Genomic DNA, 458,226 nt, shown 5'->3' on the forward strand with positions numbered 1-458,226 from the left:
GCGGGCACTGCCCAAGGGGCGATCGGTGCGCTCGTCCACCGCGCTGTCGACGGGGACGAGCAGGCGACGCACGATCTGCTCGCCCATGTTCACCCCCTGGCGCTGCGGTACTGCCGCACCCGCCTGTCCCGGCTCCCGGGTGACGCCCGGCACTTCGTCGAGGACCTCGCCCAGGAGGTCTGTGTGGCGGTGCTCCTCGCGCTGCCCCGCTACAGGGACACCGGACGTCCCTTCGAGGCGTTCGTCTTCGCCATCGCCGCGCACAAGGTGGCCGACCTGCAGCGCGCGGCGATGCGTCATCCCGGTCTGACAGCCGTACCTTCCGACGAGATGCCAGAGCGTCCCGACGATTCCCTCGGCCCGGAGGAGCGCGCTCTTCTCAACAGCGACGCCGCATGGGCCAAGAAACTGCTGGCCAACCTGCCCGAGAACCAGCGCGAGCTGCTTCTGCTGCGCATCGCCGTGGGCCTCACCGCGGAGGAGACCGGCCAGATGTTGGGAATGTCACCCGGCGCCGTCCGGGTCGCCCAGCACCGTGCGCTGAGCCGGCTACGAGCTTTGGCGGAGCAGTGACCGCCACTGCGGAAACCATCCGCCGCCCGGCGCGCCCTTGGGTGGTGAACGGGCACCCGGACGATTCCGTACGAACATACGAAGACCGGAACCGTGCGGAACCATGGAATGAGACACCCCCACTTCCCGTTAGCATGGACATCCGCACCGATCAAGGCCATTTGGGGAAGGTGTCATGACTGCGAACGTCGACGGAGTGCCCGGAAAATTCGCGACACTCGGGCTGACCTACGACGACGTGCTGCTGCTGCCGGGTGCATCCGAGGTGCTCCCCAACGCGGTCGACACCTCGTCCCGTATCTCGCGCAACGTCCGTGTGAACATCCCGCTGCTCTCGGCGGCCATGGACAAGGTGACCGAGTCCCGCATGGCGATCGCGATGGCCCGCCAGGGCGGTGTCGGCGTCCTGCACCGCAACCTGTCCATCGAGGACCAGGCCAACCAGGTCGACCTGGTGAAGCGCTCCGAGTCCGGCATGGTCACCGACCCGATCACCATCCACCCCGACGCCACGCTTGCCGAGGCCGACGCGCTGTGCGCCAAGTTCCGCATCAGCGGCGTCCCGGTCACCGACGGCAACAAGAAGCTGCTCGGCATCGTCACCAACCGTGACATGGCCTTCGAGACCGACCGCTCCCAGCAGGTGCGCGACGTCATGACGCCGATGCCGCTGGTCACGGGTCAGGTCGGCATCTCCCGCGTGGACGCCATGGAGCTGCTGCGCCGTCACAAGATCGAGAAGCTTCCCCTGGTCGACGACGAGGGCGTCCTCAAGGGCCTCATCACGGTCAAGGACTTCGTGAAGGCGGAGCAGTACCCCCATGCCGCGAAGGACTCGGAGGGCCGCCTGATCGTCGGTGCCGCCGTGGGTGCGAGCCCCGAGGCGCTCGAGCGTGCCCAGGCGCTCGCCGAGGCCGGCGTGGACTTCCTGGTCGTCGACACCTCCCACGGCCACAACAGCAACGCCCTCAGCTGGATGTCGAAGATCAAGTCGAGCGTCGGCGTCGACGTGATCGGCGGCAACGTCGCGACGCGTGACGGCGCCCAGGCGCTGATCGACGCCGGTGTCGACGGAATCAAGGTGGGTGTGGGCCCCGGATCGATCTGCACCACCCGTGTGGTCGCCGGCATCGGCGTCCCGCAGGTCACCGCCATCTACGAGGCATCCCTCGCGGCCCGCCCGGCCGGCGTGCCGCTGATCGGTGACGGCGGTCTGCAGTACTCCGGCGACATCGGCAAGGCGCTGGCCGCCGGTGCCGACACGGTGATGCTCGGCAGCCTCCTCGCCGGCTGCGAGGAGTCACCCGGCGAGCTGCAGTTCATCAACGGCAAGCAGTTCAAGTCGTACCGCGGCATGGGCTCGCTCGGCGCCATGCAGTCGCGCGGCCAGGCCAGGTCGTACTCGAAGGACCGCTACTTCCAGTCCGATGTCGCCTCCGACGACAAGCTCGTCCCCGAGGGCATCGAGGGCCAGGTGCCCTACCGCGGCCCGCTGGCCAACGTGCTGCACCAGCTCGTCGGCGGTCTGCGCCAGACCATGGGCTACGTGGGCGCCGCCACCATCGAGGAGATGGAGACCAAGGGCCGCTTCGTGCGGATCACCTCCGCGGGCCTCAAGGAGAGCCACCCGCACGACATCCAGATGACGGTCGAGGCACCGAACTACAGCCGTAAGTAGGCAGCGGCCTCCCGAGGGCGGCCCCGGAGTGTCCGGGGCCGCCCTCGCCGTATGTCCGGCGCGCTGACTGCCACGGCCGTCGGGGATACTGGAAGGCGCTGCAACGCATCAGGGAAAGGCCACAGACGTGACTGAGATCGAGATCGGGCGAGGCAAGCGGGGCCGCCGGGCGTATGCCTTCGACGACATCGCCGTCGTCCCCAGCCGCCGTACGCGGGACCCGAAGGAGGTCTCGATCGCCTGGCAGATCGACGCCTACCGCTTCGAGCTGCCCTTCCTGGCAGCCCCCATGGACTCGGTCGTCTCACCGGCCACGGCGATCCGCATCGGCGAGCTCGGCGGCCTCGGCGTGCTGAACCTCGAAGGGCTGTGGACGCGGTACGAGGACCCGCAGCCGCTGCTCGACGAGATCGCCGAACTGGACGCCGAGTCGGCCACGCGCCGTTTCCAGGAGATCTACGCCGCCCCCATCAAGGAGGAGCTGATCGGGCAGCGCATCAAGGAGGTGCGTGACTCCGGCGTCGTCACCGCGGCCGCGCTCTCCCCGCAGCGCACCGCCCAGTTCTCCAAGGCCGTCGTCGACGCGGGCGTGGACATCTTCGTGATCCGCGGGACGACGGTCTCCGCGGAACACGTCTCCAGCTCGCACGAGCCGCTCAACCTGAAGCAGTTCATCTACGAACTCGACGTCCCGGTGATCGTCGGTGGCTGCGCCACCTACACCGCGGCCCTGCACCTGATGCGCACCGGCGCGGCCGGCGTCCTGGTGGGCTTCGGCGGCGGTGCCGCACACACCACCCGCAACGTGCTGGGCATCCAGGTCCCCATGGCCACCGCGGTCGCCGACGTGGCCGCCGCCCGCCGTGACTACATGGACGAGTCCGGCGGCCGGTACGTGCACGTGATCGCTGACGGCGGCGTCGGCTGGTCGGGCGACCTGCCCAAGGCGATCGCCTGCGGTGCCGACGCGGTGATGATGGGCTCCCCGCTCGCGCGCGCCACCGACGGTCCGGGCAAGGGCAACCACTGGGGCATGGAAGCCGTCAACGAGGAACTGCCCCGTGGCAAGAAGGTCGACCTGGGCACCGTCGGCACCATCGAGGAGATCCTCACCGGCCCGTCCCACACGTCCGACGGCTCGATGAACCTCTTCGGTGCCCTGCGTCGCGCCATGGCCACCACCGGGTACAGCGAGCTGAAGGAGTTCCAGCGCGTCGAGGTGACGGTGGCGGACTCGCAGCACCGGCGATGACGTGATGCCGCGCTCGCCCTGAGCGTGGCGGACGCCTTTGAGAGTGACGACGGGGCCCGGCCACCACGCCAGCATGTGGGGTGGCCGGGCCCCGTCGCGTGTCCGTGTGGGGGAGTGGTGGTGGGGGCGCGTGGGGCGGTAGGGGGGCGTGCCCATGGGGCGCCACCGCAGGCCCACCCGCTGGGATCGGATCCGTCTGTGGACGGTGAAGTGCCGGGGGAGGTGGGTCTTGCGGATTTTTGGATGGCGAGCAGCCACCCCTACGAGACTTAGGGGTGGACACTCCGTGATCCATCTGGAGCCTGCCGCAGTCAGCCGCTGCGGTCGGCTCCACCTGAATCCCAAGGTACCCGCGCGGAGTGCCGCCCACCATCAGCTCCTGGAGCGCGGGGCGTCGTGGGCGCCCCCCTCTCACAACCGGTGCGCCGCCCCCGTCGGGGTGGCCCCGCGCGTGTCCAGCAGCAGCTGGGCCTTCACCGACAGGCCCTGCAGGTCGTACGTGCGGTGCTGCTGGAGCAGGATCGTCAGGTCGGCGTCGGCGGCGGCCTCGTACAGGGAGTCGGCGCGCGGGAGGGGGCGGTCGAGCACGCTCCAGGACGGGACGTGCGGGTCGTGGTAACTGACGGAGGCGCCCAGTTCCATCAGCCGCGTCGCGATCTCCTGCGCGGGGTTGCCCTGCTGGTCGGCGAGGTCGGCCTTGTAGGTGACGCCGAGGAGCAGCACGCGTGCGCCGCGGGCGGACTTGCCGTGTTCGTTGAGGAGCGCGGCGGCGCGCTGTACGACGTAGTGGGGCATCCGTCCGTTGACCTGCTGGGCGAGTTCTGCCATCCGCAGGGTGCGGCCGGTGTGGGCGGTCAGGTCCTGGACGACGGCGTGGCCGCCGACGCCGGGGCCGGGGCGGAAGGCGTGGAAGCCGAAGGGTTTGGTCTCCGCGCAGCGGATGACGTCCCACAGGTCGACGCCCAGGTCGTGGCAGAGCACGGCCATCTCGTTGACGAGGGCGGTGTTGACGTGCCGGAAGTTGGTCTCCAGCAACTGCACGGTCTCCGCTTCCCGTGGGCCACGCGCGCGTACGACCTTGTCGGTGAGCCTCCCGTAGAACGCGGCGGCCGACTCGGTGCAGGCCGGGGTGAGCCCGCCGATGACCTTCGGGGTGTTGGCGGGGGTGAAGTCGCGGTTGCCGGGATCGACGCGGCTGGGGGAGTAGGCGAGGTGGAAGTCGCGGCCCGCGCGGAGCCCGGATCCGGATTCGAGCAGGGGGCACAAGAGCCCCTCGGTCGTCCCGGGCGGGGCCGGCGACTCGAGGATCACCGTGGTGTGCGGGCGCAGCCGCGCGGCCAGGGTGCGGGCGGCCGTCTCCACCTGGCTGAGGTCCAGCCCGCCTTCCGCGCCGGGTGGGGCCGGTGCGCAGATGACCGCCGTCCGTACCCGGCCGAGTTCGGCCGGGCTGGTCATCACCCGGAACCCCTGCGCGACCATGCGGCGCAGTTCGGCGGGGCTGAGGGAGGCGGCCTCCGGGCCGGTCCGGTAGCCGATGGTGGGGATGCCGGCGGTGACGGCGGCCTGGGCCAGGGGCAGGCCGTACGGGCCGAGTCCGATGACGGCGAGATCTGCGGGCATGGCGTGGGCCGTCCTTCCCAGTAACCGAAGCGGGACAGGCGCGCAAGCCCTGTGGACAGAACGAGCGAGCGCAATGTCAGACTAGGAGTAAATATGACCGATTTGCTGTATTGATCGGTCGAGTTTCGTCGAGTCGCCGCGAGGGTTGTCCACAGGCTGGGAGTGCGCGGTGGCTGCAGTCGGGCAACCCGGCCAGAATTTGGGCATGAGGGAGGGGGGAACCGGGCTTCGCCCGACGGGTGCGGCCGATGCGACCGACAAGCGGGAGGCAGCGGTGAGGACAGCGACACTGGGACCGGCGGAGCGTGCCGAGTCACTCGCATCCATGGCCGAGCGTGAGCTGGACATCCTGGTGGTGGGCGGCGGTGTGGTGGGTGCCGGCACCGCGCTCGACGCCGTGACCCGTGGTCTGTCCACGGGACTGGTCGAAGCGCGTGACTGGGCTTCGGGCACCTCCAGCCGGTCCAGCAAACTGATCCACGGCGGGCTGCGCTATCTGGAGATGCTCGACTTCGCCCTCGTGAGGGAGGCGTTGAAGGAGCGTGGCCTGCTGCTGGAGAAACTCGCTCCGCACCTGGTGAAGCCGGTGCCGTTCCTCTACCCGTTGCAGCACAGGGGCTGGGAGCGGCTGTACGCCGGGGCGGGCGTCGCGCTCTACGACACCATGTCGATGGCCCCCGGGCACGGACGCGGGCTGCCCGTGCACCGGCATCTGAGCCGCCGTCACGCACTGCGGGTGGCCCCGTGTTTGAAGAAGGGCGCCCTGGTCGGGGCGTTGCAGTACTACGACGCCCAGATGGACGACGCCCGGTTCGTGGCGACCCTGGTGCGCACCGCGGCGGCGTACGGCGCGCGAGTCGCCAACCGTGCCCGGGTGACCGGGTTCCTGCGCGAGGGCGAACGGGTCGTCGGTGCCCGGGTGCGGGACGCCGAGGGCGGCGGGGAGTACGAGATCCGCGCCAAGCAGGTCGTCAACGCCACCGGAGTGTGGACCGACGACACCCAGGCGATGGTGGGTGAGCGGGGACAGTTCCACGTACGGGCCTCCAAGGGCATCCACCTGGTCGTCCCCAAGGACCGCATCCACTCCACGACCGGGCTCATCCTGCGCACGGAGAAGTCCGTACTGTTCGTCATCCCGTGGGGTCGGCACTGGATCGTCGGGACCACGGACACCGGCTGGGACCTCGACAAGGCACACCCGGCAGCGTCCAGCGCGGACATCGACTATCTGCTCGAGCATGTGAACTCGGTGCTCGCGGTCCCGCTCACCAGGGACGACGTCCAGGGCGTGTACGCCGGCCTCCGGCCTCTGCTCGCAGGGGAGTCCGACGCCACCAGCAAGCTGTCGCGGGAGCACACCGTGGCGCATCCCGTCCCCGGACTCGTCGTGGTCGCGGGCGGCAAGTACACGACGTACCGGGTGATGGCCAAGGACGCGGTGGACGAGGCCGTGCACGGCCTCGACGCACGCGTCGCCGCCTGCGTCACCGAGGACACACCGCTGGTGGGCGCCGAGGGGTACCGGGCGTTGTGGAACGCGCGGGCGCGGATTGCCGCGCGCACCGGACTGCACGTGGTCCGGGTCGAGCACCTGCTGAACCGGTACGGGACGCTGGCGGAGGAGCTCCTGGAACTGGTCGCCCAGGACCCCTCGCTGGGCGAACCGCTGCAGGCGGCCGACGACTATCTGCGCGCCGAGATCACCTACGCCGCCTCCCACGAGGGGGCGCGCCACCTGGACGACGTGCTGACCCGGCGCACCCGCATATCGATCGAGACGTTCGACCGGGGTACGCGCAGCGCACGGGAGGCCGCCGAGCTGATGGCGCCGGTGCTGGGCTGGGACAAGGACCGGATCGAGCGCGAGGTGCGGCACTACGAGAAGCGGGTGGAGGCCGAACGGGAGTCGCAGCGCCAGCCGGATGACCTGACGGCGGACGCGGCACGGCTGGGAGCGCCGGACATCGTTCCGATGTAGGCCGGCGCGAGACAGGGCGTTTCCGCTCGCCTTTCACTCGAACGAGTGTCGTGAACTGGGATCTCTGTCCGGAACCCGGGCGTTTTATCAGGTGCGAGGGCAGAACTCGGCCGCGAGGACTGCGGGTACGAGACCGGGGTCCGCTATCGCGTCCGTGTTCACCCGGAGGGTGAGGACATGCCCGCCGTCGGCGGTGGTTGCGGTGCGCACGTAACTGCCGGAGATGTGTCCGTCGTGCCCCCACACGGTGGTGCCGCACGGAAGCTTCACGGGGAACAGGCCCATGCCGTACGAGCCGTGTGCGGCACGGGTGTCGAGCATCTCGCGCAGTTGGCGCGGGGGCAGCAGTTCGCCGCCGAGCAGACTCGCGTAGAAGCGGTTCAGGTCGGTGAGCGTGGTCACCAACTCGCCCGCGGCGCCGGCCACCCGCGGGTCGAGTTCGGTGACGTCGGTTCCGCCGGCGGCGTAGGCGCGGCCGTGCGGAGAGGGCAGAGAGGTGCGGGAGCCGGGAAAGGAGGTGCCCGTCAGACCCAGGGGGGAGATGATGCGCCGCTCGGCCTCGGTGGCGTACGAGTGGCCGGTGACGTGTTCGACGACCAGACCGAGCAGGACGTAGTTGGTGTTCGAGTAGGCGAAGCGGCCTGGGTCGGCCGGAGAGTGGGTGAGTGCGATACGCAGTGCCTGACGCGGAGTGACGGGGATGGTGCCACCGGTGTCCTTGGCGAAGTCGTACAGGCCGCTGGTGTGGCTGAGCAGGGAACGCAGGGTCAGCGCGCGGCCGTCGTTGCCCGCTCCTCGCACCAGTCCCGGGAGATGTTTCTCCACGGTGTCGGAGAGCGACAGGCGGTGCTCGTCCGCCAGTTGCAGGACGACCGTCGCGATGAACGTCTTCGTGACGCTGCCGGCGCGGAAGTGGTCGGCCCGGGTGATGCCCTCGCCGGCGGAGGCGTAACGCGGGCCGGTCCTCTCCAGGGCAAGGAGGGCCGCCGCCGGGGCTCCACCCTGTGTGACCAGCAGCGGGAGGAGCGTGTCCGCCGGCGGGACCGGCAGAGTCGAGGAGGCGGTCGGGGTCAGGGCGAGCGAAGCCACGGACACAGCGATGGCCAGTAGCGTCCGAGGCGGCGGCATCCCGGTTCCTCTCTCGTCGGAGGGACATCATGCAAGGCCGCGGAACATGTCCTTCACCCGGGTTCCGGGTGCGCCGGGCATGAGGCGTCGCCAGGGGCACCCTGGGCGTGGAGCACTTGTCGGGTGAGGGACAATGAAGGCTCTGTCAGGGCGGGTTGCATGAGGGGACGCATGTCGGAGCCGGAGCGGGCGGGGACACCCCGTCAGGACGAGAGCGCACGTCTCCTCGCCGGGCGGTACCGGCTGGGAGATGTGCTCGGCCGCGGTGGCATGGGGACGGTGTGGCGAGCCGTGGACGAGACCCTGGGCCGGACGGTCGCCGTCAAGGAACTCCGGTTCCCGTCGAACATCGACGAGGAGGAGAAGCGGCGGCTGATCACACGGACGCTGCGCGAGGCCAAGGCGATCGCGCGGATCCGCAACAACAACGCCGTGACGGTCTTCGACGTGGTCCAGGAGGACGACCGGCCCTGGATCGTGATGGAGCTCGTCGAGGGCAAGTCGCTCGCCGAAGCCATCCGGGAGGACGGCCTGTTGGAGCCCCGGCGCGCCGCCGAGGTCGGGCTCGCGGTGCTCGACGTGCTGCGCTCCGCGCACCGAGAGGGCATTCTGCACCGGGACGTGAAGCCGTCGAACGTGCTGATCGCCGAGGACGGCCGGGTCGTGCTCACCGACTTCGGCATCGCCCAGGTCGAGGGCGACCCGTCCATCACCTCGACCGGCATGCTCGTCGGGGCCCCCTCCTACATCTCCCCGGAGCGGGCCCGCGGGCACAAGCCGGGGCCGGCGGCGGACCTCTGGTCGCTCGGCGGGCTGCTGTACGCGGCGGTGGAGGGTGCGCCGCCGTACGACAAGGGGTCCGCGATCGCGACGCTCACGGCGGTGATGACCGAGCCGCTCGAGGAGCCCAGGAACGCGGGACCGCTCAAGGACGTCATCTACGGGCTGCTCAACAAGGACCCTGCCCAGCGGCTCGACGACACCCGCGCGCGGACCATGCTGAGCGCGGTGATCCACGCACCCGGGGGCAAGCGGAGCGACCCGGAACCGGCGGACGCGACGAAGGTCGTGCCGCTGCCCGACCAGCCCGATGGGCGTGCCGGTGGCGGAAGCAGGCGGGGGGAGGAGGCCGGGGAGCGGCTGCGCGGTGCGATGCGTTCCGTGCGGAAAGCGGCGGTGGCCGCCGGCTCGGCCGGTGCCGCGGCGGCGACACGCGCCAAGTCCGGCAGTGGCGTCGGCAGTTCGGCGGTCGGTACGGCCTCCGCGGCCACGGCGTCCGGTGCGGCGGCCGGAGCCCGGACCGATGGGCGGCCGGCTGTGGGGTCCCCCTTGGGTTCCGGGCCGGCCTCGGTCTCGACACCGGGTTCGACCCGTGGCTCCGGTGCGGGCTCGGGCCCGACGCCGCACCCGGCACCCGGCAGGGCGTCGAACCAGGCTCCTGGCGGGCGGAGTTCGGGGTGGCCCGTGATGACGCCGCCGGATCTCCCGGCGAGGTCCGCGCCGAAGGCGTCGCTCACCGACGTGGTGCCGCGGCGGACGCTGGTCGTCATCGCGGTGGTCGTGGTGCTCGCCGTGCTCGGTACCGTGCTGGCCATCGTGCTCAGCAGTGATGGCGACGAGAACGGCGCGGGGGCGAAGGGCGGCGGCACGGACAAGGTGGCCGCCAGTCAGGCACCCAGCGCCGACACCAAGAACGCCGAGGGCACCGAGGCCGAGGCCGACACCGAGAACGCCGGGGACGGTACCGGTACCGACGGTGCGGCGAACGAGTCGGTGGACTCGGGGACCGGCACGGGAGGAGAGCCGGAATCCGGCGACGCCGGTTCGGAGGAGAGCGAGGCCGACGACCCGGCCGGGGGCGGCGACGGCGCCTCGGCGGTGAAGGCGACGCACAACGGGAGCCAGGGGTACTCGATCGGCCTGCCCGAGGGCTGGAAGTACCAGTCGGCGGACAGGGCCGGGGACCGCTTCACCGGGCCCGACGGACAGAGGCTGCTCGTCGCCTGGACCTCCACGCCGAAGGGCGACCCGGTGGCCGACTGGAAGAACCAGGAACGCGGCATGGTGCGTCCGCAGTACAAGAGGATCCGCATAGAGGCGGTGGACTACCGGGGGTGGAACACCGCCGACTGGGAGTTCACCTACGTGGACGGGGGGACGAAGTACCGGACCATCGACCGGGGATTCGTCGTCGACGGCCGGTACGGGTACGCGCTGATGTACTCGGCGAAGGCCGCCGACTGGGACGGTGAGCAGCGCAAGGAGACGTGGCAGGTGTTGACGCAGTCCTTTGAACCCAAGTCCTGAGCATGGGTGACCGCTCGATTGGGGAGTGAGATGTGGCATCCCCTCTCTGCGGGTTGCCTCCGGCACGTATCGTGAGTGTTCGCAGACCGTACGCAGCCGGAACGGGCTGCTGGGCGAGCGGAACTGACCGACCGTAATGCCGGGGGAGGCACAGTGGACGAATACGCGGGACGAGTTCTCGCCGATCGCTACCGCCTGCCGCTGCCTCCCTCCGACGAGTACGAACTGACCGAGACCCGCGCCTTCGACACCTACAGCGGGCAGGAAGTCCTGGTCAGGCAGGTGCCGTTGCCGGAAGTCGTCGAGGCCGAGGTGCTCGACGCGGAGGGGCTGCCCGACGGTTTCACGGCGCGCGACGGAAGCGTCCGGCGGGCCGCCGGACGTACCGGCGACCGCGCGGGTGCACGACGGCCCACCGACCCCGTGGCGCGGCGCGCGGTCGAGGCCGCGCAGGCCGCGGCGGCCATCCCCGACCATCCGCGGCTGGACCAGGTCTTCGACGTGTTCGCGGAGGGCGGTTCCCTGTGGATCGTCAGCGAACTGGTGTCCGCCCGACCACTGGCGGCGCTGCTGGCCGAGCAGCCGCTGACTCCGTACCGGGCGGCCGAGGTCGCCTCGGACGTCCTGATGGCGGTGCGGGTCCTGCACGCCCATGGCTGGGTGCACCGGAACATCACCCCGCGCACGGTGCTGGTCTGTGACGACGGCCGGGTGATGCTCACCGGTCTCGCCGTCGGCGCGGCGGAGGAGGCGCTGTGCGGGTACGACCCGGTACCTGCTGAGGATTCCCTCGTGGCGCACACTCCCGCCTCGGGTCCTCCCGTTCCGGGTACGGCGGTCCCAGGTGCCGTCGTTCCGAATGCCGCGGTGCCGGGGGCGGGAGCGACCGGGGAGCTGGGACCGGTGGCGCCCACGGGTACGGGCATGGGCACGGGCGCTTCGGCTCCGCAGCGCACTCCGTCGTGGCCCCCCGGCTTCACGGCGGACCCGGACCCAGACGCCGCGCGGCGGGCCGCCATCGAGGCGCGGGCCGGCCGGTTGCCCGGTGGCGGGACGGCGAGCCCGGCCAACGGCGCCTCCGCCGCGGGGGCCCCACAGCCCGTCGACAGCGCCGGAGACGTCAGGGCCGCACGCGCGGGGGCGATCGCCGCGTACCGGGCGGGCGCCCGTGCCGCCGCCCGGGTGCAGGAGGCACAGCAGACAGGCCGGACCGCCCTGCCCGGCGCCGGGCAGAGCGGCGGGACCGGTGCGGTTCCGCCGGGGCGGATAGCCGACCCCTACGGCGTGGGAACCACCGGCAGGCCCGGCACCGCCCCCCGCGGCGGACCCGACGCCGCGTTGCCGCCCGGCGGTTCCACGTCAGCATCCGCGCTCAGTCCCGCGACCGGCGCGGCGGACTCGGGAGGCTTCGCCCCGTCCGGCGGAGCCGTCCCGCCCGCCCGCTGGGACGATCCGGCGGCCCACACACCCGCGCGCCGGGCCCCCACCACCGCGCTGGCCGCCGAGCGGGCACGACAGGCGCGGATGGCCGTCGTCGGCCCCGTGACGGAGCGGTGGGCACCGGAGCAGGCCGGGCCCGTGCACGAGAACTGGCAGCTGGCCGCGCCCATCGGCCCCGCGACCGATCTGTGGGCGCTGGGCGCGCTCCTGTTCCGGGCCGTGCAGGGCCACGCGCCCTACCCGGAGGAGTCGACGGCCGAACTGGTGCAGATGGTGTGCGCCGAACCCCCGGCGTTCGCCGAGGAGTGCGGGCCGCTCAGGCCGGTCGTGGAGTCGCTGCTGCGTCAGGATCCCACCGAGCGGCTGGATTTCGAGGAGCTGAGCGGCTGGCTGCGTTCACTGGTGCGGTCGGCGCCCGAGCCGGAGGCCGGCGTACACGTCATAGCGGCACCGCCGGTCGACACCAGCCGGCTGCCCGTCGTGCGGCGCCGGGGCGAGCTGGTGCGCAGACGCCGCGCCGCACTGCCCGCGCACCACGGGCGGCACAAGCGGGCCAAACAGGAGTCGGGGTCCCCGCGCCGGCTGGGCCGCACCCTGCTCCTGCTGGTGCTGTTCGCCATGGCCGCGGCGATCGCGTACGCCGTCCTGTTCATGCCGAAGGCCGGAGAGGAGACCGGGGGCGCGGGTACGGCCGACCGCACCGGCGCCACCGGAGAGGTCGGTGAGGTGTCCCCGTCGAGGGAGGCCGGCGGAGCGCCGGGCGCCGACGACTCCTCGACGAAGCCGGACGACCCGAAGAACCCGGAGGGCGGCGCCGAGGAGTCGGCCGCGTCCAACGAGACGCAGACCACCGGCCCCGACGCCGCCGAGGGCTTCACCCTGCGCGAGGACCCGGAGGGCTTCCGGGTCGCCGTCGCCGAGGGCTGGCAGCGCACCGGGAAGAACGGCAGTGGCCAGGTCGTCTACTCCAGCGGCGACTTCGAGCTGATCGTCGTGCCGGGCCGGGACAGTGCCTCGCAGTACGGCGACGACCCGATGGCCTATCAGCGGGACGACGAGCGTGAGCTCCAGCCGTACCGCGATTCCAGCTGGGCCACGTCCACCGGGCTGAAGACCATCGAGGTGGGCGGACGGACCATGGCCGAGGGACAGTTCACGTGGACCGGCGGCGACGGGGGCGAGCTGTACGTCCGTAACCTCGCGGCGCTGATCGACGGCCGGTACCACGTCGTGCAGGTACGTGGCCCGGAGGGCGAACGGGACGAGGTGGGCCGGCTGTTCGAGCAGGCGTCGACGACGTACCGGTTCACCGGCTGACCGGGAAAGCGGCGAGGAGGCGGCAAGGAGGCGCCCGAGGGCCGTACGCCTCTGCAGGCGCTTCGGTTGCCTCCCGTCCCGCACGGCGACAACCATCACAGTGCGGTCTCCATGGCCCCCCTTCGGTTCCCAGGGCCGACCCGGGTACCTACCCTGACGTTGTCAAGACCATTGCGGGGCAAGGTGAATGAGATACAGGGTCGGCTCGTCGCGGGCCGCTACCGGCTGGGCGAAGCCATCGGCAGCGGTGGCATGGGCCGGGTGTGGCGCGCGCATGACGAGGTGCTGCACCGATCCGTCGCGGTCAAGGAGCTGACCGCCGCTCTCTACGTAGCCGAGAGCGAGCAGGCCACGCTGCTGGCGCGCACCCGCGCCGAGGCGCGTGCGGCGGCACGGATCAACCACTCCGCGGTCGTCACGGTGCACGACGTACTGGAGCACGACGGCCGTCCGTGGATCGTCATGGAGCTGGTCGAGGGCCACTCGCTCGCCGACGCCGTCAAGGAGCGGGAGCGTGTCGAGCCCCGCGAGACGGCACGGATCGGTCTGTGGGTGCTGCGCGCCCTGCGGGCCGCGCACGCCGCCGGTGTGGTGCACCGCGACGTCAAGCCCGGCAATGTGCTCCTCGGCGACGACGGACGCGTGCTGCTCACCGACTTCGGCATCGCGCAGATAGAGGGTGACACGGCGATCACCCGGACCGGAGAGGTCGTCGGCTCGGTCGACTATCTCGCACCCGAGCGCATCCGCGGCCAGGATCCCGGCCCCTCCTCCGACCTCTGGGCGCTCGGCGCCACGTTGTACACGGCGGTGGAGGGCAGATCGCCGTTCCGCCGGACGTCCCCGCTGACCACCATGCAGGCGGTCGTCGAGGAGGAGGCCGGTGAGCCGCGGTACGCCGGCCCGCTCGCGCCCGTCATCAGCGCACTCCTGCGCAAGGATCCGGCCATGCGGCCCGACGCGGCGGCGACCGAGCAGATGCTCGCCGAGGCGGCGGAGGGGCGTCGGCCGAACTCGGCGCAGACGTACGTGCCGACGCGGGCCGTCGGCGCACCCGCACCCGTGCCCACCTCCGCGCCCGCCCCCGCCCCCGCCCCCGTGCCGACGGCGTCGCCGTCGGCGTACGGGCCCGAGGCGGGTGTGGGTGCCACGGCGGTTCAGCCGCCTTCCGCAGCAGTGGCCGCCGGGCCCCGGCGGCACGGACGCCCGCGCCTGATCGCCCTGGTCGTGGTCCTGGCCGCACTCGTCGGCGGGAGCGCCGCGGTGCTGCTGCACGAGGGCGAGGGCAACGCACAGGGCGGTGGCGGTACTTCGGCGGCGCCTTTCGACACGACCACGCCCACGCCCGACGCGACCGGTGGTACGGGCGACGACACCGAGCAGACGGACGGCCTGCCGGAGGGGTGGGTGCGCCGCACCGATCCCTTCGGCTTCAGCATCGTCCTGCCCGGCGAGGACTGGGAGCGGGTCGTCTTCGACGAGGAGACCCGCCAGGTCGACTACACGCCCGACGGCGGCAAGCACTTCATCCGTATCGCCGCCGACGACTCCCCCGACTTCGACGACCCGTACGAGCACCTGAGAGACCTGGACCAGCAGATAGGACAGCGGCTGGTCGACTACCGGCAGGTGGGTCTGGAGCGCCGCGTCTACCGCGACCGCAAGAGCGCGCGACTCGAGTACTCCTGGACCGCGCTGCCCAAGGACACGGAGTTCCCGGGGCCGTACCGGGCCGTCGACCAGATGTACCTCTCGCGCGACGGGGTCGAGTACGCGCTCTACATGGCGGCCCCGGCCGAGGACTGGGCCACGACGAGCAAGCAGTTCGAAACGATCCTGCAGGGGTGGCGCGAACCTCGGTAGCCGGGCGCGCTTGGCCGAATAGGCCTACCGGAGGGAACACATCCGGTGGGGCATGATGGGCCCATGGGGACCGAGGGGGAGCCCGGAACCGGGGCGGCGCGGAACAACACCCGCGTCATAGCGGGCCGTTACCGGCTGGAGGAGAGACTCGGCCGCGGTGGCATGAGCGTGGTGTGGCGGGCGACCGACCAATTACTCGGGCGTGACGTCGCCGTCAAGGAACTCCCCCTCGACGAGACGCTCTCCGCGGCGGAGGCCCGGCGGCAGCGGGACCGTACGCTCCGTGAGGCACGCGCGCTCGCCCAGTTGAGCCACCCGCACATCATCATCGTCCATGATGTCGTCGAGGACGACGAACGTCCTTACATCGTCCTGGAGTTGATCGACGGCGGATCGCTGGCCGACCGTATCGCCACGCGGGGCCCGGTCGACGCCGCGGAGGCCGCGCGCATCGGCATCGACCTGCTCGGCGCGCTCCGTGGTGCCCACGCGGCGGGTGTCCTGCACCGCGACCTCAAACCCGCGAACGTGCTGCTGGAGCGTGGCACCGACCGGGTCGTCCTCACCGACTTCGGGATCGCCCAGGTGGCGGGGGCCACCACGCTCACCGAGTCCGGTTCCTTCGTGGGCTCGCCCGAGTACACCGCCCCCGAGCGGATGTCCGGGGCCAGGACCGGCCCCGAGTCCGACCTGTGGTCGCTCGGCGCCCTGCTGTGCACGGTGCTCAGCGGTGAGTCGCCCTTCCGCCGGGACTCGATCGGCGGGGTCGTGCACGCGGTCGTGACCGATGAGATACGGCCACCCGCGCAGGCCGGGCCGATCCTGCCCGTCGTACGGGGCCTGCTGGAGCGCGACCCCGACCGACGGCTGGACGCGGACCGGGCCGAGAGAATGCTGCGGGCCTTCCGCGAGACGGGCCGCACACCGGAGTACCCGCCGCTCGGATACACCGTGACGACGGAGGCCGAAGGGCGGGCGGCCGGCAGGGCAGGGGCGGCTGGAGGAGGCGGGGCCGGGAGAGGAGCGCTCCAGGGAGGGGCCGCCGGCGGAGGGGCCGGGCGGGGGCGCCCGGCCTACGGCCTCGCCGGGGAACGCCCGGCCCGGCAGCCCACGCGGAGCGTGCTCGTGGCCGCGCTGGCCGTCGCCGCGATGGCGGGCGCCGGGGTGTCCGCGGCGGCACTGCTCCTGGACCATGACGGTGACGGGGGCGGAGGCGGAGGCGGAGGCGGCGGTACGCCGTCCAGCACGGGACCGCGGACACCCGCGAGCCAGTCTCCCGAACCCCGGCCGTCCGGTACACCACGCCCGTCCCGCACGGGCCGCCCGTCGGCCACGGTGTCTCCCACAGCGGTGTCTCCCACAGCGGTGTCTCCCACGACCGTCCCCACGGCTCCCGGCGCGTCCGTCACGGCCGGTGCGCCGTCCGATACACCGCCCGATACGCCGTCCGACGCGACGTCACCGGCCGCATAGCGGCGTAAAAAGGAGATAAGCCGCAGGCAGGGTCACGGGTCTGTGACCGGACGGTGTTCGAAGTGGCTCCGTGAGGGGTCGGCGCGATATGGATGGAGCATGAGCAGCCACGGGGGAGCCCGCCACGGTGGGGTAGACGAGCCGACGAGTTTTGATCTGCAACCGCCGGCCCCGAACCCGGACCGGGTTCCGAACCCGGCCGCGCCCATGACGCATCCCGGCAACCCGTACGCGTCCCCCACGCAGGTGGTGCCGCCGCAGCCGCACACCCCGCAGGCGCCGTCGCAGCAGCCTCCCCACGCGCCGCCGTCCTCCTCGCAGCCGTCGCAGGACCCCGGCGTCGGCCGGCTCATCGCCGGTCGTTACCGGCTGCTCTCCAAGCTCGGGCACGGCGGCATGGGCACGGTGTGGCGGGCCGCGGACGAGACGGTGGACCGTGAGGTCGCCGTCAAGGAGCCCCGCGTCCCGGATCACCTTCCCGAACGCGAACGGGCCAACGCCTTCGAACGGATGCGCCGCGAGGCCCGTGCCGCGGCCCGGCTCGACCACCCGGCGGTGGTCAACGTCCATGACGTCGCGGTCGTGGACGGACAGCCGTGGATCGTGATGGAACTGGTCCAGGGCCGCTCACTGGGCGCCGTACTGCAGGAGGAGGGCACCCTCTCCGCGCGCGAGGCGGCCAGGGTCGGACTGGAGGTGCTCGGCGCGCTGGAGGCCGCGCACGCGGCCGGCGTCCTGCACCGGGACGTGAAGCCGGACAACGTGCTGCTCGGCCGGCACGACCGGGTCGTCCTCACCGACTTCGGTATCGCCCAGATCGAGGGCGAGACCAACCTGACCGACACCGGCGGCTTCGTCGGTTCGCCCGAGTACATCGCGCCGGAGCGGGTGCTGGGCCAGCGCCCCGGCCCCGCCTCCGACCTGTGGTCCCTCGGGGTCGTGCTGTACGCGGTCACGGAGGGGGTCTCGCCGTTCCGGCGCAGCAACACGCCCGCGACACTCCAGTCCGTCCTCAATGCCGCCCCCGCGCCGCCGACCGCCGCGCAGGGGCCGCTGGCCGAGGTCATCACCGGACTGCTGCAGAAGGACCCGGTGCACCGCCCGAACGCCGCGCAGGTCCGGATGCTGCTGGAAGCCGTCGCCAACCCGCCCGCGCCCCCGCCCACGCAGGTCGTCCACACGCCGGGCATCGGCAACGGATCCGGGCCCGTGTCCGGCGGCAAGGGTGGTGTTCGAATCGGCTACAGGACGCTGGCCGGTCTGGGGGCGGCGGTCGTCGCCGGAGCGGTGGCCGCGTACCTGGTGATCGCGGACCCCTTCGCGGGGCCGCTGCCGGACGGCTGGGAGACCCACAAGGAGGAGGACGTTGCGGCGTCCGTGTCGGTGCCGAAGGGCTATCAGAGGTCCGTGCCCGACCGGAAGACGGACCAGGACCACTGGGTCAGGTACACGGACCACAGCGGCAGCATCTGGGTCGGTCTGACACTCGAGCGGAAGGCCGAGGACACCGGTAACGAGATCGAGGGTTCCGCCGACGCCGAGATGTACGACGACAACAAGCGCTTCAAGGAGACCGGCAACTACTCCCTCGACATGCCGGAGGACCCGACGACACACCCGAAGCCCAACCTCACCCACAAGGGGAAGAAGGCCGCGGAGAACACCGTCGTCTACACCACGGACGACAGCCAGAACCCCCGTCCGCGCGAGATGCGGATCTTCTACTACATGACCTCCGCCGAGGACATGTACAAGCTCACCATTAGCTACCCGGGCAAGGGCGACTTCACGGAGCGCGGGCGTGAGGTGGCGCAGACCGTGATCGACAACCTGGACATCGAGGAGTCCGCCAAGAAGTCCGCCGAGGAGCCGGTCGACGAACCCTGACCGAACAACGCCCTGATCAGCGGGTTTGTTGCCAGCGTTCACTGGCATGGTGGGTGAGCGGTCCGTGAATCTGTTACCGACGGGTACACAAAGTGTTCGGGTGGGCATACCCTGCGGCTCATGACGGACGTGCAGACCACCCGGGACACCACCGGCACCAACCCTCCGGCCCCCGCCCCGGCGGGCGCCCGCACCGCGGCCGACGTGGTCACTCCCGAACTGGTCGCCCAGCTCACCAAGGGAGTCGTCGGGTCCGGGCGGACCGCCAACCACACGCCCTTCACCGGCGAGAAGCTGGCGGACCTCCCGGAGTCGACCCCCGAGGACGTGGAGCGGGCCTTCGAGGCGGCCCGCACCGCCCAGGCCGTGTGGGCGCAGATCCCGGTACGACGGCGCGCCGCCGTTCTGCTCCGGTTCCACGACCTGGTGCTCGAACGCCAGGCCGAGGTGCTCGACCTGATCCAGCTGGAGACCGGCAAGGCCCGCCTGCATGCCCACGAGGAGGTCCAGGCCGTCGCCGTCGCCGCCCGCCACTACGGCCGCCGGGCCGCCGCGTATCTGCGGCCCAAGCGCCACGCGGGCGCCATGCCCGCCCTCACGAAGGTCACCGAGCTGCGTCACCCGCGCGGTGTCGTCGGCCAGATCGCGCCCTGGAACTACCCGCTCGAACTGTCCGTCGGCGACGCGCTTCCGGCGTTCGTCGCGGGCAACGCGGTCGTGATGAAGCCCGACACGGAGACCTGCCTCACCGCGCTCTGGGCCCGTGACCTGCTGATCGAGGCCGGGCTGCCCGCCGACGTCTTCCAGGTCGTGCTCGGCGAGGGGCCGGTCGTCGGTCCGGAGGTCGTCCGGCACGCCGACTACGTCTCCTTCACCGGCTCCACCCGCACCGGCCGAGAGGTCGCCCGGAGCGCCGCCGCCCGCCTGGTCGGCGTGTCCCTCGAACTCGGCGGCAAGAACGCCATGCTGGTCCTGGAGGACGCCGACCTGGACAAGGCCGCCGCCGGCGCTGTCCGCGCCTGCTTCTCCTCCGCGGGCCAGCTCTGCATCTCCATCGAGCGGCTGTACGTCCACGAGTCGGTCGCCGACGCCTTCCTGGAGCGCTTCGCCGCCCGGACCCGCGCGATCCGCCTCGGCACCTCCCTGAGCTACGGCGCCGACATGGGCTCCCTGGTCGGCGAACGCCAGCTGGAGGCCGTCACCCGGCACGTGGAGGACGCCGTCGCCAAGGGCGCCAAGGTGATCGCGGGCGGCACGGCCCGTCCGGACGTCGGACCGTACTTCTACGAGCCGACCATCCTCGACGGCGTCGAGGAGTCCATGACCGTCTGCGCGGAGGAGACCTTCGGCCCGGTCGTCTCCCTCTACCGCTTCGGCTCCGACGACGAGGCCGTCGAACGCGCCAACTCCACCCCGTACGGCCTGAACGCCTCGGTCTGGACGAAGGACGCCCGGCGCGGCCGCGAGGTGGCCGGCCGGCTGCGCACCGGCACGGTCAACATCAACGAGGGGTACGCGCCCGCCTACGGCAGCGTCCAGTCGCCGATGGGTGGCATGAAGGACTCCGGCCTCGGCCGCCGGCACGGCTCCGAGGGCATCCTCAAGTACACGGAGGCCCAGACCGTCGCGCACCAGCGGCTGCTGCCGATGGCTCCCTCCCTCGGCCTGGACGACGAGCGGTACGCGGAGTTCATGAGCCAGAGCCTGCGCCTGATGAAGGCATTCCGTTTCCGCTAGGCGGTGTCTTCAAATGGTCTTGGGTGGTGGATCATGGTCGGGTGATACGTCGCCATGAACTGTCGGACGCCGAGTGGGAGTTCGTCCGGCCGCTGCTGCCCGCATCGCTGCGGGGCCGCAAGCGGCTGGACGACCGCACGGTGCTCAACGGGATCGTGTGGAAGTTCCGCACCGGGACCGCCTGGCGGGACGTGCCCGAGCGGTACGGCCCGTGGGCCACGCTGCACACCCGCTTCCGCCGTTGGGCCCTGGATGGCACCTTCGAGCGGATGCTCCAGGCCGCCCAGGCCAGGGCGGACGCGGCCGGGGACATCGACTGGCTGGTGTCGGTCGACTCCACCGTCGTGCGGGCCCACCAGCACGCCGCCGGGGCCCGAAAAGGGGGCTCCGCAGCCCCGCCCTCGGACGCTCCCGAGGCGGCCTGACCAGCAAGATCCACCTGGCCTGCGATGCATGGGGTCGTCCGCTGGCCTTCACCGTCACCGGCGGCAACACCAACGACTGCACCCAGTTCACCGCCGTGATGGAGGCGATCCGGGTGCCCCGCCTCGGCCCGGGACGCCCCCGGGTGCGGCCCGATCACGTGCTGGGCGACAAGGGCTACAGCTCCAAGGCGATCCGGGCCTGGCTCAGGCGGCGGGGCATCGCCCACACCATTCCGGAGCGGGCCGACCAGGTCCGCAACCGGCTCCGCCGGGGCAGCCGCGGCGGGCGCCCGCCGGTCTTCGACCGACAGCTCTACAAGCGGCGCAACGTGGTCGAACGCTGCTTCAGCCGGCTGAAGCAGTGGCGCGGCATCGCCACCCGCTACGACAAGACCGTCGAGTCCTACCAGGCAGCCGTCACCCTTGCCTCGCTCCTGATGTGGGCGTGACATTTGAAGACACCACCTAGCCCGCCCCGCCCCGCCCCGCCCGGGCCAAGCCGGCACCGCAGCTTTCGACGAGGAGAGCACGTGTCACAGGAGAACTCCGCCCAGGAACGGAACGACGAACGCGAGGACGAAACACTGCACGACGCCGTGTACGACTACGACGTCCTCGTCGTCGGCTCGGGCTTCGGCGGTTCCGTCACGGCCCTGCGCCTGACCGAGAAGGGCTACCGCGTAGGCGTACTGGAAGCGGGCCGCCGCTTCACCCGCGACTCCCTGCCGAAGAACTCCTGGGACCTGAGGAACTACCTGTGGGCCCCCAGGCTCGGCATGTACGGCATCCAACGCATCCATCTGCTGGGCAACGTGATGGTCCTGGCCGGCGCGGGCGTCGGCGGCGGCTCCCTCAACTACGCCAACACCCTCTACGTACCGCCCAAGCCCTTCTTCGACGACCCGCAGTGGCGCGACATCACCGACTGGCAGGACGAGCTGAAGCCGTACTACGACCAGGCGCGGCGCATGCTGGGCGTGCGGCTCAACCCGACGACGACCCCGTCCGACGTGCACCTGAAGGCGGCGGCCGAGCGGATGGGCGTGGGCGACACCTTCCACATGGCCCCGGTCGGCGTCTTCTTCGGTGACGGCGAGGACGCCGACGGCACGGTGAAGGCGAAGCCGGGGCGGGAGGCGGCCGACCCGTACTTCGGTGGGGCGGGACCCTCGCGCCGGGCCTGCACCGAATGCGGCGAGTGCATGACCGGTTGCCGGCACGGCGCGAAGAACACCCTCGACGAGAACTACCTCCATCTCGCCGAGAAGGCGGGCGCGGTCGTCCATCCCATGACGACGGCCGTGTCGGTGACGGAGGACTCGCAGGGCGGATTCGCCGTCGCCGCGCTCCCCACCGACAACCGCCGCAAGGGCGGCGGGCGGACCTTCCGGGCCCGCCGCGTCGTGCTGGCCGCCGGCACGTACGGTACCCAGACACTGCTGCACCGGATGAAGGCCAACGGCCAACTTCCCCACATCTCGGACAGGCTGGGCGAGCTGACCCGTACCAACTCCGAGGCGCTGGTCGGCGCGCAGACCGACGACCGCCGCTATCGCAAGGCGACAGGGTCGCCCAAGGTCGACTTCACCCGCGGTGTGGCCATCACCTCGTCGATCCACCCCGACGAGAACACCCATATCGAACCGGTCCGTTACGGTCGCGGCTCCAACTCGATGGGCGGCCTGTCGATCCTCCAGGTCCCGTACGCTGGCGACGGTTCGGGCGCGGCCAGGGTGCTGGGCTGGCTGGGCAACGCGGCGAGGCACCCCTGGCAGATGATGCGTTCGCTCTCCAACCGGCGCTGGTCGGAGCGGACCATCATCGGCCTGGTGATGCAGTCGTTGGACAACTCCCTGACGACGTACCTGAAACCGTCCGGGGCGGGCCGCGGGCTGCTCACCGCGCGGCAGGGCCACGGTGCCGCCAACCCCAAGCAGATCAAGGCGGCCACGGAGGGCGCGTCCGCCCTGGCGGCCGAGATCAACGGGTTCGCCGGCTCCAACCTCGGCGAGCTGTCCGGCATGCCGCTCACCGCCCACTTCCTGGGCGGCTGCCCCATCGGAGCCACCCGGGACACCGGCGTGGTCGACCCGTACCACCGCCTCTACGGTCACCCCGGCATCTCGGTCGTGGACGGGGCGGCGGTCTCGGCGAACCTGGGCGTGAACCCGTCCCTGACGATCACGGCACAGGCCGAGCGGGCCATGTCGTACTGGCCCAACAAGGGCGAACCCGATCCTCGTCCGCGGCAGGGGGCGCCCTACGAGCGGCTCCAGCCGGTCGAGCCGAAGGCGCCGGCGGTCCCGGCGGACGCGTTCGGCGCGCTGAGGCTGCCGTTCCTGGGGATGCCGGCGGTGCCGCCGAAGAAGTAGCCACGGCAGCCGGGCGGTCCGGGTGATCCGGGCGGCCCCGAGAAGGGAAGAGGACCTGCGCCCCCCTCCGAGCGCAGGTCCTCTTCCCTTTGTCTGCGGCGTGCTCACGCCACCTTGCCCACGGTGTGCTTACGCCACCGCACCGGCCTTGCGGCGACGCACCACGAACACCGCACCCGCACCGGCCACGACGGCGGCACCGCCGAGGAGTCCGATCATCGGAAGCGCGGAGCTGGAACCGGTCTCGGCCAGGCTGCCGGTGACCTTCGGCGTGTCGGCGGCCGGCTTCTTGTCCGTGACGGGGGCCTTGCCGCCCACCTGCGGCTTGGTGCCGTCCGTGTTCGTACCGGCGGCCACGATCTGGAACTTGTACGACACGTCACCGTAGCCGAGGCACTCGCCGTCGCTGTCGCCGTAGATCGTCGCGCCGAGCGAGAAGCCGGCGCCGACCGGGGCGGAGGCCTTCACGTTGATCCGCATCGGGATGTTGACCTGGTAGCCGGCTTCGAGTTCGGTGCTGTAGCCGATGTAGCCGACCGCGTAGCCGCCCTCGTTGAGGTCGGCCCAGATCTCGTCCTCCGGGTCCCAGACCTGCAGCTGGACGTGCTTGCTCCGGAACATGTCCTCCCCGTACGCGTCGGGGGAGGCCCCGGCGAAGTAGTCGAGGTCCTCGAGGGTGGAGTCGGAGTTGTTCACCACGTCCAGCGAGAACTTGTGCCAGCCGCTGCCCACCGCGATCTTGCCGGGCAGACCGGAGAAGCCGACGTCGACCTTGGTGTCCTCACATATGGACGGCTCGGGGTCCGGAGTCTCGGACTCCTCCGGCTTCGACGCGCTGGGCGTGGGCTCGGGCGCGGAGGTGCTCGGGGCCGGGTCGGACTCGCTGGCCGTGGGCTCCGGCTCCTCGTCGCCGGGCTCGCCGGGCTCGTCGGGCTCGCCGGGCTCGGTGTCGCCGGGGTTGTCCGTGTCGTCGGTCGTCTCGGTGGCGGACGGCTCGGTGGACGGGTCGTCCGTCTCCGTCGGCTCGGTCTCCCCGGTCGACTCAGGGGAGGAGGCGGTCGGCGACGGGCTCGTCGGGTCGTCGGTGGCGTACGCGGCCGGAGCGGCGAGGAGCGCAGCCGGGGCGATCACTGCTGTTGCGGCCGCAACAGCCATGGCGCGGCGGAGCTTCATGAAGACCTCGGGAAGTCAGGTGTACCGCCGGTTGCGGTACGCGTCAGGGGGGAGGCCTCCGCGGTGGGGCGCGGGGATGTGGCCCGTGGTTCTGATGGGTTTGATCACCGAACCCTGTGAATGGTTGTCCTGGCTCTGACAGAAAATTTATGTGAGGTGGGTCACTCGTGCGGAGTGATCGGTGCGGGCGTACGCTCACCCTTCGATCCGCGTCGGCGGAATCCGACACTCCATGGCAGAAAGCGCGTCACCCGGTGCCCGAGCAGTCGTCCGAAGAGCCAACAAGACCTGAGTCCTCCAACCCGCCTGACGAGGTGTGGGACAAATTCTTCGAGGACAGTGAGCGCGACATCCGCGCCTCCGCCCCGAAGGAACCGTCCGCGCGGGCGCGGATGGTGACCGAGCGGCTGCGCGCCATGGACGAGGCGCAGGCCAGGTCGAACGGCGTTGGCGGAAAGCGCCGTTGGGGCCGGAACGAGCCCACCGCCCCGCCCGCCCGGCCCGAGGGATGGCGCACCGGGCCCGCCTGGCAGGAGATGAACGGCCGCACCACGCGCCGGCGCACGGGCTGGAGCGTCCTCGGCGTGCTGGTGGCCATAGCGGTGGCCGTGGTCGCCGTCGACCCGTCCGGCGCGCTCTCCCGGCTGCCCGGCGAACTCGGTGACGGGTTCGGCTCGGACGAGACGAACGGCGCCTCCGCCGCACCGCTGGCCCCCGAGAGCGCCCGTCCCACGAGCGCCCCCTCCGCGGCCCCCGCCGACATACCCACCCGGAAGCGGCCGTTCGTCGGATCTCCGGCCGCGCGGTGGGAGTCGGGAGCGGAGGCGATCCGGTTGCCGGAGGGGAAGGCGAAGGCCGTCAACGGCGTCTCCGCAGCCGCCGTCGAGGCGGCCCTGGAAGGGGCGAGGGAGTTCCTGATCACCTCGAACCTCGACCATGAGGTGATCATGGGGGCCGAGCCGAAGAAGGCGCTGGCCCTCCTCGACCCGTTGATGGGGGACTACCTGGCCGAGCTGCGCGCCGGGCTGCGCAAGCCCACGGTGGAGAACGACCCGGTGTGGGTCCTCACCCGGTTCGACCCCGACGAGGTCGAACCGGTGGACGATGTGAGGGTCCGTGGCCGTCTGACGGTCGAGTCCGTGCGCGGAACCGCCGGAAAGGCCGTGGTCAAGGGTGACTACACCTTCGTGTACGCGCTCGCCCGCCGGGGTGGGGGCGAGGTGGCCCGCGTGATCGTGCGCCGGGTGATCGAGGTGGAGGCGGTGGATCCCGCCAGGTTCCAGGCGACCGACGGACACATCTGGCTCGCCGACGTCAACAGCGAGATCGGCAACGACGACTGCCGCGAGGGTGACGGAGTGATCCGTCCGCAGTTCCTCGCCGACCTGGAAGGCGGTCCCATGCCGACGGGGGAGGAGCGGGATCCGTACGACCGGAGCCGGGGGCTGGAGGGGGCCGCCGGGGAATGCGGTGTCGTGTCCCGCACCTGACACCACGTCCCGCACGGATGCCGGCCGCGGGAGGAGGGTTCCGCCGGTCGGCCCCGGGCGTCCCCGGAGCCGGCCGTTCTCTTGGGTGACCGGGCTGCTGTCCCCTGCCGTCCGGTCACCTGTCCGGAGCGAGATCCCACGACGCACGGCACGATCCGCACGCCTCATCGCTCCGGCGAGCCACGCGTGGTTCTTTCGAGCCCGCCCCTGGCTGACACGGACACCCGTACCAACGGCGCGACCGCGGCTCCGGTCACGCGCCGTACGGGTGAGGGTGAATGCGTACATGTGTGCCGGGAACGCGGATTCAGTCGCCGGTGGCCGGCAGCGGCGGTCGGCAGCGGTGTCCGGCCGGTTCAGATCTTGCCGCGGCTCAGCTCCAGCAGGGTCATCGCGAGCGTGGTGCCCGGCTTGCCCAGGGCCTCCCTGTAGTGGCTGAGGATCTCCATCTCGCGGGAGAGGTTCACGCGCCGGCCGCCGGAGGTGATCCGTTCCCGCTGGATGACGGCCGACACGGCCATCCGTTCCTGGACCAGGCCGATGATCCGATCGTCCAGGGCGTCGATCCGCTCGCGGGCACCGGTGATCACGTCGGCGGCCTCTGCGGTGCGGGCGCCGGTCCTCTCGGCGGTCGTGCCGTCGGCGGCGGTGATGTCGGTGGTGGTCATGGCGGGGCTCCTCGGTGGATGTGTGGGATGCCCTGGAACGACCGGGTCCGAAAACGTCAGGCGCCCCGGACCTTGTCGGCCCGGGGCGCCTGGGAAGTCGCTTGTCAGTTGCTCAAGCAGCACGACCATGGCAGCCGGTGGGCCGGTTGCCATAGGTAAAGAGGAAAGCCGAGAAGGCCGTGTGCGTGAACATGGGTCCCAGTATGCCGCGCCCGCCCCGGCCGTCCAACCCGGGTCGCATGGTGAGACGGGCCCCGGCCGTGCGCGGCTGCGGGAGCCAGGGGAGGGCCGCATGTCCACCGGCTAGAATCGGAAGACACCAGACCCGCCCACCGCCGGAAGGCACCTCGTGTCATCAGCGACTTCCGCTGCCAACGCGCCCGACACCGTCCTGGTCGTCGACTTCGGCGCGCAGTACGCCCAGCTCATCGCCCGTCGCGTCCGCGAGGCGCGGGTCTACAGCGAGATCGTGCCGAGCACCATGCCGGTCGCGGAGATCCTCGCCAAGAACCCGGCGGCGATCATTCTCTCCGGCGGCCCCTCGTCGGTGTACGAGGAGGGCGCCCCCACCGTCGACCGCGCGCTCTTCGAGGCCGGTGTCCCGGTCTTCGGCATGTGCTACGGCTTCCAGCTCATGGCGCGGACCCTGGGCGGCCAGGTGGACAACACCGGCGCCCGTGAGTACGGCCGTACGGAGCTGCACGTCTCCAAGTCGTCCTCCACCCTCTTCGAGGGCACCCCGGACGAGCAGGCCGTGTGGATGTCGCACGGCGACGCCTGCTCCGCGGCCCCCGAGGGCTTCGCCGTCACGGCCTCCACGGACGTCGTCCCGGTCGCCGCCTTCGAGAACGACGAGAAGAAGCTCTACGGCGTCCAGTACCACCCCGAGGTGATGCACTCCACGCACGGGCAGCAGGTGCTGGAGCACTTCCTGTACCGGGGCGCGGGCCTGAGCCCGAGCTGGACCACCGGCAACGTCATCGAGGACCAGGTCGCCGCCATCCGTGAGCAGGTCGGTGACCGGCGTGCCATCTGCGGTCTGTCCGGCGGGGTGGACTCCGCCGTCGCCGCGGCCCTCGTCCAGAAGGCCATCGGTTCGCAGCTGACCTGCGTGTACGTCGACCACGGCCTGATGCGCAAGGGCGAGACCGAGCAGGTCGAGAAGGACTTCGTCGCCGCGACCGGCGTGCAGCTGAAGGTCGTGGACGCGTCGGAGCGGTTCCTGACCGCGCTCAAGGGCGTCTCGGACCCCGAGGAGAAGCGGAAGATCATCGGCCGCGAGTTCATCCGGGTCTTCGAGCAGGCCCAGGCCGAGATCGTCGCGGACGCGGGCCCGGCCGTGGAGTTCCTGGTCCAGGGCACCCTCTACCCGGACGTCGTCGAGTCCGGCGGGGGCACCGGCACCGCCAACATCAAGTCCCACCACAACGTGGGCGGTCTGCCCGAGGACCTCGAGTTCAAGCTGATCGAGCCGCTGCGCCAGCTGTTCAAGGACGAGGTCCGGATGGTCGGCCAGGAACTCGGCCTGCCCGAGGAGATCGTCCAGCGGCAGCCGTTCCCCGGCCCGGGACTCGGCATCCGCATCGTCGGCGAGGTGACCAGGGAGCGGCTCGACCTGCTGCGCGAGGCCGACGCCATCGCCCGCGAGGAGCTCACCGCGGCAGGCCTCGACCGGGACATCTGGCAGTGCCCCGTGGTCCTGCTCGCGGACGTCCGCAGCGTCGGTGTGCAGGGCGACGGCCGCACCTACGGCCACCCCGTCGTCCTGCGCCCGGTGTCCTCCGAGGACGCGATGACCGCCGACTGGTCGCGGCTGCCGTACGACGTCCTCGCGAAGATCTCCACCCGCATCACCAACGAGGTGCGGGACGTCAACCGCGTCGTCCTCGACGTGACCTCCAAGCCGCCGGGGACCATCGAGTGGGAGTAGCCCCTGTTCGGGCAGCCCCTGTTCGGAGGGGACTCACGTCCGTTTGAGCGTGCGCACCGGCTCACCGGGCTTCCAGACCTGGAGGACGAGATACGTCTCGTCCTCCACGTAGGTCCGTACGACCTCCGTCAACTCGGTGCGGAAGAGGTGGAACGGCTCCGGCGGTTCCACCTCTTCGGCGTACTCGCTCCTGGTGTCCGCGTCGTCGACCTCGAACGCGCGCCCGCTGATCCGGACGTCCCCGCCGCCCATGCCCGTGCCCGCCCCCGGGTTCGCCTGGAGCGCGAAGCGCGGGTCGCGGCGCAGGTCGAGTGCCTTGAGCGAGTCCGGCATCATGCCGAGCCACAGCTCACCGTTCAGAAAGCGCACCTCCAGGCCGGTGGTGCGCGGCGCCCCGTCCTTGCGCAGGGTCGCGAGGACGTGGTGGGTGTGCGCGCGGAAGCGCTCCTCCACGGTCTTCGCGAGATCGGGTTCGGCGGAGGTGAAAGCCCCCCAGTTCGTGTTCACGGGGTTCGTGTCCATGGGCCGAGTGTGGCGCGGATACCGGACACCTCGTGTCGGGTATCCGCGGTGTCCTCCGGATGGAGCAGCAGGCGCCGTACGGCGGTCGGCCACAGCCGGCCACAGCCGGCCACAGCCGGCCACGGGGGGAATCTCATGGCCGGGTCAACATGACGCCTCGGACTTCACCCACTGACCGGACCTGCCGAGTGGGGAGGGTCGGACGTAGGGCACAATTCGCAGTCGTTGCCGGGGAGTTGCGTGCACCGATTGTGATCTTCAACGTGTGCGCGGACATGGGAAAGGCGGGCTTCGGGCGTGGCGGTGCAGGAGGCGAACCCCACCGGGACGGGGTATGGCACGGACGTGGGCGCCCACGAGGGCGGCTGCGCCTGCGGGGACTGTCCGCACGGGGTGCGTGAGGGGCACCGGCGCGCGGTCGCCGCGTTCCTGCTGAAGCGGGAGGAGTTCGCGGCCGGGCAGGGGCTGCCCGCGGCGGTCGCCCACTCGGCGTCCGCCTCCCGCCAGTGGGTCTCGGAGGAGCTGGCGCAGGCCGCGGAACTCGTGGCCGAGCGCGGCCGGGCCGAGGGCGCGGCCTGGCTGGCGCGCCTGTGGCGTCGGACGGCGGTCGTGGTGTGGGCGGCGGTCGTGCTGCTGCTTCTGGGCCAGGCGCTCACGGCGATCGGCGCGGGCTGGAGTGCCGCCCGCACGGCAGGGTTGCTGGCCGCGCTGGTGGTGGCCGGCGCGCTGACCGCCGCTTCGTGGTTCCACCGGGCACGGGGCGGGGTGCTGGCGCCGGTGATCGGGGAGGACAACCGTCTTTCCACGTCCCGCGTGGTGGCGGCCTCCTGGGTGCTGCTCCTGGCGTACGCGGTGCTGGTCCTGGTGGGGCAACTGGCGGTCGCCTCCGAGCACCGGGATCGCGACGCGCTGATCGCGGGACTGGAACTGGCCCGCGGTGTGGGCGTGGTGACCGTACTCGCCGTGGTGTGCGGGATCGCCGTGGTGGTGCGGCGGGTGGTCGGACTTCGTGTGCAGGGGCAGCGGCTGCAGAAGGTGCGTGCGGACCGGCCCCGGGCGGCCGATCTGCTGACCGACGACGCGGGACGGGGCTGCTTCGCCGACATCCAGTACGTCGTGATCAGCGCCGTCGCGCTGGTGTTCGCGGCGGTGCGACTGGCGCGGCGGCCGGACCAGTTGCCCGATCTGCCGTGGGGGCTCGCGGTGGTCGTACTGGTGTCGGCGGCGACCTATCTCGCGGGCAAGTACGCGGAAGGCGGTCGGCCGGTCATCCTTTCGGTGGTACGGGCGCGGGAGGCCGGGGACCTGGACGCGCCGATCCGGACCGGCGACGACATCGAGATCCGGGGCACCGGCTTCGTTCCGATGGGCGCGCAGGGAGCCGACCGGCTGGCCCGGATGGTGGTCCGGGTGGGAACGGTGCACGTCCATGTGCCGCTGGTGCCGGTGAGGGGCGGTTTCGACAACCCGACGGACGCCCTGCTGACCGTTCCGGTCCCGGCGGAGGTGGAACCGGGGCGGGTGGAGGTGCAGGTCGTCACGGCAGCCGGGGTGGAGACGAACCGGTACGCGATCGACGTGACGGACTAGCCGGACCGGTCGGTGTGGCCGAGCCGAGTGGCCGAGTGGCCGAGGTGACGTTCCGAAAAATCGGGGCGGTAATGGATTGATCCGGCCTTGATTGTCGTACGTATGGTCTGTCGAGGGGGTCTCGGTACGGCGGCGAGAGGCGGCAGACGGCGATGACTCACGGTATGCGCACGGATACGTACAGCCCTCACTTCGGCGGCAGCAGGAACTGGCGGGACACCGCCACGCGGTACGCACTCCTTCCTCTGCGGATCTTTCTGGGCGTCACCTTCATCTATGCCGGACTGGACAAACTCACCGACAGCGCGTTCATGAAGGACGCCGGGGCAGGGTCGATCGGCGACATGATGCGTGCCGTCCGCGACTCCTCGGCCATTCCCGTGCTGGTCGACATGGCCCTGGAGAATCCCGTCGCCTTCGGTTACGCCATCGCTTTCGGCGAGTTGGCCGTCGGCATCGGAACCCTCATCGGTCTGCTCGCCCGGCCGGCCGCCCTCGGCGGCGCGCTGATCTCCCTCAGCCTGTGGCTGACGGTGAGCTGGGCCGCCGAACCGTACTACTACGGAAATGATCTTCCCTACCTCATGGGCTGGATTCCGCTGGTGCTGGCAGGTGCTCCCCTGCTCTCCGTGGACGCCGCCCTCCGGGGGCGCCGGCGACGGCGGGTGAGCGACTACCGGTAGGGCCCGTCCCCTCCGCGGCGAAAGTGCCGGTCCGGCTGCCGGCCGCCTTCGTCAGGTCGGTGACTTCGCGTGGCTCGCCCGGTCGCCGGACCGTCTGTGCCGGCGTATCAGGCCCGTCACGCCGCCCACCGCTGCGGCCAGGCACAGGCCGCCCGCGACGACGGGGAACACGACGAACCACGGGGCGTCCCAGGCGTCGCCCGCGTCTCCTGCGTAGAGCACGCCGGCGAGAGCGAGGAAGGCGCCGGCGACCAGCCTGCCGGGCTGGAACTCATGACGTAGCACGGCTCACCTCCACCTGTCCGGCGCCGACCTGGAGGTCCAGGTCGAGCGTGCCCGCCTTCTTGACGCCCGCGGGCGGAGCCAGGGTCGCCTCCTTGCGCTTGTCGGGCGCCACGTCCACGTCCTTCCGCGGGTCGCCCGGCAACTGGATGTCGCCCAGCCCGACCTGGATGTTCAGCCGCACGGTCACGTTCTCGGGCACGATCACGTGGATGCGGCCCAGGCCGACGTTCGCCCGCGTCGACACGGTCTGCCCCTCGGCCACTCGCACCTTGGACAGATCGAGGGTGCCGCTCCCCGTGCCCAGGTCGTACGCCGGGCGTATCTGTGCGACCGAGGCGGGTTCCCAGCTGGTGCGCGTCCACTCGGTGCCGATGTCCTTGGGCACGGCCGCGGAGGCGGCCAGCAGCCCCGCGGTGATGACCGCCAGGATGATCGACCCCGCTCCGGTGCGGCCCAGGAACGCGCTGACCGCCACACCGAGGCCGAAGACGGCGAGCGCGCACGCGAGACCGGTCTGCAGGCTGGTGCCGAGCGGATGCTCCTGCCACGTCAGGCCCGTGCCCAGGCCGGCCGCGAGCAGGGCGAGCAGGAACACCCAGCCGCCGATCCCGCGGGGCCCTCGCGGCTTGGCCGGCCGCGGGTGCGGGGCGCGCGCGGCGCCGCGGCCGGAACCGTGGGGGTCGAGGCGGACGTCGACCACTGCGGCGATGTCCAGGTCGCGGGAGTTCCCCGGGCCCCACAGATAGCCCGTACCGCCGATGTGTGTGCCGTCCTTGACGATGGGATCGCGCCACCAGGAGGAGTAGGCGGCGGGAACCGGCGGCGCCTGGGGCTCCGGCGGGGCGTCGGCGGCGGCCTGGGCGGCGAGGGGGTCGGGGCTGGGGGCACCGCGGTGCCGGGACCAGTACCCGGCACCGGAGAGCAGCAGGGAGAGCATCACGGCGAAGCTCAGCACCCCGCCGTTGTTCAGCATGGTGAGGAAGACGCCGCAGCCGACCAGCGCAAAAAGTATCGCCGCCAGCGTGTGGCCGCCGACCCGGCCGGTCAGCAGTCTGCGCATCTCGTTCTCCTCCTCGCCCTCGTACGGGACGAGGAGCCAGGCGAAGCCGTAGAAGATGAGGCCGACGCCGCCGGTGGCGGAGAGCACCGCCAGCGTGATGCGGAAGATCACCGGGTCCATGTCGCACTGCCGGCCGAGCCCGGAGCACACCCCACCGATCATCTGGTGCCGGCGGTCACGCCGGAAACGGTGCGGAGGCTCGGGCACGCCCGCCTCGCCGGGCGGCTGCGGGGCCCCGCCGGAAGCGGCCTCTCCGACCGCGCCGGAGCCGGGCCCCGGGCCCGGCGCGGCGTGCTGGTGATCTGTCATGAGTCCCATGGTGACGGGCGAGCCGCCGTGACGGCAGTCGGGACGACCCTGGCCGGACCCTGATATCGGCCCTGAGGGGTGGCCGGGGGAGTGTGCGAGGTGCCCGGACCCGGAGATCAGGGGAGTCTCCGGGATCGACCCTGATGCCCCGGAACCGGGGACCGTGTGACCATCGTTGACATGTCGGAAGCCGCAGCAGCGCCACTCGTCGAGCCGCGGCCGCCGCGCAAGCTCTACCGCAGCGGTGACGGACGCTGGCTCGGTGGTGTGGCGCGGGGGCTCGCCGGACACCTCGGTCTGCCCGTGATCTGGGTACGGCTCGTGTTCGTCGGCCTGTTCATGGCCGACGGCCTCGGCGCGCTGCTGTATGCCGCGTTCTGGTTCTTCGTACCGCTCGGCGTCGGCGGTGTGGACGCGCAGAAGCCGCCCCCGCTGGTCGGGACCGAGACCTCTCCGGACGGCCGGCGCAGACTCGTCACCCGCAGACCGGACAAGGGCCAGATCGTCGCCCTGCTCCTCATGGTCGTCGTGGCCATGGGCTTCGTCGGCAATGTGAACCTGTCCAACGGCGCCAGGGCCTATCTCTGGCCGACCGTGCTGGTCGGCGCGGGCGTCGCCCTGGTCTGGCGGCAGGCCGACAACGCGCGCCGGGCCCGCTGGGTCGAGGTCGGCAGCCGCCGCCGTACGGTCACCCTGCTGCGGGGCGGCGCCGGCGTCCTGCTGGTCACGGCGGGTGTGTCGGGCATCTTCGTCCTGCGGGGCTCCGGCACTCACCTCGCATCGGTGCTTCAGGCGGCCCTCGCGGTCCTCGTCGGGATCACACTCCTCGCCGGCCCCTACCTCGTGCGCATGACCCAGGACCTCTCCGAGGAACGGCTGATGCGCATCCGTGCCCAGGAGCGCGCCGAGGTCGCCGCCCACGTCCACGACTCGGTGCTGCACACCCTCACCCTGATCCAGCGCAACGCCGAGAGCCCGGGGGAGGTGCGCCGCCTCGCCCGCGCCCAGGAGCGCGACCTGCGCAACTGGCTCTACAAGCCCGAGGGCACCGGCAAGGACGAGGACGACGAGCCCACCACTCTCGCCGAGGCCGTGCGGCGCAACGCCGCCGAGGTGGAGGACAAGCACGGCGTCCCCATCGAAGTCGTCGTCGTCGGCGACTGCCCGCTGGACGAGAAGATCGGCCCGCAGATGCAGGCCGCGCGCGAGGCTATGGTGAACGCGGCCAAGTACGGTGGCGAAGGGGGTGCCGTACAGGTCTACGCCGAAGTCGAGGGAAGGACGGTCTTCGTGTCCGTCCGGGACCGCGGCCCCGGCTTCGACCTCGACTCGATACCCGCCGACCGCATGGGTGTCAGAGAATCGATCATCGGCCGCATGGAGCGCAACGGCGGCACGGCGCGGCTGCGCGCGGTGCCGGACGGCGGCACGGAGGTCGAGCTGGAGATGGAGAGGGCGGAGAAAACGTCATGAGCGAGCCCACCGAGCCGAACGGAACGGCGGGACCGGCCGACGGCGCCGGACGTCATGTGCGTGTCGTCCTCGTCGACGACCACCGCATGTTCCGCACGGGCGTCCAGGCCGAGATCGGCCGGACCGAACAGACCGGCGTCGAGGTGATCGGCGAGGCCGCGGACGTCGACCAGGCGGTCACGGTCATCACCGCGACCCGGCCAGAGGTCGTCCTCCTCGACGTGCACCTGCCCGGTGGCGGAGGCGTGGAAGTGCTCCGCCGCTGTGCCCCGTTGATGGGCAACACCGAGCAGCCGGTCCGCTTCCTCGCGCTCTCGGTCTCGGACGCGGCGGAGGACGTGATCGGCGTGATCCGGGGCGGCGCCCGCGGATACGTGACCAAGACGATCACCGGGACCGACCTGGTCGACTCGATCTTCCGGGTCCAGGAGGGCGACGCCGTCTTCTCCCCCCGCCTGGCCGGCTTCGTCCTCGACGCCTTCGCCTCGACCGACGCCCCGCCGGTCGACGAGGACCTCGACCGCCTCACCCAGCGTGAACGCGAAGTGCTGCGACTGATCGCCCGCGGCTACGCGTACAAGGAGATCGCCAAGCAGCTCTTCATCTCCGTGAAGACGGTCGAGTCCCACGTCTCGGCGGTCCTGCGCAAGCTCCAGCTCTCCAACCGCCACGAACTCACCCGCTGGGCGACGGCCCGGCGCCTGGTGTGACCGCCCGGTGGGCACCGCTGCGATCACTCCGTTCCTGACCTGTCACAGCGAAGGCCGAGCGAATCTCGTCGAAGGCTGAGCGCCGAGCGGGTCGGGACCGGACGGGCAGAAACAGGGTGACGTGCTCGCACCGCACATGGCGAGCGCTGTGCACGCCGGTGAACCTGATGTCCGGGCTCCGTGTTCTCCCGCGGTAGGGCCCCCGGAGTTCTACCGCGGATCCCTGCGCATGCACCACGTGCGGGGGCCGAAGCCGGGGAGCAGGACCTCGGCTGTGACCTTGAAACCGAGGCGCTCGTAGAACGTCACGTTCCGCTCGCGGGAGGTTTCCAGGAACGCCGGGCACTCGGCGCGTTCGGCTGCCTTGATGCCGGGGATCAGCACCGCGGTACCAAGGCCCCGCCCCTGGGCTCCGGGGGTGACTCCCACCGTGCTGAGGAACCACGCCGGCTCCTGCGGTCGATACGGAGCAACGGCCTGCTCTGCGGACTCGTAGGCGGCCGTCCGGTCACCGGTGAGATCGCCGAGCAGTGGGCCGATCTCGGCGAACGAGGGCGAGGGGTCCTGGTCAGGAGTGGTCCAGACAGCGACGGCGCGGCCCGCGTCGGCAACCCACACGCGGCCGTACACCATCCCGATGCGGGTCAGGCAGAGTTCTTGGAAACGCCGGATGCGGGCCTCGTGGTTGTCCGCGGCGATCACGTGCCGGGTGAAGGGATAGTCGACGAAGGCCCGGGTGAGGGTGTCGACCGCGGTGGGGACGTCGGCATCGGTGATGGGACGTACGTCAGGGGCGTCCTGGTGCTGTGGCATGCCGATTGAACGATCTTGACGGCAGGCGAATTCCTGGTCAGAGGTCGGGCGGCGAGGCAGGCAGCGGGCGCCGCGTACGAGGCGAGGACGTCACCAAAGACCCGGTCCGTCTGGTCTCACGCGGCTCGGGCGCTCAGCCTTCGCTGTGACGGATCACGCTGGGACCGGTGGGAGGAGGGCTGCATGCTGCTGCGTTTTCGTATGGCGAACGTACAGTCACTGCGCGACGACGCGTGAGTGCCACCTCGAACCAAACCGTCTTGCCGACGCCGGACTTGCGTAGCTCCGCACCCCAGTCGTCCGCCAGCGTTTCCACCAAGGCGAGGCCTCGGCCCGACTCGTCGTCCGGGCAGGCTGTGGCCGGGGACGGGAGCGTGTCGTTCGCGTCGGTAACCGTGATGCGGAGGCGGTCGTCCGTGAGTTCGCAGCGGGCCCGGATCTCGCGGCCGGCCGGGACCTTCGCGTGGCGGTAGGCATTGGTCATCAGCTCGCTCAGGAGGAGTTCCGCAGTGCCCGTCACGTCCTGCGGCAGCTCCCAGGACGCCGCCTGTCCGCGGAACAGCGCGCGTGCCCTGCCCACGCTTCTCGCGTGACGCGGCAGGCGCCACTCGATGTCCCTCGGGGCCGTCGTCGGCAGCGGAAGTCGCGGGCTCTGCATGCGCTGTTCATCCCTTGCGTCGAACTTCTGACGTTTCGTGGGATCACGGTCTCGGCCCGCGCACAGCCTCGCGAGGAGCGACGTGGGTACAGCACGTGGTTGTCCCCACCCTGGACCCGGCGGAGGTGCGTGTGCCGACCGAAGTGAACTCCCAGCCGCCCGTGGCCTGGCGGTACTGCGGAAGCCAGATCAAGGTCCGGGACTCGAAGCTCGGCCCCCGGATCTGCGGTTTGCCGTCGCCGGTGATGCCTGGGCCGCGTTTGTGGCGTACACCCGCACCGGAGCTTGAGATTCGAGGAACGGGCGCTGAGGCTGGAGCGGCGATGTCCAGGGCGCCGTACAGAAGGCTCCGTCGGTCCCCGCGGCCCGTGCCTTGGTCCTAGCCCGCGAAGCCGTCCTGGTTGCCCGCGACCGCCGACGGCCGGCCACAGCCCTGCAGCCGTAGCCGTCGCATCGGGCCGGTGTCGGGCGTGGGGTGGGGGCTGGTTAGGCTCCGGCTCATGGACGTACTCATCCACATATTTGTCGGACTGCACATCATCGGTATCGCCTCGTTGCTCGGTGGGTTCCTCACCCAGATGAAGGCCATGGGGCAGGGAACCGCCCGCTTCGTGCCCGCGATGCTGCACGGCGCGCTGACGATGCTGGTCACCGGTGTGGTCCTGGTCGGGCTCAACGAGGCGCAGAACCATTCCGTCGACCACATCAAGATCGGCGTCAAGCTGGCCCTGCTGATCGTGATCCTCGGCCTGGTCTACGTGAAGCGGGACGACGAGAAGGTGGACAAGGGCCTGTTCGGGCTGGTCGGGTTGCTGACCACGGCGAACATCTTCATCGCCGTGCTCTGGACCTGACAAAGGCCGACAGGGGGCCGGACGTGATCGAGGCCCGCGCGGAGGCCGCCGCGCCGACGGCGACCGTCAGCCAGACGGCCACCGCGACCCACAGCAGCACCCGCCCCAGGCCATCGAGCCACGGGACACCGAGGGCGGCGGACGCGGAGAGCGTCGCCGCCGCCGTCATGCCGAGGGGGAACACGGTCGCCCAGCGCCGTGTGTCGTAGGCCGGCCGCGGTCGGACGGCCTCGGCGGCCAGCAGTACCGCGTACCAGGCCAGGTCGAGCACCAGCAGGGCGACGGTCGTCAGGCGCAGGACACCGAGGTCGTCGTCGTTCCACAGATACAGCCGGGCGCTGTCGGCGGTGAGCAGCTCGGCCCCGGCGAGCGCCGAGATGGCGATGGCACCGCCCGCGAGCCAGTGGTCCCCGGCTCCCTCGAGCACCTGCCGCGCGTCGAAGCGGAACAGGGCGAGCCCGTAGAGCACCAGCCCGGACCAGAACAGCACCAGCGCCACCCGCGCGAGCCAGGCCGCCGACTCGGCGGCGGCGAGCGTGGCGCCCAGGACGGCGAGCCCCTGCGCGGCCACGCAGGCCAGGAACACGGAGCCGGGCATGCGCGGCCGCCAGCGTCGTACGACGAGGACGAGCAGCACCGGCCAGAGCACCGTGGCCAGCGCGAGCAGCGCTCCGGCCAGGGGGTCGTGGCCGAGCGCGGACATCCGCGCGCCGAGCACGGTCGTCGCGGCGACCGCGGTGAGCGAACCCGGAGTCGTTGCCTCCGACACCCACCGCTCCCGTTCCCGCAGCAACCGCAGGACGAACTCCGCCGCCAGCCCCAGCCAGGCGGCGCAGGCGAGCACGAGGAAGACCAGGGAGAGAGGATCTCCCACCCCGCCAGCTGCAGGGCCACGGACACGATGCCGGTCGCCAACACGGCGGAGCCGGACGCCGGGGAACGCTGCGCCCACCAGGCGCGGAAGGGGGAGGGGGTGGGGGCGGGCATGGGGCGATGTTAGAAGAACCCGCCGCGCGCGAGGGCGCGGCAGGCCGTGGGTCGGACCGCGGGTCGGAGCGTGGGTCAGGCCGGGCGGACCACGCTGTGGATCGACGACTCGCCGTCGTAGAAGACCGACTCCTCGCGGACGTAGGTGCCGGGCTTCGGCGCGTGGATCATCATGCCGTTGCCGACGTAGACGCCCACATGCGTGAGGTCGTCGTAGAAGAAGACGAGGTCGCCGGGCTGTGCCTGGGACAGCGGGACCGTGGTTCCGGCGTCGACCTGGTCGTAGGTGGTGCGGGGAAGGGTGACGCCGGCGGCCTTCCAGGCGGCCTGGGTGAGGCCGGAGCAGTCGTAGGAGCCGGGACCGGTGGCGCCCCAGACGTAGGGTTTGCCGATCTGCGCACGGGCGAAGGCGAGGGCCTTCTCGGCCTTGACGGCGTACGAGGAGTCCGCCGAGGCCGACGGGGACGTTGACGGCGGGGCCGACGGGGCGGTCGTCGAGCCGGAGGAGTCGGAGGAGCCGGATGTGCCGACCGTGCCGGAGGCGTCGGACGTGCCGCTCTCCTGCCGGGCCTCCTCCTCGGTCTTCTGCTGCTCCGCCTGCTGCCGGGCGAGCCCGGCGGCCTTGCGGGCGGCCTCTTCCTGCTTCTTCTCCTCGGCCGCCGCGAGCCGCGCCTTCTCCTCGGCGTCCAGCTTCGACAGCAGCTCGCGCGCGGTGCTGAGCTTCTTCTGGACGGTGGCCTTCGCGGTCTTCAGATCGTTCTGCGACTCGGTGAGCGTCTCGAGGCTCTCGGTGGCCTCCTGCCGCTTCTCCATCGTCTCGGACTGCTTGGTGACGTAGTCGTCGACCGCTTCCTTCTGGCGGCCGGTCATCCGGTCCATCAGCTGGTTCTGATCGAAGAAGTCCTGCGGGGAGTCCGCGAGCAGGAAGGTCGCCGTGTCCGGGACGCCCGCGCCGGTCCGGTACTGGGCGGCAGCGAAGGAACCCAGTTTCTCCCGCGCCTCATTGAGCGTCTGGGTGCGCTGGGCCACGTCGTCGAGGAGGGTGTCGACGCGCTTGCGCTGCTTGGTGGTCCTCTCCTTGGCCGCGTTGTACTTCTCGGTCGCCGACTCCGCCTGGCGGTACAGGTCGTCGACCTTCTTCTCGACCTCCTCCAGACTCGGCCGGCCGTCGTCCGAGGGGGCGGCGTCGGCGGTCTGGGACAGCAGGGCGACGGAGGTCAGGGCCGCCGTGGCGAGGGCGGGGGTCCGTTTGCCGGCCCCGCGCGTACCGGGGGTGCTCGACTTGCGGTGCGACGCCAAGGGAGGCGACTCCTTCCAACGTTCCGCCTGCGGGGCGGCGGCAGGGGGTTTCCGGGCCGTCATCGCTCCGGGGAGGGCCAGGGACCGGCTGCCGCGACGGCGGTGACGGACTCGGCGGAGGCCGCTCGGCCCGGCGGGGTTCGCCGGTGGGGGACGCGCGGCCCGCCCGAACCGTAGCCAACTCATGTGGCTCGTGTGAAGGTTGATGGGTGATATGCCCGATACGTTTTCGTGACCTTCTTCGTCACGTCACCCAGGGTGAGACCGCGATGCTGGAGGGTGGGGGCGCGGTGCGGGGCGATGTTCTCGGGGTGGCCACGGCTTGTCGGTGGGGCGGCCTAGACTCGGAGAGCGATGAGCAGCCTCTTTGACGACAGCTTCCTGGCGGACCTCCAGGCCCAGCGGGGCCCTGTGGACGAACCCCCGCCGCCACCCGAGGACGATCATGTGCCGGAGGAGGTTCCGGACGATCTGTTCGGCGGGAAGTTCGACGTGCCGCCGGACCGGGACACCCACTACCGCGACGGTGCCCCGCGCCCGGTGCTGGACCCCACCGCCCTCCTGGAGGGGCTGAACGACAACCAGCGCGCCGCCGTCACGCACTCCGGTTCCCCGCTGCTCATCGTGGCTGGCGCCGGCTCCGGCAAGACCCGGGTGCTCACGCACCGCATCGCGCACCTGCTCGCCGCGCGGAGCGTCCACCCGGGCCAGATCCTCGCGATCACCTTCACCAACAAGGCCGCCGGCGAGATGAAGGAGCGGGTCGAGCAGCTCGTCGGCCCGCGCGCGCACGCGATGTGGGTCATGACGTTCCACAGCGCGTGTGTGCGCATCCTGCGTCGCGAGAGCAAGAAGCTCGGCTTCACGTCGTCGTTCTCCATCTACGACGCGGCCGACTCCAAGCGCCTCATGGCCCTGGTCTGCCGTGACCTGGACCTCGACCCGAAGCGCTATCCGCCCAAGTCCTTCAGTGCCAAGATCAGCAATCTGAAGAACGAGCTGATCGACGAGGAGGACTTCGCCGCGCAGGCGGCCGACGGTTTCGAGAAGACCCTCGCCCAGGCCTACGCGCTCTACCAGTCGCGGCTGCGCGAGGCCAACGCGCTCGACTTCGACGACCTGATCATGACGACGGTCAACCTGCTGCGCGCCTTCCCGGACGTCGCCGAGCACTACCGCCGCCGTTTCCGGCACGTCCTGGTGGACGAGTACCAGGACACCAACCACGCCCAGTACGCACTCGTGCGCGAGCTGGTCGGCACCTCCGAGCACCCCGCCGACGTACAGCCGGGCGCGCACGACCTGCCGCCCGCCGAACTGTGCGTGGTGGGCGACGCCGACCAGTCGATCTACGCCTTCCGCGGCGCGACGATCCGCAACATCCTCCAGTTCGAGGAGGACTACCCGAGCGCGACGACGATCCTGCTCGAGCAGAACTACCGCTCCACGCAGACGATCCTCAGCGCCGCCAACGCCGTCATCGAGCGCAACGAGTCCCGCCGACCCAAGAACCTGTGGACCAACGCGGGCGCCGGCGCGCAGATCACCGGGTACGTCGCCGACACCGAGCACGACGAGGCCCAGTTCGTCTCCGACGAGATAGACCGCCTCACGGACGCGGGCGAGGCCAAGGCCGGGGACGTCGCCGTCTTCTACCGCACCAACGCCCAGTCCCGTGTCTTCGAAGAGATCTTCATCCGGGTCGGCCTGCCCTACAAGGTCGTCGGAGGCGTCCGCTTCTACGAGCGCAAGGAGGTCCGGGACGTCCTGGCCTACCTGCGGGTGCTCGCCAACCCCGAGGACTCGGTGCCGCTGCGCCGCATCCTCAACGTCCCCAAGCGGGGCATCGGCGACCGTGCGGAGGCCATGATCGACGCGCTCTCCCAGCGCGAGAAGATCAGTTTCCCGCAGGCGCTGAGGCGCGTCGACGAGGCGTACGGCATGGCCGCGCGTTCCACCAACGCGGTGAAGCGGTTCAACACGCTGATGGAGGACCTCCGTACGATCGTCGAGTCCGGCGCGGGCCCGGCGACGGTCCTGGAGGCGGTCCTCGAACGCACGGGCTACCTCGCCGAGTTGCAGGCCTCCACCGACCCGCAGGACGAGACCCGGATCGAGAACCTCCAGGAACTCGCCGCCGTCGCCCTGGAGTTCGAGCAGGAGCGGGGGGAGGGCGAGTCGGTCGCGCTGTCCGACTTCCTGGAGCAGGTCGCCCTGGTCGCCGACTCCGACCAGATCCCCGACGAGGACGAGGACGGCTCCGGCGTCATCACCCTGATGACCCTGCACACCGCCAAGGGCCTGGAGTTCCCCGTCGTCTTCCTGACCGGCATGGAGGACGGCGTCTTCCCGCACATGCGCGCCCTCGGCCAGACCAAGGAACTGGAGGAGGAGCGACGCCTGGCGTACGTCGGCATCACGCGCGCGCGTGAGCGGCTGTACCTCACCCGGTCGACGCTGCGCAGCGCCTGGGGGCAGCCCTCGTACAACCCGCCCTCGCGTTTCCTGGAGGAGATCCCGGCCACCCATCTGGAGTGGAAGCGGACGGGTGCGAGCTCCCCGGTGTCCTCCGGACCGGTGTCCGGGGTGGCGGCCTCACTCTCGTCGTCCCGCTCCCGCTCGGCGGCGTCGGGCGCGTCCGGCTTCGCCACACGCCGGGCCGCCGAGAAGCCGGCGGTGTCGCTGGCGGTCGGGGACCGTGTCACGCACGACCAGTTCGGGCTCGGCACCGTCGTCGCGGTGAAGGGCACGGGCGGCAACGCCGAGGCGACGATCGACTTCGGGGACACCAAGCCGAAGCGGCTGCTGCTGCGGTACGCGCCGGTCGAGAAGCTGTAGCCGGGAGCCGGGAGCCGGGAGCCGGGAGCCGGGAGCCGGGAGCCGGGAGCCGGGCCGTCCGGCGTCGGGCGGTGGCCCCCGCTGTCGCCGGGCGGCGGGGGTGGGCTACGTCGGGTCGAGGCCGTGGCTGCGGAACCACGCCAGCGGGTCGATCGCCGAGCCGCCGCCCGGGCGGACCTCGAAGTGGAGATGCGGACCGGTTGAATTGCCCGAGTTCCCGGAGAACGCGATCGGCTGGCCGGCCTTCACCGCCGTACCGGTGGGGACCTGGTAGCTGGAGAGGTGGCAGTACCACGTCTCCGTGCCGTCCATCGCGGTCACGATCATCATGTTGCCGTAGGCGCTGTTGTACTGGGTGCGGACCGTGCCGTCGGTCGCGGCCATCACCGGCGCGCCGTACGAGACGGGGAAGTCGATTCCGCTGTGCACGGACATCCAGTTGATGCCGGACTGGCCGTAGTAGGCGCTGAGGCCGTGCTGCGCGACGGGAAGCGCGAACTTCGGGCGCAGCCGCTCCTTGCGGGCAGCTTCCTCCGCGGCCGCCTTGCGGTCGGCCTCCTGCTGGGCCTTCAGGTCGATGCGTTCCTGGGTGCGGCTGGCCCGGTCGGCGAAGTCGTTGGCTCCGGCGGAGAGACTCTCGAGCTGGGTGTTGAGTTCGTTGTTGACGGTGGCGGGCTGTACCGGCGGCGGGTCCGCCGCGGTCGTCCTGGTCTCCGGGCCGCCGCCGTCCTCGGCCAGATCGCCGACCGAGGCCGCCGCGATACCGGCGACACCCATCACACACACCGAGGGCACGGCCACCGTCAGCAGCGCGGAGCGCTTGGCGGGCGTGCGGCGGCGGGAACGGGACCCGCCGCGTGACGCCGCACGCGGCGCGGGCAGCGGGGTGGGCTCCTCCTGCTCGTCGAGCAGCGGGGCCACCGTGGACGGCTCACCGGCGTCGTCCGGCGTGTCGTGCGCGGACTCGTAGGAATCCTCGTAGCGGACCTCGTGGAGCTCCTGATCGGATTCCTGGGAATCGAAGGCCGGGGAGGGATCGGCGGTGGAGGACCGCAGGCCCGGGTGCTGCTCGAACGTGGCGGTGGCCTGCTGGTCGAACGGTACGGCCTGATGTTCGTAGGAGGGGGTCTTGTAGGACTCGGAGACCTGTGGGGCCGTGCTGCCGTCGGAGTTCCACTGCGTGGCGTCGTAGGCGCCGGTGTCGAAGGTCTGGGTGCCCCAGTACCACTGCTGGGTCGGATCGGCGGTGCTCTGGGTCGGGTCGGCGGTGCTCTGGGTCGGGTCGGGCTGGAGCCAGGCGCCGGCGTCCCACTGACCGCTCGCGTCGGGTGCCGTGGCCTGCGGCGGGACCGTCGGCATCTGCTGCTGCCCGGTGGTCCAGGCGGTCGCGTCGTAGCCGCCCGTGTCATAGGTGGCCTGCTGCTGAGCCGGGTACGCGTCGTGGTACGCGGTGTCGTGGCCGCCCGCGGACCAGTTCCCGGTGGCGTACGAAGCCGGGTCGTGACCGCTTTCCGAGAGGTCTCCGAAGAGGGGGTCGGTGGTGAAGGCAGCGGTGGCCGGGGTGCCGGTTCCGAAGCCCGTGGGGTCGAAACCATCGGTGTCGTAGCCGCTGTACGTGGTGAAGTCGCCGTACTGGGCTTCCTGGGTGCCGTAGGACGCGTAGTGCGCCGAGACGGCGTCGGAAGCCGGGGGCGGGGCCATTGTCCCCGACGGGTGACGGTCGTTCACCAACTTCTCTTTCGCCTCGACAACAGGGGCCGGCAGAGCAGTGCGGCGACTGTACCCGGCGGTACGCGGGCGCGACAATCTTCCGCAGGTTTCGCGCGCGCAGGAAACGGGCATTCGGTTGCGTTTTGGCGGCGGGTATTCACGGTCTTGGCTTTGTGTTCGAAGTCTGTTCGAGATGTGTATGCGTCCACGTCGCCAAGTCGGCCGGACGGAGCGGCTGTTGTTCGGGTGGGGAAGTGCTGCCGTCGCGGTTGTCGAGGAGCGCGCGTTCCGGGCGTGTCGCCCGCTTTTCGTCACGCCACCGTCAGGCCGCCCGCGTGGCCGGTGGACGGCTCTCCGGGGTGTGCCGCGTCCAGGGCCTCCCGTATGCCGGTCGCCACGGCGGGGTGCACGGGCAGGGCGAGGTGGCCGACGCCGCCCACCCGCACGTTCTGCGCGATCAGGTCCTGGTGCTCGATGCAGGCCGATTCCAGCGGGTCCATGACGTGGTCGAGGTCGCTCCAGAAAGCGACGAAGCGGGTGCGGCAGCCGGGCGCGGGGCGGGCGAGCTCCTCGACCACCGGTGAATCGGGACGCATCTGGCGCACGATGGGGTGCGCGTTGGCCAGCGGAGCGACGCGCGTGCCGGAATGCGGAGTGCCGAGTGTGACGAGGGTCCGTACGCGGGCGTCACCGCCCAGGCGCTGCGCGTAGTACCGCGCGATCAGCCCTCCGAGGCTGTGCCCGACGATGTCGACGCGGCTGCTGCCGGTGCGCTCGCACACTTCCTCTATGTGCCGGCCCAGTAGTTCGGCCGCGACGCGGATGTCGCAGGTCAGCGGGGAGTAGTTGAGCGACTCGACCTGTTGCCTGCCGTGCTGGGCGAGACTGCGGCGCAACAGCAGGAACACCGAACGGTTGTCGATGAAGCCGTGCAGCAGTACGACCGGGGGCCGGCACTCCACCGGCAGCTTCGCGGTGCCGTCCGGCGGGGGGAGCTCAGGGGTCGTGTCCCGCCGCTCCTGCACGATGCCGGCGGGATAGAGGAGCATGTGGCCCACCAGGATGGCGAGCTCCAGGGCGGTGGCCTTCAGCAGGGCGGTGGAGAGGCCTGCCAGCCGGCTCGGCACCAGGCGCCGGCAGAGTGGCAGAAAGGGGAGTACTGCCTCCGTGACCTTCATGGCCGACCTCCTGTCGGCACGCGAAGAACAGCTCTGTCCCCCGTGTGCCCTCATGGGGTTCGCTACGAAAAGCGGTCGACGCCGCGCCCGTCAGGAGCTTTGGCTGGTCGCGGCGGTGGAAACGACCTCGTTACGAATCCCTTATACGCATGTTCCCACTGTTGTCCGTGTGTCGCACGGGCAGCGGTGCCCGGCTCGTGAGGCACCGGGACGGTGCGCGGTGAACATGTCTCTCTGTGTGATTTCCCCCTCTGTCCGCACCGTGAAACTGCCGGTTGCGGGATGCTGGGGATAACGTCCGTTCACTCACTTCTCCGGTCCGGTGCGGGCCGGGCGTCTGTACCTTGGCGGCGTATTCGGTGGGCGGCGGAGCCATGCGGCACGTGACGGGTGCGGCATGGCTTGTATGTGCGGTATTTCTCGGTACGGATGGATGTAGTCGCTTCAGGAGGCAGTAATGGGTGTGGCAGCCGGTCCGATCCGCGTGGTGGTGGCCAAGCCGGGGCTCGACGGCCACGATCGTGGGGCCAAGGTGATCGCGCGGGCCCTGCGCGACGCCGGTATGGAGGTCATCTACACCGGGCTCCACCAGACTCCCGAGCAAGTCGTCGACACCGCGATCCAGGAGGACGCCGACGCGATCGGTCTGTCCATCCTCTCCGGTGCGCACAACACGCTCTTCGCGGCGGTGATCGAACTGCTCAGGGAACGGGACGCGGCGGACATCCTGGTCTTCGGCGGGGGGATCATCCCCGAAGCGGACATCGCTCCGCTGAAGGAGAAGGGCGTCGCGGAGATCTTCACCCCGGGGGCGACGACGGCCTCGATCGTGGACTGGGTGCGCGCGACCGTGCGGCATCCCGCGGAGGCGTAGACCCCGGCCCGGGCGGTCCCCGTCGACCGCGCGGACCCCGCTTCGGGACCGACGGTGCGGGCTCCGGCTCCGATGCGGACCGCGCGGCCGGCCCCGCGTTCATCCGCGGGGCCGGTGAGCGGTGGTTGTGGGGAGCCGGGGAGTCAAAGGCGGTCGGGTGGTGCCGGGGTCAGCTCCGCCAGCATCGCGGCGCGCAGCCGCAGTGTGGTGACCAGTCGCTGGAACGCCTCCGACCAGTAGCCACCGGAGCCCGGCGAGGCGTCCTCGGGCTCGTCCGGTACGGCCAGGAGCGCATCGAGGTGGCCTGCCTCCGAGGGGTCGAGGCAGCGCTCGGCCAGGCCCATCACACCGCTGAAACTCCAGGGATAACTCCCCGCGTCCCGGGCGATGTTGAGCGCGTCCACCACGGCCCGGCCGAGCGGTGGTGCCCACGGCACCGCGCACACGCCGAGCAGCTGGAACGCGTCCGGCAGTCCGTGTGTCTCGATGAACCCCGCCACCCACTCGGCTCGTTCGGCCGCGCCCAGCGTGCCGAGCAGCTTGGCCCGTTCGGCCAGGGACACCGCCCCCGGGCCGCCCGCCTCCACCGCGGAGGGCTCGCCGAGCAGTGCCCGCGACCACTCCGCGTCCCGCTGACGCACCGCCGCGCGGCACCATGCCCCGTGCAGTTCGCTCCGCCAGTCGTCCGCCACGGGGAGGGCCACGATCTGCTGGGGGGAACGTCCGCCGAGCCGCCGCGACCAGGTGCCCAGGGGGGCCGCCTCCACCAGCTGCCCCAGCCACCACGACCGTTCGCCCCGGCCCGCGGGAGCTTTGGCCGCCACCCCGTCGCGCTCCATGTCCGCGTCGCACTCGTGCGGCGCCTCGACGGTGAGGGTGGGCGTGTCCCGGGTGTGGTCCACGGCCACGCACACCCCGGCCCGGACCGCCATACGCTCCGCGAGGGCCGAACCGGGCAGCGCCGACAGCAGCTCGGCGGCCGTCGCCCGTACGTTGCGGCTGCGGTCGGCGAGCGCCAGTTCCAGGAACGGCTCGTCGTCCGGCGAGAGGCGGGTGCGCAACGAGTCGAGGAACATCAGCCGGTCCTCGGCCCGCTCCGTCGCCCAGGTCGTCGCGAGGAGTTCGCGTGCGGCGGCGGGACGGCGGGAACGGAGGGCGGCGAGCAGGGCGACCCGTTCCGCGAAGAGGCCCTCCTGCCAGAGCCGCAGGGACGACTCCGTGTTCTCGAGGACCTCGGGCTCCTCGGGAGCCTCAAGGCCCTTGGGGTTCACGGCGTTCACGGTCCCCGGAAGTGACATGCCCCCTCCCGGCGCCGAGCGCAGGGCGAACCGCCAGTCCGGGTTGAGGCGGGCCAGCCACAGAGCGCGCGGCCCCGCGAACCGCAGGGCCGCCGGCCGCAGGTCCGTACGCCCCCGCGCGGCGTCGAGCAGCGCGGGCAGCGCCGGGGCGGGCGCCGCGAAGCCGTGGGCGTTCGCCGCCGCCAGCCACTGGGGCAGCAGCTCCATCAGGTCCGGTGTCGTGCCCCGGCGACCGCCGCCGGAGGTGCCGGGGCGGTCGGCGAGCAGCATCGTGAGCCGGCGGGCGGCGGCGGGCGGCAGCGCGGGGCGCGGGTCCCGGGGCGCCGGTCGCGGACGCTCCGCCGCCCTGGCGGGACGCAGTCCGGCGCGGCGCCGCACGGTCACCACGGCCGCCGCGTCCAGCAGGGCCTTCGGGGCGCCCGCGCCGGGCGCGGCGCCGGCCGGAGTACGCCGGTCCGTCCCCAGCAGCGCCGTGGTGACGAGGTCCTCCCAGGCGCCCGGGAGGGACGGGTCCGCAGAGTGCGGCGCCGACGCGGCCGAGGGTGCGGCCGGTACGGAGGTCCTGCTCATCTGATCTCCTTCGAGGGAAACCCGTCCTTCAGGGGCGATTCGTCGTCGGCCACCCACGGCCCCCGGATGGGGTTGATGTGTGCGAGATGTCCGGTCGGCGAAAAGCAAGCTGACCGGGTCTACCGCCGGGCCGGTGGGATGTCAGGTCCGTGGAGCCGGCGTAAGACCGAGGACTGGTACACCAGTCCTCGCCGTTGGTTCGGGTCGGCTGCTGTCGATGAAGATGAAACAGAAAGATCGACCTGTGAGGGTTGAATCCACCTGCTCGGCAGGGGGAGATGTCAAGAGCTCCCTTTCCGTCGGACCCCGGGGGAGGCCGGAGGCTGGTGGGGCCGGCGAGGTGCGGGCGGTTCAGCACAGCGGCACCACCTCGCCGGGTCCCTCCGGCCAGGCCGCCAGCGGGGTGAAGCCCTGGTGGCCGCACTCGCCGAAGACCGTGACCGGCGCACCGCCCGAGAGGGCGACGAGACGCCACAGCCCGGGACGGGAACGCGCGGCCGCGGTGAGCGGCAGGGCGGCGTCCTCGTCGGCGTCCGCGAGCTGCCAGGAGTCGCCGTCCGGGGCCGGTATCACCCGGTCCAGGGTCACCGGAACGGAGTCCAGCCAGGGGTCGTCGCGCAGCGCGTCGCCGTAACGGGCGGCGGCCCGGGCCGTCGTCGTCCCGGGGGGCCGCTCGGCCGTGGGGGCGGGCGCCGCGAACCGCTCACCGAGCGCCGCCCGCGCCTGCCCGGTACCCGGGTAGGCGGACAGCTCCGCGTCCAGGGCCAGGCCCACCGGCAGCGCGAGTTCCGGAGCGCGCCCCGCGGCCCCGTAGGAGAGGAGCAGCGCGGTGCGCCGCGAGTCCGTGCCGTGCAGCCAGATCCGGCGGGTCGTCAGGCGCGCGTCCGCCGAGTCGTACTGGGCGAGGACCAGCCAGCGGTCCCGCACCGGCGGGCCGTCCGCCGAGGCCGGCAGACCGATGCGGGAGCGGACGGTCGCGGCCAGCCCCTCCGGCAGCCGATCACGGCGCAGCCAGCCCTGATCGAGGAGGTGGAGCAGCGCGCACTCCTCCAGCAGCCGCACCGGCCACCCCGGACCCGTGCCCGGGATCGCCCCCAACTCCCGGACCCTGCCGGCCAGTCCCTGCGCCTGCGCGTCGACCATGCGGGCCGCCGTCTCCTCCCACAGGCCGTACCCCGACCGCTCCGCCGTGGCCAGTCCGCCGCGGAGCAGATCCGTCAGCCGCTGCTCCAGCTCCGACGCGCCCGCGGTGACCCGCTCGGCCCGGCGCTCCGCCCTGCGCCGGGCCGCCTCCGGATCGGCGGGTCCGGACGGAGGGCCCGACGGAACCGCGGCCCCGTTCCGTTCAGCGCGCCCGCGCCTGCCCGCGATCCACTGCCCGGCCCACTCCGGCGCCTCCGCCCGCGGCACCGCCCCTTCGTCGCCCGCCCAGAGCAGCAGCAGACCCAGGGCGTGCTTGCACGGGAACTTGCGACTCGGGCAACTGCACTTGTACGCGGGCCCGGAGACGTCCGCGATGTCGACCACCGTCCGGTACGACGTGCTGCCGCTGCCCTCGCACAGTCCCCACACCGCCCCCTCGCCCGAACTGCCGGCCTCGGACCACGGACCGGCCGCGCCGAGCTTGCTTCCCGCTGTGCGCGACGCGACGTCAGGCGCCAAGGCCAGCACCTGGTCCGCGGTCCAGCGCACCCCCTGCTGAGTCATGTCATCGAAGGTAGATCCCCCCACTGACAATCGGCCTCGCATGAGCGTTTTCCCAGGTCGCAGCGATTGTCAGTGGTGTGGTGCACGGTGGGTGCCAGATCCGAACCGGCCGAGCTGGAGGGGGACTCCGCCATGTCTGTGTCTTCTGTGTCTGTCGAACCGGCGTCTGTCGAACCGACGTCCGTCGGCCCGAGCCGGAACGGCTCCGCGCCCGTGGACGGGGGCGCGAGGGACACCCCGCCCGCGCCCGCGGCCGAGGTGCTGCGGGAGCATGCCGAGGACGCCTTCGCCGCCGAACTCACCGCGCTGGCCGCGCAGGACGACCGTCCGCGGCCGGCCCGCTGGAAACTGTCCCCGTGGGCCGTCGCCACCTACCTGCTCGGCGGCACACTGCCGGACGGCACCGTGATCACACCGAAGTACGTCGGCCCGCGCCGCATCGTCGAGGTCGCCGTCACCACTCTGGCCACCGACCGCGCCCTGCTTCTGCTCGGGGTGCCCGGCACCGCGAAGACCTGGGTGTCCGAGCACCTGGCCGCGGCGGTCAGCGGCGACTCCACCCTGCTGGTCCAGGGCACCGCCGGCACGCCCGAGGAGGCCATCCGCTACGGCTGGAACTACGCCCGGTTGCTCGCCCACGGCCCCAGCCGCGACGCCCTCGTGCCCAGCCCCGTCATGCGAGCGATGACGGAGGGGACGACGGCCCGCATCGAGGAACTGACCCGGATCCCGGCCGATGTGCAGGACACGCTGATCACGATCCTGTCGGAGAAGACGCTGCCGATACCGGAACTGGGCCAGGAGGTGCAGGCGGTCCGCGGCTTCAACCTGATCGCCACCGCCAACGACCGCGACCGGGGGGTCAACGACCTGTCCAGCGCCCTGCGCCGTCGGTTCAACACCGTGGTGCTGCCGCTGCCCGAGACCCCCGAGGCGGAGGTCGACATCGTCTCGCGCCGGGTGGACCAGATCGGCCGCTCCCTCGACCTGCCGACCGTGCCCGACGGCATCGACGAGATCCGCCGTGTCGTCACCGTCTTCCGCGAGCTGCGCGACGGGGTCACCGCCGACGGCCGGACGAAGCTGAAGTCGCCCAGCGGCACCCTGTCGACCGCCGAGGCGATCTCCGTGGTCACGGGCGGGCTGGCGCTGGCGGCCCACTTCGGGGACGGCGTGCTGCGGGCCGGGGACGTCGCGGCGGGCGTCCTCGGCGCGGTCGTCCGTGACCCGGCGGCGGACCGCGTCATCTGGCAGGAGTACCTGGAGACCGTCGTCCGCGAACGCGACGGCTGGAAGGACTTCTACCGGGCCTGCAGGGAGGCAGGCGCGTGAGCGAGGTGGAGCAGTCAGGCGGTGGCCGGGGGGCGGGACCGCTGCTGCTCGGAGTACGGCACCACGGGCCGGGGTCGGCGCGGGCGGTGCGGGCGGCCCTGGAAGAGGCCCGTCCGGGAGTCGTCCTGATCGAGGGCCCGCCGGAGGCGAACGATCTGATTCCGCTTGCCGCGGACGACGGCATGCGTCCGCCGGTCGCTCTGCTCGCCCATGCGGTGGACGAGCCCGGTCGCTCGGCGTTCTGGCCGCTCGCCGCGTTCTCCCCGGAGTGGGTCGCCATCCACTGGGCGCTGGAGCACGGCGCCCCGGCCCGCTTCATCGACCTGCCGGCCAGCCACACCCTGGCCCGGGGGAGGGGCGAGGCGAACGACGGAGAGCAGGCGGACGAGGCAGAGCAGGCGGGCGCCGGGCAGCAGACCGATGTGCGGATCGATCCGCTCCGGGTGCTGGCCGAGGCCGCCGGGTACGACGACGCCGAGCGGTGGTGGGAGGACGTCGTCGAGCACCGCGGAGCGGGGGAGGAGGGCGACGCGCTCGCCCCGTTCACCGCGCTGGAGGAGGCCATGACGGCGCTGCGGGAGGTGTACGGCAGCGGGGGACACGACCGGGATCTCGTGCGCGAGGCGTACATGCGGCTCCAGATCCGGGCGGCGCAGCGGGAGTTCGGGGGTGGCGTGGCCGTCGTCTGCGGGGCCTGGCACGTGCCCGCGTTGCGGCGGAAGGCCACCGTCACCGCCGACCGGGCCCTGCTCAGAGGTCTGCCGAAGGTCAAGACGGACATGACGTGGGTGCCGTGGACGAACCGCAGGCTGTCCCGGTTCAGTGGCTACGGCGCGGGCATCGACTCGCCCGGCTGGTACGGGCACCTGTTCGGCGCGGAGGACCGGCCGGTCGAGCGGTGGATGACGAAGGTGGCGGGGCTGCTGCGCGCCGAGGACCGGATCGTGTCCTCCGCCCATGTCATCGAGGCGGTACGGCTGGCGGAGACACTCGCCGCGATGCGCGGCCGGCCCCTGCCCGGACTGGGCGAGACGACCGACGCGGTGCGGGCGGTGATGTGTGAGGGTTCCGACGTGCCGCTGGCACTGGTGCACGACCGGCTGATCGTCGGTGACGTGCTCGGCGAGGTGCCGGCGACGGCCCCCGCAGTGCCCCTGCAACGGGACCTCACCCGGACCCAGCGCCGGCTGCGGCTGAAACCCGAGGCCGCGGAGCGGGAACTGGAACTCGACCTGCGCAAGGAGACCGATGGGCAGCGCAGCAGGCTGCTGCACCGGCTGCGGTTGCTCGGCATCGGCTGGGGGGAGCCGGTGGCCTCGTACGGGAGTACGGGCACGTTCCGGGAGACATGGCGGCTGTGCTGGGAGCCGGAGCTGTCCGTGCGGGTCGCCGAGGCCGGGATATGGGGGACGACCGTACTAGCCGCCGCGACCGCCAGGGCCGAGGCGGACGCCGTCGCGGCGCGGGACCTCGCCGCCGTCACCGGGCTCGCCGAGCACTGCCTCCTGGCCGAACTGCCCGACGCGCTGCCCACGGTGATGCGGATACTCGCCGACCGCGCGGCCCTCGACACGGACGTCGGCCATCTCGCCCAGGCCCTGCCCGCCCTGGTCCGCTCGCTGCGCTACGGCGATGTGCGCGGCACCGGCACCGCGGCGCTGGCCGAGGTCGCCGCCGGGCTGGCGGAGCGGGTCCTGGTCGGCCTGCCCCCGGCCTGCGCCGGACTGGACGCGGACGCCGCCGTCGAGATGCGTCGCCATCTCGACGCCGTGCACGGGGCGGTGGGGCTCCTCGGCGACGTTCCCGCGCCGGGCCACGGGAACCTGCGCGCCCGCTGGGCGTCGGCACTGCGGAAGCTGGCGACGCGGGACACCGTGCCCGGTGTCGTACGGGGGCGGTCGGTCCGCCTGCTGCTGGACGACGGGGAGCTGGCGCAGGACGAGGCGGCCCGGCAGATGGGGCTGGTGCTGTCGTCACCGGGCACGTCCCCGGCGGACGCGGCGGCGTGGATCGAGGGGTTCGTCGGTGGCTCGGGGGGCGGGCTGCTCCTCGTCCACGACGAGCGGCTCCTCGGCCTGGTCGACGCGTGGCTGACGGGGGTGCCGGCGGAGGCGTTCACGGACGTACTCCCGTTGCTGCGGAGGACCTTCTCGGCGTACGAGCCCGGGGTGCGGCGCACGCTCGGCGAGCTGGTCCGGCGTGGACCGGGGGCGCGGGGCAGTGTGGCGAGCGCCGGTTCCGGGACACCCGGCTTCGCGGCCGGCCTCGACACCGGCCGGGCGAACGCGGTCCTGCCCGTGGTGCGGCTGCTGCTGGGGCTGGGACCGGTAGGGGAGGAGGCGGCCGGGGACGGGGGAGGCGGCGAGGACACAGACGCCGGCCTGGTGGGAGCGACGCGATGACGGTCACCTGTCCACCGGACGAAGGAGCAAGAGACGAAGGAGCAAGAGACGGAGGGGGACGTATGACGGCAGCGATGACGGACCCGGCGCAGGAACGGCTGCGACGGTGGCGGCTGGTGCTCGGCGGGGACACGGCGGACGGCACCGGATGCGCGCTGTCCGGCCAGGACGCCGCCATGGACGGAGCGCTCACCGCGCTCTACGGCAAGGGGGACAAGCCGCAGACGGGGCGGGAGCGTTCGGCGGGACTGGGGGCGTCCGCGCCGTCGGTGGCGCGCTGGCTCGGGGACATCCGGACCTACTTCCCCTCCTCCGTCGTCCAGGTCATGCAGCGCGACGCCATCGACCGGCTGGGGCTCGCCACCCTCCTGCTGGAACCGGAGATGCTGGAGGCGGTCGAGGCCGATGTCCATCTCGTGGGCACGCTGATGTCACTCCACAAGGCGATGCCCGACACGACGAAGGAGACGGCACGGGCCGTCGTCCGCAAGGTCGTCGACGAACTGGAGAAGCGGCTCGCCACCCGGACCCGGGCCACCCTCACCGGCGCCCTCGACCGGAGCGCCCGCGTCAGCCGGCCCCGTCACCACGACATCGACTGGAACCGCACGATCGCGGCCAACCTCAAGCACTACCTCCCCGAGTACCGGACGGTCGTGCCCGAGCGGCTCATCGGCTACGGGCGTGCCGTGCAGTCCGTGCAGAAGGAGGTCGTCCTCTGCGTCGACCAGTCCGGGTCGATGGCGGCGTCCGTCGTCTACGCCTCGGTGTTCGGGGCGGTGCTCGCGTCCATGCGGTCCGTCCACACACGGCTCGTCGTGTTCGACACGGCGGTGGTCGACCTCACGGACCAACTCGACGACCCCGTCGACGTGATCTTCGGTACCCGGCTCGGCGGGGGTACGGACATCAACCGGGCGCTGGCGTACTGCCAGTCGCAGATCACCCGGCCCGCGGAGACGGTGGTCGTACTGATCAGCGACCTCTATGAGGGGGGCATACGCGACGAGATGCTCAAGCGGGTCGCGGCGATGAAGGCGTCGGGGGTGCAGTTCGTGACGCTGCTGGCACTGTCCGACGAGGGGGCGCCCGCCTACGACCGGGAGCACGCGGCGGCCCTCGCCGCGCTGGGCGCGCCGGCGTTCGCCTGCACGCCCGACCTGTTCCCGGAGGTGATGGCCGCGGCGATCGAGAAGCGGCCACTGCCGATACCGGATCCGGTGTGAGGAACGAAGAGGAGAGAAGGAGAGAGAAGGAGAGAGAAGGAGAGAGAAGGAGAGAGAAGGAGAGAGAAGGAGAGAGAAGGAGGGGAGGAGAGGGAGGGGCGATTCGCCGCTCCGTCGTCGTCCGACTCGGTGCGGCAAAGACGGACATGACGCCCCATCGGTGAGAGAGGGCTTGCGCATCCTCGGGAGTCGCGTGCGAGGATCGACGGCGCTCGACGCCTGAGGCATCGAGTTTCCCTCATGTACCGCCGTCCACGAGAAACCTTCCTCCCTTGACCTGGTCAGCCCTTCTGCCCGGTGCCGCTCTGCGCGCGATGCGTACGGCGGCCGGCAGGCGTGCGCCGCACCTGGCGTTCCTGGTGGGCGCGGTGTTCGTGCTCGGCGTGCTGTGCGGGGAGCGGGCCCAGGCGGCGGACGGCGGCAGCCCGGTGAACACCTCCTCCGGTCCTCCGGTCACTGGTGCGGTGGTGCCGGTTTCGGGGTCGGTGGGTGAGCGGGTCGTGACCCCGGTCACCGATCGGCTGGTCGGGGTGGTCGACGGTCTGGCCGAGGTGCCCGCGAAGGTGCTTCCGGTACCGCCTCCGCCCTCACGCCCGCAGGCTCCCGCCCTGCCGACCTTGCCCGGTCTGACGCAGCCCGCCCTTCCGGAGCTCCCGGGACTGCCCGAGCTCCCGGTGAAGTCCCGGCCCCCGGGGCTGCCCGCCGTGCCGCCGGACGCGCCGGGCGTGCAGGGCGTGCAGGGCGTGCCGGACACCCTCCCGGCGCCGTTCACTCGGCCGGAAGCCCCCGTGCCACCGGCGACCGACGCCTCCGCTCCCACTCCGCGGCCCGAAGCCCCGGAGGCCGCCACGCACGGCCCGGACGTCGGAGGGGCCGGCGCAGGCCTCGCCGTCGACCCGCTGCCGCACGACGGCACCGAGCGCCGCGCCACACCCCCCGCGCCGCACACCGACCCGACCCCGGCGCCCCCCGCCCCCGGCGGGAGCCCGGACGGCACGACGGGCCACCGCTCCGCGGCGGACCACGGCACACCACGCCACGGCGACGCGCACGCCGTCACCCCGAGTCACCGTCTCCGCGTCCGGCTCGTACCCGGCGCCACCGCGTCCACCGAGGCGGCCGAGACCCGGGACCGGCACCGGGACGTCCCGGTCTCTCCCGCCTAGGCGGGCCTCCCCGCGGGCAGGCCGCGCACCTGCGCAGGGCCCTCACCCGGCCGTCTGGAAGCGGGCACACCCCACGCCCGTACGAGCGTCCTGCATCCGCACGCCTCCTGCACCCCTTGCGGCCCCTTGCACCCCATAGGCCTCGCAAGCCCCATGCGCCTCGTGCGTGCGATACCTGACTCACGAGTAATGAAAGCTCCACGGGGGTATCCGGACCCGGACGGCCGAACGCCATCGGCTGGTCCGGCCGCAACCCCGTGGATGGGGTGGCCGGCCCCCATTGGGGTGGGGGTCGGCCACCGCGCGCCCCGGAGCAGGGACGACGTCCCCGCTCCGGGTGCACGGCGGGCCTCACCGGGTCAACCCCAGCCCGGTGAGGCCCCACACCGATGGCACGCTGTGTCACTGTTTGCGGCATCATGTGACAGGTATCACCGCTCATGTGTGACCCGCGATTTAGAGACACCTTGCAACCGGGGCTAACCTGCGAGACGGACATGCCGCGCGCTCGGACACCGTGTGCGCTCCCTCTGTGACACTGCGGACGTAGTCACGTTGCCCTTCGCGGCACGCCCACGCATCCAACGAATCGCGAATCACTGATAGGGACGGAAGCGCGTGGACCTGTTCGAGTACCAGGCGAGGGACCTCTTCGCCAAGCACGATGTACCGGTGCTGGCCGGTGAAGTCATCGACACGCCTGAGGCGGCGCGCGAGATCACCGAGCGCCTGGGCGGCAAGTCCGTCGTCAAGGCCCAGGTGAAGGTCGGTGGACGCGGCAAGGCCGGTGGTGTGAAGCTGGCGGCCAGCCCGGACGAGGCCGTCGCCCGTGCGACGGACATCCTCGGGATGGACATCAAGGGCCACACGGTCCACAAGGTGATGATCGCCGAGACCGCTCCGGAGATCGTCGAGGAGTACTACGTCTCCTTCCTCCTCGACCGTGCCAACCGCACATTCCTCTCCATCGCGTCCGTCGAGGGCGGCATGGACATCGAGGAGGTGGCGGCCACCCGTCCGGAGGCCGTCGCCAAGACGCCGGTGGACGCCAACGAGGGCGTGACCCCCGAGAAGGCGCGCGAGATCGTCGAGGCTGCGAACTTCCCGGCCGAGGTGGCCGACAAGGTCGCCGACATCCTCGTCACCCTGTGGAAGACCTTCATCGCCGAGGACGCGCTCCTCGTCGAGGTCAACCCGCTGGCCAAGGTCGCCTCCGGTGACGTCCTCGCCCTCGACGGCAAGGTCACCCTGGACGACAACGCCGAGTTCCGTCACCCCGACCACGAGGCGCTCCACGACAAGGCCGCGGCCAACCCGCTCGAGGCCGCCGCCAAGGAGAAGAACCTCAACTACGTCAAGCTCGACGGCGAGGTCGGCATCATCGGCAACGGCGCGGGGCTCGTGATGAGCACCCTGGACGTCGTCGCCTACGCCGGTGAGGCGCACGGTGGCGTCAAGCCCGCCAACTTCCTCGACATCGGTGGCGGCGCCTCCGCCGCCGTCATGGCGAACGGCCTGGAGATCATCCTCGGCGACCCGGATGTCAAGTCCGTGTTCGTCAACGTCTTCGGTGGCATCACCGCCTGTGACGAGGTCGCCAACGGCATCGTGCAGGCACTGCAGCTGCTCGCGGACCGGGGCGAGGAAGTCACCAAGCCGCTGGTCGTGCGTCTGGACGGCAACAACGCCGAACTGGGTCGCAAGATCCTCTCCGACGCCAACCACCCGCTGGTGCAGCGCGTGGACACCATGGACGGCGCGGCCGACAAGGCCGCCGAGCTCGCGGCCGCGAAGTAAGGGACGAGGGACAGAACAGCCATGGCTATCTTCCTCAACAAGGACTCCAAGGTCATCGTCCAGGGCATGACCGGTGCCACGGGCATGAAGCACACCAAGCTCATGCTGGCCGACGGCACGAACATCGTCGGCGGTGTGAACCCGCGCAAGGCGGGCACCTCCGTCGACATCGACGGCAACGACATCCCGGTCTTCGGCACGGTCGCCGAGGCGATGGAGAAGACGGGCGCGAACGTATCCGTCCTCTTCGTACCGCCGGCCTTCGCGAAGTCCGCCGTCGTCGAGGCGATCGACGCCGAGATCCCGCTCGCGGTCGTCATCACCGAGGGCATCGCCGTCCACGACTCGGCCGCGTTCTACGCGTACGCCGTGGAGAAGGGCGACAAGACCCGGATCATCGGCCCCAACTGCCCGGGCCTGATCAGCCCCGGTCAGTCGAACGCCGGCATCATCCCGGGCGACATCACCAAGCCGGGCCGGATCGGCCTGGTCTCGAAGTCCGGCACGCTGACGTACCAGATGATGTACGAGCTGCGGGACATCGGCTTCTCCTCGGCCGTCGGCATCGGTGGCGACCCGGTCATCGGCACGACGCACATCGACGCGCTGGCCGCGTTCGAGGCCGACCCCGACACCGACCTGATCGTGATGATCGGTGAGATCGGCGGCGACGCGGAGGAGCGGGCCGCGGCCTACATCGCGGAGAACGTGAAGAAGCCGGTCGTCGGCTACGTCGCGGGCTTCACCGCGCCCGAGGGCAAGACCATGGGCCACGCCGGCGCCATCGTCTCCGGTTCGTCCGGCACCGCCCAGGCGAAGAAGGAGGCCCTCGAGGCCGCGGGCGTCAAGGTGGGCAAGACGCCGACCGAGACGGCCAAGCTGGCGCGCGAGCTCCTCGCGGGCTGAGCAACCGCAGAACACGGGTGGGCCCGTTCCCTCAGGGGGACGGGCCCACCGTCGTTTCCGGCAGCGGCACCCGGTACCCGGCGCCCGGCAGCGGCACCCGGTACCCGGTGCCCGGCACCACGTCGGCCGGTCATCGTGGCTGCGGTGCCAGCCGTTGCGGGCCGTGCTGCAGCTCCTCCCGGAGCTTGCTCCGCAGCTTCCGTTCCCTGTCCGAGAGGGGACCCGGGGCCATCTGCGGCGGCACCCCCTGGACGGTCTCCCCGGGCGGCGGCGGTGGGTCGTAGCGCGTGGGCGCCGTGGCCAGGGTGAGCGCGGTGACGCCGATCAGGGCGACCGTGAAGGCGATGACGGCCCGGGTCCAGAACCGGGCCCTGCGCTCGCTGCCGTCCCGCACCTCCGGCGGCTTGGCGGACCGCAGGTGCTCGGAGGAGGCCAGTGCGGCCAGCCGTTCGTGCAGCACCCGCGGATCCGACAGCTCCGGCAGCCGGGCCGCGACGATCTCGTGCGCGTGCAGCAGCCGGCTCGCGGCCGCCCGGGTGCTGGCCTCCGTCTCCGCCGCGGTCTCCGGCAGGTCGAGGCCGACACCGCCGTAGAGCACGAGCGTGCGGCGGTACGTCGGTGGCAGGTGCAGCAGGACGTCCAGCAGCTCCCGGTCGGACGGCTCCGAGGGCGGCGGTTCCGGGCGCCGGTGGCGGGGCCGGAACCGGTGCCAGGGGGACAGCGCCCACTCGTACGCCGCCGCACGCACCCAACCGGCCGGGTCGCGGTCGCGGGCCACTTCGGGCCAGCGGTCCCAGGCCAGTTGGAAGGCCCGCTCGACCGATTCGCGCGCCAGTCCGCGGCGGCCGGACAGCAGGTACGCCTGCCGTACGAGCGCCGGGGCGCAGAAGGCGTACAGGGCGTCGAAGGCCTGAGCGGGTGTCAGGGCGGAGGGAACGCCGCCCTCCAGGCCGAACGGGGCGAGGGCCGGTTCGGGATGTTCGGAGCATCCAGGGTGTTCAGAGTGTGCGGAGCATGCGGAGTGTGCGGAGCGATCAGGGTGTTCGAGGGACCGACCCGGCCGCTCGGACCGCCTGGGCCGCCCCGTGGGTGCGGGTGCCGTCGTGGCCGTCAGCAGTTTCGCGTACGTCTCCCGCTTCCGGCCGAGCGGTGTGCTGCGGCCGGACTCCCACGCACGCACCGTCTCGCGGCTGACGCCGATCCGCTTCGCGAGCTGAGCCTGCGTCAGCGAGCGGGATTCACGTAGGCGTCGCCGTTCCTCGGGCGAGGGGAGGGGGGTGGCAGGGCTCCGTGTCACAGGACGCCCCTTCGCACAAGAAGGAACATAACGTTATATTGAGCGACACAGCGGTGCTTCGCCCGTTACGACGGGAAAGCGCGTGTCGTTGGGAGCATGGCGGGTGTGATCCAGACGACTGCCCGTCGATCGGCGCCGGCCCTGCTGCTCGCCCGGATGCGTGACCGCCCTCCCGGACTGACCGCCGGTCTCCTCGGTGGCGCTCTCGCCGCGGGACTCGGACTCGCCGCGTTCGCCATGCTCGTGATCCTGCTGTGGATCAGCTCGCCCTACCCCGACAGCGGACCTGACGGCGCGCTGCACATCGCGGCGGCGCTGTGGCTGCTGGCGCACGGCACCGAGCTGATCCGTACCGACACGCTCTCCGGTGTGCCGGCGCCCCTGGGCGTTCCGCCGTTGCTGCTGCTCACGGTCCCGGTGTGGCTGCTGCACCGGGCGGCCCGCGACGCCACGGACGGGGACGCGTCGGACGACGCTCCGCTCGTCGACGGCCCGACCGCATGGGCGGGCGTCGTCCTCGGCTACCTGGCCGTCGGTGTGCCCGCCGCGCTCCATGCCGCGGGTGGTGAGCTGCGGCCCGCGTGGGTGTCGGCGGGCGTGTGCGTTCCGCTGGTCGCCGTGCTGGCCGCGGGCGTGGGGGTGTGGCGGGCGTACGGCTGCCCCCGCGGGCCGCTGGAACGGACCGTGGGGGCACTGCTGCCGAGGGGGGTGCGTCATCTGCTCCTCGGCCCGGACGGACGCCTCGGGGTCGCGGCACGCGCGGCGACGGCCGGGGCCGCGGTGCTCGTCGGCGGCGGGGCACTGCTGCTGACGGTGTCGCTGGTGTGGCACGGCGGGGAAACCCAGGCGGCCTTTCTGCGGCTGACGGAGGGATGGTCGGGGCGGGCCGCGGTGCTGCTGCTCGGCGTCATGCTGCTGCCGAACGCGGCGGTGTGGGCGGCGGCCTACGCGCTGGGCCCCGGGTTCCTCCTCGGGGCCGGCACTGCCGTGACCCCGTTCGCCTCCACCCCGGCCCCGCTGCTGTCCGCCTTCCCGCTGCTGGCGGCGGTGCCGGACGCGGGGCCGGGGACACCGGTGAACTGGGCGGCCGGGGCGGTGCCGTTGGCGGCCGGTGTGGTGACGGGGTGGTTCGTCGGGAAGGGCGCCACGGCGACCGGGCACCCGGCGCCGGCGGAACGGGAGGGCCGGCGGTCGGTGCGGGCGCCGGACGTGGCCTGGTCGCGGAGCCGGACAGTCGGCGCCGCCGGGGTGGCGGCAGTGTTGTGCGCGGCTCTGCTGGCGCTGTCCGCCGCGCTGGCGGGCGGGCCGATGGGGGTCGCGGCGCTCTCCCGCTTCGGGCCGGTGTGGTGGCAGACGGGAGGCGCGACGCTGGTGTGGGTCGGGCTGGTGGCGACGGCGACGGCTTTGGTGGTACGGGCACGGCGGTGCAGCACGCCTCGGGACGAACCGGCGAAACGGGCACCGGCAAGGGCGTCGGCGGGGGCGGGACCTGACACAAGGGCATGGACATGGGCGCAGGCGAGGGCGCGGGTGCCGAGGATGCCGAAAATCGGCGGGTCGCGCAGGCGGCCACCGGAGGACGAGGCGCGTACGACGGGCGCGCGACGGCCCCCGGACGCCTCCAGCCCCTACGACTTGCTGCCCGCGGACCCCGCCCCGGCCGGACCCGGTGCTCCCGCGGTTCCCCCCGCGCCCCGCACTCCCGAACCCTCGAACACACCCGAGCCGCCCCCTGCGGTGTGAGGGGGCGGCTCGGGTGTGCGGGAGCGGCTGTCGGCAGGTCTCTCAGTCGGCCGTCCCGAGGAAGTTCCGGAGTTCGTCCGGCAGGAGGGTCTCGCAGGACTGCTTGGCCTCCTGGGTGAGGGCGTCCTGCGTACAGGTGTAGTAGTCCCGGTACACCAGCTGTGCCGTGAAGTTGGCGGCGACCAGGACGAGCGCCAGGGAGGCCGTGACCAGCCCGCTCACCGCGGCCGTGGTCTGCGGACGGCCGGTCTGCGCCGGTGCCGGGGAGTCGGGGTCGGAGGCCGCGCGGGGCTTGGCGCGCAGGGCGCTGATCGCCCAGTACAGGGCGAGCGCGCCCAGCAGCAGTGCGACGTAGGGCCAGCTGAACAGGGCGAAGAAGAAGGCCCACATACCGGACAGCAGGGAGTAACGCGCCCGGCGCTGGACCGGGTCCGTCGGGTCCCAGCGCGGTCCGGGGCCCTGGGGGCCGCCGTTCCCGCCGTTCTGTCCCTCCGGGCTGCGCGGACGATCGCCGAAGCCGCCCGAGGAACGGCCGGGCTGCCGGTCACTCCACCGCCCGCCCCACGGGGAGCGGCCGCCGTCTCCCCGGCCGCCACCCTCGCCGCCCTCGTCGCCGGACGGGTGCCGGGGCTGCCAGGGCTGGTCGGGGGTCCCCTCCGGGGGCGGCGCGAACGGGTTGTTCTCCTCGGAGCCACGGCGCCGCTCGCCGCCGCCCTCGTCCCGGGGCGTCTCGGGCGGCGAGGAGGGGTGCTCCCGCAGCAGCACGGCGCCACGCTCCCCTCCCTGTGCCGACGGCTGGGGGAACGTGAGGAATCGCAGGCTGCGGTCCGGCATCAAGTGAGCGTCTTCCCCTTTTAACGAAGTGCGACTGATCGAGCACGGCTGGCTACGGACGACTTCCGCGGCTGAGCCGGAGTGTTCCGTCCGTTCTCCGGTCTCGGGCCCCCTTTTGGGAACGCTTGGTGCACAGGAGGCGTTCCCGGGCGACCCGAGCGTTCCCGAACGTCCGGGAGTGTTCCCGGACCGGCTCTTCCCAGACGCTACCTTCCAGCCACGCCCCCGTCCCGTGGGGGCCGCCCCGTGTGCCGGTATCGTTGCTGGCGGTCGGCCGCTTCGTAGGCTTCCCCGTATCCGAGGGGGCGAAGCATTCGTACGAATATACAAAGCGCTGTGTCTCCGACCGCACGAGCGCTCCCGAGAAAGGGCCCCACCGTGGCCGCCAAGCCCGTGGCCGAGCGCCCCAGGCGCCTCGTCGTGCTGGTCTCCGGATCCGGCACCAACCTGCAGGCGCTCCTCGACGAGATCGCCGCCGTCGGCGCCGAGGCGTACGGAGCCGAGATCGTGGCCGTCGGCGCCGACCGTGAGGGCATCGAGGGGCTCACCCGCGCAGAGCACGCCGGGCTGCCGACCTTCGTGTGCCGGGTCAAGGACTTCGCCGGACGCCAGGAGTGGGACGCGGCGCTCGCCGAGGCGGTCGCCGCCCATGAACCCGACCTCGTGGTGTCCGCCGGGTTCATGAAGATCGTGGGCAAGGAGTTCCTCGCGCGCTTCGGCGGGCGGTTCGTCAACACCCACCCCGCCCTGCTGCCCAGTTTTCCCGGAGCCCACGGCGTACGGGACGCGCTCGCGTACGGCGCCAGGGTCACCGGCTGCACCGTCCACTTCGTCGACGACGGTGTCGACACCGGGCCGATCATCGCGCAGGGCGTGGTGGAGGTCCGGGACGAGGACGACGAGAGCGCGCTGCATGAGCGCATCAAGGAAGTCGAGCGAAGGCTGCTCGTAGAGGTCGTGGGGCGGCTCGCCCGCAACGGCTATCGGATCGAGGGACGAAAGGTAGTTATCCAGTGACCGCCGAGAGCAACAAGCGGGCCATCCGACGGGCGCTCGTCAGCGTCTACGACAAGACCGGGCTCGAGGAGCTCGCCCGTGGCCTGCACGAGGCGGGCGTCGAACTCGTCTCCACCGGGTCCACGGCCGGCCGCATCTCCGCCGCCGGTGTCCCCGTCACCAAGGTCGAGGAGCTGACCGGCTTCCCCGAGTGCCTGGACGGCCGGGTCAAGACCCTGCACCCGAAGGTGCACGCGGGTATCCTCGCCGACCTGCGCCTCGACAGCCACCGGCAGCAGCTCGGCGAGCTGGGCGTGCAGCCGTTCGACCTGGTCGTGGTCAACCTCTACCCGTTCCGCGAGACCGTCGCCTCGGGTGCGACGCCCGACGAGTGCGTGGAGCAGATCGACATCGGCGGCCCCTCCATGGTCCGCGCCGCCGCCAAGAACCACCCGTCCGTCGCCGTGGTCACCGACCCCGCCCGGTACGCCGACGTCCTGTCCGCCGTCCGCGACGGCGGCTTCGACCTCACCACCCGCAAGCGCCTGGCCGCGGAGGCCTTCCAGCACACGGCCGCGTACGACGTGGCGGTCGCCTCCTGGTTCGCCTCCGACTACGCCCCCGTCGACGAGTCGGATTTCCCCGACTTCCTCGGCGCCACCTGGGAGCGCAAGAACACCCTGCGCTACGGCGAGAACCCGCACCAGCCCGCCGCTCTGTACGTCTCCGGCACAGGCGGCCTCGCCGAGGCCGAGCAGCTGCACGGCAAGGAGATGTCGTACAACAACTACACGGACACCGACGCCGCGTTGCGTGCCGCGTACGACCACGCCGAGCCGGCCGTCGCGATCATCAAGCACGCCAACCCGTGCGGCATCGCGACCGGCGCGGACGTCGCCGAGGCGCACCGCAAGGCGCACGCCTGCGACCCGCTGTCCGCGTTCGGCGGCGTGATCGCGGTCAACCGGCCGGTGTCCAAGGAGATGGCCGAGCAGGTCGCGGAGATCTTCACCGAGGTCATCGTCGCGCCGGACTACGAGGAGGGCGCCCTCGAAGCCCTCGGCAAGAAGAAGAACATCCGCGTGCTGCGCGCCCCCGAGGCCCCGGCCGCCCCCGTCGAGGTGAAGCCGATCGACGGTGGCGCCCTGCTCCAGGTCACCGACCGCCTCCAGGCCGAGGGTGACGACCCGGCCACCTGGACGCTGGCCGGCGGCGAGGCCCTCTCCGAGGCGGAGCTGGCCGAGCTGGCCTTCGCGTGGCGGGCCTGCCGGGCCGTGAAGTCCAACGCGATCCTGCTCGCCAAGGACGGCGCCTCGGTCGGCGTCGGCATGGGCCAGGTCAACCGCGTCGACTCCGCGAAGCTGGCGGTGGAGCGGGCCGGCGCCGAGCGCGCCCAGGGCGCCTATGCCGCCTCGGACGCCTTCTTCCCCTTCCCGGACGGCCTGGAGATCCTCACCGAGGCGGGCGTCAAGGCCGTGGTCCAGCCGGGCGGTTCGGTCCGTGACGAGCAGGTCGTCGAGGCGGCGAAGAAGGCCGGCGTCACGATGTACTTCACCGGGACGCGGCACTTCTTCCACTGAGCGGCACGCGTCCCCTGAACTTCCCCTGAACGGAATGGGGCCCCGGCGTCGGCCGGGGCCCCTTCTCACGGCCTGTCGGGCGGCTCGCACGACAGGCACGGTGGTGGAACGGGTTCAGTACTGGGGCCGGTTGAACCAGTAGCTTCCGTTCTTGTTGGCGCAGTACACGATGACCAGGATGCCGAGGACCAGGCTGATCAGGGCGAAGAAGTTGGCCCCCAGCAGGCTGATCACGCTGAACAGCGTGACGAACGAGGCGTAGACGATCGCGGAGACGCGCACCCCGCCCCGGCCGGTGGCCATCTTGACGCCCGTGAAGATCGCCCAGAACGCGAACGCCAGTACGATCACACCGAAAAAGATCATGACGCCCGCGCCGATGCCGGCGACGGTGTCCGCGTCCTCCGCGGAGATGCTCGGGTCATCGGCGATGACATCCTCGAACATCTCGGCGAACCAGGCGCTGGCGATCATCATCAGCAGGCCGCCGAGGGCCTGGAAGCCGCCGAGGACGAACAGCATCACGCGCGCGGCCTTCACGCTGCCGGGCATGACCGCCACGGGGCCCGGCTGGCCGTAGGGCTGCTGCGGGAACCCGGGCGGTGGCGGGTAGCCGTAGCCGGGCTGACCGGGGGGCTGCTGCTGGGGGTAGCCGTAGTCGGGCTGGCCGGGCTGCTGCGGCGGCTGTCCGTAGGGGTTGTTCGGGTCGCCGAAACTCATGGCGCTTCTTCCTCCGTTGTCGCTGCGGGTGCGGGGACGACGCGGGGCGCGGTTCGGAGGAAGTTCTGCAGACGCGGTCCGTCCCCCCGGTTCTTGCCCGCGGCACCGTGTCGTTCATCGTTCTTGACCGATCTGTCGCTTGTCCAGCCGCAGGCGGTATGTGTTGTGCAAGTGCAACATTGCTGATCTTGGCCGGATACAGGTGAAACATGGCCGGTCCGAGGGTGGACTGGAGGTGAAATATGGGATTGCGAATCTCGCGGTCGCCGGGGACGCGGCCGGAGCGCGGGCGGAGTGCGGCCGAAGCACGGGCTGAACGCGTCCGGATTGGAACCGGGGCCCGGTCATCCGCGAGGATGGGTCCATGACCGCCCAGATTCTCGATGGCAAGGCCACCGCAGCAGCGATCAAGTCCGATCTGACCGCCCGCGTGGCGGCGCTGAAGGAGAAGGGCGTCACGCCCGGCCTCGGCACGATCCTCGTCGGCAACGATCCCGGCAGCCAGAAGTACGTCGCCGGCAAGCACCGCGACTGCGCCCAGGTCGGCATCGCCTCCATCCAGCGGGAGCTGCCCGACACGGCCACGCAGGAGGAGATCGAGGCGGTCGTCCGCGACCTGAACGAGGACCCGGCCTGCACCGGGTACATCGTCCAGCTGCCGCTGCCCAAGGGCATCGACGAGAACCGCATCCTCGAACTCATGGACCCGGACAAGGACGCCGACGGCCTCCACCCGATGAACCTCGGTCGCCTCGTCCTGAACGAGCCGGCCCCGCTGCCCTGCACCCCCAACGGCGTCCTCACCCTGCTGCGCCGCTACGGCGTGGAGATCAAGGGCGCCGAGGTCGTGGTCGTCGGCCGCGGAGTGACCATCGGCCGCCCGATGCCGCTGCTGCTGACCCGGCGCAGCGAGAACGCCACCGTGACCCAGTGCCACACCGGCACCCGCGACCTGTCGGCGCACCTGAAGCGCGCGGACATCATCGTCGCCGCCGCCGGCTCCGCCCATCTCGTCCGCGCGGAGGACGTCAAGCCCGGCGCGGCCGTCCTGGACGTCGGGGTCTCCCGCAACGCCGAGGGCAAGATCGTGGGTGACGTTCACCCGGACGTGGCCGAGGTGGCCGGCTGGGTCTCCCCGAACCCCGGCGGTGTCGGCCCGATGACCCGGGCTCAGCTGCTGGTCAACGTGGTGGAGGCGGCGGAGCGCAGTGTCGGCTGACAGCGAGGCCCGCGAGGCGCGGGCACCCGGGTCGGAGCCGGCGTCGGAGCAGTCTCAGGCACCGGAGCCGTCGTCGGAGCCGGCGCAGGCCGAGGCCGGCACGGCCCCCGACCTCGCCAAGGCCCCCGATCCCGTCAGCGCGCCCGACGCCGAGGGGAAGCCGCGGCGTACCACCCGCCGCTTCCCGCGGTTCACCAGGGACACCGCCCGCCCGGAGGGCGGCGGCCGGGCCGCCGCCGGCGACGCCCCCGCGCCCGCCCGGCAGTGGCCGATCCTCGCGGTGCTGCTCACGGCCGGGCTCGGCCTGCTGCTGACCGTGTTCGACCTGTTCCAGATCGGCACGCTGCTGATCGGCGTGGCGCTGCTGGCGGGCGGCGTGCTCCGCTGGGCGCTGCCGGACGTCGGCATGCTCGCCGTGCGCTCCCGCTTCACGGACATCGTCACGTACGGCGTGCTGGGACTGGTGATCGTGCTGCTGGCGCTGATGGTGCAGCCGGAAGCCAAGTTGAACCTCCCGTTCCTGAAGGACCTGCTGCACTTCACGGTCAGCAGTTAGCGGGGGCTGTCCCAGGATGATCCGGGGAATCCGGGGGACGTAGCGGAACGGTCACTTCCGTGCCACAGCGCCCGGACAGCCGTTGAACAGCGGGTTCGGCGTGCAGGAAGGTTGTTTCCGGCGGCGGCCCGTCCTTTCACGGGGGTGAGGACGGGCCGCCGTTCACGACAGGGCGGGCACTTCGGACGGCCGGTGGGACCGGCGTGACGATCCTGACGATCCGCGCCGCCCTCCGGTGTTGTGCCCGGTTCTGTTCGGTCGAGGGGGCTGCCGGTGGGAGACTGGGCCACGAGCGAGCGCGCGCGCGACGGCGCATGCCCGCGGCCCTGGCGCTCCTGTGCGCCCCCGCCCGGGGAACTGAGATCCTGACCGGCGGCATCCATGTGGGTAGCCGGAACGGCGACTCGGCAGAGGGCCACCACGCGCGAGGGACATACCAGTACGACCGGGGGGAAGAGGGGGAAGCAATGCCTCGTTGGAAGGCCTTGCCGGATGAACTCGATCCGCAGATCAGGGAGTTCACGAGCCAGCTCAGGCGCGTCGTGGACCGCAGCGGCCTGAGCGTCGCGTCGGTCTCCGACCGCACGGGCTACAGCAAGACGTCCTGGGAGCGTTATCTGAACGGCCGGCTGCTCGCGCCCAAGGGCGCGATCGTGGCCCTGGCCGAGGTCACCGGAACCAATCCGGTGCACCTGACCACCATGTGGGAGCTGGCCGAGCGGGCCTGGAGCCGCTCGGAGATGCGCCACGACATGACGATGGAGGCGATCAGGATCTCGCAGGCGCGCTCCGCGCTGAGCGAGCTCGCCGGACCGTCGTCGAACGGCGGGGGCGGCAGGGGCCGCAAGGGCGGTGGCGCTCCGGTCCGGCCGGGCGTCGCCGGACCGGCCGGTGTCTCACCGGGCGTGCCGCCGCAGCCGACGGCCTCGGACGTCCGTGACGCCTCCGGGGCGAACTCCTGGGGCATGGCCGGGTACGCAGGGCCCGCCCCGTCGGGCCGTCACGGCGCCGCTGCCCCTCCCGCGCCGCCCCGTGGCGCCGGAGGTCGTGGCGGCTCCGGTGGCCCGGACGGCAAGCGGCGGACGGGGATGTTCCTCACGGGTGCCGTCGGGGTGCTGGTGGTGATCGCCGCCGCGTTCTACGTCACCGAGAGCGACGGCGGCAGGAAGGGCGAAGCCGGGAAGTCCCCCTCACCCACCGCCTCCGCCCCCGCGGCACTGCCCGCCGGGGTGAAGTGCAGCGGCGACGGCTGCGACGGCAAGGACGCGGAGAACATGGGGTGCAGCGGCGACCTCGTGACCACCACGCAGACGGCGACCGTCGGCGCCACCACGGTCGAGGTCCGCTACAGCAAGACCTGCGGTGCCGCGTGGGGCCGTATCACCCAGGCCGCGCAGGGTGACGAGATCGAGATCACCGGTGGGAAGTCGAAGCAGAGCGACAGCATCACCGAGGTCGGCGACACGGTCGCCTACACCCCGATGATGGCGGTCGAGAGCGCCGCACAGGCCAAGGCCTGCGTGGTACTGGCCTCCGGCGAGGAGGGGTGCACGGAGTAGGGCATGCCGAGGCGGCGGCCCGCCGACGAGCCGGGCGCGCCGTGCAGCCGCCCGTGAAGTTCGTGGCGCGGTGTGCGCATGAGACGGCGGAACCGGGGCACGTGAACCTCACCCCCACGGGAGTCCGGCACGATCGGTCCCCCGATCGGCGGCCGCCTCCGCCCCTCTCCCGGACAGGCGGCCGCCTTCCCCCGGGCGTGCTCGCGTACACGTTCGTCACTCTGTGGGACTGACCACACGGAGCCTGGACGTCCACGATCGTGGATGCCGCGATAGCCTGATCGCTGGATCTCTCTTGACGCCAAGAGATCGATCACCGGTACTCACCACGATGACCCATCCGCACCGGTGGTCGATCATCGTGGCGGGCACCGGTCACGCGCCGGAGCGGGATCCGTACCCCCGGGGCCGGGACGCCCCACCGCCAGCTGTCATACGGAGAACGCCATGACCCGCACTCCCGTGAACGTCACCGTCACCGGCGCGGCCGGCCAGATCGGTTACGCCCTGCTCTTCCGCATCGCCTCAGGCCAGCTGCTCGGCGCGGACGTGCCGGTCAAGCTGCGCCTGCTGGAGATCACCCCCGCGCTCAAGGCGGCCGAGGGCACGGCGATGGAGCTGGACGACTGCGCGTTCCCGCTCCTGCAGGGCATCGACATCACGGACGACCCGAACGTGGCCTTCGACGGCGCCAACGTCGCCCTGCTCGTGGGTGCCCGCCCGCGCACCAAGGGCATGGAGCGCGGTGACCTCCTGGAGGCCAACGGCGGCATCTTCAAGCCGCAGGGCCAGGCCATCAACGCCCACGCGGCGGACGACGTCCGGGTGCTGGTGGTGGGCAACCCGGCCAACACCAACGCGCTCATCGCCCAGGCCGCCGCCCCGGACGTACCGGCCGAGCGCTTCACCGCGATGACCCGTCTGGACCACAACCGCGCGCTGACCCAGCTGGCGAAGAAGACGGGTTCGACGGTCTCCGACATCAAGCGCCTGACCATCTGGGGCAACCACTCCGCCACCCAGTACCCGGACATCTTCCACGCCACGGTCGCCGGCAAGAACGCCGCCGAGGTCGTGAACGACGAGAAGTGGCTGGCCGAGGACTTCATCCCGACCGTCGCCAAGCGCGGTGCCGCGATCATCGAGGCCCGTGGCGCCTCGTCGGCCGCCTCCGCCGCCAACGCGGCCATCGACCACGTCCACACCTGGGTCAACGGCACCGCGGACGGCGACTGGGTCTCCATGGGCATCCCGTCTGACGGCTCCTACGGCGTCCCGGAGGGTCTGATCTCCTCCTTCCCGGTCACCGTGAAGGACGGCACGTACGAGATCGTCCAGGGCCTGGAGATCAACGACTTCTCCCGCGCCCGCATCGACGCCTCCGTCAAGGAGCTCGAGGAGGAGCGCGAGGCGGTCCGCGGCCTCGGCCTCATCTGATCCGAAGCCGGCCCACCGCGCCCCACCGGTCGTTCGACCGGTGGGGCGCGTTGCTGCGGAGCTACGCGGGACGGTCCAGGGTGATACCGCTGCCCTCCGGGAGGGCCTCCTCGTAGCCCGTGTACATGTGCTGGTCCGCCAGCCGGATCAGCAGCTTCTCGTCACCCGCGCGGGCTGCTTCCAGCAGGGCGCGGTGCTCCTCCGTCATCAGGGACACGTTGCCCGTGTCCGTGACGTAGGAGCGGGTGATCCGCCGGTTGACCGGATGTTCCCAGAGCGTGGCGAGGGTCCGCAGCAGCAGCGCGTTGCCGCACGGTTCGACCAGGGACAGATGGAAGGTCCGGTTGAGCTCGAACTGCGCCGCCCCGTCCGCGGGGTCGCTCGCTTCCATGTCCTCGATCACGGCGGCCAGCCTGCTGAGCCGGGCCTGGTCGTGCTTGCCGCAGGCGAGTCGCAGCGCGAGGGACTCCAGAGCGCTGCGCACCTGGTACACCTCGGCGATGACCTCGGGGCGCAGGGCGTTCACGAGGTAGCCGCTGCCCGGCAGCCAGGTCACCAGGTCCTCGTGCGCCAGCCGGTTGAGGGCATCACGGACCGGGGTGCGCGACACCCCCAGGGTCTCGGCCACCTGCTCCTGGATGAGCGGTGTGTCGGCCTCCAGCACCCCGGCGACGATCTCGTCGCGCAGGCGCTCGTAGACCCGCACCCCCAGCGGCCGGGAGTCCCTGGGGTCGCTGTGCAGTGGTTCCACGTCGGCTCTCCGTCCTGCTGCTCGCCGCCCGCGGCCCGGCCCGGGGCGGGTGCCCGGACCGCCGGTGCCGAGGGCCGGGGATCCCCGGCTGAAGACAATCACTTGAACCGACCCATTGTGCCCTACGCATTCACTGTATACGGTGCATCCACCGCATCCAGGGAGGCAGTATGAGCACGGTCACAACCGGCGGGGTCACCTCCGGTGAGTACGTCCTCAACACTTGGTACGTTGCCGCGTGGTCCACCGAGGTGAGCAGGAAACCGGTGCGCCGCGTCATCTGCGAACAGCCACTCGTGCTCTACCGCACGCAGGCGGGGGAGGCCGTGGCTCTCGCCGACCGGTGTGCCCACCGCGCCTATCCGCTCTCCGAGGGCCGGACCGTCGGGGATTCCGTCGAGTGCGGCTACCACGGGTTCGCCTACGGTCCCGACGGCGTCTGCACCCGCGTTCCGGCGCAGTCGTCCATTCCCGTACGGGCCCGGGTGCGCCGCTATCCCGTCGTGGAGAAGGACGGATGGATCTGGGTGTGGACCGGCGACGCCGAACTGGCGGACGCGTCCCTGGTCCCCGACACGCACTGGATGGCCGACCCGGAGTGGGCGACCGTGACCCACACCGTGCTGTTCGAGTGCCGCCACGACCTCATCCACGACAACCTGCTCGACCTGACCCACGAGTCGTTCCTGCACCAGTCGACCGTCGGTGACGATTACATCTACGAGCACGGGATCACCGTGGAGGTGGACGGCGCCGTGGTCACCGTCGACCGGCTCATGCCCGGGGTGGAGGCCCCGCCGCTGTACGCGCAGACCATGGGTGTCACGGGGCTCTACGACCGTTTCCACGCCACCGAGTTCCACGTGCCCGCCTACCACGTGCTGCACTCCGGGATCACCGCACAGGGAGCCCCACGCGAAGAGGGCCACCTGATCAAGGTGCTCAACGGCATCACCCCCGTGGACCGGCACACCACCTGGTACTACTACGCGTTCAGCCGGAACTTCGCGGTGGACAACGAGTGGGCCACCACGGAACTGGAGACCGGCCTGGCCACCGTGCTGCGCGAGGACGCCGACGCCCTCAAGGCCCAGGAGATCGGGATGCGGGAGCGCCCGGCCGGCGAACACGACGTGCTCATCGGCCAGGACGCCGGCGTGGCCAAGGCCCGCCGCGTCCTCGCCAAACTGCTGGCCGACGAACGCCGGGCCCGGACAGGGGGGCCGGCCGGCGACGCATCCTCCCCGCCCCCCGCTTCCGCCGCCACCGTCCCCCCGGCCGCCACCGTCCCCCCGGCCGCTGCCGTCGCCGGCGGCTGACGGCCCGCACCCCCGTCCCGCGCCGAGCGGCGGCCGCCACCCTCCTCCGACGGCCGCCCCGGAACCCCTCCGGGGGCCCGGCGCCCGCCCGCGGGTCACGCCCCGAGCCCCGCGCACCCCTCCGCTCCCCTTTACTCCGCTCCCCTTTACTCCCCTCCGCTTCTCCTCTGCCTCTCCGGACACCAGGGCACCGCCACCGGCCCTTCGGGTACGTCACGCGGCGCCACCACGTGCCGACCCTCGTCCGAACGTCCCGCGGGACGCCCGCTCCGCAACGCCACCGAGTGCCGCCGCGCGCCTCGGCACCGCTCTCCACCCGTCGCAGCCCCACCCCCCGCACCGCCTCTTCCGGTTCGCCTCGGCCGTCCCCGGCCCGACCTGTCCGAAAGGCACCACCGTGCGTCACACATCCCGTACCGCCGCCCTCGCGACGCTGCTCCTGCTGGCCGCCACCGCCTGCACCGACGCCTCGGCCGGCGGCACCGACGCCCCGGCCGACGGCGATGCCGCCACCGGGGCCACCGCGCCCGCAGACCGGTCCGACAGCGCCGTCGCGGTCGACCCGGCAGCGGCCGGACTGCTCCCCGCGGCCGTCAAGCAGAAGGGAGTGCTCACGGTCGCCAGCGACGCCTCCTACCGCCCGTTCGAGTACTTCGACACGGACAACAAGACGATGATCGGCTTCGACATCGACATCACCGACGCGCTCGGCGCCAAGCTCGGTCTGGAGGTCGAGCACGTCAACGCCGGCTTCGACGGCATCCTGCCCGGCCTGTCCGCCCGTAAGTACGACATCGGCGCATCGGCCTTCTCCATCACCCCGGAGCGCGCCAAGTCCGTGGATTTCGTGCGCTATGTCGACCTCGGTTCCGCCATCGCCGTGAAGAAGGGCAACCCGCTGAAGCTGCGCATGGAACCCATGGCGTTGTGCGGACGCACCGTCGCCGCCCAGAAGGGCAGCATCCAGGGGTTGGAGCAACTGCCGGAGATCTCCGCGGCGTGCACGAAGGCGGGCAGGGCCGCGGTGCGCACGGAGATGTTCCCGTCCCAGGACGGGGCCAACCTCGCACTGGTCAGCGGCCGTGTCGACGCCTCGATGGCCGACACCGCCCCGCTCACCCTCCAGGCGAAGGCGTCGGGCGGCCAGTTCGAACTCGCCCCCGGCCCCGAGTACAAGCCGGTCCCCGCCGGACTCGCCCTCGCCAAGGGGTCCGAGCTGAAGGCCGCCCTCGACGCGGCGATGAAGTCCCTGACGGCGGACGGCACGGCCGGCAAGCTGGCCGACAAGTGGGGCGTCCCCGCCCAGGCGGCCCCCGAGAACGGGAGCTGACCCATGGCCGCCTCGTCCCCACCCCTCACCGAATCCCGACCGCAGCCACCGTCCGGCATCGAGAAGCTGTCCGTCGTACCGAAACGGCATCCCGGCCGCTGGGTGTCGGCAGCACTGCTCCTGCTGATCGGCGTGGCGGGACTCACGTCGGTCTTCACCAACCCCCGCTTCGGCTGGGACGTCGTCGACACCTACCTCCGGGACGTGTCGATCGGCCACGGCCTCCTGATCACCCTGGAACTGACGGCCGTCTGCATGGCCGTCGGTATCGCCCTCGGGGTGCTGCTGGCGGTGATGCGGCTGTCGGCGAACCCCGTCGTACGGTCCGCCGCGTTCCTGTACGTCTCGTTCTTCCGGGGCACACCCGTCCTGGTCCAACTGCTGTTCTGGTACAACCTGGCGGCGCTCTACCCCACGCTGACCTTCGGTGTTCCCGGGGTCGCCCTGGACGCCAACCAGCTGATCACCCCGATGGTCGCAGCCGTCCTCGGCCTCGGCCTGAACGAGGCCGCGTACATGTCCGAGATCGTGCGGGCCGGCATCCAGTCCGTCGACCACGGTCAGGGCGAGGCGGCCGGGGCCCTCGGACTGACCCGGGCGCAGACCCTGCGCCGGGTGATCCTGCCGCAGGCGATGCGCGTCATCATCCCGCCGACCGGCAACGAGACGATCGGCATGCTCAAGACGACCGCGCTGGTCAGCGTCCTCGCCGTACCCGACCTGCTCTACTCCGCTCAGATCCTGTACGCGCGCAACTTCCAGACGATCCCGCTGCTGATCGTCGCCAGCATCTGGTACCTCGTCGTCACGACCGTCCTGACGGCCGGTCAGTTCTACGTCGAGCGGCGCTACTCCCGGGGCGACCGGGTGCTGCCGCCGACGCCGCTCCAGCGCCTGCGCGAGGCAGTGCGCGTGCACGCGCCGATCGCGACCCGGAGGACCTCATGACCGCATACGCGAAGACCGGCGCCGCGAGCACGGCCGCCGGGCCGGACAACGGGACCGGCACGGGTCCGGACGGCGCCCCGATGCTGAGGGCCGTACAGGTCCGCAAGCGCTTCGGCCGTCTGGAGGTGCTCAAGGGCGTCGACCTGGAGGTCGAACGGGGCGAGGTGGTGTGTCTCATCGGCCCCTCGGGCTCCGGCAAGAGCACCTTCCTGCGCTGCGTCAACCACCTGGAGTCGATCGACGACGGCCGGATGTGGGTGGACGGCCAGGTCGTCGGCTACGAGCAGCGCGGCTCCAGGCTGCACGAACTCGGCGACAAGGAGATCTGCCGCCGGCGCGCCCGGATCGGCATGGTCTTCCAGCACTTCAACCTCTTCCCGCACATGACGGTGCTGCAGAACCTCGTCGAGGCCCCGGTGCGGGTGCTGCGCGAGCCCAAGGCGGAGGTGGCGGAGCGGGCGACGGGTCTGCTCGACCGGGTGGGGCTGCGCGACAAGGCGTCCGCCTACCCCCGCCATCTCTCCGGCGGCCAGCAGCAGCGCGTGGCCATCGCCCGCGCCCTGTGCATGCGGCCCAAGCTGATGCTCTTCGACGAGCCGACCTCGGCACTCGATCCGGAACTCGTCGGCGACGTGCTCGCCGTGATGCGTGACCTGGCCACCTCCGGAATGACCATGGTCGTGGTGACGCACGAGATGGGCTTCGCCCGCGAAGTCGCCAACCGGGTCGTGTTCTTCGACGCCGGCCAGGTCGTCGAGTGCGGCCCCGCCGCGCAGATCATCAACGATCCACGGCACGCCCGCACCCAGGCGTTCCTGGCCTCGGTCCGCTGAGTCCGGTCCGCTCGCACGAAGGAGGAGAACGGCGATGAGGCTGCTGCTGCGTTCCAACGCCCACCGCACGGTGCACGAGGGCTGCCGGGAGGTGGCCGCGTCCCCCGACACCCCCCGCCGGGAGCGGTGGAGTTGGCAGGTGCGGCTCCTCACGGCGGGTCGGCCCCGGTCGGTGGACGGACCCGCCGACGGGCTGGGCGAAGGACCTGAGGGCCGGCCCGCGAAGGCCGTTCGGACCGTCCGGTCCCTGGCCGGGGACACCGCCGTGGAGGTCATGTCCGACCCCGGGCGGATCAGCGCCGAGGTGGTGGTCGTCGGAGCCGACGTGCCCTTGGAGCTGAAGCGCGCGGCCGAGGAGATCGTGGTCCTGCTCGCCTCGGGCCGGCCGGTCCTCGTCGAGGACCGGCACCGGCTGGAGGACGCGGACGCCATGGTCCTCGAGGGGGACGACCCGCTGGCGGTCACCGTCGCTCCGCTCGGCATCACGGGGGCGGCCGACGGTACGGCCTCCGGCGCCGCGGGCGGCGAGGCGTTTCTCGCCGTCGTCCGGCTGCGCACCCACGACGGCGGCGCGCTCGGCTGGGTGCCGTGAACAGTCCCGCACGGCCCCGGCGGACCCCACCGCCCGACGGCGCCCATCGAACCGACCCCACCGAGAACGACCCCACCGAATCCGCGGCCCCGGCCGCGACAAGGAGTGAACGACGATGCGTGTCCGGGACGAGGAGCAGCGGCTGACGCTGCGCGTCACCTCCCTGGTGTGGGAGGCCGAACAGGTCCTTTCCGTCCACCTGCGTCGGCCCGGCGGCGCCCCCCTGCCCGCCTGGGAGCCGGGCGCGCACGTGGATCTGTGCCTGCCGGGAGGCCTGACCCGTCAGTACTCCCTGAACGGATCCCCCGACGACCCCGGCACCTGGCGGGTGACCGTCCTCCTCGAAACCGCCTCGCGCGGCGGCTCCGCCGCGGTGCACCGCGTCCTGCGGCCGGGGGACCTGATCGAGGTCACCGGCCCGCGCAACAACTTCGCCCTCGTCGACGCCTGCGCCGAGCACCTGTTCATCGCCGGGGGCATCGGCATCACCCCGCTGCTTCCCATGATCGGGCGGCTGGCCGCCCGCGGTGCCCGCTGGTCGCTGCTGTACGGGGGCCGCACCCGGCAGAGCATGGCCTTCCTCCCGGAGCTGGCCGGGTACGGGGGGCGTGTGCTCGTCCGCCCCGAGGACCGCTTCGGCCTGCTCGACCTGGCCGGGTTCCTCGGCTCCCCGAGGACCGGCACCCTGGTCTACGCCTGTGGCCCGGAGCCGTTGCTCGGGGCGGTCGAACGCGTCTGCTCCGACTGGCCCGTCGGCACCCTGCACACGGAACGCTTCGCCGCCCGCCCGCAGGGCGCCTCCTCGGCCGACGGCGACACCGACGCCGGCGGCCGGGAGGGCGAGGCTCCCTTCGAGCTCGTCCTCGGACGCAGCGGCCGCACCCTCACCGTCCCCCCGGGCAGCACCGTCCTGGAAGCCCTGGAGGCCAATGGGCTGGACCTGCCCAACTCCTGTCGCGAGGGCATATGCGGCACCTGCGAGACCAAGGTCGTCGACGGCGTCCCCGACCACCGCGACAGCCTGCTCTCCGAGGAGGAACGCGCCGCCAACGACACCATGATGATCTGCGTGGGCCGCGCCCGGACCCCCCGTCTGACCCTCGATCTCTGAACGCCCCTCCGCTCCCCGACACATGGGGCTGTTTCTTCCGTTTCGTTCGAATGCTTCGTGAGGAAGCGCACGTTTCGCTGTGGATCGCGCATGCATTCGAGCCCCCGGGGCAGGTGCACCCGGTCCCGTGGGACGACACCTGTGTCACTCACGGGCGCTGAACAGGAACGGAAGGCAGCAGGCGATCATGGCGGACAGTACAGAGCTTCAGGTGCGCACCTCGATCCACGCGGGAGGCGAGTGGCGGGCGGCCCTCTCGGGAGCCACCCGCGAGATCCTCGACCCCGCGGACGCGCTGCCGTTCGCCGTGGTCGCGGAGGGCGACGAGAAGGACGCCGACCTGGCGGTGGCCGCCGCCCGGCGGGCGTTCGACGAGGGCCCGTGGCCGCACACCCCCGTCGCCGAACGGGCCGCGCTGCTGCGCCGCGTCGCCGGTCTCCTCGTCCGGGACAGGGAGACGCTCGGCCTGCTGGAGAGCCGGGACGCGGGCAAGACCGTCGAGGAGGGGCGCGTCGACATCGACTGTGTCGCCGACGCCTTCCGCTACTTCGCCGACCTGGTCGCCGGGGAGGCCCCCGGCCGGGTCGTCGACGCGGGCTCCACCGACGTCCACAGCGTCGTCGTGCACGAGCCCGTCGGCGTCTGCGCCATGATCACGCCCTGGAACTATCCGCTGCTCCAGGCCAGTTGGAAGATCGCCCCCGCCCTCGCGGCCGGCAACACCTTCGTCGTCAAGCCCAGCGAGATCACCCCGCTGACCACCGTGGCGCTCATCGACCTGCTGATCGAGGCGGGGCTGCCCACCGGGGTCGCCAACATCGTCACCGGGCCCGGTCACACCGTCGGCGCCCGGCTCGCCGAGCACCCCGACGTCGACCTGGTCTCCTTCACCGGCGGACTGGTCAGCGGCACCAAGGTCGCCCAGGCCGCCGCGCCGGGCGTGAAGAAGGTCGCCCTCGAGCTCGGCGGCAAGAACCCCAACGTGGTCTTCGCCGACGCCTGCGCCACCAGGGACGGCTTCGACACCGCCGTCGACCAGGCGCTCAACGCGGCCTTCATCCACAGCGGCCAGGTCTGCTCGGCGGGTGCCCGGCTCATCGTCGAGGAGTCGGTCCGCGACCGCTTCGTCGCCGAACTCGCCCGCCGCGCCGAGAAGATCAGGCTCGGCCGGGGCACCGCGGACGGCGTCGAGTGCGGACCACTGGTCTCCGAGCAGCAGCGCGACAGGATCGAGGCGTATGTCGCCTCCGCGCTGAAGGAGGGGGCGGTGCTGCGCTCCGGCGGCAAGCGGCCCGAGCCGTCCGCCGACCGGCCCGAAGCCGGCTACTTCTACGAGCCGACCGTCCTCGACCACTGCCACCGCGAGATGCGGGTCGTGCGCGAGGAGGTGTTCGGACCGGTCCTCACCGTCGAGACCTTCCGCACCGAGGACGAGGCCGTGGCCCTCGCCAACGACACCGAGTACGGGCTGGCCGGCGCCGTCTGGACCGCCGACGCGGGCCGCGCCCGGCGGGTGGCCGGACGGCTGCGCCACGGCACCGTGTGGATCAACGACTTCCACCCCTACCTCCCGCAGGCGGAGTGGGGCGGCTTCGGCAAGAGCGGAGTGGGCCGCGAACTCGGCCCGGCCGGCCTCGCCGAGTACCGCGAGACCAAGCACGTCTACCAGAACCTCGCGCCGAAGCCGGTGCGTTGGTTCGCGGGCTGAGCCGCCACCGCCGAGCGGCACCCGGAGTGGACGCGGTGCGTGCGGCCCGGTCCGCACGCACCGCGTGACGCCGTACTGCTTCAAACGTACTGCCTCGAACGACACCCCTGACCAGGGCTCCGCCCGAGGTCCCGCCGACATCGCTCGGCACCCTTTGTCCCCCTGTCCCGTCCCAGAGTCCCCGTAGGAGCGACCTCCATGCCGGATCACACCCACGAACGCACGTACGACTACGTTGTCATCGGCGGCGGTACCGCAGGGTCCGTCATCGCCTCCCGGCTGACCGAGAACCCGGACGTCACCGTCGCGGTCATCGAGGGCGGCCCCAGCGACGTCGGCCGCGACGACGTACTGACCCTGCGCCGCTGGATGGGCCTGCTCGGCGGCGAACTGGACTACGACTACCCCACCACCGAGCAGCCACGCGGCAATTCGCACATCCGGCACAGCCGGGCCCGGGTCCTCGGGGGATGCTCCTCGCACAACACCCTGATCGCCTTCAAGCCGCTCCCGTCCGACTGGGACGAGTGGGAGAAGGCCGGTGCCAAGGGCTGGGGCGCGGTGCAGATGGAGGCGTACTACGCCCGGCTCAAGAACAACATCGTCCCGGTCGACGAGAAGGACCGCAACGCCATCGCCCGTGACTTCGTCGACGCCGCCCAGGGCGCGCTGGGCGTGCCGCGGGTCGAGGGCTTCAACAAGAAGCCGTTCGACGACGGCGTCGGCTTCTTCGACCTCGCCTACCACCCGGAGAACAACAAGCGCTCCTCGGCGTCGGTCGCGTATCTGCACCCGGTGATGGACGAACGCCCCAACCTGACGATCATGCTGGAGACCTGGGCGTACCGGCTGGAGCTGAACGGCACGCGCGCCGAGGGGGTCCACGTCCGCACCAAGGACGGCGAGGAGATCCTCGTACGGGCCCGGAACGAAGTCCTGCTGTGCGCCGGCGCGGTCGACTCGCCCCGGCTGCTGCTGCACTCCGGCATCGGCCCGAAGGCCGACCTGGAGGCGCTCGGCATACCCGTGGCGCACGACCTTCCCGGTGTCGGCGAGAACCTGCTCGACCACCCCGAGTCGGTGATCGTCTGGGAGACCGACGGCCCCATCCCGGACAACTCCGCGATGGACTCCGACGCGGGCCTGTTCGTGCGCCGCGACCCCGAACACGCGGGCCCCGACCTGATGTTCCACTTCTACCAGATCCCGTTCACGGACAATCCGGAGCGACTGGGCTACCAGCGGCCGGAGTTCGGCGTCTCCATGACCCCGAACATCCCCAAGCCGAAGAGCCGCGGCAGGCTCTACCTGACCAGCGCCGACCCCGAGGTCAAGCCCGCGCTGGACTTCCGCTACTTCACCGACGAGGGCGACTACGACGGCCGTACCCTCGTCGACGGCATCCGCATCGCCCGCGAGATCGCGAGGACCGAGCCACTGGCCCGCTGGCTCAAGCGCGAGGTGGCCCCCGGCCCGGACATCACGGGCGACGAGGAGCTCAGCGAGTACGCCCGTAAGGTCGCCCACACCGTCTACCACCCGGCGGGCACCTGCAAGATGGGTGCGGCGGACGACGAAACAGCCGTCGTCGACCCCGAGTTGAGGATTCGCGGCCTGCAGGGCATCCGGATCGCCGACGCCTCCGTCTTCCCGACCATGACCGCCGTGAACCCGATGATCGGCGTGCTGATGGTCGGCGAGCGGGCCGTCGACCTGATCGGGAGTGATGCGTGATGGGTACCGCCACCGCCCCCGCCGCTTCCGCCGGCTCGGAGGCCGACTCACCCGTCTTCTCCGTCGACGGACTGTGGAAGGTCTTCGGCCCGAAGGCCGACCGGGTGCCCGGCGACCCCGAACTCGCCGCGCTCGACCCGGCCGGACTGCGCGCCCGCACCGGGTGCACGGCCGCCGTCCGGGACGTCGGCTTCGACGTCCGCAAGGGCGAGGTCTTCGTCGTCATGGGCCTGTCCGGCTCCGGCAAGTCCACACTGGTGCGCTGTCTGACCCGGCTGATCGAGCCGACCGCGGGCACCATCGCCATCGACGGCGAGGACGTCCGCGCCATGGACAGGGCGCGGCTGCGCGAACTGCGCCGGCACCGCGCCGCCATGGTCTTCCAGCACTTCGGGCTGCTGCCGCACCGCACCGTCCTCGACAACGTGGCCTACGGCCTGGAGATCCAGGGCATGGGCAAGGCGCAGCGACGCGCCAAGGCCGCCGAGGTCGTCGCCAAGGTCGGCCTGGAGGGCATGGAACAGCGCAGACCCGCCCAGCTCTCCGGCGGCCAGCGCCAGCGCGTCGGGCTCGCCCGCGCCCTCGCCGTCGACCCCGAAGTGCTGCTGTTCGACGAGCCGTTCAGCGCGCTCGACCCCCTCATCCGGCGCGACATGCAGGAGGAGGTGATCCGGCTGCACCGCGAGGAGAGCCGCACGATGGTCTTCATCACCCACGACCTGAGCGAGGCCCTGAAGCTGGGCGACCGCATCGCCCTCATGCGCGACGGACGGGTGGTCCAGCTGGGCACCCCCGAGGAGATCGTGGGCTCGCCGGCCGACGACTACGTCCGTGACTTCGTCCGGGACGTCCCGCGCGAACAGGTCCTCACCGTCCGTACGGCCATGCGCCCCGCCGCCTTTGCCGAGGAGGCCGACAGCGGCCCCGCCGTCCGCCCGGACGCCACGGTGGCGGAGGCCATCGAGGCCGTCGCCCGCGGGGGCGGTCCGGCCCGGGTCCTCGACGAGGGCCGCTGTCTGGGCGTCGTCGACTCCGACGCGCTGCTGTCGGTGATCGCCGGGACGGGGCAGCCCGCCGGGACGGGACAGTCCGCGGAAGCGGGGCAGCCCGCCGGGACGGAGCTGCCCGAGGAGGCCGTCTGATGGTGACCGTCACCGCAGTCGCCCCCCGGACCGGCCGGTCCGGTCTGCTCGGACACCTCGCCGTGCGCAAGCTCCTGCTGCTCACCGTGGCCGCCGCGGTCCTCGTCCCGTTCGCCGTCGCTCGCTGGGCCGGCGGCAGCTGGCCCGAGGCGCTGACCGTGGACGTCTCCGGACCGCTGGCCGGGGCCAGCGACTGGATCATCGACAACCGGGACTCCCACCCCCTCTTCCTGTACTTCTTCGGCCACGTCAGCAACGTCGTCGTCGTCACCGTACGGGCCGTCTACCTCGCCCTCCTCGCCGTCGGATGGGCGGGGGTGACCGCTCTCGCCGGGCTCGTCGCCTGGCGCGTCGCGGGCATCCGCCTCGCACTCGGCACCGCCGTCGCGTTCCTCGCCTGCGGACTGCTCGGCATGTGGGTGCCCACCATGCAGACGCTGGCCCTGATGGTGGTCGCGGTCACCGCGTCCGTCGCCGTCGGCGCGCTGCTCGGGCTCGCCGCCGGGCTCTCCGAGTGGATGGACCGCGTCCTGCGCCCGGTCCTGGACACCATGCAGGTGTTTCCCGCCTTCGCCTACCTCCTGCCGGTCGTGCTGGTCTTCGGCATCGGCGTCCCGGCCGCCGTCCTGGCCACCGTCATCTACGCCGCGCCGCCCATGGCCCGGCTGACCTCGCTCGGTCTGCGGGGTGCCGACAAGGAGGTGCTGGAGGCCGTCGAGTCGCTCGGCACCACGTCCCGCCAGCGCCTGCTGACCGCCCGCATCCCGCTGGCCCGCAAGGAACTCCTCCTCGGCCTCAACCAGACGATCATGATGGCGCTGTCCATGGCCGTCATCGCCTCGGTGATCGGCGCGGGCGGTCTCGGCGACCGCGTCTACCAGGCGCTGGCCTCGGTCGACGTGGGCGCGGCCCTCGCCGCCGGCATCCCGATCGTCCTGCTCGCCGTCGTCCTCGACCGGGTCACCGCAGCGGCCGGGGCGGGCCTCGGCGAGGCGCCCCGGCCCCGCACGCACTGGCTGTACGTCGCGGCCGGCGCCGCGGCCGTCGCGGTCGCCGGACGCCTGACGGACCGGCTGGAGTGGCCCGGCGGGTGGGTCGTCGCCCTCGCCGAACCGGTCAACGGCGCCGTCGACTGGATGACCGACCACCTGTACTCGGGCGTCCCCGTCGGCGGCGGCACCGCCGACTGGGCCGCACGCTTCACCACCTGGGTCCTCGACCCGGTCCGGGACGGACTGCAGTGGCTGCCCTGGTGGTCGGTGCTGTTCGTGGTCGCCGCCCTGGCCTGGCTGATCGGCACCTGGCGCACCGCGCTCACCGCCGTCCTCGCCATGGCCGCCATCGGGGTGCTCGGCGTGTGGGAACCGTCCCTCGACACGCTCTCCCAGGTCCTCGCGGCCGTCGCCGTCACCCTCGTCATCGGCTTCGCGATCGGCGTCGTGGCCTCCCGCAGCGACCGTGTCGAGCGGCTGCTGCGGCCCGTGCTGGACGTGTTCCAGACCATGCCGCAGTTCGTGTACCTGATCCCCGTCGTCGCCCTGTTCGGCGTCGGCCGCGCCCCCGCCGTCGCCGCGGCCGTCGTCTACGCGCTGCCGGCCGTCATCCGCATCACCGCCCAGGGGCTGCGCCAAGTGGACCCGGCGGCGCTGGAGTCGGCCCGCTCGCTCGGCGCGACCGGCGGTCAGCAGCTGCGCCAGGTCCAGCTCCCGCTGGCCCGTCCGGCACTGCTCCTCGCCGTCAACCAGGGCGTGGTGCTGGTCCTCGCCGTCGTCATCATCGGCGGCCTGGTCGGCGGTGGCGCCCTCGGCTACGACGTCGTCTTCGGGCTCGCCCAGGGCGATCTGGCGACCGGTCTGGTCGCCGGTGCCGCGATCGTCTGCCTCGGCCTGATGCTCGACCGGGTGACCCAGCCCACCGAACGCCGTGTGAAGAAGGGAGCCTGACATGCGACGCCGTACGACCTCCGCGGTGGCCGGAGCCTTCGCGCTCGCGCTGCTCACCGGCTGCGGTGCCGCGGACATGACCAAGCAGGCCTCGCCGTTCGCCAACGCCGAGGGCGCACGGACGGTCACCCTGTCCGTGCAGTCCTGGGTGGGCGCCCAGGCCAACGTGGCCGTCGCCCAGTACCTGCTGGAGCACGAACTCGGCTACCGCGTCGACACCGTGCAGGTCGACGAGGTGCCCGCCTGGGACGCGCTCAGCCAGGGCCGGGTCGACGCCATCCTGGAGGACTGGGGCCACCCGGAGCAGGAGCAGCGGTACGTCCAGGACAAGAAGACGATCACTCCCGGCGGTGACCTCGGGGTCACCGGGCACATCGGCTGGTTCGTGCCGACGTACTTCGCGGAGCAGCACCCCGACATCACCGACTGGAAGAACCTCAACAAGTACGCCGAGCAGTTCCGCACCGCGGAGAGCGGCGGCAAGGGCCAGCTCCTGGACGGCTCACCGGCCTACCTCACCAACGACAAGGCGCTGGTGAAGAACCTGAAGCTGGACTTCCAGGTGGTGTTCGCCGGGTCCGAGGCCGCGCAGATCACCCAGATCAAGCAGTTCGCCAAGGAGAAGAAGCCCTTCCTCAGCTACTGGTACACCCCCCAGTGGCTGACCGCGAAGGTGCCGATGACCGAGGTGGAGCTGCCCGAGTACGAGGAGGACTGCGACGCCGACCCGGCGAAGGTCGCCTGCGCCTACCCGCACACCCCGCTGCAGAAGTACCTCAACGCGGACTTCGCGCAGGACGGAGGCGACGCGGCGGACTTCCTGAAGAAGTTCACCTGGTCGACCGAGGACCAGAACGAGGTCTCCCTGATGATCGCCGACCGGAAGCTGACACCGCAGGAAGCGGCGGGGAAGTGGGTGGCCGCCAACGAGTCCACCTGGAAGGCATGGCTGCCCTGACGACCGGCCCGGTCCGGGCACGACGCACAGCCCCGCACCCACCGCGCCCGGTGGGTGCGGGGCTGTGCACCGGACGCCCTGTGCAGAGCCCTTCCCCGGGGTTTTTGGCGTCGCACCAAGCGCGCACAAGGGAGCAAAAGCCGTGAAGCAACGGGGGAGTGAGGTTGTCCTCGGGGGTCTCGCGGACACCTCGGGCGGGCGGCGCCTAGGCTGGCCGCCGCGAGCCGGGGAGCAGGCGCCCGGGGGGCGGGTACACGCGGTACGAGGGGGAGTGGGGAACATGGCGGAGACCAGGCGACGACTGCGGTCCGGCACGGTGGTGCTCGGTGGCGTGGGCCTCCTCGCGGCCGCCCTGTCCGCGTGCAGTTCGGATCCGGACCGCCGCTGCGTGGACCGGAACAGCTACGACTACCCCAACGGCTACAAGATCGTCGCCGACAAGAACTGCACGACCTCCGGTTCCGTGGGCAAGGGCAGGTCCACCGGGTCGAAGCGGGTCGACGCCGACTGGTACTACGACGCGGATGTCAGCAACGGCCGGGCCCACAGCGGCACCTTCAGCCGGAGCGATGCCGTCGACCGGGACGGCTTCGGCTCCTCCGGCACCGGCGGCGGCTGAACACACCCCGGCGAGCGAAGGAACGAAGGACCCGCCCGTGGAACGCCGCACCATAGAGCCCCGCCCCGGCTGGCAGCAGACCGTCGAGGAACAAGGGCTCATCTACCCCCTCACCCTTCCCCAGGCCCTCGAGCCCGCCCGAGCGGCGGGGATGCCCGTCCCCGACGACGCCTGGGTGCCCTACTGGGACGAGAGCGCCTACTACGTCTTCGGCCTGGACGAGGTGGAGGCGCTGGAGGAGGTCGTCGAGGAGCTGCACCGCATGTGCCTCGCGGCCGCCGAGCACATCGTCACCGCCGACCGCTTCGCCGACCTCGGCATCACCGACCCGCGGGTCGTCGAAGCGGTCGCCGAGGCCTGGCACCGGCGCGCCGAACTCCCCTCCGTCTACGGTCGCTTCGACCTCCGCTACGACGGAACCGGCCCCGCGAAGCTGCTGGAGTACAACGCCGACACCCCCACCTCCCTCGTGGAGGCGGCCTCGCCGCAGTGGTTCTGGATGGAGGAGCGCTTCCCCGGCGCCGACCAGTGGAACTCGCTGCACGAACGACTCGTCGACGCCTGGAGGAAACAGGCCGCCCTCCTCCCGCCGGGCAGTCCCCTGCACTTCGCCCACTCCTCGGCCGACGAGATCGGCGAGGACCTCATGACCGTCGCCTACCTCAAGGAGACCGCCGAACAGGCGGGCCTCGCCACCGAGTGGCTCTCCATGGAGGAGATCGGCTGGGACCGGCTCTCCGGCCGCTTCGTGGACAAGAACCTCCGGTTCATCCGCAGCATCTTCAAGCTGTACCCCTGGGAGTGGCTCACCACCGACCGCTTCGCCGACCACGTCCTCGACACCCTCGACAACGGCGGCGGCACCGGCAGCACCCTGTGGATCGAGCCGGCCTGGAAGATGTTGCTCAGCAACAAGGCCCTGCTGGCGATCCTCTGGGAGCTCTACCCGGACCACCCCAACCTCCTCCCGGCCCACCTCGACGGCCCGCGCGACCTGGCGTCGGACACCGGCTACGTGGCCAAGCCGCTGCTCGGCCGCGAGGGCGCCGGTGTGACGATCCACCAGCCGGGCAGCGCCCCCGTCGTCCGCGACGAGCCCTGCTGCTACCAGCAACTCGCCCCGCTGCCGGACTTCGACGGCAACCACGTCGTCCTCGGTGCCTGGACCGTCGGGGACGAGTCCGCCGGCCTCGGCATCCGCGAGTCCTCGGGCCTCATCACCGACGAGTACGCCCGCTTTCTGCCCCACGTGATCCTTTAGCGCCCCGAAGGGGCGCGAGGAGGTGCCGGTATGCGACTCCGTCGCGGGGGCGCGACCGGCCACAGCGAACCCGCAGAGGGAAACCGGCGGCCGCCGGGCGGATGCTCCCGCTCGCATGGCGGACGCCTCGCCACGGCACTCCGTGCCGCCCGGTAGGCTGACCGAGGGCCGTGACTGGCGTGCTGGGATGGGACCGACCATCGGGGAGCGGCCCCCGGATCACCCCTGGGTGCCCGGTACGAGTGCCGTGCGCCTGGGCCATGCCGTGAACGCCGAACGCCACGTCCGGAGGTCCTCATGTCCGCCGAGCCCCTCTCCACCGCTTCCACCGCCTTCCGCTCCGCCCTCGACGTGATCCGCGCCGTCGAGCCGCGCGTCGCCGACGCCATCGGCCAGGAGGTCGCCGACCAGCGCGAGATGCTCAAGCTGATCGCCTCCGAGAACTACGCCTCCCCGGCCACCCTCCTGGCGATGGGCAACTGGTTCAGCGACAAGTACGCCGAGGGCACCGTCGGCCGCCGCTTCTACGCCGGCTGCCGCAACGTCGACACCGTCGAGTCGCTGGCCGCCGAGCACGCCAAGGAGCTCTTCGGCGCCCGCCACGCCTACGTCCAGCCGCACTCGGGCATCGACGCCAACCTGGTCGCCTTCTGGTCCGTGCTCGCCCAGCGCGTCGAGGTACCCGCCCTGGAGAAGGCCGGTGTCCGCCAGGTCAACGACCTCTCCGAAGCCGACTGGGCCGAACTGCGCCGTGCCTTCGGCAACCAGCGCATGCTCGGCATGTCCCTGGACGCCGGCGGCCACCTCACCCACGGCTTCCGCCCGAACATCTCCGGCAAGATGTTCGACCAGCGTTCCTACGGCACCGACCCGGCCACCGGCCTCCTCGACTACGAGGCGCTGCGCGCCTCCGCCCGCGAGTTCAAGCCGCTGATCATCGTGGCCGGCTACTCCGCCTACCCCCGGCTGGTGAACTTCCGGATCATGCGCGAGATCGCCGACGAGGTCGGCGCCACGCTCATGGTCGACATGGCGCACTTCGCCGGTCTCGTCGCCGGCAAGGTCCTCACCGGCGACTTCGACCCGGTCCCGCACGCCCAGATCGTCACCACCACCACCCACAAGTCGCTGCGCGGCCCGCGCGGCGGCATGGTCCTGTGCGACGACTCGCTCAAGGACCAGGTCGACCGCGGCTGCCCGATGGTCCTGGGCGGTCCGCTCCCGCACGTCATGGCCGCCAAGGCGGTCGCCCTGGCCGAGGCCCGGCAGCCCTCCTTCCAGGACTACGCCCAGCGTGTCGTGGACAACTCCCGCGCCCTCGCCGACGGCCTGATGCGCCGCGGCGCCACCCTGGTCACCGGCGGCAGCGACAACCACCTCAACCTGATCGACGTCGCCGCCTCCTACGGCCTCACCGGCCGCCAGGCCGAGGCCGCCCTGCTCGAGTCGGGCATCGTCACCAACCGCAACAGCATCCCGGCCGACCCCAACGGCGCCTGGTACACCTCCGGCATCCGCATCGGCACCCCCGCACTGACCACGCGCGGCCTGGGCACCGCCGAGATGGACGAGGTCGCCGCCCTCATCGACCGCGTGCTGACCACCGCGGAGCCCGGCACCACCAAGTCCGGCGCCCCGTCCAAGGCCGCCCACGTCCTCGACGCGAAGACCGCCGACGAGATCTCCCGCCGCGCCGCCGACCTGGTGGCCGGCTTCCCGCTCTACCCGGAGATCGACCTCGGCTGACGCCCGGGCGCCCCTTTCGTCCGGGGCTCTCAGCGGCCGGTCAGCTCCTGACGCGGCTCCCCACGCGGCGGTCCGGCACCGTACCGGGCCGCCGCGCGGCGTGTCGGCAGGGGCCCGGCGATGCCCGCCCCGACCCCCGCCCCGGCACACCACACCCGGTCCCGCACGCCGTTGCACCGCCGTGGACGGAATGGAACCTCCCTGTTCCTGACCAGTGCCCGACCGCTCCCCGCGGCCTGAGAGAATGGTGAGCATGGCTTCTCCGCGCGTGCTCTCCGGTATCCAGCCGACCTCCGGCTCGTTCCACCTCGGCAACTACCTCGGTGCCGTCCGCCAGTGGGTCGACATGCAGAACACCCACGACGCGTTCTACATGGTCGTCGACCTGCACGCGATCACGGTCCCGCAGGACCCGAAGCAGCTGCGCGAGAACACCCGGGTCGCCGCCGCCCAGCTCCTCGCGGCAGGCCTCGACCCGGACCGCTGCACGTTGTTCGTCCAGAGCCACGTCCCCGAGCACGCGCAGCTCGGCTGGCTGATGAACTGCATCACCGGCTTCGGCGAGGCCTCCCGGATGACCCAGTTCAAGGACAAGTCCGCCAAGCAGGGCAGCGACCGTGCCACCGTCGGCCTGTTCACGTACCCGATGCTGATGGTCGCCGACATCCTGCTCTACCAGGCCGACCAGGTCCCGGTCGGTGAGGACCAGCGCCAGCACCTGGAGCTGACCCGCGACCTCGCGGACCGCTTCAACCAGACCTACGGCGACACCTTCACCGTCCCGAGCGCGTACATCCTCAAGGAGACGGCGAAGATCTACGACCTTCAGGAACCGACCGCCAAGATGAGCAAGTCGGCGGCCACCCAGAAGGGCCTGATCAACCTGCTCGACGAGCCGAAGGCCACCGCGAAGAAGGTCAGGAGCGCGGTCACGGACACCGACACGGTGGTCCGTTTCGACCGCGAGCACAAGCCCGGCGTCAGCAACCTCCTGACGATCTACTCGACCCTCACCGGAGCGGGTATCACCGAACTGGAGGAGCGGTACGCCGGCAAGGGCTACGGTGCGCTGAAGACGGACCTCGCCGAGGCCGTGGTCGAGTTCGTGACTCCCTTCAGGGAGCGCACCCAGCAGTACCTGGACGACCCCGAGACGCTCGACTCGATCCTGGCCAAGGGTGCGGAGAAGGCGCGTGCCGTCGCCGCGGAGACCCTCACCCGGGCCTACGACCGGGTGGGCTTCCTGAGCGCCAAGCACTGAACGGACCGGGTCGCCGCCGACCGTACTGAACGCGACCCGGGCACCGATCCGTACCACCGGGCGAGCGCCGTACATCACGCCGGCTGCGCCTGCCCGGGACGGGGCCGTGGTCGTACAGTCGGGTGGAGGGCGACCGCTTCGGCGGTCACCAGGTGCTCGGCGGAATCACCATCACAACGAAGGAGACGACGTGGGGACCGTAATGATCGGTGTGTCGATCGCGGTCCCGGAGCCCCACGGCAGCCGGCTTCAGCAGCTGCGCGCGGGCTTCGGCGACGCCGCTGCTCACGGTATCCCCACGCATGTCACCCTGCTGCCGCCGACGGAGGTCGACGAGGGCGACCTGACGGCCGTCGAGGCGCATCTGAGCGAGGTCGCCGCGACCGCTCGGCCGTTCCCCATGCGGCTGTCGGGCACCGGTACCTTCCGGCCGCTGTCGCCGGTCGTGTTCGTCCGGATCGTGGAGGGCGCCGAGTCCTGCACCTGGCTGCAGAAGCAGGTCCGCGACGCCTCCGGTCCCGTCGCCCGTGAGCTGCAGTTCCCGTACCACCCGCACGTCACCGTGGCGCACGGGATCGACGAGGCGGCGATGGACCGCGCCTTCGAGGAACTCGCCGACTACGAGGCGCACTGGCCCTGCACCGGCTTCGCGCTCTACGAACAGGGCGCCGACGCGGTGTGGCGCAAGCTGCGGCAGTTCCCGTTCGGCTCGCTGGTGGTGCCGCCGCAGGCCGGGCGCGCGGACTGCGGCTCCGTCTCCGCGCACTGACCGGAGTTCCGGCCCGGCGGGAGGGGGGCAGAGGCGGTTCATGGACTGGCTGAAGAAACTCCCGGTCGTCGGCCCGTGGGCGGTGCGACTGATGCGCACGCACGCGTGGCGGTCGTACGAGCGGATGGACCGCGTGCACTGGACGCGGCTGGCCGCCGCGATGACGTTCACCAGCTTCGTCGCGCTGTTCCCGCTGCTCACGGTCGCCGCCGCGATCGGCGCCGCCACGCTCGGCCAGGAGCAGCAGGACACCCTCCAGGAGAAGATCACCCAGCAGGTGCCCGGCATCTCCGACCAGCTGGACATCGGGGGCCTGGTGCAGAACGCCGGCACCGTGGGCCTCATCGCCGGCGCCGTCCTGCTGTTCACCGGCATCAGCTGGGCCGGATCCATGCGCGAGTGCCTGCGCGCGGTGTGGGAGCTGCCCGACGAGGAGGAGAATCCCGCCCTGCGCAAGGCCAAGGACGCGGGCGTCCTCGTCGGGCTCGGCGGCGCGGTCCTGATCACCCTGGGCGCGTCCGCCGTCGCCTCCGCGATGGTCGGCCGGATCAGCAGGGGCATCGGGCTGGAGGAGGGCGGCTGGGGCGGGATCGTGCTGTACGTCGCGGCCTTCGCCGTGGCCGTGGGCGCCGACTTCCTGCTCCTGCTGTACGTCCTGACCCTGCTGCCCGGCGTCGAACCCGCCCGCCGCCGTCTGGTGGTGGCCGCGCTCATCGGCGCGGTCGGGTTCGAACTGCTGAAACTTCTGCTCAGCGGCTATATGCAGGGGGTGGCCGCGAAGAGCATGTACGGCGCGTTCGGCGTCCCGGTGGCCCTGCTGCTGTGGATCAACTTCACCACGAAACTGGTCCTGTTCTGCGCCGCCTGGACCGCGACGACGCAGAACGAGGAGACCGGGCTCACGGACGCGAGCGGCGGCGCACCAGATCCGGCAGTGGCCAACGGCGGTTGACCAGGAACGCTCCGCCCGCGAGCAGCACCAGCGCCCCGCCCGCGACGGCGAGCGCGGTTCCCATGCCGTCGGCGCCGCCCCCGGTCGCGGCGCTCGCCACCGGCTCGGCGCCCGCGGCGCCGGGCGTGCCGTCACCGGCGCCGCCCGCCTCGCCGGGGGAGGCGGAGGCGTCCGGCTGGGCGCCCGCCTGCACCGCGTTCTTCGGCGGCACCAGCTCACCCACCGGATCGACCTTGCCGGCCGCCTTGAAACCCCAGTCGAAGAGCTTCGCGGTCTCCTTGTAGACCGCGTTGCTCCCGCCCTTCTCCGGGTTCATCACGGTGACGAGCAGCACGGTGCCGCCCTGTTCGGCGACCCCGGTGAAGGTCGCACCCGCGTTGGTGGTGTTGCCGTTCTTCACACCCGCTATGCCCTCGTAGACGGGCACGTCGTAGTCGCCGGACAGCAACCGGTTGGTGTTCTGGATCTCGAAGGACTTGCGGACCTTCTTGCCCTTCTTGTTCTTCTTCGTCTCGCCCGGGAAGTCGGCGCGGACCGTCGAGGCGTACTCCCGGAAGGCCTTCTTCTGCAGCCCGGAACGGGCTATCAGCGTCAGGTCGTACGCGGAGGACACCTGGCCCTCGGCGTCGTAGCCGTCGGGGCTGACCACGTGCGTGTCGAGGGCCTGGAGCTCCTCGGCGTGCTCGTTCATCTCCTGGACGGTGTTGTCGATGCCGTGGTTCATCGCCGCCAGCACGCGCACGGCGTCGTTGCCGGAGCGAAGGAAGACGCCGAGCCACAGGTCGTGGACGGTGTAGGTCTCCTCCTCCTTGATCCCGACCATGCTGGAGCCGGGGCCGATACCGGCGAGGTCGGAGGGGGCGACCTTGTGCTCGGCGGATCCGGGCCACTTCGGCAGCAGCGTGTCGGCGAACAGCATCTTCAGGGTGCTCGCCGGGGCCAGCCGCCAGTGCGCGTTGTGCGCGGCGAGCACCTCGCCGGACTCGGCGTCGGCGACGATCCAGGAACGGGCCGACAGTTCCTTCGGCAGCACCGGCACCCCGCTCGCGAGGTTGACCTGCGTTCCCGGCTGCCCGAGCCGGGCGCCGCCCACCGACGACATGGTCGCCGGGGGAGTGGCCGAGGGACTGCTCGAAGGGCTCGGCGCCGCGAGGGCGACGGGAGCGGTCAGCGCGGTGGACAACAGAACGGCGGAAGTGACCAGCAGCGATCGCCGGATGGAGTTTTTGGGTGCGGGCACGGACGGAAACGTACATGCCCTGACCATGGAAGTCCCCCTTCCGCCCCCACCCCGCGAACGGAACCGGACACCGTCCGGCGATACTGGATCCATGCCGTGCCCGTCCGGGGGACAACCCCTGGCCTCCTGGCCGACTCCGGGTGCCCGGCGTTGCGATGAAAGGTCCGCTCTGGTGAAGCTCAGCCGCCCCGTCTCCTGGTTCCTGCTCGCCTTCGGGGTGTGGAGCTGGATCATCTGGATCACTTTCGTCAAGAACCTGGTCAAGGACGGCAGCGGGCTCGCGTTCGACGACGGCGAGCCGACGGCGTACTTCTGGGTCCATCTGCTGCTGGCCGTCGTCTCCTTCGTATTGGGGACGGTCGTCGGAGCCATCGGGTTGCGTGGTCTGCGCGCACTGAGCCGGACGTCACGCACGTCGTAACGGAAAACTGGGGAACACCGCACCGTGCCCATCGTCTTCGCACTCGTCGCACTGCTGGTCCTCGCCGTACTGGTGACGGGCAACTGGTACATGTGGCGCCGTCTGTTCCGCGACACGACCCGGGGGCCGGGGGCCGTGCGCCGCTGGGGAGCCCTGGTGTTCGCCGGAGGCTGGGCGCTGACCTTCGCGGCCTTCTTCGCCACGCGCAGCGGTGCCCCGTTCTGGCTCAAGCAGGCCCTGGCCTGGCCCGGCTACCTCTGGCTGGCCCTGTGCCTCTACCTGTTGCTGGGGGTGCTCGCGGGTGAGGTCGTACGCCCGGTACTGCGCCTGTTCCTGGAACGCCGGGCGGCGCGGCGGACGGCACCGGCGCACGAGGCACCGGCGCACGAGGCACCGACGCCGATATCCGCGGGGGCGACGGCCGCCGCACCGGGATCGGCGCAGCCGGCGGCCCCGGACACCCCTGCCCCCGGCCCCGACGCCGCCCCTCCCGCCCCTCCCGCCCCTTCTTCCCCTTCTTCCCTTCCTGCTCTTTCTTCGAGCCCCGCCGGTCCCTCCCGTCGTCTCTTCGTCTCCCGGGTGGTCGCCGGGGCCGCCGCCGCGGCGGCCGTCGGGACGGTCGGGTACGGCACGCACGGCGTGGTGCGCGGACCGCGGGTGAAGCGGATCACCGTGCCGCTCGCCAAGCTGCCCCGCGCGGCGCACGGTTACCGGATCGCGGTGGTCAGCGACATCCACCTGGGACCCGTTCTCGGCCGGGGCTTCGCGCAGAAGGTCGTCGACACGATCAACTCGACCCAGCCCGACCTGATCGCCGTCGTCGGCGATCTGGTGGACGGCAACGTGAAGGAACTCGGCCCGGCCGCGGCCCCCCTGGCGCAGCTGACGGCGCGGCACGGCTCCTTCTTCGTCACCGGGAACCACGAGTACTTCTCCGGCGCCGAGGAGTGGGTCGCGGAGGTACGACGGCTCGGTCTGCTCCCCCTGGAGAACGCCCGCACGGAACTCCCGTACTTCGACCTCGCCGGGGTGAACGACCTGGCCGGTGAGAACTACGGCCAGGGCCCCGACTACGCGCGGGCGCTCGGCGACCGGGACCGGGCCCGCGCGTGCGTGCTCCTCGCCCACCAGCCGGTGATGGTCCACGAGGCCGTCGACCACGGCGTCGACCTCCAGCTCTCCGGCCACACCCACGGCGGCCAGCTCTGGCCCGCCAGCTACCTCGCCGCCGCCGCCAACCCGACCCTCGCGGGCCTGGACCGGTACGGCGACACCCAGCTGTACGTCAGCCGCGGCGCCGGCGCCTGGGGTCCGCCGACCCGGATCGGCGCGCCGTCGGACATCACGGTGATCGAACTGGCGTCGAAGCAGACCTGACGGCGGCCCCGTGCGCCTCCGCGCGGGGAGTGGTCAGTCGCGCGGTGCGGTGCGGCCGTGCTCGGCGGGTGTCGTGCCGCGGGGTCTCGCCGGGTCGGGCAGGGCCCCGGTCAGGCCCGGCAGGAAGTCCGTGAACAGTTCGTGGACCTCGCGGACCAGGGGGCGCAGTACGCGGAAACGGGCCAGGGCGACACCCCGCGCGGTGATGCGGGCGCCGCGCTCGGCGAGGCGGTGACTGCGCTCGCGGTCCGCGGTGCGATCGAAGATCCAGTACAGGACGAGACCCATCTGGGCCAGCCACATCAACTCGGGCAGCACCTCCCGCAGTTCCGGTGCGACCTTGGCCCCCGACCCGGCCAGCACCTCCTGGTGGACGCCGATCGCCAGCACGCGCGCGTGCTCCGACTCGGGGGAGAAGGGGCTGAGCGGGCTGTCCGGGTCGGCGGCGTTCTTGAAGAACTGCACCGCGAACTCGTGGTACGGCGTGGCGATGTCCAGCCATGCCTTCAGCACGCCCGCGAGCCGGGCCTCCAGCTCGGTCTCCCGGTCCAGGATCTCCCGGACCACCTGCCGGTGCTCGGCGGCGATCCGGTCGTAGAACCCCTGGATCAGGTGTTCCTTGCCCTCGAAGTAGTAGTACGCGTTGCCGACGGAGACCCCGGCCTCCGTGGCGATGGCCCGCATGGTCGTCCTGTCGTACCCGCGCTCCTGGAACAGCCGCATGGCCGTCTCCAGGATCAGGGCGCGGGTCTGCTCGGACTTGCTGGGTGCGGCACCGTCGCCGGGGCCGTCGTTCTTCGCGGGCACGGGAGAAGAGCCTAACGGCATGCCGGAGGACCCCCGGCCGGGAGGAAGGCCCTGCGGGGAGGAAGACCCCGCGGGGCGGCGCGGGGACCGTCCTGACTCCCGTCGCGGGTACGGCCGGTGGTCACGGCCGACGCCCGAGCTGAGGACGCTTGGCGTAGTCGGTCAGGCCGACCACGTTCCCCCAGGGGTCGGCGAACTCGACGGTCCAGCCGGTGGCGCCCGAGAAGGGCCCGTCGAGCAGACCGATCCCGGCACCGCTCAACGCCTCGGCGGCGACCCGGGCGTCGGGCACCTCCAGCCACACCCGCACGGAGGGCCACACCGGCGGCCGGCACCCCAGTCCCTCCTCGAGCCGCAGCACCATCCCGGGCGTCTCGCCGCCCACCTTCAGCTGGACGATCCCGGCCTCGTCCAGCCGGAAGCCGACGGGAAACCCGGCCCGACCGTAGAACCCGACAGCCTCGTCGAGGTCCCCGACGGGCAACAGAACATGGTCGAACCCGAGCAGTTCGTAGGACTCGTCACCTGGCATGACGTCACATTAGGTGCTTTCCCTCCGAAGTGAGCGGATGAGGGGACGGAGCGGTGGAGGGCCACTCTTCCGGAGGGGCGGCCGAGGCCGGGGCCCGACTTCTCTTCGCCGTCCGCGTCCTGCGAGATGACTGGCAGTTTCCGCATTCACCAGGAGAGACACCACCGTGAGCGAGCAGCCGTCCCAGCCGCCCGGTTTCGGCTCCCCGAACTCCGGTGCGGCCGGCCAGTCCGGCCCCTACGGCTACCCGCAGCCCGGCTACCCGCAGGCCGGTCACCAGCAGCGCCCGGGGTTCCCTCAGGGCGAGAGGGCCCCGATCCAGTGGATCGGGGCCCTCGGTCGTCACGGCGCGGAGCGTCGGGAGAACGTCAGAAGCGGCGCGTGATGAGCGCCCGCTTCACCTCCGCGATCGCCTTGGTGACCTCGATGCCGCGCGGGCACGCGTCCGTGCAGTTGAAGGTCGTCCGGCAGCGCCAGACGCCGTCACGGTCGTTGAGGATCTCCAGGCGCTGCTCGCCGGCCTCGTCACGCGAGTCGAAGATGAAACGGTGCGCGTTGACGATCGCGGCCGGACCGAAGTACTGGCCGTCGTTCCAGAAGACCGGGCACGAGGACGTGCAGGCGGCGCACAGGATGCACTTCGTCGTGTCGTCGAAGCGCTCGCGGTCCTCGGCGGACTGCAGCCGCTCACGCGTCGGCTCGTTGGTCTCCTTCGTGATCAGGAAGGGCATCACGTCCCGGTACGCCTGGAAGAACGGCTCCATGTCCACGACCAGGTCCTTGAGGACCGTGAGGCCCTTGATGGGCTCGACCGTGATCGGCTTCTCGGGGTTGAGGTCCTTGATCAGCGTCTTGCACGCCAGGCGGTTGGTGCCGTTGATCCGCATGGCGTCGGAGCCGCAGATGCCGTGGGCGCAGGAGCGGCGGAAGGTCAGGGTGCCGTCCAGGTCCCACTTGATCTTGTGCAGACCGTCGAGGACGCGCTCCTTGGGGTCGATCTCCAGCTGGAAGTCTTCCCAGGTCGCCTCCGCCGAGACCTCCGGGTTGAACCGGCGGATCCGGAAGGTGACGGTGATGTAGGGGGAGTCGGCGAAACCGGGCTCGGGCGAGCCGGCCGCGTCCGCCTTGTCCAGAACAGGGGTAGCCATCAGTACTTACGCTCCATCGGCTGGTAGCGGGTCTGGACGACCGGCTTGTAGTCGAGACGGATGGACTCGGTGCCGTCGTCGCCCACCTCGCGGTACGCCATGGTGTGGCGCATGAAGTTGACGTCGTCGCGGTTCGGGTAGTCCTCACGGTAGTGGCCGCCGCGGGACTCCTTGCGGGCCAGCGCGGAGACGGCCATGACCTCGGCCAGGTCGAGCAGGTTGCCCAGCTCGACGGCCTCCAGCAGGTCGGTGTTGAACCGCTTGCCCTTGTCCTGGATGGCGACGTTCCTGTAGCGCTCGCGCAGCTCCCCGATCTTCTCGACCGCCGTCTTGATCGTCTGCTCGGTGCGGAACACCATGACGTTGGCGTCCATGGTCTCCTGCAGCTCGCGGCGGATCTCGGCCACCCGCTCGGTGCCGGTGGAGGTCCGCAGCCGCTCGATCTGCTCGGCGACGAACGACTCCGGGTTCTCCGGGAGCTCGACGAAGTCGGTCGTGTGGGCGTACTCGGCCGCCGCGATGCCCGCACGCTTGCCGAACACGTTGATGTCCAGCAGCGAGTTGGTGCCCAGGCGGTTGGCGCCGTGCACCGACACGCACGCGACCTCGCCGGCCGCGTACAGGCCCGGCACGACGGTGGTGTTGTCCGCCAGGACCTCGCCCTGGACGTTCGTCGGGATGCCGCCCATGGCGTAGTGCGCGGTCGGCTGGATCGGGATCGGGTCGTTGTACGGCTCGATGCCCAGGTAGGTGCGCGCGAACTCCGTGATGTCGGGCAGCTTGGCGTCCAGCTGCTCCGGCGGGAGGTGGGTCAGGTCCAGGTAGACGTGGTCGCCCTCGGGACCGCAGCCGCGGCCCTCGCGGATCTCCGTGTAGATGGATCGGGACACGACGTCACGGGAGGCGAGGTCCTTCATGACCGGCGCGTACTTCTCCATGAAGCGCTCGCCGTCCTTGTTGCGCAGGATGCCGCCCTCACCGCGGGCGCCCTCCGTCAGCAGGATGCCCATGCGCCAGATGCCGGTCGGGTGGAACTGGAAGAACTCCATGTCCTCCAGCGGCAGCCCGCGCCGGTACACGGCCGCCTGGCCGTCACCGGTCAGGGTGTGCGCGTTGGACGTCACCTTGAAGAACTTGCCGTTGCCGCCGGAGGCGTAGATCACGGACTTCGCCTGGAAGACGTGGAGCTCACCGGTGGCCAGCTCGTACGCCACCACACCGGCCGACTTCTTGACGCCGTCGACCTCGGTGATCAGCTGGTCCAGGACGTAGAACTCGTTGAAGAACTCCACGCCCTCCTTGACGCAGTTCTGGTACAGCGTCTGAAGGATCATGTGACCGGTGCGGTCGGCCGCGTAGCAGGAGCGGCGGACCGGGGCCTCGCCGTGGTTGCGGCTGTGGCCGCCGAAGCGGCGCTGGTCGATGGTGCCGTCCGGGGTGCGGTTGAACGGCAGGCCCATCTTCTCCAGGTCGAGGACGGAGTCGATGGCCTCCTTCGCCAGGATCTCGGCGGCGTCCTGGTCGACCAGGTAGTCACCGCCCTTGACCGTGTCGAAGGTGTGCCACTCCCAGTTGTCCTCCTCCACGTTGGCCAGCGCGGCGGCCATGCCGCCCTGCGCGGCGCCCGTGTGGGAGCGGGTGGGGTAGAGCTTGGTCAGCACGGCGGTGCGGCTGCGCTTGGTCGCCTCGATGGCGGCCCGCATACCGGCGCCACCGGCGCCGACGATGACGGTGTCGTACTTGTGGATCTTCATGTTTCTCGCAACCCCGTGCCTAGCGGATGTTCGGGTCGAAGGTGAAGATCACCAGCGTGCCCAGCAGGATGGTGAACACCGTGGCGGTGTAGAGCAGGCCCTTGAGCCACAGCCGGGTGTTCGTGCGTTCCGCGTAGTCGTTGATGACCGTGCGCAGGCCGTTCGCTCCGTGCAGCATCGCGAGCCACAGCATCAGCAGGTCCCAGACCTGCCAGAACGGCGAGGCCCAGCGGCCCGCCACGAAGGCGAAGCCGATCTTGGAGACGCCGCCGTCCAGGACGAGCTGGATCAGCAGGTGCCCGATGACCAGGACGACCAGGACGACGCCGGACAGGCGCATGAACAGCCAGGCGGCCATCTCGAAGTTGCCCCGGGTGCTCTTCGGGGTCTTCTTGGTGCGCGCGCGGGGCGGCTCGATGAAGGGCGCCGGGTGGTCGACCGAGTAGAGCGAGGCGCCTTCGACGGGGCCGATGCCCGAAGCGGTGGAATCAGTCGTGGACATTGGCGTCAGCTCCCGAACAGTTCACGAGCGGCGTGGCCGAGCACGGGGTAGATCGCCCCGAGCATCAGCACGACCCACACGGCGACGACGGTCCAGAGCATCTGCTTCTGGTACCGGGCGCCCTGAAGCCAGAAGTCGACGGCGATGACACGCAGGCCGTTGAGCGCGTGGAAGAGGACGGCGGCTACGAGGCCGTACTCCATCAGCGCGACGATCGGCGTCTTGTACGTGGCCACGACGGTGTCGTAGGCCTCCGGGGACACCCGCACGAGGGCGGTGTCCAGCACGTGAACGAACAGGAAGAAGAAGATGAGGACGCCGGTGACTCGATGAGCCACCCAGGACCACATTCCTTCCCGGCCGCGGTACAGCGTTCCAGCCGGCACGGAAATTGCCTCCGGGAGCGGGGTTCGGGGCCGCGCCGGCTTTCTCCGTGTCGGTCGGGCCCGGCCGGGTACGGTCCACCGGCCCCCAGCATCGTAGCCACGTGTTGTCGTGAGGCGGACAGGGGCCCTGCCGCTGGGATCGAACTGGCACGCTTACGGGCTAGAAAGGCCGCTTATGGAGCGGACTGTCCGGTGATGTTCCGGGAAGGGTGCCGATGGGGCGGATGCCGCGGCCTGTCAGCGGTTCCCGTCCGAGAGGAGAGCGATCAGGCGGCCCCGTGCCAGACGCCGGAGTTCCTCCCCCGCGACCAGGCGCTCCTCCTCCGGATCGTTGGCCAATCGTGACCGGATGCCTTCGAGTACGTGGTCCAGGGCCTCGTCCGGCTTCAGGTCGTCGACATAGATGACGAACGGGTGCCCGAAGCGGCTCTCATAGGCCGCGTTGGCGGCGTTCAGTGCCGTGTGGGCGGCGGAGTACGCGTCCTTCGGGAGGCCGGGGAGGGCCTCCGCGGCCAGGGCCGCGACACGCTCCGTGCGGGGCAGGTCGTAGGCCGCCTCGTCCGCTGCCGCCAGGAGGGAGCCCAGGTCCGGGTACGGGCGGTGGGTCGCGACGCGCACCGCCCAGCCGGGGCTGTGCAGACAGGTCAGGAGGGCTCGCTCGGCGTCCTCGGCGGACGCGGCGTTGAAGCGCTCCAGCGGGGACGGGACGTCGCCGGGCGTGTCGGTCGATCCGGGCGTGTCGGGCGTGGGCGTGCCGCGAGACTGTCCGGGTATGGCGACACGGCCGGGGCGATGCGGGAGACGGTGCGCAGGCAGCGTGAGTCCTCGGGGGTGTCACGGGTGTCGGCGGGTGGGTGGGTCTGTCGGTGGGTGAGGCGGCGAGGTGGCGAGGCGGTGAGGGATCAGGTGGCGGGTGGTGTGAGAGTTGTGTCGTCACGTTATCGAGTGAGTCCATGACGTGTCCGATCGATATCCGAAATTCACCCGGACGGGAGAGTTTCGGAACAGCCCGTCGATGCTCTTCACCCGTACGAGTCGTAGGTTGGCCGTGTGAGTCAGCACAGGCGACGCAAGCGTCGGGCATCTCGGGCATCCGTTCAGAAGAAACAGCGGAGGGCGCTGGTCGTGGCCCTGGCCGCGGGCGCGGTGGTCGCGGCCTCCGGGGTGGGCCTCGGGCTCTGGGCGACCTCGGACGACGCCGGTTCCGCGGCCTCCCGGTCCGAGGGCGCGCCGCCGGAGCCGAGCCCCACCCGCTCCTACCCCCTGTCCCAGGCGCCCCGGACCATACCCGCCGTCCGCGACCACAGCGCCGAGCGCGGCCCCGGCTGGCGCCCCGAGCGCGGTCACCGGGTGGTCGTCGGCGATCCGGCGCTGGCCGACGAGGGCCGCCTCATAGCCGGTGAGCTGGGCCTGACGTACGCGGGGGAGAAGGACGACGAGCGCGCCGGGGACCTGCGCCTGGTGCTGAACAAGGACAAGGGCGCGAACCCCGAGTCGTACACCATGACCGTGCGGGGCGGCCGGGTGACCGTCAGCGCTCCCGCCGAGGCGGGCGTCTTCTACGGCACCCGCACCCTCAAGCAGCAGATACGCGGCGCCGAGACCGCCCCCGAGGGCGTCGTGCGCGACGAGCCCGCCAAGCAGCGGCGCGGGATGATGCTGGACGTCGCGCGCAAGCACTTCACCGCCGACTGGATCGAGGACCGGGTCCGCGAGCTCGGCGACCTGAAGTTCAACGAGCTGGGTCTGCACTTCTCCGACGACCAGGGCTTCCGCATCGAGTCGGACTCGCACCCGGAGATCGTGTCCGAGCAGCACCTGACCAAGGCGCAGGTCAAGCGGATCGTCGACCTCGCGGCGAGCCGGCACATCACCGTCGTGCCCGAGATCGACTCGCCCGGACACCTCGGCGCGGTCATCGCCGCCCACCCCGCCCTCCAGCTGCGCAACGTGAACGGCGGCGTGGTGCGCGGCGCGATCGACATCTCCCAGGACGCGTCCGCCGAGATCGTCGACGACCTGCTGGACGAGTACGCCGGGCTCTTCCCCGGCGGGCAGTGGCACCTCGGCGCCGACGAGTACCAGGCGCTGGTGGTCTCCGACCCGGAGGCGTCGTTCCCGGACCTGGCGGCCGCCGCGCGGAAGAAGTACGGCTCCGGCGCCACCGTCGAGGACCTGGCCACCGGCTGGCTCAACGACCGGGCCGACACCGTCCGCGCCCACGACCGCACGCCCCGCGCCTGGAACGACGGCTTCTTCAGGGGCGGTTCGGTGCAGGCGGCCGAGGACGTCCAGATCGCCTACTGGACCGGCAAGGAGATCGGCGCCCGCCAGCCGGTGGAGTACCTGAGCGAGGGCCGCGACGTCGTCAACTACAACGACGAGTTCCTCTACTACGTGCTCGGGGAGCCGCAGACCTTCGTCTACCCGACGGGCGAGCGGATCTACGAGCAGTGGACGCCGCTGGTGCTGCGCGGCACCACCCCGGTGCCCGCCAAGTACGACGGACAGATCCTCGGCGGGTCCTTCGCCGTCTGGTGCGACCTGGCGAACTCCCAGACCCAGGAGCAGGTCGCGGCCGGGATAAGGATGCCGCTGCGGGCGACGGTGCAGAAACTCTGGCACCCGGGCGGCGAACCGGAACTGTCCTGGGCGGAGTTCCGGGCCCTGGCGGACAAGCTGGGCTGAGCCGGCGGTTGCGACAAGGTCACGAACGAACGGATTGCAGCGTATTCCTGCGAACCCCCGTGCGACTGTGGTGGTCTTCTGTCGAGCCGAGACCGACACGGGGGGAATACCGGCACATGGGCTACTGGGGGTATTTCGTCGTGGTCCGCGGGGAGCGGCCGCTCCCCGAACTGGACGCGCTGGCCGGCGCCCGGGGCATGACCCTGCGCACGTCGGCACCGGGCGGCTGGCAGATCTGGGAGTACCCGAGCGGTGACGGCGGCATCGGGAGCATGAACGACCTGGCCGGACAGACGGGCGCGCCCGCGCTGTTCGGCTACGTGATGGACAGCGCCTGCGTGGTGGTGGAGGCGGCGGCGCCGGAGAGCGGCGCGTGGACCACCTGCCTGGCGCGTGCCGCGATGGCGGGCCACCTCGGCGCGGGAACGGACGGCGGGCGGGACGACGGGGAGCAGGACGGTGTGGAGCGGGAGGGGCTCACGCTGGAGGACTACTTCCTCGAGCCCCGTGACGCCGCGGAGCGTGCCGTCGAATGGGCCGCCGAGGCCGGACACACCGTGTCCGCCGAGGCGCTGGTCGAGATCCTGACCGCCGACCCCGGTCCCGGAACTGTGGCTGAAAACCTCTTCTTCCGCTTACTCGACCGGCTCGGAGTGGCGCCTCTGTGACACTCCCGGGCCGTCGCACGCAGTAAGGGGAAATGCGGCCTCCGCCCCGTGAGGTCCGTGAAAGGGGCCTTGTCAGGGGCCTGCGAAGACCCGCTGAGGGAGACGTGGATGAGTCTGGTGGAACTGATCGCGCAGGCGGACGAGCGTGGGCTGGCCGCGAGCGGACTGGCTTGTTTGGATCGGTGCGTACCGCTGCTGGGCGGCGACGACGAGACGCTGCGCCCCCTGTGGGCGAGCCTCGCCGAGGACGCCGCCGCCGACGACTGGACACAGCGGCTGGAGCAGACGCGGGGCAAGCTCGACGGGGCGGCCGACGGGGCCGCCGACGGTGACGCCGTGGCGCTCGCGCACCGGATGCTCACCACCGCCCCCGCCGAGCGCTCCGCCCCCGCGCTGGGGGAGTGGGCCCACGCCTGCTCCGTCGCCGCGCTGCGGATCCACCGGTTCCTGGACGGCGGTGCTCCGCACGAGGACGTGACGGACGCGATCGCGGCAGCCCTCGGGGGCCGTACGGAGGGTCTGCCGCTGTCGCCGCTCGCCGCCGCCGAACTGCGCCGCCAGATCACCGTTCTGGAGGTCCTGGCCGGCCACGGCCCGGCCGGACTGCGCCGTGCGCTCGAGGTGTCGACGGAGGGCCGCCGCGTACTGGTCGCCGCACTGTCCCGCCGGAGCCGCAGAGACGGCTGAGGGACGGCTGACCGCCAGGCACCGGCGACCGGCAGGGACGGTCGTTCCGGGTCAGGGCAGGAGCCACTTCACCACTGCCTCCTGTTGCCGTGCCGTGCACGTGTAGAACGTGGTCAGGTCGCGGTGGGCCGCCGCGAAGGCGTCGCGCGCCTGCGGCTCCACCTCCGGCCCGCCGTAGCGCGGAAGGAGCCGGTCACGGGCCCGCCGCCACAGCGCGTCGAAGTCGGCGCTCTCCAGGAAGCAGGCGACGCGGCCGGCCTGGGCCGAGGTCAGCAGCAGGAAGGGCGGCCGGTCCGGGCCGGGCGGGGTGACCGGACGGCCGCCGAGGACCACGTGGGCGGGCGGGCCGGCCGGCGTGTGCCGCGGGGCCGCACCGGTGTAGAGGAACTCCTGGTCGAGATACCCCTTGTCCAGGATCTCCTCACGGTGCCGGCCTATGCGTCCGCGCACGGCCTCCCAGTCGTCCTCGAACAGCCGTAGCAGCCAGGCGGGGCTGTTGCGCAGGGCCGGGGACGGTACGGCGCGTAGATGGAAGTACGTACTCATCGAAGACAGGAGCGCAGCAGACCCCCGATCCGTCACCCTCGTGTCGACATCCCCACCCGAACGAGCACGTTCTGTGACCGCGGTGCGGTGGCCCTGGGGCGGTTCTGCACCGGTTGCGGAACCGCGGTGACGAATCCATCGGCCCGAGCGCTCTACCGAGTGTGACGACTGCGATGACTGCGACGACTGCGACGACTGCGACGACTGCGACGACTGCGACGACACAGCAGGGCACCAGGCCTTCGGCCGCGACCAAGCCCGCGCGATGGGCGGCGGACACCGTGACGGCGATGCGTGAAGGGGCACGGCTGCGACTCGACTACTCGGCGCGCAGTCTGTGGAGCGTCGACCGCATGATCGGGGACATACGCCAGGAGGCGGCCCCGTACGCCGCCGTGGAGACGGTGCTGCGCGGATTCGGCGCCTATGCCGGTGAGGTGATCGTGCGCCAGACCGGAGGAGAGTGGTGGGCCTCGGGCGGCGACCACTGGGTCCGCACCCCCGACGGCCGCTTCTGGGACCCCGTGGACGAGGCCCGCCGCTGCTACACGGGCGACGGATCACTGCGCCTGCTGTGCCGGGACGCGTTGCGGACGTGATGCGCGGCGCCGCGCACGCGCCACGGCCGGGGTTCCGCGTCCCGCACGGAGCCCCGGCCGTGGTGTGCGGATACGGCACCCGACCGGTCCGTGGATCCTCGATCCCTCGCGACCGGAGGGTCGTACGGGGCGGTTGACGAGCTGTGACACTTTCGTGGCGCCGGACGCTGATGACCGTGGGGCGGGCTACGGCCCGATGTGTCGCACCAAGCGGTCGCCCCACGAACTCGGTACGGACGAGGACGGTTCTTGGGCAAGGGAGGGGAACCCCGTCGCGCGAAGGAGCACGACGGGGAGCTGGGCGCGGCTGTCGCGCGGGCCCAGGACGGGGACGAGGCCGCCTTCGCCATGGCCTACCGGCTCGTCCAGCCCGGACTGCTCGGGTATGTGCGCGGGCTGGTCGGTGACGACGCCGAGGACGTGACGTCGGACGCCTGGCTGGAGATAGCCCGCGACCTGGGCAGGTTCAAGGGCGACGGGGCGGGGTTCCGGGGCTGGACGGCGACCATCGCCCGGCACCGGGCCCTGGACCACCTGCGCCGGCAGCGGGCGCGGCCTCGCCCCTCGGCACTGGAACAGGACGTGTGGGACCTCCCCGGCCGGCAGAGCACGCACGAGATGGCGCTGGAGGCCATTTCCACGGAGCACGCCCTGGCGCTGGTCGCCGGACTGCCCCGGGACCAGGCCGAGGCCGTACTGCTGCGGGTGGTCGTCGGCCTCGACGGACCCGCCGCCGCCCGCGTCCTCGGAAAGCGGCCGGGCGCGGTACGGACGGCCGCGTACCGGGGTCTGAAACGCCTGGCCGCACAACTGGGTGTCGAAAGTGTGACGGATGAGGCCTCCCGGACGCTGGGTGAGTCGAAGTGACCCGCGACCGGGACGGCGCGTGACGGAGGGCGGGGACGGCGCCCCGACCGGGCCGGCCTGCCCCGGCGACCCGCGGCCTCCGGCCCGCCGGGCGGTCTGAACAGGCCGGACGCGCGGAACGTATGCGTCGGTCGGGCCGTACCGCCCGAGCGAGTGGGGCGTGCGGGCCGGCCGTGCCGGGCGGGGCCGGGAGTGAACCGAGTGGATCGAGCAGGGACGGAAACGGACATGGGTGAGCGGAGGAACGACGGCGCGCCGTCCGGCCGTCGGCGTGGGCACCCCGAGGGCGCGTCGCAGGGCCGTCACCCGGCCGGTCAGGGCCGTCCCGGCTCCGGTCCGCACGCTGTCCGTGGCACCGCGGGCCTCGAAGCGCTGCTCGTCCGGGCGCTGGTCCGGGACGGTGTCGACGACGAGGGCGAGCAGCGGGCCGTGGCCGCGTTCCGGGAGGCACGGGAGGCGGGCGCGCATCGCACCGGCGCCCGCCCCCGGCGCCGGGACGACTGGCGGCCGAGGGAGCGGCGCCTCGGCCGCTTCTCGGTGAAGGCCACCCTCTCCGTCCTGATCGCCGGTCTCAGCCTGGGTGGGGTCGCCGTCGCCGGGATCGGCGCGGCCGGCTCGGCGGTGGATGGCCCCGGGGAAGACGGGAACCGGGGCCCCACCACGGCTCCGGCCGACACCACGGCTCCGGCCGGCGCCTCGGCTTCCGGGGGCCCGTCCGACGACCGGTCCGCCGGCGCCGGTGCGGACTCCCGGCCCGGTTCCGACTCCGCCGCGCCGGAGCGCCCCGCCGGCGCCCGGGACGTCGAGGCCCACTGTCGGGCGTACGAGCGGCTCGAAGGGCGCGGCAAGGCGCTGGAGTCGGTCGCCTGGAAGCGGCTCGTCGAGGCGGCGGGCGGCGCGGTGAACGTCGACGCGTACTGCGCCGAGCGGTTGCGGTCGGCGACGGGTGAGGCGAAACCCGGCGGCACCGGTGCGCCGACCGACAGGACCGGTGGCGCGGGCGGGGCGGCTGGAAACAGCTCCTCCGGCAACGGCGCTTCGGGCAATGGCGCGGGCAACAGCGCTTCGGGCAACAGCGCGGGCAACGGTCAGGGCAAGCCCGCTCAGCCGGGTGGCGAGAAGAAGCCGTAATCCTGTCCCGTCAGCCGCCAAGGCAACGGCCGGGGCCGCCACCCCCCACAGGAGAGGCCCCGGCCGTCGCGCGGCACGGGCCGCGCGGCGGCCCGTAACTCCTACAGCGCCATGTGTGCGTTTTCCGTCACACCGGCCGGTCACAGGTCTGTTGAACCATGCACGAAAATCATGGACAGTCATCGCCGGGCATGGACGGGGAGAGGTTTCAGGTCGTAACGTGCCTTTCGCGCCAGGCCGTGAAGGACAAACGACCACAACCATCACGGGCCGCGGGGCAGGCCCTAGAGTCCGTAATCGATCGAGTAACCACGACGGCGAGTACCCGGTCCGCGGAAGCGGTGCCGGCTGAGGCGCAGAAGGGCGCGCGCGGTGTTGGGGGACGACGCGGAGTTGACCGCCGCGGTGGGGGCGGCACAGGACGGGGACGAGACCGCGTTCCGGACTGTGTACCGAGCCGTGCATCCGCGGTTGCTGGGATACGTGCGCACACTGGTCGGCGATCTCGACGCAGAGGACGTGACGTCCGAGGCCTGGCTGCAGATCGCCCGGGACCTGCAGCGGTTCAGCGGTGACGCGGACCGGTTCCGCGGCTGGACCGCCCGGATCGCCCGCAACCGCGCACTCGACCACATACGCATGCGCGGGCGCCGCCCCGCGATCGGCGGCGACGAGACCGAACTGACCGGGCGGGCCGCGGCGTTCGACACCGCCGACCGGGCCATCGAGGCGATGGCCACCGACGGCGCCCTCGCCCTCATCGCCCGACTGCCGCAGGACCAGGCCGAGGCCGTCGTCCTCCGGGTGGTCGTGGGCCTCGACGCGAAGACCGCCGCCGAGACGCTGGGCAAGCGGCCGGGCGCCGTACGCACCGCCGCGCACCGGGGCCTGAAACGGCTGGCCGAGATGCTCGACGGCGATCCGGAGGCACATCCGGAATCCGCCGGGGCGCTCGACGCCCTCCCCCTCCAGAGAGAACCGCGCCGCCCCGCGGTGACGTCCGCGAGTGTGACGCATATGCGAGCGCGGACGCAGAAGGACATGTGATGGCCGACGAGCAGCACAGGTGGCTGAACCGCGAAACCGCGGAGCGACTGCTGAACGGAGAGCCACTCGAAGCTGCCGACCCGACCACCCGTGACCAGGCAGAACGTCTCGCCCGAACGCTCGGCGCGCTCTCCTCCCCACCCCCACCCCCGTCGGCCGACGAGGAACTCCCCGGTGAGGCCGCAGCGTTGGCCGCCTTCCGCAAGGTGCGCGGGGAACGCGCGGGACAGCCGCACGCCGACTCGGCCGTCCCGCCCGCCGAGCACCGGGCCGGAACGCGGTCCGTCGACGCCGGACTGATCCGTATCGGCGCCCCGAGCGGGGACGGTTCCGGAACCCGGCGGGGGCCCCGCTGGGCGCGCCCCGTGCGCTACGGGCTGGCGGCCGCGCTGACCGTGGGCATGTTCGGTGGGGCGGCGGTCGTGGCCGCGACCGGCGTCCTGCCGACGGCGTCCTCGGGGTCCTCGGGGTCCTCGGGCACCGACCCCACGGCCTCCGCCACCCCCGAACGCCCCCAGCCGCCGCCCCCGCCGAAGGGGGACCCGCGGGGCGGAGCCACACCGGGGGGCGACCCGGGCAAGCGGTCCGGGGACGACGAAGCGGTCACGGGGCAGGGGGACGGGCCGGGCGGCGACGAGGGCGGCGGTACGGCGGCGCGGCCGGGCGACCCGGCGGTCGGTGCCGGCCGCGGGCAGATCGCCTCGGCCTGCCGTGCGCTGCGCGACGGCAGGAAGCTCCAGGGCAACCGCAAGCGCCTCCTGGAGAAGGCCGCGGGCGGCTCCTCCCAGGTCGGGCCGTACTGCGAGAACGTCCTGGCCGCCCGGGGCCGGGGGAACCGGCTCAGGCGGCGGCACGAGCTCCGGCAACGGCTCCGGTTCCGGCTCCACGGCGCAGAACGACGGCGACCCCGACACCCGCGACAAGGGCAGGGGCAACGGCAACGGCGGCAACAACGGTAACGGCGGCAACAACGGTAACGGCGGGAACAACGGGAGCAACGGGAACAACGGGAACAACGGGAACAACGGGAACAACGGGAGCAACGGGAACAACGGGAACAGCGGCAACAGCGGCAACAACGGCAACAACGGAAACAGCGGCAACCAGGGCGCGGGCAACGGCAACGCCAACAGCGGCGGTAAGGGCAACGGCGGCAACAACGGCAACAACGGCAAGGGCGCCGACAAGCCCGGCTGACCTGCGGCTTTGCGGGATTTGGTCACCTCTTGGCCGCCATGTGTGACGTTTTTGGCCGCCGGGGCGCAGTAATGAGTGAGCCGACTGGTCATCGGCTTCAGCACTGAGCCGGGGTTCCCCCCGTACCTGCGGCTCGTGCATCTCGGCGCGGGCGGGACACGTTCCCCCGGTCCCGCCCGCGCCCTTTCCCACCCCCTTGTGCCCGCGCGGCGCTCACCCGTGGACGACGACCTTGTCGCCGTTGCGCACCTGCCCGTACAGCCGGGCGATGGCCGCCTCGTCCCGCACGTTGACGCAGCCGTGCGAGGAACCGGCGTAGCCCCGCGCGGCGAAGTCCGCCGAGAAGTGCACGGCCTGGCCGCCGCTGAAGAACATGGCGTACGGCATCGGCGAGTCGTAGAGCGTCGACCAGTGGTCGCGGGACTTCCAGTAGACCTGGAAGACGCCGTCCCGGGTCGGTGTCGGGTCGGCGCCGAAACGGACGGGCAGCGTCATCACGGTCCGCCCGTCGATCATCCAGCGCAGGGTGCGGGTGGACTTGCTGATGCACAGCACCCGGCCCGTCCGGCACCGCGCGTCGGGTGCGGCGGCCGGCTGGCCGCCCATCAGGTACAGCTCCCACTTGCCCGGTTCGTGCGTCATGCCGAGCAGCCGCTGCCAGGTGACGGTGTCGGTCCTCCCGGTCCGCGGCAGTCCGCGCTTGCCCTGGAACCCCTCGACCGCCTTCCTCGTCCGGTCGTCGTACGTCCCGGTGGGGCCGTCGAACAGCCAGGCGACCTGACGCAGCCGGGCCTGGAGCTCGCGGACGTCGCGCCCCGAGTCGCCGGGCGACCAGAGCACCCGCGCGGGCGGCCGTGGCGGCGCGGCGGTCTCCGCACCGCCACGGCCGCTCTTTTCCCCGCCGTCGGAACCGGAACCGGACCCGGAGTCCGGGGGCCGGTACGCGGACGGCGTTTCGCTCGGTCTCTCGATGTGTATCGGTGACCGCCGCTTGCCGTCCGCGTCGACGGGCTGCACCGTGCACCCCACGGCTCCGCCGGTCAGGGCGGCCAGCGCCAGGAACACGGCCACCGCTCTTCCCGTCCCCATGCCCGTACTGCGCACGCGGCCCTCCCGTCGTCTCACCGCTCGCGGTCGGTCGTCATCTAGGGTTTTTCCCTGAGATGTTCCCCGGACGTGACCGCTTCCGAACCACGGGGCATGGTGGTGTGTGACGGGAAGACGGCAGGGGCGGCGTGTGCTGTGAGCGCGGTCCCACCGGCCCTGTGAGCAAGGTCCCAGCGTGCGCCTCTGCACCGGGCCGCACCCGCACGGCTACAGTCCGTCGAAGCGTCGGGTCTTTACTGGCGGGTAACTGACGGGTAACAGGCGAGCGGTCCGAGCAGTACCGCTCAGCGGGAGGCATCACACCATGGCGCGCGAGTCGGGCAGTGCCCGGACCACCGAGAGCGGACTGCCCATCGAACCGGTCTACGGGCCGGAGTCCCTCGAGGGCTGGGACCCGGCCGAGCAGCTGGGTGCCCCGGGCGCCTACCCGTTCACCCGGGGCGTGTACCCGACGATGTACACCGGTCGTCCCTGGACGATGCGCCAGTACGCCGGTTTCGGCACGGCGACCGAGTCCAACGCGCGGTACCAGCAGCTGATCGCCAACGGCACGATGGGCCTGTCGGTCGCCTTCGACCTGCCCACCCAGATGGGCCACGACTCGGACGCCCCGATCGCCTCCGGCGAGGTCGGCAAGGTGGGCGTCGCCATCGACTCGATCGACGACATGCGGGTGCTGTTCGGCGGCATCCCGCTGGACCAGGTCTCGACGTCGATGACGATCAACGCGCCCGCCGCCCTCCTGCTGCTCCTGTACCAACTGGTCGCCGAGGAGCAGGGCGTGCCGGCCGGCAAGCTCACCGGCACGATCCAGAACGACGTGCTGAAGGAGTACATCGCGCGCGGCACGTACATCTTCCCGCCGAAGCCCTCCCTCCGGCTGATCGCCGACATCTTCAAGTACTGCAGGGCCGAGATCCCGAAGTGGAACACGATCTCGATCTCCGGCTACCACATGGCGGAGGCGGGGGCGTCCCCCGCGCAGGAGATCGCGTTCACGCTGGCCGACGGCATCGAGTACGTCCGTACGGCGGTCGCGGCCGGGATGGACGTCGACGACTTCGCCCCGCGCCTGTCGTTCTTCTTCGTCTCCCGGACGACGATCCTGGAGGAGGTCGCCAAGTTCCGGGCGGCCCGCCGGATCTGGGCGCGGGTGATGAAGGAGGAGTTCGGGGCGAGGAACCCGAAGTCCCTGATGCTGCGTTTCCACACGCAGACGGCCGGTGTGCAGCTGACGGCCCAGCAGCCCGAGGTCAACCTGGTCCGCGTCGCCGTCCAGGGCCTCGCGGCGGTCCTCGGCGGCACCCAGTCCCTGCACACCAACTCCTTCGACGAGGCCATCGCGCTGCCCACCGACAAGTCCGCCCGGCTGGCCCTGCGCACCCAGCAGGTCCTGGCCTACGAGACGGACGTGACGGCGACCGTCGACCCCTTCGCGGGTTCCTACGTCATCGAGAAGATGACCGACGAGGTGGAGGCCGCGGCGCTGCAGCTGATGCAGAAGGTCGAGGACCTCGGCGGCGCGGTCAACGCCATCGAGCACGGCTTCCAGAAGAGCGAGATCGAGCGCAGCGCCTACCGGATCGCCCAGGAGACCGACTCCGGTGAACGGGTCGTGGTCGGCGTCAACCGCTACCAGCTCGACGCGGAGGAGCCGTACGAGCCGCTGCGCGTCGACCCGGCGATCGAGGCCCAGCAGGCCGAACGCCTGGCCAAGCTCCGCGCGGAGCGCGACCAGGGCGCCGTGGACTCGGCGCTCGCCGCCCTGAAGAAGGCCGCGGAGGGCGAGGACAACGTCCTGTACCCAATGAAGGAGGCCCTGCGGGCGCGGGCGACGGTGGGCGAGGTGTGCAACGCGCTGCGGGAGATCTGGGGCACGTACGTACCGAGCGACGCGTTCTGACCTGGGCTGTTAATCCGTACGGGTGATCATGGGCGGCATTCGACCCGCCCTGGTCACTCTCGTGGAGAGTGGGCCCCGAAAAGGAGGACGCCATGGCCGTACTGCAGCAGGAGCTGACCCTGGGCGGGGCTGCCGACCAGCTCGCCCGTGCACTGCCTGGCCACCGCGTGGAGATTCTCCAGGGGAGGCTCACTGTGACACCGTCGCCGGATGGCTCGCACGGGTTGTCATTGACGAAGTTCTGAAGGGCGCTCGAGCGTGCGGCTCTCGCGGAAAGCGGAGCCGAATGGATCCAGGGCGTGGGCCTGTGGCTTCCCACGCTGCCGGCGGACTTCGCGATCCCCGACCTGTCCGTCGTCGACGAGGACCTCCGCGACGCCTACGTCACCAAGAACTACTACGCGCCGAACGTCTTCCGCCTCGTCGTCGAGATCACGTCGTCCAACTGGTCCGACGACCTCGGCCCCAAGGTCGAGTGCTACGCCCAGGCGGGCATCCCGGCCTATCTGGTCGTGGACCGCAAGCACGACGAGGTCCTGCTCTGCACGGAACCGGCCGACGGCGAGTATCCCGACCCGCAGCGCTTCAAGCGCGGTCAGGACGTGGCTGTCCCGGAGTCGGTCGGCGTGCGCGTGGAGCTCTCCGTGGACACGCTTCTCGACGGCTGAAATACCGGCGCGGAGTGTCGCAAACTCGTGCGACACTCCCTCCATGTTCGGCGTCACAGACCTCCCCACCTACCTGGCAGGGCTCGTCCTCATCGTGCTGCTGCCCGGCCCCAACTCCCTGTACGTCCTGTCCGTCGCCGCCCGCCGGGGCGTGCGGGCCGGGTACACCGCCGCGGCCGGGGTCTGGTGCGGGGACACCGTGCTGATGACGCTGTCGGCCGCCGGAGCCGCCTCGCTGCTCCAGACGAACGCCTTCCTGTTCGGGATCGTGAAGCTGCTGGGCGCCGGATATCTGACCTGGCTCGCCGTCGGCATGCTCCGCGCCGCCTGGAAGATGTGGCGCACGCGCCGGGAGAGCGCCCCGGCCGGGGCCCCGGCCGTCGCCACCGCCGCGGAGCGGCCCTTCCGCCAGGCGTTCGTCATCAGTCTCTTCAACCCGAAGGCGATCCTGTTCGTCGTCGCCTTCTTCGTGCAGTTCGTCGACCCGGGCTACGCCTATCCCGCACTGTCCTTCGTGATCCTCGGCGCCATGCTCCAGCTCGCCAGCGGCCTCTACCTCAGCGCACTGATATTCGGCGGCACCCGGCTCGCCGACGCCTTCCGCCGCCGCCGGAGCCTGTCGGCGGGTGCCACCTCGGCGGCGGGCGCCCTCTTCCTGGGCTTCGCGGTGAAGCTTTCGCTGGCGAGCGCGTAGGGCCGCGCCTGCCCCGGCCGGCGGGCAGGCGGCCGTCCGAGGCTCAGGCCGCCTTGGACAGCGGCTTGGGGGAGGGCCGGGACAGGCGGGTCCGGATCTTCGGGGTCAGGACGTCCTCCAGGTACCGGTTCAGCGGCCGGGCCGGCAGCAGCATCGCGGCGATCGTCAGGCCGAAGGTCTCCGCCGAGCCGATGCCCAGGCCGCGGTGCGGGGCGTGGACGACCATCCGGCCCAGGTGCTCGTGGACCGGGTGGAACGGGTGGGTGAGGGCGCCCGCGACCATCAGCGCGGCCGGCAGCCGCAGCCCGTCCAGGGCGCGCAGACGGCCGCCGGGGGTTCTGGACCGGGACGGGGCGGCGGTGGGGCCGTCCCGCGGTTTCGCGGGCGCCGTGGCGGTGGGCCGGGGCTGCGGCGCCGGGCTGACGGCCGTCTCGGTCACGCTGGTGGTCCTCCGTGCTTCGATACCGTCCGTGCCGTCCGTGCCGTCCGTGCCGTCCGTGCCTTTTGCGCCCTTGCCCCCCCGTCCGGGTGTCAGGAAGCCCGTAGGAACGCCGAGTGGGACGCCTTGCCGAGGTAGGTGAAACGGGTGTCGCTCGCGAGGTGCTTGTCCAGCGCCTCCTTGATGCCCGGCCACTTGGGGTCGCCGAAGTCGTCGAGGACGACGATCGCGCCCGGGGCGGCGATCTCCTCCGCCCATTCGAGGTCCCTGGCGACACCCTCGGCCGAGTGGTCGCCGTCGACGACGATCACGCCGTAGCGGCGGTCCGAGACGGCGGCGCGGGTGTCGGGGTCCTCGGAGAAACCGCGCTGGATCCGGGCGGCCAGGCCCGCCGGACCGGCCAGGGCGAGGTTGGTGCGGACGGCGTGCTCGTCGACCGGGGTGCCGGAGGGGTCGTCGCGCCGCGGCGTGCCGGGCTGGAGCTGCACGCCGGCGAACGGGTCGACGATCGTCACGCTCGGGCTGCGGCCGTCGCGCTCCAGCATCCGGATCAGCCCGGTGGAGAACATGCCGTAGAGCGTGCCGATCTCGAGGATCTCGTCGTTCGGCGGGTCGAGCAGGGGGATGGTGCCGAGCTTGCCGCAGATGTTCATGGTGCCGCCGGCGATCCGGCCGACCCCGAGCGACTCCAGTGAGACCAGCAGCCGGAACGCGGTGGCGACGTTGCGCTCGGCGGCGGCCCGGTCGCCCGCCAGCTCGGCCACCTCGGAGTGCAGGCGGCCCAGCGGACCGGGGCTCACCATGCGTGAAAGACCTCGACCACGAGAGCCGAGCAGCAGGTCGAGGGTGAGTTGCCCGCGTTTCATCTCCTCGACGGCATCGCGGAGTCGCTCTCTCTCCGCCGTGTCCGCGGCGGCCGCCGAGCGGATGCGCCGCTCGATGCGTCGGTCGATGAGGTCGGCCACCGGGCGCAGCAGACGCCGGGAGGCCGGGCTGGTCAGCAGGGAACGGCTGTTCATGGAACCGAATGCCTCAATCCGTCGGGAGTCGAGCAGGAGTGATGCGGCTTGCGGGCTGGGGACAGGCTAGGGGCGGGGCCGCGGTGGGGGAGGAATACGAAGTCGATCGGCAGGCGAACAAGTGGCGAACTCCGTATGGAGCCCTCACGGGATCCGGGTGCGCCGGAGGCCGGCGGACGCGGGAACGCCGAAGGCCCCGCCCCCGCGAGTCCGGTCGTCTCGGCGGGGTGGGGCCTCTCTGTGCGTACGCGCTCCGGCCGGCTCACCCGAGCAGGCGTCGCAGGTTCAGCCTCCCCCACAGCAGGCTGGTGGCGAACGACAGGGAGACGACGGTGATCAGCAGGCCCACCAGGAGCAGCCCCGCCGCCGGTCCGCTCAGGTCCGGCGACACCAGCGGGGCGACGATCTCCTCGACGAACAGCACATGCACCATGTACGCGCCGAGCGCGGCATTGGCCAGCTTCCGCAGCAGGGGCCGCCGCTTCTCGGGAACCCTGACCCTGCTGATCAGAAGCAGCACGCAGATGCTCATGAGGGCGACGAACAGATGTGCGTTGGGCATCACGTAATGGATCTGCGTGTTGTACCAGAGGGCCCCGACCATGGTGAGCGGCAGCAGGAGGAACAGCGGCCGGCGCGACCGTACGGCGCCGGCCGGGAGGGAGAACAGCAGCGCGCCGCCGACCGCGTACACCAGTGAGTAGGTGCCGAAGCCCCAGGCCGAGGACGGCATGTCGTGATCCGTCACCTCGGCGAGAGTGGTCAGCACGCTGGGGAGGACCGCGATGCCGAGCAGGGCCGCCCCGAGCCCCCAGGGCCGTTTGCCGGCCTTGAGCAGCACCGCGAAGGCGAGCAGCATGATGATCGGGATGTAGGCGTACATGAACCACAGGTGGTAGGCGGGCTGCACGGAGCCGAAGAGGGAGTCCGTGGCCAGCTCGGCCACGGGCCGGTCGTTGCGGTCGCGCAGCCAGGCCCAGACGAGGTAGATCGCCGTCCACACGAAGAGCGGAACGAGGTTGCGGACGATCCGCTGCCACATCCGCGCGCTGTCCCGCGGGGGCGCGCCGACCAGCACGGCCCAGCCGGCGATGGCGAAGTACATGGGAACGGCGAACGGGTTGATCGCCTCCGCCACGTGTCCCGCCCAGTACGATCCGGAGCCGTTCTCCGGATCGTTGCCGGTGGAGCGGATGAACTGGGCGCCCACGTGTCCCAGCATGATGGTGGCGGAACAGATCAGCCGCATCAGGTCGATGTCGAAGCGGTGTTCGCGCGGTGCGGCGGTCTGTCCGGAAGGAGCGCTGCTCTGCTGCTGCGGCAGGAGCACTGCGGTGTCGTTCGGCACCGGGCCACTCTCCGTGTGCCCGGTGTACGGGAGTTGACGAGTGAATGGCTCCACTGTGACCGGTGAGTCTCGGTTGGCGGCCCGGGGCGGGTGAGAGGGCCCGGCCTTCCGGTGGCCGGGGTTGCGTCACCCCTTCCGGACGCCGCGCCGTACCGTCCTGCGCACCACGCGCTTCGCCCGGCTCACTTGGAGCTTGGCGCGCGATCGGGGCTTGCTGCCGGGAAGGCGGAGCTCGGCCAGCCGCGGTTCGGGGAAGTAGTGGCCGGGGCTGCCGGCCAGGTTGCGTCGCAGCCAGTCGGCCGTCGACTCCCGCAGCTGTGGGTACGTCTTGGGCTGCATGCAGAAACCCATCGCGCTCACCAGCGGTGACAACGTCTCGGGGGCCGTGCCGACGAGCGCCGGGTCCTGGTCGCGCTCCAGATCGGGTACCAGATGGTCGACCACGGCCAGGGGCACGCGGTTGCTGTTCGGATAGGGCTTGAGGCGCCCCATCACCAGTCCGGTCCCCACCCGTGCGACGGGCACGTCGTAGTAGGCGGAGGCGGTCACCATCGCCGTCGAGAAACAGCCGACGACGAGTGCGGGACGGCAGTGGTGGTACAGCGTCTCGGCCAGCAGCGGCGCGTCCAGCACGGTGAGCCGGACCCCGGCGTCCGCCGCCGCCTTGCTCAGCGCCGCCGAGTAGCCGGCGGGTGCCGTCGGATGGGGCTTGAAGACCACGGACCGGTGGCCGGCCCGCACGGCCCCGGTGAGCATGCGGACATGGAGGTCCTCCTCCTCCTGCGCGCTCAGGATGTTGATCGCCGCCAGGTACTGGCCGAGCAGCACGGCCGTCGGCGCCTCCTCCAGGACGGGCGCCAACCGCGGGTCGTCCGCCGCGTCCCGGGAGATCTCGTCGAGCACCTCGCGGAACGCCTCGTCCGGGACGACCTCGGGCCCGACGCCGTACTCGGACAGCAGCAGGGGCTTCAGACCGGGGATCAGGTCGAGGTGGAGCAGCCGCCGGATGCGGCGGGCGGTGGTCAGCGGCAGTTTGTCCCGGGTCGGGCCGTAGCTCATGAGGCCGTCGGCGTACACGTGGACGGTGCTCTCGGAGAAGATCGCCGCCAACGCGCGGGCCGGGTTGACCTGGATCGACTCGACGGCGAGTTCGATCAGGTCCCGCTCGCCGATGCCCCACTGCAGACGGAACGCCTTCTGCCACATCACCGTGTCGTTGCCCCGTGGGCCCCAGGCGCTGGGGTGGTGGGGACTGATCGCCTCGTTCCAGCTGACCACCGAGTCGAACCGGCCCGCTATGCGCGCGTAGCCGTGCATCTCGTCGAGCCGCAGGGCGGTCTCCGGTACGGCGGCGTTGTTGGAGACCAGCAGGATGCGCCGGGCCGCGTCGCGCGGTCCGAACAGGCCCGCGTCGAGCGCCGCGGCGAGGGTGGCCGCTCCGTAGAGGGTCGAGACCTGGAAGATCTGGGTCTTGCGGGACATGGGTCAGGCAGCCTTCCGCCCGTCACGCAGGCGGCTGAGCAACCTGCTCCGAGTGCTGTCGATGGTTCTGAGGGTCTCCTCGAGCGCATGCTGGGGCATGCGGTGCAGCGCGGCCCGCGTCTCCCGCCGCAGCCGCTGCGCCGCCGAGGGCTCGTACTCGTTCGCCTTGCCGATGTGGAAGGCGATCATGGCGCAGTAGGTCCGTACGGCCTTGAGGAGGAAACGTTCTGCCTCCGGGTCCTTCTGCAGCTCCCGCAGCAGCGTGTCGTACGACGGGATGAAGTCCAGCTGACGGGAGTCCTTGATCTGGGTGAGCGAGGTCGCCACGCCCCGCCGGTAGAACACGCCGTGCACACCGAGGGACGCGTACGTCCTGGCCTTCAGGTGCAGCTGCCAGATCCACAACCGGTCCTCCGCCGTGCGGAGTTCGGTCGCGAAGCGCATGCCGCCGTCGTCGAAGAGGTGCCGCCGGTAGATCCCCGCCCAGACGAAGGGGTAGTCGACCATGGTCTCCATGTCGGCCGGCGCTATTCCCTCACGCGGATCCATCACGATGTTGCGCGCCGGCGCCGAGGGCCGCCGGATCACCCGCTCGGTGCCGGTGGCCTGGACGTGATCGGTGCGGGCGAAGTCGCAGCCCAGCTCGTCCATGGCACGCACCAGTTCGGCGAGGTGGCCGGGCCCGTACCAGTCGTCACCGTCGAGGAACGTGATGAACTCGCCGTCCGCCGCATCGATACCGCTGTTGCGTGCCTGGGCTATCCCCATGTTCTTCTCGTGTCGGATCACCCTGGCGCGGGGCTGCCGCTCTGCCCACCGGTCGATCACCGAGGAGGTGGAGTCCGTGGAACAGTCGTCCACGAGCAGGAACTCGACATCGGGGCCCGCGTTGTTGGCGAGACTTCGCAGCGTGCTCTCGGCAAACGCTCCCACATTGTGCATGGGGACGACGACGGACAATCTCGGCACGGGGGCCTCTCACGCTCGAAGGATGGAGATGGGGAACAGTCTGTCGACTTTTTCGAAAGGGAAGGTGCCGCCCGAGACGGAGGGGTGAATTCCGCACGCATCAAAGGTGAACTCTTGGCGTCTCACGCTCGACCGAAGGTTTTCCGGAGTTCGTCGATTTTCGGCCGGGACCGGCCTGACGGCCTCCTTCAGCCGTGTCTTGAGCAATTCCGAACAATCCCGCCAGGGGGGTTCGTCACAGGTTCCACCGTTCTCGGACCGGAGGCCGCATGTGCCCCACTGCCACGAGCCGCGGGTGTCTTTCCGGCGGACGGACGATGAACACTTTCCTTCGAACGGCCGACCGGTCCTCGCCGTCCGGCCGCACGTCGTCCTTCACCGCTTGACCGCGCGCCGGACGGCCCGCGCACGCCGCACCACTCTGCGCGCCGTCGCGTTGTGCCGCAGGAACGCCAGGCGCTGCGGAACGCCGCCGGGCAGGCCCAGCGAGGTGAGCCGCCTCTTCTTGAAGTACCGCCGGGTGTCGCCGTCCAGCCGTGTGGACAGGTAACGCTCGGCCTGCGGCCGCAGTTCCCAGAGGATCTTCGGCTGCATCGCGAAGCCGACGGTGCGGACCAGGTCGCCGAGCGCGTCGGTGTCCACGGCCCCGCGCCGCTCGGCGACCGCCGCCGTGTCCGTCGGTGCCGGCAGCAGCGCGTCGACGATGGTGACCGGGATCCGGTTGCTGTTCTCATAGGGCGTCAGCCGGTCCAGCAGGGTGTCCGTGCCGACCCGGGCGACCGGCAGGCCGTACAGGGCGGACGCGGTCAGCAGGGCCGTGGAGAAGCAGCCGACGACCAGGGCCGGGCGCATCCGCTGGTACAGCACCTCGGCGAGGACCGGGGTGTCCACCACCGTGAGGGCGACGCCGAGCCGCTCGGCCTCCTCCTCCAGGGTGCGGGTGAAGCGTGCCGGGGCCGTGGGGTGCGGCTTGAACACCACCCGGCTGTGACCGAGGTGCACCGCGCCCTTCAGCATCCGCACATGCAGGTTCTCCTCCTCCTCGGCGGAGAGGATGTCCAGCGCGGACAGGTACTGGCCCAGCAGGAGCGCGGGCTCCGCCACATCGGGCAACTCGGCTCCGGTGTCGACCAGTTCGGCCAGCACCTTGGTGAACACCGGGGTCGCCACCACCTCCGGCTCCACCCCGAACTCGGTGAGCAGCAGCGGCTCGAGACCCGGCACCAGGTCGAGGTGGAGCAGCCGCTCCACCCGGGTGCCGACCAGCGGGTCGATCTTGTTGCGGGTGGGGCCGTAACTCATCAGACCGTCCGCGTAGACGGTGACGGGCGCGTCGGTGAAGATCTGCGCCACCCCGAGTGCCGGGTTGACCTGGATGGACTCCACGGCGAGCGCCACGTCGTCGTCGCCCAGGTTCCACAGCAGCCGCAGATGGCGCTCCCACAGGGGCACGTCGTCCAGGCGCGGCGCCCAGCCGCCGGGGTGGAACGGGAAGATCGCCTCGTTCCACGACAGCACGTCGTCGAACCGGGGCCGCAGGTGCTCGAACCCGGGCATCTCGTTCACGGCGGGCGTCGTCTCGGGCGTCGTCGCGTTGTTGGAGACCAGCAGGATCCGCCGGCCGGCCGGGGCGAAGCAGCCCGAGTCCAGGGCGGCGGCGAGGGTGGCCGCTCCGTAGAGGGTCGACGCCATGAAGATCTGAGTGGTCATGCGGCGACCTCCGAGGCCGGCGCCGGACGGCGGCGCAGCCGGCGCAGCCGGCCGGCGCGCTCGGTGTCCATCGAGTCGAGTGCGTCGTCGAGCACGTCCTGGGGCATGCGCCGCAGCGCGGCGGTGCCCATGTCCTTCAGTTTCCGGGCCACGGACGGCTCGAACCTTTCGATGGATCCCAGGTGGTGGGAAATGATGGCGCAGTAGGTGCGCACGGCCTTCGGCAGCAGCGTCGCCGCCTCGGAATCCCGCGCGGTCTCCTCGATCACCTGGTCGAACGCGCGAATGAAATCGAGCTGTCGGGCGTCGCCGATCTGGGTCAGTGACGAGGAGACACCGCGCCGGTAGAACACCCCGAGCAGGCTGGTCACCGCGAAGGACTCCGCCTCCCGGTGCAGCTTCCAGATCCAGGGCCGGTCCTCGGCGGTGCGCAGTCCGTCGGTGAAGTGCAGCAGGCCCCGTTCGACGAGCCTGCGGTGGTAGATGCCCGCCCAGGCGTAGGCGTAGTCGACGGAGGTGGTCCGGTGGGCGGGGAGGATCGCGTCGCGCGGACTGAGCGGCACGTTGCGCCGGCCGTGCGGGACGCGGTGCACGGTGCGGGCCCGCGCCGTGCACTGCACATGGTCGGTGCGGACGAAGTCGCAGTCCAGCTTCTCGATCACGGAGACCAACCGGGCGTAGTGGCCCGGCGCCAGCCAGTCGTCGCCGTCCAGGAAGGTCAGGTACTCGCCGCGGGCCCGGTCGATGCCGGTGTTGCGGGCGGTCGCGAGCCCGCCGTTCCGTTCGTGTCCCACCAGCACCGCCCCCGGCAGTTCACGTTCCGCGTGCGCGAGGAGATCCGCGGTCCCGTCGGTCGAGCAGTCGTCGACGAGAATGAATTCGAAGTCGTCCCGCGCGTTGGCGCGCAGACTTCGCAGGGCATCGGGGACGTATGGGAGCACGTTGTAGAACGGCACGATGACGGAGAGCTTGAGCACGTCGGTGACGTTAGGCGGCGGCCCGTCATCCGTCTTTACCCACACCTTGATACGTGATGAACGACGCGTGTCGAAGCAGTGAAGCGAACGTTTTTCCGTACGTCGGGCGGGCCGATTCGTCATTCGGCGATCTTCTGTTCACCATTTGTTGGATTCGGGTTGGGCCGCTACTGGAAATTGCTTCCTAGCGTCTTCGTCGTGCCAGTAAGTGCAACGAAGACCCTGCGAGTCGCCGTCCTCGCGGATTCCGACACCCGGTGGAAATGGGGCGCGCTCACCGCGAACCGCATCGCCCCGGAGGATTCGGACATCCGGCTGGACGGTTATCTCCTGCGGGGCCGTGCGACTCCCACCGCCCGTCAGCTCGAAGAGGTCGGCGTCCAGGCGGACGCCCTCCACGAGGTGACCGCGGTCCAGTTCCTGCACGCCGTGCGGGAGGAGCCGTACGACGTCCTCGTCCTCGCCCTGGTGGGCGGCGGGGTCCAGGCGATGCTGCACGGGCTCGGGCGGGTCTGGGAGGACGGCCCCGCCGGCCGGCCGGAGCGGCCCGTCGTGGTCACCGGATACGTGGGTGTCGTCTACGAGAAGCTCGCCGACGGCCTGCTGCTGCGCCACGGCGCCGACCTCGTCCTCGCCAACTCCCGCCAGGACGCGGACCGTTTCCGCGCCGTGTACGAAGGTGTGGGCGCCGACGCCGGCTCGGTGACCGAGGTCGCGCTGCCCTTCCTCGGCGGCGCCGCCCACACCGGGGAACACGACCCCTCTGCGAAGCAAGGGCGCAGGCCCTACACGGTGGTCTTCGCCGCCCAGCCCTCCGTCCCGGAGAGCCGCAAGGACCGCACCTACCTGCTGAACCGGCTGATCGAGCACGCCCGTCGGCACCCCGAGCGCGAGGTACTGCTCAAGCTGCGCTCCAAGCCGGGCGAGCACACCACGCACATCGAGGAACTGCCGTACCAGAAGCTGGCCCAGCGGTTCGACCCGCCGGCCAACTTCCGCCTGGTGTACGGGCACATGGGCGAGGTGCTGGACCGCACCGATCTGCTGGTCACGATCAGCTCCACGGCCGCCCTGGAGTCCCTGCACCGGCGTATCCCGACCGTCGTCCTCACCGACCTCGGGGTGCGCGAGGCGCTCGGCAACCACCACTTCGTCGGCTCCGGCTGCCTCGCCTCCTGGGACCAGCTCGACGCCGGGCACCGGCCCGTGCCCGACGAGAAGTGGGTGTCCCGGCAGGGCGTCGCGACGGGTGGTTCGTACGCCACCGCCTTCGACGCCGCCCGCGAACGCGTCGCCGAGCTGCTCGACCGTCCCGGCGGCCTGCCGCCGCTGGCCCCGTACTACACGCCCGTCACCGCGCCCGGCTATCTGCCCGGCCTGCTCGCCCGCCACCACCTCGGCCCGGACGGCACCCCGCTGCCCGGCGCCCCCGCCGCCGACAGGGAGCCCGGACCGGTCCGGCAGATCGTGCGCCGCGCGGCGCGCGGTGCCTACCGGCACGGCGTCCAGCGGGTGGCCCCGGTGATCCGTCGGATGGGCGAACTGTGACCGCCTCCCTTCCTGCTCGAGGAGCTGATCCCATGACCGAACCGCAAGCGGGCCGAAGCGGTGCGCCGGAGCGCCGGGTGCTCGCCGTGATCCCCGCGCGCGGCGGCTCCAAGGGCGTGCCCGCGAAGAACCTCGCACCGGTCGGCGGCGTACCCCTGGTGACCCGCGCCGTCCGCGAGTGCCGGGCCGCGCGCCACGTCACGGACGTCGTCGTCTCCACCGACGACCAGGCCATCGCCGCCGCCGCCCGGCAGGCCGGCGCCGAGATCGTGCTGCGCCCCGCCGCCATCGCGGGCGACCTCGCCACCTCCGAGGCCGCCGTCCTGCACGCCATGGACGCCCACGAGGCCCTGCACGGCGCCCCGGTGGACGTCGTCCTGCTCGTCCAGTGCACCAGCCCCTTCCTGGTCCGCGAGGACATCGACGGGGTGGCCGGCGCGGTCGCCGAACAGGGTGCCGACACGGCGGTGACCGTGGCTCCCTTCCACGGCTTCGTCTGGCGGGACGCGACGGACGAGACGCCGACGGACACTCAGGCGGGCGCTCGGTCGGTCGGTGGCAGCGGCGGATTCGGCGTCAACCACGACAAGTCGTTCCGCCCCCGCCGCCAGGACCGCCCCCAGGACCTGCTGGAGACCGGCGCCGCCTACGCGATGGACGCGGCAGGCTTCCGCGAGCACCGGCACCGCTTCTTCGGCCGGACCGAACTCGTCCGCACCGACCCCGCGCGGGTCCTGGAGATCGACGACCCGCACGACCTCGCCCGCGCCCGCGCCCTCGCCCCGCTCTTCGACGCGGAACGGCCCGGCGCCCTCCCGACCGCCGAAGACATCGACGCGGTCGTCCTCGACTTCGACGGCACCCAGACCGACGACAGGGTGCTGATCGACGCCGGCGGACAGGAATTCGTCGCCGTGCACCGCGGCGACGGACTCGGCATCGCAGCCCTGCGCAGGTCGGGCCTGAAGATGCTGATCCTGTCCACGGAACAGAACCCGGTCGTCGCCGCCCGCGCACACAAGCTCAAGCTCCCCGTGCTGCACGGCGTCGACCGCAAGGACCTGGCACTGAAGCAGTGGTGCGAGGAACAGGGCATCGCGCCCGAGCGCGTGCTCTACGTCGGCAACGACGTCAATGACCTCCCGTGCTTCGCCCTCGTGGGCTGGCCCGTGGCGGTCGCGAGCGCCCACGACGTCGTGCGCGGCGCCGCACGCGCGGTCACCACCCTCCCCGGTGGCGACGGCGCCGTCCGGGAGATCGCCGGCTGGATCCTCGGCCCCTCCCTCGATTCCCTCCCCAAGTAAGGAAACACCGTCATGAGCACCGTGAACCCCGGCTCCCGCATCCGCCGCTTCGGTACCCGCGAGGCCGGCCCCGGCCGCCCCGTGTACGTCACCGGTGAGATCGGCATCAACCACAACGGCGACATCGAGAACGCGTTCAAGCTGATCGACGCCGCCGCCGAAGCCGGCTGCGACGCCGTCAAGTTCCAGAAGCGCACGCCCGAGATCTGCACCCCGCGCGACCAGTGGGACATCGAGCGCGACACCCCCTGGGGCCGGATGACGTACATCGACTACCGCCACCGCGTGGAGTTCGGCGAGGAGGAGTACGGCCAGATCGACGCCTACTGCAAGAAGAAGGGCATCGACTGGTTCGCCTCCCCGTGGGACACCGAGGCCGTCGCCTTCCTGGAGAAGTTCGACGTCCCCGCCCACAAGGTCGCCTCGGCCTCCCTCACCGACGACGAGCTGCTGCGCGCCCTGCGCGCCACCGGCCGCACGGTCATCCTCTCCACCGGCATGTCCACCCCGAAGCAGATCCGCCACGCGGTCGAGGTCCTGGGCAGCGAGAACATCCTGCTCTGCCACGCCACCTCCACCTACCCGGCGAAGGCCGAGGAGCTGAACCTGCGGATGATCAACACCCTCCAGCAGGAGTTCCCGAACGTCCCGATCGGCTACTCCGGCCACGAGACCGGCCTGCAGACCACCCTGGCCGCGGTCGCCCTCGGCGCCACCTTCGTCGAGCGCCACATCACCCTGGACCGCGCCATGTGGGGCTCCGACCAGGCCGCGTCCGTCGAGCCGCAGGGCCTGAGCCGCCTCGTCCGCGACATCCGCACCATCGAGGCTTCCCTCGGCGACGGCGTCAAGAAGGTCTACGAGTCCGAGCTGGGCCCGATGAAGAAGCTCCGCCGGGTCCCCGGCGTCGTCGCCGAGGCGGAGATCGCCGCGGCCGCCGGCGAGCCGCTGACCGTCTGACCCTCCCCACCCACCATCCCCTTGACGACGGGAACGGTCGTACGTCGATGAGCCCCCGCGCCGGGAACGCCGGCTCCCACACTCTCGCCTTCGTCGAGAGCCCGGTACAGCTGCTGAACGTGCTGGAGTGGGCGCACGCGCATGCGCCCGGCGCGGGGCTCACCCTCGTGGTGCTGTCCCCCGTCGACCCCATGACCCGCGGCCAGTTGCGCCGCATGTCCGAACTGGCCCGGGAGGAGGGCCACGAGGTCCGCTGGGAGGAGGCGCGCGGCGGACCCGCCGCACCCTTCCAGACCATCGCCGGCCTGGCCGGCCCGCTGCGCCGGGCCGACCGCGTCCTCCTCGGGGACCCCTTCTCCCGGTACGTACAGCTCCTGCTGACGATCACCCGGGCCCGCGACCTCGTCGTCGTCGACGACGGCACGGCGACCATGGAGTTCGTCGGCCAACTCGCGCGCGGCGAAAGCCTGGTGCGCTGGCACCGCAAGGGCGGCCGGCGCGGCCCCCGGGACCTGCTCCTCGCCCCGGTGTCCGGCGTCGCCCGGCGCAGGCTCACCCCGGGCGGCCGACGCCGGGTGGAGGTCTTCTCCTCGATGCCGGTGGCGGACACCCCACCCGGAGTCACCGTCAGCGCCAACGCCTTCGCCTGGACCCGGGCCCGGTTCGGCCCGCCCCGCATCACCAGGACCGCCGACATGGTGGGCACCTCCCTGGTGGAGACCGGCGTGGTGGACGCCGACGCCTACCTGGAGGCCGTCCGCTCCCTCGCCAAGACCCACGGCGCGACCCGCTACTTCGCCCACCGCCGCGAGAGCACCGGGAAACTCCACCGGCTCGCCGTCGAGACGGGCCTGGAGATCGTCCGCCCCGAACTCCCCCTGGAACTGATCGCCCGCCGGGGCCCCATAGGCGGCACCGTCCTCAGCTTCCCGTCGACCGTCGTCCACACCCTCCCCCTCGCCCTGTTCGGCACGGAGGTGCGCATCGCGGTCTGCGACATCGACCCCGCCTGGCTCACCGAGAACGCCTCCCCCCGCGCCCAGGGCTTCCTCTCCGGCGTCACCGGCACCGCCCGCGACGTCCACCGCCTGTCGGCGGTGGCACCGGCGTGAACGGACGCCGGTGACCGCCCACTGGGAGGTGAGCGACGGCGTCCGCCCGCCGACCGCACGGCGACTCTCCGGGAGCCCGGCCGGCCGGCGACGGTCACTGCCCCTCTCGGCCCCCGGCCGCTGAACCCTGCTCGTACCCGTTCAGGGCCAGTGCCGCGGCCTCACCCCGTGAGCTGACCTCGAGTTTCTTCAGCACTCCGGTGACGTGGAACTTGACGGTGCTCTCCGTGATTCCGAGTGCGTCCGCGATGGCCCTGTTCCGCTTGCCCTGCGCAAGAAGGTGCAGGACCTCCCGTTCCCGCGCGTTGAGACTCGACAGCCTGGTCTTCCCTGTTCGAACGGCCGGCGGGTCGAAAGGAAGGGTGATGCCGGCCCGGCTTCCCCAGCCCGGCACGGCGTCGAGGCTGACCGTGGCGCCGAGCGTGCGGGCGCGGCCTTCGAGTTGGCGTGACAGCGCGCGCACGTCCACGCTCCCGGACTCCTGCTCCCGCACGTCGATCCGCAGTGACGTGCCGTCACAGGTCCAGGCGACGCGCAGGCGCGACGGGCCCGGTTGCGCGGTGAAGGCCAGCACCGCGGTCCGTGTCATCGCGCGAGCGGCGTAGGCGACTTCTCCGGGCAGCGGACGCGCCGCCTTGGCCGGCGGCACGAACTCGACGTGCGCTCCGTGATGCTTGAGCAGGTGCCGGATGTCCCTGCGCAGCTTCGTGAACGCGGCCGGGGCCGGTTCCTCGGACAGGGCCAGACCGGACTTCTGAGCGGAGCGCAACGCCACCAGCGCGACGGAGGCGGACTCGGTCGCGGCCACGCGGGCACGGTGATCGTCGAGTGCGGTGGCGCGCAGCGTGTTCAGGATGGCCACCAGCGCACTCTCGTGCGCCGTCGCCATCTCTGTGATGGTGCGGGCCCGCTCACTGGAGGCCGCGCGCGACTCGGCGAGGTAGTCCGGGCTCGCCTGCGCGACCTGCTGGCTGATCGAGGTCGCGACGATCCCGAAGAGGGCCGACAGGGCGGCGGGCCGCGGGAGCCGCTTCCGGGAGCCGCGCGGCACGAGGACGAGCAGCGTGCCGACCGGGTCGCGGACGGCCCAGACGGTGCGGGTGGCCCCGCCGACCGCCGCCGTGGTGCTGAGCGGCCGGCCGGGTTCGACGAGGGCCTTCAGCTGCTCGAGTTCGTCGATCGTGACCTTGTTGACCATTTCGGTCGCGCCGGCGACCTTCCGCGGCCGGCCGGTGCACTCCTTGGTGAAGACGACGAGCGCGGTGTGCGGCCACCGGTCCGACAGGAAGCGGGAGAACCGGCGTGCGATCTCGTGCAGCGGACCCTCGATGACCTCTCGCAGTGCGAGAACATCCGCCTCCGGCGGTTCTTTCGTGTCGAGCATCCCACGCACCATAGCCGGTTCGGCCGCTGACCGAAGGTCGAGGTTCTCCTGGTCCGTCGCACAGGTCGCCCGTCCTTGTTCCGGGGCTAACGTCGTGGTCGTAGAGGGCGTGCGCCGGTGCGCATGCCCTCTGACCGACTGACAACCGACTGACAGAGGAACCAGCTCAGATGCCACAGCAGGTCCGCGGTGTGATCGCCCGTTCCAAGGGAGCTCCGGTCGAGCTCACCGACATCGTGATTCCCGATCCGGGACCGGGTGAGGTCGTCGTCGCGGTCGCCGCGTGCGGCGTGTGCCACACCGATCTGACCTACCGCGAAGGCGGTATCAACGACGACTTCCCGTTCCTCCTCGGACACGAGGCCGCCGGCACCGTGGAGAGTGTCGGCGAAGGTGTCGATTCGGTGCGGCCCGGCGACTTCGTCGTCCTGAACTGGCGTGCCGTGTGCGGGCGGTGCCGGGCCTGTAGGCGCGGGCGTTCCCAGTACTGCTTCGACACGTTCAACGCGAGCCAGAAGATGACTCTGACCGACGGGACGGAACTCACCCCGGCGCTCGGCATCGGTGCTTTCGCGGAGAAGACCCTGGTCCACGCCGGGCAGTGCACCAAGGTGGACCCGTCCGTGGACCCCGCCGTGGCGGGTCTGCTCGGCTGCGGTGTCATGGCCGGCCTGGGCGCCGCCGTCAACACCGGCGGGGTGAGCCGCGGGGACTCGGTGGCAGTCATCGGCTGCGGCGGTGTGGGCGACGCGGCCGTCGCCGGGGCGCGGCTGGCGGGCGCATCGAAGATCATCGCGGTGGACCGGGACGAGAAGAAGCTGACCTGGGCGGTCGACCTGGGCGCCACCCACACGGTCAATGCCGGCGAGACCGACGTCGTCGCCGCGATCGCCGAACTGACGGGCGGCTTCGGCGCCGATGTCGTCATCGACGCGGTCGGCCGCCCCGAGACGTGGAAGCAGGCGTTCTACGCGCGCGACCTCGCGGGCACCGTCGTGCTGGTGGGCGTGCCCACGCCGGAGATGAAGCTCGAACTGCCGCTCCTCGACGTGTTCGGCCGCGGCGGCTCCCTGAAGTCGTCCTGGTACGGCGACTGTCTGCCGGAGCGCGACTTCCCGATGCTCGTCGACCTGCACCTGCAGGGCAGGCTGCCGCTGGAGAAGTTCGTCTCCGAGCGCATCGCACTCGAAGAGGTCGAGAAGGCCTTCCACACCATGCAGGCCGGCGAGGTGCTGCGTTCGGTGGTGGTCCTGTGAGCGGCCTGCGTGTCGAACGCGTGGTCACCTCCGGGGTCTTCGCCCTCGACGGCGGCACGTGGGAGGTCGACAACAACGTCTGGCTCGTCGGCGACGACGACGAGGTGGTGATCGTCGACGCGGCGCACGACGAGCAAGCGATCATCAGGGCGGTGGGAGACCGGAACGTGGTGGCCGTCGTGTGCACGCACGGTCACAACGACCACGTCACCGTCGCGCCGCAGTTGTCCCGTGAACTCCAGGCGCCGATCCTGCTGCACCCCGGCGACCGGGAGTTGTGGGAGATGACCCACCCCGGCCAGGCCTTCGGGCACGCGAGCGACGCGCAACGCGTCGACGTGGCGGGCACGGCACTCGAGGTGATCCACACTCCGGGACACTCTCCCGGGTCCGTCTGCCTGCACCTGCCCGAAGCCAAGGTGCTGTTCACCGGGGACACGCTGTTCTCGGGCGGCCCCGGAGCCACGGGCCGTTCGTTCTCCGACTTCCCCACCATCATCGGGTCCATCCGGGACAGGCTGTTCACGCTGCCGGAAGAAACCCGTGTGCACACCGGACACGGCGACGGCACCACGATCGGCGCGGAGGCACCGTACCTGGCCGAATGGATCGCACGCGGACACTGAACCGGTCCCGGGCCGGGGAACGACCGGCGACAGCGCCTCCGCCTGCTTCCCCGGCCCGCACGCGGGGGTTCGCGCCGCCCGCGTGAAGGCCGGGTCGGCGTCAGCCTCGTGCCGTCTTTGGTCTGCGGGCCAGGAGGAGGGCGCGGGGGCGTTTCTCGTCGGTGGTCGGTTCCCGCAGGGTTTGCGCGGTGAGTTCCAGGCCCGCCTCGGTCAGGTGGGTGATGACCGTGGCGGGGGTGCGCCAGTGGTAGTCCAGGGAGACGGGGTGGCCGAAACGTTCGTCCAGGTGCAGGCCGCCGTCCTCGTCGCCCGACTGGAAGGCGAGCAGGACCGGGGCGCCCGGTGCCAGGACGCGGTGGAACTCGGTGAAGAGGCCGGTGAGGTGGTCGTCGGGGATGTGGATGACCGAGTACAGCGCCACGATGCCGCCCAGCGTCCCGGCCGGCAGGTCCAGCGCGGTCATCGAGCCGACGTGGAACCGCAGACCCGGATGCGCCGCGCGGGCCAGGGTCACCATGCGGGGGGAGAGGTCGACCCCGAAGACCGGCAGGCCGAGCCGGTGCAGCCGCGCGGTCACGTGTCCGGGACCGCTGCCGAGGTCGGCGACCGGCAGCCGGGTGGTCCCCTCGCCCGGCCCGGTGGTCCGGGCGAGGTCCGCGAAGGCCGTGAGCAGGGCGCGTTCCAGGGGCAGATCGGCCAGCCCGTCGGCGAACCGGTCGGTGTACTCGTCGGCGATGGCGTCGTACGAGACGCGGGTGGCGTGGAGGAACTCCGGCGGGTCGGCACGCATGGCCCCGCACCCTATCGGCGGAACCCGGGGCCACGGAGACGCTTTCACCCGTACGCGTGGACGACGGCGTGGCGCGGGTGCCGTGTCCGTCACCTGAACCGGTCGGCGTGCCTCGGGTGATGCGTGGTACACCGTGGTACACCGAGGAGAGGTGCAGTGCGGTGAAACGGGTGCCGGAGAACGGCGGAACGGCGACGGAAGCACAGCGGAACGGCCGTTGTGACCGATATCACGTGCCGACGGGCCGGGTGGCCTCACACTCCGCGCAAGAGCGACGAGTTTACCCATCCCGATGTACGGCTATGCACGGGACCGCCAGTTTTTCTTCCCCTGACGGGCTGATTTTTCTTGATCGGGGAGCAGCGGACCGTCCCGGCGTCCTACCCTTCAAAGGGTGAAGCAACAGATGTCACTGGAGTCCGAGGTCGATCTGCCCGGAGGGGCGGTGCTTCCGGGCGCCCTCCCCGAGATGCTGCGCACCGAGCTCATCGCGTTCCGGCGCGACCTGCACATGCACCCCGAGCTCGGCAACCAGGAGTTCCGCACCACCGCGGCGATCAAGGAGCGGCTGGAGCGGGCCGGCCTCGCGCCCCGTGTACTTTCCAGCGGGACCGGGGTCATCTGTGACATCGGGGTGACGGACGGCACCGGCATCGCGGCCGTGCCCATGGACATCGGCACGGACACGGACATCGGCACGGACACGGGCATACTCGCCATGCGCGCCGACATCGACGGCCTGCCCATCCCCGACATGAAGACCGGGTGCCCGTACCGCTCCACCGTGCCCGACCGCGCGCACGCCTGCGGCCACGACGTGCACACCACCGTGGTGCTGGGCACCGGGCTCGTCCTCGCCGAACTGCACCGCCAGGGCCTGCTGCCCCGGCCGGTGCGGCTGATCTTCCAGCCCGCGGAGGAGGTGCTGCCCGGCGGCGCCGCCGAGGCCATCGTGGACGGCGCGCTCGACGGGGTCGGGCGGATCATCGCCGTGCACTGCGACCCCCGGGTCGACGCCGGGCGGATCGGGCTGCGCCCGGGCCCCATCACCTCCGCCTGCGACCGTCTGGAGATCGCCCTCGACGGCCCCGGCGGCCACACCGCCCGGCCGCATCTGACCACCGACCTGGTCACCGCCGCCGCCCGGGTCGTCACCGACGTGCCCGCCTTGGTGGGCCGGCGGGTCGACAGCCGCAGCGGGCTCGCCGTCACCTGGGGCAGGATCGAGTCGGGCCACGCGCCCAACGTCATCCCGCAGCACGCCGAACTCTCCGGTACCGTGCGCTGCCTCGACCTGGACACCTGGCGGCTGGCCCCCGACCTCGTGGTCGCCGCGATCGACGAGGTGGCCAACCTGCACGGCGCCAAGTCGGAGATCAACTACGTGCGCGGGGTCCCGCCGGTGGTCAACGAGGCCGGCGTCACCGAGCTCCTGCGGGACGCCATGATCGCCCGGCGCGGCTCGGATTCCGTGGAGAGCACCGAACAGAGCCTCGGCGGCGAGGACTTCTCCTGGTACCTGGAGCGGGTCCCCGGCGCCATGGCCCGTCTCGGGGTCCGCCCTCCGGGCGAGCGCACCGTGCGCGATCTGCACCAGGGCGACTTCGACGTCGACGAGCACGCCATCACCGTCGGCGTCGAACTCTTCACCGCCGCCGCCCTGCTGGACGCGCTGCGGTAACTGCCCCTGGTTTCGATCCACTTGAGCTCCCCCCTGTATTCCCCTTGCGCTCCCCTTGCACTCCGCTCGCGCGTGCGCCGGGGGAGGGGCGGAGTGGTGCGCGTGTCGCCTTGGCGGCACGAATGGATAACAGCCCTGTGGTACCCCGTTCCCAGGAGTGTCTACGCGCGTTAATCTGCGCCGGATCGAGCACCCGATGCGGGGCTTTGCGGAATGGGGAACTTCAGATGCGTCGGATATCCAGACTGACTCGCGTCGCGGTGGGCGTCGCGTCGCTCGCACTCGCCGCCACGGCCTGCGGCGGCACCAGCAGTGACAGTGGCGACAAGAGCGACACCAAGGAAGACCTCGGTCTCGCCATCGCCTACGACATCGGCGGCAAGGGCGACCAGTCCTTCAACGACGCCGCGTACGCGGGCCTGGAGAAGGCGGAGAAGCAGTTCGGCTACAAGACCGCCGACATCGAGCCCACCGAGGGCGAGACCGACGCGGACAAGGAGCAGCGCCTGTCCACGCTCGCCAGGCAGGGCTACAACCCCGTCATCGGCGTCGGCTTCGCCTACGGGCCGGCGATGGAAGCCGTGGCCGCGAAGTACCCGGACACCACCTTCGGCATCGTCGACTACGTGGTCGAGGGCAAGAACGTCGCCTCCCTCGTCTTCGCCGAGGAGCAGGCCTCCTACCTGGCCGGTGTCGCCGCCGCCAAGGCCACCAAGACGAAGACGGTCGGCTTCGTGGGCGGCGTGGACATCCCGCTGATCCACAAGTTCCGGGCCGGCTTCGAGCAGGGTGTCAAGGACACCGACCCGAAGGTCAAGGTCATCTCGCAGTTCCTCACACAGACCGCGGAGGAGGGCGGCTTCTCCAGCCCGGACAAGGGCAAGGCCGCCGCCGAGGGCCAGATCGAGAAGAAGGCCGACGTCGTCTACCAGGCGGCCGGTCTCTCCGGGCAGGGCGTGATCGAGGCCGCCGCCAAGGCGAAGGTCTGGGCGATCGGCGTCGACTCCGACCAGTACCAGCAGGAAGCCCTCGCCGGCTACAAGGACTTCATCCTCACCTCCGCCACCAAGGAGGTCGGCGGTTCGGTGTACGCCCTCGCCAAGTCCGTCGAGGACGGCAAGCCGCTGACCGGCGCCCAGGTCTTCGACCTGAAGGCGGACGGCGTCGGCCTCTCCGAGAGCAACCCGAAGATGGCCGAGATCAAGGGCCTGACGGACGCCGTGGCCAAGGCCAAGGAAGGCATCGTCGACGGCTCCATCAAGGTCAAGTCGGAGTAGTCGGAGCAGTCGGCGGGAGCCGGTGACACCGGCCGGCCGTACGAGAGAGCCGGCCGTCACGTCGAGCACAGGGGCGGGCACCCGAGCGGGTGCCCGCCCCTGTGCGTCAACTCCCGCGCCCCGCACGGCCACCCTCCGTTCGCGATCGGCAACGTTGTGAAATGGTGGGAACGCCGGGGAAGTGGGATTGGCCACGGGCCTGTAACAAGGTGGACAGAAGGGTTTTCCCGGGAGGTCTACGCGCGTTAATCTGCGGCGAGCAGCGCCGTAGCCGAATCATCCGGCGCTTGTACGAAGGAGCACCACACATGCGCCGGTTTTCCCGGATCACGGTCGCAGGCGCAGCGACCGCCTCTCTGGCCCTCACGCTCTCCGCCTGCGGCGGTACCTCGACCTCTTCCGGTTCGTCGGAATCCAAGGGCGACAAGGGCATCGCCATCGCGTACGACGTCGGCGGCCGGGGTGACCAGTCCTTCAACGACGCCGCGTACGCGGGTCTGGAGCAGGCGAAGAAGCAGTTCGGCTACAAGACCACCGACGTCGAGCCCACCGACGGCGAGACCGACGCGGACAAGGCGCAGCGGCTGGCCTCGCTGGCCAAGCAGGGGTACGACCCGGTCGTCGGTGTCGGCTACCTCTACGCCTCCGCGGTGAAGCAGGTCGCGGAGAAGTACCCGGACACCACCTTCGGCATCGTGGACGACGCCACGGTCGAGGCCGACAACGTGGCCGACCTGGTCTTCGCCGAGGAGGAGGTCTCCTACCTGGCCGGTGTCGCCGCCGCCGAGACCACCAAGACCGATGTCGTGGGCTTCGTGGGCGGCGTGGACATCCCGCTGATCCACAAGTTCCGGGCCGGCTTCGAGCAGGGCGTCAAGGACACGAACCCGGACGTCAAGGTCATCTCGCAGTTCCTCACGCAGACCGCCGAGGAGGGCGGCTTCTCCAGCCCGGACAAGGGCAAGGCCGCCGCCGAGGGCCAGATCGAGAAGAAGGCCGACGTCGTCTACGTGGCGGCCGGTCTGTCCGGTCAGGGTGTCATCGAGGCCGCCGCCACCAACAAGGTGTGGGCGATCGGTGTGGACTCCGACCAGTACAAGCAGGGAGCCCTGGCCAAGTACAAGGACTGGATCCTCACCTCGGCGATGAAGGACGTCGCCAAGTCCGTGTACAAGCTGGCCCAGTCGGTCGAGGACCGCAGTCCCCGGACCGGTATCCTCAGGGGCGATCTGAAGGCGGGTGAGGTGAGCCTGTCGAACTCGAACCCGAAGTTCGCGGACAACGCCAAGCTCCAGGACGTCATCGAGACGGCCAAGAAGAAGATCATCAGCGGCGAGATCAAGGTCAAGTCGAGCTGAGCCCGCAAGTCCTGAGCAATGTGTAACCCACGGGGTTGCGACCGCTCGACGGGGTGCGGGGAGTGAACTCCCCGCACCCCGTCGGTTCGGTGTGCCGCCCCCTTTGATGCCGTCGGGGCGCTACGCGCGTAGACGACCCCCGTCCCCAGGAGTGCGCCATCAACGCGTCCAGCAGCCCTCCGGCCGGAGCCGCGGTCAACGAATCGGTGACCGCCGTCGAGCTCGCCGGGATCACGAAGCGTTTCCCGGGCGTCGTGGCCAACCATGACATCCACCTCACGGTCCGCAAAGGCACCGTGCACGCCCTCGTCGGTGAGAACGGGGCCGGCAAGTCGACGCTGATGAAGATCCTCTACGGCATGCAGAAGCCGGACGAGGGCACCATCGCGATCCACGGCGAGAAGGTCGCGTTCTCCTCGCCGGCCGACGCCATCGCCCGCGGCATCGGCATGGTCCACCAGCACTTCATGCTCGCCGACAACCTCACGGTCCTCGAGAACGTGGTGCTCGGCAGCGAGAAGCTGTACGGCATCGGTGCGAAGGCCCGGCGCAGGATCAAGGAGATCTCCGACCGCTACGGCCTCGGCGTACGCCCCGACCTGCTGGTCGAGGAGCTCGGTGTCGCCGCCCGCCAGCGCGTGGAGATCCTCAAGGTCCTCTACCGCGGCGCCACCACGCTGATCCTCGACGAGCCCACCGCCGTCCTCGTCCCGCAGGAGGTCGACGCGCTCTTCGACAACCTGCGCGAGCTCAAGGCGGAGGGCCTGTCGGTCATCTTCATCTCCCACAAGCTGGGCGAAGTCCTCTCCGTGGCCGACGACATCACCGTCATCCGCCGCGGCACCACCGTCGGCACCGCCGTACCCGCCGAGACCACCCCGCGCGAGCTCGCCGAGATGATGGTCGGCAGCGAACTGCCCACGCCTCAGACCGCCGAGTCCACGGTCACCGACCGCGCGGTGCTCACCGTCGACAAGCTGCGCCTGACGGCCCCCGGCGGCAAGGCCCTGCTCGACGACATCAGCTTCACCATCCACGAGGGCGAGATCCTCGGCATCGCCGGCGTCGAGGGCAACGGCCAGACCGAACTGGTCGACGCGCTCATCGGCCTGCGGACCGCCGAGTCCGGCGTCATCCGGCTGGCCGACGAGGAGATCACCGCCTGGCCCACCCGCCGGCGGCGCGAAGAGGGCATCGGCTACATCCCCGAGGACCGGCACCGCCACGGGCTGCTCCTCGAATCCCCCCTCTGGGAGAACCGTATCCTCGGCCACGTCACGGAGAAGCCCAACGCCAAGGGCGTCTGGCTGGACCTGAAGGCCGCCCAGAAGGACACCCGCCGCATCGTCGAGAAGTACGACGTCCGCACCCCCGGCATCGACGTCACCGCCGCCTCCCTCTCCGGCGGCAACCAGCAGAAGCTGATCATCGGCCGCGAGATGAGCCACCGGCCCCGCTTCCTGATCGCCTCCCACCCCACCCGCGGTGTGGACGTCGGCGCGCAGGCCGCGATCTGGGACCACATCCGGGAAGCGCGCCGCGAGGGCCTCGCCGTTCTCCTGATCTCCGCCGACCTGGACGAGCTGATCGGTCTGTCCGACACCCTCCGGGTGATCTACGACGGCAAGCTGGTCGCGGACGCCGACCCCACGACCATCACCCCGGAGGAGCTCGGCACCGCCATGACGGGTGCGACCACCGGACACCTCGAACACGAAGAGACCCCCGAGACCCGGGCCGACGCCCCCGAGTCTCCGGAAGGCGAGGCCCGCTGATGAAGAAGTTCGACAAGGAGCGCGTGCTCCTCGCGGTGGCCGGCCCGGTCATCGCGCTCGCCGTGGCCTTCGTGCTCAGCGCGATCGTGCTGCTCGCCTCGGGCAAGAGCCCGGTCGAGCCGTTCGCCCTGATGTTCGAGCAGGCGACGTTCTCCGACATCCAGGTGCTGATCATCAACCAGGCCTCGATGTACTACATCGCGGCCCTCGCGGTGGCCATCGGCTTCCGGATGAACCTCTTCAACATCGGTGTCGACGGCCAGTACCAGCTCGCCGCCATGATGGCCGCCATCGTCGGCGCCCACGCCGCCCTGCCGGCCGCCCTGCAGATCCCGCTGCTGCTGCTCACCGCCGTCCTCACCGGCGCCTTCTGGGCCGGCATCGCCGGTGTCCTCAAGGTCACCCGCGGGGTCAGCGAGGTCGTCGCCACGATCATGCTCAACGCGATCGCGACCTCCGTGATCGGCTATCTGTGGCTGCCGACCGTCTTCGGCGTCAAGGTCGGCAACAACAACACCACCGGCGTGATGCACGAGTCCGGCTGGGTCCCCGGCATCGACATGGGCGAGGCAGGCGAGATCTACGGCCTGGTCGTCCTCGCCGCGCTGCTCGGCATCGGCTACTGGGTCGTCCTCAACCGCACCCGCTTCGGCTTCGACCTGCGCGCCTCCGGCGCCTCGCAGACCGCCGCCGCGGCCAGCGGGGTCAGCCCCAAGCGCATGGTGCTCAGCGCCATGCTGATCTCCGGCGGTATCGCGGGCCTCGCGGGCCTGCCCATCCTGCTCGGCGACACCCACACCTACAGCCTGAACTTCCCGACCGGCATCGGCTTCCTCGGCATCGGCATCGCCCTGCTCGGCCGCAACAGCCCGGTCGGCATCGCCTTCGCCGCCCTGCTGTGGGCCTGGCTCGACAAGGCCTCGCCCGAGCTGGACTTCCACGGCTACGACAAGGAGATCGCGGTCATCATGCAGGGCCTGATCGTGCTCTCGGTCGTCGTCTCCTACGAGGCCGTCCGCGAGTGGGGCCTGCGCCGCCAGCAGCGCCGGGTCGGCGCGGAACTCGCCGCGGGTCACGTCCTCGGCGCCGTCAACAACTCCACGAAGGAGGTGGCCGGCCGATGACCGCCCCGACCACAGCGACCGACGTCAACCAGCCCTCGCTGCAGCCCGCGGCGCCCACCGGCCGCCGCATGTCGTGGCCCGTGCTGCTGCTGGTCATCGCCGGAGCCCTGGCCCTGGTCTCGTTCGTCCGCCTCGTCACCGGGGCGGACGGCATCACCAACGTCAGCCAGATGTCCACTGCCCTCCAGTTGGCCGTGCCCATCGGTCTCGCCGGCCTCGGCGGTCTGTGGGCCGAGCGCGCGGGCGTCGTCAACATCGGTCTCGAGGGCATGATGATCCTCGGCACCTGGTTCGGCGCCTGGGCCGGATTCCAGTGGGGCCCGTGGACCGGCGTCCTCGTCGGCCTCATCGGCGGCGCCCTCGGCGGCCTGCTGCACGCCTTCGTCACCGTCACCTTCAACGTCAACCACATCGTCTCCGGTGTGGCCATCAACATCCTCGCCCTCGGCGCCACCCGCTACCTCGCCCCGCTGGCCTTCGAGGGCCACCAGGGCGGCTCCGCCAAGCAGTCCCCGGCGATCGAGTCGCTCGGCCACTTCACCGTGCCGGGGCTGTCCGACGGACTGCGCGACCTCAACGAGAAGGGCTGGTTCTTCGTCTCCGACATCGCCGGCCTGCTCGGCGGACTGGTCACCAACGTCTCCTGGCTGACCCTCATCGCCATCGCGCTCATCCCCGCGACCTGGTGGATCCTCTGGCGCACCGCCTTCGGCCTGCGGCTGCGCTCCTGCGGCGAGAACCCGGTCGCCGCCGAGTCCCTCGGCGTCAACGTCTACAAGTACAAGTACATCGCCGTGATCATCTCCGGTGCCCTGGCCGGCCTCGGCGGTGTCTTCCTGTCCATCGTCGCCAACCCCTTCTACCTGGAGGGCCAGGTCAGCGGGCGCGGCTACATCGGCCTCGCCGCGATGATCTTCGGCAACTGGATGCCGGGCGGCCTCGCCATCGGCGCCGGCCTCTTCGGCTACACCGACAGCCTCAACCTGCGCGGCGGCTCCGCCAACGTGCACGCGCTGCTGCTGCTCGGCGCGCTGCTGCTGGTCATCGGCGCGATCTGGCTGGTGGTCCGCAAGAAGTACGTGCACGCGCTCGTCACCCTGGTCGTCGGCGCCCTCGTCTACGCCTGGTACGCCGGCACCAACGAGGTCCCCAACCAGGTCGTCTCCGCCACGCCGTACGTCATCACCCTGGTCGTCCTCGCGCTGTCCGCACAGCGGCTGCGCATGCCGAAGGCGGACGGACTGCCCTACCGGAAGGGGCAAGGCGGATGACCCCGCCCGGGGCCACCACGGCCGGCGTCGACTGGGAGGCGCTGCGCGCGGTCGCGCGCGAGGCCATGACCCACGCGTACGTCCCCTACTCGGGCTACCCGGTCGGTGCCGCCGCCCTGGTCGACGACGGACGCACGGTCTCCGGCTGCAACGTCGAGAACGCCAGCTACGGGCTCGGCCTGTGCGCCGAGTGCGGGCTGGTCTCGGAGCTGCACCGCACCGGAGGCGGCCGGCTCACGCACTTCACCTGCGTGGACGGCAGCGGCGAGATCCTCGTCCCGTGCGGCCGGTGCCGGCAACTGCTGTACGAGTTCGGCGGCCCCGAGCTGCTGCTGGAGACCCCGGCGGGCATCCTGCCGCTGTCCAGGATGCTGCCCCAGGCCTTCGGCCCGCAGCACCTCGCCAAGTAACTCCCCTGCGGCCCCTCCGATCGACTGCCACAACCGTCGGCCGGAGGGGCCGCGCCGCACTCTTCGCACTCCGGAAGGAATGCCAGCCATGGCCATGGACGTCATCTCCGTCATCCGCACCAAGCGGGACCGCGGTGAACTCAGCGACGAGCAGATCGACTGGGTCGTCGACGCGTACACCCGCGGGGAGGTGGCCGACGAGCAGATGTCGGCCCTCGCGATGGCGATCCTGCTCAACGGCATGAACCGGACCGAGATCGCCCGCTGGACGGCCGCGATGATCGCCTCCGGCGAGCGCATGGACTTCTCCTCGCTGTCCCGCCCCACCACCGACAAGCACTCCACCGGCGGCGTCGGCGACAAGATCACCCTGCCGCTGGCCCCGCTGGTGGCGGCCTGCGGTGCGGCGGTCCCCCAGCTCTCCGGCAGGGGCCTCGGCCACACCGGCGGCACCCTGGACAAGCTGGAGGCGATCCCGGGCTGGCGCGCACTGCTGTCCAACGAGGAGATGCTGTCCGTGCTGGACGACGTGGGCGCCGTCATCTGCGCGGCCGGCGACGGCCTGGCCCCCGCAGACAAGAAGCTCTACGCCCTGCGCGACGTGACCGGAACCGTCGAGGCGATCCCGCTGATCGCCTCCTCGATCATGTCGAAGAAGATCGCCGAGGGCACGGGCGCGCTGGTCCTGGACGTGAAGGTGGGCAGCGGCGCCTTCATGAAGACCCTGGAGGACGCCCGCGAACTGGCGTCCACGATGGTCGGTCTCGGCACCGACCACGGCGTGCGGACCGTCGCCCTGCTCACCGACATGTCGACCCCGCTCGGCCTGACCGCGGGCAACGCCCTGGAGGTCCGCGAGTCGGTGGAGGTCCTGGCGGGCGGCGGCCCCGCGGACGTGGTCGAACTGACCCTCGCCCTGGCCCGCGAGATGCTGGACGCGGCCGGCCTCAAGGACGCCGACCCGGCGAAGGCCCTGGCCGACGGCTCCGCGATGGACGTCTGGCGCCGCATGATCGCCGCCCAGGGCGGCGACCCGGACGCGCCCCTGCCGACGGCGCGCGAACAGCACGTGGTGACGGCGACCGCCTCCGGCGTCCTGACCCGCCTGGACGCCTACGACGTCGGCGTCGCCGCCTGGCGCCTCGGCGCGGGCCGCGCCCGCAAGGAGGACCCGGTACAGGCGGGCGCCGGCGTCGAACTGCACGCCAAGCCCGGCGACACGGTCACCGAGGGCCAGCCCCTCCTCACCCTCCACACGGACACCCCGGACCGCTTCGCCTACGCCCTGGAGGCGGTGGCGGGCTCCTACGACATCGCGGCCCCCGGCACCGCCTTCGAGGCCACGCCGGTGGTGCGGGAACGCATCGCCTGACCCGCGCCCGCAGCCGGAGGCCGCTGTCGGGTACGGCCCGTCCGGGCGCCTCCTGGGGTGAGGACCCTCACCCCAGGAGGGTCGCCGTCACCACCAGTACCGGTACCGAGAGCAGGGTCGACACCAGGATCGCCTCCCGGGCCAGGGTCTCGCCGACGCGGTAGCTGCTCGCGAATGTGAAGATGTTCTGCGCGGCCGGGAGCGCCGAGGTCACCACCACGTCGAGCAACTGCGCCCCGCGCAGCCCGAAGACCCCCGCCGCCAGCGCCCAGGCGACCACCGGCTGGCCCACCGACTTCAGCGCCACGGCGAGCAGCACCGCACCGCGCTCCCCGCCCCGCAGGGGCAGGGCGCTGCCGCGCAGCGAGATGCCGAACGCGAGCAGGACCGCCGGCACCGCCATGTTGCCGATCAGCGTCACCGGGTCCATGACCGGGCCGGGGATCTCCAGGCCGGACGCCGACACCGCCACCCCCGCCAGCGAGCCCAGCGCGACCGGGTTCCGCAGCGGTGTGAGCAGCCGCTGCCACAGTGGCAGCTTCTCCCCGGCGGTCGCCAGGTCCAGGATCGTCAGCGCGACCGGGGTGATCCCGACGAGCTGGAACAGCAGCACCGGCGCCACCAGTGAGGCGTCGCCGAGGACGTACACGGCGATCGGGATGCCGAGGTTGCCGGAGTTGACGTAGCTGGAGCACAGGGCGCCGATGGTGGTGCGGCCCACGCCCCAGCGGCGTACGACACCCACCGCCACGAAGACGCCGGCCACCGCGGCCGTGCTCAGTGCGGTGACCAGCAGCCGGCCGGAGAAGACCACCGACAGGTCCGCCTCGGCGAGAAGGGTGAACAGCAGGGCCGGTGAGGCCACGTGGAAGGCGAGTTTCGTCAGCACCTCGTGGGCCTGTCGGCCCAGATACCCCCGGCGGCCGACCACATAACCGACGCCGATGACCACCGCGATCACCGCGAAACCGCTCAGCACCCCCTGCACAGCGGCTCCTCGCCGGGGCGGCGAGCACCGGAGGTCGCGGACGGGAAAGGTCTGTGGCGCATACACCCAACCCTCGCGGGAAGGTCATGCCCGGGTCAATATGATCTTCGCGGTGCCCGGACGCAGGCGGGACGCCGCGATGAATTACGCGCCCGTGCCCGGTCTACCGCTCGTGGACACCAGGACACCGCCCGTACTCGTGCTGCGCGGCCCCGTCACCCGGGACGGGGTGAGCGGGCCGAGCGAAGCGCTGCGGGCACTGCTGGACGACGGCGGGGGCGGCAGGAGCGGCAGGAGCGGCAGGAGCGGCAGGAGCAGCCAGGACGACGGAATCGTCGTCTGTGACGTGGGAGGCCTGGGGCCGCCGGGGCTCGCCGCCGTGAACCTGCTCGCCCGCCTCCAGCTCCTGGTCCACCGGACCGGGGGCCGGATACGGCTGCGCGACCCCGACCCCGCCCTATGCTCCCTGCTCGACCTGGTCGGCCTCCGCTTCGAGGTGGAGGGGCAGCCCGAACAGCGGGAACCAGCGCTTGGTGTCGAGGAAGCAGTGGAACCCGGTGATCCGGCCCTCTGAGATCTCCAGCACCTGGACCGCCCACGGCGTGAAACCACCCGCCTCCGGGTCCGGCTTGTACTGGGCGAACCCGGGCAGGCCGTTGGCCTGGAGAGGCAGCAGCCGCGAACCCGCACAAGGGGCGCCCAGCGTCGTCATGAAGCCCGTGATGTCGGCGGTGCCGGTCAGCCACAGGTCGAACGGCGGCATCGTCATGACGGCGTCCTCGTGCAGCAACGCCGTCAGCGCCGACATGTCGTACCCCTCGAACGCCGCCACATAGCGCTCCAGGAGCTTCTGCTGCTCCTCGTCCAGCGGGTCGGAGACGGACGCGTCGGCGCCCGGCTGGCGCCGCTCCGCGAGCGTCGCCCGCGCCCGCTGCAACGCGCTGTTGACGGACGCCACCGAGGTGCCGAGCAGCTCCGCCACCTCGCTCGCCCGCCAGGCCAGCACCTCCCGCAGCAGCAGCACCGCCCGCTGCTTGGGCGGCAGCTGCTGCAGCGCGGCCATGAAGGCGAGCCGCACGGACTCCTTGGCGACCGCCGCCTCCGCCGGGTCCTCGACGGTGGGCAGCACCCGGGAGTCCGGCACCGGCTCCAGCCAGGTGTGGTCCGGCCGCGGCGAGAGGGCCGCCTGCGCCAGCGGGGTCGACTCCGTCAGATCCATCGGCCGGGCCCGCTTGTTGCCGGCCGTCAGCATGTCCAGGCAGACGTTGGTCGCGATGCGGTACAGCCAGGAGCGCAGACTGGAACGGCCCTCGAACCTGTCGAAGCCGCGCCAGGCACGGATCATCGTGTCCTGCACCGCGTCCTCCGCCTCGAAGGAGGAACCGAGCATCCGGTAGCAGTACCCGGTCAGCTCGACGCGGTGCGCCTCGAGCCTGGCGTCGAGACCGGTCGTCGTCGCCGTGCCGTTCGTCATCGTCCACCCACCCCTGTGGCCTGTCTGCGGCGCACCTTCGCACCCAGCACTTCGGAAGCTACCGCAGGCCACTGACAACGGCCCCCCGAGTGGATGAAAGCGCAGGTCGGAGAGGCGAGTTCAACGGGCGGAACGAAATCCTCCGCCCGCCGGGCCGGGCGTGCGCGGCCTCACGCGGGGGCGAGCCGCCGCTGCTCCACCCGGGCCGCCCGGGTGCCCAGCACCGTGATGGTCACGACACCGGCCACCGCCACCAGGCCGACCCCCACCGTTCCGGCCCAGCCCTCCGAGTGGAAGGCGAGCGCGCCGACCGTGCTGCCCACGCTGGAGCCGACGTAGTAGGCGGACTGGTACAGCGCCGACGCCTGGGCGCGGCCCTCGGTGGCCGTCCGTCCCACCGCCGAGGACGCGACCGCGTGGCCCGCGAAGAAGCCCCCGGTGATCAGCACCAGGCCCAGCAGGATCAGGGACAGCGAGCCGGCCAGGGACAGCAGCAGACCCGCCGCGGTGGTCCCGCCCGCCGCGTACAGCGCGCCCCGGCGGCCCAGCCGGTTCACCAGCCGCCCCGCCGCCGACGCCGACACCGTGCCGACCAGGTAGACCAGGAAGATCGAGCCGACGACGCCCTGGGGGAGCGAGAAGGGCGCCTCGCTCAGGCGGTAGCCGATCACGGTGTAGACCCCGCCGAACACCGTCATGAACAGCGCGCCGATCGCGTACAGGCGCCGCAGCAGCGGGTCGGCGAGGTGGCCCCGGACCGCGCCGGCCAGCACGCGCGGGCGCAGCGAGCCCGGCCGGAAGTGCCTCGGCGCCGGCAGCAGCAGCCGGAACGCCACCGCGCACGCCACCGCGAGCACCCCGATCACGCCGACGGCGACCCGCCAGCCCCACTCCTGCGCCACCCATCCGGTGACGACCCGGCCGCTCATCCCGCCGACGCTGTTGCCCGCGACGAACAGTCCGATCGCGGTCACCAGCGCCCTGGGCCTGACCTCCTCCGCGAGATACGCGGTCGCCGACGCGGGCACCCCGGCCAGGGCCGCCCCCTGGAGCGCCCGCAGCGCCACCAGGGCGCCCAGCGACGGGGCGAAGGGGACCAGCAGCCCGACGGTCACCGCGACGGCCAGGGAGGCGGTCATGACCGTACGGCGTCCGTAGCGTTCCGACAGCGCGCTCATCGGCAGGACGAACAGTGCCAGACCGCCGGTGGCCGCCGCCACCGTCCAGCTCGCGTCGCCCGCGCTCACCCCGAGGTCCCCGGAGATCAGCGGCAGCAGGGCCTGGGTGGAGTACAGCAGCGCGAAGGTCGCGACACCCGCCAGGAAGAGGGCGAGGCTCATCCGCCGGTAACCGGGGCCGCCGGGGGACATCCGGGAGTCGGGTCCGCCCGGGGCGGACGGCGCAGAGGGAGCTGTGGAGGGAGCGGCAGAGGAAGAGGGAGTGACGGGCGGGCCGGCGTCCACACGCGTGGACGCCCCGGTACTGACGGATGACATGCTGCGAACCTACGGACGGCCCCGCTCATCCGTCCAATGCATGGAAACGCCATAATCGTTCCCATGGTGCATCAGCAGAGGTCACAGAGGAAGCTGTCACCGTCCGGTGACACAGAAGACATCGTCGCGCTGCTCGCGCCACGTCTCGTTCACTTCGCCGGCGTCGCCCGCACGGAGCACGTCACCCGTGCCGCCCAGGAGATGCAGGTCCCGCAGTCCACGCTCTCCCGGTCCATGGTCCGCCTCGAACACGACCTGGGCGTCGACCTGTTCGCCCGGCACGGCCGCACCCTCTCCCTGACCCCCGCCGGCCGCACCTTCCTCGCCTCCGTCGAACGCGCCCTCGCCGAGGTCGAGCGGGCCGCCGACGAGGTGCGCGCCGACGCCGACCCGGCCACCGGCAAGGTCGCCTTCGGGTTTCTGCACACCATGGGCGCCGAGACCGTGCCCGGCCTGCTGCACGCCTTCCGCGCCGACCATCCGCGCATCCGCTTCAGCCTCGTCCAGAACTACGGCGAGGCCATGCTGGAGCGCCTCCGGGAGGGCGAGCTGGACCTCTGCCTGACCTCCCCGGTCCCGGACGCCCCCGACCTCGTCGCCCGCCGTCTGGACGAGCAGAAACTGCGCCTGGTCGTCCCCGCCGACCACCGGCTCGCCGGCCGGCGCCGTGTCCGCCTCGCCGAGGCCGCCGACGAGACGTTCGTGACCCTGGAGCCCGGATACGGCCTGCGCCGCATCACCGACGACCTCTGCACACAGGCAGGTTTCCGGCCCCGGGTCGCCTTCGAGGGCGAGGAGGCGGAGACCCTGCGGGGCCTGGTGGCCGCCGGTCTGGGCGTCGCCCTGCTGCCCCCGCCGGCCGTGCCGCGCCCCGGGGTGGTGGAACTGACCGTCACCTCCCCGCGGGCGGCCCGCGAGATCGGCGTCGCCTGGCTGGCCGGCCGCCCGGACACCCCGCCGGTGGCGGCCTTCAAGAAGTTCCTGCTGTCGAGAAGGGGTCACCTGCTCCCGGGCTGAACCACGACCGCCCGCGAACCACCGCCCACCGCCCGCGAACCGCTGACGGCAGCCCGGGAGCCACCGCCGACCGCCCGCGACCGCCGCCGACCGCACGTGACCGGCGCCGACCGCCGACCGCCCCCGCCTACCGGCGTAACGACGCGCCGAACCCCGAGGCCAGCGGCATCCTCAGCCCCAGGGGCGGGGGTGCCGCCAGGGCATCCTGCACCGGACGGGAGAACGCCCGCCCGAACAGCGTCCCCATCATGAAGTCCTCGCACAGCGCCAGCACTTCGTCCCGGTACTGGTTCAACCCGTGTCCGTCGGCGTGCACTTCGAAGCGGCACACGTTCCGGTTCGCCTTCTTGACCCGCGCCGCCAGCCGGAAGGACAGTTCCGGGTCGGCCCGCGCGTCACGCGTGCCGTGCACGATCAGCACCTGCCGCCCGGCCAGCTGCTTCACCGGTTCGGGGGCCGCGGCCACATCCTCCTCGGGCAGCCAGGGAGCCAGCGCCAGTACGGAGCTGACGGCCTCGTGACCGCCCGCCCGCAGCGCCGCCCGGCCGCCCATGCCGAGACCGGCCAGGCACACGGGAACATCCCCGTAGCGCCGCACGATCTCGTCCACGGCCCAGGTGGCGTCACGCGCGAGATGCGCCTCACTGCCGTTCCAGCCCCGGTAGCGGTAGTGGACGACATGGGTGGCGAGCCCTTCGGCCCGGCCCGCGCGGCCGAGACGGTGTCCCAGGGCGCGTACGGAGGCGGCCGCCACCACGGGGGACGGTCTGCGGCTGGAGACCGGATCGCCGCCGGGGAGCAGCAGCACCGCGCCGCCCACCGCTTTCGGCTTCGGGCCGAGCGCCCTCCCCAGCCGGGCCGTGCGCACCGGCGTCGCTTGCTGTGCCATGGCAGCAGAGTGTCAGAAGCCCCGGTGTACGCCACCCTCGCGTGCGGTCACCGTTACGTATCGGCGGATTCGCACACCGGTGATCTACGCGCGTAGGCGCTAGAGTGCGGCAATGACGAGCCAGACCACTGCGAACACCCCGACCCCGGACCAGATCCGCCGGGCGCCCAAGGTTCTGCTGCACGATCACCTCGACGGCGGACTGCGCCCCGGCACGGTCGTCGACCTGGCCCGCGAGGCCGGCTACTCCGGGCTCCCCCAGAGCGACCCCGACAAGCTCGGCCTCTGGTTCCGGGAGGCCGCCGACTCCGGTTCCCTGGAGCGGTACCTGGAGACGTTCTCGCACACCGTCGGGGTCATGCAGACCCGCGACGCCCTGGTGCGGGTCGCCGCCGAGTGTGCCGAGGACCTCGCCGCGGACGGTGTCGTCTACGCCGAGGTGCGCTACGCCCCCGAGCAGCACCTCGAAGGCGGGCTGACCCTCGAAGAAGTCGTCGAGGCGGTCAACGAGGGCTTCCGGCAAGGGGAACGGCGGGCGCGGGAGAACGGGAACCGCATCCGCGTCGGCGCGCTGCTCACCGCGATGCGGCACGCCGCGCGGTCCCTGGAGATCGCCGAACTGGCCAACCGCTACCGGGACCTGGGCGTCGTCGGCTTCGACATCGCGGGCGCCGAGGCCGGTTACCCGCCCACCCGGCACCTCGACGCCTTCGAGTACCTCAAGCGGGAGAACAACCACTTCACCATCCACGCCGGCGAGGCCTTCGGGCTGCCGTCCATCTGGCAGGCCCTCCAGTGGTGCGGTGCCGACCGGCTCGGACACGGGGTGCGCATCATCGACGACATCCAGGTCCACGACGACGGCTCGGTCGAACTCGGCCGGCTCGCCTCCTACGTCCGGGACAAGCGCATCCCGCTGGAGCTGTGCCCCAGCTCCAACCTGCAGACCGGGGCGGCGGCCTCGTACGCCGAGCACCCCATCGGCCTGCTGCGCCGGCTGCACTTCCGGGCCACGGTGAACACCGACAACCGCCTGATGTCGCACACCAGCATGAGCCAGGAATTCGAGCACCTGGTCGAGGCATTCGGCTACACGCTCGACGACATGCAATGGTTTTCCGTCAATGCGATGAAGTCGGCGTTCATTCCTTTCGATGAACGGCTGGCCATGATCAATGACGTCATCAAGCCCGGATATGCCGAGCTGAAATCCGAATGGCTGTTTCGGCAGACCGCCTCCACCAGCGGTTCTGCGGCTGAAGACGGCTGACCGGGGCGTTCGCGGATTCCGGGAGGGCGGGCGGCCTTCACCGATCGTCCGCATTTCGAGGTTTGCGGCGGGTGGTGCCGGGTGTTTACGGTCGAGGACCGCTCGTTCCCCCCATTCCGTTTCGAGGACGCATTTCATGAAGCAGTCTGCTGCCAAGACCCTCGGTGTCGCCGTTCTCGGTGCCGCCTTCGCCGCCGTCGGTGCGGGTGCCGCAAGCGCGGCCCCGGCAGCCCCGGCCGTCCCGAACGCCGGTGCCGCGCTGGACACCGTCGCTCAGAGCCTTCCGGCGGAGGACGTCTCCCGTGTGGCGCCGGGCGCGGACCGGGCCCTGCAGACGGGACAGGACGTGGTCGGCACGGGCATGACGACCACGCGGCCGGTCGCCGAGCAGCTGACCTCCGAGGGCCCTCAGGAGCAGGTCGGTGGTCTGCTCGGGGGCCTGCCGGCGAAGGGGCTGCCCACGAAGGGCGTCGCCGTCAACGGGGTCCCGCTCGGCTGACCCACTCACCCCGGCCCACCCGCGCGGCCCCCTGCCGATGGGGCGCACCCCGAGTCCGGGGCGCGCCCCATCGGCGTTCGCGCGGAACGGCACACGGACTCACCAGGCCGTCCGCACCTTGTCCTCCGACGGGAGCAGGATCCACAGCGCTATGTAGACCAGGAACTGCGGCCCGGGGAGCAGGCACGAGGCCAGGAAGATCACGCGCATCGTGGTCGCGGAGGTGCCGAAGCGCTGGGCCAGCGCGGCGCACACGCCGCCGATCACACGGTTGTTGGTGGGGCGGACGAGGCGGGACATCGTGGACTCCTCGGTGGTGTGCGGTGCGGTGACCCACGGCGCCGTGTCGGCTTCCGTCGGTTGTTCTACCGCTCTCCACACTACGGAGACGAAGGGGGCAAAGCATCACTCCATGGGGCGATCCCGACCCTGGGAATCGTCGGGGTCCGACCCTGAGCCGGCTCCTCCCGGAACGTTCCGGCGCCGGCCCGGCGTACGGTCCGGCGGCGCAGCCAGGCACGGCCCGCCGGTACCACGGCGACATGCGCGAGCGCCGCGCCCACCGTGTTCAGCAACAGCGCGTCGACGTCCACGACCCTGCCGGGCACCGCGGTCTGCAGCATCTCGATACCCAGCGACAGCAGTGCCGCCGCGGCCATGGTGCGGACCAGCGAACCCAGTGGCGAGACGGTCAGCCTGCCCCCCGCCATAGGCAGCAGCACACCCAGCGGAGCGAGCAGAGCGAGCCCTTCACCGACCCGGCGGGCCCCGGCACCCCAGCCCAGCGCGAAGTCGGCCCGGATGCCGTCGAAGAGCCGCAGGTTGGCGGGCATCACCCAGGGGACGTTCAGGGGGCGCAGCGTGCACCAGGCGACGAACACGAGGTACGCGGCCAGGAGGAGACCTCCTGTCACACGGACACGGGACGCGGCGGTGCCGCCGACGGGGCCTTGACGCTGCACGAAACCCTAGACGCGACGCCCGGCGGGATCGGTTCCGGCAAGTGCCCCGTTCGCCGGGTGAGGCCTGCGCCACAGCCCCGCCGGCCTCGGTCCGCGGCGCCTGCCTTCCGGGGTCACCCCTCGGTGACCGCCGTGGACGGGGGTTCCGTGCCGCCCGGACGGGCCCGGACCTCGTCCGTGCACCGGTAGCGGCGCGGCGGCCCGTCGTCCTGGCCGCCCAGGACCACCGAGCCGTCTCCCTCGGCCGCCGCCGAGTCGGAGAAGGTGCAGACGATCTGCGCGAGCGCGTAGGACGTCAGGCTCCCCGGCGCGGTGCTCAGGCGCAGCGCGTCCTCCGGGTCGCCGGACCGCGGACCGCTCACGGTCATCCCGCCCCGCACGTTCGTCGTGTACCCGGCCTCCTTCTCGGCGGGCGTCGGCGGCGCCGAGAGCTGGTCCAGCAGGCCCTGCGCCACCAGGGCGCGCCGCTGCCCGGAGTCCGCCGCGCCCTCCGGCACCCGTACCGTCCGGTCGACGGCCATCAGTGACGAGCCGCAGAGCAGGAACACCCGCACCGGCAAGCCCCGCGCGGGCTGCGCCGCCCCGTCCGCCTCGGCCTGCGAGCAGCGCACCCGGGAGGGCGCCGGACCGAAGTCGGTCGGCACCTCGGTGGCCCGGATCCCGCACCCGGAGAGCAGGACACCGAGCGCGGTGACGGCCAGCAGCCCCGGCAGTCGTCGTGTGCCTCGTACACCGCGTATGCCGCGTATGCCCGTCGAGCGCGGAGTCGTCCGGCGTATGTTCATCGGGCGTCCCCTTCGGCGCTCGACCGGCGGGGACCGGCGCCGCCCTTGTCCTGCCGGGCGTTGCCTGCGTTGCCTGCGTTGTCGGTGTGCTCGGCGGGTCCGTCGTCCCGCTCGGTCAGGGCGGAGACGTCCCGCGGCAGCCGCAGCGTGAACACCGCTCCGCCCTCGGGGGAGTTGGCCGCGGTGATCTCGCCGCCGTGGGCGTGGGCGTTCTCCAGCGCGATGGACAGGCCCAGACCGCTGCCCTCGGAACGCGGCCGGGAGGCACTGGCCTTGTAGAAGCGGTCGAAGACATGCGGCAGGACGTCCTCGGGGATGCCCGGCCCCTGGTCCCGCACCTCGATGACCACAGCGCCTCCGGCCATGGTGTCCCCGACCACGGTGTCTCCGTCCTCGGCACCCGTCCCGGTGTCTTCCCCGGTGCCGTCCTCGCGGGCCCCGCCGTCCTTGCGCTCCCCGCCCTCCGAACCGCCCCCACCGGCCTCACCGCTCACAGGAGCCGCGCCGTCGCCGCCGTCCTCGCGGTCCACGCGCACCGACACCCGTACCGGCGAGCCGCCGTGCTTGAGCGCGTTGCCTATGAGGTTGGCCAGGATCACGTCCAGCCGACGCGGGTCGATCCGGGCGTGGATGCCGCGTTCCGCGTCCAACTCCACCGCGTCCAGCCAGGCACGGGCGTCGATGCAGGCGGTGATCTGGTCGGCGATGTCGACGTCGTCGAGGACGAGACGGGCGGTGCCCGCGTCGAAGCGGGTGACCTCCATCAGGTTCTCGACCAGGTCGTTCAGCCGCCGGGTCTCACTGACCACGAGCCGTACGGCGGGCTCGATCATCGGGTCGATGCCACCGCCCTCGAACTCCAGCTCCTCCTCGAGGACTTCCGTCACCGCCGTGATCGCGGTCAGCGGAGTGCGCAGTTCGTGACTCATGTCCGCCACGAACCTGCGGGACGCCTCGTCCCGCGCGGCCATGTCGGCCACCCGTTTCTCCAGCGCCTCGGCCGCCTTGTTGAACGTCCGGGACAGATCCGCCAGTTCGTCCGTCCCCGACACCCTCAGTCGGGTGTCCAGTCTGCCCTCGCCGAGCCGCCGGGCGGCGACCCCGAGCCGCTGCACCGGCTTCAGCACGGTCGTCGCCGCGGCCTGCGCCAGCAGTGCGGAGCCGATCAGGGCGAGACCGGTGGCGATACCCAGCGACCAGGCCAGCGAGTTGAGGTCCTTGGCCTCGGGCTCCAGCGACTTGAGCATGTAGCCGGTCGGCCCGCCGCCGATCGTCCGGGTGCCCGCCACCAGATAGGGGGTGCCACCGTGGACGATCCGCTGCCAGTACAGACGGTAGGGATGCTTGTTGGTCGAGGTGATCTTCTGCCGCTCGTTCACCGCCTTGCGCAGTGCGGTCGGCACGTCCTGGGTGGAGAAGCCGCTCAGCCCGCCCGAACTGCCGTACACCGTGCGGCCCTGCGGGTTCTCGGCGATCAGCAGCACCGAGAACCGCTGACTGCTGTTGGCCATCAGGCCCGCGGTGTGCTGGAGTTCCTCCTGTGTCGGGTGCTCCGGCAGCGCTCCCGCCCGGTTCTGCATCTCCTGCTCGAAGTCGCCCAGCACCGCGTCCTGGGTGCGGGTGAGCACCGCCTCGCGGTTGAGCCAGTACGCGATGCCCGACGCGGACACCGCGGCGGTGAGCGCGACCAGCCCGAACACGACCACCAGCCGAAGCCGCAGACTGGTGAAGCGCAGCCGCGACCAGACCCCCTTGCGCGCCGCGGACCAGCCGCGGGACCCCTTCTGGCGCTCCTGTGGCACGTGGTGCTTCTGTGTCACGGAAACCTCCGGGGACGCTCCCGGCGGCAGCCAGGGAAGGAATCGGGCTCCTGCGGAGCAGGGCAAGGAACAGGCTTTCGCCCCAAAGGCGAAAAACCGCCCACATGGTCGGGTGGGGTGACCCGTGTGCGTTGCGAGAGCCAAGTACGCGCAACTTCTGTCCTGACGGGCAACCGGGCAGGTTCCGTCCCGGCTGGTGCTGAGAGCGTCGGACTCGTCCGCTTGCTGAGCGAGCGAGCCGCTCGAGCCAGGAATCCCTCTGCTGCGGCCGGGGGAGGGTTCAATGAGGCGGGTCCAGTCGGTAGCCGACACCGCGCACGGTACGGATCAAGGTCGGGGACGACGGCACGTCCTCGACCTTGGCGCGCAGCCGCTGGACACAGGCGTCCACCAGACGCGAGTCGCCCAGGTAGTCGTGCTCCCACACCAGCCGCAGCAACTGCTGCCGGGACAGCGCCTGGCCGGGCCGTCGGCTCAGTTCGAGCAGCAGCCGCAGCTCGGTCGGGGTCAGCTGGAGGTCCTCGCCGTTCTTCGTCACGGTCATCGCCGAGCGGTCGATGACCAGGCTGCCGAAGGTCGCCGCGTCGTTGGACTCCCGCTCCCCGCGACGCAGCACCGCCCGGATCCGGGCGTCCAGCACCCTGCCCTGCACGGGTTTGACCACGTAGTCGTCGGCACCGGACTCCAGGCCGACCACCACGTCGATGTCGTCGTTGCGCGCGGTCAGCAGGATGATCGGCAACTGGTCGGTGCGCCGGATGCGCCGGCACACCTCGAATCCGTCGATGCCGGGCAGCATCACGTCCAGCACGATCAGATCGGGCCGTTGCTCGCGCAGCAGCTTCAGTCCGTCCTCACCGCTGGCAGCGGTCGCCACGCGGTGGCCCTGGCGCGTGAGTGAGAGCTCCAGGGCCGTGCGGATGGCGTCGTCGTCCTCGATCAGCAACAGGGAAGGCACGGGCTCATTCTGTCCCATGGAGGGCTTCCGGTTCGACCCGTGGGGGCAGAAGTCCGTGCGACCCGCACATGGACGGCCACGTGCGCCGAGATCCGTCAGGGCGCCGTGGTCGACGACCGGAGCCCGGCGTGGCGGCCCCTGTGACAGCTCTGTGACAGTCGGCGGACACGGCCATGAAGTCGCCCGGGCAGGATTTTCGTCACCAGCACAACAGCACATGAAGACACCGGAAGTCCAAGACGGGGGGCGCGAGATGAACACGCTGCACGGCACCAGCTCCAGCGCGGTTGTCACGCGTCTGCACGACGTGCACCGAGCCGGTGAGAAGTCCGGTGCCCTGGGCAAACGGGGGTGCGCTCGCGGTGCCGGGCGTCACACCGCCTACATGACGGTGATTGACGCGCCCACGGGGGAAACCAACACGGGGGAAACACACGGGGGAAGCGGGTGCAGGGAGGCAGAGGGGGAGCGCCGTTCGCTGTCGGAGGTGGAGTTCACCACCTACGTCCAGGAGCGACGCGCCTCCCTGTACGCGACCGCCTACCACCTGACCGGTGACCGCTTCGAGGCCGAGGACCTGCTGCAGAGCGCGCTGTTCTCGACCTACCGGGCGTGGGACCGGATCAGCGACAAGGCCGCGGTCGGCGGATACCTCCGCCGCACCATGACCAACCTGCACATCAGCGCGTGGCGCCGCCGCAAGCTGAACGAGTACCCGACCGAGGAGCTGCCGGAGACGGTCGGCGACACGGACGCGATGCGCGGCACCGAGCTGCGCGCGGTCCTGTGGCAGGCGCTGGCCCGGCTGCCCGAACTCCAGCGCACCATGCTGGTCCTGCGCTACTACGAGGGCCGCACGGACCCGGAGATCGCGGACATCCTCGGCATCAGTGTCGGCACGGTGAAGTCCAGCATCTGGCGGTCGCTCCGCCGGCTGCGCGAGGACGAGGTCCTCAGCTTCGGCCGTGACCGGGAGGACGCCTTCGGCGAACTGGTCGCCTGAAGGTACGGGGGAACGGGGGGAACCGGGGGAACGGGGGGAACCGGGGGAAGGGGAAAACGGGGAACCGAGGGGATCGGGGGATCTCAGGGGGGAACCGGGGGCAACGGGGGAGCACGAAGGGGCGGGACTGGAGGGCCGGGGGGTCCTTCCAGTCCCGCCCCTTCAGTGCGTACGTCCCGGGTTCGCCCCGGCTACGCCGACCGCGCGGTCGACCTCGCGCCCGAGTCCGTGCCGGAGTCCTCGGTGCGCGTGTCCGCCCCGGCCTGCCTGTTGCCGCCGACCCCCGCCGCCGCCAGGCGGCTCAGGGCCTCGTCGCGGTCGCAGGCGTACGCGCCGAGCGAGGTCTGGCGGGCGACGATCGTCCGCTCCAGCCGCATCAGCCGCCAGCCGCGCCGCAGCAGGAAGGGTACGGACTTGCGCCCCTCCCTGAGGTCCCGCAGGAAGCGGCGGCGGAAGGTCTTCATCGGGCCGCGGCTCAGGCACAGCGCGTCGGCCAGGAGGCCCAGTTCGCCGCAGCGCGTGACGATCTCCGCGGCGAAGATGCCCTCCGCGATGAACAGCGGAGCGCCGCCGATGTCGACCGTGTCCGCACCGGTCCGGGCGCTGAGGGAGAGGTCGTACACGGGCACGGCTGTGCGACCCGTGCGGCACAGTCGGTCGATGGCGGCGACGGCGGCGTCCGCGTCCCACGAGCCGGGGTGGTCCCAGTCGATGTCGGAGCTGCCCGCCACCAGGGGCAGCGTCGGGTCGTCGCCCTCCTTGTAGAAGTCGTCGAGGCGCAGCACCGGAAGGCCGGAGCGGGCCGCGAGGAGGGACTTGCCGGAGCCGGAGGGGCCGCAGAGCAGCACGACTCGCGCGGACATGGGCGACTGGGAACTCACGGGACACCAGTCTGAGGCATGGAACGGGTGCTCCACGACCGTGCGGACCGGCTTTGAAGCACGCGTCACACTTCAATTACGCTGCGCGTCGGTCCGATTACCGAGAGAAGCGGAAGGTGGCATCAGTAATGGCCCGACACGACGCACCCAAGAAGCCGGCCGTCCGGCGCGCCCTGGTCATGCTCGCGGCCGCGGGAGCGGTCCTGGGGGTGGGCGCGACGGCGGCAGCGGCTGACTCCGGCTCCCCGCTGGACCTGACCGGCGCGGCAGGGCATGCCGTCGGTCCGGTCGCCGGCCTCAAGCCCAACCCGCTCGCCGGAACCGGCGTCGACCCCCTCGACAACGGCGTCCGTACCCAGGTCGCCGACTTCAAGCCGGTGGACTCGCGCACGGTGACCGGCCCGGTCACCCAGGCCCCGTCGGTCGACGGCGTCCCGGTGGCCGGCCCGGCGGCGGGGGTGCTCGGCGACTGACCCGGCGGCAGGACGACGGCGGAGAGCCGCGCCCCCCGGGTGGAGGGGCGCGGCTCTCCGGGGTGCGGAGGGGTGTTCGGTCAGTAGGCGGAGCCCGAGGCGCCCAGGGAGCCCGTCGGGTGCCAGACCGTCTTGGTCTCCAGGAAGGCCGTCATGCGGTCCGTGCCCGGGGTCGCCGACCAGTCGTCCACAGGCTGTGGGCGCAGGACGCGCTTGAGGTTGTCCGCCGCCGCGATCTCCAGTTCCTTCGCCAGCGCCTCGTCGGCGCCCGCCAGGTCGATCGCGTTGACGTCCTGGTGCGCGGCCAGCGGCGCGGCGATCTCCGCCGTACGGCCGGAGAGGACGTTGACGACACCGCCGGGCAGGTCGGAGGTGGCCAGCACCTCGCCCAGGGAGAGGGCGGGCAGCGGGAACCGCTCGCTCGCGATCACGACCGCCGTGTTGCCGGTGGCGATCACCGGGGCGACCACCGAGACCAGGCCCAGGAAGGACGACTCCTGGGGTGCCAGGACGGCGACCACACCGGTCGGCTCGGGGGAGGACAGGTTGAAGTACGGGCCCGCGACCGGGTTTCCGCCGCCGATCACCTGGGCGATCTTGTCGGTCCAGCCCGCGTACCAGACCCAGCGGTCGACCGCCGCGTCCACCTGGTCGGCGGCCTTCGACTTCGACAGGCCCTCGGCGGCCGCCACCTCGCGGACGTACTGGTCCCTGCGGCCCTCCAGCATCTCCGCGACGCGGTAGAGGATCTGGCCGCGGTTGTACGCCGTCGCGCCGGACCAGCCGCCGAACGCCTTGCGCGCGGCGACCACGGCGTCACGGGCGTCCTTGCGGGAGGAGAGGGGGGCGTTGGCCAGCCAGTTGCCCTTGGAGTCGGTCACCTCGTACACCCGGCCGCTCTCCGAACGCGGGAACTTCCCGCCGACGTACAGCTTGTAGGTCTTCAGTACGGAAAGTCGTGCGTCAGACATCGAGGTACGCCTCCAGGCCGTGGCGGCCGCCCTCGCGGCCGAAGCCCGACTCCTTGTAACCGCCGAACGGCGAGGTCGGGTCGAACTTGTTGAACGTGTTGGACCAGACGACACCCGCGCGGAGCTTGTTCGCCACCGCCAGGATGCGGGAGCCCTTCTCCGTCCAGATGCCCGCCGACAGGCCGTACGGCGTGTTGTTGGCCTTGGCGACGGCCTCGTCCGGGGTGCGGAAGGTGAGCACCGACAGCACCGGGCCGAAGATCTCGTCGCGGGCGACGGTGTGCGCCTGGGTGACGCCCGTGAACAGCGTCGGCGCGAACCAGTAGCCGTTCTCCGGGAGTTCGCAGGCCGCCGACCAGCGCTCGGCGCCCTCCGCCTCGCCCTGCTCGACGAGCGAGGTGATGCGTTCGAGCTGCTGCGCGGAGTTGATCGCGCCGATGTCGGTGTTCTTGTCCAGCGGATCGCCGAGGCGCAGCGTGGTGAGCCTGCGCTTGAGGGAGTCCAGCAGCTCGTCGTGGATGGACTCCTGGACGAGCAGGCGGCTGCCCGCGCAGCAGACCTGGCCCTGGTTGAAGAAGATGCCGTTGACGATGCCCTCTACGGCCTGGTCGATGGGGGCGTCGTCGAAGACGATGTTGGCGCCCTTGCCGCCCAGTTCGAGGGTGAGCTTCTTGCGGGTGCCCGCGACCGTGCGCGCGATCTGCTTGCCGACGGCGGTGGAGCCCGTGAAGGCGACCTTGTCGACGTCCGGGTGGGCGACCAGCGCGGCTCCGGCGCGGCCGTCGCCGGTGAGGATGTTGACGACGCCCTTGGGGAGACCCGCCTGGCGGCAGATGTCCGCGAAGAAGAGCGCCGAGAGAGGGGTCGTCTCGGCGGGCTTCAGGACGACCGTGTTGCCGGTCGCCAGCGCCGGGGCGATCTTCCACGCCAGCATGAGGAGGGGGAAGTTCCAGGGGATGACCTGGCCCGCGACGCCCAGAGGGCGCGGGTTGGCGCCGTAGCCTGCGTGGCCGAGCTTGTCCGCCCAGCCCGCGTAGTAGAAGAAGTACGCGGCGACCAGGGGGATGTCCGCGTCCGCGGGTCTCCCTGATCGGCTTGCCGTTGTCGAGGGTTTCGAGGACGGCGAGTTCGCGGCTGCGTTCCTGGATGATCCGGGCGATGCGGAAGAGGTACTTCGCGCGCTCGGAGCCCGGGAGCGCCGACCACTTCTCGAAGGCCTTGCGGGCGGCCTTCACGGCGCGGTCGACGTCCGCCTCACCGGCCTCGGCGACCTCGGAGAGGACCTCCTCGGTGGAGGGGGAGACGGTCTTGAAGACCTTGCCGTCGGCCGCCTCGGTGAACTCGCCGTCGATGAACAGGCCGTACGAGGAGGCGATGTCGACGACCGAGCGGGACTCGGGCGCCGGCGCGTAGTCGAAAACAGGTGCCATGGTGATCAGTCCACCGTCACGTAGTCGGGGCCGGAGTAGCGGCCGGTGGCCAGCTTCTGGCGCTGCATCAGCAGGTCGTTCAGCAAGGAGGAGGCGCCGAAGCGGAACCAGTGGTTGTCCAGCCAGTCCTCGCCGACGGTCTCGTTGACCAGGACGAGGAACTTGATCGCGTCCTTGCTGGTGCGGATGCCGCCGGCCGGCTTCACCCCGACCTGGACACCGGTCTGCGTACGGAAGTCGCGGACCGCCTCCAGCATCAGGAGGGTGTTCGCGGGCGTGGCGTTCACCGCGACCTTGCCGGTCGAGGTCTTGATGAAGTCCGCGCCGGCCAGCATGCCGAGCCAGCTCGCCCGGCGGATGTTGTCGTACGTCGACAGCTCGCCCGTCTCGAAGATGACCTTCAGCCGGGCGCTCGCCCCGCAGGCCTCCTTCACGGCGGTGATCTCGTCGTACACCTTCAGGTAGTTCCCCGCGAGGAACGCGCCGCGGTCGATGACCATGTCGATCTCGTCGGCGCCGGCGGCGACGGCCTCCCGGACGTCGGCCAGCTTGACCGCGAGCGGGGCGCGACCGGCCGGGAAGGCGGTCGCGACGGAGGCCACCTTGACCGCGGAGCCGGCGACGGCCTCCTTCGCCGTGGCCACCATGTCGGGGTAGACGCAGACCGCGGCCGTGGCGGGGGCCGTGCGGTCGGTCGGGTCGGGGCGGACCGCCTTCGCGCCGAGTGCCCGGACCTTGCCCGGGGTGTCCGCGCCTTCCAGCGTCGTCAGGTCGACCATCGAGATGGCGAGGTCGATGGCGTACGCCTTCGCGGTCGTCTTGATCGAGCGGGTGCCGAGAGAGGCGGCACGCGCCTCCAGGCCGACCGCGTCGACACCGGGCAGCCCGTGCAGGAAGCGGCGCAGCGTGCCGTCGGACGCGGTGACGTCACCGAGAGCGTGTGGTGCAGTGGAGGACATGGTCACCAGCCGAGCATATCTACGCGCGTAGCGGCTGTACAGCCCTCCCACCCGTTTCAGGCCCCGCCCACCACCCGCCGGCGCGTGCGGACCCGTCGGGCAGAATCGGGGGCATGAACACCCCAGCGCAGCAGCCGTCCGACCCGGAGCCCAGGGGCGGGCACGGGCCCGAGGGCTTCGAGGCCAAGGACCGGGTGTACCGGTCGACCTCGGGCATCGCCGGTGGCGTGCTGCTGCTGGCGATCGTCGGCTGGCTCTGCGTCGACGCCGTGGTCACCGGCGAGGGCCGGGCCCCGTGGCTGGCGCTCGCCACGCTGCTGGCGATCGTGCCCCCGGTGGTCGCCTACACCCTGCTGCCCGCCGTGTACGCCGACGACGACCGGCTGCGCGTCCGCAATCCCTTCCGCACGATCGTGCTGCCCTGGGGCCGGGTCGCCGCGCTGCGCGCCAGCTACACCAACGAGGTCGTCTCCGACTCCGGCACCAAGTACCAGCTGTGGGCCCTGCCCGTGTCCCTGCGGGCCCGCAAGCGGGCCGCGCGGCGGGAGATGCGGGCCGCGGGCGAGCGGGCGCAGGGCGTCGACGTCCGCACCGCGGGGCAGGTCCCGAGGGCGGGCGGCGCGCCCCGGCGCGGGGGCGCCGCGTCCGCGCCGGGCGGACCGGAAGGACCGGAGCGGGCGCCGAGCGACCGGGCGATGGACGAACTGCGCGAGCTGCACGAGGCCCGGCAGGCCGCGGGGAGCGCGCAGGGCGAGGTGAGCGTGCGCTGGTCCTACGAGATCCTGGCCCCGACGCTCGCCGGGGTGATCCTGCTGACGGTCCTGCTGGCCGTCGCCTGAGCCCGGGAGCAACGACCGGAGGGGGCCGCGGTCCGCAGGACCGCCGACCGCGGCCCCCTCCGGTGTTCGATCGCTCAGATACCGGCCGCAGCCTTCAGGTCCTGCTTGAGCGCGGTCAGCAGGGCGACCGCCCTGGCGCGGGCCGCGGGCAGGTCGGCCCGGGCGGTGACCGGGACGACGACCTCCAGGTAGCACTTCAACTTCGGCTCCGTCCCGCTCGGGCGGACGACGACGCGGGCACCCTGAAGGGTGTAGCGCAGGCCGTCGGTGGGCGGGAGGGTGTCCGTGCCGCGGGTCAGGTCCTCGGCCCGGGTGACGGTCAGGCCGGCCAGCGCGGTCGGGGGGTTCTCGCGCAGGCGGCGCATGGCGTCCGCGATGAGCGACAGGTCCTCGACGCGGGCCGACAACTGGTCGGTGGCGTGCAGGCCGTGGGTCACGGCGAGGTCGTCGAGGAGGTCCAGGAGGGTACGGCCCTCCGCCTTCAGCTCGGAGGCCAGCTCGGCGAGGAGCAGCGCGGCCGTGATGCCGTCCTTGTCGCGTACGCCCTCCGGGTCGACGCAGTAGCCCAGCGCCTCCTCGTAGCCGTAGCGCAGGCCCTCGACCCGGGCGATCCACTTGAAGCCGGTCAGGGTCTCCTCGTGCGGCAGCCCCGCCTGCTCGGCGATACGGGCGAGGAGGATCGACGACACGATCGACTCGGCGAACGTGCCGGTCGCGCCGCGCCGGACCAGGTGGGCGGCGAGCAGGGCGCCGACCTCGTCACCGCGCAGCATGCGCCAGTCCCCGTCGCCGGTGCCCTCCCCGCCGGCGTCCTTGACGGCCGCGGCGCAGCGGTCGGCGTCCGGGTCGTTGGCGATGACCAGGTCGGGCTCGGCCTCGCGGGCCTTCGCGAAGGCCAGGTCCATCGCGCCGGGCTCCTCCGGGTTGGGGAACGCGACGGTGGGGAAGTCCGGGTCGGGCTCGGCCTGCTCGGCGACCAGGACCGGCTCCGGGAAGCCGGCCCGGGCGAACGCGGCGAGCAGGACGTCCTTGCCGACGCCGTGCATCGCGGTGTAGACCGTGCGGGCGGTGCGGGGGGAGCCCTCGGCCAGGACCGCGTCCGTGCGGGCGAGGTAGGCGTCCAGGACGGAGTCGTCGAGGGTCTGCCAGCCGGTGGTGGGACGGGGCACGTCGTCCAGGGACCCGACGGCCGCGATCTCGGCGGCGATCTCCGCGTCGGCGGGCGGGACGATCTGGGACCCGTCGCCGAGGTACACCTTGTAGCCGTTGTCGCGGGGCGGGTTGTGGCTGGCGGTGACCTCGACCCCGGCGACCGCGCCGAGGTGCCGGATGGCGAAGGCGAGCACCGGGGTGGGGAGGGGGCGGGGGAGGACGGCCGCCCGGAGACCGGCGCCGGTCATCACGGCGGCGGTGTCGCGGGCGAAGTCCGCCGACTTGTGCCGGGCGTCGTAGCCGATCACGACGAGGCCGGCTGTGTCGTCCCCGTGGGGGGTCCCCTGCTTCTTGAGGTACGCGGCGAGGCCGGCGGCGGCGCGGATGACGACGGCGCGGTTCATGCGCATCGGGCCGGCGCCCAGTTCGCCGCGGAGACCGGCGGTGCCGAACTGGAGGGTGCCGCTGAAGCGGGCGGCGAGTTCGGTGTGGACCCCGGCGTCGATGAGGCGGGCGAGTTCCTCACGGGTGTCCGCGTCGGGGTCCTCGGCCAGCCATGCCCTGGCCCGTGCGATGAGGTCGTCTTGCACGTCGGTCAGCCTCTCGTCCGTCGTCCGTCGATCGGTGTGCGTCTGTGTGTGGTGGTGGGGCGGGTGCGCGTCGTGGGCCCGCGGCGCGGCTGCGGTCCGGTGGGGGCGCGCGTCGCGCCTGCGGCCGGTGGGTGGGTCGGGGCCGCGTCGGGGGTGTCCGTCCTCGGTCCGGTGCGGAATCCGGTGACGGGGAGAGTGCGGTCCGTCGACGCGCCGGCCGCTGCGGGCGGACACCCCCGCCCCGTCCCCTTCCCGCCGTGCGCGACGGGCGCACGCCCGCCGCCCGGTCGTGCTTCTCGCCGTACGACGGTGAGTACCCCGTTCCTACAGGCGGCCCAGTACCTGGGTCAGGAGGGTGCCCATGCGGGAGGCGGAGTCCCGGCCCGCCTGGAGGACCTCCTCGTGGTTGAGCGGTTCACCGGTCATGCCGGCGGCGAGGTTGGTGACCAGGGAGATGCCGAGCACCTCCGCGCCCGCCTCCCGCGCGGCGATGGCCTCGAGCACCGTCGACATGCCCACCAGGTCCGCCCCGATCACCCGTGCCATGCGGATCTCCGCCGGGGTCTCGTAGTGCGGGCCGGGGAACTGGGCGTAGACGCCCTCCTCCAGGGTGGCGTCGATCTCCTTGCAGAGGGCGCGCAGCCGGGGGGAGTAGAGGTCGGTGAGGTCGACGAAGTTGGCGCCGACGATGGGGGAGGTGGCCGTGAGGTTGATGTGGTCGCTGATCAGGACCGGCTGGCCGGGGCGCATGCCCTCGCGCAGGCCGCCGCAGCCGTTGGTCAGGACGATCGTCTTGGCGCCGGCGGCGACGGCGGTGCGCACGCCGTGGGCGACGGAGGCCACGCCGCGGCCCTCGTAGTAGTGGGTGCGGCCCAGGAAGACCAGGACCCGCTTGGCACCGAGGCGGTACGAGCGGATCTTGCCTCCGTGCCCCTCGACCGCCGGCGGCGGGAAGCCGGGCAGCTCGGTGACCTGGAACTCGGCGTCGGGTGAGCCGAGGGCGTCCACGGCCGGTGCCCAGCCGGAGCCCATCACGAGGGCGACGTCGTGGGTCTCGGCGCCCGTGAGCTCGCGCAGGCGCGCGGCTGCGGCGTCGGCGGCGGCGTGGGGGTCGCCCTGGATGTCGTCCGGAAGAAGAGAAGCGTTCACGCGGATGAGGGTAGCCGGTCTTCGCCTACGCGCGTAGATGTCACAGCTCACGGGCCCGCGATCGTTGTCTTGTCGTTTCCGAGGAGGCCTTGCCGGCTCGGGCGGGCAGATCTCGGCGGCCCGGCCCGGGGCGCGGGTTCAGCAGGGGCGTTTGCGCAGTTCCATCACGTAGTCGTGGGGGGCGCCCGCGGATTCCGCCGCGTCGGCGACCTCGCCGAGGTAACGGGCCGAGGGGAGGCCGCCCTCGTAGGCGTTCAGGACGTAGGTCCAGGCGGGTTCCTCGCCGTCCAGGGTGTGGACGCGGACGCGGGTGCGCCGGTAGATGTCCAGGCCCGTGCCCTCCCAGTGGTCCAGGGACTCCTCGTCCATGGGGGCGATGTCGTACAGCGCGACGAAGACCTGGGCGAAGTGGTCCTCGACGATCGTCGCGAGCGCGCCGCCTCCCGCGACCGGGTCGGTGGGCTCGGCCGGGTCGGTGGGCCCGCTCGGCCAGTGCACGCCCAGGTTCTCGCCCCCGAAGGTCAGCCGCCACCCGTTCAGCCAGCCGGTGGCACGCAGCGGCGAATGCGGGGCGCGGCGGGACATCAGCCGCGCGTCGAGGTTGCCGGCGTACGCGGCGTAGAGCGACATATGGGAGAGCGTACGGCAGCCGCACCGCGGGCCCCTCCGGTAACAGGGGGGCCACGGGGATGGCCCCCGGACGGTCGCACGGTGAAGTGTGCGGGACAATGGAGCATGTGACTCGGATCGTGATCATCGGTGGCGGACCCGGCGGATACGAAGCGGCGCTGGTCGCCGCGCAGCTCGGCGCGGAGGTGACCGTCGTCGACTCCGACGGTCTGGGCGGGGCGTCGGTGCTCACCGACTGCGTGCCCTCGAAGACCCTGATCGCCACGGCCGAGGTGATGACCACCTTCGACTCCTCCTACGAGGAACTCGGCATCATCGTGGCCGACGACACCCCGCACGTGGAGCAGGCCGCCCGGGTCGTGGGCGTGGACCTGGGGAAGGTGAACCGCCGGGTGAAGCGGCTGGCCCTGGCCCAGTCGCACGACATCGCCGCGTCCGTGACGCGGGCCGGCGCGCGGGTGCTGCGCGGGCGGGGGCGGCTCGAGGGCATGCAGGCCCTGGACGGGTCGCGCAAGGTCGTGGTCCGGGCCGCCGACGGGTCCGAGGAGACGCTGACCGCCGACGCGGTGCTCATCGCCACCGGCGGTCACCCCCGCGAGCTGCCCGACGCGCGGCCCGACGGCGAGCGCATCCTCAACTGGACACAGGTGTACGACCTGAACGAGCTCCCCGAGGAGCTCATCGTGGTCGGTTCCGGTGTGACCGGTGCCGAGTTCGCCGGTGCCTACCAGGCGCTGGGGTCGAAGGTGACGCTCGTGTCGTCGCGCGACCGGGTGCTGCCGGGTGAGGACCCGGACGCCGCCGCGGTGCTGGAGGACGTCTTCCGCCGGCGCGGCATGAACGTCATGGCGCGTTCGCGCGCGCAGTCCGCCAAGCGGGTCGAGGACCGGGTGGAGGTGACCCTCGCCGACGGGCGGGTCATCACCGGGTCGCACTGCCTGATGGCCGTCGGCGCCATCCCGAACTCCGCGGGCATGGGGCTCGAGGAGGCCGGGGTCAGGCTGCGCGAGTCGGGGCACATCTGGACCGACAGGGTGTCCCGGACCACCGCTCCGGGCGTGTACGCGGCCGGCGACGTCACCGGCGTCTTCGCGCTGGCGTCGGTGGCGGCGATGCAGGGGCGGATCGCCATGTACCACTTCCTGGGTGACGCGGTGGCTCCGCTGAACCTGAAGACCGTCTCGTCGAACGTCTTCACCGACCCCGAGATCGCCACGGTCGGCTACAGCCAGGCCGAGGTCGACTCCGGGAAGATCGACGCGCGGGTCGTGAAGCTGCCGCTGCTGCGCAACCCCCGCGCGAAGATGCAGGGCATCCGCGACGGCTTCGTCAAGATCTTCTGCCGGCCGGGCACCGAGATCGTGGTGGGCGGTGTCGTCGTGGCGCCCCGCGCCTCGGAGCTCATCCACCCCATCTCGCTCGCGGTCGACAACAATCTGACGGTCGAGCAGATCGCGAACGCCTTCACGGTGTACCCCTCGCTGTCGGGGTCGATCGCCGAGGTGGCACGGCAGCTGCACACGCGCAAGATGACGGGAGAGTCCTGACGGCCCGACAGCCTGAGGACCCGACAGTCCGGCGGCCTGGAGGCCTGACGGCTGAAACCAACTCCCCGCCGGTCACGGGGAGTTGCCGGATGGGTGTTCGGTGTGGGCGAGGCGACTAGGTCTTATACCACTCGGCGGTCGGGTGTGCGAACAACTTCTGCTATTCAGCGCAAAGTGCTGAAAGCAGACGGTCGCTGGCGTTACTGTCAGTTTCGTGTTCGCTGCAGAACGTCGCCAATTGATCCTCGAAATGGTGCGAGCGAACGGGGCCGTGTCGCTCCGTGAGCTCGCCCGCGTCGTCCAGACCTCCGAAGTGACCGTACGGCGGGACGTGCGCGCGCTGGAGGCAGAAGGACTCCTCGACCGCCGGCACGGCGGTGCGGTACTGCCGGGCGGGTTCACGCGGGAGTCCGGCTTCCCGCAGAAGTCACATCTCGCGACCGCCGAGAAGACCGCCATCGCCGACCTCGCCGCCGGCTTCGTGGAGGAGGGCGAGGCCATCGTGGTCGGTGCGGGCACCACCACGCAGGAGCTGGCCCGCCGGCTGGCCCGGGTGCCCGGTCTGACCGTCGTCACCAACTCCCTGCTCGTGGCCCAGGCGTTGGCGCACGCCAACCGGGTCGAGGTCGTGATGACCGGCGGTACGCTCCGCGGTTCGAACTACGCCCTCGTCGGCAGCGGAGCCGAGCAGTCCCTCCAGGGGCTGCGGGTGTCCAGGGCGTTCCTCTCCGGGAGCGGGCTGACCGCCGAGCGGGGGCTGTCCACGTCCAACATGCTGTCGGCCTCCGTCGACCGGGCGCTGGTGCAGGCCGCCGCGGAGGTGGTGGTCCTCGCCGACCACAGCAAGCTCGGCATGGACACCATGTTCCAGACCGTGCCCACGGACGTCATCACCCGCCTGGTGACGGACGAGCCGCCCGCGCACGACGACCGCGCCGGCACCGAGTTGCAGGCGCTCGCCGACCAGGGCGTTCAGATCGCCGTGGCCGGGGCGCCGGGAGGTGCCGCGGGCTCGGGGGGTGACACGGCCCCGGCACGTCAGCAGCAGCGCCGGGACATGCCGCTGCCGGGGCCGCGTCGGCAGGGTCCGGGGCTGCGTCCGGCGGTGGCCCTGGGAGCGGCCGAACCGGCGCAGAGCGCGGAGCGGGCACGCGTCGCGGACCTGCGCGGGCGGTGAGCGCACGGCCGCCCGTCCGTACGCGGTGGCCCGCGGGCGCGTCACCAGTCGGCACGCCGGCGCGGGGCGCCCGGCGGACCTGGCGGATCCGCCGGCCGCCCCAAGGCGTGCCGCGGGCCAATGTTGTACGGGTCAGTCCTTGATCTCGCAGATGACCGCGCCGGAGGTGATGGACGCGCCCACCTCCGCGGCCAGTGCCTTGACGGTGCCCGAGCGGTGGGCGTTCAGCGGCTGCTCCATCTTCATCGCCTCCAGCACCACCACCAGGTCGCCCTCGGCGACCTGCTGGCCCTCCTCCACCGCGACCTTGACGATGGTGCCCTGCATCGGCGAGGCCAGCGTGTCGCCGGAGGCCACCGGCCCGGACCGCTTCGCCGCCCGGCGCTTGGGCCGGGCGCCGGCCGCCAGCCCGGTGCGGGCCAGCGACATGCCCAGCGAGGCGGGCAGCGACACCTCCAGGCGCTTGCCGCCCACCTCCACCACCACCGTCTCCCGGTCCGCCTCGGCGTCCGCCTCGGCGTCCGCAGCGGCCGCGAACGGGGGGATCTGGTTGACGAACTCGGTCTCGATCCAGCGGGTGTGCACGGTGAACGGGCCGTCCTGGCCGTGCACCTCGGGGGCGAACGCCGGATCGGCGACCACCGCGCGGTGGAACGGCAGGGCGGTGGCCATGCCCTCCACCCGGAACTCGGCCAGCGCGCGGGCGGCGCGCTGCAGCGCCTCGGCGCGGGTGCGGCCGGTGACGATCAGCTTGGCCAGCAGCGAGTCCCAGGCCGGGCCGATCACGCTGCCGGACTCCACCCCGGCGTCCAGCCGCACCCCGGGGCCGGCGGGCGGGGCGAAGGCGGTGACGGTGCCGGGGGCGGGCAGGAAGTTGCGGCCGGGGTCCTCGCCGTTGATGCGGAACTCGAAGGAGTGCCCGCGCAGCACCGGGTCGTCGTAGCCCAGCGGTTCGCCGTCGGCGATGCGGAACATCTCGCGCACCAGGTCCAGGCCGGCCACCTCCTCGGTGACCGGGTGCTCGACCTGCAGCCGGGTGTTGACCTCCAGGAAGGAGATGGTGCCGTCGGAGCCGACCAAAAACTCCACGGTGCCGGCGCCGACGTAGCCGGCCTCCCTCAGGATGGCCTTGGAGGAGGCGTACAGCTGGGCGGTCTGCTCCTCGGACAGGAACGGGGCGGGGGCCTCCTCGACCAGTTTCTGGTGGCGGCGCTGCAGCGAGCAGTCCCGGGTGGAGACGACCACCACGTGGCCGTGCGCGTCGGCCAGGCACTGGGTCTCCACGTGCCGGGGCTTGTCCAGGTAGCGCTCGACGAAGCACTCGCCGCGGCCGAAGGCGGCGGTGGCCTCGCGCACCGCGGACTCGTACAGCTCGGGGATCTCCTCCAGGGTGCGGGCGACCTTCAGGCCGCGGCCGCCGCCGCCGAAGGCGGCCTTGATGGCGATCGGCAGGCCGTGCTGCCGGGCGAAGGCGAGCACCTCCCCGGCGCCGGTGACCGGGTCGGGGGTGCCGGCCACCAGCGGGGCGCCGGCGCGCTGGGCGATGTGCCGGGCGGCGACCTTGTCGCCCAGGTCGCGGATGGCCTGCGGGGGCGGGCCGATCCAGGTCAGCCCGGCGTCCAGGACCGCCTGGGCGAAGTCGGCGTTCTCCGAGAGGAAGCCGTAGCCGGGGTGGATGGCGTCCGCGCCGGACTCGTGGGCGGCCTTGAGGACCTTGTCGATGTCCAGGTAGCTGGTGGCCGGGGTGTCACCGCCCAGGGCGAACGCCTCGTCCGCGGCGCGGACGTGCGGGGCGTCCCGGTCCGGGTCGGCGTAGACGGCGACGCTGGCGATGCCGGCGTCCTGGCAGGCCCGGGCCACGCGGACAGCGATTTCGCCACGGTTGGCGATGAGCACCTTGCGCACGATTGAGGCTCCCTCCTTGAAACAAGCCGAGTTTAGGGACTGCGGACACGGCACTACGACCCGTCCCCATGGGTGAGCTTGCCCACACGGAGCGTGATCCGAGGCTCGCTCGACCCGCGAAATCCCATGTCGCACCTTGGTACGCAAGACTCCTTCGGGAAACCCTAGCCCGCTCATGTGGTCAAGGTCTCTGTGAGAGCGTGCTGCGGCCCACTACGTTTTTTTGTCGAGTCCCTACGAATGGCCCAATGGTTCTCTGCCCTTCGCGGGACCCTTGTCCCCGGCTTTACTTGTCAGTAACGTTCGCGCCGTCTCGAACGTACTCGGGGTAACCGCAGTCGTGCTCGAAAGTGGGTGGGGGCCGGTGGTCCGCAGACCGGTGGCGTGGATCGTGGCACTCGTGCTCTTCGTCGAGGCGCTCGGCATCGGAGCGGTGAACTGGTTCCTCGGGGTCGTCGTCGACCGGCAGCACATGTCGTTGGCCGGCCTCGACCCGCACATGATGTCGGTGTCCTCGAAGGCCGGCGGCATCGTCTTCGGGCTCTACTTCGCGCTGTGCGGCCTCGTCGCGCTGCTGGCCGCCCTGCGCGACCGCGCACCCGCCGGACCGGGCAGGGTACTGCTGATCAGCGCCGCCGTGGTGCACGCGTTGCTCGGCGCGTTCGGGTGGGGCCTGGTCGGCCCGCACGCCTTCCTGTACATGGTGGTGGTGCTGGGCCTCATCGTCCTGCTGCTGATGACGCACGACCGCCCGGACGCCCCCGTACCCGCCGACCCCGCGCCCGGCGGTGCCGGCGGGACCCCGGTCACGCCTCCGGCGGCGCCCACAGCTCCGTGATGCCGACGCCCAGCTCGGCCAGCAGGCGCCGCACCAGCGGCAGACTGATGCCGATGACGTTCCCGTGGTCGCCGTCGATGCCCTCGATGAACGGGGCCGAGCGGCCGTCCAGGGTGAACGCCCCCGCGACCCGGAGCGGTTCGCCGGACGCGACGTAGGCGGCGATCTCCTCGTCCGTGGGTTCGCCGAAACGGACCACGGTGGACGCGGTGGCGGAGGCGTACCGACTGCCCTCGGCGAGGGTGTCGTAGACGCAGTGGCCGGTCTGGAGGATGCCCGCACGGCCCCGCATCGCCTTCCAGCGGGCGGTGGCCTCCTCGGCGTCCCGGGGCTTGCCGAGGGCCCGGCCGTCCAGTTCGAGCACCGAGTCGCAGCCGATCACCAGTGCGCCCTTGACCTCGGGCTTCGCGGCGACGACGGAGGCCTTCGCCTCGGCGAGGGCGAGTGCCAGTTCGGCCGGGGTGGGTGCGGTGACGGCGTCCTCGTCGACACCGCTGACGAGCACCTCGGGGTCGAGTCCGGCCTGGCGGAGCAGCCCGAGCCGGGCGGGGGACTGGGAGGCGAGCACGAGCCGGCGGCGGGGCTGATCTGTCATGCGGTCAGCGTATCGGCGTGGGCCGGATGCCTCACCTCACACCGATCACGAGCATCGCGAGCACCATGGCCAGCGCCACGAGAACGCCCAGCCGCCGCAACATGTCCTGCGTGTCGCGCAGTTCCTTGGGCGGCTCGTTCTCGGGGTCGGACCACAGCATGCTCTCCATGCTCCGGCGACGACCCCCGGGGTGCCTGAGTACGCGTACTCAACTTCCCGGGCGGTCACCGCCGGTCGGCGCGTCGGACAGCCCTATCCGCCCGGCCAGTACGTCCGTGACCAGGCCGTCGGCCCCGGCTGGGGCAGGTGGCGGGCGGCGATGCGGGACGGGTCGGACCAGGAGTCGCGGGGGGCGTCCGCGCCGGACGGCGTGGCGGACGCCGCCGCGGCGCGGACGCGGACCACCGCCAGTGCGGCGGCGAGTTCCTCCGGGGTGGGGTTGCCCCGTACGACCTTGATCACAACGGCTCCTGAGGATTCCGGCGGGCGGGGGGTCAAAGGGGGATGTTGCCGTGCTTCTTGGGCGGCAGCACGGCCCGCTTGGTGCGCAGCTGGCGCAGCCCGCGCACGATGTGCCGGCGGGTCTCGGACGGCATGATCACCGCGTCCACGTAGCCGCGCTCGGCGGCGGTGTACGGATTGAGCAGCGCGGCCTCGTACTCCCGCACCAGCCGGGCCCGGGTCGCCTCGGCGGCCTCGGCGTCCTGGGCCCCGGCCAGGGTGCGCCGGTGCAGGATGCTGACCGCGCCCTGCGCGCCCATCACCGCGATCTGCGCGGTCGGCCAGGCCAGGTTCACATCGGCGCCCAGGTGCTTGGAGCCCATCACGTCGTAGGCGCCGCCGAACGCCTTGCGGGTGATCACCGTGATCAGCGGCACCGTGGCCTCCGCATAGGCGAAGATCAGCTTGGCGCCGCGGCGGATGATGCCCTCGTGCTCCTGGTCCACCCCGGGCAAAAAGCCGGGCACGTCCACGAAGGTGAGCACCGGGACGTTGAAGGCGTCGCAGGTGCGCACGAACCGGGCCGCCTTCTCGCTGGCGGCGATGTCCAGGCAGCCGGCGAACTGCAGCGGCTGGTTGGCCACCACGCCCACCGGCCGGCCCTCCACCCGGCCGAAGCCGGTGAGGATGTTCGGCGCGAACAGCGGCTGGGTCTCCAAAAACTCGCCGTCGTCCAGCACGTGCTCGAGCACCGTGTGCATGTCGTAGGGCTGGTTGGCCGAGTCCGGCACCAGCGCGTCCAGCTCCCGGTCCTGCGCGGTGGGCGTCAGGTCGGCCTGCTCCAAGAAGGCGGGCGGCTCGGCGAGGTTGTTGGACGGCAGGTAGGACAGCAGCTGCTTGACGTAGTCGAGGGCGTCCTTCTCGTCGCCGGCCAGGTGGTGGGCCACCCCGGAGGCGGTGTTGTGGGTGCGGGCCCCGCCCAGCTCCTCGAAGCCGACGTCCTCGCCGGTGACCGTCTTGATCACGTCCGGGCCGGTGATGAACATGTGGCTGGTCTGGTCCACCATCACGGTGAAGTCGGTGATCGCCGGGGAGTAGACCGCGCCGCCCGCGCACGGGCCCAGCACCAGGGAGATCTGCGGGATCACCCCGGAGGCGTGGGTGTTGCGGCGGAAGATCTCGCCGTAGGCGCCCAGCGCGGCCACCCCCTCCTGGATGCGGGCGCCGCCGGAGTCGTTGATGCCGATGACCGGGCAGCCGGTCTTCAGCGCGAAGTCCATCACCTTGACGATCTTCTGTCCGTAGACCTCGCCCAGCGCGCCGCCGAAGACGGTGAAGTCCTGGGAGAAGACCGCCACCGGGCGGCCGTCGACGGTGCCGTAGCCGGTGATGACGCCGTCGCCGTAGGGGCGGTTTTCCTCCAGGCCGAAGCCGGTGGAGCGGTGCCGGGCGAACTCGTCCAGCTCCACGAAGGAGTCCTCGTCCAGCAGCAGGGCGATCCGTTCCCGGGCGGTCAGCTTGCCCTTGGCGTGCTGTTTCTCCACGGCGCGTCGGGAGCCGGCGTGCGTGGCCTCGTGGATGCGCCGCTGCAGGTCCGCGAGCTTCCCCGCGGTCGTACGAATGTCAGGCTGCTGCTCTTCCGGCTCGGACATCGGGATGCGGCTCCCTGCCTGCTCATAAGGGGGACGGTTACTCATCCGTAGCGTAGTGCGGGCCCCTGGGGTCGGCAGTGCGGTCTATCCCACACGCCGTGCCTCTTCACATACCGGAGAACGCGATTCCGCGACAGCGGTCGCGTGCCGGCGGACGACGGGGCCGCCCGCGCTGCGGGAGGGAGGCCGCCGAACCTAGGGTTGCCCGCATGACTCAGTCACCTGATGACGAAGGCACGCCCGGCGGGCAGCGTCCGCCGGGGCCGGAGCGGTCGCAGCGCTGGTCCGACCTCGACCGCCCCCCGCTGAACGCCGCCGGTCTGCGCAGAGGGCTGGTGCGCGCCGGTGGGCTGTGGCGGCAGGTCGACGTGGTGCAGCGCACCGGCTCCACCAACTCCGACCTGGTGGCCCGTGCCGCAGAGGGGAAGGCGGAGGAGGGGACCGTACTCGTCGCCGAGGAGCAGACCGCCGCGCGGGGCCGCCTGGACCGGCACTGGACGGCCCCGGCCCGTTCCGGGCTCTCCTTCTCCGTACTGCTCCGGCCCACCGAGGTGCCCGTGGCCCGCTGGGGCTGGCTGCCGCTGCTCACCGGCGTCGCGGTGGCGACCGGACTGTCCCGGACGGCGGGCGTCGACACCGCCCTGAAGTGGCCCAACGACCTGCTCGTCACCGTCGGCGGTGAGGAGCGCAAGGCGGCCGGCATCCTCGCGGAGCGGGCCGGTGACGGGGTGGTGATCGGCGTCGGCATCAACGTCAGCCTGCGCGCCGACGAGCTGCCGGTGCCCACCGCCGGGTCGCTGGTGCTGGCGGGCGCGGTGAACACCGACCGGGACCCGCTGCTGCGCGGGGTGCTGCGGTCGCTGGAGGACTGGTACGGGCGCTGGCGGGCTGCGGGCGGCGATCCGGCGGTGAGCGGCCTGCAGGAGACGTACGCCGCGGGATGCGCGACGCTCGGGCGGACGGTGCGGGCCGAACTGCCGGGGGACAGGGTCCTGGTGGGCGAGGCGGTCGCGGTCGACGGGGACGGGCGGCTGGTGCTGGCGACGGAGGCCGGGGTGCAGGAACCGGTGGGAGCGGGGGACATCGTGCATGTGCGCCCCGTCGAGGGCGGGTGATCGGACCCGGGGCGGGCCCGGAGGGGGCGCGGTGGGCGCACGCGGGTGCGGATGCGGGTGCCCACGGTGGGTACTTCGATGCCGGATGCGCCGGTCGTGCCACCTGTCGGGCCGACCGAGCGGAGTGAGCTGGCGCACACCTGCCGTAGAGTTGAGGCCGGTCGATACATGGCCGTGGCAGATCGGAAGGGCAGCAACGCGTGACCGTCGACGACTCGGGCTCCGGTACGGAAGCGCAGGGCCGCGCGGAGCCTCCTTCACCCTCGAACCCTCCCGGTCGGGGGGACTCCCCTGAGCGGAGGAGCCGACGGGGGGACGACTTCCGTCCCGCCGACAACGGCGAGGACCCGCTCGCTCTGCGTCTCGAACAGCTCATCCTGGGCGCCGAGCGCCGTTACACCCCCTTCCAGGCGGCGCGCAGTGCCAGCGTCACGGTGGAGCTGGCCACGCGGTTCTGGCGGGCCATGGGGTTCGCCGACGTCGGGCAGGCCAGGGTGCTCACGGAGGCGGACGTACTGGCGCTGCGCCGGCTGGCCGGTCTGGTGGAGGCGGGCCTGCTGAGCGAGGCGATGGCCGTGCAGGTGGCGCGGTCCACGGGACAGACCACCGCGCGCCTGGCCGAGTGGCAGATCGACTCCTTCCTGGAGGGTCTGACCGAGCCGCCCGAGCTGGGCATGACGCGCACCGAGGTCACGTACCCCATCATCGAACTGCTCCTGCCCGAGCTGGAGGAGTTCCTCGTCTACGTCTGGCGGCGGCAGCTCGCCGCCTCGGCCGGGCGGGTGCTCCAGGCGGCCGACGACGAGGAGATGGTGGACCGGCGGCTCGCCGTCGCGTTCGCGGACCTCGTCGGGTTCACCCGGCTCACCCGGCGGATGGAGGAGGAGGAGCTCGGCGAGCTCGTCGAGGCGTTCGAGACGACCGCCGCCGACCTGGTGGCCGCGCGCGGCGGACGGCTCATCAAGACCCTCGGCGACGAGGTGCTCTACGCCGCCGACGACGCGGGGACGGCCGCGGAGATCGCCTTGCGGCTGATCGAGACCATGGCGAACGACGAGACGATGCCGGAGCTGCGGGTCGGGATGGCCTTCGGCACCGTCACCACCCGGATGGGCGATGTCTTCGGTACGACGGTGAACCTGGCCTCCCGGCTCACCTCGATAGCTCCTCGTGACGGCCTGCTCGTCGACACCGCGTTCGCCGAGGAGCTGATCCGCACCGGGGACGCCCCCGCCTCCGAGGCGGCCGCTGCCGAGGCGGCCGCTGCCGCGGAGAAGGAGGGCGAGGAACCGCCGACGTACCGCTTCGCGCTGCGGCCGATGTACCAGCGGCCGGTGCGTGGTCTGGGCGTGGTGGAGCCCTGGCTGCTCACCCGCCGGGACAGTCCCTGACGGCCGCCCCGCCCCGTCCGGTCTTGTTCAGCCGCTGAGAGCCAGGCCGCCGTCGACGCACAGGCCGATGATCGGTACGCAGAGGAGGGGGCCGTCGTCCGTTTCGCCCGGTCGGTCCGCCGGCGGGGGCGGTGGTGTCTGCCGGTCCGGCGGCGGCTTCGGTTTTGGCTTCGGCTGAGACGGTGTGCGGCCCGGAGGGCCCGGTGGGGGCCCGTCCGGTGCGGCGGCGGTGGGGGGCGGCGCTCCGGGAGCGTTCGGGGCGTGCGGAGTGCTTGAGGTGTTCGGGGCGTTCGGGGCGTTCGGGGCGGCCGGGGTCGGAGCGGTGAGGGCCGGTGTCGTGGCGGTCGGTGCGGCGGTTCTGCCCGGAGCGGACGGTGTGAGCGGCGCGCCGCTCTGGCCGCCCAGGACGGTGGGCGAGGAGGGACTCGCCTCCGGGGCGGGGGACGCCGGACCCGCGGTGGTGGAGTCGGCGGTGCTGTCAGAACCGTCGGCGCCGTCGGCGCCGTCGGGGTCGGGGCTTGCGGCACTCGCGGTGTCCGGGACCGGGCGGGGGCCGGCCTCGGCTCCGATGTCCCCGGGGCCGGGGTCGGACGCCATGCGTACGAGGCTCAGGGCGCCGACCGCCAGGGCCAGGCCACCGGCGGCCAGCAGCAGCTTCCGGGGGCGCGGTTTGCGGTGGCGGCCCCGGATGCGCGCGCTGAAGAGGGCGAATCCGGTGTGCGCCGGTGCCCGGTCGGCCGCGTCCGGTGCGGTGGGCTGTGGTCTGGTCGGCGTGTTCGTCGTCATGGCGATTCCTCCCCCTGCGTACGCGCCCCCAACGCGCCGCGGTGCAGCGCACGCTATGCGTTCCGGCCCGGGCCCGGGCCGAAGCAGACGGGATATCACTCGAACGGGTGGACGGGGGGTGATGAGGGAACTGGGCGTACGCCCTTTTGCCGGGTGGGCTCCGACTGCGATGATCGGGGACGACGGATGTTAACCCGCGTTAACCGGAGGGTGTCATGAGTGAGGAACGGTTCGGGGAGTTCGTGCTGGTGCGGCGGCATGAGCAGGGGCATGTCGCGGAGCTCGTCCTCGACCGGCCCAAGGCCATGAACGCGGTCTCGACCGAGATGGCCCGGTCCGTCGCCGGAGCCTGTGCGGAGCTGGGGAGGGATCCGGAGGTGCGGGTGGTGGTGCTGACCTCGTCGCACGAACGGGCCTTCTGCGTCGGGGCCGACCTGAAGGAGCGCAATTCCTTCAGTGACGCCGACCTGGTCCGTCAGCGGCCGGTGGCGCGCGGGGCCTACACCGGTGTGCTGGAGCTGCCGGTGCCGACCGTGGCGGCGGTGCACGGGTTCGCGCTGGGGGGCGGTTTCGAGCTGGCCCTGTCCTGCGACGTGATCGTGGCCGACCGCACGGCGGTGCTGGGGCTGCCCGAGGTGTCCGTCGGGGTGATTCCGGGCGGCGGTGGCACGCAGTTGCTGCCCAGGCGGGTGGGGGCGGCCCGGGCCGCCGAACTGATCTTCACGGCGCGTCGGGTGGAGGCCGCCGAGGCCCGCGAACTGGGCCTCGTCGACGAGCTGGTGGAGGCGGGGCGGGACCGGGAGGAGGCGCTGGCCATGGCTGCTCGGATCGCCGCGAACTCGCCGGTGGGCCTGCGGGCCGCCAAGCGGGCACTGCGTCTGGGGCAGGGGCTGGATCTGCCCGCCGGGCTCGAGGTGGAGGACGCCGCCTGGCGGTCGGTGGCGTTCTCGGGCGACCGCGCGGAGGGTGTCGCCGCCTTCAACGAGAAGCGCAAGCCGAACTGGCCGGGGCGGTGACGGGCGACAGGGCGGGGACGGGCCGACAGCGGGCGGGCGGTGGGCGGGCAGTGGTGGGCGGAGCCCCGCCCACCTGCGGAGACTTGCCTCGACGGCTCCCCATTCGCTCCGTAAATCTCCCGATTCGTACGGAACGTCCCTAGCCTGGAGGGATGGGTGAGGACAGCCGGCTGGCGGCCGTGGTGGCACTGGCGCAGGGCATGGCCGCCGTGCAGGGCTCGCAAGAGGTCTGGCGGGCCGCGGCCCTCGGGGCCTGCCGGGCGCTCGGCGGGAGTTTCGCCGCGCTGTCCGTGTGGGAGCGGGAGCGGGGGCGGCTGCGGGTCCTGGTGAACGTTGGCGAGCTGGCCGAGGGCGAGGAGGAGTTCCCGGAAAGCGAGGCCTATCCCGTGCACCGGTTCGCCGAGATCACCGAGTTCCTGCACGAGCGGTGGGCCGGTGGCGGCGAGCCCGACGCCTGGGTGGAGACCGCCGAGGGGCCGGCGGAGAGAAGCCCCGGCTGCCGCCATCAGCGGGTCGAGGCCCTGCGGCGGCGCGGGCGCGGCTGCTGTGTGGTCGCCCCGGTCGTGCTGCACGGGCGGGCGTGGGGGGAGCTGTATGTGGCCCGGCCGGTGGGGGTGCCCGTCTTCGGGCGCGGTGACGCCGACTTCGCGACGGTGCTGGCCGCCGTCGTCGCCGCCGGGCTCGCGCAGAGCGAGCGGCTGGAGGAGGCGCAGCGGCTGGCGTACACGGACGCGCTCACCGGGCTCGCCAACCGCCGGGCGGTGGATGCGCGCCTCGACGAGGCGATCGAGCGGCATCGTGGGGACGGGGCGGTCGTCAGCCTCGTCGTGTGCGATGTCAACGGGCTCAAGCGGGTCAACGACACGCAGGGGCACGCGGTCGGCGACCGGCTGCTGGAGCGGTTCGGGACCGTGCTGTCCCTGTGCGGGGCCATGCTGCCGGGAGCGCTGGCAGCGCGGCTCGGCGGGGACGAGTTCTGTCTGCTGGTGGTGGGGCCGCCCGCCGACGAGGTCGTCAAGGCGGCCGACGAAGTGTGCCGCCGTGCCGTGGAGTTGGGGATCGGGGACGGCGTGGCCTGTGGGGTGGCCTCCACCGGCGACCCCATCGGGCCGGTGTCCTCCGCCCGGCGGCTCTTCCGGCTGGCCGACGCGGCGCAGTACCGCGCCAAGGCCGAGCGGGCCCCCCGTCCCGTGGTCGCCGGGCGTGCGGGGCCGGGTGACCCGATCGTGCGGCTGGCGGACGAACCCGCACGGAGCGCGGACGGGGAGCGGCGCCGTTTCCGGGGCCGGCACTCGCCTTAGGGCAGGTAAGGGGTGAACGCGGGTTCCAGTAGTGACATCATCGAATTCACTGCGTACTCTCCTGAATATGGATATGCACACTGTGGTGAACGGGGAAGGCGTGAAGCGCGGTCTTGGAAGGGTGGTGGTGGGAGACGGGCGGGCGTCGGGAGTGACCGCGTCCGACGTGCTCGCCGTGGCGCGCGGCGGTGCCCGCGTCGAGCTCTCCGACGAGGCGCTGGCCGCCCTCGCCGCGTCCCGCGAGATCGTGGACGCCCTGGCCGCCAAGCCGGACCCCGTGTACGGGGTGAGCACCGGCTTCGGAGCCCTGGCGACCCGGCACATCGGCCCGGAGCTGCGCGGCCGGCTGCAGCGCAACATCGTCCGCTCGCACGCCGCCGGCATGGGCCCCCGCGTCGAGCGGGACGTCGTACGCGCCCTGATGTTCCTGCGGCTGAAGACCCTCTGCTCCGGGCACACCGGCGTACGCCCCGAGGTCGCGCAGACCATGGCCGACGTGCTGAACGCCGGGATCACCCCGGTCGTGCACGAGTACGGCTCCCTCGGCTGCTCCGGCGACCTGGCCCCGCTGTCCCACTGCGCCCTCGCGCTGATGGGCGAGGGGGAGGCCGAGGGGCCCGACGGGACCCTGCGCCCCGCCGGCGAACTGCTCGCCGCGCACGGGATCCGGCCTCTCGAACTGCGCGAGAAGGAAGGGCTCGCCCTCCTCAACGGCACCGACGGCATGCTCGGCATGCTCATCATGGCTCTCGCCGACCTCGACATCCTGTACCGGTCCGCCGACGTCACGGCCGCCCTGAGTCTGGAGGCACTGCTCGGCACCGACAAGGTGCTCGCCCCCGAACTGCACGCGCTTCGCCCGCACCCGGGCCAGGCCGCCAGCGCCGCCAACATGCTGGCCGTACTCGCCGGTTCGGGGCTGACCGGACATCACCAGGACGACGCCCCGCGGGTTCAGGACGCCTACTCCGTGCGCTGCGCCCCGCAGGTCGCGGGCGCCGGACGGGACACCATCGCCCACGCCCGGCTGGTCGCCGAGCGCGAACTCGCCTCCTCCGTCGACAATCCGGTGGTGCTGCCCGCGGACACCGGATCGGGGGCGTTCGGCACCGGTGGAGGGCGCGTCGAGTCCAACGGCAACTTCCACGGCGCCCCGGTGGCGTACGTGCTGGACTTCCTCGCCATCGCCGTCGCCGACCTCGGCTCCATCGCCGAGCGCCGCACCGACCGGCTGCTGGACAAGAACCGCAGCCACGGACTGCCGCCGTTCCTCGCCGACGACGCCGGTGTCGACTCGGGCTTGATGATCGCTCAGTACACGCAGGCCGCGCTGGTGAGCGAGCTGAAGCGGCTCGCCGTACCGGCGTCGGCGGACTCGATCCCGTCCTCCGCGATGCAGGAGGACCACGTCTCCATGGGCTGGTCGGCCGCGCGCAAGCTGCGGACGTCCGTCGACAATCTCACCCGGGTCATCGCGGTGGAACTGTACGCCGCCGCGCGTGCCGTCGAACTGCGCGAGGGGCTGAGCCCGGCGCCCGCGACCCGGGCCGTCATCGAGGCCGCGCGGAAGGCGGGCGTGGGCGGTCCCGGCCCGGACCGTCATCTCGCGCCCGACCTCGCCGCGGCGGAAGCGTTCGTGCGCGACGGCCGACTGCTGGCGGCGGTGGAAGGGGTCACCGGCCCGCTGCGGTGACGTTCACGCGGGGCGGGGCGCCGGAGGCGGGCCCACCTCAACTAATGGTCAAGGGAGTTGAAAGTCCAGGCGCTCCCGGCGTACCGAGTAGACGACGAAGCCCGCGCCGAGGGTGAGGCAGGCGGTGCCGCCGAGGACGTACGGCGTGCTGTTGAAGCTGCCGGTGTCGGCGAGTCTGACCTGCCCGCCGGCGGTGTCGACGCCCCCTGAAGACAGTGAAGACACTGAGGACACTGAGGACACTGCCGACGCTGACGGCGCGGACGACGCTGTCGACGCCGACAGGGCTGCCGAAGCCGACGATATGGACGAGGTGCTGGACACGACCCTCGCCTGCTCCGTGACCTGCGGAGACGGGCTTGCCGAGGGTGTCCCTCCCGCCGGGATGTCCGAGGTCGCGTTGGCGGACGGGACGAACCACAGGGCGCACAGCAGGGTGCCCGCGGCGGTGGCGGTCAGCAACGGACGGAGAGCGGATGACACGGAATATCGATCCCCTTGTGGCGCTGGCTAATTGGCCGTGTGGAGTGATGTTAGTGAAAGTCGCGGGTCACCGGAAAGTCGCGGCCCCCGGAGCCGTACGCTCCGGGCATGAGCACTCCAGAGACGTCACGGTTTGTGAGGCTTCGCGTCGACCTCGTTCTCCAGGTCGACGACGAGGACGCGGTGACCGGCGCCGCGCTGGCGAGGATCGCGGACGACGGCGGTATGACGGAAGCCGAGCGGCTGCCCGCCCGGAACACGGTGAACGAGGACGCGGCCGAGGCCCTCGCGTATCTCGTCGACCCCTTCAATCTGATCGGCGATGTGCCGGGGGTGGAACTCCAGCAGGCCTCGTGGAGCAGTGAGCAGATCGACTACGACCCGGACTCGCCGGAGTGGGACCTCGACGAGGACGACGGCGGTGAGACCTATGACGTGTCAGACGAGAGTGACGCCAAGGGTGATGAGGGCAAAAAAGACAATGCGGACAATTAGCATGAAGTGCGCAATGGTTGTGAAGTGGTGGGATCGGGCGAGTTGGCTGGAGGGGGCGGCCCGAAAAGGAGAGTCGTGCCAGGTCGGCGTGACTGGATGAGGCGGCATGGGGAAATCGTGACCTCGGGCGGCAACCGCGGCCCGGGGTCATGGCGTCTCAGGTGGCGCACGGGCCGAAACCCCGCCCGGCCGCTGTGGACGTGGTGAGCCCCACATTTGTGGCCCGTATGGAACGGGACCTACCGGTCGTAGCGTTGGATTGATTGACGGGGACTCTCGGCTTCGGGCGCGGAGGCCCGCGGGGTTCGGGGAAGCGGCGATGATGGAGAAGCGTGTGATGACGGACGGTAAGCGGCGCAGGGGTCTGATGGCTGCGTCCGCTCTGCTCGGTGGAGTGATGGTGCTCTCGGCATGCTCCGGCGGCGACGACACCGCCTCCGGTGGGGGCGACGGCAAGGGCGCGTCGCAGGCCCAGGTCGACGAGGCGGCGGCCAAGAAGACCTCCGAGGCCCAGATCAAGATCACGCCGAAGGACGGCTCGAACAACGCCTCCATCAACAACTCCGCCACGGTGGCCGTGTCCAAGGGCACCCTCACCGAGGTGGAGATGACGACCACCGACGGCACCGCCGTCGCGGGTGAGATAGCCGCGGACAAGAAGAGCTGGAAGCCCAGCGACCAGCTGGAGCGCGCCACCACCTACAAGCTGTCGGTCAGTGCGGAGGACTCCGAGGGCCGCGCCGCCCACGAGAATGCGTCGTTCACCACGGTCGCCCCGGACAACAGCTTCATCGGCACCTTCACCCCGGACGACGGCTCGACCGTGGGCGTCGGCATGCCGGTGTCGATCAACTTCGACAAGGCGATCACCAACAAGGCCGAGGTCCAGAAGGGCATCACCGTCTCCAGCACCAGTGGTCAGGAGGTCGCCTGTCACTGGTTCAACGCCAACCGGATGGACTGCCGTCCCGAGGACTACTGGCAGGAGAACTCCACCGTCACCCTGAAGCTGGCGCTCGACGGTGTCGAGGGTGCCGAGGGTGTCTACGGCGTCCAGCAGAAGACGGTCAACTTCAAGATCGGCCGCAACCAGGTCTCGATCGTCGACGCCGCCACCAAGCAGATGAAGGTCACGCAGAACGGCAAGACCGTCCGGACCATCCCGATCTCCGCCGGGTCCCCCGAGAACAAGACGTGGGAGGGCCAGATGGTCGTCTCCGAGAAGTTCAAGGAGACCCGGATGGACGGCGCGACCGTCGGCTTCACCGACGACGACGGCAAGGGCGAGTACGACATCAAGGACGTGCCGCACGCCATGCGGCTGAGCAACTCCGGCACCTTCCTCCACGGCAACTACTGGGGCGCCAAGTCCATCTTCGGCAGCGCCAACACCAGCCACGGCTGCATCGGTCTGTCCGACACCCAGGGCGCGGGCGACCCGAACACGCCGGGCGCCTGGTTCTACGACAACTCCATCGTCGGTGACGTGGTCGTCGTGAAGAACACCGGTGACAAGACCATCGCCCCGGACAACGGCCTCAACGGCTGGAACATGGACTGGGCCCAGTGGAAGGCGGGTTCGGCGGTCTGACACCGTCCGCTCGCCGCAACCCACTCCACCTGAACGACGCCGCCGCCCGCCCCTTCGAGGGCGGGCGGCGGCGTCGTCGTTCTCATGGAGACTTCTCATCCGGCTCTCAGCGCGGACTCAACACTTCATCAGGGACGGTCCCTAGCTTGCCCTCATGTTCTTCACCTACCTGAGGCGCGAACTGCGCCGCCGCAGAAAGGCGGCCCTCGTCGTCGCCTCCGGTCTCGCACTCGGCATCGCGCTGGTCATCGTGGTCAACTCCGTGTCCGCGGGCATGGGCAAGGCGCAGGAGAAGGTCCTGCAGTCGCTGTACGGACTGGGCACGGACATGACGGTCACCAAGGCCGCCGATGCCTCGACGGCCCAGGAACGGCCGCGTTTCCGCTTCGACGCCCGGGAGGACGGTTCCGGCGAGGAGCAGAGCACCGACCACGTCATGGTGCAGGGCTTCCAGACCCTGGCGAGCTCCACCGTGGGCAAGGTCGGCGAACAGAGCGGTGTCGCCGACGCGGTGGGGGGTCTGAGCCTCCAGGTCGTCAAGGTCAGCGGCGAGTTCACCCGCGGCCGCTTCCAGCAGGACGGCGGTCAGGACGGCCCGGGCGGCCAGGAGGGAGGGCCGGGCGGAGCCCGGCCGGCCCCCGAGGGGCGCGTGCAGGGCGGCGGCGCCGACTTCGACGTCAACAGCTACTCCGTCTACGGCACCGACGTCACCGAACCGGAACTCGGCCCGCTGACCTCCTCCCGGATCACCAGCGGCCGTACCTTCAAGGCGAGCGAGACCGACGCGAAGGTGGCCGTCGTCGACTCCGCCCACGCCAAGGAGAAGAAGCTCGAGACCGGTGACACGGTCACGGTCAAGGGCACCAAATACAAGATCATCGGGATCGCCGCCGCCGACAGCGGGGACGCCGCCGCCAACCTCTACATCCCGCTGAAGCAGGCTCAGAACCTCGCCGACGCCAAGGACAAGGTCACCACGATCTACGTCAGGGCGACCGACTCCCAGCAGCTCGACGCCGTCAAGTCGGGCATCCAGAAGAACGTCGCGGGGACGACGGTCACCACCTCCGCCGACCTCGCGGACACCGTCTCCGGCTCGCTGTCCACCGCCTCCTCCCTCGCCACCGGCGTCGGCAAGTGGCTGTCGATCACGGTGCTCGCGGCCGCGTTCCTCGTCGCCGGGCTGCTCACTTCCTCGGCGGTCTCCCGCCGGGTGCGGGAGTTCGGCACGCTGAAGGCGCTGGGCTGGACGTCGGGCCGGGTGACCCGGCAGGTGGTCGGCGAGGCCGTCGTGCACGGCCTGGTCGGCGGTGCCCTCGGCATCGCGCTCGGGCTGGCGGGCGCGTACGCCGTCACCGCGATCAGCCCCACCCTCCAGGCCCAGCTCGGTGGCGGAGGGGGCGGTGCGGGCGGCCCCGGTGGCGGTCCCGGCGGCGGGGGCATGGCCGGTCCCGTACGGCAGGCGGCCGCCAAGACCCTCGACGTCGCCCTCACCGCGCCGGTCAGCCTCACCACCATCGCCCTCGCGGTCGGCCTCGCGGTGGCCGGCGGTCTCGTCGCCGGTGCCTTCGGCGGCTGGCGCGCCTCCCGCCTCCGCCCCGCGGACGCGCTGCGCCGCGTCGCTTGACGCCCACCCGGCGCAGGCCCGGGGCTCTCACGCTCGTAAGCACTCCAGGAGTTGACCCATACCCATGTACGAACTCAGAGGCGTCACCCGGCGCTACACCCGCGGCAGGGAAACCGTCCACGCCCTCGACGGCGTCGATCTGACGATCCCCGACGGCGACCGGCTCGTCATCCAGGGACCCACCGGCGGCGGCAAGTCCACGCTGCTGCAGATGCTCGGCGGCCTCGACCGGCCCAGCTCCGGCGAGGTCGTCCTCGACGGCACCGACCTCGCCACGCTGCCCGAGGCCCGGCTCACCCGGGTGCGCAGCGAGAACATCGGCTTCGTCTTCCAGTCCTTCAACCTGATCCCGACCCTCACCGCGCAGGAGAACGTCGAGACCGCCCTCGTACCGCTCGGGGTGAGGGCCAAGGAGCGGCGGGAGAAGGCCGCCGAGGCGCTGGCGTCGGTCGGACTCGGTGAACGGCTCGGGCATCTGCCCGCCGAGATGTCCGGCGGGCAGCAGCAGCGGGTGGCCATCGCGCGGGCGCTGGTGAAGGAGCCGAAGGTGCTGCTCGCCGACGAACCCACCGGAAACCTCGACGAGTCGATGCGCGACGAGATCATGGACGTACTGATCCGCATGTGGAAGGAGCTGGGGCTCACCTTCGTCATGGTCACCCACGACTCGTCCCTGGCGAAACAGGCACCGCGCGTGGCGACCATCCGAAAGGGCCGCATCACGGTGAAGGAGAACCCGGCCGCCTGACCGGGCACGCGGACGGCGTACGGCGACGCGCTCCCGGCCGGAACGAATCCGGTGGCCGGGAGCGCGTCGCTGCTCAGGCGCCCCGCCGGCCGTCCGCGAGGAGCGACTCCAGGGCCGTCGCCGACTCCGGATGGCGGAACAGGAGGGCGGCACCGCCCACCGGGGGAGGCCCGACCGGTGCCCAGGAGTCCTCGCAGCCCAGCAGCTCCGCCACCGCGTCGCAGGTCGTCGGGTACGCGGGCAGCAGCGCCACGCCCGCCGGGGCGGCCAAGGCGGCGGCCGGTGCCCACCCGTCCGGGCAGCCCAGCAGCTCCGCCACCGCGTCGAACGCCGCCGGGTACGCGGCCGGCAGCGCGGCGCCACGCCGTGTCTCCTCTGCCGCCCGCCCCGCGCGGCGGACGGGAGCCGGAACCGGGGCCCGCCACGGCGGCACCCACGTGTCCAGCGCCGCCAGCCGGGCCGGGAAGATCCGCCCGGCCTCGCGGATCAGCAGCGGCGCGAGGTCCGCCGCACCCGACCGCAGCGTGGTGATCAGCGTCGGCAGCCACGGCAGCAGCACCGCGTCGGGCAGCCTGCCGAACGCGTTCGACACCGCCTCCACGACCACGTCCGCCAGGCCCGGCACCGGCTCCAGCGCGTGCACGAAGCCGCTGAGGTAGCGCGGATACGCGGGCACCACCAGCGGGTTGGCCAGCAGTTCGTCGCACCGTGCCCGCAACTGCTCGCGGGAAAGGGTGCCGAGCTGCACCTGCGCCGCCCACAGCAGAGCCGTCTTCGACGGGTCCTCGGGATGGGACTGCGCGACCGCCAGCTCCAGTTGCGCCCTGTCGCAGCCCAGCGACAGCGCCAGGCTCTCCATGCCGAACAGGAAGCCCAGCATCGCCGCGACCTGGCCCACCGTCGCGTCCTCGTCCGTGAACGCCGTCGGCAGCAGCGTGCAGTAGTGCGCGTAACCGGCCTTGACGAAGGACTCGATCCACGGCGGCAGCACCGGCTCGCTGGTCCGGTAGTACCCGAGCAGCCGGCGCACCCGGCGCAGCACCTCCGGCGCGCCGTCGACGCTGCGCTCGGAGGACAGCACCTCCAGCGCGCGCGTCCCCAGCTCGTCGGCCAGGCGCCGGCCGCCCAGGTACAGCGTCGCGTCCTCGACGGCTTCGAGGACCGTCGCCGCCGTCGCCTGCGGCGCGTACGCGGCGCGGCGCAGCCGCTGCTCCAGGACCTGCTCGATGCTGACGCCCTCGTAGCCCAGCTCGATCAGGGCCCGCTGATGGGTGCCGAGCGCCAGGTCCCAGGACTCCTGGATCGACCGCTCGCCGAGCCCGCGCTCGCCCATGATGGGCCGTGCCGCGCCCTGCGGCAGCAGTCGGCGCAGCATCCACAGCACGTCGGAGCAGGCCCGCAGCTCCGGTCGGGAGGCCATGTCCAGCAGGGCCCGCCGCACGCCCCGCTGCTGGAGCTTCAGACCCAGCGGCTCCAGCCGGTCGTGCACGTCGCGCGCCAGCGGCGGCAGCGAGTCGTAGCCGACCTGGCCGATCCGGTCGCCGCCCATCATGATCTCGACGAGCCGCCGCACGTCCCGGCGCCCGGGCACCGCGTCCTTCTCGATGCAGGTGACCGCCGCGTCCTGGAAGTCGTACGGCGTGGGCTTGGCCCGGTCCCGCATCCCGGCGAGCAGGATCGACGTCTCGAAGACCGCGATCGCGTCGGCGGTGGAGGCCAGATAGCCGTTGCGCCGGGCCGCGTGCACGATGTCCACGGACCAGCCGAGCAGTTCGGCCTCGTCCAGGGAGTCCAGGACCGGCGGCCGGCGCAGGAAGCCGGACAGCTTGTTTGTGGCGGCAGGCCCGGCAGGCCCGGCAGACACGGCCGGTACGGCGGTCTGCTTCGCCCGGGACTTCTTCGCCCCGGCCTGTCCCTCCAGCCGGTACGGCCGGACCCGGGTGCGCCTGAGGCTCTTCGCCCACTCGGTCGCCGCGATGGACACCGAGCCGGCGGCGAGACCGAACTGCGCCTCGATCGCCGCGTGACTGGACGGGATCAGCCCGTACTGCCAGGTCGTGGCCGAGCGCGGCGAGATCTCGTACGTGCCGGTGCCGGCCACCCCGAACTCCTCCACCCTGCTGGCCGCGTGGAACGCGCCGCAGACGTACAGGCAGTCCTCGGGGTCGGTGCCGGTCGCGGCCAGGTGCTCGCGCATCCGGGTCCACATGTACCGCTCGCGGTCCTCGTCCACCCGCACCCGCGAGGCGTCACCGGGGGCGAGCCGCCGGAACAGGCTGCCGATGAGGAGCATGACCTGGCGGTAGGTCTCGTGGTCGCCGTCGCCGAGCGGAAGCTCGACGTACTGGTGCCACCACTCCGACCAGTGCCGCACCCTGCCGTGCCGCAGCAGGTGCTCCTCCAGCTCGGCGAAGCGCGGCCGCAGGTCACCGATCTCCACACCGACGGCCTCGCCGTGCAGCGCGGTCTCGTCGTCCGCGCCGCCTGTGCCGTCCGTGCCCTTCTCGGCCGGCCCCGGGGCGGGCTCCCCCCGGCTGTCCCACTGGAAGACGTGGTCGGAGGACCGGTCGACGAGGACCAGTTCGACGCCCGGCGTGTCCAGCGCGTACGCGATCGCCTGGTACTCGGCGGACGCCTCGGTGATCGGCGCGACCACCGACAGCGGCGCCCACTCGGGCGGGAAACCCTCCACCTCGCTCGCGAACGCCTGGACGGCCACCGGGAGCCGGCAGTTGCGCAGCTCGGTGAGGAGCGGCGCCATGTCCTCGCACAGCTCCAGGTACACCACCCTGGGCTGCTTCTCGCGCAGGCGGCGGGCCATCGCGAGAGCGGAGGCGGGCGAGTGGTGGCAGACGGGGAAGACCTCCAACGGCTCGCGCACCGCGCGGTCCACGTCGTCGACCATGCCCAGGAGGATGCCCTCCAGGGCGTCGGGCCCGCCGGCGAACGTGGCGGCGGCCTCGTGGAGCTGGTCGCGCAGCGCGGCGAAAGTGCTCTCCCGCGCGGCGACCGTGTTCTCGGGGGTCTCGGGGGTCTCGGGGGTCTCGGGGGTCTCGGGGGTCTCGGGGGTTTCGAGGTGCTCGGGGTTCTCGGGTGCGGCGCTCATGACAGCGTGGCGATCGCGTCCCGGCCGCCCTCCAGGAACTCGGGCCAGGAGCCGCCCTGCTCCTTGCTGCGCGGCTCGACCACACCGTGCAGGTACTTGTTGAGGATGGCCAGGTCCTCCGGTTCACGGCGGGCGAGGGAACCGACGAGGGAGGAGGCGAGGGTACGGGCGGTCAGCGCGCGCTCACCGAAGAAGTTGCTGTGCAGCACGGCGTCCTCCAGCACGCCGATCTGCTCGGCCGTCGACAGCGCGGACTCCAGCTTCTCGTCGTCGCTCCCGGCCGCGGCGGCGGAGGCGCGCAGGTCGGCGAAGCTCTGCAGCAGCACGTCGAGCAGGGTCGGCGGCACCTCCAGCTCGATCGAGTGGCGGTGCAGCAGTTCCTCGGTGCGGAAGCGGACGATCTCCGCCTCGCTCTTCTTGTCCGTCATGACCGGGATACGCACGAAGTTGAAGCGGCGCTTCAGTGCGGAGGAGAGGTCGTTGACCCCGCGGTCGCGGCTGTTGGCGGTGGCGATGATAGAGAAGCCCGGCTTGGCGAAGACGATGTTGTCGCTGCCGCCGCTCTCCAGCTCGGGCACCGAGATGTACTTCTCGGAGAGTATGGAGATCAGCGCGTCCTGGACGTCACTGGTGGAGCGGGTCAGTTCCTCGAAGCGGCCGATCGAACCCGCCTCCATCGCGGTCATGATCGGCGACGGGATCATCGACTCCCTGGACTGGCCCTTGGCGATGACCATGGACACGTTCCAGGAGTACTTGATGTGGTCCTCGGTGGTGCCGGCCGTGCCCTGCACCACGAGGGTGGAGTTGCGGCTGATCGCGGCGGACAGCAGTTCGGCCAGCCAGCTCTTGCCGGTGCCGGGGTCGCCGATCAGGAGCAGACCGCGGTCGGAGGCGAGGGTGACGATGGAACGCTCGACGAAGCTCCGGTCGCCGAACCACTTCTGGGAGATCTCCCGGTCCAGGCCGTCGGAGCGCTCGGAGCCGAGGATGAACAGCCGGACCATCTTCGGGGACAGCCGCCAGGAGAACGGCTTGGCGCCGTCGTCGATCGACTCCAGCCAGTCCAGTTCCTCGGCGTACTTGATCTCGGCGGGCGCGCGCAGCAGGTCGGACATCAGGTGAGGGCCTTTCCGTTCGGTGCTCGAGAAAGAGGTCGGGGGCGCAGGGGGGATCAGAGGGACCAGAAGGACCCGAGGAATCAGGGGAATCAGGTGAGGAACGCCTTGAGCTCGTGCACGAGCTTCTTGATGTGGCCGGAGATCACCGGCGTGCCGAGGTCCTTGAAATGCTCCCGGAACCACGGGTTGACGCTGCCGCGCCCGGCGCTGGTCACCGAACCGACCGGGATGAACTTCGCGCCCGAGCGGTGGATGGCGGCCATGCTCTCGAACAGCTCGTCGGTGCGCCATTCGTAGAAGTCGGAGATCCACACCACGACGGTGTTGCGCGGCTCGGCGATCTTCGGCTGGGCGAGCGCCATGGCGACGGTGCCGTCGGTGCCGCCGCCGAGCTTGGTGCGCAGCAGGGTCTCGAACGGGTCGTGCGCCCAGGGCGTGAGGTCCAGCGCCTGGGTGTCGTAGGCGATCAGGTGGACGTCCACCTTCGGCAACCCGGCGAATATGGATGCCAGGATGGTGCAGTTGACCATCGAGTCGACCATGGAGCCCGACTGGTCCACGACGACGATCAGCCGCTGCGGTGTCGTCTTGCGGCTGGTGTGCCGGTAGTAGAGGCGGTCGACGTAGAGCCGCTCCTCCTCCGGGCTCCAGTTGGTGAGGTTCTTCCAGATGGTGCGGTCGATGTCGAGGTTGCGGAAGACCCGCTTGGGCGGGACGGACCGGTCGATCTCACCGACCGTGGCCTTCTCCACCTGGGTGCGCAGGACCTGGGAGACCTCGTCGACGTAGCGGCGGATCAGCGACTTGGCGTTCGCCAGGGCCACACCGGAGAGGTTGTCCTTGTCCCGCAGCAACTGCTCGATCAGGGACATGCTCGGCGTCAGCCGCGCGGCCAGCTGCGGATCGGCCAGCACCTCGCGCAGCCGCATCCGCTTGACCAGACCGGCCTCGATGGAGCCGAGTTCCGGGCCGATGGCGGGGACCAGCCGGCTGAGGTCGGGTGTGCGCCCGCCACCGCCGCTGCCGGTCGGGCTGACGCCCTGGCCACCCGCACCGACGCCACCCGCACCGACGCCACCCGCACCGACGCCACCCGCACCGACGCCACCCGCACCGACACCGCCCGCACCGACACCGCCCGTGCCCACGCCGCCCGTGCCCACGCCGCCCGTGCCGCTCGCGCCGCCGCGTCCGCCCCGCAGCTCACCGGGCCGGCAGCCGAGCGCCCGCTCCAGCCAGCCCGCGTCGGACTGCCAGCGGACCAGCTGCTCGGCGGTGACGGCGCCGGAGCCGGTGGAGAAGACGTTCAGCAGGACCTTGGAGACGAGGGCCGCGCGCCGCACCTCGGCGGCCCGGTCGCGGGCGTCGTCGTCCTCCGGCTCGGGAGCCATCAGCCCGTCGAACTCGGCGGCCAGCTCCGGGTGCCGCTGCACCACGGAGTCGACGGAGGCGCCCGGGTCGAGCAGTGCGGGCGGCAGGCCGATGTCCTCGACCACGGCCAGGCTCGCCGATTCCAGCGAGGCCTGCTCCTCCGGGTCGAACAGCCGGGCCAGCAGCCGCCAGTACAGCACCTGGCGCCGGTTGTCGTGCGGGTCGGGCACGGCGGCCGGGGCGGGGCCGGCGGCCGGGGCGGTGATGGGGTCGGTCATTTCCGCAGCAGCCTTCCGGCTCGTTCGCGGAGCGCGTCGACGGCGCCGGTGGCGGCCTTCTCCGCGCGGACACCGGCCTTGTCGGTGGTGCCCCCGGCCCACGCGCCGGCGTGGACGGCGACGGGCTTCTTCCGCACGGTCTTCTCCACGGCCAGCGGCTGGACGTGGAACTGCCCGGCGTCCCAGCGGAGCAGCGCCACGCACGCGACGGACGCGGCGACGGCCTCCGCGGTGAGCGGTCCGGCGGCGGGTGCCCGGTCGGTGTCGACGGCCAGACGGTGTCCGGCGATCGCGAACGCCGTCCCGTCGTCGTCCTTGTGCACCTCGTAGCCCTCCAGCAGGACGGGAACGGCGATACGGGCCGGGTGCCGGTCCAGCGGCGCGGTCGCCGCCGCGGCGGCCGCGGGCAGGGCCACGCGCGCGGTGGTGAAGGCGTCGGCCGGCTCGCCCACGCGGGCGTGCGCGTCGTCCCAGACCAGGTCGCCCTCGGCGGTGACGGGCATGGCGTCGAGGTCCATCGCGCGGCCCTCGCTCACGGCGGTCAGCAGGGACAGGTGCGGGCGCAGCAGCTGCCACAGACCCGCCCCGACGACGGTGTCGGGCTTCGGTGCGGACGCGGCGGCCCGCACCAGCCGGGGCGTGGAGCCGTCGGAGGGCTCGAACACCGCGTGAACCTGGGCCTGTACGGCGGTCGCGTGTTCCTGCACGTCGACCCCGAGCGGCAGCAGGCGGCCGGTGGCCGTGCCCCTGGCAAAGGTGCCGGTCGCTCCGGGCACGGTCAGCAGCAGGGCCCGTGACCACAGGTCCGCCCACCGGCGCACCGGGATCCGCTCCAGGGTGGCTCCCGGACAGGACGCGGCGAGTTCGGCGGCGAATCCGTCCAGCAGCGTGGCCTGCCTGCGCAGCGCCGGGTCGGGCAGCATCGCGGAGACGACGGGTGCGGCACCGGCGACCAGCTCGTGGTCGGTGCCCTGCCAGCCGGCCCGCGCGAGGTCGCACAGCCAACTGCGGGCGGCGGCGAGCAGGTTCGCCGCGTGGTCCGCGCCGTCGGCCCCGGCCGCGGCGGCCTCCTCGGCGAGGGGACGGCCGACGGCCTCCGCCACGCGAGCGGTCAGCGCGTCGTGCACGGAGCCGAGCAGCGCGCAGCGGGCGGCGGCCAGCGCGACGAAGTGGTCCTCGCCCGCGGCCCCGGCCGCCGTCTTGTCGGCCGCCTCGCCGACCCGCGCGGCGAGCGGGGTCCCGGCCACGGCGTCGGCCAACTCCGTCACACCGGCGGCCTGCTCGGGCTGCGGCCGGAGCAGACCGGCGACGAGCGCCGTGTCGAAGGCGTCCACGGCCGCGAGGGCCTCGTCGAGACCGTCGATGCCGTCGAACAGCAGATCGGTGCGCATCAGGCCGCCGCCCTCGTCGTCGGGAACCACTGCATCTCGGGCAGCGGCGCGGTGCTCGGGGCGAGTTCGAGGTATGCCAGATGCCGCAGGAACCGGCTGAACACGGACGCCGCGGCCGACTTGTCGCCCTGCGGGGGCCTCGTACGCCGCATGGCGTCGGTGACGGAACCCTCGCCGAGCTCGCCGTCGGTCACCTCGACCTTCAGGTACCGGGCCACGCGCTCGGCGCCGTACTGCACCACCGCCTCGTCGATCAGCGCCTGGATGTGGTTGCAGAACCACCCGCGCGCGCCGCCGCAGGGGCGGTTGTTGTTGGTGCTGCACGCGAACGCGTAGGTCCCGGCGACGACGGACGACACATACACGCGCCCGATGTCCGACCCGCTGGACACCACTCCCTGCAGCCGCCCGTCCGCCAGCTCGACGAACGGCACCTTGGACAGCTTCCGCGGCCTCGCGGGCGGCACCACCCGCGCCGTGCTCGACTTCTCCCAGACGGACAACGCACCATCTCCCATGCATGCGAAAGGGGACGTCCACGCCACTTCGGCGCCAACACGAGCGAAGCTATCCCCGGCCACTGACAACGCGGCCGGAGGGAGCGTGGCCGGGGTGTGACGACCGCTCGGCACACGGCTTGCGCGGACGCCCGGCGTCCTCAACCCGTCGATCAGGTAACGGAGTTCCAGCAGTGGTGTCACAGATACCCGTCGACTCGGTGTTCTTCTCCTGGGTCTCTTGAGGCGTTTGATCGCCACTCGGCATACTGCGTGTCCCGGGGGGTGCGCACACGCGTACGAGACCACCCCCGGCCGGGTGAAGGGGAATTCGCCCGGCAACTCCGCTAGGGGGGAACCTTGCGCAGACAATTCAAGAGAGCGCGCGCGACGGGCGCGGCCACGGTCGCCACGGCAGCCGCTGTGGCACTCGTGGCGGGCATGACCGGCCCGGCGTCGGCGAACGGAGAACGGACGGCGGCGGGCACCGCGGCCGGAACGACCGCCGGGGCGTCCGGGCCGGCGCACACGAACGCGGCGCAGGCGAAGGCGTCGTCCTCGCCGAAGGCCAAGCACCGCATCACCCTCATCACCGGTGACCGGGTCGTCGTGGACGCCAAGGGCCGCGTGGTCGGCCTGGAGCGGGCCAAGGGGAGGGAGCACATACCCGTCCAGATCCACAGGTCGGGCGGCCACACCCATGTGCTGCCGGCGGACGCCGCCCGGCTGGTCGCGAGCGGCAAGCTCGACCGGCGGCTCTTCGACATCACCGAACTCGGCAAGGACTCCACCCGACGCTCCCAGCAGCGGGGCCTGAAGGTCATCGTGGGGTACCAGGGCCGCGCCGCCGAAGCGAAGTCCGACGTCCGTGACGCGGGCACCCTCCGCCGGACCCTCGGCGCCCTGAACGCGGACGCGGTGCAGACCCCGCACGAGGACACGCCCGACCTGTGGAAGGCGGTCACCGACGGCGACCGGACCGCGTCCGGCATCGCCCACGTCTGGCTCGACGGCGTCCGCAAGGCCGCCCTGGACAAGTCCGTCGCGCAGATCGGCACCCCCAAGGCGTGGGCCGCCGGCTACGACGGCAAGGGCGTGAAGATCGCCGTCCTGGACACCGGTGTCGACGCGACCCACCCGGACCTGAAGGGTCAGGTGACCGCGTCCAAGAACTTCAGCAGCTCGTCGAGCACCGGCGACAAGGTCGGCCACGGCACCCACGTCGCCTCGATCGCGGCCGGTACCGGCGCAAAGAGCGGAGGCAAGTACAAGGGCGTCGCCCCCGGCGCCAAGGTCCTCAACGGCAAGGTCCTCGACGACTCCGGCTACGGTGACGACTCCGGCATCCTCGCCGGCATGGAGTGGGCGGCCGCGCAGGGCGCCGACGTCGTCAACATGAGCCTGGGCGGCGGCGACAGCGCCGAGATCGACCCGCTGGAGGCGGCGGTCAACAAGCTCTCCGCCGAGAAGGGCATCCTGTTCGCCATCGCGGCGGGCAACGAGGGCCCCGAGTCGATCGGTTCGCCCGGCAGCGCCGACGCCGCCCTCACGGTCGGCGCCGTGGACGACAAGGACAAGCTCGCCGACTTCTCCTCCACCGGCCCCCGCGTCGGCGACGGCGCCGTCAAGCCGGACCTCACCGCGCCCGGCGTCGACATCACGGCCGCCTCGGCCAAGGGCAACCACATCGCCAAGGAGGTCGGCGAGAAGCCGGCCGGCTACATGTCCATCTCGGGCACGTCGATGGCGACCCCTCATGTCGCGGGCGCGGCCGCGCTCCTGAAGCAGCAGCACCCCGACTGGACCTACACGGAGCTGAAGGGCGCGCTCACCGGCTCCACGAAGGGCGGCGCGTACACGGCGTTCGAGCAGGGCTCCGGGCGGATCCAGGTCGACAAGGCCGTCCAGCAGACGGTGATCGCCGACCCGGCCTCAGTGAGCTTCGGCGTCCAGCAGTGGCCGCACACCGACGACAAGCCGGTCACCAAGCAGCTGACCTACCGCAACCTCGGCACCGAGGACGTCACCCTGAAGCTGACGTCGACCGCCACCAACCCCAAGGGCAAGGCGGCCCCGGCCGGCTTCTTCACCCTGGGCGCCACCACGGTGACGGTCCCCGCGGGCGGCAAGGCCTCCGTCGGCTTCACCGTCGACACCCGGCTCGGCGGCACGGTCGACGGCGCCTACTCGGCGTACGTGGTCGCCACGGGCGGCGGCCAGACCGTCCGCACCGCCGCGGCGGTGCAGCGGGAGGCCGAGTCGTACGACGTGAAGCTGAAGTTCCTCGGCCGTGACGGCAAGGCGACCGGCGCCTACTTCGCCGCCCTCGTCGGCGTCTCCGGCCTGGGCGCCGAGAAGTTCCACTGGCCCTACGACGCCGACGGCACCGTCACCGCCCGACTGCCCAAGGGCGATTACATCCTGGACTCCGCCGTCCTGGTCGGCACCGACCCGGAGAAGTGGAAGGGCGCCGACTGGATCGCCCAGCCCAAGCTGAGCGTCACCAAGAACACCACCGTCACGGTGGACGCCCGCAAGGCCAAGCCGGTGAAGATCACCGTGCCGGACAAGGCGGCCAAGTCGGAGTTCGCCTCGGCCGACTACACCGTGGAGACGAAGGACTCCGCCTACGGCTTCGGCTGGTGGCTGGACTCGTACGCCAACTTCCGCTCCGCCCACCTCGGGCCGCAGATCACCGACGGCTCGCTGAGCCAGCAGTGGGACGCCCACTGGAGCAAGGGCGGCAAGACGCAGTACAGCACCGTCGCCGGCGGCAAGGTCAAGAAGCTCGCCACCGGCTTCACCCGCACCTACAAGGCGTCCGAACTGGCCACGGTGAAGGTCGGCCTGGGCGCGGCGGCGAGCGGCAAGAAGGGCGCGGTCGACGCCGTCGGCTGGCTGCCGGGAACCTTCTCCGCCTCCTCGATCGGCATCCCGCAGACCCTGCCCGGCACCCGCACCCTGTACCTGTCCACCACGGGCGGGGTGAAGTGGGACCTCCACTTCGAGCAGCGGGGCGGCGTCGACGCGGACGGCTGGCCGATCACCGAAGCCGGTTACGTCCTCGGCGACTCACTGGCCCTCAAGGCCGGCAAGAAGTACTCCCGGACCGTGCACACGGCCGTCTTCGGGCCGCGTGTCACCTCGGACTTCGGCCTCTTCCGCGACCGCAACAGCATCTACGGGTTCCTCCCGCTGTTCGCCGACGGCAAGGGCAACCCCGGCTCCTCCCTGTTCACCTCGGTCACCACCAGCCTCTACCGCAACGGCACCAAGGTCGGCTCCCACGACGACCCGCTGTTCGGGGACGAGGAGTTCACGGTTCCCGCCGGCGACGCCGCCTACAAGCTGACGACCTCGGTCAAGCGCAGCGCCAAGGTCGCCGCCGCGTCCACCCGCATCGACGCGAGCTGGACCTTCCGCTCCAAGAAGACCTCCGCTCTGAAGCAGCTGCCCGCCTCCACGGCCCGCTTCCAGGCGGTCACCGGACTGGACAGCAAGGTCACCGCGGGCAAGAAGGTCACCTTCCCGGTCACCGTCGAGGGTGCCGCCAAGGGCAAGAACCTCAAGTCGCTCGCGGTGTACGTCTCCTACGACTCCGGGAAGACCTGGAAGAAGACCGACGTCAAGAAGGGCAAGATCACCGTCAAGAACCCCGCCAAGGGGAAGGCGATCTCCTTCCGCGCCAAGATCACCGACAAGAAGGGCAACCAGTCGACGATCTCGATCCACAACGCCTACCACGGCAAGTGAGCCGCCCGCCGGCTCCCTGCTGAGCACCGGGCGCGGGCCCGCCGGAAGCACGGCTTCCGGCGGGCCCTCCGCATGCGGGCGACACGGACCCGAGGCCGCGGCCGCCACGCCGCGAACGGTCCTCAGTGCGGCAGCGTGGCCGGGCTGCCGCCGTTGGCCTCGTAGCCCGCGACCGCCAGGGCCCGGTAGACCGCGAACTCCGCGGCGGGATCGGGGGACAGGGTCCAGGGCAGCGCGCCGACATGGCCGTCGATGTGTATCAGCTGGTTCATGGCCTCCGCCCAGCGCTCACCCCGGACCAGGAAGAACACCAGAAGATGCCGGACGTGCGCCGACATCGGGTCGTCGGGGCGGGCCGAGTGCACCGCGTGCAGCGCGCCGTGCACCGCCCTGGTCACCACCTGGCTCTGGTAGAAACCGCTGACCAGGTTCACCTCCGGCAGATGCTCGAACACGGCGAACAGCGGCATCGCGGCCAGCAGCGAACCCTGCGGTGCGCGTGCCGCCGCGGCCTCCGCGAACGAGTTCGCCAGCTCCCGCGAGCCGTGCCACTTCTCGCACCAGTAGTGCAGCGCGGCCAGGTGCGCTCCCATGTGGGCCGGCGCACGGTCCAGGATCTTCAGCCAGACCTGCTCGAAGTCCTTCTGCTCGTAGGCCAGTCCACGGGCCACCGAGAGCTCCACGATGTACGGGACCGGGTCGCCGGGGGCCAGCAGTGCCGCCTCGCCGCACGCCGCCTTCGCCTCCTCCATGATGATCCGGAACTCGTCCGTCCCCCGAGTCGCCGTACGCCACGCCTGCTGCACCAGGAACTCGGCGTGCACCGCCGCGCCGCCCGCGTCCTTGGGCGCCTCGGCGCGCCACGCCCGCAGCCACTGCCCGCCCGGCGACTCACCGGCCCCGCCGGGCCGCGCGGCGAGCTCCAGCGAGGCGGCACCCGCGAAGGCCTGCACGCGCTGCCAGCGCAGCTCGCTCTTCGCGTCCGTACCGGCCAGCAGCTGCTGCGCCCCGCGGTAGTCCTGGGTGCGCTGGACCAGGTCCAGAACATCCAGAAGGTCCTGGTCGGGGCCGGGCATACGGATGTCCAGCTCCTCCTCGCGGGCGAAGCCGTAGGCCGCCGGGTCCGCCGCGTCCGGATGGCCGGGCGACACCTGCGCGATCCCGCCGCGGGTACGCCGGAGGAACGGCACCAGCACGAAGCCGATCATGACCAGCCCGAGCAGGACCAAGAGAATTTCCATGTCACCAGCGAACCAGATCGCGCCGACGAATGGCCAACCTGCCGCCTGATCTGTGGAAAACTCCCGTGCGCGTCGTACACCGTGCGCGCGGACTACCCTCGGTGCCCATGAGTAACAGGCACATCAGTCAACACTTCGAGACGCTCGCGATCCACGCGGGCAACACCGCGGACCCCTTGACCGGCGCGGTGGTCCCGCCGATCTACCAGGTGTCCACCTACAAACAGGACGGTGTCGGCGGCCTGCGCGGCGGCTACGAGTACAGCCGCAGCGCCAACCCCACCAGGACCGCGCTGGAGGAGAACCTCGCCGCCCTGGAGGGTGGCCGCCGCGGCCTCGCGTTCGCGTCCGGGCTGGCGGCCGAGGACTGCCTGCTGCGTACGCTGCTCAGCCCTGGCGACCACGTGGTGATCCCGAACGACGCCTACGGCGGCACGTTCCGGCTGTTCGCCAAGGTCGTCGCCCGCTGGGGGGTTGAGTGGTCGGTGGCCGACACCAGCGACCCGGCCGCCGTCCGGGCCGCCATCACCCCGAAGACCAAGGTCGTGTGGGTGGAGACCCCCTCCAACCCGCTGCTCGGCATCACCGACATCGCCGCCGTCGCCCAGATCACCCGGGACGCCGGCGCCCGCCTCGTCGTCGACAACACCTTCGCCACGCCCTACCTCCAGCAGCCGATCGCGCTCGGCGCGGACGTCGTCGTGCACTCCCTGACCAAGTACATGGGCGGCCACTCGGACGTCGTCGGCGGCGCCCTGATCACCGGCGACGCGGAGCTCGGCGAGGAGCTGGCCTACCACCAGAACGCGATGGGCGCGGTCGCCGGGCCGTTCGACTCCTGGCTGGTGCTGCGCGGCGCCAAGACGCTCCCGGTGCGCATGGACCGGCACAGCGAGAACGCCACCAAGGTCGCCGACATGCTCAGCCGGCACGCACGCGTGACGAGCGTTCTCTACCCGGGGCTGCCGGAGCACCCCGGTCACGAGGTCGCCGCCAAGCAGATGCGGTCCTTCGGCGGAATGGTCTCCTTCCGGGTGGAGGGCGGCGAGGAGGCGGCCGTCGAGGTCTGCAACCGGGCCGAGGTGTTCACGCTGGGCGAGTCCCTGGGCGGCGTCGAGTCGCTGATCGAGCACCCCGGGCGCATGACGCACGCCTCCGTGGTCGGCTCCGCGCTCGAGGTCCCCGGCGACCTGGTGCGCCTCTCGGTGGGCATCGAGAACATCGACGACCTGCTCGAAGACCTCCAGCAGGCCCTCGGCCGGTAAGGCCGTGCGGGGGGCTCCGGTGCGGTTCGCACCCGGCCGGTTCACCAGCCCGTCAGGGGTGGAGTCGTCTCCGACGGCGGCTCCACCCACGGGTGCGTGGTCAGCGCCCAGATCACGAAGGCCAGGCCCGCCGCGAGCAGCACCAGCCACCACACGCGGCGGGCGAGCGCCCTGCGCCGCAGCATGCGGGCTCCGCGGCGCACGGCCTTCGCGTGCAGGTCGGGCGGCACCGGCGGCGGTGCCTGCTCCAGCAGCCGTCGTACGGCCGCCTCACGGCCCCAACTCATGACGAGACCGCCCTGACGCCCCGCACCGCGGGAGCCGGCGCACGCCGCCGCTGGTCCAGTACCGCGGTCGTCGCGCGGTTGCAGATCGCGCGGACCCGGTCCGTGGACAGGCCGAGCAGGGCCGCCGTCTGCTCCTCGGCGACGTCCTCGTAGAGCCGCAACACCAGGATCAGACGCTCCTGCGGGCCGAGCCCGGCCAGCGGGCTCGCGGGGTGCGGACGGGAGCGGAGCAGTCCGCCGCGCTCGTGCCAGGCGGCACGGGCGAAGCGGGTGGCCAGGTACCGGCGGGCCCGGTCGTAGGGATCGTCACCGCGCAGCCGGTCCCAGCACGCGTACGTGTGGGCCAGCGCCAGGGTCAGCAGGCGCCGCGCGCGGGGGTTGTCGTCCCGCGCCTCCGCCGTGAGCAGGGTGGCGGCATGCAGCAGCCGCCCGGCCGCACCCGCGACGAACGCCTCGAACTCGCGGGCCCGGCGGGCGTCCCGGGACGCATGCCCTTGCAACAACCGCGCCTCCCGCACACCCCTGCCCGGACCGGTCCCGGCCGCGAACGGCCTTCGGCGGGCGCGTGCGACGGGACCCGATCTCATCTCAGGGCAGGGCCGGCCCGCGGTCAAGAGCCGCGCACGGCTCGGCGCGCGGGCTGCCCGGCACCCAGGGCCTCTCGCACGGCTCAGGCCGGAGCAGTCGGGTCAGCCGGAGCAGCCGGGTCAGGACTCCGGCTGGCCGTCCTCCGGCCCCGGTCCCCCCGGAACCGACATCCGCGCGGAGAGCGCGCCGTTGAAGCGCGTGAGGAGCGCGCAGAACGCCTCGCGCTCCTCCGGCTCCCAGTCGTGGGTCAGGTCCGCCATCAACTGGCGCCGTGAGGAGCGCACTTCCTCCAGGCGCGACTGCCCGCGCGGAGAGAGCTGGAGCACGACCGCCCGGCCGTCCTCGGGATGCGAGGTGCGCTTCACCAGTCCGGTGTCCACCAGCGGGGCCACCTGCCGGGTGACGGTCGACGAGTCGATGCCCATGCCGGCGGCGAGCGCCTTGACACCCATCGGGCCTTCTTTGTCGAGGCGGTTGAGCAGGAGGTAGGCGGCGCGGTCCATGGAGTTGCGTACCTGGCCGACGCCGCCCAGCCGGGTCTGTTCGGCGCGCCGGGCGAACAGCGCCACCTCGTGCTGCAGCGTGTCGAGAAGACCGGTGTCACCGCCGGTCGTCATGTCCATCGACATGTCAGGTGTAGTGGGCATGGCCGGAGGCTCACTTCGTGGAGGGCTGCTAATTGGGGGACAGAGTACGCGGCTGGGGGCCCCGTCGTACCGGCGCTGCGCAAAGCCGTATCCGCGGATCGGCCGCCGCGATCGCCGACGGCGGTGAACTGCGATGCTGGAGTCATGAGCTACGGCACGGCTGACTCCCTTCGTACCGTCACGCCCGACGATGTGCGCGGCGCCCGGAAAATGCTCTCGGGCGTGGCGAGGGTGACCGCGATGGAGAGCAGCAGGCACCTGTCCCGGACGGTGGGCACGCCGGTGCACCTCAAGTGCGAGAACCTCCAGCGGACGGGGTCGTTCAAGTTGCGCGGCGCGTACGTCCGGATCGCCGGGCTGCTGCCCGAGCAGCGCGCCGCCGGTGTGGTCGCGGCGAGCGCCGGCAATCACGCACAGGGCGTCGCGCTCGCGTCCTCGCTGCTCGGGGTGCGGTCGACGGTGTTCATGCCGAAGGGCGCCCCGCTGCCGAAGATCAGCGCCACCCGGGAGTACGGCGCCGAGGTGCGCCTGCACGGCCAGGTGGTCGACGAGGCGCTGGCCGCCGCCGAGGAGTACGCGGACGAGACGGGCGCCGTGCTGATCCACCCCTTCGACCACCCCGACATCATCGCGGGTCAGGGCACCGTGGGCCTGGAGATCCTGGAGCAGTGCCCCGAGGTGCGCACGATCGTCGTCGGCATGGGCGGCGGCGGGCTGATCGCCGGGATCGCCGTCGCGGTGAAGGCGCTGCGGCCGGACGTACGGATCATCGGGGTGCAGGCGGCGGGCGCGGCGGCGTATCCGCCCTCACTGACGGCCGGGCACCCGGTGTCGGTGCGCGATCCGGCGACGATGGCCGACGGCATCAAGGTGGGGCGGCCCGGCGACGTGCCGTTCGGGATCGTCGAGCACCTGGTGGACGAGGTCCGCACGGTCACCGAGAGCGAGCTGTCCGCCGCCCTGCTGCTGTGCCTGGAGCGGGCCAAACTGGTCGTCGAGCCGGCCGGGGCGAGCCCGGTCGCGGCGCTGCTGAGCCGCCCCGACGCGTTCGCGGGCCCGGTCGTCGCCGTGCTGTCCGGTGGCAACGTCGACCCGGTGCTGATGGAGCGGGTACTGCGGCACGGCATGGCGGCACAGGGCCGCTACCTGGCGGTCCGGCTGCGGCTGACGGACCGGCCGGGCGCTCTCGCGTCGCTGCTCGGGGCGTTGTCGGTGGTGGACGCCAACGTGCTCGACGTGAGCCATGTGCGGACCGATCCGCGGCTCGGGCTCACGGAGGTGGAGGTCGAAGTGCACCTGGAGACGAAGGGCCCGGAGCACTGCGCCGAGGTCGAACAGGCCCTGCGGGACGCGGGGCACATGGTCCTGCACGGTCACTGACCGACCCGGACGCCCGGCCCGCGCGGCTCGGCGACCGCATGACGAAGCCCCCGGCACCGCGGTGGGGACACTCACGCGTCCCGCTGCGGGCATGGCGCCGGGGGCACCCTCACGGTCTTGAGCCGTGGGCCGTGGCTCAGCCCTTGTACGGCTCGGCGTTCAGGATCTTCACGGAGGCCGTCTTGCCGTTCGGCAGCTCGTACTCCACGGTCTCGCCGACCCTGCGGCCGGACACCCCGGCACCCAGCGGGGACTGCGGGGAGTACGTCTCGATGTCCGCGCTCGCGTACTCGCGCGAGGCGAGGAGGAAGGTCAGCGTGTCGTCCTCGTCGCCGTCGAAGGCGATCGTCACGACCATGCCCGGCGCCACCGAACCGTCGGCCGCCGGCGCCTCACCGACCTTGGCGCTTTCGAGGAGCTGGGTGAGCTGCCGCACGCGGAGCTCCTGCTTGCCCTGCTCCTCCTTGGCCGCGTGGTACCCGCCGTTCTCCCGCAGGTCGCCCTCCTCGCGCGCGGCGGCGATCTTGGCGGAGATCTCCGTACGCGCGGGACCAGTAAGGTATGCAAGCTCGTCCTTGAGCTTGTTGTACGCCTCCTGCGTCAGCCAGGTGGCGTTCTCGCTGGTCTGGGTCACTGGTGCTCCTCGTAGGTGCTGGAATACAAAGCAACGCCCTCCCTGAAGGATGTTCCTCCACGGATGGGCGAAACCACGAGCCTAACAATTCAGCGGCCAAAGGGGGAGGACATATGCCATCGGAGCTGTTTTTCCGCAGGTCAGCGGCCCTGTGTTGCTTGCGACACCGGCCCCTGACAGCGGGGGAGCCGACCGAGGTCAGTCGGCGTGGCAGCCGAGCAGCTCGGCCGTCGCGGCCGGGGAGGTCGTGCGGAGCGTGACGACCTCGTCGAAGCGCGTGCCGTCCCCGTCGAAGCGGAAGTCGGCGCGGCCCACCTCGGCGCCGTCCACGGCCTGGGACCGCACCGTGCAGTAGCCGTCCACGCCCGCGTCCTTGTGGACCTCCAGGCGCACCCGCACGGTCTCCTTCGAGGTGTCGAAACCGATCATCTCGCCGCTGATCTCGCTGCCCGCGACGTAGTGGTAGCCGAACCAGCCGATCAGGGCCAGCATCACCGCGGCCAGGCCCGCTCCGACGACCTTGAGGGTGCGGTCGGCACGTTCGTCCGAGGTGCGGCCGTACCGGCCCTCGGGCGGTCGCGTGCTCGCCGTACTCATGATCGTCTCCTCGGCGGGAAGGGGGGGACGCCTGCCCCGGGCGGCGCCCGGTGCCGGGCTCCGGAATTATTCGTCCCCGGCTTCGGTCACTATAGAAGTCTTCCGCCCGTCGCCCGACCGCCACCCCACCGCGACGTCCCACGGGGACGACAGCCGGGGGGGGACCGCACCGGGCACCCCGGGCGCCTACCGACTTGAGGAATGAGTCTTGACTGACCAGCTGCGACTGATGGCCGTGCACGCCCACCCCGACGACGAGTCGAGCAAGGGCGCGGCCACCATGGCGAAGTACGTGTCCGAGGGGGTGGACGTGCTGGTCGTGACCTGCACGGGCGGGGAGCGCGGCTCCATCCTCAATCCCAAGCTGCAGGGCGACCCGTACATCGAGGAGAACATCCACGAGGTGCGCAGGAAGGAGATGGACGAGGCCCGGGAGATCCTCGGTGTGAAGCAGGAGTGGCTCGGCTTCGTCGACTCCGGCCTGCCCGAGGGCGACCCGCTGCCCCCGCTGCCCGAGGGCTGCTTCGCCCTGGAGGACGTCGACAAGGCGGCCGGTGAGCTGGTGCGGAAGATCCGCGCGTTCCGTCCCCAGGTGATCACCACCTACGACGAGAACGGCGGCTATCCGCACCCCGACCACATCATGACCCACAAGATCACGATGGTGGCCTTCGAGGGCGCGGCGGACACCGGGAAGTACCCGGAGAGCGAGTTCGGCCCGGCCCACCAGCCGCTGAAGGTCTACTACAACCAGGGTTTCAACCGCCCCCGCACCGAGGCGCTGCACCGGGCGCTGCTGGACCGCGGCCTGGAGTCGCCGTACGGGGACTGGCTCAAGCGCTGGGCGGAGTTCGAGCGCAAGGAGCGCACGCTCACCACGCACGTCCCGTGCGGGGACTTCTTCGAGATCCGTGACAAGGCCCTGATCGCGCACGCCACACAGATCGACCCCGACGGCGGCTGGTTCCGGGTGCCGATGGAGATCCAGAAGGAGGTCTGGCCCACCGAGGAGTACGAGCTCGCGAAGTCGCTCGTCGACACATCCCTCCCCGAGGACGACCTCTTCGCGGGCATCCGGGACAATGCCTGACATGAGCGCTAGCGCAAGCCTGGCAATGAGCCACCTGGTCACCCTCGCCGAAGTCGACAAGGACAAGGTCACCCCCGGTGTCCTCGGCTTCATCGTCTTCGCGGTGATGGCCCTGGCGGTCTGGGGCCTGATGAAGTCGATGACCCGCCACATGAACCGGGTCGACTTCGACGAGTCCGCGGACCGCCGGACCGGAACCGAGGACGCCGCGAAGCCGGCGTCGTCCGGCGCGGCCGCGGGTGCGCCGTCCGGCGGGGCCGAGAAGAAGAAGCAGGGCTGAGCCTCGTAGCCTTCCGGCCCCCGGAGGGCTACGAGACGGCACTTCGCCGGGCCCGCGGCGGCACCCGCCGGGCCCGCGGCGGCACCCGCCGGGCCCGCGGCCCTACGTGGTCGACCCCATGGCCACCCCCATCACCTCCCGGGCGTGGCGGCTGGGGACCATGCCGAGGCGCCAGGCCTGCCAGCCCGCCTCCAGACTCACCCCGCGTTCCAGCAGGAGCTGGTAGGCGTCCACGTAGTCGCCCAGCTTCTCGTCGCGGGCGGCGTGCGCGGTCCGGGCCAGCTGCGCCAGGTCCTCCTGGGCCACCGCCGTACCGACCTCGGTACCGCCCGGGGCCGCGTACGGCAGGAGCGTGCAGCGCAGGAACCGGGCCCAGTCCTCGCCGCGCCGGTCCCCGTAGGACGCGAACAGCGCCGTCGCCTCGTCGCACAGGGCCAGCGCCTGCTGGGTGCGGGCGTTGCCCGCGTCGACGACCGCCAGCTCCAGGCACGTCCACGCCTCGCCGTGGGCCACCCCGATCCGCTGGAAGTCCGCGCGGGCGTCGACCAGCAGCTGACGGGCGAAGCCCGAGTTGCGCAGCGAACCGGTCTGCGCGGCCCGCTGGTCGCGGGTCACCCGGGCCGAATGGTGCCGGGCGCAGGCCAGCCCGTAGACGTCCCGCATCCGGGAGAACATGGTGCGGGAGCGCTCCAGCTCGCGCACCGCCCGGTCCAGGTCCCCGGTCTCCTCCAGCGCCTGGCCCAGGTAGTACAGCGTCCACGCCTCCCCGCGCGCGTCCTCGTTGTCCCGGTGCCGGGCGGCGGCCCGCCGCAGGTCCTCCACCGCCGGCGAGGCGTCCCCGCCGACCAGCCTGGCCCGGGCCAGCTGGGTCAGCGCCCACGCCTCGCCCCGGGCGTCCCGGGTACGGCCGTACAGCTCGAGCGCCTCGCGCAGCTCGGACTCGGCGCGCGGGGCGTCACCCGTGCGCAGCCTCAGCTGCCCGAGCTGGAAGTGCGCCCAGGCCTGACCGTGCACGGACTCGCCCGCGCGGTGCAGCACCAGCGACTCGGTGAGCAGGTCCAGCGCCTCGGACAGCCGGGCGCGGTCGCGCTCCACCGCGCCCAGCGCGTGCATCGTCCACGCCCGGTCGGTGGCCAGCTGGGGCGCGGACTGCAGGTCCATCGCCTCCCGCAGCCTCGCCGACGCCTCCGTCAGATTGCCCTGGTGGTGCAGCGTGATGCCGAGGGAGGTCAGCGCCCGCGCGGCCCCCGCGTCGTGATGGGACTCCCGGTACAGGTCGACCACCGAGGACAGCGTCGTCCGCGCCTTGTCCAGCTCACCCAGCTGACGTGCCGCGATACCCGTGCGCCACTGCACCGAACGCATCAGCAGCCCCTCGTCCACGGCCTGCGCCAGCTCGCTGATCTCACCGAGGCGGTACAGGTCGCCGCGCAGCAGGCAGTAGTCGCACAGCGCGCCGAGGAGATTGAGCACCGCCGCCTGGTTCACGCCCTCCGAGTGCCGCAGCGCCGCCGTGATGAAGCTCGACTCGTCGTCCAGCCAGCGCAGCGCCTCGTCCAGCGAGGTGAAGCCGTACGGGCCGAAGCGGTCCGAGCGGGTCGACATGTTGCCGTCGACCAGCCGCAGCACCGAGTCGGCGAGCTCGGCGTAGTTCACGATCAGCCGCTCCTGCGCCGCCGTCCGCTCGGCCGGGTCCTCCTCGTCCAGGAGGCGGGCCAGGGCGAAGGCGCGTACGAGGTCGTGCAGCCGGTACCGGCCGGACCGCACCGGGGTGATCAGACCGGCCCGGGACAGCGCCCGCAGATGCCGGGTCCCCTCGGCCTCGTCGGTGGCCAGCAACGAGGCCGCCGCCGCGGCGCCCAGCGACACCCGGCCGGCCAGCGCCAGCCGGCGCAGCAGCCGCCGCAACGTCTCCGGCTGGTCGGTGTAGCGCAGCCACAGGGCGCGCTCGACCGGGCTCACCGGGCCATAGGCCCCCAGGTCGGTGGCGAGCGCGCGCGGGGAGCGCGGGCCCAGGGAGGAACCGGCGATCCGCAGCGCCAGCGGCAGCCCGCCGCACAGTTCCCGGACCCGGTCGGCGGAGTCGGCGTCGTAGGGCCCCGACGAGTCCTGCGCGACGGCGGCCAGCAGTTCCTCGGCGCCCGCCGCGTCCAGGGCGCGTACCGGCAGCTGGTGCACCCGGGCCGGCAGATCGTCGGGTAGGCCGAGCGGCGCGCGGGAGGTCACCAGGACCAGGCTGTCGGACCGCTCCGGCAGCAGCGTGCGGACCTGCTGCGGATCCGCCGCGTCGTCGAGGACGACCGTCACCGGCATGCCCGTCACATGCTGGTGGTACAGCTCGCTCAGCCGTCTCACCTGCTGGTCGGGGGAGGACCGCTCACGGAACAGCAGCTGCTCGCGGGGCGCCCCCAGCCGGTTCAGCAGATGCAGCAGCGCGTCCCGGGTGGACAGCGGCGGCTCGCCGGGACTGTCGGCGCGCAGATCGACCACGCAGGCGCCGCGGAAGTAGTCCTTCAGGTCGTGCGTCGCGCGCACCGCGAGGGTGGTCCGGCCGCTGCCGGGCTCCCCGTGCAGCACCACCACCGTCGGCTGCGTCTCCGTGCTCGCGCGCGCCGCCTGCACCCACTGCCGGATCCGTGCCATCTCCTGCCGTCGCCCGGCGAACGGCCCCACCGGCTCCGGCAGTTGCCCGAACGACTGCTCCAGCACACTCCGTCCGCGGGCCGCCGCGCTCTTGTCCGCGCCGCGCAGCCGCGGCCCCGTCTGCCGGGAGCCCGTGGACGCGGTGAGCATCCGCTGCTGGTCCAGGAACGGCCGGATGCCCCGCACCTCCAGCGCCGTCAGCCACAGCAGCCGTAACTGCTCCGGCCCGCCCGGCTGGCTCACCGCGCCGGCCCGGTGGTGCGCGGCGGGCACATGCGCGCCCACCACCTTCACCACGGTCGCCGCCGCGCCGACCACCCCGACGGCCACGCCCGCGCCCAGTGCCGTCCCGGTCCCCGTACCGAGGGCGAGGTCGGCGACCACGGCCGCGAGCCCGGCCACCCCGGCCACGAGCAGCGGCGTCCCGGCGCCCTCGCGGGCGTACCGCTGGCGGAGGGTGAGCTGCCCGGCCGCCGCCTCGTCCAGCGCGCGGGTGTACGCCTCGTACTCCTCGGCCGCCGTCCGCGCGATCGCGTCCAGCGCCCCGCGCGCCCGGGACAGCAGCACCTTTCCGTCGGTACGCCCGCCCGACCTGCGTACCTCTTCCTCCACAGCCCGTGCCAACAGCCGCTCCGCGTCCGCACGATGACCGTCCCGCATGTCACGTCCCCCTCCGACGGCCTCGGTCGCCCCCGGTGTGCCCGGGAGTCCTCGGGTCCCTTCCGACCCATCCCCGAGACCCCCTCCGGTTATGCGTCGGCCAAGTGTCCTGCGCACGAAGCTTCTTGGGGAGGAGGGCCCTCGGCGTACTCGCCGCGGATGAGATGTACGGGCGCGGTCTGATCGGCCGTGAGGTGAACACTCTGCTGGAAAGCATCCTGCCTGGCTGGCGCCTCGAAGTCACCGACGTCGGCTCCGGGATGTACATCCCCAAGCTGCGTTCCCTGCGCGACCCCGATCTCCTCGTCCACATCGATGACGTCGGCACCGGTGTGGTCCAGTTCCTGCCGATAGTCATCCAGCGAGCCGCAGACCGCGTGGAGTCGCCCGCCGGACCTGTGATCGAGATCGTGGAGGAGCCCGAACTCCATCTCCATCCTTCGGCGCACGCCGCGATCGCCGATCTCTATGTTGACGCCGTGCAGGAGTCGCAGGTGCGCTTCCTGGTGGAGACGCACAGCGAGAACTTCCTCCTCAGGCTGCGTCGACGGGTTGCGGAGCGGAAGCTGGCGCCGGAAGACGTGAAGATCTACTTCGTCGAGCAGACCGAGGGGGCCGCTACCCTGCGAAAGATCGAAGTGGATGCCCTCGGCAACCTCGACTACTGGCCGCGGGGAGTCTTCGCAGAGGACTTTGAGGAGGTGCGCGCCCTCGCGGACGCGCAGGCGAATCGGATCAACGATGCGCGTTGAGATTCCGGTCGAGCTGCTGACAGACCGTCAGGGTGACGAAAACGCAGAGCTCATATTGAAGCTGATCGCGTTCTTCAGGGAGGCGCGGCATGAGTGGGTGATCTCCCCCCTTGATGTGGACGCCGTCCATGCGTTCCTGGAGCGTCACGTTCCGGTCCTGGCGCAGATCTACCTGCTGCTCGCGCAGAAGGCGAGCATGGCTCAGGCTTGGGCGCCGCACGGGGGTACCACCGGCGTGGTCAGGGTGACCGGCGAGACGCTGGCGGCAGACATCCGCGACTTGGAGCGGCCAGCTGTGCTGGTCGTGGAGAACGCGATCTACGACTGGCAGATGATCGAGGCGCTCGCGCGCCTGTTGGGCTGCGAGGACGTCGTCGACGCCAAGGAAGACAGCCGCCTCGGTGTGTACAACGGAGGCGGCAAGGACGGCGCGACTCGGCATGCCGTTGATCAGGCCGCGCAGTTCTCCAGGACCAAGCGTGTGGTCCTAGTCATCGACAGTGACAGTTTCCACCCCGCGGACCGGACCGCCAATCATGAGAAGGCCGAAGTCGCGGCCCGCGAAGGCGTCAATTCGCACGTCCTCAGCTTCCGGGAGATGGAGAACTACATTCCCAACCGGGTCCTGGCCCGCCAGCCGAAGAAGACCGTCGGAATGTCCTCCATGGCCAAGCGCCTGGAGTCCCTCAAAAACTTCTCGACCGAGCAGCGCGCCCACTTCGACATGAAGCATGGATTCAAAGGGAAACCGCAGAAGGGCCCCGACCGGAAGGGACGGCCCTCCGGGAAGGTGGGGACGACCTACGTCATTCCCACGCGCCACGGTGATCTGTACGAAGAAGTGGCGGAGCAGGATCTCATCACCCTCCAGGATGGATTCGGGACGGACTTGCCGGATCTGTTCCTGCAAGAGGTGATGCGCGGCGGCATATCGGAGCGGGACCTGGATGGCCTGGGACCCGGAGCGAAGCAGGAATTGCAATCGATGTTCGAGACGATTCGGGGCGTGATCTGAGCATGGGAGATGTCGAGGTGGTTAAAGATATCTCGGTGGTGCCGGAGGTCCATTTCCTGGAGCAGGTGCTGGAGCGGATTTCACAGGGCGAGCTGCGGGTGCCGAAGTTCCAGCGCCCTTTCCTGTGGCGCCCCGAGCAGATGCTTCAGCTCTTCGACAGCATGGAGCGCGGCTATCCGATGGGAAGCCTGCTCATCTGGGAGACCACCATGCCGCTCGAAAGCCTCGACACCATTGGTGGGCGCAGAATTCCGCCGGCACCAGGGGGGGCGAAGGTCGCCTATGTGCTGGACGGTCATCAGCGGCTCTCGACGCTCTTCGGCGTACTCCACCGCTCAGCCGACGCTCCGCGGTCCACGCGGCAGGAGGACTGGATGTGGTGGGTCTACCGGCCGCTCGTCCGGTCGGAACACGACGGCTTGCGTTACCGCCACTGGAAGAGTGGCGAGGAGGTGCCCAGCCACTTCCTGCCCATGCGGTCCGTGCTGGGGACCCTGGACTTCCTCGAATACGCACGGAAACTGTCCGATGTCTACCGCCTCTCGTGAGGAGGCCGACCGCCTCACCACGGAGAGCGAGCGCATCGCGAAGCGAGTGAAAAACTACAAGGTCTCCGTGGTGCGCATGGAGGGCGGCACTCTCCAGCAGGCCATCGAGGTCTTTTCCAGGATCAACAGTAGTGGCCAGAAGATGCGTCCCGACCAGATGGTCTCCGCTCTGACCTACGGGACCATCGGCTCGGAGACGCTCAGCGACAAGATGGAGGAGATCAAGGGACGGGTCGCCGCTTCTGGCTTCGGCGAGATCCCGATCATGACGATCTTTCAGACCGTCCTTGCGCTGTCCGGCGAGGAGGACGTGCAGCGGGACACATCCTGGGAGACGATGGCCCGCAAGGTACAGGGCCAGCTCATGACCGCAGTGACGGACACCGACCTGACCCTCCAGCAGGTAGTCGAGTTCCTGCAGAACGAGGTCCGAGTCCCGCTGGCCCGCTTGGTTCCCTACAACATCCAGATCATGCTGCTCGCCGTCTTCTTCCACTTCTCCGGCAAGGTCGAAGCGGAGCAGCGGGTCAAGCTCCGGAACTGGTTCTGGACAACGTCGCTGGCGGGCACCTTCGCCGGGTCCACCACCACCCAGGTCCGGAACTTCATCATGGAGATGAAGGCCTTCGCCCGGGGCAAGGGCGGGCTCAGCTACTCCGGTGAGCGGGCCCGTTCCTTCCCCGAGCGCTTCGACCTGCGCAGCGCGCGCGTGCGCGCCTACCTCCTCTGGGATCTGCAGACGTTCCCGGAGCGGAAGAACCTCGACGGCGGCACCGCCAACGTACTGGAGCAGTTTGCGACGGCACACAGCGAGACCTATCGACACATCATCACTCAGAGTGGGGTCCCGGGGGCGTCCAGCCCCGCCAACCGGATCGTCATGACGACACCGCCAGGCGTGTCGATCCGGCAGGCGCTTATCAGACTCGCGGAGGAGGGGAGCACCGACATCCTGGACTCACACGGAGTCAGTCTCGCGTCCATCGAGCACCTCAAGGCCGACGAGTTTACCGACTTCATTCTTGCGCGCCAGCACGAGCTGGCCGCGCGGGAGCGGCAGTTCATCGAGAGCCTGGGCATCAAGTCGGCGGACACGGAGGTCGGGGAGGCCGATATCGACACAGAGTGAGGGTCAGCGAGTCCAGGCTTGTACAGCCTCGAAGGCACAACGCGGATTTCCCGACCCTGACTCGACGCCCAGCGGCACGACGCGATCCTGTGTGTTCACGTCACTCTGCCGCGGTGTCGGAGCCCCGGAGGTCGCGGCAGGAAGCGAGGATCACTCGGACATCACTCACTTCCTCCTCGGTTTCCAGGGCTGTTGCTGGATTCGGCGAGGGGCTCGTCATGTGCTTCCTGGACCGTCGCTGCCGGGCTGCTGTGGTCGTTCGGCGAGACCAACGCTTGGGTCTGGTGCCGGAGATACGTGATGTCGTCGTGCACCATGTCTCCGGCATTATGGTGCGCATCCATGTCGCCCTCTTCTGGGCTGGACATACCCTCATGCCGAGCAACGGCGGATGGGCACACCTCGGTCAAGCGGACGGGGCGTGCGGGTTCCACAGGCTAGGCGGGGGTGGTGTGAGAGTCTGGGCACATGAATCGGCTGGCTGGTGTGACCTCGCCTTATTTGCTTCAGCATGCTGAGAATCCCGTCGACTGGTGGCCCTGGACGCCAGAGGCGTTCGAGGAGGCGCGGCGGCGGGATGTGCCGATCCTGCTCAGTGTCGGCTACGCCTCGTGTCACTGGTGTCATGTCATGGCGCACGAGTCCTTCGAGGACCGGGCGACCGCCGACTATCTGAACGAGCACTTCGTGAGCGTCAAGGTGGACCGCGAGGAGCGGCCCGACGTGGACGCCGTCTACATGGAGGCGGTACAGGCGGCGACCGGGCAGGGCGGCTGGCCGATGACCGTGTTCCTCACCCCCGGCGCCGAGCCGTTCTACTTCGGCACCTACTTCCCGCCCGAGCCCCGGCACGGCATGCCGTCCTTCCGGCAGCTTCTCCAGGGCGTGCACCAGGCCTGGACGGAGCGCCGGGACGAGGTCACCGAGGTCGCCGGGAAGATCGTGCGGGATCTGGCCGGGCGGGAGATCTCCTACGGTGACGCACGGCTCCCGGGCGAGGAGCAGCAGGCGCAGGCGCTGCTCGGGCTCACGCGGGAGTACGACGCGCAGCGCGGCGGGTTCGGCGGGGCGCCGAAGTTCCCGCCGTCCATGGTGCTCGAGTTCCTGCTCAGGCACCACGCCCGCACCGGTTCCGAGGGCGCCCTGCAGATGGCGCGGGACACCGCCGAGCGCATGGCCCGCGGCGGCATCTACGACCAGCTCGGCGGCGGTTTCGCCCGGTACTCCGTGGACCGGGACTGGGTGGTGCCGCACTTCGAGAAGATGCTCTACGACAACGCCCTGCTCTGCCGCGTCTACGCCCATCTGTGGCGGTCCACCGGTTCCGAGCTCGCGCGCCGGGTCGCGCTGGAGACCGCCGACTTCATGGTCCGCGAACTGGGCACGCCAGAGGGCGGGTTCGCCTCCGCGCTGGACGCGGACAGCGACGACGGGACGGGGCGGCACGTCGAGGGCGCGTACTACGTCTGGACGCCGGAGCAGTTGCGCGAGGTGCTCGGTGAGCAGGACGCCGAACTCGCCGCGCGGTACTTCGGGGTGACCGAGGAGGGCACCTTCGAGGAGGGCGCCTCGGTGCTGCGACTGCCGCAGCAGGACGAGGTGTTCGACGCCGGCCGGATCGGCGGAGCCGGCGGCGTCAGGGAGCGGCTGCTCGCGGCGCGGGACGCCCGCCCGGCCCCCGGCCGGGACGACAAGGTCGTCGCCGCCTGGAACGGGCTGGCGATCGCCGCGCTCGCCGAGACCGGCGCCTACTTCGACCGGCCGGACCTGACCGAGGCCGCGGTCGCCGCCGCGGACCTGCTGGTCAGGGTGCATCTCGACGACCACGCCCGGATCGCCCGGACCAGCAGGGACGGCCGGGTCGGTGCCAACGCGGGCGTGCTGGAGGACTACGCCGATGTCGCCGAGGGGTTCCTCGCGCTGGCCTCGGTGACCGGGGAGGGGGTGTGGCTGGAGTTCGCCGGTCTGCTCCTCGACCATGTGCTGGCCCGCTTCACCGACCCGGAGACGGGCGCCCTGTACGACACGGCGTCCGACGCCGAGCGGCTCATCCGGCGCCCGCAGGACCCGACCGACAACGCCGTGCCGTCCGGCTGGACCGCCGCCGCCGGGGCGCTGCTGGGGTATGCGGCGCAGACCGGCTCCGAGCCGCATCGCACCGCCGCGGAGCGGGCGTTGGGCATGGTGAAGACGCTCGGTCCGCGGGTGCCGCGGTTCGTCGGCTGGGGTCTCGCGGTCGCCGAGGCGGCGCTGGACGGGCCGCGGGAGGTCGCGGTGGTCGGTCCGGCGCTCGACGATCCGGCCACGAGGGCCCTGCACCGCAGGGCACTTCTGGGCGTCGCCCCGGGCGCGGTGGTCGCCGTCGGCATGCCGGAGAGCGACGAGTTCCCACTGCTGGCCGACCGGCCCCTGGTGGGGGGCGAACCGGCCGCGTACGTCTGCCGCAACTTCACCTGCGACGCGCCGACGACCGACCCCGACCGGCTGAACACGGCCCTGGGCGGCTGACACGGCGGACGTGTCAGGGCGGCGTGTGCTCGGCTCGCCGATCGACGGCGAGTGGGACCACGCCGGCACCCGGCGGATCACCGTCGACCGGTCCACCGTCGAGGCCGCCGCCCCGTCTCCCGGGCTGAGGCCGGTGCCACGGCTCGGCCGGGCCGGTGTCGGGTGCTGCCGAGGACGTAGGTCAGGCGCCGTGGCGGACGGGATCAGGCGCCGCTGAGGATGAGCGCGCCCATGGTGAGCATGGCGGCCCACTGTACGGCGACGGCTCCGGACCTGGCGGGCAGCCACCGGGTCCGGGGCCACGCCGTGGCCAGCACCCCGGCCACGAGGGCGGTCACGAAGAAACCCGGGGTGAGCCCGTCCGGTACGCCGGAGCACTGCTCGCCGTAGGTCAGGCAGCGGCTGCCCCGCTCGGTGGACAGGACGGCGATCCAGGCGACGACCACGGTGGGCAGCAGCAGGACGAGTCCGGCGACGGCCCATACGGTCAGCGGACGGGTGGCGGAGTGCGGCCGTGGTGCGCTGATGCTCATGCCGTCATCCCACCGCGCCGGCCGGCGCCCGGACATCGGCCGGGGTACTCAGTGCCCCTGAGCGCTCCGGCTCAGTGCGCGTTCCACGATCGCCTCCAACTGGTCGTGGTGGGCGCCCCGCCAGTAGGCGCGGCCGCAGTCGGAGCACCGCGCGAACACGTCGTACGAGCGGTGCGTGCCGCTCTTCAGCTGGTCGGCGACCTCGTCCTTGGTGGCGGGCCCCAGCAGGCCGTTGCAGGCGGTGCAGCGGGTCCAGGGGCGCAGTTCGGGCTGGAAGCGGTCCAGTACGTAAGGGAGTTGCTCCTCGGGTCCGGTGCTGTAGACGAACGCGCCGGCCCACAGTTCCCGGCGGCGCAGCAGGCCGCGGTCGCGGCTGAGCATCACCCGCTGTTCGGCCGCCGAGCGGGCGGCCAGTGCCGGGTCGCCGATGTCCGTCGACTCGTACGCCGTGTCCACGCCCAGCAGTCGCAGCCGGCGGGCCAGCGTGCCGAGGTGCACGTCGAGCAGGAAGCGCAGCGGGGCGCCGGGCACCCGCTGGGGGAGTGCGACGGGACGGACGGTCACCGACTCGCCGGCGGCCGGGGTGTGCGAGACGGGCACCTCGCGGCCGTCCACGAGCAGCGCGCCGACCTCGGTCAGCGGGACGCCGAGCGACTCGACGACGTGACCGAGGGTGGAGACGCCGTCGATGGCGGCCCTCGTGGCGCCGGTGGACCGTGCCCGGGGGACGAAGACGAGCAGTTCGGGGGCGAACTCGACGTGGATCTCGGGACCGTTCACCCGTTCAGGATGTCATGCGCGCGGTCCGCGGCCCGGGTTTTTCCGGGCGCACCCGGCTCATCCGTGTTGGTAGGCCACCAGGGAGATCCCCACGTAGTGGGCGATGAAGGCGGCCAGGGTGAAGGAGTGGAAGACCTCGTGGAAGCCGAACCAGCGCGGTGACGGGTTGGGTTTCTGGATGCCGTAGACCACTCCGCCCGCGCTGTAGAGCAGGCCGCCCACGATCACCAGGACCAGTACGGCGATGCCGCCGGTGCGCATGAAGTCGGGGAGGTAGAAGACGGCCGCCCAGCCCATCGCGATGTAGCAGGGGGTGTAGAGCCAGCGCGGGGCGCCCACCCAGAACACCCGGAAGACGATCCCGGCGGCGGCGGCCGCCCAGATGCCCCAGAGCAGCCACTGGCCCTTCGCCTCGGGCAGGAGCAGCAGGGTGAGCGGGGTGTAGGTGCCGGCGATGATGAGGAAGATGTTGGCGTGGTCGAGGCGGCGCAGCACCCCGTCCATGCGGGGGCTCCAGTCGCCGCGGTGGTACAGCGCGCTCACGCCGAACAGCAGGCAGGCCGTCAGGGAGAAGATCCCGCAGGCGAGCCGGCCCCGGGGCGAGTCGGCGAGGGCGGTGAGCACCAGCCCGGCGACCAGGACGGCGGGGAACATGCCCAGGTGCAGCCAGCCGCGCAACTTGGGTTTGGCCGGGTGCGGGAGGGAGGTCTCTACCGGACCGCGGCCTTTGGCCGACGGGTCCGCGGTTGCGTCGGGGTCGAACGCTGTCATGGCCGCATCGTACCTACGTAACCGTAAGTTACAGAGCGGTGTGCCTGCTTGGCCGTGACGTAGTGGCCATCCTCTCACGCGGCATACCGGGTCGGTGTCCGCCGGTGCCGTCACTTCGGGTGAGAAGGGCACCGGAGTGACCGGCCGCGCAAAGAACCCGCAAAGAAGCGACCTGTCGCGCGCAATGCGCACGCAACGTGTGCGTAAAGCGACCCAGCGTGCGCGCGGGGGTTCTCAGGAAACCGTGGCCAGCGTCACTCTGCTCACCTGTGCATCCCTCTGGACAGATGGGCGCTCTCATCAGAGGATCAAATGAGTGCGGTCGGCACCGGATGAGCGCCGAACACCCACCGTGAAGCATCCGGGCCGCAGCCCCCACGGGGCCTCTCAACCGAAAACCCTCACTTAGGAGCAATCGTGGCGCGCGACATCGCGGCTCCCACCGTCCCCACCGACCACCAGGGACTGATTTCCTGGGTCAACGAGATCGCAGAGCTGACCCAGCCGGACCGTGTGGTCTGGTGCGACGGTTCCGAGGCCGAGTACGAGCGGCTGAGCGAGGAGCTCGTCGCCAAGGGCACGTTCCGCAAGCTCGACCCGATCAAGCGCCCCAACTCCTACTACGCCGCCTCCGACCCCAGCGACGTCGCCCGCGTCGAGGACCGCACCTTCATCTGCTCCGAGAAGGAGGAGGACGCCGGCCCCACCAACCACTGGAAGGCCCCCGCCGAGATGCGGGAGATCTTCACCGGTGAGAAGGGCGTCTTCCGCGGCTCCATGAAGGGCCGCACGATGTACGTGGTGCCCTTCTGCATGGGCCCCCTCGGCTCGCCGCTGTCCGCGATCGGCGTCGAGATCACCGACTCCGCGTACGTCGCCGTCTCCATGCGCACCATGACCCGTATGGGGCAGCCCGTCCTGGACGAGCTCGGCGACGACGGCTTCTTCGTCAAGGCCGTGCACTCGGTCGGCGCCCCCCTGGAGCCCGGCCAGGAGGACGTGCCCTGGCCCTGCAACCAGACCAAGTACATCTCGCACTTCCCCGAGGACCGCGAGATCTGGTCCTACGGCTCCGGCTACGGCGGCAACGCCCTGCTCGGCAAGAAGTGCTACGCCCTGCGCATCGCCTCCGTCATGGCCCGCGACGAGGGCTGGCTCGCCGAGCACATGCTGATCCTCAAGCTCACCCCGCCGCAGGGCGAGTCGAAGTACGTCGCCGCCGCCTTCCCCTCCGCCTGCGGCAAGACCAACCTCGCCATGCTGGAGCCCACGATCTCCGGCTGGACCGTCGAGACGATCGGCGACGACATCGCCTGGATGCGGTTCGGCGAGGACGGCCGCCTCTACGCCATCAACCCCGAGGCCGGCTTCTTCGGCGTCGCGCCCGGCACCGGCGAGCACACCAACGCCAACGCGATGAAGACCCTGTGGGGCAACTCCGTCTTCACCAACGTCGCCCTCACCGACGACGGCGACGTGTGGTGGGAGGGCATGACCGAGGAGACCCCGGCCCACCTCACCGACTGGAAGGGCAACGACTGGACCCCCGAGTCCGGCACGCCCGCCGCCCACCCCAACGCCCGCTTCACCACCCCCGCCGCGCAGTGCCCGATCATCGCGCCCGAGTGGGAGGACCCCAAGGGCGTGCCGATCTCCGCGATCCTCTTCGGCGGCCGCCGCGCCACCGCCGTACCGCTGGTCACCGAGTCCTTCGACTGGAACCACGGCGTCTTCCTCGGCGCCAACGTGGCCTCCGAGAAGACCGCCGCCGCCGAGGGCAAGGTCGGCGAGCTGCGCCGCGACCCGTTCGCCATGCTGCCGTTCTGCGGCTACAACATGGGCGACTACATGGGCCACTGGGTCGACGTCGCCAAGGACAAGGACCAGTCCAAGCTGCCGAAGATCTACTACGTCAACTGGTTCCGCAAGAACGACGAGGGCACGTTCGTCTGGCCCGGCTTCGGTGAGAACTCCCGCGTCCTGAAGTGGATCGTGGAGCGCCTGGAGGGCAAGGCGGACGGCGTCGAGACCCCCATCGGCATCCTGCCGACCAAGGCGGCCCTCGACACGGACGGCCTCGAACTGGCCGACACCGACCTGGAGTTCCTGCTCAGCGTCGACAAGGAGGTGTGGCGCGAGGAGGCCGCGCTCGTCCCCGAGCACCTCAACACCTTCGGCGACCACACGCCCACCGAGCTGTGGGACCAGTACCACGCCCTGGTGCAGCGCCTGGGCTGAGCCGCCCGGCACACAGACTCCGCGGCCGGTTGGGATGGGATGCCCTGACCAGCGATCGTCACGACCGGCCGCGGGACAGACCGGCGAGGCCCCGTACAACGGCGTGCGGGGCCCTGGGCCTGTCGTCACCCTCCCGCCCGCCCCGGCGGAACAGGGCGACGACAGGCCTTCGCCCATGTCAGGCCACGTCCACCACCGTCCTGCTACGCCCCCCGGTACAGTCGCTCCAGGTCCACGAGCAGCACCTCGCCCCGGTCGGCGGCCGCCCTCAGTTCGGGGGCGAAGCCCGACCCGCTGTAGCAGGCGGGTTTGGCATGGCGGGTGTCCACGCCTCGTGCGGTGAGCAACTCCAGGATGCGGCGCAGGCGCTGGAGGTGCCCGAGGTGCATGACCTTGTGCCATTTCGCCTCGCCCACGGACAGCAGGATGCCCTGGTCCTGGCCGATCGCACCGTGCACCACGACATCGGCTTCGAGGCTGGTGCGGCTCACCGGATCGGCGACGGTTCCCGAGGCGACCTGGATCGGCGTGCCCCCGAACGTCTCGGGGTCCGCGTGCCACTCGACCCACTCGCGGCACAGCCGCTCGAAGTGCGGGCCCACGACCTTGCTGAGAAACGTGGACCGGCTGTGCTCCCAGACCTTGGCGGCTCCTCGTCGACGGCTGAGGAGAGCCGTCTCGGGCCGTACCACCGCATGGTGAAAACTGATCAGCGGCTCTGCGACGTGGTACGTGGTGCGGTTGCCGCGGAAGGCGTCGGGCTCGGCGGTCAGCAGACCGCAGTTCCGCAGCACGGTCAGGGGCAGCGAGATGTCTGTGGCCTTGCGGCCCACCGCGCTCGCGATGCCGCCACTGGTGCGGTTGCCGCCCGCCACCGCGGCCAGGACCGAGTGGTACAGCGACCGGTCGCGCAGGTCCGGTTCGGCGGCGAGCAGGTACGGCGCCTCGCCGTGGATCGGGCGGGCCGGGTTGAGCACGGTCCGACAGACCCAGGCGTCGAAGTCGTCGGGGCCCTCCGGTACGTCGTCATCGACGAACTCCCGCCGGTACGCGGGGGTCCCGCCGACGATCGAGTGGACGAGGACCGCCAGCCGGGGCTCGTCGATACCCCAGAACTCGGCGGCCTCCCGGAAACCGAGCGAATGCACCACGAGGTCGAGACCGGCCCGGCCGTAGAGCGGAGAGGCACCGGAGAGCAGCCCGCCCATGAACGACATCGCACTGCCGCACAGCAGGATCCGGGGACGCTCCTTGCGATGGCGCTCGGAACGTACGCCGATGGCTGCCTGCAACTGGGACGGGAGGGCGGGGGCGTTCCGCACCAGGTACGGGAACTCGTCGATCACCACCGGCAGCGGCCGCTCCTTCGCCAACCCGAAGAGCATCTCCAGCGCCTCGTCCCAGTTCGCCGGCCGAGGAGGGACGGCGGTCCCGGTGAAGCGCGCGACCGCTTCGCCCAGCAGGTGCAGGGACTCGGCGGCCGACGCCTCGACCGCGGCGTAGTAGAAGCCTTCGGTGGCGTCGGCCAGCGCCTGCAGCAGGAAGCTCTTGCCCTGACGCCGACGGCCCGACACCACACCGAGCCGGGGCCCCGCGCCCTCACCGGTCGCGAAGGCGGTCAGCTCGCTCCACTCCCACTCCCGGTCGAACATGTCCGGCGGTCTCGGCAGACTGCGTCCGGGGGACCGGGCCATCGGGCACCTCCCTGGTCTCGGAGGCGCACCCCTCTCTTAGAGGCGTACCTCTTAGAAGTACACCTCTCACAACGAGACGAACCGGCCCGGGTCACCCTGCGGTGTAGCTCCTCATCAGCTCCGGGTGCTCTGCAGAGCGCTGCCGGCGCCACCGGCGCTGCCGTGGTGCTCGCGCACCGCGATCCGGGCCAGCTTCGTCAGCATCATGCCGTTGCGGATCGAGACGAGGTAGTCCACGGGGAGCCCGTGCATCCGGATGCCGGGGCCCCGCAGGGGATGCCAGTCGAGAAGGAAAAGAGTGCTCTCGCCCCAGGGGATCAGGTTCATGGCGATGCGGGCCGCGCCGAAGGGATCCGCCTTCGCTTCCAGCTCCAGACGGCGTTGCGGCTCACAGATACGCACGACGCAGACGTCGTCGAGGGCCAGCGGGCCGAGCCCGACCCGGACCTGCAGGCGGGCGCCCACTTCCGGCCAGTGCGGATCCGCGGCGGTGACCTGCTGCGTCCCCGAGACCCACTCCCCGTAGCGCCGGCCGTCGGACAGCAGGTCCCAGACCCTGGACGGCGAGCTCAGGATCAACCGGCGGTTCCGGGCCACACCGACCACGCTCCTTCTTTCCGTCGAACCGGTATCCATGACCACGCTGCCAGGCGTGGAACGCCTCCTCGACGCTAACCGCGCCGCACACCTCCAGCACCCGCGACAGTGGCCGGGCCCGGCACCCGCACGGCAGCGAGCGTGACCGGTTCACCAGCGCGGATCACAGCCCTGACCGGCGCTGCCCCGCCGGTCGGAACCGAGTGGTGCGCTCGCCCAACCAGGTGACGGCAGCGTCCCTCGGACGGCTGGTGCGGATCGACTCCGTCCTCGGCCGAGCCCGGGAGGCGTGACCACCGAAGTCCACCTTGCCTGCCACGGCCGGAGGCCGACCTCGGGTTCATCCACCACCTGGCCGAGATCGCGGTGCCCCGCGACCTGTGGCGGGCTCGCCCGTCCGACCGGTGGGCCGGAACCGGCCGTGGCGGCGCAGGACCGGCTCCAGGTAGGCCACCCGCAGGCCACCGAGGCCGGTCAGGTCGGCGCGGGAGCGGACGAGGGCGAGGCGGTCCAGTTCCGGGACGCGGCCGAGGGCGTGTTCGGCGGAGGTGAGGGCGGCGAAGCGCTCGTACAGCCAGGGCTCCGGTCGGGGCGGGGCCTGGAACAGGACGCCGACACTGCCGTTCGCGCCCCGGGTGACCTGCCAGGGGGTGAGGTCGTCGGCAGGAGTGTCGACACCGGTCTCCTCGGCCAGCTCCCGGGACGCGTGACGGCGGAGGGCAGCCAGGTCGAGGGGCTCGCCGTCCGGTGGGGGTTCGACCGAGCCGCCCGGCAGCTGCCAGCGGCCGGGCGCGGTCGTCCAGGACGCCATCCGCCCCACCAGCAGGCGCCCGTCGTCCACCGGCTGCGCGACGGCCACGAACAGGGACGGCAGCCGTACGGACGCGCCGGGCACCCTGCGCAGGACGTAGAACCGGTGGGTCGCCCGCACCCAGGTCAGGACGAGGCCGTCACGTGCGTCGTGTTCCAGACCCGTACACCCGGCCACCGGCCCGTCGAACAGGGCAGGGTTGACCCGGACCGCCGCGTCCCAGGCGTCGTCCATGGCGTGACGGTCCTCGGGGGACAGCCGGGGCGGCGGGGCTTCGATCAGGCGGAGCCGGTCGGTGTCGAAGAGGTCGACGCCGGACGGCTGCGTCACGCGGTGGGCGCCGACTTGAGGGACGTGACGAACGACGTCCAGGCCGGGGCCGTGATGGTGAGGACCGGGCCGTGGGGGACCTTGGAGTCGCGGACGGGGACGACGCCGGTGTGGGCGTCGCACACTTCGAGGCAGTTGCCGCCGTCGCCGTTGCTGTAGGTGCTCTTGCGCCAGCGGGCGGCGCCGGGGAAGGCCTCGGCCACCTCTACGCAGTTGCCGCCGCTGCCGTTGCTGTAGCTGCTCTTGCGCCAGACGGCCGTGCGCAAATCAGTTCCGTGGTTTGCCATTTCGGTCATCCTCAGCCGCTTGCTCGATCAGGGCGAGGGACGCCTTCGGAGGCAGTGCGGCGGCCCTGAGCAGATCGTACGACCTGCGGTACTCCTTCACGAGACCCGGATCGTCGATGGTGTCCCCGCTGTGCAGCGCCTCCGTGTAGACCAGGGGTGGGGCATCAGGGAAGGTCATGATCATTGCAGTGCCCAGCATGAAGGGATGTGCCCCGCAGTTCCACGGAAGGATCTGGGGAACGATCCGGTGCCGTCGGGCCAGTGCCGCGATGTGCTCCAGCTGTTCGGCCGCCTGCTCCGGCGGGAGGATCGGCTGGCGCAGCACGGACTCGGACAGGATTGCCCAGTACACCGGGGTCTTGTGGTTCTCCTCGAAGAGGCGGGCGCGCGCCAGCCGGGCGGTGGCCTTCTCCTCCACCTCCTCGTCCGGTGCCAGTGGGTGCGTCGCTCGCACCACGGCCCGCGCGTACGCATCTGTCTGCAACAGGCCAGGAATCAGGGTCGGACACCACTCCTCGATGGTCTCCGCGTGCTTCTCCGCATCCAGCACCCGCTCGAAGTAGCTCGCGTGTCCCCGCCGTTTCGCCCGCCGCACGTCCTCGCAGCGGCGGCGGAAGAAGCCGTCCGTGCCGAGGACCTTGTCGACGTGGTCGGCGAGTTCCGCCGGCATGCGGCGTGTGCCGCGCTCGATCTCGCTGAGGTGACTGGGGCCGTAGAAGCTGCCCTCGACCAGCTGCTGGAGCGTCAGCCCGGCCTCCTCCCGCTTCCACCGCAACTCGCTGCCGTAGAAGGTCGGGACGCCCGTTGATCCGTCGATGTCCTTGCGCTGCCCCATCGTTCACCGTCCTCGGTGTGCCGTTACCGCCCACTGCCCGGCGTTCCCCGGCCCGCGCCGACTCCTGCCGGGCATACGTGCAGTTCAGGGCCGGGAGCCCGAACCCCTGTCACGCTACGGAGTTCGGCGGCAGAGTGTGAGCGGTTCGTCACTCACGGCACTGGAAGGTGTGAACTCCCCATGCACGACCCCCACCCCGCCTCGGCCGACGCCTGCGTCGAGGAACTGCGGGACGCGCTCGCCGCGCACGGCATCACGCTCCCGTCCCTCGGCGTCGACATCCCGACCTTCGCGGCCCGCTACCCCACCCGGCCGCTGATCGCGCTCGGCAACTGCAACCTGCTCACCGCCCGCGCCCTGACCGCCGCCCTCCGCAAGGGGGACGCGTGAGGCGACCACCTCTGACCCTGGAACTGCTCGCCACCCCGGCGGCCGTGTCCGGAGTGCGCCGCGCCCTGCGCGACTACGGCGTCGACGTCCAGCTCTGCGCGAGCGAGCTCGTCACCAACGTGATCCGGCACCTCGGCGAGGGCCTCTCCCCCCCCGCTTACTGTCCTGGCCACGGGGGGTGCCTTGACGAAAGACATAGAGGCACCCCCTAGCGGGCCCTGTCGTCGGTACCCTCCCCGGGCTCTGTAGCCGACGCCGGCTGGTGCTGTCCTGGAAGCAGGGGCTCAGCAGCAGGGGCCACCGGCCCTCACCGCACAGGGGCCACCGGCTCTCACCCGCGCGGGGCCACTGGCCCTCATCACGAATGGGCCGTCAGTTCACCGACGGCCCATTCGTGAAAAATCAAGACAACTGAACGGCATTGACCGCGGCCACGACTACGACCATGACCACGCCCACGCCCACGCCCACGACCGCGGAGAGGTGCCGTCAATACGCGAGATGACGAGGCGCCCCGAATTCCTCCGGAACGGTGAACGGCTCCACCGTCTCATCCTCATCCAGCATCCGGAAAACGAACTCGGCCGTACTCATGTCGAATCGGTGCCATTCCTCCTCGGCGTCAAGCCTCGCGACAACGGGCCAGTGATTCGGGTCGTCGCCCTCCGCCAGCCAGAAGAACTCGGCCTCCTCCACACCCCTCCCCCAGGGAATCAGGCCACCCTTCTCCCTGTCGCCGTCGAAGATCCGGTAGGGGGAGTAGGCCTCGTCGCGGTGCAGAACACGGGTCAGCACGCGGCGCAGCCCCGTCAGCACCCCGATGACGCTGAAGTCGTTCATCTCCTGCCCGGTGAGGAGATTCAGGTAGCCGCTGAAATCCCCCCACCCCGAAGGTCTCCGCGATCTTCTTGAAGTCTTCGGGCAGACCGAAACCCAGCCGTTCCTCCACGGGTCGCCAGTCGATCCGCACGTCGAGCGGCTCCCACGACGTGATGTCGGTAATGCGCTGAACCCAGTCGGTCATTCGGAAGAATCCTTTCATGTGTACCGAGGCAATCACCTTCCTGCGCCCGAGTGGCGTGAGCCTCCCCTCGGCTATGAGGGCGTAGCCGTGTGGGAGACCGAGAACCGGGTGACGCTCCCGGAGCCGTACAGAACCTTCGTTGCGGAGATCAGCAACGGGTGCAGCCTCGGTCCCGCAGAGGACGGCGGTCTGCAGCCGCTCGGGTGGCTGCCGGAGAGTTGGCCGGACCTCGGTCCGCGGCAGCCGGGAGAACTGTTCCCCCTGGAGGCGGCCTGGCAGTGGGAGGACGACGAGACGGTCGATCCTGAGGGCGATCCACGCACCGATGCCGTGTACACCAAGGGGTCGGTCGTTCTCGGCTCGGAGGACGGGCAGTCGTTCTGGGTGCTGGTGACCGCGGGGCCCCGCCGGGGCGAGGTCTGGATGGTGGCCGACGTGGGGGCCGGCCCGGTGCCCGGGGAGGATGCATGGGGCTTCGAGCGGTGGGTGCGGCAGTGGCACTCCGGTGAGGCTTGGTCGGCCTGAACGGCTGCCTCGGACGCCGTCGAAACACGTGGACAGAGCCAATGGCGCATGCGGCCACCAGGGGTGACGGCGATCGCTGCTGCCCCCGCCGGGCGCAACGTCCCTGCTCACTGACGATTCAACTGCGATCCCTGCCGGCCCGGCGGGCCCGGTCGGCTGCGGAGGCGGCGGTGCGCTCGAGTTCCTGGGTCGGTTCGGACGCGGGCAGGGGGAGATCCAGCAGGCCGCGTATCCGGCGGTGGTGCTGCTCTCCGTTGTGCCGGTCGAGGGACCGCAGATGGCTGAGGAAGGCGTCGGCGTCGGGTGCTTCGGCTGCCTGCTGCCAGAAGGGCAGTCCTGCTTCGAGGTCCGCCACGAGTCGGCCGGTGGGCGCTTCCGCGCCCGGAAGGTCGGCGTCCTTGAGCAGTCGGATGGTCTCGGCCTGCGCCTGGGCCATGTCTCCGGCCCAGGCGGTGGCGCCGGCGAGGTCCTGCTGCGGGCTCTTCGCCGGGCGGAGTGCGCCGGCGGTGTTCAGCGGTTTCACCGCCGCGAGGAACTCCAGTTGGGCGGCGTCCAGATCGGAGGCGTTCCCGCGCACCGAGACGTCGAGTTCGGTGTTGTCCGGCCGGGCCACCCAGCACACCACGGTGCGCCGCCCGGCCGCCCATCCCTCCTCGTCGGGATGGAAGTAGTAGGTCTGCAGTCGTCCGAAGGCCAGCGGATCGAGCGCGTAGTCCATGAAGAGCCTCGCGCACTGTGGCCAGGCGGTCGCCGTGATGCCGTCGAGCCCCGGGAAGTCACCCTCGGTGAGGGTGAAGGAGGCGTAGGCCTCCGCGCGGTGCGGTTTGTCGCAGGGGATCAGTTCCACACTTCCGCCCAGCGGCGGTCTTCCCGGTTTCGGCAGTCCGCCAGGCGGGGTGAAGCAGTCACCGGTGCGGATCGACTGGATCGTGGTCCAGCCCGGCTTTGTGACGTCGCCGCTGTCGCTGCGAGCGGGAAGTGTCCAGATCCTGAAGTCGATGACCGGGATGACGACAGCGGCCAGCAGGAGAATCGCTCCGGAGACGGAGACACCGGCGATCGCCAGTCCCTTGCCCCGCTGCCTCCGTCTGGGGATCTGCCACAGCGCGATACAGCCGAAGACCAGCCCCAGGGGCGCGAGGCAGAGCAGCGACGTCACCAGGGAGGTGACCGCCAGGCCGTTCAACGCTGGTGGCGCGGGCGGGGGCATCGGATGCCACTGTGGTTCGGGACAGGGCCACGGGCCGGGCGGCTCGTGAGGATTCGGCGGAGGGGGGGACCGACATCCGATTCCAGCCTTTCTGGGACTGGGACTGCTGTGAGTCCTGCCGCAGCCCGCTCAGCGCATCAGTGAAAGCCGGCGCGGATGTGCGAACCCGAGTCAGTTCCAAGTCGGAAGTGTGATGACCAGACCCCACAGAAGGCCTGCCGTCTACGTACCAGGCCCGGAAGCCGGCTACGTTCCGCCGCCCGTGAGCAGGTGAAAGGCCGGCTCGCGGGTGCGCGGGCGCATTATTGACCAACGGATCGAGAGTTCGTCAAGCCCAAGGACATTCAGGGAATTCACCCCACCGAAAAGCAGTTACTTCGCCCTTTTTGTTCTCTCGGTCGCGCTCCACTCGGCGCTGCCGGAGATCCGCCGCACGGCGGGCGCGTCGGAGTACGCGGGCTGATCTGCATACACGAGCCGATCCCGCGGGGAAACGCCGACGGGGCACCCCGGGCGGGTTGCCCGGGGTGCCCCGTCGGGGTGCGCGGTGCGTGGCGCCCGGTCCGTGCGTCGCTGCGGGTGCACACGGACCGGGGCCGTCTGGGGGAGCCCGGTGGGCTCAGCGGGACGCGAGGTCGCGCGGTTCGAGGGCCGCGGTGTGCGCGTCCATCCGTTCGGCGGCCAGAATCGCGGCCACCGTGTCGGCGCGGGAGGCGGCGACGACCAGGGCGCGGCCCGCGCGGGCGTGCGCCTGTCGGTGCAGGGCCGCGGCGTTCGCCTGGCGGCCCCTCGTGGTCGCCGACGCGCGAGCCGGCTTACGTCCTCCCCGCAGGCGGGTCACCTGCTCGGCGAGCCGCTCGGCCGCGGTGTCCAGATCGGCCGAGGGTGCCGCGACGCGCAGCTCGTCGGTGACGGCGAGCAGCGCGGCGAGATGGCCCGCGAGCTGGATGTCCAGCTCTTCCTCACGGGAGCGGTGGGGGAAGTCGTGGGGGGTGCCGGCCATCGTGCGGTGGACCGACTTACTGCGGATCGGTTCGTACATGGATGGCCTCCTGGGTGCTGGCAGGAAACCATCCTAGCTTGGATTTCGTCTAAAGTTGAGTCGTTCACAAGATCGGACAGCTTAGGCACGCAGGGTGAGCGCGCACCTCGTCAGAGCTGGCCGTAGCCGTCCAGGAAACGGGCGATCCGGCCCATCGCGTCCCGCAGGTCGTCGACCGACGGCAGGGTCACCACCCGGAAGTGGTCGGGTTCCGTCCAGTTGAAGCCGGTGCCGTGCACGACCATGATCTTCTCGTTGCGCAGCAGGTCCAGGACCATCTGCCGGTCGTCCCTGATCTTGAAGACGTTCGGGTCGAGGCGCGGGAAGAGGTACAGGGCCCCCTTCGGCTTCACGCAGGTCACGCCCGGGATCTGGGTCAGCAGCTCGTACGCCACATCCCGCTGCTCGCGCAGCCGGCCGCCCGGCAGCACCAGGTCGTTGATCGTCTGGCGTCCGCTGAGCGCGGCGACCACTCCGTGCTGGCCCGGCATGTTCGCGCACAGGCGCATGTTCGCCAGGATCGTCAGGCCCTCGATGTAGGAGTCGGCGTGCGCGCGGGGCCCGGAGACCGACATCCAGCCCACCCGGTAGCCGGCCACCCGGTACGCCTTCGACATGCCGTTGAAGGTGAGGGTGAGCAGGTCGGGGGCGACGGAGGCGGTGGGGATGTGGACGGCGCCGTCGTAGAGGATCTTGTCGTAGATCTCGTCCGAGCAGACCAGCAGGTTGTGGCGGCGGGCGATGTCGGTCAGGCCCTTGACCATCGCCTCGTCGTACACCGCGCCGGTCGGGTTGTTCGGGTTGATGATCACGATCGCCTTGGTGCGGTCGGTGACCTTGCGCTCGATGTCGGCGAGGTCCGGCATCCAGTCGGACTGCTCGTCGCAGCGGTAGTGCACCGCCGTGCCGCCCGACAGGGAGACGGCGGCCGTCCACAGCGGGTAGTCCGGCGCCGGGACCAGCACCTCGTCCCCGTCGTCCAGCAGCCCCTGCATCGCCATCACGATCAGCTCGGAGACGCCGTTGCCGATGAAGACGTGCTCGACGTCGGTCTCGATGCCGAGGGTCTGGTTGTGCATGACGACCGCCCGGCGCGCGGCCAGCAGCCCCTTCGCGTCGCCGTAGCCGTGCGCCGACGACACGTTGCGCAGGACGTCCTCGAGGATCTCGGGCGGGCACTCGAAGCCGAAGGCGGCCGGGTTGCCGGTGTTCAGCTTGAGGATGCGGTGACCGGCAGCTTCCAGCCGCATCGCCTCCTCGAGCACCGGGCCCCGGATCTCGTAACAGACGTTGGCGAGCTTGGTCGACTGGATCACCTGCATGCTGGGAGCTTACGGCTCGGTAATGGCTCGTGCGTCGTGTCATCCGCCACGTGAGACGCAACGGTTCGGGTCGTTATGTCCGCGCGGGGCCCCGTGGTCCCCCGCCTTCCCGCCGTGCGGCGCCCCATCCGAGCCCTCTCGGGCGGGGCGGGGGCGCGGCGCTCGACGGCCCCGGGTTCCCCCGAACGTGTACCGGTCCGACGCCTCCACCACCTCCACACCCACCCTCCCCACGCCGGCCGCCTCCCCCTCCGCAGGTCCGGGAGATCCTGGCACGGGTGGCGGCCGGCACGGCCATCCCGGTTCGCCGGTCGTCGACGACGCCACCGGCAACACGGGCGGCGGACGCTGCACGATGAACAACCCGTGCGAGGCCGACGAGAACGGCGCCGTCACGGTCCGCCGGAACATCAACTACGTCCAGCAGACCTACCCGCTCACCGCCTGCTTCGGCCTGGACGGCAGGCTCGACCCGCACGCGGGCGGCTGCACCCCGCCCAAGCCGTGACCCGCCCGGCGCGGGCGGGCGGTCAGCGGGGAGACCTGCGGACCGCCCGCCCCGCCAGTACGTCGGTGCGCCGTCCGTCCTCCATCACGAACCGCCCGTCGACCAGCACGTACGGGATGCCCACGGGGAGCGCCCGGGGCTGCTCGAAGGTGGAGCCCGCGGCCACCGTCTTGGGATCGAACAGCACCAGGTCGGCCCTGTACCCCTCGCGGACCAGTCCGCGGTCCGCGAGCCGCAGCCGGGCGGCCGGCCGCGAGGTCAGGTGCGCGACGCACTCCTCCAGCGACAGCACGCCCAGCTCCCGCACGTACCGCCCGAGATACTGCGGGAACGTGCCGTACGCGCGCGGGTGCGGCTTGGCGCCCTGGAGGATGCCGTCCGAGCCGCCGGTGTGCACCCGGTGCCGCATGATCGCCCGCACGTTCTCCTCGTGGCCGACGTGCTGCAGGATCGACGGGGCCAGCCTGTCCTTGAGCAGCAGCTCGCGGGCGAGGGCCCACGGGCTCTCCCCGCGCAGTTCGGCCGACTCCCGCACCGTGCGGCCCACGTACTCGCCGAGTGCGGGGTCGCCCACCCCGGAGATCTCGATGGTGTCCCACTCGATGGGCACCCCGTGGCAGCCGTCCGAGCCGGTCACCTCCAGGTGGTGCCGGATCCGCTCGGCCGTCCCGTCGTCCGCGAGCCGTCTGAGCGTCTCCTCCGGGCCGCCCTCGCTCGCCCAGCTCGGCAGCATCGCGACGAGGGTGGTGCAGCCCGGCGTGTACGGGTACGTGTCGAGGCTGATGTCGGCGCCGGCGGCCAGCGCCTCGTCCAGCAGGGCCAGCAGTTCGGGCGCCCTGCCCTTGTTCACGCCGAAGTTCATCGTCGCGTGCGCCAGGTGCAGCGCGCAGCCCGCCTCCCGGGTGAGCGCCACCATCTCCGCGTACGCCTCGAGGGCGCCCGCGCCGTAGGAGCGGTGGTGCGGGCAGTAGTAGCCGCCGTACCGCGCCACCACCCGGCACAGCTCGGTGAGTTCGGCCTCCTCGGCGTACATGCCGGGCGTGTACGTCAGCCCCGACGACATGCCGACCGCGCCCTGCTCCATGCCCTCCGCGACCAACTGCCGCATCCGGTCCAGCTCCCGGGGCGTCGCCTCCCGGTCCTCCCAGCCGACGGCGAGCGCGCGGACCGTGCCCTGCGGGATCAGATACGCGGCGTTGACCGCGATGCCCGCGTCGAGCCGGTCCAGGTACTCGCCCACCGAACGCCAGTCGAAGTCGATGTCGTCCCCGCCGCCGTTCCAGCCGGCGATGGCCGAGCGCACCTCGCCGAGCGTGCGGTCGTCGACCGGCGCGTACGACAGGCCGTCCTGGCCCAGTACTTCGAGGGTGACGCCCTGCGCCGCCTTGGCGCTGTGGTCGGGGTCGCGCAGCAGCGCCAGATCGCTGTGCGCGTGCATGTCGATGAAGCCGGGGGCCAGGACCAGCCCCTCGGCGTCCAGTTCACGGCGGGCCTTCGGGCGCTGACAGCCCGCTGCCGCCGCCTCCTTCACGATCGAGACGATCCGGCCGCCGTCGACGACCACGTCCGCGCGGTAGGAGAGGTCGCCGGAGCCGTCCACGACGTCGGCGTCCCGGATGACGAGTTCTTCCATGCCCCGGCCCTCCTAGAAGAACGTGCGGATGTAGTCGACCACCGTGCCGTCCGCCTCCGTCACGGGGATGAGTACCCACTTGTCGAACGACGTGCACGGGTGCGACAGTCCGAGCCCCAGCCAGTCGCCGACCTCCAGGTCGGTCTCCGGGGTGGTGCGCAGCCAGGCGTGCTGGTCGGAGAGGGAGACCACCGAGACGCCGGTGGCCGGGCGCTCGGCGCCGTCCCGGCGGATCACCTGGGCGAACGGCAGGTCGAGGTCGTAGGCGGCGTCCCGCTTGCCGGCGTTGGCGAAGGCCTGGTCGGCGGACGGGCGGGAGACGATCTGCGTCCACAGCCGGAACGCCGGTTCCAGCGCGCCCTCCTCCGGCACCCGGTTGAACGGCGTCACCGCGCTGTAGTGCCCGTCGTCGTGCGAGACGTACGCGCCCGAGCGCAGCAACTTCAGTACGGGAGAGGGGAGTTCGGGAATCTCGGCGAAGACGTCGGCCACCGTGTCGAACCAGGCGCTGCCGCCCGCGCTCACCACGATCTCGTCCAGGCCCGCGAACCGGCCCGCCTTGTCGAAGTCCACCGCCAGGGCCACCAGCCGCCGCAGCCACGCCCGCACCCGCTCCGGGTCGGCGTCCGGCACCTCGGCCTCGTACCCGGCGACCCCGACCAGCCGCAGACCGCGCGCGCCCGCCACCGCGTCGGCGACGGCGGCGCACTCCGCCTCCGTGCGCACCCCGGTCCGGGCGCCCTCACCGGCGGCGAGCTCGATCACCACGTCCACCGGGCGGGCGGACCCGGCGAGGGCGGCGTCCATCAGCTCGACGCCGCGCACGGAGTCGACGTAGCAGACGAAGCGGAAGTCCGGGTCGGCGTCCAGCTCACCGGAGACCCAGTGCAGGGCCGCCGCGTCCACCACCTCGTTGGCCAGGAAGATCCGCCGGACACCGAACGACCGTGCCACCCGCACCTGGTGCGGCACCGCGAGCGTGATGCCCCAGGCGCCGTGCTCGATCTGGCGCCGGAAGAGCTGCGGGGCCATGGAGGTCTTGCCGTGCGGGGCGAAGGCGAGGCCGTGCCGGGCCGCGTACGTCTCCATCAGCTTCAGGTTGTGCTCCAGGCGCTCGGCGGACAGCGCGAGCACCGGGGTGGTGAAACCGCCGGTGAACAGGTTGCGGCGCTGGGCGGCCAGCTCGCCGACGGTCAGCCCGGCGGCGTCCGGCGGGAGGCCCTTGAAACGGTGGTCGACGCGTTCCTCGGTGAGGTGCTGGTAGCTGTCGGAGCCGGGGTCGAGGACCATCAGAGCCTCCCTGATCTGGCGTGTTGCACTCTCTGCAACATCCATTGCGTATGTCGCTTACGGCTGTCTAACATCTCGGCCACGCGGGGTCAACGGAAACGCGTCCCCGCCACCACCGCAACCGCCCACGCGACCGCCCCACGCGACCGCCCCACGCAGCCACCGCGGACGACGCCGCGGACGCCCGCCACCGCCCCCGCCGCCCGACCCCGCCACGCCGAGGAGCCCCGCCATCGTGACCGCCACCGGACCCCGCACCGCCCCCGACGTCGTGGAGGTCGTCGACGTCGTCGCGCTGGGCGAGTCCATGGTGACGTTCCTGCCCTCCCGGCCGGGCCGCCTCGCCGACGTGCCCTCCTTCGAACGGGCCATCGGCGGCGCGGAGTCCAACACCGCGTGCGTGCTCGCGGCGGCCGGACACCCGGCACGCTGGATCAGCGCGGTCGGCCAGGACGGCTTCGGCGACCACCTCGTCCGGGCCGTCGGGGAGTACGGCGTCGACGTGTCGTACGTCCGGCGCGACCCGCACCGCCCCACCGGCGTCTACTTCCGCACCGCCGGCGACCGCGCCACCGACGCCCACGAGGTCGCCTACTACCGGGCCGGCTCCGCCGCCTCCGCGATGAGCCCCCACACCGTCGACCTGGCCGCCGCCCGCGCCGCCCGCGTCCTGCACCTGTCCGGCATCACCGCCGCGCTCTCCGCCGGCTGCCTGGACCTCATGCGGGAGCTGACCTCCCGCCGCCCCGGCCGCCCGCTCGTCTCCTTCGACGTCAACCACCGGCCGGGACTGTGGCGCGACAGCGCCGCCCACGGCCCCGAGGTACTGCTGGAACTGGCCCGCGGCGCCGACATCGTCTTCGTGGGCGAGGACGAGGCGCGCGAGGCCTGGGGCCTGCGGGACGCCGCCGCCGTACGGGAGGAGCTGCCGGAACCGGAGATCCTGGTCGTCAAGCAGGGCAGCCGCGGCGCGACGGCCTACGGCCCGGGCGGGGCCGGCCCCGGCACCGCGGACACCGACGCCGCGGTCTTCGCCCCGTCCCTCGACGTGGACGTCGTGGCCGCCGTCGGCGCGGGCGACGCCTTCGCCGCCGGGTACCTCTCCGCCACCCTGCGCGCCCTGCCCGTACGGGACCGGCTCCGGCACGGCCACCTCGCGGCCGCCGCCGCCCTCACCACCTCCGGTGACCTCGCCGCACCCCCCGCCCGCGAGCTGGCCGACCGGCTGGCCGCCCTGGACGACCCGGCGTGGGGGAGACTGCGTCTCGGCCCCGGTTGGACCGAGACCGACACCGCGGGCGCGCACCCGGACGCGGGCCACGCGGACCGGGCCGAGGAGGAGGGACGTACCCCATGAGCCAGACCGTCGACCGTGCGCTGAGCATCCTGCCGCTGCTCGCCGAGGGCCCCGCCGACCTCGGGCAGGTCGCCGACCGCCTGGGCGTGCACAAGTCCACGGCGCTGCGGCTGCTGCGCACCCTGCACGAGCACGGACTCGTCTACCGCCAGTCCGACCAGCGCTACCGGCTCGGCGCCCGCCTCTTCGCCCTCGCCCAGGAGGCGATGGAGAACCTCGACGTCCGGGAGATCGCCCACCCCCACCTCGCCCGCCTCAACGAGCGGTGCGGCCACACCGTGCACCTCGCCGTGTACGAGGAGAACGAGGTCCTCTACATCGACAAGGTGGAGAGCCGCTACCCGGTGCGCATGTACTCGCGGATCGGCAAGCCCGTCGCGATCACCGTCGCCGCCGTGGCCAAGCTGCTCCTCGCCGACCTGCCCGAGCCCGAGCGCCGCGCCCTCGCGGAGCAGCTCGACTACCCCATGTACACGCCCCGTTCGACACCCGACCCGGCCGCGTTCCTGCGGGAGTTGGAGAAGGTGCGCGAACAGGGCTGGGCCACCGACCTCGGCGGCCACGAGGAGTCCATCAACTGCGTCGCCGCGCCGATCCGCGGCGCCGACGGCCGGGTGGTCGCCGCGATGTCGGTCTCCGCGCCGAACGTCGTCGTCACCGCCGACGAACTCCTCACCCTGCTCCCGCTGGTCCGCCGCACCGCGGACGCGATCAGCGGCGAGTACTCCGGCAGAACCCCGGCAGAACTCAAGTGAAGGACAGCCCCGCATGACCGAGAAAGTCGCCCTCACCCCCAGCACCCACACCACCCCGCCCGCGAAGTTCTCTCACGGCGTGCGGAAGGGCAACGTCCTCCAGGTCGCCGGCCAGGTCGGGTTCCTCCCCGCCGAGGAGGGCAAGGCGCCCACACCCGCCGGCCCCACCCTGCGCGAGCAGACCCTCCAGACCCTCGCCAACGTCCAGGCGATCCTCGAAGAGGGCGGCGCCACCTGGGACGACGCGATGATGATCCGCGTCTACCTCACCGACGTGGACCACTTCGCCGAGATGAACCAGATCTACAACACCTACTTCGAGGAGCAGGGCCTCACCCAGCCGCCCGCCGCACGCACGACCGTCTACGTCGGCCTGCCCGCGGGGCTCCTCATCGAGATCGACGCACTGGCCGTACTGGGCTGACGCGCGCTCCCTTCTTCTTCGTCTTCCGTACCTCCCTCACACCTCGTGTGCCACGGCACGGCGTCCACCATCCCTGGGGCGCCGTGCCGCGATCCCCCATGCCCGAAAGCTCCGTGTGCTCAAGCAGAGGACCCCCGAATGTCCCGACTGTCCCAGCCACCCTTTTCGCTCGCCGCCGACGCCGCGGCCGAGGCACCCCCGCACACCGGAGGGCTGCTCCTGCTGATCGACGGCACCGCCGGTCTGCTGACCGTCGCCGCCATCGGCATCGCACTGCTCCTCTTCCTGATCATCAAGGCGCGGGTGCAGCCCTTCGTCGCGCTGCTCGGCGTTTCCATAGCCGTCGGCCTGATGGCCGGCCTGTCGGTCACCGAACTCTTCGGCACGGTCCAGCGTTCGGACGCGGTGTCCACCATCGAGTCGGGGATGGGCGGCATTCTCGGCCATGTCGCGATCATCATCGGCCTCGGCACCATGCTCGGCGCGATCCTCGAGGTCAGTGGCGGCGCCGAGGTACTGGCCTCGCGGCTGCTCGGCGTGTTCGGCGAGAAGCGGGCCCCGCTCGCCATGGGCCTCACCGGTCTGATCTTCGGCATCCCGGTCTTCTTCGACGTCGGCATCTTCGTCCTCGCGCCGATCGTGTACGCCGCCGCCAAACGCTCCGGCAAGTCGATCCTGCTCTACTGCCTGCCGCTGCTCGCGGGTCTGTCCGTCACCCACGCCTTCCTGCCCCCGCACCCCGGCCCGGTGGCCGCCGCCGGACTGCTCGACGTCGACCTCGGCTGGGTCATCCTCATGGGCGTCGTCACCGGCATCCCGGCCGTCATCGCCGCCTGGGTCTACTCCGCCTGGATCGGCAAGCGGATCTTCGTCGCCGTACCGCAGGACATGGTCGAGGCCGCCGAGGAGTCCAAGCAGGCCGTCCTCGACGAGCAGCGCGCCTCAGGCGTCGAGCCGCGCGAGACGCCGGTGCCGCTCGGCACGGTCCTCGGCATCATCGGTACGCCGCTCCTGCTGATCCTCGCCGCGACCTTCTCCTCGATCGCCCTGGAGGAGTCGACGCTGCGCTCGGTCGTCGAGTTCTTCGGCCACCCCTTCGTCGCGCTCACCATCGCCCTGTTCATGGCGTACTACCTGCTCGGCATCCGGCGCGGCTGGTCCCGCAAGTCCCTGGAGACCGTCTCGACGTCCTCGCTGAAGCCGGTCGGCAACATCCTGCTGGTCGTCGGCGCCGGCGGGGTCTTCGGCGCGGTCCTCAAGGGGAGCGGGGTCGCCCAGGCGCTGTCCGACACGTTCAACGACGTCGGGCTGCCGGTGATCGTCCTGTCGTACCTGATCTCCGTGGTGCTCCGGGTCGCGCAGGGTTCGGCGACGGTGGCGATCGTCACGACGGCGGGCATCGTGGCCCCACTGCTGTCCGAGGGGGACCACTCCCAGGCGTTCGTGGCCCTCGTCATCATGGCCATCTCGGCGGGCTCCATCTTCGCCTCGCACGTCAACGACGGCGGGTTCTGGATGGTCGCCAAGTACTTCGGCATCAGCGAGCGGGACACACTGAAGACGTGGACGGTGCTGGAGAGCGTCCTGTCGGTGGCCGGCTTCGTGGTCGCGGCGGCGCTCAGCCTGGCCGTCTGACCCGACCCGCCGACTCCGGCCCGCGAACCCTGTCGGATCATCGTCCGATTGGTGCGAACGGTGGCTCCCATGTAGGCGTCTGATAACGAAAACAGGGGCTGGCTGTGTCCCGCACAGGATCGTCGACCATACTCCTCCGGTGTGGAGCAGCGCATAGGTTCGAGCAGCCAGCCCCTGGAGGGCGCCGGATTCGACCCGGCCTTCATCCCCGGGCTCACCGCCCCCGCGTCCGGCCGCAAGGCGGACGTGAAGGACGAGGTGGAGCCGGAGGAATCGAAGGCGGCGTCGGAGCAGGCGGACGCGGATACGGCGGCGGAGTCCGAGGAGAAGACCTCACCGGAGAAGCCCGAGGCCGCCGACGCCTCGGACGCCTCCGGTGCCTCGGACGCCTCCGACGAGTCCGACGCCTCCGAGGAGGAGTCCGCCCCCGACGGCCCGGTCTTCGAGGCGTCCGACCGCCGCGCCAGGATCGTCGCCGACCACGGTGGCGTACGGCTCCGCCTGGACGACCAGGAGTGCGAGTTCCGCTGGGACGAGATCGGCGCGGTGGAGACGGAGACCGCCCGCTTCGGCAAGCGCTACACGGTCACCGTCCACACCACGGAACGCCGTTGGTACCCGATCGAGATCGAGGCCACCTCCCGCAGCCGCTTCGCCGAGTGGGACACGGAGCTGGACGCGGTCCTGGACGCCTACTTCGACGACGAGGCACCGGAGTCGGAGACGTCCGCCCCCGAGACGCCCGATTCCGAGACACCCGAGGCAGACACGTCCGACACGGACTCGCCCGACACGGACGCCGACGCCGGGAAGTCCGAGCCGGACGCCGACGCGAAGGCCGACGCGGAGGCGAAGGAGGGCAAGTCCTAGCACCGCGACGACCCCTCGCGCCGGGCGGCGGTGCCGCTAACGGCAGTACTGTGCCTCCTTGCCGATGGAGCGGTACATGCAGTCCGCGTTCTCCAGGAGTTGCAGGACGGCGTCCCGGTTCCGGGACGTCTCCCGCTCGATGACCTCGTCGGGCGGGTAGAAGCCGCCGCCCGACGAGGACCTCGGATACATCTCGAAGGTGTAGCCGAAGATCTTGTGCGTGCCCCACAGGTAGTCGTCGATCGACCCGTCCGTGATGTACAGGTCGCTGGACTGCTGCGGCGTGTAGCCGTTGCTCGCGGCCATCTTCTGACCGACCGTCCGGAAGGCGGCCTGGTCGTCGGCCGTCATCCCGGTCGTGGTGTCGGAGTAGGTGTAGCCGAACGGCCACAGCACCAGTTCGCTGTACGTGTGGAAGTCGACGCCCGCCTTGATCTGCTGCACCCCGCCCACGACCCGGCTGCGCACGAAGTCGGCGACGACCTTCACCTCGGGCGCGGACTCGGGAGCCGAACCCCGGTAGGTCTCGGAGGACGTGGAGCCGGAGGAGCCGCCGCAGCAGCCCCAGCGGTAGTCCCAGTTGCGGTTCAGGTCGGTGCCGACGTACGACGAACCGGAGTTGGGCTGCCGGTTCTTGCGCCAGGAGCGGTAGGAGCCGGTGGCGATGTCGTACTCGCCGCCGTCCGGGTTGAGGTCCGGGATGATCCAGATCTCCCGGCCGTCGACCATGTCGGTGATCCGCGAGTCGCTGCCGTATCCCGCGCCGAGTTCGCGCAGCAGGTACAGCGCCATCTCCACGGTCAGGTGCTCACGCGCGTGCTGGTGGTGGGTGAACAGGACCTCGGGCTCGTTCTCGTCCGCCGTCACGTTGTCGCTGATCTTGATGGCGACGATGTCCCGGCCCTGGTAGGAGCGGCCGATCACCCGTTTGCTCATGATGTTCGGGTACGCCGACAGTCGCTGGTCGATCTCCGCGTTCATCTCGGCGTAGTTGTGGTAGCGGGAGTCGGCCGATGGGAAGTCGAACAGCCGCAGACCGTCGGCGGCGGACGAGCGGTCGGGGGCGGCGCCCAACGGCGTCACCTCGTAACCCTTTTGGCGCAGGGTGCGGATCTGGTCCGCACGGCCGGAGACGACCACCGTCTCCTCGTCGGCCTCGTCCACGGTGACCCCGGCCCGCTGAATCTCCGTACGGGTCACGGGAGTCGTGTGCTGATGGATCTCGTACTGGCGGATGTCGTCGGCCGAGGCCGCCGCCGGCTCCGTGCTGTCGGCGTCGGCCTGAGTGGCCGTCATCGAGACGGGCGCGGCGAGGGCGAGGGCGAGGAGTGCGGCGAGCACGGCGGAGCGTCTGCCGCGTGTGCGAAGTCGCATGAAGTCTCCTTGTGGGAGGTGGGGTTGTCCATGGCGACGTGCCTAACGTGCTGTGCGGTGTGCGGTGCCGCAATCCTGCGCGCATGACATGATCAGGTCAATACCGTCATGTCGGTCGACCGTTTGACCCTTTGGCCACCCGACCAGGTGCATCCAGTGAAGATCCCCGCACGCCCCCTTGTCCGACCGGCCTCCATCGGCTTTCTTGCCCTCATGGCGGACACCACGGGAAACACCGGAAACATCCAGGACACCGGGGCGCCACTCCAGGGCCCCGGACCCCAGCCCCGCAAGTCCAGTTGGCGTTACATCGGCCCCGGCATCGTCGTCGCCGCGACCGGGGTGGGCGCCGGCGATCTGGTCGCCACCCTCGTCGCCGGCAGCAGCTTCGGCTACACCCTCCTGTGGGCGGCGGTGATCGGCTGCCTGGTGAAGATCTCCCTCGCCGAGGCCGCGGGCCGCTGGCATCTGGCCACCGGCCGCACCCTGTTCGACGGCTGGGCGAGCCTCGGCCGTTGGACGACGTACTTCTTCGGCGTCTACGTCGTCATCTGGGGCTTCGTCTACGGCGCGGCGGCGATGTCGTCGAGCGCCCTGCCCCTGCAGGCCCTCTTCCCGGGCGTGATGGACCTCGAGTGGTGGGGCATCGCCTGCGCCCTGGTGGGCCTGGCCTTCGTCTGGTTCAACCGGTACGCGGTCTTCGAGAAGGTCATGACGGTCCTGGTGGGCGTCATGTTCGTGGTGACGGTCTACCTGGCGGCCAGGGTGGTCCCGAACCTGGGCGACGCCTTCGCCGGACTGCTCCCGGTCCTGCCCGACGCAGACGACTCGGTCCTCTACACCCTCGGCCTGATCGGCGGCGTCGGCGGCACGATCACGCTGGCCGCGTACGGCTACTGGATCAACGCCAAGGGCTGGACCGACTCCGGCTGGATGAAGGTGATGCGGCTGGACAACCGCGTCGCGTACCTCACCACCGGCATCTTCGTGGTCGCGATGCTCGTCGTCGGCGCCGAACTCCTGAACTCCGCCAGTGTCGCGATCGCCGGCGGCGACAAGGGCCTGATCCAGCTGAGCGACATCCTGGAGGACAAGTACGGTGCCACGACGGCCAGGTTCTTCCTGATCGGCTTCTTCGCCACCTCGTTCACGTCACTGATCGGCGTGTGGCACGGGGTGAGCCTGATGTTCGCCGACTTCGTGACCCGCGGCCGGAAGAAGGCGAAGCCGTCGACGGGCGAGGCCATCGCCTCCGGTCGGCCGGAGAAGTCCTGGCCGTTCCGCGCCTACCTGCTGTGGCTGACCTTCCCGCCCATGATCCTGCTGTTCGAAGGCCAGCCGTTCCGCCTGATCATCATCTACGGCGTCCTCGGCGCCGCCTTCATGCCCTTCCTCGCCCTCACCCTGGTCTGGCTCCTCAACTCCGCCCGCACCCCCCGCGAATGGCGCAACGGCCCCCTCAGCAACACCATGCTCGCCATCGCGGGCCTCCTCTTCCTGGTCCTGTGCGTGAAGCAGGTCTGGGACCAGCCCTGGTCGGAGTTCTTCTAGCGGACAGGTCAGTTCAGGCTGTCCCACCGTGGGCTGAGGGCGATCGCCCGCAGTTCCTTCATGCTCAGCGCGGGGGCGTCGCGCGTGGCGTCCTCGTGCTGAGCACCGGTGTTGAAGGCGCTGATCACCACGCGCATGCCGTCGACCCGCAGGGTGTCGACGGTCCACATGACGACACCGGCGGCGCCCTCCGCACCCGGCCCCTGCCGGGTCGCCACCAGAGTTCCGTCGTCAAGCGTCTCGGCGGAGCCGTAGAGCTGGCCGGCGTCACCGAGCACGCCGTGCTGGACGTTGATCTGGACGAAGCTCTTCCCCTTGCCGTCGTCGAGGACGAGATAGGCGTACTCCGACTCCTGGCCGCCCTTCGACACCACCTCGACACGGTCGGGGACGAGTTCGGCGAGCGTCTCCCGGACCGCCGGGCCGTCGGCACGGGGTGGCGGCGGCGCGCTCGGAGCCGCGGACGGCTTCCCGGCCCTCTCCGGAATGGCGTCGACGGCGGTCCGCCACTGCGGAGCCGTGGCGATTTTTTTGAGCTGCGAGGCGGACAGCGGGGGCGCGGGCCGGCTGACGGGCTTGTCCTTCTCGGCGGCCGAGTTCCACTCACTCACGCTGATCTGCTGCCCCTGGGGCGTGACCAGGACGGCGTTCCACCACTTGGTGTCCACGCGCCGGTCCGGATACTCGTACCCCTTGAACATCACGAACTTCGACCCGTCCGCCAGAGTGCTGGTGACACAACTGTCGTGCGGGGTGAACACCTTGTCCGGGCACCGGGTGGCCTCGCGGGCCTGGGGGCTTCCCGGCTCGACGCGGTGGAGACTGACGCCGACGGCTGCGGGCCCTTCACCGTCGTCGTACACGACCTGGGCGAACGGCCCGAAGGGCGAGTCGGTCCCGCGCCCCTGCTCCCCGCTGAACTCCCCGTCGGGGAGGAGTCCCTCCAGTGTGCGGATGAGTTCCTCACCGGAGACGGGCGCCGGAGCGCTCTGCGCGGCGGCGGTGACCTCGGCTCCCGAGGCTGCCGACGCCCGCCCGTCCTCCCCGCCCCCGCCGGGCAGGAGGAGTGCCCCGCCCACCCCAACGAGCGCGATCCCGGCCGCGCCCCCGAGGACGGCGGCCCGCCGCCGTACCCGCATCCGCCTTCCGCGGGCCCGCCCCCCGTCGGTGAGGGCACTTCGGTCGGCATCGAAGGCGTTGCCGGTGTCGTGCAGAGCGGAGGAGAGCCGCTCCTCGAAGGGGCCGCTGTGCTGGTCGACGGACATGACGAACCACCGCTTCCGTGAGGTGAACTGAGGTGAACTGAGGTGAACTGAGGTGAACTCAGATGAGCATGGAGAAGTGAGGAGGGGGCGGCCTGCGGCCGGTCAGGACCGGGCGTACTCGACGAGCTCCTCGCCGAGCAGTTCCCGCAGCCGGGCCAGGGCGCGCACGCTGCGCGTCCGCACCGCCGCCGAGCTGACGTTCATCGCCTTGGCGGTCTCCTGGACCGAGCGGTCCTCCCAGTACCGCAGGACGATCACCGCGCGGTCCTTCGCGGGCAGCCGGGCGAGGGCGTCGAGCAGGGTGAGCCGCAGGGACGGGTCGGCGTCGGCGCCCGGCAGATCCGGGAACTCGGCGGTCGAGCGCTCGGTACTGCTGCGCCGCCGCCGGTGGGCCAGGAACGCGCGGGTGAGAACGGTCTGCGCGTACCCGGCGGGGTTGTCCGCACGGGCCACCCGCCCCCAGCGCAGGTACACCCGCCCCAGGGTCTCCTGGACCAGGTCCTCGGCCAGGTGCGTGTCACCGGCGGTGAGCAGGCACGCGGACCGGTACAAATGCCCGGCCCGCGCCGCCGCGAACTCCCCGTACCCGTCAACGCGTCCGCCCTGTCCCATCAGTGCGCCCCTCCCGCGCCCCACCACTTTCACTTCTTTGATGCGGTGGCCCCGGGAAATGTTTCACCCGAACCTCACAGCAGGTGGTCGGCCTTCCCCGACTTGATGTCGAGGATCACGCGTCGCAACGAGTCCTGGCTGTCGGTGAGGTGACCCACCCCGGAGGGCAGGCTGCTGAAAAGCGTGAGCACTTGGCGGTCGACTGTCACGGGAGCGCTCAAACGAGCGGCATCCGGACAGCGGCAGCCGAAGTGCTCACGCTTTCGGGAGAGTGCGCAGCGCTCCCGGAGCGGCGCGGGCGGAGCGGCGCCTTCAAGGTGGGGCGACGGGAGGAGGTCCGGTCACGGCGGGGCGTGGCCGCTGCCTACGCCGGCGCGGACGGTTCCAGCGGTGTCGCGCCGACGGTCATGCGGGCCATGGTGCGGTAGCGGGCGGCCAGTTCCGAGGGGGAGAGACTGCCGTCCACGCGGTACCACTGGGACACCGCCGTGCACATCGTGACGATCGCCCGGCTGACCTCACGGGGGTACGGTGTCGTGAACGTCCCCAGCGCCACGCCCTCCTCGACGGCCGCGTCCATCAGGCGCTGCTGCCGGTCGCGGGCCTGGAGGTAGGTGGTGCGGTCGTCGTCGAGCAGGCTGCGGATCTCGCTCGCCGCGATGAACGCCAGGTCCCGCCGGTGCGCGTGGAACAGCACCAGGCACTCCACCAGCAGGTCCAGCCGCCGCCCGACGTCCGGTCCGGCTTCCTCCAGCGCCGCTGTGCTGCGCTCCCACAGCTCCGCCATCGCCCGGGTGACGATGCCGACCAGCAGGGCGTGTTTCGACGGGTGGTGGTGGTACACCCCCGGCACCGACAGGCCGGCCCGTGCCGCCACCTCCCGGATCGTGGTGCCGTGGTACCCCTGCTCCACGAAGCAGGCCAGGGCGGCCCCCAGGACGGGCGGCAGGCCGTCGCTGGTGTAGAGCCTCCAGTCCGCCGTGGCTCCGGCCCCGTCGTCCCCGGTCACGGCGGCTCCGCCGGTGGTCGGTGCGTCGGCTTCGGTCATGCTCTCCTCGCCGCGTGTGCTGGTACCGGTACGTAAGTATGCACAGGCGCCCCGCCTGCTCCGCCGGGCGGCCATCTCCGGGCAACCCCTTGACACGCTGACGCGCCCCGTAGATCCTCACCTGCAATACCGAGCGAGCGCTCGGTCGGTACGTTGTCCAGCATACCCCGGGCTGTTCGGAGCCGGTGGAGGGAGCGGGAGATGTCGATGCCCGAGGCGCGTCCGTGGCGGGAGCTGTACCCGGCCGGGGTGCCGGCGGAGATGACGGTCGGCCACGACTCCCTGACGGCCGCATGGCGGGCTCGGGTGGCGCACGACCCCGACGCCGTCGCCCTGCGCTACTTCGACGGCGCGCTGACGGCCCGGGAGGCGGACGCCGCCTCCGACGCGCTGGCCGCCGCCTTCGCGGCCCGCGGCACCCGGCGGGGTGACCGGGTCGGCATCTACCTGCAGAACGTCCCGCAGTACGCCCTGGTGCTGCTGGCCCTGTGGAAACTGGGCGCCACCGCGCTCCTCCTCAACCCGATGTACCGCCGAGGCGAGCTGCGCCGCCTGATCGACGACGCCGGGGCCGTCGGCATCGTCTGCGCGGACACCGACGTCGAGGAGACCCGTGCGACCCTCGCCGGCAGCTCGGTGCGCTGGATGATCAGTACGTCGGCGCTGGACTTCCAGACCCGCGACGACCCGCGCGCCTTCCCCTCGACCGAGCGCCCCGCTCCCGCCCCCGACGGCGATCTCGCCGCCCTCCTCCGCGAGTTCGCGGGCCGCAGTCCCGAGCCGGTGGACCTCAACCGCGACGACGTGGCCCTGCTGACCTACACCTCCGGCACCACCGGCCCGCCCAAGGGCGCCATGAACACCCACGGCAACGTCCTCAGCGTGGCGCTCACCAACGCCGCCTGGGCCGATCTGGGAGACGGCGACGCGGTGTACGCGCTGGCCCCGCTCTTCCACATCACGGGGGCGGTGGTGAACGCGGTCGTCTCGCTGATCACCCCCACCACCCTGGTCCTCACCGGCCGCTTCCGCCCCGACGTGGCACTGGACGCGTTCGTCGAGCACCGGGTCACCCACACGGTCGGCTCGATCACCGCGTACAACGCGCTGTCCACGGTGGAGCACGCCGGGCCGGAGCACTTCGCCACCGCCAAGCACCTCTTCTCCGGCGGCGCCCCCATCCCGCCCGCCACGGTCGACCGGTTCCGGGAACGATTCGGCGTCTACATCCACAACATCTACGGCATGACGGAGACCACCTCCGCCGTCATCGCCGTGCCGCCCGGCACCACCGCGCCCGTGCACGAGGCCGGCGGCACCCTCTCCATCGGCGTCCCGCTGCCCAACCTCACCGCCCGGGTCGTCGACCTCGACGGCAATCCGCTGCCTCCCGGCGAACAGGGTGAGCTCGAACTGAGCGGCCCCCAGGTGATCCCCGGCTACTGGCGGCAGGCCGCCGCCACCGAGCAGACCATGCCGGGCGGCCGGCTGCGCACCGGCGACGGCGCGATCATCGACGAGCGGGGGTGGATCTATCTCGTCGACCGGCTCAAGGACCAGATCAACGCCTCCGGTTACAAGGTCTGGCCGCGTGAGGTCGAGGACGCCCTCTACGAGCACCCGGCGGTGCACGAGGCCGCCGTGGTCGGACAGCCGGACGACTACCGCGGCGAGACCGTCGTCGCCTACGTCTCGCTCACCGCCGGTGCCACGGCCACCCCGGATGAGCTGATCTCCTTCACCGGCGAACGGCTGGCCGCGTACAAACGCCCCACCGAGCTGCACATCCGTGCCGACCTCCCCAAGACCCAGAGCGGCAAGATCCGCCGCACCGAACTGCGCGGGGCGGCGGGCCGTGACCTCCCTCCCACCACGACGAAAGGCTGACCGGTGCAGCACGACGCCGACCAGAACCAGACCACGCGGGCGACGGGCCGCCTCGCCGGACGCACCGCCGTGGTGACCGGAGCCAGCCGCGGCATCGGCCTGGCCATCGCCGAACGCCTGGTGGCCGAGGGCGCGCGGGTGTGCATCACCGCACGCAAGCCCGAACCGCTGCGCGAGGCCGCCCGGACGCTGCCCGCCGCCAGTGTGCTCACCGTGGCGGGCAGGGCGGACGACCCCGAGCACCGCGCCGAGGTCCTCGACACCGTGGCGCGGGAGTTCGGCGGCCTCGACATCCTGGTCAACAACGCCGGCATCAACCCCGCTTACGGCCCGGTCACCGAGGTCGGCCTCGACGTCGCCCGCAAGGTGCTGGAGGTCAACGTGCTCGCCACGCTGGCCTGGGTGCAGGCCGCTCTCGCCCACCCCGAGCTGCGCTTCGTCGAGCGCCGTGGCACCGTCGTCAACCTCTCCTCCGTCACCGGCGACACGCCTGCCCCCGGCATCGGCCTGTACAGCGTCAGCAAGGCCGCCGTCTCCCACCTCACCCGCGCTCTGGCCGCCGAACTCGGCCCGGACGTCCGCGTCAACGCCGTCGCCCCGGCCGTCGTCAAGACCCGCTTCGCCGAGGCGCTCTACCAGGACAGGGAGGACGAGGTCGCCGCCGGCTACCCGATGCGGCGGCTCGGCGCACCCGCCGACGTGGCCTCCGCCGTCGCCTACCTCGTCTCCGACGACGCCTCCTGGGTCACCGGCCATGTCCTCACCGTCGACGGCGGCCTCGCGGTCGCCGGCGGCACCGCCTGACCCGCGGCACCCGATCAGCGAAAGGATCCGAGCATGCCCACCAGCCACCTGCCGTCCGCGGTGGAGGAGCTGCGCGAGCGCACCCGCCGTTTCATCCGTGAGACCGTCATCGACGCCGAGCCCGTCCCCGGCGAGCGCCTGGAGAAGGCCACACGCGACCGGCTGCAGGCCGCGGCCAAGGAGGCCGGGGTCTTCGCCCCGCACATGCCGGCCGAGTACGGGGGCCAGGGCCTGTCCGTCGAGCACTGGTCACCGATCCTGCAGGAGGCGGGCTACTCGCCCATCGGCCCGAGTGTGCTCAACTGCATGGCCCCCGACGAGGGCAACATGCACATGCTCCACCTCATCGCCACCGAGGAGCAGAAGAAGCGCTACCTGGTCCCGCTCGCCGCCGGCGAGATCCGCTCCTGCTTCGGCATGACCGAGCCGCACCCCGGCGCGGGCTCCGACCCGGCGGCGCTGCGCACCACCGCCGTACGGGCGGAGGGCGGCTGGGTGATCGACGGGCACAAGCGGTTCATCAGCGGGGCCGTCGGCGCGGGCTTCTGCATCGTGATGGCCCGCACCCCCGAGACCGGGGACGCACCCGAGGGCGCCACCATGTTCCTGGTCGACATGGACAACCCCGGCATCCGGGTCGGCGCCCCCGTCCACACCGTCGACCGCTACATCGACGGCGGCCACCCGCACGTCCACCTGGAGGACTGCTTCGTGCCCGACGACGCCGTCCTCGGCGCGGTCGGCCAGGGCTTCAGGTACGCGCAGGTGCGGCTCGGACCGGCACGGCTCACCCACTGCATGCGATGGCTCGGGCTGGCCCGGCGCTCCCTCGACATCGCCCTCGACCGGGCCGAGCGGCGGGAGTTGTTCGGTGCTCCGATGAACTCGCTCGGGCTGGCGCAGAACCTCATCGCCGAGTCCGTCATCGACATCGAGACCTCCGACGCGATCATCACCAAGACGGCCGCGCTGCTGGCGAGCGACCCCAGAGCCGGCTCCGCGCTGTCCTCGGTCGCCAAGGTGCACTGCTCGGAGGCGATCTTCCGGGTCATCGACCGGGCGGTGCAGCTGTGCGGCGGCGACGGCGTCTCCGACGGGCTGCCGCTGGCCCAGTACCTCAACGAGGTCCGTCCGTTCCGCATCTACGACGGCTCCACCGAGACCCACAAGTGGGCGATCGCCCGCCGCGCCGCCAAGCGGCGCCGCGCCGAAGTGGAGGCCGGCGAACGCCACCAGGGCACCGCCGTCGTCCGGGGCGGGGAAGCCTGATGCACACCGTTCCCGACGGCATCGAGGTCGTCGCCGACCGGGAGACCGCCGACCGGCTGACCGTCCCGCCCCTGCTCGTCGTCGACGAGGTCACCGACTTCCTCGACCAGCACGGCATCGGCAGCGGGCCCCTCGCCTGGGGACGCATCGGCGACGGGCACTCCAACGTCACGTATCTGCTCCGGCGCGGCGACGCCTCCGTCGTCCTGCGCCGCGGGCCGCGCCCGCCGCTGCCCAGGTCCACCCACGACATGGTCCGCGAGGCCCGGATCCAGCAGGCCGTGGGCGGCCGCGGAGTGCCGGTGCCGGAGATCCTCGCCGTCTGCGAGGACGAGTCGGTGCTCGGAGTGCCCTTCTATCTGATGGGGCATCTCGACGGCACCGTCATCACCGACGCCGTCCCCGCTCATCTCGACACACCGGAACGGCGCCGGGCCACCGGCCTGGCGGTCGTCGACGCCCTCGTCGGCCTGCACCGCGTCGACGTCACCCGGGGCGAACTCGCCTCCTTCGGACGGCCCGAGGGCTATCTGGCCCGGCAGGTGGAGCGCTTCGCGGGCCTGTGGGAGGTCAACACCACCCGCAGCCTGCCGGCGGTGGCCCGGCTCGCCGACTGGCTCGCCGGCAACCTGCCGGTCAGCCAGGCGGCCACGGTGGTGCACGGCGACTACCGCATGGGCAACCTGATGTTCGCGCCCGACGGCCCGCCCCGGCTGCTGGCCGTCCTCGACTGGGAGATGGCCACCCTCGGCGACCCCCTGGCCGACCTCGGCTATCTCACCGCCACGTACGCCGAGCCGGGGCAGCCCGCCACCCCGCTCGAACTCACCCCCGTCACACGTGAGCAGGGGTATCCGACGCGCGCCGAGCTGGTCCGGCGCTACCACGCCGGCATGGACCACCTCGATCTCACCGCCCTCCCCTGGTACCAGACGCTCGCGCTGTGGAAGGCCGCGATCTTCTGCGAGGCCATCCACACCCGGTGGCTGCGCGGGGAGCGCCCGCACGACCGCACCTTCGGACCGTCGCTGGAGACAGGAGTGCCCCTCCTGCTGGAGGCGGCCGCCGCCCACGCCGCCCGCTGACCGTGCCCCGGCACAACGCATCGCCGTAACGCATCGCCGTAACGCACTGCCCTCGCCCCTGCCCGCCCCAGAGCAAAGGAGCTCTCGTGAGCGACGTACAGACACATCGTGGTGCGCCGGACGAAGCCGGAGCCCAGACCGGGCTCTCGCTGCGCGCCAAGCGCAAGTCCCTCATCGCCAGCACGGTCGGCAACATCCTCGAGTGGTACGAGTGGAGCGCCTACGCCGTCTTCACTCCGTTCATCGCCACGGCCATGTTCAACTCCCAGGACTCGGTGTCCGCGCTGTTGTCCACCCTCGCGGTCTTCGCGGTCGGCTTCCTCATGCGGCCCCTGGGCGGCATCGTCTTCGGCCGTATAGCCGACCGGCGCGGGCGCAAGTTCGTGCTGGTCACCACCATGCTGATGATGGCCGGCGGCAGCCTCGTCATCGGCTTCCTCCCCTCGTACGCCTCCATCGGCGCCTGGGCCTCGCTGATCCTGCTGCTGGCCCGGGTGGTGCAGGGATTCGCGCACGGCGGCGAGTCCGCCACCGCCAACACCTACGTGGCGGAGATCGCGCCCAGCCACCGGCGCGGCATGTGGGGCAGCATCGTCTTCGTCGCCATCTTCGGCGGCTCCGTCGTCGCCTACACCGTGGGCGGCGTGGTCACCTCCACCCTGACGGAGAGCGCCGTCGCCGACTGGGGCTGGCGCATCCCGTTCTTCCTCGGCGCGTTCCTCGCGCTGGCGGCGCTGTATCTGCGTCGCAGCATGGACGAGAGCGACGTGTTCGAGAACCAGCAGTCCGGCACGGAGGACACCGGCCGGCAGGTCTCCCGCAAGCAGGTGACCCGGTCGGTGCTGCTGGTCATCCTGATGACGTCCGGCATCACCGCGGCCCACTACACCTGGACCTCGTACGTCTCCACCTACGCCATCACCCAGCACGGCATGGACCCCGGCGTCGCCTACTGGTGCTCCGTCGCGGCCCAGTGCATCGCGCTGGCGACGCTGCCGTTGTGGGGACACCTCTCCGACCGGATCGGCCGCCGGCCGATGCTGATCGGCTTCGCGGTGCTGATGGCGGCGCTGCACATGCCGCTCACCGGGATGATCGGCTCGGCGGGCTGGACGCTCTTCGTCGCAGCCACGGTGGCGCTCGTCATCGTGGCCATCCCCGGCGCGCTGCTGTCGGCCACCATGTCGGAGACCTTCCCGACCAGGGTGCGCACCCAGGGCATCGGTTTCGCCTACTCCATCTCCGTCGCCCTCTTCGGCGGTACCGCCCCCTACCTCAACCAGCTCTTCATCGACCTGAAGATGGCGCAGCTGTCCGAGTTCTACATCATGGTGCTGTGTCTCTGCACCGGTGTCGCCGTCTACCTGATGAAGGAGACCAAGGGCATCGAGCTGAAGAACGCCTGAGGCGCGCCCCCGGAGGTCCGGGCTCGGCACGCGGAAAACCGAGTGTGCCGAGTCCGGACCACCCCCTCTCAGGTCACGGCAGGGCGTGGACGTGGGGGCCGACCGCGTTGGACCAGGCGTTGCCGGCGGTGGCGTCCCAGTTGGTGGACCAGGTCATGGCGCCGCGCAGACCCGGGTAGGTCCGGGAGGGCTTGAAGGAGCCGCAGTGGGTGCCGCGCGTCAGGCAGTCCAGGGCGTTGTTCACCACGGTCGGGGAGACGTAGCCGCTGCCCGCGCCGCGGGTGGAGGCGGGGAGGCCGAGGCCCACCTGGGACGGGTCGAGGCCGCCCTCCAGCTGGATGCAGGCCAGTGCGGTCAGGAAGTCCACCGAGCCCTGGCTGTAGACCTTGCCGTCGCAGCCCAGCATCGAACCGCTGTTGTAGTACTGCATGTTGACGACCGTGAGGATGTCCTTCACGTTCAGCGCGGTCTGGAAGTAGGAGTTGGACGTGGACTGCATGTCGATGGTCTGCGGGGCCATCGTCAGGATCATGTCCGGGCCCGCCTTCGCGGACAGCGACCGCAGCGCCTGCGTCATGTAGGTCGCGTCGAGGCCGTTCTCCAGGTCGATGTCGACGCCGTCGAAGCCGTACTCCTGCATCACGGCGTACACGGAGTTCGCGAAGTTCGTCGCGGAGGTGGGGTTGTTCACCGACACGGTGCCCAGTTCGCCGCCCACCGAGATGACGACCTTCTTGCCGGCCGCCTGCTTGGCCCGCACGTCCGCCTTGAACCGGTCGACGGTGTAGCCGTTCAGGCCGGCCGTGTCCAGGTTGAAGGTGACCGCCCCCGGAGTGCCCGTCGCGTCCGCGAAGGCGACCGCGATGATGTCGTACTGGGCCGGGACGTCCGAGACGCGTTGCACCGCCGCGCCGTTGTCGAAGTTCTGCCAGTAGCCGGTCACCGCGTGCCTGGGCAGACCACCGCCTCCGCCGCCACCGTTCTCCCTCGTCCGGGCCGTCACGGCCGTCGACTTCGCCGACTCGCCCGCCGCGTTGGTGGCGGCCACCTGGAAGGAGTACGACGTCGAGGCCGCGAGGCCGGTCACCGTCGCCGACGTGCCCGACACCGCCGTCACCTTCGTACCGTCGCGGTAGACGGTGTAACCGGTCGCGCCCGACACAGCGTTCCACGCCAGCGACACCGATGACGACGTCGTACCGGAGACGCCGAGGCCGCCCGGCGTGGCCGGGACCGTGGGCTCCGGGTCACCGCCCCCGCCCCCGTCGGGGCCGAAGACCGACAGGTCGTCCGCGTAGTAGGCCTGCTGTCCGTACCAGCCGTGGGTGTAGACCGTCACCGAGGTGGTCGCGGAGCCGGTCCGGAAGCTCGTCGTCAGCTGCTTCCAGCCGGTCGAGTCCGGGGTCCAGGTGGACACGTCCGTCGTGCCGGTGCCGGTCACGCCCAGGTAGGCGTAGCCGCCCTGCACCCAGGTGCTCAGGGAGTACGTGGAGTCGGGCCGCACCGCGACGGTCTGCGTGCAGCGGGCGTTGTCCTGCCCGGAGGGCGTGGCCTTGAGCGCGGCCGTGCCGCCGTGCACGGGGGACGAGACGGTCGTCCCGCTGTTCGCCGAGCAGGTCCAGTTGTTCAGGCCCGCCTCGAAGCCGGCGTTCTTGACGTTGTTGACGTCCGCCGCGACCGCCTGGCCCGCGCCCGCGAGGGGGAGGGTGAGAGCCAGGGCGGAGACGAGGGCGCCCGCCCACGAACGTCTGTGCCTGGGTCCTGGCGTGCTGGGTGCGCGATCCACTGGGGCCTCCGGTGGGGGGAGAGGGAAAAGGGGGAGCAGAGGAGGAGGGAACGACGGTGGCTGCCGTCGGGGATACAAAATGGTCCAGACCAATAGGCTTGTCAATGGGTCCGGACCATTCATCGGCCCCTCAGGCCGGCCACCCGCCGTGCTTCCCCGCCGCCCTGTGCCGCTCGCGCGTCAATCCCGTGCCTTCCACAGGCGGTCCAGCAGCACCCCCAGCACACAGCCCGCCAGCAGCACTCCCGTCGACAACCAGAACGCGAGCGTCCCGACCCCCGCCCGGTCCCAGTGCAGTGACAGGGTGAGCACCTGGGCCGCGACCGGCACCGCGCAGGCCGCCGCCGCGTGCCGCGGCGGCACCTCCCGCCACGGCTCCGGGTGCACCGACGCCGCCGCCCATGTCGCCAGCACCACGCACACCAGGTTCGGCAGGTGCACCAGCCCCAGCGCCGCCCCGAACGACCCGACGCCCTCCGGGCCCAGCAGGTGGTCGTACACCAGTGTCCCCTGCACCGCCGCCGTGACGACCAGGACGATCACGCCCGCCGCCCACGACCGTACGAGCGCGAGGGCGGGCGAACCGGCCCGCGTCGGGGTGTCGTGGCGGGTCATCAGGAACCTCCCCGTATCTCGAAGTACAGGACCACCGCGAAACCCACGGCCGCCGTACCGCATCCCGCGACGACGGCGAGCGATCCCGGCACCGGCGAGCACCTGCCCCGGTCCGCCACCGTCGCGGACCCTCCCGGGTCCCGCGGGTCGTACGTCACGGTCACCGGTGTGCCTTCCTGCGTCGATACGGCGTACCCGGCGCCCGGCACCTCCACGGTCGGCGCACCTCCATGGCTAGTGGACCTCCACCGACTCGACGATCCGCCGTACATCGGCGTCGGAGAGCTCCCCCCGCTGGGCGTCGATCCGGACCTGGAAGGTCTGCTCGGCGGAGTCCAGGCCGGTCAGGATCACGCCGTTCACCTGTGTGCCCTTGGGCGGTCCGCCCTCCTCGCCGGAGGCCTTGAAGGTGAAGTCGATCCGGCGGGCCCCGTCCGTGCCGGCCAGCTCGACCTCCTTCTGGCCCTTGACGTCCGCACCCATCTGGATGCCGGCCTCGGCGGCGATGGCCGCCCGTTCGGCGGAGTCCGCCTGGGTGAAGCCGAGTTGCACGGTGATCAGCGAGACGGTCCTGCCGCCCTCCGTGCGCTCGGCCGCGGCCGCGTTGAACTTGCTGCGCTCTCCCGCGCTCTGCTCCTCGTACCCCTCGGGGTACGACACGGAGACCCCCTTGGTCTTCAGCGTCCCCCAGCCGTCCGGCACCGAGGCGGAGCCGGAGGCGGAGTCGTCCGTGCCGCAGCCGGAGAGGGTGAGGGTGAGGGCCAGCAGGCCGGTGGTCAGGTACGTACTGCGGGGCTTCGGATGAGTCATCGGTGCGGGCTCCTTGTCCGGTCAGTCGGCACAGTAGCTATAGGGGACGTAGGAGCGGTTGTTCCCCTTGGGGGCGCCGAGGAACTGTGCGTCGGTCAGGGTCTCCGCCTTCTGCTCGGTGCTGATGGACAGACCGAGGCTGAGGCCGACGTTCAGCTCGAAGCCGTACTCGGCGGCGTTCACCTCGCCCGTGTAGTTCATCCGGCTCGACTTGCCCTCGTCGAACATCAACTGCCCGAACGGGTCGTCGGCACCGGGGCGGTCGGTGGGCGCGTTGTCGTCGAACATGTACTGGAACGGTGTCCCGAACTGCTCGTTGTTGCCGTCGAGCCATTGCTCGGCGACCGCCCGGTCCTGGTCGCCGGCCGGTCCCGGGTCGAAGGCCAGGGTGTTGGTGACGATCTCGACCTCGTTGGGGCTGTCCGTGCCCTTCACGTTCGCGCTTCCGCCCCGCTTGTCCTTCCCGCTCCGGCCGTTGTCGCCGCCCAGCTTGGCGCCGTCCTTCTGGCTGCCCTTCTCGACGGTGCGGGTGGTGTCGATACGGACCAGCTTGCCGGTGGTCTTGTCGTAGGTGACGGTGATGGTGCCGGTCTGCGTGGTGTTCGCCGAGGCGTCGCCGTTGAGCGCGCCCGCCTCGTAGCTCGCCTTGGCGCCGTACTCGATGGACGAGGAGTACGTGTACGACCTGGTGTTCTTGTACGCGTTGTCGGTCCAGGTGACCTCGGGGGCGTACTTGAAGTTGCCGCCGAGCGTGGCGCTCAGCTTCTTCTCGTCGGCCACCGAGAACTTCAGGCCGGCCGCTGCCGAGGCCTCCAGGTTCACCTTGCCGTAAGTGATCTTCCGGTTGTCGCCGAGGTCGTTCTCGATCCGCTCCCGCGTCTCCTCCTCGTCCTTCAGCGGGCCGGTCCCGAAGAGGTAGAGGATGCTGTCGCTCAGGGCCACCTCCCCGCCGTGCGGCGACCTCCGCCGCATCTCGTACATCTGCAGCGTCTCGACGTCGTCCCGGAACCGCTGGGCCTCCTCGGGGCTCTCGAAGACCCAGGTGTCACCGTTGGTGACCTTGATGCCGAGGCCGAGCTCCACCTTGTCGGTGCCGAACTTGCCGACCTTCATGCCGGGCTTGAAGTCCTTCTTCGCCGCCACGGACGCCGCGTCGGTGAAGGTCAGGTACACCATCTCGTCGTTGTCGTCGACCTTGCCGTCGCCGTTGACATCCGTCTTCGCCTTGATCCGCTGCTCCTGGAAGCCGTACTCGTTGCCGATCTCCCAGAAGGCGATCTTCGCCTTCGAGCCCGCCTTGTCGGTGACCGACGAGACCTGGCACAGCGCCGGTTCGAAGTCGGCGTCGGTGAGCGGCTTGCCCTGCTCGTTCCCGCCGTTCCCACCGGTTCCGCAGTTCCCGCCGCCGGTGACCCGGCAGACCTGGGCCGCGATCTCGTCGTAGACCGACTGCCCGATGCCCGTGGCGGAGACCGCCAGGACGACGGCGGCGCTGACCACGATCATTCCGAGATACTCCGGGGCGGTCGCCCCCCGGTCGTCCCGGACGTGTCTCTGTCGCCCGCCCGTCCGTATGCCCCCGCGAGCCATACGGCACCCCTCCTCGCCCAGCAGCCTCGGTGTGGACCGCGAGCGTATGTACGGCCGTGGCCGGAAAGCGTGGGCCCGAGGGCCCAAACCGGGCCCAGTGTCAAAGCGGCGCACAGGGCCCACGCGCCCCGTGCCTGATCGGGCCCGCCGAGATGCTCTACGTGTCCCGTTTTGGAGCATCTTGCGCGACACCTGTTGCCGTTCGGCTACACAAAGGCTGTTCTCCGGTCATGAAGCCGCGGATACAGTGCGGACGTAGTGACGCTGTGGAGTGGATGCGGTGCGCCTGGTGAAACACCCGGTGGGCCGCTGGGCAGGGGAAGGACGGGGGAACCGCGAGTGCCGACCGCCATCGCTGTGACCGGCGCCGACCTGGCGCTGCCGCCGCAGGACGAACGAACCCTGCCGGCCGTCGTGCTGCAGGACATCGGTACCCGCCCGCTCGAACAGGCGCTGACCGAACTGCAGACGCTCATCGAGCGGCACGGACACATCATCGTGGTCTGCTCCCCGGCCGAGTCCACCGCCGTCCAGCGGCGGCTGCACAGTCTGCGCTCCCTGCTGGAGACCGACCGGGTCGCGCTCTTCCAGCCCGACCTGCCACCGCTCGGACTGGCCGTCCTGGCAAGCCAGTTGCGGCAGTTGGCCTCGTGTGATCTCAGCCCCGGCGTGCTGGCCTCGGCCGGCCGGCTGCTGGTCCACTACATCCATGCCGGCGCCCTGCTGGGCTCGGTCGCCCGGCTCGACCGCGTCCCCGTGAACCTCAAGCAGCACGCCAAGTCCTGGCTCCCGGGCAGCCAGTTCGCCGTACTCGCCCACCCCCATCCGCAGCTCGTGCGCCTCGGCCCGGAAGCCGCACTGAACGGACCGGAGTTCGGCACGTGGATGCTCGTCGCCGAGGGCCAGCTCCAGTCCGACTGGGTCACCGGCACCCTGGCCCCGTCCTGGAACGTGCAGGGGCTGCGCGAGGCGTCACTGCCGACCGCGTCCCCGGGGTGGTGGGGGACCGGCAAGCTGATCGAGTTCTGCACCTACCTGCCCGACCTGTCCGTTCTGTACCAACTGGTCACGTCCGTGCGGCGCGGCGTCTGCCACTGGTGCGGCCTCGACGTCCTCGGCGACCGGTGCGTGTTCTGTTCGGCCACCCCGCCCGGCCACGACACCCCGCCGCAACCCCGCCCGGAGAACCGGACGGCCGCCGGGTGAGGCCTGAACACACGCGGCGCGCCGCGGTACCCGTGGCGCGGGGGTCCTGCCCACGCCCGCCCGGGCGCCTGCTCACCACACCCACCACACCCGACTCCGCTCGACCGATATCCCCAATGAGGTTGCACGGTTCATGAACTCCCGTCAGCGCCGCGGCGTGATACTCCTGCTCCTGTCGGTCCTGTGCGCCCTCGGCGCGTTCGCCGGCGTGCTGTCCGTCATCAGCGACGTGAACTCCAAAGTCGGCCCCGAGGTCGCCGCGTACCGGCTGAAGACCAGCGTGGCGCCCTACACCGAGCTCAGTACCGGCCAGTTCGAAAAGGTCCGGATGCCCGAGCGGTGGCTGTCCCGGAACGCCGTCACCGACCTGGACGAGATCCAGGGCAAGATCGCCGTCACCACGCTGCGGAAGGGTTCTCTTCTGCAGAACGACATGATCGTGGACCAGCCCGCCCTGAAGCCGGGGCAGCAGGAGGTCGCCATCATGATCGATGCCGCGACCGGTGTCGCCGGCAAGATCACACCGGGATCGACGGTCAACGTCTACGCCACCTTCGCCGGAGCGCAGCAGGGTGATCCCGCCCAGTCCAAGATCATCGTAACAAACGCCCAGGTCCTCGACGTCGGCCGGATCACCGCCCTCGAACCCGGGGAGGACGAGCGAGGGCGGCAGCCCACCGACGGCGTCCCGATCACCTTCGCGCTGTCCACCATCGACGCCCAGCGCATCACCTACGCCGAGTCGTTCGCCCAGCGTGTCCGGCTCGCGCTGGTCGCCCCCGGCAGCGACACCACCGTCCCGGACTCCCAGCGGACGTACGAACTCGCGAAGGACAAGTGAGAGCCGTATGCCCACGAGGATCCTCCCGGCGGTCGGCGACGCGGACGCGGTGCGGTCCATCACCACACTGCTCAGCCAACTCCCGGATGCCGAACCGATGGCCCCGGTGGCCGACTCCACCCAGCTCATCGACACCCTCGCGCGTCTGGCCGCCGAGTCGGTCGACGAACTGCCCGAGGTCGTGGTCGTCCACGAGCGGATCGGCCCCGTCCCGGCACTGGAGCTGATCCGCGAAGTCGCCCTGCGCTTCCCCGCAGTCGGCGTCATCCTCGTCACCTCGGACGCGAGCCCCGGCCTGTTCCAGGCCGCGATGGACTACGGCGCCCGCGGCCTGGTCGCCCTCCCGCTCAGCTACGAGGAACTCGGCAGCCGCGTCCAGGCGGTGGCCCAGTGGTCGGTCGGCGTACGCCGTCATCTGGGCGCGAGCGGTGACGTCTTCACCGGCGTCGGCGGCACCGTCGTCACGGTCAGCGGGGCGAAGGGCGGCGTGGGGACGACCCTGACGGCGATCCAGCTGGCCCTCGCCGCACAGGCGTCCGGCCGAGCCGCAGCCCTGGTCGACATGGACCTCCAGACCGGCGACGTCGCCTCCTACCTGGACGTCCAGTTCCGTCGCTCGGTCGTCGACCTCGCGGCGGTCACCGACATCTCCCCGCGCGTCCTCGCCGACGCCGTCTTCCGGCACGACACCGGTGTCGCGCTGCTGCTCGCACCCGCCGAGGGCGAACGCGGAGAGGACGTCACCGACCGCGCCACCCGGCAGATCGTCAGCGCCCTGCGCTCCCGCTACGAGGTCGTCGTCATCGACTGCGGAGCCCAGCTCGGCGGGGCGGGCGCGGCGGCGGTCGAGATGGCCGACACGGCGCTCCTGGTCACCACGCCGGACGTGGTGGCGGTCCGGGGCGCCAAGCGGACGGTGCGGATGTGGGAGCGGCTGCAGATCCGCAAGGCCGAGGAGACCACGGTGGTCGTCAACCGCCATACCCGGGCCACGGAGATCCAGCCCCCGCTGATCCAGAAGATCACCGGCACAGTGGTCGCGGCGACCGCGGTCCCCGCCAACTTCAAGGAACTGCAGAGCGTCGTGGACGCGGGCCGTGTCCACGAGCTGGAGAGCAAGAGCGCGGTGAAACAGGCCCTGTGGGGCCTGGCCGGCGAACTCGGCCTGGTCAAGGCCGCCGAGGGTGCCCACAAGGCCGGTCGGCGGCGCGGCGACCGGGGATCGGTCAACCTCCGGCAGCGCAAGGGCCAAAGGGAGTGAGGATGCTGACGATGCGAAGGGCGCGCGACCGAGTCCGCAGCCGGGAACGGGACCGGGGCCAGGTCACCATCGAGTTCCTCGGGATGACACCGGCGATTCTCGTGACGTTGGTGGTGCTGTGGCAGCTCGTGCTGGTGGGATACACGTTCACCCTCGCGGGCAATGCCGCGGACGAGGCGGTACGGGCGGGGACGGCGTCGGAGCGGGCCTGGCGCCAGGGCGCCTGCCGCGAGGCCGGGTTGGACAAGCTGCCCGACGCGTGGAAGGGCGCCGCGACGGTGAACTGCACGACGGCGGGCGGCCATGTCACGGCCGAAGTGAAGCTGAACGTCCCCGTGCTGTTCCCCGGCACAGCCGACTTCCCCTTCGACGTGACGGGCACCGCGGGCGCGGTGGAGGAGGTGGACTGACATGCCGTACCAGCACAGGCGCCGTGACCGGGGCCAGGCGGCGATCGAGTTCCTGGGCTTCATCCCGGTCCTGATCATCGTCGGCATGGCCGTCGTACAACTCGGCCTGATCGCGTACACCGCCCAACAGGCCGGCACCGCGGCCCGAGCCGCGGCGCGCAGCGCCTCGCTCGACCGGGGCACCGGGCAGGCCTGCACCGCCGCCGTCAGCGGCTGGCTCGCCGACGGCACCGAATGCCGGGCCGCGTACGGCGGTGACGAGGTCACCGTCACCGCCACGATCGACATCCCCTCGATCGTCCCCGGCTGGGACTTCGACCCGGCACGGAAGTCCGCCACGATGCCGATCGACCACTGACGCCGCCGCCCGGCCGCCGGTCACCACACCGACTGACCGCGGGTCACCCCCACCGCCGGCCGGCCGTCGGCCACCGACGACCGTCCAGGACGAAGAACGAGGAGAGGAGCACCGGACTCATGAGTCTGCGGGCACGTATCAACTCCCCCGAGGAGAAGGGAAGCCGGGGCGAGGACGGTCACCGGGTCGCCGCCTACCGCGCCAAACTCCTCGAGGAGATCGACCTCGCGGAGATGAGTTCGATGGCCGCCGCCGAGCGCCGGGTGCGCCTGGAGCGGGTGCTCGGGCACATCATCAGCCGCGAGGGCCCGGTCCTGTCCACGGTCGAACGCTCCCAGCTGATCCGCAGGGTCGTCGACGAGGCCCTGGGCCTCGGCATCCTGGAACCGCTCCTGGAGGACGCCTCCGTCACGGAGATCATGGTCAACGGCCCCGACGCGATCTTCGTCGAGCGCGGCGGCAGGGTGGAACAACTGCCCCTGCGCTTCGCCTCCAACGACCAGCTCATGCAGACGATCGAGCGCATCGTCTCGACCGTCAACCGCCGCGTGGACGAGTCCAACCCGATGGTCGACGCCCGCCTCCCCTCCGGCGAACGCGTCAACGTCATCATCCCGCCGCTGTCCCTGACCGGTGCCATCCTCACCATCCGCCGCTTCCCGCGCTCCTTCACCCTCCAGGAGCTGATCGGCCTGGGGTCGCTCGACGAGCCCATGCTGTACCTGCTCGCCGGCCTGGTGCAGGCGCGGTTCAACGTCATCGTCTCGGGCGCGACGGGCACCGGCAAGACGACCCTCCTCAACGCCCTGTCCGGGCTGATCCCGGAGGGCGAACGCATCATCACCATCGAGGACTCGGCCGAACTCCAGCTCCAGCAGCCGCACGTCATCCGCCTGGAGTCCCGCCCGCCGAACGTCGAGGGCAAGGGCCGGGTCACCATCCGCGACCTGGTGCGCAACTCGCTGCGCATGCGCCCCGACCGCATCGTCGTCGGCGAGGTCCGCGGCGGTGAGTCCCTGGACATGCTCCAGGCCATGTCCACCGGCCACGACGGCTCCCTCGCCACCGTCCACGCCAACAGCGCGGAGGACGCCCTGATGCGACTCCAGACACTCGCCTCCATGTCGGAGGTGGAGATCCCCTTCGTGGCTCTCCACGACCAGATCAACAGCGCCGTCGACGTCATCGTCCAGCTCACCCGCTTCGCCGACGGCGCCCGCCGCATCACCGAGATCGCCCTGCTGGAGAGCCACGGCGGCGAACCGTACCGGCTGGCCACGGCCGCCCGCTTCAACGCGCAGCCGATGACCGCCGACGGCCGGATCCACGGCGCGTTCGAGTACCACCCGCTGCCGCGTCGCACCGCCGACCGCCTCTACATGGCGAGCCAGGCCGTTCCCCAGGCCTTCGGCATCGCCCAGTCCACCGACCAGCTCGCCGCCCGAGAAGCCAGGTAGGAACCGCCCCCATGGACCTGCAGAACCTGATCACGCTGACCACGGGCGTCGCCCTGCTGACCTGCGTCCTCGCCGTCGTGGGCGTGCACTCCTACGCCACGGGCAAGGCGCAGCGGCAGGTGCTGGTGGACAGGCTCTCGGCCACCGGCCCCAGATCCCCGTGGCCGGCCGTCGGCGCCACTTCCACGGCCTGGACCGCCGCCTGCGCCGCACCAGGACCGGCAGGAAACTGGAACTGCGCCTGGCGGCCACCGGTCTGGACATCACCCCGGGCGAGTTCTTCGTCTCCATGCTCGCCACGGTCGCCGGCCTCTGGCTCATCGGCCAGGCCATGCTGGCTCCCTTCTTCGGCCCGCTCGCCGGACTCCTGGGCGTCTGGGGGGCCTTCCAGTTCCTCAACTGGCAACGCCAGAAACGCATCGAGAAGTTCATCAACCAGCTTCCGGAGCTGTCCCGCATCCTCGCCAACGCCACCCAGGCCGGCCTGGCCCTCCGTACCGCGATCGGCATGGCGGCGGAGGAACTGGAGGCCCCGGCCGGCGAGGAACTGGCGAAAGTGGCCGACCAGCTGGCGGTGGGCGCCTCGATGGACGACGCACTGGGCGAACTCACCGACCGCCTTCCCTCCCGCGAACTGGTCGTCCTGGTCACCACCCTGGTGCTGTCCAACCGGGCCGGCGGCCAGCTGGTGAGCGCGCTGCGCAACCTGACGGAGACGCTGGAGGAGCGCAAGGAGACCCGGCGCGAGGTCCGCACCCAGCTCTCCCAGGTCAGCATGACGTCGTACGCCGTTCCCGTCCTGGGCGTCGGCTCCCTGTTCCTGATGAACGGGGTGAAGGACGGCGCGCTGGAACGCATGACCGACTCCCCGGTCGGCCAGGCCGCGGTCGTCATCGCCTTCGGGCTCTACGCCGTCGGCTTCGTCCTCATCCGCCGCATGTCCCGCATCGACGTCTGAGCGCGGAGGAGCAACCGACATGGCACTTCTGCTCGCACTGACCATGGCCGTCGGCGTCTGGGGCGTCTTCGCCGGCATCCGCATGTACCGGGCCGAGGCGAAACTCCCCAGCGACCTGGCCCTCGCCCTGGAGGTCGGCTCCACCCGCACCGGCGCGGTCGACTCCCTGGTCGACCGCCTCGGCATGCGCTACGCCCCGGCCGTCCTGCGGGCCATGGGCCCCAAGCAGGTCGCCAGGTACCGCCGCAGGATCGACCTGGCGGGCAACCCCGGCGGCCTCACCATCGACCGCTACGCCGCCCGCCGCGCGGTCTACGGCTTCCTCGGCGGCGTCGGCTTCCTGGTCTTCCTCATGCGCGGCCAGCTCTTCGTGGCCCTGCTGCTGCTCGCCTTCGGCGCGTTCTGGACGGAGGTCGGCATCTGGTCGGCGATCCGCATCCGCAAGGACGTGATCGAGCGCACGCTGCCCGACTTCCTGGACGTCCTCGCGGTCGTGGTGAGCGCAGGCCTCGGATTCCGTCAGGCACTGGACCGCGTGGCCGCGAGGTACGAGGGCCCCTGGGCGGACGAACTGCGCATCACCCTGCGCCAGATGGACCTCGGCATGAGCCGCCGCCAGGCCTTCGCGGAACTCCGGAGGCGGAACGACTCCGAACAGGTCGCCATGTTCGTCACGGCGCTGCAGCAGGGCGAGGAGCTGGGTGCCCCGATCGTCGACACGCTGGTGGCGCTGGCGAAGGACATGCGCCGCACGGACGCGCAGAACGCCCGCCGCAAGGCCGCCCGCGCGGTCCCCAAGGCCACCATGATGATCACCACGTTCATGGTCCCGGCCACGATGATCCTGCTCGGCGCCGGCCTGATCCTCGGCTCCGGCACCGACTTCGGCTCGATCACGGGCGAGTAGGACGGGGCAGGGTGCCATGACGATCGAGAGGGAACGCACGGTGCGGCTCCGCCGCCTCCCCAGGGCCGCGGAGATCACCACCCCACCGGCGGGCACGGTCCTCCCGGAGCACGTCCGCACGGGAGCGCCGGACATCCCGGTGACGTCGGTGACGCCGGCGCTGCCACCGGGCTGGGAGCCGACGGCAGCGGGCCGGGTGAACGCCCCGGCAGCCGACGCCGACGCCCGGCCCTCCCAGGGACCCCCCGCGGCCGACGGCGAACCCCGCACAGGTGGTGCGGGTGGGCACGAGATCCCGCCGGCCGGAAACCGGGGCGTCCTCCACGCACCCGCACCGGACGTCGACATCCAGATCAACGCCCTTCAGGCCCTGTGCCGACAGGTGTTCGGTTTCCGGCTGGCGATGATCGCGCTGGCCGCCCCCGCCGCCCTGCTCAACGCGAGTCCCGGCTGGGGCACCCGCCTCGTCGGCATCGCGGTGGTGGTCACCTTCATGGCCTCCTACGTCCTCTTCCGGGACTGGGAACGCTTCGGCCCCCTCCTGCTGCGCCACCCCACGCTGCTCGCGGTGGACACCGCCTTCGGCGCCCTGCTGCTCATCTCGGCGGGCCCGGACACCACCCTCGCCTACGTCAGCGTCTGCACGCCGCTTCTGGCCGGTCTGGTCTACGGCTGGCGGGGCGCGGCCGTCTTCGCGTCCCTCCAGGGCCTGATCCTGCTGCTGGTCTACGCGGCCGTGGAGAACCCGCACGCGAGCCTGGCGGAGACCTCGCTCCTGCCCGGCCTCTGCGTGGTCGCGGGGGCGGCCGGCTCCACCCTGCGCGGCCTGATGCTCCGCTTCGGCGCGGCGACCCAGGCCCTCACCACGGTCCAGGCCCGCCTGGCCGTCACCGAGGCGGTCGGCGCGGAACGCGCCCGCCTGGCCCGGGAGATGCACGACTCGGTGGCCAAGACGCTGCACGGGGTCGCCCTGGCGGCGGACGGACTGGCCGGTTCGGCGGGTGCACGGCACATGGAACCGGAGCTGGTGAAGCAGCAGGCGGAACTCGTCGCCCGCTCGGCCCGCCGCGCGGCGGCGGAGTCCCGTGAACTGCTGGCCGACCTGCGCCGCGAGTCCGACCCGGCCCAGGGCACGGACGTCCTGGAGGAACTGGCGGCGCGCACCCGTGACTTCAGCACGCGCACCGGCCTGCCGGCGACCTACCGTCCGACCGTCGACCACACGGTGGTCCCACCAGTGCCGCCGGCGGTGGCCCGCCAGATCCTCACCATCGCCTCGGAGGCCATGGAGAACGCCCACCGCCACGCGGAACCGACCCGGGTCGACGTCCGCGCGGGCGTCCACGGCGGCCTGCTCCGCATCAGCGTCCACGACGACGGCCGTGGGCTCCCGTCCGGCACCAGCCTCGAACAGCTCCGCCGGGCAGGCCACTTCGGCCTGGTCGGCATGGTCGAGCGGGCCGCCTCCGTCGGGGCCCGCATCCGCATAGGCCGGGGCACACAGGCCCACGGCACGGAGGTCCGCCTGGAACTCCCGCTGGCGGCCGTGACGACGCCGGGCCCGAATCCGGCGGAAGGCAGGGCCGCATGACCGAGCAGACGCCGTACCCGTCCCCCCACTCCCGGAGAGGAGGCAGCCCCGTGCAGCCGCCGCCGAACCCCTTCGAGAACGTCCCACCGCCCGCCGTGCTCCGGGTGGTCGTGGCCGACGACAACCCGGTGGTCCGCGCCGGCCTGACCGCCCTGCTCTCCGGCCGCGAGGACATCTCGGTCGTGGCGGAGGCGGCGGACGGCAGGCAGGCGTACGAGGCGACCCACGAACACCGCCCCGACGTCGTCCTCCTGGACGTCCGCATGCCGGGCGTGGACGGCATCTCCGCCCTCCCGTACCTGGTGCGGATCGCCCCGGTCGTGATGCTGACGTACAGCAGGGAGTCGGAGATCGTCCAGGAGGCCCTGCGCAGGGGAGCGGGCGGCTACCTGGTCCACGGCGAGTTCACGGCGGACCAGCTGGTGTCGGCGGTACGGGACATCAAGGACGGCAGACCGCACTTCACCCCGACAGCGGCCGGAGCGTTGCTGGCGCAACTTCGTCAGGGGGTGGGTACGAGTCATGCGCTACCGGAAGGATTGGGGCGAGCGGAGGCCGGTCCGCCTAATGCGGGGGCGAGTTCGGGTGAATTCGGCCTTCCGTACACCCCGGCTCCGCCTACTTCTGTGGAAAACCTTTCGCGACTGCAACCGGATGTGGCACAGTCGGCGTCTGGGTGGACAAGCGGCCGCCCGGCCGCTCCCGACAGGTCGAGGTTCCCACTGAGCAGCAGGGAGGCGGAGATCATGGACCTCATCGCGTCCGGCATGACCAACCAACAGATCGCCGCCACGTGCTTCATCAGCGAAAAGACGGTCAAGAACCACATCAACCGCATCTTCGCGAAACTCCACAGCACGAGCCGTTCCGAGGCCGCCGCGAAGTGGCTCGGCACGGCACCGGGTTCGGACCGAGGGATGGGTGACCTGCGGTGACGGTACGGGGGACGATGAACCGGGCCGGTGATTGGGCCCGGAATTGGGCCCTGGGGCCCTCTGGCGGGCGGGGGAATTCGCCGTACCTTACTGATGTCGAAAGCGGCACCGCGAAGAAAGCGGAAGCCGCAACCGCGTCAGCCGGAGGGGAACACCATGAGCAACTGGATCAACACGACGGTCACGTACCTCCAGTCCCGCACAGCCCGCAACGACAAGGGCCAGACCGCGGTGGAATACCTGGGCATCATCGCGGTGGTCGTGGCGATCGTACTGGCGATCACGGGGACGGATCTCGGTCAGTCGATCTTCGACGCGATCACGGCCAAGATCGGCGAGGTCACCGGCGGTTGATAAAGCCTCGCAAGTTCGGCGACGCAGGGCAGGCATTCCCCATCTACATCACGGTGGTGGGGGGCCTGCTCTTCCTCGCGTTCGCGTACCTTGCGGTCGGCCAGGCCGCAGCGAATCGGAACGGCGCCCAGACGGCCGCTGACGCCGCCGCCCTCGCAGCGGCTCAGGACAAGCGGGACAAGCTCGCCGGTGCCTGGGTGAAGAACCTCCTCGACCCCACCAAGTGGCAGGACATCTTCGACGGCAAGGGCTTGGGGCTCGCTCCTTCGTGCTGGAGGGCGGATCAGCTCGCAGCGCAGAACGACGCCGTTGTGCTGAGCTGTGCTCCAGACGGACCACTGGGTTACTCGGTTCGAGTTGAGACGATCGACACTGTGGGCGACTCCATTGTGCCCGGCACGGAGAATCAGCGGTCGCAGGAGACTGCCGCTGCCGTGATCGAGCCGCGCTGCACATTCGAGCTTCCGGCGGAGGGCGCAGGGGACGACGTCCTACCGTTGCTCACCTGTAAGGGCGAGAAGTGGAAGCTGGACCCGAAAGGGCCCAAGGACCTCCTTCCCAAGCCCGAGGATCTCTTCGATGTCCACTTGGCCGACTGACAAGCGAACGACGAGTGACTAAGGAAGCAGAGGCATGAGTATTTGGTCTACAACGAAGGCCCTCAGGGGAATGGTCGCGCTGACCGTTGCGGCCGGTCTGGCCCTCGGTGTGGCCAGCTGCAGTGGGGGCGGGGACGACAAGAAGCCGCAGACGACGGCTTCGGCATCCAAGGACGGGGGGTCCGACCCAAGTGCTCAAGAGGGCCAGCCGGAGGAGCTCTTGGCGGAGTTGAAGGGCTCCAATGGGTTGCTCCTCCAGGTCACCTCTGCCGAGCGCGATGCGGGCGGCTTCGTCACGGTGAACGGCAACCTCAAGAACGACGGAGCCAAAAGCCTGCCGATCCCTTCTGCGCTGAGCGGAAATGAGACCGAGATCATCAAGAATGGCAGGTCGCTCGGCGGCGCCACGCTCATTGACTCGAAGGGCAAGAAGCGGTACTACGTGCTGCGTGATACGGACGGCCGCCCGTTGACGACCACGGGTTTCTCGACAATCAAGGCCGGGGAGAGCCTCGCAGTGTTCATGCAGTTCCCTTCACCGCCGGCTGACGCTAACGAAGTCAGCCTTCAATTGCCGACGTTCGCCAGCGGCACCATTCAGATCTCTGGGTGAGGCCAGTCATGACGCGTACTCAAATGCGCCCATTGTCACCGTGTTTCGTCTCGGCCTTGGCTACCGCCACATTCCTGGTCGCCACGAGCCTCTACAGCGCCACAGCTGCCGTCGCCGACGACGCCCCCAGCGTCCCCCCAGGCACCGAAGCCACCGCCTCCGCCCCCGTGGAACTCGACCCCAACGACCCGGACCTCAAGCTCCCGGACGGCGCCACCCTCGCGGAGCCCAAGGTCCTGGACATCAAGCAAGTGGTCGAAGACCAGAGCGGCGACGAACGTCGCGAGGACACCAACTCGGACGTGAAGTTCGCGCTCCAGGCCGAAGTCCTGTTCGGCAAGGACAGCGCCAAGCTGAGCGCGCAGGCGAGGTCCCGTATCTCCACGATCGCCGAGGAGATCAAGACGCAGAACGCGACGAAGATCCGCGTCTTCGGCTTCACGGACAACCTCGGCTCGTCCGCGCACGGCGACGTCCTGTCCCGCCGGCGCGCGAACGCCGTACACGGTGTCCTCGAGCAGGAGCTGAACGACTCCGGCCTCACGTACGAGGTGCGCGGCTACGGCGAGCAGTACCCGATCGCCGACAACTCGACGGAGGCCGGCCGCAAGAAGAACCGCAGGGTGGAGATCTCCTTCCCCCGCACGGAGAGCTGACTACAGCAAATGATCGGCCTTGCCCGCCTTGATCTCCAGGATCAGGGAGCGCAGGGCCTCTCTGCTGTCGGTCAACGGGTGCTCCTCCTGCCCGGCGACGGCGATGTAGGCGTTGCCTTCGGTGTCGGTCCCTATGCGGAAGCAGTTGTTGCCTTCGCCGCAGAAGGCATCTTCCCAGTCGATGCCGGCCATGATGGTGGCTCCTCAGATGTCGCGGGCAACGGTGTGGATGAGATCTCGTGAGGCCGCCGAAGGCAGCGCAGCATTGTCCATCCAGTCCAGATGAGCACGGTACTTGGTGAGCTGAGCCTCAGCACCGGTGAAATCCGGCCCATGAGCCGAGTCCAACTGCACCGTGTCGAGTTGGGGCACGGGCCCCTCGGCATAGAGCAAGGCGTGTCCTGCTCCGGGGAAGTCGCCTGCGCCGTTCGGAATGACTCGCAACTCGATTTCTTCACGCTCGGACTCGGCCGCGAGGCGGGCGAGCTGCTGCCGGGCCACCCCGGGACCGCCGTACGGCATGCGCAGTGCGGCCTCGTGGACGTACGCCAGATACGGAAGCGGCTCGGCTCGCTGGAGTACCTGCTGCCGCTCCATGCGGTGGGCCACTCGAAGTTCGACCTCGAGCCGGCTCAACGGCGGGAGCACCGCGGCGAACACCGCTCGGGCGTACTCCTCGCTCTGGAGCAGCCCTGGTACGTGCATGACCTGCGCGGTGCGCACTCGAGTGGCATGCCATTCCAGCTCGGCGATGTCCAGCAGCCCGGCGGGCAACGTGCCCCGGTACTGCTCCCACCATCCCCGTCCCTTGTGCTCCGCCATGATGGCCAGAGCCTCGACGTAACCGAGGTCGCCACAGGCGTAGTTACAGGCCAGCGTGCGAACGCGCTCGGCCGAGAAGGGACGGATGCCCGACTCCATGTTGGACAGTCGGGTTCGGTCAATGCCAAGCAGCCCGGCCGCGTACTCCGTGGTGACGCCCGCCGCCAGCCTCATCTTGCGCATCTCTGCGCCAAGCCGCTTCTGCCGCTCAGTCGGCAAGTTCCTCGTCGCCACGCTGCCCCTCCTGTTGCTGTCGAGACGCAGTCTGCCGTGGAGCGGTGCTATCGATCCACCCATCGATGGGGGTAATTATCGATGGATCGATGGACATTGTGACCCCACTTCTTCTACCTTCCGTGACAGGTCGACTACGACCCGCACCGACCCGGAAGGGCATCGCGCGAGCCTGCCCGCACTCTCCTGCCCTGGGAGGGGCGTGTTCGCGTCAGGGAGACGAGCCACTGGGCGGAGCCACGAACCACCTGTTGCCCGAAGGAGTCACCGTGCTCGAATCGACCGCCCTCTGCCCGATCGTCGCCCCCCTCGACAAGCCCCCCACTCCGCAGATCCCCGCCACTCTCAACTACAGCCTCACCCTCCCCCCCGGCCCTGCGGAGCCCCGCCATCGCCCGCACCGCCACCCGGTCGATCCTGCGGGCCCACGGCCTGGACGACATGACCGACGCGGCGGTACAGGTCGTGGGCGAACTGGTGGCCTGCGCATGCCGCCTGGCCCCCACGGCCCAGGTGTACGTGTCCCTCCGCTACCGGGACGACACCCTGCGCGTGGTCCTCTACGACGCACACCCCCGCCACACCCACCCCCGCCTGGCGGCCGCGTGTGACGCCCGCCGCCGGGCCGCACTCAGGGTGCTCGCATGCGTCGTCAGGGCGTGCGCCGGCGACTGGGGCTTCGGCGACGCGCGGGAGCCGGGCGGAGGCACCCGCATGTGGGCGGTCCTGTCCAGGGAAGGCGCGTCCGCCTACGTGGACGGAAAGCCGTAGCGGCTCCGTCACCCCCCTTCCCGCACCACCTCTACCCGCACCCCTGCCCGCAGGCTCCACCCCGCCATGGTCCCGGCCTCCGCCTCGATCACATGCCGCGCCCGGACCCTCGGCAGCCCGAGCCGTCCCGGCGGCATGGTGCGCACGGCGATGACGCGGAGACGCCGGTCGAGGTAGGCGACGTCGATGGGCATGCGCATACGGAAGGTGTGGATGCTGTTGGCGGGGGACAGGAGCAGCGCGCCGTCGAGGGCGTCCCGTCCCAACAGGCCCTTGGTGCGGGCCCGGCAGGAGCCGGCGATCTCCAGCGGTACGCGCACAGCAGGCCGGTCGTCGTCACCGGGGACGACCAACTCCCCACGCCCGTCGTGCCAGCGCGTCATCAGCGACCCACCCCACCCCTTCGCTCCACCACCGAACGATCAACCGCCCACACCGAAACTATCCCCGCCAGGCCCCGGAAGTCAGCTCCTGTGCGGTTGCGGGACGGGGGGCCGGGGCCACCCTGACGGTCGCGATGGCCGATGACCTCACTCGACTCCCGCTCAACGTCTTCCGGCTGTCGCCTCACGCCGGCCGCTTCACCCGGTCGACGAGCCGGGACCACCGGGCCGCGCACCCTGCGCCTCACCGGTGAGGCCGCCGACGGCACTGTCCTCACCGCGTCCACCTCACCCGAGGGGGTGCGGCGTGCCCGGCGGCTCATCGAGGAGGGGCGGGTGGCGGCAGGGCGGGATGCCGGGCGGCACGGAGTCGTCGTCCACCTCCTCACCGCCACCGGGCCCGGCGCCGACGAGCGGCTCCGTGCCGAGCTGATCGCCGAGGGCGTCGGCTCCGAACCCGATCTCGGCGTGGCCGGGGACGCCGGCGCCGTCGCCGAGGCGGTTCAGCGGTCGGCCGAGGCCGGGGCCGACTCCGTGATCCTCCAGCCGACGGGGGACGGGCCGGACCCGGAGGGGTTCGTGCGGTTCGCGGGGGAGGAAGTGGCACCGCGGGTGGGGGCGGGGGTGTCGTAGGCGGTTTCTTCTCGATCGCCGAGTGGTTCGGTGGTGGGCCGTTGGCCGGACTGTGTTCACGTTGCCGTAATTCGCGTGCGCAAAGCTGCGCGGGAGGGGCGCGCAACGGAGGGGGCTGTGCGACCCCTCCACTGCTTTCATCGCCTCCATCGCCTCCATCGCTTCGATCGGGCTCGGCCTGTTCTTCAGTCCGCCGCTCCGTCATGGAGGCGGGGTCAAGTGGGCGTTCCTGGTGGGGTCACCCGTCGGGGGGACGGCTGGAAGGGTCGGTGTGGTGGGGGCCGGTCGCGGGTGGGCCGCGCCACGCCGGGCGTGATGTCCGTTTGGTGCGTGTTTCTTCCGGGAGGAACGGCTTCATTTCGGCCATTGATGTGCCTGGAATACGGGATTCCGTGGTCGTCGGGGAGTCGTCGGGCGGTTTCGGAGAGTAGTTGTGGCCCGCCGATGCACGCAGCATCACTTACGAAGGGTTATGGTGGAAACCCCCCCTCGGGCCGGTCCGTATCCCCCCCCACGGACCGGCCCGTTTTTCTGGGCTCTCCCCCTACGGGGGTAGGCTTCGCGTCCGGGGGCTGCCAGAGGGACAGGATTCGCCCGCAGCCGAGAGCGTGCCGCATGCCGTGGATCGCGGCGGGTGCCGTTCCTGTCCGATCCGTACGGAGGGGCTGACGATCACGTGAACCTGCGCGACAAGCTGCGCGGCCTGCTGGTCAGGTTGTACGCACGCCGGGTGGAAGGCCGCCTGGACCCCGCTCAGGTGCCCAAGCACATCGGCGTCATCATGGATGGCAACCGCCGTTGGGCGAAGGCCTCCGGTTCCAGCACCGTCCACGGCCACCGGGCCGGCGCGGACAAGATCGGGGAGTTCCTCGGCTGGTGCACCGAGACCGACGTCAAGGTCGTCACGCTCTGGCTGCTGTCGACGGACAACTTCGACCGGCCGGAGGACGAACTCGTCCCGCTCCTCGGCATCATCGAGGACGTCGTACGCACCCTCGGCGCCGACGGCCGCTGGCAGGTGCACCATGTCGGCACGCCGGACCTGCTGCCGCCCGGGATGCAGGCCACGCTCAAGGAGGCCGAGGAGGCCACCGCGCAGGTCGACGGCATAGTGGTCAACGTCGCCATCGGGTACGGCGGTCGCCAGGAGATCGCCGACGCGGTGCGCTCCATGATGCTCGAGGCCCACGAGAAGGGCACCTCGATGGAGGAGCTCGCCGAGGCCGTCGACGTCGACATGATCGGGCGTCACCTCTACACCAAGGCGCAGCCCGACCCGGACCTCGTCATCCGTACGAGTGGCGAGCAGCGGTTGTCCGGATTCATGCTCTGGCAGACCGCTCACGCGGAGTACTACTTCTGCGAGGTCTTCTGGCCGGCCTTCCGCAAGGTCGACTTCCTGCGGGCCCTGCGTGACTACGCCGCCCGTCACCGGCGTTTCGGCGGCTGAGGCCGTCCCCGCGTAACGGGGAGTTCATCGGGGCGCCGTCGCACGACCTGGCATGACGGCGCTCGTTCGAGGGCATAACCCAGACAGGTCGACGCCCGAACCACGGGTGTCGGATCTCAGCGGGCGGCCCGGGGTCGTCCGCCCGGGAGGCCCTTTGCACCAGCCCGACCGTGCGGTCACGGCACGGACGAAGCAGCGGAGGGCCGGTTCTCGGCCCGTGCATCGGCGCCGTCAACCGGTCCAGCTCCGCTCCGTCGCTCCCCGACCTCTTCCGAGGGGGTACGTCCTTCCGTGGTGACCAGCACACAGCGCCACAAGCCCGACCGGCGCACCTATGTCATCGACACCAGCGTTCTGCTGGCCGACCCCAACGCCCTGAGCCGCTTCGAGGAGCACGAGGTCGTGCTCCCCGTCGTCGTGGTGACGGAGTTGGAGGCCAAGCGGCACCATCCCGAACTCGGCTACTTCGCCCGGCAGGCGCTGCGCCTGCTCGACGACTACCGGGTGAGGTACGGCCGCCTCGACGCTCCCCTCCCCATCGGGGACCTCGGCGGAACCCTGCGTGTCGAGCTCAACCACTCGGACCCCAGCGTGCTGCCCAGTGGCTACCGCCTGGGGGACAACGACTCCCGCATCCTCGCGGTCGCCCGCAATCTGCAGGCCGAGGGGTTCGACGTCACCGTGGTGTCGAAGGACCTCCCGCTCAGGATCAAGGCGTCCTCCGTGGGCCTCCTCGCCGAGGAGTACCGTGCGGAGCTCGCCGTCACGGACGCCTCCGGCTGGACCGGGATGTCCGAACTGAACCTGCCCGCCGAGCAGGTGGACATCCTCTTCGAGGAGGGGCACATCCACGTGCCCGAAGCGGCCGACCTGCCCGTGCACACGGGGCTGACCATCCAGTCCGAGCGCGGCAAGGCCCTCGGCCGGGTCACGCCCGAGGGTGACGTCCGTCTGGTGCGCGGCGACCGGGAGGCGTTCGGCATCAAGGGCAGGAGCGCCGAGCAGCGGATCGCGCTCGACCTGCTGCTCGACCCGGACGTGGGAATCCTGTCCCTGGGCGGCCGGGCCGGCACCGGCAAGTCGGCGCTGGCGCTGTGCGCGGGTCTGGAGGCGGTGCTGGAGCGCCGGCAGCACCAGAAGGTGATGGTCTTCCGCCCGCTGTACGCGGTGGGCGGGCAGGAGCTCGGTTATCTGCCCGGCAGCGAGGCCGAGAAGATGAGCCCCTGGGCGCAGGCCGTCTTCGACACGCTGTCGGCGGTCACCAGCCGTGAGGTCATCGAGGAGGTCACCGCGCGCGGCATGCTGGAGGTCCTGCCGCTCACGCACATCAGGGGCCGCTCGCTGCACGACGCGTTCGTGATCGTCGACGAGGCGCAGTCACTGGAACGGAACGTACTGCTGACCGTGCTGTCCCGGATCGGCGCCAACTCGCGGGTCGTTCTGACCCACGACGTCGCCCAGCGGGACAACCTCAGGGTGGGCCGGTACGACGGTGTGGTCGCCGTCGTCGAGAAGCTGAAGGGACATCCGCTCTTCGCGCACGTGACCCTGAACCGGTCCGAGAGGTCCCAGATCGCCGCCCTTGTGACCGAAATGCTGGAGGACGGACAGCTCTGATACGGCCGCTCCCGATATGAACCTGATCCGACCCTGATGGGCCGTCCGGGTTCTATCGGGCGGGTAGCGGTCTATCGGGCCCATTGAGGCGATAGGCCGGAAGGGTCCCTCAAAGGGCCCTGTGGGTCAGGTGGGTCCTTTTGGTCCTGCCTCCGAACAGGGTTCGACAGCAAGGCGGTTGACGCCGTCCGGAAAGGCGAAGAGCCTAGCCGGGCGGCGTCGGCGCGCGTGCGGCTTTCCGGGAATCTCCAGGGGCAAACGAGATGTGAGCTTTCACACGCGCGATGGAATTGCCTCGCGCCTCCGGATTGCGGCAGAGTCTCACTCCTGTCAGGCCCCGCATGCGACACAGCCTTACCCCCAGCGGCAAGGCACCACACAGGCACCAGCGCCAACTGCATAGCGTCGTCGTATGCCGCCCGAGCACCACGCGGCGCTCCCGTTCGGGAGTTGCCCACCGGGCCCGTGCCTCCCGTGACCCGAGTTGGGGAGGCCAGTGCCAGGGGCACGATTGCGTCCGCGAGGGTCACCGAAGCGGTCGATGCTGGAAGGAAACCGTGTGAGCCGGATTTCGGTCCGGGGATTCGCAGTGGCCTCGGCCACGGCGGTCACCGCTGTCGGAAGCGTCGTCGGTGTTGCGTCGGGCAGTACCGCGCAGACCAACGACGACCTCGAGGCGACGGCAGCCGGCACCACGCTGCTCGCGGACATCCCCGCGGGCCAGCAGGCCCAGGTGCAGACCGCATCCCTGACGCAGCAGGCCGAAACCATGGCCATCGCCGCGGACACGAGTGCCAAGAAGGACGCGGAGGAGGCAGCCCGCAAGGCCGCCGCCGAGACCGCGATCGCCAAGAAGAAGGAAGCCGCCGAGCAGGCGGCCAAGGAGGCCCAGGCCGCCAAGGAGGCCAAGGAGCGCGCGGAGGCCGAGAAGGCCGCCAGCCGTTCCAAGACGGCGTCCGCCTCCGCCTCCGACTTCGCGGTCCAGAGCTCGTACACCGTCGCCCAGGTCCAGGCGATGGCCCGGCAGATGATTCCGGCCGACCAGTTCCAGTGCTTCAGCAACATCGTGCAGCGCGAGTCCACCTGGAACTACAAGGCCATGAACCCCTCCTCCGGTGCCTACGGTCTCGTCCAGGCGCTGCCGGGCTCCAAGATGGCCTCGGCCGGCGCCGACTGGCAGACCAACCCGGCCACCCAGATCAAGTGGGGCCTCAACTACATGAACGAGCGCTACGACAGCCCCTGCGGCGCCTGGTCGTTCTGGCAGGCCAACCACTGGTACTAGGCTTCCCGGATCGTGCCGGACGCACCGTCCCGCGGTCCCGCTCAACCTCGGCAGAGCCCCACACCGTCCTCAAGGTGTGGGGCTCTCGCCATGTACGGTCGGAGCGACGACTCCAGGGGGAGTGGTGGTGCGAAACGGGGGCAAGGGACGGTTCATGTCACGAGTGCCAGGATGGCTCGGCCGGGTCGGAGCCCGACTGACCGAAGTGAGCAGGCGGCTGGAAGAGCGCCGCGCCGAGATGGAACGGGAGAGCCGGGACACTCCGGAGCACGCCGAGACGACCGAACCGGCCGCCGCACCCGCCGACCGGGCCCCCGTGCTGCCGAGCAGCCGCACCCCCGCAGCCGATTCCGGGCACGCTGTCGCTCCCGCCCATGTCGTTCCCTCCCGTCCTGACCCCGCCCAGGCCGTGCCGTGGGGCGTACGGGTCGCCGCCGAGGCCGGCTGGCGCCTGCTGGTGCTCGCGGGCACGGTCTGGGTGCTCATGCGGGTCATCGGCGCCGTCCAACTGGTGGTGCTGGCCTTCGTCTCCGCGCTGCTGATCACGGCGCTGCTGCAGCCGACGGTGGCCTGGCTGCGGAAGCTCGGGCTGCCGCGCGGCCCGGCCACGGCGCTGACCGCGCTGTTCGGGTTCGTCGTCATCGGCCTCATCGGCTGGTTCGTGACCTGGCAGGTCATGGAGAACATCGACCACCTCTCCGACCAGATCCAGAACGGCATCGACGAACTGCGCAACTGGCTGCTCAACAGCCCCTTCCACGTCACCGACAAGCAGATCAACGAGATCGCCAAGAACCTGCGTGAGGCGGTCGGCGCCAACACCGAGCAGATCACCTCGGCGGGCCTGGAGGGCGTGACGGTCGTCGTCGAGGCGCTCACCGGCATCCTGCTCGCGGTCTTCTCGACGCTGTTCCTGCTCTACGACGGCAAGCGCATCTGGGAGTGGACGCTGAAGCTGGTGCCCGCCGCCGCCCGCCCGGGTGTCGCCGGGGCGGGGCCGGCCGCGTGGCGGACGCTGACGGCGTATGTGCGCGGCACGGTGGTGGTGGCGCTGATCGACGCGATCTTCATCGGTCTCGGCATCTACTTCCTGAATGTGCCGATGGCGGTACCGCTGGCCGTCTTCATCTTCCTGTTCTCCTTCATCCCGCTCGTCGGTGCGGTGGTGTCGGGGGCGCTGGCCGTCGTCGTCGCGCTGGTCACCCAGGGCGTGTTCACGGCGGTCATGACGCTGGTGGTGGTCCTGGCGGTGCAGCAGATCGAGGGCCACATCCTCCAGCCGTTCATCCTGGGCCGCGCGGTGCGCGTCCATCCGCTCGCGGTGGTGCTGGCGGTCGCGACCGGCGGGATGGTGGCCGGGATCGGCGGTGCGGTGGTCGCCGTACCGCTGGTCGCGGTGACGAACACCGTCGTGGGCTATCTGAGCGCGTACTCGCGGGAGGCGGCCGTACGTCTCGCCCCCAGGCCCCGGGGCGCCACGGCGGTTTCGGCGGCCACGAGCCACCACGGGCCGCAGGTGCCGCCGGCGCCCCAGGTCCCCCCGGCACCTCCGGAGCCGCCGGCCTCGCCGGGTCCGGTTCCGCCGGAGGACACACGGGGGTAGGGCGGGAGCGGCACGGTGGTGGTGCACGACAGCGGGCCCGGTCACCGTCGTGGTGATCGGGCCCGCTGCGGATGAGGAGGGAGGGTCCGCGGAGTTACTCCGCGAGGACCGCCTCCGCGTCCAGCGTGGCGGCCACGGCCTGGACCACCGAGGCGATCTTGAACGCCTCCTGGACGGCCTCGCGTTCGACGCCGGCCTTGCGCAGGACCTGCTCGTGCGAGTCGAGGCACATGCCGCAGCCGTTGATCGCGGACACCGCGAACGACCAGAACTCGAAGTCGACCTTGTCGACGCCCGGGTTGCCGATGACGTTCATCCGCAGGCCGGCGCGGAGCGTGCCGTACTCGTCGTCCGACAGCAGGTGGCGGGTGCGGTAGAAGACGTTGTTCATCGCCATCACCGCGGCGGCGGCCTTCGCCGCCGTGTACGCCTCGGGCGACAGGTTCGCCTTCGCCTCGGGCTCCAGCTCGCGCAGCACGATGGCCGAGCGCGAGGCGATCGCGGTCGACAGCACCGTGCCCCACAGCAGCTGGGCCGGAAGGTCGGAGTTGCCGATGACCGAGCCCAGGTTGAGCTTCAGGTCCTTGGCGTAGTCCGGGAGGCGGGACTTGAGGGAGTCGAGCGACATCTCAGGTCACTCCCCGGCCAGCAGCGCGACCGGGTCCAGGGTCTCGTCGCCCTTGGACCAGTTGCACGGGCAGAGCTCGTCGGTCTGCAGGGCGTCCAGGACCCGCAGGACCTCCTTGGGGTTACGGCCGACGGAGCCGGCGGTCACCATGGTGAACTGGATCTCGTTGTTCTGGTCCACGATGAACACGGCGCGCTTGGCGAAACCGTCCTCGCCCTCGATGCCGAGGTCGCGCATCAGCTCGTGCTTGGAGTCCGCCATCATCGGGAACGGCAGGTCGCGCAGGTCGTCGTGGTCCTTGCGCCAGGCGTGGTGGACGAACTCCGAGTCGCCGGAGAAGCCGAGGACCTGGGCGTCACGGTCGGCGAACTCGTCGTTCAGCTTGCCGAAGGCGGCGATCTCGGTGGGGCACACGAAGGTGAAGTCCTTGGGCCACGCAAAGATGATCTTCCACTTGCCCTCGTAGGTCTTGTGGTTGATCGTGTCGAACTCCTTGCCCTTCTCCAGCGAGACGCAGGCCGTCAGTTCGAACTCGGGGAACTTGTCACCGACAGTGAGCACAGGCTCTCCTTGCAGCGAGGAACACCCGGATTGCGGGTGTTTCCCATGGGTTGGACATGATTGATGTTGGCACAGGGTGTATTGATTAGTGAAATAGCTACAATCGGTCGGGTTGATCGGAGGTCCCTATAAGTGACCGTGGGTAATCGGCGCAGGCGGCAGCCCAGCCTGGCGCAGCTGCGCGCGTTCTCCGCGGTGGCCGAGCATCTGCATTTCCGGGACGCCGCCGCGGCCATCGGGATGAGCCAGCCCGCCCTGTCGGGCGCCGTGTCGGCGCTGGAGGAGACACTGGGTGTCACCCTCGTGGAGCGTACGACGCGCAAGGTGCTGCTCTCGCCCGCCGGGGAGCGCCTCTCGGTGCGGGCCAAGGCGGTGCTGGAGGACGTCGGGGCGCTGATCGAGGAGGCGGAGGCGCTGCGGGCGCCGTTCACCGGCGTGTTCCGGCTCGGGGTGATCCCGACGGTGGCGCCGTATCTGCTGCCCACCGTCCTGCGGCAGGTCCGCGCCCGCTATCCGCACCTGGACCTCCAGGTGCACGAGGAGCAGACCGCGAGCCTGCTGGAAGGGCTGGCCGCCGGCCGGCTGGACCTGCTGCTCCTCGCCGTGTCACCGCCGGCGGCGAAGGAGCCCCCGGCGGCGAGTGCGTCTCCGGCAGCGGTGCCTTCCCCGGCCGCGCGCGGGTCCGGGCGGGGGTATTCGTACGGGGCGCCGGGCGTGACCGAAATGCCGCTGTTCGACGAGGACTTCGTGCTCGTCACACCGACTGACCACCCGCTCGGCGGCCGGGAGCGGCTTCCCCGCACGGTCCTGCGTGAGCTGAACCTGCTGCTGCTCGACGAGGGGCACTGCCTGCGCGACCAGGCCCTCGACATCTGCCGCGAGGCGGGCCGCGCCGGAGTCGCGGCCACCACGACGGCGGCGGGACTGTCCACGCTGGTGCAGCTGGTGGCGGGGGGCCTCGGCGTGACCCTGCTGCCCCGTACCGCAGTCGAGGTCGAGACCGGCCGCGCCGGCCGCCTGCGCACCGCGTGCTTCACCGACCCGGCCCCCTCCCGCCGTATCGCCCTCGCCATGCGCACGGGCGCGGCCCGCGCCGCGGAGTACGAGGAACTGGCGGCGGCCCTCCGGGAGGCGATGGCGGACCTGCCGGTACGGATCGTCCCGGACGCCGCCTGACCACCGCCCCCGCCCCGTGGTGCGGGGCGGGGGCGGGTCGGGTCACTCCGTGCGGAGGCCGTCCGGGCGCATCATGCGCAGCAGGGGCGGCAGGCTCAGCAGGGTCACCGCCAGGACGACGCCCGCACCGATGCCGGTCATCTGGAACAGGCTCGCCCAGTCCACCCGTACCGGTGTCCTGGCCATCCGCAGCAGGACCGCGCCCAGCGCGACGCCCACCGTCGCGGCCAGCGCCAGCCCCAGTCCGATCGGGACGGCCGTCTGCCACAGCACCGACAGGCTCAGCGTGCGCCGCCGGGTGCCGAAGGCGACCAGCGCCGACAGCAGCTTGCGGCGTTCGCGCAGCTGCTCCAGCTGGGAGACCAGCAGGCTCGCCCCGATCAGCACCAGGACGCAGACGGCGCCGACGAACAGGCCGGTACGGATGGACTCGTAGGCATCGGAACGCTTGGTGGCGGTCCACGTGAACATGTCCGTCAACGGGTCGATCGCGGCGGCCGTGTTGCGGACGTGCTCCATGGCGTACGGCACCGAGTCGTCGACCTCGAGGTAGAGCTCGCCGGAGAGCGCGTCCGTCACCCCCGCCGTCACCGCGCCCGGGGTCAGCAGGAAGCCACCGCGCTCACTGCCCGCAGGGTCCGGAACGGACTGGGCCTGCTTGACACCCGTGGGGACCGTCCAGCGGACGTCCTCGCCGTAGCCGGAGGCGGTCGAGGGGTCGGACACCTCGAAGTGGAGTTCCTGGCCCGGCCGGTTCAGCGCCGCGGTGCCGGTGTCGAACTCGGGGCCCGACAGCGCGAACACGTCGCCGTCACCGCACGAAGGGAGCTTCGCCACCGTGCGCAGGGTCACGCAGTCGGCGACGGTCACGGCGGCGGTTTCGCCCGGCTCCTGCTCCCAGGGCCGGTCGGCGACGTAGCCGTGGGACACCGCGTAGACCTTGCTCACCCCCTTGGTGTCCGACAGCTTCTCCGCGGCGGGGGCGAGTTCCTGGCCGTCCGGCAGCCTCACCTGCGCCTGGGCCAGCGACACGTCGAGCCCGGTGTCCTCGGTGTAGTCGCCCTCGACGCCGACGAACAGCATCTGGAGCGCGATCGCGCCGGCCACCGCCACCGCGATCCCGTTGACCGTCCGGGCCGCCATGCCGCTGCTGAGCTGAAGCCGGCGTACCGCCAGTTGCCACGACAGGCTGCCCCGGCCGAGCCGGAAGACGACGGTCTCCACGATCCACGGCAGCAGCGCGGTGACCCCGATGAGCAGCAGCAGGACGCCACCGGCGACCAGGTACTCGTTGAACTCCCCGTTCTCGCGGCCCTGTCCGACCATGGGGTAGAGCATCGCGATCCCGGCCAGCGGCAGCAGCAGCCGCCACCACAGCCGGCGTCGGGCCGGTCGTGCCGTGCGGACCACACCCAGCGGCTCGATGACGACCCCGCGCAGCGCGAGCAGCGTCACCAGCACCGCGGCGGCCGGAACCGCCACCGCGACCAGCAGTGCCAGCAGCGGCGAAGGGGTCAGATAGCTCGGGAACACGCTGACGCCGAACACCTCGAAGGAGGCGGCGACCTCCCGTCCGATCAGGAAGAAGACCGTACCGAGGGCCAGCCCGAGCAGCGACCCGGCGAGCGCCTCGCCCGCCGCGATCCGCCGGGTGGCCGAGGCGTCGGAACCGATCAACCGCAGCGCTGCCAGCCTGCGGTCGCGCCGTTCGCCGCCGAACCGTACGGCGGTCGCGATGAACACGGCGACCGGCGTCAGCAGCACCACGAAGACGACCAGGACCAGCAGCGTGATCACCGGGTCGGTCTCTTCCTCGGAGACCTGCCCGTCAGGGGTGCCGAAGAAGTCGAGGCGCACCGTCGATGAGTTGATCTCTCCGGCGAGTTCCGTGCCGCCCGTGTAGTAGGCGAGCTCCTGCGAACCGACGAGCCCCTGCTCGCCGATCGTCCCCGTGATGTCGTACGGCAGCCGCTCACGCAGCAGGCCCGTGTCGTCCGACGCGAGCAGGTCCTTCAGGGCAGGGGAGACGATCATCTCGCCGACCGCAGGGAACTCGCCCAGACCCGGCGGCAGGGGGGCCTTCGGGCCTTCCGGCTCCATCCGCCGGCCGCGGATGTGCTGGTCGCGGAAGTAGGTGTCGGTGCGCGCGACGAGCAGCGTGTCGTCGGCCTTGGGCAGGACCTCCCCGCTGAACGGCCAGTCGAGCCGGGCCTCCTCCCGCCGGTCCCGCTCCGCCAGTACGCCGGGCAGCGCGGCGGTGAGCAGCAGCAGCGCCACCCCGAGGCCGACGCCGACGCCGGTGAGCAGGGCCCGGACCCATCCCTCACGCCCGCCGGCCAAGGCGAACCGCAGGCCCATGCCCAGGTCCCGGGCCACGGCCCGGAGCTTCGACTCGGCGCGGGCGGTGGGGGGTCGTACCTCCGTCCCGCTCATACGGCGTGCTCCATGTCCCGGGACTTGCCGTCGCGCACGACGATCTCGCGGTCGGAGTACGCGGCGACCCGCGCCTCGTGCGTGACGAGAACGACGGCGGCGTTGGTGGACCGCGCGGCGTCGGTGAGCAGTTCCATCACGTGTTCGCCGTTGAGCGAGTCCAGCGCGCCGGTCGGCTCGTCGGCGAACAGCACCCGCGGACCGGTGACCAGCGACCTGGCCACGGCGACCCGCTGGCCCTGACCACCGGAGACCTCACCGGGCCGCTTCTTGCGTACGTCGTCCACCTCGAGGCGCTCGAGCCAGGACAGGGCGGCCCGCTCGGCCTCCTTGCGGGGTGTGCCGTTCAGCCGCATCGGCAGGGCGACGTTCTCCACGCAGGTCAGCTCCGGAACGAGCTGACCGAACTGGAAGACGAAGCCGAACTCCGAGCGCCTGAGCCTGCTGCGCTCGGAGTCGTTCATCGCGGTCAGTTCGCGCCCGTCGTAGGTGATGGAGCCGGAGTCGGGGGTGACGATCCCGGCGAGGCAGTGCAGCAGGGTCGACTTGCCCGACCCGGAGGGGCCCATCACGGCGACGACCTCGCCGGGGTGGATGGAGAACGCGGCGCCGTCCAGCGCGGTGGTCGGGCCGTACGCCTTGCGCAGGTCCCGGGCGGCGAGCAGGGATCCGGCGGGGATCGTCATCGGGGTGTGACCGCCTCACGGAGCTTGTCGAGGCGCGCCGCGGTGAGCTCCAGCCAGCGCAGATCGGCCTCGAGGTGGAAAAGGGCGTGGTCGCAGATGAGCTGGTCGGCCAGGTCGCCCTGGCGTTTGCGCTCGGTGAGGACGCGCATGCCGCGCAGATGCTCGGAACGCTGCGTGTCGAGGATGTCGGCGGCGTCGCGGCTGGTGAGCAGCGCGAGGACCACCTTGGTGTAGAGCGTCGACTGGAGGTACGGCTCCGGCTTCTCCGGTGTGGCGAGCCAGCGCGCGACGTCGGTGACGCCGGCCTCGGTGATCGCGTACCGCTTGCGCTCGGGGCCGTCGCCGGCCTCGATGCCGTCGACTTCGACGAGCCCGTTCTTCAGCAGGCGGGACATCGTCGAGTAGACCTGGCCGTAGTGCAGCGGCCGGTCGTGGCCGAACGTCGCGTCGAAGGTCCGCTTCAGGTCGTAACCGTGGCGGGGGCCGGACTCCAGGAGCCCGAGAAGGGTGTGACCGATGGACATGCGGAGGACTCTACACACGGTGTATACGCTCCGTGTATACATCGCGTGTGCAGAGCGCCGGGGAGGGTGCGGGGGTGGGGGCGGAAGCCCAGGTGGGAGTCCATTGTCACGGTTCTGTCACTGGGGTGCCGTGGGTCCGGGCGGGGCGTCGCCGGGGGGCTGGGCGGGCGGCTGTGCGCCGGGGGGCCGGGCCGGTGGGCGGCCTCGGCGGGGGAGGGGGCCCGCCTCGCCGGGGAGGCGGCCCGCCTCCGCGAGGGCGCGGCGCAGCAGGAACTCGATCTGCGCGTTGGCCGAGCGCAGCTCGTCGTTCGCCCACCGCGCCAGCGCCTCGTACACCAACGGGTCCAGCCGCAGCAGCACCTGCTTGCGCTGCTGCTGCGGCCTGCGCCGAGGGGCCTTGCCCTCGGAGGGGTCAAAGGGGGTGGTCACTGGTAGAGGGACCCCGTGTTGAGGACCGGCTGTACGGCGCGGTCGCCGCAGAGCACCACCATCAGGTTGGACACCATCGCGGCCTTGCGCTCGGGGTCCAGCTCCACGATGTCGTGCTCGGTGATCCGGGCCAGCGCCGTCTCGACCATGCCCACGGCGCCCTCCACGATCAGCTGCCGGGCCGCCACCACCGCGCCCGCCTGCTGCCGCTGGAGCATCGCCGAGGCGATCTCGGGCGCGTAGGCGAGGTGGGTGAAGCGGGACTCGATGATCTCGACACCGGCCGCCTCCACCCGGGCGCGCAGCTCGACCGCGAGCTTCTCGGTGATCTCCTCGGCGTTGCCGCGCAGCGAGAGGCCGTCCTCCTCGTGGGCGTCGTAGGGGTACTCGATGGCGATGTGCCGGACGGCGGCCTCGGTCTGGGTGGAGACGAACTCGACGTAGTCGTCCACCTCGAAGGTGGCCTGCGCGGTGTCCTCCACCCGCCACACCACGACCGAGGCGAGCTCGATGGGGTTGCCGTAGGCGTCGTTCACCTTGAGGACCGCGGTCTCGTGGTTGCGTACGCGGGTCGAGATCTTGGTGCGCGAGGTGAAGGGGTTCACCCAGCGCAGGCCGTCCTGCCGGATCGTGCCCCGGTACCGCCCGAAGAGCTGGACCACGCGGGCCTCGCCCGGCGCCACCATGTTCAGCCCGCACATCGCGAGGAACGCGGCTATGGAGATCAGGATGCCGCTGATGATCAGCAGGGCCTTCAGTCCGTCCCCGGTGACCGCCGTGGCGCTGACGGCCAGTCCGACGCCGAGCAGCAGTCCGGCCAGACCGAGGAACAGGGCCAGTCCGCCGCCGATGCTGTGCGCCGCCTTCTCCCGTACGCGTGGTGCCGGCATCTCCGGCAGCACGGCCGTGACCTGCGCGTCATGTGTGGACATGGGTGATCCCCCGCCTTTCGGGGCGCCCGCCGCACGGTCTTCGTACCGCTAGCGCCTGCCTATCTAAGTGATATCACTTTAGCGGGTCACGGCAACCTTGGCCACCCTTCGCACGTCGGTTCCAGTGGGGCGGGTGCTGATTGTCACGTCCGTAAAGACCGGATCGGCGGCCGTTTGTCATACCTCTCGGTGTTAGCTTGCGGAGTTGACCTGAGCGGCGAATTTGTGTGGCAGTCGCGCACACATGAACGAAGCGGAGCAGAGCGGACCCATGGGACGAGCGGAAGAACGACGCGCACGACAGCGCGGGGGGCACCGTGTGGCATCCGGGGGCCGTTCGTCGGGCGGGCAGGGCCAGGGGCGGATACGCCGCCTGTTCACCTGGAGGAAGATCCTCGGCACGTTCTTCGGGCTCTGCCTGCTCGGCATGGGCGCCTTCATCGTGCTGTACATGGTGATCGACATCCCCGAGGGGAACGCCGACGCCCAGGAGCAGAGCAACGTCTACAAGTACAGCGACGGCTTGATCATGGCCCGCGACGGCAAGGTCAACCGTGAGGTCGTCGAGCTGGCGCAGGTCCCCAAGTCGGTCCAGCGGGCCTTCGTCGCCGCCGAGAACAAGACGTTCTACAAGGACGCCGGCGTCGATCTCAAGGGCACCGCGCGCGGTGTGCTGAACACCCTCTCCGGCAAGGGCGCGCAGGGCGGTTCGACGATCACCCAGCAGTACGTGAAGAACTACTACCTGACCCAGGACCAGACGGTCTCCCGCAAGCTCAAGGAACTCGTCATCTCCCTGAAGCTGGACCAGGAGAAGTCCAAGGACTACATCCTCGCCGGCTACATGAACACCAGCTACTACGGCCGCGGAGCCTACGGTGTCCAGGCCGCCGCGCAGGCCTACTACGGCGTCGACAGCGAGGAGCTCACGGTCGAGCAGGGCGCCTACCTCGCCGCGCTCCTCCAGGCACCGAGCCAGTACGACTGGGCGGTGGCCTCGGAGAACGGCAAGAAGCTGGTCAAGAACCGCTGGAACTACGTGCTGGACAACATGGTCGAGCAGGGCTGGCTGGACGGCTCCGAGCGGTCCGGCATGAAGTTCCCGGTGCCGGAGGCCCCCAAGGGCAACCCGGGCATGGCGGGCCAGACCGGCTACCTGGTGGAGGCGGCCAACAGCGCCCTGAAGAGGCAGCTGGTCGCCGAGGGCGCCGTCGAGGACGCCAAGCAGGCCGACGCCCTGGTGGACCTCGGCGGCTGGACCATCACGCTCAACATCGACAAGAAGAAGCAGACGGCGCTGGAGAAGGCCGTCAAGACCCAGCTCACCGACAAGCTGGACCCGAAGGAACGCAAGGTCGACGCCGACGTCCAGGCCGGCGCCGTGTCCGTGGACGCGAAGACGGGCGCGGTCGTGGCGATGTATGGCGGCGTGGACTACCTCAAGCACTACATGAACAACGCCACCCGCGCCGACTACCAGCCCGCCTCCACCTTCAAGCCGGTGATCCTGGCCGCCGCCGTCGAGGAGCAGGCCGAGACCCAGGACGGCGAGCCGATCACGGCCAACACCGTCTACGACGGCACCAGCAAGCGCCCCGTCGAGGAGAACGGCAGGAAGGTCGGGTTCGCCCCGGAGAACCAGGGCGACGTCGACTACGGCGACATCACCGTCCAGACGGCCATGAACAAGTCCGTCAACTCCGTCTTCGCGCAGATGGGCGTCGACATCGGCATGCCGAAGGTGATGGAGACCGCCGGCAAGCTCGGCATGGACGTCGAGAAGCTGGAGGCGGTGCCCGCCCAGACCCTGGGCTCCATGGGCGCGAGCCCGCTGGAGATGGCCGGCGTCTACGCCACCCTCGACAACCACGGCAAGAAGACCACCCCGACGATCCTCAAGTCGGCGGAGCACCTCGACCGCACCGTCACCGTCCCGGACGCGGTCGGCGAACAGGTCATCAGCCGCGAGGCCGCCGACACCGTGACCTCGGTCCTGACCGGCGTGGTCGACGACGGAACGGCCCGCGCGGCCGTCCGGGACCACCCGCTGCGCGGCGGTCAGCAGGTCGCCGGCAAGACCGGCACCTCCGACAACAACCTGTCGGCGTGGTTCGCCGGCTACACCCCCGACCTGGTCACCGCGGTCGGCCTGTTCGGCGAGGATGACAAGCCCCCGCACAAGCAGGTCGAGATGTACGGCGCGGGCGGCGAGACCCGGGGGGTCAACGGCGGTGGCTTCCCGGCGCAGATCTGGTCGGCGTACACCTTCGGCGTGATGGAGAAGACCAGCAGGTTCGACCTGGAGACCAGCCAGGGCGCGGCCGTCAAGCCGCCCCCGTCGCCGTCGTCCTCCAGCCCGACGCCGTCGGACACGCCGACCGAGGAGCCGACGACCGAGGCGCCCACCACCGAGCCCCCGACCGAGGAGCCGACCACCCAGGAGCCCACCACCGAGCCCCCGACCGAGGAGCCGACGACCACGCCGCCGACGACTCCCCCCTTCACCCCGCCGACGATCGAGCCCCCGGAGGAGCCGGGCAAGCCGACGGACCGCGCGGAGGAGTAGGCGGGGCGACGAAGAGGTGGGGGCGCCCGGTGTTGTCACCGGGCGCCCCCACCTCTTCGTGTCCTACGGCCGTCGTTCAGCCGCCGTGGTTCAGTTCGAACCACACCACCTTGCCCGTGCTCAACCGGGTCGCGCCCCAGCGCCGGGCCAGCCGGTTGACCAGGTACAGGCCGCGTCCGCCCTCGTCCGTGGCGCGCGCCTGCCGGAGCCGGGGCAGCTGCGGCACGTCGTCACCGACCTCGCAGCGCAGGACGTCCGTACGCAGCAGCCGCAGCGTCACCGGCCGGGAGGCGTACCGCACCGCGTTGGTCACCACCTCGCTGACCAGCAGCTCCACCGAATCGGTCAGCTCCTCCAGGCCCCACCGGGACAGCGCCTTGCGGGCCAGCCGGCGGGCCCGGCCGGGAGCGGCGTCCTCCGGCTCCAGGAACCAGTACGCCACATCGCTCGGCGCGATCCCGTCGAAGCGGGCGGCGAGCAGCGCGATGTCGTCGTCCCGGTCGCCCGGACCGAGCATGTCGAGCACCTCGTCGCACAACGCCTCCAGCGGCGGCGGATGATCCGGGCCGGTCAGCTGCGCGGTCGCGGCGAGCTTGTCGCGCAACTGGTCGATGCCGGTCCACACGTCCCGCAGCCGGGACTCGACCAGCCCGTCGGTGTAGAGCAGCAGCGTCGCCCCGGCGGGTGCCTCCAGCTCCACGGCCTCGAAGTCCACGCCGCCGACCCCGATCGGGGCGCCCGCGGGCACCCGCAGCACCTCGGCCCGGCCGCCCAGGGGCAGCAGAATGGGCGGCGGATGACCGGCGTTGGCGATGGTGATGCGGTGTGCGACCGGGTCGTACACCGCGTACAGGCAGGTCGCCATGCGGTCCGCGCCGAGCCGCTGCGCCTGCTCGTCCAGGTGGTGCAGCACCTCCTGCGGGGGCAGGTCGAGCCCGGCCAGGGTCTGGGCGGTGGTGCGCAGTTGGCCCATGATCGCGGCGGAGGTCATGGAGTGCCCCATGACGTCGCCGACCACCAGCGCGACCCTGCTGCCGGGCAACGGGATGGCGTCGTACCAGTCACCGCCCACCCGCGCGGTCTCCGCGGCCGGCAGATAACGGGAGGCCAGCCGCACACCCGTGCAGCGCGGCAGGTTCTCCGGCAGCATGGTGCGCTGCAACTCGTCGGCGATGTACGCCTCCCGCCCGTACAACACCGCCTTGTCGATGCCGAGGGCGCTGTGCGTGGCGAGTTGGGCGGCGACCAGCAGGTCGTCGGCCTCGAAGGCGGTGCGCTCGGGGCCGCGCAGGAACAGGGCCGCGCCGATGACCCGGCGCCGACCGCGCAGCGGCGCGAGGATCGCCCGCTGCCCGTCGGGCACGGCCGACCCGCCCTCCTCGCCGAGGAGTTCGGGCAGCGCGGCCCGGGCGGCGGGCGCGTCCGTGAACACCGGCCGTACGCCACGCAGCACTTCGGCGAGCGCACTGCCGGGCCGCACCGTGCACCGCTCCGCGCCGACCGTGTCCAGCACGGACGGCTCGGGCGGGACGGCCGGCACGAACCCGTTCTCGGTGTCGCGGGCGACCGGGATCCGGTCGCTGCGGCGCAGCCGCAGCACCAGCGGGCCGGTGGGCCGCTCGTCGCCGACCGGCAGCGGTTCGCGCAGATAGACCAGGATCGTGTCGGCGAAGGTGGGCACGGTGGCCCGGCACAGCCCCATGACGATCTCTTCGAGATCGATACCGCGGGCGATCCGCCGGGTCGCGGCGCCGACGAACCTCAGCCGGTCCCCGTCCCGTCGCATCGGCGTGGGCCGCCCGGGCGCCGTCACCTGCCCGGTGCGGCGCTCCGGGCCGTCGGGAAGCCGCGCGGAGCGGTCCTGCGGCGGGGGGGTCTGGGCCGGCCCGTCCGATGCCGGGCCGACCGGCGCGTCGGGCTTGTGGCCCTGCGCTGCGGGCTCTCCGGCCGGCTGGAGCGGGATGCCCTCGGGCGCGGGCCGGGGCCGGTGCGCGTCCGGTTCGGCGTCCTGCCCGGCGCCCGGCTGGGAGTGCTCGGCGCCGGGTCCGCCCGCCGGACCCGCCGCCGACGCCGACGACGATGCGGCGGGCGGTGCTGACGACGATGTCACGCCCGGCCCGTGAGCCGGTGTCGAGGCGGGCAGGAGCGCCCCGCGGGCATCCGCGGGGGTGACGCCCGGTTCCGGGCGCTCGTAGGAGGTCGGCTGCTCCGTCACGCGTGTCGAGTCCATCCGTCCGGGGCCATGTCCCTGTCCTCGTAGTCCTCGTGGTCCTCGTGGTCCTCGTAGTCCTTGTGGTCCTCGTAGCGCTCGTTGTGATCGGGGTACACGGGGTACACGGGGCACTCGTACTCCCGCCTGCCCCGCGGGTGCGAGGGCAGGGGCGTACGCCGTGCGCGCGGTACGTCCCGCCGGAACTCCGATACCCGGATCGTGTGTCCCCGGAACGGAGTTCCCGCGTGGTCAGAGGTTGTTCCCGTGCCGCCTGCCGACCGTCCCCGGCGCGCACCGGTGGTGCCGTACCCCTCGCTCACGTCCTGCCGCCCCTCGGTGACGTCCGGTCAAGCCCAGCGCGTGTTACGGAAGTTGCTGCCGCCCCGTGCCTTGCGGAGGACGATCCTACGTTTCTTGCCCCGGGGTGCATCAAGAGTCTCATGACGACAGATGCGCGGGAGTGCGGTCCCAGTCCGGTGGCAGTGACGGTACCGTCCAGGCCGGGTCCGGGCGCCAGTTCTGCCAGCCGTCCGAGAACGGCGCACCCCACCGGGCGATCACGTCCACCGCGTCCCGGCCGGCCTTGCGCACCCTTCCGGCCAGGGCGGCGTCCACGAGGCCGTCCCGCTGGGCCTGTGCGAACTCGTCCTCGTCACGCCAGTGCCAACTGCGGTCAGGATGTACGGAGATGTCCAGGAAGTGGTCCTCGGAGTCCACCCCGCCCGCCCAGCGGGCCAGCGGCTCCTCCAGGTTCACGTACCAGTTCTTGAACCGCCAGCCCGCATCCCAGAACAGCCACACCGACCAGGGGTCGCCGGGCCGGGCCAGCTTCAGCACACCGGTCCCGGACCAGCGGTCGTGCCGCACCGTACGGGGCTTGGTGTACCGGGTCGGGAGCGGCTCCCGGTGCACGGGCGTACCGTCGGCGAGCACCGGCTTCACACACTCGGTGCCGGGCGCCATCCACACGGCGAGCAGTTCGGGATCGTCGCGTACGACCGTGACGGGGCGCGCGATGTGAATGTGCGCGCCGCCGTTCTCCCGGTAACGCCACAGCACCTGCGTCCCGGGAGCCCAGTGGCCCCCGGGACCGCCGGAGCCCTTCGGGGGGCTCGCCGCGGCGCCCGCCGCTCCGTCTCCGTGCCGTGGGCCGCCCGCTTTCCCGCGTCCTGTCGCTCCGCCCTCTGTCATGGGCAGATATTAGGTGCCCATGGCACCCGACGCTGCGGTCCCCGTCACGGTTCACCCGTGCGGCACGGGGGGACGTGACGGGGACACACATCTGAGTCGCACGGGTTCAGGGGCGCGTCATCCGCAGGACGTCCAGGGCCTCGTCGAGCTGCTCCAGGGTGAGGTCGCCGCGCTCGACGTACCCGCTCTCCAGGACCACCTGGCGGATGGTCCTCCGCTCCGCCAGCGCCTTCTTGGCGACCTTCGCGGCCTCCTCGTAGCCGATGTACCTGTTGAGCGGGGTGACCACGGAGGGGGAGGACTCGGCGTACTCGCGGGCCCGCTCGCGGTCGGCGACGATCCCGTCGACGGTACGGTCGGCGAGCAGCCGGGAGGCGTTGGCGAGCAGCCGGATCGACTCCAGGACGTTCTTCGCGATGACGGGCAGCATCACGTTGAGTTCGAAGTTGCCGGAGGCGCCCGCGGTGGCGACCGCCGCGTCGTTGCCCATGACCTGCGCGCAGACCATGAGGACGGCCTCCGGGACGACCGGGTTGACCTTGCCGGGCATGATCGAGGAGCCGGGCTGCAGATCGGGCAGGGCGATCTCGGCGAGGCCGGTGCGGGGACCGGAGGCCATCCAGCGCAGATCGTTGGTGATCTTCGTCAGCCCGACCGCGATCGTGCGCAGCTGACCGCTGGTCTCCACGATCCCGTCCCGGGCGCCCTGCGCCTCGAAGTGGTCGCGGGCCTCGGTCAGCGGCAGCCCGGTGACCCGGGCGACCTCCTCGATGACGGCGGCCGAGAACCCGGGCGGGGTGTTGATGCCGGTGCCGACGGCGGTCCCGCCGAGGGGCAGCTCGGCCAGCCGGGGCAGGGAGGCGTGCAGCCGCTCCACCCCGTACCGCACCTGGGCGGCGTACCCGCCGAACTCCTGTCCCAGCGTCACGGGCGTGGCGTCCATGAGGTGCGTCCGCCCGGACTTCACCACGTCGGCGAACTCCTCGGCCTTGCGCTCCAGGGAGGCCGCGAGGTGCTCCAGGGCCGGCACGAGGTCCCGGATGACGGCGGCGGTGGCGGCGATGTGGATCGAGGACGGGAAGACGTCGTTGGACGACTGGGAGGCGTTGACGTGGTCGTTGGGGTGCACGGCCCGCCCGAGCCGCTCGGTCGCCAGGGTGGCGATGACCTCGTTGGTGTTCATGTTGGACGAGGTGCCCGAGCCCGTCTGGAACACGTCGACCGGGAAGTGCTCGTCCCACGTGCCCTCGGCGACCTCCCCGGCCGCCGCGCCGATCGCCTCGGCGATGTCCTCGTCCAGCACCCCGAGGTCCGCGTTCACCTTCGCGGCGGCGCCCTTGATCCGGGCGAGGGCCTCGATGTGGGCGCGTTCGATGCGCTGCCCGGAGACGGGGAAGTTCTCCACGGCCCGCTGAGTCTGCGCCCGCCACTTGGCGTCGGCCGGTACCTTCACCTCCCCCATGGAGTCGTGCTCGACGCGGTAGTGCCGGTTGTCGTCCGTGGTCGTCATCGTCATACCTCCGAAGGTCCACAGCGGTGGTGCGGGCCGGGTGTATTCCTGACGGCCCCTTGCCAGCATCGCGCGCGGGTACCCGGAACGGGCTCCGCCCCGCCGCGAGGGGGCGGCGGGGCGGAGCACCACGTGCAGGCCGGCACCGGCCAGGTGCCCGAAGGCACACGTCGTCGGTCAGGAGGCCCGTCCGCGGGGACGCGCTCTCACCGGCCGCGGGGAGACGGCCACCCGGCGGTGTCCCGGCTTCAGGAGACGGCCTGCTGCCAGAGGGTGTGGGCGATGCCGTCGGCCGCGCGGTTCAGGCCGGTGGTGTTGATGTTGGTGAGGGTGTCGCAGGACCGGTGGTAGCAGGGGTCGTAGGCGGAACCGGCCGTGCCGCCCCATTTGGCGGCCTGCGCGGACGTCTTGCGGGCACTGGCGCCCATCGCGTAGCCGGAGGTGGGGATGCCGGCCTGCTCGAAGGGGTAGTCGTCGCTGCGCCCCGCGCCCTCGGTGTTCTCCTCGGGTTGCAGGCCCAGCGAGTCCCAGTACGCCTTCATCGGCGCGGCGGCCGACGAGGTGATGCGGTTGATGAAGTAGCCGCCGTTGGTCGAGGCGACCATGTCGAAGTTGTAGTACGCCCGGATCTGGGAGCGCTGGGTGGAGGACAGCGAACGGACGTAGAACTTCGAGCCGTTGAGGCCCTGCTCCTCGTCGGTCCACCAGGCGAAGCGGACCCGGTTGCGCATGGCCGGGTTCTGCTGGGCCAGGGTCAGGGCGTTCTCCAGGAGTGCGGCCGATCCGGAACCGTTGTCGTTCATGCCGGGGCCCGCCGAGACGCCGTCGAGGTGGGCGCCGAACATGTACACGTTGTTCGCGTCGCCCCGCGGCCACTCGGCGATCAGGTTGGGGCCCGCTCCGCTGGTGCAGCCGGAGGTGCAGGGCTGCTCGGTGACGGTGTAACCGGCCGCCTGCAGCCTGCCCTTCACGTAGGCGACGGAGTCGCGGTACCCCTGGGTGGTGGAGCGGCGGTTGCCGCCGTTGCGGCCGGCGATGGCGCTGAGCTCGCTCAGGTGCGCCCGCACCTTCGTCACGTCGACGTCGGGCGCGGCGAGCGCGGCCGCGGCGAGGGCGGACCGGCTCGTGTCCGCGGGAGCGGCGGCCGCGGCGGGGAGTGTTCCGCAGCCGAGCACGACGGCGAGGGAGAAGCTCGCCACGGCGAATCGTCGTCTCACACTGTCTCCTTAGGGAGGTGGCCGTGGGGTGGCCACACGGAGTCCGACATTGCATGGGCATGTCAGATTGGCGAGAAGACTCACAGCGGAAGTTGAGGGAGTCAACGGAAACGGGGCCCGCGCGGGCAGGTTGTCCAAAAAAGGAACACAGCGTCCGCTATCCGGGCGTGCGGAAACCCCGCAGCAGCCCTCACGGGCACTTCCGAGCCGGGGACTGCCGTGAGGGCACGGTCGGTGTCGAGCCGACCCGGTCGGTCGAGGGTGAACTGCGGGCGGTGGGCCGCCCCGGCCCGGCCGGTGTTCGAGGACGGGACCCGCTCAGGGTCGGAGGGGGACCGGGGCACGGCCTCGGAGACGCGAAGGGGGGCGGCGGGAGCCGAAGTCCTCGACCGCCGCCCCCCCCCGGGGACGCTACGCCAGCCCCGGCCCCCGCACCGGGATCGTCGTGAACGTCGGGGCCGGCGCCGGGTCCTGGAAGAAGTCGTTGCCCTTGTCGTCGACGACCACGAACGCCGGGAAGTCCTCGACCTCGATCTTCCAGACCGCCTCCATGCCGAGCTCCTCGTACTCCAGGACCTCGACCTTCTTGATGCAGTCCTGGGCGAGCCGGGCGGCCGGGCCGCCGATCGAGCCGAGGTAGAAGCCGCCGTGCGCCTCGCACGCGTCGGTGACCTGCTTGCTGCGGTTGCCCTTGGCCAGCATCACCTTGGAGCCGCCGGCCGCCTGGAACTGCTCGACGTAGGAGTCCATGCGCCCGGCCGTCGTCGGGCCGAAGGAGCCGGACGCGTAGCCCTCGGGCGTCTTGGCCGGACCGGCGTAGTACACCGGGTGGTCCTTGAGGTACTGCGGCATCCCCTCGCCCGCGTCCAGCCGCTCCTTGATCTTGGCGTGCGCGATGTCGCGGGCCACCACCAGCGGGCCGGTGAGCGAAAGCCGGGTCTTGACCGGGTACTTGGTGAGCTCCGCCAGGATGGCGTCCATCGGCTGGTTCAGGTCGACCTTGACGACGTCGCCGTCCGACTCCAGCTGCTCGTCCGTGGTCTCGGGCAGGAACCGCGCGGGGTCCTTCTCCAGCTGCTCCAGGAAGACGCCCTCGGCGGTGATCTTCGCGACGGCCTGGCGGTCGGCGGAGCAGGAGACGGCGATGGCGACCGGGCAGGACGCGCCGTGCCGCGGCAGGCGGACCACGCGGACGTCGTGGCAGAAGTACTTGCCGCCGAACTGCGCGCCGATGCCGATCCTCTGCGTCAGTTCGAAGACCTTCTCCTCCAGCTCCTTGTCCCGGAAGCCGTGGCCCAGCGGGGAGCCCTCGGTGGGGATCTCGTCGAGGTAGTGCGCGGAGGCGTACTTCGCGGTCTTCAGCGCGTACTCGGCGGACGTACCGCCGACGACGATCGCCAGGTGGTACGGCGGGCAGGCGGCCGTGCCGAGCGAACGGATCTTCTCCTCCAGGAACTTCATCATGGAGGCCTCGTTCAGGACGGCCTTGGTCTCCTGGTAGAGGAAGCTCTTGTTGGCGGAGCCGCCGCCCTTGGCCATGAACAGGAACTTGTAGGCGTCGCCGTCGGTGGCGTAGAGCTCGATCTGGGCGGGGAGGTTGGAGCCGGTGTTCTTCTCCTCCCACATGGTCAGCGGTGCCATCTGGGAGTAGCGCAGGTTGAGCTTCTGGTAGGCGTCGTAGATGCCCCGGGACAGGGCCTCCTCGTCGCCGCCCTCGGTGAGGACGTTCTGGCCGCGCTTGCCCATGACGATCGCGGTGCCGGTGTCCTGGCACATGGGGAGCACGCCGGCCGCCGCGATGTTGGCGTTCTTCAGCAGGTCCAGGGCGACGAACTTGTCGTTGGACGAGGCCTCGGGGTCGTCGATGATGCGGCGCAGCTGGGTGAGGTGCGCGGGGCGCAGGTAGTGCTGGATGTCGCGGATGGCCTCTTCGGCGAGCTTGCGCAGCGCCTGGGGCTCCACCTTGAGGAAGGTCCGCCCGTCGGCCTCGAAGGTGGAGACACCTTCGGAGGTCACCAGCCGGTAGGGGGTGGTGTCCTCTCCCATGGGGAGCAGATCGGCGTACTCGAACTCAGGCATCTCGCCCATTCCTCACTCGACAGACGGCCGCCCGCCTCCGTTGGCGGGCGCTCACCAGCGTATGGCCTGTCGCCGCGGGTGAGCTTGTGAGGTTGTCCTCAGTGGTTTCCGGAGTTCCCGACGGGTTCGCGGACGGGTTCTCACGCGGGGGCGCGGAGGGCGGGGGGTCGCGGAGGTCGCGGGGCGGGTTTCCGGCGGGTTCCGGACTCGTTCACGAGTAGTTCCCGACAGGGGCTAGTCGCGATCTATCGCGTTTGGGTACGCTGCTGCCGTGGACCTTCAGAAGCACGCCCAGCCCCGGGACGGCGCCGCGCCGGCCGCCGACCTGCGCGTCTCGGACGCGGACCGTGACCGCATCGCCGACCTCCTGCGCGAGGCCCTCGCGGAGGGCCGGCTGACCGCCGACGAGCACGCGGAGCGTGTCGAGGGCGTGCTGGCCGCCAAGACGGCCGGGGAGCTCGAGGTGTTCGTCCGGGACCTGCCGGCCGCCCATCAGGGGCGCGCGGTCCACGCCTCGGCGCCGAGCCGCCCCACCGCCGGCGCCATCCCGGTGGACCCCGACGAGAACGTGGTGGCGGTCTTCAGTTCCGCCACCCGCAAGGGTCGCTGGCGGGCCGGCCGCCGCATCCATGTGTACGCGATCTTCGGCAACGTCGAGATAGACCTCAGCGAGGCGCTCTTCGACCACCAGCAGGTCGTGATCAAGGTCTTCTCGGTCTTCGGCAACGTCGAGGTCCGCGTCCCGCAGAACGTGTCGCTGCGCGGCATGGGCGGTGGCGTGCTCGGCAACTTCGAGATCGCCTCGCTGGACGCGGAGGACCCCGAGGCCCCGGTGGTCTACGTGGACGGCTGGGCGGTGCTGGGCAATGTCGAGGCGCAGCCCAAGCGGGGCAAGCTGGTGGCGGACATCCTCGACCGGGTGCAGCGCTCGGTGGACAAGCGCAAGGGGCTGGACCGCTGACATCCTGACGCTCCGGCGCTCGTACGGCGGGGGTGGGCGGAGGCGCGGCGTCCGCGGATCGCGGAGGCGGTCCGTGCCGAATTCCGGTGCGAGAAGCGGCGGTTCGGAACTCAGTGCATAGGCGTGCGCACAGCGGGTAGGCCTTGCTGCATCGTCTCTCGCTCGCGAAGCCGTCGTCAGGAGTAGACCCGTGCCGCAACCGCCGCATTCGTCCCTGCAGGTAGCTGCCGTTCCGGCCCGGCGGGTGCCGACGCGAGACAGGGATCAGGAAGCGCCCTGGCACACCGAGGCGGTGTGCCGGCGTGACGAGGCAGGACTGTTCTTCGCCCCCTCGAAGGAACCCACGGCCGCCCGGCTCTCCCGCGAGGAGGCCGCCAAGCGGGTCTGTGGCCGCTGCCCGGTGATGGTCGAGTGCCGGGAGCACGCCCTGCTCCAGCCCGAGCCCTACGGAGTCTGGGGCGGCCTGACCGCCGCCGAGCGCCGGGTGGTCCTGGCCCGGCGCCGCCGCCGCGACCTGGAACTGCAGAAGGCGGCGCGCACGACGGGATCCATAGCGGCGGCCGGCTGAGGCGCACACCGGCAGGGGTGCCCCGCCGCACCGGGGGGGAACCCCTGCCGGTGTGCTCTTCAAGGGGCGCGGAGTGCGCTTCCGCCCCGGGGTGCCTCGACAGGGGGCGCGGGGAACCGCGACGCCCGCTACGACGCGGGGCACCTCAAGGATCACCATGGATCACCGTGCGCCAGAAGGGGCGCGGGGAACCGCGCGCCCAGCCCGCCGCCAAAGCCGCACCGTTCGACGAGACCCACGGGGCCGGGAGATCCACGGACCGCACACCCGTGGGCCCCCGGCACAATCCCCGGCGGACCCTGCGGAGCTACCTCGCCCGGTCGAAATCCACCGCACTGTAGGCGCGCAGCTTGCTCAGCCGGTGCTCGGAGTCGATCCGGCGGACCGTGCCGGACTTGGAGCGCATCACGATGGAGTCGGTCGTGGCGGTCTCGGGGCGGTAGCGCACCCCGCGCAGCAGCTCGCCGTCGGTGATGCCGGTGGCCACGAAGAAGACGTTCTCCCCGGTGACCAGGTCGGCGTCGGTCAGCACCCGGTCGAGGTCGTGCCCCGCGTCGATCGCGCGCTGCCGCTCCGCGTCGTCCTGCGGCCACAGCTTGCCCTGGAGGGTGCCGCCGAGGCACTTCACGGCACAGGCCGAGATGATGCCCTCGGGGGTGCCGCCGATGCCGAGCAGCAGGTCGATGCCGGTGCCCTCGCGCAGGGCGAGGATCGAGCCGGCCACGTCGCCGTCGGAGATCAGCTTGATGCGCGCCCCGGTCTCCCGGATCTCCTTGATGATGCCGTCGTGCCGCGGCCGGTCGAGGATCACCACGGTGACGTCCTCGGGCGTGACCCGCTTGGCCTTGGCGACCCGGCGGATGTTCACGGACACCGGCGCGTCGATGTCGACGAAGTCGGCCGCCTCGGGCCCGGTGACCAGCTTGTCCATGTAGAACACCGCGGACGGGTCGAACATCGAGCCGCGTTCGGCGGCGGCGAGCACGGCGATCGCGTTGGTCATGCCCTTCGCGGTCAGCGTGGTGCCGTCGATCGGGTCGACGGCGATGTCGCACTCGGGTCCCGTCCCGTCGCCCACGCGCTCCCCGTTGAAGAGCATCGGGGCCTCGTCCTTCTCGCCTTCGCCGATGACGACGACGCCGTTCATCGAGACGGTGGAGACGAGGGTGCGCATGGCGCGTACCGCGGCACCGTCGGCGCCGTTCTTGTCGCCCCGCCCGACCCAGCGCCCCGCGGCCATCGCCGCCGCCTCGGTGACCCGGACGAGCTCCAGGGCGAGGTTGCGGTCGGGAGCTTCGGAGGGCACATCGAGCTCGGACGGCAATTGATGGTGCTCGGTCATCGGAGCGCACCTTTCTGTACGACGACGGCCGGATGAGGGTATGGGGTCGACTCTAGCGCCGGGATGACAAAATGAGCAGGGGACCCCACGGATGAGCGCGACGGGCACCTGCGACGATAGGGGCGTGGCAGGAACGAACAGCACGCAGAAATCGGCCCGGGACATGGTTCTCTCCCTGGGCCTCATCTTGCTCGCCGCGGGAGTGATCTGGCTGTTCAGCCCGCACGACGAGTCGGAGCCCGATCTCAAGCGGGTGGACTACCGGGTCGACCTGTCGACCGCGCGCCGCGCCGCCTCCTACGCGGTGGCCGCGCCCGAGGGGCTGCCCGAGGCGTGGAAGCCCACCTCCGTCCGCTTCCGGAGCGAGGACTTCGAGTCCTGGCACCTCGGCTACCGGGCCCCCGACGGGGAGTACGTGGCGGTCGAACAGTCCACCGAGAAGCCGGTGGTCTTCATCGAGGACGCGACCCAGGGCGCGGAGAAGACCGGGACCACCCAGCAGATCGACGGCAGGACCTGGACCCGGTACGAGGGCGATCACTACGACGCGCTGGTGCACGAGGACCCCGAGGGCTCGACCACGGTGGTGACGGGCACGGCCTCCTTCGACCAGCTGACGCGGATGGCCGAGGCCCTGCGCACCGGATCCGCCGACTGACCGGTTCGCGACGGCAGACATACGGCAGGACCCCCCGACACGACGTGTCGGGGGGTCCTGCCGTATGTCGCGAGGCGACGATCAGACGGTGGTGACGACCTCGTCGTACTCCAGGCGCGGGCTGCGCGGGAACCAGGCGTTCTCGCCGGGACGGCCGATGTTGACGACCATCAGCGGGGTGTGGTCGTCGTCGAGGAACTCCTTGCGGATGCCCTCGAAGTCGCAGCCGGTCATCGGTCCGGCGGCCAGACCCGCGGCACGGACGCCGACGATGAAGTAAGCGGCCTGCAGGGCGGCGTTCAGGGAGGCCTGGCCCTCCCGCATCGAGCGGTCGCCGGCGAACATGTCCTTGGCCCCGGGGAAGTGGGGGAAGAGCTGCGGCAGCTCCTCGTGGAACTCGTTGTCCGCGGAAAGGATGGCGACCAGCGGGGCGGCGGCCGTCTTGGTCGCGTTGCCCTCGGCCATGTGCTGGACGAGGCGCTCGCGGGCCTCGGGGGAGCGGACCAGGGTGACGCGCAGCGGCGACTGGTTCATGGAGGTCGGGCCGTACTTGACCAGGTCGTAGATCGCCTGAATCTGCTCGTCGGTCACCGGCTCGTCGGTGAACGTGTTGGCGGTGCGCGCCTCGCGGAACAGCAGGTCCTGGGCGGCGGGGTCAAGGACGAGAGACATGGGTGAACTTTCTGAAGGGGGGAGCGTCGGTTCCACACGATCGGTGCGAAACCGTTGACGGGGAAAACGTTACGACAGGGAAGTTCAAAGTTCAATTAAAAGCGGAGTCCGGTGATCTGTTCCACAGGAGGGTCGCTCCGGAGTGACGCACGCCACATCGGTCCGGCGAGCACTTCGCCGGCCGCCCACGGTCTTGAAGGGCAGTACACCGCCACTCGCAGAAGAACCGCCACTCACAGAAGAGAGGACCAGCCCGCCATGACCGACGCCGTCAAGGGCCCCGCCAGCTACTTCCCGTCGATCGAGAAGAAGTACGGCCGTCCGATCGCGGAGTGGAAGGAGCTGATCCGCTCCTCGCCGCTCGTCAAGCACATGGAGCTGGTCACCTGGCTCAAGGCCGAACACGGCCTGGGCCACGGCCACGCGAACGCCCTCGTCGCCCACACGCTGGCCGAGGACAACACCAAGTAGCCCCCCCGCCCGCCGGGGCGGGCGGGGGCGGGCCGGGGCGCGGGCTACAGCTCCCCGGCCCCGTTCTCCGCCCGTCCCGCTCCAGCGGTCTCCTCCGCGAGCGCCGCGTCCAGCCGGGCCCGCGCCCCGTCCAGCCGGCGCCGGCACACCTTGGCCAGCTCCTCGCCCCGCTCCCAGAGCGCGAGCGACTCCTCCAGCGTCGTACCGCCCGTCTCCAGGCGGCGCACGACCTCGATCAACTCGTCCCGCGCCTGCTCGTAACCGAGCGCCTCGGCCTCGGCCGAGGCCGCCGTCGACTGGTCCTTCTTGCTGGTCATCCGCCCACCCTACGCATCGACTCGGACTGTGAACTCACCCTCGGACACCCGTGCCCGCAACACCTCGCCGGGCTCCACCCCGCCCGGATCGCGCACCGCGTGGCCGTCGGCCCGCTGCAGCACGGCGTACCCGCGCTGGAGCGTCGCGGCGGGGGACAGGGCCACCACGCGCGCGTGCGTGTGCGTCAGCTCGGAGGCGGTCCGGTCCAGCTGGTGCCGCAGGGAGCGCCGGGCCCGGTCGAGCAGCGTCGTGACCTCCTCGGCCCGCGCGTCGACCATCCGGTGCGGATCCTCGACCGACGGCCGGGCCAGGGCATGGGCCAGCCCCCGCTCCTCCCGGTCGACGAACGCCTGGACGCAGCGCCGCGCGCGGTCGCGCAGCAGCCGCACCCGCTCGTACTCCTCACCCACGTCCGGGACGACCTTCTTGGCGGCGTCCGTCGGGGTGGAGGCCCGCACGTCGGCGACATGGTCCAGGAGCGGGCTGTCCGGCTCGTGCCCGATCGCGGAGACGACCGGCGTACGACAGGCCGCCACCGCCCGCACCAGCTGCTCGTCGGAGAACGGCAGCAGGTCCTCCACGCTGCCCCCGCCCCGCGCGACCACGATCACGTCCACCTCGTCGACCGCGTCCAGCTCCTTCACGGCCTGGACGACCTGAGGCACCGCGTGCACCCCCTGCACGGCGACGTTGCGCACCTCGAAGCGGACGGCGGGCCAGCGGCGCCGGGCGTTCTCCAGCACGTCCCGCTCGGCGGCCGAGGCGCGTCCGCAGACCAGCCCGATCAGCCGCGGCAGGAACGGCAGCGGCTTCTTCAGCTCCGGCGCGAAAAGACCCTCCCGCGCGAGGGACTTCTTCAGCTGCTCCAGCCGGGCGAGCAGTTCCCCGACCCCGACCGGCCTGATCTCGGCGGCCCGCAGCGACAGCTGCCCGCGCGGGGCGTACCACTCGGGCTTGCAGTGCACCACGACGCGCGCGCCCTCGCTCACGACGTCGGCGACGGCGTCGAACACCTGCCGGTAGCAGGTGACGCCGACGGAGACGTCGTGCGAGGCGTCCCGCAGCGTCAGGAACACCACCCCGGCGCCCGGGCGCCGCGACAACTGGGTGATCTGCCCCTCGACCCACACCGCGCCGAGCCGGTCGATCCACCCCCCGATGAGCCGCGACACCTCACCGACCGGGATGGGCGCTTCCGCAGACGTGTTGAGAGCCATGCCGCGAGAGTAGTGCGCGCCACCGACAACGCAGGCCCTCCCACCCACCGAGAGCGCAGGCCTTCTCGCACACCGGCCCGCACCGCTTCCCGGACGCGATCACCGGCCCGCCGGACGTGGCCCTTACGATGGGACGCATGACCGCTTCGTCTGGCCGCCGTGTCCTGCTCGCCGCCCCCCGGGGCTACTGCGCGGGCGTGGACCGCGCCGTGATCGCCGTCGAGAAGGCCCTCGAACAGTACGGGGCCCCCGTCTACGTCCGGCACGAGATCGTGCACAACAAGTACGTCGTGCAGACCCTGGAGAAGAAGGGCGCCGTCTTCGTCGAACAGACGGAGGAGGTCCCCCCGGGCAACATCGTCATGTTCTCCGCGCACGGTGTGGCCCCCGTGGTCCACGAGGAGGCCGAGCGCGGCCGGCTCGCCACCATCGACGCGACCTGCCCGCTGGTCACCAAGGTGCACAAGGAAGCGGTCCGGTTCGCCAAGGAGGACTACGACATCCTCCTGATCGGGCACGAGGGCCACGAGGAGGTCATCGGCACCTCCGGCGAGGCGCCCGACCACATCCAGCTCGTCGACGGCCCCGAGGACGTCGCCAAGGTCGAGGTCCGCGACCCGTCGAAGGTCGTCTGGCTCTCCCAGACCACGCTCTCCGTCGACGAGACCATGGAGACCGTCGACGCGCTCAAGGACAAGTTCCCCCAGCTGATCTCCCCGCCCAGCGACGACATCTGCTACGCCACGCAGAACCGCCAGCTCGCGGTCAAGCAGATGGGCGCCGAGGCGGACCTGGTGATCGTGGTCGGCTCGCGCAACTCCTCCAACTCCGTGCGGCTGGTCGAGGTCGCCAAGCTCGCCGGCGCCCGCGCGGCGTACCTGGTGGACTTCGCCGACGAGATCGACGAGGCCTGGCTGGAGGGCGTCTCCACGATCGGCCTGACCTCGGGCGCCTCGGTGCCGGAGGTGCTGGTCGAGCAGGTCCTGGAATGGCTCGCGCAGCGCGGCTTCGAGGACGTCGAGATCGTCAAGGCCGCCGAGGAGTCCATCATCTTCTCGCTGCCGAAGGAACTGCGCCGCGACCTGCGCGAGGAGGCGGCGGCGCTGGTGGCGGAGCGCGGCGGCACCGGGTCGGACGGGCCGGGGGCGAACTCCGCGGGGTGACCCCGTGAAGGTTCCGGAGGGTTTTGGAGGGCGGCGGTATCCGGTTCGGTGACCGCCGCCCTCCGGCATACCGTAGGTTCATGCAGATCTTCGGTGTGGACATCGGCGGTTCCGGGATCAAGGGTGCCCCGGTCGACCTGGACAAGGGGGACCTCGCGCAGGAGCGCCACAAGGTCCTCACCCCGCACCCGTCCACGCCGGACGCGGTGGCCGACGGTGTCAAGGAGGTCGTCGACCACTTCGGCTGGTCCGGGCCGGTCGGGGTCACCTTCCCCGGCGTGGTCACCGACGGCACCACGGTCCGTTCGGCGGCCAACGTCGACAAGAGCTGGGTCGACACCGACGCGCGCACGCTGCTCGGCGACCGCCTGGGCGGCATGCCCGTGACGGTGGTCAACGACGCGGACGCGGCGGGCATCGCCGAGGTGCACTTCGGCGCCGGCCAGGGCCGCCGGGGCACGGTCATTCTGCTGACCTTCGGCACGGGCATCGGCAGCGCCGTGTTCGTGGACGGCCTCCTCGTCCCCAACACGGAGCTCGGCCATCTGGAGCTGCACGGCCACGAGGCGGAGAAGCGGGCCTCCAGCAAGGCCAAGGAGGACCACGACCTGACGTGGGAGCACTGGGCGCGCCGGGTGCAGAAGTACCTGGCCCATGTGGAGATGCTGTTCTCGCCGGAGCTCTTCGTCATCGGCGGCGGCGTCAGCCGCAAGTCCGAGAAGTTCCTGCACCACATCCACGGCATCAAGGCCGAGATCGTCCCGGCGCGGCTGCAGAACAACGCGGGCATCGTCGGGGCGGCGATGCGGGCGGCCACGGGCGTGTGACGCCCCGCGGCGGATCGGGCCCGGAGCCTGTTCCGGGCCCGGGAGCCGCTCAGGTCCGGAGCCGGCTCCGGGCGGCGGCCCGGCGGTTGAGCACGCGGACCATCCGCACCCTCCGGCCGAGCACGATCGCACCGGCGACGAGGGTGCCCCCGTACAGCCAGCCGGCCTGGGTGGCGAGGCCGGTCACCATGCCCATCAGCCAGCCGCCGCTCCCGCCGTCGTCGACCAGGGGAAGCAGCCCCAGAGCGAAGGCGATCGGGACGATCACGGGCGCGGTGAGCAGGTCCCCCTCGCGCACCCACAGCGCCGTCAGCACGCACACCGGCAGGAACAGAACGCCGTACACGGTCTGGACCGACCCGAACAGCAGCGCGACGAGGAACCCGAGCGTCAGCATCACGAACCCGCAGAACAGCCCGCCGCCCAGCCCGGTGAGCCGGGGGTTCGGCAGGTGCCGGGGGGCGGGGAGAGCGGGCCGCCGCACCCGGTCCAAGCGGCCCGGCACCGGGCGGCCCGGCACCGGGCGGGCGGCGGGTCGGGCGGACCGCGCGACCCCGCCCCCGGGTGCCCGCCCCGCCTGCGGGGGCAGCGGCGGCCGGGGCGGCCTGTCGCGTCGCGGTCCGTACCGGGCGGGTCGCGTCCTGGGTTGCTCCACTGGACCAACTTAGGTCTGTTTATGTGCCGAATAGCCCGTCAGACACGCCGGGAAGCGAAGATCGTTCAGGCGTTCGACAGGTCGCCGGGGAGGAGGGCGGGCACGCCGTAGACTGGTGGATCGGCCCACGCAGCCCAGTCGTCGGGTCCTCATCCCCCAACCTCACGTACGGGAAGTCGCAACGTGTCGCTCACGATCGGAATCGTCGGCCTGCCGAATGTCGGCAAGTCGACCCTTTTCAACGCCCTGACCAAGAACGACGTGCTGGCGGCCAACTACCCGTTCGCCACCATCGAGCCGAACGTCGGCGTGGTCGGCGTCCCCGACGCCCGCCTGACGAAGCTCGCGGAGATCTTCGGCTCCCAGCGGACCCTCCCGGCGACGGTCGACTTCGTCGACATCGCGGGCATCGTGCGCGGCGCCAGCGAGGGTGAGGGACTCGGCAACAAGTTCCTGGCGAACATCCGCGAGTCCGACGCGATCTGCCAGGTCATCCGCGCCTTCAAGGACGAGAACGTCGTCCACGTCGACGGCAAGGTCTCGCCGAAGGACGACATCGAGACGATCAACACCGAGCTGATCCTCGCCGACCTGCAGACCATCGAGAAGGTCCTGCCGCGCCTGCAGAAGGAGTCGCGGATCAAGAAGGACATCGCGCCCAAGGTCAAGGCGGTCGAGGAGGCCAAGGAGATCCTGGAGAAGGGCGACACGCTCTTCGCGCACGGCATCCTCCAGGGCAGCGAGCGCGCCGAGCTGCTGCACGACCTGCACCTGCTCACCACCAAGCCCTTCCTCTACGTCTTCAACGTCGACGAGGACGAGCTGACCGACGAGGACTTCAAGAACGAGCAGCGCGCCCTGGTCGCCCCCGCCGAGGCGATCTTCCTCAACGCCAAGCTGGAGGCGGACCTCGCCGAGCTGGACGAGGAGGACGCGATGGAGCTGCTGGAGTCGGTCGGCGCGGAGGAGCCCGGCCTCGCCACCCTCGCCCGCGTCGGCTTCAACACCCTCGGCCTGCAGACGTACCTCACGGCCGGCCCGAAGGAATCCCGCGCCTGGACCATCAAGCGCGGCGCCACCGCCCCCGAGGCCGCCGGAGTCATCCACACCGACTTCCAGAAGGGCTTCATCAAGGCGGAGGTCATCTCCTTCGCCGACCTCGTCGAAACCGGCTCGGTCACCGAGGCCCGCGCCAAGGGCAAGGCCCGCATGGAGGGCAAGGACTACATCATGCGCGACGGCGACGTGGTGGAGTTCCGCTTCAACGTCTAATACGTTCGGCGAAAGGCCGTCTGACCTGCGGCGGAGTGGGTTGGGCGGCTTTTGCGGTCCGCACGGAGTCCGCAACGTGCTGGATGAGTCCGGCACGCGGGGAAGCGGTTACGCCGCTTCGTCGACCTGCGGCCGGGCATCGGCGGACTGGTCCGCGTACGCCTTGTCGACGGCGGCCCGGGTCCGCTCCTCGGAGTCGGGCCACAGGTGGGTGTAGATGTTCAGCGTCATGGCCGCGTTGGTGTGGCCGAGACGCTCGGAGACCGTCTTCACGGACTTGCCGTGCTTGATCAGCAGGCTGGCGTAGTGGTGCCGGAGGGCGTGGGGTCCGGTGCCCTTCGGTATGCCGGCCTTCGCGCAGGCGGGCCGCCAGGACCCGTCCATGAAGTGCGTGTAGACCACGGGTCCGCCCTGCGGCGCCGTGAAGATCCAGCTCTCGGGCCCATCGGCGGGGAAGTCCCGCAGGTGGGCCCTCATCGCATCCACCGCCATGCGGGGGAGCGGGACCGTGCGGTGCGAGCGAGCGGTCTTGGGCGGGCAGACGTACACGCCGTGCTTGGCGGTCTGCTGGATCTGCTGCTCGACCGAGACGGTTGCGTGCAGCAGGTCGAGGTGGCGGACCTGGAGGCCGAAGAGCTCGCCGGGGCGGAGCCCGGTGGCCGCGCCGAGCAGCACGAGGCCCTTGTAGCGGGTGGGTATCTCCTCGGACAGCGTCCGCACCTGCTCGACGGCAAGTGGCACGATCTTCTTCCGTGGCACCGAGGGCAGCTTCGCCTCGGCGCAGGGGTTGTGAGGGATCATCCGGTCACGGACGGCCGCTCGGAAGACGGCGTTGACCGTGTTGAAGACCGTCCGTGAGGTGCCGGCGGCCAGCCCGTGCGTGGTGGTCAGCTGGCGACCCAGCTCTGTACGTCGCCCGGCTTGATGGCGCCGAGTGCCCGCTTCTCCCAGGCCGGGTAGACGTAGCAGCGCAGGTGCTGGGCCACCGCCTTGGCCGTGGAAGGCCGGTGCGGCTGGATGGCCCGCCATTTCTCCGCGTACTCCTTGAAGGGCTTCTTCGCCGACCGCGGGTCGACGTACTGCCCGGTGACCAGGCTGGCCGTGACCTCGTCGAGCCACCGCTGGGCGTCGATCTTGCGGTCGAAGTGGCGCGCGTGCTCCTTGCCGTCGAGGTCGCGGTAGCGAGCCCGCCATTTGCCGTCGGGGCGCTTCTGGATGTTGGCCAAGTGGCCTCTCCTTCGTGTCGGTTGTCAGTAGTGACCGCCGTCCTCGATGTCGCTGGTGAGGGTGCGAGCGTCCCGCTCGTCGCCCATGAGGCGGAGGCACTGCTCGTGGATCGCCCGCGAGCTGTCGGGATGGGCCTTGATGTGGTCGGCGATGGCGACCACTGCGTGGTGTAGACGGTCGCGCGCGTCTCGGGCCTCGTAGAACGCTTCGACGGCCTCTTGGACGAGCCGCCGGCTGTCGATGTCGAGCCCCTCCAGGGGTGGGGACATCAGCTCTTCCAGAGGAAGCTCGAAGACGCGGGCGAAGGGGGTGGGGTATGACCCCTTGGACTGGTCACCGGCGACCGCCCTGTCTTAGCAGCGCGAATTCCGCCACGGTTCCAGACCACTCCGCCCCTCAGCCGGCGACTTGCTACAGGTTGTATCCGCAGGTCAGGAGAGTGTCGAGGCTCCATCTCCCGGCGGCCCGAGCGCATAGGAATGGGGGTGTTTGCCCTCCCCGCGACGCTGGGTCCTGGCTGATGAGTCGTGCAGGGGGCGTTCATGGATGCGGAGTCGTCCCCGGCTGCCTCAGGGCGGTTAAATGCTCAGGTGGTGAACTGGGCACGGATGTACGACTGCCACGGGGACATCGATCGCGTCCCCGAGCTCCTGGCGCGCGTCGAGCGCGAGGACGACGCAGAGGCATGGGATGAGCTGGGTTACCGGCTGGTCCTTGAGTGCGACTTGGTGTTCCCCGCCAGTTTCGCCGCACTGCCGCGTCTGGTGCGTCTCGCGTCGCGGAGCGCGCGGGCGCGCGGGCTGGCCGGGACGATCGTGCGGTGCGCGGCAGGGGGCCACGGGTGCGACGATCTGCTGGCGGCCTGCGCCGACGCGATCGCGGAGTTCCGTGAGCTGCTGGATCGGCACCTGCGGTCGCGGCCAGACGACTACTTCGCGACTTTCCTCTACTTGCTCGCGGTGGAAGAGCAGTACCACTGGAGTGCGGTCCTGGGGGACTTCTCGGATGACTTCTACCAGGTCACCTGCCCTCACTGCGCTGCAGAGGTGACGATCGCTATCGGCGATTACGGGCGCTACTCAGCGATCCGGGATTGGCACCTCGGTGACGTGGACCGACGCGGACTCAGGCCGGCGTCCCCAGAAAGCCTTTCAGGCGTCGGTCGGTGGATGCGTGAGACTGCCGTCCGTGATGGGGAAACCGTGCTCGCCGACGGGATCGCCCATCTCTTCGGCCATGCGGAATGTCCGCGCTGTGCCGGCGTCTTCAACATCGCGGATGAGTACGCGTCTTCCAATCGCCCCGTCATGTGAGCGGTGTGTCGGGAGCGAGCGGCTCTCGGCGCGCTCCCGGCTGGTTGTGCAGGATCAGCCATATGCGGGCCAGCCTCTGCGACTGCTTGTCCGCAGGGAGCTTGCGGAGAACGGAGGTGCTCCACTTGTCGAACTTCACGTGGCACGACTTGCACAGCGCCACGTAGCGCGCGGGGTCCGTGCTGTACGGGATGCCCGTGCTGGGGCCGTCCATGTCGCGCCGCTCGTTCGGGTCGCTGTGGTCGTACGCCCACTCGTCCGCCGCCGCGCCGCATCGCAGCCAGCACCAATACCCGCTGGCCGGACCCAGGGTCTTCCGGATCTTCCTGTGAGCCTGTGCGTACTGGTTCGGGGAGAGGTGAGCCGGTCCACGACAGGACCGGGTGCGCCCTGCGGTCACGTTCGTCATGTCGAAGCTCTTCACGTTGCCGCAGTCACAACGGCAGCGAACGAACCGGGGCCGCTCGTCGTAGCCGATCAAGGTCAGCAGTCCCCATCGGTGACCAGGCTTGTACTTCCGTCGCGACGGCGCGCCAGCGGCGGAGCGGCGGCGAGAGGGAGAGTTCGTCATCGACTTGCTCAAGAGGTAGAGCCTCCTTGCAGGCTGGCTTGTTCTACTGGCTTGCAATGTGGCGGCCCTGATGGGCCGCACTTGGGTTAGCGGACGGATCCTTGGACGTCTCTGTGCCCATGCCGCTCTGGTCCCTGCCTGCTGTTAGCCGAACAAGTGGCTGATGCCGCCTTGGCCGTCCGCTCCGTTCCACACCACAGCCCCCAACCAGAACGGGAACCAGAACACCTGCTCCGGTAGGAAGGGGGCGGCGATGAACCAGACGACGGGCAGGACAGCGAACAGCAGGCAGCAGCACCAGCCACTCCTGCCAGAGGCGGACGACTGCCGTGTTGGATTCGTAGACACCACGCGAAGGTAGGCGGTACTCACAATTTGCGTATGAGTAACCGTACTTACGGCGTCAACTACGGTGCTGCTGGGATGCCCGCCGTAGCTGGATGGCGTCCCGCCGGGCGGTGCAGCCGGTCACGTTCACGGAATGCGCGGGCCGGCGCCGCATCGGCGCCGCGGTCCGGGGCCACCGACGGGTCGTGCGGGTCGTCCACCACCGGCCCACCCAGGGGCGACCAGCGGCGGCACCGGCCGCGGACACGTACAGGCCGAATTGGGGTCCGGTCTCGTCCCGCGTGAACCACGGCACCGCCCGGGCTCTCCCGAGAGCCCCGGTCCGGCAGGGCGCTGTGGTGTCGGCTGTGGGGCAGGTCGGCGTGACTGGGGCCGGTATTTCAGACCTTGACGACCTCTACGGAAGGGCCGGACAGGAGCGTCAGGTCCTCGGGGTCGGAAGTGAGGACGGTGACCGGCGGGGGCGCGTTGCGGGCGATGACGGCGAAGGCGGCGTCGATGGCGTACTTGTGGCCGTGGAGATGATGGGTGCGCAGGAGGGCGGCGGCCTCGTCGGTGACCTCCTTGGTGACGTCGTGAACGTCGATGCGGGAGAGGACCCACTTGATGCGGGCCGGGTGGATCCGCTCGTAATCGGCCTCAAGGGTGGTCATGGCGCTGGTGGCCACGCGGATGCCCTCCTCCGATGCCGCCTGGACCAGAGCCACGACGATGCGGTCCTTGCGGTAGAGCTTGGAGAGTCCTTCGCTGTCGAGCAGCAGGGTTCCGGGCATCAGGCGGCGGCACCGCCGGCCTGCCGGTGGTCATGGCGCAGCAGCGCGCGGGCGGCCTCGACCTCCTCGCGGGTGAGCTCGTCGTTGTCGGTCTCGAAGTCGGCGACGATCTCCCGAAGCTTGTCCATGGCGACCCGTTGTTCGAGGGCTTCGGCGACGTAGGCGGAGAAGCCACCGGGCCCGACGTGGGCGCGTACGGCCTCGGCAAGGTCCTCGGGCAGGCTGATGGAGTACTTTCTGCTACTGCTCATGGTGCCGATCCTACCGGTGGTCGTAACTCTGTGGATGCGAATGGCCAGGGCGGCACGGGGGGCTGCCCGGTCCGCAGACAGTCCGCAGTACGGTCGTAAACACTCATCGGCGGCCAACGCAACCAAACGGTGAAAGCGCCGGTCAGCGCCCTGGGCCGGGCTCCGCCGCAGGTCAGGATCAGCCTGCAGACATTCCGCTTCAACGTCTGACGTGTGATGCCATGAGCGGCCGAAAGAGCTGGTCAGGGTAGGAAGTCCCAGGTCAGGGGTCAGATTTTAGGGTCTGGCCCCTTCCTGTCCCCTGGCTGATGCCGGCCTTCTCCGGGAGTGTGCTGACGTGGTGCTGACCCGTCGGCAGGGTGCCCACCGGAGAGCACGGGAGGTCGGACTGTGCGAACGGCGGGGGCGGGCCTCGCCGGCCTGGCTCAGGGGCGAGCGGATATGGGTGTGGGCGTACCGGGGTGGACGGACGGGTCGCCGTTCGGCGAGGCCCGGACCGCACAGCGGTGTCAGGCCTCGGGGTCGGGACGATCCGCAGCGCACCGGGGACGTCCGGCGGGGCCCGGTGCGGGCGGTGGGAGGATGCGGGGAGGACGAGGGAAGGGCGGGAAGCGTGGGGCGGGGTGAGCGGGACACGGTCGCGAGGGGAGCGCGACTGTACGAGGCGGCGCAGGCGTTGGTCGGGGACCACGGAAGCGCGGTGGGGGCGGTGCGGGCGGCACTGAAGCCGATCCACGACGCGGCGGTGCGGCGGGAACTCGACGCCATCCCCGTCGCCCGGCTGCAGGACGTCACCGAAGGACGGCTCCGGCTGGGGGGCGTCGAGAAGAGCGGACTGCGCACGGTGGGCAGCGTGCTCGAAGCGGGTCCCTACCGGTTGCGGCAGATTCCCGGCGTCGGGCAGCGCACCGTCGACCAGATGCTCGCCGCCGCCCGCCGGCTTTCCGAGGCCGCGCACGAGACCGTGGCCGTCCACATCGACGTGGACCGGCCGGAACCGAGCACCACCGCGCTCGTCACGGCCCTGCACGTACTGGTGGAGGCCGGCCCGGACGCCCGACGCGCCGTCGACAAGGCCACCGCACTGTCGGAGCGGCTCGGTCCGTTGCTGGCCGATGCCAGGCCCGCCGCCGGGCGTCTTGGGATGCTCATGGCGGGCCGGGAGAAGAAGGCCCGCGCGCTGGCCGCGGTCGCCGAGCTCCGGGTGCTGGCGGACGAGGAGGAGCAGGCGGACCTGCCCGGGCTGTTCGCCCAGGCTTCGGTGGACCTGCTGCGGGGGCCCTCGTCCGACGTCGCGGCCTGGGTGGACTTCGAGCTCCGCTCGGCCGAGTACTACAGCCTGCTCGCCGAGATCTCCGGGCGGCTGCCCGACGCGGCCGCCACCGAGGGGTTCCTGCCCGACGAGATCGCCGAGCGGGTGCGGACCCTGTATCTCGACGACTCCCGTCGCCGGGTCTCCCTGCGCGGTTACCAGGCGTTCGGCGCGCGGTTCGCCCTCGCGCAGCGCAAGGTGATACTCGGCGACGAGATGGGGCTCGGCAAGACCATCCAGGCGATCGCCGTGCTGGCACATCTGGCCGCCGAGGGGCAGAGCCACTTCATGGTCGTCTGCCCGGCGAGCGTCCTCGTGAACTGGACCCGGGAGATCGAGACCCGCAGCGCCCTGCCTGTCAGCGTGCTCCACGGTCCCGATCGGCACGACGCGTTCGCCGACTGGAAGGGGCGGGGCGGGGTCGGGGTGACCACGTTCGACGCACTGCGGGGATTCCCCGCGCCGGGAGGGGGAGAGATCGGACTGCTCGTGGTCGACGAGGCGCACTCCGTGAAGAACCCGAAGGCCAAGCGGTCCCAGGCGGTCGCCCTGTGGGCGGAGCACTGCGAGCGCGTCCTCTTCATGACCGGAACCCCGATGGAGAACAGGGTCGCGGAGTTCCGCAACCTGGTCCGGATGCTCGACGGCGACGTCGCGGAATCCCTGGGCGAGGGGGACGCGCCGGCCGGATCGGTCGCCTTCCGCAAGGCCGTCGCCCCGGTCTACCTGCGGCGCAACCAGGAGGACGTGCTGACGGAACTGCCGAGTCTCCAGCAGACCGACGAGTGGGAGGAGCTGAGCGCCTCGGACGAGGAGGCGTACCGCGAGGCCGTGCGCGCCGGCAACTTCATGGCGATGCGCAGGGCCGCGTACCTGTGCCCCGGGAACTCGGCCAAGCTGGACCGGCTCCGGGAGATCGTCCAGGAGGCCGGCGAGAACGGGCAGAAGACGGTGGTCTTCTCCTACTTCAAGGACGTCCTGGGCGTGGTGCAGGAGGCGCTCGACGCAGGACCCGCCGACGGCACCCCGGTGTTCGGTCCGCTCACCGGAGGCGTCCCGGCCGGACGGCGGCAGCAGATCGTCGACGACTTCACCGCTGTCCCGGGCCCCGCGGTGCTCCTGGCGCAGATCCAGGCGGCGGGCGTCGGCCTCAACATGCAGGCCGCCTCGGTCGTCGTCATCTGCGAACCCCAGATCAAGCCGACCCTCGAGCACCAGGCGGTGGCCCGGGCCCACCGCATGGGCCAGGTCAGACCGGTCTGCGTGCACCGCCTCCTCGCCACCGGGGGAGTGGACGAACGCATGGTGAGGATGCTGGAGGACAAGACCCGCCTGTTCGACGCCTACGCACGCCGCAGCGCCGTGGCCGAAGCCACCCCGGACGCGGTCGACGTGTCGGACACCGAGTTGGCGCGCCGGATCGTCGAGGAGGAACAGGCACGCCTGGGCCTGACCGACGGGAGGCCCACGGCACCCGAGTGAGCGGCGGGGAGAGCGGCGGCGCCCCGGCCCGGTCGTCGACGGGCCGTCCGCTGCCTGAGACCGTCGTTGAGCAGGTCCATCGCCCGGGGACACTGGGCCGCGTCGAATGGGTACGGGGTGCCGGGGGTGAGTCGGTGAGGACGGCGGGGGCGGGCCCGGTGTTCCGGTGGGTGCTGCTTGTGGGGCTGCTGCTGGTGGGGGCCGGGGCCTGCGTGTCTGAGACGGCGACCGAGATCGAGCTGGTCGAGCTGACGGTGCTGGAAGAGCGGTCCGACGGTCGGTGCGTGGTCGAGTGGAACGATCCCTGGGCCGGCCTGCGGGAGGGCGAGTACCTCTGCGATCTCGGACGCGATCCGTTGCTGTTCGGCCCTCCGGTCCGAGGGGACGGCCCTGAGGGGTGGGACATGGGCTGGATCGAGGCGGAGGGCCCGGACCGAGGGGATCTCGCCTCGGTGGAGACGTGGGACGACCGGATTGACCTCGCCGACGAGTTGTTCCTGCTCGGTCTGCTGCCGGTGCTGGTGGGCCTGGTGGGCGGGGGTGCCCGTCTGGTGCTGCGGCTGCGGGGGAGGCACCACGGGCCGATCGGGGTGGGCTCGATGCTGCCCTGGCACACGGTGGGGAGGCAGGCAGGGGGTGCGGTCCTCCTGATCCTCGCGCCCCTCCTGGGGCTTTTCGGCCACGACCTGTTCACCGGTATCCCGGAGGATGTCGCCCGCCACCGGGCCTACCGGGACGCCGTTCCCTGCTCGCCGACCACGCCGTACCAGAAGGGGGAGCAGTGCCTGCGCGCGGTGGACTTCCGGGTGGTGGACGTGGTGACGGTGACGCACGCGAAGGGTTCGGACGATCACGAGCTGACCTTGGCCGGCTCCGGCCGCTGGGACGGAACGGTCCGGATGCGAGGCGAAGAGCCGCTCTTCCACCGCCTGGAGCGGGGTGAACGGGTCACCGGAACCGTCTGGCGCGGCGAGGTGGTGGCCGTCGCCCGGGGCGACGTGCGGCAGGTGACGCAGAACGAACCGCTGTACCAGCCTCAGTTGGTCGCCGCCACCAGCGTCTACCTGGGCTACCTGGCGGCCCTGGGGGTGCTTGCCGGCCTCGCCCACCTGCTCCGTCCGCAGCGTCACGGCAGCGCTCTGTGGTGCTGGTTCGTCCTTCCGCTGGTGGTGACCGGGGCGGGGGTCGCTCTGACGGCCTGGGCGGTCGGAGCCGCGGGTGACCGGCCGGTGTCCCCCCTGGCGCTGTGCACGGCCGTGGTGCTGCTGTTGCAGGCAGGGCCGGTCGCGGTGCTGTTCCACCGGGTGAGGCGCGCGTGGGGGTGAGGAACAGGGCGGCGAGCGGCCCGCGGTCGCGTGGTCCGTAGCAGGTCACAAGGGCTCCGGGAGGCAGTAGGGTCCGTCTCATCCAGTTCGCTCGTGACCGAGAGGGGGCATTCGTGGACCTCGAGGCCCTTCACTCCTTCCTCGCGGTGGCCAGGCACCGGAGCATCTCCAAGGCCGCCGCCGCCCTCTACGTCACCCAGCCGACCATGAGCCAGCGGCTGCGCCGGCTGGAGGAGAGCCTCGGTTTCGCGCTGTTCGAACGCGGCTGGACCGGCGTGGTGCTCACCCCCCAGGGGTCCTACTTCCTGCCCTACGCCGCCCAGCTCATCCGGGACCTGTCGAACGCCTCGGCGGTCCTCGGCGGCAAGGACCCGGCCAAGCCGCGGAGCTTCGCCGAAGTGGCCGGCCATCCGCACCGGGTCATGTTCGGCGTGGACAACTGGCTGTCCGAGCGCTCCGTACGGGCCGTGGTGAGCAGCGCGCTCGGTGACTACGGAGCCGACGAGTTCCGGGTCACCAGCCGGCCCGCCACCACCCTCATCGACCTGCTGGAACTCAACCAGCTCGACGCCGGGCTCTTCTACTCCACGGAGCCCGACCACCCGTTCGGCACCGAGGTCATCGGCACCGAGGACATGGCGCTGGTCCATCCGCCGGGGACCGTCCTGGAGGAGATCAGCGCCCTCGCCCTGAAGGACCTCCTCTCCCGTCACCGGTTCGTCCTGTTCGACAACCCCGTGCTGACCCACCACGCGCGGATCACCACCACGCTGATCGAGACGTACGAGATCTCCCGGTTCCACGTGGTGGACGACTACCGGACCATGCACGCGCTCATCCGGCTGGGCGAGTGCATCACGGTCGTCCCGGCCGGAGTGGTCCTCACCGACGGGAACCGGTGTGCCACGGACCTCCCCGCGACCCCGCTGCCCGGACTGCTGCCGGAGATCAACGTCACCGTGGGCATCAGTGACGCGGGACGGGACCACGGGGTGACCGAGGCGTTCGCACGGTCGATCGCGGGATTCCTGGACGAGGCGGACGCCGAAGCGCCCGGAGCCGGATGACCGTGTGCTCACACGCGGGTCGCCCGGTCCGGGCGGCGGGGGCCTGGAGGGTGGAGGACGGGCGCTAGGCGCCCGCGGGGGCCGTGACGGCCGGGTCCGTGCTGCCGGTGCGGCCGGCCTTCTTCGGTGCCGTCTCCTGGAGGAAGGAAGCGGCGACCACGCAGAGCAGCAGTCCGCCCAGTGCCAGGTAGAGGACGGTGTGGATGCCGTGGTTCTGAGCCAGGTATCCGGCGACGGACGGGGCCACCCCGCCGCCGAAGATCTCCGCGACGCCCATGACGGTGCCCGCGGCGGCGCCCATCAGGCCGGCCGGGACGGACTCCACGGTCACGGTTCCGGCGAGCAGGGCCAGACAGCCGTTGGCGCCGAAGGCGACGAAGAACAGCAGCAGGAACAGCAGCGGCACCACCGGCCCCTGCAGGATGAAGCCGACCAGCATGGCCATCGCCAGCAGCAGGGAGACGACGACCACGGGCTTGCGGCCGAACCGGTCGGACAGCCCGGGGATGACCAGCTGCCCCGCGAAGGCGCCGAAACCGATGCCGGAGGCGATGACGCCCATCTGGGTGGTTCCGATGCCCTGGTGGTCGACCAGGTAGCTCGGCACCATCGCGCTCAGCACGAAGATGCAGGTCATCGCGCCGCACAGCGCCAGTATGGCCAGCCGGATGTTCCGGTAGCGGAAGACGTCCAGCCAGCGGGTCCGCTCCTGGGGAGAGACGGGGACGACGGCGGACTCGAAGGCCGGCAGCTGGTGCGGCTCGCGGATGACCCGGAAGACGAAGTAGGCCAGCACCAGGCCGGGCAGCAGCATGATGGCGAAGACCCAGTGCCAGCTCGGCAGGATCCTCAGCAACTGGGTGGCGATGATGGGGCCCAGGCCGACACCGAACAGGGCGAAGGTGCTCTGCTGGATGCCCATGTTCAACCCTCGCCGCCCGGGCCGCGACGCCTCCGCCGTGGCGGTCACCGCGGTCGGGGAGAACGCCCCCTCGGTGATGCCCATGACGACCCGCACCAGGAGCAGGCTGACGAGCCCGCCGACCATGCCGGTCAGCAGCGAGCAGACCGAGAAGAACACGATCGAACCGACCAGGACCTTGCGCCGCCCCAGCCGGTCGGAGAGACCGCCCATGAGGAGGGAGGAACAACCCCAGGCCAGACCGAGGACACCGATGATGTTGCCCAGGTCCTGATAGTCGAGCCCGAGTTCCTTCATCATCGAGGGGAAGAGCGGGCTGATGATCCAGCGGTCCAGGCCGACGAGACCGAATCCCAGGGACAGCAGCAGAACAGCCGAGCGCTCATATCGGACGTCGTATTCTTTTGTTGTCATGCCGCGCTTCCTTCTCTGCTTTCGCTTTCGCGGATTTCCGCGACCAGCTCTCCGCTCTTGAGAACCCGGCCGAAGAATGTGCCCATGGTGTCCTCCGTCGCCTTCTGCGCCGCGTCGCTGCGCGCTCCGGTGGCGTCGGCGACGAAAGCCACCTTGAAGTCGCGCATGTACGCGCCGCGCGCGGTGGAATCGCAGCAGACCTCGGTGAGGGTGCCGATGATGATCACCGTGTCCACCTGGCGCAGGCCCGAGATGCCGGCCAGCACGCTTTCCAGCCGCGTGTTGTGGAAGGCGTCGTAGCGGTGCTTCTGAACGACGACGTCCTCGGGCTCCGGTGCGAGGGCGTCGACGACCTGCGCGCCGAACGTGCCGCCGCGCATGCCCGCGGTCAGCAGCGCCGGGTTGTAGGTGGATTCCAGCGGGGACACGTCGAACGTGTCGAGCAGAACGTGCTGGGTGTAAATCACCGGAATGCCGGCCTCTCGGCACCCGGCGATCACCTTCTGCATCTCCGGTATCCGCCGGCGTGCCATCGGCACCTCCATCGGATACCCCTCCAGAACGAAATCGTTCTGCATGTCGATCACGAGCAGTGCCGTATTCTTCGGACGTATGCGCCACATCGCGTTCAACGGATGGACCCCTCTTGCGCGGTGAAATGCGGAAGGCCTGGGAACCGGCCCGGATGATTGAGGCATGAGCCTAGCCGCGAAGGGTGTTTCCTCGGATATAGGAATTCTTTATACCGTCCCGGCCGGCCGCGTACGCGTGTCCTGGACTGCGCCGGGGTACCCGCGCCGATGCGAAAGGGCGGGGTGGGGGGGGCGGCCGACGCGAGGGCGCACCACGTCGGAGGCCGGGAGGAGCGGATGCGGAACAGGAGGAGGATCGGTTGGCAACGTGGCTTCTGAGGGTGGCTCGCCGGCTGGGGTGGGAGCTTGCCGCGGTGGGCCGTAGCGCCCGCTCCGCGCTGAGGCGTCCGGGCCCCGAACGGGACACCATGGTGCAGTCGCTCAAGGCCGCCGGCGCGGCGATCGCCGCCTGGGCGCTGACCGGATGGTGGCTCGAAGCGCCGATGGCCCTGCTGGCACCCTGGACCGCCATCGTGCTGGTGGCGGGCACCGTCTACCGGTCGGTGCACTCGGGGGTGCAGCAGTTCGCCGTCATCGTGGTGGGCACGCTGTGGGCCTCGGCGGCACTGGCCGTCACCGGGAATTCCACCCTGGGCGCGATGGCGCTCACCCTGCCGCCCCTGGTGCTGATCGGCAACTATCGCCGACTGGGCAGCCAGGGCATCTACGGCGCCACCACGGCCCTGTTCGTCATCACCTACGGCGCGTCCACGGCGGGAGCCGTCGGCCACCGGCTGCTCGAGACGCTGATCGGTGCCGTGGTCGGCGTCGGGGTCAACGCGTTCGTGCTGCCGCCGGTGCATCTGCGCAGTGTGCGGGAGAACCTTCATGCGCTGGTCCACCACAGTGGGGAGCTACTGGCCTCGGTGGCCGAGGGGCTCCGTGAGGAGGACGGGCTTTCGGACGCCGCGGAGTGGCACGACCGCGCCTGGCGGCTGGGTGGGGCGGTGCGGGCCCTGGCCGATGCCAGGCGGTGGACCTCGGAGAGCTACCGGTTCAACCCCGGGTGGCGGATGCGCCGCAACGGTCCCGCGCTGCCCCCGGCCGAAGCGGACATGGCCTGGGAGCGCATCAGCGGTCATCTCGTCGCCATCACCCGCACCCTCGAGGGCACGGCCGGCGACGAGTCGCGCCTGGTGGCCCCTTCCTCCGCGTACCTGGACCGCTGTGCCGAAGTGCTGGGGCAGGCGGCGACCGTGTGTCGCGTGGACGCGGAAGTCCTGGAGGAGGCCGGACGGCCCCCCTCCGCATCGCGGCAGGACCGGCGGGACGCCGCACTGAAGGAAGCGCTGACCGCCCACGACGCACTGACCACGGACATTCAGCGGGAGGAAGGGGCGGCGGTCGCCACGGGCGGCGAACTCGTCGTCGAGACCCACCAGCTTCTCTGCGAGCTGGCGAACGCGGCTGAACGCCATCGCCGCGCGCCCGCACCGGAGCGGTAGAGGCGGGCGCGCGGCGCCGGCAGGGCCGCGGGCGGCCGTGCCGGTCCGTTCCGGCGGGAGCGTCAGCGCCCGACGGCCTTGCGCAGTTGTTGCTTGCTCATGGACGAACGGCCTTCGATGTTCTTCTTCTTCGCCTCTTCGTAGAGCTGATCCTTCGTGGGGCCCTGCGCACCCCTGTGGGAACGCTCTCCGCCCCGCTGCGAGGCGGACTTCGGGTCCTGTGCGGAGGTTTTGCCCGAGGTCTTGGCCTCACCCGAACGCGCACGCTCCTTGTTCACCGTGCGCGCGGCGATCTCCTTCGCACGCCCCTCCGACCTGCCGCGCTCCTCGGCGCTCTCCTTGATGTGCTCGTACTGCCGCTCTCGCTCGGCGTTCGATCCGGACGGCATGACGTGTCTCCTCTGTCTCGCATGTCCCACACGGGTGTCACACGGGCACCGGCGCTCTGCGGGTACCCGCAACCAGCGGCATGCCGCACCGCGCTGCCGCACCGCGCTGCTCCACCGCGCCGTGCCGCAGGCGTCAACCGCGCACGACATGGGCACTCGTCCGCGAGGCACCCCGGTCCGCAACGCCAGGAAGCCGCGCGGGCCGCGCACCGTACAAGGAGGCCGTGATGTCACCTCGGACCGCTTCCCCGTCCATCCGGGGACTGTCAGCCGTGGTCACCGGCGGCTCGCGAGGGCTGGGACTGCTCCTCGCGGACGAGCTGGCGGCTCAGCACTGCGCCGTGACGATGGTCGCCCGGGACGGCGAAGAGCTGACCCGGGCGGCGGACCTGCTCCGTCGGCGCCGCGGGGCACGCATCCGTACAGCGGTGTGCGATGTGCGGGACCGTGCGGCCGTGCGGGACGTGCTCGGCGAAACCGCCCGGGAATGCGGAGGCGTCGACCTGGTGATCGCCAACGCGGGGATCATCCAGGTGGCGCCCGTGGAGGCCGTCGGCGCCGAGGAGTTCCGGTCCGCGATGGACACGATCTTTTACGGCGCGTTGCACACGTCGCTGGAGGCGCTGCCGTATCTGCGGAGGAGCCCGGCCGGCGGCCGGCTCGCGCTGATCGGTTCGGTCGGCGGGCTGCTCGCCGCACCGCATCTGCTGCCGTACTCCTGCGCCAAGTCCGCCGTGGGAACGCTGGCGGAGGGGCTTTATGCCGAAGCCGCCCGCGACGGGGTCACCGTCACCGCCGTCCATCCGGGCCTCATGCGCACCGGTTCACACCTGCACGCCGTTTTCGGGGGTGAGCAGGAGAAGGAATTCGCCTGGTTCTCGACGGTGGCGGGCATGCCGTTGGTGTCCATGGACGCCGGCCGTGCGGCGAAGGCCGTCGTCCGCGGCATCCAGCGGCGGCGTACGCGCATCGTGCTCACGCCCGCCGCCCGCGCGGCCGGCCTCGTGCACGGGGTGGCACCGGCGCTCACCACCCGGGCCACCTCCCTGGTCGCACGCATGCTGCCGTCTGCCGGGGACGGCCGTCGAGGGTTTCGGAGGGGCGCCGAGGTCGGACCCCCGTCCCATCCGGTGGCGCGCAAGGTCCGTGCGTGGGGCAGCGCGCTCAACGACCGCGCGTCGAGGGCGTACAACCAGCGTTCCGTGTGACGGCCTGGTGCGGTGCGAACAGCGGGCGACGTGAACAGGAGGGCGACGTGAACAGGAGGGCGACACGATGACGAACGGAAACGACGCACCGCAGGACCCCGCCGGCCTGCACCCGCAGCCGGACTTCCCCTCGCAGGACCAGCCGCACCCGGGGTGGACCGGTCCGATGGACCCGCCGCCCGACCACGGCGAGGATTCCTACCGCGGCAGCGGGCTGCTGCGGGACCGGAGGACCGTGGTCACCGGAGGTGACTCCGGTATCGGCCGAGCGGTCGCCCTCGCGTTCGCCCGGGAGGGCGCCGACGTCCTGTTCACCCATCTGCCGGAGGAAGAGGACGAGGCACGCGAGACGACGCGGCTCGTGGAGGAGGCGGGCCGGCGTGCCGTGGCCGTCGCCTGCGACATCCGCGAGGAATCCCAGTGCCGGTCACTGGTCGAGAGGGCCGTGGCGGAATTCGGGCGCATCGACGTCCTCGTCAACAACGCCGCCTACCAGATGGCTCAGCCGAAGGGCATCGGCAGTATCTCCACCGAGCAGTTCGACCGGGTCGTGCGCACGAACCTCTACGGCATGTTCTGGCTGTGCAAGTTCTCCCTGCCGCACATCCCGGCGGGTGGCTCGATCATCAACTCCGCGTCCGTCCAGGCCTACAAGCCCACCCCCCATCTCCTCGACTACGCGATGACGAAGGGGGCGATCGTCACGTTCACGCAGGGCCTGGCCCAGATGCTCACGTCCGACGGGATCCGGGTGAACGCCGTGGCGCCCGGGCCCGTGTGGACCCCGCTGATCCCCGCGACGCTGGAGGACACCGCCGAGTTCGGCAAACAGAGCCCTCTCGGCCGCCCCGCCCAGCCGGCGGAGATGGCACCGGCCTATGTCTATCTGGCCTCGGCGCAGGCCAGTTTCATCACCGCGGAGATCCTCAACGCGACGGGCGGTACGCCCCTGCCCTGACCCCGTACGACGTGGCCGGGGCCGGTGGAGCCGGTACGGCCGGTCACCCGCGGGAGCGGTACGACGGCCGACCCGCGGGTGAGTGGGCCCGTACGACGAAGCCGCCGTCCGCCCGCCGGCCCGCGCTGAGGTCGCCGCCCGGGAGGTCTACCCGTTCGCGGAGACCGGCGGGGCCCCGCGGTGATCTCGTGTTCGCTGTGCCGCACTTCGGCTGAAGTGCGGCTTTTGCGTGTGCGTTTGAGGGGTTCGGCGGCGTCTCCCGCACCATGCGGTGGGCCGCGTGGGCCGCGTGGGCGGCGAGGGTCGGCGCCGGGGTGAGGCGGGCGACCGGCCGCCGTCTGCGCGCGGCGAGCGAAGAGGCGTGCGAAGCGCCGGCACGGCCTGCGCGACGCCGGAGGAGCGTCGGCGAAGGCCCGGCAGGAATATGACGCGCGCATGGCAGGCCTGTTTCGTTCGCGCAGGGCCCTTGTGCGATTCCTGTGGAACCCTCAATCTTTCATCTGGCGCACGGAGTTGACCGGTCACTGAGAGTTGTCATGATCAGGTCAGTGATGGGTCCGCTGTGCCACCCGCGCAGTACGTGCGTCGACCGCACCACCCCCCACAGCAACGCACCACCGACTGAGGAGGAACCCTCACATGGCAGTGATGCGTCACCCCCGGCGAAGAATGGCCACCCTCGGCGTCGCGACCAGCGCGGCGCTCGTGGCGGGGCTCGTCGCCGCACTCCCCGCCGGCGCGGCCCCCGCCGCTGCCGAAGGCCGCATCCAGTACGAGGGCGCGGCGAACGCCGTCGCCGACAGTTTCATCGTGACCCTGAAGGCGGACGAGGCGAAGGCCGACTCCGCCAAGGGCCGCGCCCTGGCGGAGAAGTACGGCGCCGAGATCGAGCGGACCTACACCAAGGCCCTCAACGGCTACGAGGTCGAGGCCTCCGAGGCCGAGGCGAAACGTCTCGCCGCCGACCCGGCTGTCGCCTCGGTGATCCAGAACCGCACCTTCCGCATCACCGCCACCCAGCCCAGCCCGCCCTCCTGGGGCCTGGACCGCATTGACCAGCGGAACCTGCCGCTGGACAACTCGTACACCTACCCGGACTCGGCCGGAGAGGGCGTGACCGCCTACGTCATCGACACCGGCGTCCGCATCACGCACAACGACTTCGGTGGCCGTGCCTCCTACGGCTATGACGCCATCGACAACGACAACACCGCCCAGGACGGCCACGGCCACGGCACCCATGTCGCGGGCACCGTCGCCGGCAGCGCCTACGGCGTGGCCAAGAAGGCGAAGGTGGTCGGCGTCCGGGTGCTGAACAACTCCGGCTCCGGCACCACCGCCCAGGTCGTCGCCGGCATCGACTGGGTCGCCCGGAACGCGGTCAAGCCCGCCGTCGCCAACATGTCCCTCGGCGGCGGCGCCGACAGCGCCCTCGACACGGCCGTACGCAACGCGGTCGCCTCCGGCGTCACCTTCGTCGTCGCGGCGGGCAACGAGTCCACCAACGCCTCCACCAAGTCCCCGGCCCGCGTCGCCGAGGCGATCACCGTCGGCGCCACCACCTCCAGCGACGCCCGCGCCAGCTATTCCAACTACGGTTCGGTCCTCGACCTGTTCGCCCCGGGCTCCTCCATCACCTCCGCCTGGAACAGCGGCGACACCGCCACCAGCACCATCTCCGGTACGTCCATGGCGAGCCCGCACGTCGCCGGAGCGGCCGCCCTCCACCTGGCCGCCAACCCCTCGGCCACCCCCGCCCAGGTCTCCTCCGCGCTGACGGCCGCCGCCACCACCGGCGTCGTAGGCAACCCGGGCAGCGGTTCCCCCAACCTCCTGCTGAACGTGGGGGAGGGCGGCACCACCCCGCCGCCCACCGGAGACCGCTTCGAGAGCACCCAGGGCGTCACCGTCCCCGACCGGTCCACCGTCGAGTCCCCGATCACCGTCTCGGGCGTCTCCGGCAACGCACCCTCCGACCTGGCCGTCGACGTGGACATCACCCACACCTACATCGGTGACCTCCAGGTCCAGCTGATCGCCCCCGACGGCACGGCGTACACGCTGAAGTCGTACGGCACCGGCGGCAGCACGGACAACATCAAGACCACGTACACGGTCGACGCCTCCTCGGAGACCGCGAACGGCACGTGGAAGTTGCGGGTGAGCGACAACGCCTGGTTCGACTCGGGCCGGCTCAACGGCTGGGCCCTGCAGTTCTGACGTAGGTCCTGACCCCGCGTCAGCGCTGTTCCTGTGCCTCGTCCCCGTGGTCGGGCTCCGGGTCGGTGACCCGGCCGCCCGCCGCGGGGGCGGGGCATGTGGCATGCGGTGAGAGGTCCTGAGAGGTCCTGAGAGGTCCTGAGAGGTACGCAGTCCCGCGGACCCGGCCCGGCCCGAACCGGGGGTACCCCGACGGTTCCCGCGTACAGCCCGCTTACGATGCGCGCGGAGCCGTATGTCGGCCCGCGTCCAGCGTATGCACCTCTCCGCGTCAGCACGGCAGAACCAGGAGCACGGCACCCGTGTCCATACCCCCGCCCTCCGGGCCCCGTCAGCCCGAGGGCTTCCAGGGTCCGCATGCCCAGGGGCAGTACCCCCAGGGGCAGTACCCCCAGGGCCCGTACGCCGCTCCGCAGCCGCAAGGGGCCCATCCGCCACCGCAGTTCCCCTACGGGACTCAAGGTCCCCATGGCCCCCACGGCCCTTATTCCCCGTACGGCCCCTACGGGCTCCAGCCCCCGGCCGCCGGTGGCGACGCCGTCAACGGGGTCGCCATCGCCGCCCTCGTGTGCGGCCTGCTGTGCTTCCTGCCGGCCGTCGGGCTCGTGCTGGGGCTGATCGCGCTGTGGCAGATCCGGCGGCGCCCGGAGCGCGGCCGGGGCATGGCGATCGCCGGGTCCGTGCTGTCCTCCGTCGGGCTGGCGCTGTGGGTGCTGTCGCTCTCCACCGGCGCCGTGGCCGACTTCTGGGAGGGCTTCAAGGAGGGGGCGCGCGGCAACACGATCCTCGCCCTGGAGGAGGGCGACTGCTTCGACTCGCCCGACGGCCTGGTGGGCTGGGCGATCGAGGCCGACCAGGTGCCCTGCTCGCAGGAGCACGACGGGGAGGTCTTCGCCCTCGTCACCCTGCCCGACGGCGCCTTCCCGGGCGACGACAGCCTCGTCGACACCGCCGACGACCGGTGCTACGCCCTCCAGGACGGCTACGCCATGGACGCCTGGGCCCTGCCGTCCGACGTGGACGTGTACCACATCACGCCGTCCCGGGAGAGCTGGGACTACGGCGACCGCGTGATCACCTGTGTGTTCGGCAACCGGGACGCGGACGCCACCCTCACCGGGTCGCTGCGCCGGGACGAGAGCACGCTCGACGCGGACCAGGTGGCCTACCTGAAGGCCACGCACGTCCTCAACGCGGCGCTGGACCAGATCCCCGTGGCGGAGGCCGAGGAGGATCTGCCCGGCAACCAGAAGTGGGCGGGGCGGATGTCCGAGGCGCTGGCCGAGCAGAGCGGGATGCTGCGGGAGCACGAGTGGCCCGCCGGCGCCGAGGGGCCGGTGACGAAACTCGTCGGTGAGCTCGAGAGGGCTGAGGCCGCATGGGAGAAGGCCGCCGAGGCCGACGGCCTGGACGCCTTCCACGAGCACTCCGCCCAGGGGTGGGAGCTCATCGATCCCGACAAGGGGGTCGCCGCGCGCAAGGCTCTGGGCCTGACCACCACCCCGCCGACGTTCGACGAGGGCGGGAGTGAAGACGGAAGTGAGGGCGAGAGCGGGACCGGAGGCGGGGACGGCGGGGCCGGTGACGACAGCATCGAGGTGTGAGGGCTCCTGCAGCGGGGAGAAAGTGCCTGGGTAAGGACCATGGCAAGGACCCTTCATCACTTCGAGTGATTCTCTGGCCTTTGCTTGCCCGGTACAACCTACGGTTGCCACCCTGTCGCTATCTGTACAACCTGACGGGAGCGGCCAGTGACATTCGGTGAGCAGCCGGCATATCTGCGTGTCGCGGGTGATCTCCGCAAGAAGATCGTCGACGGTCGGCTGCCACCGCACACCCGTCTCCCGTCCCAGGCGAGGATCCGCGAGGAGTACGGCGTCTCCGACACGGTCGCGCTGGAGGCGCGCAAGGTGCTCATGGCGGAGGGCCTCGTCGAGGGCCGCTCCGGCTCGGGGACCTACGTCCGGGAGCGGCCCGTCCCCCGGCGCATCGCCCGTTCGGGGTTTCGTCCGGAGCGTGGTGCCACCCCGTTCCGGCAGGAGCAGGCGGACGGGAGCGTGCAGGGCACCTGGGAGTCGAGCAGTGCGCAGGCCGATGCCTGCGGGGCCATCGCCGAGCGGCTCGAGATCGAGCCGGGCGACCGGGTGATGCGCACCCGGTACCTCTTCCGGGAGGCGGGCGAGCCGATGATGCTCTCCACCTCCTGGGAGCCGCTCGCCCTGACCGGCCGGACGCCCGTGATGCTGCCCGAGGAGGGACCGCTCGGCGGCATGGGCGTGGTCGAGCGCATGCGCGCCATCGACGTGATCGTGGACAACGTCACCGAGGAGGTCGGCGCCCGCCCCGGTCTCGCCGAGGAGTTGGCGTCGCTGGGCGGCGTCCCCGGTCACGTCGTCCTGGTCGTCCGGCGCACGTACTACGCCTCGGGCCGCCCGGTCGAGACGGCCGACGTGGTGGTCCCCGCCGACCGCTACCGGGTCGCGTACCACCTCCCGGTGAAGTAGCCGCCCCGTCCCGGGACATCGCGGGCGACGGCCTCGGGGGACCGCCCCGGAGCCGTTGCCGGGCCCGAAGTGCTCCCTCTGCGCCCCACCCGCGCCCCGTCCCTGCGTCCGGGGCGGGGGCGGGGACGGCGGCATGCCCGGTCGGGCGACGTAGAAATCTGGCCGTTCTCGCAGGTGGCCCCCGAGCGGGGGATGCCGGGGCGGCATGCCGCTGACCGGATACGTCGGGCTTGCGCACGGCGCGTTCGCCACCGTGCGCCCCCTGGGTACTGGCTGGTTGCGTACCTCTTTGTGCAAACCCATGTTCGCTGCGTAAAGGTAAGGCGTAGGCTCGGGCATATGCGGATTGGGGTTTCCTTACCGGGCTGGGCGCGGCGCAGGTCGCGGGCGGGAAGTGGAGGGGCGCGATGAGCGACGGCACGGCCACGCTTCCCTGGCTCGTGGTGCGGCAGGACGACAACGGCAACCGGTACCGCGTGGGCCGGTACGCGACCCGGGCCGAGGCGCAGAAGATCGCGGACAGTCTCGACGGCCGCGGGCACAAGCAGCTGTACTGGGTCGAGCGCATCGGGCAGAACGCGACGGCCGCCGACTGACGTCACGCGTCCCGGTAGGGTCCCGTTCGACTGCGGTTCGAACGAGCGGAAACGGGACGGGTTCGGTGCTGATCGACACGGTGGCCTGGGTACGGATCGAGAAGGGCCGCATCCTGTGCGCGCGCCCGCGTGGAAAGGACGTCTTCTACATCCCCGGCGGCAAGCGCGAGGGGGCGGAGAGCGACGTCGAGACGCTGCTGCGGGAGATCAGGGAAGAGCTCGCGGTCGCACTCGACCCGGACACGGCCGTCCACGTGGGCACGTACGAGGCGGCGATCCCCGGGACCCTCAAAACCCCCGGCCTTCCCAAGGGCGCGGTCGTCCGGATGGCCTGCTACACCGCCGAGGGCGAGGGGGAGCCGGAGCCGAGCAGCGAGATCGAGGAGATGGCCTGGTTCTCGTACGCCGACCGGGAACTGGTGCCGCCCGTGGACCAGTTGCTCTTCGACGATCTGGCCGCCACCGGCGAACTCACGTAGACCCCGCACCCTTCGCCCGTCCCCTCGCGCACGTCCGGGGCCTCATCGCCGGTTCGCGGTGAGGCCCCGGACGTCGTTCCGCCCGCTCAGCGGCGGGTGAGCAGCAGGCGCCAGGCCTCCGGGCCCCGCTCCAGGTACTCGACCGCGAAGACGCCGGGGTTGCGCCGCTCGAGCTGGCCCAGCAGCGGCAGCGGGTCGTGCGGGGCGATCAGCACCATGGCGCGGCCCGCGGGAACGGCGTCGAGGGCGCCGAAGACCGTGGCGTGGCGCAGGGCGTGCGGGACGGCGCGGGCGTCCAGTTCGGGCACGTCGGCGTCGTCGTGGCCACCGCAGCCGCAACCGCCGCCGGACTTCTGCCCGCCTTCCGCGGCCGTGCCGCCCTCGGTGTCGTCATGGCCGCCCAGGATGTCGTGCATTCCCTCGAGCAGTCCGGCGAGGGAGACGTCGGAAGAGGCCGCGATCAGCGGCAGCACGAGGTCGTTCTCCTTGGCCAGGTGCTCCTCGAAGAGCACCTGGAGCGCGCGGGCGTCGCCTGCCGCGCGGGCCGGGGAGGGAGCGGAGCGCAGTGCCTCCACCAGGTCCGTGATCCTGCGGTGCTCGGCGAGCATGCCCTCGATCAGCAGGCGGGCCTCCGCGGTCCGGTGCGCCGCGGGGTAGAGGGCCGACTCCTCGGCCTCGGCGTGCGGGAGGAGTTGCCGGTCGCAGAAGGCGACGAGGCCGGTCCGGATGTCCTCGGCCGAGGCGGGGTCGCGGTCCAGCGCGTCGAGCAGCATCGTGACCCGCCCGCCCAACTCGCCTGCCAGCTGGGCGTGGTGAGCCTCGACGGCTTCGGCGGCCGCGGCCTCCTCGGGGTCCGACGCGATGGTGAGAGTGCTCATGCGGAGTCTCCAGCGGTTGAGGTGCGCCGTGCGGCTCGGAACGAGCCGGGCGGCCGGACGGACGCTGCGCCTCGAATATACTACGGACATGTCCGTGGAAAATAAGCCGCCACTCCCGGGCGGCGGAGCCGGTGACCGGCCGCCCGTGTCCCGGCAGCGCAACGCCGTCCTCCAGCACCTGCGCGGTCAGCCGCGGCCCGCCACGGCCACCGCGCTCGCGCGCGAGTGCGGGCTGCACGTCAACACCGTCCGGGAGCACCTGGACGCGCTGGTGGAGATCGGGCTCGCGGTCCGCGAGCGGGCCCCGGCCGCCGGGCGCGGCCGACCCGCCTGGCGCTACCGTTCCCAGCCGCCGCAGCGGTCCGCCGTCCGGGAGTACGCCGGGCTGGCCGCCGTGCTCGCCGCGCAGATCGCCCGGACCGGCGCCGACCCGAGAGCGGACGCCCTGGCCGCCGGGGAGGAGTGGGGCCGCGCCCTGACGGCCGGTCAGGAACCCACCTCGAGCGCGGCGGAGGCCCGCGAGCGGGTGCTGACGCTGCTCGACGAGATCGGCTTCGCACCGGAGGCCGACGAGGCGGGGCGGCGACAGGGCGAGGAACGGGTGCGGCTGCCGCGATGCCCCTTCATCGAGGTCGCCCTCGAGTACCCCGGTGTGATCTGCAACGTCCACGCGGGGCTGGCCCGCGCGGGCTACGCCGCGCTGGGCGGCGACCCGGAGGGAGTCTCCCTGCACCCCTTCGCCGAGCCGGGCGCCTGCCGCCTCCACTTCGCCACCGGCCCGGAGGCCGCCACCGGTCCGGACCCGGCAGGGGGAGGTCCGAAGGCCGCGACCGACCCGGCCGGGGACCTCGGATGACCGCCACCGAGGCCCCGGACCCGACCCCGGCCCCGGACCCGACCCCGGCCCCGGACCCGACCCCGGCCCCGGACCTAACTCCGGACCCGGACCCGACCCTGGCTCCGGACCTAACTCCGGACCCGGACCCGACCCTGGCTCCGGACCTAACTCCGGACCCGACCCTGGACCCGGACCCGACCCTGGCTCCGGACCTAACTCCGGACCCGGACCCGACCCTGGCTCCGGACCTAACTCCGGACCCGACCCCGGACCCGGACCCGACCCTGGCTCCGGACCTAACTCCGGACCCGGACCCGGATCCGGACCCGACCCTGGCTCCGGACCTAACTCCGGACCCGGACCCGGATCCGGACCCGACCCTGGCTCCGGACCTAACTCCGGACCCGGACCCGGATCCGGACCCGACCCTGGCTCCGGACCTAACTCCGGACCCGACCCCGGACCCGGACCCGACCCTGGCTCCGGACCTAACTCCGGCCCCGGCCCCGGACCCGGACCCGACCCCGCCCCAGGCCCCGCCTCAGGCCGCCCGTCGGGCCGGTGCCCGCCGGGCGGTGCTGCTGTTGCCGGCCGGGCTCGCCCTGTCGGCCGGGCTGGACGCCGCGCTGCTGCTGCTCGGGCTGCCCGCCCCGGTCACCGCCGACCGGCTGCCGGAGGTCCACGGCGTGCTCATGGTCCTGGGCTTCGTCGGGACGCTGATCTCACTCGAACGGGCCGTCGCGCTGGGCCGCCCCTGGGGGTACCTTTCCCCCGGTTCGCTGGGCGTGGGCGGCCTGCTGCTGATCAGCCCGGTGGACCTCCGCGTCGGGCAGGGGCTGTTCGTCCTCGGCACCGCCCTGCTGCTCGCCCTGTACGTCCGCTTCTGGCGCCGCCGACCCGGCCCCGCCCTGGCGGGCCAGGCCGCGGGCGCGGTCTCGGCACTCGGTGCGGCCCTGCTGTGGCTGGGCGGACTGGACGTGCCCCGGCTGCTGCCCTGGCTGGTCGCCTTCCTGGTGCTGACCATCGCGGGGGAGCGGCTGGAACTGGCCCGGGTGGCCTTCCTGGCACCGCGCACCGAGCAGACCTTCCTCGTCTGCGTCGGGGCCGTACTGGCCGGCACCGCCGCCACCCTGCTGTGGCCCGTGCCCGGCACCCTGCTGCTCGCCGTCGCGCTGCTCGCCCTGGTCGCCTGGCTGACCACGTACGACGTCGCCCGCCGCATGCTGCGCTCGACCGGGCTGCCCCGGTTCTCGGCCGCCTGCCTGCTGGCCGGGTACGTCTGGCTCGGCCTGGCGGGTGTGCTGTGGCTGTTGGACGGGCCGATCGCCGACGGTCCCCGCTACGACGCCCTGGTGCACTGCGTCTTCCTGGGGTTCGTCATCTCGATGATCATGGCGCACGCCCCGGTGGTCCTGCCCGCCGTGCTGCGCCGCCCGCTGCCGTACCGCCCGGTGCTGGCCGTCCCCGCCTGGCTGCTGCACCTCTCGCTGGCGCTGCGCGTCCTGCTCGGTGACCTGCGCGACTCCACCTCGGCCTGGCGGGTGGGCGGGGTCCTCGACATCGCCGCCGTCCTGCTGTTCGTCGGGACGGCGGCGGTCCTGTCCGTGACCGCCGGCGCGGCGCCGCACACCGAGCCACGACCCGCGGAGAAGCAGGCCCAGTGACCGTGAACCCCTCCTCCGAGAGCCCTGAGACCCCTGAGATCCCTGGGACACCTGAAACCCCTCGAACGCCCGGAGCACCCAGAATCCCCGCCGAGCTGCCGTCGTCCGGGCGGCCGCGACCACCCCGTGCTTCCTGGCACCTGCGGGTGAACGCCGTGGTGGCGGGCTGGCTGGTGCTCTTCGCCGTCGCCGCGCTGGTCCACCCCTTCGTACCGGCGGCCCGCTGGCTGCTCGTCCATCTGCTGCTGCTCGGGGCGGTGAGCAACGCCGTCGTCATCTGGTCGGGGCACTTCGCCCCCTCCGTACTGCGGCTGCCCGAGGCCGACCGGGGAGCCCCGGCGGCGCTGCGGCTGGCCGCCCTCAACGCCGGGGCCGTCGCCGTGATCGCCGGCATGCTCGCCGACCACTGGCCCGTCGTGCTCGCGGGCGGCACGGTCGTCGCCACCGCCGTCGCGGTCCACGCCGTCTGGCTGGTCCGCCTGCTGCGGCGGGCCCTGCCCAGCCGCTTCGCCCTGACCGTGCGCTACTACGTTGCGGCCGCCGCGCTGCTGCCGGCGGGGGCCGCGATGGGTGTGATCATGGCCCGCGGCGGTCTCTCCGACGACGGCGCCGCCCGCCTGCTGATCGCCCACGAGATGGTCAACCTCCTCGGCTGGCTCGGTCTCACGGTGGCCGGAACCCTCGTCACCCTGTGGCCGACGATGCTGCGCACCCGGGTGGCGGACGGCGCGGAGAAGGCGGCCCGCACCGCCCTGCCGGTCCTGCTCGGCGGCCTCGGCGCGGCCGCCCTCGCGGCGCTCACGCTGCCACCGGCGCCGGCCGCGGCCGGCGCCGGCGTCTTCGTGGCGGGGCTGGTGCTCGCGGGCGTTCCCTGGATCCGCGAGGCGCGGGTGCGGGCGCCGTCGTCGTTCGCGGCCTGGTCGGTGGCGGCGGGAACGGTCTGGCTGCTCGGCGCGCTGGCCGCACTCATGGCGATCCTGCTGACCTCGGCGTCATGGCCCGCGGTGGTGGAGCGGACGTCCTCGCTGACCGCCCCGCTGGCCGGGGGCTGGATGGCGCAGGTGCTCATGGGCGCGCTGAGTTTCCTGGTGCCCGTGGTGCTCGGGGGCGGGCCCACCACCGTACGGGCCACCACCGCGGCACTGGAGCGCGGCGGCCCGGCCCGGCTGACCCTCGTCAACCTGTCGTTGCCGCTGTGTGTGCTGCCGGTGCCGAGCGTGGTGCGCGTGATCGGCTCGACGGTGCTGCTGGGGGTGCTGGTCGCCTTCCTGGCGCTGCTGGTCACAGCCGTGCGGACGAGGGCGACGGCCCGGCCGGCGGCTCGGCCCGTCGTGCCGCGGCAGCGCCCGTACCGGGGGCTGGGCGGTGTGGCCGTCGGTGTCGCGGTGGCGGTGCTGGCCGTCGCCGGCGGCGGTGCGGTGGACGTACGCTCCCTGCCCGTGATCGGCTCGCCCGACGCCGCCACCGAGGACGGTGAGGCGGTGCCGCCCACCGGCCGGACCACCACGGTGACGGTCACCGTCCGCGGCATGCGCTTCACGCCGGGCACCGTCGAGGTGCCCGCGGGCGACCGGCTGGTGATCAAGGTGCACAACCTCGGAACCGACCAGCACGACCTGGTCCTGGAGACCGGCGCCCGCACCGCCCGGCTGGCCCCGGGGAAGTGGGGCACGCTCGACGCGGGCGTCGTCGGACGGGACCTGGACGGATGGTGCTCCGTGGTGGGCCACCGGCAGATGGGCATGGTGCTCACCGTCGAGGCCACCGGTTCCCCCGAGCGGTCCGCAGCGGGACACGGGGACGCAGCGGGGCGTGAGGGTCATGAGGGGCATGAGGGACACAAGAGGAGTGCTTCGGCCGCCGAGGGCAGCGGCAGCGAGGAGGCGGCACGGGACTCTGCCGAGGACGCCTTCGATCCCATGGCCGAACCGCCCGCCGGATTCACCGGCCGTGACGCGCAGTTGCCGCCCGCACGCGAGGACACCGCTCCCCGGACGCACCGCAGGACCCTGACCGTGCGTGACGCCGTACGCGAGGTCGCCCCGGGCGTCAGGCAGCGGCTGTGGACGTTCGGCGGGACCGCTCCCGGGCCCGTGCTGCGCGGACGGGTCGGCGACGTCTTCGAGATCGAGCTCGTCAACAGCGCAACGATCGGCCACTCCGTCGACTTCCACGCCGGAGCCCTGGCGCCGGACCGGCCGATGCGCACGATCCCGCCCGGCGAGTCACTGACCTACCGGTTCACCGCCACCCGCAGCGGTGTGTGGATGTACCACTGCTCCACGATGCCCATGTCGCTGCACCTCGCCAACGGCATGTTCGGGGCCGTCGTCATCGATCCGCCGGACCTGCCGGAGGCCGACCGCGAGTACCTGCTCGTCCAGTCGGAGCTCTATCTCGGTCCGCGGGGCGGGACCGCCGACCCGGACAAGCTGACGGCCCAGCGGCCCGACGCCGTCGTCTTCAACGGATACGCCAACCAGTACGCCCGCGACCGGCTGACCGCGCGCACCGGCGAGCGGGTGCGGGTGTGGGTGCTCGACGCCGGACCGAACCGGTCGAGCGCGTTCCATGTGGCCGGCGGCCAGTTCGACACGGTGTACCAGGAGGGTGCCCACCGGCTCCGCCCGGACGATCCCGGCGACGGTGGCGCACAGATCCTCTCGCTGGCCCCGGGGTCGGGGGGATTCGTCGAACTCACCTTCCCCGAGGCGGGTACCTATCCGTTCGTCTCGCACATCATGAGCGATGCCGAGCGCGGGGCCCGCGGCGCGTTCGAGGTGACGAACTGACGAACCGGCGAACTGACGGCCCGATGAGCTGACGGCCCGATGACCGATGTCCGTACGCGCGGTACTCGGACCGGGATACCGGGTATGTGCCCATTAGCCCCATGAAACCTGATATGGGGAGCCTGTTGTCAGCCCCGGAGTGACGGAAGTGATCCGCGTGATCGACACCGAAGACGACCGTGTCACGTGGACTTTCCCCGCGGACCCGGGCGCCGTGGGCGCCGCGCGCTCCACGGTCCGCGCGCAGTTGCACGGCTGGGGTCTCGACGGCGTCGGCGACCTGGCGGCCCTGCTGGTCAGCGAGCTGGTCACCAACGCCCTGCGGCACGCCACCGGTCCCATCGGTGTCTGCCTGTCGCGTCCCTCCGGCCCGGACGGCGTCCTGCGGGTCGAGGTCTCCGACCCGCTGCCGGACTTCCCGCACGAGCGCGTCGCCCGGGCCGAGGACGAGGGCGGGCGCGGGCTGCAGCTCGTCGCCCGCACCGCCCGCCGCTGGGGTACCCGGCCGGGCGAGGTCGGCAAGACCGTGTGGTTCGAACTCACGGTGCCCGAGTGAGGCGTTCGCGCCCGGCTGAAACGAGGCGCCGTGCCGCGCCTCGGCCGTGTACGCACGGGCCACTTCTGTCGAGCGGCCGGTTCCGGCCCCTGATGGTTGTCGAAGAAGGGGGTTCGATGACGTGTCCGCTGGTTAGAAGACTGGGAGTGTTCTCACAGTTCGGACCGAAAAGCATCGGGAGCGTGCTGTGATCGTGAACACCGTGTTGTGTGGCGCCGTAGTGCTGGATACTGCGGGCAGCCGCCCCCGGCGACCGGTGCCGGACGCGGTGAGCTGGAGGGGACGGTTCGCGTGAGCGAGATACCAGCGAAGGCCACGGAGTCCAAGGACCCGTCGGACGGCGCAAGGGCCGAGGCCGCTGACGGCCTCACTTCCGGGGATGCCTGGTCCGGCGACGCCGAGTCCGCCGGCGTTTCTCCCGTCGAGGCCTTGGCCGCCGACGCCTCTTCCGGCACCCCTTCCCTCACCGACGTCCCGACCGTCGACGGGATGTGGCAGAGCAGCCCTCCCGGCTCCATGTACGACTACATAAAGGTCGCGTCCTTCTCCATCGGCCCCGACGGACTGGTCGACCAGTGGAGCCTGCGCGCCGAACAACTCCTCGGCATCCCGGCGGAGCGGGCCGTCGGGATGGACCCCATCGCGGCGTTCGTCGACCCGGACCGGCGTGAGCGGGGCCAGCGCAAGATGGCCGAGATCCTCGACGGCCGGGAGTGGACCGGAGTCGTGCCCTTCCGGATCCCCGACACCGTGGACGACGAGCCCGGCCGGGAGGGAATCGCCGAGGTCTACGTCATGCCGACGCGCACCGAGGAGGGCGAGAAGGCAGCCGTCTGCATCGTCGTCGACGTGCGCACCCTGCGCAGCATCGAGACCGATCTCGCCGCCTCGCAGGCCATATTCGGCCAATCCCCTTTCGGCTTCCTGCTGATCGACCCCGACCTGCGGGTGCGCCGCGCCAACCAGCGGTTCGCGTCCATCTTCGGCGGCGTGCCCGACGACCACCGGGGCAAGGGTGTCCACGACTACCTGCCGCGCGCCGAGGCCGAGCGGGTGGCCGCGACCATGCGCAGGGTGCTGGAGACCGGCGATTCCATCACGGACATGCACGTCACCGGATTCGTCCCGGACGCCGACGGGCGCCGCCACTGGTCGGTCAACCTCTACCGCGTGCACAGCGGCAGCGGCCGTCCCATCGGCATCGCCTGGCTGGGAACCGACATCACCGCCCGCCGTGCCGCCGCCCGCGAGGCCGCCGCCGCACGGCGCAACCTCGCCCTGCTCAACGAGGCCGGTGCCCGGATCGGCAATTCCCTCGACCTGGAGACCACGGCCCGCGAACTCCTGGACGTGGTCGTCCCCGGCTTCTGCGACCTGGCCACCGTCGACCTCTACCAGGGGCTGCTGGCCGGTGACGAGACCCCGCCGGGACTGGCCGACGGCAGTGCGGACGTGCGCCGCGTCGCCTTCGCCAGCGCCGTCTCCGAAGTGCCGTTCAGCGTCATCGGCAAGCCCGTCGAGCTGGGCGCCGTCCACAACTACGCGTTCAACTCGCCGTGCGCGGACGCCCTGCGCACCGGCCGTCCGCGACTGGTGCCGGGCGAGGAGGGCGGGCTGGTGCGGACCACGCTCGCCGTGCCGATGGTCGCCCACGACACGGTGGTCGGGCTCGCCCGGTTCGCCCGTACCAAGGGCAGCGAGCCGTTCGGGGAACGCGACCGCGACCTCGCCGTGGAACTGGCCGCGCGCGCCGCCGTCTGCATCGACAACGCCCGCCTCTACCGGCGCGAGCACGAACGCGCCCTGCTGCTGCAGCGGTCCCTGCTGCCGCCCGGCGACCCGGAGGCCTCCGGCCTCGACATCGCCTGCCGCTACCTGCCCGGCAGCGCGACGACCGGCCGGTCCGGCGAGGTCGGCGGCGACTGGTTCGACGTCATCGAACTGCCCGGCCACCGCACCGCGTTGGTCGTCGGGGACGTGATGGGGCGGGGGCTGCGTGCCGCGGTGGCCATGGGTGAACTGCGCAGTGCCGTCCGCACCCTGGCCCAGCTCGACCTCGAACCCGCCGAGGTGCTCTCCCATTTGGACGAGATCGTTCAGGGGCTCGGCGCCCCCGGAGGGGTCCAGCAGGCGACCCGGGCCGCCCGCCGTCCCCGGGAGGCCGACCTCTCCGAGGTCTACCTGGCGACCTGCGTCTACGCGGTCTACGACCCGGTGACCAGGCGGTGCACCTTCGCCAACGCGGGCCATCCGCCGCCGGTCCTGGTCGAACCGGGGGAGGCCGCCCTGATGCTGGACGTGCCGCCGGGCATGCCGCTCGGCGTCGGCGGGGAGCCCTTCGAGGAGGTCGAGGTCGAACTGCCCGAGGGCGCCCTGCTCGCGCTCTACACGGACGGGTTGGTCGAAAGCCGCGACCACCCCCTCGACGAGGGTCTCCAGGCCTTCGTGGGCGCCCTCACCGACCCGCCCCACCCGTCGCCCGGCCACCACCCCGCGACGTCGGCGCTGCGCGCCGACACCCACAGAGACCTGGAGGACGTCTGCGACCACGTCCTCAACACCCTCAACACCCACCACGGCGAGGACGACATCGCGCTGCTGATGGCCAGGGTCCAGGGACTGCCCGCCGATTCCGTCGGCGACTGGACGCTGCCGCGCGAACCCCGCAGCGTGGGCCGCGCCCGCGAGCACGCCCGCGCGCAACTGCTCGCCTGGGACCTGGAACCCCTCGTCGACACCGCGGAACTCCTGGTCAGCGAGCTGGTCACCAACGCCCTGCGGTACGGCGAGGGAGAGATCAGGCTCCGCCTCCTGCTCGACCGCACCCTGGTCTGCGAGGTCTGGGACTCCGGCCTGGTCCAGCCGCGCCGCCGCCGCGCCCGCGACACCGACGAGGGCGGCCGCGGCCTCCAACTCGTCGGCCTGCTCAGCGCGGCCTGGGGCTCCCGCCGTACCCCCCGCGGCAAGACCGTCTGGTTCGAACTCCCCCTCCCCGGCGGCGAGACCTCCCTCCCCGACCCGGCCGAAGCCCTCATGAGCCTTTTCTGACCCCCGACACGTCGACCGACCGCCGCTCGTCTACGCTCGCCCCCATGTCCCCGATCCCGACGGCCCCGATCCCGTTACGCCTGGCAGCCGGCACCCTCACCCTGCGGCCCTGGAGCCCGGAGGACTCGGCGGGTCTGGCCGAGCTGTACCAGGACGAGGCGATGCGCCGCTGGGCGAGCGCCGCCGTGCACGACGAGGCGAGCGCGGCCCGCTGGGTGACGGCACAACAGCGGGGCTGGGAGAGGGGAGACCGGTTCGCGTTCGCCGTGCAGGAGACGGGAGTTCCCGGCTCCGCGCCGCGGCTCGTCGGCAACGCCGTCCTCAAGTGCGCGGCCAGGGGATCGGGTTCCGCCGAGGTGGGCTACTGGACCGCGGCGCACGCCCGCGGCCGGGGAGTGGCCCACCGGGCCCTGACGGCGCTGACCGGCTGGGCGTTCGAGGCCTTCACCCGGGAAGGCCTGACCCGCCTGGAGCTGGTGCACCAGGTCGACAACGTGGCGTCCTGCCGCGTCGCCGAGAAGGCCGGTTTCGCACTGACCGGTGTCCTCCCGGCCGCACCCCCCGCCTTCCCCCTGGACGGACACGTGCACGAACGGCACGCGCCCGCCGCCTGACACCGCAACCGCGGGCCCCTCGCCGTCGTCCTCCTCCGCAAGATCAGCCGTGCGGCCCGGACGGGTCGGCGGCGGAGGGGACGCGCGATGTCAGGCACGGAGCCCACGAAGTCCACTGAGCCCACAGAGCCCGCGGAGTCGGCCGCACCCGGATCCGCGGACGCGGAGCACACCCGGGACCGGCCGGGTGAGCGGCCCCGGAGCTGGAAGCGCCGGCTCATGTGGACCACGCTCGCGGTCGTGCTCGTCGTCCTGGTGCCGCTGCTGACCGCCGGGGCGGTGTTACGGGTCAACTTCGCCGGCGACCCCGCCGACGGGACCTACACCCGGGACCGGGACGCCCTCTGGCTCGGGCACGCCTGGGTCGACGGGCGGAAGAAGGACGCCGACGTCACCGCCCTCGCCCGCCGCCTCGAAGGCACCGGGATACGCGACCTCTACGTCCACTCCGGACCCCTGGAGCACGACGGAAGCCTGCCGAAGTCCCGGTATCCGCAGGCACGTTGGCTGATCGAGTCCGTACACCGGGAGATACCCGGCGTCCGGGTCCAGGCCTGGCTCGGCGACATCCTCGCGCCCGAGCACCCCGAGGCGCTGCACCTGGAGCGAGCCGAGTCCCGCGCCGAGATCCTCCGCTCCACCCGGGAGATCCTGGACACCGGCTACGACGGCGTCCACTTCGACCTCGAACCCCTGCACTCCGGAGACGGAAACTACCTCGAGCTCCTCGACGCCCTGCACGAGGAGACCGGCTCCCGCGACGTGCCGCTGTCCGTCGCCGCCCACCAGATCGACCCGCTCCCCGGCTTCCACTCCTTCTGGGGCGCTGTCACCGGCCACCCCAAGTGGTGGTCGCAGGAGTTCTTCGGGCAGGTCGCGCGCCGCGTCGACCAGATCGCCGTCATGTCGTACGACACCATGCAGCCGCTGGAGGGCACCTACGGCGGCTATGTCGCACAGCAGACCGCGCTCGCCCTGGAGGTCACCCCGCCCGGCACCGACCTCCTCATGGGTCTGCCCTTCTTCAAGGAGAACCGGTTCGGCCACTGGGCCCACGCCGAGACCGTCCCCGCCGCCGTCCGCGGTGTCCGGCTCGGGCTGTCCCGCGCGGACGCCGGGCGCCCCCGCTTCGGCGTCGCCCTCTACGTGGACTTCGCGGCGACGGAGGCGGACTGGACGGCGTACCGGAAGGGCTGGGTGGACAAGCCCTGACCGGGGCTCAGGACCGGCGTCGGATCTTGTCGCCGAGCCAGACGAGCGGGTCGTACTTGCGGTCGACCGCCCGTTCCTTCAGCGGGATCAGCGCGTTGTCCGTGATCCGGATGCCCTCGGGGCACACCTCCGTGCAGCACTTGGTGATGTTGCAGTAGCCGAGCCCGTGCTCGTCCTGGGCCGTGCTCCTGCGGTCCAGGCCGGTTTCCTCGGCGGCGTCCAGCGGATGCATGTCCAGCTCCGCCACCCGCATCAGGAACCGCGGCCCCGCGAACGCCCGCTTGTTCTCCTCGTGGTCGCGGACCACATGGCAGACGTCCTGGCACAGGAAGCACTCGATGCACTTGCGGAACTCCTGGGAGCGGTCCACGTCCTCCTGCGTCATCCGGTACTCGCCGGGCCCGAGGCCCTCCGGCGGTACGAAGGCCGGCACCTGGCGTGCCTTGGTGTAGTTGAAGCCGACGTCGGTCACCAGGTCGCGGATCACCGGGAAGGCCCGCAGCGGGGTCACCGTGATCGTCTCGTCCCGGTCGAACACCGACATCCGGGTCATGCACAGCAGCCGGGGACGCCCGTTGATCTCCGCCGAGCACGAACCGCACTTGCCGGCCTTGCAGTTCCAGCGCACGGCCAGGTCGGGGGCCTGGGTGGCCTGGAGCCGGTGGACGATGTCGAGGACCACCTCGCCGTCGTTCACCTCGACCCGGAAGTCCTCCAGGCCGCCGCCCTCGACATCCCCCCGCCACACCTTGAAGCGGGCCTCGTAGCTGCTCACTCGTAGAGCTCCTCTTCGGCGAGGTACTTGACCAGCTCCTCCTTCTCGAAGAGGGCGAGCAGGTCGGGGCGGATGGGTTCGGTGGTCTCACGGGTCAGGGTGATCTGGCCGCGCTCCGGGGCGGTGGCCGCGATGCCGCCGGTGGGATCGGTCATCGCGCACAGCAGATTGACGTTGCGCCAGGCGCGTTCCATCTCGGAGTGGTCCTCGCGGGTGTGCCCGCCGCGCGACTCGGTGCGCTCCCGCGCGGCCCGTGCCACACACTCGCTGACCAGCAGCATGTTCCGCAGGTCCAGGGCGAGGTGCCAGCCCGGGTTGAACTGCCGGTGCCCCTCGACCCCGGCCCGGCGCGCCCGTACCCGCAGCTCGGCGAGCTTGTGCAGGGCCTCCTCCATCTCGTGCTCCCGGCGGATGATGCCGACCAGGTCGTTCATCGTCTGCTGGAGTTCCTGGTGCAGGGTGTACGGGTTCTCCGGAGCGGTCGCCGGGCCCTCCGCCGGTTCCCCGGCCTCGGCGGAGAAGGGGCGCAGGGCCTCCGCCGCCGCGGCGTCGACCTGGGCGTCGTCCACCCGGGGCCGCCCGGCGCCTGCCCCGGCGCCCCGCCCGGCGGTGTACGTCCCCGCGTGCTCGGCCGCGTGCCATCCCGCCCGGCGCCCGAACACCAGCAGGTCGGACAGGGAGTTCCCGCCCAGCCGGTTGGAGCCGTGCATCCCGCCGGCCACCTCACCGGCCGCGAACAGCCCCGGCACCCCGCGCGTCGCCGCCGTGTCGGAGTCGACGGCGACGCCGCCCATCACGTAGTGGCAGGTCGGCCCGACCTCCATCGCCTCCGCCGTGATGTCGACGTCCGCCAGCTCCTTGAACTGGTGGTACATCGACGGCAGCCGGCGCTTGATGACGTCGGCGGGCATCCGGGTGGACACGTCCAGGAAGACCCCGCCGTGCGGGGAGCCGCGGCCCGCCTTCACCTCGGCGTTGATCGCGCGGGCGACCTCGTCGCGGGGGAGCAGTTCGGGGGGACGCCGGTTGCGGTCCGGGTCGTCGTACCAGCGGTCGCCCTCCTCCTCGGACTCGGCGTACTTCTCCTTGAAGACGTCCGGCACGTAGTCGAACATGAACCGCTTGCCCTCGGAGTTGCGCAGCACCCCGCCGTCGCCGCGCACCGACTCGGTGACCAGGATGCCCTTCACCGACGGCGGCCAGACCATGCCCGTCGGATGGAACTGCACGAACTCCATGTTGAGCAGCGGGGCCCCGGCCAGCAGCGCCAGCGCGTGGCCGTCCCCGGTGTACTCCCACGAGTTCGACGTCACCTTGAACGACTTGCCGATGCCGCCCGTCGCGAGGACCACGGCGGGCGCCTCCAGCACGAAGAAACGGCCGGACTCCCGCTCGTAGCCGAAGACGCCGGAGACGTGGGAGCCGTCCTTGAGGACGCGGGTGACCGTGCACTCCTGGAAGACCTTCAGCCGGGACTCGTACTCCCCGGTCTCCCGGAAGTCCTCCTGCTGGAGTGCGACGATCTTCTGCTGGAGGGTGCGGATCAGCTCCAGACCGGTGCGGTCGCCGACGTGGGCGAGGCGGGGGTACTCGTGGCCGCCGAAGTTGCGCTGCGAGATCCGGCCGTCCTTCGTCCGGTCGAACAGCGCGCCCCAGGTCTCCAGTTCCCACACCCGCTGCGGCGCCTCCTGGGCGTGCAGCTCGGCCATCCGCCACTGGTTGAGGAACTTCCCGCCGCGCATGGTGTCGCGGAAGTGGACCTGCCAGGTGTCGTGCTCGTTGGCGTTGGCCATGGCGGCGGCGATGCCGCCCTCGGCCATCACGGTGTGCGCCTTGCCGAACAGCGACTTGCAGATCACCGCCGTACGCGCCCCCCGCTCGCGTGCCTCGATGGCGGCGCGCAGCCCGGCGCCGCCCGCACCGACCACGACGACGTCCCATTCCTGCCGGTCGACCACGGTCATCTCAAAAGGCCCCACTCATCAGAAGAAGCGCGGATCGTCGAAGGCGCCGGACGCGAGGAGGTAGACGTAGAAGTCGGCGACCGCCACGCTCACCAGCGACGCCCAGGCGAGCTGCATGTGCCGGGCGTTCAGCCGGCTCACCCACTGCCACATCCGGTAGCGCACGGGATGCTTCGAGAAGTGCTTGAGCTTTCCGCCGACGATGTGCCGGCAGGAGTGACAGGAGATGGTGTAAAGCCAGATCAGCGCGATGTTGACCAGGAAGACGAGGGTGCCGAGCCCCATGTGGCCCCACGCGTAGTGCTCGTCGCGGAAGGCGAGGACGGTGTCGTAGGTCAGCACCCCGGCGACCAGGAGCGCCGCGTAGAAGAAGTACCGGTGGACGTTCTGCAGGATCAGCGGGAAGCGGGTCTCCCCGGAGTACTTCTTGTGCGGCTCGGCCACCGCGCAGGCCGGCGGGGCGGCCCAGAAGCCCCGGTAGTAGGCCTTGCGGTAGTAGTAGCAGGTCAAGCGGAAGCCGAGCGGGAAGATCAGGATGATGATCGCCGGTGAGATGCCCCACCAGCTGCCGAACAGCTCCCAGTTGGGTCCGGCGCGCATCGTCTCGCAGTTCTCCGCGAGGCACGGGGAGTAGAACGGCGAGACGTACGGCGCCGCGTAGTAGTCGGCGTTCGCGAAGGCCCGCCAGGTCGAGTAGACGACGAAGGCGAGCAGACCGGCCGCGGTGGCGGCCGGGGCCAGCCACCAGCGGTCGGTCCGCAGATGCGGAGCGGCGATCGCGGCGCGGGTACCGGTGCGCACACCGGTACGTCGGGGATGGGGTTCGGTGGCAGGAGGTTCCGTACCAGTGGCCACTTGTCCGCTCCGGTAGGGGTCAGGGGGCACTGCGGGTCCGGTGGGGGTCAGGGGGCGTGGCGGTCGCGGACGCCGAGGCCCTCGTCGTCCGAGTCCACCCACAGGGTCGGGTCGTACGGCGTGTCGGAGATGGTGACGAGATCGGGCCGCTTCGGCGCGGTGGTTCCGGCCGTGGCCGTCTCCCGCAGCAGCGCGACGCTCTCCCGCAGATGGTTGGTGTCGGATCGGACGCGGCGCATCTCCAGACCGCCGCTGCCGAGCTGTTTCTCCAGGCGTCCCACCGACCGGATCAGGTCGTCGAGGCTGCGCTGGACGGATGCCAGTTCGTCGTGCACGGACATGACTTGCCCTCACTTCCCGCGGGTCCTTCAGGGTCCTTCAGGCCCAAGGCGGCAACGTTCATGCGCCTGCGAGTGTCGCGCGTCACACCTTGCGCTGTGAAGGGATGTGCACCGATTGGCCGAGGCGCAGGGGTGCATCGTGCGGTGCGCTACGCCGTACGGGTGAGCTTTCCACCCGTGGCCGCCGTGTCGCTCTCGGTTGCCGAACCCTTTCCTCTTCAGTGGCCGCATACATCAGATGAGCACCAAAAATACTGATAAAAGTGATCATAACGTCCGCGGCTTCCCGGAGGTAACCAGAGATGTCCCACGACGGCGTCGCCCCGCGCGCGGTCATGCGCTCGGTCGTCTTCCTCACCGCGGGCGCTCTCGTGGTGCCCGCTCTGGCCGGATGCAGTTCCGAGGACCCGGCCGGCCGACCCCTCGCCGCGGGGGACGTCGCACGCGCCGACCGCACGGCGATCGCCGACGGCGGCACCCTGCGCTGGGCGGTGGACACCGTCCCGGACACCCTGAACACCTTCCAGTCGGACGCCGACGCCACCACCACCCGGATCGCGCAGGCCGTCCTGCCGTCGATGTACCGGATGGACGACCGGGGGCGCCCGGTGCGCAACGCCGACTACCTGGAGTCCGCGGAGGTCGTCGAGACCGAGCCCAAGCAGGTCGTCCTCTACCGGCTCAACCAGCAGGCCGTCTGGAGCGACGGCCGCGAGATCGGCGCCGCCGACTTCTCCGCCCAGTGGCGTGCCCTGTCCGGTGAGGACACCGCCTACTGGACCGCCCGCAACGCCGGCTACGACCGCATCGAGAAGATCGAGCGCGGCAAGGACGACCTGGAGGTCAAGGTCACCTTCAGCCGCCCCTACGCCGACTGGAAGTCCCTGTTCACACCGCTGTACCCGAAGGACGTCATGGGTTCCCCGGACTCCTTCAACGACGGGGCCCGCAAGAAGCTGAAGGTCACCGCCGGTCCGTTCAAGGTGAAGAAGGTCGACCGCGAGGACGACCAGGTCACCCTCACCCGCAATGCCCGCTGGTGGGGCGATCCGGCCCGGCTCTCGACGATCGTGCTGCGCGCGGTGCCCCGCGACGAACGGATCGCCGCGCTCACCGCCGGCACCCTGGACCTGGCCGAGATCGACGCCACCGGCGCCCGCCGCATCGTCGCCGCCGGCCCGCGGGGCGAAAGCGCACGCGGGAGCGAGGAGGGCGGCGAGCAGAAGAGCGAGCAGGACGGGAAACAGGACGGGAAACAGGACGGGAAACAGGACGGGAAACAGGACGGGAAACAGGACGGGAAAGGAGAGGCCGAACGGGTGAGCGCGCCCCTGGCGGGCCCCCTCGGTTCCGGCCGGTCCGCCGCCCACGCCCTGCGCTCCTGGGCCGTCGCGAACGGCTCCGACGAGGACGCCGCCGACAAGGAGATCTCCGCCCGCGAGCAGCGGCGCGAGGCCGCCGCGACGCACGCGCGTCAGCAGAAGACCCTCAGCGGGTTCGAGGTGCGCAAGTCGCTGGAGCCCGCCTACACCCAGCTCGCCCTCAACGGCGACGAAGGCCCGCTCGCCGACGAGCGGGTCCGCCGTGCCGTGGCCCGCGCCCTGGACCGGGAGGCCCTGGCGAAGGCGGTCCTCGAGCCGCTCGACCTGCCCGCCGAGCCCGTCGGCAGCCACGTCGCGCTGTCCGGGCAGGCCGCCTACGCCGACGGGAGCGGCGCCCTCGGTGCCCAGGACGCCGCGGAGGCGCGCGCCCTGCTCGCGGACGCCGGCTGGGTACCGGGGGGCCCGATCGACCAGGAAAAGGACGAGAAGAAGGAAAAGGCCGAGAAGGACGAGAAGGCAGCGAAGGGCGAGAAAGCCGAGAAGGCAGCGAAGGGCGAGAAAGCCGAGAAGGACGAGGAAAAGGGGGACAAGGAGGAAGAGGACGGCGAGAAGGCGGCCGGTGCGGAGGGCAAGAAGGCCGGGTCGTCCGACAAGGGCTCCAAGAGCGGGTCAAAGGAAGACGACGACGGCACATACATCGTCGGCGAGGACGACGCGAAGGACGAGACGAAGGGCGAGACGAAGGACGACGCGGCGGACGACGACAAGAGCGGTGACGGCGGCACGGCGGAGCACCTCGCGCGGAACGGCACCGAGCACACACGACTGCACCGGGGCGGCGCCCCCGGCGCCTACGCCCCCAAGGGCACCGCCGCCCCCGCCCAGGCGGAGAACGCCCCGCTCGCCAAGGACGGCAAGGCGCTCACGCTCGACTTCGTGCTCCCCTCCGGGCCCGGCTCACAGACCCTGGGCGCCGTGGCCGACCGGATCACGCGGATGCTGGAGCGGGTCGGTATCCGCACCGACATCTCCACGGTCGACGACGAGAGCTACTTCACGGACCACATCGCCACCGGTGAGTACGACCTCGCCCTCTACTCCTGGCCCGCGACCGCCTTTCCCGCCACCGACGCCCGCCCGGTCTACGCCAAGCCGGTCCCGTCCGCCGACGGCTCGCTGAACGTCGGGCAGAACTACACCCGGGTCGGCACCGACCAGGTCGACCAGCTCTTCGACCAGGCCCTCACGACACTCAACGACGCGAAACGCGCCGAGCTGCTCCGCAAGGCCGACTCCCGCATCTGGGCGGCGGCCGGCTCGATCCCCCTCTACCAGCGCCCCCAGCTCACCGCGGCCCGGAAGGACCTGGCCAACGCGGGCGCCTTCGGTTTCCGCACCCCCGTCTACGAGGACATGGGCTTCCTGAAGAAGAGCGCGCGGGGCCCGGCCGGGACGCCGGCGGAGAAGACCGGCGAGCCCTCGGACTCACCCTCGGAGCGGTAGTCCCGGCCACCGCACCGACGTGAGACAGATCTCGGCACTTTTTCCGCACTCCCCGCCCCCGGCCGAGCGGCCACCGCGGGCGGCCCGCGGACGGGGCGGGCGCCGGGGACGGCTTCCCGTACTGCTGAACTGCGACGGGGCCGGAGCACGGGGTTCTTGACGGCGCCCGTGTCGCGGGCCCCGGGCCGCCGGTGCGCGCGGGGAGCGGCCACGACGAGGGGAAGGTCACCAGCCCCTCGAGGCACCCCGGCGGAGGACGCGCGAGCCGCCGGTTCCATGGGCCCGTAACATGGGGAGAGGCCGTGGCGTGTTCAGCCCGGCAGGGCCCGCGCACCACAGCCGTCTGCGCAGGGCGCTTCTCACCATTCCGGGAGTACGCCAACCCATGGCTTTGTCCATCCAGCGTCACGACATCCGCAACGTTGCCATCATCGCCCACGTCGACCACGGCAAGACCACCATCGTCGACGGCATGCTCAAGCAGGCAGGTGCCTTCGCCGCCCACCAGCTCGACCAGGTCGACGAGCGCATGATGGACTCCGGCGACCTGGAGCGTGAGAAGGGCATCACGATCCTCGCCAAGAACACGGCGGTGAAGTACCACCCCAAGGACGGCGGGGACCCGATCACGATCAACATCATCGACACCCCCGGCCACGCCGACTTCGGCGGCGAGGTCGAGCGCGCCCTGTCGATGGTCGACGGTGTCGTGCTGCTCGTCGACTCCTCCGAGGGACCGCTGCCCCAGACCCGCTTCGTGCTGCGCAAGGCGCTCCAGGCGCGGCTGCCGATCATCCTGTGCATCAACAAGACGGACCGGCCGGACTCCCGCATCGACGAGGTCGTCAACGAGGCCTACGACCTGTTCCTCGACCTGGACGCCGACGAGGACCAGATCGAGTTCCCGATCGTCTACGCCTGCGGCCGGGACGGCATCGCCTCGCTGACCAAGCCGGCGGACGGCACGGTCCCGACGGACTCGGACTCGCTCGAGCCGTTCTTCTCCACCATCCTGTCGCACATCCCGGCCCCCACCTACGACGAGGGCGCCCCGCTCCAGGCCCACGTCACCAACCTGGACGCCGACAACTTCCTCGGCCGGATCGCCCTGCTCCGCGTCCACCAGGGCGAGCTGAAGAAGGGCCAGACGGTCGCCTGGATGAAGCGCGACGGGTCCGTGCAGAACGTGCGGATCTCCGAGCTGATGATGACCGAGGCGCTCACCCGCAAGCCCGCCGAGAAGGCCGGCCCCGGGGACATCTGCGCGGTCGCCGGCATCCCGGACATCATGATCGGCGAGACCCTGGCCGACCCGGAGAACCCGGTTCCGCTGCCGCTGATCATGGTGGACGAGCCCGCGATCTCCATGACCATCGGCACCAACACCTCGCCGCTGGTCGGCCGCGGCAGCACCGGCAAGGGCGCCGACGCGAAGGCGGCCGTGAAGGACCGCAAGGTCACCGCCCGCCAGGTCAAGGACCGCCTGGACCGCGAGCTGATCGGCAACGTCTCGCTGCGCGTCCTGGACACCGGCCGTCCCGACGCCTGGGAGGTGCAGGGCCGAGGCGAACTGGCGCTGGCGATCCTGGTCGAGCAGATGCGCCGGGAGGGCTTCGAGCTCACCATCGGCAAGCCGCAGGTGGTCACCCGGGAGATCGACGGCAAGGTGCACGAGCCCGTCGAGCGGATGACGGTCGACGTGCCCGAGGAGCACATGGGCGCGGTCACGCAGCTCATGGGCGTCCGCAAGGGCCGCATGGACAACATGTCGAACCACGGCTCCGGCTGGGTGCGCCTGGAGTTCGTGGTGCCCTCGCGCGGACTGATCGGCTTCCGCACCGAGTTCCTCACCCAGACCCGCGGCACCGGTATCGCGCACTCCATCCACGAGGGCCACGAGCCCTGGTTCGGGCCGCTCACGACCCGTAACAACGGCTCCCTGGTCGCCGACCGGGCCGGCGCGGTCACCGCGTTCGCGATGACCAACCTGCAGGAGCGCGGTGTGCTGTTCACCGATCCCGGCACCGAGGTGTACGAGGGCATGATCGTCGGCGAGAACTCCCGTGCCGACGACATGGACGTCAACATCACCAAGGAGAAGAAGCTCACCAACATGCGGTCGGCCTCGGCCGACTCGTTCGAGGCGATCGTCCCGCCGCGCAAGCTGTCGCTGGAGCAGTCGCTGGAGTTCTGCCGTGACGACGAGTGCGTCGAGGTGACCCCGGAGTCCATCCGCATCCGCAAGGTGAACCTGGACGGCCGTGAGCGCGCCCGCGCCGCGAGCCGCGCCAAGCACGGCTGACCCCGGCCGGCACACCGCACGCACATGAACGGCGCCGGGCACCCCTATTACAGGGGTGCCCGGCGCCGTTCATGTGCGTGCCGGAATCGCACACCGGAATCTCGGAGGAGGAGGGTAGGGATAACCCTCGATCTGGCCGGGAGACGACCCTGAACTGGCCGACTCGCACTACTCTGCTCTGGAAGCGGACCGGTGCGACGGCCGACGCGCCCGGTCATATCCGGGGAAATGCAGAAGCCGCGCCTCGCCGGCCAACGGCTTTGCGGCACAAGCGTGTTGAGCGCACGGCAGCCCTGCGGGGAAGCCTGCACAGCGGCCACGCTACCCGCAACGGGTTTTCCGTACATTGCTGTCCGATATGCGGACACACACTCCCGATAGATGTGTAACAAGTCCGTTTCGCAGGGATCTTTCACCAAACCCTTTGTCCGGATTTTGGAAGATGTAGGACCCGGCTGTGATCGAACCGATACCTCGGGGGTGTGGTTCGGCCGGTGGCGAATGGCAGATAGTTAGGCGCGTAGAGCTCGGATGAACGGGTCGCGCGCTGACGGCGCCGACTTACGAGCGCGGGGGCACCTGACGATCTCCGACACCGGCGACGGGCGGTGGGCGGTGAGATGTCGTGTGCTCCTCTTTGCGGTGAACCAATGGACTCATGAGGAGGAACCCATGCGCGGTGCCAAGAGCGCCAAGTGGGTCGCGGGTGCGATAGTCGTCGCGCTGGCTGCTACTGCCTGCGGCGGCGGCGACGGCGGCGACGAGGGGAAGAGCAAGGGTTCCGGCCCTGCGGGATACGTCTCGATCGACGTCGGCGAACCGCAGAAGCCGCTGATCCCGGCCGACACCAACGAGTCCAACGGCTCGTACGTCATCCAGGCCCTGTTCACCCAGCTCCTGGACTTCGACGCCAAGGGCGAGATCGTCTACACGAACGCCGAGTCGGTCACCACCGAGGACTCGAAGACGTGGACGGTCAAGCTCAAGAAGGGCTGGAAGTTCCACAACGGCGAAGAGGTCACCTCCAAGTCGTACATCGACGCCTGGAACTGGTACGCCAACATCAAGAACAACCAGCAGAACTCCTTCTGGTTCCAGGACATCAAGGGCTACGACGACGTCCACCCGGAGAAGGGCGACCCGAAGGCCGAGGCCATGTCCGGTCTGAAGGCCGTGGACGACCACACCTTCACCATCGAGCTGAAGTACACGATGCCGTACTTCAACTACAAGCTGGGCTACTCCACGTGGGCCCCGCTGCCCAAGGTCTTCCACGACGACCCGAAGGCCTTCGGCCAGAAGCCGGTCGGCAACGGTCCCTACACGTTCGAGAAGTGGGACCACAAGAAGCTCATCCAGGTCAAGGCCTGGGACGACTACCAGGGCCCGAACAAGGCGAAGAACAAGGGCGTCCAGTTCAAGGCCTACACGACGCTCGAGGCCGCCTACAAGGACGTCGTCTCCGGCAACCTGGACATGATCCGCCAGGTCGGCCCGACGGACCTGCCGAAGTACAAGTCGGACCTCGGTGACGGCGCCATCGAGCAGCCGTACGCGGCCATCCAGACGCTGACCCCGGCGTTCTACTCCAAGACCTTCAAGGACATCGACCCGAAGGTCCTGCAGGGCCTGTCGATGGCGATCGACCGTGAGACGATCACCAAGACGGTTCTGAACAACACCCGCACGCCGGCCGAGTCCTTCACCCCGCCCGGTGTCAAGGGCAACCAGAACCTGGACACCGACGTGTTCACGTACAACCCGGAGAAGGCCAAGAAGCTCGTCAAGGAGGGCGGCGGCGTTCCGGGCAACAAGTTCACCGTCCAGTACAACACCGACGGTGGGCACAAGGAGTGGGTGACCGCGGTCTGCGAGTCCATCCGCAACGCCACCGGTGTCGACTGCGTCGGCGACCCCAAGCCGGACTTCGCCACGGACCTCGAGGCCCGTGACAACGACCAGGTGAAGGGCATGTACCGCGGTGGCTGGGTCGCCGACTACCCGGTCAACGCCAACTTCATGAAGGAGCTCTACCACACCACCGCCGAGGCCAACAACGGTCGGTTCTCCAACAAGGAGATCGACGAGCTGATGAACAAGGCGGACCAGGCCGAGTCCCTCGAGGCGTCGGTGAAGGCCTTCCAGGAGGTCGAGAAGAAGCTGGTCGACCACATGCCGGCCATCCCGCTCTGGTACTACCGCATCAACGGCGGCCACGGTAAGAACGTCGACAACGTCAACGTCGACTTCCACGGTGACCTCGAAGTGTGGGCCGTCACCACCAAGTAAGAGGATCCTCGGGGATCTTCCCACTCGGCCGTAAGCCCGCCGCCGCTCAGGCGGCGGTGGGAGGTGCGTGGGGCCGTCTCGTCATCAGGAGGCGGCCCCCCACCTGCGTTAACCCCTCACGGAGGCACCTATGGGGCGCTATGTCGCACGACGACTGCTCCAGATGATCCCGGTCTTCATCGGATCAACTCTGCTCATCTTCTGCATGATGTACGCCCTGCCCGGCGACCCCGTCCGGGCGATGATGGGGGATCAGGCGTACGACCCTGCGGTGGTCGCGAGCATCAAGAAGGACCTCGGCCTCGATCAGTCGCTGCTGCAGCAGTACGTGAACTACATGACCGGGCTGGTCCAGGGCGACTTCGGCACCCAGATCGCCAGTCAGCGGCCCATCAGCGACGTCATCGCCGACGCGTTCCCGGTGACGATCAGGCTGACGATCTTCGCCTTCACCTTCGTCACGCTCGTGGGCATCGGCCTCGGCGTCGTCGCCGGCCTGCGCCCCGACACGCTGCGGGACCGCGGACTGCTGACGCTGACCCTGTTCCTCGTCTCCATGCCGTCCTTCGTGCTGGGCTTCCTGCTGCAGTACCTGCTCGCGTTCAAGTGGTCCGTCACCACACCCACGGTGACCGACTCGACGGACTTCTCCCAACTCGCGCTTCCCGCCACCGTGCTGGCGTCGCTCTCCCTCGCCTACGTGGCCCGGCTGACCCGCACGTCGATCGCGGAGAACCTGCGTTCCGACTACATGCGCACCGCCATCGCCAAGGGGCTGCCGCGCCGCCGTGTCATCGGTGTCCACCTGCTGCGCAACTCGCTGATCCCCGTGGTCACCTTCCTCGGCATCGAGATCGGCAGCCTGATGACCGGCGCCATCGTGACCGAGGGCATCTTCAACGTGCGGGGCATCGGTATCGAGATCTACGAGGCGCTCAGCCGGCGTGAGGGCGCCACGGTCGTGGGCATCGCCTCGCTGATGGTGCTCATCTACCTCGCCACCAGCTTGATCGTCGACCTGCTTTACGCGGTCCTGGACCCGAGGATCCGGTATGCCTGACAAGACCATCGAGAAGAAGGTCGACGCCCTTCCCGGGGACACCGCGAGCACCGCGGCCGTCGTCGTCACCGACTCCGGCCCGGCCCCCGACAAGGCGCGCAGCCTCTGGTCCGACGCCTGGCACGACCTGCGGCGCAACCCGCTGTTCCTGGTCTCGACCGTGCTGATCGTGTTCCTGCTGGTGATGGCGATCTGGCCGGGACTGTTCACCAGCGCCTCGCCGCGCGACGCCGACCTGGCCAAGCACTACCTGGGCAAGCCGAACTGGGGTCATTTCTTCGCTCCGGACTGGTTCGGCTACGACGTGCAGGGCCGTTCGATCTACGCCCGTGTCGTCTACGGCGCCTGCGCCTCGATCACCGTCGGTGTGGGAGTCACCCTCGCCGTCACCGTTCTCGGCACGGTCATCGGCATGATCGCCGGCTACTTCGGCGGCTGGACCGACACCCTGCTCTCGCGGCTGACCGACATCTTCCTCGGCATCCCGTTCCTGCTCGGCGCCCTGGTGGTGCTCAACTCCTTCGACGACCGCACCGTCCTGGTCGTCATCCTGGCCCTCGCCTTCCTCGGCTGGACCCAGATCGCCCGTGTCGCCCGCGGCGCCGTGATCACCATCAAGCAGGCGGACTACGTGGTGGCCGCCAAGGCGCTCGGTGCCTCGACGTCCCGGATCATGTTCCGGCACATCCTGCCCAACGCGGTCGCGCCCATCATCGTCGTGGCGACCATCGCGCTCGGCGGCTACATCGCGGCCGAGGCCACCCTGTCCTTCCTGGGCGTGGGCCTCGGTGACACGGCCGTGTCCTGGGGCGGCGACGTGGCGCGTGGACGTGAGCAGCTCCGTATCGCCCCCCACACTCTGATCGTCCCGTCGGTGATGGTCTCGATCACGGTGCTCTCGTTCCTGATGTTCGGCGATGCGGTACGCAACGCCCTCGACCCCAAGCTGCGCTGAGGGAGGCGTACGTGACCATCATCGATGAAACGGCCGGGAGCCCCGCGCCGGACGGCGTTCGGGACGACGGCGGCCCGCTGCTCGAAGTCCGCGACCTGCACGTGGAGTTCCGCACCCGGGACGGGGTCGCCAAGGCCGTCAACGGCGTCAACTACTCCGTCGCCGCGGGCGAGACGCTCGCCGTGCTCGGCGAGTCCGGCTCCGGCAAGTCCGTCACCGCCCAGGCCATCATGGGCATCCTCGACATGCCTCCCGGCCGCATCCCCAAGGGTGAGATCCTCTTCCGCGGCCAGGACATGCTGCGGATGTCCAACGAGGAGCGCCGGAAGATCCGCGGCAACAAGATCGCGATGATCTTCCAGGACGCGCTGTCCTCGCTGAACCCGGTGCTCTCCGTGGGCTACCAGCTCGGCGAGATGTTCCGCGTCCACCAGGGCCTGTCCAAGAAGGAAGCCAAGGCCAAGTCGATCGAGCTGATGGACCGGGTGAAGATCCCGGCCGCCGCGGCCCGGGTCAACGACTACCCGCACCAGTTCTCGGGCGGTATGCGCCAGCGCATCATGATCGCGATGGCGCTCGCCCTGGAGCCGGACCTGATCATCGCCGACGAGCCCACCACGGCCCTCGACGTGACCGTCCAGGCCCAGGTCATGGACCTGCTCGCGGAGCTGCAGCGCGAGTACCACATGGGCCTGATCCTGATCACCCACGACCTCGGCGTCGTCGCCGACGTCGCGGACAAGATCGCGGTGATGTACGCGGGGCGGATCGTGGAGACCGCGCCCGTGCACGAGCTGTACAAGCGGCCCGCGCACCCCTACACCAAGGGCCTGCTCGACTCGATCCCGCGCCTGGACCAGAAGGGCCAGGAGCTGTACGCGATCAAGGGGCTGCCGCCCAACCTGACGCGGATCCCGTCCGGCTGCGCCTTCAACCCGCGGTGCCCGCAGGCACAGGACATCTGCCGTACGGACATCCCGCCGCTGTCCCCCGTCACCGAGCGGGACGGTGGCGAGCTGGCCGGCCGCGGCAGCGCGTGCCACTTCTGGAAGGAGACGATCCATGGCTGAGCTGGAGAAGACGGACGAGGCCGTGGACGCCACCCCCAACGTCACCGAGGTCGAGACGGTCGACGCCGCGACCGAGGCCGAGGTGGTGGCCGCGCTCGACGCGCCCGTCGACCGCGGTGAGCCGATCCTCCAGGTGCGCAACCTGGTGAAGCACTTCCCGCTGACCCAGGGCATCCTGTTCAAGCGTCAGGTCGGCGCGGTCAAGGCCGTGGACGGAATCTCCTTCGACCTCTACCAGGGCGAGACGCTCGGCATCGTGGGCGAGTCCGGCTGCGGCAAGTCCACGGTCGCCAAGCTTCTGATGATGCTGGAGAAGGCGACCGCGGGCGAGGTCTTCTACAAGGGCCAGGACATCACCAAGCTGTCCGGGCGTGCGCTGAAGGCGGTCCGGCGGAACATCCAGATGGTGTTCCAGGACCCGTACACCTCGCTCAACCCCCGGATGACGGTGGGCGACATCATCGGGGAGACCTTCGAGATCCACCCCGAGGTGGCGCCGAAGGGCGACCGCCGCCGCCGGGTCCAGGAACTCCTGGACGTGGTCGGTCTCAACCCCGAGTACATCAACCGCTACCCGCACCAGTTCTCGGGCGGTCAGCGCCAGCGCATCGGCATCGCCCGCGGCCTGGCCCTCAACCCCGAGATCATCATCTGCGACGAGCCGGTCTCCGCGCTGGACGTGTCCGTCCAGGCGCAGGTCATCAACCTGATGGAGAAGCTGCAGGACGAGTTCAACCTCTCCTACCTCTTCATCGCGCACGACCTGTCCATCGTCCGGCACATCTCGGACCGCGTCGGTGTGATGTACCTCGGCAAGATGGCCGAGATCGGCACCGACACCCAGATCTACGACCACCCGACGCACCCCTACACCCAGGCGCTGCTGTCGGCGGTCCCGGTGCCGGACCCGGCGGCCCGCGAGGGCCGGGAGCGGATCATCCTCACCGGTGACGTGCCGTCCCCGGCCAACCCGCCGTCGGGCTGCCGCTTCCGCACCCGCTGCTGGAAGGCGCAGGACAAGTGCGCCGAGGAGGTCCCGCTGCTGGCGGTCCCGGAGCGCTTCAAGGGCTCGGACACCCCGGCGGCCCACGAGTCGGCCTGCCACTTCGCCGAGGAGAAGGACGTAGTCCACGCGGTCTGACGTCCTAGCCCGACCGCCTGTCCGGAACCCGGCACCCCTTCACAGGGGTGCCGGGTTCCGGCGTCTTCGGCCCCGCCCCCCTCCGTACGTAGAGCCGCTCATACGTACATACGGCTGGAGTTCCGTCCGCACAGGTGTCGCACGTACACGCGATGACCCTTTTGCGTTGATATGTGTATGACGGATCGGTGCACCACCGCGTACGTACGAGGAGGCACTCCATGCGCGGAGCCACGCACGCCAGATGGGCCGTATGCGCGGTGGCGGCAGCCCTCGCGGCGACGGCCTGCGGAGGGGGCGGTGGCAGCGGCGGTGGCAGCGGTGACGCGGGCGCGGTGCTGAGTGCCTCCTGGGGTGACCCGCAGAACCCGCTGGAGCCGTCCAACACCAACGAGGTGCAGGGCGGCAAGGTCCTCGACATGATCTTCCGGGGGCTCAAGCGCTACGACCCGAAGACCGGCGAGGCCCAGGACATGCTCGCCGAGAAGATCGAGACCTCGGACTCGCAGAACTTCACCATCACCGTCAAGGACGGCTGGACCTTCAGCAACGGCGAGAAGGTCACCGCCCGGTCCTTCGTCGACGCCTGGAACTACGGTGCCAGTCTGAAGAACAACCAGCGCAACGCCTACTTCTTCGGCTACATCGAGGGCTACGACAAGGTCCACCCCGAGGAGGGCGAGCAGAGCGCCGAGACCCTCTCCGGCCTGAAGGTCGTCGACGACCAGACCTTCACCGTCAAGCTCACCCAGAAGTTCTCCACCTTCCCCGACACCCTCGGCTACGCCGCCTTCGCCCCGCTGCCCCGGTCCTTCTTCGACGACCACGCCGCCTGGGTCGCCAAGCCGGTCGGCAACGGCCCTTACCTGGTCGACTCGTACGCCAAGGGCTCGCAGATGTCCCTGCGCAAGTGGGACGACTACCCCGGCGACGACAAGGCACAGAACGGCGGCGTCGACCTCAAGGTCTACACCGACAACAACACCGCCTACACCGACCTCATCGCCGGCAACCTCGACCTGGTCGACGACGTCCCCGCCGCCCAGCTGAAGAACGTCAGGAACGACCTCGGCGACCGCTACCTCAACACCCCCGCCGGCATCATCCAGACCCTCGCCTTCCCGTTCTACGACGAGGCCTGGAACACGTCCGGCTCGGAGAAGGTCCGCAAGGGCCTGTCCATGGCGATCAACCGGAACCAGATCACCGACACCATCTTCGCCAGGACCCGCACCCCCGCCACCGACTGGACCTCCCCGGTCCTCGGCAAGGACGGCGGATACCAGGCCGGCCTGTGCGGGGACGCCTGCGAGTACCACCCCGACCAGGCCAAGAAGCTCGTCCAGGAGGGCGGCGGCCTGCCCGGCGGCCGCTTCACCATCACGTACAACGCGGACACCGGCTCCCACAAGGACTGGGTCGACGCCGTCTGCAACTCCATCAACAACGCGCTCGGCAACGAACGCGCCTGCACCGGCAACCCGGTCGGCACCTTCGCCGACTTCCGCAACCAGATCACCCGGCAGAAGATGAACGGCCCGTTCCGGGCCGGCTGGCAGATGGACTACCCGCTCATCCAGAACTTCCTCCAGCCGCTCTACTACACCGACGCCTCCTCCAACGACGGCAAGTGGTCCAACCAGGAGTTCGACGACCTCGTCGACCGGGCCAACCGCGAGACCGACAACGCCAAGGCCGTCGGCCTGTTCCAGCAGTCCGAGGAGGTCCTCCGCGACAACATGGCCGCCATCCCGCTCTGGTACCAGAACGGCAGCGCGGGCTGGTCGGACCGGCTGTCCGACGTGAAGCTCAACCCCTTCAGCGTCCCCGTGTACGACCAGATCAAGGTGAGCTGATCCGCCATGGGACGCTACGTCGTCCGGCGCCTGCTCCAGATGATCCCGGTGTTCGTCGGGGCCACGCTGCTGATCTTCCTCATGGTGAACGTGATGGGCGACCCCATCGCCGGACTCTGCGGCGAACGGCGCTGCGACCCGGCGACGGCCGCCCAGCTGAAGAAGGAGTTCGGCCTCGACAAGCCCGTCTGGCAGCAGTACCTGACCTACATGGGGAACGTCTTCACCGGCGACTTCGGTACGGCGTTCAACGGCCAGGAGGTCACCGAGCTGATGGCGACCGCGTTCCCCGTCACCATCCGCCTCACGATCGTCGCGATCCTCTTCGAGATCGTCATCGGCATCGCCCTCGGCGTGGTCACCGGGCTGCGCCGGGGGCGCCCCGTCGACACCGGCGTCCTGCTGCTCACCCTCGTCGTCATCTCCGTCCCCACCTTCGTCACCGGCCTGCTGCTGCAACTGCTGCTGGGGGTGAAGTGGGGCTGGATCAGGCCGTCGGTCTCCTCCGCGGCGCCCCTCGACGAACTGATCCTGCCCGGCCTGGTGCTGGCCTCCGTCTCCCTCGCCTACGTCACCCGGCTGACCCGCACCTCCATCGCCGAGAACCGGCGCTCCGACTACGTCCGCACCGCCGTCGCCAAGGGCCTGCCCCGGCACCGGGTGATCACCCGGCACCTGCTGCGCAACTCCCTCATCCCCGTGGTCACCTTCATCGGGGCGGACATCGGCTTCCTCATGGGCGGCGCGATCGTCACCGAGCGGATCTTCAACATCCACGGCGTCGGCTACCAGATCTACCAGGGCATCCTGCGGCAGAACACCCAGACCGTCGTCGGCTTCGTGACCGTGCTCGTGCTGGTGTTCCTGGTCGCCAACCTCGTCGTCGATCTCCTCTACGCCGTACTCGACCCGAGGATCCGCTATGCCTGAGCAGCACTACGACCCCGAGCGCGCCATCGCGGGCACCGGCATGGGCGGCGGCATGGACCTGGGCGTGGACGAGGCGGAGACACTCGAGCGCACCCCGGACGGCCCGCAGGGCACCGGACCGCAGGAAAAGCCCCGCTCCCTGTGGTCCGACGCCTGGCGCGACCTGCGCCGCAACCCCGTCTTCATCGTCTCGGCCCTGATCATCCTCTTCCTGATCGTCATCTCCCTGTGGCCCTCGCTGATCGCCCCCGGCAGCCCCCTCAAATGCGACCTCGCCAAGGCCCAGGAGGGCTCGCAGCCCGGCCACCCCTTCGGCTTCGACGGCCAGGGCTGCGACGTCTACACCCGCACCGTCTACGGCGCCCGTACGTCCGTCGCGGTCGGTGTCCTCGCCACGCTCGGCGTCGCGGTCCTCGGCAGTGTCCTCGGCGCGCTGGCCGGATTCTTCGGCGGGGTGGGGGACTCGATCCTGTCCCGCATCACGGACGTCTTCTTCGCCATCCCCGTCGTCCTCGGCGGACTGGTGCTGCTGTCCGTCACCACCAGCAACACCGTCTGGCCGGTCATCGGCTTCATCGTGCTGCTCGGCTGGCCGCAGCTGTCCCGGATCGCCCGCGGCTCGGTCATCACCGCCAAGCAGAACGACTACGTCCAGGCCGCACGGGCGCTCGGCGCCTCCAACTCCCGCCTGGTGCTGCGGCACATCGCGCCCAACGCGATCGCCCCGGTCATCGTCGTGGCGACCATCGCGCTCGGCACGTACATCTCGCTGGAGGCGACCCTGTCCTACCTCGGCGTCGGCCTGAAGCCGCCCAGCGTCTCCTGGGGCATCGACATCTCCGCCGCCTCCCCCTACGTCCGCAACGCCCCGCACGCGCTGCTGTGGCCCTCCGGCGCCCTCGCGATCACCGTCCTGGCGTTCATCATGCTCGGCGACGCGGTGCGCGACGCCCTCGACCCGAAGCTGAGGTGAGTCGCCGTCATGCTGCTCGAAGTGCGCGACCTGCACGTGGAGTTCCACACCCGGGACGGCGTCGCGAAGGCCGTCAACGGCGTCAGCTACGGTGTCGACGCGGGGGAGACGCTGGCGGTGCTGGGCGAGTCCGGCTCCGGCAAGTCGGTGACCGCGCAGGCGGTCATGGGCATCCTCGACGTGCCGCCCGGCCGGATCACCGGCGGCGAGGTCGTCTTCCGGGGGCGCGACCTGCTGGGGCTGAAGGAGAACGAACGCCGCAGGGTCCGGGGCGCCGAGATGGCGATGATCTTCCAGGACGCGCTGTCCTCCCTCAACCCCGTGCTCTCCGTCGGCGACCAGCTCGGCGAGATGTTCGTCGTGCACCGGGGCATGTCGAGGAAGGACGCACGGGCCAGGGCCGTCGAGCTGATGGACCGGGTGCGCATCCCCGCCGCCCGGGAGCGGGTCGGGCAGTACCCGCACCAGTTCTCCGGCGGCATGCGCCAGCGCATCATGATCGCCATGGCGCTGGCCCTGGAACCGGCCCTGATCATCGCCGACGAACCGACCACCGCCCTCGACGTCACCGTCCAGGCCCAGGTCATGGAACTCCTCGCGGAACTGCGGCGCGAGTACCGCATGGGGCTCGTCCTCATCACCCACGACCTCGGCGTGGTCGCCGACGTCGCCGACCGGATCGCCGTGATGTACGCGGGCCGGATCGTCGAGTCGGCGCCCGTGCACGACATCTACAAGGCCCCCGCCCACCCGTACACCCGGGGCCTGCTGGACTCCATCCCCCGCCTCGACCAGAAGGGCCGGCAGCTCTACGCCATCAAGGGCCTGCCGCCCAACCTCATGAGTATCCCGCCCGGTTGCGCCTTCCACCCCCGCTGCCCGATGGCCCGCGACGTCTGCCGGACCGACGAGCCCCCGCTGTACGAGGTCTCGGCGACGCGGGGGAGTGCCTGCCACTTCTGGCGGGAGTGCCTGGATGACTGAGCCGATCCTGGAGGTGTCCGGCCTGGTCAAGCACTACCCGCTGACCCGGGGCATCGTGATCCGCAAGCAGGTCGGCGCGGTGAAGGCGGTCGACGGCGTCGACTTCGCCCTCGGCCGGGGCGAGACCCTGGGCATCGTGGGCGAGTCCGGCTGCGGCAAGTCCACCGTCGCGAAGATGCTGGTCCACCTGGAGCGGCCGACGGCCGGCGCGATCCGCTACAAGGGCGAGGACATCACTCAGCTGTCGGGGAAGGCCCTCAAGGCCGTCCGGCGCAACATCCAGATGGTCTTCCAGGACCCGTACACCTCCCTCAACCCCCGGATGACGGTGGGCGACATCATCGGGGAGCCGTACGAGATCCACCCCGAGGTGGCACCCAAGGGCGACCGGCGCCAGCGGGTCCAGCACCTGCTGGACGTGGTCGGCCTCAACCCCGAGTACGTCAACCGCTACCCGCACCAGTTCTCCGGCGGCCAGCGCCAGCGCATCGGCATCGCCCGCGGGTTGGCGCTGCGCCCCGAGGTGATCGTCGCCGACGAGCCGGTCTCCGCGCTGGACGTCTCCGTCCAGGCCCAGGTCATCAACCTGATGGACCGGCTCCAGAGCGAGTTCGACCTGGCGCTCGTCTTCATCGCGCACGACCTGTCGATCGTCCGGCACATCTCCGACCGGGTCGGCGTGATGTACCTCGGCCGGATCGTCGAGACCGGCACCGACACCCAGATCTACGACCACCCGACCCACCCCTACACCCAGGCCCTGCTCTCCGCCGTCCCCGTCCCCGACCCGGCGGCCCGCGAACACCGCGAGCGGATCATCCTCACCGGAGACGTCCCGTCCCCCACCAACATCCCCTCCGGCTGCCGCTTCCGCACCCGCTGCTGGAAGGCGCAGGCCCGCTGCGCGACGGAGGTCCCCCTGCTCGCGGTCCCCGAGGCCTTCCGCGAGACCGGCGGCCCGGCGGCCCACCCCTCGGCCTGCCACTTCGCCGAGGAGAAACAGGTGGTACCACCGGAGGAGCACGGCAGCGGGCCGGGGTGACGTGGCGCGTCCCGGCCCGCTGGCCCGCTGTGCTCAGCCCTCGAGCCCCAGTGAGCGTTTGAGGAAGTCGACCTGGAGCAGGAGGAGGTTCTCCGCGACCTGTTCCTGGGGGGTGATGTGGGTGACGCCCGACAGGGGGAGGACCTCGTGGGGGCGGCCGGTGGCGAGGAGGGCGGAGGACAGGCGCAGGGAGTGGGCGACGACCACGTTGTCGTCGGCCAGGCCGTGCACGATCATCAGCGGGCGGTGCCGGTCGGCGGGGGAGGAGAGGCCCTCGGCGGTGACCAGCGAGCTGTTCGCGTACGTCTCCGGGCGTGCGGCCGGGTCGCCCAGGTACCGCTCCGTGTAGTGCGTGTCGTACAGCGTCCAGTCCGTCACCGGGGCGCCCGCGATGCCGGCGTGGAAGACGTCGGGGCGGCGGAGCACCGCCAGCGCCGCGAGGTAACCGCCGTAGGACCAGCCGCGGACGGCCACCCGGGAGAGGTCGAGGGGGTGGGACGCGGCGAGGTCCTGGAGCGCCTCGATCTGGTCGTCCAGGGTGAGCGTGAAGTCGTGGTGGACCGCCTTCTCCCAGGCCGGGGAGCGGCCGGGGGTGCCGCGGCCGTCGGCGACGACCACCGCGAAGCCCTGGTCGGCGAACCACTGCGAGGTCAGATGGGGGTTGTGCGCGGCCACCACGCGTTGGCCGTGCGGGCCGCCGTAGGGGTCCATGAGGACGGGGAGCGGAGCGTCACCGGAGTAGTCCCGGGGCATAAGCACGGCGCACGGGATTCGGCGTGCGCCCCCCTGGGTGAGGGTCACCCGAGGGGACATACCGGGGTCTTCGGCGTACGAGGGGACAGTCGCCGTCGGTTTCCCGTCACGCAGGACCACCGCCCGGGAACCTGGCCGATCCGGTGTCGCGGAGACGAGCACGGTGACGCCCCCGGCACGTACGGCGGAGTGCACGCCGGGCTCCTGCGAGACGCGCTCCACGCCGAGCTCGTTCACCCGGTAGACGTGCACCTCGCCGATCTCCGGATCGGCCGCCTCCTCACCCGCCGACGCCGAGACCAGCACTTCGTCGTCGGAGACGTCCAGAACGGCCCGGACGTGCAACTGCCCTCCGGTGAGCGGTCGTTCGCCCACGACAAGTCGTCGTGCGCCCCCCTCGTCCGCGATCCGCACCAGCTGCCCGGACGGACTCCAGCAGGGCACCCCGGGGAAAAGTTCAAGCCAATTCGGATCTTCGTCGGCGTGCACCATCCGGGTCTCCCCGGAATCCGGGTCCACCGCCAGGACCAGCTGACCGCGCTGGTCGCGCGCCTGTACGAGCAGCAGCGGCGCGCCCGCCGCTGACCAGTGCACATGCGCCAGGTACGGATACCGCTCCCGGTCCCACGCGACGTCCGAACGCACCCCGTCCAGCCCGATCACGAACAGCCGCACCTCCGCGTTCGCGGTGCCCGCCGCCGGGTACGCCACCCGCTGCGGCTCCCGCTCCGGATGCGCCGGATCGGAGATCCACCACCGCTCCACCGGCGTGTCGTCCGCGCGCGCCACCAGCAGCCGGTCCGAATCGGGCGCCCACCAGAAGCCCCGCAGCCGGTGCATCTCCTCGGCCGCGATGAACTCCGCCAGACCGTAGGTGACGTGGTCCGCCTCGGGGGTCGCCAGCGCCCGGTCGTCCTCCCCCTCCGCCCCGACGACCCGCAGCGCACCCTGCGCCACGTAGGCGATGTGGCGTCCGTCGGGCGACGGCCGGGGGTCGAGCACCGGCCCGGGAGTGGGCAGTTCGCGTGCCGTCCCGGCCTGCAGCTCGGCCGTGAAAAGCCGCCCTGACAAGGCGAAAGAGGCCAACTCCACGGCCGCGTCGGTGGCGTAGCCGACGATGCCGGCGCCTCCCTCACGGCTGCGCTCGCGCCGGGCGCGCTCCTCGGCCGACAGGTGCTCCGAGGCGCCGCCCAGGAGGGCCCGCGGGTCGGCCGCCACGCGCTCCCCACCGCCCTCCGGGTCGAGCACCCACAGCGAATTCGCCCGGTCCGTACCGGAACCCGAGCGCAGGAACGCCACCCGGGAACCGTCGGGTGCCACGGTGAACGCACGCGGCGCGCCGAGTGTGAACCGCTGGGTGCGGGCGTGCCGTCGGGGGAAGGAGTCAGCATCGGTCGTCATGCCATGACCATATTGGCCATGCGCCCCCTTGTGCGGCCGTGCGCCGACCGATGCGCACGTACGGATAGTTATGATCGTTCGCGCATAGTGGGTATGAACCTGCTGGCTGCTGTGTGGATGTATCTCTGCCCCCATATTCCTACCCCCCGAGTCCTGGGGTCCTTGGAGGTGAACCGCCGTGGCACTCTCGATTTCGGCGGTGGTGCTGCTGGCGATCATCGTCTTCCTGCTGATCAAGAAGTCGGGCCTCAAGACCGGGCATGCGGTCGTCTGCATGCTCCTCGGCTTCTACATGGCGTCGTCGACGATCGCGCCCACGATCAGTGAGTTGACGACCAACATCGCGGGGATGATCGGCAGCATCAGCTTCTGACCTCGCCGGCTGGGGGCGCGGTCCCAAGTCCGCTCCCCCGCAGGGGTATTGGCTCCTGCGGAGCGGTGTGCGTACGTTCCGTCCCGACCCATGGGCTAGAACTGCGGCATGGAAGAAGCCGCGGTTCTCGCCGTCGCAGCGCTCCTTGGCGTGTGGCTGCTGTGGAACCTGTGGAACCTCATCCGTCTCCCGTCTGGCCTGCGGGACGGAGCGTGGCAACGCCCGCTGTGGTGGGCGCGTCTGTGGTCCGTCTCGCTCTTCGTCGGCTTCGTGGCCTGGCTCCGGGGAGTGTTCAGCGGCGGACTCGACGTCGGCGAAACATGCGCGTACGCCCACCATCAGACTTACGACAGCGCCTACCTGGAGGCTCACCCCGGGGCGTTCAGCGAGTTGTTCCCGCTGAGCAACAAGTGCAACGCGCACTACGACCTGGTCCCGGCCTGGGTCAACCCGACCATCGCGAACTGCGCCGCCTTCGTACTGCTCGCCACCGCCGTACTGCTGTGGTTCGGCGTCGCCCGGCTCACCCGCTTCAACGGGGAGCGCCCGCGGTCACGGGCCTGACCACAGCGTGCCGGCTCCGGCTCCGCGCATGACCCGCCGGACAGGGCCTAGAGCAGGCTGAGTGCCCGCATCGCCTCGCGTTCGATGCGCGAGAGGTCGTGGAGGACGGAGCCGGCCCGTACGAGGTTCTCCGCGTCGCCGGATTCGCCCGCTGCCGCGACGAGTGCGGCCACCTGCGTCCAGAGGACGGCGGCCTCGGCATACAGGGTGTGGCCGGTGCGCAGGTGGCTGCTGTCGATCAACTGGGCACACTCGGCGAGGAAGTCCCGGTAGAGAGTGCGGAACAGGGCGCCGCCGGTGCCGGCCCTCTCCATGAGGACGGCGGTCCGTGGCAGGTCCTCCCGCGGGTCGTCGCTGCGCTGCAGCCACTTCGGCACCCGCCCGGCGGCCTTCTCGATGCCCCGGTGGCCCAGGTTCGCGATGGGCGGGTTCAGGAAGGCGTCGGCACAGGACTTGATCGCGGGGATGATCCGGTCTCGCGGTGACGTCGGGCCGCTGGGCGCGGTGAGGGTGAAGGAGCGGTGCCTGGCGGTCATGGGGCCGCGCGCGGCCCTGGCTCTGGCCAGGCCGGCGAGGCCGGTGGAGACGGCTCCGCCCTGCTGGTCGGTGTCCACCAGGTAGGCGTTCTGTTCGTCGTAGCCGTACATGGCCACGACGTGCCCGCCGAAGTGCACCTTGGTGCTGAAGTAGTCCAGGTGGTAGCTGTCGAGTTGCAGGCCGACCGGCCGGCCGGCGTCGAGGGGCGCCGCCACGTTCCGCCATGCCTTGCGCGGGGAGGTGGTCTCCTCGACCAGCAGCTCGAGCCCGAGGGCGGCGGCCAGGTTCCTGGTGAGTTCGAACGGCTTGACCCGGCCTCCCAGGAAGGGAAAACCCATGGCCTTGCTGTCCCAGTAGACGAAGGACAGCCCGGAGCCGAGCCCGAACAACATGGGCTCGGACAGGTCGATCCCCTCATGCCGCAGCAGCACGCCCAGCGCCGTCGTCTCGCAGTGCTGCATGCCGCGGGCGTCGATGCCCTTCACCATGGCCATGCCGCTCATTCTCCTCTCTCACCTGACGACGACGCCGCAGAGGGACATGCCGGACCACCGGGTCCCAGGCACGATCCGCCGGACAGGCCCTGAACCGGTTCAGCGCACCAGCAGGTCGATCACGCCCGTCAGGTCCTCCTCGCCGCTGCTCTCGGCCAGGCGACGGCGCATCAACGCGAAGTAGGGGCTGAGCAGTTCCGGGCTGACACCCTGCTGCTCGGCGGTGTCCAGGAAGGTCGGCGTACCGGCCACCTGCATGGCGAGGTCGGAGACGACGCCCTTGGTGTAGTCGCCGCTGCGCAACCGGTCGGCGGTCTGGTGAACCGCCGGGGCCATCGTGGCGAGCCAGTCGGCGAGCAGCGGGGCGAGTGCCGCGGGGTCGATGTCCTCCTTGCGGATCAGGGCGAAGGCGTGCGCGGCCCCGGCGAACATCCCGTACATGGCGCTGAGCAGGGCCACGTCGTGCAGGGCCGCGAAGCCCGCGTCCTCGCCGACGTAGGTGGTGCCGACCGGGACGGCCAGGGTCTCCTGGTGCCGCTCGAACAGCTCTGGCGAGCCGCTGTAGAAGACGTAGCCGCCGGCTTCCGGGACGCCGATCATCGGAGGGACGGCCATGATCCCGCCGTCCAGGTAGCGGGCACCGCGCTCGCGGGCCCACTCGGCGCGTGCGCGGGCCTGGGCAGGGGTTCCGGTGGTCAGGTTGACCAGGTCCCGGCCGGCCAGGTCGGTGCCGTCCAGCACCTCGTCGACCGAGGTGTCGTCCAACAGACAAACAACGATCAGGGTGTTCGCTGCGACCGCCTCAGCGGCGGTGTCCGCGACTTTTGCACCCTCGGTGGTGAGTGCCGCGGCGCGGGCCGGGGTGCGGTTCCAGACGGTGAGGGGGTGGCCGGCGGCAAGCCAGGTGCGGGCCAGCGCGGTACCCATCGCGCCGAGGCCCAGCAGTGTGACGGGAGTCTTCTCAACGGTGTTCTGTGCCATGCCGATTAGGCTGGTCGCAGGTCCGGGGGTGATCAAGTACGCACTTGGGAGTGGGTGGTTACCCCGGGGTGAGCGAGCACGTCAAAGGGGTGGGGCATGACGACGCTGAACCGGCCGGGCGGACCGGACGGACACGTCTGCGGGATCGACACCGCGATGGAGGTGATCGGCGGCAAGTGGAAGGTGCTGATCCTCTGGGCGCTCCACGAGCACCCCTGCCGTCGCTTCGGCGAGCTGCGTCGACTGCTGCCGGGGATCACCGAGAAGGTGCTGGCCTCTCACCTGCGTGAGCTGGAGGCGGACGGCGTCGTGCACCGCGTCTCCTACGACGAGGTGCCGCCCCGCGTCGAGTACTCACTGACCGAGGACGGCAAGCGCCTCAACGACGCACTCCAGCCGCTGGCCGCCTGGGGTCGCGAGCGGCCGACCGATGGTGTCCCTGCGGGTGGTGCGGGGGATCTCCGCGGTTCCGAGGCTGCGGGGCCGGAGACGGATGCCGTGCCGAAAAGCGTGAGCAGTCGGCGGGCATCTGTCACTTAAGCGCTCAAACGGGCAGGATCGGGACAGTGGTGGCCGAAGTGCTCACGGTTTTGGGGCGGTGTGTCGTCCCCGGGGGCGCGGGCGAGTGTCCCGGCATCGCCACGCCGAGGCCGCCGTCCCGCCGGGCGGTTGCGGAAAACCGCCCGCACGAGCAGCCGACCGCCCCCGGCAAGATCCGATGCACCGTCACTCGACCTCACGCCCGCCGGGCAGCACCACCGTCCCCGACCTGCGACGCCTACGACAACGCCCGCAAGGAGTCGACGATCGGCCGGTACAAAACCGAGGTCATCAAACCGCAGAGGCCCTGGAAGACGCTCTCACACGTCGAGCTCGCCACCGCCGGGTGGGTCGACTGGTACAACCACCGCCGGCTTCACAGTGAGACAGGCCACGTCCCGCCCGCCGAATACGAAGCCAACCACTACCGAGCAACCACGAAACCCCAGATCACAGCCACCATCTGAGATCTCCATCGAACCCGGGGTGGTCCACCCTCAGCCCAAGCAGAATCGGCGACGTCACCCGCGCCGCCCTCGTCCTCAACAGACACTGGAAGTGATCTTCACTGAGAAGACGTCACTGACTGGCCCGTTCTTCCCAGGGCTCGGCGGACGAGCCGGCTAACGAGCCACGCGGTAGCGGAGGTGGACGACTCTCGAGCTGAAGGTGCGGGTCTCGACCAGTTCGAGATCCACCCGGCGCTCGCGTTGGGGGAAGAACGGGATGCCGCCGCCCACCAGCACCGGGTAGACCATGGCCCGGTACTCGTCGATCAGACCCGACGCGGCCGCCTCGGCGGCGAGGGTCGCGCCGCCGATCGCGATGTCGCCCTCCCCCGGCTCGGCCCGCAACCGCTCGATCTCCTCCGCCAGGCCGCCGGAGGCCAGGCGGGCATGGCCCCGCACCGCCGACAGCGTGGTGGAGAACACCACCTTCGGCAGCGGCTTCCAGAGGGCGGCCCACTCGAGCTGCGAGTCGCCGAGCGAGGGATTCTGGTCGGCGGTCTCCCAGTACAGCATCGTCTCGTACAGCCGTCGTCCCAGCAGGTGGACGCCGACCTCTCGAATCTCGTCGATCCAGAAGCGAAAGACCTCCTCGTCGGGCGCCGTCCAGTCGAAGCCGCCGTCCGGCCCGACGACGTAGCCGTCGAGTGAGACGCTCATCGAATAGGTCACGCTGCGCATCAGAAGTCCTCCTCGGTGACGGGTTCGACGGTACGACCGCCGGACTCATCGCGGCTCGCGGGATCCCCTGGGCCGAGTCACCTCACGAGATCGTTTCGTTGAGGAACCTCAGTGGCTCGTGAATGTGACGACGCGCGAAGAAGAACAGGCGGTCGAATCGGAGTCGGAGGGCGCGACAACGGACATATGGCGTGTTGACGTGGTCAGCGGACAGGTTTGCGACAGCGTCAACCTTCCGCTGAATACCAACTGACCTCGTCGCCCCGGACCGCGATCGAACCGCGCCGACGCCCTCCCGCGCCCACCGCCCTCAGTGCGGATGACCGAAGTCCCCCGCCCCGTCTCTCCCGTCCCCCTGAATCGCCGCACCCCGCTCCGTAAGCTTGGCGGCCCCGGGACGGACGAGGGCTGAGGGTCGGCGGGGCGTGAACGTACCGGAGGCCGAGGCCGAGCAGGAGCCGCCGTCAGCCCTCGACCGCGTACGGCACGAAGTCGGCCCACGCGGCGGGGGCGAAGGCCAGCCGGCCGCCCTCCACGTCCTTGGAGTCACGGACGTGGACGGTGCCGGGCTCAGTGGCGATCTCTACGCACGAGGCGCCTTCACTGCTGCTGTAACTGCTCTTGAACCAATTTCCTGCCACTTCGACGCAGGAGTCGCCCTCGTTGCCGTCGCTGTAGCTGCTCTTGAACCATGCGAGGCCCGAAGCGCTCTGGCCGGAGACCTTGCGGATCATGTTTCTCCCAACAGTTCTTCGATGAAGGCCAGCGACTCCCGAGGCGGGAGAGCCTGCGCTCGGATGGTGCCATACCGCAGTTCGGCAATGCGGAGTTGCCGAGTGTCCGAGATCGGGCGGCCGTTGAACGCTCCCTCGCAGCGTGCCACTGCTGAACCGTCCTCGAACTTCAGCAATTCGATCTTTCCATCCAGGCCTGGATGCACCTCACAGTGCGTCGGCATCACCTGAAGCGTCACGCAACGCAACCTGCCTACCTCAAGCAGGTGTTCGAGCTGGCTCCGCCACACCATTGTGCCTCCGAGTGGACGTCGGAGCGGAGCCTCCTCCAGGACGAAGCTGAGTGTGGGTGCTGGGTCTTTCTCGAAGATGGACTGTCGGGCCACACGGGCAGCCACCATCCGTTCGATTTCGTCCCGTGAGTAAGCGGGTTGCCGTGATTCGAAGGCAGCTCGGGCGTGGTCGGCCGTCTGAAGGAGCCCGCTGATGCTGTGGCAGACGTACAGGCCGATTTCAACCGCCCGCCCCTCCATCTGCGCCAAGTCCCGCACCTTCTTCGGGTACCGGACCTTCTTCACGTCCTCCTTCATCGCCGAGATGAGGCCACCGGCGTTGAACAGCTCGTCCGCCGTGTCCAGGTACTCGGGCCGGGGGATGCGTTTGCCGCTCTCGATCTTGTAGACGAGGTCGTCACCGTAACCGACCGCCACCGCGAAGTCGCCGACCCGCATGCCCGCCGCCTCCCGGCGGAGCCTCAACTGCCGTCCCACGGTGGCCACCACCGCGAGTGCCCAGTCGTCGTCCGGGTCGACCTCCCACCCCGGTTCGTCCGTCTGGTCCGTCTCGGTCGTGACCCGCACCGCCTCGCCGTTCACCGACATGTCGCGCTCCTCCGTCGTGCCGCGCAGTACCGTCACGACGTGCGGGTGGGGGCCGCGTCGACAGTTCGGACAGGGCCGGACAAGCCGTGGACGGTCACCCTACGCAGCGCCGTGATTACTCGTCACGGTACGTCCGGTCGGCCACGCTGAGTGACGTGAATCAGGAAATTGCCGAGACCGGATCTCAACCCGACAGCGGAATCCGCGACTTCACCGTGCTGCTGTCGTCCACCCCGCGCGGTGCCCGCCTCGCCCGTCTGCTCGCGGCGGACGCGCTCCGGGACTGGGGACTTCCGCAGGAGGCGGCGAGCCATGTCGTAGCGGAGCTGGCGGCCAACGCGGCCACCCACGGCCGCCTCCCCGGCCGCAGCTTCCGCCTCACGCTCTACGTGGTCGGCACCACGCTCCGCATCGAGGTCACCGATGCGCGGGGCGACCGGCTTCCCGCGCTCCAAGTGCCCGATGCCGGTGTCGAGTCGGGGCGTGGGCTGCTGCTCGTCGAGGCGCTGGCCGACCGCTGGGGAGTGGTCGAGGGGCGGTTCCCGCGGAAAACCGTATGGGCCGAACTGGGCCTGACGCCACCGGAACCCGCCCCCACGTGTTCCGGTGGCATCGACGGCTGAAAAGACAAAGAACGTCGGGGGAAAGAACCCCACCAAGCCCCACCCCTCCCGCCCGTGGCTCACACTCACTCGGGCGGGTGAACATCTCCGGTTCGGCTGGATTTCCGGGCCTTCGAGGACCGACGCTCAGCGCAGGACACCAGCAGACATGCGACGGCCCCCGCCGGGACTGCAATCCCAGTGCGAGGGCCTGACCACCGAGGAAGACAGAGGCTTCCCGATGGGTACCCAGAACCCTAGCGCGCACCAGCGCGCCCAGGCCCGTATCGCGGGCAACAAGCACCCGAACCGGGGCCACCGCACCGGCGGGCTCCAGCACGACAACACCCGTCACACCACCCGCTTCACGGTCATCGGCAACCACCTGGCCCAGCACCGGGAGCTCTCGCTGCTCGCCATCGGGCTCGGCGCGCACCTCCAGTCGCTGCCGAAGGGCGCGCCGGCCGACATCAAGACCCTCTCCGCCCGGTTCCCCGAGGGGGCCACCCGTATCGCCGCCGCCCTGCGCGAGCTGGAGGCCCACGGCTACCTGCGCCGCGAGCGCGTACGCACCCCCTCCGGCCGGATCGTCACCCGCACCACCTCCTGCAATCAGCCGGCGGCAGCCCGCCATCCCGCCGGGACCCCAGCCTGTCCGGTGGCGGAACCGCAACAGCGGGAGCGGCAGGAGGCGTGCGAGGAGCGGGAGTCGTCGCGCGCGGCACGTGAGACACGGGCGCCCCGCAGGCAGCTCCCTGCCGTACCCGGCCCCGGGTATCCCGCCCCCGCGCTCCTCCGGGCCGCCACCGACCTCCTCGCCGGCCTCCACCGCCACGACCCCCGGCTGTTCCTCTCCGCCTGCGACACGGCCCACCTGGCCCCCGGCGTCGCCGCCTGGCTGGAGCGGGACGTCACGCCCGCCGCCGTACGCCACGCCCTGACCGCCGACCTGCCGCCCGAGGGCGTACGCCGCCCGGCCGCCCTCCTGGCCCACCGCCTCACGGCCCAGCTCCCGCCCCCGCCGCCCTTCCGCGCACCGGCCGAGCCCTCGCCCGGCCGGTACGAGATGCGCAACTGCGACGGCTGCGACCGCGGCTTCCGCGCCCCGGTACCGGGCCCCGACCGCTGCCGCGACTGCCGAACCGACCTTCAGCTGCCTCAGGATGAGGCGAGCCCACCAGTGGACTGAGGCCGGAACACTCCGGGGCCGGGAGAGGGCGTGAGCCCCGCGCTCGTCCTGGCAGCCGTGTGATCGCTGGGCAACCATTCCCGCGACCTGATGGTCATGTTCGTGTCACCCGCGTACCGGGTGGGCATCGTCAGCTGCGCCTCGGGACGTTCCCGAGGCGCTGGAACATGGGGGAAACGCCTTCATGCATCACCGCACCACCGTGGCGGGCTTCGCCGGGGCCCTCGCCCTGTCCGCGCTCACGATTCCGGCGACCGCCCAGGCGGATGTCTTCTCGGGCGACATCAGGATCACGAAGGTGGTCGTCAACGGAGGGAAGGACATCGTCCTGGGGACCACGGACGTGAAGACGTTCACCATCGCGGTGACCGCCACGGACGACTCGGGCATCGAGACCGGAAACACCTTCCCGGTCATGTGGCGCACGCCCCTCCCGAACGGCGACTATTACGGTCTCGTGGGCCCCGAGGACGTCGCGGGCAAGTGCGTGCGCCAGAGCTTCACCACGACCACCTGCACCTACACGCTGAAAATCAACCCGCGCATCCAACTCCAGGACAACACCCTGGCCGGGACCTGGACCGTGAGAGCCCACGTCCTGGCCAACGACGGTGACTACCTCACCAAGGATTCCGCCGCCAAGGCGAAGGTCCTGCGCAACTCCAGGCTGACGGTCGACGCCTCGCCGGAACCGGTGAAGAAGAACAAGACGATCACCGTCACGGGCAAGCTGACCCGCGCCAACTGGGAGACCTACAAGTACGCCGGCTACACCAAGCAGCCGGTGAAGCTCCAGTTCAAGAAGAAGGGCACCAGCACCTACAAGACCCTCAAGACCGTCACGACGGACAGCAAGGGCAACCTGAGGACGACGACGAAGGCCACGGCGGACGGCTACTTCCGCTACTCCTTCGCAGGCACGTCCACCACCCCGGCGATCGCCTCCGCGGCGGACTACGTCGACGTGAAGTAACCCTCGGGAGGGTCGTCTCCGAGTTCGGTGGAGCCCGGAGCCGGCATGCCTCCGGTGACCACACACGGTCATTGACAGGGTGGGTTCCCTGGTGAACCGGCGACAGTCGAATACGCGAGCCCACCAGTACCGAGGCCGTTCAGGAGGCCGCAGTGCGCGAGTGGCGGCCGGCTCACCCGCGCCGGGTCTTCACTCCGCTCCGGGGCCCGGCCTCACCGGGCAGCGGATGACACGTGCGCGCGCACTTGGTCGACCGCCTCCAAGTGAGCCCCGCGGACGACATAGCGGGTAATGCCCCAGCGCCGCTCATGGCCGGCCGGGGCGGCTCTGATCTCCTGCACCGTGCCGATCCACGCGTAGGGAGAGGCGAGCACCGAGGCCGCGTCGCAGTGAAGTCGCCGGGCGATTTCACTGCGACGCGGCCTCGGCGTCATCAGTGACCTCCACCATCTGGACAAGAGCTTCGCGGGCCGGGGCGTCGACCCGGCCCGCGGCTCCCTGCTCGACGAGATCGACCTGGCGGTCGATGTCCGCGCCGTTCCGGCGCACCTCATGCGTGTGCCCGTCCGGCAGGGTGCGTCCCAGCCCGCTCAGCCCCACGACGTCCGCATGCGCCCCGGCCCAGCGCAACAGGGCCGTGTTGCCGCCCCCGAAGGTGAAGGGCACCTGGTGCTGGACCGGGCCGGGGGGTGAGCCGCGCCTGGTGGGTCCGTACCTCAGGGCTGTCGAGGGTGACCGTCTCACCGGCGAGGAGCGCGCGGCAAGCCTCGGCCACAGCCTGGAAACGTCGGACGCGCCCCGCGACGTCGGGACGTCGTCCCCGCCCCGGGCCCCCACCTACCGCCGCGATGCCGGAACCGAACGCAAGGAGGCCGGCCGGCATGAGCGCGTGTCAGGGCGCCTCCCGCGTCCACCGGGCCGTGCGGGACGCCGTTCAGTCGATGGACGACACCGATGCCGTCCCGGGCATATTCGAGATCAACAGGACAGGCGTCTTCGGCGAGAAGACCGTCATTCACTACGCGGACTCGGCGCGGGCACCTCACCCGCCACTGGGAGGTGTCGTCAACGTGTCACGGTCACCTCAGGAGCGATGCGAGGATGGCGGCTTCCTGGTAGAACCGGGCCGTGCCGCTCCGGAGCGGCACGGCCCGGCCACCTTGCCCGGCGGATCCCCTCCGCCCCGGCCTTCAGCCTGGAGCCCGCTTTGTCTTTACGGACAGGTGCCACTCGCCCGATATCCCTGCTCCTGTCGACCGTGCTCGCGGCCGGAACGCTCACCGGCTGCGCGCTGCAGGAACTCGCCAGGGACTGCGGGGGGACCGACGACCGGGTGAAGGAGATGGCTGCGCTCGACATCCTCGACTCCCGGCCCGTCGAGGCCACTGTCGCCCGGGGCTTCGAGGAGGTCGACGCCGGCTGCTGGGCGGACAGCGGCGATGTCTCGGTGTACGCCAACCGGACATACGCCTTCCCCGGAACGCAGGCCGAAGTGGCCGCACACTACCGGGCGGCAGCGGTACGGGACGGATGGAATCCGGACCCCGAAGCCTTGTCCGACGACCTGTGCTTCGTCAAGGAGGAAATGTCCCTGCAGATCGTCTTCCTCACCGCCGAGGGCCTCGCGGAGGACGGCCACGGAAGCCGCCCCGACCTCACCGCCGGGGCCGGCTACTCGATCAATGCCGACTCGTTCGTGAACAGCGGCGTCGAAGCGGGCTGCTAGAAGTTGCCGTCGAAGTGTCACGCCGGCATCAGGAGTGGTGCGAGGGTGACGGCTGCTTCGTATGTCCCGATGTCGCTCGTTTGAGCGCTTGCCTGACATTTGGCCGCCGAGTGCTCACGCTTTTCAACAGGACCTCCGTATCCGCCCCGCAGCGTCGGGACCGCGAAGACCCCCGCACCACCCGGCGGGACGTCATCCCCGTGCCGGGCCCCGGCCGCTGCCGCGACTGCCGTACTGATGCCAAAGGCCGCCTGGACGACGGGGGCCGATGGTACGTACTCCGGGCCCTCTTCACGGCGCCGAGCAGATCCGGCCGCCCCTGCCGGGCGGGAGCGCGGCTCAGTGCCCGCCACGGGTCTGCTCGGCCTCAACCGGTGACGCTGTTGCCGGACAGGTCGAGTACGTACCAGGCGGCGCCGAAGGCGGTGGAGCCCTGACCGTTCATGTCGCCGGCTTTCGTGTCGCCCTCGAAGTAGTACAGGGGGTGCCCGTTGTACGTGATCTGCTTCTCGCCACCGTTCCGGTCGGTGGTCCCCAGCAGATCCGCCTTCGCGCCCTTCTTGGCGGCCGGTGTGCCGGTCACGGTCATGGGCGGCCACGCGGCGGCGCAGGTACCGGTGCAGGTGGACTTGGTGGAGGTGTCGGCCTTGAAGAGGTAAAGGGTGCGGCCCTGGCCGTCGACGAGGATGGTGCCCAGGGGGGAGGAGGCACCGGCCACGGTTCCTGCGGCTGCCGCCGTACCCGACGCCGACGGGGAGGCGCCGGTGGATGCGGACCGCGTCGGGTACGAGGGAGAGCCACCGTTGCCGTTCGAGCAGCCGCTGACGGTGCCGGCGAACAGCCCGATCACGGCCACGAGGGCGGCTTTCCCGGCAAGTGCGGCGATGGGTTTCATCCGAGAGGACTCCTTGGAGGGGAGTGTCGGCCCGTCCTTGCGGGGCCGGGAGAACCATTGAGGCAGGGAATCGTGCCCGTGGCGCGTCGGGCGCGCTGTCCGGGTGTTCCGGGCAGGGGACGCGGGCCGTGGTGTGGCGTTCGGTGAGGAAGGGGCGGAACCCGGAGGTGGGTGGGACGGCGCCGTGCCCACGGGGCCGCCGGGCGACTCGTAGGCTGACCCCATGACGGAACTGCCCTCCCCCAGCCTCCGGCCGGGGGGACCCCCATCTCGCTTCGCTCGGCGGATGATGCTCGTGCACGCTCATCCGGACGACGAGTCGATCAACAACGGCGCCACCATGGCCCGGTACGCCGCCGAGGGTGTGCACGTGACGCTGGTCACCTGCACGCTCGGTGAGCGCGGCGAGGTCATTCCGCCCGGGCTGGCCCACCTGAGCGGTGCCGCCCTCGGACAGCACCGGATGGGTGAGCTGGCCGAGGCGATGCGCGCGCTCGGTGTCGACGACTTCCGGCTGCTCGGCGGCGCCGGGCGCTACAGCGACTCCGGGATGATGGGACTGCCCGACAACGACGACCCCGGGTGCTTCTGGCAGGCCGACGTCGACCAGGCCGCCGGTCTGCTCGCCGAGGTGATCCGCGAGGTCCGGCCCCAGGTGCTCGTCACGTACGACGAGCGCGGCGGCTACGGGCACCCCGACCACATCCAGGCGCACCGCGTCGCCATGCGCGCCGTCCAGCTGGCCGCAGCGACCCCGGAGGACGGGCGGGACGGGTGGGACGTTCCCAAGGTGTACTGGAACCGGGTGCCCCGCTCCGTCGCCGAGGCGGCCTTCGCGCGTCTGGAGGAGGAACTGGCCGGGCTGCCGTTCGACAAGGCGGGCAGCATCGGTGACGTACCCGGTGTCGTCTCCGACGTGCACGTCACCGCCGAGGTCGACGGCACGGCGTACGCCGCCGCCAAGGCCGCCGCGATGCGGGCGCACGCCACCCAGATCACGGTGGCCGAGCCGTACTTCGTGCTCTCCAACGAACTCGCGCAGCCGCTGTTCACCACCGAGTACTACGAGTTGGTGCGCGGAGAACGTTCCGTCGGCAGGGAGAGCGACCTGTTCGCGGGAGTGGACACCGGAGTCGGGGCGGGGGAGGCGTCGTGAGCGACCGGAGCGACCGGAGCGACCGGAGCGACCGGAGCGACCAGGGCCGGCCCGTCTCGGTGCTGGCCCAGCCGCTGCGACTGCCCTCCGCCGGGCGGCTCGCCGCCTGCGTGGGGCTGTTCGTCCTCGGTGCCGTGGTCGGTGCGGCCGGGGCGCTGGTGCAGCCCGCCTGGTTCCCGGGCGGGCTGCTGCTCGCCCTCGCGGGCGAGGCCGGGCTCTGTCTCGGTGCGGGCCTCGCCCTCCGCAGCCGGGCCGGGGCCGCGTCGGCCGCCGGTGGCTGGGTGATCGTCGTCCTCCTGCTCACCGCCAGCCGCCCGGAAGGTGACTTCCTGTTCGCCGCGGGAGCCGGCTCCTATCTCTTCCTGCTCGGCGGCATCGTCGTCGCTGTGATCTGTGCCACCCTCGCGCCGGTGCGGCAACCGAACGGCCGCACCGTCCGACTTGGGAAGTGACGTACCACTTCGCCGCGGTACGCGCGTGCGGGTCCCGTGCGGGTTTCCCCGGCGGTCCTGAGAAACGGGCCGGACGCGGCCAGTATGGTGGTGCGCGCGCCGCTGAGCCTCCCCGCACTCTCGGCTCGGGTCGAACAGGGGAGGATCCCACCGTGAGGTCGTGACGGGCGGCGGAGCCAACCGGGAGAACCTGCCTTGAGTCGTGAAACTGACACTCCGTCCACCGGGCCCAACGGGCGCGGCGGAGCCGCGTACCCGTCGGGCACTCCGCCCTACGGGATTCCGGCGGTTCCGGACGAGGCGACGGCCGCGGGCCGTCCGGCCGCGCGGTCGGGCGAACGGCGTCCGGACGAACGCAAGACCGAGACCACCCTGACGACCAGAATCCGGATCAACATCCCCGGATCGAGGCCCATTCCGCCGGTCGTCGTGCGCAAGCCCGTCACGGACGGCGAGGGCACGGGCGACGGCGGCAACGAGTCCGACACCCGTGCCGAGGGGCAGGCGTCGGCGCCCGGTTCACCCGGGCCTGCGGGCACCGGTGCGGGCACCGGCCCCGGTTCCGTCGAGCCGCCCGCGGTGGCGGCTCCGGGCGCGCCGTCCGGCGGCTCGGGGCAGCTGGTTCCGCGGCAGTCGGCCCCGGCGGAGAAGCCGACCAGCGACTGGTTCGCGCCCCGCAAGTCCGGCGCGGGCAAGGGCGGTACGGGCGGCGGCTCCGGCAACGGGGCGGGTGCGCCGAGCGGTTCGGGTTCCGCGGCGCCCGCGGGCGGCCCCTCCGGTGCTTCCGGCGCCGGTGCGCCCGGTGGTGCGCGGCCGGGTGGCCGTCCGGCCGGCGTGGTCGGCGGCATGAGTGTGACGAGCGGCGCCCGGCCCGGTGGTCCCGGCGGCCCCGCCGGGACGAACGGTTCCGCAGCCGGGGCCGGCAAGGCCGGCGGGCTCTCCGGCGTGACCGGCGGCCCGGTGGCCCCCGGGCACGGCGGCGGCACCGGTTCCTTCGACGTGACCGAGGCGCTGGCCGGCGGCGGCCAGGCCGGGCGCCCCGGCCCTCCCGAGCAGCCCGGTGCGTCCGGCCCCTCCAGCCCGTCCGGTCCGTTCGGGCCGCCCGGTCAGACCGGTCAGACCAGGTCGGCGCTGTACCAGGGCGGTCCCGAGGGCCCCACGACCGGCCCGGTCACCGGCCAGGGGCCGATGATCCCGCCGCGCGGCAGCGGCCCCCACGGCGCGGGCGGTCCCGGCCACGGGCTGAGCGACGACACCGCGAGCCTCACCCCGCAGATCCACGCCCCCGACCCGGACGCCCCGGGCTACGGCGCCCGCCACGACGACTTCTCCGGGTACACCGGCACCAGGAGCGCCCCGGTAGTCCCGGCGAGCGCGGCCTTCGACGCGGACACCCCCGCCGGTGGCCGCGGCCCGCTCACGCCCTCCAGGTTCCCCGAACAGGGCACCCCGACCCCGCCCCCGGCGACGTCCTCGAAGCAGCCGAAGAAGAAGGGGCGCAACAAGCTCGCCCTGATCGGCGGCGGCGTGGTCCTCCTCATCGGGGTCGCCTACGGCGCCGGCCTGCTGATGAACCACTCCGACGTGCCCAAGGGCACCACCGTGCTCGGCGTCGACATCGGCGGCGGCACCCGCGACGAGGCCGTGAAGACGCTCGACAAGGCCCTCGCCGACCGGTTGAACAAGCCGCTCGAGCTGACCGTCGGCGACAAGACCGTCGAACTGCAGCCGGACAACGCCGGACTGCAGCTCGACACCGACGCCACCGTCGGCGCCGCGGCGAAGAGCGACTACAACCCGGTCTCCGTGATCGGCTCGCTCTTCGGCAACAGCCGCGTCGTCGACCCCGTCATCCCCGTCGACGAGGAGAAGCTGCACGCCGCCCTGGAGGCCGCGGGCGGCGGCTCCGGCAACGACGGCACGATCACGTTCGAGTCCGGCAAGGCCGTCGCCGTCTACGGCAAGCCCGGCGCGGGCATCGACGTCGACAAGTCGACCGACGCGGTCGAGGCGGCGTACCGGACCCAGGTGGAGACCGGTTCCTCGTCCCCGGTGAAGGTCCCGACCACCACGCAGGAGCCCACGATCTCCAAGGCCGAGGTCGACCGGATGATGAAGGAGTTCGCCGAGCCGGCGATGTCCGACCTGGTCACGGTCCAGACCGACGCCGCGCACACCATTGCCTTCAGCCCGGAGAAATCGCTCTGGAAGTTCCTCGGCGTCAAGGCGCAGGACGGCAAGCTGGTCGAGTTCTACGACCGGAAGGCGCTCGAGGAGCTCTACGGCGACACCTTCGACGGCGTGCTGATCACCCGCGGCAACGGGGAGAAGACCCCGGTCACCGTCGAGGACGTGATCGGTGCCCTGCGCCCCGCGCTGCTGAGCACCGGCGACCGCGTCGCCGTCATCGAGACCGACCCCAGCTGACCCGGACCGGCCCCGGCCGCCGCACGACGGACGTCTTGCGGCGGCCGGGGCCGAGCGCTGCCCGGCACGCTCCGGGCGAGCAGCCGCCTCAGGTGTCGCCGGGACGTACCAGGCACAGGGCCCAGATCATGAAGCCGGACAGGCCGATCAGCACGACCGACCAGACCGGGTAGTACGGCAGCGACATGAAGTTGGCGATCATGATGAGCCCACCGATCGCCACCCCGGCCACCCGCGCCCAGGTCCTGGCCCGGAAGAGCCCCATGCTGATGAGTACGGCGACCGCACCCAGGATCAGATGGATCCAGCCCCAGGACGTGAGATCGAACTTGAAGACGTAGTTCTGCGTGGTGACGAAGACGTCGTCCTGCGCGATCGCGGAGATTCCCCGGACGATGCCGAGGATCCCCGCGAGCAGCAGCATGACGCCGCCGAAGACGGTCATTCCGCCTGCCACCTGGTGTTTCGCGGACGGGGTGTGTGTGCGTGCGTGTGCGTGCGGAGCGTGTGTAGCCATGTCGCCACCTCATTCCGTCGTGTGCGGTCGGGGTCCGGGGCGTCGGTGCGGGTCCGGTGCGGGTCAGCGGGCGTGCCCGGAGCCGTGGCCGCTCAGCACCAGTTCCTTGGCCCGGTCGAACTCCTCGTCGGTGAGGTCGCCGCGCGAGCGGATCTCGGACAGCCGGTGCAGCTCTTCGGCGGTGCCGGTCTGCGTGCCGTGGCTCGCCGCGGTCTCCCGGATGTAGCTGTCGAACGCCTCCTGCTGCGCGCGGGCCTGCGAGATCTCCCGCCGGCCCATGTTCTTGCCGCGGGCGATGACGTAGACGAACACGCCGACGAAGGGCAGCACGATGACGAAGACCATCCAGCCGGTCTTGGCCCAGCCGCTCAGCGAGTCGTCCCGGAAGATGTCGACGACGACCCGGAACAGCAGCACGAACCACATGACCCACAGGAACAGCAGCAGCATGGTCCAGAAGGCTCCGAGCAGGGGGTAGTCGTACGCGAGGTACGTCGCGGGGCTCATGGCTCTCCTCCGTCCGGCGCGGGGATGCGCGCCGGTTCCAGGCTGCCCACGGCGACGACCGTGCCGCCTCACCCCCGACGGGTGATCCCGGCCGGGTACGGAGTGCGGTGCGCTGGAGAGCGGACGTACGCCGAAGCCAGGAGGGCGGACCATGACCGCACCGAGCGCCGTCGCCGCGGCCCTCTCACCGGCCGAACGGACCGAGCGGGGCCGGACGGCCCGCAAACGCGTCGCACGCTCGGCGCACGGCCTGTTCGCCCCCGGCCCCGACCGCTTCGACCCGGTCGACGTGCTCGTGCGGCAGTCGGCCACGCGGGTGCCCGAACTGGTCCCGATCCGGTACGGGCGCATGCTGGAGTCGCCGTTCCGCTTCTACCGGGGCGCCGCCGCGATCATGGCCGCCGACCTCGCGACGCTGCCGCACAGCGGGCTGGAGGTGCAGCTGTGCGGCGACGCGCATCTGCTGAACTTCCGGCTGCTGGCCTCGCCGGAACGGCATCTCGTCTTCGACATCAACGACTTCGACGAGACCTTTCCCGGCCCCTTCGAATGGGACGTCAAACGGCTCGCCGCCAGTCTCGTCATCGCCGGCCGCGCCAACGGCTTCTCCGCGCGGGAGCAGAACAAGGCGGTGATCGCCTGCGTACGGGCGTACCGCGAACGGATGCGGAACTTCGCCGGCATGCGCACCCTGGACATCTGGTACGCCCAGGACGACGTCGACCGGATGCGGGAACTCCTCGCCTCCTCCCTCGACCGGTCCGTCCGGCGCCGTACCGAACGGGCCGCCGAGCGGGCCCGCGCCCACACCTACCTCCAGGCCGTCGACCGGCTCACCCGGCTCACCCCCGAGGGCCGGCGGATCACCCCGGACCCGCCCCTGATCACCCCGCTGCGCGACCTGCTGGCCGACGCGCCCGGACGCGACGAGGAGAGCGAACTGCGCTCCGTCTTCGCGGGATACGCGGACACCCTGTCCTCCGAGCGCCGGCATCTGCTGCGCCGGTACCGGCTCGTGGACACGGCCCGCAAGGTGGTCGGCGTCGGCAGCGTCGGCACCCGCTGCTGGATCCTGCTCCTGCTCGGCCGGGACGACGACGATCCGCTGCTGCTCCAGGCCAAGGAGGCGCAGGAGTCGGTGCTCGCGCCGCACACGGGCGGCGAACGCTTCGACAACCAGGGCCGCCGCGTGGTGACCGGGCAGCGCCTGATCCAGACGAGCAGCGACATCTTCCTGGGCTGGACCCACGTGCGGGGCCTGGACGACAGGGAACGGGACTTCTACGTGCGCCAGCTGCGGGACTGGAAGGGCATCGTGCGTCCGGAGACCATGGACGCCCGGACGCTCGCCCTCTTCGGGGGCTGGTGCGGAGGCAGCCTGGCCCGCGCCCACGCCCGCTCCGGCGACCCCCTCGCGATCGCCGCCTACCTGGGCACGAGCGACCGTTTCGACCAAGCCCTCCCCGACTTCGCCCAGGCCTACGCCGACCGCAACGAGCGGGACTTCGAGGAACTCCGGGCCGCCGTACGCTCCGGGAGGCTCACCGCCGAGAGCCTCTGACGCGCGTGCGGTCGTGTGCGTGAATGGGGGGTGGGTACGCCCGACCGGCGCCATACCCACCTCAGACGTCACGGACGCGTCGAAGAATCGCTTCTCCCTCACCCGTTCGAGCGGTGAGAAAGCGCTCATGCCCGATACGCTGACGCCCGGGATCAGAATCGTGCCCATGGGAGCAGCCGTGACCACCTTCGCCGCCGGGCAACCACTCATCCCCCAGCCGCCTGCCACGGTTGCCGCGTTGCGCCAGGCGGTCAGCCAGATCGCGCCCGCAGCACTGCCGGCCTTCACCCGGGAGTTGGACCAGGCGGCTGACCAGTCCCGGCAGGGTTGCGACCTGGCGCCGCTCCAGCGGTTCATCGGCCAGTGGGCCGTCTATGTCCATGTCCAGCGTTGGCCCGAGCTGGCAGCAGACCTCCGACGCTGGGAAGACACCGTCGAGTCCGGCGACGCGGCTCAGGCACGGCAGGCCGCTTCTGAGATCGGCCGAATCCTGGACACAGCCCACGCGGCCGTCGGTCTCCCGGCCCGGTGAGCACGGGCTGGCGCTGGGAATACGCCCCCGACCACGACCACGTGGTGGCCGGCATCCCCGTTCACGTCGTGGCCGAAGTGGAACGCCTGACCGACCAGCTCGTCGACCTTGCCGGCATGGGCATCGACCTCAGCGACATCGGCAACGGCCCTCGACCGGGCGGTCTGAGGCGCATGGATGCCGCCGGCGGCTGGTTCTACTTCCTGGTGGCGCCACGTGACCCGCTGATCATCGTGGTCCGTATCGTGCCGCCGTTCGACGCGCTGTAGGGGTCAGCGGGGGGTCGGGCGCATCTCGACCACGCGGAGGCCCAGGGAGCGCAGGCGGGCCAGGAGTCCGTACAGGTGTGCCTCGTCGACGACCTGGCCGAACAGCACGGTCTGGCCCCGCATCACGACATGGTCCAGCTCGGGGAAGGTCTCGGTCAGCGTGTCCGACATGTGTCCGTCGACGCGGATCTCGTAGTGCATGCGCCCCTCCTCCCACGGCTCGGGAGCGGCGGCAGAGGTGCTGCCACCCTTGCGATCGTCCACCCCTCCCGGCCGGCCCGCCCTCACCCGTGGCAGGTGAGCGGGGCGGTGAGCGGTCCGCGCGGGGCGGCCGTGCTCACAGCAGCCGCAGGTCGCGGGCCCGGCGTACGGCGTCGGCGCGGCGATTGACGTCGAGCTTCCGGTAGACGCTCTTGAGGTGGGTCTTCACCGTGTTGACCGACACATACAGGTCGGCGGCGATCTCCTCGGTCGTCATCATCCGCGCCAGCCGCCGCAGCACGTCCCGTTCCCGGCCGCTCAGCTCCTCCACCACGGGCGGTACGGCGGACGGCGGCACGTCGGCGGAGCCGGTGACGAGCCAGCCCGCGGCCAGTCCCCGCAGCGGGTCCGTGTCCAGCAGCGGTGCGATCCACGGCCCGGCGTCCACGAAGGGGCGGCGCAGATGCCCGTGCCGGGCGCCGCGCAGCGCCGCGGCGAGCCACCGGCGGGCGGTGGCCGGGTCCCCCGCCAGATGACCGCTCCGGGCCCGTACCAGGGCGGCCCGCACGGACACGCCGGGGCCGGTCCGGCCCGCGTCGCGCAGCGCGTCGAGGAGTTCGGCCGCCGCACCGGGACGGCCCGCGGCGAGCTGCATCCTGGCGGCCTCCACGACACAGGCCGGCTGGTCGAGGGGCACCTCGTGGAGCGCCTCGGCGGCTTCCTCCGGCCGTCCCTCGGCCAGGTGCGCGGCGGCCTCCGCCAGCGCCGCGTGGCCCCGCACCCAGGGGGAGGGCACCTCGGCGGTGACGTCCGGCCGGGCCGCCCGGACGGCGGCGCGCGCATCACCGCGGGCCAGCAGCAGCCGGGCCGTGGCGACGGCCCGCCCCGCCAGCGCGACCGGGTCGTGCGAGACGTCCCCCTCCGCGGGGGTGACCGCCTCGTCGAGCAGTTCCTGTGCCCGGTCCAGCTCGTCGCGGTCCACCGCCACCGCCGCCAGCACCAGCCGCTCCATGCCGGTGCCGGGAGGGCCGGGAAGGCTGTACCGCGCGGTCTCGGCCAGGGCCTGGGACGCCTTGTGCTCCGCCCGGCCGGGCCAGCCGTTGAGCTGGTCGATCAGCGCGAGTTGGGCCAGGGCGTCCTCCCTGGGCAGCGCGGTCGACGCCCCCTCGGGCCCGGTGGCGGCCGCGGTCAGGGCCGTCCGGGCGTCCTCGAAGCGGCCCGCCCACAGCCGGGCCGAGCCCAGATGGGTCAGCAGCAGCGCGGTGAGTTCGGGATGCCGGTCCAGCAGGTCGGCGGGTACGGCACCGCGCAGCTCCCCGGCCAGCCGGGCGGCCCGCTCCGCACGCGCCGAGGACCCCGTCAGCCGGGCCGCCAGCACCTCCAGCAGCGCCCAGCACAGCCGCGCCGCCGCCGGGTCCGCGGCCCCCTCGGCCAACTGCTTTTCGGCGCGCTCCAGATGGGCCGGTCCCCGGTCCAGGTCGCCGCGGGCGAGGTCGCGGGCCGCCCGGACGAGTTCCGGCGCGGGGCCCGTCGCGTCGGGCGTCATACGGGAGAACAGGTCGTCCAGACCGGCCGAGCGCAGCCCGGTGAACAACTGGCCGATGGCCAGATCGGAGACCAGGGTGCAGGCGGCGAAGTCCCAGTCACCGGCGGCGGCACCGTGGACGAGCGTCTCCGGCAGGAATCCCGCGTCCTTCAGCCAGTGCGCGGCCCGCCGGTGCAGTTCCGGTGCCAGACCGGGGTGTCGCATCGCCAGATGGGCCCGCAGGATCTCCGCGAACAACGGGTGCAGGCCGTACCAGGAGTGCCCGAGGTGCTGCACGAAGGCGTTGCGGTGGTGCAGGGAGTGCAGTACGGGCCCGGCGTCGGAGCGCCCCGTCAGCGCGTTCGCGAGGTCGGGGCAGAACCGCTCCAGGACGCTGACCCGCAGCAGCAGGTCCTGCGTGTCGGGCGGCTGGATGTTCAGCACCTCGGCCAGCAGGAAGTCGGCCACCGTGCTCTGCCCGGCCTCGAACTCCTTCAGATACGTCTCCGGGTCGGGGCTCTCCCGCGCGGCCAGCGCGCACAGCCGCAGCCCGGCGGCCCACCCCCGGGTACGGTCCACGAGGGCGTTCGCGACGGGCACGGGCAGGGACAGTCCGTGCCGGTCGAGGAGTTCGCCGGCCTCCCGCGCGGTGAACGCCAGTTCCGCGTCCCGGATCTCCGTCAGCTCCCCGGCGGCCCGGTAGCGGTGCAGCGGCAGCAGCGGTTCCGTACGGGACACCACGACCAGACGCAGGCCCCCTCCCGCGTGCCGCAGGACGAAGTCCAGCTGGGCGGCCGTCTCCGGCGCGGCGACCCGGTCGAACTCGTCGAGCACGAGGACCGCCGGCCGCCGCGCCGCCGCCGGGCCGCTCAGTTCGGCGGCCAGCCGGTTCAGCAGCACCTCGTCCACCCGGCTCGGGTCGGCGGGACAGCCCACCGCCGCGGGGCCCGGCACCCCGGCGGTGTGCAGGGCCCGCAGTACGTACGCCCAGAACACGCCGGGACGCAGATTCGGCGCGTCGGTGGTGAACCAGGCCACGGGACGGCCGAGGCCGGCCGCCCAGTCCGCGACGAGCAGGGTCTTGCCGGCTCCCGCCGCCCCGTTGACGATCGTCAGAGGTGTGGCGAGGGCACCGTCGAGATGACGGACCAGACGCTCCCGGCGCAGGAACGTGACCGGTCTCGGGGGGATGGCGTACCGGGTCCGCAGGAACGGGTCCCCCCGGGGATCGACACCGGGGAGTCCGGGGGTGTCCCGCTCCGGGACGTCGTCGATGGCCATGGCGCTCACCACCCACCGTCGGCCGCGTCACGCGCGGCGCCTCACCTCCCAGCATCCCAGCGTTCGCCCCGGCCCGCGCGTCGCGGCCGTGTCCGCGCGGGGGCGGCCCGGGAAGACACGGAGGCGGCGCTGCCGGGGGGCGAACCCGACCCCGGCAGCGCCGCCTACCGGGCATGCCCGCACGCATGCCCGAACGCGCGCTCGCACACACGCGCGTGCGCTGTCGCTCAGTGAGCGGCGGCGACCACTACGGACTCCTCGGCGTCCGCCGACTGGGCATCGCTGTTCCTCATCTCCTCGGCGCGGCTCTTGACGCCGAGGACGGCGACCACGGCACCGAGGACGCACAGGACGCCGGTGACGGTGACGGCGGAGTGCAGACCGTTGACGAACGCCTGGCCACTGCCCTCGACGACCGCGGCCTTGATCTGTGCCGACATGTCGCCGGAGACCGGGGCGATGCCCATCGTGACGGCGTCCTCGGCCTGCTGCAGGCCGCGCGCCGTGTCCGTCGGGACACCTGCCTCGGTCAGCTCACCGAACAGCGAGGAACCGACCTTCCCGGCGATCACGGTGACCAGCACCGAGGTACCGAGCGCGCCACCGATCTGCAGCATCGTGGACTGCAGGCCGGACGCCACACCGCCGTCCCTGACCGGCGCGTTGCCGATGATCGCGGCGGCGGTGGCGGGCAGCACGATGCCGACGCCGAGGCCCATCGCGATGAACGGCGGCCACATCGTCGCGTAGGACGAGTCGACGGTCCAGGTGAGCATGCCGAACATGGCGGCGGCCGAGAGGGCCAGACCCAGCGGAATCGTGACGCGTGCGCCGAAACGGGCGGTCAGCTGGGAGCCGATCGGAGAGGCGAACAGCGACGCGATGGACATCGGCAGGGTGCTGATACCGGCCTCGACCGGCGTGTAGCCCCGCACGTTCTGCAGGTACAGCATGATGAAGAAGATGCCGCCGAGCATCACGAAGAAGTTCAGCAGGGTCATGACCGCACCGGTGGTCAGCGACCGGTTGCGGAACAGGCGCATCGGCAGCAGCGGGTGCTCCTGCCGGGTCTCGTACCAGCCGAAGACGACCAGGAGCGCCAGACCGAGGACGATGGCGCCGAGGGTTCCGGCGGAGGACCAGCCCCACGTCTCGCCCTTGACGATGCCGAAGACCAGGGCGACCATGCCCGCGGCGAGCAGGACGACGCCGGGGATGTCGAAGCGGTGCCGGCCGGTGGAGTTCTTGGACTCGGCGAGGACCGCCGTGCTGAACAGCAGCGCGACGACGCCGATCGGCGCGTTCAGGTAGAAGACCGACTCCCAGTCGACGTGCTCGACGAGCAGACCGCCGACGATCGGGCCCAGCGAGGTCGACACGGCCGAGACCATGCCCCAGATGCCCACCGCGAGCGCGAACCGCTTCGGCGGGAAGACGGCGCGCAGGATGCCCAGGGTGTTGGGCATCAGGATGCCGCCGGCCACACCCTGCAGGGCGCGGAAGAGGATGACGCCCTCGATGCTGCCGGCCAGACCGATCGCGACCGAGGTGACGACGAACCCGCCGACGCCGACGAGGTAGTAGAAGCGCCGGCCGAACCGGTCGCCGAGCTTGCCGCCGAGGATCATCGAGGCGGCGAGCGCGATCAGGTAGGAGTTGGTGACCCACTGCAGTTCCGCGGTGCTGGCCCCGAGGTCCTTGCCGATCGCCGGGTTGGCGATGGCGACGACGGAACCGTCGAGCTGCACCATGAGCAGGCCGAACGACACCGCGATCAGCGCGAGCCAGGGGTTGGCCCGGAGGCGCTCGAGCGTCGACTGCGGGGAAGCGGCCGTGCCGGGGGCGGGGGCGGAGTGATCCACGGGCGTGGACGCCATGAAGAGAGCCGTTTCTTTCTCAAAGGGGGACGAACGAACCGCACGGCGCACGGCCGCGGTCGGGCAGCCGGGTGTGCGGGGCCGGGCCGTGAGCGGGGCGGCCCACGGGGAACCGCCCCGAGGCGGCACTGCCTCGGGGATGGACCGCCTTGGGGGACTTGGGGAAGGGGGGAGGAGCGGTGGGAAGCCGAACGCCTCACCGCGGGCACGCGCGCGACGCGCGTGCCCGTGCCGCTGACGACCTCGTCAGCGGGCCGCCGAGTGGAGGTGCCGGGTCAGTGCTTTCAGTGCGCCGACGGCGGAACCGAGCGCGTCCAGCTCACCGTCGGTGAGGGACTGCAGCGCCCGGCCGAGATGGCTCTGCTCGAGAGCGCCCACCTCGGCGATGCGCTGCCGCGAGGACTCCGTGAGGTGGAGGTGGGCGATCCGCTTGTCGGCGCCGTCCTGCCGGCGCTCCAGTTCTCCCCGCTCCGTGAGCTGGGAGACCAGCGCGCTGACGTTGTTGGGCTTCATCAGCAGCGCCTCGGCCGCCTCACGCACCGTGGCGCCCTCACGCCGGGCGACGAACCTCAGCAGTGCGAGCTGTCCCTCGGGCGGCTTCGGGTGCGGATACTCGCTCGCCACCCGCCGGTCCAGGGCCCGGTGCAGCGCGGGCAGGCACGCCGCGAGCTCGGAGCTCACGTGCGCGACGCGCTGTTCGGGGGCACTGCTTCTGGACACCCGAAGAGGATAAGTATCCAGTCATATCTATGTCAAGAGAGGTATGTGATCGGCGCCCCAAGCCTCTGGTTGAGGTCGGCCCCCTAGTTGAGCAGGGCCCGTGCCGCTCGGGCCTGGCCTCGGATCCGTTCCGCGGTCGGCTCGTCCACCGCGGCCACCACCTCGGCGTACGCCTCCAGCTCGTCCGCGCCGTCGGCGAAGTCGCCGCGCTGCACCAGCAGCTGGGCCCGCTCGTACCGCAGCCGGGCCGGCCGGGAGGGGAGCAGCAGGGACAGCTCCACCGCCCACAGCGCCACGTCCGACCGCTCCGGGCGGGCGGCCGCCCACGCCCGGATGTTGTTCAGGATCCGCAGGACGACGTCCAGCGGATCGGCCGGCGTCAGCATCGACGCGTCCAGCGGTGCCCCCGTGGCCCCGGCGACCAGCAGATCCGCGTCGGCCCCGGTCAGCACCCGCCCTCCGTCGAAGGGGTCGACGAGCACCCGCTGCTCCGCCTTTCCGAGGCCCACCACGAAGTGTCCGGGGAGCGCGACCCCGTACACCGGGGCGCCCGCCCGCCGGGCCACCTCCAGCCACACCACCGACAGCAGGATCGGCAGCCCGCGCCGACGGCGCAGTACCTCGTGCAGCAGCGACGACTCCAGACGCTGGTAGTCGCCCGGGGTGCCGTGGAAGCCGTACCGCTCACCCAGCAGTTCCCGCAGTGCCGTCGCCCAGGCGCGCGGGGAGCCGGGCCGGTAGGGGAGCCGGCCCGCCAGCGCGTCCAGCTCGATCTGCGCGGCGTCCATGCCCGCCTCGTCCAGCGTGCCGTCCGCCTCCGCGCCGACCAGCAGACAGAGCGTGATCAGATCCGGCTGCTCGGAGCGGGCCTCCTCGGTGAACCGCCGTCGCAGCTCGGCGGACCGTTCCGGGGGCGGGGGGCAGGGGGAGCGCATGACCGGTCAGTGCCCTCTCACGGCGATCCGTCACCTGCCGGAGCCGGTGAGCCGGGCGCGCGGTAGTGGTGGTACGTGTGATGCGTGGCGAAGCCCATTCTGTCGTACAGGGCGCGTGCTTCCACGTTGTCGTCCTCGACCTGGAGCCATGCGGCCGACGCGCCCTCCTCGAGCGCCCGCCGGGCCAGCGCCGCCATCACGGCCGTCGCGAGCCCGCGCCGCCGCCGCGCCGGGTCCACCTCGACCGCCGCGAAGCCCGCCCACCGCCCGTCGACGACGCACCGCCCGATCGCGGCGGGCGCGGGGTCGCCCGGCACGGTCGCGAACCACACGGAGGGCCCTCCGTTCAGGACCTCCAGGGCCACCTCGCTCACCCCCCTGCGCCGGTAGCGCGTGAGCCACGCCTCGTCGGCCTCCCGGGACAGCACGACCCCGGATCCCTCGGACGGGTCGGTCAGGTCGGCGATCGGGGCGAGGCCGCCGATCCACAGTTCGGCGGTCACCTCGCGCACCCAGCCCCGCCGTTCCAGCTCCGCGCACAGCTGCTCCTGCGCGCCCGCGGCGCCGGTCGCCGTCTGGAGGTAGGCGGGCAGCCCCCGGTCGGCGTACCAGCGGCATACGGCCGTCAGTGCCTCGTCCAGCGGCATGCCCGGATCGCCTAGCGGCAGCACGGAGTTGGCCCGGCGGGTGAAACCGGCCGCCGCCCGCAGCTCCCACTCGCCCAGCCGCTCGCTCTCCACCGGCCGCCACGCCCGTGCGGCGACCCGCGCCAGTTCCTCGTACGAGGCGGCCGGACCGCGCCTGCGGGCCGGTGCGGACGGCACCACCTTGCCCGCGACCAGCGCGGATTCCGCGATGTGGACGCTCTCCCCGTTCTTCCGTGTGATCTGCAACACGCCGTTGTCCCATGATGTGAGAACTCCGACCGTGTCGGTGAACCTCTCACCCGGCGGACCGTGTTCGATCAAGCTCCGTACGGATACCCGTTTGCCCACGTCAGCAGCAGTGACGCGGACCTCGAGACGTCCGGCCGCAGATATTTCCACAGGTCAGTTCACCCCTCCTGTTCGGATCATGCCCGGGAACGGAGATACTAGGGGCGGGCATCGACGACGCCGCGCTCCCGCGCGCCAGGCGGCGGAGCCTGAGGAGGCCCGCCGGCGCCCAATCGAGGAGGAACGACAGCGTGACCTACGTCATCGCGCAGCCTTGTGTCGACGTGAAGGACAAGGCGTGCATCGAGGAGTGCCCGGTCGACTGCATCTACGAGGGCCGGCGGTCCTTGTACATCCACCCGGACGAATGTGTCGACTGTGGCGCCTGTGAACCGGTCTGCCCGGTCGAGGCCATCTTCTACGAGGACGACACTCCCGAGGAGTGGAAGGACTACTACAAGGCGAACGTCGAGTTCTTCGACGACCTCGGCTCGCCCGGCGGCGCCAGCAAGCTGGGGCTGATCGAGCGAGACCACCCGTTCATCGCCGCGTTGCCGCCGCAGGCCTAGGGCGCGCTGCTCGCGCATCGGCGGTGCGCCCCGGAAACCGGAGCCTGCCGTCGCGCGCGGCCCGCACGTCTGTGCCGCCTCGGTTCCGTACGGTCCGGTCGAATCCGATCGCCGCACGGGACCGAGGCGTTTGCCGTACCGGTGCAGCAGCGGCGCGGCAGCAGTGCCGCACCAGAAAGTGAGCCAGAACCCGTGTCCGCAGTCTCCGACCGGCTGCCCACCTTTCCCTGGGACAAGCTGGAGCCCTACAAGAAGACGGCCGCCGGGCACCCCGACGGCATCGTCGACCTCTCGGTCGGCACCCCCGTCGACCCGGTCCCCGAACGGATCCAGAAGGCCCTGATCGCCGCGGCGGACTCCCCGGGCTATCCCACGGTCTGGGGCACCCCGGAACTGCGCGACGCGCTCACCCGCTGGTTGGAGCGTCGTCTGGGTGCCCGCGAGGTCACCCACCGCCATGTGCTGCCGGTCGTCGGCTCCAAGGAACTGGTCGCCTGGCTCCCCACCCAGCTGGGCCTCGGCCCCGGCGACCGGGTGGCGTACCCGCGCCTGGCCTATCCGACGTACGAGGTCGGCGCCCGCCTGGCCCGCGCGGAGCACGAGGCGTACGACGACCCGACCGAACTGGACCCGACGGGCCTGAAGCTCCTCTGGCTGAACTCCCCGTCCAACCCGACGGGGAAGGTGCTCTCCAAGGCGGAGCTGACCCGGATCGTCGCCTGGGCCCGTGAGCACGGCGTCCTCGTCTTCTCCGACGAGTGCTACCTCGAACTGGGCTGGGACGCCGAACCGGTCTCGGTGCTGCACCCCGACGTCAACGGCGGTTCGTACGAGGGCGTCGTCTCCGTGCACTCGCTGTCCAAGCGGTCCAACCTCGCGGGCTACCGCGCCGCCTTCCTGGCCGGTGACCCCGACGTCCTCGGACCGCTGCTGCAGATCCGCAAGCACGGCGGCATGATGACCTCGGCGCCCACCCAGGCGGCCATGGTGGCGGCGCTGGGCGACGACGAGCACGTGCGCGTCCAGCGCGAGCGGTACGCGGCCCGCCGCACCGCCCTGCGGATGGCCCTCCTGGGGCACGGCTTCCGGATCGAGCACAGTGAGGCCGGGCTCTACCTGTGGGCCACCCGCGACGAGTCCTGCTGGGACACCGTCGGCCGCCTCGCCGAGCGCGGCGTCCTGGTCGCGCCGGGCGACTTCTACGGCCCGGCGGGCGAGAAGTTCGTACGCGTCGCCGTGACCGCCACGGACGAGCGCGTACGCGCGGCGGTGGAGCGCCTGAAGGCGTGACGCGGCGAGCGTGACGCCGCGGAGAGCCCGGCATGCGCGGACGGGGCCCGGGAGAACCCGGGCCCCGTCCGCGTGGGGGCGTGCACCGGCGTACGTGCCGGGCGGGTCAGCCGATCGGCAGCGACGCGGCCGGCAGGGTGTGGGCGGTCGGCACGCCGTCCAGGGGGAGGGATCCGGTGGTGCCCGTGGCGTCGTTGACGACCTGCGTCGTGTCGTTCACGGGGGAGGCCAGGTTCGACCCGTCCAGGGCGGTCAGCCCGCCGACGTTCGGGGTGGCCGGCAGCTCGGGGGCCGCGACGGCGGAACCGGCCGCACCGACCCCGGCGGCCGCTCCGGCGGCGACGAGCAGCGCGACACGGGCGATCCGGCGGGTCAGGGGGAGGGACATGGTGCTCCTTGAGCGGGAGGGAACGATGGCGTGTCCATCCGGACCCGGTGGTCGATCTCCGGGCTCGGACGCAGTGACTACCGCTCGAAGGCCGGGAAGGTTGCGGCAGGGCGACGTAAAGAGTTGGCAATGCGTCGCATGATCGGCTGTGTATAAAAACGGACGAACGGTGTGCGGTTCGACGGGCTGCCGAATGGTTACGGCAGCGCAGCCCCAAGGGATACCGCCGTACCGGGGCTGACGACGCGACGACCCGCGCCCGCCGTCAGCGGCCCGCGCTCCGTACAACCCCTGGGAGCGACCTCTCGCACCACTGTGCGGCGCTACCGGGCGGCACTACGGCGCGGTCGTGATCCGGACCTCTCCCGCGGCCTTGCCGTTCTTGCCGTTCTTGCCGTCGGCCTCGTTGTCGAGCGTGCGCCACTGGCTGTCGGCGTTCCCCGCGGTCCACTCCCGCCCGGCGTACACCACCCGCTCTATGTGCAACTCGGAGGCGTTGGCCACGGCCCAGTGTGCGAGCTGCCAGCCCTGTGACCCGGCCTTCCGTCCCGCGTCGGCGTCGGCGCGGACCGACAACGTCACGGTCCGCCCGTCGGGGTCGACGTCGGCATCCGCCAAGGGCGCGGCGGGCGCGTCGGATGCGTCGGGCGCGGCGGACTGCGCGGGGGAGGGGGCCGAGGAGCCCGCCGTGTCGCTCACCTCGGCGCCGGCCGGCTCCAGCGTGCCCCCTCCGAAGTCCCGGGCCAGCGCCGCGCGTACCGCGTCCGTACCCGCCGCACGGGCCGTCCCCGGACGGCCCTTGCAGGTCAGGGTGGCCGCCGAGTGGCCGGTGAGGGCGGCGGCCAGCAGGGTGGCGTCCGGCTCGTGCTTGGCGTACGCCTGCGGGAAGCCGCTGAGCTGCACCCGCTGCGCGGCGACGGTGAGCGGCAGCCGGGTGTAGCCCGGCACCTTCTCCAGGCCCTCGTAGAACTTCTCCGCCGAGTACACCGGGTCCATGATCTCCTCCGGTGTGCCCCAGCCCTGCGAGGGCCGCTGCTGGAACAGGCCGAGCGAGTCGCGGTCGCCGTAGTCGATGTTCCGCAGCGCCGACTCCTGGAGGGCCGTCGCCAGCGCGATCGTCACGGCCCGCTCGGGCAGTTCGCGCGCGGTGCCCACGGCGGTGATCGTCGCCGCGTTCACCGCCTGCTCCGGCGTGAACTCGTACGTGGCGCCGTCGCCCTTGCCCGACACGACGCGGCAGCCCGGTCCGCCGCCGCCCCCCGATTCGTACTGGACCACGAGGTAGCCGGCGACTCCGAGGAGAACCACGGAGGCCGCCCCGAAGCGGAAGAGGCGGCCACGACGCTTGGAAGGAAGAGGTGGCTCTGACACGCGTACAAGGTACTGGAGAGTACGAGGCGTGTGTGCCGGGTGTGGACAGTGTGACCGGACCCGCGCGTTAGGGTCGTCGTCATGGCCGACATCCCGCTTGACCTCACCCTGGACGCGGCACGACTGACCGCGCGGCTCGTCGACTTCCCCTCCGTCAGCGGCACCGAGAAGCCGCTGGCGGACGCGATCGAGTCCGTCCTGCGCGAGCTGCCGCACCTCACGGTCGACCGGTACGGCAACAACGTCGTGGCCCGGACGAACCTCGGACGCGCGGAGCGTGTGATCCTCGCCGGTCACATCGACACCGTCCCGATCGCGGACAACGTCCCCTCCCGGCTCGACGCGGACGGCGTGCTGTGGGGCTGCGGCACCTGCGACATGAAGGCGGGTGTGGCGGTCCAACTGCGCATCGCGGCCACCGTCCCCGCCCCCAACCGGGACCTGACCTTCGTCTTCTACGACAACGAGGAGGTCGCCGCGGACCTCAACGGGCTGAAGCACGTCGCCGAGCAGCACCCCGACTGGCTGGAGGGCGACTTCGCGGTACTCCTCGAGCCCTCCGACGGCCAGGTGGAGGGCGGCTGCCAGGGCACCCTCCGGGTGCTGCTGAGGACCACGGGCGAACGCGCCCACTCCGCGCGGAGCTGGATGGGTTCCAACGCGATCCACGCGGCGGCCCCCATCCTGGCCCGCCTCGCCTCCTACGAGCCGCGCCACCCGGTGATCGACGGCCTGGAGTACCGGGAGGGCCTGAACGCGGTGGGCATCTCCGGGGGCGTGGCCGGCAACGTCATCCCCGACGAGTGCGTCGTCACCGTCAACTTCCGCTACGCGCCCGACCGTTCGGAGGCAGAGGCCCTGGCCCATGTGCGCGAGGTCTTCGCGGACTGCGGCGTGGCCGAGTTCGTCGTCGACGACCACAGCGGTGCGGCCCTGCCCGGTCTGTCCCACCCGGCCGCGGCGGCCTTCATCGAGGCCGTGGGCGGCACCCCCCAGCCCAAGTACGGCTGGACGGACGTCTCCCGCTTCTCGGCGCTCGGCGTCCCGGCGGTCAACTACGGTCCCGGCAACCCGCACCTGGCGCACAAGCGGGACGAACGCGTGGACACGGCGAAGATCCTGGCGGGGGAGGAGCGGCTGCGGTCCTGGCTGACCGCGTGAGGGCGTTTCGGAACGCTGTCCCGCGGACATGCTGACGTCCCCCGTACGTAACCCGCGTGGATCTACGCTGAAGTGGAACGTTCTCTCCCCGGCACCTCGGCGTCCCCCGAGCGGGGAGACCGCAACAGGAGGGAGCACATATGGCTACTGGCAACCCCGAGGGCAAGAAGAGCCCACCGGAGGAACAGCGCCTGGGCCCGGTGCTCCGCAGGCGGAGCCAGGTCCAGACGAGCACCACGGACCAGCGGCTGCTGGACGGGCGCGCGCCCTCGGACTGGGTGCACACCGACCCCTGGCGGGTGCTGCGCATCCAGTCGGAGTTCATCGAGGGCTTCGGCGCGCTCGCCGAGCTGCCGCCCGCCATCAGCGTCTTCGGCTCGGCGCGCACACCGGTGGACTCGCCGGAGTACGAGACCGGTGTCCGGCTGGGCCGGGGACTGGTCGAGGCGGGCTTCGCGGTGGTCACCGGCGGCGGCCCCGGGGCCATGGAAGCGGCCAACAAGGGCGCGTGCGAGGCCCATGGCGTATCGGTCGGCCTCGGCATCGAGCTGCCGTTCGAGCAGGGGCTGAACAGCTACGTCGACATCGGCCTGAACTTCCGGTACTTCTTCGTGCGCAAGCTGATGTTCGTCAAGTACTCGCAGGGCTTCGTGGTCCTGCCCGGCGGACTCGGCACCCTCGACGAACTCTTCGAGGCCCTGACCCTGGTCCAGACGCAGAAGATCACCCAGTTCCCCATCGTCCTGTTCGGCACCGACTACTGGGGCGGTCTGGTCGACTGGCTGCACGGCACGGTCATCGCCCAGGGCAAGGCGGCCGACAAGGACCTCCTCCTCTTCCACGTCACGGACGACGTCGACGAAGCGGTGTCCCTGGTGTCCAAGGAAGCGGGCCGCTGAGACGGCAGGGCGTGAGGGCGCGGCGCCCCGGCCGGGTGCGCGGGGGCGGCGCCCCCGCGCACCCCCGGCGGGGGTGCGCCCTACGCCAGCCCCCGGCGGGCCACCGCGGGATCGCGATGCCCCGCGATCGACGCCACCATGTCCAGCACCTGCCGCGTCTCCGCGACCTCGTGCACCCGGTACACCCGTGCCCCCAGCCACGCCGACACCGCCGTCGTCGCCAGCGTCCCCAGCACCCGCTCCTTCACCGGCCGGTCCAGCGTCTCCCCGACGAAGTCCTTGTTGGACAGCGACACCAGCACCGGCCACCCGGTGGCGACCATCTCGTCCAGCCGCCGCGTCGCCTCGAGGCTGTGCCGGGTGTTCTTCCCGAAATCGTGCCCGGGGTCGATCATCACCGACTCCCGCGGCACCCCCAGCGCCACGGCCCGCTCCGCCAGTCCCACGGTCCGCTCGAGGATGTCGGCCATCACGTCCTCGTACGTCACCCGGTGCGGCCGGGTCCGCGGCCGGGCGCCCCCCGCGTGGGTGCACACCAGCCCCGCGCCGTACCGCGCGGCGACCTCCGCGAGCCGCGGGTCGACTCCGCCCCACGCGTCGTTGAGCACATCCGCCCCGGCCTCGCACACTGCCTCGCCCACGTCGTGCCGCCAGGTGTCCACGCTGATCACGACGTCCGGGAAGCGCCGCCGCACCTCGGCGACGAAACCGACCGTCCGCCGTGCCTCCTCCTCGGCGGACACCTCTTCGCCCGGCCCGGCCTTCACCCCGCCGATGTCGATGATCGCGGCACCCTCCGCCACCGCCTGCTCCACGCGCGCGAGCGCCGGTTCGTCGCGGAAGGTCGCGCCCTGGTCGTAGAAGGAGTCCGGGGTCCGGTTCACGATCGCCATGATCACCGGCTCGTGCGGTGCGAATTCCCGCCTGCCCAGCCTGAACATCCCCTGTGACCTCTCCTCGTTCGTAAGGGTTCGTAATGGTTTACAGGGTTTCGTAAAGTTTGGCCCGGGTTCCGTCCGGTCCGCGGCCGTCCATGACCGCCTGTGACCCTGACTGTCAGACTCGCATGGCACGATCGGAGCCACACACCCGACTCCGATCCGTCTCGGTCCAACCTGCTCGATCCAACCGACTCGTTCCAATCGTGGGGGTCCCAGCGATGGTTATGTTCTTGTTCCTGGTCGTCGCGCTCGCCGTGGTGGTCGCCGCGGTGACCCTCGCCGTGGTGGGCGGCGGAGAGAACGGCCCGCTGCCCGAGGCGGTTCCCGACCGCCTGACGGACTCCCTGCCGCTGGACCGCCCGGTCGGTCGCGCGGACGTGGACGGTCTTCGCATCCCGCTCGCCGCCCGCGGCTACCGCATGGCCGACGTGGACGACGCCCTCAGCCGTCTCGGCGCCGAGCTCGCCGAGCGCGACGCCCGGATCGCCGATCTGGAGTCCGCGCTCGCTGGTGCCCGCGCCGTCGCGGCCCACATCTCCATGGAGAAGCCCGCCGCGCACCCGGAGGGCCGGCAGCCGTGACCGACGGCGCCGCCCTCGCCGGCCCGGACGGCGCCCCGCGCTGCCCCTGGGCCCTGTCCGCCGAGGACTACATCGCCTACCACGACCAGGAGTGGGGCCGCCCGGTCCACGGAGACGACGCCCTCTTCGAGCGGCTCAGCCTGGAGGCCTTCCAGTCCGGCCTGTCCTGGATCACGATCCTGCGCCGCCGTCCGGGCTTCCGTACCGCCTTCGCCGGTTTCCGGATCGCGGCCGTCGCGGAGTTCACCGACGCCGACCGGGAGCGCCTGCTGGCCGACGCCGGCATCATCCGCAATCGCGCCAAGATCGACGCGACCCTGGCCAACGCCCGCCTGCTGGCCGGGTGGGCGCCCGGCGATCTGGACGCCCTGATCTGGTCCCACGCCCCGGACCGGGCCGACCGCCCGGCGCCGAGGACCCTCGCCGACGTCCCCGCGGTCACCCCCGAGTCGACGGCGCTGTCCAAGGCGCTGAAGAAACAGGGCCTGCGCTTCGTCGGCCCGACCACGGCCTACGCGCTGATGCAGGCCTGCGGCCTGGTCGACGACCACCTGAAGGACTGCGTCGCCCGGCGGCCCTGAGCCGCACCGCCCGGGGCCCCGGGCGGACCCGGGCCGTCGGTCAGCGGCCCAGGTACTTCGGCTTCTCCTTGTTGACGAAGGCCTGCACGGCGATCGCGTGGTCCTCGGAGGCGCCCGCCCGGGTCTGGAGCTCGTCCTCCTTCTCCAGCGTCTCCTCCAGGGAGTGGCTGAGCCCGTACGCCACCGACTCCTTGAGCGCCGCGTACGCCACCGTCGGCCCCGCGGCCAGCGCCCGCGCCGTCTTCTCCGCCTCCGCGCGCAGCTCGGCGGCGGGGACCAGCCGGTTCGCGATCCCGAGGTCGTACGCCTCCCGGGCCGGGATGTTGCGCGGGAAGAGCAGCAGGTCGGTCGCACGACCGGGGCCGACGACCCGCGGCAGGGTCCAGGAGATCCCGGAGTCCGCGGTCAGCGCGACCCCGGCGAACGACGTGTTGAACGCCGCCGTGTCGGCCACGATCCGGTAGTCCGCCGCCAGCGCGAAGCCGAAGCCCGCCCCGGCCGCGACCCCGTTCACCGCGGCGACCACCGGCTTCGCGGCGCCGGCGAGCGCCTTCACGATCGGGTTGTAGTGCTCGCGCACCGTCTCCATCGTCCGCCCCGCGCCGTCCTCGCGGTCGGCGGCCAGCAGCCCGATGTGCTCCTTGAGGTCCTGCCCCACGCAGAACGCCCGGTCACCGGCGGCGGTCAGCAGCACGGCCCGCACGGCGTCGTCGTCCGCGGCGGCCCGGACCGCGTCCCGGAGCGCGACCTTCGCCGCCACGTTCAGCGCGTTCATCGCCTCCGGGCGGTTCAGCGTGATCGTCGCGAGTCCGTCGCGCACCTCGTAGAGCACGGTGTCGGCCATGGTGTGTCCCCTCCGCGTGGCGGCTCAGGGGCGTACCGGCCGGTACGCCCCTGTGCAGGACAGCATGACGGAGATCGCCGACGGTGGCGCGGTGCCGGTATGTGACCTGCGTCAAAGAATTACCGGTCGTTTTCGTCCGGTGGAACTGCGTGCGGTGGCGCAGTATCGCAGCCACATCGCCGAATTGAGTGGTTTTGCTCGCGCGCGTTGCCCAAGCGATGCCGACCGATGTTGGTCATCGGGTCCTGCGATGCGGGATAATGGCCTGGAAGCAATGTGTTCGATGCCGGTGGCGTGTGTCCTGCTTCAAGGACCGCAGGTGCCCTTCAGTGGGCCGTCGGCTTCAGACGGTTGAGCTGGGTTTCAGGAAGGGGAACGAGCATGGCGGCCATGAAGCCGCGGACGGGTGATGGCCCGCTCGAGGTGACCAAGGAGGGGCGGGGCATCGTCATGCGCGTTCCGCTCGAAGGCGGCGGTCGGCTCGTCGTCGAGCTGACCCCGGACGAGGCCGACGCGCTCGGCGACGCCCTCAAGAAGGTCGTCGGCTGACGCGCAAGCGACCATACCCTTTCAGTTTCAGTTCAGTCGCCCCGGTACCGCACGCGGTACCGGGGCGACTGTTTAAGCAGGTCAGAGCGTGTTTAGGTGTCCGTCGTGTCGGCCGTGTTCGCTCACCGCTTCACCGCTTCACCGCGCAGAGCAGTCCGTCGCCCACGGGCAGCAGCGACGACACCAGCTCCTGGCTCTCGCGCACGGCCCGCACCAGCTCCCGCAGCCGCAGCACCTCGGTGGGCTGAGGGCCGGAGTCCACCGTCCGGCCGCTCGCGAAGACCCCTTCGAAGGCGACCAGGCCTCCCGGACGCAGCAGACGCAACGATTCGGCGAGATAGTCCTGGTACTCGAGCCGGTCCCCGTCGCAGAAGACGAGGTCGTAGCCGGAGTCCGCGAGACGGGGCAGGACGTCCAGGGCCCGGCCGGGGATGAAGCGGGCCCGGTTGGCGGCGAAGCCCGCCGTGCGAAAGGCCTGGCGGGCCGACTGCTGGTGCTCCGGCTCCTGGTCGACCGTGGTCAGCACCCCGTCCGGCCGCATGCCGTGCAGCAGGTGGACCCCGGAGACTCCGCACCCCGTGCCGATCTCCGCGACCGCCTTGGCGTCCACGGTGGCCGCGAGCAACCGCAGAGCCGCGCCCGTACCGGGCGCCACCGAGCGCAGCCCTGCCTCGCGAGCCCGGTCCCGGGCCCAGTGCAGCGCCTCGTCCTCGGCGACATAGGCGTCCGCGAACGCCCAGCTCGTCTGCCGGTTGGCGGTAATGACCCTCTCCTGTCCCCGTGGTTGCCTCGGCGTGACTTTATCCGTTGGCGTCGGGAACCCACTGATGGGACCGGTCGTTCAAGAGGAAGAGCAGGCGGCGTGTGCCGTGAGGGGGGTAGGCGGATGAGTGAGGACACCGAGCAAGTACCGGCGCAGGCCCACGAGCCGTGGCAGTCCAGATCATTTTCTCGTAAAACCGCTTATCCGGAGCTAACGGGCGAGGTGGCTATGGTAGGGGCTCCACTGGACACCACCAGAGCCGATAGGGGAGGTGCGGCTGCGCCTGTGGATCGGGGCGGAGTGCTGAGGCGCTTCCTCGGGTCGGCGGGTAGGCCGAAATCCGTGAACGACACCGCTGCTGACCACATCCACGCCGCTGAGCCGGCCCAGACCGCGAGCTTCTCCACCGACGCGGACGGGCAGGCGTGGACTCCGCCCACCTGGGAGGAGATCGTCAGCACGCACAGTGGCCGGGTCTACCGGCTCGCCTACCGTCTCACCGGTAACCAGCACGACGCGGAGGACCTCACCCAGGAGGTCTTCGTCCGCGTCTTCCGCTCGCTGTCGACGTACACGCCGGGCACCTTCGAGGGCTGGCTGCACCGCATCACCACCAACCTCTTCCTGGACATGGTGCGCCGTAAGCAGCGGATCAGGTTCGACTCGCTGGGCGACGACGCGGCCGAGCGGCTGCCCAGCAAGGAGCCCACTCCCCAGCAGGTCTTCCACGACACCCACTTCGACGCGGACGTCCAGCAGGCCCTCGACACCCTCGCTCCGGAGTTCCGCGCCGCGGTCGTCCTCTGCGACATCGAGGGACTGTCGTACGAGGAGATCGCCGCGACCCTCGGCGTCAAGCTCGGCACGGTCCGGTCCCGGATCCACCGCGGGCGCTCCCAGCTGCGCAAGGCCCTCGCTCACCGCTCGCCCCAGGCGCGCGCGGAGCGCCGCTCCTTCGTGCCGCGTGTTCCCGCACTGGGAGGAGGGGGCACGAGCGCGTGAGTGGATCACGGCCGAAACCTGCCGAGGGACACCTCGCAGAGCAGCATCTGGGAGACCGACTCTCCGCCCTGGTGGACGGAGAGCTCGGTCACGACGCGCGCGAGCGCGTACTGGCACACGTCGCCACCTGCGCGAAATGCAAGACGGAGGTGGACGCGCAGCGCCGCCTGAAGAACGTCTTCGCGAAGGCGGCCCCGCCACCGCCCTCCGAGAGCTTCCTGGCCCGCCTCCAGGGCCTGCCTGCGGGCGGTGACCTCGGAGGTGGCTCGCCGCTGGGCGGAGGAGGACTGCCGGGCGACCCGTCCGGGCCGCACGGCCGGATCCCCGGAGTCTTCGGGACCGGCAGTCGTGGCGAGCGGTTCGAGTTCGCCTACGCGCCCTCCCGTCGGCATGCTCCGCTGCCGGCGTCCCCGGCGGGCGCGATCGGAGCCGACCGGGGTTTCCGCATCCATGACGTCAGCCGGCCGGAGTCGGACCGGCCCGCCTCGCGCGGGCTGCGGTTCGCCGCCGCCGCCGCCGGAGCGGTGTCGCTGGCCGCGATCGCCCTCGGCGGTGTGGCCGGCGTCACGCCCACCGACACGGCTGCCCGCGGCTCGGGCCACGGCAGCAATGTGACTCCGATGCGCACCCAGGGCAGCGCGGCGGCGACGGCGCCCGACTCCCAGCGGCGCCGCGGCACCGCACCGTCGGACGGTCAGCCTCAGGCGCAGAGCGCCCCGGGCGACGCTCCGGCCGCTCCGGCACAGGCCTCCGCGCCGCTGCTTCCCGGGGTGCCGCCGCCCGCCCACCGGCACCACAGTGCCCTGGCAGCTCCGGTCATGGCCGACGCGGCCCTGGTGTCCCCGCTGATACCGCCGCTCAGCACGGCCCCGCCGCTCGTGCTGCCCGCGTGGGAGACGACCCCCGGGCTCATGACACCCGGTTCGTTCCCCACGGCCCCCGGTTCCAACGCGACCGGGTCCACGGCCACCGGTTCCACGGTCGGTGCGACCGCGGCTCCGGCCCCCACCGTGTCCTCGGCGGCCTCAGCTCCCTCGGCTTCCTCGGCTCTTTCCCGCATGCTCCGCTGACCTGTGCACCGACCCCGTCCGCTGCGCACGGGCGTGCGAACCTGATTGAATCCAGGTGGCGCGCCCAGGCCGACAGCAGCCGGGTGCCGGACCGGTTCTGACGCGCGGAGGCGTACGGAGCCACGGAGTCGACGATCTGCGGCCAGCTGTGGGGAGAGCATGAACGAGGGGAAGCCCACGAAGGCGGGCCCGACGGGGGAGCAGGAGGAGCCCGCCGAGCCGGTAGCGGCCGGAGCCACCCCGTCCGAGACGGCGAACCGGGACGCGGCGCCCGACAGGGAGCGTGCGCGGGACGCCGACGGGGACTTCGAACTCGCGCGGCCCGCCACACCTGCGACCACCCCCGGGGGCGACTACGAACTGCACCGACCCCTGAGCGCCGAGGCCACGGGAGCCACGGAGACCGGCGAGGCAGCGGTGGCAGGCCGCCTTGCCGGGGCCGTCGAGCCCACGGGGGCCGGATACGGCGTGGGGCAGACCGGGCAGCCCCGGCCGCTGCACGATCCCGACCCCTACAGCACCCCGCCGTACGGTGAGCCGGGGCCCTGGGCGCCGGCTCCCCCGGTTCAGCATCCGGCGGCAACTCCCGCGCAGGGCACGACGGCCCCGCCCCCGGTGCGGCAACCGGCGTCGGACATGACGGCGCCCGGCGCGCCCGCCCCGGCCGCCGCAGCTCCCACCGCGCCCGCAGCTCCCACCGTGCTCGAGCCCGGCGCCCCGGCCGCGAGCCACACCGCACCCGCACCCGCACCCTCGCCCCCGGCCGCCTCCGCCACGGACGCCACGGCGGCAGCCGACCCCTGGCAGCGTTACGACCCCTGGGCGGCGCCCGCCGCCGGGGCGAGTGCGCCGTTGCAGCAGACCGGGGTCGCGGAGCCCACGAAGGACCAGCGGCGCAAGCGCGCCCGGAGGGGGCTCATCGGCCTCGTGCTGGTGGTCGCGCTCGCCTCCGGCGGCGTCGGCGGAATCGTGGGCGCCCACCTGGAGCGCAACGGTGGTGTGGGTGCCGTGGAACTGCCGCAGGCAGGGGAGGAGCCCGCCGGACGGGAACCAGGGAGCATCGCCGGGATCGCCGCGCAGGCGCTGCCCAGCGTCGTCACCCTGCACGTCAGCGGCGCCGCGTCGGCGGGCACCGGCACCGGGTTCGTGCTCGACGGCCGCGGGCACATCCTCACCAACGACCATGTCGTGCAGCCCGCCGGAAGCGACGGCGAGATCACCGTCACCTTCCACAGCGGCGACACCGCGAAGGCCACACTCGTCGGCCGGGACAGCGGCTACGACCTCGCCGTGGTGAAGGTCAAGGGTGTCAGCGGGCTGGACCCCCTGCCCCTCGGCAACTCGGACAACGTGCGGGTGGGCGATCCCGTCATCGCCATCGGCGCCCCCTTCGACCTGGCCGGCACGGTCACCGCCGGCATCATCAGCGCGCGGGAACGCCCCATCACGGCGGGCGGCGGGCGGGGCGACGGCAGCGACGTGTCGTACGTCGACGCCCTGCAGACCGACGCGCCGATCAACCCCGGCAACTCCGGTGGCCCCCTGCTCGACGCCCAGGCCCGCGTGATCGGCATCAACTCCGCCATCCGCTCCGCCGGCAGCGGTGGCGACGAGGGGGAGGGCGGCCAGGCCGGCTCCATAGGGCTCGGGTTCGCCATCCCCATCAACCAGGGCAAGCGCGTCGCCGAGGAACTGATCAACACCGGTAAGGCGACCCACCCGGTGATCGGCATCACCCTGGACATGGACTACGCCGGTGACGGCGCCCGCGTCGGCACCAGGGGCAGCGACGGCGGACCCCCGGTCAGCACCGGCGGTCCCGGAGCCAAGGCCGGGATCAAGGCCGGCGACGTCATCACGAAGGTCGACGGCCGACGCGTCCACTCGGGTGAGGAACTCATCGTCAAGACCCGCGCCCACCGCCCCGGGGACCGGCTGGAGCTCACCCTGGAACGGGACGGCGAGGAGCGGGAGGTCTCGCTGGTGCTCGGGTCCTCCGGCGGTGACTGAGCGGGGCGGCGACCGTGGCGTACCGCACGCCACGAGAAGGCGAACAGGCGGGGAAGAGCCCCGCCGCACGCGCCGGGAAGCCACGGGACAGTACCGGTCGTACGAGGCGGCGGGTACCGTGGATCCGGCCCGGACCACGGAGGACCGCACGGACGCACGGATGTACGGGCGCACGGACGAATTGACGCACCGACCACCGAGGGCCGAGGGTCGAGGACCGAGAACATCGCAAGGAGCTTCAGGTGTTCAATGACATAGGACCGCTCGAGCTGGTGACGCTCGTCGTCCTCGCCGTGCTCGTCTTCGGTCCGGACAAGCTCCCCAAGGTCATCCAGGACGTGAGCAGGACGATCCGGAAGATCCGTGACTTCTCGGACAGTGCCAAGCAGGACATCCGCGAGGAACTCGGCCCGGAGTTCAAGGACTTCGAATTCGAGGACCTCAACCCCAAGACGTTCATCCGCAAGCAGTTGGACAGCGACGAACTGGGGCTCAAGGACATCCGCAGCGGCTTCGACCTGAAGAAGGAGATGGCCGACGTCACGGACGCCGTCCACGGCCGCGACTCCACGCCGTCCTCTGCCGCGGCTGCCGCGTCCTCCGTGTCCTCCGCGTCCTCGGGGGGTGGCCGCATCGACATGACGAAGAAGCCCGAGCCGTCGGCCGCCGACGACCGCCCGCCCTTCGACGCGGACGCCACCTGAGGCACACCCTGCGCGGAGGCGCGGATGCGCAGAGGCACGGAGCCCCCGCGCACGTGACGCGTTTCATACTCCCCAGGGCCCCGCACGGCCTGAACCGGACATCCACGCGACCCACGCGCCGGGCGCTTTTCCCGGCCCGCGCCGACGAGGTGGCTATGCTGCCCCAGTTGTTGTGCGGTCCGGACGAGTACGCCCGAAGGGGGGCGGGCCGCCCCCGGTCCGACCAGAGCGAGGAGGCGTCCGGGCATGGAGACGACGAGTCGGGCAGTCGCGCAGGCGACGGCCGCGAAGGACGGAGGACACGCCCCCTCCGCCTGGCGTACGGTCGACGGCTACCTGAGCGCACCCTTTCCCTGGTACGGCCTCGACGAGGCGTTCACGGGGCGGCGCTGGCTGATGCAGGTCGGCGCCACGGCCGACGGGGCCGTCGAGCACGGGTCGATCGGGCACGGTGACGAGCCCTCGGTGCGCAGCGAGTACACGGCCGGGACCGGCCAGGAGGTCAAGGAGAAGTTCGCGGTCACCGTGACCGTGGCCGCCAACCCGGTGCGCCGCAGCGCGGACGGCACCGGCCTGCTGGAGGCCACCTCGGTCTCCTCCGCCGCCTGGCTCGCCGGTGTGGGGCTGCTGTCGTTCACCTGGCCGGGCCAGATGGACCACTCCCTGCGCGACGACTGGCTGGAGCAGCAGACGGAGACGGCCTGGGTGCTCGCGGACGACCTCGCCGGACCGGACTGGTCGACGCTGTCCCTCCCGGTGGACGGGGTGCCGACGCCCTTCCACTACCGGGAGTCCGAGTTCGGCTGGGTGCTCGCGGGATCGACGCAGGCGGGTGTGCACGTCGGTGCGTACGGCAGGGGCATGAGCGCGTACGGCCTGGGCTTCGCCGTGGTCAAGGACATCAGCGCCTACGCGGGGGCCTGAGCCGCGGGCCGTGCGGACGTCCCGTACGGACCCGTGCGGCCGCCCCGTACGGCGAAGGGCGCCGCCCCGAAGGACGGCGCCCCCCCCGTGTGAGTGCGCTGCGGCGGCTCCCGGCCCCTTACGGGCCGCTGGAGGGCTCAGAACTTGTTGCGCGGCGTGATGCCCAGCGACAGGCCCGCCAGGCCGCGCTGGCGGCCGCCGAGCTTGCCGGCGATCGAGCGGAGCGCCGAACCGGCGGGGGAGTCCGGGTCGGACAGGACGACCGGCTTGCCCTCGTCGCCGCCCTCGCGCAGGCGCACGTCGATGGGGATGGAGCCGAGCACCGGGACGTCGGTGCCCGTGGTCCGGGTCAGCCCGTCGGCCACCGACTGGCCGCCGCCGGTGCCGAAGACGTCGACCATCTCGTCGCAGTGCGGGCACGGCAGGCCGGACATGTTCTCGACCACGCCGACGATCTTCTGGTGGGTCTGCACGGCGATGGAACCCGCCCGCTCGGCCACCTCGGCCGCCGCCTGCTGAGGCGTGGTGACGACCAGGATCTCGGCGTTCGGGACCAGTTGGGCGACCGAGATCGCGATGTCACCGGTGCCCGGGGGCAGGTCGAGCAGGAGCACGTCCAGGTCGCCCCAGTACACGTCCGCCAGGAACTGCTGCAGCGCGCGGTGCAGCATCGGGCCGCGCCACACGACCGGCGCGTTGCCCGGGGTGAACATGCCGATGGAGATGACCTTCACGCCGTGCGCGGACGGCGGCATGATCATGTTCTCGACCTGGGTCGGACGCCCGTCGGCACCCAGCATGCGCGGCACCGAGTGACCGTAGATGTCGGCGTCCACGACGCCCACCTTCAGCCCGTCGGCCGCCATCGCCGCCGCCAGGTTCACCGTCACCGACGACTTGCCGACACCGCCCTTGCCGGAGGCGACCGCGTACACCCGGGTCAGGCTGCCCGGTTTGGCGAACGGCACCTCGCGCTCGGCCTGGCCGCCCCGCAGGGCGTTCGCCAGCTCCTTGCGCTGCTCGTCGCTCATCACGTCCAGCGTGACGTCGACGCGGGTGACGCCCTCGACCCCGGCGACCGCGTCCGTCACCCGCTGCGTGATGGTGTCCCGCATGGGGCAGCCGGAGACCGTCAGGTACACGGTGACCGCGACCGCACCGTCCGCACCGATCTCCACAGATTTGACCATGCCGAGCTCGGTGATGGGCCGGTTGATCTCCGGGTCGTTCACCGTCGCCAGTGCTTCGCGCACCGCGTCTTCCGTAGCCATGATGTCGATGGTACGGCGCCCGATACATTCCCCGGTAAGCCCGTCAGTGGTCGTCTGCGTCACGTCCCGGAGGCCGCTGCGCCCGCATCGCGGGGAATGAGCCGTGATGGTCCCGGTGTCCGTTGTGGCGTTCCTCCAGTTCCTTCACCACGTCCTGCAGTTCCGAGCGGATCCAGTCCCGCGTCGCGACCTCCCCGAGCCCGATCCGCAGGGCGGCGATCTCCCGGGTCAGGTACTCGGTGTCCGCGATCGACCGCTCGCCCTGCTTGCGGTCCTGCTCCAGGTTGACCCGGTCGCGGTCGTCCTGCCTGTTCTGCGCGAGCAGGATCAACGGGGCGGCGTAGGAGGCCTGGAGGGACAGCATCAGGGTCAGGAAGATGAACGGGTACTCGTCGAAGCGCAGTTCCTTCGGCGCGGACACGTTCCACACCAGCCACACGATGATGACGACCGTCATCCAGACGATGAACCGCCCGGTGCCCAGGAAACGCGCGATCCGTTCCGACAGCCGCCCGAAGGCCTCCGGGTCCCACTCGGGCAGGAGCCGTCGCCGAGGGGCGCGCGGCTGGTCCAGCCGGGGTGTACGCGGGCGCCCGGCGGCCGTGGCACCCGCCGGCAGGCGCTCGCGCCCGCCCTCTCGCTCAGGAGCCATCGGTCACCACCCCCTCGCCGTCCTCGGTGTCCCTGCCGTTCGCCTCGTCGGTGTCGTGCGCGTTGTCGCTGTTGCTGTCGTTGCTGTCGTTGCTGTCGTTGCTGTTTTTGTCGTTGTCGCTGTCGTCGTCGTCCAGATGGAACTCGGTCTCCCGCCAGTCGTCCGGCAGCATGTGGTCCAGTACGTCGTCCACCGTCACCGCGCCCAGCAGCGCGCCCGCCTCGTCGACCACGGGCGCCGCCACCATGTCGTACGTGGCGAAGAAACCGGCGACCACGGGGAGCGCCGCGTCCGGCTCCAGCGGCTGCAGGTCGTCGTCGAGGATCGAGCCGACCAGGGTGTACGGAGGGTCGCGCAGCAGGCGCTGGAAGTGGACCGTGCCCAGGTACTTGCCGGTCGGGGTCTCCTCCGGCGGCCGGCAGACGTAGACCTGGGCCGCATGCGCCGGCGACAGATCGGGGTTGCGGATGCGGGCCAGCGCGTCGGCGACGGTCGCGTCGGGCCTCAGCACGATCGGCTCGGTCGTCATCAGACCGCCCGCGGTGTGCTCCTCGTACGACATCAGGCGCCGCATGTCGGCCGCGTCCGCGGGCTGCATCAGGCTGAGCAGCCGCTCCTTGTCCGCCTCGGGCAGTTCGGAGAGCAGGTCGGCGGCGTCATCGGGGTCCATGGCCTCCAGGACGTCGGCGGCGCGCTCCTCCTTCAGCTTGCCGAGGATCTCCACCTGGTCGTCCTCGGGCAGCTCCTCCAGCACGTCCGCCAGGCGGTCGTCGTCCAGGGCGGCGGCGACCTCGGCGCGGCGCTTGGGGGAGAGGTGGTGCAGGACGTTGGCCAGGTCGGCGGGGCGCAGCTGCTCGAAGGTGGCGAGCAGGTTCTCGGCGCCCTGCCCCTTCTCCTCCAGGGAGAAGCCGGTGACCGCGGACCACTCGACGGTCAGTGTCTCCCCCTTGCCGCGCCGAAACGTTCCGCCCTTCTTGCCCTTGCGGACGAACACCCGGTCGATCTCCCATTCCCGACGGGCCGGCAGCTGATGCACCGACAGGTCGAGGACGGTGACCTCCTCATCGGTCTCCACCAGCGTCACCCTGCGGTCCAGGAGCTCACCGAAGACGAGCCGCTCGGTGGGCCGCTGCTCGAAGCGCCGGACGTTGAGCACACCGGTGGTGATGACCTGACCGGACTGTACGGCGGTCACCCGGTTCATGGGCAGGAAGATGCGGCGCCGGGTGTGGAGTTCGACCACCAGGCCGAGCAGCCTCGGTGGACGGCGGCCGACCCGCAGCATGACGACCAGGTCGCGCACGCGTCCCACCTGATCGCCGGCCGGATCGAAGGCGGCGACGCCGGAGAGGTGCGAGACGAAGATCCGGGGGGCGCCCGCTGCCATGGCGGCGGCTCCTTTTCATACGGGGTCGTGCCGTGCGTGATGCTGCTTGCTCTGTTCCTGTCTCTTCCTGCCTCTTCCTGTATTCGGTGGCCGGGTGCCCTGCTCAAGTGGGTTTCAGGCTAGCCCGTCCTGATCGTCAGTGCCCGAGGGCCAGTCCGGACGGACTGCCTCCGCCCGGGCCGCAGGGCCCCGGTAATCTGCGGTACGCCGTTCAGGTCCCCATCAGAGAGGCAGCGCAACCTGTGACTCCGATCTCCCAGGGCCGGTCCCGCACCGCCGTGCTGGCGCGTGCCGTGTGCGTGCTGCTCGTGACCGGAATGACGCTCACGGGATGCTCCGAGGAAGTGGACCCGAACGAGGGCACCAACGGTGTCGGCAGACTGACCGCCGACGAGATCCAGAAGAGAACCCTGACGGCCGCCACCTCGGTCGAGACCGTGCGGCTGCACGGAAGCGTGGTCACCAGCGGGAGCACCTACAAGCTCGACATGCAGCTCAAACCCGAGGGCGGCATCGGTTCGGTCACCGCCGGAACGCAGACGTTCAGGCTGCTGAAGGTCGACAACGAGCTCTTCCTGAAAGCCGACGCGGATTTCTGGTCGAACGGCAAGGGCGACAAGGACGACACGGAGGGCGAAGGCGCGAGCGAGGGGGAGGCCGTGAGCGACGAGGGCGGCGGTGCGTCGGACACGGCGGCGGCCGGAAAGCTCGCCGAGAAGTACGTGAAGGTGCCGGAGGACGACCCGTCGTACAAGAAGTTCATCGGCTTCGCGGACAAGGATGTCCTCCTCGGCGCCCTGCTGACCCTGCACGGCAAGCTGGCCACGGACGGCCACCACGAGCAGGGGGGCGTCCGGTGCATCCGCATCGCCGGCGACCAGGGCTCCGGCGGCACCCTGGACGTCTCCCTGGAGGGCAAGCCGTATCCCCTGCGTCTGGTGCGGGCCGGCAAGGCGGGCACCCTCACCTTCTCGGCCTGGGGCAGTGACTTCGCCCTGGAGAAACCGGCCAAGAGCGAGACCCTGGACTACGGCGGGCAGCTCCCGGCCTCGTAGCCCCCGGGAGAGGCGACCGGCTGACGGCGCTTCTTCGGGCCCCGCTTGCCCGCCAGCAGCCGGGGCAGGCCCGCGGGGAGCGGACGCCGGGTCGTCACCGGGGTCGGCAGCGGGGGCCCGGCCAGCGAGCCGTCGGGCAACGGCGCCGTCGCCCCGGTCGGCTCCAGGCGCAGGACGCGGCACTCACGGGCCCAGCGCTCCGTCATCGCCTCGCCGTCGGGTGCGTTGAGGCGCTTGCCCTTGAGCACGGCGACCGCCGCGTCCCACTCCTCGGAGCCGGACGGCAGTTCCACGACCTTCGCGGCCCAGGAGACCAGCCGGCCGCCCTTGTCCTTGCTGCGCACCGTCACCTCGGCCGACACACCGTCGGCCAGTCCCGGCAGCGGCTGCTCCCCGGGCCCGTCGCCGACCAGGCACATCGCCCCCTCGTGCCACACGTGCCACAGCGGCCGGGCCGGGGCACCGGGCCCCTCGACCCAGACGAGGCCGGACTTCTTCGTGGCCTCCTCGATGAGGGCCCGGTCGAACAGCGCACTGGTCGCACTTGTCATGGGGTCCAGCCTATCCAGGGCCCGCCCGGGGCAGAGCTTCTCCCAGAAACGGCCGTTCCCGCAGACCCGGCCGTTCCCTCAGAGCCAGCCGTTGCGCTTCAGCGTGCGGTGGATGCCCAGGCAGAGGATCACGGTCACGCTGAGGATCACCGGGTAGCCGTACTTCCATTCCGTCTCCGGCATGTAGTCGAAGTTCATGCCGTACACCCCGCAGACCATCGTCGGCACGGCGATGATGGCGGCCCACGAGGTGATCTTGCGCATGTCCTCGTTCTGCGCCACGGACGCCTGCGCGAGATTGGCCTGGAGGATGGAGTTGAGCAGCTCGTCGAAGCCGATCACCTGCTCGTGCACCCGGGCCACGTGGTCGGCGACGTCCCGGAAGTACTTCTGGATCTCCGGGTCGACCAGTCGCATCGGCCGCTCGCTGAGCAGCTGCATGGGCCGCAGCAGCGGCGACACCGCCCGCTTGAACTCCATTACCTCGCGCTTGAGTTGGTAGATCCGGCCGGCGTCCGTGCCGCGCGGGGTGCCGCCCCGGCCCGGCGAGAACACCTCCGTCTCCACCTCGTCGATGTCGTCCTGCACCGCGTCGGCGACCGCGATGTAGCCGTCGACGACATGGTCGGCGATGGCGTGCAGGACGGCCGAGGGGCCCTTGGCCAGCAGTTCGGGGTCCTCCTGGAGGCGGTGCCGCAGGGCACGCAGGGAGCCCTGGCCGCCGTGCCGGACGGTGATGAAGAAGTCCCGGCCGGTGAAGCACATCACCTCGCCGGTCTCGACGACCTCGCTGCTGGAGCTGAGCCGGTCGTGGTCGAGGTAGTGGATGGTCTTGAAGACCGTGAAGAGCGAGTCGTCGTAGCGCTCCAGCTTGGGCCGCTGATGGGCCTGGACCGCGTCCTCCACGGCCAGCGGGTGCAACCCGAACTCGCGTGCGATACCCGCGAATTCGTCCTCGGTCGGCTCGTGCAGGCCGATCCACACGAAGCCCGAGTCACGGCGCACCAGGCGCATCGCCTCCTGCGGGGTGAGCGGGCTCTCGGTGACCACGCGCCGACCGTCGCGGTAGATGGCGCAGTCGACGACCGCGGTGGTCGTCGCCGGGTCGCGGGTGCTGTCGTAGGGGGCGCTGCTCTCCTTGCGCGGCGAGACACGGGAGGGACGGACCACGGCGCGCAGGTCGCGGATCATCGACATGGCGGGCTCCTTCGCGAAACGGGCAACGAAAGGCGCCGGTACGACGGGTGGAACCACCCGGAATGAGGACGTCCTGACCAGGGATTCTCCCTGCCTCAGAGAAGAGTTGAGGCGCAGGATGTTTGGCACGTCCACAAAGCGGGGAGCACCGAACCGTCGCGGTGGCGAGTTCCGTCGCTGACACAGCTACTGGGGCAGATCAGGCACAACGAAACGAGATGCTCTTCCGGTGAAGACGCGATGGTGAGGGGTGGCAGCCGGTACGGAGCGGCTACATCAGCGGGTGGAAGAGCGGGTGCTACTGCACGGTCGACTTCGGTCCATGCCAGCCCCACCTCCTCCGGCCGGTCCCTCGTGAGGGACGATCCTCATCCCCTGAGGGGATTCAGGGGAGTCCCCCGTGGGGGGAAGCGTCACATCGGGGCTCGGGACGCGGACCGACTCTCCCAGCGCACTGAGGCAATGCCCTGAAGTGAGGTCCTCAAGGCCTGGGCGGTGCCTGGGCGGCCTTCTGCGTGCTGCCCCGAACCACCGGGCCAGAGTAGCAGCCGACCGCTGTGTCAAGGCGCCGCTTCGCCTGCTCCTGGCGAGTTCTATGCTCGCCGCATGGCTGATGTTCTTCCTCTGGTCGAGGCCCGGTTGCGTACGGCTCTGGGCGAACCGGACGCACGCGCGGCGGTCACCTTCCTGGGTACGGACCGCTTCGAGGTGCTGCGTTTCCGCGAGGGCGACATCGTGCGCTACGCCACCCTCGGCATGTCCGCGCAGCCCATGGCCGACCCCACCGCGGTGGTCGCGGACCCGGTCGCGGGCCCGCGCGTGGAACTGCTGCTGTCCGTACGGGCCGGTCTCGCCGACACCGACAAGGTGCTCCGTCCGCTCGCCGTGCTCGCGGCGTCCCCGCAGGTCGAGGGCGTGGTCGTGGCCCCCGGCGCCTCCCTCGACGTCGGTGAACCGCTGTGGCCCGGGGCCCCGTTCACCTCGGTGCTGGTCGCCGAGCCGGGCGGCCTGGTGGAGGACCTGGAGCTCGACGAGCCCCTGGAGCCCGTACGGTTCCTGCCGCTGCTGCCGATGACTCCGAACGAGGCGGCCTGGAAGCGGGTGCACGGCGCCCAGGCGCTCCAGGAGCGCTGGCTGGCCCGGGGCACGGACCTGAGACATCCCGCCCGCGCCTCCGTCCCGCTGGAGTGAGCAAGCTCACCCCCCCTTCTCGTCAACTGGCCGCTTTCCGGCCGATGTTGACGGGAGAGCGCAGGGTGCCGTCCGGGCCGGTGGGCCGGACCGGACGGCCGGACGGGCCGAGCAGAAAGCGTCCGGTTCCGGGTGACCGGTTCGGTCCGGACGGGTGATCGTCCTTGACGTGACGGTGCGGGGGTAGGACCGTGGGGCCCTATGAGGGGCGAACCCAGTTGCCCGAAGTGTGGTGGCCGGGTCAGGGCTCCCGGCCTCTTCTCCGATGCGTGGCAGTGCGATGTGCACGGCGTGGTGCATCCGGTCCAGCCCGTGATACCGCCGAGCGTCGACGCCCTCAACGTCGTCGTGCACCGTACCCAGGTGCCGGTGTGGATGCCGTGGCCGCTGCCGGTGGGCTGGCTGTTCACCGGCGTGGCCTCGGCGGGTGACGACCGCAGCGGCGGCCGGGCCACCGCCGTCGCCTGCACCGGGCCCGGACCGCTCGGCGGCATGGGTGAACTCGTCCTCGTGGCCGAGGAGCTCGGCGTCGGGCTGGGCGCGCGGTACGCGGGCGTCGACGGCCCGGATCCCGGCCCGTATCTGGACGTCGAGAAGCCCGCCGACACCAAGGTGCTGGCCGCCGGCCGGCCGACCCCGCTCTGGCACGTCTCCAAGGCGCCGGACGACCGGGCGGTCTTCGCGGGCGAGGCGCTCGGGATGTGGCTGTGGGCGGTGCTCTGGCCCGAGCAGTCCGGGCTCCTGATGTACGACGAGCTGGTCCTCACCGACCTCCGGGACGCCGGGGCCGAGGTGGAACTGGTGCCCTGCGGGGCGCTGTCACCGCGGCTGATGGAGGCGAGACCGTAGGTCCTGTGGGGCCGGCGTGCGGTAGGGGGCGCAGGGTGGGTTCGGGTGTGACAGGGACGTTCGGAAATACGGTTATCCTGGGGCGTCCCTGTCCGTCGGCCACCGCTTGGAGCAACGCGTCGTGCGTATCGATCTGCACACCCACTCCACCGCGTCCGACGGTACGGACTCCCCGGCCGACCTGGTCCGCAAGGCCGCCGCTGCCGGTCTCGACGTCGTCGCGCTGACCGACCACGACACCACCCGTGGTCACGCCGAGGCCCTCGCCGCGCTCCCCGCGGGGCTCACGCTGGTGACCGGCGCCGAGCTCTCCTGCCGACTCGACGGTGTCGGCATGCACATGCTGGCCTACCTCTTCGACCCCGCGGAGCCGGCTCTGCTCGCCGAGCGCGAGCTGGTCCGGGACGACCGGGTGCCGCGGGCCCGGGGCATGGTCGCCAAGCTGAACGGCCTGGGCGTGCCCGTCACCTGGGAGCAGGTCGCGCGGATCGCCGGCGACGGCTCGGTGGGCCGCCCGCACGTGGCCACCGCACTCGTCGAACTGGGCGTGGTGGCGAGCGTGGACGACGCGTTCACCCCTCAGTGGCTGGCCGACGGCGGCCGGGCCCACATGGAGAAGCACGAGACGGACCCCTTCGAAGCGCTCCGGTTGATCAAGGGTGCGGGCGGGGTCGCGGTGTTCGCCCACCCGGCCGCCGTCAAGCGCGGCCGGACCGTACCGGAGTCCGTGATGGCCGAGCTGGCCGAGGCCGGCCTCGACGGCATCGAGGTCGACCACATGGACCACGACCCCGAGACCAGGGCGCGACTGCGGGGCCTCGCGAAGGAACTGGGACTGCTGGTGACCGGGTCCAGCGACTACCACGGCAGCCGGAAGAGCTGCGAGCTGGGCGAGTTCACGACGGACCCCGAGGTGTACGGCGAGATCACGCGGCGCGCGACCGGCGCGTTCCCGGTGCCGGGGGCCGGCGGCGCCTGAGTCCCACGCCCGCACGCCCCACCCGCTCCTCCGGATCGTCGTCCCCTTGTCCGGGGCGCCGACGCCCTTCTTTCCCCCGGCTCGTTCCTTGAGCTCTTTCCTCGAGCGCTCCGCGCTCGCTCGTTCTCAGCAAGGCACTCATGTTCGACGTCGCCGTCTTCGGCTCCCTCTTCCTGACCCTTTTCGTCATCATGGATCCCCCGGGGATCACCCCGATCTTCCTGGCCCTGACCGCGGGGCGTCCCGCCAAGGCGCAGAAGCGGATGGCCTTCCAGGCCGTCTGCGTGGCCGGTGGCGTGATCGTCCTGTTCGGGCTGGTGGGGCAGCAGATCCTCGACTACCTGCACGTGTCCGTGCCGGCGCTGATGATCGCGGGCGGGCTGCTGCTTCTGCTGATCGCGCTCGACCTGCTCACCGGCAAGACCGACGAGCCCGAGCAGACCAAGGACGTCAACGTCGCGCTGGTCCCGCTCGGCATGCCCCTGCTGGCCGGTCCCGGCGCGATCGTGTCGGTCATCCTCGCCGTGCAGAAGGCGGACGGCGCGACCGCCCAGGTGTCGGTGTGGGCGGCGATCCTCGCCGTCCACGTCGTGCTGTGGCTGGTCATGCGGTACTCGCTGCTGATCATCCGGGTCATCAAGGACGGCGGGGTGGTCCTGGTGACGCGCCTCGCGGGCATGATGCTCTCCGCGATCGCCGTGCAGCAGATCATCAACGGGGTCACGCAGGTGATCCAGGGCGGCTGACCGCCCCGCGGTGCGCGTCCCGCGTCAACGCGCGTCTCACGTCATCGCGCGTCCCGCGTCATGAGGCGGGTGTGTCGGCCGGGCGGATCCACAGGCGCTGCCCGATGGCGGCGGCCTGCTGAACGATACGGTTGACGGAGGCGGCATCCACAACGGTGCTGTCCACGGCGGTGCCGTCGATGTCGTCGAGTCGCATGATTTCGAAGTGCAAGCACTTCTCCCTTCGTCTGGTCGTCCTCCTGAAGGAGAACCGCGGGGTGGACGGCCACGGGCCGGATCGGCTCGTGTGCCATCAGTGGTGAACGAGTTACCCCCGGCAAACATTCCCTACGCTAAGGAAATTATTTGATCGACTAAAGATCGATCACGTGCTGATGGATAAGCGTTTCGAAGGGGACCGGCCGGGACCGTTTGTGTTCGCACAGTGACCGCCAGGACAATAGAGATGATGAACGATGACCTCGCGGATCTGAACTCCCGTATCGACCGCACGAACGAACTGCTCCAGCGCATGCTCGCCGAGGTCGCGAAGACGCCCTCGACGCACGCGATCTTCGTCGACGCCGGCTACCTGTACGCGGCGGCGGGGCGGCTGGTGGCCGGGACGGAGGACCGCAGGGCCTTCGACCTCGACGCCGAGGGGCTCATCGACGCACTCATCGACCGGGCCCGCACCATCTTCGCGGACAGCAGGCTGCTGCGCGTCTACTGGTACGACGGGGCCCGGCGCCGCATCCACACCGCCGAGCAGCAGACCATCGCGGAACTCCCCGACGTCAAGGTCCGCCTCGGCAACCTCAACGCCAACAACCAGCAGAAGGGCGTCGACTCCCTGATCCGCTCCGACCTGGAGTCACTGGCCCGGCACCGAGCCATCAGCGACGCGGCCCTGCTGGGCGGCGACGAGGACCTGGTCCCGGCGGTCGAGGCCGCCCAGGGGTACGGCGCCCGCGTCCATCTCTGGGGGATCGAGGCCACTGAGGGGCGCAACCAGGCCGAGCCCCTGCTCTGGGAGGTCGACAGCCAGCGCACCTTCGAACTCGACTTCTTCAAGCCGTACGTCTCCCGGCGCACGGCCCCCGCGTACGAGCCCGCGGCAGGCCGGCCCACCCGCGAGGACGTCCGTTTCGTCGGTGCGCAGATCGCCGCGAAGTGGCTCGCCGAACGGGGCCGGGACACGCTGGTGGAACTGCTGCCCGGCCACCCCTACCTGCCCGGCTCGGTCGACCAGGACCTGCTGGTGGAGGCCGAGGGCCTGCTGCAGTACTCCCTGCGCGGCCAGGCGGACCTGAGACGCGCCCTGCGCGACGGCTTCTGGTCCCACCTACAGGCGCAGTACTGACGGCACGCCCCCGGTGGTGTCAGCCGTGGTGCAGGGTGCCGTTGCCGTGGCCCTCTTCGTGGAGCCGGTCCCAGAAGGCGGCGAGGGCGTGTGCCGTGGGCGCGGGCCGGTCGACGTTGGGGGAGTGCTCGGCGCCGGCGACGACCGTGCGGTGCGCGTTCAGCCGTACGGCCATGGCATCGAGGTCCGGTACCGGCCAGGTGTCGTCGTGCGCACCCGACAGCACATGGAACGGCAGCGGAACGGCGGCGAGTTCGGCGACTCGGTCCGGCTCCGTGCACAACTGCCGTCCTGTGGATAGTAGTTGTGCAGGCCTGGTGGCCAACCAGCGGCGGCGCAGATGCTCCTGGCCGCCGAGCCCACGAGCCGGACCGCCGACCTCCTCCGGCGGGCCCATGGCCAGGATCACCTCCCAGCACTGCGCCATCGACATCCGGGCGAGCGCGTCCCGCAGCAGCTTCACGCGCTGCTCCTGGGAGACCGAGATCCGGGCGGGGCCCGACGAGATCAGGGTGAGCGAACGGAACGGGGAGTGGTCCTCGAGCACGGCCGCACGGGCGATCTGGCCGCCGAGCGAGTGTCCGACGAGGTGCAGCGGCGCAGCCGCGCCGAGCGCCTCCGCCTGCGCGAGCACGTCCCGCGCCAACTCGGCCCGGGCGTAAGCGGACTCGTCGTCAGCGGGACCGTCCGACTCGTACTGCCCCCGCCCGTCCACGGCGACGCTGCGGTACCCGCGTGCGGCGAGCGGCCCGTGCAGCAGCGTGAAGTCCTCCTTGCTCCCTGTGAACCCGGGCAGTGCCAGCACGACGCCCTTCGGCTCGACCCCGTCGGCCGGTGGCACGTCGACGACGGCGAACTCCCCACGGGACGTGCGGAGCCGGTACGCCCGAGCGCCGGTGGGCGGGGCGGAGGCGGGGGCCGGGGTCGGAGGGGGAGCGGAAGCGGGGGTGGGGTGGCTGGTCACGGGGTGAGGGTAGCGGGCAGCAGGGACCGGCCGACGCCGACGGCCCGGCCCCACGGGTGGGGGACCGGGCCGTCGGGTGGTGCGTCAGGCCTCCCTGGGCTCCGCGGTGGCCGTCGCGGCGGTCTTGCGGGTGCGGCGGACCCGGGGCTTAGCCTCGGCGGCCTCCGCCTCCGGGGCGGCCTGCGCCGGGATGCCGGCCGCGGTCGTACCGGCCTCGGTGGCCTCAGCGGTCTTGCGGGTGCGGCGGCGCGGCTTGGCCTCGGCGGCCTCGACGGCTTCAGCGGTGTCGAGCGCGGTTGTGGCGGCTGCCGTCTTGCGGGTGCGCCGGGGCTTCGCCTCGGCCGTGGCGTCCACCGCGGCCTCCGGCTCCTGCACGGCGGTGGCCGCCTTGCGGGTGCGGCGCGGCTTCGCCTCGGCGGCCTCGGCCGTGTCCACGCCCGTCTCGGCCTTGGCGGCGGTCTTGCGGGTGCGGCGGACCCGGGGCTTCGCCTCGGCGGCCTCCGCCTCCGGGGCGGCCTGTGCCGGGATGCCGGCCGCGGTCGTACCGGCCTCGGTGGCCTCAGCGGCGGCCGTCTTCCGCGTCCTGGTGCGCCGGGGCTTCGTCCCGGTCTCCTCCGCGGTGGACTCGGTGGTCCCCGCGACGGTGTCCACCACCGCCTCGGCCGCAGGGGCCGTAGCAGCCGTGGCCTTGCGGGTCCGGCGGCGCGGCGCCGCCGGAGTCTCCGGAGCGTCTCCGACCGCGCTGCCCTCGGCCGTCGCGACGGCCGACTCGGCGGGCTCGACGTGCTCGGCAGCAGGCTCGGCGGACCGCGTGGTCCCGGTGGACTCGACCGCGGTCACCGGGGTGGTCGTCACCTCGGCGGCCGCCCCACCGCGCGTACGGCGACGACGGCGCGGGGTGCGGGGAGCCGTACCGGCGTCGGCCTCATCGGAGCCCTCGACGGCCGGGGCCGCCGGCTGCGCCGAGTCGTCCAGCGGGGCCCCACCGCGCGTACGGCGCCGGCGGCGCGGCGTACGGGTCGGACGCTCACGCTCGGAGTCACCCTGGACGCTCCGGTCGCTCCGGTCGCTCCGGTCGCTCCGGCCGCCGCGCCCGCCGCGCGGGCCGCGGCCGCCCGGCTCACCCAGGTCCTCCAGCTCCTCCGCGTCGAGCCCGGCGCGGGTGCGCTCCGAGCGCGGCAGGACACCCTTCGTCCCCTCGGGGATGCCGAGGTCGGTGAACAGGTGCGGGGAGGTGGAGTACGTCTCCGGCGGGTTGCTGAAGCCCAGGTCCAGCGCCTTGTCGATCAGCTGCCAGCGCGGGATGTCGTCCCAGTCGACCAGCGTGATCGCCGTACCCTTCGCACCCGCGCGGCCCGTACGGCCGATGCGGTGCAGATACGTCTTCTCGTCCTCGGGCGACTGGTAGTTGATGACGTGCGTCACACCCTCGACGTCGATGCCGCGGGCGGCGACGTCGGTGCAGACGAGCACGTCCACCTTGCCGTTGCGGAAGGCGCGCAGCGCCTGCTCGCGGGCGCCCTGGCCGAGGTCGCCGTGGACCGCGCCGGAGGCGAAACCGCGCTGCCCCAGCTGGTCGGCGAGGTCGGCGGCGGTGCGCTTGGTGCGGCAGAAGACCATGACCAGTCCCCGGCCGTCGGCCTGCAGTATCCGCGAGACCATCTCGGGCTTGTCCATGTTGTGCGCGCGGTAGACGAACTGCGTGGTGTTCGCGACCGTCGCGCCCTCGTCGTCCGGCGTGGTGGCGCGGATGTGCGTGGGCTGCGACATGTAGCGGCGGGCCAGCCCGATGACCGCGCCCGGCATGGTGGCCGAGAACAGCATGGTCTGACGGCGTGCCGGAAGCAGGTTGATGATCTTCTCGACGTCGGGGAGGAAGCCCAGGTCGAGCATCTCGTCGGCCTCGTCGAGGACGAGGGCCTTGACATGCTTCAGGTTCAGCTTCTTCTGCCCCGCCAGGTCGAGCAGCCGGCCCGGGGTGCCGACGATCACGTCGACGCCCTTCTTCAGGGCCTCGACCTGCGGCTCGTAGGCCCGGCCGCCGTAGATCGCGGTGACGCGCACGTTGCGCACCTTGCCGGCGGTCAGCAGGTCGTTGGTGACCTGCGTGCACAGCTCGCGGGTGGGGACGACGACCAGCGCCTGCGGGGTGTCGGTGAGGTCCTCGGGCTTCGCGCGCCCGGCCTCCACGTCCGCCGGGACGGTCACGCGCTCGAGGAGCGGAAGGCCGAAGCCGAGCGTCTTTCCGGTGCCGGTCTTGGCCTGGCCGATGACGTCCGTGCCCGACAGGGCCACGGGGAGCGTCAGCTCCTGGATGGGGAAGGGGGTGACGATGCCGACGGCTTCCAGGGCCTCGGCGGTCTCGGGGAGAATCCCGAGCTCTCGGAACGTAGTCAGGGTGCTGCCTCTTCTGTGTGCGCGGTGCGAGGCGAGCGCGGGGGGTCGTCTATGGACCGTGCCGGGGACGTCGGCTGCCTTACGGGGATGCCGTAGGGCACGGGACCACTGCCGACGCTCTAGCGCTCGTACCGCTGAGGGTCCCTCCGATCGTCGTACGCAATGTGCCGTACGGTCAGGGAGAGCGGTCGGGGCGGAGCCGATCGGGCCTCCGACCGGGCATCCTCATACATACGCCCCGTCGAACACGTCAAAGTATTCGGCAGGCGCATTACCACCATACCCCGAATTCGCGCACACGCCATGGCCGATTTGGCCACGTCGTCGTCGTCACACCTGCTGACCAGCGCCTTCCGGCCCCCGATCAGCGGGCTATTGTGCGGTTTATGACGAGCTCTGACAAGCCTGACCAAGCCGAGGGAACCCCCGACACCCCGGCCGCACCCACCGGCGTCGCCGCCCTGGACTGGACGGCCGCCTCCGCCGACCCGCAGTACCGCGCCGCCGTCGTGGACCTGCTCGGCGCGCTCGCGTACGGAGAACTCGCGGCGTTCGAGCGGCTCGCGGACGACGCCAAGCTGGCTCCCACGCTGGAGGACAAGGCGGAACTGGCCAAGATGGCGTCGGCCGAGTTCCACCACTTCGAGCGGCTGCGCGACCGGCTGGCCGAGATCGGCGAGGAGCCGACCGCCGCCATGGAGCCGTTCGTCGCCGCGTACGAGGGCTTCCACAAGCAGACGGCGCCCTCCGGCTGGCTCGAAGGGCTCGTCAAGGCCTACGTCGGAGACTCCATCGCCAGTGACTTCTACCGGGAGGTCGCGGTCCGTCTGGACTCCGACACCCGGGCGCTGGTGCTGACCGTGCTCGACGACACCGGGCACGGCGGCTTCGCCGTGGAGAAGGTGCGCTCGGCGATCGACGCGGACCCGCGCCTGGGCGGACGGCTCGCGTTGTGGGCACGCCGGCTGATGGGTGAGGCGCTGTCCCAGTCGCAGCGGGTGGTGGCCGACCGGGACGCGCTGTCGACGATGCTCGTCGGCGGTGTCGCGGACGGCTTCGACCTCGCGGAGGTCGGCAGGATGTTCTCCCGGATCACCGAGGCCCACACCAAGCGGATGGCCGCCCTGGGGCTGGCGGCCTGAGAGAGCCGCCCCGGTCAGGTCCCGTGCCGGCGTCGGCGGCCGGTCAGGCGGTCGCCGACCGGCCGCGGAGTCTCCCCGTGGGGCGCAGCAGCAGCGACACCGAGGCCACGGAGACGATCGCGGCGCCGGACAGGACCGTCAGCGGGCTGCCCGCGTCCAGCGCGCTGTGTGTGATCAGCGCGCCGAACACGGCCCCGGCCACACCGGTCGACAGGACCAGCGCGCGGGCGGGGAGGCGGTGCGGGAGGCGGCGCGTGGCCGCCCAGGCCAGGGCCAGGCCGAGGATCGCTGAGCTGAGCGTTTCCAAGAGCATGTCGGGGGTCCCTCCCACATGGCCGGCCTGATCGCATCGGTCGTAGCCCGACTTACCCCTGACCTGCGAAACCCAATCCTCCTTTGTGCGCGACCCGTGCTCCACCAGTGAAGGGCGGGGGCGCGGGAAGCGGTGGGGGAGACGGCTGGCGACGCCGGGGGGAACGGCAAGGGGAGAAGGGCTGAACGGGTAACGGTGCGGGAGGGACTGGGAGGGACTGGGAGGGACCGAGAGGGACACGGAAGGGCCCGGCGGTATCGAGATTCCGATGCCGCCGGGCCCTTCCGGCTGTCTGCCGGTCGTCGCCTACAGCGCGCCGAAGCCCACTTTGCGCGGGGCCGGCTCGCCGATCTCGACATACGCGAGACGGTCGGCCGGGACCAGGACCTTACGGCCGTGCTCGTCCACGAGAGTCAGCAGCTGCGACTTTCCGGCCAGTGCCTCGGCCACCACGCGCTCGACCTCCTCGGCACTCTGACCGCTCTCCAGAACGATCTCGCGGGGCGCGTGCTGCACGCCGATCTTGACCTCCACGGCTATGTCCCTCCGACGGTCAGTGAAGTGCGCGACCTTCCGCGCTGTACCCAGCACACATTAGCCCGGTGAGGGGATGTGCACGCTCAGCCCCCGCAACGCCAGGAGCGAACAATCGACGGGAACAAATGCTCCCCGTTCGCCCGGCGGCGCTCCTGGGAGCCGTCAGAACTGCTGCTCGTTGCCGTGCAGCGGGAATCCGGCGATGCCCCGCCAGGCCAGCGAGGTCAGCAACTGCACCGCTTGGTCGCGGGGCACACTGCGGTCGCTGTGCAGCCAGGACCGCGCCACCACCTGGGCCAGACCGCCCAGCCCCGAGGCGAGCAGCATCGACTCCTCGCGTGACAGGCCGGTGTCCTCGGCGATGACGTCGCAGATCGCCTCGGCGCAGTCGTTGGTGACCCGGTCGACGCGCTCGCGCACCGCGGGCTCGTTCGTCAGGTCCGACTCGAAGACCAGGCGGAAGGCCCCACCGTCGTCCTCGACGTACGTGAAGTAGGCGTCCATGGTCGCCCGTACGCGCTGCTTGTTGTCGCTCGTCGACGCGAGCGCGTGGCGCACCGACTGGATCAGCGCCTCGCAGTGCTGGTCCAGCAGGGCCAGATAGAGATCGAGCTTGCCCGGGAAGTGCTGGTAGAGCACCGGCTTGCTGACCCCCGCACGCTCGGCGATGTCGTCCATCGCCGCCGCGTGGTAGCCCTGTGCGACGAATACTTCCTGGGCGGCGCCCAGCAACTGGTTCCGTCGGGCACGGCGCGGCAGGCGTGTGCCCCTCGGGCGCACGGCCTCTGTCTGCTCGATGGCTGTCACGCCGCCTCCCATTCTCGTCCACGTGCGGTGTGAGCCGCGCCGCCATCGTACTTTTCGGTAACCGTGGTGTGCGCGCTGAGAGCGCAGAATTTCACGGACCGGACTGCGGCGAAAGGGGTATGTACTGTTTCAAAACCTGTCAATGGGGGCAGGATGGCGCCTCCCTCCCGGATGATGCCTCCTTGCTCCGGCACCGTCACCTTCACCGGTGGTCGTCCTCTTCACCGGTTCACCGGTAGTCGTCCTCGTGAAGGGAGACGACCCTGGCCTGCTCGGCCAGGTCCGCCTCGTTGGCGCGGTCTGCGTCGGCGCCGGTCAGCGGCTCGTCGCGGTCCTGTTCGAGGTCCGCGCGCTGTTCGGCCGCGTCGACCTCGGGTGCCTCGACGTCGTACTCCTGGTCCTCGCGGGCGTCCTCGGCTTCCTCGAACGTCTCGGGGTCGGTGGGATCTACGGCCATGGCTGGGCTCCCTTCCTATGAACGTCCCCGGAGAGTGCGGGGCCACATGCGGGTGCCCTCGGTATGAGCCTAGGAGACACCCGATCCGGGCGCTATGCGATCCGCGATCGGGTTGTGACACGGTGCGCACAGCGGGGCCCGCGGTGGCCGGCCGGTGTCCGGCACTGCCCCTGTGACCGCGAACACACGAGTCCCCGTGTGATCGTCTCGTAACATTGCGGCATGTCCTCGACCGACCTGCCGTCCGTGCCGCCCGCGACCGTGCTGCCCAGGGTGGCCGCCGTCAGGGTGGCGGAGGGCGAGCGCCTCAGATCGGTCGAACTGCCCGGCGTCACCCTGTCGGTGCGGTCGAGGCCCCCCGCGCGTGAGGGCCTGCCGCCCGCGCTCCACGTCCACGGGCTGGGAGGGTCGTCGCAGAACTGGTCGGCGTTGATGCCGCACCTGGACGACGTCGTCGCCAGCGAGGCGGTCGACCTTCCGGGCTTCGGCGACTCGCCGCCCCCGGACGACGGCAACTACTCGATCTCGGCGCACGCACGCGCGGTGATCCGTTATCTCGACTCTTCCGGGCGCGGCCCCGTGCACCTCTCCGGCAACTCGCTGGGCGGAGCGGTCGCCACCCGCGTCGCCGCCGTACGCCCCGACCTCGTCCGTACGCTCACGCTGGTGTCACCGGCCCTCCCCGAGCTGCGGGTGCAGCGCACCGCGGTGCCCACGGGACTGCTGGCGGTGCCCGGGGTGGCCCGGCTCTTCACCCGGATCACCCAGGAGTGGTCGGCGGAGCAGCGCGTCCGCGGCGTCGTCGCGCTCTGCTACGGGGACCCCGCGCAGGTGTCGCCGGAGGCGTTCCGCAACGCCGTGCAGGAGATGGAGCGGCGACTGCGGCTGCCGTACTTCTGGGACGCCATGGCGCGCTCCGCGCGGGGACTCGTCAACGCGTACACCCTGGGTGGTCAGCACGGCCTGTGGCGCCAGGCCGAGCGGGTACTCGCGCCGACGCTGCTGCTGTACGGCGGCCGGGACCAGCTCGTCGGCTTCCGCATGGCCGGGCGCGCGGCCCGTGCGTTCCGCGACTCCAGACTGGTCACCCTGCCCGACGCGGGGCACGTGGCGATGATGGAGTACCCCGAGGTCGTGGCCGCCGCTTTCCGTGAACTCCTCGCGGATGCAACGGATTCGGTGATTGAGGGGGATACTTTGGAGCCGGGCGCGAAGAGCGCCCCGGGCTCGGCCGCCGGCACCGCTGCGGACGAGACCGCCGACGGCGGGGCCACCGCCGAGAACCTGAGGGGCTGAGGCACCGCGTGGGACGCCACAGCCGTCGTGGACCCGCCCCCAAGGGCGGCACCGCGGATCCGGCGGCACGTGCCGACCGGAGGTCCCGGGGCGGCCGGGGCAGCGACGGCCGGGGAGGAGCCCGGCCGGACGGCCTGGTTCCGCCAGGCCGTGGAGCGCCGGACCACGGTCCGCCTGCGGAATACGGGCCCCCCGCTCACGAGATGCCGCGCCTGCCGGACGGGTGGCTTCCGGACGGGACGCCCGCGCGCGGAGTGCCGCGACTGCCCGACGGCACCCCCGTTCACGGCGTTCCGCACGTCCGTGGTGGCGGGCATCCCGAGCAGTGGGAACCCGGCGGTGGCTGGGGCGAGTTGAGGGGACAGAGCCCGGGGGTCGGATATCCCGGGTACCCGGGGCACCCCGGACCGGCCGGCGGGGGCGTGCCCTTGCCGCGACAGCGCCAGGCGCCCCCCGAGGGCCCGTGGGAAGCGCGGGGACCGCGAGATCCGCGCGGCCCGCGACAGGACTACCTCGACGCCTTCGGTGAGGAGGGCGACCTCTTCACGCCCCGCGATCCGGCCCGCCGGACCTTCGCCGCGGACCCCGCGCACGCGGCGGACCCCTACGCCGCCGTCACCGACTGGGGCACCGTGTCGGCCGCCCGCGCCTCGGCCGACCTCTACGACGACGCGCCGCCCACCGGAGCTTTGGCGGAGACCAAGGGCGCCAAGGGGCGCGCGTTCACCGGGATCGCGGCCGCCGCCGTGACCACCGTGCTGGCCGTCGTCGTGGCGGGCCAGGTCGCCGACGAACACGATGCCGCCGCCGACGACGTACAGGCGCAGTCCGTCACCGACCAGGCGGCGCGCGACGTCCGGGACGCCGGCTCGCGCGGGGCCGGGCGGGACGACGCCTCGGAGACGTCGTCCGGCGCCGGGCCGTTGACGTACGCGCAGAAGATGGAGAAGAGGTATCCGATCGCCGACTCCCTCGAGGGCTCGGGGAAGTTCGACGCGATCCCCGGAATCGACAAGGCGCGGGGCAAGGGGCAGAAGCTCACCTACCGCGTCGATGTGGAGCAGGGGCTCGGCCTCGACGGTGAACTCTTCGCCGAGGCGGTGCAGCGGACGCTCAACGACAACCGCAGTTGGTCGCACAACGGCGCCCGTGCCTTCGAGCGCATCCACTCGGGCCGACCCGACTTCGTCATCACGCTCGCCAGCCCCGAGACGACCGCCGACTGGTGCGCCAGGTCCGGACTCGACACCACGGTGGACAACGTCTCCTGCGACTCGGCGGCCACTGAGCGCGTGATGATCAACGCGTTCCGGTGGGCGCAGGGCGCCGAGACGTACGGCGACGAGCTTCTCGCCTACCGGCAGATGCTGATCAACCACGAGATCGGCCACCGCCTGGGGTACAACCACCTCACCTGCGACAAGGACGGCGATCTGGCGCCGGTCATGCAGCAGCAGACCAAGTTCCTCGACCACGACGGAATCAGCTGCCGGCCGAACCCCTGGCCGTATCCGAAGGGCTGACGGCCCGGCAGGGAGCGCCCGGCGCGCCCGTCGTCAGCTGATCGCATAGCGCGACCAAACGCGCCCCGTGCGAGAAAGTTACGACCGTTCACCCCTTTTGGTGGTGCGACGGACAACCGTCCATCACACCCCCACCTTGTCCGCATACGTTCGTCCCGCTGCGAGCCGTCGGACCAACGGCGGCTCCCCATACGGGAGATCGGGGGTGCACTCGTGCGCATCGGACTGCTTACGGAGGGTGGCTATCCGTATGTGGGCGGTGACGCCGGACTCTGGTGCGACCGTCTCGTGCGCGGACTCGGGCACCACGAGTTCGACGTCTACGCGTTCAGCCGCAGCGAAGCCCAGGAGGACGCCGGCTGGGTACCGCTGCCGCCGCAGGTCACCAGGGTGCGTACCGCGCCGCTGTGGCCGACCGAGGACGACGGGGTGGTGTACGGCAGGCGCGCGCGCCGGCGATTCACCGAGCACTACGGCGAACTCGCCGCCGTGCTCAGCACGGCGGCCCCCGCGACGAACCGCACCCCGGCCGAGGCGGACCGTTTCGCCCACGCTCTGTACGGCCTTGCCGAACTCGCCCACGACGAGGGCGGTCTCGACGCCGCTCTCCGCTCCGAGACCGCCGTACGAACCCTGGAACGCGCCTGTCGTGCGCCCCGCGTGCTGCGGGCCGCGCGGGAGGCCCGGGTACCGGACCTGCTGGCCGTGGCCGCCCATCTGCAGCAGGCCCTGCGCCCCCTCTCGCTCGACTGGTACGAGGAGGACGGGCTCGGCGCGGTCGACCTGTGTCATGCCGCCTCCGGGGACACGGCCGCCCTGCCGGGCCTGCTCGCCGGCCACTTCTTCGACGTCCCCCTGCTGGTGACCGAGTACGGCGTACGGCTGCGCACGCACTACCTGACCCGCCCGGACGCCCCGCCCGCGGTCCGGTCCCTGCTCGCGGCCTTCCACGGCCGGCTCGCCGCCGAGACCTACCGGCGGGCCGCGTTCGTCACCCCGGGCAACGCCCACGCCCGTCGCTGGCAGGAACGCTGCGGTGCCGACCGGGCGAGGATCCGCACCATCCACCCCGGAATGGACGCCACGCCCTTCGCGGGGGCGGAGGAGTCCCCGGAGCGCGCGGACCCGGACACCCTCGTGTGGATCGGCCGGGTGGAGCCCGCCAAGGACCTGGTCTCACTGCTGCACGCGTTCTCCGGTATCCGCGCGGAGGTGTCCGGGGCCCGCCTGCGGATCATCGGCGGCCCGGCCGGCCCGGAGGGTGCCGCCTACCTCGAGCACTGCCGGGCGCTGGCCGCGCGGCTCTTCCCGGACGGAGCCGAGGGCGGCCCGCACTCCGCCGGCACCGGTCCGGTGTCCTTCGAGGAGATCGGCGGCCCGGAACCCACCGGCCGGGCCGAGGCGTATGCCTCGGGCGCCGTGATCGTCCTGTCGAGTGTCGTCGAGGGGTTCCCGGCCGGTCTCGTCGAGGCGATGCTCTCCGCCCGTGCGACGGTGTCCACGGACGTCGGCGCGGTGGTCGAGGTCATCGGCGGAACCGGTCTCGTCGTACCGCCCCGCGACCCGCGGGCGCTCGCGGAGGCATGCGTCGCGCTGCTGCGCGACCCCGAGCGCAGGGCGCGCCTCGGCGCCGCCGCGCGCGCCCGCGCACTCGAACTGTTCACCGTCGAGCAGAACGTCGCCGCGTTCCACGACCTGTACCTGGAGATCGTGGCGCGCAGCCCGGTCCACCGCGTCCTCCTGAACGACACCGGTGACCCCCTGCCCTTCGCCACCCCCGCCGAGGTCCACGTCCCCGGCGACTGGTCCGGCTCCGCCTCCCGCCCGCCGTTCCGCACCGCCCCCGGCTGGGCCACCGGCACCCCCGAGCGGGCCACGGACATCCTGAGGCCGACCACCCCGGTGCCGGCCACACCACTGGTCCCCGCGACGGAGGCGGCACGATGACCGGACTCGACGAACTGGACCGGGATCCGGCCCGGCCCGCCACCACCCGCCCGGGCACCGCCGACCCCGTGAAGGCGCTGCTGCACCGCCACCGCGAGCTGTGCGAACGTGCCGTGGACCCCCTGGAGATCGCGGCGGGCCTGGAGGCGCACGGCGTCACCGACCGGACCGCCGCACGCTTCCGGCACCGGGACGTCTTCTCCCTCGCGGAGGAGCTGTACGCCCGGATCCCCCGCGACCACGACGCACCCGGTCCTTCCGCCACCGCCGCCCCCGAGGCCCGCGCCGGCTGGATCGCCCTCACGCTGCTCCCCGGCGCCCTCGGTGTGGCGTCGGTGACCGCCCTGCGCCTCACCCACGGCCAGACCCGCCTCTACGCGGTCGCCGCGGGCGTGCTCGCCGTCGCCCTGGCCGCGCGCGCGGTCCTGCGCCGGGGCCCGCTCAGCGCCGCCCGCCCACCCGCCCCCGGCACGGCGACGTGGACCTGCTGGCTCATCGGTTACGCCGTCCTGGGCGACGGTCTGCTCCACACCGCGATCACCGGCGGCCCCGACGGCCCGCCCACCGGCGCCGCCGACGGCGACTGGCCGCTCACCGTCGCTCCGGCCCTGGCCCTCACCCTGGCCTGCGCCCCCGGTGCCTGGGGCGCGGGCCTGTTCACCGCACGGGCCCGCCGCAGACTCGCGACCAGCCGAGGCTTCGAAGACTTCACCGCCTCCGTCCGCCCCCTGCTGTTCGGCGTCCTCGCACTGTTCCTGTGCGCTCTGGCCGTTCTCCTCTCCCTCTGCGCCACGGCCCTGGACGAACCCGTCGTCCCCTTCGAAGCGCTCTCCCTGGGCGCCCTCCTCTTCCTGGCCCACCTCCTCGCCCTCCACGGCTTCACCCGCGCCCCGAAGGTGATCCTCGTCGCCACCGCCCTGGCCCAGGCCGCCGCCCTGGCCACGGTCTTCGCGGCCCGCCTCCCCGGCTGCGGCGCGCTGGCCGCGCCCGTGGAAAGCCTGGTCACCACCTGGGGCCCCACCGCCGTCCCGACTCTCACCTGCGGCGCGGCGGCCCTGACCCTCCTGATCCACGCAACCCGCACACTCCCCCGAGCCTCGGCGCACGCCCGGCCGCAGGCCCCACTCCAAGGAGATCCCACATGATCACCCGCCCAGCGGCCCCGGCCGCCACAGGAGCCGCCCGATGAGAGTTCTGCTGATCGGAGCCAACGGGTACCTCGGCCGTTTCGTCGCCGACCGTCTGCTCGCCGACCCGGCCGTCCAGCTCACCGCCCTCGGCCGCGGCGACGACGCCGACGTCCGCTTCGACCTCGCCACCGGCAGCCCCGGCGCGCTCACCCGGTTCCTCGACGCCGTCCATCCCGGCGTGGTGGTCAACTGCGCCGGTGCCACCCGTGGCGGTGCCCGGGAACTCACCCGGCACAACACCGTCGCCGTCGCCACCGTCTGCGAGGCCCTGCGCCGCAGTGGCTGTGGCGCCCGCCTCGTGCAGATCGGCTGCAGTGCGGAGTACGGCCCCAGTCAGCCCGGTTCCTCCACGGCGGAGGACGCCGTCCCCCGTCCCGGCGGCCCGTACGGCGTCAGCAAGCTCGCCGCGACCGAACTGGTTCTCGGCTCCGGGCTGGACGCCGTGGTCCTGCGGGTCTTCTCACCCGCCGGGCCCGGCACCCCCGCCGGCTCCCCGCTCGGCCGCCTCGCCGAGGCGATGCGGCGCGCCATGCAGTCCGGCGACGGCGAACTGAAACTCGGCGGTCTCGGCGCCCAGCGCGACTTCGTCGACGTCCGGGACGTGGCCCGTGCCGTGCACGCCGCCTCGCTCTCCGCCGCGCAGGGTGTCATCAACATCGGTTCGGGCCGCGCCGTCCGCCTGCGGGATGCCGCCGCGGTCCTCGCCCGCGTGGCCGGATACGGCGGGGTCCTCCACGAACTCGACGGCCCGCCCGGTGCCCAGGCCGCCCATGGCATCCACGGTGGCCACGCCACCCACACGGGCCACACCGCCCACACTCCGCATCTCAGGCCGGGCGTCGGCCACCCGCGGAGCGAGTCCGACCACCACGCGGCGTCGGCCGCGTACCCGTACCCGGACGGCTGCGGGAGCTGGCAGCAGGCGGACGTGCGCACCGCGCGCGACCGGCTGGGCTGGCGCCCCAGGATCAACCTCGAGGAGTCCCTCGCCGACATCTGGATGGAGGCGGCATGTCGTATCTGACCCCCCGGGTCAGACCCGGCACCGGTGCCGATACCGGCGTCCGTACCGGCTTCGGCGTCCCCGGACTGGCGCACCCCCTCCTCGCCCCGGCCGAATGGAACGCGCTCACCCGCCCGGGAGACGGAAGCCCTCTGCACTGGGTCGTTCTGAACGTGGCCAACGGTCCCGGCGTGCAACCCGACCCGCACTGCCTGGAGGCAGCCGGCCGGCTGCGCAACGCCGGTGTCCGCATCCTGGGCCATCTCGACTCGGCATACGGCCTGAGAGGCTTCGGCGAGCTGGTCTCGAACGCCCACCGGTTCATCGACTGGTACCAGGCCGACGGATTCCTCCTGGACCGCTGCCCCGCGGACCGTGCCGCGCTCCCCGAGGTCCGGCGGACGGTCGGCGCACTCCGCGCGATCCGTGACGATGCCCACATCGTCCTCGGTCACGGCACCCACCCGGACCCCGGCCACGCCGAGATCGCGGACCAACTGGTCACCTTCTCCGGCCCGTGGAGCGACTACCGCTGGTCGCAGGTGGCGGAATGGACCGCGGACCATCCGCCCGAGCGGTTCTGCCACTTCGTCCACGGAGTGCCCGGACCGCACCTGGAGGAGGCGCTGCGCATCGCCCGCTGGCAGGGTGCCGCGACCATCTACTTCACCGACCGCACGGCCCGCGACGGCCGGACCGATCCCTGGGAACCGCTGCCCGGCTACTGGGACGATCTCGTCTCGCGGGTCGGGATGGGTGTCTCGGAATGAAAAAGGCCATGGCAGTGTTGGGGGGAGAACAACCGTAGTGATTGACCGACCAACGGAGTCCCCGTGTCGCTGCCCCCCCTGGTCGAGCCGGCCCCCGAGCTCACCGTAGACGAGGTTCGCAGGTACTCCCGCCACCTGATCATCCCCGATGTGGGGATGGACGGGCAGAAGCGGCTGAAGAACGCCAAGGTGCTGTTCGTCGGCGCCGGTGGCCTGGGTTCGCCAGGGCTGATGTACATGGCCGCGGCGGGTGTGGGCACGCTCGGCATCGTGGAGTTCGACGAGGTCGACGAGTCGAACCTGCAGCGGCAGGTCATCCACAGCCAGGCCGACATCGGCCGGCCGAAGGCCGAGTCCGCGCGAGACACGATCAAGGGCATCAACCCGTACGTGAACGTGGTCCTGCACGAAGAGCGGCTCGAGTCCGACAACGTGATGGGCATCTTCAGCGAGTACGACCTGATCATCGACGGCACTGACAACTTCGCGACCCGCTACCTGGTCAACGACGCGTGCGTGCTGCTGAACAAGCCCTACGTCTGGGGCTCGATCTACCGCTTCGACGGCCAGGCCTCCGTGTTCTGGTCCGAGCACGGTCCCTGCTACCGCTGCCTCTACCCGGAGCCCCCGCCCCCCGGCATGGTCCCCTCCTGCGCCGAGGGCGGCGTCCTGGGCGTGCTGTGCGCGTCCATCGGCTCCATCCAGGCCAACGAGGGCATCAAGCTCCTCGCTGGCATCGGTGAGCCGCTGGTCGGCCGCCTGATGATCTACGACGCCCTGGAGATGCAGTACCGCCAGGTCAAGGTCCGCAAGGACCCCGACTGCGCGGTCTGCGGCGAGAACCCGACCGTCACCGAGCTCATCGACTACGAGGCCTTCTGCGGCGTCGTCTCCGAGGAGGCCCAGGCGGCGGCCGCCGACGCCACGATCACTCCCAAGCAGCTCAAGGAGTGGATCGACGAGGGCGAGAACATCGAGCTCATCGACGTCCGCGAGCCGAACGAGTTCGAGATCGTCTCCATCCCCGGCGCCCGGCTGATCCCGAAGAACGAGTTCCTCATGGGCAACGCCCTGGAGAGCCTGCCGCAGGACAAGAAGATCGTCTTGAACTGCAAGACGGGTGTCCGCAGTGCGGAAGTCCTCGCGGTCCTGAAGTCCGCGGGCTTCGCCGACGCCGTCCACGTCGGCGGCGGCGTGGTCGGCTGGGTCAACCAGATCGAGCCGTCGAAGCCGATCTACTGACCCCGGGTCACCACCGCGATGCCGGCCTGATCCGAACGAGAGGCCGAGGCGGGGGTCTCGCGCACCACGGGTGCGCGAGACCCCCGCCGTCGTCATGAGCAGACCTTGCCGTCCTTCGGCACCTTGCCGTCCAGCAGGTACGTGTTCACCGTGGAGTCGACGCAGTCGCTCCCACTGCCGTACGCGCCGTGGCCCTCGCCCTTCCAGGTGAGCACGACCCCCACGTCCTTGCCCAGCTCGTCCGCCATCCTCCGGGCGCCCTCGTACGGGGTGGCCGGGTCGCCGGTGTTGCCGATCACCAGGATCGGTGCCGCACCCGGGGCGCCCACCTCCGGGGTGTCGTGTTGGCCCGGCACCGGCCAGTCGTGGCACCAGCCCGCCGTGTCCCAGCCGAGGAACGGCCCGAACACCGGCGAGATCCGCTCGAACTCCGGCAGCAGCTTCTTCGTCTGCGCGGCCGTCGGCCGCTGCCTGGCGTCCGAGCACGATATGACCCGCTGCGAGTGGGTCGTCGTGCCGTAGCGGCCCGACGCGTCGCGTTCGTTGTAGCCGTCGGCCAGCGCGAGCAGTTCCGAGCCGTCCCCCTCCTCCGCGGCCCGCAGGGCGCTGGTCAGCGCGGGCCAGCCCTCCTTGGTGTACAGCGGGAGGACGATGCCGGTCAGTGCCAGTGTCTGGGTCAGCTCCCGGCCGGCCGAGGAGGTGGGCAGCGGCTCGGCGTCGATCCGGTCCAGCAGTTCCGCGATCTCGCGCGTCCCCTGCTCGGGGTCCCGCCCGGTGGACTTCAGATAGTTGTCCAGCGCGCGCTGGAAACCGCGCGCCTGGTTCTTGGCGTGCCCCACCGTGTCGGCGGTCGGGTCGACGACCGCGTCGAGGTTCATCCGGCCCACCTTCTCGGGGAACAGATGGGCGTAGACCCCGCCGAGTTCGGTGCCGTACGAGATCCCGAAGTAGTTCAGCCTGTCGTCGCCGAGTGTCTGCCGGATGTGGTCCAGGTCGCGAGCGGTGTCGGCGGTCGACACGTGTGCCATCAGCTTTCCGGCCGCATCCTGGCAGCCCTGCCCGAAGTCCGCGGCGTCCTTGAGGTAGGCCTGTTCCTCGGCCGGGGTGTCCGGGGTGGTGTCCACCGACTCGGCCGCCTGGATCTCCTCGTTCTCCCGGCAGCGGACGCCCTCGCTGGCGGCCACTCCCCGCGGGTCCCAGCTCACCAGGTCGTACCGCTCGCGCAGCTTCGAGACGTTCGGGGCGTAGGAGGGCATCATCGACACGCCGGAGCCGCCGGGGCCGCCGAAGTTGAACAGCAGCGACCCGAGGCGGTCGTCTCCCGTGGCCTTCGCCCGGATCAGGGCCAGTTCGATCGTCTCGCCGTCCGGTTTCGACCAGTCGAGCGGCACCTCGAGCGTGCCGCACTGCCAGTCGTCGCCGGGTGCGGGCGCGCCGTCGGAGGCCTCGCAGCGCCCCCAGCCGAGCGCCGTCCCGTCGCTCTCGTCATCGGACGAGCCGCCGCACCCCGCCGCCAGGAGCGCGGCGGAGACCGTCAGAGCCGTCCACCGTGCGAAACGCGTCATGTGCCACATCCCCCCTCGCGGGCCGTCCGCACCGTGCGGCGGATGGCGGTCAGGCCATGGTAGGCAGATCCCGGGTTCACGGGGAAACCTGTGGATAACCCTCTGACCTGCTACTTCGCGGAAAGCAGGAGCAGACGGCCCCCGCTTGGCGCGACTCCTTGAACTACAGCGCTTCCTTGCGGGTGAGGTGGTTGAAGGCCAGCCAGCCCGGAAGCACCGGCAGCCACAGGGTCAGCAGCCGGAACAGCAGCACCGCCGGCGCGGCGACCTCCTTGGGCAGCCCCACCGCGATCAGACCGACCGTCAGGGTCGCCTCGACCGCGCCCACACCGCCCGGGGTGGGCGCCGCCGACCCCAGCGCGTTGCCCGCGAGGAAGACGACGGCGACACTGGCGATGCTGATCGAGGTCGTCTCGTCGCCGAACGCCCGGATGGAGGCGTCCAGGCACATCACGAAGCAGGCGGTGAGCAGCAGCATGCCGCCGATGCCGGTGATCAGCTTCTGCGGGCGCTGCAGCACATCGAGCATCCGCGGCACGACACCCGCGAACAGCGACCGCACGCGCGTGACGACGAACTTCCGCAGGAACGGCACCGACGTCACCACGAGCACCAGCACCGCCACCGTCAGCAGACCGGCGATGACCGTGCGGGACGGAGACAGCGACGGCGTCTTCTCGGTACCCGTCAGATAGCCGAACGACAGCAGCATCAGGATGTGGCAGCCCAGCCCGAACAACTGCGACGCGCCGACACTCGCCACGGCGAGCCCCGGCCGCACCCCGGCACGCTGGAGGAACCGGGTGTTCAGGGCGACACCGCCCACCGCCGCCGGGGCGACGATCTTCACGAACGACCCGGCGACCTGCGCCGCCACCGTCCTGACGAACGGCACCCGCTCCGGGACGAACCCCAGCAGCGCCAGGGCGGCGGCGAAGTAGCTGCCCGCCGAGAACAGGACGGCGGCCGCCACCCAGCCCCACTCGGCGCCCGCGATCAGCGGTCCGAACTCGATGTGGGTGAGCTGCGTCAGCAGGAAGTACGCGCCGATGGCACCGGCGATGAAACTGATCAGCGTGCGCGGACGCACCCGCTCCAGCCGGGCCGGCTCCACCGGCGCCTGCGGCCTGATCCGCAGCACCTCGTGCCGGATCTGCGTGAGCAGGTCCTCGTCGCGCGCCTCCTCCAGCGCCTCGTCGATGGCCCGCTTCTCGGCCCGCTGCTCCGCCCGCTGTTCCGCCCGCACGGTCTTCTTGTCCGGCTTCCCGGCCGCGGTGGACCCGGCCGAAGGCCCCTCGACCTGGTCCGCGGCCTGTTCCGCGCGGAGCAGCTTGGCCTGCCGGGAGGCCTCCAGGACCGCCTCACGGTCGCGGTGCGCCCGTTCCCGGGCGAGCCGGCGCAGGGTCCCACGAGTGGAGCGGCTCAACGCGATGGGCTGGAGCATCGGCAGACAGTCCGCCACGGCGTCGGGGCCGAGCACGCTCAGCGCGGAGGCCACCGCCCGTTCGGCGCCCACCCTGAGCCCGAGCGTCACCAGCAGCTGGGAGACGTCCATGCGCAGCAGCAGATCGCCGGCGGCGATCTCACCGACGCGCAGGTCGGTGAGGATCACCCTGCCGGAACGATCCACCAGGATCGCGTCGCCGACCAGCCTGCGGTGCGCGATCCGGCGGGACTGCAACGCCTGCACCTGACGCCAGGTGCCACGCAGCAGCTCGTCGGTGATCTCCTCGTCCGGCAGCGAGTCCAGGGTGCGCCCGCCGCTGTGCTCGTAGACGAGTATCACCGCGTCGGGGCCGAGTTCGGAGGTCGCGATCAGCTTGGGCGCGTTGGCGCCGGCCGCGATGGCCGCGTACGCCAGCAGCGCCTCCTGCTCCAGTGCCTGGCGCAGGGACTGGAGGCTGCTGCGGGTGGCGAAGCCGCGCAGGGTCAGATTGCGCCACGTGCGGTAGAAGAAGCCCTGTGCCTGCTGTTCACGGTCGACCACCGTCACGTCCAGCGGCGGACCGTCCTCCAGGGTGACGAAGTAGCGGCGGCCCCGGTCCCCGGCCTCGACGGCGTCCGACGTCTCCTGACGGGACGCGCTCACGGGACGGAAGCCGACGGTCCGCAGGCCCGCCATCAGGGTCTGTCCGGTGGGGCGCACATTGGGCGAACCGACCGCGTAGAGGGTGCCGTAGGCGACGGTCCAGCCGATCAGCACCGTCAGGATGATGGAGAACGGAGTCGTGTACCCGGTGACGAGCATCGAGAAGGCGTCGAGGAGCAGCACGACCCACAGCACCGCGCGCCATCGGGGTCTGCGGGACATGCCGACGGCCGTCATGTAGGCGATGACCGGTGCCAGGTAGCCGTGCACCGGATCGGTGAGGGCGTGGATGTCGCCGGGGGAGGGCTGGGTCAGCGCGTCCTGGATCGAGCCGGGCGCGGCCCGCGCGACCCACAGATCGGTGGCGAGTGTCACGCCGTGCGCGAGGACGGCGGCGAGCACCCCGTCGGCGATGCGCAGTCCGTCCCGCTTGATCAGCCGTTCGATGGCGAAGGCCACCGGCACGAGGAGGATCGCGATGCTGGAGGCCAGACCGGCGATCTTGATGAGTAGGTCGGGCGCCTGACCGGTGCCCTTGGTGATGTCCTGTTCCAGCCCCGAGGTGGTGCCGTGGGCGAAGGCGGCGACCGCCAGCAGCACCCCGACGGCGAGTACGCCGACGAGCAGCCGCATGAGATCGGACGGCCGGTGCACACGCGCGGGGAGCAGGGGTTCGTCGCCCTCGACCTCGTCGCTGTGCGCCGGATCGGTGACGTCGGTATCGTCCGCCCCTTCTGTCCCGCCTGCCCCTTCTGTGTCGCCGGGAGGGCCCGGAGCGGCCTGCTCTCCCGCCGCCTCGGTGCCGGCGTCCTGCACGTCGGCGTCCTGCGGGCCGGTGTTCCCGGTGTCCGGGCGCGACGAAGCGTCAGAGGCGCCCGCCGTGTCCCCGGGGTGCGCACCCTGCTGTTTCATCGCCTCTTCTTGCTCTCGTATCACCAGTCACCGCCCGCACGATGGTGGCATGCCGTACCGCCGCAAGGGGGCATCAGGGTCCATGTGCGGGGCCGCACAGTCTGCCCGAAGCGCGGTCCCCGGGCGAGGTGTACGCACGCGCGCGTACCCGTCACATGGTCGGTCGTGTTGTCGGTGGGGTGGGGCAGGATGGGGCGGATGAGTCAGGAGAGCCTTCCGTCCGACACCGGCCCCCGGCACGCGGACACCCTGCCCGAGTACGCCGAGCGGGTCCTCGAGGTGGCCGAGCGGATCCCGCCGGGCCGCGTCATGACGTACGGCGACGTGGCCGAGTGGCTGGGGGAGGGCGGCCCGCGCCAGGTGGGGCGCGTGATGGCGCTCTACGGCGGAGCCGTCCCGTGGTGGCGTGTCGTCCGCGCGGACGGTGTACTGCTGCCGGGCCACGAGCTGAGAGCCCTCGGCCACTACCGCGCGGAGGGCACCCCGCTCAAGGAGGCGAGCCGGGCTGCGGAAGGGCACCTGCCGCGCCTCGAGATGAAGCGCGCCCGGTGGGACGGCGGCCACGGGGAGGTTCACACCAGCCAGCTTCCGGCATCGGACGCACCGCCGTGCGACCTGTGATCCGTATGGGGGAAATGGGGCACGACCGTGCCATGACGTACGTTCGTGGGGCGAGTGACACGTGTGCCGCGAGCGTCGGGAGGGAAAATACGGAGGCCCTGCTTCCGCACTCTCCGTCGGTCTAGCGTCACCAGCACGTGTCCCTCCGACCCCGCGGCCACCGCCCACCACACGCGGTGGAACGGCAACCAGCACACCCACCAGGACCGGCGAACCACGTGAGCTCCTCTTCCTTCACCAACGGCCTGTCGCACCCCCAGGTGCGGCGGGGGGCCCGTGGTGTTCATCGACTGGTCCGTACCCCGCCGGCTCGCAAGGCTCCCCCTCGCCTGGACGCCGCACAGCGCTCCGTGGTTGACCACGAGGCCGGACCGATGCTCGTTCTCGCAGGTCCAGGCACCGGGAAAACGACCACGCTCGTCGAGTCCGTGGCCGCGCGCATCGCCCGTGGCGGTGATGCCGAACGCATCCTCGTGCTGACGTTCAGCCGCAGGGCGGCCGTCGAGCTGCGCGACCGCATGGCCCTGCGGACAGGAGCCGCACGCGCCCCGCAGGCGACCACGTTCCACTCGTTCTGCTACGCCCTGATCCGCGCCCACCAGGACAGCGATCTCTTCGTGGAACCGCTGCGCCTGCTCTCGGGCCCCGAGCAGGACGTCACCGTCCGTGAGCTGCTGGCCGGCCAGGTGGACCTCGAACGCCTCGGTCTGGCACACGTGCGCTGGCCGGACGAACTGCGGGCCTGTCTGACCACCCGCGGCTTCGCCGACGAGGTCCGCGCGGTGCTCGCCCGCAGCCGTGAGCTGGGCCTCGGCCCCGAAGCCCTGGACGCCTTCGCCCGCCGCATCGGACGCCCCGACTGGCGTGCCGCCTCCGCCTTCCTCGCCGAGTATCTCGACGTCCTCGACCTGCAGGGCGTGCTCGACTACGCCGAACTGGTCCACCGTGCGGTGCTCCTCGCCCGCCGCCCCGAGATCGCCCGGCAGCTCGCCGCGCGGTACGACGCCGTGTACGTCGACGAGTACCAGGACACCGACCCGGCCCAGGTGCGACTGCTGCACGCGCTGGCCGGCGACGGCCGCACCCTGGTCGCGTTCGGCGACCCGGACCAGTCGATCTACGCCTTCCGGGGCGCGGACGTGAACGGCATCCTGGACTTCCCCGACGCGTTCCCCCGCGCGGACGGCCGTCCGGCCCCGGTCGAGGTACTGCGGGTCTCGCGCCGCTCCGGCGCGGCCCTGCTGGCCGCCACCCGCCTGGTCACCCAGCGCATGCCGCTGACCCGCCTTCCCGCCGAGAAGGTCCGCGCCCACCGGGAACTCACGCCGGCACGGGACGGCGGCCGGGCCGAGGTCCACACGTACCCGACACCCGGTACGGAGCTGGACAACATCGCCGACATCCTGCGCAGGGCCCACCTGGAGGACGGCGTCGCCTGGAGCGACATGGCCGTCCTGGTGCGGGCCGGCTCCCGCACCCTCCCCGTCGTCCGCCGCGCCCTCACCTCGGCCGGCGTCCCGGTGGACGTCGACGGCGACGACCTCCCCCTGCGCCACGAACCGGCGGTGACCCCGCTGCTGACGGCCCTGCGGGCGGTGGCGACGGCGGAGGCGGCCGTCGGCCCGGGACGAGAGCGGGAGCGGGGACGGAACCCGGAGCCGAACGAGGAGCCGGAGCCGGAGCCGGAGCCGGGGCCGGGGGAGGGGGAGGGACAGGGGCAGGAACAGCCGCAGGAACCCGACCGGCCAGAGCCCCGCTGGCTCGACACCGAAACCGCCCTCACCCTGCTCACCTCCCCCCTCGCCGGCATGGACGCCGCGGACCTGCGCCGCCTCGGCCGGGCCCTGCGCGAGGAGGAGCGGGCCGCGGGCAACCCACTGCCACCGCCCTCGGACGAACTCCTCGCCCGGGCGCTGGCCGAACCCGAACGGCTGGTCGTGCACGACCCCACGTACGCGCGTGGCGCCCAGCGGCTCGGCGCGCTGCTGCGCACGGCACGCGAACGCCTGGCCGGCGGCGGCACCGCCGAGGAGGCGCTGTGGGACCTGTGGGACGGCACCCCGTGGCCCGCACGCCTGGAACGCGCCGCCCGCCGGGGCGGCGCCGCCGGACGCCACGCCGACCGGGACCTCGACGCGGTGTGCGCACTGTTCGCGACCGCGGCCCGCGCCGAGGAACGCACCGGCGGCCGGGGCGCCCTGAACTTCCTGGAGGAGATCGACGCCGAGGACATCGCCGCCGACACCCTCACCCGACGCGCCGTACGCCCCGACGCCGTACGCCTGATGACCGCGCACCGCGCCAAGGGCCTGGAGTGGCGGCTGGTCGTCGTGGCCGGCGTCCAGGAGGGCCTGTGGCCCGACCTGCGCCGCCGCGGCTCCCTGCTGGAGGCCGACCGCATCGGCCGCGACGGACTCGCCGAACCGCTCACCCCCGGCGCGCTCCTCGCCGAGGAACGCCGGCTGTTCTACGTGGCGGCCACCCGCGCGCGTGAACGCCTCGTCGTGACGGCCGTGAAGGCCCCCGCCGACGACGGCGACCAGCCCTCCCGCTTCCTGACCGAACTCGGCGTCGAGCCCAAGGACGTCACCGGCCGCCCGCGCCGCCCGCTGTCCGTCGCCGCGCTCGTCGCCGAACTGCGCGCCACCACGGTCGACCCGCGCGTCTCCGACACCCTCAGGGAGGCCGCCGCCCACCGGCTCGCCCGGCTCGCCGCCCTCGCCGACGAGGACGGACGCCCCCTGGTGCCGTCCGCACACCCCTACCGCTGGTGGGGCATGTACGAACCCACCCGGAGCAAGGTGCCGCTGCGCAGCCGCGACCAGCCCGTCGTGCTCTCCGGCAGCGCCCTCGACCAGCTCGCCAACACCTGCGCCCTGCAGTGGTTCCTCGGCCGGGAGGTGAAGGCCGACGCACCCGCGACCGCCGCCCAGGGCTTCGGGAACGTGGTGCACGTCCTCGCCGACGAGGTGGCCTCCGGGCACACCCCGGCCGACCTCGCCGTCCTTATGGAACGCCTCGACTCCGTGTGGAACGCGCTCGCCTTCGACGTGCCGTGGAAGTCGCAGCAGGAGAAGCAGAACGCACGCGTGGCACTCGAACGCTTCCTGCAGTGGCACGTCATGGACCGCGCCGGACGCACCCCGGTGGCCAGCGAGCACGACTTCGACGTGAGCCTCGAGGCCGGTGACTACGAGGTCCGCGTCCGCGGCCAGATGGACCGCGTCGAGGCCGACGGCGAGGGCCGCGCCTACGTCGTCGACTTCAAGACCGGAAAACAGGCCCCCAGCTCCGCCGAGGTGGCCCGCCACCCCCAGCTCGCCGTCTACCAGCTCGCCGTCCAGGAGGGCGCCCTCGACGAGGTGTTCGACGGAGCACGCCCCGAGACGGGGGGTGCCGAGCTGGTTCAGCTGCGCCAGGGCGCCGCCAAACGGGACGGCGGGGAGACCCTGCCCAAGGTGCAGGCCCAGCAGCCGCTGGAGGGGGAGTGGGTCGGCGACCTGCTCGCCACGGCCGCCGGCAAGGTCCTCGACGAACGCTTCACCCCGAGCACCGGCCAGCACTGCGCACACTGCGCGTTCCGGGCCTCGTGCAGCGCCCGGCCCGAGGGGCGGCACGTGGTCGAGTGACGGGCGTCACGCATCGCGCCGCCCGCGCGACCTGCGGTTCTCCGCTCCCGGCGGCCTGCGGTTCCCCGCTCCCGGAGCGCCGCCCGGCCCCCGGTGTCAGCGATCGCCGTTAGCCTCTGCGATGTGCCCGCACCTCTCACCGACCCCGATCAGCTCAAGGAACTCCTCGGCATCCCCTTCACCCCGGAGCAGACGGCCTGCATCGTCGCGCCGCCCGCTCCCCAGGTGATCGTGGCCGGAGCCGGCTCGGGCAAGACGACGGTGATGGCGGCGCGCGTGGTGTGGCTGGTCGGCACCGGCCAGGTCGCCCCGGAGCAGGTGCTCGGCCTCACCTTCACCAACAAGGCCGCCGGTGAACTCGCCGAACGCGTCCGCAAGGCGCTGATCAAGGCCGGTGTCACCGATCCCGACCCCCTCGACCCGGACAACCCGCCGGGCGAACCGGTGATCTCCACCTACCACGCCTTCGCGGGCCGTCTCCTGGCCGACCACGGGCTGCGCATCGGCCTCGAACCGACCTCCCGCCTCCTCGCCGACGCGACCCGCTACCAGCTCGCCGCGCGGGTGCTGCGCGAGGCTCCCGGCCCCTACCCGGCACTGACCCGCTCCTTCCCCGACCTGGTCGGCGACCTCCTCACCCTCGACGGCGAACTCTCCGAACACCTCGTACGGCCCGAGGACCTGCGCGGCCACGACACCGAGCTGCTGCGCACCCTGGAGAACACCAGGCTCACCAACGCCGACCTGCGCAAGGTGCCCGAAGCGGCCGCCGCACGGCGCGAACTGGCAGACCTCGTACTGCGCTACCGGACCGCCAAACGCGAACGTGACCTGCTCGACTTCGGCGACCAGATCGCCCTCTCGGCCCGGCTCGCCCGGATCCCCGAAGTGGGCCGCGTCCTGCGCGACGAGTTCCGCGTGGTCCTCCTCGACGAGTACCAGGACACCTCGGTCGCCCAGCGCGTCCTGCTGGCCGGCCTGTTCGGCGGCGGCACCGGCCACCCGGTGACCGCCGTCGGCGACCCCTGCCAGGCGATCTACGGCTGGCGCGGCGCCTCCGTCGCCAACCTCGACGACTTCCCCGAGCACTTCGCCCGGGCCGACGGCAGCCCCGCCACCCGCCAGTCGCTCAGCGAGAACCGCCGCAGCGGCGGCCGCCTGCTGGACCTCGCCAACGGCCTCGCCGATCCCCTGCGGGCCATGCACGCCGGCGTGGAGGCCCTCCGCCCGGCCCCGGGAGCCGAACGCGACGGCACCGTCCGCTGCGCCCTGCTGAGCACCCACGCCGAGGAACTCGACTGGATCGCCGACTCCATCGCCCACCTCGTGCGTACCGGGAAGGCACCCGGCGAGATCGCCGTCCTGTGCCGCACGGCGACCGACTTCGCCGAGATCCAGGGCGCCCTCGTCGCCCGGGACGTACCCGTGGAGGTCGTCGGCCTGTCCGGGCTGCTGCACCTGCCCGAGATCGCCGACCTGGTCGCCGTCTGCGAGGTCCTCCAGGACCCCGGGGCCAACGCCTCCCTGGTCCGCCTGCTGATCGGCCCGCGCTGGCGCATCGGACCCCGCGACCTCGCCCTGCTCGGCCGCCGCGCGCGGCTGCTCGTGTCCCACGCGCGCGTGGACGGCGAGGACGACCCCGACCGCCGCCTCGCCGCCGCCGTCGAAGGGGTCGACCCGGCCGAAGTGATCTCACTCGCCGACGCCCTCGACACGTTTCTGGAGACGTCCCTGGACGGGCCGAGCGACGACGGGCTGCCCTTCTCACCGGACGCGCGCGTGAGGTTCGCCCGGCTGGCCACCGAACTGCGCGACCTGCGCCGCTCCCTGGCCGACCCGCTGATGGACGTACTGCACCGCGTCCTCGCCGTCACCGGCCTGGAGATCGAACTGTCGGCGTCCCCGCACGCCCTCGCCGCCCGCCGCCGCGAGACCCTGTCCAACTTCCTCGACGTCGCCGCCTCCTTCGCCGCCGGGGACGGCGAGGCGACCCTGCTCGCCTTCCTCGGCTTCCTGCGCACCGCCGCCCAGTACGAGAAGGGCCTCGACAACGCGCTGCCGGGCGGCGAGAACACCGTCAAGGTGCTCACCGCCCACAAGTCCAAGGGCCTGGAGTGGGATGTCGTGGCCGTCCCCGGACTGGTCACCGGTACGTTCCCCAGTGGCCAGGGCCGCGAGAAGTGGACCGCACAGGGCAAGGTGCTGCCCCACGGGCTGCGCGGCGACGCCGACACCCTGCCCGATGTCGAGTCCTGGGACTCCAGGGGCCTGAAGGCCTTCCACGACGCCATGAAGGAGCACCAGCACACCGAGGAGCTCCGCCTCGGCTACGTCACCTTCACCCGCCCCCGCTCGCTGCTGCTCGGTTCCGGCCACTGGTGGGGGCCCTCACAGAAGAAACCGCGCGGGCCGTCCGCCTTCCTGCAGGCCCTCCACGACCACTGCGCCGCCGGGCACGGCGAGATCGAGGCCTGGGCGGACGAGCCCGCCGAGGACGAGGAGAACCCCGCTCTGCACCGGGCGACCCAGGACCAGGCGTGGCCCCTCCCGCTGGACGACGACGCCCTCGCCCGCCGCCGTGCCGCCGCCGAGACCGTCCTGGCCCACCTGGAGAGCCTCGCCGGTGACCCGGACGACCGACCCACGGCCGTACACGTTCCCGACACGTACGCCGACCCGGACTGGCCCCCGCCACCGGACGACGAGTACCTCCCGCCCGAGGAGGGCGACCCCTTCGCGGACGACGACTCCGGCGACTGGGACACCTGGACCACCGACCGCCCCACCACCGACGGCCGCCCTGCCACCACCGACGGCCGTCCCACCACCGACGACCATCCCACCACCGACGACCACCCCGCCAACGGCCGTCCCGACGACGGCCGGCCCACCGTCCCGCTCCGGATCCCGCACCAGGCGCCCCCTCCGGAGCCCGCCACGCCTCGGCTCACCCCCGAGGAAGCCCGTACCGTCGCCTCCTGGGACCGCGACCTCGACGCCCTCACGGGCGAACTGCTGCGCGCCCGCGACAGCGTCACCGAGGTTCCGCTGCCCGCGTCGCTGACCACGTCCCAGCTGCTGCGCCTGGCCGCCGATCCGGACGGCTTCGCCCAGGAACTGGCCCGCCCCATGCCCCGCCCGCCGCAGCCCGCCGCGCGCCGCGGCACCCGCTTCCACGCCTGGGTCGAGAGCCGCTTCGAAGAACTGACGCTGCCCATGCTCGAACCCGACGAGCTTCCCGGCAGTGAAGCCGAGATCGCCGACGAACACGACCTCGCGGCCCTCAAGGACGCCTTCGAACGCACCGAGTACGCCCGCCGCACGCCCTACCGCGTGGAGGCCCCCTTCCAGCTGGCGATCGCCGGCCGCGTCGTACGCGGCCGCATCGACGCCGTCTACCGGCAGGGCGACGAAGAAAAGGGCGACGGAGACAAGAGAAGCGGCGCCGGCGACGGGACGACGTACGAGATCGTCGACTGGAAGACCCACCGCAACCGCACCGCCGACCCCCTTCAGCTCGCCGTCTACCGGATCGCCTGGGCCGAGCAGCAAGGCGTCCCCCTGGAGTCGGTCACCGCCGCCTTCCTGTACGTACGCACCGGCGAGGTCGTACGCCCCGGCGCGTTGCCGGACCGCGAAGCGCTGGAGCGGCTGCTGCTGGAGGAACCGTCCGGTGAGATACCGCACTCCGAGGACACCTCCGCGGGCCGATAGGCTCGAGACCATGAGCCAGCCCGTTGACAGTGCCGTCAGCGCCGTCCGTACGTACATCGAGCAGCACCGCGCCGCCTTCCTCGACGACCTCGTCGAGTGGCTGCGCATCCCTTCTGTGTCGGCCCAGCCCGATCACGCACCCGACGTGCGCCGCAGTGCCGACTGGCTCGCCGCCAAACTCACCGAGACCGGCTTCCCGACCGCCGAGGTCTGGCCCACCCCGGGCGCCCCCGCCGTCTACGCCGAATGGCCCTCGGACGACCCCGGGGCCCCCACCGTGCTGGTCTACGGCCATCACGACGTACAGCCCGCCGCCCGCGAGGACGGCTGGCACAGCGAGCCCTTCGAACCCGTCGTACGGGACAACCGCCTCTACGCGCGGGGGGCGGCCGACGACAAGGGCCAGGTGTTCTTCCACACCCTCGGTGTGCGGACCCACCTCGCCACGACCGGCCGCACCACTCCCGCCGTGCACCTGAAACTGCTGATCGAGGGCGAGGAGGAATCCGGCTCACCCCACTTCCGGGCACTCGTCGAGCAGCACGCCGACCGGCTCGCCGCCGACGCGGTGATCGTCTCCGACACCGGCATGTGGTCCGCGGACACCCCCACGGTGTGCACCGGCATGCGCGGCCTCGCCGAGTGCGAGATCCGGCTGCACGGCCCGGACCAGGACATCCACTCCGGTTCCTTCGGCGGCGCGGTGCCCAACCCGGCCACCGCCGTCGCCCGCCTGGTCGCCGCCCTGCACGACGAACACGCGCGGGTGGCGGTCCCCGGCTTCTACGACGGCGTCGTCGAACTCACCGACCGCGAACGCGAGCTCTTCGCCGAGCTCCCCTTCGACGAGCGGGAGTGGCTGCGCACCGCCACATCGCACGGCACCCGCGGCGAGACCGGATACAGCACCCTGGAACGCGTCTGGGCCCGCCCCACCGCCGAGGTCAACGGCATCGGCGGCGGTTACCAGGGCCCCGGCAGCAAGACGATCATCCCGTCCTCGGCGATGGTCAAACTCTCCTTCCGGCTGGTCGCCGGCCAGGACCCCGACCACATCGAGAAAGCCGTCCGCGACTGGACGGCGGGGCAGATCCCCGAGGGCATCCGCTGCGAGATCACCTTCCGCCCCGCCACCCGCCCGTGCCTGACCCCGCTCGACCACCCCGCCCTCGAGTCCGTGGCCCGCGCCATGGGCCGCGCCTTCGGCAAACCCGTCCGCTTCACCCGCGAAGGCGGTTCCGGACCGGCCGCCGACCTCCAGGACGTCCTCGGCGCACCGGTGCTCTTCCTCGGCATCTCCATCCCGTCCGACGGATGGCACGCCCCCAACGAGAAGGTCGAACTGGACCTCCTCCTCAAGGGCGTCGAGACCACCGCACACCTCTGGGGCGACCTCGCCGAGCACTGGCGGCACGTGCCCTGAACGCCCCGGGGCCGCCCGGCCCCGGGGCGCCCGCGACGGGGCACACTGGAAGCACCCCCGTCGCCGGGCGTGCGCCGGACCCGGTCGCCTCCCGCCGTACGTCCCGCCGAACCAACCGCCGACCCAATCCGTTTCACCGGGGGAGTTGGAAGCACCCGTGACCACCAGGACCGACCACATCGCCGACCGCCCCGTCTCGCTCACCGCCCCGAGCGGCATCAACCGCGCCGCCCACCACCGGCTCGACGAAGCATGGCTCGCGGCGGCCTGGAGCCACCCCTCGACGCGCTGCTTCGTGGTGTCCGGCGGCCAGGTCCTCATCGACGAGACGGCGGACGGCAGCACCGAACTCGTCATGACACCCTCCTTCGAGGCGCCGCTCACCGAAGCGCACCGCTACTTCCTCGGCACCGACGAGGACGGCGTCAGCTACTTCGCCCTCCAGAAGGACTCCCTGCCCGGCCGCATGGACGACTCCGCCCGCCCGGCCGGACTGCGCGAGGCGGGCCTGTTCCTGTCACCACGCGACGCGGGCCTGATGGTGCACGCGGTCGCCCTGGAGAACTGGCAGCGCCTGCACCGCTTCTGCTCCCGCTGCGGCGAGCGCACCGTCATCGCCGCGGCCGGCCACATCCGCCGCTGCCCCGCCTGCGGCGCCGAGCACTATCCGCGCACCGACCCCGCCGTGATCATGTCCGTCGTCGACCGGTACGACCGCATCCTGCTCGGCCGCCAGGTCCACTGGCCCGAGGGCCGCTTCTCGACACTCGCCGGATTCGTCGAGCCGGGCGAGGCCATCGAGCAGTCGGTGCGCCGCGAGGTCCACGAGGAGGTGGGCATCAGCGTCGGCGAGGTCGAGTACATCGCCAGCCAGCCCTGGCCGTTCCCCTCCAGCCTCATGCTGGGCTTCGTCGCCCGCGCCACCTCGACCGACATCACCGTCGACGGCGACGAGATCCACGAGGCCCGCTGGTTCTCCCGGGAGGAACTGGGCGCCGCCTTCGAGTCCGGCGAGGTGCTCCCGCCCTACGGCATCTCGATCGCGGCCCGCCTGATCGAGCGCTGGTACGGCAAGCCCCTCCCGACCCGCAGCGCCTTCTGACACACGGAAGCGGGGTGGGCGTCCCCCGACCGGGGACGCCCACCCCGCTTCCGGTGAACCGCTCGCTCAGCCGCCGATCTTCTGCTTCACCTGCGCCAACGACGGGTTGGTGAGCGTCGAGCCGTCCGGGAAGAGCACGGTCGGAACTGTCTGATTTCCGCCGTTCGCCTTCTCCACGAAGGCGGCGGAGTCCGGGTCCTGCTCGATGTTGATCTCGGTGTACGCGATGCCCTCGCGGTCCATCTGGCCCTTCAGGCGGCGGCAGTAACCGCACCACGTGGTGCTGTACATCGTCACAGTGCCCGGCATGTCTCTCGTGCTCCTTCGGCTGCTCGGGGAAGTCCTCGATGTGGAGGAACGTACTTGAAAGCGCAGGCATTCCCCTGCGGCGGGGCCCGTCCCGCGTCCACCCCGGTCCACCCCGCGTCCCCCCGGCCCTCCTGGCCTTCCCGGTGTGACCCTCGTCGTGTCAGCCCCTCGTATCAGCCCGTCGTATCAGTACGACCGCGAGGCGCTGCCTGTGGACAACCCGGCTCATCCGTCTCCGGCGACCTGGCAGCATGGCGGTGTGACAGCAGCAACGCCCTCCCCTCTCTTCCCGCAGGTACCGGACTCGGCCGACGCGGTGCTCGAAGGGCTCGACCCCGAGCAGCGCGAGGTGGCCACCGCCCTGCACGGCCCGGTGTGTGTGCTGGCGGGCGCCGGTACCGGCAAGACCAGGGCGATCACCCACCGGATCGCCTACGGGGTGCGCGCCGGCATCCTCCAGCCCTCCAGCGTGCTCGCCGTCACCTTCACCAACCGCGCCGCCGGGGAGATGCGCGGCCGGCTGCGCCAGCTCGGCGCCGCCGGGGTCCAGGCCCGCACCTTCCACTCGGCGGCGCTCCGCCAGCTCCAGTACTTCTGGCCGAAAGCGGTCGGTGGTTCCCTGCCCCGACTGGTCGACCGGAAGATCCAGCTCGTCGCCGACGCGGCCGCCGCCTGCCGCATCCGCCTCGACCGGGGCGAGCTGCGGGACGTCACCGCCGAGATCGAGTGGTCCAAGGTCACCCAGACCGTCCCCGCCGACTACCCGCCCGCCGCGGCCAAGGCCGCGCGTGAGGCGCCCCGCGACCCCGCCGAGATCGCGCAGCTCTACGCCGCCTACGAGGACCTCAAGCGGGAGCGCGGGGTCATCGACTTCGAGGACGTGCTGCTGCTCACCGTGGCCGTCCTGCAGGACCGGCGGGACATCGCCGAACAGGTCCGCGCCCAGTACCAGCACTTCGTCGTCGACGAGTACCAGGACGTCAGCCCGCTCCAGCAGCGGCTGCTGGAGCTCTGGCTCGGCGACCGGGAGAACCTGTGCGTGGTCGGTGACGCCAGCCAGACGATCTACTCGTTCACGGGCGCAACGCCCGACCACCTGCTCGACTTCCGGACCAGGCATCCCGGCGCCACCGTCGTGAAGCTGGTCCGTGACTACCGTTCCACCCCCCAGGTCGTCCACCTCGCCAACGGTCTGCTCGCCCAGGCGCGTGGTCGTGCCGCCGACCACCGGCTGGAACTGGTCTCCCAGCGTGGTCCGGGACCCGAGCCGGTCTTCACCGAGTACCCCGACGAACCCGCTGAGGCCGAGGGCACCGCGCGCCGGATCCGCGAACTGATCGACGCGGGTGTCCGGGCCAGTGGGATCGCCGTGCTGTTCCGCACGAACTCCCAGTCCGAGACCTACGAGCAGGCTCTTGCGGACGCCTCGGTGCCGTACCAGCTGCGTGGTGCCGAGCGTTTCTTCGATCGCCCGGAGGTGCGCAAGGCGGGCGTCGCCCTGCGTGGGGCGGCTCGTTTCGGCGGTAACGACAGTCTCCTCGACGATGTCGTCGACCTGCCCTCCCAGGTGCGTGCCGTGCTGTCCGGCCAGGGCTGGACGGCCCAGCCGCCGGCGGGCTCGGGTGCGGTGCGGGAGCGCTGGGAGTCGTTGGCCGCTCTGGTGAACCTCGCCCAGGACTTCGCCGCCGCGAGACCGGGTGCGACCCTCGCCGATCTCGTCGCCGAGCTCGACGAGCGGGCCGGTGCCCAGCACGCCCCGACCGTGGAGGGCGTCACGCTCGCCTCGCTGCACTCGGCCAAGGGCCTCGAGTGGGACGTCGTCTTCCTGGTCGGTGTCGCCGAGGGGATGATGCCGATCACCTACGCAAAGACCGACGAGCAGATCGAGGAGGAGCGTCGGCTCCTCTATGTCGGTGTCACCCGGGCGCGCGAGCGTCTCCATGTCTCCTGGGCGCTCTCCCGTTCGCCCGGCGGAAGGGCGAACCGCCGGGCCAGCCGCTTCCTCGACGGGTTGCGTTCCGGCTCGACGGCCGCGGTCGGCCGGGGCGGTGCGGGGGGAGTGGGGGGTGTGGAGCGTGGTGTGTCCGGGGCGGCCGCGTCCCCCTTTGCGGCGTCGGGCCCCCGACGCGGGCAGCGCAGCCCTGCCCGATGCCGGGTCTGCGGCCGCACCCTGACGGACGCGGGCGAGATGAAGCTGATGCGCTGTGAGGACTGCCCCTCGGACATGGACGAGGGCCTCTACGAGCGGCTGCACGACTGGCGCGGCGAGCAGGCGCGGCGCAGCGGGCAGCCTGCCTTCTGCGTCTTCACGGACAAGACGCTGATGGCCATCGCCGAGGCGGTCCCCGAGGACGCGGCGGGGCTCGCCCGCATCCCCGGGGTGGGGATGCGCAAGCTGGGGCGCTACGGAGCCGACGTACTGGCCATATGCGCAGGCGGGGACGGGGCGCATGGCAAGGATCAGGACTGATTCCAACTCGTCGGGAAAATAGTTTGCGCATGCCCCGGGAAGCCCCATAGGTTCTTAGGCACGGGAACGGCGGCCTTCTCACAGGCCCCGGGTCCGTGTTGTACTTGCATATTCGCCGGACCGGTCGACCCCGGTCCCCTGATACGCCGAGAGGAGGCGAGTCCTGTGATCAGCATCAACACCAGCTCCGTCGTCAAAACGACCGATCGCTCGGCCGTCTCCCTGTGCATGCTCGGCGCCTCGCATCAGGGCACTGGTCTGTCCGGCATCCCTGCCGCACGTCCGGCGTCCTTCGTTGCTCCCGCGGGCCTTGCCCTCCGTGAGCGCGATGAGCGACCGATCAAGGCACTGGAAGCGGTAGAGGCACAGGCGCAGACCTATGCCTTTGCGGTGGCCGGTGCCGGATTCCGGAAGCAGACGACGACGCAGCACCACCTGATGTGGGCCTTCCGTGGGCCAGAACCCTGGAGTCATCCAGCCTGATTCGATCAGGCCGGCGCCTTCAGGGCCGCGGAACCCCATCCGGGATCCGCGGCCCTTCTGTTTGTCCCCGAACGGGGACGACGGACCGAAGCGCCTCGGGACAAGACAAGAACCCGGTACCAGCCGCCACCCGGCCCACCGGCCGGAACGAACAGACGAGGAAGACGAACCGTGCAACTCGAAGCGCACGCCCCGTCCGTACCGCCTTCCGACACGATTCCCAAGCCTGGCTCCACGGAGGACCCGACCTTGACTCCGCTCACCGCGCTCACCGCGCTCGACGACGCCATCGAGAACCTCGGCGTACCCGTCCCGTGCCGTTCCTACGACCCGGAGGTCTTCTTCGCCGAGTCGCCGGCGGACGTGGAGTACGCCAAGTCCCTCTGCCGTACCTGCCCGCTGATGGAGGCATGCCTCGCCGGTGCCAAGGAGCGGCGTGAGCCGTGGGGCGTCTGGGGCGGGGAGCTGTTCGTCCAGGGTGTCGTCGTCGCCCGGAAGCGGCCGCGCGGCCGTCCGCGCAAGAACCCGGTCACGGCATGAACACCCCAGGAACGATCGACCATCCCCTCACGCACGACCCGCAGAAGCAGGCCCCGATGATGCCGACCGCCGACGAGCCCGCAGGCTCCGCGACCGAAGACTTCACCACCAGTGGCGCGAACGACTCGCGCCAGAACAGGACCCGTGAGATGCAACTCATCCCAGAAGCCCTGGCCCGTGCGCATATGCACGAGCGACTGCACGAGGCCGAGCGGGAGCGCCAGGCTGTACGCCTGGTGACCGCTCGTCGGATGCAGCGCCGCGCCGAGCGTGCCTCCCGGCGCGCCCGCCGCGCGCTCGCCATGGCCGTCATGCAGTAGCCGTGCAGTAGCGATTCTGCTGATCAGCCGGTTCCTCCGATCCGGCTGACCCGGCGGTCCCTCTCCACCGCGGGGGCCGGTCCGTGCCGAACGGACCGGCCCCCGCGGTGCGTTGCACCGAGTGGGCCGCGACGGCGGGCGCGGCCCACGCGTCTCACGCCTGAGCCGCCGACTTCTCCTCCGCCGAGGCCCCCGCGCCTTCCGCTTCTGCCGCGTTCGCTGCGTTTTCTGTGCTCTCCGCGTTTTCTGTGCTCTCCGCGTTTTCTGTGCTCTCCGCGTTCTCTGCGTTCTCCGCGTCCAGTTCCAGTTCCTCCAGCTCCGGTTCCTCCGGGAGGAATCCCGGCAGCCACTCCTGCAGTTCATCGCGGAGCCGTACCGTCCCGCCCAACTGGCACAGCACACCGATCGTGCTCAGGGTCACCCGGTGTATCAGCAGATACGCCGGAGGGAGGTTGAGCTGCTTGGCCAGTTGGTAGGCCGGGGAGCGGGGATCGCCGATGCGTGCGGCCTGGCCGCGCATCCAGCCGCGGGTGAAGGTGAACGCCTCGACCCGCGCCGGTTCGATGATCGGCAGGAGGTACTCGAGGACCGCGTCGGGATCCAGCTCGATGGTCTCCCTGACGAAACCCTCCGCGCACAGCATCCGGTAGACGGCCTCCGCCTCGCCGTCCAGTGTCATCCGCAGGGCCTCGCCGATGGGGTGGGGCAACCCGCCCGGGAGACGGTCGACCGTGCCGAAGTCCAGTACGCCGAGACGCCAGTCGTCCTCGCCGTCCGGACCGCCGGGCAGCAGGCGGAAGTTGCCCGGATGCGGATCGGCGTGCAGCAGCCCGGTGCGGGCCGGACCGGAGAACAGGAAGCGGGCCAGGAGCTGACCGGCCCGGTCGCGCTGCTCTTCCGTGCCGTCCGAAATGATCTCCGACAGTGGGACGCCGTCCATCCACTCGGTGACCAGCACCTGCTCGCCCTGGTGGACCACTGCCGGTACGACGACGTCGGGGTCGTCCGCGAACTCCTCGGCGTGGGCCTGCTGGGACCGGGCCTCCAGGGCGTAGTCCAGCTCCTCCGAGACCCGGTCCTTCAGCTCCGTGATCAGCGGCTTGACGTCCATGCCGGGGATGAGCGGGCCGAGCAGTCGGGCGAACCGGCTCAGCTGGTTCAGGTCGGACAGCAGGGCCTCGCCGGCGCCCGGGTACTGGACCTTGACCGCCACCTCGCGACCGTCGTGCCACACTCCCCGGTGTACCTGGCCGATCGAGGCCGCGGCAGCCGGCTTGTCCTCGAACTCGAGGAACAGGTCGTGCCAGTCCTCGCCGAGCCGTTCCTCCAGCACCGCGTGCACGGTGCGGGTCGGCATGGGCGGAGCCGCCTCCTGAAGCTTCGTCAGCGCCGCGCGGTAGGGCCCGGCGATGTCCTCCGGCAGGGCCGACTCGAAGACCGACAGGGCCTGGCCGAACTTCATCGCGCCGCCCTTGAGTTCGCCGAGCACCTTGAACAGCTGTTCCGCGGTGCGCTGCTGCAGCTCCCGGCCGACGATCTCCGCGGACTCGCCCACGATCCGCTTGCCGAGCCCCCAGGTCGCCCGCCCGGCGAAGCCGAGCGGGAGCGCGGCCAGCTTGGCGGTCCGGGTGACCGCCTTCCGGGGAAGATCAGACATGCGCCCTCCAAGTCCCTGCCGGCCGCTCCGCGTCCGCCATACGGCACAACTCCTTCGACGGCCCTTGCGAGGCCATTGTCTCGTGCGCCCGGCCGTACTCGGAGGTGTGTTCCGACACGCCTTTCACCGCGTCCCCCTCCGCCGCTCCGCACGGGCACCCGGGACGCGCCCGGACAGGCCGCGCATGCCAGTGCAGACCTGGGAGGGACGCCTCCCAACGGGTGCGGGCACTGGACGGAACATGGCCGTCCAGGTGAGCCAACGCGTGGGCGCCGGCCAGTCCGGCCACGGTCGCGGCCAGAGCCATGTCGCAGGCTCCCACCTGGCGCTGCCGCCCGGAGCGCCACTGGGCGACCATGCGGGGCCAGGCCGGGTCCCGGTCGGCCCTGTCCCCCTGGAGGCAACCCGCGCAGGCCGTCTCACCGGGCAGGACGAGCGGTCCGACGACACCGGTTCCCTCCGCCACGCCCGCATAGAGGTGGGGTGTTCCGGAGGCCACCAGGGGCTCGGCCCCCGACGGGTCGGGTGCGTGCACGGCGACATCGTCCCGGGGAGCGAGGATCACCAGGGAGAACCCGGGATCGCCCCCCTCGGACGGCGACCGGGCGGTACGGCGCCGCGGTCGGTCCGGTGCGGCGCGGCGTACGGCGCGGCGGGCCGCCTCGTCCCTGCGGTCGCCGACGGCTTCGGCGGGCAGGCCGCCCGGTGCGACGTCCCAGGGCTCGACCCGCCCGATGTCGCGCACGTCGACCTCGCCCACGCCGGCTCCCGACAGCAGCGCCGCCAGCATCGCGCCCACCCGGCCCGCGCCTCTCACCTGCACCCGCGCGCCGCGGCGCGCGGCGAGTCGCCCGAGAGCGTCGCCCGGTGCGGAGGTGGTCAGGGTCAGCGAGGCCAGATCGGGGCGCAGCCGGTCGAGGACCTCCCGCTTCTCGCGCAGGGCGTCGGCGGCCGGGCCGCCGCCCCGGGAGTCGTCCAGGAGCCCGGCCCGCGACAGTCTGGTCACGAGCCGGTCGACATGGCCGTCGGGCAGGTCCATGCGCCGGCCTTCCTCACGCAGGTGATCGAGCCCGCGGGTGCCGTTGAGCAGGTCGAGGAAGCTGCCCGTCGCCGTGTCCACCGGCCCCAGGGTCAACGCGTGCGCGGGGGTCATCCCGAACTGCACGGTGTTGAGGTCGCGCCATCCGCGCCGGAGCGCGGGTTTCACCATCGGATGCATGCCAGGTCCCCCGTATGCCCTTGATCGCTGCCGTAGTGCCGTAGTGCCGTAGTCCCGTAGTGCTGCTGGAGCTCAGTACCGTCGCCCCGCTCATGGGGCGGTCGACGAGTGCCAGCATGCACCGGTTTGAAGAAGTGTGCGGAAAGTTGTCCACAGAAGAGGAGACTGATCCTATAAATCCTGCGCATGGTGGGGGGATCGACATAGAAGCGTCCCGGAGCCGGGACTTCCCCGTGGGCAGCGGGTAACGTCGGGGCGTGCCCGCCGACCCACCGCACCGCGCCGCCCCACCACAGCGCAGCACGACGAGCCAGTCGACGAACGGCTCACGGGCGAGCGCGATCGAGGTCCGCCGGAGTTCCCGCCGACGCAGAACGGTGTCCGCGTACCGCGAGGGCGATCGCACCGTCGTGCTCATTCCTGCCCGGATGTCCGAGGCGGAGGAGCAACGCTGGGTGAACGTCATGCTCGACAAGCTGGCCGCCCAGGAGAGCAGGCGGGCACTCGGGCACACCGAACTGGCCGAGCGGGCCGAGCGGCTGTCGGCCCAGTACTTCGACGGGCGGGCCCTGCCCCGCTCCGTGCGGTGGGTGACCAACCAGAACACGCGCTGGGGCTCGTGCACGCCGTCAGAGGGCAGCATCCGCCTGTCGCACCGGCTGCAGGGCATGCCCGAGTACGTCGTCGACTACGTCCTCTGCCACGAGCTCGCGCATCTGCTGGTGCCCGGTCATGGGCCCCGTTTCTGGCGTCTGCTGGAGGCGTATCCGAAGACGGAACGGGCCCGGGGCTACCTCGAAGGCGTGGTCGCGGCCGAGCGGCTGCCGCACCCGCCCGGTACCCGCGACGAGGGAACGCCGTCCGAGGTGAGCACGTCGTAGGGGCACGCGCGTGTTGTGTACCGGGTCTGTACCGACTTCGTCGGTTGTCCGGGTTTGCCGTTAGCCTGACGCGACGCACTCACATTCGGGATGGGGGACGGTCGTACGCATGGCCAGGGAATTCCAACGCGGCCACAAGGCCAGGATCAGTGACCTCACCGCTGGCACGGATCTGTACGTAGGCGTGCAGATCTCCGGCCCCGGGCTCACCTTCGACATCAGCTGCTTCGGTCTCGACGCCGACGAACGGCTCTCGGACGACCGGTACTTCGTCTTCTTCAACCAGCCGAAGTCCCCCGAGGAGTCCCTCCAGCTCCTGGGTGCGCAGGCGGGCGACACGGAATCCTTCCGGGTGACGCTGGACCGGATCCCGCAGCAGATCAAGAAGCTGTCCTTCACGGCGACGCTCGACGGCGCCGGGCAGATGTCCCAGATCGGTCCCGGATACATCCGCATCGTCGCGGGCGGCGAGGAAGTGGCCCGCTACCCCTTCGACGGTTCTGAGTTCTCCACCGAGCGGGCGGTGATGCTGGGTGACTTCTACTTCAAGGACGTGTGGCGGTTCGCCGCCGTCGGTCAGGGCTTCGACGGCGGGCTCGAAGCGCTGCTGAAGAACTTCGGCGGTGAGGTGGCGGAGGAGGAGCCCGCCGCCCCGCAGCAGCCGCAGGCGGGCGGCGCCGCCCCCGGCTTCGCACCGCCCGCGTTCGCCGTCCCCGGCACCCCCGCGCCCGCTGCCGCCCCCGCGCCGGCCCCTCAGCCCGTGGCACAGGGCTTCGCCCCTCCCCCCGGCGCCACCCCGCCCCCACCCCCGGCTCCGGCGCCGTCGGTGCACGCCGCGCAGACGATCGTCGCGCCCCTGAACACTCCGCCCGGCGGCTCCCCGGTGCCGCCTCCGGCCCCGGCGCCCGCGTCCTTTGGCCGGCCCGGCCAGCAGCCACCGCCCCCCGGCCCGCCCGCTCCGAGCGCCCCGCCGCCCCCCGGCTACGGAGCGCAGCCGCAGGCACCGCAGGCTCCCGCCCCGCCGCCCGGTTACGGCCAGCCGACACCCCCACCCGGCTACGGCCAGCAGCCGCCGCCCGGACAGATGCCAGGTCAGATGCCCGGCCAGCAAGCGCCCTACGGGACACCACAGGGTGCTCCCCAGGGCGCACCGCAGACCCCGGGTGTGCTCGGCGCGCTCCAGATGTTCAAGGAGACGCCCACCGGGCAGCGCTGGACCCAGCAGAACAAGAAGCTCGTCCGTGTCGACCTCGGCATCGGCGGTCAGCCCGTGCTGGCCCGGCAGGGCAGCATGGTGCTCTACCAGGGCAAGGTCGACTTCAGCTACAAGGGCGCCGGCTTCACCGGCCGCATCGTGGGCAACGCCACCGGCCAGGAGATGCAGCTGATGCGCTGCACCGGCCAGGGCCAGGTGTTCTTCGCCGAGGACGCCACGATGCTGCACCCGATCGAGCTCCAGGGCGACGCCGTGTGCGTCTCCGCCGAGAACGTCCTCGCCTTCGACGAAGGCCTCCAGTACGAGGTCCGCCGCATCGAGGGGCACGGCATTCCCGGTGGCGCGCTGTTCACGATGCAGTTCCAGGGGACCGGCACCATCGTCGTGAAGACGCACGGTGTGCCCGTGGTGCTGCCGGTGACGCCCACCACGTTCGCCGACTGCAACGCCGTGGTCGCCTGGTCGGCCGCCTCCCAGGTGATCGTCTCCAGCCAGGTGCGAATGCGCCGCAACTCCTACCCCGGCGACACCGGGGAGAGCGTCAACCTCCAGTTCCGGGGAGCGCCCGGCAACTTCATCGTCGTCCAGCCGTACGAGATCTGAGGGAGCCCGTCATGAACCAGCCACTCGCGGGCTACGCCCCCGCCCCCGTCACCGCGCGCATGGAGAACCACGGCAACCACATGCTGAAGGTCGCCATGCAGACCGGGAACGACCTCTTCGCGCGCGTGGGGTCCATGGTCGCCTACGAGGGGTTCGTCCAGTACGAGCCCAACCCGTCGGCCGTGCGCCAGATCGCGCGGGACTGGATGACCGGGGAGGGCGCGCCGCTGATGAAGTGCTCCGGCGACGGCCTGCTCTACCTCGCCGACTACGGTGCGAACGTCGTCGTGATCAACCTCAACGGCGACGGCATCTCCGTCAACGCCACCAACCTGCTCGCCTTCGACGCCCACCTGTCGTGGGGTGTGGAGCGGGTGAAGGGCCTGGCGAAGTTCGCCGGGCAGGGCCTGTGGAACACCAGGATCTCCGGGCAGGGCTGGGTCGCGCTGACCTCCCGGGGCAAGCCGATCGTCGTCGACTGCGGCGGTGGCGAGGACGAGACGTACGTCGACCCGGACGCCCTGGTCGCCTGGTCCCCGAACCTCAAGGTGAAGGGCAAGCGCAGCTTCCGGGCGCAGTCGCTGATCGGCCGCGGCAGCGGCGAGGCCTACCAGATGGCGTTCTCCGGTCAGGGCATCGTCGTCGTCCAGCCCAGTGAGGACAGCACCGACCGTCTCCGGGTCCGGGGCTGAGGGGGAGCAACCACACCATGCAGAGCCCGCTTTTCGCCCACAACGACCAGCAGACCCAGGAACGCTGGAGCCTGCAGAACAAGCAGATGCTCCGGGTCGCCCTGGAGGGTCACGACGACATCCTCGCCCGCAAGGGCAGCATGATCGCCTATCAGGGACTCGTCGAGTTCGACGCCGAGTACCAGAGCCGCGGTCAGTCACGCAGCCGTGCGCGCACCGGTGAGGGACTGGACCTGATGCGCTGCCACGGGCAGGGCACGGTCTACCTCGCCAACCTCGCCCAGCACATCCACGTCATGGACGTGGACCATGAGGGGCTGACCGTCGACAGCAGCTATGTGCTCGCGTTGGACTCCTCGCTGCACCACGAGGTCATCGCCGTCGACAGCCTGTACGGCATCTCCGGCTCCGGGAAGTACCAGCTCAACATCACCGGTCAGGGCAAGGTCGCGCTGATGACCTCCGGCATGCCGCTGCTGATGCAGGTGACGCCGGACAAGTACGTCAACTGCGACGCCGACGCGATCGTCGCCTGGTCCACGGGGCTGCGCGTGCAGTTGCAGGCCCAGACCCACTCCTCCGGGGTGTGGCGGCGCCGCGGCAGCACCGGTGAGGGCTGGGAGCTCAGCTTCATGGGCAGCGGCTTCGCACTCGTCCAGCCCAGCGAGCTGCTGCCGCCGCAGAACGCCCAGATCGGCTCCGGTCTCGCCGCACAGTACGGCATGGGCCAGCAGGGTGCCCGTGGACAGAACCAGGGCAACGTCTGGAGCTGAGCCGTCGGCCAGGACAGAGGTGAGGGGCGGCCGCCACGGGCGGTCGCCCCTCACGCGTGCGTCAGACGCCCAGTCTCGTCCGGGTCGCTTCCAGCAGGCGGACGACCGACGCATCGGCCACGTCCGCCACCTCGTCATACGGAAACCAGCGCAGGTCGAGCGACTCGTCGCTGATGGCGTGCGCGGCGTGAGGGGGCGCCACGGCCGCGTACTGGACGTCGAAGTGCCAGTGGCAGGGCGGCGGGATCGCATGCCGGTCCAGACGTACCGGACCGCCCTTCAGAAGCGTCAGCCCCGCGATGCCCGACTCCTCGGTGGCCTCCCGCAGAGCCGCAGCCGCGAGCGAAGCGTCACCCGGCTCACAGTGACCGCCCATCTGCAGCCACATCCGCAGCTTCCGGTGCAGGGTCAGCAGCACCCGGCCGCGCCCTGGATCGACGACCAGGGCGCTCGCGGTGATGTGGCCGGTGTCGCAGGCCTTCCACATGCCGTCCTGGTGCGCGGCGAGGTGGTCGAGGTAGGCCTGGCGGAGTTCCGGCTGGTTCTCGTACCCCTTGAGCACGAGAACCGTGTCGTCGTACAGGCTCACTCGGTGCCGTCGCCCTTACCCTCGTCGGTGCCCTCGTCCTTCTTCCTGAGGTCGGGCTTGCCGGCCGCCTCGCCGAGCATCTTGTCCAGCTCGGAGAAATCGATCTGCTCGCGGTGCACAAAACCGTCCGGATCGTCCAGATCGGTGGCCGTCGGCAGCATGTCCGGGTGGGCCCACAGGGCGTCCCGGCCGTCGACCCCGCGCGCGTCGGTGAGTGAGGCCCACAGACGCGAGGCGTCGCGCAGCCGGCGCGGACGCAGCTCCAGACCGATCAGCGTGGCGAACGTCTGCTCCGCGGGGCCGCCCGAGGCACGACGGCGGCGCAACGTCTCGCGCAGCGCGTCCGCGGACGACAGCCGGGGCTTCGCCGCCGCGTGCACCACGGCGTCCACCCAGCCCTCGACCAGGGCCAGCGCCGTCTCGAGACGGGCCAGGGCGGCCTTCTGCTGAGGGGTGTCCTCCGGCTGGAACATGCCCTGCTGGAGAGCCTCCTGCAGCTGCTCCGGGTTCTGCGGGTCGAACTGGCCGACGACGTCCTCCAGCTTGGCGGTGTCGACCTTGATGCCGTGCGCGTAGCCGTCGACCGCGCCGAACAGGTGCGAGCGCAGCCACGGCACGTGAGCGAACAGGCGCTGGTGGGCGGCCTCGCGCAGGGCGAGATACAGCCGCACCTCCTCCTGCGGGATGCCCAGGTCCTTGCCGAACGCCGCGATGTTCACCGGCAGCAGCGCGGCCTTGCCTGCCGGGCCGAGCGGCAGGCCGATGTCGGAGGAGCCGACGACCTCACCGGCCAGCACACCGACGGCCTGCCCGATCTGCGTGCCGAACATGGCGCCGCCCATCGAGCGCATCATGCCGATCAGCGGGCCCGCCATGGCCTGCATCTCCTCCGGCAGCACGTCGCCCATGGCGGCCCCGACGCGCTCGGCGACCGGGTCGACGAGCTCCCGCCACGCCGGCAGGGTCGCCTCGACCCACTCCGCGCGGCTCCACGCCACCGAGGAGGCCGCACCGGACGGCAGCGAGGTGGCGTCGTCCAGCCACAGGTCGGCCAGACGGACGGCATCGTCGACGGCCCTGCGCTCGGCGGGGCCGACGCTGGCGTCCTTCGTGCCGTCCGAGGTGCCCTGGGAGACCGTCTGGCGGGCGATCTGCTTGGCCATGTCCCAGTTCACCGGACCGCCCTCGTAGGAGAGCATCTGTCCGAGCTGCTGGAACGCGGCGCCCAGGTCGTTGGGGTTCAGGGAACCGAACATCGCGGCGAACGGATTGTCGGCGCCGGGGCCGCCGAAGCCGCCGGCCCCGGACATGCCGAAACCGAACGGGTTGGCCGGGTCCTGACCACCACCGCTCTGCGGGTCCTTCTTCTTGCCCTCGTCGCCGTCGTCCGGCTCCTCCGGCGGAAGGCCGAATCCGAATGGGGTGTCACTCACGGGATTCCTCGGCTGATAGGGCCACCGGTTCTTTCCGGCGGCACGGTTGCCCGACAACACCACCCAGCGTAGACACCTGAAGCGGTTAGGGCCTCGATGCTTCGCCGACAGAAAGCCTGCGGCAGGATGGATGCCACCTGGTACACATGCTTCGCATGCGCTCGTACTGAAGACAACCGCTGGAGACGCCCGGTGAGTTCCCCAGATCCGCAGGTTCGCGCAGCGCGAAACCAGTCGACCCGCCCGTCGTCCCCGCGCGGGCCCGTCGTCGCGGTCACCGGCGCCGCGGCCGGTGTCGGCGCGCTGCTCACCGAGCGGCTCGCCGCCTCGGAGGAGATCAAGCAGGTCATCGCCATCGACGAGCGCCGCGGCGAGTGCGCCGAGGCGCACTGGCACATCCTGGACGTACGGGATCCCGCCATCGCGGACAAGCTGCGCGGGGCCGATGTCGTGGTCCATCTGGCACTCGACCTCGACCTGGAGACCGACGCCGCAGCCCGAACGGCCTACAACGTCCGGGGGACGCAGACCGTGCTGACGGCCGCCGCGGCGGCCGGGGTGCGCCGGGTGGTGCTGTGCACCTCCACGATGGTCTACGGGGCGCTCCCGGACAACGAGCTGCCGCTGTCCGAGGACGCGGAACTGCGGGCCACGGCCGAGGCCACCGGCGTGGGCGATCTCCTGGAGATCGAGAGGCTCGCGCGCAGGGCGCCCCGCGCGCACCCCGGGCTCAACGTCACGGTGGTCCGGCCCGCTGTGCTGGTGGGAGGCACCGACACCGCGCTGACCAGGTACTTCGAGTCTCCGCGACTGCTCGTGGTGGCCGGCTCGCGGCCCGCGTGGCAGTTCTGCCACGTCGATGATCTGTGCAGCGCCCTGGAGTACGCGGTCCGGGAAGAGGTCGAGGGCGAGCTGGCCGTCGGGTGCGACGGATGGCTGGAGCAGGAGGAGGTCGAGGAGCTCAGCGGCATCCGGCGGATGGAGCTGCCGTCGGCGGTCGCGCTGGGCGCGGCGGCACGGCTGCACCGGATCGGGCTGACCCCGTCCCCGGCCGGGGACCTGGCGTACACGATGCACCCCTGGGTGGTCAGCGGGAGCCGGCTGCACGACGCGGGGTGGCGGCCCGCCCACACCAACGAGGAGGTGCTCGCCGAGTTGCTCGAGGAGGTCTCCGGTCGGCACACGGTCGCCGGGCGGCGGCTCGGCCGCAAGGACGCGACGGCGGCGGGCGCCGCGGGAGCGACGGTGGCTCTGCTGGGCGCGGCCGCGGTGGTGCGGCGGGCACGGAAGACCCGCCGACGGATCTGACGGATCTGAGAACGGGGCAGGAGCCGCCGGCCGGGGAGACCCCGTACGTGCGCCTGCGGAGTGAACGGGGCGGTGGGGCTGTTCCGTGTCGGCGTGGGTGTGGGGCACGATGGGGGGCATGGCATCCACGAATGATCACCCCGGTGAGCAGGCGGCACAGGATCCGATCAAGCTGATCGCGATCCGGGACGCGCCACTGTCCGTGGACGAGATCTTCCGGGCCGTCGGCGATGACGCGGCCGGTGGGACGGCGCTGTTCGTGGGGACCGTGCGCAATCACGACGGCGGGACCGACGTCGACGAGCTGGGGTATTCGTGCCACCCGAGCGCCGAGGACGAGATGCGGCGGATCGCCGAGAAGGTCGCCGCCGAGTATCCGGTGCGGGCGTTGGCCGCCGTGCATCGGGTGGGGGACCTTCGGGTCGGGGATCTGGCCGTCGTCGTCGGCGTGTCGTGCCCGCACCGGGGCGAGGCCTTCGAGGCCTGCCGGAAGCTGATCGACGACCTCAAGCACGAGGTGCCCATCTGGAAGCACCAGAAGTTCTCGGACGGAACAGAGGAGTGGGTCGGCGCGTAGCGCCGTCGTTGGGGGGTGGTGGTCGGGCGACGGGTGGGCGGGTCGGGGCCTGCTGAGGCGTTCCGTATCCCCGTTCCGTACTCCGGTTGCGTAACCGCACCCCGGGTATGAGCGTTGTCACTGCGGATGGTTAATCTGCTGATCAGTCAGTCGCGGACGCTCATGGGGTTGGGAGGTCGGCATGGCCGCTCTTGCCTGGTTGCTGATTCCGTTGATGACCGCGGTGGGCGCGGGACTGTGGGGAAGCTGGGCCAACCGCACGCGCAGAGCGCGGAGCGACGGCCCCGAGCTCGTCGGGTACGCCCGCTTCCGCGAGGCCATGGAGAAGCCCCGGCCCTCGGGTGACTGAGGGACCGAAAACCGCAGGTCACCGACGTACGACGAGGTCAGGGCCGCCCGGACGGGCGGCCCTGACGGTGCGCTGACAGACCTGTCCCGTACTGTCGGTGCATGCCACGCCGCACCGCGACGATGCTCGCCTCCACCCTGATGCTGATCGCACTCCTGTGCGCGGGTGTGTTCATTCCCGTGCCGTACTCGGAGATGTCCCCGGGGCCGACGGTGAACACTCTGGGCGATCACGACGGCGAGCCGGTGCTGCACATCAAAGGGCGCAAGACCTATCCGACCGACGGCCACCTCAACATGACCACGGTGCGGGTCACGAGCGCCGACTACCGGATGAACCTGGTCGAGGCCGTCTACGGATGGCTCGCGCACGACAACAAGGTCGTGCCGCACGACACGCTCTACCCCGACGGCAAGACGGAGGAGGAGTCCACCCAGGAGAACGCCGAGGAGTTCAGCCAGTCCCAGGAGAGCGCCAAGGTCGCGGCCCTGAAGGCACTCGATGTCCCGGTGAAGTCCTGGGTGATCGTCGCCAGTGTCGTCAAGGGATCCCCCGCCGAGGGCAAGCTGCACGCCGGCGACGTGATCAAGAGCGTCGACGGCAGCGCGGTGCGCAAGCCGGCCGATGTCGCCGAACTCGTGACCGAACACAAGCCCGGCGACGACGTCGAATTCACGATCGTGCCCGCCAAGGAGCAGGCCGCCGCCGAGAAGGAGAACCGGACGCCGACGCGGACCGAGAAGGTCACGATCACCACCGCGACCTCCGACGACGCGGGAGACAAGCGTGCCATCGTCGGAATCGCCGCCGGGACCGACCACACCTTCCCGTTCAGCATCGACATCAAGCTCGCCGACGTCGGCGGGCCGAGCGCCGGTCTGATGTTCGCGCTCGGCATCTACGACAAGCTCACCCCGGGCAGCCTGACCGGCGGCGCGTT

The 458,226-nt window shown here is 71.4% G+C and carries 408 protein-coding genes, 7 pseudogenes and 1 riboswitch (2 of these 416 cut by a window edge); of the genes and pseudogenes, 243 read left to right on the plus strand and 172 right to left on the minus strand.

Translation table 11 applies throughout. The annotated features are described in order from the left end of the window. From ACVW19_RS20535 to ACVW19_RS20545, 3 genes are all read left to right on the plus strand, one after another. Positions 1-573, plus strand: the 3' portion of a protein-coding gene (locus tag ACVW19_RS20535; RefSeq protein WP_202275863.1) for a sigma-70 family RNA polymerase sigma factor. 15 nt of this gene lie to the left of the window's left edge; 573 of the gene's 588 nt are visible here — the last part of the coding sequence; the start codon falls outside the window, past its left edge; the stop codon is at positions 571-573. Positions 574-748: 175 nt separating this feature from the next. Next, positions 749-2,251, plus strand: a complete 1,503-nt coding sequence (guaB, locus tag ACVW19_RS20540) for an IMP dehydrogenase (RefSeq protein ID WP_457460774.1) — start codon at positions 749-751, stop codon at positions 2,249-2,251. A gap of 127 nt (positions 2,252-2,378) precedes the next feature. Continuing rightward, the gene (locus ACVW19_RS20545) at positions 2,379-3,503 is read left to right on the plus strand and encodes a GuaB3 family IMP dehydrogenase-related protein (RefSeq protein ID WP_109377721.1); all 1,125 of its coding nucleotides are present in this window, start codon (positions 2,379-2,381) and stop codon (positions 3,501-3,503) included. A gap of 411 nt (positions 3,504-3,914) precedes the next feature. Here ACVW19_RS20545 and ACVW19_RS20550 read toward each other — a convergent pair whose 3' ends face one another. Beyond that, entirely contained in the window at positions 3,915-5,123 is a 1,209-nt protein-coding gene (locus ACVW19_RS20550) for a nucleotide sugar dehydrogenase (RefSeq protein WP_457460775.1), read from the minus strand. Positions 5,124-5,397: 274 nt separating this feature from the next. On the opposite strand from ACVW19_RS20550, the gene ACVW19_RS20555 reads away from it, so the two are divergent. After that, positions 5,398-7,104: a glycerol-3-phosphate dehydrogenase/oxidase gene (locus ACVW19_RS20555; protein ID WP_457460776.1), complete on the plus strand. Its 1,707-nt coding sequence runs from the start codon at positions 5,398-5,400 to the stop codon at positions 7,102-7,104. 87 nt (positions 7,105-7,191) lie between these two features. Here ACVW19_RS20555 and ACVW19_RS20560 read toward each other — a convergent pair whose 3' ends face one another. Then, on the minus strand, positions 7,192-8,232 hold the full coding sequence (locus ACVW19_RS20560; protein WP_457460777.1) for a serine hydrolase domain-containing protein: 1,041 nt from the start codon (positions 8,230-8,232) through the stop codon (positions 7,192-7,194). A 171-nt stretch (positions 8,233-8,403) separates the two neighbouring features. On the opposite strand from ACVW19_RS20560, the gene ACVW19_RS20565 reads away from it, so the two are divergent. The 8 genes and pseudogenes from ACVW19_RS20565 to ACVW19_RS20600 all read left to right on the plus strand — a co-directional run bounded on the left by ACVW19_RS20565 (position 8,404) and on the right by ACVW19_RS20600 (position 23,053). Further along, positions 8,404-10,539 carry a protein kinase domain-containing protein gene (locus ACVW19_RS20565; RefSeq protein WP_457460778.1) on the plus strand — a complete coding sequence of 712 codons (2,136 nt, stop codon included), beginning with the start codon at positions 8,404-8,406 and terminating at the stop codon, positions 10,537-10,539. 153 nt (positions 10,540-10,692) lie between these two features. Then, the gene (locus ACVW19_RS20570) at positions 10,693-13,296 is read left to right on the plus strand and encodes a protein kinase (RefSeq protein WP_457460779.1); all 2,604 of its coding nucleotides are present in this window, start codon (positions 10,693-10,695) and stop codon (positions 13,294-13,296) included. A gap of 192 nt (positions 13,297-13,488) precedes the next feature. Continuing rightward, entirely contained in the window at positions 13,489-15,159 is a 1,671-nt protein-coding gene (locus tag ACVW19_RS20575; RefSeq protein WP_457464697.1) for a serine/threonine-protein kinase, read from the plus strand. Positions 15,160-15,222: 63 nt separating this feature from the next. Beyond that, entirely contained in the window at positions 15,223-16,632 is a 1,410-nt protein-coding gene (locus ACVW19_RS20580) for a protein kinase domain-containing protein (RefSeq protein WP_457460780.1), read from the plus strand. A gap of 99 nt (positions 16,633-16,731) precedes the next feature. Further along, complete coding sequence (locus ACVW19_RS20585; RefSeq protein ID WP_457460781.1) at positions 16,732-18,519, plus strand: protein kinase domain-containing protein; 1,788 nt, start codon at positions 16,732-16,734, stop codon at positions 18,517-18,519. A 120-nt stretch (positions 18,520-18,639) separates the two neighbouring features. Beyond that, positions 18,640-20,256, plus strand: coding sequence for a succinic semialdehyde dehydrogenase (locus ACVW19_RS20590; RefSeq protein ID WP_457460782.1), 1,617 nt, complete (start codon positions 18,640-18,642; stop codon positions 20,254-20,256). Between the two features lie 44 nt (positions 20,257-20,300). Next, positions 20,301-21,130: pseudogene (locus tag ACVW19_RS20595) on the plus strand (IS5 family transposase). An 81-nt stretch (positions 21,131-21,211) separates the two neighbouring features. Beyond that, complete coding sequence (locus ACVW19_RS20600; RefSeq protein WP_457460783.1) at positions 21,212-23,053, plus strand: GMC oxidoreductase; 1,842 nt, start codon at positions 21,212-21,214, stop codon at positions 23,051-23,053. Positions 23,054-23,182: 129 nt separating this feature from the next. On the opposite strand, the gene ACVW19_RS20605 is transcribed toward ACVW19_RS20600, so the two are convergent. Continuing rightward, positions 23,183-24,208, minus strand: a complete 1,026-nt coding sequence (locus ACVW19_RS20605; protein WP_457460784.1) for an LAETG motif-containing sortase-dependent surface protein — start codon at positions 24,206-24,208, stop codon at positions 23,183-23,185. 332 nt (positions 24,209-24,540) lie between these two features. Here ACVW19_RS20605 and ACVW19_RS20610 point away from each other — a divergent pair, with 332 nt between their 5' ends. After that, entirely contained in the window at positions 24,541-25,716 is a 1,176-nt protein-coding gene (locus ACVW19_RS20610; protein WP_457460785.1) for a hypothetical protein, read from the plus strand. A 356-nt stretch (positions 25,717-26,072) separates the two neighbouring features. On the opposite strand, the gene ACVW19_RS20615 is transcribed toward ACVW19_RS20610, so the two are convergent. After that, positions 26,073-26,384, minus strand: a complete 312-nt coding sequence (locus tag ACVW19_RS20615; protein ID WP_457460786.1) for a chorismate mutase — start codon at positions 26,382-26,384, stop codon at positions 26,073-26,075. A gap of 349 nt (positions 26,385-26,733) precedes the next feature. Here ACVW19_RS20615 and guaA point away from each other — a divergent pair, with 349 nt between their 5' ends. Continuing rightward, entirely contained in the window at positions 26,734-28,314 is a 1,581-nt protein-coding gene (gene guaA / locus ACVW19_RS20620; protein ID WP_457460787.1) for a glutamine-hydrolyzing GMP synthase, read from the plus strand. Positions 28,315-28,347: 33 nt separating this feature from the next. Here the strand turns inward: guaA and ACVW19_RS20625 are convergent, their stop codons facing one another. Continuing rightward, the gene (locus ACVW19_RS20625) at positions 28,348-28,836 is read right to left on the minus strand and encodes a pyridoxamine 5'-phosphate oxidase family protein (protein ID WP_457460788.1); all 489 of its coding nucleotides are present in this window, start codon (positions 28,834-28,836) and stop codon (positions 28,348-28,350) included. Between the two features lie 297 nt (positions 28,837-29,133). On the opposite strand from ACVW19_RS20625, the gene ACVW19_RS20630 reads away from it, so the two are divergent. Together ACVW19_RS20630 and ACVW19_RS20635 are read left to right on the plus strand one after the other, a co-directional pair. Beyond that, complete coding sequence (locus ACVW19_RS20630; RefSeq protein ID WP_457460789.1) at positions 29,134-30,426, plus strand: hypothetical protein; 1,293 nt, start codon at positions 29,134-29,136, stop codon at positions 30,424-30,426. A 152-nt stretch (positions 30,427-30,578) separates the two neighbouring features. Next, positions 30,579-31,109, plus strand: a complete 531-nt coding sequence (locus tag ACVW19_RS20635; protein ID WP_457460790.1) for a DoxX family protein — start codon at positions 30,579-30,581, stop codon at positions 31,107-31,109. Between the two features lie 51 nt (positions 31,110-31,160). Here the strand turns inward: ACVW19_RS20635 and ACVW19_RS20640 are convergent, their stop codons facing one another. Together ACVW19_RS20640 and ACVW19_RS20645 are read right to left on the minus strand one after the other, a co-directional pair. After that, on the minus strand, positions 31,161-31,394 hold the full coding sequence (locus ACVW19_RS20640; RefSeq protein WP_457460791.1) for a hypothetical protein: 234 nt from the start codon (positions 31,392-31,394) through the stop codon (positions 31,161-31,163). Continuing rightward, a complete protein-coding gene (locus tag ACVW19_RS20645) occupies positions 31,381-32,763 on the minus strand; it encodes a PspC domain-containing protein (RefSeq protein ID WP_457460792.1) in 1,383 nt (460 codons plus the stop codon). The genes ACVW19_RS20640 and ACVW19_RS20645 overlap by 14 nt, the downstream gene beginning before the upstream one ends. Positions 32,764-32,943: 180 nt before the next feature. Here ACVW19_RS20645 and ACVW19_RS20650 point away from each other — a divergent pair, with 180 nt between their 5' ends. Together ACVW19_RS20650 and ACVW19_RS20655 are read left to right on the plus strand one after the other, a co-directional pair. Then, positions 32,944-34,236: an ATP-binding protein gene (locus tag ACVW19_RS20650; protein WP_457460793.1), complete on the plus strand. Its 1,293-nt coding sequence runs from the start codon at positions 32,944-32,946 to the stop codon at positions 34,234-34,236. Further along, entirely contained in the window at positions 34,233-34,946 is a 714-nt protein-coding gene (locus ACVW19_RS20655; RefSeq protein ID WP_457460794.1) for a LuxR C-terminal-related transcriptional regulator, read from the plus strand. Before ACVW19_RS20650 ends, ACVW19_RS20655 begins: the two co-directional genes overlap by 4 nt. Before the next feature lie 210 nt (positions 34,947-35,156). Here ACVW19_RS20655 and ACVW19_RS20660 read toward each other — a convergent pair whose 3' ends face one another. From ACVW19_RS20660 to ACVW19_RS20670, 3 genes are all read right to left on the minus strand, one after another. Further along, complete coding sequence (locus ACVW19_RS20660) at positions 35,157-35,759, minus strand: GNAT family N-acetyltransferase (protein ID WP_457460795.1); 603 nt, start codon at positions 35,757-35,759, stop codon at positions 35,157-35,159. Positions 35,760-35,892: 133 nt separating this feature from the next. After that, entirely contained in the window at positions 35,893-36,339 is a 447-nt protein-coding gene (locus tag ACVW19_RS20665) for an ATP-binding protein (RefSeq protein WP_457460796.1), read from the minus strand. Positions 36,340-36,796: 457 nt separating this feature from the next. Next, positions 36,797-36,919, minus strand: a complete 123-nt coding sequence (locus tag ACVW19_RS20670) for a hypothetical protein (protein WP_457460797.1) — start codon at positions 36,917-36,919, stop codon at positions 36,797-36,799. On the opposite strand from ACVW19_RS20670, the gene ACVW19_RS20675 reads away from it, so the two are divergent. Next, on the plus strand, positions 36,918-37,271 hold the full coding sequence (locus ACVW19_RS20675; protein WP_109377742.1) for a hypothetical protein: 354 nt from the start codon (positions 36,918-36,920) through the stop codon (positions 37,269-37,271). The genes ACVW19_RS20670 and ACVW19_RS20675 overlap by 2 nt on opposite strands. On the opposite strand, the pseudogene ACVW19_RS20680 reads toward ACVW19_RS20675, so the two are convergent. Together ACVW19_RS20680 and ACVW19_RS20685 are read right to left on the minus strand one after the other, a co-directional pair. Beyond that, positions 37,249-38,258, minus strand: a pseudogene (locus tag ACVW19_RS20680) (tellurite resistance/C4-dicarboxylate transporter family protein). The gene ACVW19_RS20675 and the pseudogene ACVW19_RS20680 sit on opposite strands and share 23 nt — an antisense overlap. Before the next feature lie 75 nt (positions 38,259-38,333). Beyond that, positions 38,334-39,557, minus strand: coding sequence for an NlpC/P60 family protein (locus tag ACVW19_RS20685; protein ID WP_457460798.1), 1,224 nt, complete (start codon positions 39,555-39,557; stop codon positions 38,334-38,336). Between the two features lie 354 nt (positions 39,558-39,911). Here ACVW19_RS20685 and pcrA point away from each other — a divergent pair, with 354 nt between their 5' ends. Beyond that, the gene (gene pcrA / locus ACVW19_RS20690; protein WP_457460799.1) at positions 39,912-42,395 is read left to right on the plus strand and encodes a DNA helicase PcrA; all 2,484 of its coding nucleotides are present in this window, start codon (positions 39,912-39,914) and stop codon (positions 42,393-42,395) included. Between the two features lie 105 nt (positions 42,396-42,500). Here pcrA and ACVW19_RS20695 read toward each other — a convergent pair whose 3' ends face one another. Both ACVW19_RS20695 and ACVW19_RS20700 read right to left on the minus strand, forming a co-directional pair. After that, positions 42,501-44,237, minus strand: a complete 1,737-nt coding sequence (locus tag ACVW19_RS20695; protein WP_457460800.1) for a peptidoglycan DD-metalloendopeptidase family protein — start codon at positions 44,235-44,237, stop codon at positions 42,501-42,503. Positions 44,238-44,416: 179 nt separating this feature from the next. Beyond that, positions 44,417-45,283 carry an esterase/lipase family protein gene (locus tag ACVW19_RS20700; RefSeq protein ID WP_457460801.1) on the minus strand — a complete coding sequence of 289 codons (867 nt, stop codon included), beginning with the start codon at positions 45,281-45,283 and terminating at the stop codon, positions 44,417-44,419. A gap of 457 nt (positions 45,284-45,740) precedes the next feature. On the opposite strand from ACVW19_RS20700, the gene ACVW19_RS20705 reads away from it, so the two are divergent. After that, positions 45,741-46,157: a cobalamin B12-binding domain-containing protein gene (locus ACVW19_RS20705; protein ID WP_457460802.1), complete on the plus strand. Its 417-nt coding sequence runs from the start codon at positions 45,741-45,743 to the stop codon at positions 46,155-46,157. Between the two features lie 143 nt (positions 46,158-46,300). Here the strand turns inward: ACVW19_RS20705 and ACVW19_RS20710 are convergent, their stop codons facing one another. After that, positions 46,301-48,025, minus strand: a complete 1,725-nt coding sequence (locus ACVW19_RS20710; RefSeq protein WP_457460803.1) for a DUF5691 domain-containing protein — start codon at positions 48,023-48,025, stop codon at positions 46,301-46,303. Positions 48,026-48,376: 351 nt separating this feature from the next. After that, positions 48,377-49,732: an SWIM zinc finger family protein gene (locus ACVW19_RS20715; protein WP_457460804.1), complete on the minus strand. Its 1,356-nt coding sequence runs from the start codon at positions 49,730-49,732 to the stop codon at positions 48,377-48,379. A gap of 132 nt (positions 49,733-49,864) precedes the next feature. Here ACVW19_RS20715 and ACVW19_RS20720 point away from each other — a divergent pair, with 132 nt between their 5' ends. The 7 genes from ACVW19_RS20720 to sucD all read left to right on the plus strand — a co-directional run bounded on the left by ACVW19_RS20720 (position 49,865) and on the right by sucD (position 58,561). After that, a complete protein-coding gene (locus ACVW19_RS20720) occupies positions 49,865-51,064 on the plus strand; it encodes an AAA family ATPase (protein ID WP_457460805.1) in 1,200 nt (399 codons plus the stop codon). Next, entirely contained in the window at positions 51,061-53,466 is a 2,406-nt protein-coding gene (locus ACVW19_RS20725) for a DUF5682 family protein (protein ID WP_457460806.1), read from the plus strand. Before ACVW19_RS20720 ends, ACVW19_RS20725 begins: the two co-directional genes overlap by 4 nt. Positions 53,467-53,528: 62 nt before the next feature. Further along, positions 53,529-54,692: a VWA domain-containing protein gene (locus tag ACVW19_RS20730; protein ID WP_457460807.1), complete on the plus strand. Its 1,164-nt coding sequence runs from the start codon at positions 53,529-53,531 to the stop codon at positions 54,690-54,692. Further along, the gene (locus tag ACVW19_RS20735) at positions 54,689-54,856 is read left to right on the plus strand and encodes a hypothetical protein (protein WP_457460808.1); all 168 of its coding nucleotides are present in this window, start codon (positions 54,689-54,691) and stop codon (positions 54,854-54,856) included. Before ACVW19_RS20730 ends, ACVW19_RS20735 begins: the two co-directional genes overlap by 4 nt. Positions 54,857-54,964: 108 nt before the next feature. Continuing rightward, positions 54,965-55,858 carry a hypothetical protein gene (locus ACVW19_RS20740; protein WP_457460809.1) on the plus strand — a complete coding sequence of 298 codons (894 nt, stop codon included), beginning with the start codon at positions 54,965-54,967 and terminating at the stop codon, positions 55,856-55,858. 618 nt (positions 55,859-56,476) lie between these two features. Beyond that, on the plus strand, positions 56,477-57,655 hold the full coding sequence (gene sucC, locus ACVW19_RS20745) for an ADP-forming succinate--CoA ligase subunit beta (protein WP_457460810.1): 1,179 nt from the start codon (positions 56,477-56,479) through the stop codon (positions 57,653-57,655). Between the two features lie 21 nt (positions 57,656-57,676). Further along, positions 57,677-58,561 carry a succinate--CoA ligase subunit alpha gene (gene sucD, locus ACVW19_RS20750; protein WP_202278738.1) on the plus strand — a complete coding sequence of 295 codons (885 nt, stop codon included), beginning with the start codon at positions 57,677-57,679 and terminating at the stop codon, positions 58,559-58,561. A 130-nt stretch (positions 58,562-58,691) separates the two neighbouring features. On the opposite strand, the gene ACVW19_RS20755 is transcribed toward sucD, so the two are convergent. Beyond that, the gene (locus tag ACVW19_RS20755; protein ID WP_457460811.1) at positions 58,692-59,858 is read right to left on the minus strand and encodes a helix-turn-helix domain-containing protein; all 1,167 of its coding nucleotides are present in this window, start codon (positions 59,856-59,858) and stop codon (positions 58,692-58,694) included. Between the two features lie 96 nt (positions 59,859-59,954). On the opposite strand from ACVW19_RS20755, the gene ACVW19_RS20760 reads away from it, so the two are divergent. Beyond that, positions 59,955-61,601 carry a cell division protein PerM gene (locus tag ACVW19_RS20760; protein ID WP_457460812.1) on the plus strand — a complete coding sequence of 549 codons (1,647 nt, stop codon included), beginning with the start codon at positions 59,955-59,957 and terminating at the stop codon, positions 61,599-61,601. A gap of 42 nt (positions 61,602-61,643) precedes the next feature. Here ACVW19_RS20760 and ACVW19_RS20765 read toward each other — a convergent pair whose 3' ends face one another. Then, entirely contained in the window at positions 61,644-62,435 is a 792-nt protein-coding gene (locus ACVW19_RS20765; protein WP_457460813.1) for a hypothetical protein, read from the minus strand. A gap of 378 nt (positions 62,436-62,813) precedes the next feature. Here ACVW19_RS20765 and purN point away from each other — a divergent pair, with 378 nt between their 5' ends. Continuing rightward, complete coding sequence (gene purN, locus ACVW19_RS20770; RefSeq protein ID WP_457460814.1) at positions 62,814-63,452, plus strand: phosphoribosylglycinamide formyltransferase; 639 nt, start codon at positions 62,814-62,816, stop codon at positions 63,450-63,452. Further along, positions 63,449-65,011 (plus strand): bifunctional phosphoribosylaminoimidazolecarboxamide formyltransferase/IMP cyclohydrolase, encoded by a 1,563-nt coding sequence (gene purH / locus ACVW19_RS20775; protein ID WP_457460815.1) that lies wholly within the window; start codon positions 63,449-63,451, stop codon positions 65,009-65,011. The genes purN and purH overlap by 4 nt, the downstream gene beginning before the upstream one ends. A gap of 114 nt (positions 65,012-65,125) precedes the next feature. On the opposite strand, the gene ACVW19_RS20780 is transcribed toward purH, so the two are convergent. Continuing rightward, complete coding sequence (locus ACVW19_RS20780) at positions 65,126-65,731, minus strand: hypothetical protein (protein WP_457460816.1); 606 nt, start codon at positions 65,729-65,731, stop codon at positions 65,126-65,128. Between the two features lie 364 nt (positions 65,732-66,095). Here ACVW19_RS20780 and ACVW19_RS20785 point away from each other — a divergent pair, with 364 nt between their 5' ends. The 4 genes from ACVW19_RS20785 (at position 66,096) to ACVW19_RS20800 (ending at position 70,502) form a co-directional block, all read left to right on the plus strand. Then, positions 66,096-66,950, plus strand: a complete 855-nt coding sequence (locus ACVW19_RS20785; protein WP_202278745.1) for a bifunctional methylenetetrahydrofolate dehydrogenase/methenyltetrahydrofolate cyclohydrolase — start codon at positions 66,096-66,098, stop codon at positions 66,948-66,950. After that, complete coding sequence (locus ACVW19_RS20790; protein WP_457460817.1) at positions 66,940-67,506, plus strand: DUF3017 domain-containing protein; 567 nt, start codon at positions 66,940-66,942, stop codon at positions 67,504-67,506. Before ACVW19_RS20785 ends, ACVW19_RS20790 begins: the two co-directional genes overlap by 11 nt. Before the next feature lie 467 nt (positions 67,507-67,973). Continuing rightward, a complete protein-coding gene (locus ACVW19_RS20795; protein ID WP_457460818.1) occupies positions 67,974-69,065 on the plus strand; it encodes a DUF2690 domain-containing protein in 1,092 nt (363 codons plus the stop codon). A gap of 447 nt (positions 69,066-69,512) precedes the next feature. Beyond that, positions 69,513-70,502 carry a malate dehydrogenase gene (locus ACVW19_RS20800; protein ID WP_457460819.1) on the plus strand — a complete coding sequence of 330 codons (990 nt, stop codon included), beginning with the start codon at positions 69,513-69,515 and terminating at the stop codon, positions 70,500-70,502. A gap of 61 nt (positions 70,503-70,563) precedes the next feature. On the opposite strand, the gene ACVW19_RS20805 is transcribed toward ACVW19_RS20800, so the two are convergent. After that, positions 70,564-71,253: a GntR family transcriptional regulator gene (locus ACVW19_RS20805; protein WP_457460820.1), complete on the minus strand. Its 690-nt coding sequence runs from the start codon at positions 71,251-71,253 to the stop codon at positions 70,564-70,566. Between the two features lie 170 nt (positions 71,254-71,423). Here ACVW19_RS20805 and ACVW19_RS20810 point away from each other — a divergent pair, with 170 nt between their 5' ends. The 17 genes from ACVW19_RS20810 (at position 71,424) to ACVW19_RS20890 (ending at position 91,479) form a co-directional block, all read left to right on the plus strand. Then, positions 71,424-72,572 carry a Rieske 2Fe-2S domain-containing protein gene (locus ACVW19_RS20810; RefSeq protein WP_457460821.1) on the plus strand — a complete coding sequence of 383 codons (1,149 nt, stop codon included), beginning with the start codon at positions 71,424-71,426 and terminating at the stop codon, positions 72,570-72,572. 397 nt (positions 72,573-72,969) lie between these two features. Continuing rightward, complete coding sequence (locus ACVW19_RS20815; RefSeq protein ID WP_457460822.1) at positions 72,970-73,902, plus strand: ABC transporter substrate-binding protein; 933 nt, start codon at positions 72,970-72,972, stop codon at positions 73,900-73,902. A 3-nt stretch (positions 73,903-73,905) separates the two neighbouring features. Beyond that, a complete protein-coding gene (locus tag ACVW19_RS20820; protein WP_457460823.1) occupies positions 73,906-74,850 on the plus strand; it encodes an amino acid ABC transporter permease in 945 nt (314 codons plus the stop codon). Between the two features lie 80 nt (positions 74,851-74,930). After that, positions 74,931-75,683, plus strand: coding sequence for an amino acid ABC transporter ATP-binding protein (locus ACVW19_RS20825; RefSeq protein ID WP_457464699.1), 753 nt, complete (start codon positions 74,931-74,933; stop codon positions 75,681-75,683). Between the two features lie 34 nt (positions 75,684-75,717). Beyond that, a complete protein-coding gene (locus tag ACVW19_RS20830; protein WP_457460824.1) occupies positions 75,718-76,275 on the plus strand; it encodes a hypothetical protein in 558 nt (185 codons plus the stop codon). Positions 76,276-76,390: 115 nt separating this feature from the next. Beyond that, on the plus strand, positions 76,391-77,386 hold the full coding sequence (locus ACVW19_RS20835; RefSeq protein ID WP_457460825.1) for a PDR/VanB family oxidoreductase: 996 nt from the start codon (positions 76,391-76,393) through the stop codon (positions 77,384-77,386). Positions 77,387-77,573: 187 nt separating this feature from the next. Then, positions 77,574-79,094 (plus strand): aldehyde dehydrogenase family protein, encoded by a 1,521-nt coding sequence (locus ACVW19_RS20840; RefSeq protein ID WP_457460826.1) that lies wholly within the window; start codon positions 77,574-77,576, stop codon positions 79,092-79,094. Between the two features lie 198 nt (positions 79,095-79,292). Further along, positions 79,293-80,828, plus strand: a complete 1,536-nt coding sequence (locus ACVW19_RS20845; protein WP_457460827.1) for a GMC family oxidoreductase — start codon at positions 79,293-79,295, stop codon at positions 80,826-80,828. Next, positions 80,828-81,970 carry a quaternary amine ABC transporter ATP-binding protein gene (locus ACVW19_RS20850; RefSeq protein WP_457460828.1) on the plus strand — a complete coding sequence of 381 codons (1,143 nt, stop codon included), beginning with the start codon at positions 80,828-80,830 and terminating at the stop codon, positions 81,968-81,970. Before ACVW19_RS20845 ends, ACVW19_RS20850 begins: the two co-directional genes overlap by 1 nt. Then, positions 81,970-83,913 (plus strand): ABC transporter permease, encoded by a 1,944-nt coding sequence (locus tag ACVW19_RS20855; RefSeq protein ID WP_457460829.1) that lies wholly within the window; start codon positions 81,970-81,972, stop codon positions 83,911-83,913. Before ACVW19_RS20850 ends, ACVW19_RS20855 begins: the two co-directional genes overlap by 1 nt. A gap of 1 nt (position 83,914) precedes the next feature. Next, entirely contained in the window at positions 83,915-84,871 is a 957-nt protein-coding gene (locus ACVW19_RS20860) for an ABC transporter substrate-binding protein (protein WP_457460830.1), read from the plus strand. A gap of 280 nt (positions 84,872-85,151) precedes the next feature. Continuing rightward, complete coding sequence (locus ACVW19_RS20865; RefSeq protein ID WP_457460831.1) at positions 85,152-85,490, plus strand: hypothetical protein; 339 nt, start codon at positions 85,152-85,154, stop codon at positions 85,488-85,490. 37 nt (positions 85,491-85,527) lie between these two features. Continuing rightward, the gene (locus ACVW19_RS20870) at positions 85,528-86,751 is read left to right on the plus strand and encodes a glutathionylspermidine synthase family protein (RefSeq protein ID WP_457460832.1); all 1,224 of its coding nucleotides are present in this window, start codon (positions 85,528-85,530) and stop codon (positions 86,749-86,751) included. Between the two features lie 160 nt (positions 86,752-86,911). Beyond that, a riboswitch (ZMP/ZTP riboswitch) is annotated at positions 86,912-87,017 on the plus strand. Positions 87,018-87,048: 31 nt separating this feature from the next. Next, the gene (locus tag ACVW19_RS20875; RefSeq protein WP_457460833.1) at positions 87,049-88,497 is read left to right on the plus strand and encodes a glycine hydroxymethyltransferase; all 1,449 of its coding nucleotides are present in this window, start codon (positions 87,049-87,051) and stop codon (positions 88,495-88,497) included. A gap of 247 nt (positions 88,498-88,744) precedes the next feature. Then, positions 88,745-89,758, plus strand: a complete 1,014-nt coding sequence (trpS, locus tag ACVW19_RS20880) for a tryptophan--tRNA ligase (protein WP_457464700.1) — start codon at positions 88,745-88,747, stop codon at positions 89,756-89,758. Positions 89,759-89,948: 190 nt separating this feature from the next. Continuing rightward, positions 89,949-90,527 (plus strand): 2'-5' RNA ligase family protein, encoded by a 579-nt coding sequence (locus ACVW19_RS20885; RefSeq protein WP_457460834.1) that lies wholly within the window; start codon positions 89,949-89,951, stop codon positions 90,525-90,527. Between the two features lie 40 nt (positions 90,528-90,567). Next, complete coding sequence (locus ACVW19_RS20890; protein ID WP_457460835.1) at positions 90,568-91,479, plus strand: YihY/virulence factor BrkB family protein; 912 nt, start codon at positions 90,568-90,570, stop codon at positions 91,477-91,479. On the opposite strand, the gene ACVW19_RS20895 is transcribed toward ACVW19_RS20890, so the two are convergent. Continuing rightward, complete coding sequence (locus ACVW19_RS20895) at positions 91,427-92,719, minus strand: D-alanyl-D-alanine carboxypeptidase family protein (protein WP_457460836.1); 1,293 nt, start codon at positions 92,717-92,719, stop codon at positions 91,427-91,429. The two genes, ACVW19_RS20890 and ACVW19_RS20895, sit on opposite strands and share 53 nt — an antisense overlap. Positions 92,720-92,891: 172 nt before the next feature. Here ACVW19_RS20895 and ACVW19_RS20900 point away from each other — a divergent pair, with 172 nt between their 5' ends. Both ACVW19_RS20900 and ACVW19_RS20905 read left to right on the plus strand, forming a co-directional pair. Beyond that, complete coding sequence (locus tag ACVW19_RS20900) at positions 92,892-93,140, plus strand: SCO4848 family membrane protein (protein WP_363034607.1); 249 nt, start codon at positions 92,892-92,894, stop codon at positions 93,138-93,140. 24 nt (positions 93,141-93,164) lie between these two features. Beyond that, positions 93,165-94,517 carry a metallophosphoesterase gene (locus ACVW19_RS20905; protein ID WP_457460837.1) on the plus strand — a complete coding sequence of 451 codons (1,353 nt, stop codon included), beginning with the start codon at positions 93,165-93,167 and terminating at the stop codon, positions 94,515-94,517. A 33-nt stretch (positions 94,518-94,550) separates the two neighbouring features. Here the strand turns inward: ACVW19_RS20905 and ACVW19_RS20910 are convergent, their stop codons facing one another. Beyond that, positions 94,551-95,324: a TetR family transcriptional regulator gene (locus ACVW19_RS20910; RefSeq protein WP_457460838.1), complete on the minus strand. Its 774-nt coding sequence runs from the start codon at positions 95,322-95,324 to the stop codon at positions 94,551-94,553. 121 nt (positions 95,325-95,445) lie between these two features. Then, a complete protein-coding gene (locus ACVW19_RS20915) occupies positions 95,446-95,856 on the minus strand; it encodes a VOC family protein (RefSeq protein ID WP_457460839.1) in 411 nt (136 codons plus the stop codon). 166 nt (positions 95,857-96,022) lie between these two features. Here ACVW19_RS20915 and ACVW19_RS20920 point away from each other — a divergent pair, with 166 nt between their 5' ends. Next, on the plus strand, positions 96,023-96,241 hold the full coding sequence (locus ACVW19_RS20920; RefSeq protein WP_457460840.1) for a hypothetical protein: 219 nt from the start codon (positions 96,023-96,025) through the stop codon (positions 96,239-96,241). On the opposite strand, the gene ACVW19_RS20925 is transcribed toward ACVW19_RS20920, so the two are convergent. From ACVW19_RS20925 to ACVW19_RS20945, 5 genes are all read right to left on the minus strand, one after another. Next, positions 96,225-97,004, minus strand: a complete 780-nt coding sequence (locus ACVW19_RS20925) for a succinate dehydrogenase iron-sulfur subunit (RefSeq protein WP_457460841.1) — start codon at positions 97,002-97,004, stop codon at positions 96,225-96,227. The genes ACVW19_RS20920 and ACVW19_RS20925 overlap by 17 nt on opposite strands. Further along, on the minus strand, positions 97,004-98,758 hold the full coding sequence (sdhA, locus tag ACVW19_RS20930; RefSeq protein ID WP_457460842.1) for a succinate dehydrogenase flavoprotein subunit: 1,755 nt from the start codon (positions 98,756-98,758) through the stop codon (positions 97,004-97,006). The genes ACVW19_RS20925 and sdhA overlap by 1 nt, the downstream gene beginning before the upstream one ends. A 19-nt stretch (positions 98,759-98,777) precedes the next feature. Next, positions 98,778-99,260, minus strand: coding sequence for a succinate dehydrogenase hydrophobic membrane anchor subunit (locus ACVW19_RS20935; RefSeq protein ID WP_457460843.1), 483 nt, complete (start codon positions 99,258-99,260; stop codon positions 98,778-98,780). Positions 99,261-99,265: 5 nt separating this feature from the next. Beyond that, positions 99,266-99,646, minus strand: a complete 381-nt coding sequence (gene sdhC / locus ACVW19_RS20940; protein ID WP_457460844.1) for a succinate dehydrogenase, cytochrome b556 subunit — start codon at positions 99,644-99,646, stop codon at positions 99,266-99,268. A 237-nt stretch (positions 99,647-99,883) separates the two neighbouring features. Then, positions 99,884-100,462 (minus strand): 2-oxo-4-hydroxy-4-carboxy-5-ureidoimidazoline decarboxylase, encoded by a 579-nt coding sequence (locus ACVW19_RS20945; protein WP_457464702.1) that lies wholly within the window; start codon positions 100,460-100,462, stop codon positions 99,884-99,886. 303 nt (positions 100,463-100,765) lie between these two features. Between ACVW19_RS20945 and ACVW19_RS20950 the strand changes: the two genes are divergently transcribed. The 3 genes from ACVW19_RS20950 to ACVW19_RS20960 all read left to right on the plus strand — a co-directional run bounded on the left by ACVW19_RS20950 (position 100,766) and on the right by ACVW19_RS20960 (position 103,689). Continuing rightward, a complete protein-coding gene (locus tag ACVW19_RS20950) occupies positions 100,766-102,334 on the plus strand; it encodes a beta-N-acetylhexosaminidase (RefSeq protein WP_457464704.1) in 1,569 nt (522 codons plus the stop codon). A gap of 116 nt (positions 102,335-102,450) precedes the next feature. Continuing rightward, positions 102,451-103,002, plus strand: a complete 552-nt coding sequence (locus ACVW19_RS20955; RefSeq protein ID WP_457460845.1) for a hypothetical protein — start codon at positions 102,451-102,453, stop codon at positions 103,000-103,002. Between the two features lie 108 nt (positions 103,003-103,110). After that, complete coding sequence (locus ACVW19_RS20960) at positions 103,111-103,689, plus strand: hypothetical protein (protein ID WP_457460846.1); 579 nt, start codon at positions 103,111-103,113, stop codon at positions 103,687-103,689. Positions 103,690-103,740: 51 nt separating this feature from the next. On the opposite strand, the gene ACVW19_RS20965 is transcribed toward ACVW19_RS20960, so the two are convergent. Beyond that, positions 103,741-104,235, minus strand: a complete 495-nt coding sequence (locus ACVW19_RS20965) for a DUF1877 family protein (protein WP_457460847.1) — start codon at positions 104,233-104,235, stop codon at positions 103,741-103,743. 173 nt (positions 104,236-104,408) lie between these two features. On the opposite strand from ACVW19_RS20965, the gene ACVW19_RS20970 reads away from it, so the two are divergent. From ACVW19_RS20970 to ACVW19_RS20990, 5 genes are all read left to right on the plus strand, one after another. Beyond that, entirely contained in the window at positions 104,409-104,834 is a 426-nt protein-coding gene (locus tag ACVW19_RS20970; RefSeq protein WP_457460848.1) for a hypothetical protein, read from the plus strand. A 249-nt stretch (positions 104,835-105,083) separates the two neighbouring features. After that, on the plus strand, positions 105,084-105,701 hold the full coding sequence (locus tag ACVW19_RS20975; RefSeq protein ID WP_457460849.1) for an RNA polymerase sigma factor: 618 nt from the start codon (positions 105,084-105,086) through the stop codon (positions 105,699-105,701). A gap of 228 nt (positions 105,702-105,929) precedes the next feature. Then, positions 105,930-106,832, plus strand: coding sequence for a hypothetical protein (locus tag ACVW19_RS20980; protein WP_457460850.1), 903 nt, complete (start codon positions 105,930-105,932; stop codon positions 106,830-106,832). 372 nt (positions 106,833-107,204) lie between these two features. Further along, positions 107,205-107,879: an RNA polymerase sigma factor gene (locus ACVW19_RS20985; protein ID WP_457460851.1), complete on the plus strand. Its 675-nt coding sequence runs from the start codon at positions 107,205-107,207 to the stop codon at positions 107,877-107,879. Beyond that, entirely contained in the window at positions 107,879-108,838 is a 960-nt protein-coding gene (locus tag ACVW19_RS20990) for a hypothetical protein (RefSeq protein WP_457460852.1), read from the plus strand. Before ACVW19_RS20985 ends, ACVW19_RS20990 begins: the two co-directional genes overlap by 1 nt. 451 nt (positions 108,839-109,289) lie before the next feature. Here the strand turns inward: ACVW19_RS20990 and ACVW19_RS20995 are convergent, their stop codons facing one another. Then, on the minus strand, positions 109,290-110,165 hold the full coding sequence (locus ACVW19_RS20995; RefSeq protein ID WP_457460853.1) for a L,D-transpeptidase family protein: 876 nt from the start codon (positions 110,163-110,165) through the stop codon (positions 109,290-109,292). Positions 110,166-110,487: 322 nt separating this feature from the next. Between ACVW19_RS20995 and ACVW19_RS21000 the strand changes: the two genes are divergently transcribed. The 4 genes from ACVW19_RS21000 (at position 110,488) to leuE (ending at position 113,448) form a co-directional block, all read left to right on the plus strand. Next, positions 110,488-112,086: an acyl-CoA mutase large subunit family protein gene (locus ACVW19_RS21000; RefSeq protein WP_457460854.1), complete on the plus strand. Its 1,599-nt coding sequence runs from the start codon at positions 110,488-110,490 to the stop codon at positions 112,084-112,086. A 92-nt stretch (positions 112,087-112,178) separates the two neighbouring features. After that, positions 112,179-112,331, plus strand: a complete 153-nt coding sequence (locus tag ACVW19_RS21005) for a hypothetical protein (protein ID WP_457460855.1) — start codon at positions 112,179-112,181, stop codon at positions 112,329-112,331. A gap of 54 nt (positions 112,332-112,385) precedes the next feature. Next, the gene (locus tag ACVW19_RS21010; protein WP_457460856.1) at positions 112,386-112,754 is read left to right on the plus strand and encodes a Uma2 family endonuclease; all 369 of its coding nucleotides are present in this window, start codon (positions 112,386-112,388) and stop codon (positions 112,752-112,754) included. Positions 112,755-112,797: 43 nt separating this feature from the next. Then, on the plus strand, positions 112,798-113,448 hold the full coding sequence (leuE, locus tag ACVW19_RS21015; protein WP_457460857.1) for a leucine efflux protein LeuE: 651 nt from the start codon (positions 112,798-112,800) through the stop codon (positions 113,446-113,448). A 43-nt stretch (positions 113,449-113,491) separates the two neighbouring features. Here leuE and ACVW19_RS21020 read toward each other — a convergent pair whose 3' ends face one another. The 7 genes from ACVW19_RS21020 to ACVW19_RS21050 all read right to left on the minus strand — a co-directional run bounded on the left by ACVW19_RS21020 (position 113,492) and on the right by ACVW19_RS21050 (position 121,392). Further along, entirely contained in the window at positions 113,492-113,887 is a 396-nt protein-coding gene (locus ACVW19_RS21020) for a hypothetical protein (RefSeq protein ID WP_457460858.1), read from the minus strand. A 92-nt stretch (positions 113,888-113,979) separates the two neighbouring features. Next, positions 113,980-114,906, minus strand: coding sequence for a class I SAM-dependent methyltransferase (locus ACVW19_RS21025; RefSeq protein WP_457460859.1), 927 nt, complete (start codon positions 114,904-114,906; stop codon positions 113,980-113,982). A gap of 262 nt (positions 114,907-115,168) precedes the next feature. Further along, positions 115,169-116,254, minus strand: a complete 1,086-nt coding sequence (locus ACVW19_RS21030; RefSeq protein ID WP_457460860.1) for an acyltransferase — start codon at positions 116,252-116,254, stop codon at positions 115,169-115,171. Between the two features lie 126 nt (positions 116,255-116,380). Further along, on the minus strand, positions 116,381-117,736 hold the full coding sequence (locus ACVW19_RS21035) for a polysialyltransferase family glycosyltransferase (protein WP_457460861.1): 1,356 nt from the start codon (positions 117,734-117,736) through the stop codon (positions 116,381-116,383). A 3-nt stretch (positions 117,737-117,739) separates the two neighbouring features. Beyond that, positions 117,740-118,705, minus strand: coding sequence for a glycosyltransferase family 2 protein (locus ACVW19_RS21040; protein ID WP_457460862.1), 966 nt, complete (start codon positions 118,703-118,705; stop codon positions 117,740-117,742). 375 nt (positions 118,706-119,080) lie between these two features. Continuing rightward, positions 119,081-120,415, minus strand: coding sequence for an alpha-2,8-polysialyltransferase family protein (locus tag ACVW19_RS21045; protein ID WP_457460863.1), 1,335 nt, complete (start codon positions 120,413-120,415; stop codon positions 119,081-119,083). Next, a complete protein-coding gene (locus ACVW19_RS21050; protein ID WP_457460864.1) occupies positions 120,412-121,392 on the minus strand; it encodes a glycosyltransferase family 2 protein in 981 nt (326 codons plus the stop codon). Before ACVW19_RS21050 ends, ACVW19_RS21045 begins: the two co-directional genes overlap by 4 nt. A 198-nt stretch (positions 121,393-121,590) precedes the next feature. On the opposite strand from ACVW19_RS21050, the gene ACVW19_RS21055 reads away from it, so the two are divergent. Genes ACVW19_RS21055 through ACVW19_RS21070 form a run of 4 tightly spaced genes read left to right on the plus strand, consistent with a single transcriptional unit; the run spans position 121,591 to position 126,316 of the window. Next, entirely contained in the window at positions 121,591-122,940 is a 1,350-nt protein-coding gene (locus ACVW19_RS21055) for a DUF6716 putative glycosyltransferase (protein WP_457460865.1), read from the plus strand. A 32-nt stretch (positions 122,941-122,972) separates the two neighbouring features. Next, positions 122,973-124,244, plus strand: coding sequence for a cytidylyltransferase domain-containing protein (locus ACVW19_RS21060; RefSeq protein WP_457460866.1), 1,272 nt, complete (start codon positions 122,973-122,975; stop codon positions 124,242-124,244). A gap of 21 nt (positions 124,245-124,265) precedes the next feature. Continuing rightward, entirely contained in the window at positions 124,266-125,204 is a 939-nt protein-coding gene (locus ACVW19_RS21065) for an N-acetylneuraminate synthase family protein (RefSeq protein ID WP_457464706.1), read from the plus strand. A gap of 47 nt (positions 125,205-125,251) precedes the next feature. Continuing rightward, positions 125,252-126,316 (plus strand): hypothetical protein, encoded by a 1,065-nt coding sequence (locus ACVW19_RS21070; protein ID WP_457460867.1) that lies wholly within the window; start codon positions 125,252-125,254, stop codon positions 126,314-126,316. A 94-nt stretch (positions 126,317-126,410) separates the two neighbouring features. Here ACVW19_RS21070 and ACVW19_RS21075 read toward each other — a convergent pair whose 3' ends face one another. After that, positions 126,411-127,700, minus strand: a complete 1,290-nt coding sequence (locus ACVW19_RS21075) for a helix-turn-helix transcriptional regulator (protein WP_457460868.1) — start codon at positions 127,698-127,700, stop codon at positions 126,411-126,413. A 170-nt stretch (positions 127,701-127,870) separates the two neighbouring features. On the opposite strand from ACVW19_RS21075, the gene ACVW19_RS21080 reads away from it, so the two are divergent. Together ACVW19_RS21080 and ACVW19_RS21085 are read left to right on the plus strand one after the other, a co-directional pair. Next, positions 127,871-128,956, plus strand: a complete 1,086-nt coding sequence (locus ACVW19_RS21080) for an S-(hydroxymethyl)mycothiol dehydrogenase (protein WP_457460869.1) — start codon at positions 127,871-127,873, stop codon at positions 128,954-128,956. Next, complete coding sequence (locus tag ACVW19_RS21085; protein WP_457460870.1) at positions 128,953-129,582, plus strand: MBL fold metallo-hydrolase; 630 nt, start codon at positions 128,953-128,955, stop codon at positions 129,580-129,582. The genes ACVW19_RS21080 and ACVW19_RS21085 overlap by 4 nt, the downstream gene beginning before the upstream one ends. Positions 129,583-129,682: 100 nt before the next feature. Here the strand turns inward: ACVW19_RS21085 and ACVW19_RS21090 are convergent, their stop codons facing one another. Continuing rightward, positions 129,683-130,372, minus strand: coding sequence for a class I SAM-dependent DNA methyltransferase (locus tag ACVW19_RS21090; RefSeq protein WP_457460871.1), 690 nt, complete (start codon positions 130,370-130,372; stop codon positions 129,683-129,685). Positions 130,373-130,778: 406 nt separating this feature from the next. Here ACVW19_RS21090 and ACVW19_RS21095 point away from each other — a divergent pair, with 406 nt between their 5' ends. From ACVW19_RS21095 to ACVW19_RS21130, 8 genes are all read left to right on the plus strand, one after another. After that, entirely contained in the window at positions 130,779-132,053 is a 1,275-nt protein-coding gene (locus ACVW19_RS21095) for a M20 family metallopeptidase (RefSeq protein WP_457464708.1), read from the plus strand. A gap of 227 nt (positions 132,054-132,280) precedes the next feature. After that, complete coding sequence (locus tag ACVW19_RS21100) at positions 132,281-133,330, plus strand: BMP family lipoprotein (protein ID WP_457460872.1); 1,050 nt, start codon at positions 132,281-132,283, stop codon at positions 133,328-133,330. Positions 133,331-133,638: 308 nt separating this feature from the next. Continuing rightward, positions 133,639-134,688, plus strand: a complete 1,050-nt coding sequence (locus ACVW19_RS21105; RefSeq protein ID WP_457460873.1) for a BMP family lipoprotein — start codon at positions 133,639-133,641, stop codon at positions 134,686-134,688. Between the two features lie 206 nt (positions 134,689-134,894). Next, positions 134,895-136,463 (plus strand): ABC transporter ATP-binding protein, encoded by a 1,569-nt coding sequence (locus ACVW19_RS21110; protein WP_457460874.1) that lies wholly within the window; start codon positions 134,895-134,897, stop codon positions 136,461-136,463. Beyond that, a complete protein-coding gene (locus ACVW19_RS21115) occupies positions 136,463-137,587 on the plus strand; it encodes an ABC transporter permease (RefSeq protein ID WP_457460875.1) in 1,125 nt (374 codons plus the stop codon). Before ACVW19_RS21110 ends, ACVW19_RS21115 begins: the two co-directional genes overlap by 1 nt. After that, positions 137,584-138,858 (plus strand): ABC transporter permease, encoded by a 1,275-nt coding sequence (locus tag ACVW19_RS21120; RefSeq protein WP_457460876.1) that lies wholly within the window; start codon positions 137,584-137,586, stop codon positions 138,856-138,858. The genes ACVW19_RS21115 and ACVW19_RS21120 overlap by 4 nt, the downstream gene beginning before the upstream one ends. Then, positions 138,855-139,268 carry a cytidine deaminase gene (locus ACVW19_RS21125; protein WP_457460877.1) on the plus strand — a complete coding sequence of 138 codons (414 nt, stop codon included), beginning with the start codon at positions 138,855-138,857 and terminating at the stop codon, positions 139,266-139,268. Before ACVW19_RS21120 ends, ACVW19_RS21125 begins: the two co-directional genes overlap by 4 nt. Positions 139,269-139,362: 94 nt before the next feature. After that, positions 139,363-140,640: a thymidine phosphorylase gene (locus ACVW19_RS21130; protein WP_457464710.1), complete on the plus strand. Its 1,278-nt coding sequence runs from the start codon at positions 139,363-139,365 to the stop codon at positions 140,638-140,640. A 67-nt stretch (positions 140,641-140,707) separates the two neighbouring features. Here the strand turns inward: ACVW19_RS21130 and ACVW19_RS21135 are convergent, their stop codons facing one another. Next, positions 140,708-141,628, minus strand: a complete 921-nt coding sequence (locus tag ACVW19_RS21135; protein ID WP_457460878.1) for an AEC family transporter — start codon at positions 141,626-141,628, stop codon at positions 140,708-140,710. Positions 141,629-141,767: 139 nt separating this feature from the next. Here ACVW19_RS21135 and ACVW19_RS21140 point away from each other — a divergent pair, with 139 nt between their 5' ends. Then, on the plus strand, positions 141,768-142,202 hold the full coding sequence (locus ACVW19_RS21140; protein WP_457464711.1) for an STAS domain-containing protein: 435 nt from the start codon (positions 141,768-141,770) through the stop codon (positions 142,200-142,202). Here the strand turns inward: ACVW19_RS21140 and ACVW19_RS21145 are convergent. Beyond that, complete coding sequence (locus tag ACVW19_RS21145) at positions 142,086-143,102, minus strand: sigma-70 family RNA polymerase sigma factor (RefSeq protein ID WP_457460879.1); 1,017 nt, start codon at positions 143,100-143,102, stop codon at positions 142,086-142,088. The two genes, ACVW19_RS21140 and ACVW19_RS21145, sit on opposite strands and share 117 nt — an antisense overlap. A gap of 170 nt (positions 143,103-143,272) precedes the next feature. Further along, entirely contained in the window at positions 143,273-144,598 is a 1,326-nt protein-coding gene (locus tag ACVW19_RS21150) for an MFS transporter (protein WP_457460880.1), read from the minus strand. 63 nt (positions 144,599-144,661) lie between these two features. Here ACVW19_RS21150 and ACVW19_RS21155 point away from each other — a divergent pair, with 63 nt between their 5' ends. Then, complete coding sequence (locus ACVW19_RS21155) at positions 144,662-145,615, plus strand: LysR family transcriptional regulator (RefSeq protein WP_457460881.1); 954 nt, start codon at positions 144,662-144,664, stop codon at positions 145,613-145,615. A 127-nt stretch (positions 145,616-145,742) separates the two neighbouring features. Here the strand turns inward: ACVW19_RS21155 and ACVW19_RS21160 are convergent, their stop codons facing one another. After that, positions 145,743-146,504 carry an alpha/beta hydrolase gene (locus ACVW19_RS21160; protein WP_457460882.1) on the minus strand — a complete coding sequence of 254 codons (762 nt, stop codon included), beginning with the start codon at positions 146,502-146,504 and terminating at the stop codon, positions 145,743-145,745. Positions 146,505-146,616: 112 nt separating this feature from the next. On the opposite strand from ACVW19_RS21160, the gene ACVW19_RS21165 reads away from it, so the two are divergent. Next, positions 146,617-147,774 (plus strand): adenosine deaminase, encoded by a 1,158-nt coding sequence (locus ACVW19_RS21165; protein ID WP_457460883.1) that lies wholly within the window; start codon positions 146,617-146,619, stop codon positions 147,772-147,774. A 136-nt stretch (positions 147,775-147,910) separates the two neighbouring features. Continuing rightward, positions 147,911-148,273, plus strand: coding sequence for an ATP-binding protein (locus ACVW19_RS21170; protein WP_457460884.1), 363 nt, complete (start codon positions 147,911-147,913; stop codon positions 148,271-148,273). A 99-nt stretch (positions 148,274-148,372) separates the two neighbouring features. On the opposite strand, the gene ACVW19_RS21175 is transcribed toward ACVW19_RS21170, so the two are convergent. From ACVW19_RS21175 to afsQ1, 5 genes are all read right to left on the minus strand, one after another. Then, the gene (locus ACVW19_RS21175) at positions 148,373-148,573 is read right to left on the minus strand and encodes a PspC domain-containing protein (RefSeq protein WP_457460885.1); all 201 of its coding nucleotides are present in this window, start codon (positions 148,571-148,573) and stop codon (positions 148,373-148,375) included. A gap of 80 nt (positions 148,574-148,653) precedes the next feature. Then, entirely contained in the window at positions 148,654-149,235 is a 582-nt protein-coding gene (locus ACVW19_RS21180) for a VanZ family protein (protein ID WP_457460886.1), read from the minus strand. Positions 149,236-149,348: 113 nt separating this feature from the next. Beyond that, positions 149,349-150,020 (minus strand): hypothetical protein, encoded by a 672-nt coding sequence (locus ACVW19_RS21185; protein ID WP_457460887.1) that lies wholly within the window; start codon positions 150,018-150,020, stop codon positions 149,349-149,351. Then, positions 150,017-151,822: a sensor histidine kinase gene (locus ACVW19_RS21190; protein WP_457464713.1), complete on the minus strand. Its 1,806-nt coding sequence runs from the start codon at positions 151,820-151,822 to the stop codon at positions 150,017-150,019. Before ACVW19_RS21190 ends, ACVW19_RS21185 begins: the two co-directional genes overlap by 4 nt. 298 nt (positions 151,823-152,120) lie before the next feature. Further along, positions 152,121-152,798, minus strand: a complete 678-nt coding sequence (gene afsQ1 / locus ACVW19_RS21195; RefSeq protein ID WP_279334271.1) for a two-component system response regulator AfsQ1 — start codon at positions 152,796-152,798, stop codon at positions 152,121-152,123. A gap of 253 nt (positions 152,799-153,051) precedes the next feature. On the opposite strand from afsQ1, the gene ACVW19_RS21200 reads away from it, so the two are divergent. Continuing rightward, positions 153,052-153,801, plus strand: coding sequence for a SigE family RNA polymerase sigma factor (locus ACVW19_RS21200; RefSeq protein ID WP_457460888.1), 750 nt, complete (start codon positions 153,052-153,054; stop codon positions 153,799-153,801). 191 nt (positions 153,802-153,992) lie between these two features. Here the strand turns inward: ACVW19_RS21200 and ACVW19_RS21205 are convergent, their stop codons facing one another. Next, entirely contained in the window at positions 153,993-154,664 is a 672-nt protein-coding gene (locus tag ACVW19_RS21205) for a uridine kinase (protein ID WP_457460889.1), read from the minus strand. A 146-nt stretch (positions 154,665-154,810) separates the two neighbouring features. Here ACVW19_RS21205 and ACVW19_RS21210 point away from each other — a divergent pair, with 146 nt between their 5' ends. Beyond that, positions 154,811-155,155 (plus strand): hypothetical protein, encoded by a 345-nt coding sequence (locus ACVW19_RS21210; RefSeq protein ID WP_457460890.1) that lies wholly within the window; start codon positions 154,811-154,813, stop codon positions 155,153-155,155. Between the two features lie 80 nt (positions 155,156-155,235). Here ACVW19_RS21210 and ACVW19_RS21215 read toward each other — a convergent pair whose 3' ends face one another. From ACVW19_RS21215 to deoC, 3 genes and pseudogenes are all read right to left on the minus strand, one after another. Further along, positions 155,236-156,126, minus strand: a complete 891-nt coding sequence (locus ACVW19_RS21215; RefSeq protein ID WP_457460891.1) for an aldehyde dehydrogenase family protein — start codon at positions 156,124-156,126, stop codon at positions 155,236-155,238. Next, positions 156,119-157,556 (minus strand): annotated as a pseudogene (locus ACVW19_RS21220) (aldehyde dehydrogenase family protein). Before ACVW19_RS21220 ends, ACVW19_RS21215 begins: the two are co-directional and overlap by 8 nt. A gap of 5 nt (positions 157,557-157,561) precedes the next feature. Continuing rightward, entirely contained in the window at positions 157,562-158,515 is a 954-nt protein-coding gene (deoC, locus tag ACVW19_RS21225) for a deoxyribose-phosphate aldolase (protein WP_457464715.1), read from the minus strand. A 113-nt stretch (positions 158,516-158,628) separates the two neighbouring features. On the opposite strand from deoC, the gene ACVW19_RS21230 reads away from it, so the two are divergent. Then, complete coding sequence (locus tag ACVW19_RS21230; RefSeq protein WP_457460892.1) at positions 158,629-159,354, plus strand: PH domain-containing protein; 726 nt, start codon at positions 158,629-158,631, stop codon at positions 159,352-159,354. A gap of 74 nt (positions 159,355-159,428) precedes the next feature. Here the strand turns inward: ACVW19_RS21230 and ACVW19_RS21235 are convergent, their stop codons facing one another. The 3 genes from ACVW19_RS21235 to ACVW19_RS21245 form a co-directional block, all read right to left on the minus strand. Next, positions 159,429-161,096, minus strand: coding sequence for a phospho-sugar mutase (locus ACVW19_RS21235; RefSeq protein WP_457460893.1), 1,668 nt, complete (start codon positions 161,094-161,096; stop codon positions 159,429-159,431). A gap of 324 nt (positions 161,097-161,420) precedes the next feature. Then, positions 161,421-162,245 carry a purine-nucleoside phosphorylase gene (locus tag ACVW19_RS21240; RefSeq protein WP_457460894.1) on the minus strand — a complete coding sequence of 275 codons (825 nt, stop codon included), beginning with the start codon at positions 162,243-162,245 and terminating at the stop codon, positions 161,421-161,423. Between the two features lie 138 nt (positions 162,246-162,383). Beyond that, on the minus strand, positions 162,384-162,875 hold the full coding sequence (locus ACVW19_RS21245) for a gamma-glutamylcyclotransferase (RefSeq protein WP_457460895.1): 492 nt from the start codon (positions 162,873-162,875) through the stop codon (positions 162,384-162,386). Positions 162,876-162,934: 59 nt separating this feature from the next. Here ACVW19_RS21245 and ACVW19_RS21250 point away from each other — a divergent pair, with 59 nt between their 5' ends. Then, the gene (locus ACVW19_RS21250; protein WP_457460896.1) at positions 162,935-164,422 is read left to right on the plus strand and encodes an NAD(P)H-quinone dehydrogenase; all 1,488 of its coding nucleotides are present in this window, start codon (positions 162,935-162,937) and stop codon (positions 164,420-164,422) included. 214 nt (positions 164,423-164,636) lie between these two features. Next, positions 164,637-165,599 carry a DeoR/GlpR family DNA-binding transcription regulator gene (locus tag ACVW19_RS21255; RefSeq protein WP_457460897.1) on the plus strand — a complete coding sequence of 321 codons (963 nt, stop codon included), beginning with the start codon at positions 164,637-164,639 and terminating at the stop codon, positions 165,597-165,599. Positions 165,600-165,731: 132 nt separating this feature from the next. Here the strand turns inward: ACVW19_RS21255 and ACVW19_RS21260 are convergent, their stop codons facing one another. Further along, positions 165,732-167,504: an acetyl/propionyl/methylcrotonyl-CoA carboxylase subunit alpha gene (locus tag ACVW19_RS21260; protein WP_457460898.1), complete on the minus strand. Its 1,773-nt coding sequence runs from the start codon at positions 167,502-167,504 to the stop codon at positions 165,732-165,734. A 340-nt stretch (positions 167,505-167,844) separates the two neighbouring features. On the opposite strand from ACVW19_RS21260, the gene ACVW19_RS21265 reads away from it, so the two are divergent. Next, on the plus strand, positions 167,845-168,342 hold the full coding sequence (locus tag ACVW19_RS21265; RefSeq protein ID WP_457460899.1) for a hypothetical protein: 498 nt from the start codon (positions 167,845-167,847) through the stop codon (positions 168,340-168,342). Here ACVW19_RS21265 and ACVW19_RS21270 read toward each other — a convergent pair. From ACVW19_RS21270 to ACVW19_RS21285, 4 genes are all read right to left on the minus strand, one after another. Then, a complete protein-coding gene (locus tag ACVW19_RS21270) occupies positions 168,311-168,937 on the minus strand; it encodes a Maf family protein (RefSeq protein WP_457460900.1) in 627 nt (208 codons plus the stop codon). The two genes, ACVW19_RS21265 and ACVW19_RS21270, sit on opposite strands and share 32 nt — an antisense overlap. Before the next feature lie 31 nt (positions 168,938-168,968). Continuing rightward, the gene (mmpB, locus tag ACVW19_RS21275; protein WP_279334254.1) at positions 168,969-169,097 is read right to left on the minus strand and encodes a morphogenic membrane protein MmpB; all 129 of its coding nucleotides are present in this window, start codon (positions 169,095-169,097) and stop codon (positions 168,969-168,971) included. Positions 169,098-169,189: 92 nt separating this feature from the next. Continuing rightward, positions 169,190-169,399 (minus strand): acyl-CoA carboxylase subunit epsilon, encoded by a 210-nt coding sequence (locus ACVW19_RS21280; RefSeq protein ID WP_363045439.1) that lies wholly within the window; start codon positions 169,397-169,399, stop codon positions 169,190-169,192. A gap of 32 nt (positions 169,400-169,431) precedes the next feature. Continuing rightward, positions 169,432-171,030 (minus strand): acyl-CoA carboxylase subunit beta, encoded by a 1,599-nt coding sequence (locus tag ACVW19_RS21285; RefSeq protein ID WP_457460901.1) that lies wholly within the window; start codon positions 171,028-171,030, stop codon positions 169,432-169,434. 209 nt (positions 171,031-171,239) lie between these two features. Here ACVW19_RS21285 and ACVW19_RS21290 point away from each other — a divergent pair, with 209 nt between their 5' ends. Beyond that, positions 171,240-172,145 carry a biotin--[acetyl-CoA-carboxylase] ligase gene (locus ACVW19_RS21290; protein WP_457460902.1) on the plus strand — a complete coding sequence of 302 codons (906 nt, stop codon included), beginning with the start codon at positions 171,240-171,242 and terminating at the stop codon, positions 172,143-172,145. 200 nt (positions 172,146-172,345) lie between these two features. After that, positions 172,346-173,536: an adenylate/guanylate cyclase domain-containing protein gene (locus ACVW19_RS21295; protein ID WP_457460903.1), complete on the plus strand. Its 1,191-nt coding sequence runs from the start codon at positions 172,346-172,348 to the stop codon at positions 173,534-173,536. Between the two features lie 27 nt (positions 173,537-173,563). Here the strand turns inward: ACVW19_RS21295 and ACVW19_RS21300 are convergent, their stop codons facing one another. Continuing rightward, positions 173,564-174,322 carry a hypothetical protein gene (locus tag ACVW19_RS21300; RefSeq protein ID WP_457460904.1) on the minus strand — a complete coding sequence of 253 codons (759 nt, stop codon included), beginning with the start codon at positions 174,320-174,322 and terminating at the stop codon, positions 173,564-173,566. A gap of 215 nt (positions 174,323-174,537) precedes the next feature. Between ACVW19_RS21300 and ACVW19_RS21305 the strand changes: the two genes are divergently transcribed. The 3 genes from ACVW19_RS21305 (at position 174,538) to hutH (ending at position 178,332) form a co-directional block, all read left to right on the plus strand. Next, a complete protein-coding gene (locus tag ACVW19_RS21305; protein ID WP_361451425.1) occupies positions 174,538-175,338 on the plus strand; it encodes an enoyl-CoA hydratase/isomerase family protein in 801 nt (266 codons plus the stop codon). Positions 175,339-175,490: 152 nt separating this feature from the next. Next, positions 175,491-176,639 (plus strand): diguanylate cyclase domain-containing protein, encoded by a 1,149-nt coding sequence (locus ACVW19_RS21310; protein ID WP_457460905.1) that lies wholly within the window; start codon positions 175,491-175,493, stop codon positions 176,637-176,639. A 67-nt stretch (positions 176,640-176,706) separates the two neighbouring features. Next, positions 176,707-178,332: a histidine ammonia-lyase gene (hutH, locus tag ACVW19_RS21315; protein WP_457460906.1), complete on the plus strand. Its 1,626-nt coding sequence runs from the start codon at positions 176,707-176,709 to the stop codon at positions 178,330-178,332. Between the two features lie 48 nt (positions 178,333-178,380). Here the strand turns inward: hutH and ACVW19_RS21320 are convergent, their stop codons facing one another. Continuing rightward, the gene (locus ACVW19_RS21320; protein ID WP_457460907.1) at positions 178,381-178,815 is read right to left on the minus strand and encodes an LPXTG cell wall anchor domain-containing protein; all 435 of its coding nucleotides are present in this window, start codon (positions 178,813-178,815) and stop codon (positions 178,381-178,383) included. A 108-nt stretch (positions 178,816-178,923) separates the two neighbouring features. Here ACVW19_RS21320 and ACVW19_RS21325 point away from each other — a divergent pair, with 108 nt between their 5' ends. The 4 genes from ACVW19_RS21325 to ACVW19_RS21340 all read left to right on the plus strand — a co-directional run bounded on the left by ACVW19_RS21325 (position 178,924) and on the right by ACVW19_RS21340 (position 183,276). Further along, complete coding sequence (locus ACVW19_RS21325; RefSeq protein ID WP_457460908.1) at positions 178,924-179,310, plus strand: hypothetical protein; 387 nt, start codon at positions 178,924-178,926, stop codon at positions 179,308-179,310. Positions 179,311-179,647: 337 nt separating this feature from the next. Continuing rightward, positions 179,648-180,901 (plus strand): L,D-transpeptidase, encoded by a 1,254-nt coding sequence (locus ACVW19_RS21330; RefSeq protein ID WP_457460909.1) that lies wholly within the window; start codon positions 179,648-179,650, stop codon positions 180,899-180,901. 154 nt (positions 180,902-181,055) lie between these two features. Next, positions 181,056-182,528 carry an ABC transporter permease gene (locus ACVW19_RS21335; RefSeq protein WP_457460910.1) on the plus strand — a complete coding sequence of 491 codons (1,473 nt, stop codon included), beginning with the start codon at positions 181,056-181,058 and terminating at the stop codon, positions 182,526-182,528. A 64-nt stretch (positions 182,529-182,592) separates the two neighbouring features. Next, positions 182,593-183,276, plus strand: a complete 684-nt coding sequence (locus tag ACVW19_RS21340; protein WP_457460911.1) for an ABC transporter ATP-binding protein — start codon at positions 182,593-182,595, stop codon at positions 183,274-183,276. A 73-nt stretch (positions 183,277-183,349) separates the two neighbouring features. On the opposite strand, the gene ACVW19_RS21345 is transcribed toward ACVW19_RS21340, so the two are convergent. From ACVW19_RS21345 to ACVW19_RS21365, 5 genes are all read right to left on the minus strand, one after another. Beyond that, complete coding sequence (locus tag ACVW19_RS21345) at positions 183,350-186,382, minus strand: hypothetical protein (protein ID WP_457460912.1); 3,033 nt, start codon at positions 186,380-186,382, stop codon at positions 183,350-183,352. Further along, positions 186,379-187,500 carry an ATP-binding protein gene (locus tag ACVW19_RS21350; protein WP_457460913.1) on the minus strand — a complete coding sequence of 374 codons (1,122 nt, stop codon included), beginning with the start codon at positions 187,498-187,500 and terminating at the stop codon, positions 186,379-186,381. Before ACVW19_RS21350 ends, ACVW19_RS21345 begins: the two co-directional genes overlap by 4 nt. Positions 187,501-187,592: 92 nt before the next feature. Continuing rightward, positions 187,593-189,152, minus strand: a complete 1,560-nt coding sequence (locus tag ACVW19_RS21355; RefSeq protein WP_457460914.1) for a vWA domain-containing protein — start codon at positions 189,150-189,152, stop codon at positions 187,593-187,595. Further along, positions 189,149-190,573 carry a hypothetical protein gene (locus ACVW19_RS21360; protein ID WP_457460915.1) on the minus strand — a complete coding sequence of 475 codons (1,425 nt, stop codon included), beginning with the start codon at positions 190,571-190,573 and terminating at the stop codon, positions 189,149-189,151. The genes ACVW19_RS21355 and ACVW19_RS21360 overlap by 4 nt, the downstream gene beginning before the upstream one ends. Next, on the minus strand, positions 190,543-191,061 hold the full coding sequence (locus ACVW19_RS21365; protein ID WP_457460916.1) for a hypothetical protein: 519 nt from the start codon (positions 191,059-191,061) through the stop codon (positions 190,543-190,545). The genes ACVW19_RS21360 and ACVW19_RS21365 overlap by 31 nt, the downstream gene beginning before the upstream one ends. A 339-nt stretch (positions 191,062-191,400) precedes the next feature. Between ACVW19_RS21365 and ACVW19_RS21370 the strand changes: the two genes are divergently transcribed. Next, positions 191,401-194,793 carry a S8 family peptidase gene (locus ACVW19_RS21370; RefSeq protein WP_457460917.1) on the plus strand — a complete coding sequence of 1,131 codons (3,393 nt, stop codon included), beginning with the start codon at positions 191,401-191,403 and terminating at the stop codon, positions 194,791-194,793. Between the two features lie 122 nt (positions 194,794-194,915). On the opposite strand, the gene ACVW19_RS21375 is transcribed toward ACVW19_RS21370, so the two are convergent. Further along, positions 194,916-196,034: a hypothetical protein gene (locus tag ACVW19_RS21375; protein WP_457460918.1), complete on the minus strand. Its 1,119-nt coding sequence runs from the start codon at positions 196,032-196,034 to the stop codon at positions 194,916-194,918. Positions 196,035-196,141: 107 nt separating this feature from the next. Here ACVW19_RS21375 and ACVW19_RS21380 point away from each other — a divergent pair, with 107 nt between their 5' ends. Further along, positions 196,142-197,299, plus strand: coding sequence for a cystathionine gamma-synthase (locus ACVW19_RS21380; RefSeq protein WP_457460919.1), 1,158 nt, complete (start codon positions 196,142-196,144; stop codon positions 197,297-197,299). A gap of 41 nt (positions 197,300-197,340) precedes the next feature. On the opposite strand, the gene ACVW19_RS21385 is transcribed toward ACVW19_RS21380, so the two are convergent. From ACVW19_RS21385 to ACVW19_RS21395, 3 genes are all read right to left on the minus strand, one after another. After that, positions 197,341-197,586 (minus strand): hypothetical protein, encoded by a 246-nt coding sequence (locus ACVW19_RS21385; protein WP_457460920.1) that lies wholly within the window; start codon positions 197,584-197,586, stop codon positions 197,341-197,343. Continuing rightward, on the minus strand, positions 197,583-198,089 hold the full coding sequence (locus ACVW19_RS21390) for a sigma factor-like helix-turn-helix DNA-binding protein (RefSeq protein ID WP_457460921.1): 507 nt from the start codon (positions 198,087-198,089) through the stop codon (positions 197,583-197,585). Before ACVW19_RS21390 ends, ACVW19_RS21385 begins: the two co-directional genes overlap by 4 nt. Before the next feature lie 204 nt (positions 198,090-198,293). Continuing rightward, entirely contained in the window at positions 198,294-198,803 is a 510-nt protein-coding gene (locus ACVW19_RS21395; RefSeq protein WP_457464717.1) for a MarR family winged helix-turn-helix transcriptional regulator, read from the minus strand. Between the two features lie 162 nt (positions 198,804-198,965). On the opposite strand from ACVW19_RS21395, the gene ilvA reads away from it, so the two are divergent. Beyond that, positions 198,966-200,201 (plus strand): threonine ammonia-lyase, encoded by a 1,236-nt coding sequence (gene ilvA, locus ACVW19_RS21400; RefSeq protein WP_457460922.1) that lies wholly within the window; start codon positions 198,966-198,968, stop codon positions 200,199-200,201. 136 nt (positions 200,202-200,337) lie between these two features. Here the strand turns inward: ilvA and greA are convergent, their stop codons facing one another. Continuing rightward, positions 200,338-200,835, minus strand: a complete 498-nt coding sequence (greA, locus tag ACVW19_RS21405) for a transcription elongation factor GreA (RefSeq protein ID WP_457460923.1) — start codon at positions 200,833-200,835, stop codon at positions 200,338-200,340. 198 nt (positions 200,836-201,033) lie between these two features. Beyond that, positions 201,034-201,432, minus strand: coding sequence for a DUF4307 domain-containing protein (locus ACVW19_RS21410; RefSeq protein WP_457460924.1), 399 nt, complete (start codon positions 201,430-201,432; stop codon positions 201,034-201,036). Between the two features lie 208 nt (positions 201,433-201,640). On the opposite strand from ACVW19_RS21410, the gene mca reads away from it, so the two are divergent. Together mca and ACVW19_RS21420 are read left to right on the plus strand one after the other, a co-directional pair. Further along, on the plus strand, positions 201,641-202,522 hold the full coding sequence (gene mca / locus ACVW19_RS21415) for a mycothiol conjugate amidase Mca (protein ID WP_457460925.1): 882 nt from the start codon (positions 201,641-201,643) through the stop codon (positions 202,520-202,522). After that, entirely contained in the window at positions 202,515-202,802 is a 288-nt protein-coding gene (locus ACVW19_RS21420) for a hypothetical protein (RefSeq protein ID WP_457460926.1), read from the plus strand. Before mca ends, ACVW19_RS21420 begins: the two co-directional genes overlap by 8 nt. A gap of 102 nt (positions 202,803-202,904) precedes the next feature. Here the strand turns inward: ACVW19_RS21420 and ACVW19_RS21425 are convergent, their stop codons facing one another. Next, complete coding sequence (locus ACVW19_RS21425) at positions 202,905-206,105, minus strand: tetratricopeptide repeat protein (protein WP_457460927.1); 3,201 nt, start codon at positions 206,103-206,105, stop codon at positions 202,905-202,907. A 194-nt stretch (positions 206,106-206,299) separates the two neighbouring features. Here ACVW19_RS21425 and ACVW19_RS21430 point away from each other — a divergent pair, with 194 nt between their 5' ends. The 5 genes from ACVW19_RS21430 to ACVW19_RS21450 all read left to right on the plus strand — a co-directional run bounded on the left by ACVW19_RS21430 (position 206,300) and on the right by ACVW19_RS21450 (position 212,057). After that, entirely contained in the window at positions 206,300-206,857 is a 558-nt protein-coding gene (locus ACVW19_RS21430) for an AAA family ATPase (protein WP_457460928.1), read from the plus strand. Then, a complete protein-coding gene (locus tag ACVW19_RS21435; protein ID WP_457460929.1) occupies positions 206,847-207,872 on the plus strand; it encodes a hypothetical protein in 1,026 nt (341 codons plus the stop codon). Before ACVW19_RS21430 ends, ACVW19_RS21435 begins: the two co-directional genes overlap by 11 nt. A 2-nt stretch (positions 207,873-207,874) precedes the next feature. Further along, positions 207,875-208,420, plus strand: a complete 546-nt coding sequence (locus ACVW19_RS21440; RefSeq protein WP_457460930.1) for a DUF262 domain-containing protein — start codon at positions 207,875-207,877, stop codon at positions 208,418-208,420. Continuing rightward, entirely contained in the window at positions 208,401-209,549 is a 1,149-nt protein-coding gene (locus ACVW19_RS21445) for a hypothetical protein (protein ID WP_457460931.1), read from the plus strand. The genes ACVW19_RS21440 and ACVW19_RS21445 overlap by 20 nt, the downstream gene beginning before the upstream one ends. Positions 209,550-210,017: 468 nt before the next feature. Beyond that, entirely contained in the window at positions 210,018-212,057 is a 2,040-nt protein-coding gene (locus ACVW19_RS21450) for a thioredoxin domain-containing protein (protein WP_457460932.1), read from the plus strand. A 203-nt stretch (positions 212,058-212,260) separates the two neighbouring features. On the opposite strand, the gene ACVW19_RS21455 is transcribed toward ACVW19_RS21450, so the two are convergent. Genes ACVW19_RS21455 through trhA form a run of 3 tightly spaced genes read right to left on the minus strand, consistent with a single transcriptional unit; the run spans position 212,261 to position 214,141 of the window. Next, a complete protein-coding gene (locus tag ACVW19_RS21455; RefSeq protein WP_457460933.1) occupies positions 212,261-212,590 on the minus strand; it encodes a hypothetical protein in 330 nt (109 codons plus the stop codon). A gap of 48 nt (positions 212,591-212,638) precedes the next feature. Beyond that, complete coding sequence (locus tag ACVW19_RS21460; RefSeq protein WP_457460934.1) at positions 212,639-213,370, minus strand: Mut7-C RNAse domain-containing protein; 732 nt, start codon at positions 213,368-213,370, stop codon at positions 212,639-212,641. Positions 213,371-213,427: 57 nt separating this feature from the next. Then, entirely contained in the window at positions 213,428-214,141 is a 714-nt protein-coding gene (trhA, locus tag ACVW19_RS21465; protein WP_457460935.1) for a PAQR family membrane homeostasis protein TrhA, read from the minus strand. A 417-nt stretch (positions 214,142-214,558) separates the two neighbouring features. Between trhA and ACVW19_RS21470 the strand changes: the two genes are divergently transcribed. Beyond that, on the plus strand, positions 214,559-216,379 hold the full coding sequence (locus tag ACVW19_RS21470; protein ID WP_457460936.1) for a phosphoenolpyruvate carboxykinase (GTP): 1,821 nt from the start codon (positions 214,559-214,561) through the stop codon (positions 216,377-216,379). A gap of 203 nt (positions 216,380-216,582) precedes the next feature. Here the strand turns inward: ACVW19_RS21470 and ACVW19_RS21475 are convergent, their stop codons facing one another. From ACVW19_RS21475 to ACVW19_RS21495, 5 genes are all read right to left on the minus strand, one after another. Further along, positions 216,583-218,073, minus strand: a complete 1,491-nt coding sequence (locus ACVW19_RS21475; RefSeq protein ID WP_457460937.1) for an AAA family ATPase — start codon at positions 218,071-218,073, stop codon at positions 216,583-216,585. Positions 218,074-218,187: 114 nt separating this feature from the next. Continuing rightward, positions 218,188-218,670, minus strand: coding sequence for an SRPBCC family protein (locus ACVW19_RS21480; protein ID WP_457460938.1), 483 nt, complete (start codon positions 218,668-218,670; stop codon positions 218,188-218,190). A gap of 340 nt (positions 218,671-219,010) precedes the next feature. Continuing rightward, a complete protein-coding gene (locus ACVW19_RS21485; RefSeq protein WP_457460939.1) occupies positions 219,011-219,811 on the minus strand; it encodes an NUDIX hydrolase in 801 nt (266 codons plus the stop codon). Next, positions 219,808-220,098 (minus strand): DUF397 domain-containing protein, encoded by a 291-nt coding sequence (locus ACVW19_RS21490; protein WP_457460940.1) that lies wholly within the window; start codon positions 220,096-220,098, stop codon positions 219,808-219,810. The genes ACVW19_RS21485 and ACVW19_RS21490 overlap by 4 nt, the downstream gene beginning before the upstream one ends. After that, complete coding sequence (locus ACVW19_RS21495) at positions 220,079-220,933, minus strand: helix-turn-helix domain-containing protein (protein ID WP_457460941.1); 855 nt, start codon at positions 220,931-220,933, stop codon at positions 220,079-220,081. Before ACVW19_RS21495 ends, ACVW19_RS21490 begins: the two co-directional genes overlap by 20 nt. 180 nt (positions 220,934-221,113) lie before the next feature. Here ACVW19_RS21495 and ACVW19_RS21500 point away from each other — a divergent pair, with 180 nt between their 5' ends. Then, positions 221,114-221,323, plus strand: coding sequence for a hypothetical protein (locus ACVW19_RS21500; RefSeq protein WP_457460942.1), 210 nt, complete (start codon positions 221,114-221,116; stop codon positions 221,321-221,323). Positions 221,324-221,812: 489 nt separating this feature from the next. Here the strand turns inward: ACVW19_RS21500 and ACVW19_RS21505 are convergent, their stop codons facing one another. After that, complete coding sequence (locus ACVW19_RS21505; protein ID WP_457460943.1) at positions 221,813-222,163, minus strand: hypothetical protein; 351 nt, start codon at positions 222,161-222,163, stop codon at positions 221,813-221,815. A gap of 271 nt (positions 222,164-222,434) precedes the next feature. Here ACVW19_RS21505 and ACVW19_RS21510 point away from each other — a divergent pair, with 271 nt between their 5' ends. Beyond that, entirely contained in the window at positions 222,435-222,872 is a 438-nt protein-coding gene (locus ACVW19_RS21510; protein ID WP_457460944.1) for an SMI1/KNR4 family protein, read from the plus strand. A gap of 118 nt (positions 222,873-222,990) precedes the next feature. Here ACVW19_RS21510 and ACVW19_RS21515 read toward each other — a convergent pair whose 3' ends face one another. From ACVW19_RS21515 to ACVW19_RS21525, 3 genes are all read right to left on the minus strand, one after another. After that, positions 222,991-224,082 (minus strand): DUF4190 domain-containing protein, encoded by a 1,092-nt coding sequence (locus tag ACVW19_RS21515; RefSeq protein ID WP_457460945.1) that lies wholly within the window; start codon positions 224,080-224,082, stop codon positions 222,991-222,993. A 619-nt stretch (positions 224,083-224,701) separates the two neighbouring features. Beyond that, a complete protein-coding gene (locus ACVW19_RS21520) occupies positions 224,702-225,124 on the minus strand; it encodes an SCO4983 family protein (protein WP_457460946.1) in 423 nt (140 codons plus the stop codon). A gap of 110 nt (positions 225,125-225,234) precedes the next feature. Continuing rightward, positions 225,235-226,446, minus strand: a complete 1,212-nt coding sequence (locus tag ACVW19_RS21525) for a pyridoxal phosphate-dependent aminotransferase (protein ID WP_457460947.1) — start codon at positions 226,444-226,446, stop codon at positions 225,235-225,237. Between the two features lie 187 nt (positions 226,447-226,633). Between ACVW19_RS21525 and ACVW19_RS21530 the strand changes: the two genes are divergently transcribed. Further along, positions 226,634-226,954 (plus strand): hypothetical protein, encoded by a 321-nt coding sequence (locus ACVW19_RS21530; RefSeq protein WP_457460948.1) that lies wholly within the window; start codon positions 226,634-226,636, stop codon positions 226,952-226,954. A gap of 22 nt (positions 226,955-226,976) precedes the next feature. Here ACVW19_RS21530 and ACVW19_RS21535 read toward each other — a convergent pair whose 3' ends face one another. After that, positions 226,977-228,587, minus strand: coding sequence for an N-acyl-D-amino-acid deacylase family protein (locus tag ACVW19_RS21535; RefSeq protein WP_457460949.1), 1,611 nt, complete (start codon positions 228,585-228,587; stop codon positions 226,977-226,979). 12 nt (positions 228,588-228,599) lie between these two features. Then, positions 228,600-229,877: an amino acid deaminase gene (locus ACVW19_RS21540; protein ID WP_457460950.1), complete on the minus strand. Its 1,278-nt coding sequence runs from the start codon at positions 229,875-229,877 to the stop codon at positions 228,600-228,602. 235 nt (positions 229,878-230,112) lie between these two features. Here ACVW19_RS21540 and ACVW19_RS21545 point away from each other — a divergent pair, with 235 nt between their 5' ends. From ACVW19_RS21545 to ACVW19_RS21565, 5 genes are all read left to right on the plus strand, one after another. Next, the gene (locus ACVW19_RS21545; RefSeq protein ID WP_457460951.1) at positions 230,113-231,234 is read left to right on the plus strand and encodes a sugar kinase; all 1,122 of its coding nucleotides are present in this window, start codon (positions 230,113-230,115) and stop codon (positions 231,232-231,234) included. Further along, entirely contained in the window at positions 231,231-231,989 is a 759-nt protein-coding gene (locus ACVW19_RS21550; RefSeq protein WP_457460952.1) for an IclR family transcriptional regulator, read from the plus strand. The genes ACVW19_RS21545 and ACVW19_RS21550 overlap by 4 nt, the downstream gene beginning before the upstream one ends. A 13-nt stretch (positions 231,990-232,002) precedes the next feature. After that, on the plus strand, positions 232,003-232,413 hold the full coding sequence (locus ACVW19_RS21555; protein ID WP_457460953.1) for a RidA family protein: 411 nt from the start codon (positions 232,003-232,005) through the stop codon (positions 232,411-232,413). 138 nt (positions 232,414-232,551) lie between these two features. Further along, complete coding sequence (locus ACVW19_RS21560) at positions 232,552-234,048, plus strand: GntP family permease (RefSeq protein ID WP_457460954.1); 1,497 nt, start codon at positions 232,552-232,554, stop codon at positions 234,046-234,048. A 141-nt stretch (positions 234,049-234,189) separates the two neighbouring features. After that, on the plus strand, positions 234,190-234,918 hold the full coding sequence (locus ACVW19_RS21565) for a hypothetical protein (protein WP_457460955.1): 729 nt from the start codon (positions 234,190-234,192) through the stop codon (positions 234,916-234,918). A gap of 36 nt (positions 234,919-234,954) precedes the next feature. On the opposite strand, the gene ACVW19_RS21570 is transcribed toward ACVW19_RS21565, so the two are convergent. Beyond that, positions 234,955-236,292, minus strand: coding sequence for a M14 family metallopeptidase (locus tag ACVW19_RS21570; protein WP_457460956.1), 1,338 nt, complete (start codon positions 236,290-236,292; stop codon positions 234,955-234,957). 213 nt (positions 236,293-236,505) lie between these two features. Here ACVW19_RS21570 and ACVW19_RS21575 point away from each other — a divergent pair, with 213 nt between their 5' ends. Continuing rightward, positions 236,506-237,843 carry an Nramp family divalent metal transporter gene (locus ACVW19_RS21575; RefSeq protein ID WP_457460957.1) on the plus strand — a complete coding sequence of 446 codons (1,338 nt, stop codon included), beginning with the start codon at positions 236,506-236,508 and terminating at the stop codon, positions 237,841-237,843. Between the two features lie 8 nt (positions 237,844-237,851). On the opposite strand, the gene ACVW19_RS21580 is transcribed toward ACVW19_RS21575, so the two are convergent. From ACVW19_RS21580 to ACVW19_RS21590, 3 genes are all read right to left on the minus strand, one after another. Then, positions 237,852-239,108, minus strand: coding sequence for a hypothetical protein (locus ACVW19_RS21580; protein WP_457460958.1), 1,257 nt, complete (start codon positions 239,106-239,108; stop codon positions 237,852-237,854). 102 nt (positions 239,109-239,210) lie between these two features. Continuing rightward, positions 239,211-239,720, minus strand: coding sequence for a SigE family RNA polymerase sigma factor (locus ACVW19_RS21585; RefSeq protein ID WP_457460959.1), 510 nt, complete (start codon positions 239,718-239,720; stop codon positions 239,211-239,213). Positions 239,721-240,084: 364 nt separating this feature from the next. Then, complete coding sequence (locus ACVW19_RS21590; RefSeq protein WP_457460960.1) at positions 240,085-240,768, minus strand: TetR/AcrR family transcriptional regulator; 684 nt, start codon at positions 240,766-240,768, stop codon at positions 240,085-240,087. A 201-nt stretch (positions 240,769-240,969) separates the two neighbouring features. Between ACVW19_RS21590 and ACVW19_RS21595 the strand changes: the two genes are divergently transcribed. The 5 genes from ACVW19_RS21595 to ACVW19_RS21615 all read left to right on the plus strand — a co-directional run bounded on the left by ACVW19_RS21595 (position 240,970) and on the right by ACVW19_RS21615 (position 247,219). Continuing rightward, complete coding sequence (locus ACVW19_RS21595; protein ID WP_457460961.1) at positions 240,970-242,655, plus strand: class I adenylate-forming enzyme family protein; 1,686 nt, start codon at positions 240,970-240,972, stop codon at positions 242,653-242,655. 3 nt (positions 242,656-242,658) lie between these two features. Further along, positions 242,659-243,459 (plus strand): SDR family oxidoreductase, encoded by an 801-nt coding sequence (locus ACVW19_RS21600; protein WP_457460962.1) that lies wholly within the window; start codon positions 242,659-242,661, stop codon positions 243,457-243,459. A 33-nt stretch (positions 243,460-243,492) separates the two neighbouring features. Beyond that, a complete protein-coding gene (locus ACVW19_RS21605; RefSeq protein ID WP_457460963.1) occupies positions 243,493-244,728 on the plus strand; it encodes an acyl-CoA dehydrogenase family protein in 1,236 nt (411 codons plus the stop codon). Further along, positions 244,728-245,813 (plus strand): phosphotransferase family protein, encoded by a 1,086-nt coding sequence (locus tag ACVW19_RS21610; RefSeq protein WP_457460965.1) that lies wholly within the window; start codon positions 244,728-244,730, stop codon positions 245,811-245,813. Before ACVW19_RS21605 ends, ACVW19_RS21610 begins: the two co-directional genes overlap by 1 nt. A gap of 86 nt (positions 245,814-245,899) precedes the next feature. Further along, the gene (locus tag ACVW19_RS21615) at positions 245,900-247,219 is read left to right on the plus strand and encodes an MFS transporter (RefSeq protein ID WP_457460967.1); all 1,320 of its coding nucleotides are present in this window, start codon (positions 245,900-245,902) and stop codon (positions 247,217-247,219) included. 73 nt (positions 247,220-247,292) lie between these two features. Here the strand turns inward: ACVW19_RS21615 and ACVW19_RS21620 are convergent, their stop codons facing one another. From ACVW19_RS21620 to ACVW19_RS21640, 5 genes are all read right to left on the minus strand, one after another. Next, positions 247,293-249,005, minus strand: coding sequence for a chitinase (locus ACVW19_RS21620; protein WP_457460969.1), 1,713 nt, complete (start codon positions 249,003-249,005; stop codon positions 247,293-247,295). A 180-nt stretch (positions 249,006-249,185) separates the two neighbouring features. Continuing rightward, on the minus strand, positions 249,186-249,620 hold the full coding sequence (locus tag ACVW19_RS21625) for a hypothetical protein (RefSeq protein WP_457460971.1): 435 nt from the start codon (positions 249,618-249,620) through the stop codon (positions 249,186-249,188). Then, positions 249,620-249,835: a hypothetical protein gene (locus ACVW19_RS21630; RefSeq protein WP_457460973.1), complete on the minus strand. Its 216-nt coding sequence runs from the start codon at positions 249,833-249,835 to the stop codon at positions 249,620-249,622. The genes ACVW19_RS21625 and ACVW19_RS21630 overlap by 1 nt, the downstream gene beginning before the upstream one ends. 19 nt (positions 249,836-249,854) lie before the next feature. Beyond that, positions 249,855-250,430, minus strand: a complete 576-nt coding sequence (locus ACVW19_RS21635) for a hypothetical protein (RefSeq protein ID WP_457460975.1) — start codon at positions 250,428-250,430, stop codon at positions 249,855-249,857. A 21-nt stretch (positions 250,431-250,451) separates the two neighbouring features. Then, positions 250,452-251,936, minus strand: a complete 1,485-nt coding sequence (locus tag ACVW19_RS21640; RefSeq protein WP_457460976.1) for a hypothetical protein — start codon at positions 251,934-251,936, stop codon at positions 250,452-250,454. A gap of 441 nt (positions 251,937-252,377) precedes the next feature. On the opposite strand from ACVW19_RS21640, the gene ACVW19_RS21645 reads away from it, so the two are divergent. The 14 genes and pseudogenes from ACVW19_RS21645 (at position 252,378) to ACVW19_RS21710 (ending at position 264,166) form a co-directional block, all read left to right on the plus strand. Further along, positions 252,378-253,226, plus strand: a complete 849-nt coding sequence (locus tag ACVW19_RS21645) for a hypothetical protein (RefSeq protein ID WP_457464718.1) — start codon at positions 252,378-252,380, stop codon at positions 253,224-253,226. Between the two features lie 133 nt (positions 253,227-253,359). Then, entirely contained in the window at positions 253,360-254,067 is a 708-nt protein-coding gene (cpaB, locus tag ACVW19_RS21650) for a Flp pilus assembly protein CpaB (RefSeq protein WP_457460978.1), read from the plus strand. Positions 254,068-254,074: 7 nt separating this feature from the next. Then, entirely contained in the window at positions 254,075-255,328 is a 1,254-nt protein-coding gene (locus ACVW19_RS21655; RefSeq protein ID WP_457460980.1) for an AAA family ATPase, read from the plus strand. Positions 255,329-255,330: 2 nt separating this feature from the next. Then, positions 255,331-255,738: a pilus assembly protein gene (locus ACVW19_RS21660; RefSeq protein ID WP_457460982.1), complete on the plus strand. Its 408-nt coding sequence runs from the start codon at positions 255,331-255,333 to the stop codon at positions 255,736-255,738. 1 nt (position 255,739) lies between these two features. Beyond that, on the plus strand, positions 255,740-256,096 hold the full coding sequence (locus ACVW19_RS21665; RefSeq protein WP_457460983.1) for a TadE/TadG family type IV pilus assembly protein: 357 nt from the start codon (positions 255,740-255,742) through the stop codon (positions 256,094-256,096). Between the two features lie 119 nt (positions 256,097-256,215). Further along, positions 256,216-257,553 carry a CpaF family protein gene (locus ACVW19_RS21670; RefSeq protein WP_457460985.1) on the plus strand — a complete coding sequence of 446 codons (1,338 nt, stop codon included), beginning with the start codon at positions 256,216-256,218 and terminating at the stop codon, positions 257,551-257,553. An 11-nt stretch (positions 257,554-257,564) separates the two neighbouring features. After that, a pseudogene (locus tag ACVW19_RS21675) lies at positions 257,565-258,511 on the plus strand (type II secretion system F family protein). A 19-nt stretch (positions 258,512-258,530) separates the two neighbouring features. Then, positions 258,531-259,418, plus strand: coding sequence for a DUF5936 domain-containing protein (locus tag ACVW19_RS21680; RefSeq protein WP_457460987.1), 888 nt, complete (start codon positions 258,531-258,533; stop codon positions 259,416-259,418). Between the two features lie 16 nt (positions 259,419-259,434). Next, positions 259,435-261,009: a sensor histidine kinase gene (locus ACVW19_RS21685; RefSeq protein WP_457460989.1), complete on the plus strand. Its 1,575-nt coding sequence runs from the start codon at positions 259,435-259,437 to the stop codon at positions 261,007-261,009. Further along, positions 261,006-261,944, plus strand: a complete 939-nt coding sequence (locus ACVW19_RS21690) for a response regulator (protein WP_457460991.1) — start codon at positions 261,006-261,008, stop codon at positions 261,942-261,944. The genes ACVW19_RS21685 and ACVW19_RS21690 overlap by 4 nt, the downstream gene beginning before the upstream one ends. Before the next feature lie 156 nt (positions 261,945-262,100). Continuing rightward, positions 262,101-262,298: a Flp family type IVb pilin gene (locus ACVW19_RS21695; protein ID WP_457460993.1), complete on the plus strand. Its 198-nt coding sequence runs from the start codon at positions 262,101-262,103 to the stop codon at positions 262,296-262,298. After that, a complete protein-coding gene (locus ACVW19_RS21700; protein WP_457464720.1) occupies positions 262,298-262,897 on the plus strand; it encodes a pilus assembly protein TadG-related protein in 600 nt (199 codons plus the stop codon). Before ACVW19_RS21695 ends, ACVW19_RS21700 begins: the two co-directional genes overlap by 1 nt. 34 nt (positions 262,898-262,931) lie before the next feature. Next, complete coding sequence (locus ACVW19_RS21705; protein ID WP_457460995.1) at positions 262,932-263,510, plus strand: hypothetical protein; 579 nt, start codon at positions 262,932-262,934, stop codon at positions 263,508-263,510. A gap of 23 nt (positions 263,511-263,533) precedes the next feature. Then, the gene (locus tag ACVW19_RS21710; protein WP_457464722.1) at positions 263,534-264,166 is read left to right on the plus strand and encodes an OmpA family protein; all 633 of its coding nucleotides are present in this window, start codon (positions 263,534-263,536) and stop codon (positions 264,164-264,166) included. Here the strand turns inward: ACVW19_RS21710 and ACVW19_RS21715 are convergent, their stop codons facing one another. Then, positions 264,167-264,358 (minus strand): hypothetical protein, encoded by a 192-nt coding sequence (locus ACVW19_RS21715; RefSeq protein ID WP_457460997.1) that lies wholly within the window; start codon positions 264,356-264,358, stop codon positions 264,167-264,169. A 12-nt stretch (positions 264,359-264,370) separates the two neighbouring features. Continuing rightward, positions 264,371-265,222, minus strand: a complete 852-nt coding sequence (locus tag ACVW19_RS21720) for a helix-turn-helix domain-containing protein (protein WP_457460999.1) — start codon at positions 265,220-265,222, stop codon at positions 264,371-264,373. 441 nt (positions 265,223-265,663) lie between these two features. On the opposite strand from ACVW19_RS21720, the gene ACVW19_RS21725 reads away from it, so the two are divergent. Next, on the plus strand, positions 265,664-265,993 hold the full coding sequence (locus ACVW19_RS21725) for a hypothetical protein (protein ID WP_457461001.1): 330 nt from the start codon (positions 265,664-265,666) through the stop codon (positions 265,991-265,993). Between the two features lie 8 nt (positions 265,994-266,001). On the opposite strand, the gene ACVW19_RS21730 is transcribed toward ACVW19_RS21725, so the two are convergent. After that, entirely contained in the window at positions 266,002-266,376 is a 375-nt protein-coding gene (locus ACVW19_RS21730) for a DUF192 domain-containing protein (RefSeq protein ID WP_457461003.1), read from the minus strand. A 213-nt stretch (positions 266,377-266,589) separates the two neighbouring features. On the opposite strand from ACVW19_RS21730, the pseudogene ACVW19_RS21735 reads away from it, so the two are divergent. From ACVW19_RS21735 to ACVW19_RS21755, 5 genes and pseudogenes are all read left to right on the plus strand, one after another. After that, positions 266,590-267,009 (plus strand): annotated as a pseudogene (locus ACVW19_RS21735) (LLM class flavin-dependent oxidoreductase); the annotation flags it as partial. A gap of 676 nt (positions 267,010-267,685) precedes the next feature. Continuing rightward, positions 267,686-268,459 (plus strand): isoprenyl transferase, encoded by a 774-nt coding sequence (locus ACVW19_RS21740; protein WP_457461005.1) that lies wholly within the window; start codon positions 267,686-267,688, stop codon positions 268,457-268,459. 291 nt (positions 268,460-268,750) lie between these two features. Further along, positions 268,751-270,076, plus strand: coding sequence for a PhoH family protein (locus ACVW19_RS21745; protein ID WP_457461007.1), 1,326 nt, complete (start codon positions 268,751-268,753; stop codon positions 270,074-270,076). 559 nt (positions 270,077-270,635) lie between these two features. Then, a complete protein-coding gene (locus tag ACVW19_RS21750) occupies positions 270,636-271,361 on the plus strand; it encodes an aggregation-promoting factor C-terminal-like domain-containing protein (RefSeq protein ID WP_457461009.1) in 726 nt (241 codons plus the stop codon). Between the two features lie 154 nt (positions 271,362-271,515). After that, positions 271,516-272,964, plus strand: a complete 1,449-nt coding sequence (locus tag ACVW19_RS21755; protein WP_457461011.1) for an AI-2E family transporter — start codon at positions 271,516-271,518, stop codon at positions 272,962-272,964. A gap of 94 nt (positions 272,965-273,058) precedes the next feature. Here ACVW19_RS21755 and ACVW19_RS21760 read toward each other — a convergent pair whose 3' ends face one another. Both ACVW19_RS21760 and ACVW19_RS21765 read right to left on the minus strand, forming a co-directional pair. Next, entirely contained in the window at positions 273,059-273,592 is a 534-nt protein-coding gene (locus ACVW19_RS21760) for an alkyl hydroperoxide reductase (protein WP_457461013.1), read from the minus strand. Between the two features lie 6 nt (positions 273,593-273,598). After that, the gene (locus tag ACVW19_RS21765; RefSeq protein WP_457461015.1) at positions 273,599-274,153 is read right to left on the minus strand and encodes a peroxiredoxin; all 555 of its coding nucleotides are present in this window, start codon (positions 274,151-274,153) and stop codon (positions 273,599-273,601) included. A 132-nt stretch (positions 274,154-274,285) separates the two neighbouring features. Here ACVW19_RS21765 and ACVW19_RS21770 point away from each other — a divergent pair, with 132 nt between their 5' ends. Continuing rightward, complete coding sequence (locus ACVW19_RS21770) at positions 274,286-275,329, plus strand: LysR substrate-binding domain-containing protein (protein WP_457461017.1); 1,044 nt, start codon at positions 274,286-274,288, stop codon at positions 275,327-275,329. 42 nt (positions 275,330-275,371) lie between these two features. Here the strand turns inward: ACVW19_RS21770 and ACVW19_RS21775 are convergent, their stop codons facing one another. The 5 genes from ACVW19_RS21775 to ACVW19_RS21795 all read right to left on the minus strand — a co-directional run bounded on the left by ACVW19_RS21775 (position 275,372) and on the right by ACVW19_RS21795 (position 280,333). Next, entirely contained in the window at positions 275,372-277,762 is a 2,391-nt protein-coding gene (locus tag ACVW19_RS21775) for an ABC transporter permease (RefSeq protein WP_457461019.1), read from the minus strand. Beyond that, positions 277,759-278,448: an ABC transporter ATP-binding protein gene (locus ACVW19_RS21780; protein ID WP_457461021.1), complete on the minus strand. Its 690-nt coding sequence runs from the start codon at positions 278,446-278,448 to the stop codon at positions 277,759-277,761. Before ACVW19_RS21780 ends, ACVW19_RS21775 begins: the two co-directional genes overlap by 4 nt. Continuing rightward, complete coding sequence (locus ACVW19_RS21785) at positions 278,445-278,972, minus strand: PadR family transcriptional regulator (RefSeq protein WP_457461023.1); 528 nt, start codon at positions 278,970-278,972, stop codon at positions 278,445-278,447. Before ACVW19_RS21785 ends, ACVW19_RS21780 begins: the two co-directional genes overlap by 4 nt. Before the next feature lie 117 nt (positions 278,973-279,089). After that, positions 279,090-279,401, minus strand: coding sequence for a hypothetical protein (locus tag ACVW19_RS21790; protein ID WP_457461025.1), 312 nt, complete (start codon positions 279,399-279,401; stop codon positions 279,090-279,092). Then, positions 279,398-280,333 carry an SPFH domain-containing protein gene (locus ACVW19_RS21795; protein WP_457461027.1) on the minus strand — a complete coding sequence of 312 codons (936 nt, stop codon included), beginning with the start codon at positions 280,331-280,333 and terminating at the stop codon, positions 279,398-279,400. Before ACVW19_RS21795 ends, ACVW19_RS21790 begins: the two co-directional genes overlap by 4 nt. Before the next feature lie 271 nt (positions 280,334-280,604). Here ACVW19_RS21795 and ACVW19_RS21800 point away from each other — a divergent pair, with 271 nt between their 5' ends. Next, positions 280,605-282,899 (plus strand): transglycosylase domain-containing protein, encoded by a 2,295-nt coding sequence (locus tag ACVW19_RS21800; RefSeq protein ID WP_457461029.1) that lies wholly within the window; start codon positions 280,605-280,607, stop codon positions 282,897-282,899. A 76-nt stretch (positions 282,900-282,975) separates the two neighbouring features. Here ACVW19_RS21800 and ACVW19_RS21805 read toward each other — a convergent pair whose 3' ends face one another. The 6 genes from ACVW19_RS21805 to ACVW19_RS21830 form a co-directional block, all read right to left on the minus strand. Next, positions 282,976-285,129 (minus strand): SpoIIE family protein phosphatase, encoded by a 2,154-nt coding sequence (locus ACVW19_RS21805; protein ID WP_457461031.1) that lies wholly within the window; start codon positions 285,127-285,129, stop codon positions 282,976-282,978. Further along, positions 285,111-285,236, minus strand: coding sequence for a hypothetical protein (locus tag ACVW19_RS21810; protein WP_457461033.1), 126 nt, complete (start codon positions 285,234-285,236; stop codon positions 285,111-285,113). Before ACVW19_RS21810 ends, ACVW19_RS21805 begins: the two co-directional genes overlap by 19 nt. A 313-nt stretch (positions 285,237-285,549) precedes the next feature. After that, complete coding sequence (fomD, locus tag ACVW19_RS21815) at positions 285,550-286,302, minus strand: cytidylyl-2-hydroxypropylphosphonate hydrolase (protein WP_457461035.1); 753 nt, start codon at positions 286,300-286,302, stop codon at positions 285,550-285,552. Positions 286,303-286,408: 106 nt separating this feature from the next. Continuing rightward, the gene (locus ACVW19_RS21820; protein ID WP_457461037.1) at positions 286,409-287,812 is read right to left on the minus strand and encodes a class II fumarate hydratase; all 1,404 of its coding nucleotides are present in this window, start codon (positions 287,810-287,812) and stop codon (positions 286,409-286,411) included. Positions 287,813-288,060: 248 nt separating this feature from the next. After that, positions 288,061-289,029: a M28 family metallopeptidase gene (locus tag ACVW19_RS21825; RefSeq protein ID WP_457461039.1), complete on the minus strand. Its 969-nt coding sequence runs from the start codon at positions 289,027-289,029 to the stop codon at positions 288,061-288,063. Positions 289,030-289,440: 411 nt separating this feature from the next. Further along, the gene (locus ACVW19_RS21830) at positions 289,441-291,117 is read right to left on the minus strand and encodes a fumarate hydratase (RefSeq protein ID WP_457461041.1); all 1,677 of its coding nucleotides are present in this window, start codon (positions 291,115-291,117) and stop codon (positions 289,441-289,443) included. 262 nt (positions 291,118-291,379) lie between these two features. Between ACVW19_RS21830 and ACVW19_RS21835 the strand changes: the two genes are divergently transcribed. Beyond that, positions 291,380-292,069: a DUF1707 SHOCT-like domain-containing protein gene (locus tag ACVW19_RS21835; RefSeq protein WP_457461043.1), complete on the plus strand. Its 690-nt coding sequence runs from the start codon at positions 291,380-291,382 to the stop codon at positions 292,067-292,069. A 190-nt stretch (positions 292,070-292,259) separates the two neighbouring features. Continuing rightward, entirely contained in the window at positions 292,260-292,637 is a 378-nt protein-coding gene (locus ACVW19_RS21840; RefSeq protein ID WP_457461045.1) for a WhiB family transcriptional regulator, read from the plus strand. 307 nt (positions 292,638-292,944) lie between these two features. On the opposite strand, the gene glpX is transcribed toward ACVW19_RS21840, so the two are convergent. Continuing rightward, positions 292,945-293,979 (minus strand): class II fructose-bisphosphatase, encoded by a 1,035-nt coding sequence (gene glpX, locus ACVW19_RS21845; RefSeq protein ID WP_202276488.1) that lies wholly within the window; start codon positions 293,977-293,979, stop codon positions 292,945-292,947. A gap of 124 nt (positions 293,980-294,103) precedes the next feature. Between glpX and ACVW19_RS21850 the strand changes: the two genes are divergently transcribed. Further along, complete coding sequence (locus tag ACVW19_RS21850) at positions 294,104-294,637, plus strand: DUF4245 domain-containing protein (protein WP_457461047.1); 534 nt, start codon at positions 294,104-294,106, stop codon at positions 294,635-294,637. A gap of 81 nt (positions 294,638-294,718) precedes the next feature. Here ACVW19_RS21850 and ACVW19_RS21855 read toward each other — a convergent pair whose 3' ends face one another. Continuing rightward, the gene (locus ACVW19_RS21855) at positions 294,719-295,309 is read right to left on the minus strand and encodes a malonic semialdehyde reductase (RefSeq protein ID WP_109376794.1); all 591 of its coding nucleotides are present in this window, start codon (positions 295,307-295,309) and stop codon (positions 294,719-294,721) included. A 258-nt stretch (positions 295,310-295,567) separates the two neighbouring features. On the opposite strand from ACVW19_RS21855, the gene ACVW19_RS21860 reads away from it, so the two are divergent. Next, positions 295,568-295,780 (plus strand): DUF4287 domain-containing protein, encoded by a 213-nt coding sequence (locus ACVW19_RS21860; RefSeq protein ID WP_457461050.1) that lies wholly within the window; start codon positions 295,568-295,570, stop codon positions 295,778-295,780. A gap of 44 nt (positions 295,781-295,824) precedes the next feature. Here the strand turns inward: ACVW19_RS21860 and ACVW19_RS21865 are convergent, their stop codons facing one another. Beyond that, positions 295,825-296,097: an exodeoxyribonuclease VII small subunit gene (locus ACVW19_RS21865; RefSeq protein WP_457461052.1), complete on the minus strand. Its 273-nt coding sequence runs from the start codon at positions 296,095-296,097 to the stop codon at positions 295,825-295,827. A 9-nt stretch (positions 296,098-296,106) separates the two neighbouring features. Continuing rightward, complete coding sequence (gene xseA / locus ACVW19_RS21870; RefSeq protein WP_457461054.1) at positions 296,107-297,315, minus strand: exodeoxyribonuclease VII large subunit; 1,209 nt, start codon at positions 297,313-297,315, stop codon at positions 296,107-296,109. A gap of 128 nt (positions 297,316-297,443) precedes the next feature. Between xseA and ACVW19_RS21875 the strand changes: the two genes are divergently transcribed. Next, entirely contained in the window at positions 297,444-298,478 is a 1,035-nt protein-coding gene (locus ACVW19_RS21875) for a 4-hydroxy-3-methylbut-2-enyl diphosphate reductase (RefSeq protein WP_457461056.1), read from the plus strand. 80 nt (positions 298,479-298,558) lie between these two features. Then, positions 298,559-299,305 (plus strand): polyphosphate--glucose phosphotransferase, encoded by a 747-nt coding sequence (gene ppgK / locus ACVW19_RS21880; RefSeq protein WP_457461058.1) that lies wholly within the window; start codon positions 298,559-298,561, stop codon positions 299,303-299,305. 49 nt (positions 299,306-299,354) lie between these two features. Here the strand turns inward: ppgK and ACVW19_RS21885 are convergent, their stop codons facing one another. After that, entirely contained in the window at positions 299,355-299,960 is a 606-nt protein-coding gene (locus ACVW19_RS21885; RefSeq protein WP_457461059.1) for a DUF6542 domain-containing protein, read from the minus strand. A 183-nt stretch (positions 299,961-300,143) separates the two neighbouring features. Here ACVW19_RS21885 and ychF point away from each other — a divergent pair, with 183 nt between their 5' ends. Continuing rightward, positions 300,144-301,232 (plus strand): redox-regulated ATPase YchF, encoded by a 1,089-nt coding sequence (gene ychF / locus ACVW19_RS21890; protein WP_457461061.1) that lies wholly within the window; start codon positions 300,144-300,146, stop codon positions 301,230-301,232. A gap of 108 nt (positions 301,233-301,340) precedes the next feature. Here the strand turns inward: ychF and ACVW19_RS21895 are convergent, their stop codons facing one another. The 3 genes and pseudogenes from ACVW19_RS21895 to ACVW19_RS21905 all read right to left on the minus strand — a co-directional run. Continuing rightward, positions 301,341-302,033, minus strand: coding sequence for a tyrosine-type recombinase/integrase (locus ACVW19_RS21895; protein WP_457461063.1), 693 nt, complete (start codon positions 302,031-302,033; stop codon positions 301,341-301,343). Positions 302,034-302,119: 86 nt separating this feature from the next. Beyond that, positions 302,120-302,458 carry a hypothetical protein gene (locus tag ACVW19_RS21900; protein ID WP_457461065.1) on the minus strand — a complete coding sequence of 113 codons (339 nt, stop codon included), beginning with the start codon at positions 302,456-302,458 and terminating at the stop codon, positions 302,120-302,122. 24 nt (positions 302,459-302,482) lie between these two features. Beyond that, positions 302,483-302,764: pseudogene (locus tag ACVW19_RS21905) on the minus strand (XRE family transcriptional regulator); the annotation flags it as partial. Between the two features lie 285 nt (positions 302,765-303,049). On the opposite strand from ACVW19_RS21905, the gene ACVW19_RS21910 reads away from it, so the two are divergent. Then, positions 303,050-303,772, plus strand: a complete 723-nt coding sequence (locus ACVW19_RS21910) for a hypothetical protein (RefSeq protein ID WP_457461067.1) — start codon at positions 303,050-303,052, stop codon at positions 303,770-303,772. Here ACVW19_RS21910 and ACVW19_RS21915 read toward each other — a convergent pair. The 3 genes from ACVW19_RS21915 to ACVW19_RS21925 form a co-directional block, all read right to left on the minus strand. Then, positions 303,765-304,181, minus strand: coding sequence for a hypothetical protein (locus ACVW19_RS21915; protein ID WP_457461069.1), 417 nt, complete (start codon positions 304,179-304,181; stop codon positions 303,765-303,767). The genes ACVW19_RS21910 and ACVW19_RS21915 overlap by 8 nt on opposite strands. An 890-nt stretch (positions 304,182-305,071) precedes the next feature. Then, positions 305,072-305,464, minus strand: a complete 393-nt coding sequence (locus ACVW19_RS21920; RefSeq protein WP_457461070.1) for a DNA-binding protein — start codon at positions 305,462-305,464, stop codon at positions 305,072-305,074. After that, positions 305,464-305,715, minus strand: coding sequence for a magnesium transporter CorA family protein (locus tag ACVW19_RS21925; RefSeq protein WP_327115104.1), 252 nt, complete (start codon positions 305,713-305,715; stop codon positions 305,464-305,466). The genes ACVW19_RS21920 and ACVW19_RS21925 overlap by 1 nt, the downstream gene beginning before the upstream one ends. A 613-nt stretch (positions 305,716-306,328) precedes the next feature. On the opposite strand from ACVW19_RS21925, the gene ACVW19_RS21930 reads away from it, so the two are divergent. From ACVW19_RS21930 to ACVW19_RS21940, 3 genes are all read left to right on the plus strand, one after another. Further along, on the plus strand, positions 306,329-308,509 hold the full coding sequence (locus tag ACVW19_RS21930; RefSeq protein WP_457461072.1) for a DEAD/DEAH box helicase: 2,181 nt from the start codon (positions 306,329-306,331) through the stop codon (positions 308,507-308,509). Between the two features lie 212 nt (positions 308,510-308,721). Next, positions 308,722-309,834 carry a hypothetical protein gene (locus tag ACVW19_RS21935; protein WP_457461074.1) on the plus strand — a complete coding sequence of 371 codons (1,113 nt, stop codon included), beginning with the start codon at positions 308,722-308,724 and terminating at the stop codon, positions 309,832-309,834. 113 nt (positions 309,835-309,947) lie between these two features. Beyond that, on the plus strand, positions 309,948-310,901 hold the full coding sequence (locus ACVW19_RS21940; RefSeq protein WP_457461075.1) for a LysR family transcriptional regulator: 954 nt from the start codon (positions 309,948-309,950) through the stop codon (positions 310,899-310,901). 64 nt (positions 310,902-310,965) lie between these two features. Here ACVW19_RS21940 and ACVW19_RS21945 read toward each other — a convergent pair whose 3' ends face one another. Continuing rightward, positions 310,966-312,237 carry an MFS transporter gene (locus ACVW19_RS21945; protein ID WP_457461076.1) on the minus strand — a complete coding sequence of 424 codons (1,272 nt, stop codon included), beginning with the start codon at positions 312,235-312,237 and terminating at the stop codon, positions 310,966-310,968. Beyond that, a complete protein-coding gene (locus tag ACVW19_RS21950) occupies positions 312,234-312,824 on the minus strand; it encodes a cysteine hydrolase family protein (protein ID WP_457461078.1) in 591 nt (196 codons plus the stop codon). The genes ACVW19_RS21945 and ACVW19_RS21950 overlap by 4 nt, the downstream gene beginning before the upstream one ends. Positions 312,825-313,129: 305 nt before the next feature. Between ACVW19_RS21950 and ACVW19_RS21955 the strand changes: the two genes are divergently transcribed. Beyond that, on the plus strand, positions 313,130-314,314 hold the full coding sequence (locus ACVW19_RS21955) for an FUSC family protein (protein WP_457461080.1): 1,185 nt from the start codon (positions 313,130-313,132) through the stop codon (positions 314,312-314,314). Between the two features lie 62 nt (positions 314,315-314,376). Here the strand turns inward: ACVW19_RS21955 and ACVW19_RS21960 are convergent, their stop codons facing one another. Beyond that, complete coding sequence (locus ACVW19_RS21960; RefSeq protein ID WP_457461081.1) at positions 314,377-314,703, minus strand: plasmid stabilization protein; 327 nt, start codon at positions 314,701-314,703, stop codon at positions 314,377-314,379. Positions 314,704-314,930: 227 nt separating this feature from the next. Between ACVW19_RS21960 and ACVW19_RS21965 the strand changes: the two genes are divergently transcribed. The 7 genes from ACVW19_RS21965 to ACVW19_RS21995 all read left to right on the plus strand — a co-directional run bounded on the left by ACVW19_RS21965 (position 314,931) and on the right by ACVW19_RS21995 (position 322,668). Beyond that, a complete protein-coding gene (locus ACVW19_RS21965) occupies positions 314,931-315,911 on the plus strand; it encodes an SDR family NAD(P)-dependent oxidoreductase (protein WP_457461083.1) in 981 nt (326 codons plus the stop codon). 67 nt (positions 315,912-315,978) lie between these two features. Beyond that, positions 315,979-316,869 (plus strand): SDR family oxidoreductase, encoded by an 891-nt coding sequence (locus ACVW19_RS21970; protein ID WP_457461084.1) that lies wholly within the window; start codon positions 315,979-315,981, stop codon positions 316,867-316,869. A gap of 639 nt (positions 316,870-317,508) precedes the next feature. Then, positions 317,509-319,089, plus strand: a complete 1,581-nt coding sequence (locus ACVW19_RS21975; protein ID WP_457461086.1) for a S8 family peptidase — start codon at positions 317,509-317,511, stop codon at positions 319,087-319,089. Between the two features lie 302 nt (positions 319,090-319,391). After that, the gene (locus tag ACVW19_RS21980; RefSeq protein WP_457461088.1) at positions 319,392-320,693 is read left to right on the plus strand and encodes a DUF4190 domain-containing protein; all 1,302 of its coding nucleotides are present in this window, start codon (positions 319,392-319,394) and stop codon (positions 320,691-320,693) included. A 147-nt stretch (positions 320,694-320,840) separates the two neighbouring features. Further along, a complete protein-coding gene (locus ACVW19_RS21985; protein WP_457461090.1) occupies positions 320,841-321,593 on the plus strand; it encodes a GntR family transcriptional regulator in 753 nt (250 codons plus the stop codon). Positions 321,594-322,000: 407 nt separating this feature from the next. Continuing rightward, the gene (locus ACVW19_RS21990) at positions 322,001-322,189 is read left to right on the plus strand and encodes an SPOR domain-containing protein (protein WP_202276432.1); all 189 of its coding nucleotides are present in this window, start codon (positions 322,001-322,003) and stop codon (positions 322,187-322,189) included. A gap of 65 nt (positions 322,190-322,254) precedes the next feature. Next, on the plus strand, positions 322,255-322,668 hold the full coding sequence (locus ACVW19_RS21995; RefSeq protein WP_457461092.1) for an NUDIX hydrolase: 414 nt from the start codon (positions 322,255-322,257) through the stop codon (positions 322,666-322,668). A gap of 86 nt (positions 322,669-322,754) precedes the next feature. Here the strand turns inward: ACVW19_RS21995 and ACVW19_RS22000 are convergent, their stop codons facing one another. Next, on the minus strand, positions 322,755-323,546 hold the full coding sequence (locus ACVW19_RS22000) for a DUF2249 domain-containing protein (protein ID WP_457461094.1): 792 nt from the start codon (positions 323,544-323,546) through the stop codon (positions 322,755-322,757). An 88-nt stretch (positions 323,547-323,634) separates the two neighbouring features. On the opposite strand from ACVW19_RS22000, the gene ACVW19_RS22005 reads away from it, so the two are divergent. The 7 genes from ACVW19_RS22005 to ACVW19_RS22035 all read left to right on the plus strand — a co-directional run bounded on the left by ACVW19_RS22005 (position 323,635) and on the right by ACVW19_RS22035 (position 334,270). Continuing rightward, positions 323,635-324,402: a helix-turn-helix transcriptional regulator gene (locus tag ACVW19_RS22005; RefSeq protein WP_457461096.1), complete on the plus strand. Its 768-nt coding sequence runs from the start codon at positions 323,635-323,637 to the stop codon at positions 324,400-324,402. Beyond that, positions 324,399-326,048: a hypothetical protein gene (locus ACVW19_RS22010; protein ID WP_457461098.1), complete on the plus strand. Its 1,650-nt coding sequence runs from the start codon at positions 324,399-324,401 to the stop codon at positions 326,046-326,048. Before ACVW19_RS22005 ends, ACVW19_RS22010 begins: the two co-directional genes overlap by 4 nt. A 146-nt stretch (positions 326,049-326,194) precedes the next feature. Next, positions 326,195-328,840, plus strand: a complete 2,646-nt coding sequence (locus ACVW19_RS22015; protein WP_457461100.1) for a multicopper oxidase domain-containing protein — start codon at positions 326,195-326,197, stop codon at positions 328,838-328,840. Positions 328,841-328,988: 148 nt separating this feature from the next. Beyond that, positions 328,989-329,396: an ATP-binding protein gene (locus tag ACVW19_RS22020; RefSeq protein WP_457461102.1), complete on the plus strand. Its 408-nt coding sequence runs from the start codon at positions 328,989-328,991 to the stop codon at positions 329,394-329,396. A gap of 291 nt (positions 329,397-329,687) precedes the next feature. After that, positions 329,688-332,444 (plus strand): SpoIIE family protein phosphatase, encoded by a 2,757-nt coding sequence (locus tag ACVW19_RS22025; protein WP_457461104.1) that lies wholly within the window; start codon positions 329,688-329,690, stop codon positions 332,442-332,444. A gap of 44 nt (positions 332,445-332,488) precedes the next feature. Further along, complete coding sequence (locus tag ACVW19_RS22030; RefSeq protein WP_457461106.1) at positions 332,489-333,058, plus strand: GNAT family N-acetyltransferase; 570 nt, start codon at positions 332,489-332,491, stop codon at positions 333,056-333,058. Positions 333,059-333,145: 87 nt separating this feature from the next. Further along, a complete protein-coding gene (locus tag ACVW19_RS22035; RefSeq protein ID WP_457461107.1) occupies positions 333,146-334,270 on the plus strand; it encodes a hypothetical protein in 1,125 nt (374 codons plus the stop codon). Positions 334,271-334,277: 7 nt separating this feature from the next. Here ACVW19_RS22035 and ACVW19_RS22040 read toward each other — a convergent pair whose 3' ends face one another. Genes ACVW19_RS22040 through ACVW19_RS22055 form a run of 4 tightly spaced genes read right to left on the minus strand, consistent with a single transcriptional unit; the run spans position 334,278 to position 338,205 of the window. Beyond that, complete coding sequence (locus ACVW19_RS22040) at positions 334,278-335,045, minus strand: succinate dehydrogenase/fumarate reductase iron-sulfur subunit (protein ID WP_457461108.1); 768 nt, start codon at positions 335,043-335,045, stop codon at positions 334,278-334,280. Next, entirely contained in the window at positions 335,042-337,009 is a 1,968-nt protein-coding gene (locus ACVW19_RS22045) for a fumarate reductase/succinate dehydrogenase flavoprotein subunit (RefSeq protein ID WP_457461109.1), read from the minus strand. Before ACVW19_RS22045 ends, ACVW19_RS22040 begins: the two co-directional genes overlap by 4 nt. An 18-nt stretch (positions 337,010-337,027) precedes the next feature. Next, the gene (locus tag ACVW19_RS22050; RefSeq protein ID WP_457461111.1) at positions 337,028-337,864 is read right to left on the minus strand and encodes a hypothetical protein; all 837 of its coding nucleotides are present in this window, start codon (positions 337,862-337,864) and stop codon (positions 337,028-337,030) included. 47 nt (positions 337,865-337,911) lie between these two features. Beyond that, entirely contained in the window at positions 337,912-338,205 is a 294-nt protein-coding gene (locus tag ACVW19_RS22055; RefSeq protein ID WP_457461113.1) for a hypothetical protein, read from the minus strand. A gap of 302 nt (positions 338,206-338,507) precedes the next feature. Here ACVW19_RS22055 and ACVW19_RS22060 point away from each other — a divergent pair, with 302 nt between their 5' ends. From ACVW19_RS22060 to ACVW19_RS22115, 12 genes are all read left to right on the plus strand, one after another. Beyond that, positions 338,508-341,030 (plus strand): ABC transporter substrate-binding protein, encoded by a 2,523-nt coding sequence (locus ACVW19_RS22060; protein WP_457461115.1) that lies wholly within the window; start codon positions 338,508-338,510, stop codon positions 341,028-341,030. Between the two features lie 385 nt (positions 341,031-341,415). Next, positions 341,416-343,332, plus strand: coding sequence for a translational GTPase TypA (typA, locus tag ACVW19_RS22065; RefSeq protein WP_457461117.1), 1,917 nt, complete (start codon positions 341,416-341,418; stop codon positions 343,330-343,332). 672 nt (positions 343,333-344,004) lie between these two features. Continuing rightward, positions 344,005-345,621 (plus strand): peptide ABC transporter substrate-binding protein, encoded by a 1,617-nt coding sequence (locus tag ACVW19_RS22070; RefSeq protein ID WP_457461119.1) that lies wholly within the window; start codon positions 344,005-344,007, stop codon positions 345,619-345,621. Between the two features lie 130 nt (positions 345,622-345,751). Continuing rightward, complete coding sequence (locus tag ACVW19_RS22075) at positions 345,752-346,681, plus strand: ABC transporter permease (protein ID WP_457461120.1); 930 nt, start codon at positions 345,752-345,754, stop codon at positions 346,679-346,681. Next, positions 346,674-347,636: an ABC transporter permease gene (locus ACVW19_RS22080; protein WP_457461122.1), complete on the plus strand. Its 963-nt coding sequence runs from the start codon at positions 346,674-346,676 to the stop codon at positions 347,634-347,636. Before ACVW19_RS22075 ends, ACVW19_RS22080 begins: the two co-directional genes overlap by 8 nt. 11 nt (positions 347,637-347,647) lie before the next feature. Next, positions 347,648-348,706: an ABC transporter ATP-binding protein gene (locus ACVW19_RS22085; RefSeq protein ID WP_457461124.1), complete on the plus strand. Its 1,059-nt coding sequence runs from the start codon at positions 347,648-347,650 to the stop codon at positions 348,704-348,706. Then, on the plus strand, positions 348,699-349,847 hold the full coding sequence (locus ACVW19_RS22090; RefSeq protein ID WP_457461126.1) for an ABC transporter ATP-binding protein: 1,149 nt from the start codon (positions 348,699-348,701) through the stop codon (positions 349,845-349,847). Before ACVW19_RS22085 ends, ACVW19_RS22090 begins: the two co-directional genes overlap by 8 nt. Before the next feature lie 221 nt (positions 349,848-350,068). Then, positions 350,069-351,703, plus strand: coding sequence for a peptide ABC transporter substrate-binding protein (locus ACVW19_RS22095; RefSeq protein ID WP_457461128.1), 1,635 nt, complete (start codon positions 350,069-350,071; stop codon positions 351,701-351,703). A 6-nt stretch (positions 351,704-351,709) separates the two neighbouring features. Beyond that, the gene (locus tag ACVW19_RS22100; RefSeq protein WP_457461130.1) at positions 351,710-352,633 is read left to right on the plus strand and encodes an ABC transporter permease; all 924 of its coding nucleotides are present in this window, start codon (positions 351,710-351,712) and stop codon (positions 352,631-352,633) included. Then, positions 352,626-353,606 (plus strand): ABC transporter permease, encoded by a 981-nt coding sequence (locus ACVW19_RS22105; protein ID WP_457461132.1) that lies wholly within the window; start codon positions 352,626-352,628, stop codon positions 353,604-353,606. Before ACVW19_RS22100 ends, ACVW19_RS22105 begins: the two co-directional genes overlap by 8 nt. 9 nt (positions 353,607-353,615) lie before the next feature. After that, complete coding sequence (locus ACVW19_RS22110; protein ID WP_457461134.1) at positions 353,616-354,590, plus strand: ABC transporter ATP-binding protein; 975 nt, start codon at positions 353,616-353,618, stop codon at positions 354,588-354,590. Further along, on the plus strand, positions 354,583-355,632 hold the full coding sequence (locus tag ACVW19_RS22115) for an ABC transporter ATP-binding protein (RefSeq protein WP_457461136.1): 1,050 nt from the start codon (positions 354,583-354,585) through the stop codon (positions 355,630-355,632). Before ACVW19_RS22110 ends, ACVW19_RS22115 begins: the two co-directional genes overlap by 8 nt. Before the next feature lie 33 nt (positions 355,633-355,665). Here the strand turns inward: ACVW19_RS22115 and ACVW19_RS22120 are convergent, their stop codons facing one another. Further along, entirely contained in the window at positions 355,666-357,786 is a 2,121-nt protein-coding gene (locus ACVW19_RS22120) for a prolyl oligopeptidase family serine peptidase (protein WP_457461138.1), read from the minus strand. 178 nt (positions 357,787-357,964) lie between these two features. On the opposite strand from ACVW19_RS22120, the gene ACVW19_RS22125 reads away from it, so the two are divergent. After that, positions 357,965-358,159, plus strand: a complete 195-nt coding sequence (locus ACVW19_RS22125; RefSeq protein WP_109376839.1) for a hypothetical protein — start codon at positions 357,965-357,967, stop codon at positions 358,157-358,159. 108 nt (positions 358,160-358,267) lie between these two features. Beyond that, positions 358,268-358,723, plus strand: a complete 456-nt coding sequence (locus ACVW19_RS22130; protein WP_457461139.1) for a hypothetical protein — start codon at positions 358,268-358,270, stop codon at positions 358,721-358,723. 47 nt (positions 358,724-358,770) lie between these two features. On the opposite strand, the gene ACVW19_RS22135 is transcribed toward ACVW19_RS22130, so the two are convergent. Then, positions 358,771-359,754, minus strand: a complete 984-nt coding sequence (locus ACVW19_RS22135) for a BtrH N-terminal domain-containing protein (protein WP_457461140.1) — start codon at positions 359,752-359,754, stop codon at positions 358,771-358,773. A 99-nt stretch (positions 359,755-359,853) separates the two neighbouring features. Further along, entirely contained in the window at positions 359,854-360,735 is an 882-nt protein-coding gene (locus ACVW19_RS22140) for an NAD(P)-dependent oxidoreductase (protein ID WP_457461142.1), read from the minus strand. Positions 360,736-360,831: 96 nt separating this feature from the next. Here ACVW19_RS22140 and ACVW19_RS22145 point away from each other — a divergent pair, with 96 nt between their 5' ends. Beyond that, a complete protein-coding gene (locus ACVW19_RS22145) occupies positions 360,832-361,275 on the plus strand; it encodes a winged helix-turn-helix transcriptional regulator (protein WP_457461143.1) in 444 nt (147 codons plus the stop codon). Positions 361,276-361,304: 29 nt separating this feature from the next. Continuing rightward, a complete protein-coding gene (locus ACVW19_RS22150) occupies positions 361,305-361,742 on the plus strand; it encodes an integrase core domain-containing protein (RefSeq protein ID WP_457461145.1) in 438 nt (145 codons plus the stop codon). A 156-nt stretch (positions 361,743-361,898) separates the two neighbouring features. Here the strand turns inward: ACVW19_RS22150 and ACVW19_RS22155 are convergent, their stop codons facing one another. From ACVW19_RS22155 to ACVW19_RS22165, 3 genes are all read right to left on the minus strand, one after another. After that, on the minus strand, positions 361,899-362,462 hold the full coding sequence (locus tag ACVW19_RS22155) for a dihydrofolate reductase family protein (protein WP_457461147.1): 564 nt from the start codon (positions 362,460-362,462) through the stop codon (positions 361,899-361,901). Between the two features lie 464 nt (positions 362,463-362,926). Next, on the minus strand, positions 362,927-363,196 hold the full coding sequence (locus tag ACVW19_RS22160) for a DUF397 domain-containing protein (RefSeq protein ID WP_457461149.1): 270 nt from the start codon (positions 363,194-363,196) through the stop codon (positions 362,927-362,929). Continuing rightward, positions 363,193-364,077, minus strand: a complete 885-nt coding sequence (locus ACVW19_RS22165; RefSeq protein ID WP_457464723.1) for a helix-turn-helix domain-containing protein — start codon at positions 364,075-364,077, stop codon at positions 363,193-363,195. Before ACVW19_RS22165 ends, ACVW19_RS22160 begins: the two co-directional genes overlap by 4 nt. Positions 364,078-364,232: 155 nt before the next feature. On the opposite strand from ACVW19_RS22165, the gene ACVW19_RS22170 reads away from it, so the two are divergent. The 3 genes from ACVW19_RS22170 (at position 364,233) to ACVW19_RS22180 (ending at position 366,841) form a co-directional block, all read left to right on the plus strand. Continuing rightward, on the plus strand, positions 364,233-364,700 hold the full coding sequence (locus tag ACVW19_RS22170; RefSeq protein WP_457461151.1) for an ATP-binding protein: 468 nt from the start codon (positions 364,233-364,235) through the stop codon (positions 364,698-364,700). A 220-nt stretch (positions 364,701-364,920) separates the two neighbouring features. Continuing rightward, the gene (locus ACVW19_RS22175) at positions 364,921-365,868 is read left to right on the plus strand and encodes a helix-turn-helix domain-containing protein (RefSeq protein WP_457461153.1); all 948 of its coding nucleotides are present in this window, start codon (positions 364,921-364,923) and stop codon (positions 365,866-365,868) included. Positions 365,869-366,052: 184 nt separating this feature from the next. Continuing rightward, on the plus strand, positions 366,053-366,841 hold the full coding sequence (locus tag ACVW19_RS22180) for a calcium-binding protein (protein ID WP_457461155.1): 789 nt from the start codon (positions 366,053-366,055) through the stop codon (positions 366,839-366,841). Positions 366,842-367,249: 408 nt separating this feature from the next. Here the strand turns inward: ACVW19_RS22180 and ACVW19_RS22185 are convergent, their stop codons facing one another. Then, a complete protein-coding gene (locus tag ACVW19_RS22185; RefSeq protein WP_457461158.1) occupies positions 367,250-367,507 on the minus strand; it encodes a hypothetical protein in 258 nt (85 codons plus the stop codon). 592 nt (positions 367,508-368,099) lie between these two features. Here ACVW19_RS22185 and ACVW19_RS22190 point away from each other — a divergent pair. Next, the gene (locus ACVW19_RS22190; protein WP_457461160.1) at positions 368,100-368,567 is read left to right on the plus strand and encodes a hypothetical protein; all 468 of its coding nucleotides are present in this window, start codon (positions 368,100-368,102) and stop codon (positions 368,565-368,567) included. A gap of 367 nt (positions 368,568-368,934) precedes the next feature. Here the strand turns inward: ACVW19_RS22190 and ACVW19_RS22195 are convergent, their stop codons facing one another. Continuing rightward, entirely contained in the window at positions 368,935-369,462 is a 528-nt protein-coding gene (locus ACVW19_RS22195) for a COG4315 family predicted lipoprotein (protein ID WP_457461162.1), read from the minus strand. A 223-nt stretch (positions 369,463-369,685) separates the two neighbouring features. Here ACVW19_RS22195 and mshB point away from each other — a divergent pair, with 223 nt between their 5' ends. From mshB to ACVW19_RS22210, 3 genes are all read left to right on the plus strand, one after another. Continuing rightward, the gene (gene mshB / locus ACVW19_RS22200; RefSeq protein ID WP_457461164.1) at positions 369,686-370,618 is read left to right on the plus strand and encodes an N-acetyl-1-D-myo-inositol-2-amino-2-deoxy-alpha-D-glucopyranoside deacetylase; all 933 of its coding nucleotides are present in this window, start codon (positions 369,686-369,688) and stop codon (positions 370,616-370,618) included. Further along, complete coding sequence (locus ACVW19_RS22205; protein WP_457461166.1) at positions 370,615-371,070, plus strand: DUF6113 family protein; 456 nt, start codon at positions 370,615-370,617, stop codon at positions 371,068-371,070. The genes mshB and ACVW19_RS22205 overlap by 4 nt, the downstream gene beginning before the upstream one ends. A gap of 195 nt (positions 371,071-371,265) precedes the next feature. Next, entirely contained in the window at positions 371,266-373,497 is a 2,232-nt protein-coding gene (locus ACVW19_RS22210) for a hypothetical protein (RefSeq protein WP_457461168.1), read from the plus strand. An 88-nt stretch (positions 373,498-373,585) separates the two neighbouring features. On the opposite strand, the gene ACVW19_RS22215 is transcribed toward ACVW19_RS22210, so the two are convergent. Next, complete coding sequence (locus ACVW19_RS22215) at positions 373,586-374,014, minus strand: DUF7144 family membrane protein (RefSeq protein ID WP_457461169.1); 429 nt, start codon at positions 374,012-374,014, stop codon at positions 373,586-373,588. A 63-nt stretch (positions 374,015-374,077) separates the two neighbouring features. Further along, positions 374,078-374,521, minus strand: a complete 444-nt coding sequence (locus ACVW19_RS22220; protein WP_457461171.1) for a PLDc N-terminal domain-containing protein — start codon at positions 374,519-374,521, stop codon at positions 374,078-374,080. Between the two features lie 151 nt (positions 374,522-374,672). Between ACVW19_RS22220 and ACVW19_RS22225 the strand changes: the two genes are divergently transcribed. From ACVW19_RS22225 to ACVW19_RS22235, 3 genes are all read left to right on the plus strand, one after another. Further along, positions 374,673-376,082 (plus strand): DUF2252 domain-containing protein, encoded by a 1,410-nt coding sequence (locus ACVW19_RS22225; protein ID WP_457461173.1) that lies wholly within the window; start codon positions 374,673-374,675, stop codon positions 376,080-376,082. A 178-nt stretch (positions 376,083-376,260) separates the two neighbouring features. After that, the gene (locus tag ACVW19_RS22230; protein WP_457464725.1) at positions 376,261-376,614 is read left to right on the plus strand and encodes a DUF6247 family protein; all 354 of its coding nucleotides are present in this window, start codon (positions 376,261-376,263) and stop codon (positions 376,612-376,614) included. Next, positions 376,611-376,883 carry a hypothetical protein gene (locus ACVW19_RS22235; RefSeq protein WP_457461174.1) on the plus strand — a complete coding sequence of 91 codons (273 nt, stop codon included), beginning with the start codon at positions 376,611-376,613 and terminating at the stop codon, positions 376,881-376,883. Before ACVW19_RS22230 ends, ACVW19_RS22235 begins: the two co-directional genes overlap by 4 nt. 3 nt (positions 376,884-376,886) lie before the next feature. Here the strand turns inward: ACVW19_RS22235 and ACVW19_RS22240 are convergent, their stop codons facing one another. From ACVW19_RS22240 to ACVW19_RS22265, 6 genes are all read right to left on the minus strand, one after another. Continuing rightward, a complete protein-coding gene (locus ACVW19_RS22240; RefSeq protein ID WP_457461176.1) occupies positions 376,887-377,084 on the minus strand; it encodes a hypothetical protein in 198 nt (65 codons plus the stop codon). Between the two features lie 136 nt (positions 377,085-377,220). Continuing rightward, the gene (locus tag ACVW19_RS22245; protein ID WP_457461178.1) at positions 377,221-379,890 is read right to left on the minus strand and encodes a LuxR C-terminal-related transcriptional regulator; all 2,670 of its coding nucleotides are present in this window, start codon (positions 379,888-379,890) and stop codon (positions 377,221-377,223) included. A gap of 227 nt (positions 379,891-380,117) precedes the next feature. Continuing rightward, positions 380,118-381,767 (minus strand): MFS transporter, encoded by a 1,650-nt coding sequence (locus ACVW19_RS22250; protein WP_457461180.1) that lies wholly within the window; start codon positions 381,765-381,767, stop codon positions 380,118-380,120. Between the two features lie 246 nt (positions 381,768-382,013). Further along, positions 382,014-382,487 carry a MarR family winged helix-turn-helix transcriptional regulator gene (locus ACVW19_RS22255; protein ID WP_457461182.1) on the minus strand — a complete coding sequence of 158 codons (474 nt, stop codon included), beginning with the start codon at positions 382,485-382,487 and terminating at the stop codon, positions 382,014-382,016. Positions 382,488-382,570: 83 nt separating this feature from the next. Continuing rightward, complete coding sequence (locus ACVW19_RS22260) at positions 382,571-383,422, minus strand: SirB1 family protein (RefSeq protein WP_457461184.1); 852 nt, start codon at positions 383,420-383,422, stop codon at positions 382,571-382,573. A 17-nt stretch (positions 383,423-383,439) separates the two neighbouring features. Further along, positions 383,440-384,468: a GNAT family N-acetyltransferase gene (locus ACVW19_RS22265; RefSeq protein WP_457461186.1), complete on the minus strand. Its 1,029-nt coding sequence runs from the start codon at positions 384,466-384,468 to the stop codon at positions 383,440-383,442. 140 nt (positions 384,469-384,608) lie between these two features. Here ACVW19_RS22265 and fdxA point away from each other — a divergent pair, with 140 nt between their 5' ends. Then, positions 384,609-384,926, plus strand: a complete 318-nt coding sequence (gene fdxA / locus ACVW19_RS22270; protein WP_042172700.1) for a ferredoxin — start codon at positions 384,609-384,611, stop codon at positions 384,924-384,926. Positions 384,927-385,118: 192 nt separating this feature from the next. Next, positions 385,119-386,216 carry a bifunctional succinyldiaminopimelate transaminase/glutamate-prephenate aminotransferase gene (locus ACVW19_RS22275; RefSeq protein ID WP_457461187.1) on the plus strand — a complete coding sequence of 366 codons (1,098 nt, stop codon included), beginning with the start codon at positions 385,119-385,121 and terminating at the stop codon, positions 386,214-386,216. 231 nt (positions 386,217-386,447) lie between these two features. Here ACVW19_RS22275 and ACVW19_RS22280 read toward each other — a convergent pair. Both ACVW19_RS22280 and ACVW19_RS22285 read right to left on the minus strand, forming a co-directional pair. Next, positions 386,448-386,604, minus strand: a pseudogene (locus ACVW19_RS22280) (ATP-binding protein); the annotation flags it as partial. Positions 386,605-386,940: 336 nt separating this feature from the next. After that, a complete protein-coding gene (locus ACVW19_RS22285; protein WP_457461189.1) occupies positions 386,941-387,975 on the minus strand; it encodes a heavy metal transporter in 1,035 nt (344 codons plus the stop codon). 81 nt (positions 387,976-388,056) lie between these two features. Here ACVW19_RS22285 and dapE point away from each other — a divergent pair, with 81 nt between their 5' ends. Next, positions 388,057-389,136: a succinyl-diaminopimelate desuccinylase gene (gene dapE / locus ACVW19_RS22290; RefSeq protein ID WP_457461191.1), complete on the plus strand. Its 1,080-nt coding sequence runs from the start codon at positions 388,057-388,059 to the stop codon at positions 389,134-389,136. Positions 389,137-389,276: 140 nt separating this feature from the next. Beyond that, positions 389,277-390,035, plus strand: a complete 759-nt coding sequence (locus tag ACVW19_RS22295) for an LOG family protein (RefSeq protein ID WP_457461193.1) — start codon at positions 389,277-389,279, stop codon at positions 390,033-390,035. A gap of 80 nt (positions 390,036-390,115) precedes the next feature. Here the strand turns inward: ACVW19_RS22295 and folP are convergent, their stop codons facing one another. Beyond that, positions 390,116-390,976 (minus strand): dihydropteroate synthase, encoded by an 861-nt coding sequence (gene folP, locus ACVW19_RS22300; RefSeq protein WP_109376863.1) that lies wholly within the window; start codon positions 390,974-390,976, stop codon positions 390,116-390,118. A 224-nt stretch (positions 390,977-391,200) separates the two neighbouring features. Between folP and ACVW19_RS22305 the strand changes: the two genes are divergently transcribed. Continuing rightward, entirely contained in the window at positions 391,201-391,557 is a 357-nt protein-coding gene (locus ACVW19_RS22305; RefSeq protein WP_457464727.1) for a DivIVA domain-containing protein, read from the plus strand. After that, entirely contained in the window at positions 391,554-392,138 is a 585-nt protein-coding gene (locus ACVW19_RS22310) for a DNA-3-methyladenine glycosylase I (RefSeq protein WP_457461195.1), read from the plus strand. Before ACVW19_RS22305 ends, ACVW19_RS22310 begins: the two co-directional genes overlap by 4 nt. 40 nt (positions 392,139-392,178) lie before the next feature. On the opposite strand, the gene chcB is transcribed toward ACVW19_RS22310, so the two are convergent. Continuing rightward, a complete protein-coding gene (chcB, locus tag ACVW19_RS22315) occupies positions 392,179-392,982 on the minus strand; it encodes a 2-cyclohexenylcarbonyl CoA isomerase (RefSeq protein ID WP_457461197.1) in 804 nt (267 codons plus the stop codon). 64 nt (positions 392,983-393,046) lie between these two features. On the opposite strand from chcB, the gene ACVW19_RS22320 reads away from it, so the two are divergent. Together ACVW19_RS22320 and ACVW19_RS22325 are read left to right on the plus strand one after the other, a co-directional pair. Continuing rightward, on the plus strand, positions 393,047-393,337 hold the full coding sequence (locus tag ACVW19_RS22320; protein WP_457461199.1) for a hypothetical protein: 291 nt from the start codon (positions 393,047-393,049) through the stop codon (positions 393,335-393,337). 26 nt (positions 393,338-393,363) lie between these two features. After that, positions 393,364-393,531: a DUF3117 domain-containing protein gene (locus tag ACVW19_RS22325; protein ID WP_003966491.1), complete on the plus strand. Its 168-nt coding sequence runs from the start codon at positions 393,364-393,366 to the stop codon at positions 393,529-393,531. A gap of 130 nt (positions 393,532-393,661) precedes the next feature. Here the strand turns inward: ACVW19_RS22325 and ACVW19_RS22330 are convergent, their stop codons facing one another. Further along, positions 393,662-394,360: an O-methyltransferase gene (locus tag ACVW19_RS22330; protein ID WP_457464729.1), complete on the minus strand. Its 699-nt coding sequence runs from the start codon at positions 394,358-394,360 to the stop codon at positions 393,662-393,664. 234 nt (positions 394,361-394,594) lie between these two features. On the opposite strand from ACVW19_RS22330, the gene sigE reads away from it, so the two are divergent. The 5 genes from sigE (at position 394,595) to ACVW19_RS22355 (ending at position 400,004) form a co-directional block, all read left to right on the plus strand. Continuing rightward, positions 394,595-395,296, plus strand: coding sequence for an RNA polymerase sigma factor SigE (gene sigE, locus ACVW19_RS22335; RefSeq protein WP_457464731.1), 702 nt, complete (start codon positions 394,595-394,597; stop codon positions 395,294-395,296). Then, positions 395,293-396,366 (plus strand): anti-sigma factor family protein, encoded by a 1,074-nt coding sequence (locus ACVW19_RS22340; RefSeq protein ID WP_457461201.1) that lies wholly within the window; start codon positions 395,293-395,295, stop codon positions 396,364-396,366. Before sigE ends, ACVW19_RS22340 begins: the two co-directional genes overlap by 4 nt. A gap of 159 nt (positions 396,367-396,525) precedes the next feature. After that, a complete protein-coding gene (locus ACVW19_RS22345; protein WP_457461203.1) occupies positions 396,526-398,376 on the plus strand; it encodes a trypsin-like peptidase domain-containing protein in 1,851 nt (616 codons plus the stop codon). Positions 398,377-398,618: 242 nt separating this feature from the next. Continuing rightward, a complete protein-coding gene (locus ACVW19_RS22350) occupies positions 398,619-399,080 on the plus strand; it encodes a sec-independent translocase (RefSeq protein WP_457461205.1) in 462 nt (153 codons plus the stop codon). Positions 399,081-399,326: 246 nt separating this feature from the next. Further along, positions 399,327-400,004 (plus strand): hypothetical protein, encoded by a 678-nt coding sequence (locus ACVW19_RS22355; protein WP_457461207.1) that lies wholly within the window; start codon positions 399,327-399,329, stop codon positions 400,002-400,004. Positions 400,005-400,141: 137 nt separating this feature from the next. Here ACVW19_RS22355 and ACVW19_RS22360 read toward each other — a convergent pair whose 3' ends face one another. The 3 genes from ACVW19_RS22360 to ACVW19_RS22370 are packed head-to-tail and all read right to left on the minus strand — an operon-like array spanning position 400,142 to position 403,314. Then, positions 400,142-401,275, minus strand: coding sequence for an Mrp/NBP35 family ATP-binding protein (locus tag ACVW19_RS22360; RefSeq protein WP_457461209.1), 1,134 nt, complete (start codon positions 401,273-401,275; stop codon positions 400,142-400,144). A 43-nt stretch (positions 401,276-401,318) separates the two neighbouring features. Then, a complete protein-coding gene (locus ACVW19_RS22365; RefSeq protein WP_109376873.1) occupies positions 401,319-401,927 on the minus strand; it encodes a DUF1003 domain-containing protein in 609 nt (202 codons plus the stop codon). Then, positions 401,917-403,314 (minus strand): magnesium transporter MgtE N-terminal domain-containing protein, encoded by a 1,398-nt coding sequence (locus ACVW19_RS22370; RefSeq protein WP_457461212.1) that lies wholly within the window; start codon positions 403,312-403,314, stop codon positions 401,917-401,919. The genes ACVW19_RS22365 and ACVW19_RS22370 overlap by 11 nt, the downstream gene beginning before the upstream one ends. Before the next feature lie 242 nt (positions 403,315-403,556). Between ACVW19_RS22370 and ACVW19_RS22375 the strand changes: the two genes are divergently transcribed. Continuing rightward, positions 403,557-404,369, plus strand: coding sequence for a hypothetical protein (locus ACVW19_RS22375; protein WP_457461214.1), 813 nt, complete (start codon positions 403,557-403,559; stop codon positions 404,367-404,369). Here the strand turns inward: ACVW19_RS22375 and ACVW19_RS22380 are convergent. Both ACVW19_RS22380 and ACVW19_RS22385 read right to left on the minus strand, forming a co-directional pair. Further along, positions 404,342-404,920: a hypothetical protein gene (locus ACVW19_RS22380; RefSeq protein ID WP_457461215.1), complete on the minus strand. Its 579-nt coding sequence runs from the start codon at positions 404,918-404,920 to the stop codon at positions 404,342-404,344. The two genes, ACVW19_RS22375 and ACVW19_RS22380, sit on opposite strands and share 28 nt — an antisense overlap. Positions 404,921-404,998: 78 nt before the next feature. Next, positions 404,999-406,117 carry a magnesium and cobalt transport protein CorA gene (locus tag ACVW19_RS22385; RefSeq protein WP_457461217.1) on the minus strand — a complete coding sequence of 373 codons (1,119 nt, stop codon included), beginning with the start codon at positions 406,115-406,117 and terminating at the stop codon, positions 404,999-405,001. A 606-nt stretch (positions 406,118-406,723) separates the two neighbouring features. Here ACVW19_RS22385 and ACVW19_RS22390 point away from each other — a divergent pair. The 4 genes from ACVW19_RS22390 to ACVW19_RS22405 all read left to right on the plus strand — a co-directional run bounded on the left by ACVW19_RS22390 (position 406,724) and on the right by ACVW19_RS22405 (position 409,882). Then, positions 406,724-407,308: a suppressor of fused domain protein gene (locus ACVW19_RS22390; protein WP_363039634.1), complete on the plus strand. Its 585-nt coding sequence runs from the start codon at positions 406,724-406,726 to the stop codon at positions 407,306-407,308. Between the two features lie 201 nt (positions 407,309-407,509). Further along, entirely contained in the window at positions 407,510-408,157 is a 648-nt protein-coding gene (locus tag ACVW19_RS22395) for a DUF6758 family protein (RefSeq protein ID WP_457461219.1), read from the plus strand. Between the two features lie 121 nt (positions 408,158-408,278). Then, on the plus strand, positions 408,279-409,136 hold the full coding sequence (locus ACVW19_RS22400) for a PHP domain-containing protein (protein WP_457461221.1): 858 nt from the start codon (positions 408,279-408,281) through the stop codon (positions 409,134-409,136). Between the two features lie 140 nt (positions 409,137-409,276). Next, positions 409,277-409,882, plus strand: a complete 606-nt coding sequence (locus ACVW19_RS22405; RefSeq protein ID WP_457461223.1) for a MarC family protein — start codon at positions 409,277-409,279, stop codon at positions 409,880-409,882. Between the two features lie 58 nt (positions 409,883-409,940). Here the strand turns inward: ACVW19_RS22405 and ACVW19_RS22410 are convergent, their stop codons facing one another. Continuing rightward, complete coding sequence (locus ACVW19_RS22410) at positions 409,941-410,093, minus strand: hypothetical protein (RefSeq protein WP_202277958.1); 153 nt, start codon at positions 410,091-410,093, stop codon at positions 409,941-409,943. Between the two features lie 237 nt (positions 410,094-410,330). On the opposite strand from ACVW19_RS22410, the gene ACVW19_RS22415 reads away from it, so the two are divergent. Continuing rightward, on the plus strand, positions 410,331-411,224 hold the full coding sequence (locus tag ACVW19_RS22415) for an NYN domain-containing protein (RefSeq protein ID WP_457461224.1): 894 nt from the start codon (positions 410,331-410,333) through the stop codon (positions 411,222-411,224). A gap of 19 nt (positions 411,225-411,243) precedes the next feature. On the opposite strand, the gene ACVW19_RS22420 is transcribed toward ACVW19_RS22415, so the two are convergent. Then, a complete protein-coding gene (locus ACVW19_RS22420; protein WP_457461226.1) occupies positions 411,244-412,188 on the minus strand; it encodes an alpha/beta fold hydrolase in 945 nt (314 codons plus the stop codon). A gap of 84 nt (positions 412,189-412,272) precedes the next feature. Beyond that, positions 412,273-414,483: a DEAD/DEAH box helicase gene (locus tag ACVW19_RS22425; RefSeq protein WP_457461228.1), complete on the minus strand. Its 2,211-nt coding sequence runs from the start codon at positions 414,481-414,483 to the stop codon at positions 412,273-412,275. A 488-nt stretch (positions 414,484-414,971) separates the two neighbouring features. On the opposite strand from ACVW19_RS22425, the gene ACVW19_RS22430 reads away from it, so the two are divergent. Then, the gene (locus ACVW19_RS22430; RefSeq protein WP_457461229.1) at positions 414,972-415,727 is read left to right on the plus strand and encodes a ferritin-like fold-containing protein; all 756 of its coding nucleotides are present in this window, start codon (positions 414,972-414,974) and stop codon (positions 415,725-415,727) included. A gap of 43 nt (positions 415,728-415,770) precedes the next feature. On the opposite strand, the gene ACVW19_RS22435 is transcribed toward ACVW19_RS22430, so the two are convergent. From ACVW19_RS22435 to ACVW19_RS22450, 4 genes are all read right to left on the minus strand, one after another. Continuing rightward, positions 415,771-416,040 (minus strand): hypothetical protein, encoded by a 270-nt coding sequence (locus ACVW19_RS22435; RefSeq protein ID WP_457461231.1) that lies wholly within the window; start codon positions 416,038-416,040, stop codon positions 415,771-415,773. A gap of 306 nt (positions 416,041-416,346) precedes the next feature. Continuing rightward, positions 416,347-416,574 (minus strand): DUF3107 domain-containing protein, encoded by a 228-nt coding sequence (locus ACVW19_RS22440; protein WP_202277955.1) that lies wholly within the window; start codon positions 416,572-416,574, stop codon positions 416,347-416,349. A 165-nt stretch (positions 416,575-416,739) separates the two neighbouring features. Beyond that, the gene (locus ACVW19_RS22445; RefSeq protein ID WP_109377021.1) at positions 416,740-417,384 is read right to left on the minus strand and encodes a TetR/AcrR family transcriptional regulator; all 645 of its coding nucleotides are present in this window, start codon (positions 417,382-417,384) and stop codon (positions 416,740-416,742) included. 229 nt (positions 417,385-417,613) lie between these two features. Then, positions 417,614-417,841, minus strand: coding sequence for a hypothetical protein (locus ACVW19_RS22450; protein ID WP_202277954.1), 228 nt, complete (start codon positions 417,839-417,841; stop codon positions 417,614-417,616). A gap of 222 nt (positions 417,842-418,063) precedes the next feature. Here ACVW19_RS22450 and ACVW19_RS22455 point away from each other — a divergent pair, with 222 nt between their 5' ends. The 7 genes from ACVW19_RS22455 (at position 418,064) to moeZ (ending at position 426,812) form a co-directional block, all read left to right on the plus strand. Beyond that, positions 418,064-419,137, plus strand: coding sequence for an alpha/beta fold hydrolase (locus ACVW19_RS22455; RefSeq protein WP_457461234.1), 1,074 nt, complete (start codon positions 418,064-418,066; stop codon positions 419,135-419,137). 8 nt (positions 419,138-419,145) lie between these two features. Next, positions 419,146-420,660, plus strand: coding sequence for a DUF3152 domain-containing protein (locus ACVW19_RS22460; protein ID WP_457461235.1), 1,515 nt, complete (start codon positions 419,146-419,148; stop codon positions 420,658-420,660). Between the two features lie 213 nt (positions 420,661-420,873). Continuing rightward, positions 420,874-422,607 (plus strand): DUF3492 domain-containing protein, encoded by a 1,734-nt coding sequence (locus ACVW19_RS22465; RefSeq protein ID WP_457461236.1) that lies wholly within the window; start codon positions 420,874-420,876, stop codon positions 422,605-422,607. After that, positions 422,604-423,752: a hypothetical protein gene (locus ACVW19_RS22470; protein ID WP_457461238.1), complete on the plus strand. Its 1,149-nt coding sequence runs from the start codon at positions 422,604-422,606 to the stop codon at positions 423,750-423,752. Before ACVW19_RS22465 ends, ACVW19_RS22470 begins: the two co-directional genes overlap by 4 nt. Before the next feature lie 40 nt (positions 423,753-423,792). Next, on the plus strand, positions 423,793-424,821 hold the full coding sequence (locus ACVW19_RS22475) for an NAD-dependent epimerase/dehydratase (RefSeq protein ID WP_457461240.1): 1,029 nt from the start codon (positions 423,793-423,795) through the stop codon (positions 424,819-424,821). Then, the gene (locus ACVW19_RS22480) at positions 424,809-425,570 is read left to right on the plus strand and encodes a spherulation-specific family 4 protein (protein WP_457461242.1); all 762 of its coding nucleotides are present in this window, start codon (positions 424,809-424,811) and stop codon (positions 425,568-425,570) included. Before ACVW19_RS22475 ends, ACVW19_RS22480 begins: the two co-directional genes overlap by 13 nt. 63 nt (positions 425,571-425,633) lie before the next feature. After that, positions 425,634-426,812 carry an adenylyltransferase/sulfurtransferase MoeZ gene (moeZ, locus tag ACVW19_RS22485; RefSeq protein ID WP_457461243.1) on the plus strand — a complete coding sequence of 393 codons (1,179 nt, stop codon included), beginning with the start codon at positions 425,634-425,636 and terminating at the stop codon, positions 426,810-426,812. A gap of 92 nt (positions 426,813-426,904) precedes the next feature. Here moeZ and ACVW19_RS22490 read toward each other — a convergent pair whose 3' ends face one another. Then, positions 426,905-428,377 carry an alpha/beta hydrolase gene (locus ACVW19_RS22490; RefSeq protein WP_457461245.1) on the minus strand — a complete coding sequence of 491 codons (1,473 nt, stop codon included), beginning with the start codon at positions 428,375-428,377 and terminating at the stop codon, positions 426,905-426,907. A gap of 163 nt (positions 428,378-428,540) precedes the next feature. Next, complete coding sequence (locus ACVW19_RS22495) at positions 428,541-431,378, minus strand: lysylphosphatidylglycerol synthase domain-containing protein (protein ID WP_457461246.1); 2,838 nt, start codon at positions 431,376-431,378, stop codon at positions 428,541-428,543. Between the two features lie 198 nt (positions 431,379-431,576). On the opposite strand from ACVW19_RS22495, the gene ACVW19_RS22500 reads away from it, so the two are divergent. The 5 genes from ACVW19_RS22500 to nudC all read left to right on the plus strand — a co-directional run bounded on the left by ACVW19_RS22500 (position 431,577) and on the right by nudC (position 441,867). Next, on the plus strand, positions 431,577-431,999 hold the full coding sequence (locus ACVW19_RS22500) for an MGMT family protein (RefSeq protein ID WP_457461247.1): 423 nt from the start codon (positions 431,577-431,579) through the stop codon (positions 431,997-431,999). Between the two features lie 218 nt (positions 432,000-432,217). After that, positions 432,218-435,628, plus strand: a complete 3,411-nt coding sequence (locus ACVW19_RS22505; RefSeq protein ID WP_457461249.1) for an ATP-dependent helicase — start codon at positions 432,218-432,220, stop codon at positions 435,626-435,628. A 123-nt stretch (positions 435,629-435,751) separates the two neighbouring features. Next, positions 435,752-439,342, plus strand: a complete 3,591-nt coding sequence (locus tag ACVW19_RS22510; RefSeq protein WP_457461251.1) for a UvrD-helicase domain-containing protein — start codon at positions 435,752-435,754, stop codon at positions 439,340-439,342. Positions 439,343-439,352: 10 nt separating this feature from the next. After that, on the plus strand, positions 439,353-440,765 hold the full coding sequence (locus ACVW19_RS22515) for a dipeptidase (RefSeq protein WP_457461253.1): 1,413 nt from the start codon (positions 439,353-439,355) through the stop codon (positions 440,763-440,765). A gap of 145 nt (positions 440,766-440,910) precedes the next feature. Beyond that, complete coding sequence (gene nudC, locus ACVW19_RS22520) at positions 440,911-441,867, plus strand: NAD(+) diphosphatase (RefSeq protein WP_457461254.1); 957 nt, start codon at positions 440,911-440,913, stop codon at positions 441,865-441,867. Positions 441,868-441,933: 66 nt separating this feature from the next. Here nudC and ACVW19_RS22525 read toward each other — a convergent pair whose 3' ends face one another. Next, positions 441,934-442,176, minus strand: coding sequence for a mycoredoxin (locus ACVW19_RS22525; protein WP_363039993.1), 243 nt, complete (start codon positions 442,174-442,176; stop codon positions 441,934-441,936). Between the two features lie 259 nt (positions 442,177-442,435). On the opposite strand from ACVW19_RS22525, the gene ACVW19_RS22530 reads away from it, so the two are divergent. The 4 genes from ACVW19_RS22530 (at position 442,436) to ACVW19_RS22545 (ending at position 445,989) form a co-directional block, all read left to right on the plus strand. Beyond that, entirely contained in the window at positions 442,436-444,646 is a 2,211-nt protein-coding gene (locus tag ACVW19_RS22530) for an ATP-dependent DNA helicase UvrD2 (protein ID WP_457461255.1), read from the plus strand. A gap of 165 nt (positions 444,647-444,811) precedes the next feature. After that, the gene (locus ACVW19_RS22535; RefSeq protein WP_457461256.1) at positions 444,812-445,129 is read left to right on the plus strand and encodes a hypothetical protein; all 318 of its coding nucleotides are present in this window, start codon (positions 444,812-444,814) and stop codon (positions 445,127-445,129) included. 171 nt (positions 445,130-445,300) lie between these two features. Next, a complete protein-coding gene (locus tag ACVW19_RS22540) occupies positions 445,301-445,669 on the plus strand; it encodes a WhiB family transcriptional regulator (RefSeq protein WP_055573144.1) in 369 nt (122 codons plus the stop codon). Further along, positions 445,666-445,989, plus strand: coding sequence for a hypothetical protein (locus ACVW19_RS22545; RefSeq protein ID WP_109376905.1), 324 nt, complete (start codon positions 445,666-445,668; stop codon positions 445,987-445,989). The genes ACVW19_RS22540 and ACVW19_RS22545 overlap by 4 nt, the downstream gene beginning before the upstream one ends. A gap of 154 nt (positions 445,990-446,143) precedes the next feature. Here ACVW19_RS22545 and ACVW19_RS22550 read toward each other — a convergent pair whose 3' ends face one another. Together ACVW19_RS22550 and ACVW19_RS22555 are read right to left on the minus strand one after the other, a co-directional pair. Beyond that, positions 446,144-447,646, minus strand: coding sequence for an ABC1 kinase family protein (locus tag ACVW19_RS22550; RefSeq protein ID WP_457461258.1), 1,503 nt, complete (start codon positions 447,644-447,646; stop codon positions 446,144-446,146). Next, positions 447,639-448,865 carry a ThiF family adenylyltransferase gene (locus ACVW19_RS22555; protein ID WP_457461259.1) on the minus strand — a complete coding sequence of 409 codons (1,227 nt, stop codon included), beginning with the start codon at positions 448,863-448,865 and terminating at the stop codon, positions 447,639-447,641. The genes ACVW19_RS22550 and ACVW19_RS22555 overlap by 8 nt, the downstream gene beginning before the upstream one ends. Positions 448,866-449,122: 257 nt before the next feature. Here ACVW19_RS22555 and ACVW19_RS22560 point away from each other — a divergent pair, with 257 nt between their 5' ends. The 4 genes from ACVW19_RS22560 (at position 449,123) to ACVW19_RS22575 (ending at position 453,030) form a co-directional block, all read left to right on the plus strand. Next, on the plus strand, positions 449,123-449,746 hold the full coding sequence (locus ACVW19_RS22560; protein ID WP_457461261.1) for a M48 metallopeptidase family protein: 624 nt from the start codon (positions 449,123-449,125) through the stop codon (positions 449,744-449,746). Positions 449,747-449,855: 109 nt separating this feature from the next. Then, positions 449,856-451,565, plus strand: a complete 1,710-nt coding sequence (locus ACVW19_RS22565; RefSeq protein ID WP_457461262.1) for a TerD family protein — start codon at positions 449,856-449,858, stop codon at positions 451,563-451,565. 11 nt (positions 451,566-451,576) lie between these two features. Continuing rightward, on the plus strand, positions 451,577-452,257 hold the full coding sequence (locus ACVW19_RS22570; RefSeq protein WP_109376910.1) for an AIM24 family protein: 681 nt from the start codon (positions 451,577-451,579) through the stop codon (positions 452,255-452,257). Positions 452,258-452,274: 17 nt separating this feature from the next. Further along, the gene (locus ACVW19_RS22575; protein ID WP_457461264.1) at positions 452,275-453,030 is read left to right on the plus strand and encodes an AIM24 family protein; all 756 of its coding nucleotides are present in this window, start codon (positions 452,275-452,277) and stop codon (positions 453,028-453,030) included. A 61-nt stretch (positions 453,031-453,091) separates the two neighbouring features. Here ACVW19_RS22575 and ACVW19_RS22580 read toward each other — a convergent pair whose 3' ends face one another. Then, positions 453,092-453,619 carry an NUDIX hydrolase gene (locus ACVW19_RS22580; protein WP_457461266.1) on the minus strand — a complete coding sequence of 176 codons (528 nt, stop codon included), beginning with the start codon at positions 453,617-453,619 and terminating at the stop codon, positions 453,092-453,094. Further along, positions 453,616-455,052, minus strand: a complete 1,437-nt coding sequence (locus ACVW19_RS22585; RefSeq protein ID WP_457461268.1) for a zinc-dependent metalloprotease — start codon at positions 455,050-455,052, stop codon at positions 453,616-453,618. The genes ACVW19_RS22580 and ACVW19_RS22585 overlap by 4 nt, the downstream gene beginning before the upstream one ends. A gap of 192 nt (positions 455,053-455,244) precedes the next feature. Here ACVW19_RS22585 and ACVW19_RS22590 point away from each other — a divergent pair, with 192 nt between their 5' ends. The 4 genes from ACVW19_RS22590 to ACVW19_RS22605 form a co-directional block, all read left to right on the plus strand. After that, positions 455,245-456,360, plus strand: a complete 1,116-nt coding sequence (locus tag ACVW19_RS22590) for an SDR family oxidoreductase (RefSeq protein WP_457461269.1) — start codon at positions 455,245-455,247, stop codon at positions 456,358-456,360. A 118-nt stretch (positions 456,361-456,478) separates the two neighbouring features. Beyond that, positions 456,479-456,937: a molybdenum cofactor biosynthesis protein MoaE gene (locus ACVW19_RS22595; protein ID WP_457461271.1), complete on the plus strand. Its 459-nt coding sequence runs from the start codon at positions 456,479-456,481 to the stop codon at positions 456,935-456,937. Positions 456,938-457,118: 181 nt separating this feature from the next. Next, positions 457,119-457,286: a hypothetical protein gene (locus tag ACVW19_RS22600; protein ID WP_202277927.1), complete on the plus strand. Its 168-nt coding sequence runs from the start codon at positions 457,119-457,121 to the stop codon at positions 457,284-457,286. A gap of 101 nt (positions 457,287-457,387) precedes the next feature. Further along, positions 457,388-458,226: the 5' portion of a YlbL family protein gene (locus ACVW19_RS22605; protein ID WP_457461273.1), read on the plus strand. Its footprint extends 256 nt past the window's final position; the window shows 839 of its 1,095 coding nt (coding positions 1-839); it begins with the start codon at positions 457,388-457,390; its stop codon lies off the right edge, out of view.

The organism is Streptomyces sp. TE5632 (genome assembly GCF_054061295.1).

What these genes read in the sequence shown, in the direction of transcription:
- guaB (WP_457460774.1), top strand. Translation starts at nt 749, where the DNA reads ATGACTGCGAACGTCGACGGAGTGCCCGGAAAATTCGCGACACTCGGG.
- ACVW19_RS20550 (WP_457460775.1), bottom strand. Translation starts at nt 5,123, where the DNA reads ATGCCCGCAGATCTCGCCGTCATCGGACTCGGCCCGTACGGCCTGCCC.
- ACVW19_RS20560 (WP_457460777.1), bottom strand. Translation starts at nt 8,232, where the DNA reads ATGCCGCCGCCTCGGACGCTACTGGCCATCGCTGTGTCCGTGGCTTCG.
- ACVW19_RS20565 (WP_457460778.1), top strand. Translation starts at nt 8,404, where the DNA reads ATGTCGGAGCCGGAGCGGGCGGGGACACCCCGTCAGGACGAGAGCGCA.
- ACVW19_RS20580 (WP_457460780.1), top strand. Translation starts at nt 15,223, where the DNA reads ATGGGGACCGAGGGGGAGCCCGGAACCGGGGCGGCGCGGAACAACACC.
- ACVW19_RS20585 (WP_457460781.1), top strand. Translation starts at nt 16,732, where the DNA reads ATGAGCAGCCACGGGGGAGCCCGCCACGGTGGGGTAGACGAGCCGACG.
- ACVW19_RS20590 (WP_457460782.1), top strand. Translation starts at nt 18,640, where the DNA reads ATGACGGACGTGCAGACCACCCGGGACACCACCGGCACCAACCCTCCG.
- ACVW19_RS20605 (WP_457460784.1), bottom strand. Translation starts at nt 24,208, where the DNA reads ATGGCTGTTGCGGCCGCAACAGCAGTGATCGCCCCGGCTGCGCTCCTC.
- ACVW19_RS20615 (WP_457460786.1), bottom strand. Translation starts at nt 26,384, where the DNA reads ATGACCACCACCGACATCACCGCCGCCGACGGCACGACCGCCGAGAGG.
- ACVW19_RS20625 (WP_457460788.1), bottom strand. Translation starts at nt 28,836, where the DNA reads ATGGACACGAACCCCGTGAACACGAACTGGGGGGCTTTCACCTCCGCC.
- ACVW19_RS20635 (WP_457460790.1), top strand. Translation starts at nt 30,579, where the DNA reads ATGACTCACGGTATGCGCACGGATACGTACAGCCCTCACTTCGGCGGC.
- ACVW19_RS20645 (WP_457460792.1), bottom strand. Translation starts at nt 32,763, where the DNA reads ATGACAGATCACCAGCACGCCGCGCCGGGCCCGGGGCCCGGCTCCGGC.
- ACVW19_RS20650 (WP_457460793.1), top strand. Translation starts at nt 32,944, where the DNA reads ATGTCGGAAGCCGCAGCAGCGCCACTCGTCGAGCCGCGGCCGCCGCGC.
- ACVW19_RS20655 (WP_457460794.1), top strand. Translation starts at nt 34,233, where the DNA reads ATGAGCGAGCCCACCGAGCCGAACGGAACGGCGGGACCGGCCGACGGC.
- ACVW19_RS20660 (WP_457460795.1), bottom strand. Translation starts at nt 35,759, where the DNA reads ATGCCACAGCACCAGGACGCCCCTGACGTACGTCCCATCACCGATGCC.
- ACVW19_RS20675 (WP_109377742.1), top strand. Translation starts at nt 36,918, where the DNA reads ATGGACGTACTCATCCACATATTTGTCGGACTGCACATCATCGGTATC.
- ACVW19_RS20670 (WP_457460797.1), bottom strand. Translation starts at nt 36,919, where the DNA reads ATGAGCCGGAGCCTAACCAGCCCCCACCCCACGCCCGACACCGGCCCG.
- pcrA (WP_457460799.1), top strand. Translation starts at nt 39,912, where the DNA reads ATGAGCAGCCTCTTTGACGACAGCTTCCTGGCGGACCTCCAGGCCCAG.
- ACVW19_RS20695 (WP_457460800.1), bottom strand. Translation starts at nt 44,237, where the DNA reads ATGCCCGTTTCCTGCGCGCGCGAAACCTGCGGAAGATTGTCGCGCCCG.
- ACVW19_RS20700 (WP_457460801.1), bottom strand. Translation starts at nt 45,283, where the DNA reads ATGAAGGTCACGGAGGCAGTACTCCCCTTTCTGCCACTCTGCCGGCGC.
- ACVW19_RS20705 (WP_457460802.1), top strand. Translation starts at nt 45,741, where the DNA reads ATGGGTGTGGCAGCCGGTCCGATCCGCGTGGTGGTGGCCAAGCCGGGG.
- ACVW19_RS20710 (WP_457460803.1), bottom strand. Translation starts at nt 48,025, where the DNA reads ATGAGCAGGACCTCCGTACCGGCCGCACCCTCGGCCGCGTCGGCGCCG.
- ACVW19_RS20715 (WP_457460804.1), bottom strand. Translation starts at nt 49,732, where the DNA reads ATGACTCAGCAGGGGGTGCGCTGGACCGCGGACCAGGTGCTGGCCTTG.
- ACVW19_RS20720 (WP_457460805.1), top strand. Translation starts at nt 49,865, where the DNA reads ATGTCTGTGTCTTCTGTGTCTGTCGAACCGGCGTCTGTCGAACCGACG.
- ACVW19_RS20730 (WP_457460807.1), top strand. Translation starts at nt 53,529, where the DNA reads ATGACGGCAGCGATGACGGACCCGGCGCAGGAACGGCTGCGACGGTGG.
- sucD (WP_202278738.1), top strand. Translation starts at nt 57,677, where the DNA reads ATGGCTATCTTCCTCAACAAGGACTCCAAGGTCATCGTCCAGGGCATG.
- ACVW19_RS20760 (WP_457460812.1), top strand. Translation starts at nt 59,955, where the DNA reads ATGGCGGGTGTGATCCAGACGACTGCCCGTCGATCGGCGCCGGCCCTG.
- ACVW19_RS20765 (WP_457460813.1), bottom strand. Translation starts at nt 62,435, where the DNA reads ATGCCGGACCGCAGCCTGCGATTCCTCACGTTCCCCCAGCCGTCGGCA.
- ACVW19_RS20780 (WP_457460816.1), bottom strand. Translation starts at nt 65,731, where the DNA reads ATGAGTTTCGGCGACCCGAACAACCCCTACGGACAGCCGCCGCAGCAG.
- ACVW19_RS20785 (WP_202278745.1), top strand. Translation starts at nt 66,096, where the DNA reads ATGACCGCCCAGATTCTCGATGGCAAGGCCACCGCAGCAGCGATCAAG.
- ACVW19_RS20795 (WP_457460818.1), top strand. Translation starts at nt 67,974, where the DNA reads ATGCCTCGTTGGAAGGCCTTGCCGGATGAACTCGATCCGCAGATCAGG.
- ACVW19_RS20800 (WP_457460819.1), top strand. Translation starts at nt 69,513, where the DNA reads ATGACCCGCACTCCCGTGAACGTCACCGTCACCGGCGCGGCCGGCCAG.
- ACVW19_RS20810 (WP_457460821.1), top strand. Translation starts at nt 71,424, where the DNA reads ATGAGCACGGTCACAACCGGCGGGGTCACCTCCGGTGAGTACGTCCTC.
- ACVW19_RS20820 (WP_457460823.1), top strand. Translation starts at nt 73,906, where the DNA reads ATGGCCGCCTCGTCCCCACCCCTCACCGAATCCCGACCGCAGCCACCG.
- ACVW19_RS20825 (WP_457464699.1), top strand. Translation starts at nt 74,931, where the DNA reads ATGCTGAGGGCCGTACAGGTCCGCAAGCGCTTCGGCCGTCTGGAGGTG.
- ACVW19_RS20830 (WP_457460824.1), top strand. Translation starts at nt 75,718, where the DNA reads ATGAGGCTGCTGCTGCGTTCCAACGCCCACCGCACGGTGCACGAGGGC.
- ACVW19_RS20835 (WP_457460825.1), top strand. Translation starts at nt 76,391, where the DNA reads ATGCGTGTCCGGGACGAGGAGCAGCGGCTGACGCTGCGCGTCACCTCC.
- ACVW19_RS20840 (WP_457460826.1), top strand. Translation starts at nt 77,574, where the DNA reads ATGGCGGACAGTACAGAGCTTCAGGTGCGCACCTCGATCCACGCGGGA.
- ACVW19_RS20845 (WP_457460827.1), top strand. Translation starts at nt 79,293, where the DNA reads ATGCCGGATCACACCCACGAACGCACGTACGACTACGTTGTCATCGGC.
- ACVW19_RS20850 (WP_457460828.1), top strand. Translation starts at nt 80,828, where the DNA reads ATGGGTACCGCCACCGCCCCCGCCGCTTCCGCCGGCTCGGAGGCCGAC.
- ACVW19_RS20855 (WP_457460829.1), top strand. Translation starts at nt 81,970, where the DNA reads ATGGTGACCGTCACCGCAGTCGCCCCCCGGACCGGCCGGTCCGGTCTG.
- ACVW19_RS20860 (WP_457460830.1), top strand. Translation starts at nt 83,915, where the DNA reads ATGCGACGCCGTACGACCTCCGCGGTGGCCGGAGCCTTCGCGCTCGCG.
- ACVW19_RS20865 (WP_457460831.1), top strand. Translation starts at nt 85,152, where the DNA reads ATGGCGGAGACCAGGCGACGACTGCGGTCCGGCACGGTGGTGCTCGGT.
- ACVW19_RS20875 (WP_457460833.1), top strand. Translation starts at nt 87,049, where the DNA reads ATGTCCGCCGAGCCCCTCTCCACCGCTTCCACCGCCTTCCGCTCCGCC.
- ACVW19_RS20890 (WP_457460835.1), top strand. Translation starts at nt 90,568, where the DNA reads ATGGACTGGCTGAAGAAACTCCCGGTCGTCGGCCCGTGGGCGGTGCGA.
- ACVW19_RS20915 (WP_457460839.1), bottom strand. Translation starts at nt 95,856, where the DNA reads ATGCCAGGTGACGAGTCCTACGAACTGCTCGGGTTCGACCATGTTCTG.
- ACVW19_RS20925 (WP_457460841.1), bottom strand. Translation starts at nt 97,004, where the DNA reads ATGGCTACCCCTGTTCTGGACAAGGCGGACGCGGCCGGCTCGCCCGAG.
- sdhA (WP_457460842.1), bottom strand. Translation starts at nt 98,758, where the DNA reads ATGAAGATCCACAAGTACGACACCGTCATCGTCGGCGCCGGTGGCGCC.
- ACVW19_RS20935 (WP_457460843.1), bottom strand. Translation starts at nt 99,260, where the DNA reads ATGTCCACGACTGATTCCACCGCTTCGGGCATCGGCCCCGTCGAAGGC.
- ACVW19_RS20955 (WP_457460845.1), top strand. Translation starts at nt 102,451, where the DNA reads ATGGGCTACTGGGGGTATTTCGTCGTGGTCCGCGGGGAGCGGCCGCTC.
- ACVW19_RS20960 (WP_457460846.1), top strand. Translation starts at nt 103,111, where the DNA reads ATGAGTCTGGTGGAACTGATCGCGCAGGCGGACGAGCGTGGGCTGGCC.
- ACVW19_RS20965 (WP_457460847.1), bottom strand. Translation starts at nt 104,235, where the DNA reads ATGAGTACGTACTTCCATCTACGCGCCGTACCGTCCCCGGCCCTGCGC.
- ACVW19_RS20970 (WP_457460848.1), top strand. Translation starts at nt 104,409, where the DNA reads ATGACTGCGACGACTGCGACGACTGCGACGACTGCGACGACTGCGACG.
- ACVW19_RS20980 (WP_457460850.1), top strand. Translation starts at nt 105,930, where the DNA reads ATGGGTGAGCGGAGGAACGACGGCGCGCCGTCCGGCCGTCGGCGTGGG.
- ACVW19_RS20990 (WP_457460852.1), top strand. Translation starts at nt 107,879, where the DNA reads ATGGCCGACGAGCAGCACAGGTGGCTGAACCGCGAAACCGCGGAGCGA.
- ACVW19_RS20995 (WP_457460853.1), bottom strand. Translation starts at nt 110,165, where the DNA reads ATGGGGACGGGAAGAGCGGTGGCCGTGTTCCTGGCGCTGGCCGCCCTG.
- ACVW19_RS21000 (WP_457460854.1), top strand. Translation starts at nt 110,488, where the DNA reads ATGGCGCGCGAGTCGGGCAGTGCCCGGACCACCGAGAGCGGACTGCCC.
- ACVW19_RS21005 (WP_457460855.1), top strand. Translation starts at nt 112,179, where the DNA reads ATGGCCGTACTGCAGCAGGAGCTGACCCTGGGCGGGGCTGCCGACCAG.
- leuE (WP_457460857.1), top strand. Translation starts at nt 112,798, where the DNA reads ATGTTCGGCGTCACAGACCTCCCCACCTACCTGGCAGGGCTCGTCCTC.
- ACVW19_RS21025 (WP_457460859.1), bottom strand. Translation starts at nt 114,906, where the DNA reads ATGAACAGCCGTTCCCTGCTGACCAGCCCGGCCTCCCGGCGTCTGCTG.
- ACVW19_RS21035 (WP_457460861.1), bottom strand. Translation starts at nt 117,736, where the DNA reads ATGTCCCGCAAGACCCAGATCTTCCAGGTCTCGACCCTCTACGGAGCG.
- ACVW19_RS21045 (WP_457460863.1), bottom strand. Translation starts at nt 120,415, where the DNA reads ATGACCACTCAGATCTTCATGGCGTCGACCCTCTACGGAGCGGCCACC.
- ACVW19_RS21060 (WP_457460866.1), top strand. Translation starts at nt 122,973, where the DNA reads ATGACCGAACCGCAAGCGGGCCGAAGCGGTGCGCCGGAGCGCCGGGTG.
- ACVW19_RS21070 (WP_457460867.1), top strand. Translation starts at nt 125,252, where the DNA reads ATGAGCCCCCGCGCCGGGAACGCCGGCTCCCACACTCTCGCCTTCGTC.
- ACVW19_RS21075 (WP_457460868.1), bottom strand. Translation starts at nt 127,700, where the DNA reads ATGCTCGACACGAAAGAACCGCCGGAGGCGGATGTTCTCGCACTGCGA.
- ACVW19_RS21080 (WP_457460869.1), top strand. Translation starts at nt 127,871, where the DNA reads ATGCCACAGCAGGTCCGCGGTGTGATCGCCCGTTCCAAGGGAGCTCCG.
- ACVW19_RS21090 (WP_457460871.1), bottom strand. Translation starts at nt 130,372, where the DNA reads ATGCGTGCCGACCCGCCGGAGTTCCTCCACGCCACCCGCGTCTCGTAC.
- ACVW19_RS21095 (WP_457464708.1), top strand. Translation starts at nt 130,779, where the DNA reads ATGTCACTGGAGTCCGAGGTCGATCTGCCCGGAGGGGCGGTGCTTCCG.
- ACVW19_RS21100 (WP_457460872.1), top strand. Translation starts at nt 132,281, where the DNA reads ATGCGTCGGATATCCAGACTGACTCGCGTCGCGGTGGGCGTCGCGTCG.
- ACVW19_RS21105 (WP_457460873.1), top strand. Translation starts at nt 133,639, where the DNA reads ATGCGCCGGTTTTCCCGGATCACGGTCGCAGGCGCAGCGACCGCCTCT.
- ACVW19_RS21115 (WP_457460875.1), top strand. Translation starts at nt 136,463, where the DNA reads ATGAAGAAGTTCGACAAGGAGCGCGTGCTCCTCGCGGTGGCCGGCCCG.
- ACVW19_RS21120 (WP_457460876.1), top strand. Translation starts at nt 137,584, where the DNA reads ATGACCGCCCCGACCACAGCGACCGACGTCAACCAGCCCTCGCTGCAG.
- ACVW19_RS21125 (WP_457460877.1), top strand. Translation starts at nt 138,855, where the DNA reads ATGACCCCGCCCGGGGCCACCACGGCCGGCGTCGACTGGGAGGCGCTG.
- ACVW19_RS21130 (WP_457464710.1), top strand. Translation starts at nt 139,363, where the DNA reads ATGGACGTCATCTCCGTCATCCGCACCAAGCGGGACCGCGGTGAACTC.
- ACVW19_RS21140 (WP_457464711.1), top strand. Translation starts at nt 141,768, where the DNA reads ATGAATTACGCGCCCGTGCCCGGTCTACCGCTCGTGGACACCAGGACA.
- ACVW19_RS21145 (WP_457460879.1), bottom strand. Translation starts at nt 143,102, where the DNA reads ATGACGAACGGCACGGCGACGACGACCGGTCTCGACGCCAGGCTCGAG.
- ACVW19_RS21150 (WP_457460880.1), bottom strand. Translation starts at nt 144,598, where the DNA reads ATGTCATCCGTCAGTACCGGGGCGTCCACGCGTGTGGACGCCGGCCCG.
- ACVW19_RS21155 (WP_457460881.1), top strand. Translation starts at nt 144,662, where the DNA reads ATGGTGCATCAGCAGAGGTCACAGAGGAAGCTGTCACCGTCCGGTGAC.
- ACVW19_RS21160 (WP_457460882.1), bottom strand. Translation starts at nt 146,504, where the DNA reads ATGGCACAGCAAGCGACGCCGGTGCGCACGGCCCGGCTGGGGAGGGCG.
- ACVW19_RS21165 (WP_457460883.1), top strand. Translation starts at nt 146,617, where the DNA reads ATGACGAGCCAGACCACTGCGAACACCCCGACCCCGGACCAGATCCGC.
- ACVW19_RS21170 (WP_457460884.1), top strand. Translation starts at nt 147,911, where the DNA reads ATGAAGCAGTCTGCTGCCAAGACCCTCGGTGTCGCCGTTCTCGGTGCC.
- ACVW19_RS21175 (WP_457460885.1), bottom strand. Translation starts at nt 148,573, where the DNA reads ATGTCCCGCCTCGTCCGCCCCACCAACAACCGTGTGATCGGCGGCGTG.
- ACVW19_RS21185 (WP_457460887.1), bottom strand. Translation starts at nt 150,020, where the DNA reads ATGAACATACGCCGGACGACTCCGCGCTCGACGGGCATACGCGGCATA.
- ACVW19_RS21200 (WP_457460888.1), top strand. Translation starts at nt 153,052, where the DNA reads ATGAACACGCTGCACGGCACCAGCTCCAGCGCGGTTGTCACGCGTCTG.
- ACVW19_RS21205 (WP_457460889.1), bottom strand. Translation starts at nt 154,664, where the DNA reads ATGTCCGCGCGAGTCGTGCTGCTCTGCGGCCCCTCCGGCTCCGGCAAG.
- ACVW19_RS21210 (WP_457460890.1), top strand. Translation starts at nt 154,811, where the DNA reads ATGGCCCGACACGACGCACCCAAGAAGCCGGCCGTCCGGCGCGCCCTG.
- ACVW19_RS21215 (WP_457460891.1), bottom strand. Translation starts at nt 156,126, where the DNA reads ATGTCTGACGCACGACTTTCCGTACTGAAGACCTACAAGCTGTACGTC.
- deoC (WP_457464715.1), bottom strand. Translation starts at nt 158,515, where the DNA reads ATGTCCTCCACTGCACCACACGCTCTCGGTGACGTCACCGCGTCCGAC.
- ACVW19_RS21230 (WP_457460892.1), top strand. Translation starts at nt 158,629, where the DNA reads ATGAACACCCCAGCGCAGCAGCCGTCCGACCCGGAGCCCAGGGGCGGG.
- ACVW19_RS21245 (WP_457460895.1), bottom strand. Translation starts at nt 162,875, where the DNA reads ATGTCGCTCTACGCCGCGTACGCCGGCAACCTCGACGCGCGGCTGATG.
- ACVW19_RS21250 (WP_457460896.1), top strand. Translation starts at nt 162,935, where the DNA reads ATGGCCCCCGGACGGTCGCACGGTGAAGTGTGCGGGACAATGGAGCAT.
- ACVW19_RS21270 (WP_457460900.1), bottom strand. Translation starts at nt 168,937, where the DNA reads ATGACAGATCAGCCCCGCCGCCGGCTCGTGCTCGCCTCCCAGTCCCCC.
- mmpB (WP_279334254.1), bottom strand. Translation starts at nt 169,097, where the DNA reads ATGCTGTGGTCCGACCCCGAGAACGAGCCGCCCAAGGAACTGCGCGAC.
- ACVW19_RS21285 (WP_457460901.1), bottom strand. Translation starts at nt 171,030, where the DNA reads ATGTCCGAGCCGGAAGAGCAGCAGCCTGACATTCGTACGACCGCGGGG.
- ACVW19_RS21290 (WP_457460902.1), top strand. Translation starts at nt 171,240, where the DNA reads ATGACTCAGTCACCTGATGACGAAGGCACGCCCGGCGGGCAGCGTCCG.
- ACVW19_RS21300 (WP_457460904.1), bottom strand. Translation starts at nt 174,322, where the DNA reads ATGACGACGAACACGCCGACCAGACCACAGCCCACCGCACCGGACGCG.
- ACVW19_RS21305 (WP_361451425.1), top strand. Translation starts at nt 174,538, where the DNA reads ATGAGTGAGGAACGGTTCGGGGAGTTCGTGCTGGTGCGGCGGCATGAG.
- ACVW19_RS21310 (WP_457460905.1), top strand. Translation starts at nt 175,491, where the DNA reads ATGGGTGAGGACAGCCGGCTGGCGGCCGTGGTGGCACTGGCGCAGGGC.
- hutH (WP_457460906.1), top strand. Translation starts at nt 176,707, where the DNA reads ATGGATATGCACACTGTGGTGAACGGGGAAGGCGTGAAGCGCGGTCTT.
- ACVW19_RS21325 (WP_457460908.1), top strand. Translation starts at nt 178,924, where the DNA reads ATGAGCACTCCAGAGACGTCACGGTTTGTGAGGCTTCGCGTCGACCTC.
- ACVW19_RS21330 (WP_457460909.1), top strand. Translation starts at nt 179,648, where the DNA reads ATGACGGACGGTAAGCGGCGCAGGGGTCTGATGGCTGCGTCCGCTCTG.
- ACVW19_RS21335 (WP_457460910.1), top strand. Translation starts at nt 181,056, where the DNA reads ATGTTCTTCACCTACCTGAGGCGCGAACTGCGCCGCCGCAGAAAGGCG.
- ACVW19_RS21340 (WP_457460911.1), top strand. Translation starts at nt 182,593, where the DNA reads ATGTACGAACTCAGAGGCGTCACCCGGCGCTACACCCGCGGCAGGGAA.
- ACVW19_RS21345 (WP_457460912.1), bottom strand. Translation starts at nt 186,382, where the DNA reads ATGAGCGCCGCACCCGAGAACCCCGAGCACCTCGAAACCCCCGAGACC.
- ACVW19_RS21350 (WP_457460913.1), bottom strand. Translation starts at nt 187,500, where the DNA reads ATGTCCGACCTGCTGCGCGCGCCCGCCGAGATCAAGTACGCCGAGGAA.
- ACVW19_RS21355 (WP_457460914.1), bottom strand. Translation starts at nt 189,152, where the DNA reads ATGACCGACCCCATCACCGCCCCGGCCGCCGGCCCCGCCCCGGCCGCC.
- ACVW19_RS21365 (WP_457460916.1), bottom strand. Translation starts at nt 191,061, where the DNA reads ATGGGAGATGGTGCGTTGTCCGTCTGGGAGAAGTCGAGCACGGCGCGG.
- ACVW19_RS21375 (WP_457460918.1), bottom strand. Translation starts at nt 196,034, where the DNA reads ATGGAAATTCTCTTGGTCCTGCTCGGGCTGGTCATGATCGGCTTCGTG.
- ACVW19_RS21380 (WP_457460919.1), top strand. Translation starts at nt 196,142, where the DNA reads ATGAGTAACAGGCACATCAGTCAACACTTCGAGACGCTCGCGATCCAC.
- ACVW19_RS21385 (WP_457460920.1), bottom strand. Translation starts at nt 197,586, where the DNA reads ATGAGTTGGGGCCGTGAGGCGGCCGTACGACGGCTGCTGGAGCAGGCA.
- ACVW19_RS21395 (WP_457464717.1), bottom strand. Translation starts at nt 198,803, where the DNA reads ATGTCGATGGACATGACGACCGGCGGTGACACCGGTCTTCTCGACACG.
- ilvA (WP_457460922.1), top strand. Translation starts at nt 198,966, where the DNA reads ATGAGCTACGGCACGGCTGACTCCCTTCGTACCGTCACGCCCGACGAT.
- ACVW19_RS21410 (WP_457460924.1), bottom strand. Translation starts at nt 201,432, where the DNA reads ATGAGTACGGCGAGCACGCGACCGCCCGAGGGCCGGTACGGCCGCACC.
- ACVW19_RS21420 (WP_457460926.1), top strand. Translation starts at nt 202,515, where the DNA reads ATGCCTGACATGAGCGCTAGCGCAAGCCTGGCAATGAGCCACCTGGTC.
- ACVW19_RS21425 (WP_457460927.1), bottom strand. Translation starts at nt 206,105, where the DNA reads ATGCGGGACGGTCATCGTGCGGACGCGGAGCGGCTGTTGGCACGGGCT.
- ACVW19_RS21435 (WP_457460929.1), top strand. Translation starts at nt 206,847, where the DNA reads ATGCGCGTTGAGATTCCGGTCGAGCTGCTGACAGACCGTCAGGGTGAC.
- ACVW19_RS21440 (WP_457460930.1), top strand. Translation starts at nt 207,875, where the DNA reads ATGGGAGATGTCGAGGTGGTTAAAGATATCTCGGTGGTGCCGGAGGTC.
- ACVW19_RS21445 (WP_457460931.1), top strand. Translation starts at nt 208,401, where the DNA reads ATGTCTACCGCCTCTCGTGAGGAGGCCGACCGCCTCACCACGGAGAGC.
- ACVW19_RS21450 (WP_457460932.1), top strand. Translation starts at nt 210,018, where the DNA reads ATGAATCGGCTGGCTGGTGTGACCTCGCCTTATTTGCTTCAGCATGCT.
- ACVW19_RS21455 (WP_457460933.1), bottom strand. Translation starts at nt 212,590, where the DNA reads ATGAGCATCAGCGCACCACGGCCGCACTCCGCCACCCGTCCGCTGACC.
- trhA (WP_457460935.1), bottom strand. Translation starts at nt 214,141, where the DNA reads ATGACAGCGTTCGACCCCGACGCAACCGCGGACCCGTCGGCCAAAGGC.
- ACVW19_RS21475 (WP_457460937.1), bottom strand. Translation starts at nt 218,073, where the DNA reads ATGGCCCGGTCCCCCGGACGCAGTCTGCCGAGACCGCCGGACATGTTC.
- ACVW19_RS21490 (WP_457460940.1), bottom strand. Translation starts at nt 220,098, where the DNA reads ATGGCAAACCACGGAACTGATTTGCGCACGGCCGTCTGGCGCAAGAGC.
- ACVW19_RS21495 (WP_457460941.1), bottom strand. Translation starts at nt 220,933, where the DNA reads ATGGGGCAGCGCAAGGACATCGACGGATCAACGGGCGTCCCGACCTTC.
- ACVW19_RS21500 (WP_457460942.1), top strand. Translation starts at nt 221,114, where the DNA reads ATGCACGACCCCCACCCCGCCTCGGCCGACGCCTGCGTCGAGGAACTG.
- ACVW19_RS21505 (WP_457460943.1), bottom strand. Translation starts at nt 222,163, where the DNA reads ATGAACGACTTCAGCGTCATCGGGGTGCTGACGGGGCTGCGCCGCGTG.
- ACVW19_RS21515 (WP_457460945.1), bottom strand. Translation starts at nt 224,082, where the DNA reads ATGCCCCCGCCCGCGCCACCAGCGTTGAACGGCCTGGCGGTCACCTCC.
- ACVW19_RS21520 (WP_457460946.1), bottom strand. Translation starts at nt 225,124, where the DNA reads ATGTACGAACCGATCCGCAGTAAGTCGGTCCACCGCACGATGGCCGGC.
- ACVW19_RS21525 (WP_457460947.1), bottom strand. Translation starts at nt 226,446, where the DNA reads ATGCAGGTGATCCAGTCGACCAAGCTCGCCAACGTCTGTTACGAGATC.
- ACVW19_RS21535 (WP_457460949.1), bottom strand. Translation starts at nt 228,587, where the DNA reads ATGGAAGAACTCGTCATCCGGGACGCCGACGTCGTGGACGGCTCCGGC.
- ACVW19_RS21540 (WP_457460950.1), bottom strand. Translation starts at nt 229,877, where the DNA reads ATGGTCCTCGACCCCGGCTCCGACAGCTACCAGCACCTCACCGAGGAA.
- ACVW19_RS21550 (WP_457460952.1), top strand. Translation starts at nt 231,231, where the DNA reads ATGAGCCAGACCGTCGACCGTGCGCTGAGCATCCTGCCGCTGCTCGCC.
- ACVW19_RS21555 (WP_457460953.1), top strand. Translation starts at nt 232,003, where the DNA reads ATGACCGAGAAAGTCGCCCTCACCCCCAGCACCCACACCACCCCGCCC.
- ACVW19_RS21560 (WP_457460954.1), top strand. Translation starts at nt 232,552, where the DNA reads ATGTCCCGACTGTCCCAGCCACCCTTTTCGCTCGCCGCCGACGCCGCG.
- ACVW19_RS21570 (WP_457460956.1), bottom strand. Translation starts at nt 236,292, where the DNA reads ATGCGACTTCGCACACGCGGCAGACGCTCCGCCGTGCTCGCCGCACTC.
- ACVW19_RS21575 (WP_457460957.1), top strand. Translation starts at nt 236,506, where the DNA reads ATGGCGGACACCACGGGAAACACCGGAAACATCCAGGACACCGGGGCG.
- ACVW19_RS21580 (WP_457460958.1), bottom strand. Translation starts at nt 239,108, where the DNA reads ATGTCCGTCGACCAGCACAGCGGCCCCTTCGAGGAGCGGCTCTCCTCC.
- ACVW19_RS21585 (WP_457460959.1), bottom strand. Translation starts at nt 239,720, where the DNA reads ATGGGACAGGGCGGACGCGTTGACGGGTACGGGGAGTTCGCGGCGGCG.
- ACVW19_RS21590 (WP_457460960.1), bottom strand. Translation starts at nt 240,768, where the DNA reads ATGACCGAAGCCGACGCACCGACCACCGGCGGAGCCGCCGTGACCGGG.
- ACVW19_RS21595 (WP_457460961.1), top strand. Translation starts at nt 240,970, where the DNA reads ATGTCGATGCCCGAGGCGCGTCCGTGGCGGGAGCTGTACCCGGCCGGG.
- ACVW19_RS21605 (WP_457460963.1), top strand. Translation starts at nt 243,493, where the DNA reads ATGCCCACCAGCCACCTGCCGTCCGCGGTGGAGGAGCTGCGCGAGCGC.
- ACVW19_RS21610 (WP_457460965.1), top strand. Translation starts at nt 244,728, where the DNA reads ATGCACACCGTTCCCGACGGCATCGAGGTCGTCGCCGACCGGGAGACC.
- ACVW19_RS21625 (WP_457460971.1), bottom strand. Translation starts at nt 249,620, where the DNA reads ATGACCCGCCACGACACCCCGACGCGGGCCGGTTCGCCCGCCCTCGCG.
- ACVW19_RS21635 (WP_457460975.1), bottom strand. Translation starts at nt 250,430, where the DNA reads ATGACTCATCCGAAGCCCCGCAGTACGTACCTGACCACCGGCCTGCTG.
- ACVW19_RS21640 (WP_457460976.1), bottom strand. Translation starts at nt 251,936, where the DNA reads ATGATCGTGGTCAGCGCCGCCGTCGTCCTGGCGGTCTCCGCCACGGGC.
- cpaB (WP_457460978.1), top strand. Translation starts at nt 253,360, where the DNA reads ATGAACTCCCGTCAGCGCCGCGGCGTGATACTCCTGCTCCTGTCGGTC.
- ACVW19_RS21655 (WP_457460980.1), top strand. Translation starts at nt 254,075, where the DNA reads ATGCCCACGAGGATCCTCCCGGCGGTCGGCGACGCGGACGCGGTGCGG.
- ACVW19_RS21660 (WP_457460982.1), top strand. Translation starts at nt 255,331, where the DNA reads ATGCTGACGATGCGAAGGGCGCGCGACCGAGTCCGCAGCCGGGAACGG.
- ACVW19_RS21665 (WP_457460983.1), top strand. Translation starts at nt 255,740, where the DNA reads ATGCCGTACCAGCACAGGCGCCGTGACCGGGGCCAGGCGGCGATCGAG.
- ACVW19_RS21670 (WP_457460985.1), top strand. Translation starts at nt 256,216, where the DNA reads ATGAGTCTGCGGGCACGTATCAACTCCCCCGAGGAGAAGGGAAGCCGG.
- ACVW19_RS21680 (WP_457460987.1), top strand. Translation starts at nt 258,531, where the DNA reads ATGGCACTTCTGCTCGCACTGACCATGGCCGTCGGCGTCTGGGGCGTC.
- ACVW19_RS21685 (WP_457460989.1), top strand. Translation starts at nt 259,435, where the DNA reads ATGACGATCGAGAGGGAACGCACGGTGCGGCTCCGCCGCCTCCCCAGG.
- ACVW19_RS21690 (WP_457460991.1), top strand. Translation starts at nt 261,006, where the DNA reads ATGACCGAGCAGACGCCGTACCCGTCCCCCCACTCCCGGAGAGGAGGC.
- ACVW19_RS21695 (WP_457460993.1), top strand. Translation starts at nt 262,101, where the DNA reads ATGAGCAACTGGATCAACACGACGGTCACGTACCTCCAGTCCCGCACA.
- ACVW19_RS21705 (WP_457460995.1), top strand. Translation starts at nt 262,932, where the DNA reads ATGAGTATTTGGTCTACAACGAAGGCCCTCAGGGGAATGGTCGCGCTG.
- ACVW19_RS21710 (WP_457464722.1), top strand. Translation starts at nt 263,534, where the DNA reads ATGCGCCCATTGTCACCGTGTTTCGTCTCGGCCTTGGCTACCGCCACA.
- ACVW19_RS21715 (WP_457460997.1), bottom strand. Translation starts at nt 264,358, where the DNA reads ATGGCCGGCATCGACTGGGAAGATGCCTTCTGCGGCGAAGGCAACAAC.
- ACVW19_RS21725 (WP_457461001.1), top strand. Translation starts at nt 265,664, where the DNA reads ATGACCGACGCGGCGGTACAGGTCGTGGGCGAACTGGTGGCCTGCGCA.
- ACVW19_RS21730 (WP_457461003.1), bottom strand. Translation starts at nt 266,376, where the DNA reads ATGACGCGCTGGCACGACGGGCGTGGGGAGTTGGTCGTCCCCGGTGAC.
- ACVW19_RS21755 (WP_457461011.1), top strand. Translation starts at nt 271,516, where the DNA reads ATGTCACGAGTGCCAGGATGGCTCGGCCGGGTCGGAGCCCGACTGACC.
- ACVW19_RS21760 (WP_457461013.1), bottom strand. Translation starts at nt 273,592, where the DNA reads ATGTCGCTCGACTCCCTCAAGTCCCGCCTCCCGGACTACGCCAAGGAC.
- ACVW19_RS21775 (WP_457461019.1), bottom strand. Translation starts at nt 277,762, where the DNA reads ATGAGCGGGACGGAGGTACGACCCCCCACCGCCCGCGCCGAGTCGAAG.
- ACVW19_RS21780 (WP_457461021.1), bottom strand. Translation starts at nt 278,448, where the DNA reads ATGACGATCCCCGCCGGATCCCTGCTCGCCGCCCGGGACCTGCGCAAG.
- ACVW19_RS21785 (WP_457461023.1), bottom strand. Translation starts at nt 278,972, where the DNA reads ATGTCCATCGGTCACACCCTTCTCGGGCTCCTGGAGTCCGGCCCCCGC.
- ACVW19_RS21795 (WP_457461027.1), bottom strand. Translation starts at nt 280,333, where the DNA reads ATGTCCACACATGACGCGCAGGTCACGGCCGTGCTGCCGGAGATGCCG.
- ACVW19_RS21800 (WP_457461029.1), top strand. Translation starts at nt 280,605, where the DNA reads ATGGGACGAGCGGAAGAACGACGCGCACGACAGCGCGGGGGGCACCGT.
- ACVW19_RS21805 (WP_457461031.1), bottom strand. Translation starts at nt 285,129, where the DNA reads ATGGACTCGACACGCGTGACGGAGCAGCCGACCTCCTACGAGCGCCCG.
- fomD (WP_457461035.1), bottom strand. Translation starts at nt 286,302, where the DNA reads ATGACAGAGGGCGGAGCGACAGGACGCGGGAAAGCGGGCGGCCCACGG.
- ACVW19_RS21820 (WP_457461037.1), bottom strand. Translation starts at nt 287,812, where the DNA reads ATGACGACCACGGACGACAACCGGCACTACCGCGTCGAGCACGACTCC.
- ACVW19_RS21830 (WP_457461041.1), bottom strand. Translation starts at nt 291,117, where the DNA reads ATGGGCGAGATGCCTGAGTTCGAGTACGCCGATCTGCTCCCCATGGGA.
- glpX (WP_202276488.1), bottom strand. Translation starts at nt 293,979, where the DNA reads ATGACCGAGCACCATCAATTGCCGTCCGAGCTCGATGTGCCCTCCGAA.
- ACVW19_RS21855 (WP_109376794.1), bottom strand. Translation starts at nt 295,309, where the DNA reads ATGTCTCTCGTCCTTGACCCCGCCGCCCAGGACCTGCTGTTCCGCGAG.
- ACVW19_RS21860 (WP_457461050.1), top strand. Translation starts at nt 295,568, where the DNA reads ATGACCGACGCCGTCAAGGGCCCCGCCAGCTACTTCCCGTCGATCGAG.
- ACVW19_RS21865 (WP_457461052.1), bottom strand. Translation starts at nt 296,097, where the DNA reads ATGACCAGCAAGAAGGACCAGTCGACGGCGGCCTCGGCCGAGGCCGAG.
- xseA (WP_457461054.1), bottom strand. Translation starts at nt 297,315, where the DNA reads ATGGCTCTCAACACGTCTGCGGAAGCGCCCATCCCGGTCGGTGAGGTG.
- ACVW19_RS21875 (WP_457461056.1), top strand. Translation starts at nt 297,444, where the DNA reads ATGGGACGCATGACCGCTTCGTCTGGCCGCCGTGTCCTGCTCGCCGCC.
- ppgK (WP_457461058.1), top strand. Translation starts at nt 298,559, where the DNA reads ATGCAGATCTTCGGTGTGGACATCGGCGGTTCCGGGATCAAGGGTGCC.
- ACVW19_RS21895 (WP_457461063.1), bottom strand. Translation starts at nt 302,033, where the DNA reads ATGATCCCTCACAACCCCTGCGCCGAGGCGAAGCTGCCCTCGGTGCCA.
- ACVW19_RS21915 (WP_457461069.1), bottom strand. Translation starts at nt 304,181, where the DNA reads ATGACGAACGTGACCGCAGGGCGCACCCGGTCCTGTCGTGGACCGGCT.
- ACVW19_RS21920 (WP_457461070.1), bottom strand. Translation starts at nt 305,464, where the DNA reads ATGCCCGGAACCCTGCTGCTCGACAGCGAAGGACTCTCCAAGCTCTAC.
- ACVW19_RS21925 (WP_327115104.1), bottom strand. Translation starts at nt 305,715, where the DNA reads ATGAGCAGTAGCAGAAAGTACTCCATCAGCCTGCCCGAGGACCTTGCC.
- ACVW19_RS21945 (WP_457461076.1), bottom strand. Translation starts at nt 312,237, where the DNA reads ATGACAACAAAAGAATACGACGTCCGATATGAGCGCTCGGCTGTTCTG.
- ACVW19_RS21960 (WP_457461081.1), bottom strand. Translation starts at nt 314,703, where the DNA reads ATGCCGTCCGGATCGAACGCCGAGCGAGAGCGGCAGTACGAGCACATC.
- ACVW19_RS21965 (WP_457461083.1), top strand. Translation starts at nt 314,931, where the DNA reads ATGTCACCTCGGACCGCTTCCCCGTCCATCCGGGGACTGTCAGCCGTG.
- ACVW19_RS21970 (WP_457461084.1), top strand. Translation starts at nt 315,979, where the DNA reads ATGACGAACGGAAACGACGCACCGCAGGACCCCGCCGGCCTGCACCCG.
- ACVW19_RS21975 (WP_457461086.1), top strand. Translation starts at nt 317,509, where the DNA reads ATGGCAGTGATGCGTCACCCCCGGCGAAGAATGGCCACCCTCGGCGTC.
- ACVW19_RS21990 (WP_202276432.1), top strand. Translation starts at nt 322,001, where the DNA reads ATGAGCGACGGCACGGCCACGCTTCCCTGGCTCGTGGTGCGGCAGGAC.
- ACVW19_RS22000 (WP_457461094.1), bottom strand. Translation starts at nt 323,546, where the DNA reads ATGAGCACTCTCACCATCGCGTCGGACCCCGAGGAGGCCGCGGCCGCC.
- ACVW19_RS22005 (WP_457461096.1), top strand. Translation starts at nt 323,635, where the DNA reads ATGTCCGTGGAAAATAAGCCGCCACTCCCGGGCGGCGGAGCCGGTGAC.
- ACVW19_RS22010 (WP_457461098.1), top strand. Translation starts at nt 324,399, where the DNA reads ATGACCGCCACCGAGGCCCCGGACCCGACCCCGGCCCCGGACCCGACC.
- ACVW19_RS22030 (WP_457461106.1), top strand. Translation starts at nt 332,489, where the DNA reads ATGTCCCCGATCCCGACGGCCCCGATCCCGTTACGCCTGGCAGCCGGC.
- ACVW19_RS22035 (WP_457461107.1), top strand. Translation starts at nt 333,146, where the DNA reads ATGTCAGGCACGGAGCCCACGAAGTCCACTGAGCCCACAGAGCCCGCG.
- ACVW19_RS22045 (WP_457461109.1), bottom strand. Translation starts at nt 337,009, where the DNA reads ATGACCGTGGTCGACCGGCAGGAATGGGACGTCGTCGTGGTCGGTGCG.
- ACVW19_RS22055 (WP_457461113.1), bottom strand. Translation starts at nt 338,205, where the DNA reads ATGTCCGTGCACGACGAACTGGCATCCGTCCAGCGCAGCCTCGACGAC.
- ACVW19_RS22060 (WP_457461115.1), top strand. Translation starts at nt 338,508, where the DNA reads ATGTCCCACGACGGCGTCGCCCCGCGCGCGGTCATGCGCTCGGTCGTC.
- typA (WP_457461117.1), top strand. Translation starts at nt 341,416, where the DNA reads ATGGCTTTGTCCATCCAGCGTCACGACATCCGCAACGTTGCCATCATC.
- ACVW19_RS22070 (WP_457461119.1), top strand. Translation starts at nt 344,005, where the DNA reads ATGCGCGGTGCCAAGAGCGCCAAGTGGGTCGCGGGTGCGATAGTCGTC.
- ACVW19_RS22075 (WP_457461120.1), top strand. Translation starts at nt 345,752, where the DNA reads ATGGGGCGCTATGTCGCACGACGACTGCTCCAGATGATCCCGGTCTTC.
- ACVW19_RS22080 (WP_457461122.1), top strand. Translation starts at nt 346,674, where the DNA reads ATGCCTGACAAGACCATCGAGAAGAAGGTCGACGCCCTTCCCGGGGAC.
- ACVW19_RS22090 (WP_457461126.1), top strand. Translation starts at nt 348,699, where the DNA reads ATGGCTGAGCTGGAGAAGACGGACGAGGCCGTGGACGCCACCCCCAAC.
- ACVW19_RS22095 (WP_457461128.1), top strand. Translation starts at nt 350,069, where the DNA reads ATGCGCGGAGCCACGCACGCCAGATGGGCCGTATGCGCGGTGGCGGCA.
- ACVW19_RS22100 (WP_457461130.1), top strand. Translation starts at nt 351,710, where the DNA reads ATGGGACGCTACGTCGTCCGGCGCCTGCTCCAGATGATCCCGGTGTTC.
- ACVW19_RS22105 (WP_457461132.1), top strand. Translation starts at nt 352,626, where the DNA reads ATGCCTGAGCAGCACTACGACCCCGAGCGCGCCATCGCGGGCACCGGC.
- ACVW19_RS22110 (WP_457461134.1), top strand. Translation starts at nt 353,616, where the DNA reads ATGCTGCTCGAAGTGCGCGACCTGCACGTGGAGTTCCACACCCGGGAC.
- ACVW19_RS22115 (WP_457461136.1), top strand. Translation starts at nt 354,583, where the DNA reads ATGACTGAGCCGATCCTGGAGGTGTCCGGCCTGGTCAAGCACTACCCG.
- ACVW19_RS22120 (WP_457461138.1), bottom strand. Translation starts at nt 357,786, where the DNA reads ATGACGACCGATGCTGACTCCTTCCCCCGACGGCACGCCCGCACCCAG.
- ACVW19_RS22130 (WP_457461139.1), top strand. Translation starts at nt 358,268, where the DNA reads ATGGAAGAAGCCGCGGTTCTCGCCGTCGCAGCGCTCCTTGGCGTGTGG.
- ACVW19_RS22135 (WP_457461140.1), bottom strand. Translation starts at nt 359,754, where the DNA reads ATGGCCATGGTGAAGGGCATCGACGCCCGCGGCATGCAGCACTGCGAG.
- ACVW19_RS22140 (WP_457461142.1), bottom strand. Translation starts at nt 360,735, where the DNA reads ATGGCACAGAACACCGTTGAGAAGACTCCCGTCACACTGCTGGGCCTC.
- ACVW19_RS22145 (WP_457461143.1), top strand. Translation starts at nt 360,832, where the DNA reads ATGACGACGCTGAACCGGCCGGGCGGACCGGACGGACACGTCTGCGGG.
- ACVW19_RS22155 (WP_457461147.1), bottom strand. Translation starts at nt 362,462, where the DNA reads ATGCGCAGCGTGACCTATTCGATGAGCGTCTCACTCGACGGCTACGTC.
- ACVW19_RS22160 (WP_457461149.1), bottom strand. Translation starts at nt 363,196, where the DNA reads ATGATCCGCAAGGTCTCCGGCCAGAGCGCTTCGGGCCTCGCATGGTTC.
- ACVW19_RS22165 (WP_457464723.1), bottom strand. Translation starts at nt 364,077, where the DNA reads ATGTCGGTGAACGGCGAGGCGGTGCGGGTCACGACCGAGACGGACCAG.
- ACVW19_RS22175 (WP_457461153.1), top strand. Translation starts at nt 364,921, where the DNA reads ATGGGTACCCAGAACCCTAGCGCGCACCAGCGCGCCCAGGCCCGTATC.
- ACVW19_RS22180 (WP_457461155.1), top strand. Translation starts at nt 366,053, where the DNA reads ATGCATCACCGCACCACCGTGGCGGGCTTCGCCGGGGCCCTCGCCCTG.
- ACVW19_RS22195 (WP_457461162.1), bottom strand. Translation starts at nt 369,462, where the DNA reads ATGAAACCCATCGCCGCACTTGCCGGGAAAGCCGCCCTCGTGGCCGTG.
- mshB (WP_457461164.1), top strand. Translation starts at nt 369,686, where the DNA reads ATGACGGAACTGCCCTCCCCCAGCCTCCGGCCGGGGGGACCCCCATCT.
- ACVW19_RS22215 (WP_457461169.1), bottom strand. Translation starts at nt 374,014, where the DNA reads ATGGCTACACACGCTCCGCACGCACACGCACGCACACACACCCCGTCC.
- ACVW19_RS22220 (WP_457461171.1), bottom strand. Translation starts at nt 374,521, where the DNA reads ATGAGCCCCGCGACGTACCTCGCGTACGACTACCCCCTGCTCGGAGCC.
- ACVW19_RS22225 (WP_457461173.1), top strand. Translation starts at nt 374,673, where the DNA reads ATGACCGCACCGAGCGCCGTCGCCGCGGCCCTCTCACCGGCCGAACGG.
- ACVW19_RS22240 (WP_457461176.1), bottom strand. Translation starts at nt 377,084, where the DNA reads ATGCACTACGAGATCCGCGTCGACGGACACATGTCGGACACGCTGACC.
- ACVW19_RS22245 (WP_457461178.1), bottom strand. Translation starts at nt 379,890, where the DNA reads ATGGCCATCGACGACGTCCCGGAGCGGGACACCCCCGGACTCCCCGGT.
- ACVW19_RS22250 (WP_457461180.1), bottom strand. Translation starts at nt 381,767, where the DNA reads ATGGCGTCCACGCCCGTGGATCACTCCGCCCCCGCCCCCGGCACGGCC.
- ACVW19_RS22260 (WP_457461184.1), bottom strand. Translation starts at nt 383,422, where the DNA reads ATGCGCTCCCCCTGCCCCCCGCCCCCGGAACGGTCCGCCGAGCTGCGA.
- dapE (WP_457461191.1), top strand. Translation starts at nt 388,057, where the DNA reads ATGGCCGACATCCCGCTTGACCTCACCCTGGACGCGGCACGACTGACC.
- ACVW19_RS22295 (WP_457461193.1), top strand. Translation starts at nt 389,277, where the DNA reads ATGGCTACTGGCAACCCCGAGGGCAAGAAGAGCCCACCGGAGGAACAG.
- folP (WP_109376863.1), bottom strand. Translation starts at nt 390,976, where the DNA reads ATGTTCAGGCTGGGCAGGCGGGAATTCGCACCGCACGAGCCGGTGATC.
- ACVW19_RS22305 (WP_457464727.1), top strand. Translation starts at nt 391,201, where the DNA reads ATGTTCTTGTTCCTGGTCGTCGCGCTCGCCGTGGTGGTCGCCGCGGTG.
- chcB (WP_457461197.1), bottom strand. Translation starts at nt 392,982, where the DNA reads ATGGCCGACACCGTGCTCTACGAGGTGCGCGACGGACTCGCGACGATC.
- ACVW19_RS22320 (WP_457461199.1), top strand. Translation starts at nt 393,047, where the DNA reads ATGACGGAGATCGCCGACGGTGGCGCGGTGCCGGTATGTGACCTGCGT.
- ACVW19_RS22325 (WP_003966491.1), top strand. Translation starts at nt 393,364, where the DNA reads ATGGCGGCCATGAAGCCGCGGACGGGTGATGGCCCGCTCGAGGTGACC.
- ACVW19_RS22345 (WP_457461203.1), top strand. Translation starts at nt 396,526, where the DNA reads ATGAACGAGGGGAAGCCCACGAAGGCGGGCCCGACGGGGGAGCAGGAG.
- ACVW19_RS22355 (WP_457461207.1), top strand. Translation starts at nt 399,327, where the DNA reads ATGGAGACGACGAGTCGGGCAGTCGCGCAGGCGACGGCCGCGAAGGAC.
- ACVW19_RS22360 (WP_457461209.1), bottom strand. Translation starts at nt 401,275, where the DNA reads ATGGCTACGGAAGACGCGGTGCGCGAAGCACTGGCGACGGTGAACGAC.
- ACVW19_RS22365 (WP_109376873.1), bottom strand. Translation starts at nt 401,927, where the DNA reads ATGGCTCCTGAGCGAGAGGGCGGGCGCGAGCGCCTGCCGGCGGGTGCC.
- ACVW19_RS22370 (WP_457461212.1), bottom strand. Translation starts at nt 403,314, where the DNA reads ATGGCAGCGGGCGCCCCCCGGATCTTCGTCTCGCACCTCTCCGGCGTC.
- ACVW19_RS22380 (WP_457461215.1), bottom strand. Translation starts at nt 404,920, where the DNA reads ATGACAAGTGCGACCAGTGCGCTGTTCGACCGGGCCCTCATCGAGGAG.
- ACVW19_RS22385 (WP_457461217.1), bottom strand. Translation starts at nt 406,117, where the DNA reads ATGTCGATGATCCGCGACCTGCGCGCCGTGGTCCGTCCCTCCCGTGTC.
- ACVW19_RS22390 (WP_363039634.1), top strand. Translation starts at nt 406,724, where the DNA reads ATGGCTGATGTTCTTCCTCTGGTCGAGGCCCGGTTGCGTACGGCTCTG.
- ACVW19_RS22395 (WP_457461219.1), top strand. Translation starts at nt 407,510, where the DNA reads ATGAGGGGCGAACCCAGTTGCCCGAAGTGTGGTGGCCGGGTCAGGGCT.
- ACVW19_RS22405 (WP_457461223.1), top strand. Translation starts at nt 409,277, where the DNA reads ATGTTCGACGTCGCCGTCTTCGGCTCCCTCTTCCTGACCCTTTTCGTC.
- ACVW19_RS22415 (WP_457461224.1), top strand. Translation starts at nt 410,331, where the DNA reads ATGAACGATGACCTCGCGGATCTGAACTCCCGTATCGACCGCACGAAC.
- ACVW19_RS22430 (WP_457461229.1), top strand. Translation starts at nt 414,972, where the DNA reads ATGACGAGCTCTGACAAGCCTGACCAAGCCGAGGGAACCCCCGACACC.
- ACVW19_RS22435 (WP_457461231.1), bottom strand. Translation starts at nt 416,040, where the DNA reads ATGCTCTTGGAAACGCTCAGCTCAGCGATCCTCGGCCTGGCCCTGGCC.
- ACVW19_RS22450 (WP_202277954.1), bottom strand. Translation starts at nt 417,841, where the DNA reads ATGGCCGTAGATCCCACCGACCCCGAGACGTTCGAGGAAGCCGAGGAC.
- ACVW19_RS22455 (WP_457461234.1), top strand. Translation starts at nt 418,064, where the DNA reads ATGTCCTCGACCGACCTGCCGTCCGTGCCGCCCGCGACCGTGCTGCCC.
- ACVW19_RS22470 (WP_457461238.1), top strand. Translation starts at nt 422,604, where the DNA reads ATGACCGGACTCGACGAACTGGACCGGGATCCGGCCCGGCCCGCCACC.
- ACVW19_RS22475 (WP_457461240.1), top strand. Translation starts at nt 423,793, where the DNA reads ATGAGAGTTCTGCTGATCGGAGCCAACGGGTACCTCGGCCGTTTCGTC.
- ACVW19_RS22480 (WP_457461242.1), top strand. Translation starts at nt 424,809, where the DNA reads ATGTCGTATCTGACCCCCCGGGTCAGACCCGGCACCGGTGCCGATACC.
- ACVW19_RS22490 (WP_457461245.1), bottom strand. Translation starts at nt 428,377, where the DNA reads ATGACGCGTTTCGCACGGTGGACGGCTCTGACGGTCTCCGCCGCGCTC.
- ACVW19_RS22495 (WP_457461246.1), bottom strand. Translation starts at nt 431,378, where the DNA reads ATGAAACAGCAGGGTGCGCACCCCGGGGACACGGCGGGCGCCTCTGAC.
- ACVW19_RS22500 (WP_457461247.1), top strand. Translation starts at nt 431,577, where the DNA reads ATGAGTCAGGAGAGCCTTCCGTCCGACACCGGCCCCCGGCACGCGGAC.
- ACVW19_RS22515 (WP_457461253.1), top strand. Translation starts at nt 439,353, where the DNA reads ATGAGCCAGCCCGTTGACAGTGCCGTCAGCGCCGTCCGTACGTACATC.
- ACVW19_RS22525 (WP_363039993.1), bottom strand. Translation starts at nt 442,176, where the DNA reads ATGCCGGGCACTGTGACGATGTACAGCACCACGTGGTGCGGTTACTGC.
- ACVW19_RS22545 (WP_109376905.1), top strand. Translation starts at nt 445,666, where the DNA reads ATGAACACCCCAGGAACGATCGACCATCCCCTCACGCACGACCCGCAG.
- ACVW19_RS22550 (WP_457461258.1), bottom strand. Translation starts at nt 447,646, where the DNA reads ATGTCTGATCTTCCCCGGAAGGCGGTCACCCGGACCGCCAAGCTGGCC.
- ACVW19_RS22555 (WP_457461259.1), bottom strand. Translation starts at nt 448,865, where the DNA reads ATGCATCCGATGGTGAAACCCGCGCTCCGGCGCGGATGGCGCGACCTC.
- ACVW19_RS22565 (WP_457461262.1), top strand. Translation starts at nt 449,856, where the DNA reads ATGGCCAGGGAATTCCAACGCGGCCACAAGGCCAGGATCAGTGACCTC.
- ACVW19_RS22570 (WP_109376910.1), top strand. Translation starts at nt 451,577, where the DNA reads ATGAACCAGCCACTCGCGGGCTACGCCCCCGCCCCCGTCACCGCGCGC.
- ACVW19_RS22575 (WP_457461264.1), top strand. Translation starts at nt 452,275, where the DNA reads ATGCAGAGCCCGCTTTTCGCCCACAACGACCAGCAGACCCAGGAACGC.
- ACVW19_RS22595 (WP_457461271.1), top strand. Translation starts at nt 456,479, where the DNA reads ATGGCATCCACGAATGATCACCCCGGTGAGCAGGCGGCACAGGATCCG.
- ACVW19_RS22600 (WP_202277927.1), top strand. Translation starts at nt 457,119, where the DNA reads ATGGCCGCTCTTGCCTGGTTGCTGATTCCGTTGATGACCGCGGTGGGC.